Annotated in this window: 408 protein-coding genes, 12 tRNA genes, 2 other RNA genes, 4 pseudogenes and 1 riboswitch (1 of these 427 running past the window's edge); of the genes and pseudogenes, 295 read left to right on the forward strand and 131 right to left on the reverse strand. The window is 39.5% G+C overall.

From position 1 onward, the window contains the following. The first annotated feature begins 120 nt into the window (after positions 1–120). Genes rpe through trpS form a run of 3 tightly spaced genes read left to right on the forward strand, consistent with a single transcriptional unit; the run spans position 121 to position 2507 of the window. Complete coding sequence (gene rpe, locus FLM47_RS01575; protein ID WP_178954740.1) at positions 121–804, forward strand: ribulose-phosphate 3-epimerase; 684 nt, start codon at positions 121–123, stop codon at positions 802–804. Continuing rightward, positions 804–1469 (forward strand): HAD-IA family hydrolase, encoded by a 666-nt coding sequence (locus tag FLM47_RS01580; protein WP_178954742.1) that lies wholly within the window; start codon positions 804–806, stop codon positions 1467–1469. The genes rpe and FLM47_RS01580 overlap by 1 nt, the downstream gene beginning before the upstream one ends. Before the next feature lie 33 nt (positions 1470–1502). Further along, positions 1503–2507: a tryptophan--tRNA ligase gene (gene trpS, locus FLM47_RS01585; protein WP_138607179.1), complete on the forward strand. Its 1005-nt coding sequence runs from the start codon at positions 1503–1505 to the stop codon at positions 2505–2507. Positions 2508–2596: 89 nt separating this feature from the next. Here the strand turns inward: trpS and uvrA are convergent, their stop codons facing one another. Further along, positions 2597–5416 (reverse strand): excinuclease ABC subunit UvrA, encoded by a 2820-nt coding sequence (gene uvrA / locus FLM47_RS01590; protein ID WP_076918874.1) that lies wholly within the window; start codon positions 5414–5416, stop codon positions 2597–2599. Positions 5417–5579: 163 nt separating this feature from the next. On the opposite strand from uvrA, the gene FLM47_RS01595 reads away from it, so the two are divergent. From FLM47_RS01595 to FLM47_RS01605, 3 genes are all read left to right on the forward strand, one after another. Beyond that, on the forward strand, positions 5580–6947 hold the full coding sequence (locus tag FLM47_RS01595; RefSeq protein WP_178954744.1) for an MFS transporter: 1368 nt from the start codon (positions 5580–5582) through the stop codon (positions 6945–6947). A gap of 20 nt (positions 6948–6967) precedes the next feature. Next, positions 6968–7660, forward strand: a complete 693-nt coding sequence (gene ssb, locus FLM47_RS01600; RefSeq protein WP_178954746.1) for a single-stranded DNA-binding protein — start codon at positions 6968–6970, stop codon at positions 7658–7660. A 339-nt stretch (positions 7661–7999) separates the two neighbouring features. After that, on the forward strand, positions 8000–9646 hold the full coding sequence (locus tag FLM47_RS01605) for an EAL domain-containing protein (RefSeq protein ID WP_178954748.1): 1647 nt from the start codon (positions 8000–8002) through the stop codon (positions 9644–9646). Positions 9647–9650: 4 nt separating this feature from the next. On the opposite strand, the gene FLM47_RS01610 is transcribed toward FLM47_RS01605, so the two are convergent. Next, positions 9651–10559, reverse strand: coding sequence for a 1-aminocyclopropane-1-carboxylate deaminase/D-cysteine desulfhydrase (locus tag FLM47_RS01610; RefSeq protein ID WP_178954750.1), 909 nt, complete (start codon positions 10557–10559; stop codon positions 9651–9653). A 335-nt stretch (positions 10560–10894) separates the two neighbouring features. On the opposite strand from FLM47_RS01610, the gene FLM47_RS01615 reads away from it, so the two are divergent. The 9 genes from FLM47_RS01615 (at position 10895) to tldD (ending at position 23557) form a co-directional block, all read left to right on the forward strand. Beyond that, positions 10895–12901, forward strand: a complete 2007-nt coding sequence (locus FLM47_RS01615; protein WP_138607169.1) for a formylglycine-generating enzyme family protein — start codon at positions 10895–10897, stop codon at positions 12899–12901. 135 nt (positions 12902–13036) lie between these two features. Beyond that, a complete protein-coding gene (locus tag FLM47_RS01620) occupies positions 13037–14080 on the forward strand; it encodes a rod shape-determining protein (protein WP_013463921.1) in 1044 nt (347 codons plus the stop codon). Continuing rightward, positions 14080–14922, forward strand: coding sequence for a rod shape-determining protein MreC (gene mreC / locus FLM47_RS01625; protein ID WP_171039612.1), 843 nt, complete (start codon positions 14080–14082; stop codon positions 14920–14922). Before FLM47_RS01620 ends, mreC begins: the two co-directional genes overlap by 1 nt. Next, a complete protein-coding gene (mreD, locus tag FLM47_RS01630; protein WP_138607165.1) occupies positions 14915–15394 on the forward strand; it encodes a rod shape-determining protein MreD in 480 nt (159 codons plus the stop codon). The genes mreC and mreD overlap by 8 nt, the downstream gene beginning before the upstream one ends. Next, positions 15394–15963, forward strand: coding sequence for a nucleoside triphosphate pyrophosphatase (locus tag FLM47_RS01635; protein WP_138607163.1), 570 nt, complete (start codon positions 15394–15396; stop codon positions 15961–15963). Before mreD ends, FLM47_RS01635 begins: the two co-directional genes overlap by 1 nt. Before the next feature lies 1 nt (position 15964). After that, on the forward strand, positions 15965–17437 hold the full coding sequence (rng, locus tag FLM47_RS01640) for a ribonuclease G (protein ID WP_138607161.1): 1473 nt from the start codon (positions 15965–15967) through the stop codon (positions 17435–17437). Continuing rightward, positions 17437–21285: a YhdP family protein gene (locus tag FLM47_RS01645; protein WP_178954752.1), complete on the forward strand. Its 3849-nt coding sequence runs from the start codon at positions 17437–17439 to the stop codon at positions 21283–21285. Before rng ends, FLM47_RS01645 begins: the two co-directional genes overlap by 1 nt. Continuing rightward, positions 21282–22121: a carbon-nitrogen hydrolase family protein gene (locus tag FLM47_RS01650; RefSeq protein ID WP_178954754.1), complete on the forward strand. Its 840-nt coding sequence runs from the start codon at positions 21282–21284 to the stop codon at positions 22119–22121. Before FLM47_RS01645 ends, FLM47_RS01650 begins: the two co-directional genes overlap by 4 nt. Continuing rightward, positions 22118–23557: a metalloprotease TldD gene (gene tldD / locus FLM47_RS01655; RefSeq protein ID WP_138607155.1), complete on the forward strand. Its 1440-nt coding sequence runs from the start codon at positions 22118–22120 to the stop codon at positions 23555–23557. Before FLM47_RS01650 ends, tldD begins: the two co-directional genes overlap by 4 nt. A gap of 76 nt (positions 23558–23633) precedes the next feature. Here the strand turns inward: tldD and FLM47_RS01660 are convergent, their stop codons facing one another. After that, the gene (locus FLM47_RS01660; protein ID WP_178954756.1) at positions 23634–24524 is read right to left on the reverse strand and encodes a LysR family transcriptional regulator; all 891 of its coding nucleotides are present in this window, start codon (positions 24522–24524) and stop codon (positions 23634–23636) included. A gap of 115 nt (positions 24525–24639) precedes the next feature. Between FLM47_RS01660 and FLM47_RS01665 the strand changes: the two genes are divergently transcribed. Genes FLM47_RS01665 through FLM47_RS18810 form a run of 4 tightly spaced genes read left to right on the forward strand, consistent with a single transcriptional unit; the run spans position 24640 to position 27031 of the window. Then, complete coding sequence (locus FLM47_RS01665) at positions 24640–25044, forward strand: lactoylglutathione lyase (RefSeq protein ID WP_138607151.1); 405 nt, start codon at positions 24640–24642, stop codon at positions 25042–25044. Between the two features lie 39 nt (positions 25045–25083). Further along, entirely contained in the window at positions 25084–26184 is a 1101-nt protein-coding gene (locus tag FLM47_RS01670; protein ID WP_178954758.1) for an alkene reductase, read from the forward strand. A gap of 33 nt (positions 26185–26217) precedes the next feature. Beyond that, entirely contained in the window at positions 26218–26757 is a 540-nt protein-coding gene (locus tag FLM47_RS01675) for a YbhB/YbcL family Raf kinase inhibitor-like protein (RefSeq protein WP_178954760.1), read from the forward strand. Between the two features lie 19 nt (positions 26758–26776). After that, a complete protein-coding gene (locus tag FLM47_RS18810) occupies positions 26777–27031 on the forward strand; it encodes a hypothetical protein (protein ID WP_256729616.1) in 255 nt (84 codons plus the stop codon). 49 nt (positions 27032–27080) lie between these two features. Here FLM47_RS18810 and FLM47_RS01685 read toward each other — a convergent pair whose 3' ends face one another. From FLM47_RS01685 to FLM47_RS01700, 4 genes are read right to left on the reverse strand one after another with little or no spacing between them, the layout of a single operon-like run. Then, complete coding sequence (locus FLM47_RS01685; protein ID WP_008468279.1) at positions 27081–27581, reverse strand: DUF3299 domain-containing protein; 501 nt, start codon at positions 27579–27581, stop codon at positions 27081–27083. A gap of 14 nt (positions 27582–27595) precedes the next feature. Continuing rightward, a complete protein-coding gene (locus FLM47_RS01690; RefSeq protein WP_178954762.1) occupies positions 27596–28843 on the reverse strand; it encodes an ABC transporter permease in 1248 nt (415 codons plus the stop codon). Beyond that, positions 28840–29526 (reverse strand): ABC transporter ATP-binding protein, encoded by a 687-nt coding sequence (locus FLM47_RS01695; RefSeq protein ID WP_109875437.1) that lies wholly within the window; start codon positions 29524–29526, stop codon positions 28840–28842. The genes FLM47_RS01690 and FLM47_RS01695 overlap by 4 nt, the downstream gene beginning before the upstream one ends. A 6-nt stretch (positions 29527–29532) precedes the next feature. Beyond that, on the reverse strand, positions 29533–30564 hold the full coding sequence (locus tag FLM47_RS01700) for a CDP-glycerol glycerophosphotransferase family protein (RefSeq protein WP_178956828.1): 1032 nt from the start codon (positions 30562–30564) through the stop codon (positions 29533–29535). Positions 30565–30781: 217 nt separating this feature from the next. Between FLM47_RS01700 and FLM47_RS01705 the strand changes: the two genes are divergently transcribed. From FLM47_RS01705 to FLM47_RS01725, 5 genes are all read left to right on the forward strand, one after another. After that, positions 30782–31885, forward strand: a complete 1104-nt coding sequence (locus FLM47_RS01705; RefSeq protein WP_178954764.1) for a phosphoribosylaminoimidazolesuccinocarboxamide synthase — start codon at positions 30782–30784, stop codon at positions 31883–31885. A 136-nt stretch (positions 31886–32021) separates the two neighbouring features. Continuing rightward, entirely contained in the window at positions 32022–32687 is a 666-nt protein-coding gene (locus tag FLM47_RS01710) for a methylamine utilization protein (protein ID WP_178954766.1), read from the forward strand. Then, a complete protein-coding gene (locus tag FLM47_RS01715; protein ID WP_178954768.1) occupies positions 32677–34992 on the forward strand; it encodes an EAL domain-containing protein in 2316 nt (771 codons plus the stop codon). Before FLM47_RS01710 ends, FLM47_RS01715 begins: the two co-directional genes overlap by 11 nt. Before the next feature lie 13 nt (positions 34993–35005). Next, positions 35006–35812: a DUF3034 family protein gene (locus FLM47_RS01720; RefSeq protein ID WP_218651646.1), complete on the forward strand. Its 807-nt coding sequence runs from the start codon at positions 35006–35008 to the stop codon at positions 35810–35812. After that, positions 35812–36231, forward strand: coding sequence for a group 1 truncated hemoglobin (locus FLM47_RS01725; RefSeq protein ID WP_178954772.1), 420 nt, complete (start codon positions 35812–35814; stop codon positions 36229–36231). The genes FLM47_RS01720 and FLM47_RS01725 overlap by 1 nt, the downstream gene beginning before the upstream one ends. A gap of 42 nt (positions 36232–36273) precedes the next feature. Here the strand turns inward: FLM47_RS01725 and FLM47_RS01730 are convergent, their stop codons facing one another. Continuing rightward, positions 36274–37017 carry a glycosyltransferase family 25 protein gene (locus FLM47_RS01730; RefSeq protein WP_138607127.1) on the reverse strand — a complete coding sequence of 248 codons (744 nt, stop codon included), beginning with the start codon at positions 37015–37017 and terminating at the stop codon, positions 36274–36276. A gap of 131 nt (positions 37018–37148) precedes the next feature. On the opposite strand from FLM47_RS01730, the gene FLM47_RS01735 reads away from it, so the two are divergent. Then, positions 37149–37979, forward strand: a complete 831-nt coding sequence (locus tag FLM47_RS01735; protein WP_178954774.1) for a sulfurtransferase — start codon at positions 37149–37151, stop codon at positions 37977–37979. A gap of 1 nt (position 37980) precedes the next feature. On the opposite strand, the gene FLM47_RS01740 is transcribed toward FLM47_RS01735, so the two are convergent. Further along, entirely contained in the window at positions 37981–38331 is a 351-nt protein-coding gene (locus tag FLM47_RS01740; RefSeq protein ID WP_178954776.1) for a DUF5522 domain-containing protein, read from the reverse strand. Positions 38332–38374: 43 nt separating this feature from the next. On the opposite strand from FLM47_RS01740, the gene FLM47_RS01745 reads away from it, so the two are divergent. Continuing rightward, positions 38375–38701, forward strand: coding sequence for a hypothetical protein (locus FLM47_RS01745; protein WP_178954778.1), 327 nt, complete (start codon positions 38375–38377; stop codon positions 38699–38701). A 106-nt stretch (positions 38702–38807) separates the two neighbouring features. Here FLM47_RS01745 and FLM47_RS01750 read toward each other — a convergent pair whose 3' ends face one another. Continuing rightward, positions 38808–39776 carry a class 1 fructose-bisphosphatase gene (locus tag FLM47_RS01750; RefSeq protein ID WP_178954779.1) on the reverse strand — a complete coding sequence of 323 codons (969 nt, stop codon included), beginning with the start codon at positions 39774–39776 and terminating at the stop codon, positions 38808–38810. Between the two features lie 154 nt (positions 39777–39930). Between FLM47_RS01750 and FLM47_RS01755 the strand changes: the two genes are divergently transcribed. Next, entirely contained in the window at positions 39931–42360 is a 2430-nt protein-coding gene (locus FLM47_RS01755; RefSeq protein ID WP_178954781.1) for a zinc-dependent metalloprotease, read from the forward strand. A 139-nt stretch (positions 42361–42499) separates the two neighbouring features. Continuing rightward, positions 42500–43273, forward strand: coding sequence for a YggN family protein (locus tag FLM47_RS01760; protein ID WP_010390508.1), 774 nt, complete (start codon positions 42500–42502; stop codon positions 43271–43273). Positions 43274–43376: 103 nt separating this feature from the next. On the opposite strand, the gene rsuA is transcribed toward FLM47_RS01760, so the two are convergent. Then, complete coding sequence (gene rsuA / locus FLM47_RS01765) at positions 43377–44075, reverse strand: 16S rRNA pseudouridine(516) synthase RsuA (RefSeq protein ID WP_178954782.1); 699 nt, start codon at positions 44073–44075, stop codon at positions 43377–43379. Between the two features lie 58 nt (positions 44076–44133). On the opposite strand from rsuA, the gene zapE (FLM47_RS01770) reads away from it, so the two are divergent. Then, positions 44134–45255 (forward strand): cell division protein ZapE, encoded by a 1122-nt coding sequence (zapE, locus tag FLM47_RS01770; protein ID WP_178954784.1) that lies wholly within the window; start codon positions 44134–44136, stop codon positions 45253–45255. A gap of 60 nt (positions 45256–45315) precedes the next feature. Here zapE (FLM47_RS01770) and galE read toward each other — a convergent pair whose 3' ends face one another. Further along, positions 45316–46332 carry a UDP-glucose 4-epimerase GalE gene (gene galE, locus FLM47_RS01775; protein WP_178954786.1) on the reverse strand — a complete coding sequence of 339 codons (1017 nt, stop codon included), beginning with the start codon at positions 46330–46332 and terminating at the stop codon, positions 45316–45318. Positions 46333–46583: 251 nt separating this feature from the next. On the opposite strand from galE, the gene FLM47_RS01780 reads away from it, so the two are divergent. Then, the gene (locus FLM47_RS01780) at positions 46584–47072 is read left to right on the forward strand and encodes a DUF3016 domain-containing protein (RefSeq protein ID WP_178954788.1); all 489 of its coding nucleotides are present in this window, start codon (positions 46584–46586) and stop codon (positions 47070–47072) included. Between the two features lie 62 nt (positions 47073–47134). Here the strand turns inward: FLM47_RS01780 and FLM47_RS01785 are convergent, their stop codons facing one another. Continuing rightward, positions 47135–47425, reverse strand: a complete 291-nt coding sequence (locus FLM47_RS01785; RefSeq protein WP_010390514.1) for a hypothetical protein — start codon at positions 47423–47425, stop codon at positions 47135–47137. Positions 47426–47541: 116 nt separating this feature from the next. Between FLM47_RS01785 and FLM47_RS01790 the strand changes: the two genes are divergently transcribed. Further along, positions 47542–47751: a hypothetical protein gene (locus FLM47_RS01790; protein WP_013463951.1), complete on the forward strand. Its 210-nt coding sequence runs from the start codon at positions 47542–47544 to the stop codon at positions 47749–47751. Here the strand turns inward: FLM47_RS01790 and epmB are convergent. Next, complete coding sequence (epmB, locus tag FLM47_RS01795; RefSeq protein WP_178956829.1) at positions 47748–48761, reverse strand: EF-P beta-lysylation protein EpmB; 1014 nt, start codon at positions 48759–48761, stop codon at positions 47748–47750. The two genes, FLM47_RS01790 and epmB, sit on opposite strands and share 4 nt — an antisense overlap. A gap of 40 nt (positions 48762–48801) precedes the next feature. Between epmB and efp the strand changes: the two genes are divergently transcribed. Both efp and epmA read left to right on the forward strand, forming a co-directional pair. Beyond that, entirely contained in the window at positions 48802–49368 is a 567-nt protein-coding gene (efp, locus tag FLM47_RS01800; RefSeq protein WP_010390517.1) for an elongation factor P, read from the forward strand. A 60-nt stretch (positions 49369–49428) separates the two neighbouring features. Beyond that, positions 49429–50403, forward strand: coding sequence for an elongation factor P--(R)-beta-lysine ligase (gene epmA, locus FLM47_RS01805; RefSeq protein ID WP_178954790.1), 975 nt, complete (start codon positions 49429–49431; stop codon positions 50401–50403). 270 nt (positions 50404–50673) lie between these two features. Here epmA and FLM47_RS01810 read toward each other — a convergent pair whose 3' ends face one another. After that, entirely contained in the window at positions 50674–52773 is a 2100-nt protein-coding gene (locus FLM47_RS01810; protein WP_178954792.1) for a TonB-dependent receptor, read from the reverse strand. A 102-nt stretch (positions 52774–52875) separates the two neighbouring features. Here FLM47_RS01810 and FLM47_RS01815 point away from each other — a divergent pair, with 102 nt between their 5' ends. The 8 genes from FLM47_RS01815 to FLM47_RS01850 all read left to right on the forward strand — a co-directional run bounded on the left by FLM47_RS01815 (position 52876) and on the right by FLM47_RS01850 (position 60505). Beyond that, on the forward strand, positions 52876–53274 hold the full coding sequence (locus FLM47_RS01815; protein ID WP_131690427.1) for a thioesterase family protein: 399 nt from the start codon (positions 52876–52878) through the stop codon (positions 53272–53274). 115 nt (positions 53275–53389) lie between these two features. Further along, positions 53390–53788 carry an META domain-containing protein gene (locus FLM47_RS01820; protein WP_283235058.1) on the forward strand — a complete coding sequence of 133 codons (399 nt, stop codon included), beginning with the start codon at positions 53390–53392 and terminating at the stop codon, positions 53786–53788. A gap of 98 nt (positions 53789–53886) precedes the next feature. Beyond that, a riboswitch (TPP riboswitch) is annotated at positions 53887–53993 on the forward strand. A gap of 141 nt (positions 53994–54134) precedes the next feature. Next, the gene (gene thiC, locus FLM47_RS01825) at positions 54135–56087 is read left to right on the forward strand and encodes a phosphomethylpyrimidine synthase ThiC (protein WP_131690428.1); all 1953 of its coding nucleotides are present in this window, start codon (positions 54135–54137) and stop codon (positions 56085–56087) included. A 110-nt stretch (positions 56088–56197) separates the two neighbouring features. Further along, complete coding sequence (locus tag FLM47_RS01830) at positions 56198–57199, forward strand: FAD-dependent oxidoreductase (RefSeq protein ID WP_178954794.1); 1002 nt, start codon at positions 56198–56200, stop codon at positions 57197–57199. 6 nt (positions 57200–57205) lie between these two features. Further along, on the forward strand, positions 57206–57400 hold the full coding sequence (thiS, locus tag FLM47_RS01835) for a sulfur carrier protein ThiS (RefSeq protein ID WP_171039615.1): 195 nt from the start codon (positions 57206–57208) through the stop codon (positions 57398–57400). Between the two features lie 5 nt (positions 57401–57405). Then, positions 57406–58197 carry a thiazole synthase gene (locus FLM47_RS01840; RefSeq protein WP_178954796.1) on the forward strand — a complete coding sequence of 264 codons (792 nt, stop codon included), beginning with the start codon at positions 57406–57408 and terminating at the stop codon, positions 58195–58197. 21 nt (positions 58198–58218) lie between these two features. Next, entirely contained in the window at positions 58219–59745 is a 1527-nt protein-coding gene (gene thiE, locus FLM47_RS01845) for a thiamine phosphate synthase (RefSeq protein WP_178954798.1), read from the forward strand. After that, complete coding sequence (locus tag FLM47_RS01850) at positions 59729–60505, forward strand: HesA/MoeB/ThiF family protein (RefSeq protein WP_178954800.1); 777 nt, start codon at positions 59729–59731, stop codon at positions 60503–60505. The genes thiE and FLM47_RS01850 overlap by 17 nt, the downstream gene beginning before the upstream one ends. 224 nt (positions 60506–60729) lie before the next feature. Here the strand turns inward: FLM47_RS01850 and asd are convergent, their stop codons facing one another. Next, positions 60730–61596: an archaetidylserine decarboxylase gene (asd, locus tag FLM47_RS01855; RefSeq protein ID WP_178954802.1), complete on the reverse strand. Its 867-nt coding sequence runs from the start codon at positions 61594–61596 to the stop codon at positions 60730–60732. A gap of 14 nt (positions 61597–61610) precedes the next feature. After that, on the reverse strand, positions 61611–62669 hold the full coding sequence (gene rsgA / locus FLM47_RS01860; protein ID WP_138607092.1) for a small ribosomal subunit biogenesis GTPase RsgA: 1059 nt from the start codon (positions 62667–62669) through the stop codon (positions 61611–61613). A gap of 122 nt (positions 62670–62791) precedes the next feature. On the opposite strand from rsgA, the gene orn reads away from it, so the two are divergent. The 4 genes from orn to FLM47_RS01880 all read left to right on the forward strand — a co-directional run bounded on the left by orn (position 62792) and on the right by FLM47_RS01880 (position 63865). Further along, positions 62792–63337 carry an oligoribonuclease gene (orn, locus tag FLM47_RS01865; protein WP_178954804.1) on the forward strand — a complete coding sequence of 182 codons (546 nt, stop codon included), beginning with the start codon at positions 62792–62794 and terminating at the stop codon, positions 63335–63337. A gap of 98 nt (positions 63338–63435) precedes the next feature. Further along, positions 63436–63511 (forward strand) — tRNA-Gly (locus FLM47_RS01870). Positions 63512–63641: 130 nt separating this feature from the next. After that, positions 63642–63717, forward strand: a tRNA-Gly gene (locus tag FLM47_RS01875). A 72-nt stretch (positions 63718–63789) separates the two neighbouring features. Further along, positions 63790–63865, forward strand: a tRNA-Gly gene (locus FLM47_RS01880). A 233-nt stretch (positions 63866–64098) separates the two neighbouring features. Here the strand turns inward: FLM47_RS01880 and FLM47_RS01885 are convergent. The 3 genes from FLM47_RS01885 to FLM47_RS01895 all read right to left on the reverse strand — a co-directional run bounded on the left by FLM47_RS01885 (position 64099) and on the right by FLM47_RS01895 (position 65489). Next, entirely contained in the window at positions 64099–64527 is a 429-nt protein-coding gene (locus FLM47_RS01885; RefSeq protein WP_178954806.1) for a secondary thiamine-phosphate synthase enzyme YjbQ, read from the reverse strand. After that, positions 64524–64991, reverse strand: coding sequence for a chemotaxis protein CheX (locus FLM47_RS01890; RefSeq protein ID WP_010390540.1), 468 nt, complete (start codon positions 64989–64991; stop codon positions 64524–64526). The genes FLM47_RS01885 and FLM47_RS01890 overlap by 4 nt, the downstream gene beginning before the upstream one ends. Before the next feature lie 63 nt (positions 64992–65054). Continuing rightward, the gene (locus tag FLM47_RS01895) at positions 65055–65489 is read right to left on the reverse strand and encodes a transcriptional repressor (RefSeq protein ID WP_008115496.1); all 435 of its coding nucleotides are present in this window, start codon (positions 65487–65489) and stop codon (positions 65055–65057) included. Between the two features lie 92 nt (positions 65490–65581). On the opposite strand from FLM47_RS01895, the gene FLM47_RS01900 reads away from it, so the two are divergent. The 8 genes from FLM47_RS01900 (at position 65582) to FLM47_RS01935 (ending at position 71110) form a co-directional block, all read left to right on the forward strand. Beyond that, entirely contained in the window at positions 65582–66202 is a 621-nt protein-coding gene (locus tag FLM47_RS01900) for a MarC family protein (protein WP_008115498.1), read from the forward strand. Positions 66203–66325: 123 nt separating this feature from the next. Then, positions 66326–67258, forward strand: a complete 933-nt coding sequence (dusA, locus tag FLM47_RS01905) for a tRNA dihydrouridine(20/20a) synthase DusA (protein WP_256729726.1) — start codon at positions 66326–66328, stop codon at positions 67256–67258. Between the two features lie 260 nt (positions 67259–67518). Beyond that, the gene (locus FLM47_RS01910) at positions 67519–68199 is read left to right on the forward strand and encodes a PspA/IM30 family protein (protein WP_178954810.1); all 681 of its coding nucleotides are present in this window, start codon (positions 67519–67521) and stop codon (positions 68197–68199) included. A 10-nt stretch (positions 68200–68209) separates the two neighbouring features. Continuing rightward, positions 68210–68416 carry a PspC domain-containing protein gene (locus FLM47_RS01915; protein ID WP_010390548.1) on the forward strand — a complete coding sequence of 69 codons (207 nt, stop codon included), beginning with the start codon at positions 68210–68212 and terminating at the stop codon, positions 68414–68416. A gap of 10 nt (positions 68417–68426) precedes the next feature. Continuing rightward, complete coding sequence (locus FLM47_RS01920; protein ID WP_178954812.1) at positions 68427–68753, forward strand: hypothetical protein; 327 nt, start codon at positions 68427–68429, stop codon at positions 68751–68753. A 78-nt stretch (positions 68754–68831) separates the two neighbouring features. Beyond that, on the forward strand, positions 68832–69341 hold the full coding sequence (locus FLM47_RS01925; RefSeq protein WP_178954814.1) for a copper chaperone PCu(A)C: 510 nt from the start codon (positions 68832–68834) through the stop codon (positions 69339–69341). A gap of 8 nt (positions 69342–69349) precedes the next feature. Further along, positions 69350–70336: a DUF2333 family protein gene (locus tag FLM47_RS01930; protein ID WP_178954815.1), complete on the forward strand. Its 987-nt coding sequence runs from the start codon at positions 69350–69352 to the stop codon at positions 70334–70336. 3 nt (positions 70337–70339) lie between these two features. Beyond that, a complete protein-coding gene (locus FLM47_RS01935) occupies positions 70340–71110 on the forward strand; it encodes a TIGR04219 family outer membrane beta-barrel protein (protein WP_178954817.1) in 771 nt (256 codons plus the stop codon). A 46-nt stretch (positions 71111–71156) separates the two neighbouring features. Here the strand turns inward: FLM47_RS01935 and FLM47_RS01940 are convergent, their stop codons facing one another. Together FLM47_RS01940 and FLM47_RS01945 are read right to left on the reverse strand one after the other, a co-directional pair. Continuing rightward, on the reverse strand, positions 71157–72038 hold the full coding sequence (locus tag FLM47_RS01940; RefSeq protein ID WP_178954819.1) for a TIGR03899 family protein: 882 nt from the start codon (positions 72036–72038) through the stop codon (positions 71157–71159). Then, positions 72007–72555 (reverse strand): SRPBCC family protein, encoded by a 549-nt coding sequence (locus FLM47_RS01945; protein ID WP_138609051.1) that lies wholly within the window; start codon positions 72553–72555, stop codon positions 72007–72009. Before FLM47_RS01945 ends, FLM47_RS01940 begins: the two co-directional genes overlap by 32 nt. Before the next feature lie 299 nt (positions 72556–72854). Here FLM47_RS01945 and FLM47_RS01950 point away from each other — a divergent pair, with 299 nt between their 5' ends. Beyond that, on the forward strand, positions 72855–75038 hold the full coding sequence (locus FLM47_RS01950; protein WP_178954820.1) for a YgiQ family radical SAM protein: 2184 nt from the start codon (positions 72855–72857) through the stop codon (positions 75036–75038). A 72-nt stretch (positions 75039–75110) separates the two neighbouring features. Here FLM47_RS01950 and mgtE read toward each other — a convergent pair whose 3' ends face one another. The 12 genes from mgtE to FLM47_RS02010 all read right to left on the reverse strand — a co-directional run bounded on the left by mgtE (position 75111) and on the right by FLM47_RS02010 (position 84365). Next, positions 75111–76469 (reverse strand): magnesium transporter, encoded by a 1359-nt coding sequence (gene mgtE, locus FLM47_RS01955; protein ID WP_008115512.1) that lies wholly within the window; start codon positions 76467–76469, stop codon positions 75111–75113. Positions 76470–76575: 106 nt separating this feature from the next. Then, positions 76576–76848, reverse strand: a complete 273-nt coding sequence (locus FLM47_RS01960) for an HPr family phosphocarrier protein (protein ID WP_138609047.1) — start codon at positions 76846–76848, stop codon at positions 76576–76578. A 17-nt stretch (positions 76849–76865) separates the two neighbouring features. After that, positions 76866–77708 carry an RNase adapter RapZ gene (gene rapZ, locus FLM47_RS01965; RefSeq protein ID WP_178954822.1) on the reverse strand — a complete coding sequence of 281 codons (843 nt, stop codon included), beginning with the start codon at positions 77706–77708 and terminating at the stop codon, positions 76866–76868. A gap of 19 nt (positions 77709–77727) precedes the next feature. Then, positions 77728–78180, reverse strand: coding sequence for a PTS IIA-like nitrogen regulatory protein PtsN (ptsN, locus tag FLM47_RS01970; RefSeq protein WP_178956830.1), 453 nt, complete (start codon positions 78178–78180; stop codon positions 77728–77730). Positions 78181–78184: 4 nt separating this feature from the next. Then, on the reverse strand, positions 78185–78472 hold the full coding sequence (hpf, locus tag FLM47_RS01975) for a ribosome hibernation promoting factor (protein ID WP_010390562.1): 288 nt from the start codon (positions 78470–78472) through the stop codon (positions 78185–78187). 26 nt (positions 78473–78498) lie between these two features. Then, the gene (locus FLM47_RS01980; protein WP_178954824.1) at positions 78499–79998 is read right to left on the reverse strand and encodes an RNA polymerase factor sigma-54; all 1500 of its coding nucleotides are present in this window, start codon (positions 79996–79998) and stop codon (positions 78499–78501) included. 69 nt (positions 79999–80067) lie between these two features. Further along, a complete protein-coding gene (lptB, locus tag FLM47_RS01985; RefSeq protein WP_138609041.1) occupies positions 80068–80793 on the reverse strand; it encodes an LPS export ABC transporter ATP-binding protein in 726 nt (241 codons plus the stop codon). After that, positions 80790–81329, reverse strand: coding sequence for a lipopolysaccharide transport periplasmic protein LptA (gene lptA / locus FLM47_RS01990; protein ID WP_178954826.1), 540 nt, complete (start codon positions 81327–81329; stop codon positions 80790–80792). Before lptA ends, lptB begins: the two co-directional genes overlap by 4 nt. Beyond that, a complete protein-coding gene (lptC, locus tag FLM47_RS01995) occupies positions 81319–81873 on the reverse strand; it encodes an LPS export ABC transporter periplasmic protein LptC (protein ID WP_010390567.1) in 555 nt (184 codons plus the stop codon). The genes lptA and lptC overlap by 11 nt, the downstream gene beginning before the upstream one ends. Beyond that, on the reverse strand, positions 81870–82421 hold the full coding sequence (gene kdsC, locus FLM47_RS02000) for a 3-deoxy-manno-octulosonate-8-phosphatase KdsC (protein ID WP_010390568.1): 552 nt from the start codon (positions 82419–82421) through the stop codon (positions 81870–81872). Before kdsC ends, lptC begins: the two co-directional genes overlap by 4 nt. Continuing rightward, positions 82422–83393 carry a KpsF/GutQ family sugar-phosphate isomerase gene (locus tag FLM47_RS02005; protein WP_010390569.1) on the reverse strand — a complete coding sequence of 324 codons (972 nt, stop codon included), beginning with the start codon at positions 83391–83393 and terminating at the stop codon, positions 82422–82424. A 3-nt stretch (positions 83394–83396) separates the two neighbouring features. Next, on the reverse strand, positions 83397–84365 hold the full coding sequence (locus tag FLM47_RS02010; protein WP_054202369.1) for a calcium/sodium antiporter: 969 nt from the start codon (positions 84363–84365) through the stop codon (positions 83397–83399). A gap of 265 nt (positions 84366–84630) precedes the next feature. Between FLM47_RS02010 and FLM47_RS02015 the strand changes: the two genes are divergently transcribed. Genes FLM47_RS02015 through murA form a run of 7 tightly spaced genes read left to right on the forward strand, consistent with a single transcriptional unit; the run spans position 84631 to position 89297 of the window. After that, positions 84631–85446, forward strand: a complete 816-nt coding sequence (locus FLM47_RS02015; protein WP_178954845.1) for an ATP-binding cassette domain-containing protein — start codon at positions 84631–84633, stop codon at positions 85444–85446. Then, positions 85446–86225, forward strand: a complete 780-nt coding sequence (gene mlaE, locus FLM47_RS02020; protein ID WP_178954847.1) for a lipid asymmetry maintenance ABC transporter permease subunit MlaE — start codon at positions 85446–85448, stop codon at positions 86223–86225. Before FLM47_RS02015 ends, mlaE begins: the two co-directional genes overlap by 1 nt. A 14-nt stretch (positions 86226–86239) precedes the next feature. Next, a complete protein-coding gene (gene mlaD, locus FLM47_RS02025; RefSeq protein WP_008115537.1) occupies positions 86240–86788 on the forward strand; it encodes an outer membrane lipid asymmetry maintenance protein MlaD in 549 nt (182 codons plus the stop codon). Between the two features lie 5 nt (positions 86789–86793). Continuing rightward, entirely contained in the window at positions 86794–87474 is a 681-nt protein-coding gene (locus tag FLM47_RS02030) for a phospholipid-binding protein MlaC (RefSeq protein ID WP_178954857.1), read from the forward strand. After that, positions 87467–87760 (forward strand): lipid asymmetry maintenance protein MlaB, encoded by a 294-nt coding sequence (locus FLM47_RS02035; protein ID WP_138570633.1) that lies wholly within the window; start codon positions 87467–87469, stop codon positions 87758–87760. The genes FLM47_RS02030 and FLM47_RS02035 overlap by 8 nt, the downstream gene beginning before the upstream one ends. Positions 87761–87765: 5 nt before the next feature. Beyond that, positions 87766–88023: a BolA family protein gene (locus FLM47_RS02040; RefSeq protein WP_007378312.1), complete on the forward strand. Its 258-nt coding sequence runs from the start codon at positions 87766–87768 to the stop codon at positions 88021–88023. A 14-nt stretch (positions 88024–88037) separates the two neighbouring features. Continuing rightward, positions 88038–89297 (forward strand): UDP-N-acetylglucosamine 1-carboxyvinyltransferase, encoded by a 1260-nt coding sequence (gene murA, locus FLM47_RS02045; protein ID WP_055013340.1) that lies wholly within the window; start codon positions 88038–88040, stop codon positions 89295–89297. A 91-nt stretch (positions 89298–89388) separates the two neighbouring features. Here murA and FLM47_RS02050 read toward each other — a convergent pair whose 3' ends face one another. From FLM47_RS02050 to FLM47_RS02060, 3 genes are all read right to left on the reverse strand, one after another. Next, complete coding sequence (locus FLM47_RS02050; protein WP_054202365.1) at positions 89389–90471, reverse strand: trypsin-like peptidase domain-containing protein; 1083 nt, start codon at positions 90469–90471, stop codon at positions 89389–89391. 87 nt (positions 90472–90558) lie between these two features. After that, on the reverse strand, positions 90559–91911 hold the full coding sequence (locus tag FLM47_RS02055) for a Do family serine endopeptidase (RefSeq protein WP_054202364.1): 1353 nt from the start codon (positions 91909–91911) through the stop codon (positions 90559–90561). A gap of 131 nt (positions 91912–92042) precedes the next feature. Then, the gene (locus FLM47_RS02060; protein ID WP_054202363.1) at positions 92043–92477 is read right to left on the reverse strand and encodes a YhcB family protein; all 435 of its coding nucleotides are present in this window, start codon (positions 92475–92477) and stop codon (positions 92043–92045) included. Positions 92478–92598: 121 nt separating this feature from the next. Here FLM47_RS02060 and zapE (FLM47_RS02065) point away from each other — a divergent pair, with 121 nt between their 5' ends. Then, a complete protein-coding gene (zapE, locus tag FLM47_RS02065) occupies positions 92599–93687 on the forward strand; it encodes a cell division protein ZapE (RefSeq protein WP_054202362.1) in 1089 nt (362 codons plus the stop codon). Between the two features lie 151 nt (positions 93688–93838). Here the strand turns inward: zapE (FLM47_RS02065) and gorA are convergent, their stop codons facing one another. Next, on the reverse strand, positions 93839–95200 hold the full coding sequence (gene gorA / locus FLM47_RS02070) for a glutathione-disulfide reductase (protein WP_178954859.1): 1362 nt from the start codon (positions 95198–95200) through the stop codon (positions 93839–93841). Positions 95201–95430: 230 nt separating this feature from the next. On the opposite strand from gorA, the gene prlC reads away from it, so the two are divergent. From prlC to FLM47_RS02135, 13 genes are all read left to right on the forward strand, one after another. Then, positions 95431–97482, forward strand: coding sequence for an oligopeptidase A (gene prlC, locus FLM47_RS02075; RefSeq protein ID WP_178954861.1), 2052 nt, complete (start codon positions 95431–95433; stop codon positions 97480–97482). Between the two features lie 162 nt (positions 97483–97644). Continuing rightward, a complete protein-coding gene (locus FLM47_RS02080; protein WP_138623846.1) occupies positions 97645–98823 on the forward strand; it encodes a PleD family two-component system response regulator in 1179 nt (392 codons plus the stop codon). A 65-nt stretch (positions 98824–98888) separates the two neighbouring features. Next, positions 98889–99644, forward strand: coding sequence for a class I SAM-dependent methyltransferase (locus FLM47_RS02085; RefSeq protein ID WP_008115552.1), 756 nt, complete (start codon positions 98889–98891; stop codon positions 99642–99644). A gap of 350 nt (positions 99645–99994) precedes the next feature. Next, entirely contained in the window at positions 99995–100720 is a 726-nt protein-coding gene (trmJ, locus tag FLM47_RS02090; protein WP_178954863.1) for a tRNA (cytosine(32)/uridine(32)-2'-O)-methyltransferase TrmJ, read from the forward strand. Positions 100721–100922: 202 nt separating this feature from the next. After that, complete coding sequence (gene iscR, locus FLM47_RS02095) at positions 100923–101414, forward strand: Fe-S cluster assembly transcriptional regulator IscR (protein ID WP_008113921.1); 492 nt, start codon at positions 100923–100925, stop codon at positions 101412–101414. 24 nt (positions 101415–101438) lie between these two features. After that, on the forward strand, positions 101439–102656 hold the full coding sequence (locus tag FLM47_RS02100) for an IscS subfamily cysteine desulfurase (protein ID WP_008113922.1): 1218 nt from the start codon (positions 101439–101441) through the stop codon (positions 102654–102656). Positions 102657–102696: 40 nt separating this feature from the next. After that, complete coding sequence (iscU, locus tag FLM47_RS02105) at positions 102697–103080, forward strand: Fe-S cluster assembly scaffold IscU (RefSeq protein WP_054202356.1); 384 nt, start codon at positions 102697–102699, stop codon at positions 103078–103080. 9 nt (positions 103081–103089) lie between these two features. Further along, positions 103090–103413, forward strand: coding sequence for an iron-sulfur cluster assembly protein IscA (gene iscA / locus FLM47_RS02110; RefSeq protein ID WP_008113924.1), 324 nt, complete (start codon positions 103090–103092; stop codon positions 103411–103413). An 86-nt stretch (positions 103414–103499) separates the two neighbouring features. Beyond that, a complete protein-coding gene (gene hscB / locus FLM47_RS02115) occupies positions 103500–104027 on the forward strand; it encodes a co-chaperone HscB (protein WP_178954865.1) in 528 nt (175 codons plus the stop codon). A gap of 42 nt (positions 104028–104069) precedes the next feature. Continuing rightward, complete coding sequence (gene hscA / locus FLM47_RS02120; protein WP_054202354.1) at positions 104070–105932, forward strand: Fe-S protein assembly chaperone HscA; 1863 nt, start codon at positions 104070–104072, stop codon at positions 105930–105932. A gap of 11 nt (positions 105933–105943) precedes the next feature. Next, on the forward strand, positions 105944–106282 hold the full coding sequence (fdx, locus tag FLM47_RS02125) for an ISC system 2Fe-2S type ferredoxin (protein ID WP_008113929.1): 339 nt from the start codon (positions 105944–105946) through the stop codon (positions 106280–106282). Between the two features lie 242 nt (positions 106283–106524). After that, complete coding sequence (locus tag FLM47_RS02130) at positions 106525–107952, forward strand: NAD-dependent succinate-semialdehyde dehydrogenase (protein ID WP_178954866.1); 1428 nt, start codon at positions 106525–106527, stop codon at positions 107950–107952. A 473-nt stretch (positions 107953–108425) separates the two neighbouring features. Continuing rightward, positions 108426–109967 carry a PAS domain-containing methyl-accepting chemotaxis protein gene (locus FLM47_RS02135; protein WP_178954868.1) on the forward strand — a complete coding sequence of 514 codons (1542 nt, stop codon included), beginning with the start codon at positions 108426–108428 and terminating at the stop codon, positions 109965–109967. Between the two features lie 342 nt (positions 109968–110309). On the opposite strand, the gene FLM47_RS02140 is transcribed toward FLM47_RS02135, so the two are convergent. Next, positions 110310–110385 (reverse strand) — tRNA-His (locus tag FLM47_RS02140). Between the two features lie 283 nt (positions 110386–110668). Here FLM47_RS02140 and FLM47_RS02145 point away from each other — a divergent pair. The 21 genes and pseudogenes from FLM47_RS02145 to FLM47_RS02240 all read left to right on the forward strand — a co-directional run bounded on the left by FLM47_RS02145 (position 110669) and on the right by FLM47_RS02240 (position 133075). Further along, positions 110669–111487, forward strand: a complete 819-nt coding sequence (locus FLM47_RS02145) for a mechanosensitive ion channel family protein (protein ID WP_010390598.1) — start codon at positions 110669–110671, stop codon at positions 111485–111487. Between the two features lie 94 nt (positions 111488–111581). Then, positions 111582–112364 carry a YdiY family protein gene (locus FLM47_RS02150; RefSeq protein WP_138609581.1) on the forward strand — a complete coding sequence of 261 codons (783 nt, stop codon included), beginning with the start codon at positions 111582–111584 and terminating at the stop codon, positions 112362–112364. Between the two features lie 116 nt (positions 112365–112480). Then, positions 112481–115201 (forward strand): SLBB domain-containing protein, encoded by a 2721-nt coding sequence (locus tag FLM47_RS02155; RefSeq protein WP_256872126.1) that lies wholly within the window; start codon positions 112481–112483, stop codon positions 115199–115201. Between the two features lie 24 nt (positions 115202–115225). Then, the gene (gene gspG / locus FLM47_RS02160; RefSeq protein ID WP_178956832.1) at positions 115226–115621 is read left to right on the forward strand and encodes a type II secretion system major pseudopilin GspG; all 396 of its coding nucleotides are present in this window, start codon (positions 115226–115228) and stop codon (positions 115619–115621) included. Positions 115622–115734: 113 nt separating this feature from the next. Further along, positions 115735–116913: pseudogene (locus FLM47_RS02165) on the forward strand (GspE/PulE family protein); the annotation flags it as partial. A 136-nt stretch (positions 116914–117049) separates the two neighbouring features. Further along, positions 117050–117103, forward strand: a pseudogene (locus FLM47_RS18965) (hypothetical protein); the annotation flags it as partial. Between the two features lie 167 nt (positions 117104–117270). After that, positions 117271–118467 carry a type II secretion system F family protein gene (locus FLM47_RS02170; RefSeq protein ID WP_218651583.1) on the forward strand — a complete coding sequence of 399 codons (1197 nt, stop codon included), beginning with the start codon at positions 117271–117273 and terminating at the stop codon, positions 118465–118467. Continuing rightward, positions 118467–118895 carry a prepilin-type N-terminal cleavage/methylation domain-containing protein gene (locus FLM47_RS02175; RefSeq protein WP_198522502.1) on the forward strand — a complete coding sequence of 143 codons (429 nt, stop codon included), beginning with the start codon at positions 118467–118469 and terminating at the stop codon, positions 118893–118895. Before FLM47_RS02170 ends, FLM47_RS02175 begins: the two co-directional genes overlap by 1 nt. 1 nt (position 118896) lies before the next feature. Further along, positions 118897–119328, forward strand: a complete 432-nt coding sequence (locus FLM47_RS02180; RefSeq protein WP_178954870.1) for a prepilin-type N-terminal cleavage/methylation domain-containing protein — start codon at positions 118897–118899, stop codon at positions 119326–119328. A 1-nt stretch (position 119329) separates the two neighbouring features. Continuing rightward, a complete protein-coding gene (locus tag FLM47_RS02185; RefSeq protein ID WP_178954872.1) occupies positions 119330–120013 on the forward strand; it encodes a prepilin-type N-terminal cleavage/methylation domain-containing protein in 684 nt (227 codons plus the stop codon). Next, entirely contained in the window at positions 120010–120909 is a 900-nt protein-coding gene (locus FLM47_RS02190) for a general secretion pathway protein GspK (protein ID WP_178954881.1), read from the forward strand. Before FLM47_RS02185 ends, FLM47_RS02190 begins: the two co-directional genes overlap by 4 nt. A gap of 5 nt (positions 120910–120914) precedes the next feature. Then, a complete protein-coding gene (locus FLM47_RS02195) occupies positions 120915–122063 on the forward strand; it encodes a hypothetical protein (RefSeq protein WP_178954883.1) in 1149 nt (382 codons plus the stop codon). Then, on the forward strand, positions 122056–122628 hold the full coding sequence (locus FLM47_RS02200; protein WP_178954885.1) for a hypothetical protein: 573 nt from the start codon (positions 122056–122058) through the stop codon (positions 122626–122628). The genes FLM47_RS02195 and FLM47_RS02200 overlap by 8 nt, the downstream gene beginning before the upstream one ends. Continuing rightward, the gene (locus tag FLM47_RS02205; protein ID WP_178954887.1) at positions 122618–123196 is read left to right on the forward strand and encodes a hypothetical protein; all 579 of its coding nucleotides are present in this window, start codon (positions 122618–122620) and stop codon (positions 123194–123196) included. The genes FLM47_RS02200 and FLM47_RS02205 overlap by 11 nt, the downstream gene beginning before the upstream one ends. 9 nt (positions 123197–123205) lie before the next feature. After that, a complete protein-coding gene (locus FLM47_RS02210; RefSeq protein ID WP_178954889.1) occupies positions 123206–125275 on the forward strand; it encodes a secretin N-terminal domain-containing protein in 2070 nt (689 codons plus the stop codon). A gap of 579 nt (positions 125276–125854) precedes the next feature. Then, complete coding sequence (locus FLM47_RS02215; RefSeq protein WP_178954891.1) at positions 125855–127540, forward strand: hypothetical protein; 1686 nt, start codon at positions 125855–125857, stop codon at positions 127538–127540. 74 nt (positions 127541–127614) lie between these two features. Further along, positions 127615–129516 carry a lipopolysaccharide assembly protein LapB gene (locus FLM47_RS02220; RefSeq protein ID WP_178954893.1) on the forward strand — a complete coding sequence of 634 codons (1902 nt, stop codon included), beginning with the start codon at positions 127615–127617 and terminating at the stop codon, positions 129514–129516. A gap of 128 nt (positions 129517–129644) precedes the next feature. Then, positions 129645–130526, forward strand: coding sequence for a glycosyltransferase family A protein (locus FLM47_RS02225; protein WP_178954894.1), 882 nt, complete (start codon positions 129645–129647; stop codon positions 130524–130526). Beyond that, positions 130527–131174 carry a sulfotransferase family 2 domain-containing protein gene (locus FLM47_RS02230; RefSeq protein WP_178954896.1) on the forward strand — a complete coding sequence of 216 codons (648 nt, stop codon included), beginning with the start codon at positions 130527–130529 and terminating at the stop codon, positions 131172–131174. Further along, positions 131164–132420: a lipopolysaccharide biosynthesis protein gene (locus FLM47_RS02235; protein ID WP_178954898.1), complete on the forward strand. Its 1257-nt coding sequence runs from the start codon at positions 131164–131166 to the stop codon at positions 132418–132420. The genes FLM47_RS02230 and FLM47_RS02235 overlap by 11 nt, the downstream gene beginning before the upstream one ends. Further along, positions 132410–133075: a sulfotransferase family 2 domain-containing protein gene (locus FLM47_RS02240; protein ID WP_178954900.1), complete on the forward strand. Its 666-nt coding sequence runs from the start codon at positions 132410–132412 to the stop codon at positions 133073–133075. The genes FLM47_RS02235 and FLM47_RS02240 overlap by 11 nt, the downstream gene beginning before the upstream one ends. Here FLM47_RS02240 and FLM47_RS02245 read toward each other — a convergent pair. Further along, the gene (locus FLM47_RS02245) at positions 133049–134155 is read right to left on the reverse strand and encodes an acyltransferase (protein WP_178954902.1); all 1107 of its coding nucleotides are present in this window, start codon (positions 134153–134155) and stop codon (positions 133049–133051) included. The genes FLM47_RS02240 and FLM47_RS02245 overlap by 27 nt on opposite strands. A gap of 449 nt (positions 134156–134604) precedes the next feature. Here FLM47_RS02245 and wecA point away from each other — a divergent pair, with 449 nt between their 5' ends. The 12 genes from wecA to FLM47_RS02305 all read left to right on the forward strand — a co-directional run bounded on the left by wecA (position 134605) and on the right by FLM47_RS02305 (position 150390). Further along, positions 134605–135663: a UDP-N-acetylglucosamine--undecaprenyl-phosphate N-acetylglucosaminephosphotransferase gene (gene wecA, locus FLM47_RS02250; RefSeq protein WP_178954904.1), complete on the forward strand. Its 1059-nt coding sequence runs from the start codon at positions 134605–134607 to the stop codon at positions 135661–135663. Between the two features lie 15 nt (positions 135664–135678). Beyond that, positions 135679–136419, forward strand: coding sequence for a WecB/TagA/CpsF family glycosyltransferase (locus FLM47_RS02255; protein WP_178954906.1), 741 nt, complete (start codon positions 135679–135681; stop codon positions 136417–136419). Beyond that, positions 136420–137469, forward strand: a complete 1050-nt coding sequence (locus FLM47_RS02260) for a glycosyltransferase family 4 protein (protein WP_178954908.1) — start codon at positions 136420–136422, stop codon at positions 137467–137469. It abuts the gene before it with no gap. Next, positions 137466–139514: a glycosyltransferase gene (locus tag FLM47_RS02265; RefSeq protein WP_178954910.1), complete on the forward strand. Its 2049-nt coding sequence runs from the start codon at positions 137466–137468 to the stop codon at positions 139512–139514. Before FLM47_RS02260 ends, FLM47_RS02265 begins: the two co-directional genes overlap by 4 nt. Positions 139515–139546: 32 nt before the next feature. Then, positions 139547–140515 (forward strand): hypothetical protein, encoded by a 969-nt coding sequence (locus FLM47_RS02270; RefSeq protein WP_178954912.1) that lies wholly within the window; start codon positions 139547–139549, stop codon positions 140513–140515. Continuing rightward, a complete protein-coding gene (locus FLM47_RS02275) occupies positions 140508–141716 on the forward strand; it encodes a hypothetical protein (protein WP_178954914.1) in 1209 nt (402 codons plus the stop codon). The genes FLM47_RS02270 and FLM47_RS02275 overlap by 8 nt, the downstream gene beginning before the upstream one ends. Positions 141717–141726: 10 nt before the next feature. Continuing rightward, on the forward strand, positions 141727–144144 hold the full coding sequence (locus FLM47_RS02280) for a heparinase II/III family protein (RefSeq protein ID WP_178954916.1): 2418 nt from the start codon (positions 141727–141729) through the stop codon (positions 144142–144144). 317 nt (positions 144145–144461) lie between these two features. Beyond that, positions 144462–145394: an LPS O-antigen length regulator gene (locus FLM47_RS02285; protein WP_178954918.1), complete on the forward strand. Its 933-nt coding sequence runs from the start codon at positions 144462–144464 to the stop codon at positions 145392–145394. Next, on the forward strand, positions 145394–146689 hold the full coding sequence (locus FLM47_RS02290; RefSeq protein ID WP_178954919.1) for a WzyE family oligosaccharide polymerase: 1296 nt from the start codon (positions 145394–145396) through the stop codon (positions 146687–146689). Before FLM47_RS02285 ends, FLM47_RS02290 begins: the two co-directional genes overlap by 1 nt. 2 nt (positions 146690–146691) lie before the next feature. Then, positions 146692–147930 carry a UDP-N-acetyl-D-mannosamine dehydrogenase gene (gene wecC, locus FLM47_RS02295; RefSeq protein WP_178954921.1) on the forward strand — a complete coding sequence of 413 codons (1239 nt, stop codon included), beginning with the start codon at positions 146692–146694 and terminating at the stop codon, positions 147928–147930. Positions 147931–147989: 59 nt separating this feature from the next. After that, on the forward strand, positions 147990–149102 hold the full coding sequence (wecB, locus tag FLM47_RS02300; protein WP_178954923.1) for a non-hydrolyzing UDP-N-acetylglucosamine 2-epimerase: 1113 nt from the start codon (positions 147990–147992) through the stop codon (positions 149100–149102). A gap of 121 nt (positions 149103–149223) precedes the next feature. Then, a complete protein-coding gene (locus tag FLM47_RS02305) occupies positions 149224–150390 on the forward strand; it encodes a nucleotide sugar dehydrogenase (RefSeq protein ID WP_178954933.1) in 1167 nt (388 codons plus the stop codon). 355 nt (positions 150391–150745) lie between these two features. On the opposite strand, the gene FLM47_RS02310 is transcribed toward FLM47_RS02305, so the two are convergent. Both FLM47_RS02310 and FLM47_RS02315 read right to left on the reverse strand, forming a co-directional pair. Beyond that, entirely contained in the window at positions 150746–152125 is a 1380-nt protein-coding gene (locus tag FLM47_RS02310; protein WP_178954935.1) for an MBL fold metallo-hydrolase RNA specificity domain-containing protein, read from the reverse strand. A gap of 298 nt (positions 152126–152423) precedes the next feature. Beyond that, positions 152424–153347 (reverse strand): manganese-dependent inorganic pyrophosphatase, encoded by a 924-nt coding sequence (locus tag FLM47_RS02315; protein WP_013464036.1) that lies wholly within the window; start codon positions 153345–153347, stop codon positions 152424–152426. Between the two features lie 117 nt (positions 153348–153464). Here FLM47_RS02315 and FLM47_RS02320 point away from each other — a divergent pair, with 117 nt between their 5' ends. From FLM47_RS02320 to FLM47_RS02365, 10 genes are all read left to right on the forward strand, one after another. Continuing rightward, on the forward strand, positions 153465–153965 hold the full coding sequence (locus FLM47_RS02320; RefSeq protein ID WP_178954937.1) for a hypothetical protein: 501 nt from the start codon (positions 153465–153467) through the stop codon (positions 153963–153965). A gap of 13 nt (positions 153966–153978) precedes the next feature. After that, entirely contained in the window at positions 153979–154788 is an 810-nt protein-coding gene (gene mutM, locus FLM47_RS02325; RefSeq protein WP_010390658.1) for a bifunctional DNA-formamidopyrimidine glycosylase/DNA-(apurinic or apyrimidinic site) lyase, read from the forward strand. A 356-nt stretch (positions 154789–155144) separates the two neighbouring features. After that, a complete protein-coding gene (gene rplM, locus FLM47_RS02330) occupies positions 155145–155573 on the forward strand; it encodes a 50S ribosomal protein L13 (RefSeq protein ID WP_008110876.1) in 429 nt (142 codons plus the stop codon). Between the two features lie 8 nt (positions 155574–155581). After that, the gene (gene rpsI, locus FLM47_RS02335; protein ID WP_024600778.1) at positions 155582–155974 is read left to right on the forward strand and encodes a 30S ribosomal protein S9; all 393 of its coding nucleotides are present in this window, start codon (positions 155582–155584) and stop codon (positions 155972–155974) included. Positions 155975–156172: 198 nt separating this feature from the next. Beyond that, on the forward strand, positions 156173–156520 hold the full coding sequence (locus FLM47_RS02340; RefSeq protein ID WP_178954939.1) for a four helix bundle protein: 348 nt from the start codon (positions 156173–156175) through the stop codon (positions 156518–156520). A 551-nt stretch (positions 156521–157071) separates the two neighbouring features. Beyond that, the gene (petA, locus tag FLM47_RS02345; RefSeq protein ID WP_010390661.1) at positions 157072–157662 is read left to right on the forward strand and encodes a ubiquinol-cytochrome c reductase iron-sulfur subunit; all 591 of its coding nucleotides are present in this window, start codon (positions 157072–157074) and stop codon (positions 157660–157662) included. Then, the gene (locus FLM47_RS02350; protein ID WP_010390662.1) at positions 157662–158927 is read left to right on the forward strand and encodes a cytochrome b N-terminal domain-containing protein; all 1266 of its coding nucleotides are present in this window, start codon (positions 157662–157664) and stop codon (positions 158925–158927) included. Before petA ends, FLM47_RS02350 begins: the two co-directional genes overlap by 1 nt. Further along, positions 158924–159667 carry a cytochrome c1 gene (locus FLM47_RS02355; RefSeq protein WP_109875379.1) on the forward strand — a complete coding sequence of 248 codons (744 nt, stop codon included), beginning with the start codon at positions 158924–158926 and terminating at the stop codon, positions 159665–159667. The genes FLM47_RS02350 and FLM47_RS02355 overlap by 4 nt, the downstream gene beginning before the upstream one ends. A gap of 79 nt (positions 159668–159746) precedes the next feature. Continuing rightward, positions 159747–160373, forward strand: coding sequence for a stringent starvation protein SspA (sspA, locus tag FLM47_RS02360; RefSeq protein ID WP_008110861.1), 627 nt, complete (start codon positions 159747–159749; stop codon positions 160371–160373). Continuing rightward, positions 160373–160810, forward strand: coding sequence for a ClpXP protease specificity-enhancing factor (locus FLM47_RS02365; protein ID WP_008110860.1), 438 nt, complete (start codon positions 160373–160375; stop codon positions 160808–160810). Before sspA ends, FLM47_RS02365 begins: the two co-directional genes overlap by 1 nt. 612 nt (positions 160811–161422) lie before the next feature. Here FLM47_RS02365 and dolP read toward each other — a convergent pair. The 4 genes from dolP to FLM47_RS02385 all read right to left on the reverse strand — a co-directional run bounded on the left by dolP (position 161423) and on the right by FLM47_RS02385 (position 164978). Beyond that, complete coding sequence (gene dolP / locus FLM47_RS02370) at positions 161423–161989, reverse strand: division/outer membrane stress-associated lipid-binding lipoprotein (RefSeq protein WP_008468380.1); 567 nt, start codon at positions 161987–161989, stop codon at positions 161423–161425. Next, positions 161982–162575 (reverse strand): SIS domain-containing protein, encoded by a 594-nt coding sequence (locus FLM47_RS02375; RefSeq protein ID WP_008110721.1) that lies wholly within the window; start codon positions 162573–162575, stop codon positions 161982–161984. Before FLM47_RS02375 ends, dolP begins: the two co-directional genes overlap by 8 nt. A 141-nt stretch (positions 162576–162716) precedes the next feature. Then, positions 162717–163088 (reverse strand): YraN family protein, encoded by a 372-nt coding sequence (locus FLM47_RS02380; RefSeq protein ID WP_178954941.1) that lies wholly within the window; start codon positions 163086–163088, stop codon positions 162717–162719. Between the two features lie 9 nt (positions 163089–163097). Then, entirely contained in the window at positions 163098–164978 is a 1881-nt protein-coding gene (locus tag FLM47_RS02385; RefSeq protein ID WP_178954943.1) for a penicillin-binding protein activator, read from the reverse strand. Positions 164979–165038: 60 nt separating this feature from the next. On the opposite strand from FLM47_RS02385, the gene rsmI reads away from it, so the two are divergent. Continuing rightward, a complete protein-coding gene (rsmI, locus tag FLM47_RS02390) occupies positions 165039–165896 on the forward strand; it encodes a 16S rRNA (cytidine(1402)-2'-O)-methyltransferase (RefSeq protein ID WP_076919878.1) in 858 nt (285 codons plus the stop codon). A 42-nt stretch (positions 165897–165938) separates the two neighbouring features. Beyond that, positions 165939–166304, forward strand: an RNA gene (gene rnpB / locus FLM47_RS02395) — RNase P RNA component class A. A gap of 246 nt (positions 166305–166550) precedes the next feature. Here rnpB and FLM47_RS02400 read toward each other — a convergent pair. Beyond that, positions 166551–167654, reverse strand: a complete 1104-nt coding sequence (locus FLM47_RS02400) for a mechanosensitive ion channel family protein (protein ID WP_178954945.1) — start codon at positions 167652–167654, stop codon at positions 166551–166553. A 122-nt stretch (positions 167655–167776) separates the two neighbouring features. Between FLM47_RS02400 and FLM47_RS02405 the strand changes: the two genes are divergently transcribed. The 4 genes from FLM47_RS02405 to FLM47_RS02420 all read left to right on the forward strand — a co-directional run bounded on the left by FLM47_RS02405 (position 167777) and on the right by FLM47_RS02420 (position 171224). Then, complete coding sequence (locus tag FLM47_RS02405) at positions 167777–168724, forward strand: YihY/virulence factor BrkB family protein (protein ID WP_178954947.1); 948 nt, start codon at positions 167777–167779, stop codon at positions 168722–168724. 378 nt (positions 168725–169102) lie between these two features. Further along, entirely contained in the window at positions 169103–169390 is a 288-nt protein-coding gene (locus FLM47_RS02410; RefSeq protein ID WP_138608102.1) for a hypothetical protein, read from the forward strand. Continuing rightward, a complete protein-coding gene (locus tag FLM47_RS02415; RefSeq protein ID WP_178954949.1) occupies positions 169387–170994 on the forward strand; it encodes a PepSY domain-containing protein in 1608 nt (535 codons plus the stop codon). Before FLM47_RS02410 ends, FLM47_RS02415 begins: the two co-directional genes overlap by 4 nt. Then, the gene (locus tag FLM47_RS02420; RefSeq protein WP_075170457.1) at positions 170991–171224 is read left to right on the forward strand and encodes a hypothetical protein; all 234 of its coding nucleotides are present in this window, start codon (positions 170991–170993) and stop codon (positions 171222–171224) included. The genes FLM47_RS02415 and FLM47_RS02420 overlap by 4 nt, the downstream gene beginning before the upstream one ends. Positions 171225–171299: 75 nt before the next feature. On the opposite strand, the gene FLM47_RS02425 is transcribed toward FLM47_RS02420, so the two are convergent. After that, positions 171300–174338, reverse strand: a complete 3039-nt coding sequence (locus FLM47_RS02425; RefSeq protein WP_178954951.1) for an EAL domain-containing protein — start codon at positions 174336–174338, stop codon at positions 171300–171302. 406 nt (positions 174339–174744) lie between these two features. Here FLM47_RS02425 and FLM47_RS02430 point away from each other — a divergent pair, with 406 nt between their 5' ends. Continuing rightward, positions 174745–174888 carry a hypothetical protein gene (locus tag FLM47_RS02430; RefSeq protein ID WP_178954953.1) on the forward strand — a complete coding sequence of 48 codons (144 nt, stop codon included), beginning with the start codon at positions 174745–174747 and terminating at the stop codon, positions 174886–174888. Between the two features lie 147 nt (positions 174889–175035). Then, positions 175036–175287 carry a hypothetical protein gene (locus tag FLM47_RS02435; RefSeq protein WP_178954955.1) on the forward strand — a complete coding sequence of 84 codons (252 nt, stop codon included), beginning with the start codon at positions 175036–175038 and terminating at the stop codon, positions 175285–175287. 75 nt (positions 175288–175362) lie between these two features. Here FLM47_RS02435 and FLM47_RS02440 read toward each other — a convergent pair whose 3' ends face one another. From FLM47_RS02440 to FLM47_RS02450, 3 genes are read right to left on the reverse strand one after another with little or no spacing between them, the layout of a single operon-like run. Next, positions 175363–175605 (reverse strand): hypothetical protein, encoded by a 243-nt coding sequence (locus FLM47_RS02440; RefSeq protein ID WP_178954957.1) that lies wholly within the window; start codon positions 175603–175605, stop codon positions 175363–175365. 13 nt (positions 175606–175618) lie between these two features. Next, on the reverse strand, positions 175619–176059 hold the full coding sequence (locus FLM47_RS02445; RefSeq protein ID WP_178954958.1) for a hypothetical protein: 441 nt from the start codon (positions 176057–176059) through the stop codon (positions 175619–175621). A 4-nt stretch (positions 176060–176063) separates the two neighbouring features. Beyond that, entirely contained in the window at positions 176064–176381 is a 318-nt protein-coding gene (locus FLM47_RS02450) for a DUF883 domain-containing protein (protein WP_138608088.1), read from the reverse strand. A 454-nt stretch (positions 176382–176835) separates the two neighbouring features. Here FLM47_RS02450 and mraZ point away from each other — a divergent pair, with 454 nt between their 5' ends. The 16 genes from mraZ to lpxC all read left to right on the forward strand — a co-directional run bounded on the left by mraZ (position 176836) and on the right by lpxC (position 194589). Further along, complete coding sequence (mraZ, locus tag FLM47_RS02455; protein ID WP_178954960.1) at positions 176836–177294, forward strand: division/cell wall cluster transcriptional repressor MraZ; 459 nt, start codon at positions 176836–176838, stop codon at positions 177292–177294. A gap of 29 nt (positions 177295–177323) precedes the next feature. Beyond that, positions 177324–178262: a 16S rRNA (cytosine(1402)-N(4))-methyltransferase RsmH gene (gene rsmH / locus FLM47_RS02460; protein ID WP_010390683.1), complete on the forward strand. Its 939-nt coding sequence runs from the start codon at positions 177324–177326 to the stop codon at positions 178260–178262. Continuing rightward, positions 178259–178585 carry a cell division protein FtsL gene (ftsL, locus tag FLM47_RS02465; RefSeq protein ID WP_010390691.1) on the forward strand — a complete coding sequence of 109 codons (327 nt, stop codon included), beginning with the start codon at positions 178259–178261 and terminating at the stop codon, positions 178583–178585. The genes rsmH and ftsL overlap by 4 nt, the downstream gene beginning before the upstream one ends. Then, a complete protein-coding gene (locus FLM47_RS02470; protein ID WP_138608087.1) occupies positions 178582–180399 on the forward strand; it encodes a penicillin-binding transpeptidase domain-containing protein in 1818 nt (605 codons plus the stop codon). The genes ftsL and FLM47_RS02470 overlap by 4 nt, the downstream gene beginning before the upstream one ends. Then, positions 180392–181870, forward strand: coding sequence for a UDP-N-acetylmuramoyl-L-alanyl-D-glutamate--2,6-diaminopimelate ligase (gene murE, locus FLM47_RS02475; RefSeq protein WP_178956836.1), 1479 nt, complete (start codon positions 180392–180394; stop codon positions 181868–181870). The genes FLM47_RS02470 and murE overlap by 8 nt, the downstream gene beginning before the upstream one ends. After that, entirely contained in the window at positions 181867–183249 is a 1383-nt protein-coding gene (murF, locus tag FLM47_RS02480) for a UDP-N-acetylmuramoyl-tripeptide--D-alanyl-D-alanine ligase (protein ID WP_178954962.1), read from the forward strand. The genes murE and murF overlap by 4 nt, the downstream gene beginning before the upstream one ends. Beyond that, entirely contained in the window at positions 183249–184331 is a 1083-nt protein-coding gene (gene mraY / locus FLM47_RS02485) for a phospho-N-acetylmuramoyl-pentapeptide-transferase (protein ID WP_054202311.1), read from the forward strand. The genes murF and mraY overlap by 1 nt, the downstream gene beginning before the upstream one ends. Then, positions 184332–185666, forward strand: coding sequence for a UDP-N-acetylmuramoyl-L-alanine--D-glutamate ligase (gene murD / locus FLM47_RS02490; RefSeq protein ID WP_178954964.1), 1335 nt, complete (start codon positions 184332–184334; stop codon positions 185664–185666). It begins immediately after the preceding gene. Then, positions 185663–186838, forward strand: a complete 1176-nt coding sequence (gene ftsW / locus FLM47_RS02495; RefSeq protein WP_010390699.1) for a cell division protein FtsW — start codon at positions 185663–185665, stop codon at positions 186836–186838. The genes murD and ftsW overlap by 4 nt, the downstream gene beginning before the upstream one ends. Beyond that, entirely contained in the window at positions 186835–187911 is a 1077-nt protein-coding gene (gene murG, locus FLM47_RS02500; protein ID WP_010390701.1) for an undecaprenyldiphospho-muramoylpentapeptide beta-N-acetylglucosaminyltransferase, read from the forward strand. The genes ftsW and murG overlap by 4 nt, the downstream gene beginning before the upstream one ends. Before the next feature lie 42 nt (positions 187912–187953). Continuing rightward, positions 187954–189363: a UDP-N-acetylmuramate--L-alanine ligase gene (gene murC, locus FLM47_RS02505; RefSeq protein ID WP_218648499.1), complete on the forward strand. Its 1410-nt coding sequence runs from the start codon at positions 187954–187956 to the stop codon at positions 189361–189363. Beyond that, entirely contained in the window at positions 189360–190280 is a 921-nt protein-coding gene (locus FLM47_RS02510) for a D-alanine--D-alanine ligase (RefSeq protein ID WP_010390703.1), read from the forward strand. The genes murC and FLM47_RS02510 overlap by 4 nt, the downstream gene beginning before the upstream one ends. A 1-nt stretch (position 190281) precedes the next feature. Then, on the forward strand, positions 190282–191043 hold the full coding sequence (locus FLM47_RS02515; protein ID WP_008465294.1) for a cell division protein FtsQ/DivIB: 762 nt from the start codon (positions 190282–190284) through the stop codon (positions 191041–191043). A gap of 13 nt (positions 191044–191056) precedes the next feature. Further along, positions 191057–192289, forward strand: a complete 1233-nt coding sequence (gene ftsA / locus FLM47_RS02520; RefSeq protein WP_008110678.1) for a cell division protein FtsA — start codon at positions 191057–191059, stop codon at positions 192287–192289. Between the two features lie 21 nt (positions 192290–192310). After that, entirely contained in the window at positions 192311–193570 is a 1260-nt protein-coding gene (ftsZ, locus tag FLM47_RS02525) for a cell division protein FtsZ (protein WP_138608075.1), read from the forward strand. Positions 193571–193677: 107 nt separating this feature from the next. After that, the gene (gene lpxC / locus FLM47_RS02530) at positions 193678–194589 is read left to right on the forward strand and encodes a UDP-3-O-acyl-N-acetylglucosamine deacetylase (RefSeq protein ID WP_010390707.1); all 912 of its coding nucleotides are present in this window, start codon (positions 193678–193680) and stop codon (positions 194587–194589) included. 87 nt (positions 194590–194676) lie between these two features. Here the strand turns inward: lpxC and yjjG are convergent, their stop codons facing one another. The 3 genes from yjjG to FLM47_RS02545 form a co-directional block, all read right to left on the reverse strand. Beyond that, positions 194677–195351 (reverse strand): pyrimidine 5'-nucleotidase, encoded by a 675-nt coding sequence (gene yjjG, locus FLM47_RS02535; protein WP_178954967.1) that lies wholly within the window; start codon positions 195349–195351, stop codon positions 194677–194679. Between the two features lie 11 nt (positions 195352–195362). After that, positions 195363–195902, reverse strand: coding sequence for an inosine/xanthosine triphosphatase (gene yjjX, locus FLM47_RS02540; protein WP_178954969.1), 540 nt, complete (start codon positions 195900–195902; stop codon positions 195363–195365). Between the two features lie 166 nt (positions 195903–196068). Then, the gene (locus FLM47_RS02545; RefSeq protein ID WP_008114793.1) at positions 196069–196968 is read right to left on the reverse strand and encodes a phosphoribulokinase; all 900 of its coding nucleotides are present in this window, start codon (positions 196966–196968) and stop codon (positions 196069–196071) included. 115 nt (positions 196969–197083) lie between these two features. Here FLM47_RS02545 and FLM47_RS02550 point away from each other — a divergent pair, with 115 nt between their 5' ends. Then, the gene (locus FLM47_RS02550; RefSeq protein ID WP_178954970.1) at positions 197084–197956 is read left to right on the forward strand and encodes a hypothetical protein; all 873 of its coding nucleotides are present in this window, start codon (positions 197084–197086) and stop codon (positions 197954–197956) included. Positions 197957–198035: 79 nt separating this feature from the next. Then, positions 198036–198401, forward strand: a complete 366-nt coding sequence (locus tag FLM47_RS02555) for a hypothetical protein (protein ID WP_008114788.1) — start codon at positions 198036–198038, stop codon at positions 198399–198401. 91 nt (positions 198402–198492) lie between these two features. Here FLM47_RS02555 and FLM47_RS02560 read toward each other — a convergent pair whose 3' ends face one another. From FLM47_RS02560 to FLM47_RS02585, 6 genes are all read right to left on the reverse strand, one after another. Next, the gene (locus tag FLM47_RS02560; protein WP_178954972.1) at positions 198493–201066 is read right to left on the reverse strand and encodes a M1 family metallopeptidase; all 2574 of its coding nucleotides are present in this window, start codon (positions 201064–201066) and stop codon (positions 198493–198495) included. 106 nt (positions 201067–201172) lie between these two features. Further along, positions 201173–201853 carry a hypothetical protein gene (locus FLM47_RS02565; RefSeq protein WP_138608067.1) on the reverse strand — a complete coding sequence of 227 codons (681 nt, stop codon included), beginning with the start codon at positions 201851–201853 and terminating at the stop codon, positions 201173–201175. An 88-nt stretch (positions 201854–201941) separates the two neighbouring features. Continuing rightward, positions 201942–202292: a DUF2750 domain-containing protein gene (locus FLM47_RS02570; RefSeq protein WP_008114782.1), complete on the reverse strand. Its 351-nt coding sequence runs from the start codon at positions 202290–202292 to the stop codon at positions 201942–201944. Between the two features lie 11 nt (positions 202293–202303). Then, a complete protein-coding gene (locus FLM47_RS02575) occupies positions 202304–202888 on the reverse strand; it encodes a glutathione S-transferase family protein (protein WP_138608065.1) in 585 nt (194 codons plus the stop codon). Between the two features lie 69 nt (positions 202889–202957). Next, positions 202958–203239 carry a peptidylprolyl isomerase gene (locus tag FLM47_RS02580; protein ID WP_008114778.1) on the reverse strand — a complete coding sequence of 94 codons (282 nt, stop codon included), beginning with the start codon at positions 203237–203239 and terminating at the stop codon, positions 202958–202960. A 75-nt stretch (positions 203240–203314) separates the two neighbouring features. Next, complete coding sequence (locus FLM47_RS02585; protein WP_138608063.1) at positions 203315–203884, reverse strand: glutathione peroxidase; 570 nt, start codon at positions 203882–203884, stop codon at positions 203315–203317. Between the two features lie 88 nt (positions 203885–203972). On the opposite strand from FLM47_RS02585, the gene FLM47_RS02590 reads away from it, so the two are divergent. From FLM47_RS02590 to FLM47_RS02600, 3 genes are all read left to right on the forward strand, one after another. Continuing rightward, the gene (locus FLM47_RS02590; RefSeq protein ID WP_178954974.1) at positions 203973–204461 is read left to right on the forward strand and encodes a GNAT family N-acetyltransferase; all 489 of its coding nucleotides are present in this window, start codon (positions 203973–203975) and stop codon (positions 204459–204461) included. A gap of 111 nt (positions 204462–204572) precedes the next feature. Next, a complete protein-coding gene (locus tag FLM47_RS02595; RefSeq protein WP_178954976.1) occupies positions 204573–206567 on the forward strand; it encodes an ATP-binding protein in 1995 nt (664 codons plus the stop codon). A gap of 45 nt (positions 206568–206612) precedes the next feature. After that, a complete protein-coding gene (locus tag FLM47_RS02600) occupies positions 206613–207740 on the forward strand; it encodes a PleD family two-component system response regulator (RefSeq protein WP_178954978.1) in 1128 nt (375 codons plus the stop codon). 256 nt (positions 207741–207996) lie between these two features. Here the strand turns inward: FLM47_RS02600 and queG are convergent, their stop codons facing one another. From queG to FLM47_RS02620, 4 genes are all read right to left on the reverse strand, one after another. Beyond that, positions 207997–209130 carry a tRNA epoxyqueuosine(34) reductase QueG gene (gene queG, locus FLM47_RS02605; RefSeq protein WP_178954980.1) on the reverse strand — a complete coding sequence of 378 codons (1134 nt, stop codon included), beginning with the start codon at positions 209128–209130 and terminating at the stop codon, positions 207997–207999. A gap of 71 nt (positions 209131–209201) precedes the next feature. Next, a complete protein-coding gene (locus FLM47_RS02610) occupies positions 209202–210422 on the reverse strand; it encodes a methyl-accepting chemotaxis protein (RefSeq protein ID WP_178954982.1) in 1221 nt (406 codons plus the stop codon). Positions 210423–210480: 58 nt separating this feature from the next. Further along, positions 210481–211185 carry a glycerophosphodiester phosphodiesterase family protein gene (locus FLM47_RS02615; protein WP_178954984.1) on the reverse strand — a complete coding sequence of 235 codons (705 nt, stop codon included), beginning with the start codon at positions 211183–211185 and terminating at the stop codon, positions 210481–210483. Further along, positions 211182–212048, reverse strand: a complete 867-nt coding sequence (locus tag FLM47_RS02620) for a DMT family transporter (protein WP_178954986.1) — start codon at positions 212046–212048, stop codon at positions 211182–211184. Before FLM47_RS02620 ends, FLM47_RS02615 begins: the two co-directional genes overlap by 4 nt. A 328-nt stretch (positions 212049–212376) precedes the next feature. Between FLM47_RS02620 and FLM47_RS02625 the strand changes: the two genes are divergently transcribed. The 5 genes from FLM47_RS02625 to rlmB all read left to right on the forward strand — a co-directional run bounded on the left by FLM47_RS02625 (position 212377) and on the right by rlmB (position 218363). After that, positions 212377–213480, forward strand: coding sequence for a sensor histidine kinase (locus FLM47_RS02625; protein ID WP_178954988.1), 1104 nt, complete (start codon positions 212377–212379; stop codon positions 213478–213480). After that, positions 213477–214091, forward strand: a complete 615-nt coding sequence (locus FLM47_RS02630; RefSeq protein WP_178954990.1) for a DNA-binding response regulator — start codon at positions 213477–213479, stop codon at positions 214089–214091. The genes FLM47_RS02625 and FLM47_RS02630 overlap by 4 nt, the downstream gene beginning before the upstream one ends. Before the next feature lie 129 nt (positions 214092–214220). Then, complete coding sequence (locus FLM47_RS02635; RefSeq protein ID WP_178954992.1) at positions 214221–214955, forward strand: enoyl-CoA hydratase/isomerase family protein; 735 nt, start codon at positions 214221–214223, stop codon at positions 214953–214955. Positions 214956–215163: 208 nt separating this feature from the next. After that, complete coding sequence (rnr, locus tag FLM47_RS02640; protein WP_178954994.1) at positions 215164–217623, forward strand: ribonuclease R; 2460 nt, start codon at positions 215164–215166, stop codon at positions 217621–217623. Beyond that, entirely contained in the window at positions 217620–218363 is a 744-nt protein-coding gene (gene rlmB, locus FLM47_RS02645; RefSeq protein ID WP_008112440.1) for a 23S rRNA (guanosine(2251)-2'-O)-methyltransferase RlmB, read from the forward strand. Before rnr ends, rlmB begins: the two co-directional genes overlap by 4 nt. Positions 218364–218447: 84 nt before the next feature. Here rlmB and FLM47_RS02650 read toward each other — a convergent pair whose 3' ends face one another. After that, complete coding sequence (locus FLM47_RS02650; RefSeq protein ID WP_054202296.1) at positions 218448–220604, reverse strand: TonB-dependent receptor domain-containing protein; 2157 nt, start codon at positions 220602–220604, stop codon at positions 218448–218450. A 192-nt stretch (positions 220605–220796) separates the two neighbouring features. Then, entirely contained in the window at positions 220797–221654 is an 858-nt protein-coding gene (locus FLM47_RS02655) for a LysR family transcriptional regulator (RefSeq protein WP_008465324.1), read from the reverse strand. Between the two features lie 126 nt (positions 221655–221780). Between FLM47_RS02655 and FLM47_RS02660 the strand changes: the two genes are divergently transcribed. From FLM47_RS02660 to gcvP, 4 genes are all read left to right on the forward strand, one after another. Further along, positions 221781–222380, forward strand: a complete 600-nt coding sequence (locus FLM47_RS02660; protein WP_008465326.1) for a hypothetical protein — start codon at positions 221781–221783, stop codon at positions 222378–222380. A gap of 119 nt (positions 222381–222499) precedes the next feature. Continuing rightward, positions 222500–223582 carry a glycine cleavage system aminomethyltransferase GcvT gene (gcvT, locus tag FLM47_RS02665; RefSeq protein WP_008112433.1) on the forward strand — a complete coding sequence of 361 codons (1083 nt, stop codon included), beginning with the start codon at positions 222500–222502 and terminating at the stop codon, positions 223580–223582. 76 nt (positions 223583–223658) lie between these two features. After that, positions 223659–224048, forward strand: a complete 390-nt coding sequence (gcvH, locus tag FLM47_RS02670) for a glycine cleavage system protein GcvH (protein ID WP_008112430.1) — start codon at positions 223659–223661, stop codon at positions 224046–224048. 152 nt (positions 224049–224200) lie between these two features. Continuing rightward, the gene (gene gcvP / locus FLM47_RS02675) at positions 224201–227092 is read left to right on the forward strand and encodes an aminomethyl-transferring glycine dehydrogenase (RefSeq protein WP_178954996.1); all 2892 of its coding nucleotides are present in this window, start codon (positions 224201–224203) and stop codon (positions 227090–227092) included. A gap of 153 nt (positions 227093–227245) precedes the next feature. Here the strand turns inward: gcvP and FLM47_RS02680 are convergent, their stop codons facing one another. From FLM47_RS02680 to FLM47_RS02720, 9 genes are all read right to left on the reverse strand, one after another. Beyond that, the gene (locus tag FLM47_RS02680; protein WP_178954998.1) at positions 227246–227929 is read right to left on the reverse strand and encodes a TIR domain-containing protein; all 684 of its coding nucleotides are present in this window, start codon (positions 227927–227929) and stop codon (positions 227246–227248) included. 4 nt (positions 227930–227933) lie between these two features. Continuing rightward, a complete protein-coding gene (locus tag FLM47_RS02685) occupies positions 227934–229361 on the reverse strand; it encodes an SIR2 family protein (protein WP_218648493.1) in 1428 nt (475 codons plus the stop codon). A 105-nt stretch (positions 229362–229466) separates the two neighbouring features. Then, positions 229467–230159: a M48 family metallopeptidase gene (locus FLM47_RS02690; protein WP_178955000.1), complete on the reverse strand. Its 693-nt coding sequence runs from the start codon at positions 230157–230159 to the stop codon at positions 229467–229469. Beyond that, positions 230156–233476, reverse strand: coding sequence for a type I restriction endonuclease subunit R (locus FLM47_RS02695; RefSeq protein WP_178955001.1), 3321 nt, complete (start codon positions 233474–233476; stop codon positions 230156–230158). Before FLM47_RS02695 ends, FLM47_RS02690 begins: the two co-directional genes overlap by 4 nt. A gap of 28 nt (positions 233477–233504) precedes the next feature. After that, the gene (locus FLM47_RS02700) at positions 233505–234791 is read right to left on the reverse strand and encodes a restriction endonuclease subunit S (protein ID WP_178955003.1); all 1287 of its coding nucleotides are present in this window, start codon (positions 234789–234791) and stop codon (positions 233505–233507) included. Continuing rightward, positions 234784–237294, reverse strand: a complete 2511-nt coding sequence (locus tag FLM47_RS02705; protein WP_178955005.1) for a class I SAM-dependent DNA methyltransferase — start codon at positions 237292–237294, stop codon at positions 234784–234786. The genes FLM47_RS02700 and FLM47_RS02705 overlap by 8 nt, the downstream gene beginning before the upstream one ends. Positions 237295–237299: 5 nt before the next feature. After that, a complete protein-coding gene (locus FLM47_RS02710) occupies positions 237300–239801 on the reverse strand; it encodes an N-6 DNA methylase (protein ID WP_178955007.1) in 2502 nt (833 codons plus the stop codon). A 3-nt stretch (positions 239802–239804) separates the two neighbouring features. Beyond that, positions 239805–240713, reverse strand: coding sequence for a restriction endonuclease (locus FLM47_RS02715; RefSeq protein WP_178955009.1), 909 nt, complete (start codon positions 240711–240713; stop codon positions 239805–239807). A 10-nt stretch (positions 240714–240723) separates the two neighbouring features. Then, positions 240724–240897: a helix-turn-helix domain-containing protein gene (locus tag FLM47_RS02720; protein WP_058428373.1), complete on the reverse strand. Its 174-nt coding sequence runs from the start codon at positions 240895–240897 to the stop codon at positions 240724–240726. 434 nt (positions 240898–241331) lie between these two features. Here FLM47_RS02720 and FLM47_RS02725 point away from each other — a divergent pair, with 434 nt between their 5' ends. The 16 genes from FLM47_RS02725 to FLM47_RS02800 all read left to right on the forward strand — a co-directional run bounded on the left by FLM47_RS02725 (position 241332) and on the right by FLM47_RS02800 (position 258801). Further along, positions 241332–242210: a TnsA endonuclease N-terminal domain-containing protein gene (locus tag FLM47_RS02725; RefSeq protein WP_178955012.1), complete on the forward strand. Its 879-nt coding sequence runs from the start codon at positions 241332–241334 to the stop codon at positions 242208–242210. Beyond that, the gene (locus FLM47_RS02730; protein WP_178955014.1) at positions 242207–244405 is read left to right on the forward strand and encodes a DDE-type integrase/transposase/recombinase; all 2199 of its coding nucleotides are present in this window, start codon (positions 242207–242209) and stop codon (positions 244403–244405) included. The genes FLM47_RS02725 and FLM47_RS02730 overlap by 4 nt, the downstream gene beginning before the upstream one ends. A gap of 12 nt (positions 244406–244417) precedes the next feature. Beyond that, positions 244418–245836 (forward strand): ATP-binding protein, encoded by a 1419-nt coding sequence (locus tag FLM47_RS02735; protein WP_178955016.1) that lies wholly within the window; start codon positions 244418–244420, stop codon positions 245834–245836. Next, positions 245829–246818, forward strand: a complete 990-nt coding sequence (locus tag FLM47_RS02740; RefSeq protein ID WP_138764858.1) for a TniQ family protein — start codon at positions 245829–245831, stop codon at positions 246816–246818. The genes FLM47_RS02735 and FLM47_RS02740 overlap by 8 nt, the downstream gene beginning before the upstream one ends. Beyond that, positions 246743–248248 (forward strand): TnsD family Tn7-like transposition protein, encoded by a 1506-nt coding sequence (locus FLM47_RS02745; RefSeq protein WP_178955018.1) that lies wholly within the window; start codon positions 246743–246745, stop codon positions 248246–248248. Before FLM47_RS02740 ends, FLM47_RS02745 begins: the two co-directional genes overlap by 76 nt. A 954-nt stretch (positions 248249–249202) precedes the next feature. Continuing rightward, the gene (locus FLM47_RS02750) at positions 249203–249697 is read left to right on the forward strand and encodes a hypothetical protein (RefSeq protein WP_178955020.1); all 495 of its coding nucleotides are present in this window, start codon (positions 249203–249205) and stop codon (positions 249695–249697) included. Positions 249698–249719: 22 nt separating this feature from the next. Beyond that, positions 249720–250418, forward strand: a complete 699-nt coding sequence (locus FLM47_RS02755) for a hypothetical protein (protein WP_178955022.1) — start codon at positions 249720–249722, stop codon at positions 250416–250418. Between the two features lie 423 nt (positions 250419–250841). Beyond that, positions 250842–251651 carry a transposase gene (locus FLM47_RS02760; RefSeq protein WP_256729630.1) on the forward strand — a complete coding sequence of 270 codons (810 nt, stop codon included), beginning with the start codon at positions 250842–250844 and terminating at the stop codon, positions 251649–251651. A gap of 650 nt (positions 251652–252301) precedes the next feature. After that, positions 252302–252439 (forward strand): hypothetical protein, encoded by a 138-nt coding sequence (locus tag FLM47_RS02765; RefSeq protein WP_178955024.1) that lies wholly within the window; start codon positions 252302–252304, stop codon positions 252437–252439. Positions 252440–252495: 56 nt separating this feature from the next. Further along, positions 252496–253245, forward strand: a complete 750-nt coding sequence (locus FLM47_RS02770; RefSeq protein WP_178955026.1) for a hypothetical protein — start codon at positions 252496–252498, stop codon at positions 253243–253245. Between the two features lie 17 nt (positions 253246–253262). Next, positions 253263–254324, forward strand: coding sequence for a M50 family metallopeptidase (locus FLM47_RS02775; protein WP_178955027.1), 1062 nt, complete (start codon positions 253263–253265; stop codon positions 254322–254324). Then, positions 254321–254779, forward strand: a complete 459-nt coding sequence (locus FLM47_RS02780) for a hypothetical protein (protein ID WP_178955029.1) — start codon at positions 254321–254323, stop codon at positions 254777–254779. The genes FLM47_RS02775 and FLM47_RS02780 overlap by 4 nt, the downstream gene beginning before the upstream one ends. A gap of 893 nt (positions 254780–255672) precedes the next feature. Then, entirely contained in the window at positions 255673–255999 is a 327-nt protein-coding gene (locus FLM47_RS02785) for a hypothetical protein (protein ID WP_178955031.1), read from the forward strand. 206 nt (positions 256000–256205) lie between these two features. After that, complete coding sequence (locus FLM47_RS02790) at positions 256206–256634, forward strand: hypothetical protein (protein WP_013464098.1); 429 nt, start codon at positions 256206–256208, stop codon at positions 256632–256634. 11 nt (positions 256635–256645) lie between these two features. Continuing rightward, positions 256646–257674: a hypothetical protein gene (locus FLM47_RS02795; RefSeq protein ID WP_013464099.1), complete on the forward strand. Its 1029-nt coding sequence runs from the start codon at positions 256646–256648 to the stop codon at positions 257672–257674. A 476-nt stretch (positions 257675–258150) separates the two neighbouring features. Continuing rightward, the gene (locus tag FLM47_RS02800) at positions 258151–258801 is read left to right on the forward strand and encodes a CPBP family intramembrane glutamic endopeptidase (protein ID WP_256729631.1); all 651 of its coding nucleotides are present in this window, start codon (positions 258151–258153) and stop codon (positions 258799–258801) included. A gap of 205 nt (positions 258802–259006) precedes the next feature. On the opposite strand, the gene FLM47_RS02805 is transcribed toward FLM47_RS02800, so the two are convergent. Continuing rightward, positions 259007–260650 (reverse strand): methyl-accepting chemotaxis protein, encoded by a 1644-nt coding sequence (locus FLM47_RS02805; RefSeq protein ID WP_178955033.1) that lies wholly within the window; start codon positions 260648–260650, stop codon positions 259007–259009. Between the two features lie 461 nt (positions 260651–261111). On the opposite strand from FLM47_RS02805, the gene FLM47_RS02810 reads away from it, so the two are divergent. Together FLM47_RS02810 and FLM47_RS02815 are read left to right on the forward strand one after the other, a co-directional pair. Next, entirely contained in the window at positions 261112–261915 is an 804-nt protein-coding gene (locus FLM47_RS02810) for a transposase (protein ID WP_256729632.1), read from the forward strand. Between the two features lie 484 nt (positions 261916–262399). After that, entirely contained in the window at positions 262400–263938 is a 1539-nt protein-coding gene (locus FLM47_RS02815; RefSeq protein WP_178955035.1) for an Ig-like domain-containing protein, read from the forward strand. A 399-nt stretch (positions 263939–264337) separates the two neighbouring features. On the opposite strand, the gene FLM47_RS02820 is transcribed toward FLM47_RS02815, so the two are convergent. Beyond that, positions 264338–264838 (reverse strand): hypothetical protein, encoded by a 501-nt coding sequence (locus FLM47_RS02820; protein ID WP_138608985.1) that lies wholly within the window; start codon positions 264836–264838, stop codon positions 264338–264340. Positions 264839–265262: 424 nt separating this feature from the next. On the opposite strand from FLM47_RS02820, the gene FLM47_RS02825 reads away from it, so the two are divergent. From FLM47_RS02825 to FLM47_RS02840, 4 genes are all read left to right on the forward strand, one after another. After that, positions 265263–267614 (forward strand): ferritin-like domain-containing protein, encoded by a 2352-nt coding sequence (locus FLM47_RS02825; RefSeq protein WP_178955037.1) that lies wholly within the window; start codon positions 265263–265265, stop codon positions 267612–267614. Between the two features lie 13 nt (positions 267615–267627). Beyond that, positions 267628–268614 carry a DUF692 domain-containing protein gene (locus FLM47_RS02830; RefSeq protein WP_138608981.1) on the forward strand — a complete coding sequence of 329 codons (987 nt, stop codon included), beginning with the start codon at positions 267628–267630 and terminating at the stop codon, positions 268612–268614. Then, on the forward strand, positions 268611–269471 hold the full coding sequence (locus FLM47_RS02835) for a DNA-binding domain-containing protein (protein ID WP_178955039.1): 861 nt from the start codon (positions 268611–268613) through the stop codon (positions 269469–269471). The genes FLM47_RS02830 and FLM47_RS02835 overlap by 4 nt, the downstream gene beginning before the upstream one ends. Positions 269472–269975: 504 nt before the next feature. After that, on the forward strand, positions 269976–270737 hold the full coding sequence (locus FLM47_RS02840; RefSeq protein WP_178955041.1) for an ABC transporter substrate-binding protein: 762 nt from the start codon (positions 269976–269978) through the stop codon (positions 270735–270737). Positions 270738–270837: 100 nt separating this feature from the next. Here the strand turns inward: FLM47_RS02840 and FLM47_RS02845 are convergent, their stop codons facing one another. Beyond that, positions 270838–271431, reverse strand: a complete 594-nt coding sequence (locus tag FLM47_RS02845) for an alpha-ketoglutarate-dependent dioxygenase AlkB (protein WP_178955043.1) — start codon at positions 271429–271431, stop codon at positions 270838–270840. A gap of 548 nt (positions 271432–271979) precedes the next feature. On the opposite strand from FLM47_RS02845, the gene FLM47_RS02850 reads away from it, so the two are divergent. From FLM47_RS02850 to FLM47_RS02865, 4 genes are all read left to right on the forward strand, one after another. Continuing rightward, a complete protein-coding gene (locus FLM47_RS02850) occupies positions 271980–274046 on the forward strand; it encodes a catalase (RefSeq protein WP_178955044.1) in 2067 nt (688 codons plus the stop codon). 87 nt (positions 274047–274133) lie between these two features. Further along, entirely contained in the window at positions 274134–275117 is a 984-nt protein-coding gene (locus FLM47_RS02855) for a DNA topoisomerase IB (protein WP_178955046.1), read from the forward strand. Between the two features lie 213 nt (positions 275118–275330). After that, positions 275331–275825 carry a general stress protein gene (locus FLM47_RS02860; protein ID WP_138608466.1) on the forward strand — a complete coding sequence of 165 codons (495 nt, stop codon included), beginning with the start codon at positions 275331–275333 and terminating at the stop codon, positions 275823–275825. A gap of 118 nt (positions 275826–275943) precedes the next feature. Next, the gene (locus FLM47_RS02865) at positions 275944–276537 is read left to right on the forward strand and encodes an ACP phosphodiesterase (protein WP_178955048.1); all 594 of its coding nucleotides are present in this window, start codon (positions 275944–275946) and stop codon (positions 276535–276537) included. Positions 276538–276560: 23 nt separating this feature from the next. Here the strand turns inward: FLM47_RS02865 and FLM47_RS02870 are convergent, their stop codons facing one another. Continuing rightward, entirely contained in the window at positions 276561–276869 is a 309-nt protein-coding gene (locus tag FLM47_RS02870) for a hypothetical protein (protein WP_178955050.1), read from the reverse strand. 175 nt (positions 276870–277044) lie between these two features. Between FLM47_RS02870 and FLM47_RS02875 the strand changes: the two genes are divergently transcribed. Beyond that, positions 277045–278157, forward strand: coding sequence for an efflux RND transporter periplasmic adaptor subunit (locus tag FLM47_RS02875; protein WP_178955052.1), 1113 nt, complete (start codon positions 277045–277047; stop codon positions 278155–278157). A 21-nt stretch (positions 278158–278178) separates the two neighbouring features. Then, complete coding sequence (locus FLM47_RS02880) at positions 278179–281313, forward strand: efflux RND transporter permease subunit (protein WP_178955053.1); 3135 nt, start codon at positions 278179–278181, stop codon at positions 281311–281313. A 92-nt stretch (positions 281314–281405) separates the two neighbouring features. On the opposite strand, the gene FLM47_RS02885 is transcribed toward FLM47_RS02880, so the two are convergent. Next, on the reverse strand, positions 281406–283586 hold the full coding sequence (locus tag FLM47_RS02885) for a response regulator (RefSeq protein ID WP_178955055.1): 2181 nt from the start codon (positions 283584–283586) through the stop codon (positions 281406–281408). Between the two features lie 214 nt (positions 283587–283800). After that, positions 283801–285495 (reverse strand): sensor domain-containing diguanylate cyclase, encoded by a 1695-nt coding sequence (locus tag FLM47_RS02890; protein WP_178955065.1) that lies wholly within the window; start codon positions 285493–285495, stop codon positions 283801–283803. A gap of 219 nt (positions 285496–285714) precedes the next feature. Here FLM47_RS02890 and FLM47_RS02895 point away from each other — a divergent pair, with 219 nt between their 5' ends. The 3 genes from FLM47_RS02895 (at position 285715) to kynU (ending at position 289210) form a co-directional block, all read left to right on the forward strand. Then, positions 285715–287016, forward strand: coding sequence for an amidohydrolase family protein (locus FLM47_RS02895; protein ID WP_178955067.1), 1302 nt, complete (start codon positions 285715–285717; stop codon positions 287014–287016). 125 nt (positions 287017–287141) lie between these two features. Further along, on the forward strand, positions 287142–287972 hold the full coding sequence (locus tag FLM47_RS02900; protein WP_372239235.1) for an alpha/beta hydrolase family protein: 831 nt from the start codon (positions 287142–287144) through the stop codon (positions 287970–287972). A gap of 2 nt (positions 287973–287974) precedes the next feature. Then, positions 287975–289210: a kynureninase gene (kynU, locus tag FLM47_RS02905; protein ID WP_178955069.1), complete on the forward strand. Its 1236-nt coding sequence runs from the start codon at positions 287975–287977 to the stop codon at positions 289208–289210. A gap of 92 nt (positions 289211–289302) precedes the next feature. Here the strand turns inward: kynU and FLM47_RS02910 are convergent, their stop codons facing one another. Further along, the gene (locus FLM47_RS02910) at positions 289303–292554 is read right to left on the reverse strand and encodes a methyl-accepting chemotaxis protein (RefSeq protein WP_178955071.1); all 3252 of its coding nucleotides are present in this window, start codon (positions 292552–292554) and stop codon (positions 289303–289305) included. Between the two features lie 245 nt (positions 292555–292799). Beyond that, entirely contained in the window at positions 292800–293957 is a 1158-nt protein-coding gene (locus FLM47_RS02915) for a hypothetical protein (protein WP_178955073.1), read from the reverse strand. Between the two features lie 214 nt (positions 293958–294171). Between FLM47_RS02915 and FLM47_RS02920 the strand changes: the two genes are divergently transcribed. From FLM47_RS02920 to FLM47_RS02930, 3 genes are all read left to right on the forward strand, one after another. Further along, positions 294172–294678, forward strand: a complete 507-nt coding sequence (locus FLM47_RS02920; RefSeq protein ID WP_178955075.1) for a DUF3087 domain-containing protein — start codon at positions 294172–294174, stop codon at positions 294676–294678. 167 nt (positions 294679–294845) lie between these two features. Beyond that, complete coding sequence (locus tag FLM47_RS02925; protein ID WP_138608447.1) at positions 294846–295295, forward strand: low molecular weight protein-tyrosine-phosphatase; 450 nt, start codon at positions 294846–294848, stop codon at positions 295293–295295. Positions 295296–295395: 100 nt separating this feature from the next. Continuing rightward, positions 295396–295908, forward strand: a complete 513-nt coding sequence (locus FLM47_RS02930; RefSeq protein ID WP_178955077.1) for a hypothetical protein — start codon at positions 295396–295398, stop codon at positions 295906–295908. A gap of 57 nt (positions 295909–295965) precedes the next feature. Here FLM47_RS02930 and FLM47_RS02935 read toward each other — a convergent pair whose 3' ends face one another. Next, positions 295966–297063, reverse strand: a complete 1098-nt coding sequence (locus FLM47_RS02935) for a TonB family protein (protein ID WP_138608443.1) — start codon at positions 297061–297063, stop codon at positions 295966–295968. A gap of 232 nt (positions 297064–297295) precedes the next feature. Here FLM47_RS02935 and ribA point away from each other — a divergent pair, with 232 nt between their 5' ends. From ribA to csrA, 6 genes are all read left to right on the forward strand, one after another. Next, positions 297296–297919 (forward strand): GTP cyclohydrolase II, encoded by a 624-nt coding sequence (gene ribA, locus FLM47_RS02940; RefSeq protein WP_010390804.1) that lies wholly within the window; start codon positions 297296–297298, stop codon positions 297917–297919. A 400-nt stretch (positions 297920–298319) separates the two neighbouring features. Continuing rightward, positions 298320–299108 (forward strand): BPSS1780 family membrane protein, encoded by a 789-nt coding sequence (locus FLM47_RS02945; protein ID WP_138604928.1) that lies wholly within the window; start codon positions 298320–298322, stop codon positions 299106–299108. After that, positions 299108–299560 carry a regulatory protein RecX gene (locus tag FLM47_RS02950; protein ID WP_138604929.1) on the forward strand — a complete coding sequence of 151 codons (453 nt, stop codon included), beginning with the start codon at positions 299108–299110 and terminating at the stop codon, positions 299558–299560. The genes FLM47_RS02945 and FLM47_RS02950 overlap by 1 nt, the downstream gene beginning before the upstream one ends. 19 nt (positions 299561–299579) lie before the next feature. After that, positions 299580–302180 (forward strand): alanine--tRNA ligase, encoded by a 2601-nt coding sequence (gene alaS, locus FLM47_RS02955; RefSeq protein ID WP_178955079.1) that lies wholly within the window; start codon positions 299580–299582, stop codon positions 302178–302180. A 6-nt stretch (positions 302181–302186) separates the two neighbouring features. Next, positions 302187–303404, forward strand: coding sequence for an aspartate kinase (locus FLM47_RS02960; protein WP_178955081.1), 1218 nt, complete (start codon positions 302187–302189; stop codon positions 303402–303404). An 89-nt stretch (positions 303405–303493) separates the two neighbouring features. Beyond that, complete coding sequence (gene csrA, locus FLM47_RS02965; RefSeq protein ID WP_004587515.1) at positions 303494–303685, forward strand: carbon storage regulator CsrA; 192 nt, start codon at positions 303494–303496, stop codon at positions 303683–303685. 53 nt (positions 303686–303738) lie between these two features. On the opposite strand, the gene FLM47_RS02970 is transcribed toward csrA, so the two are convergent. The 3 genes from FLM47_RS02970 to FLM47_RS02980 form a co-directional block, all read right to left on the reverse strand. Then, positions 303739–304206 (reverse strand): YcxB family protein, encoded by a 468-nt coding sequence (locus FLM47_RS02970; protein ID WP_178955083.1) that lies wholly within the window; start codon positions 304204–304206, stop codon positions 303739–303741. 134 nt (positions 304207–304340) lie between these two features. Further along, positions 304341–304532, reverse strand: coding sequence for a hypothetical protein (locus tag FLM47_RS02975; protein ID WP_008115136.1), 192 nt, complete (start codon positions 304530–304532; stop codon positions 304341–304343). 49 nt (positions 304533–304581) lie between these two features. Next, positions 304582–304755: a DUF1328 domain-containing protein gene (locus FLM47_RS02980; protein ID WP_002961939.1), complete on the reverse strand. Its 174-nt coding sequence runs from the start codon at positions 304753–304755 to the stop codon at positions 304582–304584. 524 nt (positions 304756–305279) lie between these two features. On the opposite strand from FLM47_RS02980, the gene FLM47_RS02985 reads away from it, so the two are divergent. The 5 genes from FLM47_RS02985 (at position 305280) to FLM47_RS03005 (ending at position 309772) form a co-directional block, all read left to right on the forward strand. Continuing rightward, positions 305280–305525, forward strand: coding sequence for an OadG family protein (locus FLM47_RS02985; RefSeq protein ID WP_178955085.1), 246 nt, complete (start codon positions 305280–305282; stop codon positions 305523–305525). Positions 305526–305537: 12 nt separating this feature from the next. Continuing rightward, positions 305538–307319 carry a sodium-extruding oxaloacetate decarboxylase subunit alpha gene (oadA, locus tag FLM47_RS02990; protein WP_010390815.1) on the forward strand — a complete coding sequence of 594 codons (1782 nt, stop codon included), beginning with the start codon at positions 305538–305540 and terminating at the stop codon, positions 307317–307319. A gap of 14 nt (positions 307320–307333) precedes the next feature. Beyond that, positions 307334–308464 carry a sodium ion-translocating decarboxylase subunit beta gene (locus tag FLM47_RS02995; protein WP_008115142.1) on the forward strand — a complete coding sequence of 377 codons (1131 nt, stop codon included), beginning with the start codon at positions 307334–307336 and terminating at the stop codon, positions 308462–308464. Positions 308465–308604: 140 nt separating this feature from the next. Beyond that, positions 308605–309576 (forward strand): aldo/keto reductase family oxidoreductase, encoded by a 972-nt coding sequence (locus tag FLM47_RS03000; RefSeq protein ID WP_178955087.1) that lies wholly within the window; start codon positions 308605–308607, stop codon positions 309574–309576. A gap of 19 nt (positions 309577–309595) precedes the next feature. Beyond that, positions 309596–309772 carry a hypothetical protein gene (locus FLM47_RS03005; protein WP_010390817.1) on the forward strand — a complete coding sequence of 59 codons (177 nt, stop codon included), beginning with the start codon at positions 309596–309598 and terminating at the stop codon, positions 309770–309772. A gap of 148 nt (positions 309773–309920) precedes the next feature. Here the strand turns inward: FLM47_RS03005 and FLM47_RS03010 are convergent, their stop codons facing one another. Then, on the reverse strand, positions 309921–311234 hold the full coding sequence (locus FLM47_RS03010) for a peptidoglycan DD-metalloendopeptidase family protein (RefSeq protein WP_178955089.1): 1314 nt from the start codon (positions 311232–311234) through the stop codon (positions 309921–309923). Between the two features lie 491 nt (positions 311235–311725). Between FLM47_RS03010 and tyrS the strand changes: the two genes are divergently transcribed. After that, entirely contained in the window at positions 311726–312925 is a 1200-nt protein-coding gene (tyrS, locus tag FLM47_RS03015; protein ID WP_178955091.1) for a tyrosine--tRNA ligase, read from the forward strand. A gap of 49 nt (positions 312926–312974) precedes the next feature. On the opposite strand, the gene FLM47_RS03020 is transcribed toward tyrS, so the two are convergent. The 4 genes from FLM47_RS03020 to folE2 form a co-directional block, all read right to left on the reverse strand. Further along, positions 312975–313928 (reverse strand): regulatory signaling modulator protein AmpE, encoded by a 954-nt coding sequence (locus tag FLM47_RS03020; RefSeq protein ID WP_178955093.1) that lies wholly within the window; start codon positions 313926–313928, stop codon positions 312975–312977. Next, on the reverse strand, positions 313929–314636 hold the full coding sequence (gene mtnN, locus FLM47_RS03025) for a 5'-methylthioadenosine/S-adenosylhomocysteine nucleosidase (protein WP_138604939.1): 708 nt from the start codon (positions 314634–314636) through the stop codon (positions 313929–313931). Positions 314637–314748: 112 nt separating this feature from the next. After that, positions 314749–315345, reverse strand: coding sequence for a DUF2726 domain-containing protein (locus FLM47_RS03030; protein WP_138604940.1), 597 nt, complete (start codon positions 315343–315345; stop codon positions 314749–314751). A 93-nt stretch (positions 315346–315438) separates the two neighbouring features. Continuing rightward, positions 315439–316362, reverse strand: coding sequence for a GTP cyclohydrolase FolE2 (gene folE2, locus FLM47_RS03035; RefSeq protein ID WP_178955095.1), 924 nt, complete (start codon positions 316360–316362; stop codon positions 315439–315441). A 206-nt stretch (positions 316363–316568) separates the two neighbouring features. Here folE2 and arcB point away from each other — a divergent pair, with 206 nt between their 5' ends. Continuing rightward, positions 316569–318887: an aerobic respiration two-component sensor histidine kinase ArcB gene (gene arcB / locus FLM47_RS03040; RefSeq protein ID WP_178955097.1), complete on the forward strand. Its 2319-nt coding sequence runs from the start codon at positions 316569–316571 to the stop codon at positions 318885–318887. Between the two features lie 8 nt (positions 318888–318895). On the opposite strand, the gene arcA is transcribed toward arcB, so the two are convergent. From arcA to trmB, 4 genes are all read right to left on the reverse strand, one after another. Then, on the reverse strand, positions 318896–319612 hold the full coding sequence (arcA, locus tag FLM47_RS03045) for a two-component system response regulator ArcA (protein WP_008110444.1): 717 nt from the start codon (positions 319610–319612) through the stop codon (positions 318896–318898). A gap of 456 nt (positions 319613–320068) precedes the next feature. After that, positions 320069–321670: an ATP-binding protein gene (locus FLM47_RS03050; RefSeq protein ID WP_178955099.1), complete on the reverse strand. Its 1602-nt coding sequence runs from the start codon at positions 321668–321670 to the stop codon at positions 320069–320071. A gap of 183 nt (positions 321671–321853) precedes the next feature. Further along, positions 321854–322879, reverse strand: a complete 1026-nt coding sequence (locus FLM47_RS03055; protein WP_178955101.1) for a methyltransferase — start codon at positions 322877–322879, stop codon at positions 321854–321856. A 36-nt stretch (positions 322880–322915) separates the two neighbouring features. Then, the gene (trmB, locus tag FLM47_RS03060) at positions 322916–323641 is read right to left on the reverse strand and encodes a tRNA (guanosine(46)-N7)-methyltransferase TrmB (RefSeq protein ID WP_010390835.1); all 726 of its coding nucleotides are present in this window, start codon (positions 323639–323641) and stop codon (positions 322916–322918) included. Between the two features lie 150 nt (positions 323642–323791). On the opposite strand from trmB, the gene mutY reads away from it, so the two are divergent. Together mutY and FLM47_RS03070 are read left to right on the forward strand one after the other, a co-directional pair. Then, on the forward strand, positions 323792–324853 hold the full coding sequence (mutY, locus tag FLM47_RS03065) for an A/G-specific adenine glycosylase (protein ID WP_178955103.1): 1062 nt from the start codon (positions 323792–323794) through the stop codon (positions 324851–324853). A gap of 34 nt (positions 324854–324887) precedes the next feature. Continuing rightward, positions 324888–325160 carry an oxidative damage protection protein gene (locus tag FLM47_RS03070; protein ID WP_008110439.1) on the forward strand — a complete coding sequence of 91 codons (273 nt, stop codon included), beginning with the start codon at positions 324888–324890 and terminating at the stop codon, positions 325158–325160. A 78-nt stretch (positions 325161–325238) separates the two neighbouring features. Here the strand turns inward: FLM47_RS03070 and FLM47_RS03075 are convergent, their stop codons facing one another. Next, positions 325239–328022 (reverse strand): hybrid sensor histidine kinase/response regulator, encoded by a 2784-nt coding sequence (locus FLM47_RS03075; RefSeq protein WP_178955105.1) that lies wholly within the window; start codon positions 328020–328022, stop codon positions 325239–325241. A gap of 306 nt (positions 328023–328328) precedes the next feature. Here FLM47_RS03075 and FLM47_RS03080 point away from each other — a divergent pair. The 12 genes and pseudogenes from FLM47_RS03080 (at position 328329) to FLM47_RS03135 (ending at position 340857) form a co-directional block, all read left to right on the forward strand. After that, positions 328329–328404, forward strand: a tRNA-Phe gene (locus FLM47_RS03080). Between the two features lie 71 nt (positions 328405–328475). After that, positions 328476–328551, forward strand: a tRNA-Thr gene (locus FLM47_RS03085). Between the two features lie 48 nt (positions 328552–328599). Then, positions 328600–328675, forward strand: a tRNA-Phe gene (locus tag FLM47_RS03090). Between the two features lie 60 nt (positions 328676–328735). Next, positions 328736–328811 (forward strand) — tRNA-Thr (locus tag FLM47_RS03095). A gap of 49 nt (positions 328812–328860) precedes the next feature. After that, positions 328861–328936, forward strand: a tRNA-Phe gene (locus FLM47_RS03100). 43 nt (positions 328937–328979) lie between these two features. Beyond that, positions 328980–329055, forward strand: a tRNA-Thr gene (locus FLM47_RS03105). 200 nt (positions 329056–329255) lie between these two features. Beyond that, positions 329256–330402: pseudogene (locus FLM47_RS03110) on the forward strand (IS3 family transposase). A gap of 291 nt (positions 330403–330693) precedes the next feature. Next, the gene (locus FLM47_RS03115) at positions 330694–331599 is read left to right on the forward strand and encodes a restriction endonuclease (protein WP_178955107.1); all 906 of its coding nucleotides are present in this window, start codon (positions 330694–330696) and stop codon (positions 331597–331599) included. 14 nt (positions 331600–331613) lie between these two features. After that, positions 331614–334370, forward strand: coding sequence for an AAA domain-containing protein (locus FLM47_RS03120; protein WP_178955109.1), 2757 nt, complete (start codon positions 331614–331616; stop codon positions 334368–334370). 706 nt (positions 334371–335076) lie between these two features. Further along, the gene (locus FLM47_RS03125; protein ID WP_178955111.1) at positions 335077–336492 is read left to right on the forward strand and encodes a TolC family protein; all 1416 of its coding nucleotides are present in this window, start codon (positions 335077–335079) and stop codon (positions 336490–336492) included. Further along, positions 336482–337777: an efflux RND transporter periplasmic adaptor subunit gene (locus tag FLM47_RS03130; RefSeq protein WP_178955113.1), complete on the forward strand. Its 1296-nt coding sequence runs from the start codon at positions 336482–336484 to the stop codon at positions 337775–337777. The genes FLM47_RS03125 and FLM47_RS03130 overlap by 11 nt, the downstream gene beginning before the upstream one ends. Next, the gene (locus tag FLM47_RS03135) at positions 337774–340857 is read left to right on the forward strand and encodes an efflux RND transporter permease subunit (RefSeq protein ID WP_178955115.1); all 3084 of its coding nucleotides are present in this window, start codon (positions 337774–337776) and stop codon (positions 340855–340857) included. Before FLM47_RS03130 ends, FLM47_RS03135 begins: the two co-directional genes overlap by 4 nt. Before the next feature lie 155 nt (positions 340858–341012). Here FLM47_RS03135 and ssrS read toward each other — a convergent pair. After that, a non-coding RNA gene (gene ssrS, locus FLM47_RS03140) (6S RNA) lies at positions 341013–341196 on the reverse strand. 539 nt (positions 341197–341735) lie between these two features. Here ssrS and FLM47_RS03145 point away from each other — a divergent pair. From FLM47_RS03145 to FLM47_RS03160, 4 genes are read left to right on the forward strand one after another with little or no spacing between them, the layout of a single operon-like run. After that, positions 341736–342299: a UPF0149 family protein gene (locus FLM47_RS03145; protein WP_008110427.1), complete on the forward strand. Its 564-nt coding sequence runs from the start codon at positions 341736–341738 to the stop codon at positions 342297–342299. A 36-nt stretch (positions 342300–342335) separates the two neighbouring features. Beyond that, positions 342336–343658, forward strand: a complete 1323-nt coding sequence (gene pepP / locus FLM47_RS03150) for a Xaa-Pro aminopeptidase (RefSeq protein ID WP_178955117.1) — start codon at positions 342336–342338, stop codon at positions 343656–343658. 14 nt (positions 343659–343672) lie between these two features. Continuing rightward, positions 343673–344860 carry a 2-octaprenyl-6-methoxyphenyl hydroxylase gene (ubiH, locus tag FLM47_RS03155; RefSeq protein ID WP_178955119.1) on the forward strand — a complete coding sequence of 396 codons (1188 nt, stop codon included), beginning with the start codon at positions 343673–343675 and terminating at the stop codon, positions 344858–344860. Then, entirely contained in the window at positions 344857–346020 is a 1164-nt protein-coding gene (locus tag FLM47_RS03160) for an FAD-dependent monooxygenase (protein ID WP_178955121.1), read from the forward strand. The genes ubiH and FLM47_RS03160 overlap by 4 nt, the downstream gene beginning before the upstream one ends. A gap of 167 nt (positions 346021–346187) precedes the next feature. Here the strand turns inward: FLM47_RS03160 and FLM47_RS03165 are convergent, their stop codons facing one another. Then, on the reverse strand, positions 346188–347387 hold the full coding sequence (locus FLM47_RS03165; protein WP_178955123.1) for an alpha/beta hydrolase-fold protein: 1200 nt from the start codon (positions 347385–347387) through the stop codon (positions 346188–346190). Between the two features lie 431 nt (positions 347388–347818). Here FLM47_RS03165 and rpsF point away from each other — a divergent pair, with 431 nt between their 5' ends. From rpsF to alr, 9 genes are all read left to right on the forward strand, one after another. Then, a complete protein-coding gene (rpsF, locus tag FLM47_RS03170; RefSeq protein ID WP_008110420.1) occupies positions 347819–348160 on the forward strand; it encodes a 30S ribosomal protein S6 in 342 nt (113 codons plus the stop codon). Between the two features lie 43 nt (positions 348161–348203). Continuing rightward, positions 348204–348521: a primosomal replication protein N gene (gene priB / locus FLM47_RS03175; RefSeq protein WP_008466122.1), complete on the forward strand. Its 318-nt coding sequence runs from the start codon at positions 348204–348206 to the stop codon at positions 348519–348521. 12 nt (positions 348522–348533) lie between these two features. After that, positions 348534–348761, forward strand: a complete 228-nt coding sequence (gene rpsR / locus FLM47_RS03180) for a 30S ribosomal protein S18 (protein ID WP_002962753.1) — start codon at positions 348534–348536, stop codon at positions 348759–348761. A 36-nt stretch (positions 348762–348797) separates the two neighbouring features. Next, complete coding sequence (gene rplI, locus FLM47_RS03185; RefSeq protein WP_008110407.1) at positions 348798–349250, forward strand: 50S ribosomal protein L9; 453 nt, start codon at positions 348798–348800, stop codon at positions 349248–349250. 226 nt (positions 349251–349476) lie between these two features. After that, complete coding sequence (locus FLM47_RS03190; protein ID WP_054202246.1) at positions 349477–350028, forward strand: RNA polymerase sigma factor; 552 nt, start codon at positions 349477–349479, stop codon at positions 350026–350028. Next, entirely contained in the window at positions 350015–350500 is a 486-nt protein-coding gene (locus tag FLM47_RS03195; RefSeq protein ID WP_178955125.1) for a hypothetical protein, read from the forward strand. Before FLM47_RS03190 ends, FLM47_RS03195 begins: the two co-directional genes overlap by 14 nt. Before the next feature lie 9 nt (positions 350501–350509). Further along, on the forward strand, positions 350510–351448 hold the full coding sequence (locus FLM47_RS03200; RefSeq protein ID WP_178955127.1) for a DUF4097 family beta strand repeat-containing protein: 939 nt from the start codon (positions 350510–350512) through the stop codon (positions 351446–351448). Between the two features lie 113 nt (positions 351449–351561). After that, on the forward strand, positions 351562–352941 hold the full coding sequence (dnaB, locus tag FLM47_RS03205) for a replicative DNA helicase (protein WP_010390854.1): 1380 nt from the start codon (positions 351562–351564) through the stop codon (positions 352939–352941). Next, positions 352941–354020 carry an alanine racemase gene (alr, locus tag FLM47_RS03210; protein WP_178955129.1) on the forward strand — a complete coding sequence of 360 codons (1080 nt, stop codon included), beginning with the start codon at positions 352941–352943 and terminating at the stop codon, positions 354018–354020. The genes dnaB and alr overlap by 1 nt, the downstream gene beginning before the upstream one ends. A 70-nt stretch (positions 354021–354090) precedes the next feature. Here alr and FLM47_RS03215 read toward each other — a convergent pair whose 3' ends face one another. Next, a complete protein-coding gene (locus FLM47_RS03215; RefSeq protein WP_004588463.1) occupies positions 354091–354330 on the reverse strand; it encodes a DUF2960 domain-containing protein in 240 nt (79 codons plus the stop codon). Positions 354331–354430: 100 nt separating this feature from the next. Here FLM47_RS03215 and FLM47_RS03220 point away from each other — a divergent pair, with 100 nt between their 5' ends. From FLM47_RS03220 to FLM47_RS03230, 3 genes are read left to right on the forward strand one after another with little or no spacing between them, the layout of a single operon-like run. Beyond that, positions 354431–354682: a hypothetical protein gene (locus FLM47_RS03220; protein ID WP_138605248.1), complete on the forward strand. Its 252-nt coding sequence runs from the start codon at positions 354431–354433 to the stop codon at positions 354680–354682. 30 nt (positions 354683–354712) lie between these two features. Further along, positions 354713–355336, forward strand: a complete 624-nt coding sequence (gene pnuC / locus FLM47_RS03225) for a nicotinamide riboside transporter PnuC (protein WP_138605260.1) — start codon at positions 354713–354715, stop codon at positions 355334–355336. Between the two features lie 3 nt (positions 355337–355339). Next, positions 355340–356143, forward strand: coding sequence for a phosphotransferase family protein (locus tag FLM47_RS03230; RefSeq protein WP_138605247.1), 804 nt, complete (start codon positions 355340–355342; stop codon positions 356141–356143). On the opposite strand, the gene FLM47_RS03235 is transcribed toward FLM47_RS03230, so the two are convergent. Next, positions 356140–356322 carry a helix-turn-helix domain-containing protein gene (locus FLM47_RS03235; protein WP_138605246.1) on the reverse strand — a complete coding sequence of 61 codons (183 nt, stop codon included), beginning with the start codon at positions 356320–356322 and terminating at the stop codon, positions 356140–356142. The genes FLM47_RS03230 and FLM47_RS03235 overlap by 4 nt on opposite strands. Before the next feature lie 238 nt (positions 356323–356560). On the opposite strand from FLM47_RS03235, the gene FLM47_RS03240 reads away from it, so the two are divergent. After that, a tRNA-Arg gene (locus FLM47_RS03240) sits at positions 356561–356635 on the forward strand. Between the two features lie 269 nt (positions 356636–356904). Next, positions 356905–358122: an HD domain-containing phosphohydrolase gene (locus tag FLM47_RS03245; RefSeq protein ID WP_138605245.1), complete on the forward strand. Its 1218-nt coding sequence runs from the start codon at positions 356905–356907 to the stop codon at positions 358120–358122. On the opposite strand, the gene FLM47_RS18815 is transcribed toward FLM47_RS03245, so the two are convergent. Next, positions 358082–358405 (reverse strand): hypothetical protein, encoded by a 324-nt coding sequence (locus tag FLM47_RS18815; protein WP_138605244.1) that lies wholly within the window; start codon positions 358403–358405, stop codon positions 358082–358084. The two genes, FLM47_RS03245 and FLM47_RS18815, sit on opposite strands and share 41 nt — an antisense overlap. A 282-nt stretch (positions 358406–358687) precedes the next feature. Here FLM47_RS18815 and FLM47_RS03250 point away from each other — a divergent pair, with 282 nt between their 5' ends. After that, entirely contained in the window at positions 358688–359989 is a 1302-nt protein-coding gene (locus tag FLM47_RS03250; protein WP_138605243.1) for an outer membrane protein transport protein, read from the forward strand. A 135-nt stretch (positions 359990–360124) separates the two neighbouring features. Here FLM47_RS03250 and FLM47_RS03255 read toward each other — a convergent pair whose 3' ends face one another. From FLM47_RS03255 to pepA, 3 genes are all read right to left on the reverse strand, one after another. Continuing rightward, the gene (locus FLM47_RS03255) at positions 360125–362977 is read right to left on the reverse strand and encodes a valine--tRNA ligase (protein ID WP_178955139.1); all 2853 of its coding nucleotides are present in this window, start codon (positions 362975–362977) and stop codon (positions 360125–360127) included. 58 nt (positions 362978–363035) lie between these two features. Continuing rightward, positions 363036–363482 (reverse strand): DNA polymerase III subunit chi, encoded by a 447-nt coding sequence (locus tag FLM47_RS03260; RefSeq protein WP_008112488.1) that lies wholly within the window; start codon positions 363480–363482, stop codon positions 363036–363038. A gap of 172 nt (positions 363483–363654) precedes the next feature. Beyond that, positions 363655–365166, reverse strand: coding sequence for a leucyl aminopeptidase (gene pepA / locus FLM47_RS03265; protein WP_008112485.1), 1512 nt, complete (start codon positions 365164–365166; stop codon positions 363655–363657). Positions 365167–365473: 307 nt separating this feature from the next. Here pepA and lptF point away from each other — a divergent pair, with 307 nt between their 5' ends. Together lptF and lptG are read left to right on the forward strand one after the other, a co-directional pair. Beyond that, the gene (gene lptF / locus FLM47_RS03270) at positions 365474–366586 is read left to right on the forward strand and encodes an LPS export ABC transporter permease LptF (protein ID WP_178956840.1); all 1113 of its coding nucleotides are present in this window, start codon (positions 365474–365476) and stop codon (positions 366584–366586) included. Beyond that, positions 366583–367650, forward strand: coding sequence for an LPS export ABC transporter permease LptG (gene lptG, locus FLM47_RS03275; protein WP_178955141.1), 1068 nt, complete (start codon positions 366583–366585; stop codon positions 367648–367650). Before lptF ends, lptG begins: the two co-directional genes overlap by 4 nt. A gap of 96 nt (positions 367651–367746) precedes the next feature. On the opposite strand, the gene FLM47_RS03280 is transcribed toward lptG, so the two are convergent. Beyond that, positions 367747–368247 (reverse strand): RDD family protein, encoded by a 501-nt coding sequence (locus FLM47_RS03280; protein ID WP_138571397.1) that lies wholly within the window; start codon positions 368245–368247, stop codon positions 367747–367749. 270 nt (positions 368248–368517) lie between these two features. On the opposite strand from FLM47_RS03280, the gene FLM47_RS03285 reads away from it, so the two are divergent. From FLM47_RS03285 to FLM47_RS03295, 3 genes are all read left to right on the forward strand, one after another. Continuing rightward, positions 368518–368602, forward strand: a tRNA-Leu gene (locus FLM47_RS03285). A 438-nt stretch (positions 368603–369040) separates the two neighbouring features. After that, entirely contained in the window at positions 369041–370033 is a 993-nt protein-coding gene (locus tag FLM47_RS03290) for a fatty acid desaturase (protein ID WP_178955143.1), read from the forward strand. 656 nt (positions 370034–370689) lie between these two features. Then, complete coding sequence (locus FLM47_RS03295; RefSeq protein WP_008114296.1) at positions 370690–371829, forward strand: Na/Pi symporter; 1140 nt, start codon at positions 370690–370692, stop codon at positions 371827–371829. Between the two features lie 56 nt (positions 371830–371885). On the opposite strand, the gene FLM47_RS03300 is transcribed toward FLM47_RS03295, so the two are convergent. Then, complete coding sequence (locus tag FLM47_RS03300; RefSeq protein ID WP_178955145.1) at positions 371886–373955, reverse strand: TonB-dependent receptor; 2070 nt, start codon at positions 373953–373955, stop codon at positions 371886–371888. A gap of 56 nt (positions 373956–374011) precedes the next feature. Next, positions 374012–374668, reverse strand: a complete 657-nt coding sequence (locus tag FLM47_RS03305; RefSeq protein ID WP_178955147.1) for a YoaK family protein — start codon at positions 374666–374668, stop codon at positions 374012–374014. Positions 374669–374811: 143 nt separating this feature from the next. Between FLM47_RS03305 and FLM47_RS03310 the strand changes: the two genes are divergently transcribed. The 4 genes from FLM47_RS03310 to FLM47_RS03325 all read left to right on the forward strand — a co-directional run bounded on the left by FLM47_RS03310 (position 374812) and on the right by FLM47_RS03325 (position 377232). Further along, entirely contained in the window at positions 374812–375060 is a 249-nt protein-coding gene (locus FLM47_RS03310) for a TIGR03643 family protein (RefSeq protein WP_041708743.1), read from the forward strand. 73 nt (positions 375061–375133) lie between these two features. After that, positions 375134–375517, forward strand: coding sequence for a hypothetical protein (locus FLM47_RS03315; protein WP_075170389.1), 384 nt, complete (start codon positions 375134–375136; stop codon positions 375515–375517). A 9-nt stretch (positions 375518–375526) separates the two neighbouring features. Continuing rightward, positions 375527–376606 carry an endonuclease/exonuclease/phosphatase family protein gene (locus tag FLM47_RS03320; protein ID WP_178955149.1) on the forward strand — a complete coding sequence of 360 codons (1080 nt, stop codon included), beginning with the start codon at positions 375527–375529 and terminating at the stop codon, positions 376604–376606. A gap of 89 nt (positions 376607–376695) precedes the next feature. After that, positions 376696–377232 carry a DUF924 family protein gene (locus tag FLM47_RS03325; RefSeq protein ID WP_138605233.1) on the forward strand — a complete coding sequence of 179 codons (537 nt, stop codon included), beginning with the start codon at positions 376696–376698 and terminating at the stop codon, positions 377230–377232. A gap of 71 nt (positions 377233–377303) precedes the next feature. On the opposite strand, the gene FLM47_RS03330 is transcribed toward FLM47_RS03325, so the two are convergent. Then, positions 377304–378680, reverse strand: a complete 1377-nt coding sequence (locus FLM47_RS03330; protein WP_178955151.1) for an NAD-dependent succinate-semialdehyde dehydrogenase — start codon at positions 378678–378680, stop codon at positions 377304–377306. Between the two features lie 201 nt (positions 378681–378881). On the opposite strand from FLM47_RS03330, the gene FLM47_RS03335 reads away from it, so the two are divergent. The 3 genes from FLM47_RS03335 to FLM47_RS03345 all read left to right on the forward strand — a co-directional run bounded on the left by FLM47_RS03335 (position 378882) and on the right by FLM47_RS03345 (position 381066). Further along, positions 378882–379916 (forward strand): nitronate monooxygenase family protein, encoded by a 1035-nt coding sequence (locus FLM47_RS03335; RefSeq protein ID WP_178955153.1) that lies wholly within the window; start codon positions 378882–378884, stop codon positions 379914–379916. Positions 379917–379922: 6 nt separating this feature from the next. Continuing rightward, positions 379923–380489: a Crp/Fnr family transcriptional regulator gene (locus FLM47_RS03340; protein WP_178955155.1), complete on the forward strand. Its 567-nt coding sequence runs from the start codon at positions 379923–379925 to the stop codon at positions 380487–380489. Positions 380490–380550: 61 nt separating this feature from the next. Continuing rightward, the gene (locus tag FLM47_RS03345; RefSeq protein WP_178955157.1) at positions 380551–381066 is read left to right on the forward strand and encodes a YgjV family protein; all 516 of its coding nucleotides are present in this window, start codon (positions 380551–380553) and stop codon (positions 381064–381066) included. 4 nt (positions 381067–381070) lie between these two features. Here the strand turns inward: FLM47_RS03345 and FLM47_RS03350 are convergent, their stop codons facing one another. Beyond that, entirely contained in the window at positions 381071–381589 is a 519-nt protein-coding gene (locus tag FLM47_RS03350; protein ID WP_178955159.1) for an NUDIX hydrolase, read from the reverse strand. Between the two features lie 225 nt (positions 381590–381814). Between FLM47_RS03350 and FLM47_RS03355 the strand changes: the two genes are divergently transcribed. From FLM47_RS03355 to FLM47_RS03375, 5 genes are read left to right on the forward strand one after another with little or no spacing between them, the layout of a single operon-like run. Further along, entirely contained in the window at positions 381815–383155 is a 1341-nt protein-coding gene (locus tag FLM47_RS03355) for a sigma-54 dependent transcriptional regulator (protein ID WP_178955161.1), read from the forward strand. Positions 383156–383194: 39 nt separating this feature from the next. Next, a complete protein-coding gene (locus FLM47_RS03360; RefSeq protein ID WP_138605223.1) occupies positions 383195–383404 on the forward strand; it encodes a histidine kinase in 210 nt (69 codons plus the stop codon). 23 nt (positions 383405–383427) lie between these two features. Further along, positions 383428–384912, forward strand: coding sequence for an ATP-binding protein (locus FLM47_RS03365; protein ID WP_178955163.1), 1485 nt, complete (start codon positions 383428–383430; stop codon positions 384910–384912). Position 384913: 1 nt separating this feature from the next. After that, positions 384914–385375 carry a response regulator gene (locus FLM47_RS03370; protein WP_010390893.1) on the forward strand — a complete coding sequence of 154 codons (462 nt, stop codon included), beginning with the start codon at positions 384914–384916 and terminating at the stop codon, positions 385373–385375. Between the two features lie 25 nt (positions 385376–385400). Further along, entirely contained in the window at positions 385401–387362 is a 1962-nt protein-coding gene (locus FLM47_RS03375) for a response regulator (RefSeq protein WP_178955165.1), read from the forward strand. A gap of 12 nt (positions 387363–387374) precedes the next feature. Here FLM47_RS03375 and FLM47_RS03380 read toward each other — a convergent pair whose 3' ends face one another. From FLM47_RS03380 to FLM47_RS03390, 3 genes are read right to left on the reverse strand one after another with little or no spacing between them, the layout of a single operon-like run. Continuing rightward, positions 387375–388385 carry a LacI family DNA-binding transcriptional regulator gene (locus FLM47_RS03380; RefSeq protein ID WP_178955167.1) on the reverse strand — a complete coding sequence of 337 codons (1011 nt, stop codon included), beginning with the start codon at positions 388383–388385 and terminating at the stop codon, positions 387375–387377. Positions 388386–388396: 11 nt separating this feature from the next. Continuing rightward, positions 388397–389725 carry a glycoside-pentoside-hexuronide (GPH):cation symporter gene (locus FLM47_RS03385; RefSeq protein WP_178955170.1) on the reverse strand — a complete coding sequence of 443 codons (1329 nt, stop codon included), beginning with the start codon at positions 389723–389725 and terminating at the stop codon, positions 388397–388399. A 15-nt stretch (positions 389726–389740) separates the two neighbouring features. Further along, positions 389741–391075 (reverse strand): GH1 family beta-glucosidase, encoded by a 1335-nt coding sequence (locus FLM47_RS03390; RefSeq protein WP_178955172.1) that lies wholly within the window; start codon positions 391073–391075, stop codon positions 389741–389743. Between the two features lie 252 nt (positions 391076–391327). On the opposite strand from FLM47_RS03390, the gene FLM47_RS03395 reads away from it, so the two are divergent. The 3 genes from FLM47_RS03395 (at position 391328) to FLM47_RS03405 (ending at position 395995) form a co-directional block, all read left to right on the forward strand. Further along, on the forward strand, positions 391328–392593 hold the full coding sequence (locus tag FLM47_RS03395) for a sugar MFS transporter (RefSeq protein ID WP_010390899.1): 1266 nt from the start codon (positions 391328–391330) through the stop codon (positions 392591–392593). A 16-nt stretch (positions 392594–392609) separates the two neighbouring features. Next, a complete protein-coding gene (locus FLM47_RS03400) occupies positions 392610–395126 on the forward strand; it encodes an exo 1,3/1,4-beta-D-glucan glucohydrolase (protein ID WP_178955174.1) in 2517 nt (838 codons plus the stop codon). A gap of 242 nt (positions 395127–395368) precedes the next feature. Next, positions 395369–395995 carry a fumarylacetoacetate hydrolase family protein gene (locus FLM47_RS03405; RefSeq protein WP_178955175.1) on the forward strand — a complete coding sequence of 209 codons (627 nt, stop codon included), beginning with the start codon at positions 395369–395371 and terminating at the stop codon, positions 395993–395995. On the opposite strand, the gene FLM47_RS03410 is transcribed toward FLM47_RS03405, so the two are convergent. From FLM47_RS03410 to FLM47_RS03420, 3 genes are all read right to left on the reverse strand, one after another. Then, positions 395922–396665 (reverse strand): ABC transporter substrate-binding protein, encoded by a 744-nt coding sequence (locus FLM47_RS03410; RefSeq protein WP_256729640.1) that lies wholly within the window; start codon positions 396663–396665, stop codon positions 395922–395924. The genes FLM47_RS03405 and FLM47_RS03410 overlap by 74 nt on opposite strands. 358 nt (positions 396666–397023) lie before the next feature. Further along, entirely contained in the window at positions 397024–398076 is a 1053-nt protein-coding gene (locus FLM47_RS03415) for an aldo/keto reductase (RefSeq protein WP_178955177.1), read from the reverse strand. A gap of 12 nt (positions 398077–398088) precedes the next feature. Continuing rightward, a complete protein-coding gene (locus tag FLM47_RS03420; protein ID WP_178955179.1) occupies positions 398089–398520 on the reverse strand; it encodes a thioesterase family protein in 432 nt (143 codons plus the stop codon). Between the two features lie 149 nt (positions 398521–398669). Between FLM47_RS03420 and FLM47_RS03425 the strand changes: the two genes are divergently transcribed. The 9 genes from FLM47_RS03425 (at position 398670) to FLM47_RS03465 (ending at position 409673) form a co-directional block, all read left to right on the forward strand. Further along, positions 398670–398846, forward strand: coding sequence for a hypothetical protein (locus FLM47_RS03425; protein WP_178955181.1), 177 nt, complete (start codon positions 398670–398672; stop codon positions 398844–398846). Positions 398847–399044: 198 nt separating this feature from the next. Then, positions 399045–400268, forward strand: coding sequence for a site-specific integrase (locus FLM47_RS03430; protein WP_178955183.1), 1224 nt, complete (start codon positions 399045–399047; stop codon positions 400266–400268). Next, positions 400261–402531 (forward strand): hypothetical protein, encoded by a 2271-nt coding sequence (locus FLM47_RS03435; protein ID WP_178955185.1) that lies wholly within the window; start codon positions 400261–400263, stop codon positions 402529–402531. Before FLM47_RS03430 ends, FLM47_RS03435 begins: the two co-directional genes overlap by 8 nt. A gap of 9 nt (positions 402532–402540) precedes the next feature. Beyond that, positions 402541–405306, forward strand: a complete 2766-nt coding sequence (locus FLM47_RS03440; protein ID WP_178955186.1) for a hypothetical protein — start codon at positions 402541–402543, stop codon at positions 405304–405306. Continuing rightward, a complete protein-coding gene (locus tag FLM47_RS03445) occupies positions 405307–405858 on the forward strand; it encodes a hypothetical protein (RefSeq protein ID WP_178955188.1) in 552 nt (183 codons plus the stop codon). It begins immediately after the preceding gene. A gap of 68 nt (positions 405859–405926) precedes the next feature. Next, positions 405927–406442 (forward strand): hypothetical protein, encoded by a 516-nt coding sequence (locus FLM47_RS03450; protein ID WP_178955190.1) that lies wholly within the window; start codon positions 405927–405929, stop codon positions 406440–406442. Between the two features lie 412 nt (positions 406443–406854). Next, positions 406855–407913 carry a DNA polymerase IV gene (gene dinB / locus FLM47_RS03455; RefSeq protein ID WP_178955204.1) on the forward strand — a complete coding sequence of 353 codons (1059 nt, stop codon included), beginning with the start codon at positions 406855–406857 and terminating at the stop codon, positions 407911–407913. Between the two features lie 483 nt (positions 407914–408396). Further along, entirely contained in the window at positions 408397–409089 is a 693-nt protein-coding gene (locus tag FLM47_RS03460; RefSeq protein WP_178955206.1) for an AHH domain-containing protein, read from the forward strand. Further along, positions 409086–409673 carry a hypothetical protein gene (locus tag FLM47_RS03465; protein WP_178955208.1) on the forward strand — a complete coding sequence of 196 codons (588 nt, stop codon included), beginning with the start codon at positions 409086–409088 and terminating at the stop codon, positions 409671–409673. Before FLM47_RS03460 ends, FLM47_RS03465 begins: the two co-directional genes overlap by 4 nt. 823 nt (positions 409674–410496) lie before the next feature. Here the strand turns inward: FLM47_RS03465 and FLM47_RS03470 are convergent. The 7 genes and pseudogenes from FLM47_RS03470 to FLM47_RS03500 form a co-directional block, all read right to left on the reverse strand. After that, the gene (locus FLM47_RS03470; protein ID WP_178955210.1) at positions 410497–411357 is read right to left on the reverse strand and encodes an HNH endonuclease; all 861 of its coding nucleotides are present in this window, start codon (positions 411355–411357) and stop codon (positions 410497–410499) included. Beyond that, on the reverse strand, positions 411357–412874 hold the full coding sequence (locus tag FLM47_RS03475; protein ID WP_178955212.1) for an AAA family ATPase: 1518 nt from the start codon (positions 412872–412874) through the stop codon (positions 411357–411359). Before FLM47_RS03475 ends, FLM47_RS03470 begins: the two co-directional genes overlap by 1 nt. A 350-nt stretch (positions 412875–413224) precedes the next feature. Continuing rightward, positions 413225–413467: pseudogene (locus FLM47_RS03480) on the reverse strand (IS91 family transposase); the annotation flags it as partial. Positions 413468–413646: 179 nt separating this feature from the next. Beyond that, complete coding sequence (locus FLM47_RS03485; protein ID WP_178955214.1) at positions 413647–413850, reverse strand: hypothetical protein; 204 nt, start codon at positions 413848–413850, stop codon at positions 413647–413649. Between the two features lie 359 nt (positions 413851–414209). Beyond that, entirely contained in the window at positions 414210–414659 is a 450-nt protein-coding gene (locus FLM47_RS03490; RefSeq protein ID WP_178955216.1) for an MbcA/ParS/Xre antitoxin family protein, read from the reverse strand. A gap of 88 nt (positions 414660–414747) precedes the next feature. Continuing rightward, complete coding sequence (locus tag FLM47_RS03495; protein ID WP_178955218.1) at positions 414748–416181, reverse strand: DEAD/DEAH box helicase; 1434 nt, start codon at positions 416179–416181, stop codon at positions 414748–414750. Continuing rightward, the gene (locus tag FLM47_RS03500; protein WP_178955220.1) at positions 416178–416702 is read right to left on the reverse strand and encodes a hypothetical protein; all 525 of its coding nucleotides are present in this window, start codon (positions 416700–416702) and stop codon (positions 416178–416180) included. Before FLM47_RS03500 ends, FLM47_RS03495 begins: the two co-directional genes overlap by 4 nt. Positions 416703–416802: 100 nt before the next feature. Here FLM47_RS03500 and FLM47_RS03505 point away from each other — a divergent pair, with 100 nt between their 5' ends. The 11 genes from FLM47_RS03505 to FLM47_RS03555 all read left to right on the forward strand — a co-directional run bounded on the left by FLM47_RS03505 (position 416803) and on the right by FLM47_RS03555 (position 428931). Continuing rightward, positions 416803–417039: a helix-turn-helix domain-containing protein gene (locus FLM47_RS03505; protein ID WP_064665408.1), complete on the forward strand. Its 237-nt coding sequence runs from the start codon at positions 416803–416805 to the stop codon at positions 417037–417039. 152 nt (positions 417040–417191) lie between these two features. After that, entirely contained in the window at positions 417192–418658 is a 1467-nt protein-coding gene (locus FLM47_RS03510; protein WP_178955222.1) for an N-6 DNA methylase, read from the forward strand. After that, on the forward strand, positions 418658–419857 hold the full coding sequence (locus FLM47_RS03515) for a restriction endonuclease subunit S (protein WP_256729732.1): 1200 nt from the start codon (positions 418658–418660) through the stop codon (positions 419855–419857). Before FLM47_RS03510 ends, FLM47_RS03515 begins: the two co-directional genes overlap by 1 nt. After that, positions 419857–422364 (forward strand): EcoAI/FtnUII family type I restriction enzme subunit R, encoded by a 2508-nt coding sequence (gene hsdR / locus FLM47_RS03520; protein ID WP_178955226.1) that lies wholly within the window; start codon positions 419857–419859, stop codon positions 422362–422364. Before FLM47_RS03515 ends, hsdR begins: the two co-directional genes overlap by 1 nt. 57 nt (positions 422365–422421) lie before the next feature. Next, the gene (locus FLM47_RS03525; protein WP_178955228.1) at positions 422422–423507 is read left to right on the forward strand and encodes an ATP-binding protein; all 1086 of its coding nucleotides are present in this window, start codon (positions 422422–422424) and stop codon (positions 423505–423507) included. A 45-nt stretch (positions 423508–423552) separates the two neighbouring features. Continuing rightward, positions 423553–424089, forward strand: coding sequence for a DNA-binding protein (locus FLM47_RS03530; protein WP_178955230.1), 537 nt, complete (start codon positions 423553–423555; stop codon positions 424087–424089). 109 nt (positions 424090–424198) lie between these two features. Then, positions 424199–424600, forward strand: a complete 402-nt coding sequence (locus FLM47_RS03535; RefSeq protein ID WP_064665414.1) for a TIR domain-containing protein — start codon at positions 424199–424201, stop codon at positions 424598–424600. Continuing rightward, a complete protein-coding gene (locus FLM47_RS03540) occupies positions 424542–425573 on the forward strand; it encodes a caspase family protein (RefSeq protein ID WP_218648494.1) in 1032 nt (343 codons plus the stop codon). The genes FLM47_RS03535 and FLM47_RS03540 overlap by 59 nt, the downstream gene beginning before the upstream one ends. After that, entirely contained in the window at positions 425573–426052 is a 480-nt protein-coding gene (locus FLM47_RS03545; protein WP_178955232.1) for a toll/interleukin-1 receptor domain-containing protein, read from the forward strand. The genes FLM47_RS03540 and FLM47_RS03545 overlap by 1 nt, the downstream gene beginning before the upstream one ends. A 228-nt stretch (positions 426053–426280) precedes the next feature. Continuing rightward, entirely contained in the window at positions 426281–427285 is a 1005-nt protein-coding gene (dinB, locus tag FLM47_RS03550; protein WP_178955243.1) for a DNA polymerase IV, read from the forward strand. Between the two features lie 110 nt (positions 427286–427395). Then, positions 427396–428931: a leucyl aminopeptidase family protein gene (locus FLM47_RS03555; RefSeq protein ID WP_178955245.1), complete on the forward strand. Its 1536-nt coding sequence runs from the start codon at positions 427396–427398 to the stop codon at positions 428929–428931. A 168-nt stretch (positions 428932–429099) separates the two neighbouring features. Here the strand turns inward: FLM47_RS03555 and FLM47_RS03560 are convergent, their stop codons facing one another. Together FLM47_RS03560 and FLM47_RS03565 are read right to left on the reverse strand one after the other, a co-directional pair. Then, positions 429100–430737 (reverse strand): methyl-accepting chemotaxis protein, encoded by a 1638-nt coding sequence (locus FLM47_RS03560; protein ID WP_178955247.1) that lies wholly within the window; start codon positions 430735–430737, stop codon positions 429100–429102. Between the two features lie 266 nt (positions 430738–431003). Further along, the gene (locus FLM47_RS03565; protein ID WP_178955249.1) at positions 431004–433229 is read right to left on the reverse strand and encodes a S9 family peptidase; all 2226 of its coding nucleotides are present in this window, start codon (positions 433227–433229) and stop codon (positions 431004–431006) included. Positions 433230–433336: 107 nt separating this feature from the next. Between FLM47_RS03565 and FLM47_RS03570 the strand changes: the two genes are divergently transcribed. Continuing rightward, complete coding sequence (locus FLM47_RS03570; RefSeq protein ID WP_010390912.1) at positions 433337–433735, forward strand: HIT domain-containing protein; 399 nt, start codon at positions 433337–433339, stop codon at positions 433733–433735. A 30-nt stretch (positions 433736–433765) separates the two neighbouring features. Beyond that, a complete protein-coding gene (locus FLM47_RS03575) occupies positions 433766–434296 on the forward strand; it encodes a hypothetical protein (protein WP_178955251.1) in 531 nt (176 codons plus the stop codon). Between the two features lie 62 nt (positions 434297–434358). Here FLM47_RS03575 and FLM47_RS03580 read toward each other — a convergent pair whose 3' ends face one another. Beyond that, positions 434359–436059 carry a Zn-dependent hydrolase gene (locus FLM47_RS03580; protein WP_138605190.1) on the reverse strand — a complete coding sequence of 567 codons (1701 nt, stop codon included), beginning with the start codon at positions 436057–436059 and terminating at the stop codon, positions 434359–434361. 281 nt (positions 436060–436340) lie between these two features. Between FLM47_RS03580 and FLM47_RS03585 the strand changes: the two genes are divergently transcribed. Further along, positions 436341–437180 carry an HDOD domain-containing protein gene (locus tag FLM47_RS03585; RefSeq protein ID WP_138605188.1) on the forward strand — a complete coding sequence of 280 codons (840 nt, stop codon included), beginning with the start codon at positions 436341–436343 and terminating at the stop codon, positions 437178–437180. Between the two features lie 60 nt (positions 437181–437240). On the opposite strand, the gene rdgC is transcribed toward FLM47_RS03585, so the two are convergent. Both rdgC and FLM47_RS03595 read right to left on the reverse strand, forming a co-directional pair. After that, the gene (gene rdgC, locus FLM47_RS03590; RefSeq protein WP_109875483.1) at positions 437241–438152 is read right to left on the reverse strand and encodes a recombination-associated protein RdgC; all 912 of its coding nucleotides are present in this window, start codon (positions 438150–438152) and stop codon (positions 437241–437243) included. A 63-nt stretch (positions 438153–438215) separates the two neighbouring features. Continuing rightward, complete coding sequence (locus FLM47_RS03595; protein ID WP_138605186.1) at positions 438216–439982, reverse strand: sensor histidine kinase; 1767 nt, start codon at positions 439980–439982, stop codon at positions 438216–438218. Positions 439983–440349: 367 nt separating this feature from the next. On the opposite strand from FLM47_RS03595, the gene FLM47_RS03600 reads away from it, so the two are divergent. The 14 genes from FLM47_RS03600 to FLM47_RS03665 all read left to right on the forward strand — a co-directional run bounded on the left by FLM47_RS03600 (position 440350) and on the right by FLM47_RS03665 (position 456282). Further along, positions 440350–440718: a response regulator gene (locus tag FLM47_RS03600; protein ID WP_138605184.1), complete on the forward strand. Its 369-nt coding sequence runs from the start codon at positions 440350–440352 to the stop codon at positions 440716–440718. Positions 440719–440946: 228 nt separating this feature from the next. Further along, entirely contained in the window at positions 440947–443364 is a 2418-nt protein-coding gene (thrA, locus tag FLM47_RS03605; protein ID WP_178955253.1) for a bifunctional aspartate kinase/homoserine dehydrogenase I, read from the forward strand. 9 nt (positions 443365–443373) lie between these two features. After that, positions 443374–444309 carry a homoserine kinase gene (thrB, locus tag FLM47_RS03610; RefSeq protein WP_008112008.1) on the forward strand — a complete coding sequence of 312 codons (936 nt, stop codon included), beginning with the start codon at positions 443374–443376 and terminating at the stop codon, positions 444307–444309. A gap of 11 nt (positions 444310–444320) precedes the next feature. Continuing rightward, the gene (thrC, locus tag FLM47_RS03615) at positions 444321–445604 is read left to right on the forward strand and encodes a threonine synthase (protein WP_178955255.1); all 1284 of its coding nucleotides are present in this window, start codon (positions 444321–444323) and stop codon (positions 445602–445604) included. A gap of 268 nt (positions 445605–445872) precedes the next feature. After that, positions 445873–447129 (forward strand): serine hydroxymethyltransferase, encoded by a 1257-nt coding sequence (gene glyA, locus FLM47_RS03620; RefSeq protein ID WP_028834925.1) that lies wholly within the window; start codon positions 445873–445875, stop codon positions 447127–447129. A 107-nt stretch (positions 447130–447236) separates the two neighbouring features. Beyond that, the gene (gene nrdR, locus FLM47_RS03625) at positions 447237–447686 is read left to right on the forward strand and encodes a transcriptional regulator NrdR (RefSeq protein ID WP_010390928.1); all 450 of its coding nucleotides are present in this window, start codon (positions 447237–447239) and stop codon (positions 447684–447686) included. Between the two features lie 2 nt (positions 447687–447688). After that, positions 447689–448816, forward strand: a complete 1128-nt coding sequence (gene ribD / locus FLM47_RS03630) for a bifunctional diaminohydroxyphosphoribosylaminopyrimidine deaminase/5-amino-6-(5-phosphoribosylamino)uracil reductase RibD (protein WP_178955257.1) — start codon at positions 447689–447691, stop codon at positions 448814–448816. Between the two features lie 24 nt (positions 448817–448840). Continuing rightward, entirely contained in the window at positions 448841–449494 is a 654-nt protein-coding gene (locus tag FLM47_RS03635) for a riboflavin synthase (protein WP_010390931.1), read from the forward strand. Positions 449495–449522: 28 nt separating this feature from the next. After that, positions 449523–450635: a bifunctional 3,4-dihydroxy-2-butanone-4-phosphate synthase/GTP cyclohydrolase II gene (gene ribBA / locus FLM47_RS03640; RefSeq protein ID WP_010390933.1), complete on the forward strand. Its 1113-nt coding sequence runs from the start codon at positions 449523–449525 to the stop codon at positions 450633–450635. A 93-nt stretch (positions 450636–450728) separates the two neighbouring features. Next, positions 450729–451193 (forward strand): 6,7-dimethyl-8-ribityllumazine synthase, encoded by a 465-nt coding sequence (gene ribE, locus FLM47_RS03645; protein ID WP_008110216.1) that lies wholly within the window; start codon positions 450729–450731, stop codon positions 451191–451193. 15 nt (positions 451194–451208) lie between these two features. Further along, positions 451209–451619, forward strand: coding sequence for a transcription antitermination factor NusB (gene nusB, locus FLM47_RS03650; RefSeq protein WP_010390936.1), 411 nt, complete (start codon positions 451209–451211; stop codon positions 451617–451619). Positions 451620–451707: 88 nt separating this feature from the next. Beyond that, positions 451708–452682 (forward strand): thiamine-phosphate kinase, encoded by a 975-nt coding sequence (thiL, locus tag FLM47_RS03655; protein ID WP_010390938.1) that lies wholly within the window; start codon positions 451708–451710, stop codon positions 452680–452682. After that, positions 452679–453164 carry a phosphatidylglycerophosphatase A gene (locus tag FLM47_RS03660; protein WP_008110211.1) on the forward strand — a complete coding sequence of 162 codons (486 nt, stop codon included), beginning with the start codon at positions 452679–452681 and terminating at the stop codon, positions 453162–453164. Before thiL ends, FLM47_RS03660 begins: the two co-directional genes overlap by 4 nt. Positions 453165–453195: 31 nt before the next feature. Continuing rightward, positions 453196–456282, forward strand: a complete 3087-nt coding sequence (locus FLM47_RS03665; RefSeq protein ID WP_138605177.1) for a ligand-binding sensor domain-containing diguanylate cyclase — start codon at positions 453196–453198, stop codon at positions 456280–456282. Positions 456283–456343: 61 nt separating this feature from the next. Here FLM47_RS03665 and dxs read toward each other — a convergent pair whose 3' ends face one another. From dxs to xseB, 3 genes are all read right to left on the reverse strand, one after another. Next, positions 456344–458206, reverse strand: a complete 1863-nt coding sequence (gene dxs, locus FLM47_RS03670) for a 1-deoxy-D-xylulose-5-phosphate synthase (RefSeq protein WP_178955259.1) — start codon at positions 458204–458206, stop codon at positions 456344–456346. A 112-nt stretch (positions 458207–458318) separates the two neighbouring features. Further along, positions 458319–459206: a (2E,6E)-farnesyl diphosphate synthase gene (ispA, locus tag FLM47_RS03675; protein ID WP_138605173.1), complete on the reverse strand. Its 888-nt coding sequence runs from the start codon at positions 459204–459206 to the stop codon at positions 458319–458321. Positions 459207–459208: 2 nt separating this feature from the next. Beyond that, entirely contained in the window at positions 459209–459451 is a 243-nt protein-coding gene (gene xseB, locus FLM47_RS03680; protein WP_138605171.1) for an exodeoxyribonuclease VII small subunit, read from the reverse strand. 302 nt (positions 459452–459753) lie between these two features. Between xseB and pomA the strand changes: the two genes are divergently transcribed. Beyond that, positions 459754–460521: a flagellar motor protein PomA gene (pomA, locus tag FLM47_RS03685; RefSeq protein ID WP_010390948.1), complete on the forward strand. Its 768-nt coding sequence runs from the start codon at positions 459754–459756 to the stop codon at positions 460519–460521. Between the two features lie 2 nt (positions 460522–460523). Beyond that, positions 460524–461373, forward strand: the 5' portion of a protein-coding gene (locus FLM47_RS03690; RefSeq protein ID WP_010390949.1) for a flagellar motor protein MotB. The gene runs 71 nt beyond the window's last position; only the first 850 of its 921 coding nucleotides appear in the window; the start codon lies at positions 460524–460526; the stop codon falls past the right edge of the window.

Raw genomic sequence — 461373 nt, forward strand, 5'->3', positions numbered from 1 at the left:
TAGTTAATAACAGTTAGTCGCTAGCGTTGCTAATTTAGCGTTATTTTTAAAGGTGTTACTTGGGTAACATCGTTAATTAAGTTACATTAACGCCATAAATTATTCATTAATGGATTAGCAATGCTCAATTGTGAACAAAAATACTTAATAGCGCCCTCAATTTTATCCGCAGACTTTGCACGCCTTGGCGAAGATGTTGACAGAGTCTTAGCTGCAGGGGCTGATGTTGTCCATTTTGATGTAATGGATAACCATTACGTACCTAACTTAACAATAGGCCCAATGGTGTGTAAAGCACTTCGCGATTACGGGATTAAAGCTCCTATTGATGTTCATTTAATGGTGAAACCGGTAGATAGTTTAATTCCACAATTTGCCGAGGCGGGGGCGTCAATTATTACCTTTCATCCAGAAGCCAGTGAGCATATTGACCGCACTTTACAATTGATAAAAGATCAAGGTTGCCAAGCAGGTCTAGCTTTTAATCCTGCAACGAGTTTAAGCTACCTTGATCATGTAATGGATAAAATAGATGTTATTTTATTAATGTCGGTGAACCCCGGATTTGGTGGGCAAAGTTTTATTCCACAAACACTTGAGAAACTGCGAGAGGCAAAGCAACGCATTATTGATTCTGGGCGTGATATTCGCCTAGAAGTTGATGGCGGTATTAAAGTAGATAATATTGCAGCGGCGGCTGAAGCGGGTGCTGACATGTTTGTTGCAGGCTCTGCTATTTTTAATCAGCCTGACTATAAAAGCGTAATTGATGAAATGCGCCAACAATTAGAAAGTATTAAGTAATGAAATATGATGCGGCACTATTTGACTTAGACGGCACGCTAGTTGACAGCGTGTATGACTTATATATGGCCTTAAATCTTACGCTAAGTGATTTAGCGTTTCCCATAGTCAGTCAGCGATTAGTTGAAAGCTGGGTAGGTAATGGCATTGAGGTGTTAGTAAAGCGAGCTCTTTGCGGTGATATACAAATTAGTGAACACCTTGATGAGACTCTGAGTGAGCGAGCCATTAAGCTTTTTTATCAACATTACAGTGAGCTGGTTGGTGAATACAGCGTATTATATCAGCATGTTGAAACGGGCCTTGCTGCTCTCAGTGGTATGCCCAAAGCACTTATTACCAATAAAGCACGCCGCTTTACCGAACTACTTTTAGATAAACTGGCTATTCGCAGTCATTTTGAGGTGATTGTTTGCGGTGACGACATGGCAAAAAAACCGTCACCTGAGCCACTCTTATTTGCTTGTAATGCATTGAATATTTCGCCAGATAAAGCCATTATGATTGGTGATTCAAAGAGTGACATACTGGCAGCACAAGCCGCCAATATTGATGTGATAGCTCTTACTTATGGGTATCATCAAGGAGAGCAGCTCGGGGATTATAATCCACAGTACCTATGCGATAACTTCTTAGCTATAATACCCACACTTACACAGCGTTAAAATTTTTAATCAATTAAACACTAAAGGAAAATCATGAGTAAACCAGTAGTTTTAAGTGGCATTCAGCCAACCGGTGGTATGACAATAGGCAACTATGTTGGCGCTATTAACCAGTGGCTAAAGCTACAGGAAGACCACGAAAGTTTCTTTATGCTTGTTGATTTGCACGCAATTACTGTTCGCCAAGAGCCTGAGCTTCTTCGATCTCGTGTGTTAGACGGTATAGCCTTATATGCAGCGTGCGGTATTGACCCTGAAAAGTCTGCGCTTTTTGTGCAATCACAAGTGCCTGAACACGCACAGTTAGCGTGGGTATTAAATTGTTACGCACAAATGGGTGAGCTTAACCGCATGACTCAGTTTAAAGATAAGTCATCTAAGCATGCTAACAATGTAAACGTAGGTTTATTTTCGTATCCAGTATTACAAGCAGCAGATATTTTATTGTATCAAGCTGACCAAGTGCCAGTAGGGGACGATCAAAAGCAGCATCTAGAGCTAACGCGTGATATAGCTACTCGCTTTAATAACTTGTACGGCGACGTATTTAAATTACCTGAGCCATATATTCCAGAATTTGGCGCACGCGTAATGAGCCTTCAAGATCCGCTTAAAAAGATGTCTAAGTCAGATGAAAACCCAAATGGTTACATCATGCTATTAGATGAGCCTAAAAAGATCGAGAAAAAGCTTAAAAAAGCAGTAACCGATTCAGATGAGCAAGCACGTATTTACTTTGATCGTACAGAAAAGCCTGGTGTTTCTAACTTACTTACTTTATTAAGCGTGGCGACTAAGCGCTCAATTGAAGATTTGGTGCCAGAGTACGAAGATAAAATGTACGGCCACCTGAAAAAAGACACTGCAGATGCGGTAGTGAATATGATTGAGCCAATCCAAGCACGTTTTAAAGAGATCAGAGAAGATCAAAACCTACTTGATAGCATCATGAAATCAGGTGCAGAAAAGGCCAGTGTACGTGCAGAAAAAACACTTAAATCGGTATACGATGCACTAGGATTTATTCCTCGTACATAATTTGATTTATTAGAATAAGCGTAAAAAAATGCCGCTAATTTAGCGGCATTTTTGTGTAACTTTTAATAAGTACTTTTTTATAATTTATATTAAAGTAATGGTTTTAAGTAGTGCCCAGTATGTGAGCGCTGACATTCCGCCACTTCTTCTGGTGTACCTGCAATCAGTATTTCACCGCCGCCAGCACCACCTTCAGGGCCTAAATCAACGATCCAATCGGCAGTTTTTATTACATCTAAATTATGCTCAATTACTACAATGGTATTGCCATGATCGCGTAGGCGATGAAGCACCACTAATAACTGTTCAATATCAGCAAAATGAAGTCCCGTGGTTGGCTCATCAAGAATGTACAATGTTTTTCCAGTATCACGCTTAGAGAGCTCACGTGCTAACTTAATTCGCTGTGCTTCACCACCAGAAAGTGTTGTAGCGGCTTGGCCTAAACGAATATAAGAAAGTCCAACATCCATTAGGGTTTTAAGTTTACGTGCTATAGCCGGTATTTTATCAAAGTAGTCATGGGCATCTTCAACGGTCATGTCGAGCACTTGGTTGATGTTTTTGCCTTTATATTGTACTTCTAAGGTTTCGCGATTATAACGTTTACCCTTACACACATCACACGGTACATATACGTCTGGTAAGAAGTGCATTTCTACTTTAATAACGCCATCACCTTGGCATGCCTCACAACGCCCACCTTTAACATTAAAGCTAAAGCGACCTACTTTGTAACCACGTGAACGGGCTTCTTGAGTACCTGCAAATAGCTCACGAATACCAGTGAAAATACCAGTATAAGTGGCAGGGTTTGAACGCGGTGTGCGGCCAATAGGACTTTGGTCAATATCAATTACTTTATCAAAGTGCTCAAGTCCTGCAATTGACCCATAAGGAGCTGCTTCTGCAGTAGTTGCGCCGTTGAGTTCTGTGTGAGCAAGTTTAAATAAGGTATCGTTAATGAGCGTTGATTTACCCGAGCCAGATACACCGGTAATACAGGTCATTAAGCCAAATGGTATTTTTAAATCAACATTTTTTAAGTTATTACCCGTCGCTCCAAACAGCTCTAGCCATTTATCGTTAGTAGCATGGCGCTCTTTAGGCACTTCAATTTTACGCACGCCGGATAAAAACTGGCCGGTAACCGAGTCTTTGCTTGCTAAAATATCATCGCGTGTACCTTGAGCAATAACATGTCCGCCATGTACGCCAGCACCTGGGCCAATATCAATAATATGATCAGCGGCACGAATGGCGTCTTCATCGTGTTCTACAACAATAACGGTGTTACCCAAATCGCGTAAATGAACTAAGGTTTTCAATAAACGGTCGTTATCACGTTGGTGCAAACCAATTGAAGGTTCATCCAGTACATACATAACACCCACTAACCCAGCACCAATTTGACTCGCTAAGCGAATACGCTGTGCCTCACCGCCTGAAAGTGTGTCGGCGCTACGCTCAAGTGATAAGTAATTTAGACCTACATTAATTAAGAACGATAGGCGATCGCGAATTTCTTTTAGAATTTTTTCGGCGATTTGGCCTTTTTGCCCAGTTAAATGCAAGCCTTCAAAAAAGCTCATCGCCTCACCAATACTCATATGCGTAATGGTTGGCAAGTTAGTTTGACCAATAAATACATTGCGTGCTTCTTGGCGCAAACGTGAGCCTTTACAACTAGGGCAGGCTTGGCTGGTTTGATATTTGGCTAGTTCTTCACGCACTGAGTTTGATTCAGTTTCGCGGTAGCGGCGGTTCATATTGTTTAACACGCCCTCAAATACATGATTACGTGTAATTAAATCACCGCGGTCATTACGATAATTAAATGCAATTTTAGTATCACCAGAGCCATCTAAAATAATTTTTTTATGTTCTTTTGCAAGCTCTTGATAAGGAACATCTAAATCAAACTCGTAATGTTGTGCAACTGCTTGCAACATTTGATAATAGTAAAAGCTGCGTTTATCCCAGCCTTTAATTGCACCGCCAGCTAAACTTATTTCAGGGTTGTGAACCACGCGATTAGGGTCAAAGTATTGTCTTACGCCTAAACCATCACAGCTTTGACAAGCTCCTGCAGGGTTATTGAACGAAAATAAACGCGGTTCAAGTTCGGTCATCGCATAGCCACAGGTTGGGCAGGCAAAATTTGCTGAAAACAGCATTTCTTCAGCACTGCTATCATCCATAAAAGCAATGTTAGCAACGCCGCCTGACATTTCAAGTGCCGTTTCAAAAGACTCTGCAAGACGTTGCTGTTGACCCTCTTTTACTTTAAAGCGATCCACAACGACTTCAATAGTATGCTTTTTATGTAAATCTAGCGGTGGTGGATCGGATAAGTCGCATACTTCACCATCTATACGAGCACGAATGTAACCTTGACTGGCAAGTTGTTCTAATAGTTTTACATGCTCACCTTTACGGTCTTTAACAACAGGAGCAAGTAGCATTAACTTAGTGCCTTCAGGCAGCGCTAATGCGGTATCGACCATTTGACTAATTGTTTGCGCTGCGAGTGGTAAATCATGAGTTGGACAGCGAGGTTCGCCAACCCGTGCAAACATTAAACGCAGGTAATCGTAGATTTCAGTAATGGTTCCCACGGTTGAACGGGGATTATGCGAGGTTGATTTTTGTTCAATGGAAATAGCAGGGGAAAGGCCTTCAATATGATCTACGTCAGGTTTTTCCATTAATGACAAAAACTGCCTTGCATAAGCAGAGAGTGATTCAACATACCGGCGTTGCCCTTCTGCATAAAGCGTATCAAATGCAAGTGATGACTTTCCTGAACCAGATAAGCCAGTGATAACAATTAGTTTATCACGTGGGATGGTTAGGCTGATGTCTTTTAAATTGTGCGTGCGGGCGCCTCGGACTTCAATGTTTTCCATGCTATCTCGTTTATTGCCAAAATTATTTGTTCAGTATCGCATAATACGCTGCAATATTAATCCTTGATCATTGAAAAAATCCTTAGTTATAGACGATTAATTATTGCCAAGCTTGTGATAGAATCCTTGCCTAATTTTTTCACACAGTAAGATCATGCAAATAATGACCGCATCTTCACTTAATTCACGAGAGAAACGCGCCGCCGTATCGTTAGCGAGTGTGTTTGCATTTAGAATGCTCGGCTTGTTTATGCTGATGCCTGTTTTAGCTATTTATGGTCAATCGCTTGAAGGCTTTTCACCTTTATGGATAGGTTTTGCAATTGGTGCGTATGGTTTAACGCAGGCCGTATTACAAATACCTATGGGGCGACTGTCTGATAAAATTGGCCGTAAAAAAGTGATTGTAGGTGGTTTGCTTGTATTTGCCTTGGGTTCAGTAGTTGCGGCTTTAGCTGAGTCCATACAAATGGTAACGGTAGGGCGTGCCTTGCAAGGTATGGGCGCTATCGCCAGCGCATTGTTAGCGTTTGCATCAGATTTAAGTCGTGACGAACAGCGACCAAAAGTAATGGCAGTTATTGGCATGAGCATAGGTATGAGCTTTGCCTTCGCTATGCTACTTGGACCTATAGTGGCAGCTTCATGGGGTATAGCCGGAGTGTTTTGGTTAACTGCTATACTGGCTTTATTAGGTATTTTTATTGTCACTATGCTGGTACCCAGTGCAATAAATAAAGCCCCTAAAGGCGATACACTTGCCAGCTTTAGTGACATTAAAAAGCTAATTAAACATCCGCAGCTTGCGCGTCTAAATGCAGGTGTATTATTGCTGCATTTAACATTGACGACTATTTTTGTAGTATTGCCAAGTCAACTAATTAAAGATGGACTTGTGGCTGAAAACCATTGGCAGCTTTATATTCCTGTTTTATTTTTAGCGTTTTTCTTGATGGTGCCAGTAATGATAGTGGCAATTAAAAAAGAGAAAGAAAAACAGGCGTTTATTGGTTCAGTGATGGTCTTAATAATAAGTATGTTTAGCATGTCAATATGGGCCAATAGTGTTGTTGGTATTGCGGTTTGTATGCTGTTATATTTTGTTGCTTTTAACTTTTTAGAAGCCACTATGCCAGCTCTTGTGTCGCGTATTGCTCCAGCAAGCCAAAAAGGCTCCGCCATGGGTGGGTATTCATCTAGCCAGTTCTTAGGGGCTTTTTTAGGCGGTATGTTAGGCGGGTATGTAGCACAAACCACTAGTACGCAAGCTGTGTTTGCGGCGGCGGCACTTGTTGGGGTAATATGGCTTATTATTGCGTGGAAAATGCAAGTCCCACCGAAAAGCAAAGTTATTAGTTTAATGACCCAATTAGATTCTGAAGAGCAGGCACAAACACTAGCTTCTCAGTTAGTTGCTTTACCCGGCGTAATAGAAGCAACCGTAGTTCGCGATGAAAGTCGAAGCTACTTAAAGATTAATGATAAAGAATTTGACCTAGACCAAGCCCGAAGAGTGGCTGGTTTAATCTAACGTTTATAGGAGATGGTTCCATGGCACGCGGTGTGAACAAAGTAATTTTGGTTGGTAATTTAGGGCAAGATCCTGAAGTTCGTTACATGCCTAATGGTAATGGCGTAGCAAATATTACCTTAGCAACTTCAGACAGCTATAAAGATAAAAACACTGGCCAAATGGTTGATAAAACTGAGTGGCACCGTGTGGTATTTTTTGGCAAATTAGCTGAAATTGTAGGCGAATACTGCCGCAAGGGTTCACAAATTTACGTAGAAGGTAAACTTCAAACTCGTAAATGGACTGACCAACAAGGCCAAGAAAAGTACACTACAGAAATTGTTGTTGATGGCTTTACTGGTCAAATGCAAATGTTAGGTGCACGTGGTGGCGACCAACAAAGTGGTGGCTATCAAGGTAACCAAGGTGGTCAACAAAGTGGCGGTTATCAAGGCGGACAGCAAAGCGGTAGCTATGGTCAAAATAACCAAGGCCAAAATAGTCAGCAAGGCAGTTATGCTCCACAGCAACAATCTGCACCTGCCCAGCAGCCAGCGCCGCAACAAAACAACCAGTATCAACCACAGCAGCAAGGTGGTTTTGCACCTCAGCAAAATAATGCACCACAACAGCAAGGCGGGTTTGCTCCTAAGCCGCAAAATGCACCGCAAGGTGGCGCATCAAATCCAATGGAACCAACAATCGACTTTGATGACGATATTCCTTTCTAATTTCCAACTTTTTAGTTTAAAAAGTATTAAAAAAGAGCCCTGAGTAATCAGGGCTTTTTTTATTGATAATAATTACTATCCCTCTCGTTTATCCTCAGCTGAGTGAGTAAATACTCCTCATTAAAAAGCTGTAAATAGCTTTAAGGTTTTCAAAGCAGGGCGGCACTCCCATTTATGCGCACAAAGATGAAGCCATTACTAATTTTGTTGACCACTAAATATAATGTTTATAAACATTAAGTATTAATAATAAAACAGCTACTAAACTTTTATTATTGGCTTGTGCAATTGCAAATAGTAGACAACACTTTAATAACTTATTTAATGAGCGGGTAAGTTATGAAAGCCAGTCAGTTTCAGTTTTCCAATTACGTTAGTGCCTTATTTTACGCTCTGTGTTTTATGCTATTTATTATTTTTAATAGTGGTTTAAATTTAGTTTTACAACATCAAAATAAGCAAACAGGTATAGAGCTCGCTAAGCAACTGCAGCAGCCGTTAGCCAATGAGCAGCAACTTTTAGCTAATACACCTTTTACCCTGGCTCCAGATAAAGTTTCTGTTTATATAAAGCAGAAAAAGCACTATTTCAGCTCTAATTCAAAAGGGATTCTGTTATATTCATGGCCTACCTGGTATGCCTATAACTACCTATTTATAATAATGAATATGTTTATTTTGGCCATTATTTTTGCTGCTAGGCGCTTTATATTGTTTAAAGCGACCAAAAATAGTTCAGTGACGTTGAAGCGCAAGCAAAACGATGGTTATAAAAAGGTATGCCATACGCCTAGAATAAAGCCTACACAACCGGTATTAGAAAACGTAGTCAAGGAGCAGAAAATAATTGGCTATAATATATTTGCGCTCATTCAATGCGAATGCCATTTTGATACAAACACGGACTTACCAGCGACTCTTAAAGTATTGCTAGCAAAAGACTTTACCAATACTGCTGTAATATCCGTTAAGCAATTAACAGCGGGTAAGTTTGCTTTTACTTTCACAGGGGTTAGTGCAATTGATAAAAAAAGTTGCGCTAAATACTTACATCAATACATGCTTAATGCAGCCCATATTTTAGCCCCTAGAGTGGCTGACGAGAGTATAAAGTTAGGTTTGTGTACTTACTACTCGAATGCTGATCAGGTGATGGTGTATCAGCTTGCCAGATCGTCACTCACACTATCAATGCAAAGTAGAGTGCAGCATTATCATCAATTGGCAATCAATTGCAGCCATCTTCAAATGCTTAATAAAAACTTAGTTATGAAGCGAGTTGAAAAACAAAAATTAGCGATTTTATTTCAACCTGTATACGAGTTGGATAGCGGCGCTATTATCAAACATCATGTTTTAATTAAAAGTAGCGATAAGACAAATAAGCAATTATTTAATCAAGATTATATAAGCCAGTTTTACAATGAGGATGAGGCATTACTACTTGACCAAGCGGTTGTTATACAGGTTAAAAAGCTGCTGCTAATAGAAAAGTCATCGTCTGTTATTAGTATTAAATTGCATCCTAAAAACTGGTTTAATAGTGAGTTTTGGTGTTGGCTAAGTAAACATATGAGTGAGTTGAAAAGCCTTCATACGTTACAGTTTTTGATAAATGAGGCTGATTTCTTAAATAGCCAAGATCGATTGCAGGCTGCTTTTTCGACCATAACAGCGCTCAACTTTAATATCGTTATTGATGAGGTTAGAAGTAGTAAGAGCATATTTAACTTCACCCATAACAGGCAAATAGCGGGGCTTAATTTGGCCCATGAACTTGTTCATGGCATAGATCATAATTATTTACAGCAGAAATCTGTCAGGGGAATTGTGCATATTGGTAAATTATTAAGTTTGCCAGTGGTGGCCTCGAGTGTAGAAACGTATCAAGAATTGCAATTTTTAAAAGTGATAGGTGTTAGTACTGCACAAGGAGGGTATTTCTCTGGATTATTACCCGACTTCACTCAAGTTGCATTTCATTAGCTAGTTAAACAAGTCCACGATATTTTAGCCCGTCCAAACCTTGCAGCCCTCCTGTATGAACGGCAATAATTTTGCTGCCAGGGGGAAAGTAGTCGTTGTTAATGAGCTGCCAAAGTGCATACATCATTTTTCCGCTGTAAATAGGTTCCAGTGGTAACTGATATTGCTGCTGCATGTACTGGCAAAACTGCCATAGCTCAGTAGTAAAGCGACCATATCCGCCATCATGGAACTGTGTAAGTAACTGCCAATTACTTTGTGATTTTGCTTTAGGACTAAGAGCCCGTATTTCATCTCGCAGGTAGTCGGCTTGCTTTAAAACTGCAACACCTAATACAGTGCTTTTACTTGAGCTGCCCTCTATTAAGCCCGCCAAGGTTCCACCACTGCCAGTAGGACAGATTAAGTAGTCGTGCTCAGGTAAACTTTGGGCAAGTTCTTTACATCCTTCTATAGCAAACTCGTTTGTGCCTCCTTCAGGTAGGATATATGCATTGGGGAATCGTGCCTGTAATACTGTTAAATATGCTTTCTCATTTCGTTGTCGGTACTCTAATCGATTCACTACATGTAATCGCATGCCACATTGCTTTGCAAATTTTAACGTTGGATTATTGAGATCAAGTTCAGGGCCTCTAACAATTGCGTGGGTTACTAGGTTAAATTCTTTCCCCGCGGCTGCGCACGCGTGAATATGATTTGAAAAAGCCCCACCAAAAGTCAGTAATTCTGTTTTACCTTGTTGTTGCATGCGAGCTAAATTGTATTTGAGCTTACGCCATTTATTACCACTAATAACAGGGTGTAATAAATCATCACGCTTGATGTTTAACGTAATGTTTTTTTCTGCTAGCAATTTGTTATTAATTGGTTGTAAATAACTATGTTCATTAATACTGAATTGTATTGGCATTATCACTCTTTTTTATTAGTTACATGGTGAATGTGCTGTTTAATAGCGTTATTTTGACTCAAATTTTATTACTTAAGCAAATTAAAAAATATGTATGCGCCGCTAAATTGGTATCTTTTGGGCGTAAAAGGCAGATAAATCTCGGTGTTGTTAAATAAATTAGCTATTTAGTACAAATGAAACGGTTATTTACTGGCATGAAACGGGATAATAGTTGTAAACTGAGATAATAAATGAACAAAGCTTGTGTTTTGTGCTTCAAGTACATAGCATAAGGTTTTATTATAAAAAATAATAATAACCAAATAATTGCCGCTTTTTTGGGACTGGAATATATGCGAATTGCTCCTTTATCTCTATTAATTTCTGCTAGCTTTTTTGCCAGCACAGTATTTGCACAAGATACAACTACTGTAAATAGAATTGAATCAGAGATTAATACGAAACAAACAGAATACACTCGTTCAACAACGATGCTCGATAAATATTTACAAGAAGAGAATCAGCTTCAAACCCAGCTTGAACTGCTTAGAGCGCGTTCAACACAACTTGATAAAGAAAAAAATCAAGCATTGGATGCGATGAATGACATGTATCGACGCTTAATTAATAATCCATCGCTTGATATTACGCAGGCGCAATCTCGTTATCAAAAAGCCGTTGTTGACCAAGAACAAAACAAAAATGATATCTCTATGCAATTGGCGGCAATTGCATCCCATCTAAAAGATATTGAGCAAATTCGCGCTGATAAACATGCTCTTCAGAACACTATTGAAAGTTTAAAAGTGCAATACACCACTGCGCGTGTAGAGCGATTGCGCAACGAATTTACCCGTGAAGGGACACTTGAAGTCGACCACACCCTTAATTGTAAGCGTACTGAAACACTAGCGGCATGTGAGCAACGCGGACAGCAGATGGGGCTGAAAAAGGCGACTAAGCGCTTTTTAGATCAAATATTTGAAAACCTTACCGAAAAACGTCTTGTCGAACCTAAGCGAGATATGGCAGGAGCGCAAGTACAGATTTTAAGTAGCCATGTGATTAAGAGCGCTTTTAGCGGGCAAGGTGATTACAACGTCAATTTAAGCGTTACTATGCGTGGAGATGTAAACAGTAGCCGTTTGTGTCACTTATTAAGTGTAAATAACAGTTTTTGTTCAGAGTATGGTACCCCGCTGACAAATACTTATCAGCCTGCTTATAGCACTACTTTTTCAGATAGTCAGTTAACATTCAGCGATAATGCGGATAATAAGGCGGTCGCTGTTGTTGCAAAAACAGCTAACAAAAAGCCAAAAGTGGTCGCTGAGCAAAAGAAAGATCAGTTAATCCAGTTAACTTTGCGCTCAAACGTGCATGGCGATGAAGTTTTTATTAACGACATTCGTGTTGGCTCAACTCGCTTAGTAACAAGGTTACCGCGTGGTTTACACAAATTAGAAATACGCAAAGACGGTTATGTTCCTTACAAAGCACGTATTGATTTAAAGAAGACACGTACACTTTTCGCTAAGTTAGAAAAAAAGTCAGAGTCGATTGCTGCACCGACTAAAAAGCGAGAGCAAATAATACAAGCAGATTGCCCTAAAGGAATGGAAGTTGATACGCAGCCACCAACAGTGGATTCGTCAGCGGTAGTAATCCCTGTTGGCACATTTAAAATGGGCGATATTAACGGCAATGGACTGGAAAATGAGCGTCCCGTTGTTGAAAAAACGATTAGTGAAGCGTTTGTTATGCAAAGTAAAGAAGTCACTGTCGGCGCATTTGAGAAGTTTGTAAACGAAACGCAATATAAGACTGAAGCTGAAAAAGGCAAAGGGTGTGCTTATTATCTAAATGGCGAACCCGTTTGGGAAGCAAGCTTAAACTGGCGAGCTCCTGGGTTTGAGCAAACTAGTGATTTTCCAGCTGTGTGTTTGACAAAAAATGATGCTGTAGCTTATGCAGAATGGTTTTCTGATAAAACAGCGCAAACGTATCGCCTACCTACAGAGGTTGAGTGGGAATATGCAGCGCGTGCAGGTACAGATACTGAATACCCTTGGGGTAACGAAATTGGTAAAAACTTAGCAAACTGTGGTTGGTGTGGTAGCGAATGGTCAAACAAACGCACTGCACCGGTAGGGTCTTTTTCTGCAAATGCATTTGGTTTATACGACACCGTGGGCAATGTATGGGAATGGACTGGTAGCACAGAGAATAAAAAAAATGCAGTGGTTCGTGGCGGCGCATGGAATTTTGCACCTAGCCTTGCTCGTGCCTCAACGCGTTTAATCCTAGCGCCAGACTTTAGAGCTAATTACATTGGCTTTCGCTTAATGAGCGAACAATAATATTTAATGAGGAAGCAAACGCTTCCTCTTTTTAATGATTACAAAGACGGCTGCGCTTTATATTGCTCATTACATTGAGAATGTTAAAGTAAGCGCAACTAAAATAAGAACGAATTTCAAAGGTCATCCAGCCTCATGTTTAAAAAACTCCGTGGTATTTTTTCAAACGATCTATCGATCGATCTAGGTACAGCCAACACACTAATTTATGTAAAAGAAGAAGGGATCGTATTAAACGAACCTTCAGTAGTTGCTATTCGTCAAGAACGTGCTGGTGGACCTAAAAGTGTTGCATCTGTAGGTACAGAAGCTAAGCAAATGTTAGGACGTACGCCTGGTAATATTAAAGCTATTCGTCCGATGAAAGATGGTGTGATTGCTGATTTTTATGTGACCGAAAAAATGCTCCAGCATTTTATTAAGCAAGTGCACAACAATAACTTTATGCGACCAAGCCCACGTGTACTTATTTGTGTACCTTGTGGCGCTACACAGGTTGAAAAGCGTGCAATTCGCGAATCAGCGATGGGTGCAGGCGCTCGTGAAGTTTACTTAATTGAAGAGCCTATGGCTGCTGCAATTGGTGCTGGCTTACCGGTATCAGAAGCAACGGGTTCTATGGTTGTTGATATTGGTGGCGGTACAACCGAAGTGGCTATTATCTCACTCAATGGTGTTGTCTACTCGTCATCTGTACGTATTGGTGGCGACAAGTTTGATGAAGCCATTATTAATTATGTTCGTCGTAACTTTGGTAGCTTAATTGGTGAAGCCACGGCTGAGAATATTAAACATCAAATTGGCTCTGCATTTAAAACAGACGAACCAGTAGAAATCGAAGTGCGTGGTCGTAACCTTGCAGAAGGTGTTCCTCGTTCGTTTACACTTAATTCGCATGAAATTTTAGAAGCATTACAAGAGCCGCTAATGGGGATTGTAAGTGCAGTAATGGTTGCACTTGAACAGTCACCACCGGAGCTGGCATCTGATATTTCAGCGCACGGTATGGTATTAACTGGCGGCGGCGCGTTACTAAAAGATTTAGATCGCCTACTCATGGAAGAAACTGGTATTCCAGTGGTTGTTGCTGATGATCCACTTACCTGTGTTGCTCGTGGCGGCGGTAAAGCGCTTGAGATGATTGATGTGCACGGTGGTGACGTTTTTAGTTACGACTAATGAAATCAATGTTTGAAAAAACAATCTCTTTGCAACTGCGACTTTTTGTCGCAGTGCTTTTGAGTATCGTATTGATCCTTGGAGATAAATACACAAAGGGTGGTGAAAATATTCGCACCAGTTTGAATACCTTAGTCACCCCTCTCATTTATGTTGCCAACCTGCCTTACGAAGTATTTAGCTTTAGCGCCAAGAGTTTGCATACCCGCGAGCAGTTGCTCACTGAGAATGAAGCCCTGAAAAAAAAGCAAGTATTGCAGAGCGAACAAATCCAGCAATATGAATTCTTAGCAAAAGAAAATCAAAAACTAAGAGCATTAATGGGCTCGTCTTCAAAACATACCAATCGTAAAATTATTGCTCAAGTACTTTCTGTTCACTCAAATCCTTATAGTCATCAAGTGGTGATAAATCGAGGAACTACCGATGGTTTAAGTGAAAGCCAAGCAGTAATTGATGATATGGGACTAGTGGGGCAGTTGACTAAAGTGGGCTCAACCACGTCACGAGTGTTATTAATTACCGATACCACCCACGCCACTCCTGTGCGTATTTTGCGTAATGATGTGCGAACAGTGGTTGAAGGTATTGGTAAAATTAACGTACTGAAGCTGTCGCATGTGCCGCATAGTTTAGATGTACGTATAGGCGATGTACTGGTTACATCTGGCCTTGGTGGCACATTTCCTGAAGGCTACCCGGTTGCGGTGATCACAGAAATAACCCGTGATGAAGGTCAACCTTTTGCGCAAGTATTTGCTGAGCCGATAGCTCAATTAGACAGAATTCGACTATTAGTCGTGTTATGGCTAAATCAGCAGGAGTTGATGGGAGATGATTAACCGCCAAACGCTATTAATTGCGTTAAGTATTTTCTTTGCATTGGTAGTGGCATTGATGCCATTACCTTTTTCACTTGAACCATTTCGTCCTGACTGGGTGTTGTTGGTGCTTATGTATTGGTCTTTGGCTTTACCGCACCGCTTAAATATAGGCACAGCTTGGGTTGTTGGGTTATTGATTGATTTAGCGACTGGCTCTTCTTTAGGTGTAAACTCATTAACCTACTCGGTATGTATTTTTGTTACGGCAAGTAACTTTCAAAAAATTCGCAATTTTTCATTGTGGCAACAAAGCCTTTTAATTGGCTTATTTTTAACGCTTTATCATTTAATGCAGTTTTGGTTAAATCACTTTTTACTTGGCGTTTATTTTAGCCCACATTACTTATGGCCTGTATTAACAGGCATGTTGAGTTGGATATGGGTATTTTTATTACTTAGAAAATACCGTAGACACTTTAGGATCAGATAATGACTTGCGCAGTATATTTAGCTTCCGCGTCTCCCCGTCGTAAAGAGCTTTTAACCCAATTGGGTGTCGAATTTTCACAATTTAGTGTTGATGCTGATGAAAGCCAGCTTGTTAACGAACTCCCATATGATTATGTCGAACGCTTAGCGCGTTTAAAGGCGCAAATGGGGGTAGAGCAAGGGTATACCGACCGCCCCGTTTTAGGCAGCGATACTGTAGTCGTGATTGACAATCAATCTTTAGGTAAACCCATAGATAAACAAGACTTTACTCACACCTTAAAGCGTTTATCAGGAAATACTCATCAAGTGTTAACTGCTATCGCTTTTGCCACACCAGAAAAAGTACTTAGCTGTGTTGTCAGTACTGATGTTACTTTTAAAATACTCAATGATGCAGAAATAGACGCTTATTGGCAAACGGGCGAGCCTCAAGATAAAGCCGGTGGTTACGGTATCCAAGGGTTAGGTGGACGCTTTGTAACGCATATTTCGGGTAGCTATTTTGCCGTTGTAGGCTTACCTTTGTATGAGACAGAACAATTATTAAATACATTCTTAAGAGGGTAGCATGAGTACAGAACTACTGATCAATGTCACGCCAAGTGAAAGTCGCGTTGCCCTAATCGAAAACGGTGTATTACAAGAAATTCAGCTAGAGCGTATTGGTAATTTAGGCATAGTAGGCAATATTTACTTAGGTAAAATAAGTCGCGTGCTACCGGGAATGCAAGCTGCTTTTGTTGATATAGGCTTAGAGAAAGCCGCCTTTTTACACGCCTCAGATATCGTCAATAGTGCTTCTATTGTGGAAGGTGTTGACGACGAGCCAATTAAAAAAGTCCAAGATATTCGTGAGCTTGTTCGTCAAGGGCAGTACATTATGGTGCAAGTGGTTAAAGATCCACTGGGCAGTAAAGGTGCTCGCTTAACCACTGATATTACTATACCGTCACGCTATTTAGTATTTATGCCAGATGCGACGCATGTTGGTGTGAGTCAGCGTATAGAAACGGAAGAGGAACGCGCTAGACTTAAAAAAATTGTTGCTGAATATGGCGACGAAAACGGCAGCTTTATTGTTAGAACTGCCGCTGAAGGTGCAAGTGAAGCTGAGCTTCGTCACGATGCTGCGTTTTTAAAAAAACTGTGGGATAAAATAGTTTCTAAACGCCGTAAAACCAGCAAAGCGAGTATTTTGCATGAAGATCTTACGCTAGCTTTTAGAACGTTACGTGATTACGTGGGCGAAGATATGGAGCGCATTCGTGTTGACTCTAAGCTGACCTATCAAGAGCTTAAGCTGTTTACTGAAGAGTTTGTGCCGTTATTATCGCAAGTGCTTGAGTATTATCCGGGTGAGCGCCCCATTTTCGACTTATTTGATGTAGAAAGTGAAATTCAAAAGGCATTGCATCGTAAGGTGACTTTAAAGTCTGGTGGGTACCTGATCATAGATCAAACCGAAGCAATGACCACGGTTGATGTTAATACCGGTGCATTTGTTGGTCACCGTAACCTTGAAGAAACTATTTTTAATACTAATGTTGAAGCAACCTCAGCTATTGCCCGTCAACTAAGGCTGCGTAATTTAGGCGGTATTATTATTATCGACTTTATTGATATGGTCAGCGATGAGCACAAACGCCGAGTAATGCATTCATTAGAATCTGCGCTTTCTAAAGATCGTGCCAAAGCTAATATTAATGGTTTGTCGGCATTGGGACTAGTTGAAATGACCCGCAAGCGAACTCGCGAAAGTTTAGAGCATATACTGTGTGATGTATGTCCTGCATGTTCAGGACGTGGTTCACAAAAAACGGTAGAAACTGTGTGCTATGAAATCCTTCGTGAAATAGTGCGTGTTAATCGCGCTTATGCTGCTGATAAGTTTGTAGTTTATGCATCCCCAGCAGTATGTGAAGCGCTATTAAATGACGAATATCATAACCTTGCAGAGTTAGAGTTATTTATTGGTAAGCAAGTTAATATTCAAACAGAGAGCTTATACAGCCAAGAGCAGTTTGATGTGGTAATGATGTAATGAAGTTTAAAGCGGCCTGTTTTTTTTGTGTACGCAAATTATGGCAAATAAGTGCTGTAATTTTGGTGCTACTGGCCGTTATTGTTTCTATTTTAAAATACACCTTACCTTACGCAAATGATTATAAAGGCGACATAGAAAATTACCTTGATAGCAAGTTTGATATCAGCTTATCGATAGGCGCTATATCGGCAAGTTGGCAAGGTAATGGCCCAGCCCTAGTGCTCGAAGAATTATCATTTAAAGACAACCAAACCGCCCCTATTTCTTTAACTATTGCGAAAACCAGTTTAGAGCTAAATCTTTGGGAAAGCTTAAAGTCTCTTCAACTTAAGTCGAATTACTTTGTCATTAATGGTTTTCATACCAAGGTTAATGTCGCGAATTTATTTGTCGGCAACCAAGATGATGTGTCATTTGAACAAAAAGAATTAATAGAAGGGCTATTTTTAGGTGAAACCGGTCATTTTGCAATAGAAAACTCCAGTATCAACTTTGTATTAGAAGATAACAAAGAACGCAAGCTGTTATTAGAAAACATTGTATGGCAAAACCAAGATAAACAACATCTTGGTAGTGGCAGTCTAGCATTACCGGGTATTTCGGTGGGGAATTTTGATGCACGCATTGCCCTTAAGGGTGAAACCTTAGAGCAAATGGTGGGTGATTTGTATGTGCAGGCTAATCAGGTTGATGTGTCAAATTGGTTAGCGCAATATATTAATACTCAAAAGCAGCAACTGCATAGCGATTTAAATTTACAAGCTTGGCTTAGATTAGAGCAAGGCCTAGTGAGTGACGTAAAAGTTCAGTGGTTACCGAGCGCGGTAAATTGGCAGCTCAATGAACAAACACAAAATGTAAGCCTAAGTGAAGGGGGATTTCATTTATACCCTGAGCAAAATAGCTGGCGATTAAAAAGCACAGGCTTAGCATTTAGCACCGGTGAAACCACTTGGCCAAGCCTTGAATTTGAAGCCTTATTGGGTAAGCAAAATAAAGTATGGCTACAGCAACTTGATTTAGCGCTATTGAGTGATTTAGCTGAGTTGACTAATTTTACCGATTTAGCTCCCTTTTTAGCACGCCAACCTAGCGGACAAATAAAGACTGCGTACCTTGAGTTTGCCGATGCAAGGCAATGGCAACTATGGTTTGATGCTGACGAAATTAGCTGGCAAGAAAAAAACGCTGTACCCGCCGCTCAATCTTTAAGAGTTAATGGGCTGGTTAATCAGCAGTATGGTCGCATTGCGATTTTTAGTGAGAACAGCCATTTAATTACAGGTGCTAGTTTTAGTAATAATATTGATTATAACCAATTAAATATTGAGCTTGATTTAGCTAAGCGCTCAGGCGATTGGCATATTAGCAGTGATAACCTGTGGCTTGATAACAATGAGGTGACTTTAAGCGCACAAATGCAGCTGAGTTTGGGTGATACGCCACGCTTAGATTTATATGCTGAAGCGTTTGCACCAGATGCCAGTATTGCAGGTCACTATTTTCCTTTAACGTTAATGAGCCCTGACTTAGTTAGTTATTTAAATGGTGCAATAAAAGCAGGCGAAGTATCAAATACTCAGGTGTTATTTTCTGGTCCACTATCAGGCTTTCCATTTGACGATGGTTCAGGGCAGTTTGATGTAATAGCACAAATAGACAATGCCACCTATCAATTCGATCCCGATTGGCCAGCAGTAACTAATGCCAATGTAAAGCTGCATTTTGCTAATGAGCGAATGGACATATATAGTCAGCAAGGCAAACTGGTAAACCTTGATATTGGCAGTAGTGTCCATGTAAGTATTGATGACTTAATGGGCGATGCGCCGTTGGTAGTTAGTATTGATAAGCAAGCAGAGCTTGAAAAAATGCACGATTTTTTTGCCGCTACGCCTTTAGCAAATCCATTAGCTGATATTTTTAATGTTGTGCAAGGACAGGGTCTTGCAAGTGCAAATATTGAATTGCTAATAGGTTCACAATTTGAGGGGGGAGCCAGTGTCAGTGGTAAGGTTAATTTACTCGACTCACCTCTCTACATTTCTGCGCCTGGTATTTCTCTTGAGCATTTAAAGGGTGAACTTAGCTTTAATAATCAACAAATAAACCTTACAAATGCAACGGCTACATGGCTTGGTATGCCACTAACTATTAACTACAATAGTGACGCAAACGAAGAGGATTATCGCGCTAATATAAGTATAAATGCTCAGCTTGATGCACAAACACTCATAAACCATGGTCAAGGCATTTTAGATGGTTACTTAAGTGGGCAAAGTGATGTTGATATTGCTTTGGAGCTTAATTTTACCGAGCAAGGGTTTAACTATCGTGCCCAAGTTGAATCGCCACTTATTGGCTTAAGTAGTTCTTTACCTGGAGCATATACAAAAAACAGTGAGCAAGCTTGGCCACTGAGTGCGGTTATTCAAGGTGATGATATATCTAATTTGATCACCGCAAACGTTGATCAGCTAGTTTATTTTAATGCCATTCTAGACAATACTAAATCACAGTTTAATAACGCCCACTTTATAATTGGCAACAAAGATTTAGGGCTTAACGCGCAAGATTTAGCGGTAAGTATTAACTTAGCGCAAAGTGAGTTATTACCTTGGATTGATTTAATTGATCAAATTATTAATGCAGCTAAAGCGCAGCCAGAGAGTGAATCGCCAGGTATTATGCCGCCTTTGTATGAGGTTGTTGCGAATATTAACTCTTTTAATGTGAGTGGCATGCAGTTTAATGATTTTGATATGCGTTTATCGCCCTTAAATAATAACTTGCAATTAAAACTCAATGCCAAAGAATTGCGAGCAGAGGTGTTCATTCCCAGCGAGCAATCAAGTCAGCCGATTCGAATAAACAGCGACTATTTAAGGCTTAATTTTTTAGATACCGAACCAGAACTACCGAGCGAAAAATCATCTCCTGAACAACTTGCATGGCTTACAAATTTGCCAGCTATTGAGTTTGAGTGTGCCGATTGTAAGATTAGCGATTATCAGCTAGATAAAGTCAGCGCCTCATTGTTAGGCGATGGTAAAAAGCTACTTATTTCTGAGCTAGTGGTGGATAAAGGCGATCATATATTGCACACTAAAGGGCAATGGCAAAATGGTTTAACGGCAATGAGCGGCGAACTTAAAAGTGATGATATTGGCGCCTTATTTAATGAATTTGATATTACCACCACTATTAAAGACTCAAACGCCAATCTAAATTATCAATTAAATTGGCAAGCGGCACCTTATAATTTAGATATTGCTAGTTTAGACGGTGAAATTAGTTGGGATTTAGGCGAAGGACATTTAACTGAGGTGAGTGATGGAGGCGCACGGGTATTTTCATTACTGAGCCTTGATTCATTAGTGCGTAAGTTAAAGCTTGATTTTAGAGATGTATTTTCTAAAGGTTTTTTTTATAACAGTATGAAAGGCACGATGCAGATAGATAAGGGCATTGCCTATACCCAAGATACTAAAATGGATGGGGTACCTGCCGATCTCTCTATTAAAGGGTATGCAAATTTAAATACTCTCGAAATTGACTACGACTTAGCAGTAGCTCCGCAAGTAACGTCGAGCATTCCGGTAATTGTGGCTTGGATGGTTAATCCAGTAACGGGGCTTGCAGCTTTAGCAATTGATAAAGTGATTCATTCTGCGCGAGTGATCTCAGAGATCAACTTTAAAGTGACGGGCAAAATGAACGATCCTCAGGTACAAGAGTTAGATCGTAAGAGCCGAGAGGTGACTTTACCGCAAGCAGCACAAAATCAGCCGCAAGCATCTTCAGAGTTAAAGCTTAAAGATGCTGAGGTGAGCGCAGCGCAATGAGTAAATCACTTATAAGTACAACACCTGCGATTATTGCATTACAAATGTGCTCAGGCTTAAATCCTGATGATAACATTGCCACCTTAAAGCAAGCCTTAGCTGAATTACCAAGCCGGCGACCTTTGTTAGTATGTTTACCAGAAGCGTTTTTAGTGTTTAGTAAACACGCTGGTGATACGTTGTTAGTGTCTCAGCGTATTGAACAATATAAACAGCAACTCAGTGAATTGTGCCGTAAACACAATATTTGGTTAAATGCTGGCACCATGCCAGAGCCCTATAACCAACATAAATATTACGCTGCCTCACACTTGTTTAATAACCAAGGCGATATTGTTGCAAGTTATAACAAAATACATTTATTTGATGTTGAGGTAGATGACCAGACCGGCAGTTACCGAGAGTCTGACTTTACTCAAGCGGGCGATGAGATTGTGGTTGTTGATTCTCCCTTTGGTAAAATTGGTTTAACAGTATGTTATGATTTGCGCTTTGCTGGTTTATTTAATGCCTTAGCTCGTAAAGGCGCAGAAATTATATTAGTACCCAGTGCGTTTACTGTTCCAACAGGTAAAGCGCATTGGCAGCCGCTACTTGCAGCACGCGCAATAGAAACACAGTGCTATGTTATTGCTGCAGCGCAATATGGAACACATGAAAACGGTAGACAAACTTATGGTCACAGCCTGATGTTATCGCCCTGGGGTGAAACATTAAGTGAAAAACCAACAGGGCTTGGTTTTATTAGTTGTACCGTAGATTTGAACCAGTTACACAAAATTAGACGAGATATGCCGCTGCAATCTCACCAACGATTTAGAGAGCCATTATTATGAATTCGGTTGAACAGCATTTATTACACGACAGCCAGCTAAATCGAGAAGAACTCGAAAAAACATTAGCTTATATTCACCAGCACAAAGTTGATTATGCCGACCTTTATTTTCAATCGAGTCATCATGAGTCTTGGGTATTAGAAGACGGCCTTGTTAAAGAAGGGTCTTATAACGTTGAACGTGGTGTTGGCGTACGGGCTGTTAGTGGTGAAAAAACCGGTTTTTCGTATTCAGATGCAATCAATCTTGAAGCGTTAAACAAAGCAGCCACGGCTGCACGTAGTATTGCCGATGCCGGTGAAGATAAAGCGGTTAAAGTATTTAGTGATGTGGCTGCAAAACAGCAGTTTTCACCGCATCAACCAATTTCTAGCATGAGCGATACCGATAAAGTTAATTTGTTACGTGAGCTTGAAAATTATATCCGCGAATTAGCCCCTGATGCTGAGCAAGTTATTAGCTCAATGTCTGCGGTATACGAAGAAGTATTAATTGCAGCCAGTGATGGCACCTTTGCTACCGATATTCGCCCACTGATCCGTTTAAACTGCTCTGTATTGCTAGAGAAGAATGGTCGCCGTGAACGTGGCGGTGCTGGTGGCGGCGCACGCCTAGACTATGGTTACTTTAAAGAGCTTGTTGATGGCAAACCGCGTTGGATGGGCTTTGCAGAAGAAGCCGTACGTCAAGCTAAAGTAAACCTAGAAGCTATTGATGCCCCTGCAGGTACTATGGAAGTGGTATTAGGTAATGGCTGGCCAGGCGTGTTGTTACACGAAGCAGTCGGTCATGGTCTAGAAGGTGACTTTAACCGTAAAGGCGCATCTGCATTTAGCGGTAAAGTAGGTCAAAAAGTTGCTTCAGAGCTATGTACTGTGGTTGATGATGGTACTATGGCTGATCGTCGTGGTTCACTTAATGTGGATGACGAAGGCACGCCTGCAGCCTATAACGTACTTATCGAAAACGGTATTTTAAAAGGCTATATGCAAGATAAAATGAACGCGCGTTTGATGGGGGTAAACCCAACAGGTAACGCACGTCGTGAGTCATACGCGCATTTACCAATGCCACGTATGACCAACACTTATATGTTAGGTGGCGAGCACAGCCAAGCTGATATTATCAGCACGGTTAAAAAAGGCGTGTTTGCCCCTAATTTTGGTGGTGGCCAAGTGGATATCACCTCAGGTAAGTTTGTATTTAGTGCCTCAGAGGCCTACTTAATTGAAAATGGCAAAATTACTCAGCCTATTAAAGGGGCAACATTAATTGGTAATGGCCCTGAGGTTATGCAACAAATCTCTATGGTAGGTAATGATTTAGCGCTTGATAAAGGCGTCGGTGTTTGTGGTAAAGATGGTCAAAGTGTACCAGTAGGTGTTGGCCAACCAAGTTTGAAAATTGATCAGTTAACAGTGGGTGGCACGGCTTAATTTTATTACTGCCAAATACTACAAATAAAACCTTGGAAGTGCATGCTTTCAAGGTTTTATTTTGTCGGCTGTTTATTTAAATTTGCTGCTGAAAAAAATCCATAAATGCGACAACTTGTCGTGGCTGAAATTGCCTTGATGGGTAAAGAAACTGTAAGCCAATCTGTTGTTTATCTTTATTACTAAAACCGAGAATATAGTCATCAAGTAGTGTCACTAAATGACCCTTTGTCAGATCATCGCTAATATCTACCATTGATTTTAGAGCAATCCCGGCACCATCAATTGCCCATTGTCTGATCACCGCACCATCACTGCTACTCATAGCCACAGGGACGCGAATTATTTGATCTTTAAAATGCCAATCATTCATCGATTGACCAAATCGCTCCATTACTAGGCAGCGATGATTTAATAAATCGCTTGGCTGCAAAGGTTGGCCATGTATTTTTAAATATTCAGCTGAAGCACATAACACACGTTGATTGGCCTTGATCATTCGGCTAATCAAATTGCTATCGGGTAAGTTTCCAAAGCGAATAGCAATATCAATACCTTCTTCAACTAAATTGACTAAGCCATCGGTTAAATGCAGGTGTGGTTTAACTTGTGGGTTTTGTGCTACAAATTTAGCTATTGCAGGGGCAACAAACTGTTTACCAAAGTCAGAGGGTGCGGTTATTTTGAGACTACCCGAAAGGGTGTTTTTACTAAGCTGAATACTTTGCTCTGTGGCATCAATTTCAGCAATTACTCTTAAACAGCCTTGATAAAATTGCTCTCCAGCCTCGGTCAATTTAATACTGCGAGTATTACGTATTAAGAGTCGGGTTTGATAGTGATTTTCAAGCTGGTTGATACGTGCCGTCATACTCGCAGGCGATAAACCAATTTTTCGCCCAGCTGCAGCAAGCCCGCCAGAGCGCACCACATGAACAAAAAGCTGCATATCATCAATCTTAGCCATCGTTCCTCACTCTTTATAATTCAGTATTAATGAATAGTGTTTTTGATATTAACTCAATTATCAAATTTAAGTAAATAGTTAAACTGGTTGTACTCATTATCAACAGAGAAAGTTTATGCGTTTAGATCATGTATTAATTTCTAGTTGTGATTACCAGGCGATGCGACGGTTCTTTATTAATTCAGTTGGGCTAAGTGAAGGGTATCGTCCGCCTTTTCCTTTCGAGGGAGCGTGGTTATACGGCAGCGATAACGTTGCTTTGATTCATTTGGTTAATGCCGCGGGTAATAAAGCGCAACAGGGTTACTTATCAGCATTAAACAGCAAAACCCAAGGCCGAGGAGTGGTAGATCACATTGCCATTCGTAGCATAGGTTATCAAGGATTGAAAAGTCGCTTAGCGCAAACAGGTATAAGTTATTTCGAGCGAACCGTGCCAGAGCTCCTAGAGCATCAAGTATTTATACCTGGGCCTGAAGAGATGAAAGTCGAAATGCTATTTAGCAGTGATGAAATTTAATTTAAATCCAGATAAACATTATTTATAAGAGAGTTAGTTATGTGTATAGAATCCTTATTTGAAGCTAAAACCCTCGGTTGCATGGTTACGCAAAATAGAATTGTGATGGCACCTATGACCCGTTCGCGAACTGCGCAACCGGGCGATATTCCTACTGAACTGATGGCCACTTATTATGCGCAGCGTGCTACTGCAGGACTGATTATTTCTGAAGCAACACAAATTTCTGCTCAGGGCAAAGGTTACTCATTTACGCCAGGTATTTACACGCAAGAACAAATCGAAGGTTGGAAGCAAGTAACACAAGCTGTGCATAAAGAAGGCGGTAAAATATTTTTACAACTTTGGCACGTTGGTAGAATGTCGCACTCTTCATTTCATCATGATGGAACGCCAGTTGCCCCATCTGCACTTGCCCCAGATGCACAAGTTTGGGTGGTAGGCGATGATGGAGAAGGACGGATGCTTGACTGCCCAACCCCACGAGCACTAAGTGTTAAAGAAATTAAAGAAATAGTAAATGATTATAAGCAAGCGGCAATTAACGCGATTGAGGCTGGTTTCGATGGCGTTGAAATACATGGAGGTAACGGGTATTTAATTGATCAGTTTTTAAGACGCTCAGCAAATAAACGCACAGATGAATATGGCGGTAGCCAAGAAAACCGCATTCGTTTTGCCTGTGAAATTATTAGCGCAATTAGTAATGCCATTGGCGCTCATAAAGTGGGTGTTAGATTAGCGCCTTTTATCACTCAGCGTGGTATGGATGATAGTGAAGCAATTGACACTATTTTATTAGCTGCAAAGCAATTTGAGCAAACTGGTATTGCGTATATTCATCTTGCCGAAGCGGACTGGGACGATGCACCTAGTGTAACACCAGAGTTTAGAGCCGCACTTCGTCAGTATTTTAGTGGCGCGATTATTGTTGCCGGTAATTATACCGAGTATTCAGGTGCGCAGCTTATTGAACAAGGTTTTGCCGATTACATTGCATTCGGTCGTCGTTTTATTGCCAACCCAGACTTGCCGTATCGTATTCAAGAGCAACGGCCACTAAACACTATTACCGATGGGAGAACATTGTTTGGCGGTACAGCCAAAGGTTATACCGATTACCCAGCGTATCAAAAGTAACTTTCATTTCAACTGAAAATATAAGGACTGAAAATGGTTAATCTTTCAAACTCAGCAGTTACTTTACTGATCAGCGGGCTGTTTAGTAGTGCCAGTTTTGCGGCTGAATTTAGTTTATCGAGCCCTGACTTACAGCCAGGGCAGGCAATAAAGAGTGAGCAATATTGGAATAGCTTTGGTTGTCAGGGGGGTAATGTTAGACCACAACTTAAATGGCAAAATGCGCCTAAAAAAGCCAAAAGCTTTGCCGTGACAGTGTATGACAATGACGCACCAACTGGCAGTGGTTTTTGGCACTGGGTAGTACATGATATTCCTCTTACTAGTAACTCATTATCTTCAACGACTTTGCCCAAAGGAGCCATTGAAGGTAATACAGATATGGGTAAGCCCGGATACCTTGGGGCATGTCCACCAGAAGGACGCAAGCATAGCTACACCTATAAAGTGTATGCATTGGATGTAGAAAAATTAGCTGTTCCACAAGGGGCAACAAGTGCACTTACAGGGTTTTTCTTACATCAGCACTCTTTGCAAACAGCCGAGATCACAGTAACGGCAGGACCGCGTTAATTAGCTTAGGAGATAAAAAATGAAGGCTTTACCTTTACTCACTGTTTTAATAGCACTGTGTAGCAGTAGGCTGTTAAGTGCGGCCCCATTATCTGATGAATCAGGCTATTGGCCTGATGATGCACAATTAGTGATTTCTATTTCAATGCAATTTGAGGCAACAGCACAAGATAGCTCTGACGAAGATGAAAGCAATAAGAGCACGGTGAAGTCGACTTGTCATCCAGTGAAAACGCAGTCTGAACTTGAACGAGATATAAGAACGGGTGGTTGATAGAACAAAATAAAAACCCACTTTGAAAAGTGGGTTTTTATTTTAAGAATTAAAGCTCAAAGGGAGCAACACCGACAGCTTGCATTTGATAACCCACTTGGGCTATTTCGCCAGACCAAGTTTGCGTTTTAATAACGCCCGTTACAACAATCGCATCATATAAGCTATCGATGGGCACACCGCCTTTAATAGTTACATGAACCAGCTGGTTTGGCGGTGGGGGCGGCACATGAATACAGGCACCAAAGTAAGGGACTAATAAAAACTCGGTAATAAGTTCGCTGTCACCTTCAAGTGGCACAACAAAACCAGGTAAGCTAACAGACTGCCCATCAAGTGCTTTAACAACCGGCGCGTCCAAATCAGGTTGCACCCAGTTTTGCTCACTGCCTTCGTGATTAGCTTGTGCTTGGGTATCTATTTGCACATGCCCTTGTGGGATCAAGTCTTCCCAAAAAATTTCCTTCGGGGGATTTGCAATGCTAGCAAAGCTAATTAGTACTGCACTTAATAGCATTAAAGAGTGTGTAGTTACTTTAAACAACGTCATGATCATCCTAAAGTTTATATTTTTATACTCATACCATCACTAAGAGAATAAAAGTAAGCGCGTGTAGCAGGGATCAAGCCAATAATGAATCCCGCAGCCATAATAACGCCAATCAAAGTGAGTTCATAGTCAGAGAGCATACTGATATTAATGCTCACTCCAGTTTGGCTTTGTAAGTAACCCGCGGTTGTGCCCATAAGCGCATAAAATAGAGTACAGCCTACTAAGCAACCTAAAAAGGTAGTGAGCAGTGATTCTATACTGATCAGTGAAAATAATTGCCAAGGGCGGGCGCCCACAGAACGTAATATTGCCAGTTCTCTGCGGCGTTGATTAAGGTTAGCCAGCAGTGTGGTTAACATGCCGAGCAAGCTAATAATGACCACCACAAATGAAAATAGCAATAGGATCTTTTCTATTATTGCCAGCATTTCCCAAAGCTCTTTTAGTGTGACTGTAGGCATAATCGCTAATAGAGGCTCTTGCTTATATTGATTTATGTTGCGCCTAATTTGTAGCGTATAAAGTGGCGAGTCGAAGCCCATTAAAAAGGCGGTAATTTGTTTTGGATGGCCAACTAGTGCGTGATTCGAGTGGTCATGATGATCGTTATGCTTATGATGGCCGCCACCATGAATCAATTCAATTGCCGCCAGTGGTACATGTAAGGTTTTATCAACAGGGGTGCCGGTAGGCTTTAAAATACCAATAACTTTAAAGGGGTTATCATCATGATGATGAAAGCTAGTATTGCCCATACCATGAGAAATCACAATTTCATCACCAATCTTATAGGCCAGTTTACTTGCAACCTCACTTCCTATAACAACTTCATTGATGCTAGAAAAAGCCTGTCCTTGTTCAAATTCTAAGGACTGTTTTTTAGCAAACCGATAGTGCTTAAAATAATCGAGTGTGGTGCCTAAAACTGCTTGTCCTTTATGGCTATCACCAAGGCTGATAGGAATGCTCCATTTAACCCCGCGTTGTTTTGTTATGTATTGATAGCTTTGCCAGCTCACCCCATTATTAGTGTGGCCAATTCTAAACACCGAGGACAGTAGTAATTGAATATCGCCAGTACGTGCGCCAACAATTAAATCGGTACCCGAAATGGTATTACTAAAACTACTTTTAGCATCTACGCGAACGCGCTCAATACTGAGTAATAACATGACGCTAATCGCAATAGTGAGCAATGTCAGTAATACACTGGCACGTCTATTTAGCAAACTTTTATAGGCAAGTTTAAATAAAATCATACATCACCTTGTAAATTTACTAAGTCGATTGTGCGGCTAAAGAGTGGCTTTAATGTTTCATCGTGACTGACAAAAACAAGCGTGCTGTTACTTTTTTTTGCTTGTTCAAATAGCAGCTTAATAAAGCTTTCACGATTTTGCGTATCAAGTGCTGAAGTGGGCTCATCGGCAATGATAAGTTCGGGACTGCCTATAAATGCGCGTGCTGCGGCAACTCGCTGTTGTTGCCCAATACTTAAAGTGGCAACATTTTGATTATGAAAGTGCGGCTCCAACCCAAGTGCGTTGAGAAGTCGGGCGGCTTCTTTAGTTAAACTATCAGTTTGGTTGAGTACGTGCTGCTGACGCTTTTTCGAAAATTGGCATCCTAAACATACATTTTCTAATGGGGTTAAATAAGGTAGTAAATTAAAGTTTTGGAAAATATAGCCAATATGATCAGCTCTAAATGCATCGCGCTGTGCATTGGTAAGCGCACTTAGGTTTTGGTTCAAAACACAAAGTTGGCCGCTAGTGGTTACATTAATGCCTGCCAGTAGTGCGAGTAAGGTAGATTTACCACTGCCGCTTGGTCCATGTAAAAAAACATGTTCACCTTCATCAATGGCGAGTTGCTCAATAGTGAGAGTGGGGCTGGCTGCTTTTTTATGCCATTTAAAAGATACATTCTCAAGGTTGATCATAACGGCTTACCAACTCCAATAGTTAAGTCTTTTGCGCATTTTAAATTGTCTAAGAAGATTAAGCGGTTTAGCTTTGAGTTTTTCATCACTATGCAACAGTTCATTGGTTGCGCAAAGTACTCGTTGGCTTGACTTGCCATCTGTGTATGGGTGTAATTCTTGGCAAAAAGTTTCAATATTATCCACAAGTTCTTTTGGGTAAGTTAGTGCATAGTCTATTGCGGCTTCAACGTTATTTTTATCTGTAATATCAAGTAAGTGTTTTTCAGGTGCTTTATTACAAAACGTTACAACCGGTTTTCGTTGTACTAAAAACATCAGTAGTATGGATGAAGTATCGCACAGCATTACATCAGCAGATTGTAATAAAGGAATAACATTGTCTGTTTCAACAAAGGTTAGATTATCATTACTTAACGCTTGATATTTATTAACCCACTCTTGCGGCATTTTCGGATGAAACTGAACTAATAGTCGCCATTTACCGCTTTTACTAAAGTGTTTTATTTGTTCATAAAGTTTAGGTGCAAGAGATAAGCGTTTTGAAAATGTAGAACAGATTAACACCGTTGGGCGAGAGTCTTTACTTAAATAAGGATTACTTGCATGATCATTAAACAGAGGATCTAGTGTGGGCCAGCCAGTTTCTGAAACTTGGAAAAAGCCATGCTTTTTAGCAAGCTCTTGAAACCTTAAAGTCGTATTAGGTCCTTGTGTACAATATAAATCAAAACAACCTCTAATATTGAAGTGGTCTTCTTTACCTTTTCTATTTAGTTTTCCAGAATTAAAACCATGAAATACAGCTACTTTTTTTCCTGGAATAAAGCTTGGAATAGTATTGCCTGGTATGAAAACAGCATCTGGCTCCCAATCTTTTATACTTTTGACTGATTCAAGGCGATGTTCAGTTGATTTTAAAAACTTAGGGTCTACTTCATCACCCTCTAAAAACCATTTAACTTCCCCTCCTTGAGCTAATATTTCTGCTTGCAAAGGCCTTAAAATAGCATAGGAATAATTTTGAGAAATATACATTAAATATTTCTTATTCTTAGTGGCAGTTAAATAGTTCAAGCTAGCTCCTTAGGGCAAGTAATCATGCAAGTTTACCCCAATGCGCCAGCTAGATAAATATTCTGAGATGATTTGTTTTTAGCCTAAGATTGAGCTTTGTGATTGCCTAGATTATTATAGAGCGCCTAACCCCAATTCCATACTTTGCTCTTTGAGCATGCCAAACCCCGGAGATAGCATGACTAGCTATAAAGTTTTAGACGTAAACGATGACTTACCCATTCGTACTAAAGGTAAAGTACACAGTGGCAAAGTGCGTTCAGTTTATTGGTTGACCGATGCAGATAGTAAACGCTTAATAAATGAAAAAGGCTATAACGTTCCTGCCGATACTGAATTGGCCATTATGGTTATTTCAGACAGAATTTCTGCTTTTGATTGCATATGGCAAGGTGAAAATGGCCTAAATGGCGTGCCGGGCAAAGGCATTGCATTAAACTCAGTGGCTGCTCATTGGTTTAACATGTTTAATGAAGCCGGTTTGGCGGGTAATCATATTGTTGATATTCCTCACCCATACGTATGGATTGTTCGTAAAGCCAGTACAGTTAAAGTTGAAGCAATTGCTCGTCAATATATTACCGGCAGCATGTGGCGCGACTACGCCAAAGGCGAAAGACACTTTTGTGGTTTGCAACTTCCAGAGGGCTTAAAAGCGAATCAAAAGCTTGAGCAAGTACTCATTACTCCTTCTACTAAAGGTATTATAGAAGGGGTGGCTGATATTCCTGCCGTTGATGATGTAAATATTACGCGTGAAAATATTACGAACAACTTAGATGTTTTCAATTTTAAATCGGCTGACGATGTCACCAAATATGAAAAATTATTGGTAGAAGGGTTCGAGCTAATTAGTAATGAGTTAGCTAAGCTTGGCCAGATTTTCGTTGATACCAAATTTGAATTTGGTTATGTAGAAGATTTAAATGGTGTGCAGCAACTTATTTATATTGATGAAGTAGGGACACCAGATTCATCGCGTATTTGGGATGAAGCATCTTATAAGAATGGCAAAATTGTTGAAAACTCAAAGGAAGGCTTCCGTCAGCTGTTAATTAATAACGTGCCAGAGAGTGATGTATTATTAAATAAAGACCGTATGGCTGAGCGTGAGCAGCTAGCAAAAGATTATATTTTACCTGAGTCAGTAATGCTTGGAGTGTCTGACACTTATGTGGGTATTGCTAGCAAAATTGTCGGTAAAGAGATCGTTATACCCAATGATCCGCGCCAAGAAGTGATTGCAATTTTAGATACTGACTACGGTTTAATTAATCACTAACGAGCAAGTTAATCTTAATGATAAAGCTTGTTTAAACTAGTGAAAAAGTATTTATTTTTAGTAACTGAGCTATAATTCTTGCAATTAGTGCTCGTCTCTAATTAACTTAACCTATGGTGAATATTTAGGTGTGATTATGTTAGAGCGAGCAATGCAAGTTATTGCAAAACGTCGTTATTTATTAGTACTGGGTGCATTGTTTAGTGTATCGGCGTTTGGCAATACCATTAATTTGGTTATTAAAGATCAGCATGGCCAAGTATTGCCTAATGCTGTCGTAGAAATAAATCATTTACCTTCCTCAAAAGCTACGGGCAATTTACCCACGGTGGTAATGGATCAAGTTGATAAACAGTTTTCACCGCAGCTGCTTATTGTACGTCAAGGTCAGTACGTAAACTTTCCAAATAGCGATAATATTCGCCACCATGTATATTCTTTTTCAAAAGCAAAGCCTTTTCAATTAAAGCTCTATTCTGGTCAGCCAGAAGAACCCATTAAGTTTGATAATCAAGGGGTTGTTGTTCTAGGCTGCAATATCCACGATTCTATGGTGGGCTATATTTATGTCGCTAATAGTAATCATGTGTATACCAGCAACGAGCAAGGCCAAATAAAGCTACAAGTTGACTCTTTTCCTGTGCAAGCCAGTATCTGGCATTCACTGCAAACAGCGACTTTGGATAATAAAAAAATGTTTGATATAAAATCAACCAGCCCGGTATCAATCACTATAAATACATCTATGCCTGCACCACGTAATACCTTTGGCAGTCAATTTAGGGAAGGTAATGGGCAATAATTTACGTAGCCGTATAACAACGCTATGCGTTGGCTTGGTGTTACTTACAACTTTACTCAGCTTAGTGAGTTTTTGGTGGTCTACGAGTAAGTTTCAGGCAGAAAAAGTCCAGCAAAATATAACGGTTGCGCAAAGCGTTTATAAGCAATATTTAAAATCAAAAGAGAGCTTGCTATTAACTGCTGCAAAGGTTTTAACCGCTGATTTTGGTTTTAAGCAAGCAGTTGCTACTCGCGATGCAGCCACCATTAGTAGTGTGCTATACAATCATAGCCAACGGATCAATGCCGATTTAATGCTGTTGCTCGATTTATCGGGGCGGTTAGTGTCTGCTAATGTGAATGCACAAAATTTTGCAGATAACCTACAGCCCTTGATGGATGAATTATTAAATAATTCTGAACAATCGAGCTTTGTAGTGTTAAATAATCAGCTCTATCAAGTAATATTATTGCCAGTTAAAACCCCCAGAACCATCGCTTACAGTTTAGTCGGGTTCAAAATCACATCGGCTGTGACTACTGAGCTAAAAAGCTTAACCGGTATGGAGGTTAGCTTTGTTGCGCAATTAGATAGTTTTGCAGCAAGCTCGTTTGCACCTCAACCTGAAAAATTTCAACCTATAGAATACTTTGAAAATAAAACTACAGCTCGTTTTTTTGCTGAGTACTTGGCCTATGAAAATCAACAAATAGCTTTACCGTCTTTGCAATCACACCCGGTCACCTTACTACTAAGTGCTGATTTAACCTCAAGTTATCGAGATATTGAGCAACTATTGCTAACGCTAGTTACATTGGCCGTGTTAACCATGTTATTTGGTGTGATCACCAGTAGTTTGCTTGCCAATAACTTAACCAGCGGACTTACACAGTTAGCGGTTATCGCAAGGCAATTTGCCAAAGGTGACTACCGTTTTAAATTTGAAGGTAAAAAACAAAGTAGCGAAGTAGAAACGCTAGTCAGCGCCTTTAATAACATGGGTAATGATATTAATAAGCGTGAGCAGCAAATCAGTTTTCAAGCACATCACGATACCTTAACAGGGTTTTATAACCGTTCAGCCATGTTAGATTTATTGGCAAAGCAGCTCACTAAAGATAGATGCTACACGCTTGTTGCTATTGATATAAAAGGCTTAAGACACATAAACGACAAGCTTGGTCCGCAAGTAGGAGATGAGTGTTTAATTGCGGTGGCAAACCGTATTCGTCAATTCTCTGATGAGCTTGGTGGATTTCATGCACGAATTGGCGGCGATGAGTTTCTAACGGTTTACCCCAGTGTGGAGGCTGACCAAGTAAAATGTGCTGTAGCCGATTTGATTGAGCAATTACAGGCACCTTATCAGATTAAAAGCTTAAAAATAAGTTTGCGTTTTAACGCTGGGATTGTGCAGTACCCTGGACAAGGCGTTAAAGCGGACGATTTAATGCGGCGTGTACTCATTGCTGTTGATGCGGCTACAACAAGCCAACAAAGCTTACATTACTACCAAGATGGTGAAGATGAGGCGCACTTAGACCGTTTAATCATGCTTGATGAGCTCAAACAAGCGATTGATGATGATAACGGGCAACTGTTTATGACTTATCAGCCTAAGTTGAATATTAAAAGTCAGAAAATTGATAAGGTTGAGTCACTTATTCGTTGGCAACGTGATGATGGAAGTTGGGTTTCGCCTGAAGTGTTCATTGATTTAGCTGAGCAGTCAGGATTAATTGTGGAACTAACTGCCTGGGTTGTCGATACAGTTATTGCGCAAATAGCCGATTGGTATAAAAAAGGGATTCACTTACAGGCAGCCATTAATGTGTCAGCCCAAGATATTGCGCATGCGGGATTTCATAATTTGTTGGTCGCGACCTTAAAGAAATATCATGTAAGCCCAAGTTCCGTCACTATTGAGTTGACGGAGCGCGATATGATCGAAAATGAAGCTCAAGGTATCAAAGCGTTAGAGAACTTAAAAACTATCGGTGTTAAAATATCACTAGACGATTACGGTGTCGGGCAAACATCATTGGGGCGATTAAAAATGTTACCTATTGATGAGCTTAAGCTAGATAAATGCTTTATTTTAACTTTGCATGAGTCACAAAAAGATCAATACATAGTGCGCTCGTCAATCACACTTGGACACCAACTTGGGTTTTCAGTGGTGGCCGAGGGCGTAGAAACGGCAGCGTCTTTATCATTGCTTCATGAAATGCAATGCGATCATGCACAAGGTTACTACTTGAGTCGTCCTTTAAAAGCACAACAACTAGAACAATGGTTAGAGGAATATCAGGGTGTACATTAAATTTTTACTGAGCATGACACTCTTATTTTGCAGTACGCTAACTGTAGCTGCAACGGGAAAACTATTAGCAACACCGGGCGTGTCTCAAGTTGAAGGCAGTGCAGGAGGAGGGTTAGTTCCTTGGGCGCAGCTAGCAGGTTATGCTAGTGAGGACGAATGGGCTGTTAATGGCTTTTGTAGTCGTGCTGATGTAACAGATTACCGCCTAGATGCCTGTGGTGTGCAGCTTAACCTATTTAATCGTGTTGAACTGAGTTATGCCGTGCAGCAGTTTGATGTGCCTGCGCTCAATACAGAAATAGAGCAGTCAATTTCTGGGGCAAAAATTCGTTTATATGGTGATATAGTATACAGTAAGTGGCCCCAGCTAAGCATGGGTGTACAGCATAAATCACTGGATGATGGCACAGTTGCAAAGTTGGTTGGCGCAAAAAATACCAGTGGTATAGATGTGTACCTAGCAGCCAGTAAATTACATTTGGGCGCACTTGCTGGGTACAACTGGTTTTGGAATGTGACCACCCGTTACAGTAAAGCCAATCAGTTAGGGCTTTTAGGATATGGAGGGGCTAATGAAGGTAGCCATATTTTACTAGAAGCAAGTAGTGCGGTGTTTGTAAGTCGTGAACTTGCTATTGGTATTGAGTATCGACAAAAAGCCAATAACCTAGGTTTAGGCGAACAAGATTGGCGCGATTTATTTATAGCGTGGATGCCTAATAAACATGTCAGTGTAACGGCGGCCTATTTAGACTTAGGGCGGATTGCTGGTGTTGATAACCAAACCGGCTGGTATTTATCGGTTACGGGGTATTGGTAATGAAACTGAGTGTATTTATTTTTTGTTGTTTAAGCTTACTTTTAGGGTGTACAACACAACCTAACACCTCTTTGTATCAGCAACTAGGCGAACAAGCTGGGCTTGAAAAGTTAACTGACAGTTTTATTGTTCAAATAGGCAATGACAAACAGGTGTTTCATTACTTTGAACACAGTAATATTAGCCATTTTCGACAAGGGTTTATTAGTCATTTATGTTCGCTGGTGGACGGCTCTTGTGAATATAAAGGCGACTCGATGGTTGCTATCCATACTGGCATGAACATAAATGAAAAAGACTTCAATCACGTTGTCGATTTATTAATAAATGCAATGAACGAGCAAAATATCCCACATACAGTGCAAAATAAAATTTTAGCTAAAATGGCGCCACTGCGTGGCGAAATTATTAAGATTTAATTTTTATAATCAAATGCATACATGTAAAAACATGCTTGAGTATTACTCACCTGTAATCTTAGCAAGATCTGCCGTTTTATATCGTCTTTGCATATGAATACTCGATCTATGAATTAAATTTCTGATAAATGTACTGCGGTTGGAATGGGAGCCTGCATTAGCGCTTGTTATTTCACTAATAAAGCTTCGATCTTCGGCAACAGGGTAGGGTTTTATGCCAATCATATTTAGGCCTACTTCAGTGTGAAACTGCATATCGACATCCACCGGTCTAAAAAATGGTTTTCTTTGCAGTAGCTTTTTAGCGCCGCTTAGTGAAATGATGTAGCCTTGAGTGCCATTAGGTGCCTTTTTATAGTTGCCAACTGTTAGGCTGTTTTCTAATAACGTACTGTCAATAAATGGAAAGTTTCGATTATCAGATAGCTTGATTAAATCCCAGTTTTTTAATTTAAGCGCCGCGTCAACAACATCTTTAAGTGAAGCTTCAATGAAAAGGTCATCCTCCAATACAACACAATAAGCGATATTTTCATCGACCATTTTTTGCCAAAGGCGCATATGGCTTACATAGCAACCAATTTCACCTGCAGATAGGTTGCGATTGTAGCGTTTTTTATTTTTTTTCGGGCAATACCACTTGAGGATTTCTTGTTCACTAAGGTTTTTGCCAATGGTCGCTTCAAAACGTTCAGCATTTAAGTGCAGGCTGGTTAGTCGCTTTAGGGTTGTTTCCCAGCGGTCTTCGCAGCCTTGCATATTGATAATGTAAAAAGGGATTGGCATAATTTCACTTTATTTAGAAATATCAAAGCGGCTATTTTAGCATTATTATAATTTGTAACCAGTCTAAATTCTGTTTATAAACAGGCTGTAATAATATATAGCTATTTCATTTCCTCAAATTTGGCAAGATGATGAAAAATATAGTCAGTGCACAATGGTTACATGCGCGTTTAGAGCAAACTAACTTAGTTATTTTTGATGCAGGTATGCTACGCCCCTCAGCTGCAGGGGAGTATTCGCCCGTTGCTATGCTACCTAAAGCACAACGATTTGATATCAAAAAAGAACTCGCAGATACCTCAAACCCATTACCCAATACCTTGTGTAGTGCAGAGCAATTTACTCAGGTGATGCAAAAAGCAGGAGTGAATCACGATTCACTCGTGGTGATTTATGAAGATGCAGGGTTATTCAGTGCAGCTAGAGCCTGGTGGATGTTTAAAGCCATGGGATTTAGTAACGTTAAAGTGCTCAGTGGCGGTTTAGCCAAGTGGCTTGAACTTGGGCTTGTGGTTGAGTCAAATTATACACAAGCATCACTAAAAGGCGACTTTATTGCTCATTACCAACCTGGTTACTTTATTGATAAAAAGCAGGTGCTAAGTGCTACTAATGATGCCAATACAGTTATTTTAGATGCGCGTGCTTATGAGCGCTTTACGGGTAAAAATAAAGAGCCAAGAGCGGGTATGCGCAGCGGCCACATTATTAATAGCTACTCGCTACCTTTAAGTAGTTTATTAGAAAATGGCGAGGCAAAATCACTCGACTTTATACAAACACAGTTTAGTGAATTAGTCGGTAATGCAACCCAGTTACAATTTAGCTGCGGTTCGGGTGTTACTGCCTGTGCGCTTGCACTGTTCGCTGATGAATGCGGATACAATAATTTAAGTGTTTACGACGGATCGTGGAGTGAGTGGGGCGCTGATAGCTCACTGCCTATTGCTGTGGGTGGATAATTTAACTATAGGGACAATTTTTACACCCGTTTTTGCAGCAAGTACCACGTTTTAAAAAATACCACTTACTAAACACTATGTAATTATTCTGCATGGTGTAATCTAACCCTTCAATTAAATTATCATGGCTTCTAAATTGTTTAGCAAAAGCGATTTGAGCTTTTATTGGTTGAGTGTATATAGTCTCTAAATAGTTATTTATTTTAGCAAGAGTACATAAGCGGCATAAGCAGCTGGTTGCTGTATCATCGAGTGGTAAAATAGCAGGTAACTGATAACACCAACATGCGGTTATATCATTAACATTACAGTTAAGCGTTGTATTACATTGGCTGCAGTTTATCTGGGTCATTTTAGGTCTTATTAACAGTAGAGCAGCAAGAATAACAAACATTATGAATATACAAAAAGCATTGGCTGAATTTATTACATTTGGCGAGCAAAGAGATAGTGCCATTAGTGTGATTGTTTCAACCGCAGCAAACAATCAAACCTATCTGTACACACTCACAAAGCCTGTACTAATTAATGTACTTGCGCGTTGTTTAAATAAAGAAATTGATATTGACGATTTAGAGCTGTGGGCAAATGTCATTGAGTCGCGAGATGACATAAATTGCGCTAAGCATGAAGGCGTTATTTACGCGCTAAGTAATAGCGAGCAAATGGGTGAGTTGACTCATCAAAAGCTCGCACAGTTGTTAAAGCTATTACAACAGTAGCAGGTGGTTATCAGAAAATATTAAAGGTTTTAAGCAACAGTTTTCAGATGTTAGTAACCACCGCTGGGCTAATCTCTAGCTGACACCTGAAACCTGTTCTTAAAGTTTACTTATGATAGCTCAAGCAAGTTTCTACTTCGTCTTTAGAGCCTAAAATAACCGCAACACGCTGATGGATAGCATCAGGCTGAATATTCATAATACGCTCAGTACCTGTTGAAGCAATACCACCGGCTTGCTCTACTAACATCGCCATTGGGTTTGCTTCATAAAGTAAACGCAGCTTATTAGGTTTATTAGGATCTTTAGTATCAGTTGGGTAAGTAAATAAACCACCACGGCTAAGTACACGGTGAACATCGCCAACCATTGCAGCAATCCAGCGCATATTGAAGTTTTGAGCGCGAGGGCCTGTATCTCCGGCAAGTAAGTCATTAATGTAGTTTTGCATCGCTGGTTCCCAGTGGCGCTGGTTAGAGGCGTTAATTGCAAATTCATTAGTTTTAGCAGGAATAGCGGCAAAATCTTGGGTAAGTAAAAAGCTACCTTGGGTTTTATCTAAGGTAAACATGCGTGTACCTTTACCTGTTGTTAGCGCAAGCATAGTTGATGGGCCATACAGTACGTAACCTGCAGCCACTTGTTGATGCCCAGGTTGCATAAAAATCTTTTCATCAGCAGCATCTGAGCCCACAGGCGCTTTCATAATAGAAAATATAGTACCTACAAGTGAGTTAATATCGGTATTTGACGAGCCATCAAGTGGGTCAAATGCAACAATGTACTCGGCATCTGGGTTACCGGCAACAGTATAATCTTCTTCTTCAGAGGCAATCGCTTTAACTGTGCCTGACTCCAGCAATATATCTTTTAATAACTGATTAGATAATACATCGAGTTTCTTTTGTGTTTCGCCTTGAATATTTTCATCGAGGGTTGAGCCTAATACGCCCGATAATTCACCTTGACCGACGCGAAATGAAATTTCTTTACATGCCGCTAAAATTGTACGAATTAACGACAAAAGTTCTCTTGAACAGCCATCTTCTAGTAATACTGGTGGGAGTCTACGCATTCTTTTTTCCTGATAACGTGTTAAAACTAATCATAATGTGAGAGAGATTAGTTTAGAGCGCTGAAATTCGTCTTAAATAACTGTATTGTATAAATAACCCCCTATAATGGGGTACCTACATCGCATTTAAAACGCTAATAACAAAGATAAGATTATGCAAAAAATATCACGATTAAGTTACATACTCTTTACTGTGCTGCTCTGTATGATAACTCAAGCGCACGCAGCAATTAAGTCTATTGACGAATTTACTGAAAAAATGAACCATTTCCCTGGTTATTTTTCTTTCTTTTACGATACCCAAAACGGCAATGTGTATTTAAAAGTTGATAAACTTGAGCAACAATTTTTACTACAGCATAGCCTGCCTTATGGCGTTGGTTCTAACGACATAGGTTTAGATAGAGGCCAATTAGGCGGTACCTATTTGGTGCAGTTTGAGCGCTTTGGCAACAAGGTGATGTTACGTGCCGTAAATACTTACTACCGTGCAAACACGAGTAATTTAGCAGAGCAGCAAAGCGTTAAAGAAGCGTTTGCATCCAGCATTTTGGCAGGTTTTAAAGTTGTCGCTCAAGATGACAATGCTGCATTAATAGATTACACCCCTTATTTACTGAGTGACGTACATGGTGTAAGCCGTACTTTAGCTGCGCGCAAGCAAGGGCAGTTTAGCCTTGATGAGTCACGCAGTGCGGTATTTATGAATCGCTCAAAAGCATTTTTGAAAAATACTGAACTTGAAGCCATTCTCACCTTTAAAGGATCTAAACCAGGTAAATACGTTCGCCAAGTGAGTGCTGACCCTTACGCTTTGAGTGTGCACATGCACCATTCACTTATTCAATTGCCTGATGATAATTACACGCCTCGTAAATTTAGCCCGCAATCGGGTTATTGGAGTGTGGAGCATAAAAATTATGCAGCAGGGCTCGATGAGTCAATGTACGTGCGTTACATTCCGCGTCATCGGTTAGCAAAAAAAGATCCAAGCTTAGCAGTTAGTGAGCCGATAGAGCCTATTGTTTATTACTTAGATCCTGGGGTACCTGAACCAGTAAAAACGGCTTTATTAGAAGGCGGGCAATGGTGGAATGACGCTTTTAATGCAGCAGGCTATAAAAATGCCTTTGAAGTTAAAGTGCTACCAAGTAATGCTGATCCTATGGATGTGCGCTACAACGTTATTCAATGGGTGCATCGAGCAACTCGAGGTTGGTCGTATGGCAGTTCAATTATAGACCCACGTACAGGCGAAATTATTAAAGGCCATGTGACATTAGGGTCGCTGCGAGTGCGTCAAGATATCCTTATTGCTGAATCACTCGCTGCGCCTTATTTAAAAGGCAATGAAGTGGCAGGTACTTTACATGCAATGGCACTTGATCGTATTCGTCAACTCAGTGCTCATGAAATTGGTCATACACTGGGTATTGCGCACAACTTTGCTGCGTCAGTAAATAATCGAGCTTCGGTGATGGATTATCCGCATCCGTTATTGAGCTTTGCAGATAATGGTCAGTTAGATGTATCTCAAGGTTATGCTAAAGGCATGGGCGTATGGGATACGCAAGTGATCAAATATGGCTACAGTGATTTTACCGGCCAAGATGAAAGCGAAGCACTCGCTGCTATTTTGCAGCAAAATAAAGCACAAGGTTTGGCGTTTATTTCTGACAGTGATGCCCGTGCCAAAGGTGGGGCGCACCCTACAGCTCATCTTTGGGATAATGGTGGTAATCCAAGTGAAGAATTACTTAGAGTGCTTGATGTGCGAAAGCAGGCGCTTGGGCAGTTTGGTATTAACAATATAAAAACTGGGGTTGCACTGTCGCAGTTAGAAGAAAAGCTAGTGCCACTTTACTTGTTCCACCGTTATCAAGTTGAAGCGGTTGCAAAGCTTATTGCGGGCGTTGATTATGACTATGAAATTCGTAGTGATGCACCCGTTAAAGGCGCCCAAGTTGTAGCTAAAGAGGCTCAGCAACAAGCCGTTAATGCTATTTTAGCCACCCTAAAAGCAACTAATCTAACGCTGCCAGAGTCGATACTTTCCTTAATCGTACCTAAAGCGTATGGCGAGTCTAAATCACGAGAAAGTATAGTGGGTCGTACCGGCTTAACTATGGATGCACTTGCATTGCCTGAAGTGGCCGCGCAGCATAGCTTATCGCTATTACTTAATGCTCAACGATTAAATCGATTAGCACAGCAGCAAGCACGTGATAACCGCTTTTATAGCCTAGATGAGCTACTTAAACAGTTAAATAAGCAAGTGTTTAATGTATCAGCACCTGCCACCATGACAGGAAAAGTAACACAACGAGTACAGTACCTAACGGCAAAAGCCATGGCTGATCTTGTGGCTAACGACGGTTTAAGCCCTGAAGTGCAAGCGCAACTGCATTTCTATTTAAGCAAACTTGCTGATGAGTTTAATCAGCACTCTTTGCTAGGCCACCCTGAAGTGGGTGACAGCGCATTTAAAAACTATTTATCGTCGCAAATTAATCAGTTTTTAACAACAGGCCAGTGGCCTGATAATTTTAAAGCCCTGCCAATACCACCAGGCTCACCTATTTAATAGTACAAGCCAGAGGATAAAGGCGCTGTGTAAACGTTACGTTTCATGGTGCCTTGTTTTTAGGGTGTTACTTTTGCTTGCATAAAGTTGGTTTTTTGTTAATCTAGCCACCCCCTATTTTAGTCTTTTTGAGGTGTTTATGGCGTTTTTATCTCGTTCGATATTGGCGTTATCAATGGCACTTTTAAGCTCCAATGCAATCGCACAAAAACAATGTGATGTTGAACTTCGTCATGGTTTAATTATTACCGATGATGTGATCCGTATTGTTGATAAAGGCCAAACAAGGGTGCAAATTAACAATAATAATCAATTGTTTATTCGAGGCTACTGGGTCGATTTAAGCACCGACGAAAGCAAAGTGCTAGAACAATTTAGCAATGGTATTCGTCAAACAGTTCCTGAGTTGGTCGATTTAGCGACCGATGGCGTTAACCTAGGACTCAGTGCTATTGAGCATGTTGTTGAGGGCATGTCAGATAAAGAACCCGAAGTGCTAAAAACGCAATTACAATATGTAGAGCGCGCACTTATGGATAAGTTTAAACGTGGCGACGATTTCTTTTTTATAGCTCCTCAATCGCTTTCCCAAATTGATGATTTTTTTACTAAAGAAATTAGTCAAAAAATACACTCAGCTGTACATGGCTCTTTGGGTGCTATTTTAATGTCGCTTGGGGATGCGTTTAAATCTCGAGAAGGCAATATAGAAGACCGCATGAACGACATGGGGCAACGCATGGATATCATCACCAAAGAAATCGATAAGTCGTTACAGAAAAAAGCCCATCAATTAGAACTTAAAGCCTCTGAATATTGTGAATGTTTAAACTCTCTAGATATTACTGAGTCTCGGCTGCAAGCGATTGTACCTGGGATGACAGACTTTGATTTAGTACAGATTAAATCGTAAGAACAGAGATTAGGCAAGATTATAGAAGGCAACGAGCATCGAGCCTAGAGCGGCAGGTGAACAGCCCGAACCTCGTGAACCATTTCCTATCACCTAAACAACCTCACAGTTTTATCTCTGCGGCAGTTAATGGGCGGTATTCACCTGCAGCCAAATCTTCACCTAACTTTATACCCGCAATTTGTTCACGATGTAGTTCAACTACTTTGTTATCTACCGCTGCTAGCATGCGTTTCACTTGATGGTACTTCCCCTCAGAAATCGACAAACGTAAACCGTAACTCCCTTCGCGTTCAGCAATAGCAGGGCGAGTTAAATCTTTTTCATTGTGTAACTGTACACCATCGCGTAGTTGCTGCAGTGCATCGTCGGTAATCGGCTCTTGGGTTTCGACTAGGTAGGTTTTAAACTTATTCTTTTTCGGCGAGGTAATTTTATGTGACCAGTCGCCATCATTAGTAATAAGCACTAGGCCTGTGGTGTCTATATCTAAACGCCCGGCAATGTGAAAGTCGGCCATGTTTGGCTCATCAAGCAAATCAAATACGGTTTTGTGTAACTCATCTGAATTAGCGCATACATAACCTACCGGCTTATTGAGCATAAAGTAGCGTTTACCTAAAAACACTAATGGCTGATCATGAAATAACACGTCATCTTGTTGAGTAACTTGAAAGTCGAATGCCGTGATCACCTCGCCATTAACGCAAGCCACTTGGCTTTTTATTGCTGCGCGGGCTTTTGAGCGTGGTAACTCTGCTAAATGGCTAATAAATTTATCTAAACGGCAAGGAAATTTCATGTTGTTCACATTTTTAGTCGGCTACAATGGCCGCGAGTATAGCGGATAGTGAAATACCATGACAGAGCCCAGCACAGAAATTTTAAGCCTATACCATAGCAAGGTTTCATCAGGAGAGCTTGATTTCGATGCGGCGCAGCACCAAGCCGTGAGTGCGTTACAGTCTTTAAGTGAGCAATTAAATCAGCCTGCAAGCTGGTGGCAAAAAGCACCTTCAATAAGGGGAATATATTTATATGGCCCTGTTGGCCGAGGTAAATCTATGTTGATGGACTTATTTTATGAAAACTTACCCACAGAGAAAAAGCAGCGCCTGCACTTTCATCATTTTATCGAAAAAGTTCATGCTCAATTGGCCAAGTTACAAGGGGATAAAAATCCGCTGCAAATAATTGCTAAACAGTGGGCCAAAAAGATAAAAGTGCTGTGCTTTGATGAGTTTTTTGTTAGTGATATTGGTGACGCCATGATCATGGCTCGGTTATTTAACGCTTTATTTGAACAAGGCGTGGTGCTAGTAGCAACCTCTAACGCAAAACCGGAGCAACTTTATTACAACGGTCTGCAACGCGCGCGATTTTTACCAACTATCGATTTAATAAATGAACATTGTCGCGTAATTAACGTAGCGGGGGAGGAAGATCATCGCTTTAGATACGGCAGAAGTAGTCGTCATTATTTTATTAACTTGCCCGATGCTGAATTTGAGGCTGGGTTTTTATCCGCACATTCTCAAGCAATGCGTAATAATACAATAACTGTGCATGGCCGAGTGCTTCCTTATTTATTAAAAACTGACGATGCTTTACTGATTGATTTTATGGCATTGTGCTCAGGCCCTCGTAGCGCCAATGACTATATGTTTTTAGCAGAACAGTTTTCGGTAGTATACATCGCGAATGTGCCAATAATGGGAAAAGAGGCAACTGGTAAAGTTATTGTACATGGTATAGAAGACAGTTATCAGCGCGAAAAGCAGCAGTTAGATGAGCATACTTTCGATGATGAAGCTCGGCGCTTTATTGCCTTAGTCGATGAGTTTTACGATTGCCACAAATTACTGGTAATTAATGCCCAGGCCGACATAAACGAGTTATACCAAGGTAAAAAATTAAGCTTTGAATATGCGCGAACCCAGTCACGGATTGTAGAAATGCAAAATTGGTATGTACAACATTAAAACACCGCATTTAATTTAAATGCGGTGTTTTAATTTTAAGCTGATAACTTAAAGAAGCCTTTATGACTTATATCCATTTGGATTATTTGACTGCCAGCGCCAAGTATCTTGCATCATGACATCAATACCGCGCTCGGCTTGCCAGCCTAGTTCACTAAGCGCTTTTTCTGGCGCAGCATAACAGGATGCAATATCACCAGGGCGACGAGGTGACACCGCATAAGGGATAGCTTGGTCGCTAGCCTTAATAAACGCATTGACCATTTGTAATACTGAATAGCCGTTACCGGTACCAAGGTTATAAATAAGTGCGCCGGTTTCTGCGGCTATTTTATCAAGCGCTTTTAAATGCCCTAAGGCTAAATCTACAACGTGAATGTAATCGCGTACGCCAGTACCATCTACCGTGTCGTAATCATCGCCAAATATAGCGAGCTGCTTTAATTTACCAACCGCAACTTGTGAAATGAAAGGCAGTAAATTATTAGGAATGCCATTAGGATCTTCACCAATTAAACCTGACTCATGGGCACCAACAGGATTAAAGTAGCGCAAAATAGCAAACGCAAAGCGCTCATCTGATTTAGCGATATCTTGCAGCATCATTTCAACCATTAGTTTAGACGTACCATATGGGTTGGTTGTACCGCCAACGGGGAAATCTTCGCGTATTGGTAAGCTTGCAGGGTCACCATAAACTGTTGCAGATGAGCTAAATACCAGTTTAAACACACCCGCGTCACGCATAGCATCAACTAGTGTTAATGTGCCTTGTACGTTATTTTGATAATACGCGATTGGTTTTGCTACCGACTCACCAACCGCTTTTAAACCTGCAAAATGAATTGCACTATCAATGTTATGTTTTGCAAATACTGAGTCTAAAAAGGATTTATCTAAAATATCACCTTGATAAAAAGTAATTGCTTTACCGGTTATTTTTTTCACTCTCTCAAGTGATTCTTCAGAGGAGTTACTTAAGTTATCGATAACGATAACGTCGCTGCCTTGCTGTAAAAGTTCTAAAACGGTGTGTGAGCCAATATAGCCTGCGCCACCGGTTACTAAAATTGCCATGAATGCTCCTTGGAAACCTCTGTTCAATTACCCTAATTTCACCATAAATAATGAGTTTTTACATGTATTATTTTATTTGCTTTGTAATAGTATGATCGTAAACCGTACTTTCGATTACATTTTGTGCAATTTTAATAACACCTCAGCGTAAAGATTAAGTTATAGTTCATATGTAATTGCTAAAGTGATGTATAGCGATTTGTAAAATATTCAATTGATCACAATGATCAAAATACTCGTTGGAGAAACGTATGAACTTAGTTAAAAAAATAGCAATGTTGATGTGTATTGCACTACCGAGTGTTGTTTGCGCGGGTGAGGCTCAAGTGAAATGGCATGACTTTAATGATTATCGCGATGTACGCCCATCCAACCAAACTAAAGGCTCATACCATAAGCAAATAGCCAAAAGTATTGATGAACACTTTGCAAAGCTCAGCGAGCAACTTCCTAAAAACTACAGTTTAAACATTGAAGTAACCGATTTAGATTTAGCCGGAGACGTACGCTATGGCGGTGTTAACGAAATCCGAGTGGTTAAACCTATTCACTTTCCACGCATTGAATTTAATTATGTGCTTAGTGATGAAAGTGGCGTTGTCGCACAAGAAGATAACGTAAGCTTAAAAGATATGGGTTTTATGGATAAAATCAAAATGGGTCGAGATGAAGCATTTTACTACGAAAAACGCTTATTAACAGAGTGGTTTGGTGAACAAATTTTACCGCGTATCAAGTAAGCTAAAGCTAATAATGCAAAGCATCTACTTTGGTAGACGCTTTGCAAAGCAGTTGCTCATTTTTATTTAAAGGTCGCTAACAAGGTTAGTAAGTTTTGTAGTTTAATAACTGCTTGTTTTAGCTTTTCTTCGTCTAAACCGTCGCTTGATAAGCTTTCTACATCAGCGGCAACGTCTAAAACGTACGGCTTAAAGCGTTTAGCTTCAAAGCTAAATCCAGCGTCCTCGGCAAATAAGGCTTTAAATTTTCCGTGGCCTTGCTGTTGTAACTCATCGAGTTTTTTATCAGCATCAAGCGCCTGACGGTAAACAATTTTTAAGTTGGCGTTGAGTTGTTCAATTATAGAATCCATGGTTTTCCTAAAGCTTAGTGCAATGTTGCCGATAAATACTTAAGTGGGTTGGTAAAGTAATTTACCAATTCAGCGACTATAATACGTGTATTACATTTAAATGTCAGGTGTGAGTTATGAATATATCAGGTGGAAATCTACCTACAATCCCTGGTGCAGGCCAAGGCGCAGAGGTTTTAACTGCTGCTTTATCTAAAAAGCAACAGCAAGCTGATGGCGCCGCTGCACTTGCGCTTATTGAAGGTGCTACACAAACCTCAAGTGCACAAACACCGGCTAAGTCGGTTACTGCAACACTTGGGAATAATGTAAACGTTTATGTTTAAACCAATTTGAGGTCGATAGGGGTTTTACTTTTTTGGCCTCCTATTTCTCTAACTAGTTTAGGCACTAAAAATCCTGGCAGGGTCTCTAAAAGCTCTGCCATTATTTTTATGGCTTGTGCCTCATCTATATCAAAATGACTTGCGCCTTCTACTTTATCTAGTAAGTGTAAGTAATAAGGCAATACATTTGCATCAAACAACGCTTCACTTAAGTTTATTTGCGCATCAACTGTATCGTTCACGTCTTTTAAAATAACCGCCTGATTTAATAGCAGTACATTGGCTTGTTTTAGCATGTTCATGGCGTTTTTAAAGTCACTATCTATTTCGTTAGCATGGTTAATATGATTCACGAATATAATTTTTAGTGGTGACTTTGCTAATCTTTCACATAATTGTTCAGTAATGCGTGCAGGGATCACAACGGGTAAGCGGCTGTGTATGCGCATCCGTTTTATTTGTGGTATTTGCTCAAGCTCATCTAAAAACCAACTAATAGCATCGTCTTTGGCCATTAGTGGATCGCCACCACTTAAAATCACTTCGTTAATATTTTTATCAGCTTTTATATAGCTCAATGCATCAATAAGGCTGCGTTTATTTAACTGGTTTTCTTGATAAGGAAAATGGCGTCTAAAGCAGTAGCGGCAATTTACCGCACAACCAGTTTTAAACATGACTAAAACACGCGACTTATATTTATGTAACAGACCTGGTTGATTGTTATCTTGCTCAAGTAGCGGATCTTTATTAAACCCTGATTTAGTTAAAAACTCTTGATGGCGAGGCATAACTTGCAGCAATAAAGGATCATTTGCATCGCCGTGACGAATTTTTTTTATAAAAGGCAATGGCACACGAACAGGAAACAAGCTACGAGCTTTTATGTCGTTTTCATGGACTTGGCTCGATAAACCAACCATTTCTAACAACACTTTTGGGCAGGTAACTACATTTGCTAATTCTTTTTGCCAGTTTTTATGCAAATTTGCTTCATTTCTTTGTATCATTGGCACGTAGATTACTCGAAAAATATAAATAGAGGAAACGATGGCGAATTATAGCACCAACGAGTTCAAGGGCGGCCTAAAAATTATGATGGACGGCGAACCTTGCAGTATCTTAGAAAATGAAATGGTAAAACCGGGTAAAGGCCAAGCGTTTAACCGTGTTCGTATCCGTAAGCTTATCTCTGGCAAGGTACTTGAAAAAACCTTTAAATCGGGTGAATCGGTTGAAGGTGCTGATGTAATGGATACCGATTTAGCGTACCTATATACAGACGGTGAATTTTGGCATTTCATGAACAATGAAACATTTGAACAAATCGCTGCTGACGAAAAAGCACTGGGCGATGCTGGAAAATGGTTAGTTGAAAACGATGTATGTACTATTACATTATGGAACGGCAGCCCAATTGCTGTAACTCCACCAAACTTTGTTGAGCTTGAGATCACTGAAACTGATCCGGGCCTTAAAGGTGATACAGCGGGCACGGGTGGTAAACCAGCAACGCTTAGCACAGGTGCTGTAGTACGTGTTCCATTATTCGTACAAATTGGCGAAGTAATTAAAGTAGACACTCGTAATGGTGAATACGTGAGCCGTGTTAAGTAAGCAGCAACGCGTCTTATTAATTAAATCCCGGCTTAAGCTGGGATTTTTTTTGGAGAAAATATGTCAGCAGATCTTTGGAAGCCGAGTGCCAGCATAGAAATACTTAAGCAACGCGCAGCAATTATGCGCAGCATTCGGGAATTCTTTTATGAGCGTAATGTAATGGAAGTCGAAACACCGAGTTTAAGTGCTGCCAGTGTAACCGATGTACATTTAGCCAGCTTTAATACTACATTTGTGGGCCCAGGCCATGCTGGTGGGCTACCCCTGTTTTTACAAACATCTCCAGAGTTTGCGATGAAACGCTTGTTAGCGGCCGGCTCAGGCGCTATTTTTCAGCTTTGTAAGGCATTTCGAAATGAAGAAGCGGGCAGTCATCATAATCCTGAATTTACTATGCTCGAATGGTATCGGCCTGGGTTTGACGAATTTGCTTTAATGGACGAAATAGATCAGCTGATGCAGCTCATTCTTGAGGTTGCTCCTGCAGAGCGCGTTACCTACCAAAAGGCATTTGAACGCGCGTTAGGGGTCGATCCATTAACTGCCTCTATCACGCAGTTACAACAACTCGCATGCGAACATGGCTTTGCTGATATTGCTAAAAACGAGACTCATAAAGATACCTTGCTGCAATTATTATTTTGTATGAAAGTAGAGCCGACTATTGGCCAAGAAATTCCCTGTTTTGTGTATCACTTTCCAGCATCACAAGCGGCACTGGCACAAATTTGTGAACACGATGAGCGAGTAGCAGGGCGCTTTGAGTTGTATTATAAAAATATGGAACTGGCTAACGGCTTTAATGAGCTCACTAATGCTAAAGAACAAGCAAAAAGGTTTAACGAAGACAACACCTATCGTGCTGCTAACAGCTTAAAGCAAGTTCCTATTGATACGCGTTTAATTGAGGCATTGGAACATGGTTTAGAGCAATGTGCGGGGGTTGCATTAGGGATTGATAGACTCGTGATGCTAGCAACCAATAAACAAAAAATAAAAGAAGTGATTGCGTTTGATGTGGCAAGAGCTTAGGTGAATTATCGCTTCGGGTGACTGGCGACGAGCTTCGGGCGGCGAGATTCGAGCTGATGTGCGTTCCCGCCTATATAAAATCTAAATACAATGCTTGGTTAATTTTTTGCTGACCGCCAAAACCTGAAGGCTACATTTTTAACTGTACTTTGCTTTAACCATTTGGATTGCGTGCGCTGCATCAAGCTACTCGCCTACACAAAACTAAAACACCGCGTTTGCATTAAACGCGGTGTTTTCTATTCTCGAACTGACAACTGGTTCGCTGTATTACAGATTAAGTGTAAACGTAACGCCGGCTACACGTGGCTCACCTAGTTGAATATAAGTTTGGCTTGTATAGCCATCTAACGGATTGTTACCAAATTCAAAACCGCGAGTTGGAACGGTTTCATCAAACACATTACGTGCCCATGCACGAACTGCCCAGCTTTCAGCCTCGTAACCAAGGCTTGCATTCACTAAGTTTGTATTTGGAGCCTGTGCATTATGGCTGTCTGAGAAGTAATAATCGTCTTTGCCTTCAACGCCTAACATTGCATATAGCTCATCAGTAACATTGTAGCGTGCACTAAATGCGTATTGATATTTAGGCGCTTGTGCTTGTTCGCGGCCATCTTGGTTTAAGCCCGATTTAGTCACAAAGTCGTTTATTTTCGTATCTAAATAGCCAGCACTACCACTAATGAGTAAATTATCAGTAAGTAAGTAGCTACCTTCAATTTCAAGGCCGTAGTTGCTGCCAGAGCTGGCATTGGCGACATAACCGGTAAATTGTTGATCTGATACTTGCCACGACTTTAATTGAATATTATCGCGGTGCATATAAAAAGCAGCTAAACGCAGAGTAAACTTGTCATCTAGCGATGAGCCTTTAACACCAAACTCACCACTCCATAAGTACTCTGGATCAAAGCTGGTATGCTGTTTGAAAAAATCAGCATCTAAGCTTAAACCTTCATCTTTTGCTTTTGCTAGCGCTTCTGAATTAATACCACCGGCTTTGTAACCGCGGGTGATACTGGTATAAATCATAGTGCGGTCAATAACTTGGTATTCAAGTGCAATTTTACCACCGAGCATAATATCATCAGTTTCTTCAATAAAGCCGTTACTATCGGTGTAATCACCTTGGTATTGCTCAACTCGTAAACCAGTAATAAGCGTAGTTTTTGGGCCTATTGATGTGGCTAATTGGCCATAAGCTGCAATGTTATTAGTTTCATAGGTTGAAGCAAACGGATTGGCTAACCACGTATATTGACGCTCTAAATCCACATCACGGTTTTGATAGTAAATACCCGCAACCCAGTTACCTGCTTTACCAGTAAATTTCAGGTCGAGCGCTTGATCATCACGATCGCGGCTATAAATATCTGTTGAACTATAACCATAAGGATGTAAACCGGCGGCACATAATTGCGGCTTATTAGTATCGTTACACACCCAGTCTTCATCAAAGCTATAAAAAAGTTCTGTATCAATAGCTGAAAGGTTTAAGCTCACATCAAAGGCATCAAAACCAGTGTAAGTATTATTCAGGCCAATAGCATAACTTTGTTGATTATCTTCGCCTGGTTGATCAGCAAGGCTGTTGCGAGAATTATCAAGAGTAAATGCATCGTAACCGTTATTAATATCAATATAATGCAGGTTAAGTTCTGAATTTAAATGAGCTGTAAGCTGGCTGTTTAATTTAAAGCGTGCAACTTGCTCATCTTGATCTTGAGTGGGTTTATCTAAATAAATATTATCGACGTAGCCGTCAGACTTTCTGCGAAAGTAGCTAACGCGGGCACTGGTGTCATCTGTTAAACCTGTACTAGCAGCAAGGCCTGCTTCGTGGCTGTTATAAGTGCCGGCACCTAAATGTAACTTTAAGCTAGGGTCGCTGGTTGCACTAGCTGATTGCATTTGGATCATGCCCGCCATACCATCTGCACCAAAACGTGTACCTTGAGGACCGCGGTAAATTTCTACTTGGTCAATATCAAACAATAATGAACTACCACCTAAGCCTGAATAATTAATACCGTCAATTACTAAGCCCACAGATGGATTTATCGGGTCAACAAACTGCGAGCGTAAACCAACACCGCGAATTTGAATATAACGACCGCGAGACGCACCAGCAGCAAAGTTTACATTGGCTGCACTGGCTAACATTTCGTCTAAATACGTTGCACCACGTTGATTCATTTCATTTTCAGAAAATAAGCTGGCACTGGCGCTTAATGTTTGAATGCTTTCTTGCTGAAAGTCACCGGTAACAATGATTTTCTCTAGTTCGGTGTCATCTGCGTTAGCATATATAGGTGCTGCGAGCAGGGGTAATAACGTGGCTGTAATTAAAGACAAACGTAAGTTCATTAGGTTACTTAACTCCATTTTAGGGACTTGTATGGTAGCAATTATTTCAACACTTGTGCTATAAACGCGACAATTATACGTTAAATAATTGGGATTACTAATATGGCCTTTAAAGTAGACTTTAAGGTGCGCGACTACGAATGTGACTTACAAGGTATTGTAAATAACAGTGTTTATTTTAATTATCTTGAGCACGCTCGCCACGAGTTTTTATACGCACACGGCGTTGATTTTGCACAGCTTGCAAAAGATAAAATTAACTTAGTGGTGATGCGCAGTGAAATGGATTACAAACATTCCCTATTGCCTGGAGATGAGTTTTATGTGGCGGTAGAGCCTGTGCGTATTAGTCGTCTTAAGTTTGCATTTAAACAAACGGTAGTGCGCAAACAAGATGAAAAAGTGATGCTCAATGCCTTAGTTATTGGTACATCAGTTAATGAAAGAGGTCGTCCATTTTTACCACCACAGATAGATGACTTATTCCAAGCCGTTGCATAGTTTTAAATAGCATGAATTTTAAACAAAAATTTACATTTAAAATATGCATTTTTAACGGATAAACCTGACAAATATTGATACTATTACATTAATTAGACACTAAGTTTGTAATAACATGAAATTAGCAGCAATACCGATGCTTATAATCGGTTTATGTGTTGGTTGCGCATCAACAGGGACAGTTACCACTGAGCAGCTAAAATATACACAATGGCAATTATCAAAGGTTGATGATTTGGCCATTCCCGCGTCCTTTAAAGCATCAATGAGCTTTATCGATGCGCTACAAATAAACGGCTTTACCGGATGTAATAAGTTCTTTGGTGAAGGCTCACTTGAAGACAGTAGCCTGAGCGTAAGCAAATTAGGTATGACACGTAAATCATGTGGCCCTGAACTGGATGAGTTTGAACAACAGTTTTTACAGGCTCTGCAGCAAGGTGCAGTGCTTAACATGCAAGACCAAACATTGGTAATGCAAGCTGAACAAAAATTTGTGTTTATCCCAAAATAATTTTTGAGTTTTGAAAAACAGCCCCTTGCAGGGAATTTTCAACTGGCGTACACTCGTCGCAGATTTGATCAAAACATTATCAAATCAACGAACAATTCAAATACTTGTCGGAGTGCCTAAGTTTTATTTAGGCTGAGATCGCGAAAGCGGGATCCGTGAACCTGATCAGGTTAATACCTGCGTAGGGAACAAGCTGCCTAACTAGGACGCTTGTGCGTCTTTTTTTATGCGCACAAAAAAGCAACCTCCGTCTTAGGCCGCAAAGTCGCATAAAGCTACTTTACGATCTTTCTCTATTCCTCAGCGGAATATCTGACAAGACAACCCTTTAGCAATGAGGTAAGTCATGTCAAATACAACAAATAAAGCCACCCGTCGCGAAACTCGTGCGGCCGCATCAGATTATATTTATAACTTAACCGGTCAGCCGTTTCCAAGCTCCCATAAAGTATACGTTGCAGGTAGCCAGCAAGGCGTACGTGTGGGTATGCGTGAAATCACATTGAGCGATACTTTTATTGGTGGTGATGAACAAAACCCAGTGTATGAGTCAAATGCACCACTGCGTGTTTACGATACATCAGGCCCGTATACCGATCCTGAATTTAAATTGGATGTGCGCAAGGGACTTAATAAATACCGTGAACAATGGATTGAGAGCCGTAATGATACCGAAGTACTCGAGTCGGTAACCTCACAGTTCGCACAGCAGCGTATGGCTGATGATGGGCTAGATCATATTCGCTTTGAACACCTTCCAAAAATACGCCGTGCAAAAGCAGGTAAAAATGTCACCCAAATGCATTATGCCCGCCAAGGGATAGTCACCCCAGAAATGGAATATGTAGCGATACGTGAAAACATGGGGCGTGCGCAAATACGTGAAGAGTTACTAGCTGCGCAGCATAAAGGGGAGTCGTTTGGCGCGAGTATCCCTGAGTTTATTACTCCTGAATTTGTGCGTGATGAAATTGCTCGTGGACGCGCTATTTTACCTAACAATATTAATCACCCAGAAACCGAGCCTATGATTGTTGGTCGTAACTTTTTAGTTAAAGTTAACGCCAATATAGGTAATTCATCAGTGGGTTCATCTATCGAAGAAGAAGTTGAAAAAATGGTGTGGTCAACCCGTTGGGGTGCCGACACCGTAATGGATTTATCAACAGGACGTTACATTCACGAAACCCGTGAATGGCTGGTACGTAATTCGCCAGTCCCTATTGGTACTGTTCCAATTTACCAAGCACTTGAAAAAGTCAACGGCGTAGCAGAAGACCTAACCTGGGAAATATTTCGCGATACTCTGATTGAACAAGCAGAACAAGGCGTTGATTACTTTACCATTCATGCTGGTGTGCTATTACGTTATGTGCCAATGACAGCAAAACGCGTAACCGGTATTGTGTCACGTGGTGGCTCAATTATGGCTAAATGGTGTTTAGCGCACCACAAAGAAAACTTCTTATACACTCACTTTGAAGATATTTGTGAAATTTTAAAACAATACGATGTGTGTTTTTCACTCGGTGATGGTTTACGTCCGGGCTCTATTGCCGATGCGAACGATGAAGCACAATTTAGTGAGCTACGTACCTTAGGGGAGCTGACAAAAATAGCTTGGAAACATGATGTACAAGTGTTCATAGAAGGCCCTGGACACGTGCCTATGCATATGATCAAAGCCAATATGGATGAGCAGCTTAAACATTGCGACGAAGCGCCATTTTATACCTTAGGCCCACTGACCACAGATATTGCCCCTGGGTATGATCATATTACTTCGGGTATTGGTGCAGCGCAGATTGCTTGGTATGGCTGTGCCATGTTGTGTTACGTAACACCTAAAGAGCATTTAGGTTTGCCAAATAAAGAAGACGTTAAAGAAGGCCTTATTACCTACAAAATTGCCGCTCATGCCGCCGATTTAGCGAAAGGTCACCCAGGCGCACAAGAGCGAGATAACGCGCTATCAAAAGCGCGCTTTGAATTTAGATGGCATGACCAATTTAATATTGGTTTAGACCCTGTTCGCGCCCGTGAATATCATGATGAAACACTGCCGCAAGAATCAGGCAAAGTGGCGCATTTTTGTTCTATGTGTGGCCCTAAATTTTGTTCCATGAAAATAACCCAAGAAGTACGCGACTACGCCAAAGATCTAGAAGCGCGCGGTATTGATCCTAATAACGTGGGTGATGCCATTGAAATCAAAATGGTTGATGTTGAGGCCGAGATGAAAGCCAAATCTGAAGAGTTTAAGCAAACAGGCTCAGAGATTTACCATAAAGCAATATAAAATAGGTTGCGGGTTGCGGGTTGCGAGCATCGAGTAGCGAAATGTTTATTTTAGCACCTTGTTGCTCGAAGCCAGAGACCCGCAGCTCGCAGCTAAATGTAGGAGTGTTTATGTTTTATAACATTGCTGTGGTGGGTTTTGGTTTAGCAGGGCGGTTGGCCGCGCTTGAGTTAAGTAAGCAACATCGTGTTACCGTATTTGAAGCCGATGATGAACATACTCAGAACAGTGCCGGTAAAGTGGCAGCAGCGATGCTAGCCCCCCTAGCTGAGTCTGTTATGTGTGAACGTGAATTGGCTTTAATGGGAGTGGATTCTATTACTCGATGGCCTGCTATTTTAGAACAACTAAATAGCGAGGTATTTTTTCAACAGCAAGGTACTCTAGTGGTTGCTCATCCGCAGGATAAAGGCGACTTACAAAGCTTTGCACAGCGAATCAAACCGTTACTAAATTTTAGTGCTCAAGCAATTAATGCACAGCAAATTGAGCAACTAGAACCTGAACTGGCTGGTCGATTTAGCCAAGGCCTATTTTTGCCCGGTGAAGCACAAATAGATAACCAAGCCTTTTACAAAGCCAGTTTTAGGTTGCTAAATAAGCGCAAAGTAAAGTTTGTATTTAATCAGCGCGCCAGCATCTTTGATAACAAAGTGAATAATCGAGAGTTTGATTACATTATTGATTGTCGAGGGCTTGGAGCCAAACAAGATCAGCCCCTTCGAGGCGTGCGCGGGGAAGTGGCAAGACTCTATGCACCCGAGGTTAATTTATCTCGGCCAGTGAGGTTAATGCATCCGCGTTATCCTATTTATATAGCACCTAAGCCGAATCATGAATATGTGATTGGTGCCACCGAAATTGAGTCTCAAGATAGCGGGGCGGCAACGGTGCGTTCAACGTTGGAGTTACTTTCAGCCGCTTATACAGTGCACAGCGGTTTTGCCGAGGCTCGACTGTTAAATATTCAAACCGGGCTTCGACCTGCGTTTAGCGATAACTGCCCACAAGTTACACAATTAGGGCAGGTAATTAGTATTAATGGATTATACCGCCATGGCTACATGCTCGCGCCGAGTTTAGTTGCTGATGCTGTTGCCAGAATAGAGTGAGGAATGATGGATATAATAATTAATGGTAAAGCGCTCACCCTAACAAGAAGCGAACTAAAACAGTGTTTAATTGAGTATGGTGCTAAAGCACCGTTTGCAGTAGCCATTAATGGCCAGTTTGTACCTCAAGAGCAACATGCTAACTACACACTTAATGATGGTGATTGCATTGATGTGTTATCTCCGATTCAAGGAGGGTAACCATTATGTTACCTCCCGATAATATCACTATTTATGGCGAGCAATTTTCAAGTAGATTACTGATTGGCTCTGCGCTTTACCCATCTCCCGTGACGATGACTAAAGCAATTAATGCTTCAGGAGCGGATATTGTTACTGTGTCTTTACGTCGCCAGCAAAGCGTAGCTGCAGGAGATGATTTTTGGCAACTTATAAAGAATACAGGGCTCAAAGTTTTACCTAACACAGCAGGATGCCACAGTGTTAAAGAGGCCATTAATTTAGCTAAAATGTGTCGAGAAGTATTTGCTACCGATTGGATAAAGCTGGAATTAATTGGCGATGACTATAACTTACAGCCAGATCCTTTTGCTCTGCTTGAAGCCACTGAGATTTTAATTAAAGATGGGTTTAAAGTACTGCCTTACTGCACCGATGACTTAGTGCTTTGCCAACGTTTAGATGAATTAGGCTGCGAGGTGCTAATGCCATGGGGCGCGCCAATTGGTACCGGTAAGGGATTATTAAATAGTTATAACTTAAAGGCGATACGGGAGCGTTTACCTAACAGCACATTAATTGTAGATGCTGGGTTAGGTTTACCATCGCATGCCTGCCAAGCCTTAGAATTAGGGTATGATGCGGTATTATTAAATTCAGCCATAGCGGGCGCGGGTTGCCCTATTACCATGGGACGTGCATTTAAAGCAGCTGTTGAAGCAGGGCGCTTTGCTTATAACGCCAAAGCAATGCCAGAAAAAGACGTTGCGGCCCCATCAACCCCCACAATGGGTATGCCATTTTGGCATCAAACGTAAAAAATTAGGAAGTAGGTCATTATGAACAATGTAGTATGGACGATTGCGGGCTCAGACTCCGGCGGTGGCGCAGGTATTCAAGCTGATATTAAAGCAATGCAAAGCTTTGGTGTGCACGGTTGTACTGCGATTACCGCACTAACAGCACAAAACAGTTTAGGTGTTGAGGCGATTAATGCTGTCTCTACTGATGTGATTGAGTCGCAGTTATTGGCACTCGAAAAAGACATGAAAGCCAAAGTAATTAAAATTGGTATGTTAGCTAACGTGCAGCAAATTCAATTGATCAGTGAGCATATTAGCCATTACAAAGCGAAGTGGCCAACCCCGCCGGTGATTGTGTACGACCCCGTGGCTATTGCTTCAAGCGGTGACTTACTAACAGAAGAAGACACTGTAAGCGCGATTAAAGAATGCCTATTACCACTGGTGGATGTAATTACCCCTAATACCCATGAAACACAGTTATTAACAGGTGTGTATTTAATTGGCCCCGCAGCAATTAAAGAAGCAGCAAGCAAACTAATGGCATGGGGTGCCAAAGCGGTGGTTATAAAAGGCGGGCATTGGGATTACCCAAGTGGTTACTGTATTGATTACTGCTCACAAGGTAATGAAGAGTACTGGTTGGGTAATGAAAAAATTCAGGTTCCGCACAATCATGGCACTGGCTGTAGTATGGCGTCTGTTATTGCTGCATGCCTTGCAAAAGACTACCCGTTAAAAGATGCATTTATTTTAGCTAAAGCCTATATAAACCAAGGTTTAAAGCAATCAGTTCGCTATGGCGAGGGGATCGGCCCTGTTGCACAAACGTCGTTTCCGACTGACCTAGCGCACTATCCTCAAGTGATTGAAGCGGGTAGTTGGTTGGGTGATGAACTAGACTTTGATGTACCGCTTGATTTTAATATGGCAGCTGACTTTGCTGCGTGTGAAAGCAAAGCGCTTGGCGCTTATGCGGTAGTCGATAGCGTAGAGTGGCTAGAAAAATGCTTACAAAATGGTATTAAAACAGCGCAGTTAAGAGTTAAAAATAAAAGCGAAGATGAGCTTGAACAATTAGTCGCAAGCGCGGTCGCTTTGGGTCAGCAATACAGTGCGCATGTGTTTATTAACGATTACTGGCAGCTGGCAATCAAACATGGCGCCTATGGTGTGCATTTAGGACAAGAAGACTTAGAGAGCGCAAATTTAGCGGCCATAAAAGAAGCAGGCCTGCGACTTGGGCTTTCTACCCATGGCTTTTATGAAATGCTTCGGGCGCATAATTACCGTCCAAGCTACATGGCCTTTGGCGCGATTTACCCTACTACCACCAAAGATATGACAGGCCAGATACAAGGGCTTGAAAAACTAACTCGATTTGTGCCATTAATGCAAAGTTATCCTACTGTGGCTATTGGTGGAATTGATTTAAATAGGGCGCAAGAGGTTGCTAAAACGGGCGTGGGCAGTGTAGCCGTGGTACGTGCTATTACCGAGGCTGATGATTATGTAGAGGCAATCAATACCTTAAAATCGGTGATAAATGAGAATGCCTGCTAACATGCAAACGCAGCAGCTCAGCGACAAAGAAACTCTACGTTATAGCCGCCACTTATTATTAAAAGAGGTGGGGCTTGAGGGGCAGTTAACACTTAAAGCGGCAACCGTTGCTGTGGTAGGTTCAGGCGGGCTAGGAAGCCCTGCGCTACTTTATTTAGCAGCTGCTGGTATCGGCACACTAATATTAATTGATGACGATACCGTTGAACTCTCTAATTTACAGCGGCAAATACTGTATAAAGTGAATCACTTAGGGCAGCAAAAAGTAAATGCAGCAGGGAAGGTGCTTGCGAGCCTTAACAATCAAATAAACATAGTGACTCACTCGCAAAAGTTGAGCGATGCTAACAGTGATGCACTATTCAGTAACGCCGATATCGTACTTGATTGCTCTGATAACTTTGCGACTCGTTACACCGTCAATCGTTTTTGCGTAAACAACAAAACACCACTAATTTCTGCAGCAGCGCTAGCAACCCAAGGGCAATTAATGGGCTTTGACTTTAGGCAAACAGATAGCCCTTGCTATGGCTGCGTATTTCCACAAAATGATGCTAACCCTGTTGTTAATTGCGACAATGCGGGCGTTATTAGTCCCTTACTTGGTGTAATTGGCTCTATGCAGGCACAGCTAACTCTTAATATGCTGTTAGGCCATTTTGGTGGGAGTTTGTTTATAACCTTTGACGCATTAAGCTTAAAGCAACAGCATTTTAAAGTAGTTAAAGATTTAAACTGTAAAGAGTGTGATGGGAAGTAAAAACTTTTACTTGCTCGCTTTTAATCTTTGGTGTCTTCTCATTTACTCCACTTTTTTCTCTTTGTGCAATAAAGTCTTAGGGAAGTTATACACAAAGAGGTTAAGAGGCCGCTACGCTTTAGAGAAACGTTATGAATATGTTCGTAACAGCAATCCCCACACCTACAGAAATTAAAAAACCGCGTTTAAATAACGCGGTTTTTTATTTCTAATTAACGATTTGTTTAATCGTTAATTTTTGCAAACGCAGTGCCTAAACGGGTTACCGTTTCAGGGCGTTGATCATCAAAAATATCGGCTTTATCTGCACCCCATGCAAGCACAACTGTTGAGCCTAATTTAAAGCGGCCCATTTCTTCCCCTTTTTTAAGGGTGATCGCGTTTTCGCCTTTAGTTGGGTAGTTCCAGCTAAACACATCACTGCCAGCTGGTGGAGTGACTGTGCCAGCCCAAATAGTTTCTATGCTAGCAACAATGGTTGCGCCTACAAGGACCATAGCAAGCGGGCCAATTTCAGTTTCAAAAATTGCTACTACACGCTCGTTACGGGCAAATAAATTCGGTACGTTTTGCGCGGTAAGTGGATTTACCGAAAATAAATCGCCCGGTACGTAAATCATTTTGCTTAACGTGCCATCAATTGGCATATGAATACGGTGGTAGTCTTTTGGTGCCAAGTAAATAGTTGCAAATTTACCGCCTAAAAACGGCGTTGTGTCGTCTTGTGAGCCACCTAACAACGCTTGTAAGCTGTAATCATGGCCTTTAGCTTGGATTAGTTGGCCGTCAACAATATCGCCAAGCTGGCTGATTGCGCCGTCAACAGGGTGAATAATAATATCGTCATCTTCAACCATAGGACGAGCACCGTCTTTTAACGGGCGGGTAAAAAATTCATTAAAGGTTTTATAGTGAGCAGGGTCAGAATATTTAGCCTCACTCATATTTATTTTGTATTGTTTAATAAATAATTTAATTAATGTTGTTGTTAATGCGCCCGCTTTTGCAGCTGCAAGCTTACCTACTACACGAGAAATAAAGTGCTTTGGCATAGCATATTGCATGGCGATTTTAAATTTATCTAAACTCACAGATTTTTCCCTAATTATACGCGAGGCGCACGCGCGCCGGCACGGCCATCGGCCATGGTTTCTAAAATACGGTGATAGCTTTCAAAGCGTAACTTTGAGATATCGCCATCAGCGACTGCTTGCTGAATTATACAGCCTGGATCGTTTAAGTGTTTACAGTCTCTAAAACGGCATCCACCTATAAACTCTCTAAATTCTTTAAAACACCAAGTGACTCGTTCAACATCTAAATGCCATAAACCAAACTCACGAATACCCGGTGAATCAATTAAGTTACCGCCACTTGGTAAATGATGCAGACGCGATACTGTGGTGGTGTGCTGGCCTAGACCGCTGTTTTCAGAGACTTCTTTAGTCAAAATTTCAGCATCCGGCAGCACAGTGTTTACTAAGGTAGATTTACCCACACCACTTTGGCCAACAAAAATATTGTTTTTGCCTACAAGTACTTCTTTTAATTCATTAATGCCTTCGCCGGTTATATTACTAACTAGCAGCACTTGGTAATTAAGTTTACGGTAAATATCGAGTATTTGTTGTATGTCGTTTAAACCAGTTTCATCAATTAAATCAATTTTATTAAGGACTAAAATCGGCTCAATGCCCATGTCTTCGCAGGCAATTAAATAGCGGTCAATAATGCTTGGCGTAAACTCAGGCAATACTGCTGATACCATTAAAATTTGGTCTATATTCGCGGCAATCACTTTTACACCGTCGTAAAAATCAGGGCGCGTTAACTGTGAACGACGTTCTTGAGTTGCTTCAATAACCCCCGCTAAATCGCCTTCACTTACTTTTGCACGACGAAATAATACCTCATCGCCACATACTAAATTTGATACGGTACGGCGAATATTACAGCGAAGAACATCGCCATTTTGGGTTTCTACGTCGGCATGTTGCCCAAAGCGGCTAATAACAATCGCATTTTCCACTTGACCTAAATTATCTGTTTGCCACTCTTGCGCGCCGACTTTTGCCGGTTTTTTATCGGCATTCGATAAACGCTTTTGATGATTGGCCTTGATCCTACGGGATTGGCCTTTACTTAATTTTTTCTGTTTTGCCACTTGAGGCCTATAACCTGAGTTAAATGCCGAGTTTGCCAAAAAAAGCTTTAGCTCGACGGTTGATGCTAATATGATATATCGAAATGCGTTGGATCTAAAGAAAAGCACCGTTTAAGGTAATTATGACTATTAATAAATCAAATTTAATTTGGCTCGATCTGGAAATGACCGGACTTGAACCAGAGACTGACAAAATACTTGAAATTGCAACTGTTGTCACTGACGCTGAACTGAATATATTAGCCGAAGGGCCAACGATTGCCATTCATCAAAGTGATGAACTACTGGATGGCATGGATGAGTGGTGTACAACTCAGCATGGCAAATCTGGATTAACGGCACGCTGTAAGGCAAGCACGTTTGATGAAGCTTATGCCGTGGAACAAACTCTCGCGTTTTTAAAGCAATGGGTGCCAGCGGGTGCTTCACCTATGTGTGGTAACTCGATAGGCCAAGACCGCCGCTTTATGAATAAGTATATGCGCGAGCTTGAAGACTTCTTCCATTACCGTAATTTAGATGTCAGTACCATTAAAGAACTTGCTCGTCGTTGGAAACCAGATGTGTTGGCTCAAGTGAATAAAAAAGGATCGCATTTAGCGTTAGACGACATTAAAGATTCGATTATGGAATTAAAGGTTTACCGAGAAAAGTTTTTTAATTTATAAAAAATACTTGCAAAGCCCCCTAATTATTGTAGAATCCTGCCCCGCTCAAGACGATAACCCCCGCGGGGTTAGTGTGTTTGGGCTTTGACTTTTTGAATGCGGCACTAGCTCAGTTGGTAGAGCGCGACCTTGCCAAGGTCGAGGTCACGAGTTCGAGCCTCGTGTGCCGCTCCAATTTCTCACCAAAGAAATTGCAGCACAAGACAAAAAGTTAAAGTTGATATAATGCGGCACTAGCTCAGTTGCCAGGATGTAGGACGCGACATGTCGCGCACCAACGGACAAATTACTGACTATTTTGAATGCGGCACTAGCTCAGTTGGTAGAGCGCGACCTTGCCAAGGTCGAGGTCACGAGTTCGAGCCTCGTGTGCCGCTCCAATTTCTAACCAAAAGAAATTGTGGTTCAAGATGAAAGTTTAAAATTGATAGAACCTAGAATCTACATATAATGCGGTACTAGCTCAGTTGGTAGAGCGCGACCTTGCCAAGGTCGAGGTCACGAGTTCGAGCCTCGTGTACCGCTCCAATCTTATTTACTTTTCAGATATTCATTCTCAAATAGCAAACAATGACCCATACGCGAATCACTATAAATTTAATTTATGTAACTTTTTTAAAGTGTTCAATGTGTGAGAGTGACCTATGTTGTAAAACCTAAAACCTAAAACCTAAAACCTAAAACCTAAAACCTAAAACCTAAAACCTAAAACCTAAAACCTAAAACCTAAAACCTAAAACCTAAAACCTAAAACCTAAAACCTAAAACGCTTCGCCTTGCAAAGTTGTAATAATACGCCTTGAACCACCATGATCACGGTGCTCACCTAAGTATATTCCTTGCCAAGTTCCCAGCGCTAACTGACCGTGACTAATCGGGATAGTTAATTCGCAACCTAAGGTACTGGTTTTTATATGGGCAGGCATATCATCATCGCCCTCATAGTCATGGCGATAATAAGGCTGGCGCTCTGGAACAAACTGATTAAAGTGGCTTTCCATATCCATACGCACGGTAGGAACGGCATTTTCATTAATGGTTAAGCTGGCTGAGGTGTGTTGAATAAATAAGTGTAATAAACCAACTTTAAATTGGCTTATTTGTGGGAGTTGATTGAGTATGTCGTTATCAATTAAATGAAAGCCCCGCGAGCGAGGCTTTAATGTAATTGTGGTTTGCGACCAGCTCATAGCTTATCGAAACTCACTTCTATATTTGCATTACCTGCGTCACTGGTAAACGGCATAAGAATTTTTTTGCCGTCACTTTTGTGAGTAATAGTGTGGTTTTTACCAGACACAACAATGGGTGTTGCCATGGCAAAATCATAGCCTTTTTCACCTAGTAAATTCTTAGCACCACCGGTAACCATATTAGTTATTTCACCGACCATGTCGGTTACTTCTTCATTTATGTCGTCTGGTCGTTCGCCTAACATTCGTTCCATAATGGTCAGCGCTAAACCTTCGTCGAAGGTAATTGAAAATGAACCGCGAGTTTGAGGGCCAACCATACCAATTAATCCCGATACATCACCACAGGCTATCTCATCGGTTTTAATGCGTGGCTTGCCTGGTTTTAACTGAGTTTGAGCCATAGTGCTCAATACATTCATCAAAGAAGCTAAAAAGGGATTAATGAACTCTACATTCATATTAGATGTCCTTAAATTGGTACTGATAAAGGTTATACGTAAAGTATAGCTATAGTCGCTTATCTATGCTCGGCAAGAGTCACATTTACCATGTGCTTCTATTGTTTGTCCGGAAACTACAAAGCCACTTTCGGCTGCTAAGTTATTGAGCTCATGTGAAATTACTGTTGAGTGCAGCTCTTTAACAAAACCGCAGCTATCACAAATTAATAGCTGAACAGGATGAATATGATCAAAATGATGACACAGCATAAATGCATTGGTGCTTTCAATTTTATGAATAAAACCGAGTTCGGCTAAAAAGTCTAAAGCACGATAAATCGTTGCAGGTTTAGCGCCTGTTTCAGTGACTTTTAATTGTTCAAGTAAATCGTATGCACCCACACCACCTTGAGCACTGGCCAATAAACGAAATACCTTCTCGCGAATTGGTGTGAATCGCGCACCACGGTTGTCGCACACTTGTTTTGCTTTACTTACGAGTGATTCTATATTCATCTTCTCTCATCCTTACGCTGCCGTGATATACTAACATACTGTATTGTAGTTGCAGCGTTTTATTAACCGATTTAATGAAAAGGTACTCATTAATGCATGAACTATTGGCTATATTTATTTTCTTTTTTGCGGTTATCGATCCAATTGGCACAATCCCGGTTTTTATCGCCGTAACTCGTGGAGATGACGACAAGTTTAAGCGTAAAGTGATTTTTAAGGCCGTGGGTGTGTCTGCTTTAGTACTGTTATTTTTTGTAGTTGCTGGCGAGCAATTACTGAATGTGATTGAGATTCCGCTCTCGGCATTTCAAATAGCAGGTGGTTTAATTTTATTAATTTTTGCACTCTCCATGACCTTTGGTGAAAGTAAGCCTGAAGCTGAAATTAAAAGTGTTAGAGACAGCACTGAAACCGCTATTTTTCCGCTCGCTATCCCATCAATAGCCAGTCCCGGTGCCATGTTAGGTGCGGTATTAATGACACGCAATGAGGAATATACTTGGGTTGAACAAATGATTACCTCATCAATGATGTTAGCTGTTTTAGTGGTGGTACTGATTTTGTTATTACTTGCTACGCATGTACATAAAATAATAGGCGATAGTGGGGCGAGTATTATTAGTCGAATTATGGGGTTAATTTTAAGCTCAGTCGCAGTAACTAATATTTTAAACGGTATTGCGCAATACTTTGGCTTGCAAGTGTTTGCTTAATATTGCTGCGCATAGGGCTTTTGTGTAAAATGCAGCGCCGTTTAAGCTGTGCTTAAATTATAAATTTTTGAGGATCACATTTTGGATAAACGTACTTTAAATCGACGCTTTAGCGTGGCACCCATGCTTGATTGGACTGATCGCCACTGTCGTACGTTTCATCGTAAAATGACAAAACACACCGTGCTCTATACTGAAATGATCACTACAGGCGCTATTTTATTCGGCCGCGGTGACTACTTGCATTTTAATCAGCACGAAGGCCTTGTGGCATTGCAATTAGGTGGATCAGATCCGCAAGCGCTAGCACAGTGTGCCAAGCTTGCTGGTGAGCGTGGTTATGATGAAATAAACCTTAATGTAGGTTGTCCGTCAGATCGTGTGCAAAATGGACGTTTTGGTGCCTGTTTAATGGCCGAGCCTAATTTAGTTGCAGAGTGTGTTGCTGCAATGAAAAGTGAAGTGAATATTCCGGTTACGGTTAAAACTCGTATTGGTATTGATGAGCAAGATTCTTATGAATTTTTATGTGCTTTGATAGAGGCTTCACATAAGGTTGGCTGTGATGACTTTATTATTCATGCGCGCAAAGCATGGCTAAAAGGGTTGAGCCCGAAAGAAAATCGCGAAGTTCCTGAGCTTAACTACCCCCGAGTTTACCAGCTTAAAAAAGATTACCCTCAACTTGATTTAAGTATTAACGGTGGTGTTAAAACCATTGAGCAAAGTCTTGAGCATTTACAGTACATAGATGGGGTCATGGTGGGCCGAGAGGCTTACAGTAATCCATTTATGCTTAATGAAGTAGATGAAAAAATTTATGGTGATGCGGCTAATACTCAGTCTCGACATGATGTTGTACGCTCTATGTATGATTATATTGAAGAAGAGATGCGTTTAGGGGCTAATTTTTGGCATGTTGCACGTCACATGCTGGGTATTTTTCAGGGGCAGCCTGGTGCGCGTGGCTTTAGACGCCACTTATCTGAAAATGGTCATGGTAAGCAAGCTGATTTAAGTGTTATGGATAAGGCACTAAGTTACGTACCCGAGTAATGCCAATTTAATAGAATTGGCATAACAGATACTCTTTATAGAAAAAGTCACCTCAGGTGGCTTTTTTTGATCCCAAATTTTAGTCAAAAATATAATTTATTAGCCAATTCGACTTAATTGTATTCAGTGACTAGTCATTAACTTACCCGCCAAAATAATTTAAATTATTGATATTTAACGAAAATAAAAGAGTTTTAAGTTGTTGGCATAACTCTTGGAATCCTGTTGATGTATAAATAAAAAATCATCAGGAGAATAACATGGGTATATTTAATCGCGTAAACGACGTCATTCAAGCAAATATCGTAGCTATGCTTGATAAAGCTGAAGATTCAGAAAAACTACTTAATTTGATGCTAACCGAAATGCAAGAGGCACTTAATGAGTGTCGTGGCACCGCGGCAGCACTATTATGTGAAGAAAAAAATATTAAGCGTCAAATAAGCAATAAACAACAAGCGCTCACAAATTGGCAATTAAAGGCCGAACATGCCATTGCAAAAAATCGTGACGATTTAGCGAAATCAGCATTAGCTGAAAAACACAATGTCGAAATAAGCATAGAGTGCTTACAAACACAACTTGAGACATTGCAGCAATCAATTGTAAAAATCACAGAGGACTGTGAACGCCTGCAGCAAAAAATGGCACAGGCTAAAGCAAAGCAAGCACAACTTGTAAAGCGTGAAAATGTGGTTGAGGCAAGAGCTAAGATAAATACTCAGCTGCAGAGCGATAAAGTGGCTACTGCTTTATCACGATTTGAGCAAATTGAGCGCCGTGTTGAGAGTGTTGAATCGCAAGTTGAAGCGTATGAACTGACAGATACAGCGAGCAATACGGCAATGCAAATTGAGTCACTGGTTAAAAACGAAAAAATTGATGCAGAACTGGCAAGTTTAAAAGCGAGTTTAAACACCGCTGATAAAAAAACAGCCTAAGGAGATTGTTATGAATAATTTTAATACACATCGTCGTTGGTATAAAAATACGCTTAACAAAAAAATATCAGGTGTCTGTAGTGGGTTAGCTTACCGATTAGACTTTCCGGTATGGTCTACTCGTTTAGTCACCGTTTTATTATTTTTAAGTTTTCCGTTTGCAGTGGCGCTAGGTTATTTAATCGCACACTGTTGTCTTGAAGAAAAAGCAGTGTAAGGAGAGCAACATGAAAACTTTCGCCGTATGCCTACTTATTGTTACATTATTTTTAATTAATAGCGGTTCGATAATTCATTTTGATGTATGGCAGTTTCCGTTGTGGATTTCAGATATTAGTTGGACAGGTATTGAGCTCATTGGGGCGTTAATCGCCATTATTGTTGTTATTGCGATTGCTGCTTTGGTAACTATGGGGCTTGTTGGCGCGGCGATGGTGGCACTGGCTGGAACTATATTAGCCTTTTTATTCGGATCATTGATGATTGCTTGGCCATTATTGTTTGTGGCAGGCTTGTGCTGGTTAATCGCAGATAACAAAAAAGTAGCTTCTTGAACTTAAATTAGCTGCCTAATATTAGGGAATTATGATAGATTTGGGCTATATTTTTTCGTTTTAACAAGGATTTTACTGATGATTAAACAATGTATTTTGAGTGCAAGTGCGTTAATAGTGGGTGTTTTTTCGTCTTCGTTATTGGCGCACGAAGGACATGAGCACGATAGTGTTGTTGCGCAATTACAAGTAACAAATGCGCAAGTAAGAGAGTTTTTACCAGCCACCAAAGCCAGCGTGGGCTATTTCAGCATTGAAAACCACAGTAATGTTCCGGCAACACTTACAAGAGCGACCTTAGATGGGTTGGGTCGTGTTGAGATTCATGAGCACGTCCACGCTGATGGCATGATGAAAATGCAAAAAGTAGAATCACTGCTTATTAAGGCCCATCAGCAACTCGATTTTAAGCCTGGGAGCTATCATTTAATGGTGTTTGAACCGCAAGAGCCGTTAAAAGTAGGTCAAGAACGCAAACTCACGCTATATTTTGAAGACGGGAATCGAGTATTCACCAATGCGAAAGTAGTTTCGCTAGCATCGCAAGCTGAGCCGGTAAAAGCATCGAAAGATCATAGTCATCATTAGGGGGATAAATGTCACAGCATAAAGGAAAAATAATAACGGCATTGGTACTATTGTTTGTCGTATTTTACGCTATTGCAGTGTACTGGAGCATAGAGCCTGCACGTTTTGATGTGGTACAAAATGCCAAACAGCAAGCACAGCAACGTAGTGAAAAACCAGTAACAGGGTATGTAACCACTTCAACACTTATTACCGTCGCTGATACTCTCTTGACTAAGTCAGGCGGTTATTTATCAAATGATGTACTGCCACCGAGCGTAATAATGGACAACATGCCTGCTTGGGAGTATGGCGCGTTGGAAATGGTGCGTGATTTAGCATTATCAATGCGAAAAGATTTTAGTCGTTCACAGTCACAATCAACTGAGCACGAAGCGCTTAAAAAAGCACAGCCACAATTTAATATTAGTTCTGAAGCATGGGCATGGCCAAGTGCTGAGGGCGAATATCAAAAGGGTATTGATTACTTATTAGTTTACCGTTCTCAAATTGCGAATCAGCATGAGCGCGATAGCCAGTTTTACTCACGTGCAGATAATTTACGCAGTTGGTTAAAAGAAGCAGAAAAACGCTTAGGTAGCTTAAGCCAGCGTTTGAGCGCGAGTGTAGGTCAAGACAAAGTAAATACCGATTTAGCAGGCAATTCTTCAAATACTCAAGCTACTTATACGCCATTACAACAACAAGTAAAAACATCGTGGTGGGAAATTGATGATGTATTTTATGAGTCACGTGGTGCTACTTGGGCTTTACTGCATTTTTTACAAGCAGTTGAATATGATTTTGCCGAAGTACTTGATAAAAAGAACGCCCGTGTTAGTTTACAACAAATTATACGCGAGCTTGAAGCGACTCAAGAAACAGTTTGGAGCCCAATAATTCTAAACGGCAACGGATTCGGTTATGTCGCCAACCACTCACTCGTTATGGCAAATTATATCTCTAGAGCCAATGCGGCACTGATTGAACTTAGCGAATTATTAGCGCAAGGATAAAAAATGAAAAAGTATTGTATAGCAGCAGCCTTATCAATGGCATGTTTAGCACCTGTAGCACAAGCCGACACTGTATTAGGTTTATATGTAGGAGTTGATGGTTGGAAAGCAGATAATGATGGTGGCTTTTCTGATAATAATAATGCCCTACAAAACTTCAACTTTGAAGATGAGACTTTTGTTAGCTATTACGCCGCACTTGAGCATCCAGTACCGCTAGTACCAAACTTAAAACTAAAATACACTGAGCTTGAACTAAACGGCGCAACACAACTTGAAGATACATTTACTTTTAATGGCACTGATTATGTTGTAGGTACTGATGTTAATTCAGTTACTGACTTATCGCACATTGATTATATTCTTTACTATGAAATTTTTGATAACGACTTAATCTCAATTGATTTAGGTATTAATGCTAAGCAGTTTGATGGTGAAGTTGTGGTAACGGGTACATCACAACAAGGTGGTGCTAACTTCACTGAGATAGAAGAGTTCTCAGGTGTAGTTCCTTTAGCATATGGACGTTTTGAAGCAGGTTTACCATTTAGTGGTTTAAGTGTTTTTGCTGAAGGTAGCTTTTTAGCTATTGATGACAGTAAAGTACGAGATTACCAAATGGGTATTGCTTGGGAGTTGATTGATAACCTAGCGATTGATGTTGCGGTTAAAGCGGGCTACCGCTCTATGGTTTTAGAACTTGATGATGTAGATGATATTAATACTGATATTGATGCATCAGGCCCATTTGCTGGCATACAAGTTCATTTTTAAGCACCGATTAGTTTAATGAAAAGCCACCTCGTGTGGCTTTTTTTAGTTACTTTGAAGCATGCCACACTAATTCAAATTCCCCTTCAAATGCTGCACCAATTAACTGTTTGTACACTTTATTAATTGGGTAATTCATTAGTCTAAACAGTTCATCACCGGTTTGGGTAAACTTATAATAGCTTAGTACTAAGTCGTTACTTTTTGCTTTTAAAGTTAGTTTTTGAGTTAAAAAGGAGAGGGTTATCTCTTGTCCTGCTTTTAATGCAGCGGATTCAATCTCTTTACGATAAAGCAAGTTTAAGTCCATTAAGGTCAATACATCAGGGAAGCTCACACCGCTTTTACCTATGCTTAATGACACTTTATTTCCCTTACCTAATAAATCAAATAACGAGGGTTTTTTGTAATAGCCTAAAAATATTAGGTGACTACTATCTTTTTCGTTATACCCTGAAATAGACACACACTTTCTCAATGAATCCGCTTCGCGCTGGGTCATATGTTTGAGGGTTTGTAAGCTTTTTATAGAAAAGGTACCTGGGCTAATAGTTTCGCCAGTAAAAATTTTTGCCCATAATGTTTGCATTGATTGATTTGAGGTATCTTCACACAAGGCAATAAAGTGCTCTACCCAATCGGCATCAGGTTGTTTAGCGCAGGCTACATCAGGACAAAATTCCATTGCTAAGGCTAAAATAGTCTCGATATTTTGTTGTTGTTTTATTAGCAGTAGATCTTGTCTTTTTTGTGCTCGCGCTAATACTGAATGCTCGCTATTAATACGATAAAGAGACTTTGATTTACCCTGCGTATTATAGATTTGTTCATCAGCTGCAGTCGTATTACTCACTTTTGTGACCGAGTAACCTAACAGTGACTCAATAATATTGGCAAGTTTAATTCTGGCTTGTGCGGTTTTTACTGTCATGGCTTTCCATTATTGCTTGTGCATCACTGAGTTGGGCTACCGTCTTTAAGTTATTTAGCCCAAGGGTGACTATATTGCTTAATATATTTTCAGCAAATATAGCAACATAGCCAGATATAAGCGGCACAGTTGCTTGTCCTTGTATATGCCAGGTTACAGTTTTTGCATGTGGGCTAAATAGTAATCGGCTAGTAATAATATGTTCTTGATTAAATAATACATTAAATACAACTTCATTGGCGCTTAATGAAGTGATTGTCATTTCGCCTTGCCCCCACTTTCCTTGCCAAGATTGATAGGCTCCCGCACCAGCACTAGGTTCACCAATACTAAATTCAATATTGGGATCTATTTGCTGCCACGGCGACCATTTGTACCACTGAGTAAAATCTTCCACTAATGACTTTATAACAGGAGGGCGGGCATTTATTTTAATGCTTTTTTGCACGTGATAGTTTTGTGGTAAAAGTAATCCCACAACAACAAACGCCAACAGCAAGATGGCTGAAAACTGCATTAATTGTTTAAGTAGTTTAATAGGTATGCCTCATTGGTTTTAATATTACAGCATCTATGAATTATTAATAATCACAGCTTATTTAATAGTTTAGCCTAGAGTCGATCATTTTCATCTAGTTTATCTACTTTAAATAAATCTAAAAGCAGACATTAGCAGTAATCAGCTTAGATGATTTATCTGTTTTAGTAATGCGATAAAGGTAAACAATTTTTAATCAGTGCTTTCATTTTGTGCTATATCAACGTGGATGTCGATAGGGTATAATTCGCGCCTTTTGTTATTGAACGGCCAATTTTATGAGCACATTAAAAGCTGATCGCGGCTTATTCTCATACCCTAAGTATTGGGCTGAGTGTTATGGCACAGCCCCATTTTTACCAACAACACGCGAAGAAATGGACGCGCTTGGCTGGGATAGCTGCGATATTATTATTATTAGCGGTGATGCTTATGTAGACCATCCTAGTTTTGGGATGGCCGTAATTGGCCGTGTGCTAGAAGCGCAGGGGTTTAGAGTGGGCATTATTGCTCAGCCTGATTGGAACTCTAAAGATGCCTTTATGGAATTGGGTAAGCCTAACTTATTTTTTGGTATTACAGCCGGTAACATGGATTCGATGATCAATCGTTACACCGCTGAAAAACGAATGCGCCACGATGATGCTTATACCCCGGGAAATGTTGGTGGTAAACGCCCTGACCGTGCCGTGATAATATACTCGCAACGTTGTCGTGAAGCCTATAAAGATGTGCCACTCGTTTTAGGGGGCATTGAAGCCAGCTTGCGTCGTATTGCTCATTACGATTATTGGCAAGAAAAAGTACGCCGTAGTGTATTGTTTGACGCTAAGGGTGATATTTTAATTTATGGTAATGCCGAACGTCCATTGGTTGAAGTAGCGCACCGTATCGCTGCGGGTGAAACCATGGATACCATACAAGATGTGAGAGGCACGGCGGTTATTCGTAAAGAGCCTTTACCCGGTTGGCGTGGTAGCGATTCAACAGCCATTGATAAAATTGGTAAAATAGACCCTATTCCTAATCCTTATGGGGCGGATGATGCGGGTTGTGCTAAATCAGAATTTAAGCAAGCGGGCATTGATTTAAAAGCCGAAGCTGCAAAACCAATTACCATACAGCCTGCGCGCCCTAAGCCATGGGAAAAAACTTACGTTAAGTTACCCGCTTTTGAGCAGGTCAGTGTTAATAAACCATTGTATGCCCATGCATCGCGTATTTTACACCAAGAAACCAACCCTGGTTGTGCAAGAGCGTTGTTTCAGCGTCATGGCGATCGCTCTATTTGGGTGAATCCGCCAGCCTATCCACTTGAAACCCAAGAAATGGATGATGTGTTTGGTTTACCGTATCAGCGTATTCCGCACCCAAGTTATGGCGACGACAAAATCCCTGCTTACGATATGATTAAAACGTCGGTAAACATAATGCGTGGTTGTTTTGGCGGCTGTTCGTTCTGTTCTATTACTGAGCATGAAGGGCGAATAATTCAAAGCCGATCTCAAGAATCGATTATTGAAGAGATTGAGCAAATTAGAGATAAAGTGCCAGGCTTTACTGGGGTTATTTCTGATTTAGGCGGACCAACCGCAAATATGTACAAACTGCGTTGTACCAGTAAAAAAGCAGAGAGTACCTGTCGCCGCTTGTCGTGTGTGTACCCTGATATTTGTAAGCATATGGATACTGACCATACCCCAACTATCGATTTATATAAAAAGGCGCGTGAGGTTAAAGGGATCAAAAAGATCTTAATTGCTTCAGGCGTGCGTTATGACCTTGCCGTACGTGATCCTCGTTACGTTAAAGAGCTAGTAACTCATCATGTTGGTGGATATTTAAAAATTGCACCAGAGCACACTGAAGATGGCCCATTATCTAAGATGATGAAGCCTGGTATGGGGGCTTACGATGAATTTAAAGCGCTATTTGATAAGTACTCTAAAGAAGCGGGTAAAAAGCAGTATTTAATTCCATACTTTATTTCTGCTCACCCAGGGACTAAAGACGAAGACATGGTTAATATGGCTTTGTGGCTGAAATCGAATGACTTTAAGCTTGATCAGGTGCAAAACTTTTACCCATCACCGATGGCTAATGCGACCACCATTTATCATACTGAAATGAACTCGTTACGTAATATTAAAAATAACACAGAGCAAGTTGCGGTACCAAAAGGGGCGCGCCAGCGTCGTTTGCATAAAGCAATTTTACGTTACCATGATCCTGCCGGTTGGCCGATGATCCGCGAAGCTCTTCGTAACATGGGCAAAGCTAAACTCATTGGTAAAGGTCCAAATTGTTTAGTGCCAGAAGAAGGCAGAGATGAAAGGCAAGCCAAAGGCAGTAAAGGCAGTAAAGGCGGTCGTCCAGCGCTTACTCGTCATACTGGCTTTAGTCAGTTTAAAAAAGCCAACACTAAACCTAAGGTGGGCGGTAATCGCCAGCGCGCAAGGTAAAGTAACTATCGGCTTAAACAAAAACACCGCGTATTGATGCGGTGTTTTTGTTTATAAACGTTTATAAAAAAATTAAATCAATAACCAAGTTGCAGTGCCTAAAAAGGCAAATATACCAACAATATCAGTTACCGTGGTTAGTACCACACTGCCTGCAAGGGCTGGATCTATTTTCATTTTTTTAAGCAATAGTGGGATACTAGCACCCGCAATACCTGCTGCAACTAAATTCATAAACATAGCAAACGCTAAAACACCACCGAGTTTGAAATCCCATTGCCAAAGCGCAACGACACCGGCAATTAGGATAGACCAAACCATACCGTTAATCGCGCCGATAGCGAGTTCTTTTAATAATAAAAAACGTTGGTTAGTTTGGTTGATATGGCCCACCGCGATACCGCGAATAACCAAAGTTAAGGTTTGGCTGCCTGCAACCCCACCCATTGACGGGACAATGCCATTGAGCACAGCAAGAATTGGTAATATAGCTAAGGTGTTTTCAAAAAAGCTCGCCACAATTGCAGCCAGCAATGCAGTTAGTAAGTTTACACCTAGCCAAATTGAGCGCTTTTTAGAGCTTTTTAAGACCGGCGCAAAGGTATCTTCTTCATCATCAAGACCCGCTAAGCTTAATAAGCTATGCTCTGCATCTTCACGGATAACATCAACGATATCATCAATAGTAATACGACCAAGCAAATGCGCGTTGTCATCGACAACTGGTGCCGATATCCAGTTATGCCGTTCAAATAGTTGCGCTACTTCGCTTTCATCCATTGAAATAGGAATAGATTCACACTCTTCATCCATCAAGTCCTGAACAATTTTTTCAGGGGGATTAGTTAATAAAGTGCTCAGCGATAAGGCGCCTAAAAAACAGTTATGTTTATCTACAACGTATAAGTCATCAGTGCCCTCAGGTAGTTCACCACGTAAGCGTATATAGCGCAGTACAACATCTAGAGTCACATCAGGGCGAATAGTTACCGTATCGATATTCATCAAGGCGCCAGCAGAGCGCTCTTGGTAAGATAGTGCTTGTGTTGCGCGCTCTCTATCTTGAATATCCATGGCGCTAACAACGTCTTTATATACGGTGTCTGGTAGGCTACGTAGTACTTCCCCTAAATCATCATGGCCCATGTCTTCTGTTGCAGCAGCAATGTGCTCAGGTGCCATTTGCGCAATAATGCCCAAACGTACGTCTTCAGAGAGCTCTTCAAGTACATCACCCTGCACATCGGGATCAACCAGTTGCCAGAGCATACGACGAATTTTATGGGGAGATGATTCTAAAAGAAGTGCGGTATCACAAGGTGCCGTTTTTGCTAGCATGCGCCTAACTTGAACAAATTGACCACTATTTAGTGACTTAGTCACCTGTTTTAGTTGTTGTAGTGGAATATCTTGTTCTAAAGCTTCAGGCATTGGCGTCCTTAATTAAATTTTATTACACGATGATGGGGTATCGCTTTATCTTACTTTATATCAGTAAACTACCTCAACCACTATTAACCTTAGCTTATGAGCAGGATTACTCTTGCTCATTAAATCGTTGATCAATGAGCTCACCAATTGCATTAAGTGCAGGTTCTGCGTCAGGGCCTTCACATACTACCCTAACTTCTTTGCCTTGACTGCTTTCGAGTAGCATAAGAGCTAGTACACTGTCGCCAGCGGCTTGTTTATCGTCTTGAAATAACGTGATTGAGGCATCAAATTGCACAGAAAGCTGTGCCAGCACAGTAGCCGCTCTGGCATGCAGGCCTAATTTGTTTTTTATTAAAAATGTACTTTCTAACCGCATTAATATTCTCTCAAGCTTTATTCTTGTTCTCGGTGGCGAATTTTCACATTAGGATGACTCATTGCAAAACTTTCACCTATAGTTTGCGCTAAGTAAACCGAGCGATGCTGACCACCGGTACAGCCAATGGCAATGGTTAAATAGCTACGGTTATTTCTTTCTAAATGAGGCAGCCATGTTTGCACGAATGTTTGAATTTGCCATGTAAACTTTTGTACTATGCTGTGACTGGCTAAGTAGTCTTTTACTGGTTGATCTAGCCCTGTAAGCGGCTTAAGTTCAGGCTCCCAATGTGGGTTTGGTAAAAAGCGAGCGTCAAATACATAATCGGCTTCTTTAGGTATACCGTGTTTAAAGCCAAATGACTCAAAGGTAATGATCAGTTGTTTGTCTTTTTTACCGAGTATTTTTTCACGGATAGACTCAGCAAGCTGATGCACACTTAAGCCTGTGGTATCAATCATATAATCGGCACGATTAATGAGTACATCAAGGAGTTGTTTTTCTTTTTTTATTGCTAAATCAAGTGGCAGAGAATCAATAGAAAGAGGATGAAGACGGCGTGTTTCTGAAAAGCGTTTGATTAAGGTTTGATCGTCACTGTCTAAATAAAACACCGTTGGCTTAGTAAAACCAGGCAAATATTCAATGATTTCATTAAACTGTTGTTGTTCTTTAGGTAAGTTACGCACATCAACACTTACAGCTATTTTATTGTAGCTGTCGGAAACACTACGAACAAGAGAAGGTAATAAATTTAAAGGTATATTATCTACACAATAATAACCTAAATCCTCAACAACGCGTAACGCAACAGATTTACCAGAACCTGAGCGACCACTTATAATTATTAATTCCATTTATCACCCTTTATTATTGCTACGGTTGACTTACAATGATCTGGTACAGCTCATTGTCGGATTTTGCCGCCCGTAATTGCTTACAAAATTCTTTATCGTTGAGCTTTTCAGCTATAGTGGCTAAGGTTTTTAAATGCTGCTTATTGTCACCGTCGGGTACAATTAAGGCAACAAAAATGTCGACCGGTCGATTATCTATTGCATCAAAATTAATAGCCGCTTCGCTCACTAATATAAGTGCAAGAGGCTCTTGTACACCACTCATACGACCATGAGGAATTGCAATTCCTCGGCCTATACCTGTGCTCCCTAGTTTTTCTCTTGCTGTTAATGCATTAAGAATATCTTGTTGAGCTAAATAGGGCAGTTTATTGTGAGCCAATTCACTGATAAATTCTAAAATTCTTTTTTTACTATTAAAAAGGACCGCAGCTTTACTGCAGTCCTGACAGATAAGTGAGCTTAGTTTCATAGTGTTAGTGTCGAGCAAGTTTCTCTTTGTGTTTAATTACTTGACGATCTAGCTTGTCAATCAGCGAGTCTATAGCGGCATACATATCTTGGTGTTCAGTAGAAGCAAAAATCTCAGCGCCACTAACATGAACGGTTGCTTCGGCTTTTTGGTTTAGTTTTTCTACATCGAGAATAACGTGCACATTCGTTATGTGATCAGTGTGCCTCTGTAACTTCGAAAATTTACTATTTACGTAGTCTCTAAGCGAGTCGGTAATATCTACATGGCGACCAGTTAAATTCAGTTGCATAAACATTTTCCTCTTTGTTGTACGCCTTAAATCAAACTTTTACGTTGATTTGACGGGGGAATAGCTAGAGATTCGCGATACTTTGCAATAGTTCTCCTTGCTACTTTAATTCCTTGCTCAGCCAATATATCTGCAATTTTGCTATCACTCAATGGTTTAGCTGAGTTTTCTGCAGCGATTAATTTTTTAATTAATGCGCGTATTGCTGTTGAAGAACATTCACCACCATTTTCAGTGCTTACATGGCTGGAAAAGAAATATTTAAGCTCAAAAATACCGCGTGGTGTATGCATGTATTTTTGCGTAGTAACACGTGAAATAGTCGACTCGTGCATTTCTACCATTTCGGCTACGTCATTAAGTACCATAGGCTTCATCGCCTCAGGACCATGTTCAAAAAAGGCCTGTTGTTGCTGCACAATACAGTTGGTTACTTTAAGCAGCGTGTCGTTTCTACTCTCTAAGCTTTTTATAAACCATTTAGCTTCTTGTAAGTGTGAGCGAATGAACTGGCTATCGCCACTTGATTTGACCGTACGAGACATAGCTGCATATTGGCTGTTTACCCTAATTTTAGGCATGCTATCTGGGTTTAGTTCAACCACCCAACGGCCTTTCACTTTTTTAACCGACACATCAGGAATAACGTACTCTGACTCTTCTCTAACGATAGTGTCTGCCGGTTTTGGGCTAAGGGTGTGAATTAACGTCATGACCTCTTTAAGCTCATCTTCTTTGAGCTTAGTTTTCTTCATTAACGTGCGATAATCACGCGCAGCCAATAAATCAATGTGATCAGTTAAGATCATTTTTGTTTCGTTTAAAAAAGGCGTGTCTTGATCAAACTGATTCAATTGAATACACAAACACTCTTGTAAACTACGCGCGGCTATTCCTACCGGATCAAATAGCTGAATACGCTTTAATACCGCTTCTATTTCATCAAGTTCAACTTCATCTTCTATGTCGTTCTCTTGATTAAAGCTCTCTAATATTTCTTCACAGCTAAGAGTTAAAATGCCCGAATCGTCCACGGCTTCTACGATAGCAATCGCGATGGCTTCATCAGTAGGGCTAAACGGTGTCAGTTGCAATTGCCACATTAAATATTCATGTAGCGTTTCAGTTGAAGAGCCTTGATAAATTGATTCATCTTCAGGCATTGGTCCTGATGAAGAGGCAGGTGCTGCGCTCATGTATTCATCCCATGTAACATCCATTGCCATATCATCGCTAATGGTGTCTTTGGTCATGGCTTCGCCGCTATCTTGCTCATATTCGCTAGGTTTTTCATCAGCTGAAGCACTTAGCGTTGATTCTTCGATATCGGCTTTTTGTTCGTTTTTACCCGCAGCATCTTCACTGTAATCTTGTTCTTCAACTTCAAGCAAGGGATTGCTATCGAGCGCTTCTTGAATTTCTTGCTGGAGATCCAATGTACTGAGTTGCAATAAGCGAATTGCTTGTTGCAACTGTGGAGTCATTGTAAGTTGCTGGCCCATGCGCAGCTGTAATGATTGCCTCATTTATCTCTAACAATCCTTTTAAATTAGTATAATTAATATTAGCAGATGCTTAGTGTAATAACACACATATTAGAGCTTGAACTGCTCGCCTAAATAAACATCGCGTACCGTTTTATCGTTTAATACATATTCTGGAGTGCCTGATGCAATTAACTCTCCATGAGAAACTATGTAGGCTTTTTCACAAACATCAAGAGTTTCGCGTACGTTGTGATCTGTGATCAATACGCCAATTCCTCGATTTTTAAGGTGTTCTATAATTTTTTTAATATCTAATACAGAGATAGGATCAACCCCTGCAAAGGGTTCGTCTAATAGTATAAATTTAGGATTTGCTGCTAATGCTCGCGCAATTTCAACACGGCGGCGCTCACCACCTGATAGGGCCATACCTTGGCTGTCACGAATATGTTGAATACTAAATTCATCAAGTAAATTATTTAAGGTATCTTCACGTTGCTGCTTATTAAGCTCTTTGCGTGTTTCTAAAATAGCCATTAAGTTTTGGTAGACCGTCAGCTTTCTAAAAATCGATGATTCTTGTGGTAAATATCCTATCCCTAGGCGAGCTCGGCTGTGCATTGGTAATAAAGTGATATCTTGATCATCGATTGATATTTTGCCTTTATCGCTCGGTACAAGGCCTACAATCATGTAAAAAGTCGTGGTTTTACCTGCGCCATTGGGGCCAAGTAAGCCGACAATGCTGCCAGCTTCAACCTCTAGGCCAACGTTTTTCACCACTTCACGGCCTTTATAGCTTTTCGCTAATAGCTCTGCTTTTAATGTGCTCATGGTTGGCCTTTATCGTCTTCTTTTTTGTTTTCAACAGGGACTAAAATAGTGTGTACACGGTCTGTTGAGTTTTCGTCTTTTTCTGCGCTAATTAACTGCTGCTCTATATCGTAGGTGATACTTTTAGCAGTTATTTTTTGACCTGCTTGAGCAATACTGGCTTCGCCGATTAAGGTTAAAAAACGCTGCGAAACATCGTAACGCACTTCATTCGCACTGGCGCTCATAATGGTGCCATCAGCTTGTGTTTCTTCAAAATAAGCAGGGCTGCCTGTGGCAATTAAAAGTTGCTTATTCTCACCTAAGTCATCACGTTTATGTACTTCTAAACGGTCAGCGTTAATGCGGCGATTACCATGAATAATTTCAACATTTTTCTCAAAAATGCCCACGTTTTCTTTTAATTGACCTTCTTGTCTGTCAGCACTAATTGAAATTTGATTAGCAGCAGGAGCTTCAACGGTTTCCTCTGCATGGCTATGAAATGCAATCAGTAATGAAGGAACAATTAGAATTTTAAATAGGTTATTGGTCATAATATAGGGTTCGCGTATGGTTAATAAGTTTAATCACTTCGGTTTTTAAATCGGCCTCAAGGCCTTTACCTGTGATTTTTAAATTAGGTCCTGTAATAACGACAGGCTGCTCTGACTGCATAGTGAGTAGTTTTATATCTACATTGATGCTATCGGCTGTGATCGTATCGATCATGGCGTTATCGGCTAAATTTAGCGCTTTTACATTGCCCTCTAATACGAGTTGACGATCGTCGTAGAGGGTGGCCTCATCAGCGTTAATACGCCATGTTTGCTGCTCGTTGTATAACGTAAATATAGGTTTTTCAAAAAAGGTAAAACCAAGTTGTTGGTATAACTCCATTTTTACCGCAGTTACTTTGTGGCTTATTTTACCTTGCTCATTATAAGCGGTTTGTTTTAGCTCAATCGCAGTGTAATCAGGCTTAGCAATAGTTTGAGTTTGTTCATCCGCAATAATATCTACCTGAGAAAAATAAGGATACCAAAGCCAAACCATACAGCTTATGAATAAGATGCTCAGTATTATGCGAGCTACATTCATGAACTGGTTCCTTGGCTAGTAAGTGGCTTATTGTTTTCAAGCATCAGTAAATCTGTTAACTCTCTTACTGCGCCAAAGCCGCCTGGCAACTGAGTGACATAATGCGATAAACGTTTAATCAGTGGGTGGGCGTCGTTTACGGCTACTGCAAACCCGACTTTTTCCATCACTGGCATGTCAGGGCCATCGTCACCAATGTAAGCTATTTGCTCATCGCTGAGCGCTAATTTTTGTTTTAATTCTTGATAGGCAATGAGTTTGTCTTCTTGGCCTTGGTATATATGTTGTACGGTTAAATTGCTCATACGTTGTTGAACTATTTTTGAGTGACGACCTGTGATCACGGCAACTTCAAAACCACTATTAATAAGGGCTTTAATGCCAAACCCGTCTTTAGTATTAAATGCTTTGAGCTCTTCACCTTGGTTGCCAAGATAAATACGTCCATCAGAAAATACACCATCAATATCGCAAATTAATAATTTTATTTTTTTTGCGCGCGCTTTTGCATCATCACTTAACGGCTGATAAAGATCTTCAAACTGCATTTATAGCACCCCCGCTTTTAGTAAGTCTTGCATATTTAGTGCGCCAATGGGCTGATTATGCTCATTAATCACAATTAAACCATTAATACGTTTTTGTTCCATAATGTTCAGTGCTTCAGCCGCGAGTATGTCTTGTGTGGCTGTTGTACATGACTTTGTCATCACAACATTAATTTCTGTGCTGTGTATATCAATACGTTGCTCTAAAATACGGCGTAAATCACCATCGGTAAACAACCCCGATAATTGCTGATTACTATTTATAATAGCGGTCATGCCAAGCCCTTTGGCTGACATTTCAATTAAGGCGTCTTTAATGGTTTGCGTTTCATTAATAATAGGCGTGTGAATACCGCTGTGCATTACATCTTTTAAGGTTAAGAGTAAGCGTTTGCCTAAACTGCCACCTGGATGCGACAGTGCAAAATCATCAGCGGTAAAACCACGGGCTTCTAATAATGCTACCGCCATAGCATCGCCCATAGCGAGTGTTGCTGTGGTACTTGCTGTTGGCGCTAAGCCTAATGAGCAGGCTTCTTGTTCAACTTTAATACACACATGCACATTTGCCAATGTTGCCATGGTTGACGTTTCGTTGCCTGTCATAGCAATCATTTTTGCGCCAATGCGTTTTAATACCGGAATAATATTAAGCACTTCACTGGTTTCGCCAGAGTTAGATATAAGCATAACCACATCATTTGATGTAATCATACCTAAATCGCCATGACTCGCTTCACCAGGATGTACAAAAAATGCGGGGCTACCAGTACTCGCTAAAGTGGCTGCTATTTTATTACCGATATGGCCCGACTTACCCATACCAATAACAATAATACGGCCTGAGCAGTCGTACATTAATTGGCACGCTTGATCAAAGCTTTCATTAACGTATTGTGCGATATCGCTGAGTGCTTGACGTTCTATATCAAGGACGCGCAAGCCTTGTTGAATAAAATTTAGCGTTGCCATGGATCACCCTACTTGACTAAAAATATAACCTTGGTAAATCATAAATGCGACGATGAGTACGCCACCTTCTAGTCTATTGATACGTCTTTGACCTCTAAAGTTCAATGACATAGCAATAAGTGCCAAGGTTGCACCGATCATAATTAAAACATCACGGTTAGCTACTGATGCGTCAATAACTGATGGGTTAATTAATCCTGCCAGCGGTAACACCGCGAGAATATTAAAAATATTTGAGCCAACAATGTTACCCAGTGCTAGATCATCTTCATTTTTAAGAACACCCGCAATGGAAGCAGCAAGTTCAGGTAGGCTGGTGCCTATGGCTATTATGGTTAAACCAATTACTAAGTCACTTAAGCCAAAATATTTTGCAATATCAACGGCTGAGCCAACTAAAAAGTGTGAGCTAACAGGAAGTAAAATCATTCCGACGACTAACCAAAAAACGGCTTTTTTGGTTGGGACATTATCAGGTACTTCATCACAGGCTTCGCTAACAAAGGGGTCGTCTTGGTTTTTTGCTCGCAGTGATACAAAAATAAGTCCACCAATAAAAACAACAAAACCAAAGAGTAAGGCTGCGCCTTCAAAAAACGAAAAGTAGTTATCTGAAAAAATATACCAAGTAGCGATAGACACCAATAATACCAGTGGAATTTCTCGTTTTAATGTACTTGAAGAGACTGAAAGCGGTCTTAAAAGCGCTGTAATACCTAATACTAATAATATGTTAGTGATGTTTGAACCAACTGCATTACCTACGGCTGTATCGGTTTTATTTGCCAAAGCAGCCGAAGCGGATACCATCATTTCAGGGGCCGATGAGCCCATAGCTACCACTGTTAAACCTACAATTAATGTTGGTACGCCAAAGTTTTTAGCCAGTGCCGCCGCACCATAAACAAACCTGTCCGCACTCCATACGAGAGCCGCAAAACCGAGAATTAAAATGACAAACGAGGTAACCATTGTGATAAGCCAGTTAGTGTAAATTCAGATAGCGCGAATAGTAACAAAAGCCACCATAAAAGTATAAGTAAAAGAGTAAGCTGTAATACATTAGGCGGTTATTAAAATAATTATTTAATGGGTTAACTTGCTTGTTTAAGCATCGGTTAAGTCAATTTGTCGCAGTCTTATAGCTGTTTTTGCGTGGCTATTACAAAATCTTACGAATTGTTTTTTCCATCTTGACCAAAAAACCCTTAAAATAGAAATATGAGAGAATATTGTTATGGAGAGCGACTTGTCGCAATCAATAGTAGAAGTCAAGGATGTTACCTTTTCTAGAGGCGATAGGGTCATATACAAAAATATGAGCTTTGATGTCCCAGAAGGTAAAATTACTGCCATTATGGGGCCAAGCGGAATTGGCAAAACCACGATGCTGCGCTTAATTGGTGGCCAGCTCAAACCCGACTCCGGTGATATTTTATTTAAAAACGACAGCATAGTTGCCATGTCCCGTAAAGAGCTCTACGCGGCACGTAAACGTATGAGTATGTTATTTCAAAGCGGTGCATTATTTACCGATATGTCGGTGTTCGACAATATCGCATTTCCTATCCGCGAGCACACACAGCTCAGTGAAGATTTAATTCGTTTAGTGGTTTTAATGAAACTACAAGCAGTTGGCTTACGTGGTGCTAAAGATTTAATGCCTTCAGAGTTATCCGGTGGTATGGCACGTCGTGCAGCCTTGGCTCGCTCTATAGCGCTTGATCCTGAACTGATTATGTATGATGAGCCTTTTGCAGGACAAGATCCTATCTCAATGGGAGTGTTGGTTAAGCTTATTAAATCTTTAAATGAAGTACTTGGTTTATCTTCTTTAATTGTTACGCACGATGTGACTGAAGTAATGAGCATTGCCGACCACGTTATTATTATTGCCGATCAAGGTGTGATTGGTAGCGGCACGCCAGATGAAATGCGTCAGCACGAATCACCACTTGTGCAACAATTTTTAAAAGGATTATCAGATGGGCCTGTACCATTTCATTATCCAGCACAAACCTATGCAGATGAACTGTTAGGAGAGCCGCAGTAATGTTGGATTTACTACAAAAAATAGGCCATAAAACACTAGGTCGTTTTGCTGCACTTGGGCGCTCCACTCACATGCTAGCAAGTGCATTATGGCATTTACCCAATTTTAAAAAAGGTACGCCTCTGCTAGTGCGCCAACTTTACATGGTTGGTTCACAATCGCTGTTGATTATTGTTGTGTCGGGATTATTTATCGGCATGGTTTTAGCGCTGCAAGGTTATACCGTTTTAGTTGATTATGGCGCAGAAGATAGCCTAGGTCCGTTAGTAGCGCTTAGCTTGTTACGTGAGCTTGGACCGGTAGTTACTGCGTTATTATTTGCAGGCAGGGCAGGCAGTGCGTTAACTGCTGAAATCGGCTTAATGAAAGCCACCGAGCAATTATCGTCGCTAGAGATGATGGCTATCGATCCGCTTAGACGTATTATTGCGCCGCGATTTTGGGCTGGCTTAATTAGTATGCCGCTACTGGCGTTAATTTTTTCAGCGGTCGCTATTATTGGTGCTCACTTAGTGGGTGTTGATTGGCTAGGCGTTGATACCGGAAGCTTTTGGTCAATAATGCAATCTCAGGTGTCGTTTGAAAAAGATATACTAAACGGTTTAATTAAAAGTATCGTATTTGCGATTGTTGTAACTTGGATTGCGCTTTATAAAGGGTATGACTGTATTCCTACATCAGAGGGGATCAGCAAGGCAACAACAGAAACAGTGGTACATTCATCACTGGCGGTATTAGGTTTTGACTTTATTTTGACAGCGGTAATGTTTACTAGCTAATAGGGTATTAAATAATGAATTCACGGAAATTAGAAATTTTAGTTGGTTTTTTTGTCGCACTGGGTATTTTAGCATTTTCAATGCTAGCGCTTAAAGTGGCTAATTCAGGTATTAGCGGCTCAGGTGAAACCTACACATTAAACGCCAAGTTTGAAAATATAGGCTCATTAAAAACTCGCGCGCCCATTAAAGTAGGGGGAGTTGTTATTGGTCGTGTCGAGTCAATTTATGTACACCCGCAAGAGTTTTTACCTGTGGTGAACATGAGTATTGATGCGCAGTATTTATGTCGTTTTTCAGATACCAGCTCTATCTCAATTTTAACCTCGGGTATTTTAGGTGAGCAATATTTAGGTATTAACCCTGTGATCGCCTCGGATTCAGCTAAGCAACGTTGTTTAGGCGAAGATGTTGCAAACAGTGCACAAGACCAAGCTATTGATGATTTATTTGGGGTGCAAAGCAAAGCATTAGCAAGTGGCGATTCAATCACTGATACCAAATCGGCATTGGTACTTGAAGAATTAATTGGCCAGTTCTTATTCAACCAAGGTAGTGAGTAATTATTATGTTGAAAACATTTTTAGTAAGTATTGCGCTGGTAAGTTTAATGCTATTACAAAGCGTGCAAGCAGCAGAAGTAAAATTAACTGATCCTAATAAAATGGTACGTCAAGTTGCTGACAATACCTTTGCACGAATTACTCAAGATCAACCATTAATAGTAAAAGATAAAGAACATTTACGTGTTATTGTTGAAGAAGAGTTAATGCCGTACATCGACTACAAATATGCAGCACTAAGAGTGTTAGGTAGCGAAGTGTCTAAGGTACGCGCAATTACCGACAAGGCAGAAAAAGCAAAAGCAATTGAAGATATTCAGCGTTTTATTGGTGCGTTTAGAGAGTACTTAGTTGCCACCTATGCCGGTGTATTTACCCAATACACTAATCAACAAGTTGAATTTGCTGCCGAGCAACCGTTTAAAGGTAAAGACGTGGTGGTGGTAAAAACCAAAATTGTTGAAGCAGGTAAACCTGATATAAAAATTGATTTTAAAGTACGTGAAGACCGAAGCGGTGAGTGGCGAGCTTACGACATGATTGCTGAAGGGATTAGTTTACTTGATGCAAAACAAAGTGAACTTCAGGGGATTTTACGCCAACAAGGTATTGACCATGTTAGCAGCTTATTAGAGCAAAAAAGTAAGCTACCGGTTCAGTTTAGAGGCAGCGATACAAATGAGTAAATTGGCAATTAGCCAAGTTGATGAGCAGCATTTACGAGTTACTGGTGAATTGACTCATAACTCAATTGGCAATGAACGGCTTCTGAACACTAAGCGACAAACTAAGCATAAAACCCTTTATTTTGACCTAAGTGAGGTCACAAGGGTTGACACAGCCGGCTTAGCTTGGTTAATTCACTCTTTTACAGAATTTAAGCAGCAAGGCATTCGCCTTGAATTGCAAAACCCACCTGAACAACTGCAAAACCTTATGCAGTTGGGTCAGGTTACAACCCTATTTGAGTGAGAGTTATGGAAACGAGTCAAGTCGAAACATTATTACGCGACGAACTTCAGTTAGCTGAAGTGCATGTAAAAGCCAATGGCAGTCATTATGAAGTAATTGCAGTTGGTGAATGCTTTGACGGATTAAGTCGTGTTAAAAAGCAACAGTTAGTGTATGGCCCATTAATGAATACTATTTCAGATGGTACCATTCACGCTGTTTCTATCCGCGCTTTTACTCCGACTGAGTGGAAACGTGAGCAAAAATTCATTTTACCGCAATAAATAAGGCCCCTTAGATGGATCAATTTGTAATTCAAGGTGGCACTTCGCTGGCTGGTGAAGTAACTATTTCTGGCGCTAAAAATGCGGCACTGCCTATTTTATTTGCAGCCTTATTGCCCGAGGGCAAGAGTACCTTTACTAATGTACCGCGGCTTCGCGATATTATAACTACTGAAGCCTTATTAAAAACCTTAGGCGCTGATGTTCAGTGGCAAGGTGATTCACTGATTATTGATGGTGCCACGGTAAATAGTACGTTAGCGCCTTATGAATTAGTAAAGCAAATGCGCGCATCAGTGCTCGCACTTGGGCCTTTAGTGGCTCGTTTTGGTGAGGCTCAAGTATCTTTGCCTGGTGGCTGTGCTATTGGTGCACGCCCAGTTGATATTCATATTCAAGGTTTAGAGCGCATGGGCGCGCAAATAACTGTGGAAAATGGTTATATTAATGCCAAAGTAGATGGACGCTTAAAAGGCGCTGAAATTTTCATGGAAATGATCAGTGTCGGTGCTACCGAAAACTTACTCATGGCGGCAACACTTGCAGATGGCAAAACTGTTTTAGAAAATGCAGCGCGCGAGCCCGAAATCATCGATTTAGCTAATTGCTTAATTGCAATGGGCGCTAAAATTACTGGTGCAGGTTCTAGCCGTATTGAGATTGAAGGGGTTGAGCGTTTATCTGGTTGTGAGCACCGCATATTACCGGATCGTATTGAAACCGGTACCTTCTTAGTTGCAGCCGCGATGGCCGGTGGCGAAGTACTGTGTAAAATGACCGACTTTCATTCACTTGAGCCGGTAATTGAAAAACTGCGTGCAACCAATGCGCTACTAGAAGTGCATGAGGATAGTATTTATCTTGATATGCGAGGCCGAGAGCTTAAAGCGGTTAATATTAAAACTATGCCGCACCCAGGTTTTCCAACCGACATGCAAGCTCAATTTACCGCTTTAAATGTAGTGGCTAACGGCAGTGCGACCATTACCGAGACTATTTTTGAAAATCGGTTTATGCATGTGCCTGAGTTACAACGTATGGGCGCTAATATTCGCCTTGAAGGCAATACGGCTTTTTGTGGTGAGACTCAAAGCTTATCGGGTGCGCAGGTTATGGCAACCGATTTACGAGCATCAGCGAGCCTTATTTTAACGGGGATTGTGGCCCAAGGTGAAACGGTTGTTGATCGTATTTATCATGTAGATAGAGGTTATCAGCGTATTGAAGATAAACTCAGTGCGTTAGGTGCTAACATCAAACGCAAAAGCAATTAGTTATATTAATACAATTATTATTCTAACGCATAAAAAACGCGATTATATATCGCGTTTTTTTATGTCTAATGCCAAAATATAAACAAGCGCTTTATAGCTTGGTTTCGAGCTCGGCTACTTTCACCATTATTTTTTGTATTTTACCGTTACGGTATAGCTCAAACTCAATTTCTTTACCTGGCTCGGTACTGCCTATCTTTTTTAATACATTTTGTGGATTAGCCACTGAAAGCCCAGCAATTTTAATTACAATATCTTGCTCTTCTATACCCGCCTGCCATGCAGGACCTAGAGGGTCGAGATTGGTAATACGCATGCCTGCGACAGGCGTTAAGCTATCATTGACCTCTTTGCCTGTACTATCTACTGCAGTGCCTTCAAAGCCCAAATAACCACGAACAACACGACCATGGCGAATAAGTTTACCCATAACTTCTTTAGCAAGGGTGTAAGGTACAGCAAAAAATATTCCCTGAATGTTCAAGTTCTCACGGGTTTTAAATTGGGCTGAGGTGATCCCTACTAAGTCGCCATTAGAATTTACCAGCGCTCCCCCCGAATTACCCACGTTAATAGCGGCATCCATCTGCAATAAATTATTGTAAGGACTGTCGGTAATTTTTTGCTTACCAGTGGCGCTAATGATCCCCTGAGTAATTGTTTGCCCTAAATTTAATGGATTCCCGATTGCTAACACCAAATCGCCTACATTCGAGGTGTAGTTGTCATTAACAGGAATAACAGGGAGGTGGTTGGCATTTATTTTTAATAATGCTAAATCGGTAATGGTATCAAAGCCAATAAGTTGTACATCAAAAAAACGTCTCCCATCGGTAAGAATCACCAGTATTTGGTCGGCATTATTGATCACATGGTAGTTTGTCAATATATAGCCATCGGGTGACATGATCACGCCAGATCCGAGCTCTTGCACCGTATTTTGGCGCTTGTAGCGTGGCTCTTTAGAAATGCTTTCTGAAAAAATAGTGACGACCGATGGTGCCGCGCGTTTAACCGCATCCGAAAAGCTTAAATGGCTTGTGGTCATTGCGCTTGGCAGGGGAACATTAGGTAGTAATGCAGTCCGCATGTTAGGGCTGAAAAAAACCACTAAAAAAGCAATGCCTAAACCGGCAAACAAAGGAGGAAGTACAAATTTTAGAAGTTTTAGCACGGTATTCTTATTGTTAGTGAGCAATCCCTTTATGATGGCACAAAAAAAATAACAGCGGCAAGTGCCGCTGTTACTTTTATTGTATTATTACTGAATTAATACAAAGATAGACTCGCGTCCGCGTTTAACACCTAACACAATATTACCTTGAATATCGTCGATAATTTGGTTCATGTCGCGAATGCTTTCTACCCGTTGACGGTTTACTTGCACAATAACATCGCCTTCTTCAAGGCCAACCCGTGCTGATGGTGAACGAGGATCGACCGAGGTTACCTCAATGCCTTTCATTTTGTTTTTCTTCACATTTTCTAGTGTTGCACCTTGGAATGCTGGGTGTAATTCTTCACCTGCAGCTGTAATTCCTGATGCGCCATCTAGGGTAACTTCAACGTTTTTAACTTTACCGTCACGATAAATTCCTAGCTGCACTTCACGGCCTTCACCTAAGGTGGCTATTTTGCTTCGCAGTTCATGGAAGCCACTAATTTCGCTGCCATTAATGCTAATAATCACATCGCCTGCTTTAATACCGGCTTTGCTGGCAGCTGTGTCATCGAGTACCTGCATAACGTAAGCGCCTTGTTTAACATCAAGCTGCTGTGCTTTGGCAAGGCCTGCATCAAGAGGGCGGCCTGAAATACCTAGCGAGCCACGGCGTACTTCACCATGCTCTACAATTTGATCAACAAGGTTTTTCATCATGTTTGATGGAATAGCAAAACCAATCCCCACATTACCACCCGATGCACCTAAAATAGCGGTATTAATACCAATTAACTCACCGTTTAAATTAACTAAAGCGCCACCTGAGTTGCCTTGGTTAATCGCGGCATCGGTTTGAATGAAATCTTCGTAACCTTCAATATTTAAACCACTACGACCTAATGCGCTAACAATACCTGAGGTAACGGTATGGCTTAAACCAAAAGGGTTACCAATAGCTACAGCAAAATCACCGACACGTAAGTCATCTGAGTTAGCAAGTTTTACCGCGGTTAATTCATCTGCGTCTATTTGTAGTAGCGCAATATCAGACTCTTTATCGCTACCAATTTTTGTTGCATCATATTCGCGACCATCTTCGAGGGTAACCACCATTTTTTCGGCGTCTTGTACAACATGGTTGTTAGTAACCACATAGCCTTTATCGGCATCAATAATAACTCCAGAGCCTAAACCACTAAACTGTCGCTTTTGGCTACGTGGCTGCGGGTTGCCAAAAAAGAAATCGAGTGGGTCACCACGTCGACGCACTTCTTTAGAGCCTGAAACCTGAATACTCACTACACCTGGCGTGATTTGCTCAAGCATAGGGGCAAGTGTTGGTAATTGTTGACCATTAACGGCAACCGGCAACTTAGCAAACGAGGCGGTTGGGCTTAATAATAAGCTAGTAGATAAAATAGCAGCACTGATAAGTGATAATTTCATTTTCATAGTCAGGGTTTACTCCACTTAAAAAGCAAAAGGCTGCAATAAGCAGCCTCAAAAAAGTATCAAAGCTGTATACCTAGCTCACACTTGGCTAGGTATATTACTTAAAGACTATGGGGTCAAAAAAAAGTTCATCAAGATGCTTTAGAAGTATTCACATCACCTGCAAATAAACCTGACTTACCCGACACATAATCCGCTGGTTGAGCATCGGCGTTTGAGCGATCTGAACTACGTTCTTTTAATGACGCTTGTAATTGCTCTGTGGTTTCTTTTGAGAAAAACGGCTCAGCAGGGGCTTTATTTCTGTCTTCGAGTAACAGTTGATTGGTTTCTTCAACATGACTTAATAACTGATCGTAGTTTTCTTTCATTTTGTTTACTAACTTACCAGTATTCGCCAAATGGTCGGCAACATCTTGGCGATACTGCTCAAGCGAATGCTTAGCTTGCTCTGCTTGTTGCTCTAATTCATCTTGTTTAAACTGTTTTTTAGTGACAAAGGCACCAACGAAAAATGCAGCAATAGCAACTACTACCACTAATCCTACCCATGTAAATGTACCCATAAATTCACCTCTATGCGAAAATAACTAAAAAATTAAAATGCTACTAAGTCTAATATACCCTGAGTATTGATGCGTGTTAATATGCTTTACAAATTAAACTGTGTTTTAACTGTAAATAGATATGACTCCTTGGCAAACATACCAGCAAGACCTTCAACGCGATGACTTTGTACATGACGCAGCACAAGAAAATGCAGTTCGTCATTTACAGCGTTTATACGACGATTTAACACAAGCAAAACCACAATCTAAAGGTTTTTTTGCAAAGCTTTTTAATAAAGCAGAGCCAGCTCCAATTAAAGGTTTATACTTTTGGGGTGGTGTAGGCCGTGGTAAAACTTACCTTGTTGATACTTTTTATGAAGCGTTACCGGGTGATAGAAAAATGCGAGTGCATTTTCACCGCTTTATGCACCGAGTACACGATGAACTTAAAAAGTTAAATAACACTGCCAACCCTTTAGAAACAGTAGCCGATATTTTCAAAGCAGAAACAGACATAATTTGTTTTGATGAATTTTTTGTTCAAGACATTACCGACGCTATGTTGCTCGGTGGTTTAATGGAAGCATTATTCGCTCGCGGTATTGTACTGGTTGCCACGTCAAATATTATACCTGACGACTTATACCGCAATGGTTTACAGCGTGCCCGTTTTTTACCAGCTATTGCCTTAGTGAATAAGCATACTGAAATAGTTAATGTAGATTCAGGCGTTGATTACCGATTACGTACTCTTGAGCAAGCAGAAATTTTTCATAGCCCGCTTGATGAACAAGCCGATAAAAACCTATTCGAATATTTTGACAAGCTCTCGCCAGAAGTCGGTAAACTAGATACCCCAATAGAAATAGAAGGGCGGATGATCAACACTCGCAAAGTATCTGACTGCATCGTTATGTTTGAATTTAGCGAACTGTGTGAAACTGCCCGTAGCCAAGTTGATTACATGGAAATAAGCCGGTTATATAACACGGTGATTTTATCTAATGTAAAACAGCTAGGGCAAAATAATGATGATGCAGCAAGGCGCTTTATTGCGTTAGTAGATGAATTTTATGAGCGTAATGTAACGTTAATTATCTCTGCAGAAAAACCGATTACCGAGCTGTATACACAAGGCAATTTAAACTTTGAATTTAAACGCTGTATTAGTCGCTTACAAGAAATGCAATCGTTAGAGTATTTAGCCCGAGAGCATTTAGCTTAAAATACGAAGGTTAGAGTTAACGGGCTGCGAGCTACGGGCTGAAATTACGTAGCAGCGGGTTTACCCCGCGTAAAGTTGGTCATTTAAAATAAAAAAACCTTGCGATGTTAACCGCAAGGTTTTTTTATTTCTCGAACCTCGAACCTCGAACTTACCTCATGGTAACAAACTCTTCAGACCCGGTTGGGTGTAATGCTACAACCGCATCAAAATCGGCTTTAGTCGCGCCCATTTTCATTGCGACTGCAAAACCCTGAATCATTTCATCAACGGTAAAACCAATACCGTGTAAGCCCACAACTTTTTCATCATCGCCTGCACACACTAACATCATATTACAGGCTTGGCGGTGCTGAGTAACTGCAGTATACATAGCCGCAAAGCTTGATTTGTATACTTTTACATTTTCGCCGCCGTACTGAGAAATCGCTTCTTGCTCAGTCAAACCAATGGTGCCGATAGGTGGGTGGCTAAATACTACGGTTGGTACTAGGCTGTAGTCCATTTTTAAATCGTTCGGCAATTCTTTATTAAATAAACGCTCCGATAGAGTACGACCCGCTTTAACAGCAACCGGTGTAAGCTCAATACCATTTTCGATAATATCACCCACAGCGTATACATTTTCAGCTGTGGTGTTTTGGTATTCATCTACTTTTACATAACCGCTTTCGTTTATTTCTACGCCTGCTGCAGCAAGGTTAATTTTATCGGTTGTTGGCGTGCGGCCTATAGCCCAAATAACCTGATCAACATTTTCGCTGTAACCATTCTCAAAATGAATCGTTAAGCTGCCATCAGCCTCTTTTACCACTTCTTTTGGTGAACACTCAGTGTGCAGTGTTGGGCCTTCTTTTGCCATAATATCAACCAGTGTGTCGATAATGTATGGGTCAAAAGTACGCAGTGGCTTGCTCTTACGAACAAATAAGTGAGTTTGTGTACCTAAGCTGTGTAAAACACCGGCAATTTCTACGGCAATATAACCGGCACCAACAACGGCAACACGTTTAGGTTGTTCGTTCAGCTCAAAAAAGCCGTTTGAATCAATACCGTGTTCAGCACCTGGAATATTAGGAATAGTAGGGCGGCCACCAACGGCAACTAAAATGTGATCGGCAGTATAGTGCTCGCCATCTACTTCAACGGTTTTACTATCAACAAACTTTGCAAAACCTTTGATCACAGTTACGCCATTTTTAGCTAAACCATTATCATAGCCTTTGTGAATACGGCCAATATAGGCTTCACGGCTTTCTACTAGTTTTGACCAATCAAAGCCTTTAACTTCAACATCAAAACCGTAATCAGGAGCATAAAGATTAATTGCTTCAGCAACTTGAGCGCCATGCCACATTACTTTTTTAGGAACACACCCTACGTTTACGCAGGTGCCACCCATGTGTTTAGCTTCAATTAATGCTACTTTTGCGCCACGCATTGCTGCACGGTTAGCTGATGCAATACCACCACTACCGCCACCAATTGCAATGTAATCAAAATGCTGAGCCATGTTTAATCCTCTAAATGTGTTTAACAATGTTTTACCGATAATATCATATGCGATGAACAAGTCACTTGTTCAGGTTTGCTAAAACCTCTACCATCAAACGAAAATCAAGCTAGTTAAGATCAAGGTATTATTAGTCGAGCGTATATTAAGCTAAGAGCTGAACACTTCCCCTTGTATTTACGTATTTTGCCCCAACTTCATTTTTATATTTGCATAAACTGAGAATGACTATGAGCAATGCACAAACAAATCCCCTTATTGGGCTTGAAGGACTTCCTCCTTTTTCAAAAATAAAGCCTGAGCATGTAGTACCGGCATTAAAAAAAGGTATCGAGCACTGTCGCAGTGCGATTGAAAGCGTATTAGCAAAGCAATCTTTCACCTGGAATGATTTAGTACTACCGCTTGAAGAAGCTGACGATAAACTATCGCGATTATTTTCACCGGTATCACATTTAAACTCGGTGATGAACAACGATGAACTTCGCGAAGCTTATGAGCAGTGTTTACCGCTTATTTCTGAATATTCTACTTTTGTTGGCCAACACCAAGGCTTATATGAGGCTTACAGCGCTATTTATAATAGCGATGAATTTAAAACACTCACTACCGCTCAGCAAAAAACCGTTACCAACGCATTGCGTGACTTTAAGCTTTCAGGCATTGCACTAAATCCTGAGCAGCAAAAACGCTACGGTGAAATTAGTGCGCGTTTATCAGAGCTTGCTTCAAAATTTGGTAATAATGTGATGGATGCCACGCTTGCATGGCATAAGCATATTACCGATGAAAGCCAACTAGCGGGTTTACCAGAGTCAGCACTGGCATTAGCGGCCGATACAGCAAAAAGTAAAGACTTAGAAGGCTGGGTATTCACTCTCGATTTCCCTTCTTACTTACCTATAATGACTTACGCAGACGACCGTGAACTTCGCAAAGAAACATACACCGCGTTTTCTACTCGTGCATCCGATCAAGGTCCAAATGCAGGAGAGTTTGATAACTCGGCGATTATGAGTGAAGAACTGGCACTGCGTCATGAGTTAGCACAATTACTGGGCTTTAATAATTACGCCGAAAAATCGTTAGCTACAAAAATGGCAGAATCACCTGCACAGGTATTTTCATTTTTAGAAGACTTAGCAGCTAAATCTAAGCCACAAGCAGAGCAAGAGCTTAAAGAGTTGCAACAATACGCAAAGCAACAGCACGGTATTAGTGAACTACAGGCATGGGACTTTGGTTATTACAGCGAAAAGCTAAAGCAAGAAAAATACGCGATTTCAGATGAAGTATTACGCCCATACTTCCCTGCCGATAAAGTGCTCAGTGGTTTGTTCGAAACTGTTAACCGCTTGTTTGGTATTACTGTTAAAGAGCAAAAAGACATTGATACTTACCATAAAGATGTGCGCTTTTTTGAAATTTACGATAGCAACAATACTTTACGTGGCCGTTTCTACTTAGATTTATACGCCCGTGACCACAAGCGTGGTGGTGCGTGGATGGATGACTGTATGGGTCGTAAAGTGCGTGCTAATGGTGAACTTCAAACACCAGTTGCTTACTTAGTGTGTAACTTTAATAAAGCGATTGGCGATAAGCCTGCTTTGTTTACCCATAATGAAGTAACCACACTGTTCCATGAGTTTGGTCACGGCATTCACCACATGTTAACTCAAGTAGATGCAGCGCCTGTTGCTGGTATTAATGGTGTGGCATGGGATGCCGTTGAATTGCCAAGTCAGTTTTTAGAAAACTGGTGTTACGAAGAAGAAGCCCTAAGCTTTATTTCAGGCCACTTCGAAACCGGTGAGCCATTACCAAAAGAGCTACTAGATAAACTATTGGCCGCTAAAAATTACAACTCAGGTATGCAAATGCTAAGACAACTTGAGTTCTCGTTATTCGATTTTAAAATTCACCATGACTACGTGGCAGACAAACCATGTAACATTCAAGCTGTACTTGATGATGTACGCAGTCGTACCTCAGTCATTAAGCCGCCAGCGTTTAACCGTTTTCAGCATGGCTTTAGTCATATTTTTGCGGGCGGTTACAGTGCAGGCTATTACTCGTATAAATGGGCTGAAGTACTTTCGGCTGATGCCTACTCTAAATTTGAAGAAGAGGGGATTTTTAATCCACAAACTGGCCAAGCGTTTATGCAGCATATTCTTGAAAAAGGCGGCAGCGAAGAGCCAATGGCACTGTTTAAAAACTTCCGCGGTCGTGAGCCAAGTGTAGATGCACTACTGCGCCACAGCGGCATCGCCGCTTAGGGTCTGTTGATTTTTGCGGATTAAAATATAATTACAAAAGCGCCCCAGAGGCGCTTTTTTATTGCCTAAAATACAGCGCTGTTAAAGAATATTTTGAATAAATTTTAGTAGTTTTAACATGGCGTACTATGCTTTTAACAAAGTACTAAAAGGGACTAACGCATGGCAAAGTTAATACTGGCAATTGATGACGATAAATTAATGCACCATATTATTGAAGAATCTTTAGCTGGGTTTTGCAAAGTGATCCACGCCAAAAATGGTGAAGATGGCATAAGACAAGCGATTAAATATAACCCCGATATTATTTTGCTTGATGTTGAAATGCCGGGGATGTCTGGTTATGAGGTTTGCCAAACTATTAAACAAAATAAAGCCACAACAGATATTCCGGTAATGTTTTTATCATCCAAAGTGGGGCAAGCTGAACGTATTAAAGGGTTTAGTGTTGGCGGGGCTGACTACATTTTGAAGCCTTTTAACGCACAGGAGCTGATGGCACGCATTAAAATTCTTTACCAGTATCGCAAGCAGTGTGCAACACTGCAGTATGATATAGCAAAGGCCAATAAAACAGCTGAAATGGCGATGATTGAGACCGGTGACATGGGGCGCATTATGCGTTTTGTTTGTCAAAGCTATCATGCCGATAATTTAGAATTATTAAGTGAATACTTTTTAGGGTTTTTTACTCCATTACACCTCAATGTCGTGGTTGTTTTTTGGCAAAATAACCAGGGAATGTTTTATAGCCAAGAAACAGGCGTATGCCCATTAGAGCAAGAGCTACTCATACAGCATAAAAATGCAGAACGCTTTGTTGATATTGGTCATAGTACTATTATTAATTACCCTAATATTTCACTATTAATTAAAAATATGCCTGTAGATACGCCATCACTTTATGGTCGCTATAAAGATTTATTTCCACATATTTTAGAAGTAACTAACGAAAAAGTAGTGACTATACAGCAGCACCAATATCGACTAATGCGCGACAATGAGCTAACCCTTGCTTTTAAAGATATTGTTGCCCAGCTTAAAAATCAAAACGCCATGCAAACGAGTGCAATTAGCCAGCTTACAGAGCAGCTTGAGCAACTCCAATCGCTAATGCAAACACACAACGAGATACCAGCTTCGCAATTTAATCAGCAAATAACTCAGCTTAGTCATACATCACAGCAGCTGGTTGCAACCACTAATGATTTAGCCTTTATTAAGCACCAGCTAAAAACAACCACTCAACAGCGTGATGACTTAATTACTCAAACACAACTAAGTAAACAACAAACGCAGCCAGAACCTGAGAGTGAAAATAACGATATTGAGTTGTTTTAAACTAGAGATCGTATATTGGCTTTGTTTGGGTATAATAACGGTGAAATTTATCATCGGAGTGTGAAGTGGTTATACAGTGTGCGTTTAAAGAGTGTCGACCTTATTTAAATGAGTTAGAAGCACGCTTTGGGCTTGCTCAATGGGCAGAGCAAAGCAGTGGTTTTAGCTTGCATTACGATGATAAAGGACTAAGCCTGTATAAAACTGACGAGCCAAAATTAGGTGCTATTAACGTAGACTTTGTAACTGGTGCCGTTGCACATAGGCGTAAATTTGGTGGTGGTAAAGGGCAATCAATTGCCAAAGCAGTTGGTCTTAATAAGGGCGCAACGCCAGTGGTACTCGATGCCACAGCAGGCCTTGGACGCGACGGTTTTGTGTTAGCCTCGCTAGGCTGTAAAGTAATTCTACATGAGCGCCACCCCGTGGTTGCTGCACTGTTATATGATGGCTTACAACGTGCTTATAACGATAGTGAAATTGGCCCATGGATGCAGCAAAATATGAGCCTTATCTTTGGTTCAAGCCATACCTTACTTGCCCAATGTGACAGCATGCCCGATGTGGTTTACCTTGATCCAATGTTCCCGCACCGTGAAAAATCAGCATTGGTTAAAAAAGAAATGCGGGTATTCCAAGAGTTAGTGGGTGGCGATACCGACGCCGATGATTTACTCGAGTTTGCTTACCCACTTGCCAGTAAGCGTGTAGTGGTTAAACGTCCCGATTACGCGCCATTTTTAAATGATAAAACCCCGAGTATGCAAATCAAAACCAAGAAGAACCGCTTTGATGTGTATGTAAAAGCCGCGATGGTTTAAGTTAACGGGCTACGAGTGACGGGCTTCGAGCCTAAAACGTGAGCGAGGTAAACTAAGGCTGATGGGGTGGCGCACACTATTTTGTAGGCGGGGCTTTATGCCGCGCATAGGGTAAAGGCTCCGAGGGTATAATTAATGTTGTGTAACTGCCAATTATAATTTGCTCTATCAAGAGTTGAAGTTTTAGGTGATGAATAAATAAATGACGAATTGCGTTTTAATTAATACCAAACACAATCCTGCCGAACCCCGAACTGATCTTTTAGATCTCGACTATTGAATATAGGATCTCAGCGCGTTTTCATGCTAGAATTTGCGCAATTTTTTTGTACTCGATAAGTAGCACTGTAATGATCTTAGATGATATCCGCATCGTTTTAGTAAACACATCACATTCTGGCAATATTGGTTCTGCGGCACGTGCCATGAAAACCATGGGATTATCAAAGTTATACCTTGTAGATCCTGCTTGTGAAATAGATAGTCATGCCAGCGCACTGGCTGCAGGTGCTACAGATGTACTTGGTAATGCGGTTGTTGTTGATACGGTTGCCGATGCCATTGCTGATTGTGCATTAACTATCGGTACTAGTGCTCGCTCGCGTACATTATCGTGGCCTATGGTTGAGCCGCGTGAATGTGGTGAAAAGCTTGTTGGCGAAGCTGTAAATGGCCCTGTAGCACTTGTATTTGGTCGTGAAAACAGTGGCTTAACAAACGAAGAATTACAACTGTGTAATTACCATGTATGTATTCCTGCTAACCCAGAATACAGCTCGCTAAATTTAGCGATGGCAGTACAAACCTTATGTTATGAAACGCGTATGGCATTTTTAAATCAACAGCCTAAAGCGGAACAACAAGAAGAAGAAACCCTATATCCATCGTCTAAACAAACAGAGCTGTTTTACGAACACCTTGAAGACACCTTGTTTAAAACAGGCTTCATCATTAAGCAGCATCCAGGCATGGTAATGACTAAGCTACGTCGCTTGTTTAATCGTGCTCGCCCTGAAGATGCTGAAATGAACATATTACGAGGTATTCTTACCTCAATTAATAAGTCTATAAAATAGTAATTAGTTATAAATAGCGCCCTTTATTACTCCACTAATACTTGACTAAATTACTCAGGTAATTACAATAGACCCAATACTTGACCAAAATAGTCGGGTATTACAAGTTTATCGGTGGCCGTTTGAGGCTAGCCTATTAGGATAATACTTGACTAATCTACTCTGGTAATTAAAATTTGCACTCTTTTGTGCGGGGGGCGTTATGAAGTTAACATCAAAAGGCAGATATGCCGTTACAGCCATGCTGGATGTTGCACTACATGCAAATATAGGCCCTGTAGCGCTTGCAGATATTTCGCAGCGCCAAGAAATTTCTTTGTCTTATCTTGAGCAGTTATTTGCCCGTTTACGTAAAAATGGGCTAGTGAGTTCTGTTCGAGGTCCTGGTGGGGGCTATTTACTAGGACGTGAGGCCGATGTAATTTCAGTTGGCGATGTTATCAATGCGGTAGATGAATCTGTTGACGCTACTCGGTGTCAGCGAAGCAATACTGGTTGTCAAAGTGGTATGCGTTGTTTAACCCATACATTGTGGTCAGACTTAAGCGCACGAATTGAAGAATTTTTAAATAATATTACCTTAGCTGAACTGGTTGAAAAGTCGGACGTTAAAGCGGTCGCTCTTCGCCAAGAAAACAGCGTTAATGATGCAATTAAGCAGTTGGAAAATATTCAAGTAAGCTGTCAACTTTAAGGTTGACCTGCAGCGGAGAGAGAAATGAAGTTACCGATTTATTTAGATTACGCAGCAACTACGCCCGTTGACGAACGAGTTGCCAAAGAAATGATGCAGTGCCTGACTATGGACGGTAATTTTGGTAATCCAGCATCGCGTTCACACCGTTTTGGTTGGCAAGCTGAAGAAGTCGTTGACCAAGCACGTACTGACATTGCTGATTTAATTAATGCAGACCCACGTGAAATCGTATTCACATCGGGTGCAACAGAATCAAATAACCTTGCTATTAAAGGTGCGGCTCAGTTTTACAAGAAAAAAGGTAAGCATGTTATTACCGCTAAAACTGAACACAAAGCAGTTATCGACACATGTCGTGAGCTTGAGCGTCAAGGGTTTGAAGTAACTTATATGGACGTTGAAGAAAACGGCCTACTTGATCTGCAAAAATTAGCAGATACGATGCGTGACGACACCGTGCTTGTAAGTATCATGCATGTAAATAACGAGCTAGGTGTAATCCAAGATATCAACACCATTGGTGAAATGTGTCGCGAACGTAAAATTATGTTCCACGTAGATGCTGCACAAAGCGCAGGTAAAGTTTTAATCGATGTGCAACAAACCAAAGTAGATTTTATGTCATTCTCGGCGCACAAAGTATACGGCCCTAAAGGCGTAGGTGCTTTGTATGTTCGTCGTAAACCACGTGCACGTTTAGAAGCACAAATGCACGGTGGCGGCCATGAACGTGGTATGCGTTCTGGTACATTAGCAACCCATCAGTTAGTAGGTATGGGCGCAGCATTTAGAATTGCAAAACAAGATTTTGAAAAAGATCACGCACACATCAGTGCGTTACGTAAACGCCTAATCGACGGCATTTTAACAGATATGGACGAAGTGTACTTTAACGGCACACAAGACCAATCAGTACCTGGTATTGTTAATATCAGCTTTAACTTTGTTGAAGGCGAGTCGTTACTAATGGCCGTTAAAGATATTGCGGTATCGTCAGGTTCAGCCTGTACATCTGCAAGTTTAGAGCCTTCTTACGTATTACGTGCACTAGGCCGTAACGACGAATTAGCACATAGCTCAATTCGTTTTAGTATTGGCCGTTTTACCACCGAAGAAGAGATTGATTACACCGTTGAGCTAATGAAAAACTCGATTGGTCGTTTACGTGAAATGTCTCCTCTTTGGGAAATGCACCAAGAAGGTGTTGATTTAGATTCAGTTGAATGGGCGCACCACTAATTAGTGGAGCCCATACCTAGCAGGTAGTGAGGATAGAATTATGGCTTACAGTGATAAAGTAATCGACCACGTAGAAAACCCACGTAACGTAGGTGCTCTAGATAAAAACGATCCGTCAGTGGCAACGGGTATGGTAGGCGCACCAGCATGTGGTGACGTAATGAAACTGCAAATTAAAGTGTCTGCAGAAGGCGTGATTGAAGATGCAAAATTCAAAACGTACGGCTGTGGTAGTGCAATTGCTTCATCTTCACTGGTAACAGAGTGGGTTAAAGGCAAAACACTAGACGAAGCGTCTACTATTAAAAATACTGATATCAGCGCAGAGCTAGAATTACCACCAGTGAAAATTCACTGCTCAATTTTAGCAGAAGATGCAATTCAAGCAGCAATTGCAGATTACAAAAGCAAACATACAAACTAAGAGATATTCATGGCAGTGACATTGACAGATGCGGCAGCAAACCGCGTACAATCATTTTTAGCAAACCGTGGTAAAGGCATAGGCCTGCGAGTTGGCATTAAAACGACGGGCTGTTCAGGTCTTGCTTATGTATTAGAGTTTGTTGATGAGCTAAACGATGACGATGAAACATTTGCAGCTAAAGGCGTTACCTTAATTGTTGACGCTAAAAGCTTAGTTTATATCGACGGCACCGAGCTCGACTACACAAAAGAAGGCTTAAATGAAGGGTTTAAATTTAACAACCCTAATCAAGCTGATGAGTGTGGTTGTGGCGAAAGCTTTACCGTTTAAGCTCAAACTTGTTTTGAATACCTAAGCTACTTGGGTATAACTAAGCCCTGCCAATTAATGTAGGGCTTTGTCATTTGTGAGAAGTTATGCGTTATTTTGAGTTATTTGCAATTCCCGTTGACTACAATATTGATTTAGCAACGATTAACAAGCACTACTTAGAACTTCAACGTGCTGTTCACCCTGATCGCCATGCTAATGCTAGCAGTCGTGATAAATTAATGGCCGTACAAAGTACTGCCGAAATTAATGATGCACTGCAAACACTCAAGCACCCCGTTAAACGTGCTGAATATATGTTGAGTGAGCTGGGCGTTGATATTCGCGCTGAGCAGCAAACATTGCAAGATCCCATGTTTTTAATGCAGCAAATGGAGCTTCGAGAAGAACTTGAAGAGTTAGCGACCACAATCGATCCGGACTCTGCTATTGCCCATTTTGAAAAACAAATAAAGCAGCTTGATCAGCAGTACAGTGCGCAATTGGCAGAGCAGTTAGCAAGTAACGATGAGCAGCAATATCAACAAGCAGCAGACAGTATCCGTAAGCTAAAGTTTGTTTATAAGTTACGCGACGAACTTGAACGCATTGAAGACAGTTTATTTGACGATTAATTCACTTGCTGCAAAGCGAGCAACACGAGTTTAAAGAGCATTATGGCATTATTGCAAATTGCTGAGCCGGGGCAGAGCGCGGCACCACATGAACATAAATTAGCAATTGGAATTGACTTAGGTACCACGAATTCATTAGTGGCAACCGTACAAAGCGGCGAAGCTCGTACTATTACTGATGAGTCAGGCGAAGCAATGTTGCCGTCTGTAGTGCGTTACCAAGCTGGTGGCATAACCGTAGGTGCAGACGCGATGCAAGCAGCTACACTCGATCCGGTTAATACACTCATTTCAGTCAAGCGCTTTTTAGGTAAAACCCAAGCCGAAATAGAGCAAAGCTACGGCCAACTGCCTTATCAATTTTGCGATGATAACGGCGCACTTGCGATAGCAACTGAAGCCGGGAAAATCAGCCCAGTAAAAGCATCAAGCCATATTTTAGGTGCCCTAAAAGCACGTGCAGAACAAAGCTTTGGTAATCAAGATATTTTAGGCGCGGTTATCACCGTACCAGCCTATTTTGATGATGCACAACGCCAAAGCACTAAAGATGCGGCTGAACTTGCCGGCATTAATGTGCTGCGTTTATTAAACGAGCCAACCGCGGCTGCGGTTGCTTATGGCTTAGATTCAGGCCAAGAAGGCATAATTGCTGTTTATGACTTAGGTGGCGGAACATTTGATATTTCTATACTGCGCTTAAATAAAGGTGTGTTTGAAGTATTGGCCACTGGTGGCGATTCAAGTCTAGGCGGTGATGACTTTGACTCATTATTAGTTGACTACTTAAAACAAGAAACCGGCGTGACGGGCTTATCTCCTTCGGTATTACGTTTATTTATAAATAAAGCCAAAGCCTGTAAAGAAGCACTCAGCCAATACGAAAAAGTAAATGTTGGTCTTGAGTTTGACGATGAAAAATACATGGTTGAAGTAACGCGAGAGAAGTTTAACGAGCTGGCTATGCCACTGGTAAAAAAAACGCTCCGCTCATGTCGTCGTGCAGTAAAAGATGCCGGTATTGAAAACCAAGAAGTACTACAAGTGGTGATGGTTGGCGGTTCAACCCGCATGCCGTTGGTACGTACTCAAGTTGGCGAGTTTTTTGATAAACAACCACTCACTTCAATTGATCCTGATCGTGTTGTTGCACTGGGTGCAGCATTACAAGCTGACGTATTAATTGGTAACAAGCCAGATTCAGACATGTTATTGCTGGATGTGTTACCGTTGTCGCTAGGACTTGAGACCATGGGTGGCTTGGTTGAAAAAATTATTCCACGCAATACCACTATTCCAGTTGCACGTGCGCAAGAATTTACTACGTTTAAAGATGGTCAAACGGCTATGTCGTTGCATGTATTACAAGGTGAGCGTGAACTGGTTGACGATTGTCGATCGCTGGCAAAATTCAGCTTAAAAGGCATTCCACCTATGGCGGCGGGAGCTGCGCATATTCGCGTTACCTTTAAAGTAGACGCTGATGGTTTACTAAGCGTATCAGCCATGGAAAAATCAACTGGCGTTCAAGCAGAAATACAAGTAAAACCGTCGTTTGGTTTGTCTGACGACCAAGTTGCTAATATGCTTAAAGAGTCGATGAGTAACGCTAAAGGCGACATGCAAGCGCGTATGCTTAAAGAGCAACAAGTTGAAGCGCTTCGTGTAATAGAAGCAATGGAAGCCTCTTTGGCAGCTGATGGCGATTTACTTGAGCCTGAGCAACTAGCGGCGCTAAAAGTGGAAATAAACGAACTTGCAAAAGTACGCGAGAGTGCACAAGAGCCAAGCGAAATTAAAGCAGCCATTGAAAAAATGGACAATGCGAGTAGTGATTTTGCCGCGCGTAGAATGGATGCATCAATTAAAAAAGCCTTAACAGGCCAGTCAGTAGACAATATATAAGAGAGATTAGAATGCCACAAATTGTTTTTCTTCCCCATCCGGAGTTGTGTCCTGACGGTGCTGCAATAGAAGCGCCCGCTGGCGAAACGGTACTTGATATCGCGCTTAAAAATGGCATTAGCATTCCTCATGCCTGTGAAAAGTCATGTGCATGTACAACTTGTCACTTAGTGATCCGTGAAGGTTTTGACTCATTAGATGAAAGTGACGACCTAGAAGACGACATGCTAGATAAAGCCTGGGGTTTAGAACCAGAGTCACGTTTAGGTTGCCAAGCAATTATTAGAGATGAAGACTTAGTGGTTGAAATACCTAAGTACAATCTCAATATCGTTAATGAAGAACACTAGTTTTTAATTAACGACTATTATATTAAAAGCCGCTGTTTAATACAGCGGCTTTTTTGTTTGTATTAAGTAGCAGCGGGTTTACCCGCGTTTTTTTTAAAGGTTACGAGCGACGGGCTGCGAGGTGCGGGTAAATTAAAAAACCTTGTAGCGTTAACCACAAGGCTTTTTTAATATATCGAAGCCCGAAGCCCGAAGCCCGAAGCCCGAAGCCCGAAGCCCAAAACCCATTTCGGAGGTGTATTTTGAGTGATCTTATTTTTTCAGACTCGTTTATAAACGGTGAATTTTATCAAACTAGCACACGCTTTAGCGTTGATGATCCCGCCACCGAACAAAGTATTGTTGATGTAAGCGACATTGACGAGCAAGGTGTAAATACAGCTATTGATGCGGCAAAAGGCGCGTTTGTAAAATTAAAAGCCACCAATGCAACCGAGCGAAGTGAAACTTTGATGCGTTGGTATGAGTTGGTGATTAAACATAAACAAACGTTAGCTACACTTATGACCAAAGAGCAGGGGAAACCACTTAAAGAATCTCTCGGTGAAATAGATTATGGCGCCGGCTTTATTAAGTGGTTTGCTGAGCAAGCTAAACGTAGCTATGGGGATGTGATCCCTGCAACCGATAACCAGCATCGCCTAACCAGTTATAAACAGCCTATTGGCGTGGTTGCCGGTATAACACCATGGAACTTTCCTGTGGCTATGGTAACTCGAAAAGTAGCCCCTGCTTATGCTGCTGGCTGTAGTTTCATTTTAAAACCTTCTGAACATACACCACTATGTGCTATTGCTTTAGCGTATTTAGCTGATCAGGCTGGCTTTGTAAAAGGTGCATTTAATGTGTTGGTATCACAAAACGCTAAAGACGTTGGTAAAATGTTGACTGACTCAGAGGTGGTACGTAAGTTCACCTTTACTGGCTCTACAGGTGTAGGTAAGCAGTTACTATCACAGTGTGCCCAGACAATTAAAAAAACATCAATGGAATTAGGTGGCAATGCGCCGTTCATTATTTTTGATAATGCCGATATTGATGACGCTATTGATGGGCTAATGGCGGCTAAATTTAGAAATAGTGGCCAAGCGTGTGTGGCGGCAAATCGTATCTTCATCCAGCGCAGTATATTAAATGAAGTGCTTGAAAAAATTACACCCAAAGTCGCTGCGCTCAAGGTTGCAAACGGTTTTGATGAAAATGCCGACATAGGCCCGCTTATTTATCCCAAAGCAAAAGAGAAAGTACAACAACTGATTAAAGATGCTCTCGATAAAGGCGCTACGCTAATTGGTGATAACAGCAATTTAGGTGGCAGCTTTCAAAACCCATTAATAGTTACTAATGTCACTACACAAATGGATATTTATCACGAAGAAGTATTTGGCCCTGTATTAACGGTGAGCCCATTTGATGAAGAAAGCGAAGTCCTTGCGCTTGCTAATGACGTCCCTTATGGATTAGCTGCGTACTTTTATAGCCAAAACATTAAACAAATCTATCGTGTAAGCGAAGGGTTAGAGTTTGGCATGATAGGTGTAAATGAGGGGGTTATATCAAACCCTGTAGCACCGTTCGGTGGGGTAAAGCAATCAGGCCTTGGAAGAGAGGGTGGTCACCAAGGTTTAGATGAATACCTAGAAGAAAAATACGTATGTATTAGAGTTTAACTCTATAAACTGTTCCGATGAGTTAACCGTTTAGCGTTTTAAGTTGCTTGAAATGGGTGTAAATGCTACCTTTCAAAAAAATGTTTAAGTAAACAAAACGTAAAGAATTTCTATAAGTAGAAATAACCCCGTGTGTAAATGCCACCATTTTGGTGGCATTTTTTTGCCCCTATTTAAGGAATGATTTTTGGTATTTCTCTATTTTAGGGTCTAAACTATTCTTAGTTAGATGTTATTTTGCTTATATCCTTTTTAAAAACGCAATTATATGCAGTATCAATTATTCTTCCACTATGCGGCTTTTTTGTAACCCTATGTTTTTTAATTGTTTATTTTTATGTGTGAGTAAGTAGAATGGAGTTTCAGTAGTTTTAAAACTATTGAAATATAGTAATAATGTACAATTGTGTTCTACACATTATTAAATTAACATCCCGCAAATTCACCCATTAAAAAATAATAAAGCACCCACTATGAGTAGAAGAAATCAAGCAACGGTAGACCAGGAAGTTTCGTTCGGCATTGACGAAGAGTTAGTTTCTACAACAGATTTACGAGGGGTTATCACCTATGCAAATGATAACTTTTGTAAAGTTTCAGGGTACACCATTAATGAATTGACAGGGAAAAACCATAACATGGTTCGACATCCTGATATGCCGCCAGCGGCATTTGGTGATATGTGGTTCAATTTAAAAAGCGATACCGCTTGGCGAGGAGCGGTAAAAAATAGATGTAAAGATGGGCGTTATTATTGGGTTGATGCCTTTGTAACCCCTATTTATGAAAACGGTAAAAAAGTAGGTTATCAATCAGTTCGCCAACAACTCCTTCCAGAATATAAAAACCGAGCAGAAAAGCTATACCAACGTTTAAATAATGGTCAATCAATTACGCCTTTAAGTGAAAAATTAGCTGCATTTAAGCTTCCTCTATTTATTGGAGGGGCAGCTTTAATTGCTTGGTTAACAAGCTATATGTTCTGGTTATGTTTACTGTTTGTTCCTCTGCCTTTTGTTATTTTTTATGAAGAGTTAATTCGTTCGCAAAGCACAATCAAAAAAACCAAAGCAGGTCCAGATAGCGTATCTCGGCATATTTATTCTGGTAGCGACAGCCTCAGCTATAGTGATTTTCAGATTAAATTACTTGAGGGTAAAGTCACTACTATTGTTGGCCGGATTATTGATGGTACCTTAAGCTTGAGTAAAGGTGCTGATTCTCTAAAAATTTGTGCTGAAGCTGCGCAGGCCGGTGTTGAAAAAGAAGCATCAGAATTACATCAAGTGTCGTCAGCGGTTGAAGAAATGGTGCATTCAATTGATGAAGTAGCAAAAAATACTTTAGTAACTAACCAACGAGTGCAACAAGCTCACCAAGACTGCGAAAGCGCAACGCAAGCGATGTCAGGCACCATGCGTGAAGTATCGTTACTCGCCAACGAGGTGGATAACTCGGCAAGTTCAGCGAGCGGGCTAGCAATAGAGGCTGAAAAAATTGGTGGCATAATGCAAGAAATACAAGGGATTGCCGATCAAACAAATTTACTTGCACTTAATGCGGCTATAGAAGCTGCGCGTGCTGGTGAGCATGGTCGAGGGTTCTCGGTTGTTGCTGATGAAGTGCGAGCACTCTCAAGTAGAACGCATACTGCTACAGAGCAAATTCAAGTCTCTATATCTGAAATGCAATCTACGTTACTCAATTGGTCAAAAACAATGGAAGCGGGTAAAAACGCGGCAGAGACTTGTGTTAAAGAAACGCGAAATAGCCAAGATATCGTCTCAAAAGTATATGCTGCAATTACTGATATTTCTGATTTAGCAACACAAATATCAACCGCAGCAGAAGAGCAAAGCATGGTATCACAAGAAATCAGCCGTAATATTTCAAATATTAGTACCGCTTCGTCAGAAAACTTAGCCCAAGCGCACAGTGTAGGTACAGAGTCTGATGCGATTGAAAAACACTCTAAAGCATTAGCATCACTAGGTCTTTCTTTTAAAGTAGGTTAACAACTTAAGCAAGGGCAGCAAATACCCAAGTGTATGAGGCGCTGAGAATATAACATGTTCTCAGCGCGCCTAAAGCGTCAAATACGGGCAACGGGCTGTGTGGTGCGGGGAAAACCTGCTACTACTGGTGTTATTTGTAATATTTCTTTAGCAGTGACTTCATGTCGCATCAAAGTTTTATAAAAGTATGAATTAAAGGATACAAGCAAACGAGAAGTAAAAATGTGAATAAGATTACGCAAATAGACGAGTTAGTATTATTTATTTTAGGTTTGGTTTTATGAAGGCCAGGTATAATTAAGAAGCTAACTTTGAACATTACTGAGGGAGTTTAGAAAATAGTGGGGCGATTGACGGGGCTCGAACCCGCGACAACCGGAATCACAATCCGGGGCTCTACCAACTGAGCTACAACCGCCACTACATACACCTTGTTTGGTGTGGCGCGCATAATACATAATATCCCCATGCTTGTGAAGCAAAAAATCAAAAAAATTTAAACTTATTATAAGTATTCTATATTTAAGCTATTGGCAACGGGCAACGGGCAACGGGCAACGGGCAACGGGCAACGGGCAACGGGCAACGGGCAGCCAGAACCCCTAACCCCTTAGTAAAACGTTGTTGCAAACACCTATTAAAGATTTACAATACTACAAACAATACCGCTAAACTGCTTAATAACGCTATCAGGAGTTAATATGGATTCAATACTCAATTGGCTGAATGAAAATTCAGGCTTAATCTTACACTATGGTATTCAAGCAGTTATAGCGCTTGTTATATTTTTACTCGGTGGCCGAATTGCCAAGTTTTGTGCAAATTTAACCGCTAAAGCATTCGACAAGAAGAAAGTAGATGTAGCGGTTTCATCGTTTGTATCTAGTATTGTGTATGCCATTGTATTTGCAGCCACTATTTTAATGGCGCTGTCACAAATTGGTATCGAAACCACGTCATTTATTGCTATTTTAGGTGCCGCAGGTTTAGCGGTTGGCTTAGCACTGCAAGGGTCGCTATCTAACTTTGCATCTGGTGTGCTAATTATTTTACTACGCCCATTTAAATCTGGTGACTACGTTGAAGCTGGCGGTAAAGCCGGTACGATTAAAAAAATTGAAATATTTTCTACTGAAATGCGCACTCCTGACAACAAAGTTATTGTAATGCCCAATTCAAAAATAATGTCAGATGCAATCATTAACTACTCGCGCGAAGCAACGCGTCGCGTTGATCTTGTGATTGGTGTTGGCTACGACGCCGATTTACGTAAAGCAAAAGAAGTACTTAAATCAGTACTAGATAACGAATCACGTATTTTAAAAGATCCTGCATACAACGTATCGGTTTCTGAACTTGCCGATTCAAGCGTTAACTTTATCGTACGCCCTTGGGTTAACTCAGAAGATTACTGGCCAACATACTGGTCGTTAATGGAAAACATTAAAATAGCGTTAGACGACGCTGATATTACCATTCCATTTCCACAAATGGATGTGCATTTGCACAAGCAAGACTAATTTTAAAAAGTTATTAAGGTAATGCTCACGTTAGGTTTGCTAACGTGCGCGCTGCTTTAAAGAGCATGAATATTTTTTACAGGGTTATTTTTTAATGAAACTTAAGCTTTTATCAATTTTAGTAGCAGCCTCAGCTACAACCAGTGCATTTGCATCAGAAGAAGAACAAAAAACCTGGGAAGTAACCAGTGAAGTGGGCGCTATCATTACCAGTGGTAATACCGAAACAACGACCTTAAAAGGTGGTATTAAAGTATTGCATAACTTAGAAAGTTGGAATAACGAGTATAAGTTAGACGGCATCTACAAAGAAGATGAAGTAGAAAACGACGCTGGCACAAAAGAAAAACAGCGTACTAACGAAAAGTACTCTATTTCAGCGCAGGGTAATTACAAATTAAACGAAAAGCATGCTCATTTATTTATTTATGGGTCGCACGTATCTGATTACTTTGGCGCATACCGAAGTGAATCAGTTATTTCAGCGGGTTATGGTTTACGTTTACTAAACGAGACAAACATGAAGCTAAACGCTGAAATTGGTCCGGGTTATAAGTATTTTAAGTATCCAGATATTAGCGAAGAGGTTGATGAAAACGGCAACTCATTAGCGGGTGAATACGAAGGCGAAGTGATTGCCTTAGGTAAAGTAGATTTTAGCTGGAAAATTTCAGACAACGCGCGTTTTACTCAGTTAGTGTCGGTAGAATACGGTGATACTAATACTAAAACCCGTTCAGAAAGCGCATTACTTACTAAAATCAATGGCTCACTGCAAATGAAAGTGGCTTACAATATAACCAACAACTCAGATGTGGCTGATGACAAAGAAGCAACAGATACAGAGACTTCACTAACACTTGTTTACAGTTTTTAAGCATACAAAAAGCATAATAATGGGTAAGCGTGCTTACCCATTTTTTTTATCTATAAAATGGTGTAGTATGCGGCGAATATTTATATTTTTTATCTTTTTTACTAAAGGGAAGCTTTGTGAAGTTAACTAATTTTTTTTCGGCAGTACTATTTTTCAGTATGCTTACCTCTACGTCGGCTATAGGGGCTGAAGAAAGAGTTCAGCCAACTGAACAACAGTTAGAGCAATTTAAAAAATTGCCAGAATCTCAACAGGAAGCTTTAGCAAAAAAATATGGTATAGACTTAAGTGCTTTAAAAAAGTCAAAAGATAAAGATTCTGATGATGAACTTTTAACACCTTCAGTACTTCCTCGAAATAGTAAAACTAAAATAGATGATGAGGAGTTTCAAACTGAAGAAGAGAAATTTAAACCGAAATCAGATGAACCAAAGCCATTTGGGTATGAGCTCTTCTCCGGTGAGCCAACAACATTTACCCCTTCTGAAAATGCTTTAGTTCCAGATAGTTACATTGTAGGGCCTGGCGATACTTTTACTATAAATTTATACGGTAAAGAGTCATCGAGTGAAGAAGTTGAAGTTGATAGAGAGGGGCGTTTAGCAATAGATAAATTGCAGCCAGTGTCTGTTTCGGGTATGCAATACAGTGAAGTAGTTAAACTTATAAAGGTTAAGGTTGAAAAAGAAATGATTGGTGTTGAGCCATTCGTTTCTATGGGAAAAACTAGAAGTATTAGGGTAATGGTTTTAGGTGAAGCTTATCTTGCAGGTGCTTATACCATTCCCGCACTGTCTTCTATCTCACATGCTTTATTTGTAAGTGGCGGTATTTCTGAAATTGGCTCTTTACGTAATATTCAGTTAAAACGAGCTGGTAAAACAATTCAAACTCTCGATTTGTATGATCTGCTAATTCGTGGTGATAGTTCAGATGATGTAATTTTAAAGCCAGGTGACGTAGTTTTTATTCCGACTGTAGGTAAACAGGTTACTGTGGATGGTGAGGTTCGTAGACCAGCTATTTTTGAGTTACAAGATAATGAATCAGTGCATGATTTAATTGAGATGGCAGGTGGCTTTAATGGAGCCGCTTATCCACAAAGAACAGTTGTAGAACGCTATACTGGTAATAGTTTCAAAACAATTCTGCAAATAGACTTAACAAATTCAGATTCTAAATATATTGCTAAAAACGGTGATAAAATAAAGGTACCTTCATCAAGTGAAGAGTTAAACGATGCAGTAACTTTACTCGGTGCTGTAACATATCCAGGTAATTATTCGTGGAGCGAAGGAGATAAAGTTAGCAAACTATTTACCTCGATCAAGAGTGATTTACTTCCGATAGCAGATTATGAATACGCTCTTATAATCAGGGAAGTAAATATCAAAGGTGATATAGAGGTGCATCAATTTTCACCACTTAAAGCGATTGCTAACAATCCTGAGCAAGATATAGAGCTAAAAGCACGTGACAAAGTGGTTGTTTTTAGTCGCTTTCAATCTAAAGAGGATGAGGAAATAGCATTAGACTCATTAGCTTTAACCCAAGAGCAAATTAAATTAAGAGAAAAAATGGCTTTATGGGATGATTTTGAGCAAAAACAATTTTATGAATTTATAGATTTAGGTGACTCCTTAGATAAGGAGCTTGCTGAGCAAGTTGAAAAACAACTTGCCGAAGAAGATAAAAATAGAGTTACCGCAATTACGGAAATTTTAAATAAAAAAGTTGAATTAGAAGATGACGAGTATTCATATTTCAGCAGAGAAAGACTCCTTAAGCCTATACTTGCTAAATTAAATCAGCAGGCGGGTTACAAAAGTAAAGTGCAAATTTACGCAATTCGTGGTGAGGTTTATCATGAAGGGATTTATCCTCGTCCGGTTAATGCCAATATAAATAAGGCAATTGCATCTGCAGGGGGGCTAAAAGAGTCAGCATTTCTTGAAAGTGCAGAGATAACGCGTTTTTCACCAAAAAATGCGGCAATGTTAGAGCATGTTAATATTAATTTAGATGAAGCAGTTAGTAATCCTACAAAAGAAAAGTTTCTGGTCCATAGTAAAGATTCAATCAATGTTTACCCAATACCTAATTGGCAGAAAGGACTAAAAGTAAGCTTATATGGTGAAGTTAAATTTCCTGGTGATTACGATATTCGTAAAGGTGAAAGTTTACGAGAAGTAATAAAAAGGGCTGGAGGGTTTACAGATTATTCTTACCCTGAAGGGGCTGTATTTACACGCGAAAATCTACGTTTTCAACAGCAACAGCAGCTAAACAAGTTGTCAGAAGACTTGCGAAGAGATATTACTTCTAAAAGCTTTAACAGCTCAATCACCGACTCATCGCTGAGTTATGAAGACATGAATAGCTTGATTAATGATTTGGCTAAAGTGAAAGCGGTGGGTCGTTTAGTTATAAATTTACCAGCTATTGTGGAGGGTAAATTAGATATCCCCCTAGAAGATAGCGATACGCTCTATATTCCAAGCAAACAAAACAGTATTAATGTTGTTGGTGAGGTTAACTTCTCTAGCTCACATTTATTTGATTCAGCTTTATCGGTTGATGACTACATCGGTAGAAGTGGTGGCTTTAAGCAGCGTGCAGACGAAGATCGTGTTTACATTATTAAAGCAAGCGGCCTAGTTAAAATACCAAATAATAATTCTTGGTTTGGTGTTGATCGCTCTGAAATACTAGAGCCAGGAGATACAGTCGTGGTGCCATTAGACACAGAGCACGTTGATAACTTAACTTTGTGGAGCACAGCAACACAAATACTTTATCAAATGGGTGTAGCCCTAGCTGCGGTTAGTTCACTGTAAATTATAAAGGTGTATGGAATGAAAATGAAAAAAAACAATGGTTTTACTATGATGGAACTACTCATAGTTATCGTAATCTTAGGACTTTTGGCATCTTTAGTTGCCCCCAAATTTTTCGGTAAATTGAGCACGGCAGAAAGAGGCATTGCAGCGACTCAAATGTCGGCCTTCGAAACAGCTATTGATACATATAGGCTTGATTTGGGTCGATACCCATCAAAATTAGAGCAACTAAGAAGTAGTGATGAGCCTAGATGGGATGGTCCTTACTTACCTAAAGATGTTCCTTTAGATCCATGGGGTAATCCATATGTCTATAGTCTTAATAACGATAAAATTAATCCTTATACTTTAATGTCATACGGTGCTGATGGGAAAGAAGGTGGTGAAGATAATAATGCAGATATAGTGCACCAATGATGACAATTGAACAATTGCTATTAGATAAATTTAATGTAACACAACAAGATTTATCTAAAGCTTTAAATTATCAACAAAAGTATGGTGGTAGAGTTGAACAAATTTTGGTTAATATGGGGAGTCTTCCAGATGATCAAGTTCAACATTTGCTCTCGCTATACTTAGAATTGCCGCTCTTTGATTTATTGGAGTGGCAAGATATAGAGCTGCCAACGCTTAGCTATAAAGAAAAAGAATTTTTACTAAAAAATAACTGGGTATTATTAGATAAAGATACGTGGAGCTTTGCGTGTCTTTACCCATTAAATTTATCTGTAAATAATTGGTTAGCAGAAAATGAGATTTCGGCTCGGTTGTATGTTGCATCAGCAACTGATATTCAAAATTTAGCTACTAAATTAAACATAGATGATGCGTTAGATTCTGATGATCTAGTAACCTCTGACGAAGAAGAAAAGTTAAGAGAGCTTGCATCAGAGGCGCCTACTGTTAACTTGCTTAACTCCTTAATTGGTAAAGCACTGAGACAGGGAGCCTCTGATATGCACTTAGAGCCTTATGAAGGAACCTATCGTGTAAGGTATCGTGTTGATGGCGTATTGCATGAGGTTGAGCGTCTAGCGCCCAAAATGCAATTACCTATAGTAACAAGATTAAAAATACTCTCGGGTATGGATATCGCGGAAAAAAGACGACCACAAGACGGTAAGATCGAGCTAAAAATATCTAATCAAGAAATAGATATCCGTGTTTCTTCTTTACCACTTAACGATGGTGAATCTGTTGTAATGCGCTTTTTGCGTAAAGATAATGTTCGCTATAACATGTCTGTACTAGGTCTATCTAGTGACATAGAAGCGTGTATAAAAGAGGATATAAAAACAACCTCGGGTGTTGTACTTCTAACTGGCCCAACGGGTTCTGGTAAAACAACGACTCTATATACTTTCTTGAATGCGCTTAATAATGACGATGTTAAAATCATAACCTTAGAAGATCCTGTTGAATACCAGCTTCCTGGAATAAATCAGGTGCAAGTTAATAGCGATATTGGTTTTGACTTTTCTGCGGGTCTGCGTTCTATAGTCCGTCAAGATCCTGATATTATAATGCTTGGGGAGATTCGAGATAAAGAAACTGCTCAAATAGCATTGCAATCGGCGCTAACTGGTCACTTAGTTTTTAGTACAGTGCATACAAATGATGCTGCAAGCGCATATACCCGTTTATTGGATCTCGGTGTAGAAGAGTTTTTACTTAATGCTGCACTTGTTTCTATTGTTGCCCAGCGATTAGCACGAAAAATATGCTCCCATTGCTCTGAGCCAGAAGAAGATTCAACATTATTAATCGAGAAGTATAAGCTTAAGGACTTCATAAAACGTTTTGGTATTAAAGCTATAAACTTGCAAAAAGGCAAAGGATGTCAGCACTGCTCTTTCACAGGTTATAAAGGACGGATGGCAGTTACTGAATATTTAGCGTGTGATGATACTATTAAATCCATCCCTAAAGATTCTGATTTTATAAATAAAGCAAAAAAGCATAATAATGATATGCAACGTAGAACATTGATTGAAGATGGCCTTTACAAAGCTGTATTAGGGCAAACAACGATTGCTGAAGTTTTACGGGTGGCAGGCTAAATTATGCTTTTTAAATACAAAGCTTACGACCACTCAGGTGCAAAAAGTGAAGGGGAAACTGAAGCTGATAGCAAGCAAGCAGCTATTACAGCAATTCAAGCAATGGGGTTATTTCCTTCTCATGTAGAAGAAGTAAAAGCAGATGCAATCTCATTATTTAAGAGCAATGCAATTACGCTTGCTGATCTTGAGTTTTTAACTGCAGAACTTAGCCTTTTGCTTGAATCAGGAGTTCGTATAGATAAAGGGATTGATATTATCAGGCGAACTAAAGCTAAAGCATCTTTGGCTAAGTTACTCGATGATTTAAATAAAAAGATAAAAAAGGGTAATAGCTTATCATCTGCTTGTCGAGATTACCCTGAAGTATTTGATGAGTTGTACTGTAACTTAATTGAGCTCGGTGAAGCATCAGGTAATCTGAGTGAAGTGTTTGCCGACTTAGCAAAAGACTTAAAATTTAAAAGAGATCTGCGCAGTAAAATCATAGGCTCACTCACTTATCCAATCGTAATTTTTGCGGTTTGTATAATGAGCGTAGTGTTTATATTTAACTTTATTATACCGAAAATGGCGAGCATGTTTGCAGGGGCTGATGACCTGCCTTGGTATACATCGTTTATGCTTAGTATGAGTGACTGGATGGTCCAATACCAAGGCTTTTTATTTGTGGGCCTCATACTATCTATATTTCTTTGCATTTATTCATTAAAACAACCAAGAATACTTCGGTGGTGGCAAGGGGTATCTTTAAAGTTACCCATTATTTCAAATGCTGTTATAACTATCGAGAGAATCCGCTTCAATAGCGGCTTATCTATGATGCTTAAGTCGGGTATCCCTATAGACAAAGCCCTAGGGCTTTCGGCAGGTAATATTCGTAACTATCATTTGCGCAGAGAGATTGAAATCGCAAAACAAAAAGTAAAAAGAGGTAGTTCACTTTCACCAGCTTTACAGCAAACATCTATATATCCAGCTTTTTTTGTTTCATTACTCGAGGTTGGTGAAGAGTCAGGAAATCTTGAAAGAGTATTTGAAGAAATAGCCAATCGCTCAAGGGTGGACTTTGAAAGTTGGACCGAAAAAATGACTACATTATTAGAACCTTTAATGATACTCATCATGGGGGGGATTGTAGGCGGTGTTGTTGTAATTATGCTACTTAGCATGGTTTCTATGAATGATGTTGGATTATAGTGTTTAAAATTAAAGGTTTTACATTAATCGAACTCATGGTTGTAATGGCTGTAGTCGCACTCCTGGTCGGCTTAGTGGGGCCATTGACTATGCAGCAGCTAGACAAAGCACAAGCTAAGGCTGAGTTACTAAATTTAAAAAGAGAGTTAGTAGCAGTAAGTCAAAGAGCTTTTTTTTCAGATATGCAATTAACGGCTAAATTAGCAGGAAAAGAGCTTAGTGTGTTTTCTGAAGATAACCAAACAATCATTTATAACAAAAACTTTGACTACCTTTTTTTTCAACCGCAAGAGATCGTGTTTAATAATATTGGTTTTGTCTCCTTGACTTCTATAAATGCAAACTACCGAGACGAGCCTTTAACTATAAATTTAAACGACTTAATAAATAAACCTTACGCATTTAACCAAAATAATGTGGGCTTCTGACATGCAGTACACAAAGAAACAGTCAGGATTTACGCTTATAGAAGTGCTTGTCGCGAGTGTTATATTATTTTCATCAATTGCTATTGTAGGTGTTGTTTATAAAGGGGTATTGGTTTCAACAGTAAAAGCAGAAAAGCATATGCATTTAACGAGTGTTGTCTCTACGGCTGTTGATAAAATAGAAAGAAAATTAAAAACCATCGGTAATAGCGCTCAACAGGAAGATTCTGGGACTTTTGTTCTTCTAGGTGTTACAGCAAATTGGCATGCAGTACTTGTGCAAAGTAAGTCACCCCCTGATTTATTTGATCCTGACTCAGGCAAATCTGTACAAATTGAGAAAAAATATAATCTCTGGCGAGTCGAGCTAAAGCTTAATTATAAAGGAACATCGCAAGTTTATAACTTTTCAGGATTAAACTGGAGTGATTAAAGTGCAATCGAAAGGTTTTACACTTATAGAGTTGTTAATTACCATTTCTATTTTAAGTGCCTTAATTTTTACCGGCACCTTCAGCTATCAAATGTTAGCTAATCGATGGCAAGAAGAAGTGGGTACTTATAATAAAACGCTTGCAAATAGTAAGGGAATTTCATTACTTTCCAGAATACTGCATGGTGTAGCCCCGTATATTATTATTGATGAAAGAGAAAATAAAAGGCCAGGTCTGCTTTTTGTTGGCAATGAAAATAAGCTTTTTGGAGTGACGCAACAAGGGTTGTTTTCTGGTAAATACCCTGAAATTTTTAGGTTAACATTAGAGCAACAAGAAAATAAAAAGTATAATTTAATTTACCAGTCAGTCAGTACTAAAAACCAGTCTATTTTTACTACTCAGCAAGAAATCGCATTTGAACATAACTACTTGCTACTTGAAAACATAGATGAACTTGTCTTTTCCTACCGAGGTTGGGATAACTTGCCCTCTATGTCCATACAAAAAGAAGCACAAGAGCAACCAAAAGTAACAAATGAATACTCAGGCATTAATAAGCAGTTGTTACCTTTAAATATAATGACTACGTTAACAATTAACTCAGAAACAATGATGATCGAGGTTGACTCTGGCAGAGATTCGCTGCAGCATACCACCCTATATTTAGGAAATAACTCATGAATCAAGCCGCAGGTATCGCGCTGATTCAAGTGCTACTGATTACTGCATTATTGTCGGTGTTTGCTCTATTTTTGAATCAAGGAGCATCTAGGCATATTCACCTTTCTATGCTTGCTCAACAAAGAGCTGAGGCTGAAATATTATTGCACTCAGCTAAAAATGAGCTGTTATATACATTGTTAACTGAGTCTCTGTTATACCCTGCAATTGGTAGTAGCGAGAGCATTTCGCAAACCGCGAGTAGAGCAATACAGGACAAATGGAATTTTCATAACCAGGCATTTCCATTGTCAGAAAATGTAAAAATAAAAATTCAAGATCAATCCGCATTACTGAATGTAAACTTTTTTCCAAGCGCTCGTTTAGTCAAACTATTAACATCTTCTGGAGCCTCTCCCAAAAGAGCAAAGCAAATAACGGACACCTTGCTAGATTGGCTTGATGCTGATAACATCCCTCGAGAACTAGGCAATGATAGCTTTATGTCAAGTAATATCCGAAACGGCAAAATAGTTGATATAACAGAGATAGAAAAAGCGCTTGTTTTAACCGAAGATGAAAAAAAAGTACTATATAGTAACTTGAGTGTTTTCTCGCGGGGCGATTTAAATATTATGTCTGCTAGTAAAGAGCTTATAGCCTCTATGAGTACACTAGAAAAGGCAGAGTTTGTTACCCAGTTACGCGAGCAAGGTAAATTAAATATTGGTGACTTTAAAGAATATACCGGCATTGAATATCAAGACGGTATAAGGTTTGCATCTTCGAATAGACTTGGTGTTCAGCTGCTTATAAACTATAAAAATATTTCACTGAGTAAAAACTTTGTATTAAAAATTTCTCCTTATGCAAAAAACAAGACTCCCCCCTACGACTTACTGTTAGAGCGCAACTAATCATTATGTTTTTAAATGTTAACTCAATAAAACAGCGGATACGCGGTTTATTAAAATCCTTATGGCGTTTTGTTGGCTACTATGACGGAAATTTTTATCAGTTTGTTTACACTGAACAAGAAGGTCTTACTTTAGAGCCGATTAAAAATAAGAAGAAGCCTAAAATATTGATCATTTCATGTGGCAGCTATGCAGAGGAGCATATGTCACTCCCAGTGGTAGATAAAAAAGAGCTACGACAACTACTAAAGCTTCAAACCGAAGTTAACCAAGCTACTTTAGTGTGCGAAATTCAATCTGATAAAAGCATAGTGAATCGCTGGCAGTTACCTGATTTTAAATACCATCCTTTTTTCATAATTCCTGAGTCAGTTTTAATTACTAAAAAGTGCCGAGAGAGTGAAGCGTTAGTAGTTGAGGAAGGGGTTAATTCGACTATTTTTGCTTTAATTGGCAAAGTAACATATAGCGGCCAATTGAAAGGAGTGATTAATACAGCTAAACGCTTCGCTATGTCGGTGGGCATGCAATTAGAAACAACAACAACGCTCAGTCAAAAAGGCAAACTAGCACGTTTTGAAAGTGGCATTAAACAATTAACTTTTAAAGAGCTAGTTGCGTTCACCTCACTTAAAGCTAAAGCGGATAAAAGTAAACTTTTAGTCAGTCTTTCATTACCAGCTGTCGCTATTGTTAGTGCTTATCTACTGGTTAGCTCATTGTTTTTAATATTAAAAACAGAATACCTAGATTATCAAACCTCTACTATCGAACAGCAGCTAGGCGAACTCCTGAGGTTACAATCTGAAGTTGAAGAGCAGCAGGCAAGCTACCTTTCCTATATTGAGATACTTAACAATCAAACTGATTATACAGGGCTGCTAGTGTCACTTATCCCAGTTTTTGAACAAGTTAGGTTAACAAGCGTTATTTATGAAAATGGTCGTTATATCGTAAGGGGTGAAATTGAAAAAGCATCTGACTTCTTAGATTTAATTGCCGCAGAACCAAATGTTGATGATGCTAAATTTGATTTCGCAGTCATAAAAAGTAGAGCAAGAGAGCGCTTTGTTATTAGCTTTAAACTCGCTGAAAAATTAATAATACCTGAAAATGAAGAACCTACCTTAGAGGAGCCAGAACAAAATGGCTGAGTTAAAAAAGCATGCGCTCGCTTTATACCTTATAGGTGTACTTATTTTACTAAAATTTATACTTGTGCCTGTTATTGATTGGCAAGACAGTGTAATAGCAGAGCATCAACTTAAACAAAGAAAGCTAAGCAAAGCTAATACGTTACTTAACAACAAAGCAACGTTGCAAGAGCAAGCCGCTAATTTAGAAGAAAAACTGCTAAATGTCGCCCCGTATTTTTATTCTTGGCAAGAAGAGAGTGTATTTAAACGCGAACAACAACAAATAATTGAAACAGAGCTTGCAAAGTTTGACCTACGTAGTAAGCGAATTGGTTGGAAAGAGAGTTTTCCCACTGATGGGCAAAAAGTGATTAAATATAATATTGAATATTCATTTGAGGGTAGCGGTTATCAAGTTATAAATTACTTAGTCGCATTAAAAAAACATCAATATTTAACTGATACACCACAAACAAACTTCTCATTTCGTGGGCAAGGTGCGGGCAAGCTAGGTATTATCTCAGTATTCCTAAGTCGTAATTATTATATGCAACTAGAGGGGAGTAACCTAGATGATAAATAAACATGACCTCTTATTAAGGGTAAAAGAGCCTGTTATTATCGCCAGTGTTGTAGTTGCACTGATGTGGATTGTAAATGATTTATCAGTACGTATTATTAAGCCTATTTCTAATAAAGCTGAGATTAATGAAGTTTCAATAGAGCAAGCAAAGGTTAAAAATAATATTACAGCCCAAGAGGGCGCTAAGTTAATAGCCTTGTATGACGTTTATAAACCCAATGCCACAGAAGACACTGCAGCCTCAGAACCTGAAGGTTTAACCAAGGAGCAGCAACTAAGGCAAAGTGGCTTATTAACCGAGGTATTTATTGATAACAACAAGCTGACTTTAAAAGCGATTATTCAATTGCAGCAAACAAATAAAAAAGTGGCACTTATTGATGTGATGAATATTAAAGAACAGCAGCATGAACTAAAACGCTTTGACGATCAAAATCAAGTGTACGGTTATACACTCGAAGTATTAAATAATACCCAAGTAAAACTAACTGCTCAACATGAGCAGCAAACGCAAGAAATTATATTATCTATGTTTAAAGACATTGCGCCTGCAACTAAGAGTCAATAAAGGTTTATTATGAAAAATGTTCACTTTTCAAGCCTGTGTGTAGTAACCAGCTTTGCTTTGGTTGCATGTACAACAACGAATCAAGAAATTCAATCCAACGTTTTCGAGCCAAAAACGTCATACTTAAAAACGAATGATAAAGTAGTCACTGTTGAAAATGCAGAATTAGTTGACGGCAAGAAAAAACAACAACTACAACAGCAAAGTGGTCGGTTTAATTATGTTGAAGGATTTAAAACACCAGAACAAAAAGCGCAGGTTACTGACGATGTGATAGAGCAGTTTAGTGATAAGCGTGAATTAAAAATAGCCTCTGATGGGCTTACGCTTCAAGATTACCTGCACCAAGTGTTAGGTGAACAACTTGCAGTGAGCTATATACTGGCTGATGATATAAAAAATGATACGCAAACGGTTACTTTAAATATTCAACAATCATTAACTGAACGTAAGTTATACCTTTTAACTGAAAAGCTATTAGATGAGCGCGGTTATACAGTGCGTTTTAGTGATAATATTTTTTACATCCATAAAAAAGATAATAACACCGGTAATAAAGACGTTACCTATGGGTACGGTAATAAAGTATCAGATATTCCGCAAACATCTGGCGAAATCGTGCAGATGGTGCCTTATGAGTATGGCCTGCAAATGTCTATGAGTAACACCTTAAGACAAATGATAGGGGTTAAGTCATCAACTGATACCGATCGTAATAGCATTAATGTTTTTGGTAAACGTAATGAAATAATAAAGGCATTAGAGCTAATACAATTACTTGATCGCCCATCGCTTGTTAATCGTCGAATTGGTATTTATGAATCCACTTACGTCAATGGTATGGAGCTGCTTGATAAGCTGACTGAGTTATTAAAGCAAGAGGGCATTAAGTTTGGTACAGGTAGCGATACCTCAAGCGCGGTAACTGCAGTTAACATTGAAAAGCAGGGTAAAATAGTTTTTTTTGCTAACAGTGAAGCGCTAATAGAGCGCGCAGTATACTGGGCAAAACAAATAGATAAACCCATAGACAGCGCCGAAAAGCAGTACTTTATTTATCAGCCACAATACTCTCGCGCTCTAGATATGGGGGAAAGTTTAGAGGCGTTAATTGGTGGCGGTAGTGCTCGTTTAAGTAACACCACCTCAGCCTCTAGTGAAAACAGTAACACACCAAGACGCAGAGGGGCATTAAGTGCCAGCTCAGATGATTTAAAAATGGTGATTGATGAGCGCTCAAACTCGGTGATATTTTTTACCACCGGCGAAAAGTATCAACAGTTATTACCACTCGTTAAACGCTTAGATATTTTACCAAAGCAAATTATGCTAGAAGTGGTCATTGCTGAAGTATCGCTTACTGACGAATTTAAACGCGGCGTTGAATTTGCTTTAAAAAGCAAAGGTCGTTATAGCGCCTCAACCTCGGGTGCCTTTATGGGTGATACAGGAACATTTGGAGGCTTAACCTACGCACTAACCAGCGGGGTAGACGCTCTAAATATTAGTTTATTTCAAAGTAACTCGTTAGTACGCATACTTTCGCGTCCTTCATTAGTGGTGCGAGACGGCGTGAATGCCAATATTAGTATAGGCACTGATATTCCTATTGTTGGCTCAACCACCAGTGCACCGCTTGACGATGCAGGCAGGCAAACCACCACGATTGAATACCGTAAAACGGGTGTGCAACTCGGTGTTACCCCCACAGTGAACGCCCAAGGGATAGTACTGATGGAAATAGACCAAAAAATCTCTAACCAAGTTAAAAATGGCTCTACGTTATCGGGTAACCCAAGTGTATTTGAGCGCACGATAAAAACTGAGGTCGTGGCACAAAGTGGCGAAACCATTATTTTAGGCGGTTTAATTAGCGAAAACAGAACCACACAAGATTCATCAGTGCCGTTTTTTTCAAGCATTCCAATTTTAGGTGAGTTATTTAAAGCCGATACTATTGATGGCGATAAAACAGAGTTAGTATTAATGGTCACCCCTCGGGTGATTGAAAACGCATCAGAGTGGGATGATTTAAAACAGCAATTTGAATCGTCATTTAGTAACTTAAAAATTAACTAGTTAAACTTAGGTTTACTTGGCCAAGTTTATTATTGGTTTTATATAGTTAAACACAATAATTGGCTCGTTTAAAAGTATGGTTTTTTGTAGCAAAGCTAGTTTTTTTTGCTCAACTACCTTATATTGCAAAGGTTAATAACGCCATAACGTAGTGCACCATTAACGTTAGTTAATGTTAGTCATAAATTTGTCATGTGCTTTTTATACTATGTGCGCTTTATGCATTATAAATGCCTTTAATTAGCTGAAAAAATAGCCTATTTTTTATGGTTTTAATTAAGCTGAAAAGGTTGATTAGTTTAAAAAAGTTAAGTACACTCGTTTGGCGTTAACAAGTTTGTTAATTGCATGTTGTTCAATTTGTATCATTTAAACTAGTTTGTTTAAGGGAATACCTTTTGATTGCAAATTGAACAGTCAAACAATTACTAGTTGACATTAAAGGGTTAATATCTATACGCTTTAATTGTTTGGCTGTTGCTTAGGCGACGGCCTAAGTAAAATAAAAATATGTGGGTTAGCAGTTAACAAATTAATAAACTGTTATCCCAGTTTCATGAAACTTAAGGAAATGAAATTATGTTTAAGAAAACTCTACTAGCATTAGCTGTAGCTGGTGTATCTATCACTGCTACTGCTGCAACAGTTAAAACTGGCGTATCTGCTGATGCTACAACTGCTGCTGATGCTGCAACCGCTCTTGTTAAGCGCATTGGTGATAAAAAGTCAGGCCTTGGTGTTGATAATGTTTTTGGTGGTGCTACTGATGATAACTGTGAACAGTTAGCCACTGAATATAGTGCTACAGTAATCGAAACAGCAACTATTACTACAGGTAGTGATCACACTGCTACGTTTGGTACTGCTACTAAAGGTAACACAAATAATGTTGTTGAATATACAGCAGCTAAAGCTTGTACAGTTTATTTAGCGGCTGAAACGTCTTCAGCTACTACTAAAGACGGTGTTGAGTACTCAACAGTTAAAGCTATCGAAATCAAGCCAGTAGTTGTTGCTGGTATTGGTGGTTACAAAGACGAAGATACACTAACATTCAAAATCTCTGGTGCTAAATTAGATACTTCTAAAACAGTTTCTCCTCAGATTGTTGTTGATACACTAGGTACTTCAACAGGTAACGTTACATTCGACGTGCTAGATATCGAAGAAGACCAAGTTCGTTTCACTGTTCAAGGTGCTAACGCTCAAAACGATTTCGTACGTGGCGGTGCTGCATTACAACTAAGTGGTTTATTCTTAGACTCTACTGGTCTTAGCAACTCTACTTCAGTAACAATTAACTCATTTGCTACTAACACATCTGGTACTCAGTTTGACGTAGCAAAAGCTGCTGTAATTACTACGCTTGTACCACAGTACTCAGCTGAAGTAACTACTGCTTTTGACGCTGACATCGATGTTGGTAAAGATCGTCAAGAATTTGCTAACGGCACTGGCGATACACTTACTCTTAAAGTAGAGAAAAACACAGATAACCTAGAGCTAGTACCGGCTACTGCTACTTACGTTATTGCTGGTGATTTCTCTTGGATGCTTGATGATGACATCGATGCAAACGAAGATGGTAAATTATCTTCTACTGAAATCGGTTCAGCTGTAGCATACGCTGGTACTAACGATACTGTAGCTAGTTACGCACTTAACTCTACTAATACTGAGTTAACAGTTAAAACTACTGTAGTTGCTCCTGTTGATGCTGCTCCTGCATTCACTTTCACAGTACCTGGTTACGACCAAGGTAAACTTGAAAACGTAATGATTCCAGTACAGTCTTTCACAGCTAAAGTAGACGTGTTAAGCGACAAGTCTATCGGTAGCGGTGCAGCTAACATGCCAGCTCTAGCTGCATCTTCAGCAGGTGCTTGGGAACTTAACGGTTCAGTAGTAGTACTACCATACATTCCGTTTGGTCCTAACACGCAACCAATCTTACGCCACACAAATGCGGGAACTCGCGTTGGTGATGTAAGCATGCGTTACATGATCGAAGGCGAAGACGTAACTTGGAAAGCACTTCCAGCTGCTAGCTTAAAAGATGTTAAACCAGGTGTTCGTAACATCCTTTCACTTGTAACTGACGCGCTTAAAGCTGAAGGCTACGATGCATCTGCAACTGGCTTTAAAGCAGCAATCGAAGTTGTTACTAACGTTCCTTCACGTGACGTTCACGTGTTTGCAGGCGCTAAAGTAGATAGCTCTGATTCTTCACGCATCAACTTAGGTTCTTACAAAACTAACAACTAATATTAGTTGTATTTTGTAAATAAAAAGCGGGCTTATGCCCGCTTTTTTTATGTTAATAAATAATAGGTTTTAATATGGCCATCGACTTAATTAATGATTTAATCACTAAAAAAAAATATAAAAAAGCGCAGCAATTAATTAAAAAACACCTTAAACAACACGGTGAGTCATTGGAATTATTGGAGCTAGAAGCCCATTGCTGCTTTTATTTAAAGCAACTTAAACAAAGTGTGATTATTTATAAAAAGCTACTTAATTACTCTGTAAGCAATGCAACAAGAGTTGGTTTTTTAAATAACTTAGCTGTTACTTATAATCAGTTAAAGCAGCCAGATTTAATCCTCGATACCTACAAACAATCAATTAATTTAGACCCAAGTGCAAACAATGCTTTTGCCCGTGAGCAATACTGCATAACGGCAATTCAAAATAACCAGCCAAGCGACGTACTTGACTATATTGACCCTTTGCTGAGTCTTGCCGATTACTCAGATAATGCGCATATAATGAAACTAGACGCCGCAATACAGGTAGGTAATATTCAAGCAGTTGAAAGTACATTAAAAAAACTACAACTAATACTTAGTAGTTTTAAAGATACACATGTCACCTTGTTAATGAATGTGCTTAAAAAGCATGGCTATAATGAGCAATTAAAGACCTTGTTAGTGGCAAATAAGGCGCGGTTTGCTGCTATGCCTTGGTATGATGAGCTGATGAGTGAGCAGCCAAAAACCACGACAGAACGAGTTACCCCCCAGCGTGAAAACTATCGCGTTGAAGGAAGTAATAAAATACTAGTAAAGCAAATAAACAAGTTAATCAATACCAATGAACAAGCAGGGGCATTTTTTAGCCCGCTAATTGATATTGTGGCAAACGAACATGGTTTATCGATTAAAACCCCTTATCCGGTAATTAAAAATACCCCCTTAATTAATATACCGCTTACCTGTATGCCATTATTGTGTGATTATGATTTAACGGTAAATAATAATAACCTATTGTGTAAGCCACACAATCAACAATGCAATTCTGCTGCTAATGATACTATGGCACTAATGGTAGACATTTATAATCAAACTAATAAGTTAAAAGAGTGGCAGCAAAGCTCAGTGTTTTTTAGCTTGGCAAATCATCCAGAACTTTTGAGTAGTTTGGTGGCGGGGAAAAAACATGTATTTAAAATAATGAATTTTTATAAGCTACAGCTTGAAAATAAAAAAGATAAGTTATTGTTAGACAGCTTTCTTGGCGCACGGATATTTGGCTATAAAAAAGAACAATTAGCGCGTCAAAATATTAAAGTAGAAGGCGATTCTGAAGCTGGGCTATTATCGGTAATCGATTTTATTAACCATCGTTTAGCTTCAAGTTACTATCAAGATAGCAGTCAAGGAATAGGTATTAGCTCACCAGCAGGACAAGGTGAAAATGATGAGTTATTCGTACAATACAACTATTTTGATCCGCTAAGTACGCTATTAATTTATGGCTTTGTTGATTTGAGCTCACCTTTTTTGTTTAGCGTACCTGTTAACATGCAATTGGCCGATGGGCGGGAAGCGCAGGTTTTGGGTAATAACCCGTTTGGCAATGAGACGGTGTCTGCTAGCGCAAAACATTTGGCCAAATATGTCCCTAACATTATAAAAATAGACAAAGGCATTACACTTGATAGTTTATCTATCCCTGATTTAACGAATATAAACCAATTACGAGACGTGCTTACAACGGTTGTGAAAAGTGTCGCTTTAAATGATAACTTAACAGACTCTGCGTTAATGGCTGAAGTGTACTCACTTGAAAAGCAACTGTTACAACTAAACTTAAAATATTGGCACCATTTAGAACAGTTGTTTAATCAGCAAGATAACGTGCCCGTAATAGCAACTGAGCAGCTTGAGTCATTGATTGGTTTTGCTAAAAAACACATTAGCCAATACGCAAATCATTTTGGTACTGCTTTGTTTTAATAAACAAGTCCCTGTAAATGGCTGTGTTTGTATAAAAAAGCACTGCCTTTTATTTGCGGCTATTTAGTTTTACAAACTGTATTGCTAAAGAGTTTTTGGTAAAATATTGATTTTAGTTGGATAAAAAAGTGTGGCAACGAGTTAAATATTGGCTTTTTTCCAAGCGCTATTTAAAACAGCGGGTAGCGTTTTTACATCAGCAGCTTTTAATAAGCCAACAGCGTTTACTGGCTCAGCAAGGTCTTACGCTCAACGCTGAAAATGGTGAGGCTGAGAGTATTGATTGCGTTGTGTCACTAACCAGTTATGGCAAGCGTATAGCAACGCTGCATTACACGTTATACAGTCTATTAAACCAAACAGTTAAACCACAGCAAATTATAGTATGGTTAGCCCATGGCGAAGTACTAACCGCTGAACTAAAAAAACTAGAATCATATATTACATTTAACTGGTGTGAGGATTTGCGCTCTTACAAAAAGCTGATTCCTAGTTTACGTTTGCAGTTGGGTGTACCCATTATTACTTTTGACGACGATATTATTTACCCCGTTAATCAAATTGAGCAACTTTACAAACAACATTTAGTTTACCCAAGCGCTATTATTTGCCACAGAGCCCATAAGGTTACGTTTGACTCTACTGGCCATATTGCTCCTTATTCGCAATGGCAGTTTGATAGCAATGAGAAACTACCTAGTTATTTACTGATGCCTATTGGCATAGGGGGAGTGCTGTACCCTGAAAATTGCTTTGCCGAAGAAGTAACTAATACCGAACTATGCATGGCACTATGCCCAACGGCAGATGATATTTGGTTTAAATTTATGACGCTTAAAAAAGGCATAAAAATAAAACTGGTTGCAAACCCTACGCCTTATAAAGATTATTTGCATGTTGTAGGCACACAAGCACACAGTTTATGGCTACATAATAAAACAGCCAATGATGCTCAATTAGCTAACGTGGTTGGCTTTGATGAAACTCTTTTGGCTAAGTTGAGGCAGTAAATGACCATTTTAAAGCGTTTATTAAAGCGCTTCCCTTTTTGCGTGTATCCTTATAAACCTTATATGCACAAATATAAGTGTATTTTTATTCATATTCCCAAAAATGCGGGCTCAAGTGTTATGAAAGCCTTAGGCGATAGTGGCGGGCGCTTTCATGTGGAATCGGGGTATTACAATGAGGTGAATGACTACTTTTATAAAAAGTATCACCGCTTTGCCATTGTAAGGCATCCGTTAGAGCGATTATTTTCAGCTTATAAGTACAGCTTGCAAGGTGGTAATGGCTCACAAAGTGATAAGTTATTAGCAGATAAAATTAAAAGTAATAGCCATGACTTTGCCAGCTTTGTCGATGTATTATTAGATATGCACTTTATAATGCAGCACAAATTGTTTAAGCCGCAGTACTTATTTGTATGCAAAAGCGATTTAGCCTTAAATATAGATACCGTTTTACATTTTGAAAAGCTAGCTGAGCAGTGGCCTGCTTTTGCTAAAAAGCATAATTTGCCAAACAGTTTAGAATTTATTAACCGCTCTGAAAAAGTGAGCTTACCTATATTAACAAGCGCTCAGTATAAAAAGATTAACCAATTATATTATTTTGATTTTGAGCTCTTTGGCTATACCCCAATTGATGTTAATTAAATCATTAAGTGCATTTATTGCCGGCTCTTTTTCTATTAAGTTACTTACTGCACTTTCCAGTTTGGGGGTATTTGCGCTTTTTGCACAACAACTTGGCGTTAACGAATTTGGTTTGCTTGTTTTGTGCCTGAGTATGTCGTTGTTAATGTCGGGCTTGGCAAAGTTAGGCTTAGAAAATTTAATTGTTCGTTTTGGCGCACAGTTTAATGATTTAGATTTGGGTAGGCTATACGTATTAAGTCATGTAATCGCTTTATCAAGCTGCGGCTTATTAACGGTATTGGTTTTATCTTTTGATACACAGATAGCTTTGTGGTTTTCTGTCGAAAGGTTAAATGACTTATTGCCCTTAATCTGTATGCAAACCTTACTGTTAGCATTGCAAAGCATTAATTCGTCAGTTTTAAATTCACGACACAAAATTATTCATAGTGTTTGTTTTTCTGGTTTTATTAGTAACCTGCTAATTTTATTAACCGCGCTATTTTTCAAGCCAGATACAGCATTACATGCGTTTAAAATAGTACTTGGTTGTACAGCTGTTAGTTTAATTTTTTCCTACGTGGCCTCTCTCTTTTATTGCACACCAAGCTTTGATGGCCTAAAAACGCTTCCGCTTAAAAAATTAAGAAAGGCGAATAAGCATTATTTTGTCATTGCATTTTCAGCATTGCTAACACAGCAGCTGGCTAATTTATTGGTTGCTAAATACGCTAGCTTGGCTGATGTTGCAATGCTATCCATTGCTTTGAAAGTGGCGGTACTGTTTAGTTACCCTTTACAGGCTGTTAATGCGGTATGTAGCCCATACTATGCTCGCTTTTTTAGTGCGGGTAAGTTTTATAATATCAAGCAGTTAGCAAGAGAAACACGTATTTTACTAACCGTTATAGCGACGGCTGGAATACTCGTTGTTTATTTTTGTATTGATATTATGCTTTCACTAATAGGTGAAGAGTATGTACAAGCTGCTACGTATATAAAAATATTAGCCATTGGCCAATGGGTTAATTTAAGTTGTGGCTCAGCGGTTGTTATTTTATTAATGACAGGGCATGAGAGAATACACCAATATCAAAATTTATTTATAACCATTTTATTTTTATTAATGTTGTGGGTATTTACGCCTATTTATGGTGGTATTGCTGCGGCGTGCCTTGTTGCAGCTTCAATGATTGCGAAAAACCTAGTGAGTTTATTCGTTGTTTATAAACGAGTATTTAAGATGAGTGCCGATGATTTCTAAATTTGATAAATGTTTATTTGTTCATATTCCAAAAGTAGCAGGGCAAAGTATTGAAAGTGTGTTTTTAAAGCGTGCTGGGTTTGAGTGGCATGAACGTGCTCCATTCTTACTTAAGGCTAATACTAATAAAGAGTTAGGCCCTCCTAGGCTGGCCCATTTAACAGCAAATGAATATGTTGAACTCGGATATTTAACTGAGGAGCGCTTTTCTGAATTATATCGGTTTAGTTTTGTGCGCAATCCTTGGGAGCGCATTTTGTCTGAATATAAATACAGAGGCTATAAGTGCTCTTTTAAAGACTTTTTATTAAAGTCTTTCCCAACCGAGAAAGATGATAATTATGCCTCTGGTGATGATCTGTACAGGCATGTGATACCGCAGGCTGAGTTTGTTTGTAATCGTCAAGGAGAGCTTTTAGTCGATTTTATTGGTCGTTTTGAGACGCTATCAAGTGACTTTGCTAAAGTGAGTAAGGCAATTACCGGCAGCCCTCTTGCTCTGCCTCATAAAAATAAAACAACATCAAAATTTAAAAGTGTTTTTCAGCCTAAAGCTAAATACTATACGGACTATTATTGTGATATTACCGAGCGTTTTGTAGAGCGTTATTATGCGCAAGATATAGAGCTATTTAACTACTCTTTTGGCGCTTAGTTTTTGTTGAAATGGCTGCTCTATAAACTTATAGGTAATAGCTGAAATTAAGCATGTGATTAATATTATTGCTGTATTTAAAAAGGGTGCAGCAGATGTGTTGTATATATCGGCTAAAGGGGTATTGATTGGTAATCCTTTTTTTGCAAAAAAGTACTGCCATATATTTATAATGATATTAATGACTAAGAAGTGGGTAAGGTATATTGAGTAGGATATTTTACCTAAATATTGCATAGTTTTTGTTTTAAGGAGCGTTGAAATTACTCCGTTTGATGCGCTAAAGTAATAAATGCTTAATGTAAAAACTAAAAATGTAGTTAGTTGGCCTAGTTTATATTTTGCTAAAATGGTTATGCAGCTTATTACTGCTAATAATAATACGACCTCTATTATCGCAACCTTAAGCTTTGAACTGTAATTTAGCTCGGTTTTCTCTTTAATAATAAATACACTAACACCAAGAAAAAATCCTCCAATAGCTCTTATAAACCCTAGATCAAATGTTCTTAAAAGTGTGATGGGTTTAAGGATATAAAGCGTTGTATATGCAAGAACAATTAAAAAAATTGACCACTGCAGTAAATTTTTGACTCTTATGCTCTTTGCGACTACAAAAAAAAGTAAATAAGTATAAAATTCAGCGCCTATGCTCCAAGATGGGGCATTCCATGTTAGTTGGTCATCTAAATTATGTGCGTTGAGGAGTAATAAATTAAGAATAAAAGAAGTGAAATCGTTATTTATAAAAGGGTCTGTATTTCCCAAGTTGAATTGAGTATAAAGTAAGTGTTTTAGAGAGAGAAACATTAACCAGGCTAATAATAACGTTAAGTGTAACGGGTAAATACGAGCAAAACGATTTTGCATATAGGTTTTAAAGTTTAAACTATCGATTTTACTTTTGTATGCATGGGCAATGACAAACCCCGATAGTATAAAGAAAAAATCAACGAAAATGTCGCTATTAGATATAAACGTTGTTTTGTATCCGTAAAAAAAGGGGGAGTGGAATAATAAAACCAATAATGCAGCCAACCCTCGAAATGCATCTAAGTTAGTATATCTTTGCTTTTCCACTGGTATCCTTGTTGTAAATCTGATTAAGCTTTTTTGCAATATAAATTGATAATTCAATTTCCTCCTATTCTAATTTAAAACTGAAATTAATAGTAGTGGACTTTGGTTTGCTAAGTATTAATTAAAACTTTCAAGTTTAAAAGGGGTTAGCTAATCTAGTGCTTATAAGTTACTTTTTAGATAAAAAATTAATGATTCATATAAATTGATATAATCCTAATCAATTTATATTAGGTATAGCTTTTTTGTAATTTAGTAATAAAAAGTGTGTTTTTTTGTTTTCACTCATTCATCCTTATGAATTTGTTGGTATTTTTGCTTGTTTTTGAATTTCTAATACTTATACAAAGCTATTTTTATTTATGTCTTAATCAACTATAATACATCGCCTGTTTGCTAGGTTATTATAAAAATGTGTCAAAAGCCCATGTATAAAAGGTTGAAAAATTGTGATTATAAATAATTTAGGGTTGTTTTTATGCTCATTTTTGAGCCTCTTTATTTTTAGGAAAATTGCAATTTTTATCAACCTAGTTGATGAGCCTAACTCTCGAAAGCACCACGCAGGTTCTGTTCCTTTGGTTGGTGGGTTGGCGGTTTTTGTTGTTGTTTTTTCTTATTTATTTGTCTTTCCCGAAACAATTTCCTCTTCAATGCTTTACTTAATTTGTGCGAGTATTTTGCTATTCATTGGTGTATTAGACGATTTATACGATATTAGTTTTAGATTTCGTTTGATCTTACAGATTGTTATATCCGCATTAATGATGTGTTTTGGCGGGTTAATTTTCAATGATATTGGTGCCTTGTTCGGTGGCACAAGCATTAACTTGTCTTATTTTGGTTACATTATGACTGTTATTGTCGTTGTTGGCGCTATTAATGCCTTCAATATGGTCGATGGTATTGATGGGCTGCTTGGGGCTTTGGCAACAATAACATTTACCTCGTTGGGTATTTTATTTTATTTTAATGGTCAAAATGAATTAATGGCCTTTTGTGCTGCCATTGTAGTGGCAACTGTTCCTTATATTTTAATGAACTTAGGCATCCCTTTAGGGCAGCGTTTTAAAATTTTTATGGGTGACGCAGGAAGCACAGTCATTGGTTTTACTGTTGTTTGGTTGTTACTTGAAGGGTCTCAATCTCAAGAGAAAAGTGCATTTAGTCCTGTAACGGCACTGTGGTTAGCCGCTGTTCCTATAATAGACGCAATTTCTACCATTACTCGTAGGATCAAAAAAGGTCAGTCACCCTTTAAGCCTGATAGAGAGCATCTACATCATATTTTACTTAGACTGGGTTTTTCCAGCAGACAAGCTTTAGTTGTGATTTGCTTTATATCGACGGTGTTTGCAACGGTAGGTATTGTAACCGACATTTATAATGTACCTGACTACATTATGTTTTATTCATTTCTTTTGTGCACAATTATGTATTACTTTTTTATGCTAAGAATTTGGCGTATTAGTGTACATATTCGTCGTTTTTTTGGTACAAACCGCTAGAGTATTTGATGTTTTATGGAAGAAAGTAGTGTAGTAAATCAAATTTCCCCTATTCAGATAGGCGGTGTGAATATTTTACCATTTGAATCAATGGAGCATGTCTTAACAACCATCTTTTCAGATGATGGCCTTATAAAGCCAGGTATGGCTGTTGCTGTAAATCCAGAAAAAGTACTTAAGGCTATTGATGATAGTGAAACAAAAAAAATTATTAATGAAGCGCAATTTCCATATGCAGATGGCATTGGCGTTGTAAAAGCTTTACAACAAAAAACAGGTAAAAAACTGTGTCGTATAGCCGGTTGTGAGTTATGGCTTGAGGTATTAAAACGCTCATCTCAGTTTAACTCTAGGGTTTTGTTAGTTGGTGCGAAACCTGAAGTGGTTGAAAAAACGAATGCTTATCTAACTACTAATGGAGTAAATGTAGTAGGTTATATGAGTGGATACTTTAAAAGCACGCAAGAAGTATTTGATTTGGCTAGTTCTGTTAAGCCAGATATTGTTATTGCTGCTTTGGGTTCACCCAAACAAGAAAAGCTAATAAAAATGCTGATGCTAGAATACCCAAATACTTTTTTTATGGGGGTAGGCGGAAGCTTTGACGTACTTGCTGGTAACGTTAATAGGGCACCTAAAGGTTGGCAAAAGCTAAATTTAGAATGGCTATATAGAATGCTCAAAGAGCCAAGAAGAATATTTAGACAAGCCAAGTTGCTTAAATTCCTACAATTGTATTTGTTGAAGAAGCTCTAAATGAAAGTGCTTATTTTATCTAACATGTCTTTTAAACAGTCGGCTCCTATGCAAGGTGTTTTTGTTGATAACCAAGTTGATAGGTTGAACAAAAAAGACTTAGACTTAGATTATTGTAAAATGAAATGGAATACAGATAGCTTTTTGTGTAGGGCTTTAAAGTATCCTGCTTTTCTAATGCAGTTTATTTTTCAATGTGTGCTTCGTTTTAAATGTTATGACGTGATTCACGTTCATTATTACTTTCCTACTATTATACTTGCCGCCGTTTATAAGTTTTTTCGTAATCGCGATGTTAAAATAATTGTTACCTGCCATGGGAGTGATATTTATTTATATGATCCTCCTCGTTATTTATATCGAACGCTATCTAATGTAGTTAACCATTGGATTTTCACCTCTGAACAATTACATAAAAAGTTTTATCGCCCAGTAAGCTCTTATTCAATACTATGTGCAGGTTACAACGATAACATTTTTTATACTAAAAATAAGCAATTGGCAAAGAAGTATGATTTTCTTCAGGTTTGTAGTTTAGATAAAAATAAAGGTATAGATCGCTTTCTATCTTTAGTTGCAATGATGCCTGAGCAGCAGTTTGCATTAGTTGGTGAAGGGCCTATGAAACAGGAGGTGCTCGCCGCCCAAGCGCAATTTTCAAACTTTAGCTATCTTGGAAAAAAAAATCCTGAAGAGTTAGTCGATATCATCTATCAAGCGAAATTCATACTCTCCTTATCAAGAAATGAATCTTTTGGTTTAACACTTAGTGAGGCCCAAGCCTGCGGTATACCAGTAATTGCAACCTCTACAGATGGATCAAAAGCCCAAATCGATGATGTTAGCCGTTTCATTGAACAAAAGAATATCTCAGAAGAGCAGCTTTTAGCTAACCTCAAGGATTCAATGACTTTTAACTTAGAGCTCCCATCAAAACAGTATGATTATTTAAGTGTTACTGTTAGCAAAAAAGCTGAATCATTCTCTTTGACACGTGTTATTGAGCAAATTGTTACTATTTACAATGCAGCATTTAAAGGTAACTTATGATTAAAGAGAGCCTGAGTGTTGGTATTTATATGCCAACCAAAAACCGCGTTGAGCTATTAAAAAAAGCGGTTAGTTCTGTACTGTCGCAAACATACCCTAATTTTAAGTTACTTATTATTGATGATGGTTCAAGTGATGGAACACACGAATATTTGAAGACGATTTCAGATCCTAGAGTCTCATTTATTCGAAACGAAATTTCAGAAAAAGCATGTAAAGCACGAAATAAAGCCATTAAAGCACTTGATACAGATTTAGTAACAGGGCTAGATGATGATGACGTGTTTTTACCTGAGCGTTTAGAATGTTTAGTAAAAGCTTATGACCCTAAGTATTCTTTTGTTTGCAGTGGTTATTTTTGGGATTATGGAGCCCATAAAAAGTCTTTATTTAATAAAGAAAAGGTAATCTCTTTGTCTGCTGCACTCGATCTTAATCAGTGCTCAAATCAGATTTTAGTAAGTCGTGAGCGTGTGCTTGAGGTGGGAGGGTTTGACCCTGACCTGCCAGCATTGCAAGATCATGACTTATGGGTTCGATTAATCGCTAAATATGGCGATGCTTATAGAATAGGTAAAGAGCTATACATAGTTAACGATGATCAAGAACTTGAAAGAATCTCTTCAGTTAATAATAAGCTGCGCGCAATTGACCTGTTTGAAGCTAAACATAAAAAAATAATGAGTGTGCGAAATAAGGAAAACTTTGCTTTTTATCGTAAAAAGATAATGGGTGAAAAAGTGTCTTTTATGGAGCTACTTAGCTCAAGTAAGCATGGTTTATTTACCATTAAGGCAAGGCATACCTTAGCGCAATCATTATCAAAGTTAGCCAAATATCGTTTGGATTATATGCATAATAAGAAAGTTGACCAACCACTGGTTAACTGGTTATTAAATGTATTCGTTCCTTTATTGGCTACGGGTGGGCCAGGGGCATCTCGCGTTATTTTATTGTCATCCTGTATTTATTTTTTAGGTGCTATGGATACAGCTTCGTTTGGTAGCGATTTTTTTATCTTAATGCTGCTAAATACGATGTTTAGCCAAAGCTTTGGGTTTTTTATTTTAAAGCAAGACTATAGAGACTCTTTTACGAGTATATCTAAACAATCGTTAAGTGGATTGATTTGTGGGTTATGTATTCTAAGTGGTTTATTTTGGATGGGTGTCATAACCAATCTGCTCTACTGCATACCACTATTTGTTGTATTGCATTTTTATTACCTATTTAGATTTAACCGTGTTGCAAAACAAGGTTTTTTTCTACTCGCTATGGCTGAGTGCTTAATATCTATTATTTGTTTAGTGGCACCTGTTCTTATAAGTAGTGATTCAAGTGTTAAGTTTGATGCACCCTACATTATTTACTTAGTCGCTCTGTTATCAGGTTTGTTTTTTATTGCTCTTTTCGATTGGCAAAGCCTAAAAGCAAAAGCAACGGAAAAAATCCCAAATAGAAAAGTATTTAATATTGCAATATCAACCACTGCCAGTGTTTTTGCTTTATTTTGTTTTCCTTATACAGCAAAACTAATTTTTGAACCTGAGGTTGCGTCATATGTGGCTTTAACTATTTCATGTTTTTCTATAGCTATGCTAATTCCAAGGACTCAAGCTAATAAAAATATGCCTTTATTGGGAAGCCATAATCTTTCTCTTGATAATATAGTCATAGTAAATAATAAATATTGCAAGTTGATTTTAGTAAGCTGCTTGGCTAGCTCAGTTATTTCGTTTATGTATCTTTATATATTGGGTGCTCCCAAGGTGACAGCATTTATGGCATCAATTGCAATTACATCTATTTTTATATCTTCACAGTATGGCTTTATTTTTCTAACGTCTTTAAGCTTGCGTGGAAAAGAAGATATTGTTGCTAAGCTCAACCTGCTAGTATTGGGCGCAACGCTGATAGCAATTAGTTTATTGGTATTTAAAGTTGTGAATTTAAACTCAATTGCCTATTTGTTGCCATTTATTTGTATTGTATTCGCCTATAGAAATATGAGAGCAAAACAAGCTGTGGCACAATTCATACCATAGGTGTATTAAATAATGATTAAGAGTAGTGTGTAATGACAGATGTCAAAATTAATGTTGAAAAAGCTAAAGATAACCTTTCTGTAGGAAAGCTTGTGAATAGTAAAAATAGTGATTTTTTTGCGTTTGTTGATTTAATCAAACAAAATTTTTTAAGTGTTTTGATTATAACATTTGTATTTGGGTTGGGCTCTATTGCTTATTCATTAAGCTTATCTAATGAATACCGTTCGTTTTCAAAAATTGCTGCGGTTAGTGAAGATAAAACCTCAGGTTTAGGGGCTTTAGCTAGTCAGTTTGGTGGTTTAGCGAGTATGGCAGGTGTTTCCATCGGTGGTGGTGGAGATGTTAACGTTATTACAGAAACATTAGAATCTCGGGATTTCATTAAGCTCTTTATCGACCAACAAAAAATTGCTGTTCCATTATTTGCCGCCAAAGACTGGGATAGAGAGACTAACACGTTAATTATTGACGAGGATATTTACGATGAGTCAAATAAGAAGTGGGTCAGAGAGGTAGAACCCTACCAATCACAAAAACCTTCATCAGAAGAGCTATTTTTAAAGTTCAAAGAGGTAATGAGTTTTTCTAAAAATAAGAAAACTGATTTGTTAACTATATCAATTACTTTCTATTCACCAGAAATCTCTAAGCAATGGGTAGAATCTTTATTAGTAACTTTAAGTGAATACCTTCGTAATAAAGAGCGTTTGGATGCTGAACAAAGTATTGAATTTATAGAAAGTCAATATACTAATTTAAATAATAGTGAATTAAGAGTGACATTATCTCAGCTGCTTCAAGAGCAATATCAAAAATTAACCCTAGTTAATATAAAAAAGAATTTTGGTTTTGAAGTTAGGGATAGTGCATTTTTGCCAGAGGAAAAATCTGGGCCCAAAAGAGTACTTATTGTTCTAGGAATTACTTTCATAGGTGGAGTAATTGCATTGTTTTTTATTTTCTTTAAAACATATTTAAGAATGCGCACTAATGATTGAAAAGTGTTCAGCATTAGCAGTAATGCTCGTTTTAATTTTTACTATGATCAAACAAAACAGGTTGGTGCAAGTTTACGTATCCTGCTTTGCCGTTTATTTCTTCTTGGGCTGGGTTTTTGCTAAACATGTTGGCCTATGGCAATTAACTTTTTATTCGCTTTCGGTAGTATCACTGCTGACAGGTGTGATTCTAAGTCGCTTATTTATTTCGATAAATGAAAATCAAAACCAACCGCAACGAGAATCTATTCATATTCCGTCAGAGGGTGTGAGCTTTAACCCTATAGTAAACTTTACGCTTATACTGCTTGTTGTTGTTTCATTAGTGAGCTATGTAGTACTTATCGTTATGCATGGTGTACCTGTTTTAAATATTTCTGACAGAAAAGATGTGTCAGGTTTTTTTACATATCTAATCGGTCTTATTTGGATTTTATATCCATTTATGTATGTGTGGCTTTCTAAAAAAAAACTGCTGTACTTTACCGCTCTTGCCAGTATCATCATGTTAACTATGGGTTATAGAACTCCTTTAGTAGTTACTATTTTGATGTTTGTTTTTCTAAATGTAAAATACAACCGATTCTATATTTCTAAAAAAACAAAGGCATTTGGTTCTATTATACTCTTATCAATAATGACCTTATATCCTTTACTCCGATTTCAAGATGATCCTGAAGCTATCATTAAACTTTTAGCCAATTTAGACATGCCTCCAGAGCTATTTATTTTTGCACCATTTATTTTAGTCTTTGCCGAGGGTTCTATTGTTATAAAAGGTATAAACGCTATTTTACCCGATATCGGGCTTCAATATGGTCAGTTCACTCTAGCTGGATTCTCGACAATATTACCAGGGGAGCAAACTCATAGTAGGACTTTGTTGTCTTATTGGTTAGGACGTACAAACTGGCAAGAGTCTACAACTACCTCCTCGATATTGGGTCAATTTTATTTAGAATTTGGAACATATGGTGCGTACATTCTAAGTTTTTTTGTTGGTGTATTTATTACATTAGGAAGTCATCGTTTCTTGACTCGAAATAGGCCTATTGAGAGTGCTCCATTTTTAATTTGTTTTATACTGTTAACAATATCTATACACACAGGTATGCTAGACCCTTTAGTGTTGTATGTGTTGTTTATATATATAACAATGATAATTATAAAAAAAATGGGCGATGTGATTTTTAAAAAATAAGGATTTATGGATGAGAAACCTATTAATGGAAAAAATCTTTTTTATAGTGTTTATTTCAAGCTTTCTTTTTGCATGCAATGATAATTCAGGGAGTGGAAGTACCGATAATGAAGCTGATGAAGTCAATATTAAAATTGCTCAAGATAATTTTAATATAAAAACAAATTCAAAATCTAAACTAAATGTTCTGTCTAATGATGAAAACCTACCAGTAATTTATCAGATGTCGGTAGATGAGCGCTCAAACGAAGGCGCAAAATTAACTATTGAGCAAAATAATATTGTTTACACCTCAGAAAACTCTTTTACAGGAGCTGATTTTTTTGAATATCACGTAACCATCGGTGACGATGTTTTAAGTGCACGCGTTGATGTTCTCGTTGAACCTGTAAATATCGTAAAGATAGAGCAGAGTTCTGACATAGCCATTGAAGGTGAAACAATAACTTTAAAGGTCGAATTTGATTCAATTATTTCACAAGAGCCTGAAATTGAGGTGTCCAATATAGCTCCAGCTTCAATTGATATTGAAAAGCTGAGTTCTACTTTTCATGGAAACCACGTTATTTATAAATTTAAAGTGTTTGATGAAGAAGACTTTCTGAGAGGGGAAAGCTTAAAATTTAACTTTTTATTACCGACTTGGCTTGAGGGAAATAGTTTAATTAATTTTAACTATTATTCAAAACCAGAGATGGCTAAGCTAAATTGGCCTCAACGCTCTATATTTACTCGAGATTCATTAAAAGAGCTGCTAATAACAAAAAATGAAATTGACTTTTATTGGTTGAACTTTGGTTCATGGGAGGTTCCTGAAGACCCAACTTGGCATGAAAACCCAGTAGATAATGTCAGTTGGCAACTTTTTTATCATAGCTTAGGTTGGCTAACTACATATGGAGAAGTTTACAAAGATACTAATGAACAAGTGTGGCTAGATAAAATAAGCACTTATTTAATAGACTATAACTCTACGTACCCTTACATTGAAAACGCGTTACCCTCAGTTGCATACAGAGAAGATGCTGTAGCTTTAAGAGTAAACCACTTACTGTATTTTTATTTAAATTTTTTTGAAGTGTTTAACAAGGACACACAAGTTGCATTATTAAACTTATTAGATAAAGACTGGGAAATGCTACAGTTTTATATAAATGATCCTATTTACGATGATGAAAATCATGGTTTGATTCAAGCCAAATCTGCATTAAATCTATTTAGTGTTTTCGCCTATAAATCAAAAGCAGAAGAATTATTCAATACAACGATTTCGAGACTGCAAAATGCATCAAAATTGATGTTTGATGAGCAAAGTGGACAGAGCGTGGAGCAAGCATTTGAATATCACTTTACTGGTATATCAATGTTACTTGAAGCAAAAATACAGTTAGATAACTTGCAAATTTCTTCACCCAATATTTTAGTGAAAACTTTATCAAAAGCAATTTCTAAAGGTCCTTATTTATTAAATGAAGATGGGACATCTCCTGCAATAGGTGACTCTTATAACAATAAATATTGGTTAGGTTATTTGAAAGGGTATTATGCACACTTTAAAGTGCGAATTCCTGAATTTGAAGCTTTTTTGGAGCGAGGGCAAATAGCTTTAGATGCATTAAATGTTAGTGAGGTTGAAGGTTTAGTAATAGCTAAAAGTGATAGTCCTAAAGGTGCGAGTAAAGTGTATTTTGACGCAGGACCTATCAGGATTGTCCATGGGCACTTTGATAATTTGAATATTGTTTATAATTTACATGGCGAAAATGTTTTGGTCGATTCTGGTGGCCCTTTTTCTTATAACAATCCAGGAAGACGAAATTTTTGGTCTTTATCAAATCACAATACTTTAGTTCTCGATGAGTTAGAATCTAATTTGCAATCAGCGCAATTAAATCAAGCTGAGCAACAGGGGAACTTACTCCTATTTGCAGGGAATCAGCCTATATCAAATACTCAAAAACATAGTAGGGCAATTGCGTTTAGTACAAATGAAAATCCTACGCTAGTTGTTATTGACAATGCAGTTGGCGCAAAAAAATATGAAGAAAACTGGCACTATGCCCACAGTAGTAATATTTATATGGAGTCTGATACTGAAACAAAAATAGCTCTTAAAAGTGGGAAAACAGTTTTTCAAAAAAGATGGTCTACGAGCTCACCAACGTGCAAAATTGAAAAGGGTGAATTTGATGAAACAGGCACTCCCCTCCAGGGCTGGATCACTGAAGGATATAATACAGGTGTGGAAGCACCAGTTAAGGAGTGTATCACTCTATCAAATAGCTACTATACTGTTAATGTTTTCTCATTGGATAAAGAGCTTAAAATAGAGTTAAAAGATGTTAGTGAAAATACAGTTAAGATAACGGCCGGAGAAATAAAAATAATTTATGATAAAGTGAATAATATATTATCAATAACTCAATAACGGCCATAGTTTTTTTATCGAAAATATAAACATAAGTTTTTAATATATTGTAAGTTTTAGCCTAAGTTCAAATAACAATCTGAGCTTAGGCTTTTTTATGAGTAAATATTTCATAATGCAAACGAGATGAGGAGTGAACTCTTTTTTTGATGATATTACTTGCATATTAATTTTGGCATTTAATTCTATAGTTAGGTTATACTGCCCAGCAATTTACCAGTTTGTATTGCATTCGTTTATAGAAATATCAAAGCAAAACGAGCTGTGTCATAATTCATGCCATAGGTGTATTAAAGAATGATTAAGAGTAGTGTGAAATGACGGATGTTAAAGTTAATGTAGTAAAAGCTGAATATAATGATTTTTTTGAAATTGTTATAGGTTCAATCTTAAAGTATAAAGTTTTTAACATATTGTTTGTTTTATCAATTGCTATTTTTAGTGTTTTTTTCGCACTTTCGATACCAAACCAATATCGCAGTGAATCTTTACTAACCTCTACAGAGTCATCTGGTGGAGGCGTTGCTGGTATGCTCGGTCAATTGAGTGGTGTTGCTTCATTAGCTGGTATTAGCTTAGGCGGAGGTGATGAAAAAGCGGTTTTTCATTTAGAAGAAAAATTAAAGTCTAGAGACTTTTTAATCCCTTTCCTGAAAAAGCATAATATTAAAATCCCTCTTTTTGCTGCTGAAGATTGGACACAAAGTTCGAATACGCTTGTTTATGATAGTTCTATATATGATTTTAATAATAATAAATGGCTTCGAGATGTAGATTATCCTCTATTACCAGAACCGACAAATGAAGAAGCATATAAGAAGTTTAGAGAAATATTTAAGGTGAGTTTCGATAGAAAAAAAGCGGTTTTTAAACTGTCTGTTGACTTTTATAGTCCTGAAATTGCAAAGCAATGGCTATCTTTACTCATTGAAGAGTTTAATGAGTTCGAAAGAGAGCTTCAATTGCTAGAAGTAAACAATAATTTAAAGTTTTTAAATGGGTATTTGCAACAAGCAGAATATACGGAAGTAAGAGCTTCTTTGTATGATTTAATAGAAGATCAATTAAAAAAGATGATGGTATCAAAAACCAAAAAAGACTTTGCATTAAATGTTATTCAAGCACCTTATATACCAGAAGAAAAGCAAAGCCCCAAACGAGCTCTCATATGTTTAGGAATAACATTTTTAGGTGTGTGTATTGCATTACTAATTTCTATTATTAGGTTTGTGAATGCCAGGAATAAATAATGCAGTTTGAAATAGCAATAGTTTTTGTTGTCAGTGTTTCTCTGCTTCTTTTATCTTTAAAGCTTTCAAATAATAGGGTAGGCTTTTACCTCTTAGTAAGTTGCTTTATATATTTAACGAACTTTTCTTGGATCCCATTGAACTTAGCAGCTGGCTACTTTTTAGGCTACGAGATGTTGCCTGATGATATATTAACTGAGGGGTTGTGGTGGAGTACGTTTTTCTATAGCACATTTGTGATTCTTGGTTATTTTGGAGTTAGAAAAATATCGCCGGTGCCCTTAACTATATATGATGATAAATCACGACAGGTACTGATTACATCTAGTTTAGCTTTTTTTCTTATTTCAATTTTTGGGTATGTTTTTTTAAATGGAATGAGTTTTAGTGCCGGTAATTATGGGCATAGGTTATCTTCTAGCGCAGGTAACGGTATTTTCATGATTTTCTTTTTTCTATTTATTCCTGCCGCAATGTTAATTTTAATGGATAGAAAAAATTTTAAAGGTCTTTTTTTAGCCTTGGCGGTGAGCGTGGTTGGTGGGATGTTAGTCTATTTTACGTTAGGTGGTTCTAGAAATATTTTAGCTGCTGGTATAATAGGTGTAATAATTATAGGGCAAAGGCTAAGTTTAGTCTCTTTAAAAAGCATTTTCTTTGCGGCACTTTTACTAATTGGATTTATAAATTATTTAGCGTTTGTTAGATATGGACAAGGAATGAGTGACGATGTTATTGAACTCGGATTCAGGTACCTAATCGACAGTCTTTCACCTTATGATTCATTTAATAAAATATTAGAATACTTTGAAAGTGGTGATGAGTATTATAAAGGCTTTGATTATGTTATGGCGCAATTTAACCCTCTTATACCTAGAGCTTTCTGGCCAGAGAAACCCGTTATTCCATTAACAAATGCATTATTTTTTACAGAGTCGATTCTTGGAATCCACAGAGGAACTTACATTATCTCACCTACTCTCCTTGGTGGTGTTTATATAATGGGTGGCGGATTGGGAATATTTCTTGGATGCTTAGTTGTGGTATTTATAACCTGCGCTCTTGAGAGGATGATGTTTTGTAATAAGCCATTTTTAGTGCTTTTTTCATATACAATTTTACCCTTCTCGTTTTTTATGGTGCGGGAGTCTATTGAGTTATTTTTTAATAAGGCAATCCTAATTTTTTGTACATTTTTGTTTATTTGGCTAGCTTCAATGATGATCTTGTTCATATTTGAGCGAATGTCACAAGCCAATAAGCTTGATAAGTTAACCAGAGTTATTTCGGAGTAATAATGGAGTTTAAAAAAGTATCAGTAGTAGGCCTTGGCTATATAGGTTTGCCAACAGCTGCGGTCATCGCTTCTCGCGGTATTAAAGTGATTGGTGTAGATGTTAGCCAGCACGCTGTAGATACGATAAATGCGGGTAATGTACATATTGTTGAACCCGATCTCGATATGGTTGTACGCAGCGCTGTACAAGCTGGTAACTTAAAAGCGACTACCATAGCTGAAAAAGCAGATGCGTTCATGGTGGCAGTACCTACTCCTTTTAAAGAAAATTACGAAGCCGATTTAAGCTATATAGAGTCTGCCGCGAAAGCAATTGCGCCTGTACTTGAAAAGGGAAACCTAGTTATATTGGAATCAACTTCTCCTGTAGGTGCTACTGAAGAGCTTGCAAATTGGTTAGCAGAGTCACGACCAGATTTAACATTTCCACAAACACATGGCAGTGAAGCTGACATAAACGTAGCACATTGCCCAGAGCGCGTTTTACCTGGTCATGTTCTACGTGAATTAGTTGAAAATGATCGCGTTATTGGCGGTATGTCTGAGGCATGCTCAAAAAAAGCGGTTGCTTTATATAAAACTTTTGTTAAAGGTGAATGTTTACTTACAAATGCGCGTACAGCTGAAATGGCTAAGCTAACTGAAAACTCGTTTCGTGATGTCAACATTGCTTTTGCTAATGAACTTTCGATGATTTGCGATAAATTAAGCATTGATGTGTGGGAGCTTATTAAACTGGCTAACCGCCACCCACGTGTTAATATTTTAAATCCAGGCCCAGGTGTAGGTGGTCACTGTATTGCAGTTGATCCTTGGTTTATTGTAAGTTCAGCGCCAGATACAGCTAAACTGATACGCCAAGCTCGTGAAGTGAATGATAGTAAGCCTCACTATGTTTTACAACAAATACTCGATGCTGCTGATCAGTTTAAAAAGCCTGTAATTGCTTGTATGGGGATTGCGTTTAAAGCAGATATTGACGATTTACGTGAAAGCCCAGCACTTGATATAACAAAAATGTTAGCGCAAAAAAGCGATGCAGAAGTTCTGGTTGTAGAACCAAATATCACTAAGCTACCTGAGTCTTTATCTAAACTAGGCGTTGAATTAGTGACTTCAGAAGAAGCTTTAGAGCGCTGCAATACGCTTGCCGTATTAGTTGACCATACAGAATTTAAAAATATTGCTCCTGAGCAAATTGCTAAAAAAGTAATTGTTGATAGCCGCGGTATTTTTTAAACCCAATATTAGTTTTTTAAGCCTGCCAATATGGTGGGCTTTTGTATATGGATACATAAATGAAAGTTTTAACAGTATTTGGTACTCGCCCTGAAGCGATTAAAATGGCTCCTCTTGTATTAGCTTTGGAAAATACCCCTGAGATAGAAGCTAGAGTATGTGTAACAGCGCAGCATCGTGAAATGCTTGATCAAGTGTTAGCTCTTTTTGAAATAAAGCCAGATTATGATTTAAATATAATGAAGTCAGGTCAGGATTTATACGATATTACCAGTAAGATATTATTAGGTTTACGCGATGTATTAGAAGAATTTAAGCCTGATTGGGTTTTAGTTCATGGTGATACTACAACGACGTTTGCGGCATCAATGGCGGCCTTTTACAAACAAATTAAAGTAGGGCATGTTGAAGCAGGTTTAAGAACAGGCGATTTGTATAGTCCTTGGCCAGAAGAAGCAAACCGTACCTTAACTGGCGTAATTACCGCTAAACACTTTGCTCCCACTCAAGCATCAGCAGATAACTTACTACGCGAACATGTATCTAAATCAGACATCGTTATTACTGGTAATACAGTTATAGATGCTTTACTACAAATTAAAAATACCGTACTACCAATGCAAAGTACGCAAAAAATGATGACTGAAAAGTTTGCTGATATTATTACTAAGCCTTATGTATTAATAACAGGGCATCGACGCGAAAGCTTTGGTGGTGGTTTTGAACGCATTTGTGAATCTATTTCGCAATTAGCAGTTAAATATCCAAATTTTAATTTTGTTTATCCGGTGCATTTAAACCCTAATGTACAGGAGCCAGTAAATAGGTTACTTGCTGATAAACCAAATGTAATGCTTATTGAACCGCAAAATTACTTACCATTTGTATTTTTAATGGATCGTTCATATTTAATTTTAACCGACTCTGGCGGAGTGCAGGAAGAGGCTCCAAGCTTAGGTAAACCTGTACTTGTAATGCGTGATACAACAGAGCGCCCTGAAGCAGTAGCAGCAGGTACGGTTAAACTTGTTGGTACCAATGTCGATAAAATAGTTAGTTCAGTTAGCGAATTAATAGATGATGACATAGTGTATAAAGCTATGAGTAAAGCGCATAATCCGTACGGTGATGGTTTAGCTTGTGAGCGTATTATTAAAGGCTTACTAGAATAAGCCTTTTTTGTAGACTTAATGAAACGATTAACTCTATTACTAAAAATGGACTAATATGGATGTTAACGAAGTTATTAGCCCTTGTGTGCTCATTTATTTTATATTCTCCTAAAGGAAGCCTATGAAAATTATTGTTGTAGGTACTGGGTTTGTTGGATTGTCAAACGCCATGTTATTAGCCCAAAATAACGAAGTGGTTGGTTTAGATATTGATGAATGTAAAATTAAATTGTTAAACAACAAGTCTTCTACCGTTTTAGATCCATTAATAAGCGAATACTTACTTCGCAATGATATTAACTTTATTGCTACCTCTGACAAAGTACGTGCATACAATAATGCCGGTTTTATTATTGTTGCAACTCCTACTGATTACGATAGTGATACAGATAATTTTGATACTAGCTCTGTAGAAAGAGTAATTGAAGAAGCATTAGAAATAAACCCTGATGCAACGATAGTTATTAAATCTACCGTTCCGGTTGGCTTTACTTCATCTATATCAAAACGCTTGAAGACACAAAATATTATCTTTTCGCCTGAGTTTTTACGTGAAGGTAAGGCGCTTTACGATAACCTGTATCCGTCACGTATTGTAGTGGGTGAGCAAAGCGAGCGAGCAGCAACATTTGCAGGTTTACTTAAGCAAGGTGCTATAAAGCAAGATGTTGAGGTGCTATTTACCGACTCAACAGAAGCTGAAGCAATAAAGCTTTTCTCTAATACGTACTTAGCAATGCGAGTGGCATATTTTAATGAGCTTGATAGTTATGCTGAAGCACATGGATTAAGTAGTAAGCAAATTATTCAAGGGGTTGGTTTAGACCCACGCATAGGTAACCATTACAATAACCCTTCATTTGGTTATGGTGGTTACTGCCTACCTAAAGATACCAAACAGTTATTAGCAAATTACAAAGATGTTCCTAATAACATTATAGGCGCCATTGTCGATGCGAATCGAACACGAAAAGATTTCATCGCGGAATCAATTATTAATCGTAAACCTAAGGTTGTCGGTGTTTATCGGTTAGTTATGAAGTCGGGTTCGGATAACTTTAGAGCCTCTGCCATTCAAGGTATTATGAAGCGCATTAAAGCAAAAGGAATTGAAGTTGTTGTTTTTGAACCCGTACTTGATGCTGATGAGTTTTATCATTCTCGGGTAATCAAAGATTTAAATGAATTTAAGCAGCTTTCAGATGTTATTTTATCAAACCGTATGGTTGATGAACTGGCTGATATTGCTGATAAAGTTTATACGCGTGATTTATTTGGTAGTGATTAAAATATCGTTTAAGGCTTAAGTATACGGGCTGCGAGCGACGGGCTGCGAGGTACGAGTTACGGGCGACGAGGAACGGGTTAAGTTTGACTGGTGTAGCAGCGGTTTTATTTCGTGTCTGGTTAAAGACAAAGGTTCTAGGTATAAGGTAGAGATTAAGCCAAGCACGGTGTTTGGATTAGACGTAGGTGGGGCTTTATGCCGCGCAGGTTTGGTTTATGTTCATGGGCGACGGGCCTAAAACCTAATAACGACGCGGGGTGAACCCGCTACTACAGATATTTAAAAACCTTGCGATGTTAACCGCAAGGTTTTTAAATATCTCGAACCTCGAACCTCGAACCTCGAATTTGTCTCCTCACTTCCCAATCTCAACTTTTACATCATCACCCAGTACTTCCCTATACTTTGTAGCGAGTGCATTTTTAGCGTCATCATCGCCGTGGACTATTTTTATATGGCGGGGTTTTTTGCGCATACCGGTTACAAATTTAATTAAACCAGTTTGATCGGCGTGGGCGCTGTAGCCGCTTATTGTGTGTATTTTGGCGTTAATATTAATGTGGGTATTATTTATAAATACATAGCCATTTTTTGGGCCATAGGTTTGTATGTCGCGACCTAAAGTACCTCTGCCTTGGTAACCTACAAATAGTACGTCGGTGGTTTTGTCGATTAAAAATCGCTCTAGGTAGTTAACTATTCGTCCGCCGGTGCACATACCGCTTGCAGCTAGGATAATTGCAGGTTTTTGGCGGGTGGCTAGGTAATTTATTAACGCTAAGTGCTCGCTATGGGTATTTATTGTAGTGAGGTTTTCAAAGTCGAGAGGATGGCGGCCTTTGGCTACTTTTTGTTTTGCTTCTTCATCCCATAAATATTTAAATTTTCGATACTGCTGAGTAAAATTAGTCGCCATCGGGGAGTCGAGTATTACTTGTATTGTGCGCCAAGGTGAGTTTTTAGTTGAGGCATGAATTAGCTGTTCAAGTTCGTATAACAGCTCTTGTGTACGGCCTATACTAAATGCAGGCACAAGCACGATACCGTTGTCGGCAACTGCGCGCTCAATCACAGCTTTTAAGGTTTGCGTACGTTGTTTTCGTCCTTGATGGTTTTTATCACCATAGGTTGACTCAATTACTAAGGTATCGGCTTTATAGGGCGCTTTAGGTGCGGGTAGCAAAGGCGTATAGGGCGCCCCTAAATCACCTGAAAATACGACCCGATGGCAGTTTTTAGCTTTACGAGTTGGTATGCTTATATCTATTTCAACATAAGCGGAGCCTAAAATGTGCCCTGCTCGTTGTAGACGGGCTTTGGCTATGTGTTCACCTTTGCAAGGAAGCTCAAACCAGGTTTTAAAATCAACTTCAATAATTTGCTGTTTAAGTAACCTTAGGCAGGTATCTATTATTTTTTGATCGCGTGTGACGCCCACTTTTAATGCATCTTCAATCACTAGTGGCAGTAAACTAGCCGATGCAATAGAGGTAAATATGGGTCCTTTAAAGCCAGCCATTAATAAGTAGGGGATTCGGCCAACATGATCGATGTGACAATGGGTAACGATCAGCGCGCGGACTGTATCTATATTAAATTCAATATTAAGATCATCAACAGAATCTTCACCTTGAAATAGTCCGCAGTCAATTAGAAAAGAGCTTTGATCGTTTATTATCAGCTGGTGGCACGAGCCTGTTACGCCATTTACCGCTCCGTGGTGAAGTATTTGCATTTTATGTCCTTATGTTTTGGCTGCGGGCCTCGGGTTACGGCTCGAAGCTCGAATCCTAGCACTTAGAGCCTAAGTCTTTATTTTATAGGTAAATATAGCAGGTATTTTAATGTGGGAGGGTCTTTATACCGTAACGGACGAGCCACGAGCCAAGAGGACCTAGCACCTTGCTCCTAATACTGACGCGGGATGAACCCGTCTACAGGCATAAAAAAACCTTGCGATGTTAACCGCAAGGTTTTTAAATATCTCGAACCTCGAACCTCGAACCTCGAACCTCGAACCTCGAACCTCGAACCTAGCTCTTAAAAGCGTCTTGTAGTGGTGGCACTACTTGCTTTTTACGGCTTAATACGCCGTCTAGCCATACTTTACCGTCTTCTGGTTTTTCACCATAAGCTTGCTCAACTAGGCTAGCATCGTCTGATGCAATTAGCATTTGTGAGCCTTCTTTCATAATGTCGGTCAGAAGTAAAAATACCGAGTGACGACCGCCTTCTTCTTTAAGCTTCGCGATGTCGGCTTCAAGATCGGCTTTAATCTCGTCAAATACCGCAAGGTCAATAACTTCTAACTGACCAATACCAACGAGGTTACCGTTCATGTTAAAGTCTTTAAAGTCACGCATTACTAAGTCACGTACTGGCGTATCTTCAACGGCTGATTTAACGCGGAACATGTCCATGCCTAGTTCTTTAAAGTCTTCAATGCCTGCAATTTCTGCAAGCGCTTCAACACATTTAATATCGGCAGTAGTACAGGTTGGTGATTTGAAGATAACCGTGTCGCTTAAAATAGCGCAAAGCATAATGCCAGCAATATCTTTAGGGATCTCAACGTTGTAGAAGTCATACATCATTTTAATAATGGTGTTAGAACAACCAACAGGGCGGATCCAACACTCAAGTGGTGTTGATGAGGTTAAATCACCTAGCTTGTGATGATCTACCACGCCCACTACGCGAGCCTGATCAATATCGTCAGGTGCTTGGGTTTTTTCTGTGTGGTCTACAATATAAACGTCTTCGCCAGCGTAGCTAAGTTTTAGCTCAGGTGCTTCAAAACCGAATTTATCTAAAATAAATTGTGTTTCAGGTGAAACTTCACCTAGGCGAGTTGGGATTGCTGGTTCATCAATTTGGTTTTTTAAATAAGCCAGTGCAATTGCACCACATATTGAATCTGAATCTGGGATTTTATGGCCCACTACATACATTGACATGACTAAACTCCTTAAAATTTGCCGATATTCTAGCAAAGTCTTTGGGTTTTAACATATAGACAGTGTAATTAAGTTTTGGTTACACTTTAAATCGATATTATTAATTGGAAGACCCACATGCAACTCGGCCGAAAAGGTTGGAACAATGTTATTATTTTTTCGATGTTGATTATGATCTTCTTTTTAAATGGACTGCATAAAAACATAGGGAATGATGAAACACAGGCGCAATTTCAGCCACTACTTCCTGTGCAAAGTTTTGTATTAACACTTAAATTTATCGACCAAAAAATTGACCGTATTGGCACTAGTTGGCGTACTACTACTTTGCAAAAAAATGTACCGCTTAGTTGGCAAGGCTCAGAGCAGCAACTTAGTGAGCTAGTTTATTTATGGCAAAATACCGCGTTGATGACCACCATCACACCTGATGCGCTTGATATGAATAAGCCACTATCGGTAGCCACGTTTGAACTCGCCGGTGAGCCCCTACCTTGGGTGTACTTATTATTTGAGGCGAATGGTCAGTATTATCTATTCGATAAAACCAGTCAGCGATTATTGTTGCTCGATTTAACTACTGCAAAACAATTATTTCCAAGTTTTACCTTTTCATAAGTGAGTTTTATTAATGCCTGAATTACCAGAAGTAGAAGTTAGCCGTATGGGTATTACCCCCCATGTGCTAAACCAAGTTGTGACTAAGGTAAATATTCATAATGCCAGTATGCGCTGGCCTGTGCCAGATGAGGTGTATCAACTTGAGGGGTTAGTGGTTAGCAGTATTGAACGACGTGCAAAATACTTATTGTTAGAATGCGAGCTAGGCTCGGCTATATTGCATTTAGGTATGTCGGGTAACTTGAGGGTTGTGAACGCCAATGAGCCACTTAAAAAGCATGACCATGTTGAGTTTATTTTAGCGAATAATAAGGCGCTGCGTTTAAACGATCCACGTCGCTTTGGTTGCTGTTTATGGCAAGCCCCCAATGAAGAGCATAAGTTACTTGCTAAATTAGGCCCCGAGCCACTCACCGATGACTTTTTTGCTAAACGTGTTTATGAGCAATCTCGTAATAAAAAAGTGCCTGTTAAACAGTTTATAATGAATAACGCCGTGGTGGTGGGGGTTGGTAATATTTACGCTAACGAATCATTATTTAAAGCAGGTATCGATCCGCGAAAAGAAGCAGGTAAGGTAAGCCTTAAACGCTACCAAGCGTTAATCCCAATTATAAAAGACACCCTAGCCGCAGCAATTACTCAAGGCGGCACAACGCTGAAAGACTTTGCCCAAAGTGACGGTAAGCCAGGCTACTTTGCGCAGCAGCTATTAGTGTATGGCCGAAAAGGCCAGCCTTGTGTAAATTGCGACACAGCACTAACAGAAATTCGTCTAGGCCAACGCAGCACCGTTTTTTGTGAGGTGTGTCAGAAATAATAAAGGTATTAGGTGTTAGATTTTAGATAGAGGTTAAAGTTCACGGGCGACGGGTAACGAATTACGGACGTCGGGCTATGGATTACGAACCCCGAATCTCGAAGCTCGTACCTCGCCCCCTGTAGCCCGACACTCGAGCCTAAAACTTTTTGCGGAAAAAACAACCGGCCGGTAGCAATGTAGTTTAAGTGCTGGTATACTCCCGCGTCTGCCACGTTGCGTTCTATGTCCTCATATAGTTTAGCCACTTGTGAGCGGCGAAAAAGTCTAAAACTCGAAGGGGTTGTAGCATACTTAGAGCGGTAGTTAATAATAACTACCTGTGGTTTTAATTGAAAAACATTGGATTTTTATAAATGAAAACGTTTGTTGCTAAACCAGAAACAGTAAAACGTGACTGGTACGTAGTTGACGCTGAAGATAAAACTTTAGGTCGCATCGCTACTGAAATCGCTCATCGCCTACGCGGTAAGCACAAAGCTGAGTACACACCACACGTAGATACTGGTGATTACATCATCGTTATCAACGCTGAGAAAGTTACTGTTACTGGTAACAAATTCAAAGATAAAGTGTACTACGCTCACTCTGGTTTCCCAGGTGGTCTTAAGTCTACTACTTTTGATAAACTTCAAGCTGCAAAGCCTGAAATGATCATCGAAAAAGCTGTTAAAGGCATGTTGCCACGTGGTCCTTTAGGCCGCGCTATGTTCCGCAAACTTAAAGTTTACGCGGGTACTGAGCATAACCATGCTGCACAACAGCCTCAGGTTCTAGACATTTAAGGAGCACTATCATGGCAAATCAATACTACGGTACAGGTCGTCGTAAAAGTTCAAGTGCTCGCGTATTCTTACGCCCAGGCACTGGTAACATCGTAATCAACAAGCGCTCTTTAGAAGAGTACTTTGGTCGCGAAACAGCACGCATGGTTGTTCGTCAAGCTCTTGAGCTTGTAGACATGACTGAAAAATTTGACCTTCACATCACCGTTGCCGGTGGTGGTACTACTGGTCAAGCTGGTGCTATCCGTCACGGTATCACTCGTGCACTTATGGAGTTTGACGAGTCACTACGTCCACAACTTCGTAAAGCAGGTTTCGTTACTCGTGATGCACGTAAAGTTGAACGTAAGAAAGTGGGTCTTAAGAAAGCGCGTAAGCGTCCACAGTTCTCAAAACGTTAATTTTTACGTTATCAAGAATTCAAAAACCCAGCTTATGCTGGGTTTTTTGTTTTGTAGCTATAAGATTTTGGTTCAAGGTTCAAGGTTCAAGGTTCAAGGTTCAAGGTTCAAGGTTCAAGCTATAAGTTTGATCTAAGCTTTGTGTCTTTCTTATTTTATAGTTATAAGTTAAGCATGTTTTAGCTGACTGGTTATGTTATGAGGTTTGAAGATTTAAGGGTATGGCAACGTTCAGCCGATTTAGCTTGCGAGATTTATTTACATTTTAAGCAGAGCAAAGAGTTTGGTTTAAAAGATCAAATAACACGATCTGCACTTTCAATTTCTTCAAATATAGCAGAGGGTTATGAACGAATAACTCCTAAAGATTATATTCGATTTTTATCATACTCTAAGGGGAGTTGTGGAGAATTACGCTCTCAAATTTACATTGCACTAAAAATAGGTGAAGTTGACACGACAGAGGCTAGTGAATGGATTGAGGAGACTCGTGAACTTTCCCGTATGATTTCAGCATTGATGAAATCAATCGATGCTTGGGATTAAGAGGTTCAAAATTAAATATTCATTCAAAAATATATGAGTATGTTTGACCTTTAACCTTTAACCTTTAACCTTCAATTCTCCCCTTACGACTAATGTCGACATTAGCTTGATCAAAATAGGCAAAGCATGCGTATTTATTGAACGAAAGCTTAAAAATGACCGACTAACGCAAAAAAAGTTAAATAATTATCGCAATTAGTTTAAATCCATCAGTTAATTGGTGAATTTTTTTGCTACAATTGGCGGGCAAATAAAGTGAATGAGTTTAATGTCGCCAAATTCAGTTGTTACTGTACTTAGTTGGTGAGATTGTACTTGTTTACAAATTGTTTTTACGGAAGCGATACTATAGTCATTTGGTTTCATACTCGAGCTTACTTAATCAACTATTTGAGCAAGTCAGGTTTATTCGAGCAGGAGGCTGTGAATAACCTTGTTTTAAACAAGGGTTTTAATTATGATCGTTTCTCTTTTAAAATTCGAAAAATTAACCTGCTGTAACTGATGTTCTCAATATAGCAAGTGTTGAGAATCATAGTGGAGATAAGTGGATGAGCAATGCGCCTGTAGACAATGGCCGACGTCGCTTTTTAACCATAGCTACCTCTGTTGTTGGTGGTGTTGGTGCGGCTGGGGCTGCTGTTCCTTTTATTGCGTCTTGGAATCCAAGTGAGCGAGCTAAATCTGCGGGTGCGCCTGTAGAAGTAGATATCAGCAAACTTGAGCCAGGACAATTAATACGTGTCGAGTGGCGTGGTAAACCTGTATGGGTTGTATCACGTACCCCAAAAATGCTTGAGCAGATGAAAGAACATGAAGGTCAACTTCGTGATCCGCAATCGCAAGAGCCACAACAATTAGAATCATCAACCAATGATTTCCGTTCATTACGCCCAGAGATTTTTGTCGCTGTAGGTATTTGTACGCATTTGGGTTGTTCACCTAGCTTTTTACAAGGTGGCTTTGGTGAGAAAGTGGAAGGGACTGATGATGGTTTTTACTGTCCATGTCACGGTTCTAAGTTTGATATGGCTGGCCGTGTATTCCAATCGGTACCTGCACCATTAAATTTAGAAATTCCACCATATACTTTTCTTGATGAGACCACTATTTTAGTGGGCGAAGAACAAGGGGTGGCCTAATGTTTGGTAAAATTGTTGAGTGGATAGACGACCGTATCCCAATGACACGTGTTTGGAATATGCACATTGCACAGTATCCAGCACCGAAAAACTTTAACTTCTGGTACTTCTTCGGCTCTCTAGCTATGTTAGTACTAGTAAACCAAATACTTACAGGTATTTGGTTAACGATGAACTATGTACCATCTGCTGAAGGTGCATTTGCATCAGTAGAATACATCATGCGTGATGTAGAGTACGGTTGGTTATTACGTTATTTGCATTCAACGGGTGCATCTGCGTTTTTCATCGTTGTTTACATGCACATGTTCCGTGGCATGATATACGGTTCTTACCAAAAACCACGTGAATTACTGTGGTTATTCGGTATGTTCATTTTCTTAGCCCTAATGGCTGAAGCATTCATGGGTTACTTATTACCATGGGGCCAAATGTCGTTCTGGGGTGCACAGGTAATCATTTCATTATTCGGGGCTATCCCGGTTATTGGTGATGACTTAACACTGTGGATCCGTGGTGACTATGTAATTTCAGGTGCAACGCTTAACCGCTTCTTCGCATTACACGTAATTGCACTGCCATTGGTTATTGTTATCTTAGTATTTTTACACATTGTTGCACTACACGAAGTGGGTTCTAATAACCCAGACGGTATTGATAACAAACGTAAAAAAGGAACTGTGGCTGAAGAAGACAAGCCTAAATTTAAGTTCCATGAATACTACACTGATAAAAAAGACATTATTGATGCGATTCCGTTCCACCCTTATTACACAGTAAAAGATATTGTGGGCGTGGTTGGTTTCTTAATCTTGTTCTGCTGGGTTGTGTTCTTTATGCCTGCTATGGGTGGTTTCTTCTTAGAAGCGCCAAACTTTGAAGCAGCTAACCCACTTAAAACACCAGAGCATATTTTCCCTGTTTGGTACTTCACGCCATTCTATGCAATCTTACGTGCAATCCCTGACAAACTAATGGGTGTTGCAGCAATGGGTGCATCAATTGTTGTGCTAGCATTATTACCTTGGATTGACCGTGGTTCGGTTCGTTCAGTTCGTTACCGTTGTGGTTTCCACAAATGGAACATTGCAGGTTTTGTTGTTACTTTCGTTCTTTTAGGTTGGGTTGGTGCTACACCACAAACTGATTTTAAAACGATTGTTTCGCAAGTCTGTACTGTGACTTACTTTATGTTCTTCGTACTGTTATTCGTTTACAGTAAGAATGAAAAAACTAAGCCATTGCCTGAGAGGTTAACGAAATGATGAAAAAGCTATTAATAGGTTTATTTGCTTTATCAGTAAACGTGTTACCTGCAATGGCGGCAGGCCCGTCAGTTCCTCTAATGGAAGCGGGTAACGATATATCTGATCAACCTTCTTTGCAGCGTGGCGCAAAGTTGTTCATGAACTACTGTCTTGGTTGTCACCAAATGCAGTATCAACGTTATGAACGTACTTTCCGTGACATTGGTATTCCAACAGAGATTGGTCAAGAGCAACTTATTTTTGATGGTTCAAAAGTGGGTGGTCATATCCTTAACGCGATGGCAAAAGAAGATGCTGCAAAATGGTTTGGTGCGGCTCCGCCGGATCTAACTAACGTTGCGCGTGTGCGTGGCAGTGATTGGATTTACACCTATTTAAAATCGTTTTACAAAGATGAATCTCGTCCGTTTGGCGTAAATAATACGTTATTCCCATCGGTGGGTATGCCACATGTTCTTCAAGAGTTGCAAGGTGTTCCTACTGCAATTACTGAAGAAGTAACAGTAGATGGTAAAACAACCACTCATATTACTGGTACAAAAACAGATGGTACGGGTGAATTAAGTGTAGATGAATATGACCAAGCAGTTCGTGATTTAACGAATTTCCTAGAGTATGTAGGTGAACCTACACGTCTCGAGTCGGAAGCGCTAGGTATTAAGGTAATCGGATTTTTAATTATCCTATTTATCTTGGCATTTATGCTGAAGAAAGAATACTGGAGAGATGTTCATTAAGTTTGAACATATTTAAAGGTAATTTTGCAATAGGGGCTTAAGCCCCTATTGCTGTTTTAGTTATTTAATGGAGGTAGGCATGGCCGTAGCTGCCAATAAGCGCCCTGTAATGACCCTTTTTTCTGGTGCTAACTGTATGTATAGCCACCAAGTACGCATTGTACTTGCTGAAAAAGGTGTAAGTGTAGATATTCATATGGCTGAAAAGGATAACCTGCCAGAAGCACTTCACGAAATTAACCCTTACGGCACAGTGCCAACACTGATTGACCGTGAGCTTGGTTTATATCAGGCAAACATCATCATGGAATACCTTGATGAACGTTTTCCTCATCCTCCACTAATGCCTGTATATCCGGTCATGCGTGGTCGTAGTCGATTAATGATGCACCGTATTGATACTGATTGGTACAGCCTAGCTGAAAAAATCATTAACAACACATCTGATGCCGCGCAAGCTCGTAAAGAGCTGACAGAAGCATTACTTGCAATAGCACCAATCTTTAGTGAAGCGCCTTACTTTATGAGTGAAGAGTTTAGCTTAGTTGATTGTTACTTAGCACCACTATTATGGCGTTTACCAGAGTTTGGTATTGAGCTTAATGGTGCAGGCTCTAAAGAACTTAAAGAGTATATGATCCGTTTATTTGAACGTGAATCATTCCAAGCTTCTTTAACTGAAGCAGAGCGTGAGATCCGTTTATAATGACTTCTAATCGTCCTTATTTACTACGCGCTTTTTTTGATTGGATTGTTGATAACGAATGCACGCCACACTTAGTGGTGAATGCTGACTTTCCTGCAGTGCAAGTGCCAACACAGTTTGTCCAAGATGGCCAAATTGTATTGAACATAAGCCCTTCGGCGGTTACGCAGTTTTCGTTAGATAATACTCAGCTTAGCTTTAACGCGCGCTTTGGCGGCCAGCCAATGCAAGTGTACGTGCCTTTAGGGGCTGTACTTGCAATATATGCACGTGAAAATGGCGAAGGCACGGTCTTTACTGCAGATGAGTTTTTAGAGGACGAAGACGATTTTGCTCCAGAGCTTGAAAGTGTCGATTCATCACCAGAGATAGTTGATGAAACGCCAGCTCCCAAGCCTGAAAAGAAAAAAGGCTCACATTTACGCGTTATAAAATAGCCCGTAAATGTTAGAAAAAAACCGCTTAATAAGCGGTTTTTTTTATGTCTGTATAAATATGAAAGTTTACGGGCAACGGGCAATGGGTAGCGGGCGGCGAGAGGCGGGTTAAGATTGATTGGTGCAGCAGCGGGTTTACACCGCGTCTGGTCTAAAGTGAAGAGCAGGTTTTAGGTATTAGGTCTAGGTGTTAGGTAGAGATTAAGCCAAGCAGGGTGTTTGGGTTCACGGCATTGGGCAGCGGGCTGCGAGAGGCGACCAACGGGCCTAGAGACTCGAATTAATTAGTTGGGCTAATGGTTGTTGTTTTCTCATTTACTCCTCATTCACTTCTCTTTGTGCAAAAAGATTTTAAAGAGATTTTATTCACCACAGAGTGGGCAGAGCACACAGAGGAAATGATTAAAGGCATGTTTTATTTGTCCTGTCTTCTCTGTGTAGCGCGAAGCGTCTCTGTGTACTCTGTGGTTCAAAATGGTTTTGTAGGCGGGGCTTTATGCCGCGCATTTTACTAAACCCTGCGTGAGGTAAACTCCCGCCTACAGGTATAAAAAAACCTTGCGATGTTAACCGCAAGGTTTTTAAATTTCTCGAACTTCGAACCTGAGACTTTTACAAATACTCAAATACTTTAACTACTCGCTCTACGCCAGAGATGTTGCGAGCTATATTAACGGCTTGGTTTGCTTCAGCGTCAGATACTAGCCCCATTAAGTATACTTCGGCATTTTCAGTCACTACTTTTATATTATTACTGCTGATATTTTCAGCCGCTAAAAGCTGCGCTTTTACTTTTGAGGTTAACCATGAATCGTGTGTTTGCGTGGTGATACCAATATTAGAGCCAATGCGAAGTTGGTTATGAATTTTGCGGATACCAGATAGGTTCTCAATGGTTTTAAACGCTTGGTTTTTCATTTCTTGGTTAGGCACTTGGCCTACCATTAAAACCACGCCATTTACGCTTATAACGCTGATATGAGCAAACTTGTTAAGGCGTTCATCTTCACTAATAGCAATGCTGGCTTTTATTTCAATGTTGTTGTCGTCTATTTGTGACCCAATGGTTCGTCTATCGTTAGCGGCAGTAACAGCACTGGCTGTACCGGCGACCACAGCAGCGGCACAGCCTTGTAATAACACAACAGTGCCTAAAATAATTAGGGAGCGTTTAAACATAATTTTCGTCCTGAGGGAAAAGAGTTAAATCCACCAACTCACTTAAACAGTGAAGGTTCACTAAATGCGATTCAATAATGCGACTCGGGCGTTTAGACGGCGTACGAATTTCTACATCGTTATGGCCAAGCAAGCCAACGAGTTCGCCGCCATCATCGCCTACCATTACTATGACCTTCATATCTTTGGTAAGTGCCGCTTCTACTGCAGAAATTATGTGTTTTTCATTACCATTAATGGCAAGTACCAATAATAAGTCACCTTGCTGAGCAAAGGCGCGAACTTGGCGTGCAAAGGTATCGTGGTCATCTATTTGATTGCCTTGGCCAAGGTTAATATTTTCTTGTGAGAGAGCGATTGCAGGTAAGCAAGGGCGTTCTGTTTCGTAAAAATTAACCAGTACGCCTGCCATGTGTTGCGCCAGCATATGGCAATTTGCAGTACCGCAACAGATCAACTTATTCCCATTGATCAGGCTTTGTGCAATGGTAAATGCCGCTGATTCTAACGCGCTTGGCAACACTTCGCCTGCGGCTATTTGAACTTGAATACTTTCTTTAAAAATTTCTTTAATTGTATCTTGCATGGGTTACCAACAATTTATCTCTAATTCTGTGTGAGCTCACACCGGCTTTATTAAAAGGTAATTATTTTAGGCGTTAGCTAATGTTTAACTGTATGCTCAACATGAAGCTGTTGTAATCGTCTTATTTTTATACATCAGACATTAAAATACGTTTTTCAGCCAGTTAATATGTAATGACGGTTCGCCTGTTATAGCTACGTAATCAATACGTAATGGCTGGTTTTTTAAGTTTTTAGCACCAAGGTAATGATAAATAGTGCGCTTTAACTTAGCTTGCTTTTGCGGGCTTAGCGCATAATTAGCGCCGCCTTTTATGTTATTTTTACGAAACTTAACTTCAACAAACACTAAGATGTCACCGTCTTTCATAATGACATCAAGTTCGCCGTAGGGGCAGTAGTAATTACGCTCAATCGCTTTTAAACCTTGCGCTTCTAAATACTTTTGCGCTTGGCGCTCATAATACTGGCCTTTTTCACGACTATTTTGCCACAGCTGTTTAAACCACGACATGCTAACCCCTTAGTTAATTATGGTTATGCCATCGTTTGCTGATTGCATAAATAGCGGCACAGGGCGTTGCGTCTTTAATTCCACTGGGTTTATACGGCGATTGCTGTACTGCGCCCATTGCAGTGAACGTTCAATATCACCGGCACTATTAATGGATAATTTACCGCTTAAGCCTGAAAAGTATTTATCGGGTGTAATGCTCAGCTGTCTAATATCATTCAGCATGGCGACGGCATCGTAGGCCATGGCAAATAAACGTTGGCTAATATCAGCCTGTTCAGGCCATAAATCATTATATTGCTTACGTAGATTATGCTGCGTAATTTGTGAGTCTAACATCCAAGGAAGTTCGGTAAAGTAAAGCCCATCTAAATCGCCTTTGTCAGTGGTATCTATTTGCTTACTATGACTTTTAGAGCTGGCGTAAATAGGGATTCTGTCGGCAAAGGTGCTTACGTTAACATCCAGATAAGGCTTAATTAATCGGGTCTCTATGGCGTCACCTAATATATAAATTGCATCAATATCGCCACGTGAACGGGTTTCACTTTCTACTTCTTTATTAAAAAGTGTTTTAACCGATTTAATACGCTCTTTTGATTTATCAACTTCTAGCAAGCTGGTAATGGTATTGGGCATATCTTTATTGTCGTTGTAAAAGCCAACTTGTGTGGTTGTTTCACTATAGCGTTGCCATTGCAGGTTAAAGTAGTCAATTAAGCGCTGACCATTGGTATTATTTGGCGCTAGCAACATAGGTTTTTGATAACCTTGCGCTAAAAAATGCTCTAGAGTTTGTTGTACTTCATGCTCAGGATTAAGCGCAAAAAAGTAGTGCTGCAAAGAGGTTCGTTCGCCATCAAAGGTATTTAAATGTAATGTGGGTATATCGAGTAATGTATTGGTATTAGCGAGCTTATCTATATTGGCTTTTAATAGCGGGCCAATAACAAAGTCTGGTTGTAATTGCGAAATCTGTGCGCTCAACGCTTCGGTTTCGGTATTTTCATCAATAAACAGCGTTTCGCTAATCTCTTTTTTATCAAGTGCAGCCAGTATGCCGGCTTTTAATGCATCCCCTAAGCGCTTGTTAGCACCTGACTGAGGTAATAGCACAACTAAGCGTTCAATATTTAGTGGTGCTAATTCATTGGCGTAAGTATCTTGTTTTGGTAAAACATTGCTACCAGGGTGCCCAAGGTAACGGCGGCGCCAATTATTAATCGCTTGGTCTAAATCAACAGAGCTGTTGGCATAAACCTGATGATACAAAGCTAAGTTAACCCAGCCTTGTTGAATAACCGAGCCACGGTTAAATCGCTCTAATGCGTATGAAGAAAGCTGCTTTAAATTATGCCAAAGTGCGTCATTAAGTTTAGGGATAGAAATATTATTTTTTGCTACCGATTCAGAGGCAGCAAAAAAGTAAGGAGCTGCACGTTTTGGTAAGTCTTGCGACGCAAAAATGCTGGCAGTTAAAAATTGGTGCCAAGCAAAATGCTCAGGTTGCTTAAGTTGCCCCCCAAGCGTGTTTAGTACCTCAAGTGCTTGCTGATTTTTATTTTGCTCTTTTTGCGCAAAGGCAATGTATAAACGATTTTGAATTTGATCAACACTGGCGGTAAGTGCAAGTTCAGTGCATATTTTTTCGAGTAGTGGCCAGTTTTCTTCTGTAATTGCGCTATCACGAGCACTATAAAGCAGCTGGATTTTATCAGCGCCATAGCGGTTTTGCGCTAATTGGTAAATAGATTGCGCATTTAGTGCTTCATTTTTCAGCGTATTGGCACTGTTACTTAAGTTATCGCTGGTTTTAATTGGTTTTTCGGTTGTGCTACACGCCGATAACCCTGACAATATAATTAATAGACTAACTAGTTTAAGTCGCACAAAGATTTCCCATACGTTAACGCGATTTGCTTATATTACTGACTGACGCAGGAGACCTCAATGTTAAATGAGGAGAATTCACAGAAAATTGGCACTCTTTACGTTGTTGCCACCCCAATCGGCAATTATGACGACTTAAGTCAGCGTGCAATCGCGACATTATCGCAGGTTGACTTAATCGCGGCTGAAGACACTCGCCATACTGGTAAGCTACTTAGCCACTTTGGTATTAAGGCTAAAACCTTTGCGTTACATGACCATAATGAAAAGCAAAAAGCGCAGCAAATTATCGACCAACTTAATCAAGGGTTAAATATTGCATTAGTTTCTGATGCAGGCACGCCGCTTATAAGCGACCCTGGCTATGCGGTGGTTAACTTATGTCGTGAGCAGGGCGCAAGTGTAACACCCGTGCCTGGCGCATGTGCTGCTATTACGGCGGTATGTTGTTCTGGGTTACCTACTGACCGTTTTCAATTTATTGGTTTTACACCTGCTAAAAGTAAAGCGCGACAAGACTTTTTTATAGATGCGGTTAACTCAAGTATTACCAGTATTATGTATGAAAGTACCCATCGTATTATGGCAAGCCTTGACGATTTAGAAGTGGCGCTAGGTAGTGAGCAGCAAGTGGTATTTGCCAAAGAGCTAACTAAAACCTTTGAAACCTTTTTTAATGGCACAGTGAGTGAGTTAAAGCAGTTTTTAACTGACGATCCTACCAAGCAACGCGGTGAAATAGTACTCATGCTGCCAGGGAAAGCTAAGGTAGTTGACGATATTCCGCCAGAAGCCCGTAAAATGTTAGCGTTACTTGAAAACGAAATGCCAATGAAAAAAGCGTGTGGTGTAGTAGCCGATTACTTCGGTATGAAAAAAAACGCGCTGTATAAAACAATTATTGAAGAAAAACAGTAAATGTTTACTGCGTAGTGCGGTGCTCTCATGTATACTGCGCGCCGAGTTAGCCAAGATAATCGCTGCCTGTGACGAAAATGATCAGGGGGAGGAAAGTCCGGGCTCCACAGGGCAGAGTGCCAGTTAACGGCTGGGGGGCGTGAGCCCACGACAAGTGCAGCAGAGAGAAGACCGCCAATCTTCGGATTGGTAAGGGTGAAAGGGTGCGGTAAGAGCGCACCGGGCCGCTAGTAATAGTCGGTTGCAAGGTAAACTCCACTCGGAGCAAGACCAAATAGGGTTCCTTATGGCGTGGCCCACGTTGGAACCGGGTAGGTTGCTTGAGCCATAGAGCAATTTATGGCCTAGACGAATGATTATCACTTTCTTCGGAAAGGACAGAACCCGGCTTACCGGCTAACTCACTCATTCAATAAAAAAGCCCGCAGTTAACGCTGCGGGCTTTTTTGTGTTTGAGACAAGCTGTCAGGTTCCAGGCGGGAGGGGGGCGGCGAGCTTCGGGTTGCGGGCTTAAAACCTAACCCCGACGCGAGACTAAGTATCGCTTTAAGGCATAAAAAACCTTGTAATGTTAACCGCAAGGTTTTTAAATTTCTCGAACCTCGAACCTCGAACCTCGAACCTCGAACCTCGAACCTCGAACCTCGAACCTATCTATATAATATTTTTTCCCTGCTCCGGATCGCGCGATTCATCGGCTTGCTCGCGAATATCATCCGTATCACTGCTTACATCATCAATACTGTGTTCATGCTCTGTGGTTTTATGTTTTTGAGTATGTGGTTTCTCTTTAGTTTTTTCTGTTGTCTCTGTTTTAGCTTCGCTTGCTGTGGGGTAAATATCTTCACCTTGGCTATTGAGTAATACACGCTCTCTAGCATCGTCAGGCATACTTATATTATGTTGCGTAAAACTGTTAATTAACTCTCGCATTAGCTGTGAGGCTACTTTAACAATGCTGTATTGTTCGCCGTTGACCCAAAAGTAAACAGTAAAATTGATAGTGGCGGAGCCTAAGTTATCAACCAATACTTGAGGAGGTGGATCGCTAAGCACAGAGTTTTGTTTTTTTATAACACTAATAGCAAGACTTTGTGCGCCGCGAATGTCATTATCGTAGCCAATACCGATTGTGAAATGACCGCGCATCTTTGGATTAGCGGTTAAGTTTTTAATGGTATTTTTATACACAGTCGCATTGGGTATTTGAATATGATTGCCATCGAAGTCAACTAAAGTGGTTGCCCGTGCAGTTACTTTTTTAACTATACCTATTCTGCTATCTACTTCTATTACATCATCAATTTTAAATGGACGTTGTACACTCAAAAGTAAACTGGCAATAAAGTTCTCAGCAATATCCCGAAAGGCAAACCCTAAAATAAGGCCTATTAACCCAGTGCCACTCATAATAGCGACCGCGAATTCAGTCAAGCCAGCCAAACGTAAGAAAAGGTAAAACCCAAGTAAAATAATTAAGGTACTAATACCACGCCTAGCAACTAGGTGTACTAATTTACTGTTGGTTATGTAAGTAACGGGCTTTATTAACAAGCGTGATAATGGGGTGGCGATTAAATAACTAATCACCAAAATAATAATCCCTAGAAACAAAGTGGGCAGTAATTGCACGAATGAGTGTAGTAATTGCACGCTTTGCTCTTTTAAAAAGTCCCATGAAACCGAGTTTGGCTGAACGGTGTCGATTGCAGGAATAGATGCGTTATTAGCGAGTGTTGCAATTAAAGCGCTGAGCATAGGAGCCATCCGTGTTAGGTTGAGTTAATTAGGGTCTGTGTAAAACAATAGCAGCAAGTTTAATACCAAGGAGTATTTGTTTGGCAAACATCTTGCAATTAATTAGGAAAAGGGAGTTAACTATGAGTGACTTTAAGCGTGGCCAAAGAGCCAAGCAGCCTAACCATATCCCTCTGCGTGGCTGGTGGGATATTGCAAAGCGAATTATAAAACAAATGAGCCGTGATAATTTATCTTTGGTGGCAGCAGGCGTGGCCTTTTATGCACTTCTTGCTATTTTTCCTGCCATTGCGGCGTTGGTGTCTGTGTATGCTTATTTTGCTTCACCGAATGATATTAGTGCGTATTTAAGTCAATTTATGGCTTTATTGCCGCAAAGTACCCAAGAGATTATTTTGTCTCAGGTTTCGAGTCTTGCGCAAAAGTCTCAAACCAGTTTAAGTCTTAGCGCACTAGGCACTTTACTGATCACTATTTGGAGCAGCTCTAAGGGCAGCCAAGCTTTGATCACCGCGTGTAATATTAGTTATCAAGAATACGAAAAGCGTTCATTTTTTAAGGCGCAACTTGTACGTTTACTATTTTCAGTGGGCGCGATTGTGGTGGCGGTTATAGCATTGGTAATTATCGGTATATTACCGTTAGCACTTAACCTGTTAGGAATAAAAGAAAGTATTGATTTTTTAATCATGCTTATCTCATGGCCATTACTGGCACTAACCTTTAACTTTGCATTGTTAATTTTATATCGTTACGCGCCTCACAGAAAAGCAGCTAAGTGGCGCTGGGTTACCGTAGGCTCATTCACTGCCACAGTATTATGGATTGTGGCATCTTTTGGCTTTTCATTTTATGTATCTCACTTTGCCAGTTACAACGAAACATATGGCTCTTTAGGCGGGGTGGTTATTATGCTTATGTGGCTATTTATTAGCGCTTATATCATTATTTTAGGAGCTACAATTAATGCAGCGTTAGAGCAGCAAACAGCGCAAGACAGCACAGTAGGCCCAGATAAAAAAAGAGGGCAGCGAGGTGCTTATGTTGCAGACCACCTCGATACTAAATAATCTGAACTCTGGATAATAAATCTATCTCAAGCAGCTATTTTCAGCACAATTACGTTGAATCTACAGACCCTAGCTATTAACGCGTAAGTTCGCCTTGTTTTCATTTAAAATCTCTGGCTATACCCGATTACCATCTTTTATATATTTAACTAAGCGTCAATTGCCGTTAGCTGAGCCATGTTTGGCATTTGTGCATGGATTATTTGCTATTTATATTTGTTTAGTTAATTAAATAAATATTATAATGCAAATGGTTATCATTTTTAATTTTATTGCTGTGCTTAATTATGTGGTAGCAGTATAACGTTTCAGGTTTGGACGAAGTGTAATTTGGTTTCTATATGGTGGGACTAAGCTGCATTGATAAGGCAAATAATAATGAATAAAAAACACACTTTTACAGCAACTAAGCGACGCCATATTCTGGCTTGTTTACTTGCGTTAATTACGGCTGTAGTGATGATCCCTGGCATGACTACCTATTTACCTTTCGCTATGGAAGAGCAGATATTAATACCTATAATGCTTTTTCCTTTTATTTGGACTGCGTTATTTATATACGCTTACATGGCTAAAAGCGCATGGCAGCCTTTTATTGTTATGTTAGTTATTTTGTTAAGCCATGCAGGGCTTAGTTTTATGGCTTTACAAGGAGGACAGGGATGAGATCTATTTCACTAAAAAAGCTATTTTTACTGCATAGTTGGGTTGGTATTGTTACAGGTATTTTGCTCTTTATTGTTTGCTTTACCGGTGCGTTAGCTGTACTTAGCCGCCCAGAACTAAAAATTTGGGCCAACCCAGAGTTACATCAATTGGATACAGTGCCAAGTGAAAAGGTGATGACGTTAATTAACCATTATCACCAACAAGTACCAAAAGAGTTTGGTAAAAATATCCACGTGTATTTACCAACTGGGCATAATACGCATTTATTGACGATTTTATTTGAATCTCACGATGGCGATGAAAATTATGACGAAGAGGCTGCTTATGCTTACCAATTTGACCCTCGTAATTTTAATTTGGTAAACCAATATTATGGTGCTGCAGATTATTTTTATGAGCACCGTAAAACTGATGCGCCATCGTTTATTGGGCATTTTCATGCTGACTTACATTTAGGCAGACCAATAGGGCTTATTCTTACTGGCTTTTTAGGTTTAACTTTATTGGTGTCTGTTGTGACGGGCTTATTTATTCACCGCCAAATAATAAAAGAGCTATTTACATTTAGACGTAAAAAAGGTCTTGATGTGGTAGTGAACGATGCACACAAAGTGATGGGTATTTGGGGAAGCGTTTTTCATGCCATCATCGGCTTTACAGGAGCTTTTTTAGGTCTTGCAACCGTTATATTACTTCCCGCCGCCGCTTTTGTGAGTTTTGGTGGAGATCAAGATAAGTTGGTGGAAAAATTTACCGCGATGCCTGAAACCATTGTTTCTAATAATTACCAAGCAACAGCTGTAGATACTATTTTGCTTGATGCCCAAACACGTTACCCAAAAGCGAAAGTTATTGATTTAACTGTTATGGCGCATAATGATGCGAATGCTCAAGTTTACTTACGTCTTATTGGCGGCGATGCAGTTGCATCACAATTACTGCAATACAGCGGAGATGGTAAGTTTAGTAAATCAATGAGTAGCTTTGGTGACATTCCTGGCCCTGCTATTAAAGTACTTGAATTATTATTCCCGCTACACTTTGGTAATTTTGCGGGCGTTTTTGTAAAGTTAGTTTGGGCACTCCTTGGTTTAACTACTGCATTATTACCACTTTCTGGAATTATGATGTGGTTAACCAAGCGCACAAGGGGTAGCAATCCGACTCTTTCTGAAGTGGCTTATCAACGATGGAATAGGGTTATTATCGGTAGCTGTGGAGGCTTAGTATTGGCTACTGCCATATTATTCCCTTTGCAAGTATTACTTAATAACTTCATCCCAGTACAATTGCACAATGGCTACTTCGGACCTTTATTTTTTCTTTCATGGCTAGTTTGGTGTTTATTTGCAGTGTTACCGATTAATTATTATCGTTATTTGCAAGTCACACTGCTTATAACTGGTGGTTCGTGCATGTCTGTGTTGCCTTTAAACATGTTACTGTCGTCAAGCCATGCTTTTAGTTCAAATAACACGCTAGTTACTGTTGTTGATATTAGTTTTTTATTTATTGGTGGCTTAATAATCTATGTAAGTCAGCGGATCATGGCTAAGCGACAAGTACTAATAAAGCCAACAACACAAGAGGTGACTATATGACAGTTATTTATTTAATACTTGGATGTGGATTGTTAGTTGTAAGTAGCTTATTACTAAGATTGATGCGCCCAGCAAGCACTTGGCTAAGTCTCGTTGTGTTTATTGGCGCACTTATCTGTTTTATAGCTGAGTATGGAAGTATTGCAGGTTCTTTTGTTAGTATTGCTTCGGCTTTATTGATAAATTTAATGGTTGCTTTTGTATTTGGTAAATCTATTTCAGTGCGCTAAATTATAGCATTAACATTCCGAAATAAGGGGCAGTTTAGTACCCGCGCTATAACTGAGCGAGCGTATTAACTGCCTTTAGTCTAAATTAATCACTTGGTCTGTTTTTATCAGCTGCATAAACGAGGTTTTGTGCAACGGCTTTGAAAACAAATAGCCTTGGCCATAATCACAACCAGCCTCAAGTAATAAATCCATTTGTAATTTTGTTTCTATGCCTTCGGCAATTACTTTTAAACCAAGCTGATGAGCCATCATAATAATTGCTTCACATAAGGCCAGCTCCTGGCTGTCTTTTTGAATATTATCAACAAAGCGTTTATCGATTTTTAGGTAGTCGGTATCCATTTCTTGTAAGTAAGCAAGCGATGAGTAACCAGTACCAAAATCATCGAGTGCTAATTGCATCCCTGATTTAACCAAGGCTTTTAGGCGGCTTTGGGTCAGTTCTTCAGGATTAACCATCAAGCCTTCAGTAATTTCTGCCACAATGCTCGATGCAGGTAAGTTTGCTGTCTCAAGCATGCCATACCAATCGTCTATACCACTGTCTGTGGTTGCGAGCTGCACCGGCGATACGTTAATACTAATTTGAAATTCATCTTGAATGTGTTTTTTAATATCATTAAGTGTTTGCAGTGCTTCAGTAAATACAAATTGACCGAGCGCATTTATTTGTCTGGTTTCTTCAGCTAAGGGAATAAAGTCAGCTGGGCTGATCAGCCCTTTTTCTGGGTGTTGCCATCGAATAAGCCCTTCGGCTTTATGAACGTGTAAATCATCAAGGGATACAATAGGCTGATAATATAACTCAAATTGCTCTAGCTCTATGGCTGAGCGAAGCTCTTTGAGCAACTGCATTCTTGCATTTGCATCTTCACGCATATCATGTGAGAAAAATTCAAAGTCATTTCGGCCGCTATTTTTTGCCTTATACATAGCTTGATCTGCGGCTTTAAGCAGTTGCTCTGGGTTTTGGCCATCATCTGGCGCGCAGGCAATACCAATGCTGGCACTGATATACACTTTTTCATCTTCAATAAAAATAGTCGAAGCAAGGCTAAGTAGCAGTGATTTTGCTATTTTTTTAATATTATCGCCACCGCGTAAGTCACTAAACACAATAACAAATTCATCGCCACCAATACGGGCTACAAAGTCAGCCTCTTTGGCTGTTTGCACAATTCGCTCAGATACTAATTTAAGTAATCTATCGCCATAATGATGGCCTAACGTATCATTAATATCTTTAAAGTGATCAATATCTAACAGCATAATGACCAGTTTTTGGTCGTGGTTGTTTACGCGCGTAAAGCGTTTATTTAACCGCTCTTTTAGTTCTAGTCGATTAGGTAAGTCGGTTAAATGATCAAAATGAGCTTGTCGCCAAATTAGCTCGTCTGCTTGTTTTTTCTCGGTTAGATCGGTAAAAATAGCAATACGACTAGTTGGGGCTTTATTTTTATCGTAAATAGTATCTATGGTTAACCATTCAACATACAGCTCGCCATTTTTACGACGATTGGTTATTTCACCTTGCCAGCGGCCAGTTTTATTTATTGATTGCCACATGTAGTCATAAAACTCTTTATCATGTTTACCCGATGATAAAATACCCACCGTTTTATTGAGTACTTCTTTTCGAGAATACAAGGTCGTTTTACAAAACGAAGGGTTCACGTCATAAATAATGCCATTTTCATCCGTGATTGCCATACCTTCACTGCTGTTGTTGTAAACTAATGACGCTAAATGCAAAGATTCTTGGTTTTGCTTTCGTTGCGTGATGTTACTAATAACAATTATAAACTCATCCGCTTTTTTCATTGGGCTGATTTTCGCTTCATAAAACTGATTGTCTTGTTTATCTTCAAGCTCAACAGTGACAGGAGCGCTCAGGGTTGTTAAGTATCCTTCAATTTGTTTTAAATTGGCAATAGAGAATAAACACGATAGCTTTTTAGGCGGTGTTGAATGGCTATAATTTAACGATTTAATAAGGCCACCGGTATCAAGTATATTGCCGTTGGCATCTACACGTAAAAAAGCATCAGGTAGTGCATTAAGCAAGCTATTGAGCTCGTCATGTTTATGTTTAAGGCATGCTTCAGCTGTTAAGCGAGTTTCAGCCATATATTTAAAACGATGATAGAGTCTATTTAGCTCAGGACTATTGGGCTGCTCGTTGTCATGAGGCATATTACCGGCTGCTAAGCGGTTAACGGCCTGCGTTAAACTTTTAATCGGGTTTAATATGCTTTTATTAACTAATCGTCTGGCCAATACGGCTAAAAGCAAAATGGTCATTAAAAATCCTAAAACCATTTTTACAAAGTTAATATCTATTTGCTCAAGTGTTTCATCTATTGGTTGAGTAATATAAATAGAGAGCTTATTGTTATTGCCATCACGATAGAGTGTTGTTTGATGGAAAACTCTTCGGATACCATCTTTTCCTTTAAAAATAACACCAGCTTGCAAGTTATGCGCTAAATCGAACTTTTCCAATTTGTTGCCTAGTCTATCGGCTGAAAAAGGGTAGTTAGCTAAAATACTACCGTTAGAGTCAGTAATGACAGCTCTGATTTCTGTCGATAAATTTAAAGTATTAAGTGCCGAGCTCCACCAGTCTAAAGCGATTACGGTCACAATAACGCCTTCAATATCATTGCTTTCATTTAAAATAGGGTAAGCAAAGTTAATACTTTGAGCTTTGAGGCTGCGATCGTGTTGGAAATGGCCAATACTGAACTCTTTACTGGCGAGCGCGTTTTTAAAATAGGGACGGTCACTAATGTTAATATTAGTGTCGCTACTTTTTGAGGTACAAATTAGGTCACCATTTTTATTTACTATACCAATATTCGCGATATTACCATTGAGTGCCTTAACATCTAAAAAATACGCTGGACAAGTAGAGGGTAAAGATTGAATGTTTTTCTGTTTTTTTGCTAAAAACTCAGTAACTTTTTTGACATCATCAATCATGCTTTGTTGTTTAATAATTAGTTGCTCAGTGATGGTGCGCACTTTTGTCTCGTGCTCTTTAATGGCTGCGTCACGACTAAACCACAAGGTTACTAAAATAATAGCAGCAACAGGTATGCAAATTAGCATAAGAAGGCGGTAGAGTTGATGTTTTAATGATGAAGTAAAAATAGTCGTATCCAAATTAGTGCAAAGTAGAGTGACGCTTGATAATCCTACTATAAATAACCATTGAAGTACTAAGGTTATATCTAAGATTTTGCAATAAAATAGTGTTGCATATGATTGAAATATATTAATTTACGTATGAAAAACATGATGAAATAATAATTTAATCTCTTATATATTTACATAACAAATAAGGGCATGTTTAACCGCGACGCGAGGTTTGTAATCAAATGGGCAGTTGATAACTGCTCCTGCGTTATTCTACTGGCTTACATCCCTAAAAACCGAGCAAAGCTTCCGCGTCCCGCTCAAAGCCCTTACCTACATTCATGTAGGCAACAAAGAGTAAATCGACCCTAGGCAAAAAATGAAAAATAATCAATGTTCTGGCTGCTCACAGTACCTAATATGGGTATTATGTCAACATCCGTCTTATTCTAAGTTTGATGGTAAATATTTAGTGTCATTATTAATAATTGGTGAGCTTAAGCCCGATGATAAAAGTGAGTAAAGTGATGGTTTTCCTCCTCAACCTCATTGCGGTATCGAAACTTTCATTCATATTTTAAAAGTGTAATTTGAGCATGAAAATTAAATGGGAAACAAAGAAGTGACTTGCTCCGGAGACGTGTAATGGATAAATACCGGTAGCGGTGTTATGCACAGTGAAACGCCACTTGCTGATGCTGAACAAGGCTTACGTGACTTTCAGATTTGGCTCAATACGCCAAGCAATAACAAAATGCGTGAGCCGCAATGCCAGAATATCACAGAGCAACCAGTACTCAGTTTTACTAATCAACAAGGAGTTAGCCTAGAGCGATGGTTGAAGCATTGCAAATTAGTAGGTGAACCGTTTAATCAGCCAATTGCACAAATAGACCCGTTTGTGATGATCACTGACGCTTAAATATGCTAAGCGGTTAGCGATTGTAAAAACATTTTTTTGGTTCACTGTCGTGATGTATTAATGCAGGAGTGACTTTTAAGCGAGAAGTTTTACTAACCAACTGTATTTTTTTACCATGTCGGTGTCTCCCTTTGCCGACTCCACAACCACGCCTGCACTAAAAGCACTAACGAGCCCCACTTTTGTTGCGGCAAAACGTTTGGCTCGATATTTTATTGCCGTAAGGTGCTGACGCTTTAGCTCAGATTGTATCGCCACTTCTTTGTGGAGCTGTTGCACTCGAGCGTCCGGTGAATTGATCAAATAATTGATTAACATAATTGTGTATGCCTTATAACTTAAGCAGCTGCTTTAGACTATTTAGCGTTTTAGTAAAACCAATTTTTTTGCTTAGATAAACTGCATTTCGCCATAGCCAAATTAAGCATAGAATTTGTAGGCTGATCACTACAGTAATACTCAGCCAAATCGAGCTAAATAAATCAAAAGTAGCAAAGCCTACAATACCTAAAAATCCCACCCACAATAACACCAAGCCACTGGCAAAACATCCTAGTAAAATAGTGATCAGTGCTAAGGATCTTAGCGATAGCTTCCACTCTGCTATTGCCAGCTGATGTGTCAACTTTCCTTGTTGACGGTAATCATCCTTGAGCTGCGCTGCATAGTCAGCAAGCTTGGCAACATGATCTTGCCAGTCATCCGCATTTGTTGCTGATGATTGCGAATCCGTCGCTTGTGATTCGCTTGATGTTAAATCTGGGTTTTGCATGGTATTACTTACGACGAAATAGCGCAGTAACTAACATACCAGCAGCAAATGCCAGACCAGCCGTTGCTAGTGGATTTTCAGATGCGAGTTGACGAGTCTTAGAGGTACATTCTTCTAATTTCTCGCGAGCTGCTAACTGTTTTTCGTTAAGCGTTTCTGCTGAACTGCTTGCTCCTTTACGAACACCATTTTCAGCTACCGCCGCTTTACTCGATAATGCATCTACTGCGTCATGCGCAGCTGATGTTGCCTTATCTGTTAACGGGGCTTCAATCTCTTGTTTTGTATCAATAGGTGCTTTGCTCTTAGTTGCCGTAGCCATAATCAATCCTTAATAGTTTTTAAAAGTAATTATTAAAGTGCAATGATTAAACCAGTTTTTAAATTGTTGTTTTATATTTATATTTTAATTTTAACGCTGACTTCTACGTGTTTATTGCTGTAACTATTGCGACTATGGTTTGTAATTTTTACAAACAAAAAAATTGTAATTATTCACTGTTTATTCATTAAGCAAATAATGCCAGCTAGCTAATAAAAAAAACGATAAAAAATTTTTTACTGGCTGATCAGATTTTTTACTAAACAATTCAACCGCTTTAATCTGAGCCTTATTTTTTCAGGCTTCGCGGGGTGCTAAAGCTGGGTGACTTACTTGACAAAAAGGCTTGTCAAGCCCTAAACTGGAGCACTGTGGTAAAAAGTGGTGTTTAGTGGATCAAACTGGATCGGGTTAATCAAAAAGTTGATTAAAATAATTTTACAATAGGCTTTTTATGTTTCGTGGCGCAAGTTCACTGAGTTTGGATGATAAAGGACGTTTTGCGGTACCAACAAAGTACCGAGACACGCTATTGTCTGAAGATCAGGGAACGGTTATTTGCACTGTTGCACTCAATGAGCCTTGCCTTTGGTTATACCCTCTTGCTGAATGGTTAGAAATAGAAAGCCGTTTAGCAAAAATATCTAATATGAATCCCAGAGCGCGACGGATGCAACGTATGTTGTTAGGTAATGCGACAGAGTATCAGCTTGATAAAAACGGTCGAATTTTGCTGGCGCCTTCTTTGCGCTCACATGCAGAACTTGGCAAAAAAATTATGCTGGTGGGCTTAATGAATAAATTTGAGATTTGGGATGAGGCGCGTTGGCACGAACAAATGTGCCAAGACACTGAGCTTGAAAGGCTTGGTGAATTTGAACCGAATGACGATTTAGATAACTTTACCCTCTAGCAGCAAAACAAAAAGGCAAAAAATAGCTAATGACAGCGCAATTTGAACACGTATCCGTATTAATGGACGAAACCATAGATGCACTTGCAATTAAGCCAGACGGCATTTACATGGATGGCACCTTTGGACGTGGCGGACACTCAGGGCAAATATTAGCGCGCTTGGGCGACGCTGGTCGCTTGCAGGCTATTGATCAAGATCCACAAGCGATAAAGTCAGCAGAAAAGTTTGCCGACGATTCACGTTTTTCAATTGCTCATTCACGATTCTCGAAACTATACGAAGTTGCTGAGCAAAACGATCTTATTGGTAAAGTTGATGGCATTTTACTTGATATTGGTGTGTCGTCACCGCAGTTAGATGACGCCGCTCGTGGCTTTAGTTTTATGAAAGACGGCCCGCTTGATATGCGAATGGATCCAAGCACAGGCCGTAGCGCTGCGCAGTGGTTAGCTGAGGCAGAACTAGATGACATTACCCATGTGATCAAAAAGCTAGGTGAAGAAAAATTTGGTAAGCGCATTGCACACAAGATATTGGAAGTGCGTGAACATACGCCAATTACTACCACTAAACAGCTCGCAGATTTAGTTGATGAAGCAGTACCTGTTAAAGATAAGTTTAAACATCCTGCAACGCGCACGTTTCAGGCAATTCGTATTTATATCAATAGCGAGTTAGAGGAAATTCAAACTGCATTACAAGCGGCGATTAAAGTTCTTAAGCCGGGTGGTCGCTTAGTTGTTATTTCTTTTCACTCTTTAGAAGATCGCATTGTAAAACAATTTATTAAAAAACAGAGTAAGGGAGAAGCGATACCCAGAGGTCTGCCTTTAACCGACGCACAAATAAATAAAAATCTGACGTTAAAAGCAGTGGGTAAAGCTATTAAACCAAGTGCTGATGAAGTGGCGCGCAATCCACGCTCTCGCAGCTCAGTACTAAGGATTGCACAGAGGTTGGGATGAGTAAAAAAGCGAGTTATCGCCAACCCAATCTATTTATTGAAATAATTAAAGGCCTAGGTGCAAACAAGATCACCTTGGCCTTGTTGGTTGTGATATTCGCATCAAGTTTGAGCGTAGTACAGGTAACCCACTTATCTCGTGCGCAATTAATTGAGCAAGATTCGTTACTGCAAGAGCGTGATGAACTGGATTTAGAGTGGCGTTATTTTTTAGTGGAAGAAGAATTTTATTCACAACATGCACGCATTGAAGAAGTGGCAACGTCACAATTAGAAATGAAGCGGCCAACCAGCCAAGATGAGCAGGTAATCATATTACAATGAGAACGCGAGGCAAAAAACCAGTCAACAACCTAATCGCATGGCGCTTTATTTTGGTGTGCGTGGTGATTTTTTTAGTGTTTGTGACTTTGGTATCGCGTGCTGCGTATTTGCAAGTAATTGAACCCGATAAGGCCCGCTCCGAAAGTGACAAGCGTACGGTACGTGTTGAAAAATTGCATGTGCAACGCGGCATGATCTTCGATCGTAACGGTAAAGAGTTAGCAGTTAGTGTACCTGTAGTCAGTGTGTATGCCGATCCTAAAGCTTTGCATAAATCACTGGTGAGCAAAGTACTCAGACAAGCCCGCAAAAATGGTGAAGATCAGCAAACTCTGCGTGAAAATGTCGCTGAGTTAAACAAGCGTACCGCCCTGTATTATAAAAACGATTTGCGCTGGCGTGAACTTGCCGATGTACTGCGTATTGATCCGAGCAAAATTAATACCCGACTACTTGATGATCCTACTCGTCGCTTTGTTTACTTAAAACGCCAAGTTACTCCAGCTGTTGCTAATTACATTGGCGATTTACGCCTGCCGGGTATTCACCTTTTAGATGAATCAAAACGCTATTACCCTGCCGGTGAGGTCAGTGCGCATATCATTGGTTTTACTAATATCGATGGCAAAGGCATTGAAGGCATAGAAAAGCTTTACGAAAATGCACTCACAGGTGAAGAAGGCCGACGTACGATTCGAAAAGATGCCCAAGGACGTGAAGTTGAAGTGCTTGATGAGCGCGAGCGAGTAGAGCCTGAGAGTATTCAACTAAGTATTGATCAGCGTATTCAGGCGATTGCCTACAAAGCGGTTAAATCAGCGGTATTAACTTACAAGGCCACTTCAGGCTCAGCCATGGTGGTTGATGTTAAAACTGGTGAAGTTTTGGCTATGGTAAATAGTCCTTCATTTAATCCTAACAATTTAAGCGGTGCGGCTCCTCATAAGCGTCGTAACCGTGCAATTACCGATTTGTTTGAACCCGGCTCAACTGTTAAGCCTCTAGCCATTTTAGCTGGATTAGACTACGGCACAATCCAACCGGATGACAAAGTTGATACCTACCCAGGCTGGATGCGTTTAGGGGGCAGCTTAGTACAAGATACCCGTAATCATGGTGAAATGACGCTGCGCGAAATTTTAAAATACTCCAGTAATATGGGCGTAACAAAAATAAGCCAAACCGTACCCAAAGACTATTTTGTTGGTCTTTACCAAAAGGTGGGTTTTGGCAGTGATAGTGGTACCGGCATGGTCGGGGAAAGTAGTGGTTTATTTTACCCAAATCGTCGTTGGTCAGATCACGAAATTGCCGCACTTTCGTTTGGTTACAATATTGCCGTGAGTACCGCGCAAATGGCTCGTTTTTACGCCATGTTAGGCGCAGGTGGGGTTAACCGCCCACTCACTGTACTAAAGCAAGACTCTATACCTGAAGGTGAACGTGTTTTTCAGCAACAAGATGTTGAAGCTGTAGTTCATATGATGGAAAGCGTATTTGAAGAAGGTGGTACTGCACGTCGTATTAAAGTTGATGGCTACCGTGCAGCTGGTAAAACAGGTACTTCTAAAAAGGCCGCAGCGGGTGGTTATGGTGACGAATATGTGGGTTACTTTGCGGGTATTGCCCCAGCAAGTAATCCGCGATTAGCTGTTGTGGTATTGATCAACGAGCCCGGTGGAGATGTTTATTATGGCGGCGCAACGGCAGGTCCGGCGTTTGCAGAAATAATCTCTAATTCATTAAGAATTTTAAACGTTGCCCCAGACAAAGACTCTGTGGCATACGTGAAGGGCAAAGATGATGGTGCGTGATTTACATTCAATTTTAAAACATTTAGAAATAGACGCAGCGCGTTTAATGGTAAACGAGTTGCGTTTAGACAGCCGCGATGTAAAACCAGGTGATGTGTTTGTGGCAATAAAAGGTCATCAGCTTGATGGCGGACAGTTTATTGATAAAGCAATTGAAAATGGTGCCAGTGCAATTATTGCCGACAGACTGTGTGAGTTTGAAAGTGATTTTGAGCCGCTTTATTTAGTCTCAGAGCTAAATAAAAAGTTACCTGTATTAGCGAGTAAATTTTACCAACAACCTAGCCTAGAACTAGATTTAGTTGGCGTAACAGGTACTAATGGTAAGTCGACTACTACCGCAATGATTGCTCATTTAGCACAGTTTTGTCATACCCAAGCCGCAATCATAGGCACGCTCGGTTATGGCCATCCAGATAATTTAACACCGCTGCAAAATACCACGCCCTCAAGTGTGGATTTACAGCATATTTTAAGTGACTTAAAAGAGCAGCAACACCGCTTAGTAGCGATGGAAGTATCATCGCATGGTCTAGTGCAGCACCGTGTTGATCAGTGCCATTTCAAAGCGGCGGTATTTACTAACCTATCTCGTGATCATCTAGATTATCATGGTGACATGGATAGTTACGGTGATGCCAAATTGATGCTGTTTCGTGATTTTGATGCTGCCAATGTCATTCTTAACCAAGATGACGGACAAGCAGAGCAATGGATTGAAAAATATAGCTTTAATAAACTAATTTGTTATGGCCGTAAAAACTTAGCTCCTAAAAACGCTCAGTTTGTGTATTTTTCTGATGTTAGCTATTCGGCAACCGGTATTTCGGCGCAATTAACTACAAGTTGGGGTGATATTGCCATAAAGTCACCGTTATATGGTGAATTTAATCTATACAATTTGACCGCTGCTTTAGCCACATTATTAGCACTGGGTTATCCATTGGCGCAATTAGTGGCAGGGTGTGAGTATTTGCAACCTGTAGCAGGCAGAATGCAAGCATTTACAGCGCCAAATATGCCTACTTGCGTAGTTGATTATGCACATACGCCTGATGCACTCGCACTAGCGTTACAAGCGCTGCAACAACATGTACCAGGTGGAGTGAGTTGTGTGTTTGGTTGTGGTGGTGATAGAGATAAAGGTAAACGTGTACTAATGGCACAAGCCGCTGAGCAGTTTGCAGACAAAGTGATCATTACCAGTGACAACCCGCGCTCTGAAGATCCTAATGAAATTATTAATGATGTAGCTGCAGGATTAACACACCCACAAAACGCCCATTTAGAGGCCGACCGTGATGCTGCGATACAATTTGCTATAGATAACGCAAAAGCCGGTGAGGTTATTTTAATTGCCGGTAAAGGGCATGAAGACTATCAAATTATAGGTAACAAACGCATTGATTTTTGCGACCGCCAATTTGTACAACAACAATTAAAACAAGCAGTAAGAGGGTCTCAAGCATGATCCCAATGGATTTTGATTGGCTAGCTAATGTGCTAGCAACCGATTATCAAGGTGATAATCGTCAAGTAATAAATATAAACACCGATACCCGTACTTTATGTGATGGTGAAGTGTTTTTGGCACTTAAAGGCCCTAACTTTGATGGTCATAAGTTTATTGAGCAAGCAAAACAAAAAGGTGCTATTGGAGTCATTGTCGATCACGCTGTTGATACCGACATTGCTCAATTTGTAGTTGCCGATACCCGTATTGCATTAGGCACAATTGGAACAGCGGTTATGGCGCAAGTTGCACCTAAAACTATCGCTATTACTGGCAGTGTAGGTAAAACCACAGTTAAAGAAATGTGTGCCGCTATTTTATCAAGTAAAGGGGATGTTTTAGCGACTAAAGGCAACTTCAATAATGATATTGGCGTGCCTCTTACCTTATTGAGATTAGAGCCACAGCATCGTTATGCTGTTATTGAACTCGGTGCAAACCATATTGGTGAAATTGCCTACACTACCGCCATGACCAAACCGGATGTTGCCGTGGTATGTAATGTTGCCGCGGCACATTTAGAAGGTTTTGGTAGCTTACAAGGGGTAGCACAAGCCAAAGGCGAAATTTACGATGGTTTAAAAGACGATGGCATTGCCATTGTTAATTGCGATAGCGAGTTTAGTCAGTATTGGCTTGATAAATTAGCAGCGCGAAAGGTTAAATGTTTTTCTAGCAGTGAAAAACTGGATATTTGGGCTGAGGACATCAGCCTAGATGCACAAGCTCGAGCAAGCTTTATGTTATGTACCAAACAACACAGAGTTCCGGTTACGTTAGCATTGCCAGGCAAGCATAATATTAGCAACGCGCTTATTGCTGCGGCATTAACCAGTGAGTTTGACGTGTCACTTGAAGAAATTGCCAGCGCCCTAGCGACCATGGATGAAGTTAAAGGGCGGGTTAACCTGATTGAAGCTAGTGATTCACTCACCATTATTGATGATACTTATAATGCCAACGTTAAATCGGTAAAAGCGGCGATTGATTTACTTAGCGATATTCAAGGTCATCGTATTTTGGCTCTCGGTGATATGGGGGAGCTTGGTGAAGATGCTCGTAAGTATCATCAAGAAGTGGGCGAATATGCATTAGCGCAAGGCATTGATGAGCTATTTACACTCGGTGTATTAAGTAAGTCAGCAAGTGATGTATTTGAGCTGCCTAATCGTCACTTTTCAAATCGTGAGCAAATGCTGCAGCAAATTCAAAACAGTATTAGCAAAGTAGATAAAAAAATTACCCTTGTCGTGAAAGGATCACGCAGTTCTCGCATGGAGCTTTTAGTAACCGATTTAGTTAATGGCCAGCAACAAGCCATCAATGGAGTATCATAATGTTAGTTTGGCTGGCTGAGTATTTAACTCAATATTATAGTGGCTTTAATGTTTTTTCGTATTTAACTCTTCGTGCCATTTTAGGTATTTTGACCGCATTAATTATGTCGCTTTATTTGGGGCCAAAGTTAATTCGTGGTTTACAGCGCATGCAAATTGGACAAACAGTACGTGATGATGGTCCGCAATCGCATTTGTCTAAATCGGGTACGCCGACCATGGGTGGCTTACTTATTTTAGCGGCAATATTCACCAGCACTTTATTGTGGGCTGATTTGTCTAATAAATACGTATGGGCCACATTATTTGTGATTGGTTCATTGGGGATTGTTGGCTTTATTGACGATTACCGCAAAGTGATCCGTAAAGACCCAAAAGGACTGATTGCTAAGTGGAAGTATTTTTGGCAATCAGTAATTGCATTGGTTGTAGCAACTGCACTTTACATGACCAGTACCCAAGCGACAGAGACATCTCTTGTTGTACCATTTTTTAAAGATGTACTACCACAGCTAGGACTGTTTTATATCGTAATCACGTATTTTGCATTAGTGGGCACCTCAAACGCGGTAAACTTAACCGACGGACTAGATGGCTTAGCTATTGTGCCAACAATTTTAGTGGCTGCAGCGCTGGCCATTATTGCTTATTTAACCGGTAATATTAACTTTTCAGCTTATTTACACATTCCGCATTTGCCACTTGCCAGTGAATTGGTAGTGGTGTGTACCGCTATTGTGGGTGCAGGGTTAGGCTTTTTATGGTTTAACACCTACCCAGCCCAAGTGTTTATGGGCGATGTAGGCTCGTTAGCTCTAGGTGGTGCATTAGGTATTATTGCTGTGCTGGTTCGCCAAGAGCTATTACTTATTATTATGGGGGGCGTGTTTGTAATGGAAGCGCTATCGGTAATTTTACAAGTTGGCTCTTATAAATTGCGCGGCCAACGTATTTTTAAAATGGCGCCGATTCACCATCACTACGAACTTAAAGGATGGCCAGAGCCACGCGTTATTGTGCGCTTTTGGATAATTTCTATTGTGCTGGTGCTCGCTGGCCTTGCGACATTAAAGATCCGATAAATGCAGTATTTAAACGAGATAAAAAATAAACAAATAACAGTGCTCGGGCTCGGTGTAACCGGTCTGGGCATTGTGCGCTTTTTATTATCTCAAGGAATACAGCCCAATGTAGTCGATAGCCGAGAAAATCCTCCCGGTGTTGATTGGCTCAAGCAACATGCCGCTAATTTAAATACTCACTTTGGTGATTTAAATAATGCGGCACTCAGTGCTTGCGATATGATCATTATTAGTCCTGGGCTAAGTTTAAAAACCCCTGCGGTTGCACAGGCAATGAATGCAGGTGTAGAAATAATTGGTGATGTTGAGCTATTTGCCCGCATTAACACTAAACCAGTTGTTGCGGTAACAGGTTCAAATGGTAAATCAACGGTAGTAACCCTTGCTTATGAAGTATTAAAAACCGCAGGGTATAAAGTAGCACTGGGCGGCAATATTGGCACAGCTGTACTGGATTTACTTGACGGTGACTTTGATGTGTTTGTACTGGAGCTGTCTAGTTTTCAGCTTGATACCACTGACAGCTTAAAGGCTAGCAGTGCAACCGTGCTAAATATTTCAGAAGATCATCTCGATCGCTATGATAGCTATCAAGCTTATATAGATTCAAAATTGAGTATATATGAAGGCACTGAACTTTTAGTTATTAATGCTGACGATAGACAAACACACCCAGTGAGTAGCACGTTAGCATCACAAGTTAGCTTTGGAGAAACGCAAGGCGATTACCACTTAGCGCAGCATAATAACGAAGCGCACTTTATGGTAAAGGGCGAAGCTTATTTACCAGTAAGTACCTTAGCTGTTGTTGGTAAGCATAACTATTTAAACACATTGGCAGTAATGGCGTTACTCAGTCCGTTTGAAATAACTAAAGCGCATTATAAAACTGCATTATCTCAATTTAATGGCTTGGCACATCGTTGTCAGTTTGTGGGTGAGCTTAATAGCGTTAAGTATTTCAATGACTCTAAAGCCACCAATGTAGGCGCAACAATAGCGGCCATTGATAGTTTAGCGGGTAAGCAACAAAACTTAGTGGTTATTGCTGGTGGTGATGCCAAAGGCGCGGATTTAGAGGCACTTAAACCTTATGTTGAGCAACACGTTAAAGCCCTCATTTGCTTTGGTAAAGATGCAAAAGAGTTAGTGGCACTAACTGCTAAAGGTCATTTAACCACTAACATGTCTGAAGCTGTGGCGCTTGCTAAACAATTAAGTACGTCAGGCGATACGGTTTTATTAGCCCCAGCCTGCGCCAGTATAGATATGTACAACAACTATATGCAGCGCGGCGATGATTTTGTGCATTGTGTATTGCAGGAGCTGCCATGATAGCTTTTGCGGATATTAAAGAGGCATTTACTCCTAAACCTTCGGCGCAGCTTTATGATGTGCCGCTCCTTTATTGCATGTTAATGCTAATAGGGGTGGGCTTTGTGATGGTAACCAGTGCTTCAATGCCGACGGCCGATAGGCTGTTTGGCAACATTTATCATTTTACTATCCGCCACGGTATTTTTTTAGGGCTCTCGTTTTGTTTATTTTGCATTAGTACTCAAGTACCTATGTCGTGGTGGAAAAAAGCTAACCCCTACTTATTACTAATCGGCTTAGTGTTGTTATTGGTAGTGCTAATTGTGGGGCGAGAAGTGAATGGTTCGACCCGCTGGATACCTATAGGGCCATTTAATATTCAGGCTTCCGAGCTCGCTAAGTTATTCTTTTTTAGTTATATCGCTGGCTATTTAGTGCGTAAGCGCAGTGAAGTACAAGAAAACATTAAAGGCTTTGCAAAACCTATTGCGGTATTTGCCGTTTATGCAGCGCTTATTTTAATGCAGCCAGATTTAGGAACCGTGGTGGTGATGTTTGTTACTACAGTTGGTTTATTGTTTTTAGCCGGTGCCAAGCTTTGGCAATTTTTTGCACTTATTTTAACCGGTATTGCGCTGGTAGTTGGGCTGATTGTGTTTGAGCCCTATCGCATGGCGCGTGTGGTGGGTTTTTTAGAACCTTGGGATGACCCTTTTGGTAAAGGTTATCAATTAGTGCAATCACTGATGGCTTATAGTCAAGGTGATTGGTTTGGCCAAGGCTTAGGTAATAGCGTACAAAAATTACAATATTTACCGGAAGCACACACCGATTTTATTTTTGCCGTGATTGCTGAAGAACTTGGTTTTATGGGCGTGTTGAGTATTTTAATGGTATTAGGAACATTAGTATTTAGAGCGCTACTAATTGGCCAAAATGCGCTTAAAAACGGTAAAGAATATGAAGGCTATTTAGCTTTAGCTATCGGTATTTGGTTTGCATTTCAAACTATGGTTAATGTAGGCGCCAGTGCCGGTATATTACCAACCAAAGGACTAACCCTACCGTTTATTTCCTATGGTGGCTCAAGTTTATTAATGATGACCATAGCCACTGGTATTTTATTACGGGTAGATTTTGAAACGAAGATGGCAACCAAACAGGCCACGTCGGGGGGAGCTAAACGATGAGTAAAAAAATAGTCGTTGTAGCAGGGGGCACAGGTGGACATATTTTCCCAGGGATTGCGGTTGCTGATTATCTCAAACAGCAAGGTTGGCAAGTTAGCTGGATAGGCACTCCTGATAGAATGGAAGCCAGTGTCGTGCCCAAGCACAACATAGAAATTGATTTTATTGATGTAAAAGGCGTGCGAGGTAATGGTTTAAAACGCCTCATTAAAGCGCCATTCATGGTTATTAATGCAATATTGCAGGCGCGTAAGGTATTAAAACAACAACGCCCTGACGTGGTTTTAGCTATGGGCGGCTACGTGACAGGCCCTACGGGTATTGCGGCAAAAAGTCTCGGTATCCCTTTGGTAATTCATGAGCAAAACGCCGTAGCTGGTATGAGCAATAAATGGCTAGCGAAATTTGCGAATCGCGTATTAGCTGCATTTCCAAGTGCTTTTGCCAGTGGTAAAGCTGAGCTGGTGGGTAACCCTGTGCGTCAGAGTGTAGTTGATATACCTAAGCGGGAAATATCAAGTCCAATCAATATGCTTGTAGTGGGTGGCTCACTAGGTGCGCAAGTACTTAACCAAACACTGCCTGAAGCATTTAAGCGCTTAAATGATACCTGTGCCATTAATGTTTGGCACCAAACTGGTAAAGGCCATTTTGCTAGTGTGAGCGAAAGTTACCAGCAGCAACAAATGGGCGATGAACAAGTAACTGTTGCTGAATTTATTGATGATATGGATACCGCTTATAGCTGGGCCGATATTGTGATTTGTCGCGCTGGGGCGCTAACGGTTAGTGAAATTGCTGCAGCAGGTAAAATGGCGGTATTTGTACCGTTTCCACATGCGGTTGACGATCACCAAACAGCAAATGCACAGTATTTAGTAATGGCAGAAGGGGCACTATTAATGCCACAGGGGCAATTTAATCAGCGCAGCATTGTTGAACTTTTAAGTCCCTATTTAGCCGAACCTTTATTAATAACTAAAATGGCTGCTAAAGCAAAGCAGCAGGCTATTTTAGATGCCACAGCCAGCGTCGCTATGCACTGTGAGCAAGTAACAAATAAGAGAATATAAGTGAAACAGACATTAGCAAAAGAAAAATATACACGCCCTGCGATGCGCCGCATTGAAACTATTCACTTTGTAGGAATAGGTGGTGCAGGTATGGGCGGTATTGCAGAAGTATTGGCTTTTGAAGGTTACCGTATTACTGGCTCAGATATAGCGCATAGCGCCATGACCGAGCGTTTAATTCAAGCGGGCGCTGAAGTATTTATTGGACATCATGAAAATAATGTAAAAGACGCTAATGTGGTGGTGGTTTCAAGTGCAATTGATAAAACAAACCCTGAAATTCAAGCCGCGCAAGCTGCACGTATTCCGGTGGTTCGCCGTGCAGAAATGTTAGCTGAGCTGATGCGTTTTCGTCATGGTATTGCTATTGCCGGTACCCATGGCAAAACCACAACAACCAGTTTAATTGCCAGTATTTATGCACAAGCAGGGCTCGATCCAACCTTTATTATTGGCGGTTTATTAAATAGTGCTGGCAGCAATGCTAAAGTAGGCAAAAGCGACTTTTTAATCGCTGAAGCGGATGAAAGCGATGCTTCATTTTTGCATTTACAACCTATGGTATCGGTGATCACTAATATTGAAGAAGATCACATGGAAACTTACGGCGGCAGCTTAGAAAAAATGAAAGATACTTATGTTGAATTCATTCATAACCTGCCGTTTTACGGGCTAGCTGTAGTGTGTATAGATTCAGACGTTGCCGCAGAATTAATACCTCGCTTTGGTCGTCCGGTGATCACTTATGGTGAATCGCAAGATGCTGACTATCGAATGAGTGAATTTAGCCAAACAGCCAATACATGCCAATTTACTGTTACTAATAAACAAGGCGAGAGTTTAACCGCCAAGTTAAATATGCCAGGTAAACACAATGCCTTAAATGCAACCGCAGCGATTGCGGTGGCAAAAGATCAAAACATAGCTAATCATGCAATTTTAGCGGCATTAGATACTTTTGAAGGCATTGGCCGTCGTTTTCAGCATTATGGTGAATTTGCAAACGAATGCGGTAATGTGATGTTAGTAGATGACTATGGTCATCACCCATCAGAAGTGGCAGCTACCATCACCGCAGCGAGAGAAGGCTGGCCTGATAAGCGTTTAGTGATGGTTTATCAGCCGCATCGCTATACTCGTACTCGCGATTTATACGAAGATTTTGTGAAAGTACTCGCCGAGGTTGATCAGTTGCTATTGCTTGATGTTTACAGTGCAGGCGAAGAGCCGATAGTGGGCGCTGATAGTAAGAGTTTATGCCGCAGTTTACGCCAGCGTGGCAAAGAGCCATTGCATGTGGCTTCAAGCTCAGAGCTTGCAGGTGTACTTGCTAACTGCCTACAAAATAATGACTTAGTACTTACGCAAGGCGCAGGTAACATAGGTCAGCTAGTTAAAAGTTTAGCAGCAACAAATATGTCGATAGAAAAATTAAAGCAAGGTGAAGTATGACACAGGTAAGTTCCCAGTTCGGTAAAGTAGCGGTGCTGCTAGGTGGAAACTCAGCAGAGCGCGACGTGTCATTAAAATCTGGTCAAGCAGTCCTTAATGCACTTCTTGCCTGTGGCATTGATGCGATTGCGTTTGACCCTCAAAATCGTTCATTGTGGGAATTAAAAGACTTAAACGTTGATCGCGTTTTTATTGCGCTGCATGGCCGAGGTGGTGAAGATGGCACAGTACAAGGTGCTTTAGAGTTTATGAACTTGCCTTACACCGGCAGTAATGTACTGGGTTCAGCATTAGCAATGGATAAAATTCGTTGTAAGCACTTGTTTAAGTCGGCAGGCTTAAGCACAGCACCTTATGCGGTAGTTGATGCTAAAAAAGGCTTTGATGCTAAAGCAATTATCGATGAGTTTAAAAAAGTGATGGTAAAACCATCGCACGAAGGCTCAAGTATTGGTATGGCACAAGCAAGCTCTGCAGAAGAGCTTGAAGATGCGCTCAGCAATGCATTTAAGTTCGACAGCCAAGTATTGGTAGAGCAGTGGATCTCGGGGCGCGAATTTACAATTACGGTGCTTGGTGATGAAGTACAACCTGTGATTGAAATGAGCACGCCAAATGGTTTTTATGACTACCAAGCTAAATATCAGTCAAGTACGACACAATATCATTGTCCTGCTGATTTATCACAACCGGATACACAAAAACTACAAGCAATGGCACTCGATGCGTTTGATTTGGTGGGTGCAAGTGGCTGGGGTCGCGTCGATGCAATGCAAGATCAGCAAGGCCAATTTTACTTGTTGGAAGTAAATACAGTGCCAGGCATGACAGAAAAATCATTGGTGCCAATGGCTGCAAAAGCCAATGGGGCAAGTTTTGAGCAATTAGTTGTTCGCATTTTGGAGCAAACCCTTTAATATGCATCCCTTTTTAGAGAAAGCGCAGCAACTAAAACAGCAACTTAACTGGTCGCTGATTTTTGGAGTGAGCTTTTTTCTGGCTGTGGTGATTGGGTTAATTGAAATAACCAATGGGGTTTCCCATTGGTTAGTTGCAAATAAAGATGCGCAAATTAAGCATCTAACGGTGTTGGGGAGTCCCAAATACACTGATGAAAAAGCAATAACTACCGCGATAAAAAAAGCGGACTTAAGTAGCTTTTTTGAGTTAAACGTAAAGCATGTTCAGCATTTAGTGCAAGAACTACCTTGGGTTGCAACGGTATCGGTAAGAAAGCAATGGCCTGATACTATCCAAGTTTACGTGGTAGAGCATCAAGCAGTCGCTCACTGGAACAGTGATTTATTGATTAACCAAAGCGGCGATGCGTTTGAGGCTAAAAGTGATAAGTTAAGTGCCACATTACCCCAGTTATATGGGCCAGAAGGCAGTGAAAAAGAAGCATGGGTAGCGTTTAAACAGTTTGATGAAATGCTTAAAGTAAATGCACTAACGCTCACTAGCCTTGCGCTATCTGAGCGGTTTTCGTGGCAACTTTGGTTAGATAATGGCGTGCGTTTAAATTTAGGGCGCAAGGATAAAGCCAAGCGTGTACAGCGTTTTATAGACGTTTATTCACGCATAGAACAACGTGCTGATGCACAGATAGATGCAATTGATTTACGCTACGATACCGGCCTTGCAGTGAGCTATAAGCCAATGCAAGAACAGCAATTATAATAAAGAGTAAGGCATGACTAAGTCAGCAGAAAGAAACCTAGTGATTGGATTAGACGTAGGCACTTCGAAAGTAGTGGCCACGGTCGGTGAAATCACCACAGATAACAAGCTCAGCATTGTTGGCGTGGGGAGCCAAGTATCTTATGGAATGGATAAAGGCGGCGTTAACGATTTAAATTTAGTGTCTGAGTCTATTCGCCGCGCAATTGATGAAGCTGAATTGATGGCTGATTGTCGTATTAGCTCGGTTTATTTGGGTATTTCTGGCAAACATATTCAATGTCAGAACGAAAGCGGTGTTGTCGCTATTAATAACACTGAAGTAACCGATGAAGACATTGAAAATGTAATCCATATTGCTCGCTCAGTACCAATTTCAGCTGAACGCAAAATGTTGCATGCCTTGCCACAAGAGTACAGCATTGACATGCAAGAGGGGATTAAAAACCCACTCGGCATGAGTGGTGTGCGTATGGAAGCACGCGCACACATTATTACCTGCTCCAATGACATGGCTAAAAATATAGAAAAATGTGTTGAACGTTGTGGGCTTGAAGTTGACCAACTTATATTCACTGCACTTGCCTCGTGTTACTCCGTACTGACGGACGATGAAAAAGAGCTAGGTGTTGCGGTGCTAGATATCGGTGGTGGTACTATGGATATCACTATTTATATTAATGGTGCACTGCGTCATTCTGCGGTTATTCCGGTGGCGGGCAACCAAGTAACCGGTGATATTGCAAAAATATTTCGCACACCTATATCACATGCAGAGTCACTCAAAGTACAATATGCCTGTGCAAGTAGCCAAATGGCGAGCAGCGAAGACACGATTGAAGTGCCAAGCGTAGGTGGGCGACCAGCAAGACTGATGTCTAGGCATACGTTGTCTGAAGTGGTTGAGCCACGTTTTAGAGAATTATTTGAACTGGCGATGGAAGAAATTCGTCGCTCAGGATTAGAAGACCAAATTGCAGCAGGTCTCGTCATTACTGGCGGAACTGCTAAAATGACTGGCGCAATGGAAGTGGCTGAAGATATTTTTCAGATGCCAGTAAGAATAGGTAAACCAATTGGTGTAGTAGGTTTAACTGATTATGTTGATGATCCATCGTACGCAACCGCTGTAGGTTTGTTACAATACGGGCGTACTATGCAGTCGATGAATGCACAAAAGTCGAAAGCGGATGATAATAATAATTGGTGGAACCGCATCACAAAATGGTTTCAAGGCGAGTTTTAGTACTCAAGTCGGAGAGTAAATATGTTTGATATAATGGAACAACACAGCGAAGAAGCTGTAATAAAAGTAATCGGTGTAGGCGGTGGCGGCGGTAACGCAGTTGAGCACATGGTAAAACAACAAATAGAAGGCGTTCGTTTTATCGCAGCCAATACGGATGCGCAAGCATTACGTAATTCAGCCGCTGATGTAACAGTACAATTAGGCACGCAAATAACCTCTGGGTTAGGTGCGGGGGCTAACCCTGAAGTAGGTCGTGAATCGGCTGAAGAAGACGCCGAAACCATTCGTGCTAGCCTTGAGGGCGCTGATATGGTGTTTATTGCGGCAGGTATGGGCGGCGGTACAGGTACCGGTGCTGCGCCAGTCGTGGCTAAAATTGCTAAAGAGCTGGGCATTTTAACTGTTGCTGTGGTAACCCGTCCGTTTGATTTTGAAGGTAAAAAGCGTGCCGCTGCTGCAGAGCAAGGTATTAGCGAATTATCTGAAATTGTGGACTCGTTAATCACTATTCCAAATAACAAGTTACTAAAAGTATTGGGTAAAGGAACAACTTTACTGGATGCATTTGCTAAAGCAAATGACGTATTGTTCGGTGCGGTACAAGGTATTGCTGAGCTAATCACTCGCTCGGGTCTAATTAACGTGGATTTCGCCGACGTACGTACAGTTATGTCTGCAATGGGCACGGCGATGATGGGTACAGCATCTGCGTCGGGTCCTGATCGTGCACAAGAAGCAGCAGAAGCTGCTATTTCAAGCCCTCTTTTAGAAGACGTAGATTTAACCGGTGCTAAAGGCATTTTGGTTAACATTACTGCGGGTATGGATATCGCGATCGAAGAATTCGAAATTGTGGGTAATCACGTTAAGGCGCTAGCGTCTGAAAACGCAACGGTTGTTGTTGGCGCGGTAATTGACCCAGAAATGACGGATGAGCTACGTGTAACCGTGGTTGCAACCGGCTTAGGGGGCGATCGTCGTCCACAGTTTGGTATTGTAGATAACGGTTTCAAAAAAGCGTCAGGCTCTGATGTAACTAGCTCAAGCACACAAACAAGCAGCAGCATGTACGTACCTAGCTTTGCAAGCCAAGGCACAAACACGACTGAAGAGCCTGCAACGACATCGCAAACTGAATCAAAAGAGCAAAGCAGCACATCGACTAGCTCTTCAAGTTCAGCAACGAATACGTCGTCAAGTAGTGCTAATAAAACAGATAAGTCTGAGGGTGGCGATTATTTCGACATTCCTGCTTTTTTACGTAAACAAGCAGACTAATTAAAAACAGTACTTTTGTGCGAAATGTGAACAAATATTGTAGTTATACCGTATTTATGTTACACTCCGCCGTCTAACTGTAATATATACTTAAAGTGAGCGAACCTATGATTAAACAGCGTACGATTGCACAAGTAGTCAAAGCCATAGGAATTGGACTTCATAAAGGTGAGAAGGTCACAATAACTCTCCGACCTGCGAGCGCAAATACTGGGATTGTATTTCGTCGTGTCGACCTTGATCCGGTTGTTGATTTTGAAACAACACCTGAAGCCGTTGGTGATACGCAATTGTGTACCTGTTTAATTAACAAAGATGGTGTTCGCTTATCAACTACTGAGCATTTAATTGCAGCTGTTGCGGCCATGGGTATCGACAATCTAATTGTTGAACTTGATAGCTCAGAAGTTCCAATAATGGATGGTAGTGCATTGCCATTCATTTATTTATTACAAAAAGGCGGCATTGAAGAGCAAAATGTTGCAAAACGTTTCATTCGTATTAAAGAAAAAGTACGTATTGAAGAAGGCGACAAATGGGCCGAAGTAGAACCTTACGACGGATTCCATATCGACTTTGAAATTGCCTTTGATCACCCTGCAATTAATGAAAGCCGCCAACGCATTGGCTTAGATATTACCGCACAAAGCTTCACTGAAGAAATTAGCCGTGCGCGTACTTTTGGCTTTATGAAAGATATTGAATACATGCATGCTAATAACCTTGCACTAGGTGGTAGCATGGATAGTGCAGTGGTACTTGATGAATTTAAAGTTTTAAATCCAAACGGTCTGCGTTACCCAGACGAGTTCGTCAAGCATAAGATACTAGACTGTGTAGGTGACATGTTTATGACAGGTCATAACCTTTTAGGTAAAGTAACTGCATTTAAATCAGGTCATGATTTAAATAACAAGTTACTACGCAAAATTATGGCAACCGAGTCAGCATGGGAGTGGGCAACCTTTGAAACACCTGTTTCGATGCCTGCACCCGGCCTTGAATTAGCAAACGCCTAATCAGTTAATCGCTTACATACAGTTATAAAAAATGACGCTTATTAGCGTCATTTTTTTTGGCTGTTTGTAACCACAACCAGTCAGGTATTACAGACCTAAAATAGTTTGTAACTGTTTTAACTCAGTGACTTGGTACGTTGGCTTAATACCTTCAGGTAAGATTACCCCAGGGTGCTGTAACCAGCAGGTGTCTATGCCTGCATTTCGTCCACCAAGAATATCACTGCTGGCGGTATCACCTACCATTAAAATTTGTTCTTTAGGTGGATTCCCCATTAAATTAAAGGTGTGCTCAAATATCTCTTTTGCAGGTTTAGCAATACCTACTTTTTCAGAAATTACCAGCCAATCAAACATATCTTGCAGCCCAGTATGCGCTAAACGACGTGCTTGCAGCTGAGAAAAGCCATTAGTGATAATACCTAAATTGGCATGAGGTTTAAGGGCGTTTAATAATTCAACCGCACCGGGTAAAGGCATGCAAATTTCAGCCATTGCCGATAAAAAATCATCATTGAGCTGCTGGGCTGGTACATCAAGTTTATTTGCCAGCTCACTAAAACGAGTTACTTGCAGATGGTTTGCGGTAATTTCGTTATTTTGATAGGCAATCCATAGTGGCTTATTGGTGTTTTGGTAATGGTCATAATCTGCTTTGGTAAAATCCATGTCATAAGCAGCCAACATTTTTTGTAAGCCAGCAAAGGCATTAAAGCTAAATAAGGTTTCGTCGGCATCAAATAATACGTAGTTATACTTCATTAAAACATCCGTTATTGATTATATAAAGTGGGATTAAGAAAAGGGGCCATGGCGAGAGTCAGCGCTTGAGTATAGGTACTTTCTCGTGTTGCATGATGATCAGTTAATAAACCAATAGCACCCCCTTGCTGCTTAATATTGGTGGTATTAAAAGCCTTATCCATCACATCTCCGAGCTCTTCACCTTGCAGCAATGCTTTATAAAAAACAGAAGGCAAAGGTAAGTTACTGCTTCGTCCTGTAACTTGCTGTGCGCCGTCATCAATAACAACATAGGCAAAGGTTGCTGCACCATAGCTAAATTGCGCTGCGCCGCCTTCCATCGCTATGTAGTAGTCTGCTTGATGCTGTGCTTTACAGTAGTTAACTCGATTCTGTGCACCCAAACACGTTTGTTCTTCGCCTATTGGTTGATCGGGTACATCTGAAGGTGCATGAACGCCACTACATTCAATTAAATGCTCAGGGAAATACATCGCAAAAATGTGTTTAGCGGCATTTACTTTTACTGGGTTTTTAGACCCGACAACAATTTTCATGACTTGCGACATACTACTCTCATCATACTTAAAATCAGCAGTGTACGTGAGTTAGACTAAACAAAAAAGAGCAGAATGTATTTGCGATCACTTGATAAAAGAAATGATCAGCTCCATAGGATCATTGTATGTGTTAGATCTTCTAAACCAAAAAGTCTCTAACAGATTATTGATACACTTAAATAGGAATTTCAGGTGGGGCTAATTTTGCTAAGGCGCGTTTTTTCAAAATAATATCTTTGATCAGTGGCGTAAGCACTAGCTCCATAGCGAGTCCCATTTTGCCACCGGGTACTACAAGCGTATTGATCCGCGACATAAAGCTCCCTTCAATCATGCGTAAATAATACGGGAAATCAACGTCATCAATGCCCCTAAAGCGAATAACAACAAAGCTTTCATCAAGGGAGGGGATATCTTTTGCGCTAAATGGGTTGGAAGTATCAACGGTGGGTACTCGCTGAAAGTTAATATGAGTACGAGAAAACTGCGGCGTTATATGATTAATGTAGTCATCCATACTGCGTACAATCGAGTCCATTACTTTTTCACGAGAATGGCCGCGTTCTGAGGTATCGCGAATAAGCTTTTGGATCCACTCAAGGTTAATAATTGGCACCATGCCTATGAGTAAATCAACATGCTTAGCAACATCATGATCTTCGTCGACCACGCCGCCATGTAAGCCTTCGTAAAACATTAAATCTGTATTTTGCTCAAGCTCTTGCCAAGGAGTAAATGTTCCAGGTAACTGGTTATAAGGCACGGCCTCATCAAAGGTATGTAAATAACGGCGCAGTTTACCTTCGCCTGTTTCACCATACTTGGTAAATAAGTCTTCTAATGCACCAAAGTCATTGGCTTCTCGGCCAAAATAACTTATGTGTTTACTTTCTTGTTGGGCTTCTCGAATTTTTTTGTCCATTTCAGGACGTGTGTAACGATGAAAGCTATCACCTTCAATAAATGCAGCATTGATATCGAGGCTGCGGAAAATATGCTTCACGGCATTGGTGGTGGTTGTAGTGCCTGCTCCAGATGAGCCGGTGATTGCAATAATAGGGTGTTTAGCTGACATGTTTGTTCTCTTTTTTATGACCCGTTAGTTATAAAGACCTTACTAAGCTAGGTCAAGTGACGTCATCAGTAAATAACGTTATCATGAGGTGCTTAAAATTAAAACGAGAGAAAGCATGAAACTGATCAAACCGTTGTTAGGGCTAATAACAATTAATGCTTTAACATTGGGCGTTGCCCAGGCAAATATGCCTAAAAGTCAAATACTGCTTGCCGATTTAAATACTCCGCATGGCATACGCGTAAGCATTGTTAGTGATAAAACCAGCTACAACAATCAGCCCTATTTAACCGACACGGGCCTTTATTATACGCGTGAGGTAATCAGTAATAATCAGAGCCAAACTGATATTGCGCTTTACGATTTATCATCAAAACAAACCTCCATGATCACCAATACAGCTGTAAGTGAGTATTCGCCAACAGTAACACCGAGTGGTGATAGTTTATCTGCTATCGTGGTTGAAGAAGATGGCAAACAAAAGTTATGGCAATATCCGCTGAGCACAGAGCAGGCGCCAAGTCGTATTTTTGATTGGATTGAGCCTGTGGGCTACCACGCTTGGGGTAATAACAACGATTTAGTGATGTTTATTTTAGGTGAGCCACATACATTACAATATACCTCGGTTGTTGCGGCTAAAGGTGAAGTTGTTGCAAATAACATTGGTCGCACACTTATTTACGATAAATCGCAAAGTGAATTTTTATTTAGTCATAGTAAAAATGGCCAGCACCAGTTAGCCCGTTTTGACCCTCAAACCAAGCAGGTCAGCAACATCCTTAGGCTGCCAAACCAAGTACAAGACTTCATCTTAAAAGATGAAAATACTATTGCTTACGCAGTTAAAAACCGTATTTATCAACGAAAATTAACAGCTGGATCTGATATATCTCAATGGCTCGATTTAAGCCAATATTGCGATACTGAAATTAGCCGGTTGAGTTATAAAAATCAGCAATTAGCGTTTGTATGTAGTGTTAAATAAACACTAAATAATAAATTTCGGACTTTCACTCATGCATGAGTTAGTCTGACCCTAACTATTAAATAAAAAGGAAAGTCACGTGGCATTTAGCGCAGACGAGTTAACAGAGCAGCTGATAAAACTAGAGTGTAGAAGTAATTTTAAAATAAAAAACATTGCTGAGTATATGCTAGCAAACTCTAAAGAAGCGTTTTACACCCATGCCGAAACGGGGAAAGGTAAAATTGTGATCCGTCCTGCATTTGAAGTGTTTAGTGATGACTTTACTGATATTGATGGGGTTGTGCGTACTCAAGGCTATTTTCATAGTAGTGAAATGACCCGTTTTCCCACTCGTATTTATAAAAGCGCACAGCCTATTCATTATGGTGTCGCTTTTAAAATTAACTCTGAACAAGCGGCAAAAGAGTTTATAGCTAAGCTAACGATGATTATTGGTGGTTAATAGAATGGTGCAGGGCTAAAGGCAAAAGGTGCAAGATAAAATCTTCAACCTTCAACCTTTAGCCTTTAACCTTTAACCTTTAACCTTTAGTTTATTTACTATTCAAAAAGCTATTTACTGATTTGAGTTCACGGTTTTTAAGTGCAATACAGTCATTCGTACTTTCTGCAAGCTTACTTAATGTGCGCGCATAGCCAGGTACGTCATCAAGTTTAGCGTCAAAGAACGTTTGCGTTGTCGCTAAACTTTCAGCATCACAGCTAGCAGTAGTAAAGTAAGGTAAGTTAGGCACAAAAAATGGTGGCAAACTTGCTGTTACTTTATCGTAGTTGCTATATATCCAATCAATAAAGAGTGCTTGGCGTTCATCGGTGTAACTTTGCCCCGATAAAATAGTACGCATATCAGAAGCGGTTACTTCATCGGTTAAGCTATATGCAAGCACTGCTTTTTGGAGTTCAGGTTTACCAAAATAACCCATTGCTGCCAACATATTGGTACGAACTTGTGGATCTTTAGTGGTTTTAAAGGTTGCCATAAACTGATCAAGCAGCGCTTTATCACCATGAAAAGCCGCAAGACGTAAGTAAGTACCCGCTAAATAAGGGTCTACTTTTTGCGGATCTTTTAAGTAAGCGGCTGTTTGCTGCTTAGCTTTATTGATCACATTTTTATCTTCACCATCAAAGCCTAAGCGTGATACCACCGCAGCTCGCAGTTGAGCAACAGCGCCATCTTCCCCCATTTTTGCTTCTAGGCCATATTTTTTAGCGGCAGGCATGACTGCATTTTGAATAAATGTAGGCCATAAATCTTTATTGCTATCGTCTTTAAAGGTACGCTGCTGAGACGCTAAATAGCCTAAAGCAGTGTTAGCTACGCGTGGATGACTATCACTGGCAAATACTTCAAGCGTTTGCATCAGCTTAGCCGCAGAAATTATACCTGCGTCAAGTAAGGCGTCAGTAGCTGATAACAATGCAAGGCGCTCGCGGTCGTTTAATACGCTCGCTGCATTATCAATTAGTGCGTTAAATTGCGCATCGTCCATGACCCAGCGGTAGTAACCTAGCGCACCTTGGTCTGGATATATCCACTCTGGCTCAAAATCTAACTCTAGCGTTTGGTTTTGTTTATTAAGTAATACACTGGCAGTTTTTACTTTATCGCCTTTACCGTACTTAATGGCAACGGGTACATTCCAAAGTTGGGCTGGAGCATCAACACCGGCATTAGCAAAACGGCTTTGCGAAATGGTGATAGTTTTACCTTGCTGATCAACCTTGATTAAAGGAAATGATGATTGTTCAATAAATGATTTTAAAACACTCGCCACATCTTTATTTGAAGCCTTACCGAGTGCTTCCCATAAATCGGCGGCTTCGGCATTTTTATATGAGAACTCTTTTAAGTAATTTTGAATACCAGCTTGAAATGCGTCTTCACCAATCCAATTTTCAACCATCGCCAGTACTGAGCTGCCTTTGCTGTATGCAAGGCCTAAACCGTCCATAATATCGGCTTCAGTTTTAATTGGTTTACGAATTGGCTTAGTGCTTAAGCGAGCATCTAACGCCATTACATTGTTTTGTGGTAAATCTAGGTGTGATTCAAACTCAGGGTTAAGTTGCTTAGTAATTTTTGCTGCCATCCAGCTAGCAAACGCTTCGTTTAACCATAAGTCGTTCCACCACTTCATAGTCACTAAGTTACCGTACCATTGGTGAGCTAATTCATGGGCAATAATAGAGACATTACGTTGCTTTTTACTACGCGTTGCAGCTTCTAAATCAACCAGAAGAATATCTTCGCGGTAAGTCACTAAACCTGAATTTTCCATTGCCCCAAACGGAAACTCTGGAACAGCCACTGAATCTAATTTTTTATACACGTAAGGAATACCAAAGTACTCTTCAAGTGCGCCCAATACTTTAGGCATATTCTCTTTTGCATACTGTGCTAAATGAATTTTACCTTGTGGAGTAATCACACGGCCAGGAATTGGCATACCCTTAATTTCTAGTTCTTCAAACGGGCCTACAGCCATAGCTACTAAGTATGATGGAATTGGTGGCGTTTTATCAAAGTAATGGGTAGTCATATCGCCATTCACCGTCGTTTTTAACTCAGGTGTATTTGAATACACTTTTTGTGACGTGGGGGCGGTAATAGTTAACTGAAATGGAATTTTATAGCTTGGTTCGTCAAATACAGGAAACGCTCGACGGGCATCGCTCATTTCAAATTGGGTGAAAAGATAAGGAACGCCTTGATCTAGGGTTTTATATAGCCCCACACTTTGGCGATTATATGGCGCTGAGAAATCAATTCTTAAAGTGTATTTACCCGGCTGAATTTGCTCTTCGCAGCTAAATTTAACTTTACCGGTTTTAAGCATTTCGCTGTTTAAGTCGCAGTTTTGCTCACCCAATAGTTGAACCATTTTGGTTGCGTAATCAACACCATTGAGTTCAATATAGCGTGTTGGTTTAAGCACCTCCAAACTGATTTCAGTCATTCCTGTAAAAGTATCCTGACTTGGGTCGAGCGTTAAAGCGACTTTTTGTGAACTTGGCTTTGCGAGCTTTTCAATGACGAATTCATTAGCGTTAGCAGCATTTATCGCAAGCGCAACGCTCACGGTTAAGAGGCTTTTAAAAAACATAGTTATCCCTAGATTTTTGTTGTTAGAAGAGTGAGTACACTCCATCCTAACAGCTTTTTTTGCTAGAGTAAGCGAACAACAATAAGGAAAAGAGTAACAAAGTTTGTCAGTGGCTATCTCGTGCTAAAAACCGCTGCCAATGGGTGTAGGAATTGATAACACGAATTTGTTGTAAAACGGTATTAAGCAATTTGGTATCGGCAAAATGCTCATCAGAGTAATCATTAAAGCCCATTAAGTAATTGAAGCAGTCTTTAGAGCCTGCTTGCAGGGCATAAATACGAATTTGCTGCTCAAAGTTAAGCCGCAAACTACTAATCGCGGTTTTCATTCCGAGTTGATCCACGGAAGGAATTGCACATTTTTGCAAATACCCCGCACGTTCGCCCTCGCCTGAAAACCAAATGCGTACTTTTTCACTGTAGCGTCCTGTTTTTGCTGGGAGGTCAAACAGTAAACGTGTGTGTTTTTGCGCTTTTACGTAGGCTAAATAATCATTAAGTCCGGCCTTAATAAGGGCGTTATGTACAGGAATTAAACGGGGTTTAATTTTACCATGAGTATGAAAGCTAAAGCAGAGAATGTTATTTTTAACCACCAAGTCATCTAGGGTTAAATGGCCAATTTCATCACTATAAGCGCCACTGTAGTACGCAATTAAAGGCAGCCAAAAGTGCCAGTGCTTAGCTTGTTCGCGGGCAAGCCGAGTATCACTATAAATATATCCGGTATAGAGCGTATGTAACTCCATAGCTGAGAATGGACGACGACCAAGATGGGTTTTCAACGCAGTACCTTGACAGTTTTTATTATTTTATACCCCAACTAATCGTTGTTGTTAATTGGGGGTGTGCCAGCAAATAAACAGTTAAAACTTATTCACTTAAAGCGCGAGCTAAACCAACTGGTTCAATTTCTACGCACACTTGATCGTCATTCCAATTTAAACCGACCAATGCATCATCTGATTTAAGGTCTTCAACCCAATCATCTAAAAATTCATCTAGGTTGATTTCTACTGGGCTGTAGTCTTTCCACTCTTCTTTACATTGCTCTTTTGCTGCGTCTTCTGATTCCCACAGTAAAAGTACATCGGTGTCATCAAACTGATTTGATTCACATACAACAAAGCCACCATCTTGTGCACCCAGTGCCCAGATCTGCTCACTAACACGTACTTTTTCTACAAAGCTAACTAGTTGTGATTCAATTTCGATATCGCTCATGTGTTCACCTTTTAAAATTTGAGTCGAGGGTTGGTATTTTTAGCCGCTTGACGCTGACTAAACGCTTCATAAAACTTAACTAACTGCGATTGCGCGCTAAAATCAGTGAGTTCACGAAAGCAGATCCAATCTAGCAAGCAGTATAAACTGATGTTGAGGCATTCACAGCTTTTAAATTCATCATCGTTTAAATGATCATTTAAATAGTCTAATGTTTGCGCAATTCGCTCATTTTGCAGATTAAAAAATAGTTTATCAGCTTGCGTGTCAAACCCAGAACGATGACATAACAATAATTCAACCAATGAATCGTTACAGGCATTGATGCTAGTTAAAAAATGCTCTTGCGGCCAAGTTAACGGGTTCTGCTGTGTTTTTTCAAGTAAGTAACGCAGTATATTGTTTGAGTCGCTTAAGTTAAGCGAGCCATCAATTAAGATAGGGATTTTAGCTGCCGGGTTGTGCGACATCATTAAAGAACGATCATCGCTTGAAAAAATGTCGAGATTTATAAACTCAAGCTCACAGTTATTTTGTTGTGCCCAAATTCTGACACGGCGAACATAAGGGGAAGAAATAGAGCCAAGTAATTGCATATTGGGGCTTTTGCCAACTCCACATAAATAAAAAGCCGCTAATGCGGCTTTATTAGTAAATCGATTTGCTTACTCTGAGCGGCTGGTTACTTCTAATAAGTGGTAACCAAACTGTGTTTGAACAGGACCTTGTACTTGGTTAAGTGGCGCTGAAAAAACCACCTTATCAAACTCAGGAACCATCATACCAGGTCCGAACTCACCTAATGCGCCACCATCTTGACCTGAAGGGCAATTAGAGTGCAATTTAGCCAGCTCTGCAAAGTCTTCACCTTGCTCAATTTTATCTTTAAGGTCTAAACATTGTGCTTCACTGTCTACGAGTATGTGCCTTGCACTTGCTACTGCCATAAAATCTCCTATTTATAAGTTTAGTTTTTTATCTACTAAGCAACATCTTAGTAAGGTTAAACTGAAAACACAAAATTAAAATGCACTTTTGATGGCGCTTTCTAATTTTGCTGAATCGGGTTTGACGCGGCTGTTAAAGCGAGTCACGGTTTGACGATCTGCCGAAACCACGTATTTATAAAAATTCCAGTTAGGTGAACTAGTTTTTGCATTTAAGTGCTTAAAAATAGGGTTGGCATCGCTGCCACGCACTGCGCTGGTGGCTAACATGGGAAAGGTAACGCCGTAATTTACATAACAGACTTTAGCCGTATCTTTTTCGTCATTTTCTTCTTGAAAAAAATCGTCAGATGGAAAACCGAGCACCACCAAGCCTTGCTCTTTATATTTTTTGTATAGCGTTTCTAGCCCTTCAAACTGAGAAGTAAAGCCGCAATTGCTGGCAGTGTTAACAATCAACAGTGGCTTATTTTTAAATTCACATAGATTAAGCGTTTCGGTTGAACGAAGCTTTCTCAGTGACACATTTGTGAAGTCATCGCAGGTATCTGTCTTTGCTGAAGGGCTATTAGTGTCTGCTGCATTGGTGGTTACAGATACACAGCCTAGAGCCAGTGTTAATCCGAATATTAATTTTCTTATCATGCGGTTACCTTGAACGCGATTTGATGGGTGTTTATGTAACTTATCATACGCTACTATAGGCGAAATTGATCAATTTTACTTATTTTCTATGACTATACGTTTAGCTAAACCTGATGATTTAACTGCTATTGTTGCCATTTATAATGAAACTATCCCTAGTCGAATGGTAACCGCCGATACTGAAGAAGTAACCGTTGCTGACAAACAACCTTGGTTTGATAGCCATACAGCTCAAAGACCTATTTTTGTTTACTGCGAAAATGACCAAGTATTAGCCTGGGTTAGTTATAAATCGTTTTATGGGCGCCCAGCTTACGATGGCACCGTTGAACTAAGCATCTACATTACATCAGCAGCCCAAGGAAAAGGGTTGGGTAAAAAGTTGATGCAATTTGCACAACAACAAGCAAAAAAGCTCGATATTGAAGTGTTACTCGGATTTATTTTTAGCCATAACGAACCAAGCATTAAATTATTTAAGCATTTTGATTTTGCAGTATGGGGAGAGTTGCCCAATGTTGCAAGGATGGATAACCAGCTGTACAGCCTGACTATTTTTGGTAAGCATTTAATGTAATCCCACAATCATAGGCAAGCAAAAATTACATTTATGTAGACGATTATGCCAAACCAAAAATTCTATACTATGCTGAAAAGGTGTTTAATTAATTCTTAAAAGTGTACATAAATGGCGCAAAAAATACTTATTATTGATAGCAGTAGCATGATTGCTATGCGCTTAAAAGTACTGCTTGAGCTAATTGGTTGTGAAGTTGAATTAGTTCATTATTCTATGTTTGATCAAAGCAGCAACATAGATGCGTACGATATGCTTGCCTTTTCACAAGGGACACCAACAAATCTGGTTGCTTCGTTGGTAAAACAAGCGACCCGACAATCATTTTTACTTTTAGCTCCCAAGGCTGAAAGTGGTGAATTGCTTGATGCATTTGGTAAATTAAACGAGCTTGTTCCAGATGCCACTATTATTTATCCATTTTTTTCTAATAAAGAAATCACTTCATTTATTGAAGATCTATTAGAAATAGGACCTGATCATATTTTTAAACTGCCTACAATTTTGTTGGTTGATCATGTTAGTGAGCGTTTAGAAATGCTAAAAAGTAGTTTAGTGGGTGCACATATAGAGGTATACACAGCTACAAATCATGATGAGGCACTTAATATTGCCAAACTCAGAATGATTGATATTTTAATTAGTGATTTTAGTTTAAAAGAAGGGCTCGGCTTAGATATATTTACCAGCCTTAAGCAGATACAGCCGCATAGCCGCTGCTTATTATTAACCTCGCGTCCTGCTCAGGTTTCTATGATTGAAGCAATTCGCCAAGGTGTTGAAGACGTTTTAATTAAGCCGCTCGACGACAATGTGTTATTACAAGCAGTACATAAGTTGTGGCAAACCGAATTGCTAAAACGTCATAACGCAGAGCTAGTTGAAAGACTACAAGATACAGTCGATGTACTTATTGAAAAAGACAGTTTGCTGCAAGTAATTTTTAAAAATACTCCCGATCCAATCTTACTTTTTGAACGTAAAGGCAAAATAGTAGAGGCTAACGACGCGTGCTTAAAGCTGTTTAATTTACCGTTTAAAAAGCTCACTGCTCACTCGTTATTTCACTTTTTAGATGACGATTCAGTAAAGGCAATAAAAGATAAAATATTGACTTTAAACAGTAATCGGCAATTTAGTTGCGACTTACACCTAGTCAATAAAGATGGCAGTAAAATTCCACTTGTCGGCTCGTTTAATGAAATTGATCATCATGGTGAAATAGCATTAGCGGTTATTTTTAAAAACGTAACCCATTTAAAACAAAAAGAAGATTTATTACTTGAGGCCAAAGATCTTTTAGAAGAGCAGGTCAGAGCGCGGACTTCGCAACTTGAGCATGCGAAAAACATTGCTGAAGCAGCTAATTTAAGCAAATCAGAGTTTTTGGCGAATATGTCACATGAGCTAAGAACCCCTATGCATTCTATACTAAGTTTTTCACGCTTTGGTATCAGTAAGCTTCAAGATGATGATTTTAGTAAAGATAAACTTTTAAAATATTTAACCCGAATAGAATCAAGTGGGCAAAGGCTACTGTCATTACTTAACAATCTACTCGATTTGTCGAAATTAGATGTAGGTAAATTCCCATTTAACCCGCGAGCATGCGATTTAACGACTATTGTTAAAACAAGCATTGATGATGTTGCTGGGATTGCCATAGAAAAAGATATTAAGATTGCATTTAAATCAGATAACCCACCAGTTGTAGCACAATGCGATGAAGAGCAAATTAATCAGGTACTTAGAAACGTATTGAGTAATGCATTAAAATTTAGCGAAGAACATAGCACTATCGAAGTTGCATTGGAAACAGACAATGGTTGTGCAAATATTGAAGTAATAGACAGCGGAATAGGTATACCAGAAGACGAGCTTGAAACTGTTTTTCAAAAATTTGTGCAAAGTAGCAAAACAAATAGTGGCGCAGGGGGGACAGGATTAGGACTTACGCTGTGCCGTGAATTTGTTTCTTTACATCAAGGAACTATAAAAGCCTGTAATAACGAACTTGGTGGGGCAACCATTAGCATTCAGGTTCCTTTGGAAATAAACCTCGATGAATATTTAGCCGATGAGCAATTAGTGAAAAATAGTAGCTAATAACCGAATTGTTTTAATGAACACGATTTATATGGACGAAAAATTATGGCTTTAACTAAAATTCTTGCAGTCGACGATGAACCATTTAACCTCGAAATAATAGAAGAAATCCTAGAAGAATTAGATTTTGAACTTAAGCTGGCTTCGAGTGGCCCGGAATGCTTGAGCATGGTTGAAGAGTATATGCCGCAGGTTATCTTACTTGATGTAAGCATGCCAAAAATGAATGGTTACGAAGTATGTAAAGAGCTCAAAGCGAACCCTAAAACACAAGATATTATAGTGATGTTTGTATCGGCAAGGGGGACAGTTGAGGAACGTATGGAAGGTTATTCAGTAGGTGCTGAAGACTATATTGTAAAACCGTTTGGGCACGATGAGCTTAAGCAAAAGCTGAATAAGTTAAATCAAGTATTAATAGAAAAACAACAGCTTGAAAAGCAAGTAAAAGAAGCTACCTCAACCGCTTTTGATGCTATGGCAAATAGCAGTGAAATGGGTCAAATAGTTAACTATGTTGAAAATATCGGTTTTGTCAACGATGTAGAAGAGTTAGGTAAGGCATTAGTGGAGTGCTTACAGACATTTGGTCTACAAAGTAATATTGAATTTAGATGTAACGACACCAAATCGCACTTTGCTTTAAACGGTGTGTGTTCGCCGATTGTGATTGAGTTATTTGAAATGCTTAAAAACAAAGGTAGGTTACATGAGTTTTCTCATCGTATTTTGGTTAATTACGAGCTTGTCAGTTTATTGATTTTGAATATGCCAGAACAAGATGAGCAGAAGCATGGGCGTATACGTGATCATATTTGTTTTATTGTAAGTGTAACCGAACAGCAATTGCGGGCTATTACTACTAAGAAAATGTTGGTTTCGCAGCAAGAGCGATTAAACAAAGTGGCGAGTACTGTTCACAGTAAGTTTCATAGTTTAATTGGATTGCTTAACGACAGCCGGATAAATAACGAAAAAGTATTTAAACAACTTCAAGAGGAGTTAGAAGAGCGGATCCCAACTATGGGACTCGATGAAGACCAGGAAGTGTTTATCTACAAAAAAGTCGACGAAACGATTCAAAATTCGGTGGCACGTCAAGAATCTGTTGATCAGGTTAAAAAAGCGTTCGCAGAGATAGAGCAAGATCTCGCTTTATTGTTGAAAGGTTAAAGGTGCGGGCTACGGGCTGCGAGGCGCGGGGTAAATTCCTTGCTACGATTGATACATTTACTTGTAGCAGCGACTTTATGTCGCGTCTTTTAAAGGTTAAATACGAAAGGTGTGCGCTACAGATTAACTAAAATCTGTACTTTAATTGTGGCTTCTCATTTACTCCTCATTTTCTTCTCTGTGTTAAATCATATATTAGTAAATTATGCACAAAGAGAGCTAAGAGATCGCAGAGGAGGTTAAAAGGGTAAAAGGCTTATGCGTCTCTGGGTAAGCCTTTTTCAACTATACGAATTAACCGTGCTGTTTTACGCAACTTTTGCCTTTGTTTATCGTGTTGCTGGGCGAGTGCCCAATTTATATGTTCACCCACCAGATCACTGACTGTTTGGCGTTTATCTTCGAGTGCAGCAATAATTGCCGGGCTAAAATCTGCGTTACCTAATCCAACGGCTATATTTCGTAGCCAACGTTCATGGCCAATGCGGCGGATTGGACTGCCCTCGGTATTTTTTAAAAAGGTAGTTTCATCCCAAGCAAATAACTCGAGTAAATCTTTGTTTTTTAATTGTGTACGAGGATGAAAGTCAGCCTCATCGGTAATTTGTCCGTAGCGGTTCCATGGGCATACCAATTGGCAATCGTCACAGCCATAAATGCGATTTCCCATTAATGTTCTGTATTGCTCAGGAATAGCGCCTTGATGCTCTATAGTTAAATACGAAATGCACTTACGCGCATCAACCACATAAGGTTCTACAATAGCACCAGTGGGGCATAGTGTTATGCAGGCAACGCATTTGCCGCAGCCCTCAAAAGTGTTTTCGTTATCAATAGGTAAAGGTAAGTCGACAAAAAGCTCTCCTAAAAAGAACCAAGAACCCGCCTCTTTATTTATTAATAAAGAATGCTTTCCGCGCCAGCCTAATCCCGCTTTTTCAGCGAGTTGACGTTCAAGTACAGGGGCTGAATCAACAAAAGGCCTAAAGCTATAGTCACCCACATATTGTTCAATTTTTTTACCTAACTGTTTGATTCGGTTGCGCATCAACTTATGATAGTCACGGCCAAGGGCATATCGACTGATATAGGCTTTTTCGGTATTTTTAAGGTTTTTGGCAAAGCCAGAATCAGGTGGGAGGTAATTCATTTTAACTGAAATAACCCGCTGTGTTCCGGGTACTAGCTCATTAGGGCGAGCACGCTTCATACCATGGGCTGCCATATAATCCATTGAGCCATGAAAACCCGCATCAAGCCATCGCTGCAGCTGTGCTTCATGCTTAGTTAAATCAATGTCAGTAATACCCACTTCACTAAAGCCAAGTTCTTGACCCCATAGCTTTATTTGCTGGGCTAGCTGTTCATAATTTAGATTGACGTCGCTCACATGCTTCACACAGTTATATTATAAGCCGCGTAATTTAGCATAATCGCGGCTTGGGTAAAACTAGTCAGGCCCTAGCCTACAAAACGCTTTAACTGTTGTTGGGTTTGTTGACTTAGTTTTTGTGATTGCTCAGAGTCATGCAATGCGGTGTCTATTTGTTGCTTTGCTTGTTCGCCAAGCGCCACAATTTGTTCAACCGATTCATGGGTTTGATTTTGTGTATCTTCAAGTAAATGAACTGCGTTAGCTATTTGCTGTAATTGCTGCTGATTATGCTCAAATTCATTGAGCATTTTTCCAAAACCTTCTGAGGTATCGTTGATTGCAGCTTGTGCGTTATTAGAGTGACTAATTAACTGCTGAGACTCTTTATTGGTTTCATTAACCAGCTCATTCATTTGGGTAATAAAATCACTAATTTGGCGGGTTGCATCACTTACTTTAACCGATAGGGTGCGAACTTCATCGGCAACCACGGCAAAACCTCTCCCTGCCTCTCCGGCGCGCGCTGCTTCAATTGCCGCATTAAGCGCTAATAAATTAGTTTGATCAGAAAACTCTTCTACCATTTTTAAAATGCTACGAATGTTTTCACTATTCTCTTTTAAGCCTGCAATCGTTTTAGAAAAACTACCCAGCATTTCATTAATAAGTCTCACCTGTTCAACCAGTTTTGACAGTTCGCTCGCAGAGAGCTTAACAAAACTAAGATGTTCATTATTTACCTGATGTACGCTATCAGTGTTACTTACGATATCTTGTAGGCTTTGGGTAATTTGGTTGCTGGCATTAATTATGGTGTGGCTTAAATTAATTTGCTGTTCGCTTAGCTGCTCTGTGTGCTGCATTGATTGCGTTACTTGGCTATTACTTTGCACGCTTTCCTGAGCGCTGCTGTAGGTCGTATTTAATAAGCTGTTTAAATGCGTAGTAAACTGATTATATTGTTCACTTAAATCTCTAAATTCATCAAAAGTAAAATGAGGAAGTTTGGCAGCTAAGTTGGCATCTTGTTGATTAATATTAATCAACGTATCGCGCATGGCTTTTACCGGGCGCACAATTAAAAAGCGCATATAAAAAATAGTAAATATAAAACCGGCAACAATCAGCAGGGTTAATGCCCAAAATAGCCCTGTGCTTTGTTGATTTTCAGAGAGGCTACTGTGTAACCAAAATAATGTAATAGCTTGAAATAAAAATACAAAGCTTAAATTACCCACTATTTTTCGGGTTAAAGTAAAAAATAGAGTTTGTTCTAAAAAGTTATAAATACGCATGTAGCTACTCATTAAATAGTGACCTACTAAATTATTGTTTTTATAGCATAAATAGCAATTAAATAATTAGTTATAGTTCATTTAATTGCGCCAAAAAATGCTTAGTTCGTTCAGGGTCGTTAGTAAAAATGCCATCAACACCACAGGCAAGCATCAGTTTAATATCTTCAACTTCATCTACGGTGTAGGCAAACACCTGTAAGCCGCGCAGTTTGGCATCGTCAACAAACGACTTGTTCATAAAGTTTTTGTCAACATGAATGCTAAAGGCCTGTAAGTCTTCAGCAAACTTCGCATACTGCAATGGAATTGATGCAGTAAGTGCGCCAATTTTAAGCCAAGGCAAGCGGTTCTTTAGCCAGTGTAGTTGATGATGATTAAATGATGAAACTAAAATATTGCCTGCTGATATCTTATTTGCAGTAATATTCATTTCTAGTTGCGCAGCAAACTTTTCTAGTTCAAAAGTATGTTTTAGCTCTAAATTAAGTAAGGTTTGGTTGCTATTCCAGTCAATTAGTTGTTGTAGGGTAGGTACTTGCTCACCATTTCCCGCATCAAATTGTTGAATTTGCTGAGCGCTTAGGTCGCACACTTTACCTTTACCATTAGTGGTTCTATCTAGATAGGTATCATGAATAATCACGTAGTCATCAAGTGCGCTTTGTACATCAACCTCAATGCCATCTACATTTGCTTTTAACGCCGCCATAATGGCGCTATGTGTATTTTCAGGAAAGTGTGTGCTTGTGCCTCTATGAGCAAATATTTTCATGGCTGCTTTTTCCGTGAGATTGACCAAGTTTCAAAGCACGCAGCACTAACAATCAGTGCGCCACCAATCAGGGTCATCACTGAAGGGCGTTCGTGCAAAATAATTATAGCCAGTATTGTGCCATAAAGGGGCTGTAAGCAAGAAATCAATCCAGCGGTCGCTGCTGATAAATGTTTTAAACTCGCTGCAAATAACGAATGCGGCATCGCAGTAAACACCACACCGGCGATAAGCAACAATATTAAATCAGTATCATTAATTTGTGTTATGGGTACTTCAATAAATGTACATAGCATCAGGCTTGCCACTAACGTTTGATAAAACATGGTTTGCGGTCCACCATACTCGCTAAAGTAGCGTTTATGGGTAATATTACGAAGAGCAAAAAACAACGCTGATACCACCCCCGTCAAAACACCTAAAGTGATGTCATCGCCTAAATTAACGTTAGGGATCAATAAATAAATACCAATAATCACCACCACAGCGCTTATTATATCTTTTGCTTTGGGCTTACTTTTATTAAATAGAGGCTCTAAAAATACCGTGATCACGGGATAGGTAAAAAAAGCTAACATGCCCACGGTAATTCCCGCCAATTGCATGCCTGCAAAGTAGGTTACCCAGTGGATACCTACGGCAACGCCTAATAAAATGGCAATCACATAATCTTTGGCGTGATGCAGCTTAATTGGTTTTTTTTGCAAAGTCAGTAGCACACAAATTGCCACCCCAGCGATAGCCGCGCGATAAGCGGTAATATCTAATGCATTCAAACCAATTAGCTTTGCGAATAAGGCGGTGCCGCCAAATAAAAGGACGGCAATATGTAAGTAAATTAAGCTTTGTTGTTGGGACTGCACGAGATTTCCTTGTCACTTTTTTTGGCTATATTAGCATTGCTTTTACACTCAGAAGATGAATTTTTCTATTTCATGACAAATGTCAGCCAAGTTAATGACACTTCACACTCTTATATATTTTATCTAATGGCATAGTTACTTTACTTATATTGGAGGGTGTTATGAATTCCTTAATTTTAATAAGCTTAAGCATTAGCGACTTTGTAGAAACACTAAGTTTAACTGCGACTTATGAAGATTGTTTTATGTTCGCATTCATTTTTATGTTATTAATATTTATTAATAAAAATAGTGCTATAAACAAAAACAATAGGCCAGAGGTATTAGTATGAGTTCGCTAAGTAGCTTTTCTCAACAAACGGATAAAACGTTTTGGAAGTATGGCCATTTAATTTTTACCGGCTTTTATTTATTGCCATTAATTATTAATTTTGACCAATTTACAAAAAGCCAAATGAGCCTATGTTTAGCTTTTTATATTGCTTTTATTATTTTGTACATAAAAGCAATTAACTGCAATAACACAAAAATTACCCCCTTATTTTTAGCCTTGCTCGCCATTTGTTTTAGCGCCACTTTTTTTACCTCTGGCACACCTACTTTGTATGGTTTTGTTGCTTATGTGGCAGGGTATAGTTATACCCAAAAGCAGCGGTATTATGCCGCATTAGCCATTATAGTCGCGCTTTTTACAAGTTCGTATTTAAGCGATATAGGAAAGCTTCAGTACTTTTTGGCTGTGGCATTAATATTATGTGCCGCCTTATTTAGCTATGGAATTGCAGCAAAAAGAGAGCGCGAACATAAAAAGCGCGAACAAGAAAGCGCAAAGCAATTGGAGCAACTAGCAGCCATTGCTGAGCGTGAACGCATAGCCCGAGATTTACATGATATTTTAGGTCACTCACTGTCATCAATAGCTTTAAAAGCTGAACTTGCGAATAAACTAAATCAAGGTGAACGATACGCGCAGGCTAATAACGAAATAGCCCAAGTAGCAGATCTTGCAAGACAGTTACTGAGTGATGTACGAAACGCGGTAAGTGATTTAAAGCAGCTCAACTTAAACAGCCAAATAACACAGCTAAAACAAACACTCAAAGAGCAAGGCTTTAACATAAAATTTAACGTTAATTTAGCGACGTTACCTGCCAAGGTTGAGGGCATTGCGAGTCTTATTATTAAAGAGTCAGTGACTAATTTATTACGCCATAGCAGCACAAAAATCGGTTCTATTAATATAGAACAAACAAAGCGGCAATTACTTATTGCCGTTATTGATAACGCGCCATGCACCACATTAAAAGCGGGAAATGGTTTAAATGGCATTAAAGAGCGAGCAGAGCAATTAAACGGCAGTGCAAAATTTACCTGTGGCGATACATTTACTTTAAACGTTGTACTGCCATTAAGTGCTGAGGATTTAAAATGATCAAAGTATATTTAGTTGAAGATCAAGCGCTGGTGCGCGACGCAGTTGCCGCTTTATTAAGCCTCGACTTTAATATTGAGGTAATTGGTCAAGCATGTAATGGGCGAGATGCGTTAAATGAAATCAGCGCGCTTAGTAAAGACTTACATCCAGATATCATTTTAACGGATATAGAAATGCCAAGCATAAATGGCATTGAGCTTAGTGAGCAAATAGCCGCTAAATATCCTGCAATTAATATGGTAATTATGACCACTTTTTCACGTGCTGGTTATATTAGGCGCTCTTTGAATGCGGGTGTTAAAGGTTTTATTTTAAAAGAAGCACCTAGCGAAGAGCTAATAAACGCGTTAAAAAAAGTAATGCAAGGGCAAAAGGTGATTGACCCAGAACTTGCCATTAATGCCCTAGACGATGCCGACCCACTCACAGATAAAGAGCGTAAAGCCTTAAAGCTTGCAAGTGATGGCTTAAAAACCAGCGAAATAGCAAAGCAGCTCTATATAAGTGAAGGGACAACGCGCAATTATTTATCTGATGCGATTGCAAAGCTCAATGCCACAAACAGGATAGATGCAGCGCGTATCGCTCGGCAAAAGGGGTGGTTATAAATAGCTTCTTTGATGATTACAAAAATAGGCACTTTATAAATTTTATACAACGTATTACTATTCAGTGCATAACTATAAAAGTAACGAAAAGTGCTAAAAGCGCAGCTAAATGCACTCAAAGAGGCTCGAATGACCGCATTAATAAAGATTACCACTGAGCAAAACGTGGCAATACTTACCATGAATACCGCTGAAAACCGCCATAACCCTAGTTTTATAGCTGAACTTAATCAACACTTAGATAGCATAGAAGCCAATGGCGATATTAACGCCGTAGTATTAACCTCAAGCAGCGATAAAAGCTGGTCATTGGGAATAGATTTACAGTGGATGGCAATTTCAGATAACACGCCTACAGTTATTGCTGATTTTATGAATTCGATAGGGCAGTTATTTAAACGCATAGTGACGTTTCCTATGCCTATCATTGCTGCACTAAACGGTCACACTTATGGTAATGGCTCGGTATTGGCATGTGCCTGTGATTTTCGGTTTATGAAATCGGACAAAGGCTTTTTCTGCTTTCCTGAAGTTGATGTACTGGTACCGTTTGTACCGTCTATGTTTCCGATTATTAATAAAGCGATTAATCCTCAATTTTTTAACCGCTTAGCTATGACTGGCGAGCGTGTTGATGCGCAAAAATTGTTACAACAAAATGTGGTAGAAGCAATTTTTGCTGATGAGCAAGCCTTGCAAGCGGGTGTGTTAGAGTTTGCGCAAAGCTTTAATAAAAATCGTTGGATATACGCTCAAAACAAAACCCAAATGAACAAACCAATACTCGATGTTATGGCTGCACAAGACTCGGCTTTTATTGAAAACATCAGCACGCTATTGTGGAAGAAACTACAGCAAAAGTAAGCTGTTTTTATAAAAGTGAGTAAGCATAACTACAGTTAATTTACTCACTTTCATGTGCATTAATTAAGTAGGTGTTAAGTGTTATTTAGCTACATTGCTACAAAATGCAAAAGCTAATAACGCTTTATTAAAAGTTTAATGGCTTTTACCTGTCTCATTTCGAGTATATGAGTTAAAATGCTTACATAACCAACTAACAAGATAGTGAATGTCAAACCAAGATCCAAATCTCAGTCGAGAACAAGAAAAGTACGAAAACCCAGTCCCTAGTCGTGAGTTTATACTTACTCACCTTCAAGAGCGTTCAAAACCTGCTAATTACACGCAACTATGCGAAGAACTCGCGGTCAACGATGAAGAACGACAAATAGCATTTAAGCGCCGACTTCGTGCCATGGAGCGCGACGGGCAATTGTATTTTAATAAATTTAAATGTTATGCCCTGATTGACGAAGCCGGTTTAACCAAAGGCAAAGTTGTCGGTCACAGAGACGGTTTTGGCTTTTTAGAAGTTGAAGGCGAGAGCAAAGACTGGTTTATTGCCAAGCATCAAATGAATATGGTGCTACATGGCGACATTGTTCTTGCGAAAGGCACTAAGCGTGGTTCAGGCTCAAAATGCGATGCCCGTATTATTAAAGTGCTTACTAATGAGCGAGCGCCTATTGTTGGCCGCTATTTTGTTGAGCATGGTATTGCTGTGGTGGTTGCTGAAGATCCGCGCATTACCCAAGATATTATTATTTTACCGGGTAACGAAAAAGGCGCACGCCACAACCAAATGGTGCAAGTGCAAATAACTCAAAATCCAAGCCGCAATATGAATGCGGTAGGTAAAGTGATTGACGTACTGGGCGAGCATTTAGCGCCGGGTATGGAAATTGAAGTTGCGCTGCGTAATCACGATATTCCACATGTGTGGCCTGAAGAAGTTGAGCAGCAAGTTGCCCACTTAGGTGAATTTGTTGAAGAAGCCGATAAGCAAGGCCGTGTTGATTTACGCGGCTTACCACTTGTCACTATTGATGGCGAAGACGCTCGCGACTTTGATGACGCTGTTTATTGTGAACCTAAAAAATCAGGTGGCTGGCGTTTATGGGTAGCCATTGCCGATGTATCCCATTATGTAGGTATGAACACGCCGCTTAACAAAGAAGCGATAGAGCGCGGTAATTCAGTGTATTTCCCTGAGCAAGTTATTCCAATGCTGCCAAAAGTATTGTCTAACGGTTTGTGTTCGCTTAACCCTGAGGTTGATCGCCTGTGTATGGTTGCAGAAATGACCGTATCGCAAGAGGGTAAGCTGTCGGGCTATAAGTTTTACGAAGCACTAATGAATTCGCATGCTCGTTTAACCTACACCAAAGTAAATGCCATTTTACAAAATGACGAAAAGCTCCGTAAAGAATACGCAGCTGTAGTGCCACATTTAACTGACTTACAGCAAATGTACATGGCATTAAAAGCAGCACGCCAAGAGCGTGGTGCAATTGAATTTGAAACACTCGAAACTCGTTTTGTATTTAACGCACAACGTAAAATAGAATCTATTGTGCCGGTTATTCGTAATGATGCGCATAAGCTGATTGAAGAATGTATGATTTTAGCTAATGTTTCGGCGGCTAAATTACTTGAGAAACACGAAGCAAGTGCATTGTTTAGGGTACATGATGAACCCGATAGCGAAAAACTGGGTAACTTTACTCAGTTTTTAACTGAGCTAGGTATTGAAAGCACGCTAAGCGACGAACCCACCCCGAAAGAAATTACTCATGTATTGGCTCGTTTAGGGGATCGTCCTGAAGCTGAACTTATTCAAACTATGCTGCTGCGCTCAATGAAGCAAGCGGTATATCAGCCAGATAACATAGGTCACTTTGGTTTAGCATTATCGGCCTACGCACACTTTACCTCGCCAATTCGCCGTTACCCCGATTTAGTGGTACACCGTGCAATTAAAGCGGTATTAAAAGCGCAAGGTCAACAAACGTCAGGTGAATACGCTTACAGCGATGATGAAGTCGATCAACTTGGTGAGCAGTGTTCTACCACTGAGCGCCGCGCAGACGATGCCACCCGTGAAGTAGCCGATTGGCTAAAATGTGAATACATGCAAGATCATGTAGGCACGGAGTTTAACGGGGTTATTTCATCGGTTACTAATTTTGGTTTATTTATTCGTTTAGATGATTTGCAAATTGATGGATTAATTCATGTTACCAATTTAGGTGATGAATACTTCCAACATGATGCGGCTAAACATTGCTTGGTGGGTGAACACACACATACGGTTTATCGTTTAGGCGATAAAGTAACTGTACAAGTTGCCTCGGTAAGCTTAGATGATCGCCGAATTAACTTAACGCTTAAAGGCGATGTGGCTCAAGATCGTTATGCGCGTCGTCGTGCGCCAAAAAAGAATGCCCCAGCAAGTGTTCGCTCGCAACTTAAAGCCGGTAAAATACCGGGTAAAAAGTCAGCAAGCGACAGTAAAAAACCAAAAAGTGGAAAAAAGCCTGCAAGTAAAGCTAAGGCAGCGGGTAAATCTAAAGTAACAGCGGATGACACCACCGCGAAGAAAAAAACCAAAAAGAAAGCGGTCAAAAAGCCTAAAAGACCAGGTAAAAATGCCCGTAAACGTAGTAGCCCAGGAGCAAACAATTCGTGAGTAATGAATTAATTTTTGGCTTTCACTCTGTTGAAGCAATTTTAGCAAAAGAGCCAGAGCGCTTTATAGAAATATACGCCCTTAAGGGACGTGATGATAAGCGTCTATCGCCTGTGATTGAGCAAGCGCGTCAGTTTGGTATTTCAGTACAGTTTATGCAACGAAAAGCGCTTGATAACAAAGCGAAAGATGAACAGCATCAAGGCATTATTGCCAACGTAAAAGCGGCGCGAGTGTTTAATGAAAAAGATCTCGATGAGATCATTGAACGCGAAGACACGCCATTTTTACTGGTACTTGATGGCATTACCGATCCGCATAATTTAGGTGCTTGCTTACGTAGTGCCGATGCAGCGGGCGTACATGCGGTGATTGTTCCTAAAGACAAATCAGCAAAGCTTAATGGCACAGCACGTAAAGTAGCCTGTGGCGCAGCAGAAACGGTACCGCTTATTCAGGTAACTAACCTTGCACGTACATTACGTGAAATAAAAGACGCGGGCGTTTGGGTTGTAGGTACTGCCGGTGAAACCGACACACATGTATTTGATGCCAGCTTAACAGGCCCAATGGCGATTGTGATGGGTGCTGAAGGCGAGGGCATGCGCCGCTTAACACGTGAGCATTGTGATGTGCTCGTTAAAATCCCAATGGCAGGCACGGTTTCAAGTTTAAATGTATCGGTAGCAACCGGCATTTGTTTATTTGAAGTGTTACGCCAGCGCGCAGAAACAAATTAAGCCTAAGCTAATCACATAGGCATTAAAAAGCCGAGATTGATTACATCAATCTCGGCTTTTTTGTACTTTTAAGTTAGCGCTTTATTAAAAGCTGTAAGAGTAACCCATTTGTACTGAGCGTGGCTTACCAGGTTGAATACCGCCATTTGCGCGGTTAGCAATGTAGGTTTTATCAAACAGGTTATCAACGCTTAGGTATACTTTTTGATTTTCATCAATTAAGTACTTAGCAGCTAAATCCCATACAACACGACTATCAATCGCATTTAAGCCTGAGTCAGAAAGGTCAGCATGTGCATCCGATACGTAACGTATTTGGCTGTTAACAACAAAGTTATTCACTTCGGCACCAAATGATAAAGCAACTTGGTTTTCTGGTACGTAAGGCATTGCATCGCCTTTTTCTACAGAGCCCCAAATTTCTGAATCAAATGTGTTTTTAAACTCTGAATCAGTGTAGGTGTAAGTCAGTTTAACTGGGAACGCAACTGATGCAGTATTAAACGTTCGACCAGCGCTAAATTCAAAGCCCGATACTTCTACTTCACCGTAGTTGTATTGGTCGCCAATGTTATCGTCGCTACAACCTACTGCAGCAGTACAGTTACCATGCATGTTGTCGTAATCAGAGTAGAATGCAATCACTTCACCGTTAAAGCCGTTTGCATTAAAACGAGAACCAAACTCAATGTTGACGCTTTCTTCTTCGTCTTGGTCTGCATTGCCTGGCGCTGCGGGTGCATAACCTTTTTGAATGCCTGCAAGTAACGTTACGTTGTCGTTAAGTGTGTAAGTAGCACCTAAAGACGGTACTAAAATTTCAGTATCGTTTGAAATGTCTTTCGTTAAGCCTTGGCTACGAGTTGGATCTGATTTAGCCCATTCTTCACGGGTAATAGTAATGTCTTCATAACGCAGACCTGCACTCACTACTAATGCATCCATTGTCCATTCGTCTTGAATAAATAGGGTGCTTGCTTTTGCGCTGTCTAAGCGATTGCTATTAGAGCCAGGTGCGCCTTGCGAAGTAAGAGTCATGCTTAAATCTTGATTAAGCGTGTATTTGTCTTCCCACTGGAAACGATCCATTTCATCTTCGTGGTAACGTACGCCAACCGTAATGTAGTGATCGCCCGCTGGAATGTGTAATTCAGACTGCACGCCTTTGGCTTGGTAGTCGCGGTTATTAGCTTTAACACCTATGTTTTCGATGCCTTCAGCCGTTGGGTTTGCTTCAAATTCACTGTATTGCTCAAGGTAGCTTTCGCTTACTTTACTGGCTTTGTACCAGTTACGGTGGAAGTCATTTAGATAAGCGGTTGCTAAAAATTCGTAACCTTCACCAAAGCGATATGCATAGTTTACTTGGTATGCATTGTGACGAGTGTTCATCTCATCGTTTTGCGATGCCGCATAACGACGGTTAGGATTTTCTTGGTAATCGGCGTTAGTTAAGCCCATGTACGTTTCGTCTGATGTTTCTTCAGAGTACTTAGCTTTAAACTCAATGTTGTGGGCATCGTTTTCACCAAAGGTATGGCCAAATTTTACCAGTACGTCATTTTTTTCAAAACCAGTGTTGTCATCGCCTACAGGTAATTCTTTAAAACCATCAGCGCCGTAAGAAAACACTTCAATTAAGCCAGCAGTGTTATTTTTTTCTTTAGCGAAGTAAGCGTGACCTTTATAGTAACCATCGCTACCAAGTGCCGCGTCAACCATACCCATAGAGCTATTTGCTTCAGTTGGTAAGCTGCGAGAAAGTAAATTTAATACACCACCGGTAGTGCGCGGGCCATATTTAACTGAGGCAGCACCTTTTAATACTTCAATAGATTCCATACGACCCATAGTCGGGAAGTAATAAGCCGATGGTGCAGAATAAGGAGCTGGTGCAACGAGTACGCCGTCTTCCATTACTGAAATTTTATCGTTACGGCCAGTACCTGTGCCACGCATACCAATGTTAGGACGCAGACCATAGCCATCTTCTTCTTGAACGTATACACCTGGTACTGATGCTAATACGCGAGAAATATCGGTAAATTCGAATTTTTGCAATTCTTCATCAGAGATAAATGTAGCCGATCCTGGAATATCGTTAATTGCTGCTTGTGAGCCAATAACGGTAATTTGTTCAAAGTTGCGTTCAACGCCGCCGGCATCTTTTGCCATTGCTGTAGCACTTAAAGACAGCGCTACGGCTGCAGTTAACGAGGAAACTAAAAATTTATGTGACATTGATTACCCTAAAAATAGTTCAACTACTAAAATTGGCGTAATTTAAACATGTTAACGAATGAGAATCAATATTATTAAGTTTTAGTTATATTTACATTTGCCGTAAAAACACGCTATTTTTATAACATTTTTAACTAAGTGTTTATTCTAATCTTATAAAATTAGGATAATGTATTGGCTGGTGGCGGTTATTTAAGCAGTGGGATAGCCTAAGCGCAGCTTAATAAATTCGGCGAGTTTAAATACCGCGTTTTCAGGTTCGCTGGCGGTTTTTACTAAACTAATACCTATGCTACCAAGCGCAGGTAAATGTTTAGTGTGTAAGTGATAGGCTAAATCGTTAGGTACGGTACTTTTTGCGAGCACTGTTATACCTAAGCCTTCTTTTAATGCGGCAATTAAACCGGTTAAATCGGCATTACTGTAAACAATACGATATTTAATGCCTGCTTTTTCAAGCGCCTGAGTTGCTCTGCGTCGATAAATACAGCCCTCAGGGGCGGTCACTAAGGTTACGGTTTCATTTTGTGCCAGTGATAGGTCGCCCACCCACACTAATTGGTCTTGAATAAAAATAGGGAATTTTTCTGAGTCTAGTTGCTCGTTAAGCGCTAACACTAAATCAAATTGATCTTGGCGCTCATCAGAGAGTAGGTGTTTACTTAAACGTGATTTTACTTCAAGTGATACCTCAGGGTAGAGCGCTACAAAATCGCCAATAATGGAGGGCAAAATACGCGCGGCAAATTCGCTAGGGATCCCCAAGCGCACTTTACCAGTTACACTTTCTGAGGTGAACAACTGCAAAATGGCATCGTTATGCTGCACCATTTGCTTTGCCATCGGCAGTAATAACTCGCCATATTGGTTGAGCACTTGTCGTTGCCCCTGCTTTTTAAATAATTTATAGCCGAGTAAGTCTTCTAAGCGTTTTACTTGTAAGCTCACCGCAGGTTGCGAAAGGCCAAGTAAATCGCCTGCTTTGGCAAATCCACCAACCTCAACCACCATAACAAAAGTTCGTAAACTGTCGGTTGAAATATTTTTCATATTTAAAATTACTATTTATATGGCTATATATATAAGTATTATTTATCAATTGATAAGTAATTACAATTTGTTGTTGTAAGGCTTGCGCAATATACTTTTGCTATTAAAGATTGATAGGTATTTGTTATGACTTTTAACCCGATTATGTTTGCCCGCCATAGCAACGCTAACAGCGCGGTTATAAATGCCTTACAAGCCGATAGCAGTCACGTTGTTATTGACTTTAGTGGTAGTGAAGCATCGGTATTTTTAAGTGCTATTTTAGGTCATGACCTCACCAAACTTACCGCTAGTGGCTTTGGCTTTAAAGGCACACTGGATGGCGATTTAAATTCTGATTTTAGCTACGCCGTTTACTACTTTAGCGAAACCGCCTTTCGATTTGTACTTCCAGTTAATGCTAGCCTGCAATTACAAGCGCTCATTAACGAGCAGCAGCTTAGATACGATATAGACTTTGTGGTACGCACCGACTTAGCGACCTTTACTTTAAAAGGCGACAATGCATTTGATACCTTAGTTGAGGCATTTAAACTAACCCCAGGGTTACGCCTTGCTGACGCGCAGCTTTGCTATGGCGCGCAAAGTGGTGATGTGTTTGTTACTGCAGTAGATCAAAACAATGAACAGCAGTTTATTGTTATTGCTAAAACGGCCACGCTTGATAAGTGGCAACAGTATATGCAGCAACAGGGCTTTAGTGTTACCAACACTCAAGCAGCCTAACGGGTAAAAAGTTAAAGATTACAATTTGGTAGGCTTAATAATGGCTACCATGTTATTCCCCCTCATTTAATTGAGGCCACGCCCACACACATGGGTTAATTTAAAAGTGAAGGAATATTATGACTTCTAAAACAGTATTACATGCAAAGCATCTTGAAGCCGGCGCAAAAATGGTTGATTTTCATGGCTGGGAAATGCCAATTAACTACGGCTCACAAATAGAAGAACACAACGCCGTACGTAACGATGCGGGTATGTTCGACGTATCACACATGACCATTGTTGATATACAAGGTGAGCAAGCACAAGCATTTTTACGCAAGCTAGTAGCTAACGATGTTGCTAAGTTAACCGTACCAGGTAAAGCGCTTTACACTGGCATGCTTAACGAGCAAGGCGGCGTAATCGATGACTTAATTATTTACTACTTTAGCGAAACATTTTATCGCTTAGTGGTTAACTCAGCGACCCGTGAAAAAGATTTAGCACATTTGGCTAAGGTGTCGAGCGATTTTGCTGTAACGGTTACTGAGCGCCCAGAATACGCCATGATTGCGGTTCAAGGCCCTAATGCACGTGCTAAAACAGCCCAGGTATTAAACGCAGACCAGCAAGCTGCAGTAGAAGGCATGAAGCCATTTTTTGGTGTTCAAGCCGGTGATTTATTTATTGCTACAACAGGTTATACTGGCGAAGACGGTTACGAAATTGTAGTACCAAACGAGCAAGCCGCCGATTTATGGCAGCAATTGCTTGATGCCGGTGTAGCGCCTGCGGGCTTAGGCGCGCGCGATACACTGCGTTTAGAAGCCGGTATGAACCTTTACGGCCTAGATATGGACGAAAGCGTATCACCACTGGCTGCTAACATGGCATGGACTATTGCATGGGAACCAGAAGATCGTGACTTTATTGGTCGTGATGTTTTGGTAAAACAACGTGCAGAAAAAAGCACTCACAAGCAAGTAGGTCTTATTCTTGAAGAAAAAGGCGTGCTACGCAGTGGTTCTAAAGTAATTGTTGATGGTGGCGAAGGTGTTATTACATCTGGCACATTCTCACCAACATTGGGCTATAGTGTTGCATTAGCACGTGTACCTCGTTCAACCGGCGACACGGCTCAAGTAGAAATGCGTAAAAAATTAGTTAACGTAAAAGTTGTTAAATCGGGCTTTGTACGTAACGGTAAATCAATAATCTAAATAATTTGGTTATACCAATAAATAAGTTAGCCTTATTCATTGGTATTCTCCCAATCTAAACCAAAGGATGAAAAAAATGAGCAATATCCCTAGCGAGTTAAAATACGCACCTTCACACGAGTGGGTTCGTAACGAAGGCGACGGCACTTACACTGTTGGTATTTCTGAGCATGCGCAAGAGCTGCTTGGCGACATGGTATTTGTTGAATTACCAGAAGTAGGCGACGAAGTAGATGCTGGCGAAGACTGTGCAGTAGCAGAGTCAGTAAAAGCGGCATCAGACATTTACGCGCCAATCAGTGGTGAAATTGTTGCCATTAACGAAGAGCTAGAAGATGCGCCTGAAACAGTAAACAACGACGCATACGGCGACGGTTGGTTATTCCGTATTAAAGCGTCAGAAGAGTCTGAGTTAGATAATTTATTAGACGCTGAAGGTTACGCGCATACAATTGACGAAGACTAATCGTTAATTAATAAAAGCCCCTCTATGTTAAAACATTGGGGCTTTTATGATTAAAGCGCTTATTTTTCCATACAAAGTAAGCAGCTAAATCATCACATATTTTAATCAATACTAGTTACCCATTAGTATTTGGATCATAGGAATCTGGACACATGTCAAACGCCAAATCTCTTGAACAATTAGAGCAAAAGCAAGATTTTATTCGCCGCCATATTGGGCCAAGCCCAGCGCAAGTAAACGACATGCTTAGCGCTCTTGAAGTATCGAGCGTTGAAGAGCTGATCGGTCAAACTGTACCTGCTGGTATTCGTCTTGAGCAAGGTCTTAATATCGGCGAAAGCCGCACCGAAGTTGAAACACTAAGCTACTTAAAATCAGTAGCAAGCAAAAATAAAGTTTTCAAATCGTATATTGGCCAAGGCTACCACCCAACTCACGTACCGCACGTAATTTTACGTAACGTACTTGAAAACCCGGGTTGGTATACAGCGTACACACCGTATCAGCCAGAGATTGCACAAGGGCGTTTAGAGTCACTATTAAATTTCCAGACTATGACCCTAGATATTACCGGCCTAGATTTAGCAAGTGCCTCACTGCTTGACGAATCAACCGCTGCAGCCGAAGCTATGGGCCTTGCAAAACGTGTATCTAAAGCTAAAAAAGCCAATGCGTTCTTTATTGCCGACGACGTACACACGCAAACCATTGACGTAGTGAGCACCCGTGCAGAGCAATTTGGTTTTGAAATTATTGTAGGTAAAGCCGCCGATGCTGTTAACCACGATATTTTTGGTGCGTTATTCCAATACCCGTCAACATCAGGCGAAATTGTTGATATAACTGACCTAATAGCTGGCGTACAAAGCAAAAAAGCGATTGCCTGTGTAGCTGCCGATATCATGAGCTTATTACTATTAAAAGCGCCAGGTAAATTAGGCGCCGACGTAGTACTGGGTTCAGCGCAGCGTTTTGGCGTACCTATGGGTTACGGCGGTCCACATGCTGCATTTTTTGCAACACGTGATGCGTACAAACGTTCATTACCGGGTCGTATTATTGGTGTATCAAAAGACCGTTTAGGTAACGATGCATTACGTATGGCAATGCAAACTCGCGAGCAACATATTCGCCGCGACAAAGCCAATTCAAACATTTGTACTGCGCAAGTATTATTAGCGAACATGGCTGCGTTTTATGCGGTATACCATGGCCCGCAAGGCTTAAAAACCATTGCACAACGCATTCACCGTTTTGCTGATATTTTAGCAACTGGCTTAAAAGCAAAAGGTGTGGCACTTAAGCACACTACTTGGTTTGACACATTAACAGTGGTTGATGAAAACAAAGCCGACGTGATTGCGCGTGCTGTAGCTAAAGGTGTTAACTTTGCTACTAACCATGCAGGTGAATACTCAATTTCAGTATCTGAAACCACAACCCGTGCAGACGTTGCTGAGTTATTTGATATTATTTTAGGCGAAGGCCATGGCCTAAGCGTAGATGCGATTGCTGCTGATGTTGAAGCAAATGGCAGCGACTCTATTCCTGCAAGCCTAGTGCGTGATGATGAAATACTAACGCATCCAAACTTTAACAGCTACCACAGTGAAACAGACATGCTTCGCTATATTAAGCGCCTTGAAAACAAAGATTTAGCACTTAATCATTCTATGATCTCGTTAGGTTCATGTACCATGAAACTAAACGCGACCGCTGAAATGATCCCAATTACCTGGCCTGAGTTTGCTAACCTTCACCCATTCTGCCCGCTAGACCAAGCAGAAGGTTACCAAATCATGATAGGCGAACTACATGATTGGTTGGTTAACATTACCGGTTACGATGCCGTATCACTACAGCCAAACTCTGGCGCACAAGGTGAATACGCAGGCCTTATCGCCATTCGTAAATACCACGAGTCACGAGGGGACGCGCACCGTAACGTATGTTTAATCCCAAGTTCTGCACACGGTACTAACCCAGCATCGGCACAAATGGCCAGCATGAAAATTGTGGTTGTTAACTGTGATAAAAACGGCAACATCGACATGGAAGACTTAAAAGCGAAAGCTGAAGAAGTCTCTGAAAATCTATCATGTGCCATGGTAACGTACCCATCTACCCACGGTGTATACGAAGAAACGATTCGTGAGTTATGTGAAATTGTTCACCAGCATGGTGGCCAAGTTTACATGGATGGCGCAAACATGAACGCGCAAGTAGGTGTTACTAGCCCAGGCTTTATTGGCTCAGACGTATCGCACTTAAACTTACACAAAACCTTCTGTATTCCACACGGCGGCGGTGGCCCAGGTGTTGGCCCAATTGGTGTTAAATCGCACCTTGCGCCATTTATGCCAAACCACAGCGTAATTAACGTACCAGGTACTAATGAAGGAAATGGTGCAGTATCGGCAGCGCCTTACGGCTCTGCAGCTATTTTACCTATTTCATGGGCTTACATTGCTATGATGGGCTCTGAAGGCTTAAAACAAGCGACAGAAATGGCGATTGTAAATGCTAACTACTTAAGCAATGAGCTCAGCAAGCACTTCCCAATTTTATACCGTGGCCGTAATAATCGCGTTGCTCACGAATGTATTATTGACCTACGCCCATTAAAAGAAGCCTCAGGCATTACAGAAATGGACGTTGCTAAGCGCTTACAAGATTATGGTTTCCACTCACCAACAATGTCGTTCCCTGTAGCGGGCACATTAATGATTGAGCCAACTGAATCTGAGTCTAAGGGCGAGATTGACCGCTTTATCGAAGCGATGGTATCGATTAAAGGTGAAATTGATAAAATCATTTCAGGTGAATGGTCTATCGAAAATAATCCACTGGTATTTGCACCGCACACACAAGCTGATGTGTTAGGTAATGAATGGGACCGCGCGTATGACCGTTTTTACGCTGCCTTCCCAGTACCAGCAGTTGCTAAAGATAAGTTCTGGCCAACCGTTACACGTATCGATGACGTATATGGCGACCGTAATTTAGTATGTGCATGTCCTCCGATTGAGACATATCGCGACTAATTTTTGAATGTAGGTTGCGAATAAAAAATGCAACTATCGGAATTAAGTTTGCAACTCGAATAAAGTTTGCAACCGATAGTTGAATTTTGAGGTGGGTAAAAATGAAAAAGCGAACCAGAGATGGTTCGCTTTTTACGTCCGATAATTTGAATATCAAATTACCTTTGAAATGTTATAGCTATCTATGTCTTCTTTTATTTCAACTGCAATATCAAAATACAATGATGGGTTATTTGTAAAATTTATCCATTTTACAGATTGGATGTAAGAGTGCCGCCCTTTATAAACAGTTCCTCCAGTATGATCATTGCAGCCCAGAACTTCTGGTTCTCGTTTGTTGAACATGTTTCGGCTCATAATCCCAAATAAAAAATCTGTCATTAAAGTTGTGCAGTTACAACATGAGCAAGTATTATCTTTTATATAATATTCGTAAGACCCATTTTCATCTGGCAGAACTACAGCTAATATTGCGTTTGGACGACTGACTCGGCCATTTCTGGTTTTTACTTTAAGTGAATAGGATATTTCCCATGGAATCCATTGATCCGCCTCTGAGGTAAAGATACCCCAATCCTTCATTCCTTTGGATATAAAAACCAATGTAATACTGCTGTCGAAAATTTTACCCTTCAGACGAGTTTCGATAGTTGAGTCTTTAAAGTCGCTAAGATCTTCACCGTCACTTTCACCTTTGTATATCTCGTTATTTTCACCAAGAATTTCTTCCAGTTTATTTACATAATCTCTGACTTTAGTTGTTTTCCACCAACTTTCTAAAATATTTTCGACTTGTTCGTCACCATACTTATATGAGACAAATATTTTTCTTGCCATTACATCACTCCTTTGCCAAAGCATTCAATGTATCGATTGTTCTTGATATTAACTCTAGAGGATTATTTGTTTCGTACCCAAGTGCTTCATATAATTTTTTTAATTTCCCGTCGTCATTAGGAAAAATAGTGTCGAAGTCAGCCATAATCTCCTCCCAAATCTCTTTTGCAACGAAACCGCTGCAACCGATGGGTACAATGACTAATCCAAGCTCCTTTGCAATCCTATATTCTGCTAAAACACCTTCTGCGAAAATGACGTCTTCACCAATCTTTTTATTGCCCAGAATAAAAACAGCTATTCCAGCTTTCTCAATCAAATCGTAACGATATTGCTCCCATATTTTTTTACGCTCCGTCTCATCACTAATGTATTGAGGAAAGGGTCTCATGACTAATTTGTCTTCAAGATGAGAAAACTGTTTTTGATAAGCGGACTGAACTGCCCCGGAAATTAAAACATTCCCTATACCTAGTCCGACACCAGTTACAAGCTTATAGTTCTGGTCGATCAAAGCCTTACCTAGGTTGTGAAGTGCTTCTTCCGTGCTTGACTGTTTCCAAGCCCCAAAGTCAGCTGCACAACCAGATACAAAAACTGATTTGCGCTTATATAATCGATAAATATCGCTAAGTATCTCTGTGATTTCCTGATACTCATCGATGAAAATCACATTGATATGAAATCTTCCCAGGTCTTCTGCGAAGAGTTGTTGTTTTGTTTCTCCTCTGGCGAAAGACGCATCATTGGCATACTCTTTTCTGTTTTCGCGACGTAAAATACAATAATGGTTTCTTTGGTTATCCTCAAACTGCACTCGAATATTCGTTAAGACATGATGAAGATTAGGATCAGTGAAACTAAAGCCGATAAATAGAAATGTTTTTGATACTAAATCTCCAGATAAAGCTGTAACAAACGGCGCGTGTGATACAGGATACTTTTCATATTCGTTTCTTGTAAGCACCGTGTTGTTTGGAGTCTCGATGTCACCGTGCATTTTGTATAAGACAACGTCACGTTTAGGTTTGGTGTTTGCTAATTGCTCTTTCGTATATTTTACATCGACAACTTTGTTTTCTGTCTCAAAGGATTTTTCTAACAGTTTGTCGTAATTTGTCGTCCAATAGGTAGAAATAGGTAACGAGGCCAAGAGATTGTGGTTATCAGTAGGCGTATTCTCTGTTCCCATTTCATTTAGTAACTGTTGTGAAACGCGCTGACGATTAAACTGATTTACGTAATATTGTGCTAGACCAACTAGATCGTGTTCATCATCTACATCTAGTTTTAATTCTTTTACCAATGGGCGAAGTAAGCTTTTCCAATCTACATAGCCAGCACCCACAGATAAGCCGGCTCCAGCAAAAATAGCAGCATTACCGCTTTCGATCTCTCGCAAATATTGTTCAATAAAATGCTTAACTTCCATTTTTATATGTCCTTATTTAGTCTGTACACTGGCTTTAGCAGGTCTGGTTAGTGATTGAAGCGAGCTTCCATTCGTAACACCAGAATGGTTGTATCGTATTGAGGCTTATAAACCCTCAACATCCATACCATGCTCAGCCAACCACTTTTTTCGCTCTTTATAGTCGGGCATTGCACGTTCTACACATAACCAAAAATCAGAGGAGTGGCTTGGTTCAATCAAGTGGGAAAGCTCATGCACAACAACATATTCAGCAATTTTTGCGGGGAGTAATATAGTCTTCCAATGGAAATAAAGTGTCTGATTTTTACCACAAGACCCCCAACGATAACCTAGGTCACGTACTTTTACTGCTGAGAACTCAACACTTAAACGATTTCTAAATTCGTTAGCTTTTGCTTCTAACCACTTCAAACCTTTTGCTACATACCAATCGATGAATAGCTTTCGGGCACCCTCAATATTGCTTTTTGATAAATGAAAACGGCCATGATAAAACTTGAGTGGCTGTTCTTGTTCATCAACTAAGTTTAAGCGATAACTTCTGCCTAAATATAAAAAGCCTTCTCCTTGCACAAACTGTTTTTGACGCACGGTTTTATGCATTAAGGATTTTTCAGCAAGCTTTTGATAAATCCAGCTAAGCTTAGAGCGCACAAAATCTTCAAGTACATCGGTTTGTACAAATGGAGGTGCGGTAAGCAATAAGCTGCTATCTCTATCCACGGTTAACTGCATCGTTTTACGACCAGCACTGTGTTTAACAGGTATAACTAGGTCTTCAATAGTTAAGGTCATACAGCCTCTAATTTATAGCTATTGGCTTTAGCAAGCTCTCTAAGCTTATCAACCAAAGGTTCTATATGATCAAAGTCAAGTAGCTCAGATTCATACAGAGTTTCAAATAAATACTGCTCTAACTCTTCTTGTAAACCTAAACGATGAGGTTCCCAAAAACTAGTGGTGGTGATCTTATCTTGAATATGGGCAACCAATTTTTCAGTAAGCTCTATTAGTTGGGCTTCTAAGGCTAAATCAGGTTTGTCCTCACCACTTACTGCCACTTTTAACATGCGATAAAACGGAAGGTAATGCTCAGGGATGTCAGGCAAACCTTCTTCATGCTTGGTAGAGCCAGAACGCACTTCATCAATAATGCTTTGTAGCGCTTTGATCAATTCATCCCATTGGCCAGCTAAGTCTTCGAGAATCTGTTTTAGGTAGTCACTAAGTTTCACATAGTAAATAGGGTCTTCATCAAGATGTTTAGTTATGTGACTCTTTATTGCGTGCTCCATATCTGACGCGACTGCTTTTTTCTGTTCTTCTGGGTCAGCACAATAAGTTGCAACTTGCTCACGCACTTCATCTATACTTTTTTCAAAATGTGCATCTGTTAAGTTTACTGGCGCTACTTTAGGGTCACTACCCAGTGAAATAATATGTTCGTCAATTAAAGTACGAACCTTAGCACCAACATCTTTACCTATCACCATACTATCGCGATAACGCATTCTTGCACGGTTTTGTATCATCGCCAGTGCTTTAGCATCGCCAGCAAAAGGTAAGCCTTCAGGGCGTGGTAATACTTGTTCTAAGCTTTGTAAGAAGGCTTTTAATTTTACTGAAAACTCTTGGCGTAATCGTTCCGTGCTAAGCAATTGTACGCAAGATTCAATATCATCAAGCGATTCTATTCCTTTACTGCGGAATATATCGACGGCTCGAATATGACGCTCTCTAAGGGCTGGAACTTCGTCTTTTAAACTGCGTAACGCGCCTTCAACATCTTCGTCACTATAAGCTGCTAATGCAGCTTTAAGGTGATTCGCAACACCATAATAGTCCACCACAATACCAAACTGCTTGCCATATCCCGTACGGTTAACCCTAGCAATTGTTTGTAATAATTCCGCTTCACGAATTGAGCGATCTAAATACATCACACCTTCAATTGGTGCATCAAAGCCTGTTAACAGCATTGATTTAACAATTAAGAACGAAAGCGGATCTGTACCGGCCTCAGTTTGCTCAGCTTCAGCACCTAGTTCTTTATTCAGTAAAGGCTTTTTGAAACGTTCAATAGCTTTGTCTTGTTTGGCTCTATCTGTATGCTCAGCCCATTCTGGCCCATCGTTATTATCAGACGAGATAATGGTGGAAAATTCCATTCTGGCTAATACACTTTTATAACGCCATGCTTGGATCAACGCCTGTACTTTAGGAGACTTACGACAAAGGGTTTCGTTATCACAACCCTTTAACTCTTCAGGTAAGCGCTCAGCATCAAACAGCAACTTATCACGCGCATCTATAAAGGCTTTGTAATAGCGCACAGCAGCTAAACGACTATATGCCACCACTTGTGCTTTATAGCCATTAGGTAAAATATTGGTGACATAGTGACGCAGCATATCTGCTGCTTTTTCTTCAATTAGCAGTGTGGCTTCTAATACATTACCTTTAGTCGCATACTTCTTTTTAATGGCTTCGAGTTCTTCTTCACTTTTATCGCTAAAAAAGTCTTCAAATAACTCATCTAAGCTAGAGCCATCTTTTACTGCACCATTTACCGTGCGACCTTCATATAAAATAGGTACTGTCGCGCCATCAGCCTCGGCTTCTTTAATGGTGTACTTATCAATAAACTCACCAAACACTTCATGGGTGCGTTTTTTCTCACCCATAATGATTGGCGTACCCGTAAAGCCGATACGAGCACAGTTAGGAATACCTGAAAGCAAGTTAGCGTGTAAATCACCCGATTGTGTACGATGCGCTTCATCCACCATTACCAAGATATCTTCACTGGCATTGAGCAATTCAAAAGGGTCAGCTGCTTTGGTTTGTGACTCACGATATTTTTGGATCATCGCAAATACGATGCCGGGACCATCTTGCTTTAATAGGTTTTTAAGGGATCTATTATTGTTAGCAACCGAGACCATTTCATCGGTTAAAGAGGCTGTACTGGAAAGTTGTTTTTGTAGGTCTTTTCTGTCGGTAACTATTACCACTTTAAAGCGGCGTAAGGCAATATCTGTACGTAGTTTTCGGATCAGAAACATCATAGTTAATGACTTACCCGAGCCTTGGGTATGCCACACGATACCACCACGCCTATCGTATTCACCATCTTGTTTACGAGTTTTACCCGATAATAAGCGCTGAACAGAACGCACTACACCACGATATTGCTGATAACGACAGACCATCTTGATGGTTTGCCCACCTTGATGCACAAACAAAATAAAGTGGCGAATAATATCTAACAGAGATTCAGGCATTAACATACCAGCCACTAATCGCTGTTGCGCTGACAGGCCTGAAACACCTAGCTCTTTAGCGAGTGCTTTTTCACAACGCTTAGGCTCACTCTGTGTAGCAATAGTTTTCCAAGGTTTATAAAACTCAGCTCTTGCGCCAATAGTGCCCACTAAACATTGCTCAAAACTGGCGGCAATCATTAACTGGTTGGTATTAAATAACTGAGGAGCACCTTCATTATCTTCTACTTCACCGCCAGCAAAACGTTGGTTGGAATAACGGCGAAGCTGATTAATCGCCGCAGCCATAGGCTCGGCACTATCTGGATTTTTACATTCAATAACGACTAACGGAATACCGTTAACCAATAATACTAAATCAGGAATAATATGTTTTTTGCTGGTGTCATGCCCGGGAGGACATTTCACCTTAAACTGGTTAATTACCGTGAAGGTATTATTTTCTGGCGTATCCCAATCAATAAAATGAATACTACGGGCACGGCCACCATCCCAATCAGGCAAGCCATCAACAATAATGCCATTAGTTAACAACTCAGATGCTTTTTGGTTGGCCTCCATTAACTTAGAAGCGGCAACACGACTAATAGCCGATATAGCTTGGTTAACGCGCTGTTCATCAAGCCATTCAACTTGCTCACCGCTAGCTTGGGTACGCAAGTTAACCTTTACCAGTTGTTCGCGTAATGTTTGGGTTTGCAATACTTCAGCAAAGCTATCTCGGCCAGTAACACTAGCATCATCTAAACTGCCTTCAATATACTGCCAGCCTTGCGCTTGAAGCTGTTTAATCAATGGTAATTCTGATAGTAAATACTCCGGACCCATATCATTCATTCCTTTAATAAAGCTACTTTTAGCTGGCCTGTTGTTGGTTAATCAAATCGGTAACGCGGATTTTACCCGTAAGCAGATCATCCATTAGACCAGCTTTTTTGATCGTTAATTTTTCCAACTCAATTTTGAAATTAAGTATATTTTCTTCTAATGTCTCAACTCTTTCTGAAATAGCCTCTTGTTCATCTTTTGTATCGGGAAAGCAAGTAACAACTTTTCTAAATTCACTTTGCTTAATACCTAGAGCTGTACTCCCAGAGGCCTTCTTTAAGACTCCATTTTGAAACTGTTCTGATAAGAGCCTTTGTTTAAGAAATCTTGAATCAATATTACTTTTAGCTTGTAAAATAATTAAACGCTGAGCAAAAGCAAGTTTTTCTGTTGTTCCTATTTGAGCAACCATACCTAGTGGTGCTTCAGTCGTAAAAAGAATATCTTTTTCTTCAGGAATGCCACGGGTCATCCATAAGTCATAATCTTGCTCTGCTATAAACTCTTTAGGATCTTCTTGAATAAAACCTTTTCGTACATTCTTGGCCGTAATCAACCTAATGCCTAAATCAACTTTAGTCGGAGTTTTTCCCCGATAATCAATAATATTTTCCAAAAAAGACTCAATAGAGCCAACTTTCCAGTCCTTAGGAATCCAACCTAACTCAGAAGATTTATATAATTCGGGGGAGTCCTTATAACTAGGACGGAGCTCTCCGCTTCCATCAATACCGCGAGTTAACATATCATGTAACATGCCTTGCTTTACTTGTTGTAACTTAGCAATCATAGCTTCAGTTTCGCGGATTTGATTATCTAAAGTATCTAAAATATCAGCAATTTTTTGACTTTCTTTTTTAGTAACAATAGGAACATCCCACCCTAAAGTTTCTTTAGGTGATGCACGCGTATGACTGTTAGTAGAACCAATGGCTATTTTAGTTAGTTTTTTCTTGAAATAACTACTACCAAAAAAATGCTTCCAAAAAGCTAAGACTGTATTGTCATCAATAGGGGTATAGCAAATAAACTCAGTTGAGCAGCAATGGTTATCGCCCTCTATAGGAAAAACTAAAGATACACGAGATTTTCTAGGATTTAGCTTTGAAACTAAAACACAGGGGTTATAAATCTCAGTTTTATTACTCTCAATATTGCCTCCAAGTTCGAGAATTGGCCTACCTGTTTCATCAAAAGCAGGAATACTATGGTGATGCCACAGTGCATGCGGCTGTGCATTAGGCATAACACTTAATGTGTTTATTCGAAATACACTAGAAAGAGGCTGAGTCTCAAAAAATAACTTATTAGACATAACCTAACCCCGACAAATAATCATTAAGTGCTTTGGCAGATTTATTTCGCGAGGACTCTATTTGAGTCAAAGTAACTTGATATTTCTCCCACCAGTTTTCGATGGTAGCGATGAGTTGTTGACGCTCGGTGGCAAGGTAACGCTCAACGATTGTTAACATATCTTGATAGAGAATATTAAGAATCAACTTGGCCGCATCGTCTGAGCCTAATTCATCAACCTTGGTATTTAGCTCACTTTCAAAGGCTTCTGTTTTTGCCTTTAAGCTTTTGGTGACTTTCGTTCGCTGCGATTTCTGGGCTTTAATTTGCTTTTCAATACTAGCAACTTCTTCAGCTGATAGTATTTCAGTACTATCACCTTCATCGCTATCGTCATCATCTTTAGGTAATTTGGCCGATAATACTTTAATAGAACCATCTAGCTCTGTTTTTTGCTGCTGTAAATTTTGCAACTCAGATAAAAAACCATCTAATAAAAAGCGAACAAGCTTGTGCTCTAGTGGGTCTGATTTACTTTTTCCGTCTTCCATTGCAGTAATAATACTAGTACGCCAAGCATCAACTACGCCTTTAGAGTCACGTGCAATTAAGGTTAAAAAGTCATAGCGCTGTTGATACCAAAATGCCGCTATCATACCGCTCACCTGGGCATCACTTAGCATGCCGATAGGCTTTAAGCTCTCAGTAAAACTGTTGATTAACTCTTTGCGCAATGCTGCATATTCTTTGTTTTTGGCAAGGGCGGTAATACTGAGTTTGTGGTTACTCCACCAGGTATCAAAGGCATCACGCATGGCTTGCTCTTGGGCAATAACATGGGTGTTTTCATTCACAGTGGTTTTAATAGCTTGTTTAGTATCAATAACAGATGTGAATTCTTGATAGCCGTTTTGACCAGCTTTAGGGGTAAAAATATCTTCAGGTTTTAAGCCTTGAGTATCAAATAACGCTTTTTTACTGTTTATTTCACTATCAGGAATACCGCCTAATAAATGTGCTTTTACATCATGAGGCTCTGGCGATGGTGAGTTATCAGCATAACGGCGAATGTTTAGCTTATAGCCTTCCTCGCCTAATTTATCATTACTAACAATGGCAGCAAGGCCAGGAATATCTTGTTTTAGCTCATTAGTTTCATAGGCTTCAAATATTGACGCAATGCGCTCAATATGTTCAGGCATTAAGTAGTTTTGTGCTCGGCCTTCAAAATATTCTCTGTCAGCATTAATAAATAAGACCTTGCCTTGCATGTGTTCGGGTTTACCACTAACTTGATGAGCTCCTTCAGCCACTTGCTGTCTAAATATCATGATACAAGCTGGAATACCTGTTCCGTAAAACAAGTTAGGTGGCAGGCCAACAACAGCTTCAAGCAAGTCATCTTCAATAATACCAGCTCGAATGCCTTGCTCTTCACCACCACGGAATAACACACCATGTGGTAAAACAGTCGCCACTCGGCCACCTTCAGCACAGACTGCAAGCATATGCTGAACAAACATTAAATCAGCTTTTTTTGCACCTAATGGAACTTGCCCATATTTAAAACGTTCTGGATGATTTGGCTGGTAAACTAACTGCCCATCTTCATCGGTTTCTTTAGTACCAAAGCTAATAGAAAACGGTGGGTTAGTGAGAATACGATCAAACTGAATTAATTTACCATCACTAGTTTTATGGCGTGGATGCTCTAAAGTATCGTCATTCTCCAAGCTATTGGTTGTTAAGCCGTGCAGCAACATATTCATTTTGGCAATAGACCAAACTGTACCAGCCGCTTCTTGACCGTAACAATCGAGACGGTAACCATCACCACCTTGTTCATCGATATATTCTTTTGACGCAATGAGCATACCGCCAGAACCACAACAAGGATCGTATACTTTATGGGTTTGTTCAGGTTTCATTAATCTCACCATTAAGCGCACTACTGAACGAGGCGTATAGAATTCTCCGCCTTTTTTACCCGCAGAGTCAGCAAAATCACCAATTAAATACTCATATGCTGCACCTAGTAGATCAGGGAATTCAAAATCTTGGTTACGCAACCTGTGTTTATTGAAATGGGTGATTAGTTCACGTAGCTTGCGATCTGGCATCGCACTTTTACCAATTTTACGGTTAAAGTCGATGTACTCTAATACGTCTTGAAGTGAGCTATTACCTTGCTCTAAACCACCAAGCGCTTCATTTAAGAAATTACCCACATTTTTATGAGCTTCATTGACTAGGTGATCCCAGCGTGAAGTCGGAGGTACATAGAAAGTCTTTTTGTACCACATTTTGGTTTCGGCAATTTCTTCAGCTTCTGCTTGGCTTTTACCTTTTGCAAGCTGCTGCTTGATAACTTCTTCACGGCGCTCTTCAAAGATATCTGAACAGCGCTTTAAAAACAGCATGCCAAAAATGTATTCTTTAAATTCTGACGCATCCATCTTGCCACGCAGTATGTCGGCGGCATTAAAAAGATGTCTTTCTAGTTGGGATAGGGTTAATGGCATTATTTTTACTTCTTAAAATGTGAATCAATGTATTCTAACAGTTCATAACCGTTCAGAGTTACAGATGCAGTACCGCGTCTAATAATAAAATCTGTTGGGTCGCTGAGAATAGCACCTTCTTTAGTTTTAGTGGGGATTAATACAGGTTTAGTTGCTTGTTTGCAGTCAACCACGATAATAGTTTTATTAGTTATCTCTACAGATGAGTATTCTATCCACTTATTATTTCTTTCACCGAGCAAATTGGCTACATCTTGGGATAGACGCTTAATGTAGGCCTCCGCTTTTACCTCTTTAATGTGTTGCATTTCCAGTTCGACACCACTGACTTGGCTATCATCTGTAACACCAATTAATAAAGTCCCGCCATCAGTGTTTAGAAATGTAGCTATGTTTTTAGCAATTTTATATTGTTCTGCTTTACATTTTTTCTTGTGATCTTTGTCACCCTTCTTGAATTTTCCACCCAAGTCATCGACATTTACGAAAAATGTTTTTTTAAACTCAATGCGTTGCGTTTCATTTATTTTAATGAGTTGTTTTACTCTGCTCACTTCATCTAGCGTAGATAGTTCATAAACGAAATCATCCGTTCTAGATTCAACCTCTTGGTAAAGTGCTGGCTTTGTAAGTAAGTCACTTTTATATGTGGTAAGTTGCTCTCTCGCCACATCTAACTTCCTGGCCAAGTCGATAATTCTATTTTGTTCGTTTTTTGATGGAATGAATATTGTTAAACTCTCAAGATCCTGCCTATTTAACATAGGCATCGTCGTACCACGAGGTAAATGGGATAGTGTTAATTTGCCAAGTTCAGATTCAAAAAATAATTTTACATATGCGCTTGAAACTATATTTTCATCAAACTGAATTTCGAAGAAATTCGACTTGTTTCTAGTACCTATCTCATCGTGTTCAATACACTGTTTTGTACCTCTTGCCATTTTACTAATAACTACGGTATTTGAACGAGGACTATCAGAAGGAGAGTTAATGGATTTTACTGCGCAGTTTTTACGGTTAGAGGAAAAAGTATATTCTTTAAAGGCTTGATAATGTGCATTGAGTTCATTTATTCTTCTTAAAACAGGTGAATTATCAACATAGCCCCTTACACTAAGATCATAATCATTATCACGAATCTCTTCTGTTTGAACTAGTTTTGAATAACTTCCTTCAGTCGCGTAAGAAAGGTATGTACTAGTCATTTTTTGGATATCTTCTGGACGTAACCGGTTCGCGTAGCGAACTTCAGTATAGTCATGTGAAGCATCAACAAATAAAGTCTGTTGTTTTCTCTCTTCCGGTTTGTTTTTATTAAGGACTAAAATAGCCGCTGGTATACCTGTACCATAAAACAGCCCTGATGGTAGAGCTATGACAGCTTCTAATAGGTCATCTTCAACCATACCAGAGCGAATTTGTTTTTCATCTGAACTCCTGAAAAGAGCTCCAAAAGGAACAACGGAAACTACCTTCCCGTTCGCTTTACAAGTAGCAAGCATATGCTGTAAAAACATTAAATCAGCTTTTTTAGAGCCTAATGGCACTGAACCATATTTAAACCTTTCAGGATATTTAAAATCGTCTTTTAAACTCTGCCCTCGGGTGCCAAAGTTACAAGAAAAAGGAGGGATCGATAGTACTGTATCAAATTGTGCCAACTTTCCATCGCTATTTATATGAGCTGGGCTTTCTAATGTGTCGTCATTAGTGAGATGGCTTAATGGAACACCTGAAAAGAGCAGGTTCATTTTAGCAATAGACCAGGTTACTCCAGCAACTTCTTGTCCATAAAGATCTAAATTAACATTGTCACCTGTCTTGCTGGCTATGTGCTTTTTTGCTTCAACAAGCATGCTAGCAGAGCCACAGAAGGGATCGTAGATAGAGGTATTATTTTCAGGGTTAGCCAGCTTAACCAGTAATTTAACTATTGCTCTCGGTGTATAAAATTCTCCAGCTTTTTTTCCAGCACTTTCAGCAAAATAGCCTAATAACGATTCAAAAGCTTCGCCTAATACATCACCATTTTCTAAATTATTATCAGCAAAATTCAACTGGTCGAAGTGATTGATAAACTCACGTAGTTGGCCATCTGTAAATGGCTTTTTCCCAACGTTACGATTGAAGTCTATATATTCTAAGACATCTTGTAGTGAGCTATTACCTTGCTCTAATCCTCCAAGCGCTTCATTTAGGCAGTTGCCTATATTTTTATGAGCGTGATTGATTAGATAGTTCCAGCGAGATGTCTGTGGTACATAAAATGAGTTTTTGTACCACAGCTTGCTTTCTGAAATCTCCTTAGCACCTTCAAGGCATTTGCCATTTAACAATTGTTCTTTTATGACTTCTTCTTGGCGTGCTTGAAATGTATCGTTGCAGCGCTTTAAAAACAGCATACCGAAGATGTATTCTTTAACATCGTAGGCATCAGCTCTACCACGAATTAGATCTGTAGCTTTAAAAAGGTGGCTTTCCAATTCAGCTTGAGTTATTTTCACTTATCAGCCTTCAAAAAATTCTTCGTCAATCTTTTTCAGGTGCAATACCTGTTCGTCACGGCTGCCGATGTTGTATCGCAGCATGAGCTTCGCTAATTCAGTGCCGTTGATAAGTACAATGCGAGTACCTAAATTTTGTGCTGTCTCGATGGCTGATGCGGTGAACTCAGAAGTAGTAATAAAAATACCTTTCTGCGCTTTTTTAAGATTTAATGCACCAAAGAAGTCACGAATATCACCAGCGCCCACATTGTTACCTTTGGCATAACGTTTGGCTTGGATGTATATTTGATCAACACCCAGTGGATCTTGGTCTATAACCCCATCTACACCATTGTCGCCGGTTTTACCTAGTGCATGGGCTGCACCTTCACCTGTTCCGCCATAACCCATGGCGACGAGTAGCTCAATTAATAGGTCTTCAAAAAAAGCGGGGGTGACTTTACGGGTTCTATCGAGGATATCTTGTGCTAGAGCATCGTTAATCTTTTTGTAGGCGACTCTTAGTGCTTCATCAGGGGTAATGTCTGATTCTACATCAACACTAGGCGTATCAGATTCATTTGTCTTTTGTTTAAATGCGACAAATTCATCAAATTGCTTGAGATAGTCATTGTCAATTTTAACACTGGGATCTTGCAAAGCTGATATACCACGAGCGGTGATCACAAAATGTGCTCGTCGTGTGGTTTCAAGCAAGCCTGCTTTGGTTAGGTAAGTCCTAGCCCAACCAACACGGTTATCAAGAATAGATTGTCTGCCGCTTGGCAGTGTCTCTTCACGTTCAGCTTCAGATAAACAGAACTTATCAGCTAACTGATTTATCACATCGCGTAACCTAACTTCTTTGCCATCAGCTTGATGAGCAATTTTGAGAAAGGGGCGCATGAATTCTTGATAACTTGGGATCATATAACATTCCTTATTTTTGTTTTTGTTCTTCAATCCATTGCTCTAAATCTACGCGTTTAAAGCGCCAACTACCACCCACCTTAAAGCCGGGTAATTTGCCTTCACTTGCAAGACGGTATGCCGTCTTTTCATTTAGCTTTAAGTACGTAGCGACCTCTTGAATGGTCAAAATATCATCGGCCATGTTTAATCTCTGTATGTGAACAAATTGATAGTATGAGAAAATTGAGGAATTAGCAATTGATCGCAATCGATCTTATTTTGTTATTTTGTTGTATTTTTGAGCTGTTAAAAATTATTTTATAAAATATTTATTTAATTTTGATCATGCCTTAAAAATATTTGTTTATCTTGCGTTGAAATATTTCAATTTTTAAAGCCCCAAAATACCTCACAACAAAATTATTGTTTCCATTTCCAATTCAAAAACTTATTTTTAGACAAAAATATTCCGTTGATTTAATTCAATTTTCACTTGCACAATTCTGATGTTGTTCAAGGTTGCTGTTGCAACACAAAAATGTTGTTTTTCATGTGGTTATGGTTTTTAGGTGGGTTGATCAAAGTTTGATCTACAGGCAAGATATTATTCCCGAATGAATCAATTGCAGGATGCATATGAAATTAAAAGAGGTTACCACTACACCAAAAGTTATGGAAAAGTTAAACCGGTGGAAGCGTGACATACAAAGTTTAACAACGGAGAGTTATCGACCGTATTTAACGGTAAAAGCTGTAAATCAATATGGCCGTAGGCATTGGATCTTTTGCAATGTACAGAAGCGTCATGCTCATTTGTTGAGTGATGGTGAATTACGGATGTACAAAAAATTGATTTGGGCCAGAGGTACTAAGCGTGTATTTGAGCAGTATGCACTCGATTTAAATGAAACTTTAAATATTGCAGTCGCGGGTAATTTAATTCACCCACGCAATTGGGAGACCTCGGAGGCATATGTGATGACAACAGATTTTTTGGTTCAACATCAAGACCTAGAAAACCCGAGTCGCATAATAACGACGGCATATAGCTTTAAATATGCCTCTCAAATTTACGTGGTGGATGAAGAAGGGGTTGAGCTGGAGGGCTCGATAAAAGGCGAAGAAAGAAAGGTGCTACAGCGCAAGAATGCTCGAACTTGGCAGAAATTTGCTATTGAACGAGAGTATTGGCGACGCCGTGGCACCAAGTATCGAATTGTCACTGAATTAGATGCTACCAAGGAAGAGTTCAATAACATCAGGTTCTGTGAGCCTGGTGGATTTATGAGCTTTGAGGATGAGTTGGTTAGAATATTCGTGTTTACTTTTTGCCACGTATGGCAAAGGTACTTCATGAAACCACTTGAGTTTTTACTGTTACATACAAGGCAACAGTTAAATTGCTCTGATGAGCAAGTTATTCGGCTTTTTCAATTTAGTGTACTCAAGCATTTTCTTCCGCTTAGGCATAGCAATACGTTACAGTTCCATCGTCCTGTGGAGCTTACCTTATGATGCTAAAAATGGGTACGCGCCTGACTAACGAGAAAAAGAATATTGATCTTCTTGTTTGTCACGTTAGTTTTGGTCGACAGTATACTGCTTTGTATGATCTAAATGGTTTTGACCCAAAAAAGAACCTTTCTAAACCTGAAGCATGGCGTATGGATGATGTATTGGCACATATAACTAGCCACTCATTAAAAGTAGAGCGTTTTGACTACCCGGTTGTTATGACTAGAAGTGATGACTGGATTGCTACTGAAATGGGGAAAGGTGCCTGGCTTGATAAACGTGACTATAAATTTAGGAAAATCGAAAGTCTTGTTAGTCCCGATAAAATTGAGCAGTACTTGTATGGTAAGGGGCTAGCGGCTGAGATAAAGCCACTTCTCGGAAAGGATAAGTGGAAAGGGAAAGCATCATTTCATTCTGCGATCAATCGATACATCATTTTTGGCTGTACCAAAAATTCATTGTTGCCATTTGGCTTGATGCAATGTGGCTCAAACTACCGTTATGTTAAAGACTTGAGTGACTCCCAGATTAAGCGTGGTCCAAACGGTAAGAACGGTAAAGTGAAAGTTCGTTCAAACGCACGGTGTGTAAATGATGTTGATAAATTAAACATTAAAAAAACTGCTGCTTTTATCAAATCTAATCACGTTAACTTTTCTATTGCGTTTGCTTATCGGCTATATCACAGGACATTTGAACGCTATGTAATCGAAAGAGAGACGACATTAGGTACCCAACATATCTTTCACCCATTTCCTGAGGAAGATCGAATCAGTGATGGCATGTTTCGCTATCACTTTAAAAAAATTATTGATAAAGCATCACTTCTTCGTTTGAAACATGGAGATGTTAACTTCGCTAAAGACTTTGAGGATAGACAAGGCAAGTCTTTTGATGGGGTACTTGGCGCCACACAGCGCTATGAAGTCGATGCAACCATTCTTGATTGTTACGTGCGTTATCCTTTTGATACAAGTAAGCGCTATTCAATGGGGCGTCCTGTTTTATATCTCGTAGTCGATGTTTATTCAACAATGATTGTTGGGATGTATTTGGGGTTTGATGGCCCCAATTGGCAAGGAGTATCTCAGGCTTTGGCAAATGCATGTTTAGATAAAGTTGAATTTGCTAAACGTTTTGGCGTTCTTCTTGATAAAAATGATTGGCCCGCTAAACATGTGCCAATTGAATTAGCAATAGACAATGGACCTGAATATAGGAAAACCTTCATTGATGCTCTTTTAAACGCGAGAATTGGTATTGAAGATGTTGCGTTTATGGCTATTTATCGCGGTGATGCTAAAGGAGTGGTTGAGCGCAAATTTGGTACTGTTAATGATCAAGTTATTAAGTTTATTCCTGGTGCATTAGCAGAGTTACCAAAACGTGAAGATAGCCATGCATCTAATAATGCGTTGTACGATTATGACTCATTAATGCAAGTGTTAATCGCAGAAATTTGCTACCACAACAATTCAGCAGATCGTCTCAAGCGACTTAACTTCAAAGGCCTTGTAAATGGTGCGGACTTTACGCCGAAAGCGATTTTTTTAAATAGCTTAGAAGACATGGAAAAGGTCGGGCGATTAAACTCTGGAGTAAGTGAAGCTAAAATTCGGTGGGCATTTTTGCCTGAAGAGCGTGCGACGGTAACTTCTAGCAGTATACGTTTTGAAGGGGTCGAATACCATCACCCCTATTTCAAATCTAGTGGTGGCTATGCTAGAGCTAGGCATCATGGCACATTCAACATATTAGTCAAAAGGATGTACGACAATATCAATGAGCTGTTACATGAAACCGACGATGGTCAGATCGTTAAGTTACGCCTTAAAAATATCAATAACGAAAATCCTTTAGCAAGTCAGCATTGGGAGCAGGTAATGCACTTGATGGAGCAAGAAAAAGATATGCTTCACGAGCATAAGCAAAATGCTCTGATCACACGTTCATATTGGGATTCTGTTACTGATCTTACTACTGCGCAACAGGAGGCTGAGCGCTCGCTCGCACCTAAAAATAAACATAAATCTATCCAACCAGGCATTAAAGCTCGTCAACAAATTCAGAAGCTTGTGCTAAGAACTCAAGCGAATCAACAGTTGGATAATACATTTGGTACTGGAACCGACTTAGAGTCAATGAAGCCCGCCGTCATGGATGACTTAGACGACGAATTGTATGGAGATTAAGGGAGTAATCTTTTGAAAAAAGAAGCGATATATCGAAAACACCCGCTTGATAGCTTAAATGGAAATCCTCTTACCGAGGCTATTGAAGTAATAGCGCACGAAGACGAGCTGAATAAAAAGCTTACTTTCAAACCTACTTTTGAAAAGAGCTTAACTAATATACCAGCTGTATATCAGCAGGTATTTCTAGAGCGGTTAGAAAAGGTTCACGTTCCAGCGCCATACTTATATGGAATGTATAACAAGTTTGTAGGGCTTATTTTAGATGGATATTCTAAGTACACGCCACATTCTGCGGAAACTAACAAATTGCAAATGGCAATCGCCTTGGCAGCTAGAAAGGGGGATCGATTAGAAGAGAAATTTATTTCTCGAACAACCGCGCCTAGCGTATTTGTTCATGGTCATAGCGGTGTTGGTAAGACGAAAGGAATTCGCAGTGTTCTGAACGTGATCCCACAAGTGATCAAGCACAACAAGTTTGAGGACAAAATCTTCCGGCAAGATCAGCTCGTTTGGATATCGCTTGATATGCCATCGACTCCATCAACCAAGGGGTTGGCGCTCAATTTTTTTAACGCTGTTGATGAAGCCCTTGATACAGATTTTTATGAACAGTGGAAAGATAAATCACATTACTCTGTAGAACGCCACTTAAGTCAAATGCAGTCAATTGCTGTGGCACATCATTTGGGGTTGGCTCATATTGATGAATTGCAGTTCATGTTGAAATACAAAAATAGTAAAAATGCGCCATCCTTCACTACGATTGAAGCTTTGTTTAACAAAATGGGTATTCCTATTGTTCTTTCATCAACAACATCTGGTAGGGAGATGTTTTTATCTGACACTAAAAGCCCAGATTTTACGATCACACGCAGATTATTGACCAACCGTGAATATCAGTTTTCTTTGTACGGGGTAAAGAGTAAGTTTTTTAACTCTCTCTTTGATGCATTGTTCCCTGAATCATTTTGCAAGAGTAGCGAAATGCCAGATAAGCAGTTCAAACAAGTTTTTTGTTATTTAACGTGTGGTCTGCCTGCAATGATGACGAGGTTGGCGATACTGCATCATGAGTCAATTGCAATGTTGAAGAATAAATACCCCGATAAAGCCGATGCATATCGCACGGGTGACGTGGGAAGGTTACATAAGACGTATAACAATCAATTCTCTTTGATTGCTGGCGCTTTAGATAATCTCAGAGCGGGAAATATTCAACAGTTTGATGAGGGTGTGAACAAACTGGATCAAAAAGAGCATGTTTTAACAAACGAAGAAGTAAAGTTAGCTGCAAAAGCTGAGCGCAAAAAAGTACAAAAGTTATTACCTGACGTGGTGCCAGACCCATTAGGTATACCTCGAGTGTGTATGGATATTGATTCTAAAGATATGCTCAATTTCATTGAGGAGGGATCTGATGACTAATATATCCTTCATGCCTACCCCTTTTGATGGCGAGCACTTTGCGGGAGTGGTGTCTCGTAAGGCAACCCTTTTAGATAGTAGTAACCCTAAGCTGGTGTTTGAGCGCATGCTTTCAGAGGATGGCTCTTTGAGCAATCAACGAATCTATCATCCGTTAATTGATGTTGCTGCGAATGCGTATGAGGGGAGTATAAGCAGAGAATATCTGTTAAGAAAACACTCATTGTTTCCTTATTATTCACCTTCGATGCATTTTCGTGATGTTGATAAGATCATTAATAAGCGGATCAGGAAAGGAGGCCTTTGGAAACGCTGCGAATTTATTGAGCAAGTACCATCCTTATCGGCTCCATTATGCAGAACATTGTCGTTTTCTTTAGCTTGGCGATGGTGCCCATTATGCGCTATTGAAGATGAAAAACGTGTAGGTACTTCCTATTGGCACGTTGAACACCAGTTACCTTCGATGATCACTTGTTCAAAGCATGCTTGCGAATTGCTTGAAAGCTGCAATACCTGTGGATTTTCTAGCATTGATATAAGAGTTATGGCGACGCCACCAACCACCAATAAATGTACTAAATGTGGTGCTATTCATAGGGCAAGTTACGTAGATTTAAATGGGCATATTACATGGGTACAGCAAGCGAGTATGGATTTATTAAATTCACCTGGAATGCTTTCTAAACCATACTTTGAACACGTAATGAAACGAGGTATTCAAAGTGGCTTTTCTAATTTAAACGGAGGGAGAATACGAGAGCAAGTATTTGTGGCAGCGAGACTTCAGCAAGACTTTGTAGCGTGGTTTTTTGAACATGGCTTTGAACGTTTTTTTCATGAGCCTGAAGTTGTAATCAATTACAAAACGTTAAGTCTCGAAAAGGCGTTACGAAACGTAAATGGGTGGCATCCATTGTTTGTATTGATGTGGCTGCGCTTTTTGGCGGTAGAATGGCCTTCGTTAGAAATTGCAGCTTAAGTGCGCTGCTACCCAACGAGACTATTTACAGTTGGCTCGCTAGAGCAGGGCTAATAAGCGGTTTAGCTACGGATCATGACTTTTTGCTGGTTAGGTTGGGGTATACTGGCCAGCAATTAACATCCATATTCCCATCTTTTATTGTTCCAGTTTCAGAAAGTGTGAGCGTGGGCATTGACGAATTAATCGTAAAACACACAGTTTTGCCATTTTTTAAGCCTTTTATACAAAGTGATGTCTTCCAAGAAGCTTTTACTAAAATGCTTGAGGGAGCATGCACTGATGCGTACAGTCAATTCTCGCTACTGGCTAATCGAATACCAGAACCGACAGTCCTATGTTATTGCCCGCAGTGTGCCGCCCAAGACATCAAAAACGTAGGTGTGGCGTATTGGCATGTTGCCCATCAATTACCTTGGATTAACTACTGTCCATTTCATTTAATAAAGCTAGAAGCAATAAAACGTGAAAGGAAATTGCTCGTATTGCCGCCTCAGGTTGTAAGTGAGGGCAAAGGTTTAACACAGGCAAGCCTAAAGCAGGCAAGACTTGCTCAAGATGCGTATGCACTCTGGTCTTTAAATTTAGAATCCATTGATTCAGATGTTTTGAGAAGGGTTTATTTACATGGGTTAAATGCGAATAATCTCGTATGTAATTATGGGTCTGTCAGGCAAGAAAAATGGCAAACAAGCCTTAAGGAGTACTGGGTAAATGAGTTGCCTAAAGGGCTTTTTGATGCGGTTTTTGGGGGGAGTAAAAGCAATAGCTACCCATCAAACTTTATTTATCAATCCCACGCACAGTTTCACTCATTAAAACACCTACTCGTGATACAGCATTTATTTGGCAGTTTGTCAGAGTTTTTGAAGTGTTGCTCTAATCCGAATCAATTAAACGTGAGGCCAGATCATTTAATTAATGATGCGTTTGAACGAGTTAATCCAGAAAAAACAGATTTACTTTTAAAGCAGTTAAGAAATGGTATGAGTATGCGTCAAGCTGCTAAGCGAGCAAATGTTAGTGTGGGGTATGCTAAATCTATAGCTATGCAAAATAACATACGAATACACCGTAGAGCACAGTTCTTATTTGCGACAGAGCGTAAGCAAATTCTTTCTAGGCTAAGAACTGGCGAACTTACAACTTCAATTGCCAAAGAGATGGAATGCTCGCAAAGTGCTGTTGAACAGTTATTGACTCAGTTTCCTGATATTAAAGAATTACGTATCCAGCTTCGATTTGAAAAGCAACGCAACACGCATCGCTCAATATTACATGAATGTTTGGATAGAACAAAAGCGCCTACTCGTGGAGAGATTCAAGCATTATGTAGAAGTTCTTACACGTGGCTTTTTAAACATGATAAGGAATGGCTGTATGAAACTTTACCGTCTGCAATACCAAGAAATAGACGTAGAGGGTATTAGGATGAAGCCTTAATTTGGTTAAATACTGTAATGAAGCCTTGTTCGCGATCAGGATGAAGCCTTAATCCGGTTAAATACTATAATGAAGCCTTGTTCGTGATCAGGATGAAGCCTTAATTCGGTTAAATACTATAATGAAGCCTTGTTTGCGATCAGGATGAAGCCTTAATTTGGTTAAATACTGTAATGAAGCTTTGTTCGCGATCAGGATGAAGCCTTAATTTGGTTAAATACTGTAATGAAGCTTTGTTCGGGATCAGGATGAAGCCTTAATCCGGTTAAGTACTGTAATGAAGCCTTGTTTACGATTAGAGTGAAGCCTTAATTCAGTTAAGTACTGCAATGAAGCCTTGTTTACGATTAGAGTGAAGCCTTAATTTGGTTAAATACTGTAATGAAGCCTTGTTTGCGATCAGGATGAAGCCTTAATGAGATTTGATCTGAGAGAAAACCATATGTCTATGGACATTATTGATAACTTACTTTTTGAGGCCTGCCTTGATGATATTTTTGTTAGTTACTCAGGGTATTGGCTAGACAGAACTATAAGTCCGCAGGAGTGCTGAGACGGAAGACATTTTAAAGAAATCAGTAATATGACAAGTTAGTATTTTGTTCCCAAATTCCAAATATTTAGACAGGTAGGTCTTCGGTGTACTGGATTAAAGCTAGATTTAATACTAAAAACGTCATCTTAACTTTCACTAAACCTGATTTAAGAGGCTCGCAGCATAGAGATATCAAGGGTTATTCTAAATGTTTAATTGTGTAAATATCATTGAACATTGATATTGGATTGTAAAATAGGAGTTTACAGTAAAGCGCTGTAATAGTAATTGTTTAGGATAAGTGGTAAAACAAGTCAAAGTGTGAAATAGAAACGGATTCATTAGAAAAGTGGAAGAATCTAACCGAAAATAAATTGAACTGAATTAATCTCTTGCTGGAAGTGTTGTGCTAGATAAAGTAATAAAAATTAATAAGCTTTTGGATTCTCAAAACCTATATACATTGAAAGAGGCTAAGAGGGAAATTCCAACTAAATCTTCCGGGTTTTATTGGATTTTTACTAAGTTACCTCTAGACAGATTTATTGAGGCTCCGACTCCTACTAACCCTGTTCATGTTGATTTATCGTTAATGGCTAAGGTTCATCAAGATTCAAAGTGGGTTATCAAGCAAAGTGGTGAAGAATACTGGTGTGTTTATAATGGCAAAGGCACTGATTTAAAAGCTCGAGTGTCAGCTGCTTTTACAAATACAGATGGACAAACCGGAAAGCTAGCTTTAACTCGTTGCTTAAATGAGAAAGACTTTAGAGTTAAGTTTGTTGTGTGTGATTGTAAAAATCCTATATATGGTATTAATAATTCATTTTCTGAATTACAAAGAGATTTGGAACGAGTATGGCGCTTAAACTTTGGTTGGCCATTTCTTTCATGCATATAACAAGCTAATTGAGAGTGAAATTGTGAACATATTGGTAACCCCACCAGAGCAACATTTTGACAAAGGCCTAGGAATTTCGGCACGGCACTTTAGAGACGCAGCTAAAGCATTACAAAAAAATGAAAATAGCAAAGAGTTAGTCTCGCCTACTTGTTATGTTCAGCGACATGCTATTGAGTTGTACTTGAAATCGCTAATTTATATATTACATAAAAAATATAACATCCCTTTTGGAGAAGGTTTCAGTTTAGAAAAACCTGCTATTTGCGTAAATGGGAAGTGGAAGTTGCTTTCCAATACTCATAATTTGGCGGACCTATACAGCTATTTTTTATTGATTTTTAACGACTGTAGCGATTTACTCCCAAAAACAACTGACTGGACAATAGATACAGAATTAACAGCGCAAATAAACCTTATAAGTGGTTTTGATCCAACAAGCACATATTTCAGATATCCTGAAGCTACAAATAGGCGGCAAGATTTGAAGAAAGCCACAGTTCAACCTATAGACCTTGGTGAAAATTTGGAAAAGTTTCACCCAACAACGGATTCTCCTATCAAGTGCTCAGTAATGTTAGATTCCAATGACAATATTGTAGCTACTTACGATCTTAATCCCAATCCAATTGAACATGTGAGAAGCGCTTTAGATAAAGCAATTGACTATTTAAATAATTTACATTGTGCGTTTCTAGGCGAATTAACTAAGTGGTCATAGTCACGCACTGTTAAACCAGAAAATATGCGGTGTTAGAGATTTTCATGTTCGTTCTTGAACACAAAGCCCTCAAAATATATGTGTTACTTCTGTCCGCTTTTAACAACGTATATGACACTCAGGCTTGATTGCATTTAATCTAAACTTACGCGTTGAGCAAACACATTATTAATTGAAATGATATATCCTATTTCTGGTTGCAAACTCTATTTAAAAAGTTAAGCTCATTGATAATGAGATTTTGTGTTTTAGTTGCATTTTTTATTTGAAAAAAGCCCAACCTAACTTATTGAGTTATAATATGTGCCAGTTGCAAACTATATTCAACAATCACATTGAACTTTAAAAACGAAAGGGGTCAAATCTTGACTTCAGACATCAAAGGTCTAGATTTATAGTTTACAGCTTATTGAGTGAATCGCTATGTCTAGGCCGCTGCGAATAGAGTATGAGAATGCGTTTTATCATGTGATGAATCGCGGAAGAGGGCGTGAAAATACCTTTTTGAGTGATGACGACTTTAAATATTTTTTATATTGCATTGAGCAAGCAAGCCTTCGCTTTAATATTGAAGTGCATTCATATTGCTTAATGACCAATCATTACCACTTGCTAATCAAAACCCCTGATGCAAATTTAGGCCGAGCCATGAAGCATATTAATGGCCTTTATACCCAATACTTTAATCGAACACATAATACGGATGGTGCGTTGTTTAGAGGGCGCTACAAAGCGATACTTGTGGATGCAGATAACTATTTATTGCATGTTAGTCGGTACATTCACCGTAACCCAATTGAAACGAGTAGCCCTTTGGTAGAAGAGCTTGTTAAATATAAGTGGTCTAGCTATCCAGCTTTCATTAGAAGGGGAGTAACGCCTAAATGGCTTGTTCGAGACTTTATATTTTCGTTGCAAGGCAAAAAGCGTAAATATGCAGCTTATAAGCAGTTTGTGGAATATGAAAACAACAAAGAAATAAGCTCTTTTTATGGTGCTAAAAAGTTATTGTCGGTTTTGGGTTGTGAGGACTTTATTGAAAACATAAAAGACTATATTGCCAAGTCAGATAGTGAAAGTAAGCTTGTTAGTAAAAAGCACTCAGCAGATGATGTTATAGCTTACTTAGCTCAATACTTTAATGTTGAAGTTGATGAGATTATAGCGGTTAAAAAGGGGCGAAAAGAGAAAATTTACCACGCTGGTTTGCTATTAAATTATGCCAAGATTTAATAGGATTAAATTTGCAGGCTTTAGCAGATGTTTTTAATGTTGAACACTATTCGGCAATATCGAAAGCTGTCGGTAGGTTGAATACATTAATGGTTGAAGATAGAAAGGTTAAATTACAATTGTACAAGTTGCAAGATTGTTTGATGTCTGAAGTCAAGACTTGACCCCATTTGGTTCATTTGGTTGCACATTTGGTTGCATTTGGTTCTGACCCCATTTGGTTCATTCGGTTGAAGTCAAGACTTGACCCCATTTGGTGACCCCATTTGGTTCTCATGACCCCATTTGGTTCTCATTTGGTTCTGACCCCATTTGGTTCATTCGGTTGAAGTCAAGATTTGACCCCATTCGGTTCCAGACCCCATTCGGTTCCTTCGGTTTAAAAAGTAACAACACTTGGTTTTTTGAATAAAAAGATCAAGAAAGCACAGCTGCCTGCTTGACCGGAACTTCCTAATGGGTGACTCTTGTGGCTTTTTATGTGTTTTCTCCTTTTAAATCAATGGTTTGTAAGGGATTTTGCTTTTCGTTTCTAATTTTTCACGGTTTTGGTTAATTTTATGTTGCAATAATGCTTCCGTGAGGTTAATGTAACTTTAGAGGTACAAGAGATGCTTCAAAATCATCAACTTTATTAAAAGGAAAATAAAATGGAAAATAAAATGGAAAACATTCAACAACTTCCAGTAGAAAACAACGAAGAACTACAGCTAGATGAAATTCAAGAAGTTGAATCACATGTAGATCACGATTGGGAAATTGGCGTTGGCTGCTCAACACCTTTCTAATTGAGCTTTTAAAATAAAAAGAGAGAAGTATTACTTCTCTCTTTGTTGCGAATCTAATGAATAATAAAGAATCAAGATATCAACAAGAAAAAGCTAGGTTTTATGGTATTGCAAAGCAGGTTTGTAGCAGCAATCTAATTGAATCTCAACTTGATAAAGAATTTTCCCATTGGCTAGCTTACAGAAAATTACATGCCGACTTTTTAATTAATGGACCAGAAAGTCAATTCTATTTAAATTGCGATGTAAGCTTCGAAGACAATGTCGAAGTCGAAAATAAAAATATATTTTTTTTGTTTCATTATGGCCCTTATTTCTCTGTTCCCCTTTACTTTGTAAAAAAATTTAATTTCAGTGGCGCGGCTTTCATTCTGACTTCACAGAGTATTGATTTAGGACTTGTAGTAAAATGTGCGCATGCCTTTGGTTCAGAATTAGAACCAATTGTTATTGATGAATCAGGCTTGTTTGTGAAAAAAGTACTCAAAGCAAAAAAAGCTGGAAAATGTATTTTTATATTGGTCGATTTACCAGCCGGTAGTGACGATAAAAATTATAAGATGTTTGATACTCATTTTGGCAAAATTAAGCATCGTTTGGGGTACATGCGTATCGCCTCGATGTTAAAACAAAAACCATCTTTAATACTACCTCAAATAAGTAATGATTATAAAAAAATGTCTATTGGACTAGCTGAAATTAATAGCCATGGTGAAGTTGTAGATGAATATGTAAAGTTGTTAGGTAATGACTTCAAAAACTTTGAGCGGGTTAATGAATTAGAACGAATGTGTGAATTTAAATAGCGTAAGGGTCTGCCATAGTGAATACATTAGATGAGAGTTACATATTTAATTACAAGGAAAAATTAGATAATGGCCACGTTGTATCAATAAAAACGATTCAAGACAGATATTTCCATATCCCAAAAGACATTTTTACATTACTAGAAAAGCATTCTTCTAATACTGGTGAAATTTCCAATATGCTCAAAGCTGAGTATATTTATGATTTACATAAAAAAGGTGTGATTTATAAAGCCAGTGAGATAGAGCATATCAGTGAGAGTACTGGAGAGGAAGTTGAAGGGTTTGTTCTGTTAAAAGAGCGACCTTTAAGCTTTGCACTAAAATTCTTCAGTTTATTTAGTTACGCAAGACTATTGATTCCTTACCTAGTGTTGATATTAAGTATCTCTTTTTACCTTTATGACACTAATAATATACTTACTGCCATACCTTCAGCGTCAGTTGGTATGGGGTATGATATTTTAATTATGCTTATGCTGTATATATTTACTTCTGGCATTATTCACGAGTTGGGTCATAGTTCTTTGCTCTATAAATACCATGGTAAAGAAGCTCCAATTGGTGTCACATTTAACTATTGCTTTCCAGCATTTTTTTCGGATGTTAGAGATGCTGCATTACTTATAGACAAAAATAAAAAATTAAAAGTACTCTTTGCGGGCGTTTTATATCAAATTATCTTCTTTCCTCTATTGGTTTTACCATTTTATTTTTGGTTAGGAGAGGTTGCGCTAGTTTTACTTTTTTACATGCTAGCGATACAAATTTTCTTTAATTTGGTTCCTTTTGTAAAAAACGATGGCTATTGGATATACAAAGAAATGTTCTCAGCCAGGGAGAGGAAAAAAAGGATTCATTATTTTACTTTTAGGTTATTTTTGGTACTTGGAATTGGATACATAAGTTATGTGGTCCTTCTTACTGGATGGCATTTTTACTCGAATGTTGTCATTGAGGGAATTGCAGTTTTAGATCAGCCTGCATTTGATATTTTTAGGCAGCTTTTGGTTAGTATGTATATTGTAGTCGGTTTATATAAATACCTTTCTCAAAGAGAAAGCGAGGGGGAAATGTGAGGGATTCATTATTATTTTTATGTTTAATTTGCTCATTTGCATCAAACGCAGAAGAGCCATATAAACTTGACCTATCCATGTCATACATTGAAGGCTATAAAAGTACGGTTAATGGCAATTCCTTTGATATTGATTCGTTTTTTGAGCACGGCTTAGGGGTTTCATACCAAGTTGAACTCAGTGAATTTTGGAAAGCGGATTATAACATTGGTTTAACTTTCTCTGAGCAAGGCCCTGAAAGTCAATCTATATATGGGGTTTACACAGGGATTGATTTTGAATATCAAAACTTCAGTGAACAAATAAAGCCTTTTTTGGGGATGCAAATACATAAGCCTCTCTCATCGAGTAATACGATCGAAAATACCAGTAAGTTCAAAAAATCACTCGGGTTTAATTTCTATCCTGCCAAGGCTGCTTATTCTATTAGCTTTTCAGTTAGTCAGTCTGATTAGAGAGAATTATGGGTATTCGTAAAATATTTTTCTTTTCGGGTTTGGTTTTTATTTCTGGCTGTACTGCGACGATTAAAACCAAAGGGGTCAAGTCTTGACTTCAGACATCAAAGGTCTAGATTTATAGTTTACAGCTTTTTGAGTGAATCGCTATATCTAGGCCGCTACGAATAGAGTATGAAAATGCGTTTTATCACGTAATTAATCGTGGAAGAGGGCATGCAAACACCTTTTTGAATGATGATGGCTTTAAGTCTTTTTTACATTATATTGAGCAAGCCTTCGTTTAATATTTATGTGTATTGTTCTGTTTAATGACCAGTCACAACCACTTGCGAATCGAAATCCCGTTACTAATTTCAAGACTATAAAACTGTAGCCAACATGGGCAAAAACCTGAAAAGAGTTGGGTATGTTGGAATTGCGCTGATAGGGTTGAGGCAGCGAAGCTGGAGGTTATTCTGGAGGGGTTGCAGGCGAGTTAATATATGAGGTTGTTGAAAAGTAATGGAGCCTATTAAGTTGTGGTTTTTAACTCTGTTTCTTACATCTGCGGGTCTTTTCTTTTTTATAATATTACCAATTTTAATAGCTATAAAAGATAAAAAAACTCGGTTGGTAGAGGATGTTCTAGATGATGGAAATCGTTTTTACTCATTAAATATCATAACTGCTGGTAGCGGAGCATTGCACTACGGTTCTATATTTCTAATCGATTGGTATGCTAGGCGTTATAAGGTAATAGAGGAGAGAGAAAAGGTACCCAAAAATTTGCAGATGTGGTTTAAGCTTCATTATATTTTGTTTATAACATTTAGCCTTATGTTTTTATTAGCATGCCTAATGGCCTACTTTGTTTAGATTAACTGCTTTTCTTTTTTGTTGATTAAATAATGGATTTGATATTTTTTGGTGTTGGCTTAAGTGTTATTTTTATCATTCTTTTACCTTTAGCTTTTTATTTAAAAGCAAAAAAGCTCAGAACGGTTGAAGATATTTTAGAGCATGGAAATCGCTACTATTCCCTAAATATTTTTATGGCGCTTCATGGTTTACTTCATTATGGCAGTGTATTTTTATTTGATTGGTATGCAAAACGGTATAATTTATTAAATGATAGAAACAAGGTACCAGCTCACGTCTCGAGATTATTTAAAGTGTATTTTGTAATTTTTATGCTTTGTGCACTATTAATGTTTTCATCTGTATTCTTTGAATAAAGACTTAGATTTTAAAGAGCAAAGGACTAAATAAAAGGAAAAAAGGTCAATGGATGAGCTTGTTAGGTCTCTTTTGGTCTATATAAATAAACTCCGTATTTTGACAAAGTAGTTTTGAGTGAGATTTAGTAACTCTATTTCAAAGGTGTACATTAATTGGGGAAATATATAATATTGTTAATATCTAATATTAAACGGATTTAATTATGGAAGAAGTTACATTTTTTTCAGAAAATAAAGTTAAAGAAAAATTACAAGTACATTTTGATGGCCTGCAAAACCAACAAGTATTATATGGAAAGAAGGTAGAAAAAATATTTAAAAGAAAAAATTGCACGTATATATTCTTTACCTCCGATGATTCTCCATACGAGGAGACATTATATATTACTTTGATTGATTCAAAAGGTGAGGTTATTGAAAGTGTTGAACTCTCGAAGCCTTATTCTCCAGGGATTTTGAAAGATTTAATAATTAAAAATGATCAAACGATTGAATTCAAATTTTGGGGGGATTCGATAAATAATTTAATTATTGCCGACAAAAAAAAAGTGCACATTTCTCATGCAATACCTTCAAATGGCCTTCGTTACTCAAATAAATTATCACCAAGTTATCTAACAATAAAAGATTAAGGTTTACAAACATGGACTCGTTTATTTCTGACAAAGATGTAGAAACTAGTATTAGGCAAATGGAAGTAGCAGCAATTAACTTTGGTAGTCGTTTCATAAATGATTCAAAAGTAAGGGCGCTATATATGGAACAGACAAAAAAAATGTCTTTGGAATTAGTTAATGCTTATAAGACTGGAGTCATAACACCTAAACAAGCTGCTGTAGCTGCGAATGAAATGCGAAATGAAATCATGGCAGTCTCTCGCAGTAAAACTAGTGATATTGGTAAAGCTAAGGTTGTTAAGTTAAAGGCCAGTGGTTTGAATTTAGAGGTATTACTAGATAAATATGCAAAAAGCCAGTTCGGTAAAGGTTTTGGCGAGCTAAATGAATCAGAAGCTTCATCTATTTATAAAAAGATAGTTCAAAGTGCAGGGAAGGCAAACCCTAACGTTAGCGCCAAAGCAAACAACTTAGGCAAAGCAGGGCGAAGCTTATGGGTACTTTCTATATGTATCGCAGTTTATAATATTAGTAGTTCAGATAATAAACTCAAAGCGGCAGGACGTGAAGCAACTAACATTGGAGGTGGCTTTGCTGGGGGCGCCGCTGGGGGCGCGACTGCTGGCATCTGGTTTGGGCCTATAGGTGTAGCAGTAGGTGTTGTTGTTGGTGGAGTTTTGGGTTCTATTATATCTGATCAAGTATATATTGAACTTGCAGGCCCAGATGGGGAGTTTGCCAGAAGCTTTATACCTCGCTTTACTAATGTTTTTTCTACTAATGAGAATAAAATGGCGAGTGCTTTAATTACTGAGTGTACATATGAATTAGATAAGGTAATGGCTGTTTTTATACAGTTGAATGATAAGTATTTTACAGATGTTGATGACATAGCAATTGCTTATATAGAGTTGATTAGAACAGGTAGGTATCCTCTTATTAAGCAAGCTCTATCACTAAATAAAGCTCTGAAAAATTATCTTATTCAGATATTGGGTAGCGGCTGGACATCGTCTTCTGAGAAAGAATGCATAAGGTACCTTCGCCATGTTTAGTTACAGGGTCTAATTTAGTCAAACAGTGCTTTTTCCATTTGACCTAAATACCTCCTTATAATATTGAGGAGGTTAAAATATCTAAACATATTCTGAATATTCAGTAGAAAACCAAAAGCCGAAGGGCGGCCATTAAAAACCTCTGGTCAAGCAGGGATGTTTGTCTTTGCCTTGAATACAATACGACATATCCAGTCTTAATATCCATCTTAAAGCCACATAAAAGTATTAATTGCTGTAAACACCCTGTTTGTACCTAGAGTGCTTATTTCTTTTATAACTAATTGCTTAACAGTACCTAATTTAGGATTAGTATTAGTTACTACTTAAAACAATAATAAAATAAGTGCCAGAAATAGCCTTTAAAAAAGAGGTATTCATGGAAGATCTATTTATAGGTTTACATTGCAAATGTCGGCGTTATATTACTTTTAGTTTTGATATTAAGAGCAATTAAAAAAGTGGATTTAAATCTAATGTGGTCTTTGATTTCGTTAGGTATTTTAGTTTGCTACTTTTTTGCTTTGTTTAAAGGTGGAAAGGTTATCCCCTTGGGTATGCTTTTTCCTGATATGTCGTGGAATTGGTCTGGAAAAGTAGCGGCAATAATCCTTTGGTTAGTCGTACTATTGGCTTTAGTTAAATTTAAAGCTAACTTTCGTATTGCAGATGCTGGTTTTACTTTTAGGCAAAATGAAAACTCTATAAAACCCGCTTTTACAGTTATGTGCTTGTTTATCATTTTACAGATAGTTGTATCACTTTTTTGGAGTGGTGAAGCTAATTACGATTTAGAAACCTTACTTTATCAGGCAACAATGCCAGGCTTTGATGAGGAGCCTATGTTTAGAGGGATTCTTTTATTTTGTATATCTTTGGCAATCATATCTGAACGCTATAGTTTAGGTGGTGCGTCAATTAACATTGCAGGGTTGATCTTAGTGGTGTTATTTGGACTAGTTCATGGGGTTATGTTTAATGGTGGAGAGTGGCACTTTTCTTTCCCCGCTATTTTATTAACAGGCGGCTACGGCTTTATTTTACTTTGGCTAAGAGAGCGCACAGGGAGTTTGGTGTTTCCTATTTTAGCCCATAATAGTGTTAACTTTGTTGGGCAGCTAATCTAATTAAAAGTTTAATTTAAGAGAGGTAAAATCTTGTGTAAGTTTTTACCTCTTCACCGGCTGCAGCCAAAAGGGCTCGTTTGCAAGTGACCACAAGTCATTCATGCCTGCAATTTGAGCTCCTTTTATTACCTATGCTTTTAGTGCTTTGTACTGCTAAATTAGCTTTCGAACACTACTCAGCTTGAAAGCATGAGAAGCCCAGTACTTACACTTTAAACTGTTGTACCAATTTTAATAAGTTATTGCCTAGTATTGCCATTTCGTTACTTGCTGTTGATGTTTGCTCAGTTGCAGCTGATGATTGCTCTGTCACTTGTTTAATATTAACAACGTTGCGGCTGATCTCATCTGCAACCACGGCCTGTTGTTCAGCGGCTGAGGCTATTTGCGCGTTCATATCATTAATTGCGCTGCTGTAGTCATTGATTGTTCGCAGGGTTTCACCTGTTTTACTCACTTTTTCAACAACTAAGTCTGTTTGTTGTTGGCTTTTGGTCATTACCTCAATGGCGGTTAATATTCCGGATTGAAACTTATCGATCATTTGTTCTATGTTGGTGGCCGACTCTTTAGTTCGTTGTGCTAAGGTTCTTACTTCATCAGCAACAACTGCAAAGCCTCTGCCTTGCTCACCCGCTCTTGCGGCTTCAATGGCGGCATTTAATGCCAATAAGTTTGTTTGTTCAGATACGCCTTTAATAACATCTAATATGGTACTTATATTTTCGCTGTCGGCTTGTAGCTTTTCAATTGCAGAGGCGGATTGGTTAATTTCTTTAGTAAGGTTATCAACCGCGTGAACTGTTTCGTTCACCATGCTTTCACCGGCTTTAGCATTATTATTTGAATCACTTGCTGAACTTGCTGCATTTTCTGCGCTATTTGCAACGTCTTGAATTGTTGCATTCATTTGCGTCATAGCGGTGGCAACTTGTTGCGTTTCATCATGCAGCTTTTTAACTGCTGCACTTGTGGTGTTACTAACTATTGAAAGCTCTTCGGAAGTTGATGCAACCTGAGTGGTTTCAGATGCCACTGAGGTTATTGTGGTGCGAATTTTAGCAACAAATTTATTAAATGCGCGGGCAACGTCGCCGGTTTCATCTTTTGATGAATCGTCGACTGTTACGGTTAAATCACCTTCGCCATCGGCAATATCGTTCATTCTATGTGAAAGGCGATTAAGTGCGCCGGTAATTCTCGAAGAGATAAAAATGGCAATAACAATACCTGCGATTAAGCCTACAAGGGTAATTACAAGCATTAAGCTATATGCAGAGGAGTGCCGTGCTTGAGCTTCTAACTCGTCATTTGCCATATCTTGTTCGATTGCATTTACTAAATTAGTCATTTGAGAAATGGCTAAATCGTTTAGCCTCCTGCCTTCATTTTTAGATAAGGCTATTGCTTTGTCGTTTAAATCAGCTCTTGCTAGATCACGAATTTGAAGATTTACCTCAATATATTCATCCCATGTCGCGGCAAATTCATCGAGTAAACGTTTGCCGTTGTCATTGACTAAATTGCGAAGAGTTGCACGTCGCTTTAGCATTTCATCTCGCGTTTGAGCTATGAAGTCGGCGTATTCATCCATGGCTGCTTTTGAGTCTGCCAAAATTATATTTTTTTCAGCTCGAGATACAGCTAAAGCGCCTTGATTGACTCTAGCTGCCAGTTTTACTTTTTCAGCTGAAACATTAATTATTTTACTCATTTGATCATTCATTATGGAAAGGTTATATATACCAATCCCAGCAGTAACAATTAGCATGATGATTATTAGACTAAAACTCGCTAATAATTTTGCTTTAATTGAAGTGAAACCAATTTGATTTAAATTTGAAATCATTTTTAAATTCCTTTTGGCAGTCCATTTATCGACTTGTATCTTTGAAAAATAACAGGTTCGTTGTAGCACCACTAATTAATAAACTGTAGAACAAAAATTTAATAAATAAAGGTTGGTTTTTAATCAGGTTAATTGTGTTATTTTTGATAGACGAGAGAGTTATGAACTTTATTTATTATAATTCCCCGACTTTAATGATTAATATTTTATAAATTAAAGTGTGATTTTTTGGGTTGTTTTTTCTTTTTTTTATTAAATAGTTAGGTTTTCAAGGCTACTTTTTAAATTATCACCGCTTAGGGCTAAACAGTGATAATTGAGAATGAAAAGTCAGCCAGCGAGTAAGGAATTGAGCTGGCTTGACTGTATTTAACGTTTACTCTGGAACGAAAGGGGTCAAATCTTGACTTCAGACATCAAAGGTCTAGATTTATAGTTTACTACTCATTGAGTGAATTACTATGTCTAGGCCGCTGCGAATAGAGTATGCGTTTTATCATGTGATGAATCGTGGGAGAGGGCGTGAAAATACCTTCTTGAGCGATGACGACTTTAAGTGTTTTTTATATTGCATTGAGCAAGCAAGCCTTCGCTTTAATATTGAAGTGCATTCATATTGTTTAATGACCAATCATTACCACCTGCTAATCAAAACCCCCGATGCAAATTTAGGCAGAGCCATGAAGCATATTAATGGCCTTTATACCCAATACTTTAATCGAACACATAACACAGATGGTGCGTTGTTTAGAGGGCGCTACAAAGCGGTGCTTGTGGATGCAGATAACTATTTATTACATGTTAGTCGGTACATTCACCGTAACCCAATTGAAACGAACACACCGTTGGTAGAAGAGCTTGCTAAGTATAAATGGTCTAGCTATTCAGCTTTTATTAAAAGAGGAGCGACACCGAAATGGCTCGTCCGAGATTTTATATTTTCGCTGCAAGGCAAAAAGCGTAAATATGCAGCTTATAAGCAGTTTGTGGAATATGAAAACAACAAAGAAATAAGCGCTTTTTATGGTGCTAAAAAGTTATTGTCGGTTTTGGGTTGTGAGGACTTTATTGAAAACATAAAAGACTATATTGCCAAGTCAGATAGTGAAAGTAAGCTTGTTAGTAAAAAGCACTCAGCAGATGATGTTATAGCTTACTTAGCTCAATACTTTAATGTTGAAGTTGATGAGATTATAGCGGTTAAAAAGGGGCGAAAAGAGAAAATTTACCACGCTGGTTTGCTATTAAATTATGCCAAGATTTAATAGGATTAAATTTGCAGGCTTTAGCAGATGTTTTTAATGTTGAACACTATTCGGCAATATCGAAAGCTGTCGGTAGGTTGAATACATTAATGGTTGAAGATAAAAAGGTTAAATTACAATACGGAAAACTTCGAGATTGTTTGATGTCTGAAGTCAAGATTTGACCCCATTTGGTTTTCAATACGGAAAACTTCGAGATTGTTTGATGTCTGAAGTCAAGATTTGACCCCATTTGGTTTTGAAGTCAAGATTTGACCCCATTTGGTTTTCCATTTGGTTTCATTTGGTTTTTGGTTTTCGTGATTTTTGCAGTTTTTTTATACATTTATTTACAATGGATTGACATGAATTCTTGTACCTAAAAAAACTTTAGTATTTAATGAGGTTTTATCCTTTTGTTGTTCATTGCTCGTCAATGGTATGTCAAAGATGAGGAACGGAAGGCCCATTAGATTACTTTTCACATCGGAAGTGGTTTTATATTATGAAAATCAAAATTTTAAGTTTAGCTATATCGGCTGTATTGTTAACTGGCTGTGGGGGTTCTGATAAAAAAAGCACACCGACCGTAGTCCAAAGTGTGTTTGAGATCCAGCCATTAATGACGGTTACGGGCAAGGAAGATAGTCCATCAGCTATAGTCATTAATGCCAATAAAGTCCCTGATGACGCTGAGGCCATAGTTTTAGAATTAGTAGAACAACCTACGCTTGGTGAGATATCGGGTATATATCCAAATTTAAGCTACGTGCCGGTGGCAGACCAATTTGGTGACGATACCTTTAGCTTTAAACTAAAAAAAGGCACTAAAGAAAGTAGCACGGTAAAAGTTAATATTACCCTTGCGGCTGTTAACGATGCGCCAGTAATTACAGGAACTCCTGCTGCTACTGTGCAAGCTAATGAAACGTATCATTTTGCTGCCGCGGCTTCAGATATTGATTCTGAGCAATTGAGTTTTAGTATTGACAATAAACCTGATTGGGCGACGTTTGATACTGTAACTGGGGTATTAAGTGGTATGCCTTCAAATCAGCATGCAGGTAAAACCAGTGGTATTGTTATTCGTGTCTCAGATGGTGAATTTGAAGCTGCTTTACCTGCATTTGATATTGAAGTGATTGCAGTATCTTGGGTTAAACTCGGTGATTTACCGGGCTTTGAAGGTACGCATTTAAATGTTCAGTCAACCAGTGATGATCTGTATGCAGTGACACATAACTTTGCGATTGCTGCTGCTTCTATATGTTCAAGTGCCGAACCGAGCGCTCCGAGGTTGTCACATTGGGATATAGCACAAAATAGCTGGCAAAAACTGAGCTCACCGCAATCGAGTCGTTATTATTATCAATCAGAACTTGTTGATAAAAAGCTTTATCTCTTTGGTGGCACCGAGGCGTGTGCAAGTGGGGCAAATGCACAAGCTAATATGGAAGTGTATGATACACAAGAAAAAACCTGGCAGACGTTTGCAGCACCTACCTTTGCGCCGTTTATTAATCCGCTACAAGCGAGTTGTTCATTTAATGATGAGGTCATTGCGTTTTCTAAAAATGGTCAACAGCAACGCCTTAATCGTTTAAATACAGTGGATAACAGCTGGCAAGCAACAGAACTACCTGAGAGTTTGAATGAAATACAGCATTGTTTTAGCAAAGGTGATGCGCTTTTTGTTATCCAACGTCAATACGAGCAATTACTGTTAAGTCAATTTGATGTTGCTACACAAAGTGTTTTAAATTCAGAGTTAATTCCTGATTTTGAAGCCGGTGTTTATTATGACACTACACTTATAGGTAATACGTTATACCTGTTAAGTGCAAAAAACTTTGTGGAATTTGATTTTGATTTAATGCAATGGAAAACGCTTACCGCTAATCCGTTTGCGGTTGAGGTGCAAGATACGACTAGCTATTATTTACGTGATTTTAAAACGGTTGCCTATGGTAATACTCTGCTGTCGGTTGGTGGCGCTTATACCAATTATTATGGTAAAGCCATATATCAATATATTCCGCAATAATTTATATCCATAAAACTGATTTAAAGGGCTCACAGAGCCCTTTTTTATTGCTGATTTACCTTATTAATTAAAAATTAAGCGTCTAGCGATGTAGAGCAAAGTGATCATCCATTATAAAGTTCCGGTCAAGCAGGCAGCTGTGTTTTCTTGACCTTTTTATTCTAAAAGCCAAACGCCCCTACTTTTTAAACCAATTTAAATATGGCTATGGACCTAGTAATGGCCTCGATTGGTGAGAATACGCGCTATGGCTTGGGTAAAGAACGCCCTATGAATTTAGATATTTTTAGCATCATTGATGATTAAGTAAGGCCCTTGGTCTCCGTCATCGTTTACTACCAATATCAGTCCTGTTTCTGGCAGTGTATATACACTGCCTAATAACAAATAAATTTAAAATTAGTTATCTTCGATAACAATGGTGCAGGCAGCAGGGCTTTCACCAGTCATACTTATTACTGCCGTATACCCGTTATGACTTTCATCGTAAATGCCATCATCAGAGTAGTGTTTTTTTGTTTTATCAGCCGCTTTATATGCATCTTTAGAGCTACTATAAGGCGTTTTACTATGCTGTACTTTAAAATAGTTCTGTTTATTTACTGGTGTTGCGGACATAATTGCCCAACCAGATTTATTACCTGAAATTTCAATGCTCATAGTAATATTTGAACCCGCACCTTTAGCATGAACACCTGCTTCCCAAAGCTCCCCAGGGTTAATTTTGTTGCCACCGTCAACATCTCGTAAACTACCATGGTCAATATAGTAATCTACACTTATTGTTGATTTTGTAGCATTCCTTATACCAACAGCCAAATCGTTGCGATCTTTATTGCTACCAAAAACACTAGTAATTAGCTGATTAACATCAATATTAAAATTAGTATCGGTACCCATAATTTATTTCTCCATTGTAAATATCTATTTCATTGTCAAACAACATAAAATTCGTTGTTAATAAAATGTTAGGTTGGATGATTTAAGATATCTATTACAAATTATTACACCCAATACTCAATTGAGTGTAATTAGGAAGGTCGATTAAAAACTCAATACAAAAACTCGTCAGGGTTGCAATTATTAGTGACCCTATGCTTTTTTCTATTTTTACTTCTAGCAACACATGCATTTATAGCGTTATGTAATGCTGTGTAATATTTTTACGCTTGTCTTCAGCTATCTTTATAAAGAGTGTCCATCGCTCACCTAAATCAACTAGCTTAAATCTTTAAGGTGTCTTGGATAACCAACCAAGATCCTAACTTATTTTTATTTAAGCCAGCGATATTGCACAACGTTCACCGTCACAAAGGAGCAAATTATGAATGTGCAAAACAAAACGGGCCCGTCGGTTGCAGTAGATACAGAAATTGATGCTAATATTCTTCTCAGCAGTGCGCAAAAGCAAAAAATTAAAGTGCGTGATAGCAAGTATAAAGCGGCTGATTTATCTTGTCTGAGAGCAATTGCACAGGCTGCAATTAACGTCGAATTATTTACAATCCCGCTTTATATGAGCGGCCTCTATTCGATTCAAGGGACACACCAAATTGCAGACTCGTCGAAACTGTATCCCGGCCGTTATTGGCCAGGGCTTGGTCCTACGGCTGGTTATATTCCTGAAATAAGACGTAATCAGTATGATGTTAACTTAACTGCTTTGTTTGACACCGACACCTCAGCTGGAAACAGTGGTGATGCAAATAAACCAGCCAAAAAATATGAACTGTCTGTTAATCAACAAGTGTTCAACGGGGTATATAGTGTTTTTATTGAAGAAATGCTGCATCTACAACTGGCCTCAAATATGGCAAGTAAATTGGGCCTCACACCGAGCTTTACTAGTCAGGCGTTAATTGACGAAAAATATGGTTGGAAGTGCTACAACAACAAAAGTAGCATTCCACATATTTTGAACTTTGCGGACTGTACTACCGATTTATCTAAATTGAGCCCTGCGGTTCAAGCTTATTTCAAACAAATTTTTCCCAATAAAACGCTACAAGATTTACGTGTTAATGCTACAGAACTCAGTAAAGAGCAAACGCTGCTATTTATGTTGATAGAAGAGACTGAAGAAAATGCTCACAAAATTATTCAACCAGAGTTTTTAAAACCAAACGCAGATACACAACGACCAAAATACTTTGAACAAGCCCCATATGACTGGTGGAAACCGAATTACAAGGAAAGTGACTTGCCGCTATTTGGTTCAATTGGGCACATGTACTTAAGTTATTGGGATTATATTCAGATCCAATATGACGATGGAACTAGTTTGTTAGATTACGCAACTATTCAGCCTACCTGCGAAGCTAGTCAGCGCGACTACTTCAATGAGCGCCCTGGAAATGATGAATATCAAGCACAATTTCCGGGCATTATGGGTTCGCTCAACGTAAATTCAGATCATACAGCTCTCAAAGAAGCCTTAATGAACAATGTGAATGCCATTACGGATCAAGGTGAAGGTGATGGTGTGGCTGACATGCTTTGTAAACGTTGGGCTAATGAGATATGGGCGCAAAACTTTCTTGCTTCTAAGGAGTCGCCATCAAACGATGCTCACCCGAGTACAGTCGAAGAAAAGTTCCAACCAAGCGCTGAAGCATTAAAAGCGGATTACCCAGCAAGCTGCAGTGAAGGTCCTATATCAGGCTCAGCATGTGCACGGATCACCAATAAATATAAAGATCACTTTCAAATTTTCACCGATACGCTGAAGCTGATCGTTGACTTTGAATCCCCTTCATCAAACTCTAGTGAACGCTACATGACATGGCCTACATGGTTTGCTGATGGCAACACTTGGAGCTGTGAATTATTAGATCCCAAAGGGGGCGATGTAGCACATGCGAATAATCCGCAACTCCCAGAGGTAGCAAGCGTAGTGCAAGCGCTCAATAATCTGCGGCTCACGACTAATATTAATGACACTCACCAATTATTTAGTAGTTCAGCAGTAGGTACAATCAAAGGTCTCACAACAGCGCTAGATCGCTATTGGTCGGGTAAAACTGAGGAGTTTCCGGGTCCAGCAATGGGAGGTTCTGGAGATAGAATTTCGATCTGCTGGGCAACTACAGGAATAGCGCCAGATTTAGTGAGCGGTATCGACCCACAAAGTGCGGACACGCTTTATCATGCTTGCCAAGGAATGAGTTATAACAACATCGGCACTAATGATTTACCACCTCCTGAGGTATATCACAGCTGTAAAGGTAGTAATGATTGTAAAGCGCAGGGAGGTTGTGGTTTTGTGCATAGCACAACGCCAGGTGGCAGCTGTGGTGGCAGTGTATCGAGCGGGCCAAAAAGTGCACCAGCCGATAATAAGTGTAATAACTTGGGCGGTTGTGCAGTACCTATTTCGGCGTCTCAACTTTTCCCGAAGCTTTCAGGTGATGACCAAGAATACGATATGCAGTTATTTAAGTTTAACCTTAAAGATAACAGCTTCTCAGCAATAGATTATACTTACCCAAAAAGCCAAGCCGCTCTCAGTGATAAGTCAGATGAGTGCGTATTAATGCCTTATAAAAAAGGTGACGCTGTATACAACATTGCTTGGCAAGCTTACAGTAATGCTAATGGCTTGTTGGATGATAACGGTAAACCGCCTGAGCAGCCAATGCCTTCAGATATTCGTTTAGCACTTCCTCCTTCAACTTGATAGGAAAGAGCGTATGACAAATCTAACTCGGACGCAGGATTTTGCTGCGTCCGCTATCGAAAAGCTAACTGATCTTGGGTTTGGTGTTGGCCTCAGAAGTCAGCATTATCCTTATATTATGTCCCATTTGGAACACGATACATCACTTGGTGTTGATTGGTTTGAAATTATCAGTGAAAACTATATAGATAACCACGGATATGGTAGGTATGTGCTCGATAAATTAAAGGAACAATACCCGCTAGTTATGCATGGCGTATCAATGAATATTGGTAGTAGCGATCCAATTAACTTTGAATACTTACGCAAGCTCAAAGAGTTAGGTGAGTTTGTTAACCCTCAACTTATTTCTGATCATCTATGCTGGACAGGCCTTGCTGGTTTAAATAGTCACGACTTGCTACCAATGCCGCTAACTGATGAAAGTTTACAGCACGTTATTGACCGCGTTGATCAAGTACAAGACTTTTTAGAGAGGCCTTTAGTGCTTGAAAACCCGTCAACTTATCTTGAATTTCAACACTCTACTTTCACTGAAAGCGCGTTTTTTTGTGAGCTCGTCAAAGCAACAGGATGCGGTATGTTATTGGATGTAAATAATGTTTTTGTTAGTAGTTTTAATCATGGTTTTGACGCCGAGCAATTTATTCGCCAATTACCCCTCGATCACATTGTTCAAATACACCTTGCAGGCCCTAGTGATTGTGGAGACTGTTTGATAGACACTCATGACCAGCCTGTCCCCTATAAGGTTTGGCAGCTTTACCAATTGGCGCAGCGCTTAACTGGGGGGACTTCGACCTTACTTGAGTGGGATGCCAATATTCCCAGTTTTTCTGAGCTGGTTGGAGAGTTAAACAAAGCAAAGCTGGTACTAGCAGGTCATATCCCGGAACAAAATACGATTATTAACACTAACGCGCTTTCAACCCCCATAGTTAACGAGCGTTTAGATGCGGCACGCCACACCATGTCTAAGCGAGTAGAGTTAGATCAATGAAAACACCAGACTTAATACAAACCCAGCAGTGGCTTAGCACCGTTTTAATGGTGCGAGGTGATTTGCCACAAAAGCTTAATACTGCTGCTTCACAAGGCTTAACTTTATATAAGTGTGTTAAAAGCAGTGGCACCCTTAATGCCATGCGAAGGGTCGACATCTATGCTGCAGGTTATGTGATGCGTTTAGTCGAGTGCCTTAGGGGGGAGTTTGCACTACTTTGCCAGTTCATGGGTAAGGAAGTATTTGATACCTTCGCTAAAGCTTTTATTGTCACCTTGCCATCGGAGTCTTGGACTATGCACCAGCTAGGCTCGCGCTTCGCTGATTTTTTAGCGCACACAAAACCCACAGGCGATTTTAGCCCGCATCAGCAAGCTATGTTTTGTCTACCCGCAGAACTAGCTAAATTTGAAAGAGCAAAAGCATTAACACTTTTGAAGCCTGGGCCCGAAACCGCACATGAAGCTTTGTCCATTAGCGAAATTGAGCTACTTTGCGGTATTGCGCAAGACTTTATAATAGCAGTACCTGAGTCCGTACAGCTTATTCAAAGCGATTATCCTTTACTGCCTTTAGTCGCTGAGCTTGAGCAAGGTAAGTCATCTCTTGCGCCCACACCAGAGCAAACGTATATTGCCATATCACGCCACCAATACCGCTTAAAAGTCACTATGTTAAACGACTGGCAAACCGATTTCTTGCTTCAGCTAAAAAAAGATCAGCATTGTTACAAAGAGGCTGTCGCCTATTGTTCAGATAAAATGAATATAGAAACACAAGTATTAAAGTCTCAATTAGCTATTTGGATCCCTAGTGCCGTGAATATAGGACTGTTTACGCTACACAAAAATTAATTATCACCTTTGGTGAGTTTCTTATTCCTCGGCTTGCTGAACGGTGTTGGGCTGGTTTTACCGTTATGGCTTGCATCTGCCTTTAGTTTCTCCTTTTATTGGGATTTGAGGCTGTATTTAGTAAAACCACAAAGGGGTTCAAAATTGTAAAATACCGCGCAAGTTGGTCGCGGTTTTTCCTTGATTTTTTATTCACAGAGTTCAAGTGTTTTATTTCAACCCAACAATTAAATGGGGCACCAACTGAAAATACAGTTAAGCTCTTTATTGGAGGCCTTACGTAATTTTTTAGGGGTGACTGATTGCAGGCAGATTATTGAAACATAGTGATAAATTCACTTCCCGTTTTTGTGAAATTTAGGGTGTAATTAATCGATACAGACTAAAGGGCGGCCCCTTACTGAAATAGCTTATGCCTATTATGTTATTAGCAAGCACTTTAAATATAACTTTTATTTTTAAATCTTATATAATTTAAAAATTCACCTTCAAAAAGAGATTACTATGATTCGTAGAACTCTCATTCTTTTTTGCATTTTCTGCTTTAATATCGGCTTGTTAAATGCCAGCGAAAAAGATAAAACCATTACGTTTGCAGTTGGCCATGATCATGAAAAAATGCTGCAGGAAAATTACCCAATCTATCGTGCGAGTTGGCAATTTTTAAATCAAAGCTTAGCTAAATTGGGGTATGAGGTGGATGCCATTGTTTTACCTTGGGCAAGAGCAAACTATTATACTCAGTCAGGAAAAGCTGACGGTCTATTTTTAGCGGCTAATCTACCAGGAAGAGAGCAGTGGGCGGTATTGTCAAACCCAATTGGTATGGGGGCATTTGGTGCTTTTTATCATAAAGATAGAAAAGGCGAAGAAAATATTATTGCGAGTGTTCGTTTAGGTGTACATGACAAAATATTAAAAGGTTATCATACTTATGAGTTGTTAGAAGTTGCCACTGCTCAACAAGGGTTTAAACTACTTTATAATCAAAAAGTAGACCGTCTTATTATGTCGCAGAGTTATGGTGAATACTTGTTAAGTAATGAATTAATTGAATTTAAAAACGAAATATCATTTGATTCTGACGTTATTGAGAAACGTTCAATTCATGTTGCATTTGCAAAAGACATTACTAAAAGTTTGAACGCAATGATTGTAGTAAATAAAGCAATTGATTTAGGTATAAACGACGGTATATACCATAAAGTTATGACTAAAAATAAAGTACCTGAAAGTATGTTTTTGTCTAGTATTGATAGAAAGTAGGCATACCTTATCTATTTTCAATCGCTTTAAAGTCAGTAGATGAGTGAAATTGTCTAATGGATGATTCCTTCACTTACTTTACACTTTTTCACTGAGCTACTTATACTTTGCTATTACCAAAGCGTCTAAAAGAGATATTAAATCTAGGTCCTATTGTGTTATCACCTTTGGCAATTGCATGTTCATAATTATCTTGAAAGCCTTTGCCCATCAGCAATAAAGAGCCATTTTCTAACGTGATATTATAGCGTTCATGTGTGATGGTTTTTGAGCGAATTAAAAATTCTCGCTGAGCCCCAATACTGATTGAAGCAATCACATCTGTAGAGCCAAATGCGGGTAAGTCACTATGAAAGCCTAAGCTTTCTTGCCCATTGGGGTAGTACAAACATACCGCGACAGCCAAATTACAACCGGTGCGTTCAGTGATTTGCTGACGTAACTCTTCAAGCAGGGGGAAACTCTTTGTTTGTCTGCCATGATGCAAGGAGAAACTACCCGATTTAGCAAGTTGTGAGTCTAAAAAAATCATTCGCCACGGTAAAATCGGTTTTTGTGATCCATCGGGGAAATCTATAACCTCAGGCTCTTCGAGATCATAGTTGCTCCTCAGCCACTTAAAAAGCGTTTCACTTTGCGCTGTAGACATGAAGTGTGAGTAATAATGGGCATCACAAGACAGTGGTAATTTCATGGTTTTTACCTTAGCTACACTCAAATATGAATATAAGCATATCAGTATTTTGAAGAGTTGAAGTGTTTAGACTCCTCATCAGCCGTGCCTTGCGGCGTTAATACAAGTTCATCAACGAGTGCAAGCCCGATTAAGGCGCCTTGCGTTGAGCTTTGTTGCTCTTCCGGCTGTTTTTAAAAAGATATTTTGTAAATTAAAACAATAAACCATTAAGGCGATAAGGCCATAGACTCTGTGTTTAAGTGATGGTGGGTTACCAGTATTTACAGTGTCACAGTTGAACCATGCTCAACTTTGATTAACTTAAAAATACAGTAATAATGAAAATAAGAACAAGCTGATTGCTTAGTAATTTAATAAAATGATGCTTTGAGGAAAGCTTACATTAGCTGTGTAATTTTTATAGTTTATATTGGTGAAATATTTTCATTTCTTTCTTAATTATTGATTTTAAAGATATTTATAGGTGGTCTTTTTTTTGCTTGGTTATTGTTTTTTAACCCTTTAAAAATATAGCAATCAAAAAAATCATTTAAGGAAGAAAAGTTATGGCAGAGTCATTTAAGTACGCAAATAATAAAGGACATGCAGGCGAGCTTCATCAAAAAGCTAATGAAGATCACCCCGTAATGACAACCGCACAAGGTTGCCCTATCAGTGATAATCAAAATTCATTAAAAGCAGGTCAACGCGGACCAGGACTATTGGAAGATCATGTGTTACGAGAAAAGTTGTTTCACTTTGATCACGAGCGAATTCCTGAGCGAGTTGTTCACGCAAGAGGGTATGGTGCACATGGTTACTTTGAAACGTATGATGCTTTAGATGATTTGACTTCTGCTGATATTTTTCAACGTAAAGGTGAAAAAACACCTGTTTTTGCACGCTTTTCAACAGTGGCGGGTAATCAGGGCTCGCCTGATTTAGCACGTGATGTGCGAGGTTTTGCCGTTAAGTTTTATACGCAGGAAGGTAATTGGGATCTGGTAGGCAATAATATCCCAGTTTTTTTCATTCAAGACGCGATGAAGTTTCCCGACCTTATACATAGCGCAAAAGCAGAACCAGATCGTGGTTTTCCACAAGCGCAAACAGCCCACGATAATTTTTGGGATTTTGTAAGTTTGTCGCCAGAATCCATGCACATGGTTATGTGGGCAATGTCAGATAGAGCTATCCCGCGCTCATTAAGGTTTATGGAAGGATTTGGCGTTCATACTTTTAAGTTTATTAATGCACAAGGTGAAGAAAAATTTGTTAAGTTCCACTGGAAACCTAAAGGCGGTATGCAGTCAGTGGTTTGGAATGAGGCATTGAAATTAAATGGCGCTGATCCTGATTTTCATCGTCGTGATATGTGGGAATCAATTAATAATGGTGACTATCCGGAATGGGAGCTGGGCATTCAAGTATTTGATCAAAAATTTGCTGAAGAGTTCGAGTTCGATGTTTTTGATGCCACTAAACTGATACCCGAAGAGCAAGTACCAGTTAAAATTATTGGTAAAATGGTACTCAATCGAGTCGTAGACAATTTCTTTGCGGAAACTGAACAAGTTGCCTTTTGTACTCAAAATATAGTGCCTGGGCTTGATTTTACTCCCGATCCTTTATTGCAAGGCCGTAATTTTTCGTACCTAGATACACAAACCAAGCGGTTAGGTGGCCCTAATTTCACACAAATTCCTGTTAATGCACCAAAATGCCCGATGAGACACTTTCTTCAAGATGGCCACATGGCAATGCAGAACCCCAAAGGCCGGGTTAATTACGAACCTAATTCATTCAGCGGGGATGAAAACAATCCGCGAGAGTGCCCTGTACACGGATTCAAAAGCTCAGAATCTGAAACTGATGGGGGTAAATTACGCTATCGCTCAGAAACATTTAGTGATCACTACAGCCAAGCGCGCCAATTCTATTTAAGTCAAACTGACGTTGAGCAAACGCATATCCAAGATGCTTTAATTTTTGAGTTATCTAAAGTAGAGCATTTACGTATCAGAGAACGTGTGGTTTCTCATCTGTTAAACATTGATAACAAGCTTGCTGAGCAAGTTGCATTGGGTTTAGGTTTACAAACTATGCCAGATGCCGCAGAAGCGGCGCTTGATACCCGTCATGATTTACCAGTATCTGATGCGCTAAGTATTTTAAAAAATGCGCCAAATACATTTAAAGGCAGGAAGCTTGGTATATTAGTAAGTGATGGTTTTGATGCTGAAACCTTTAATTTATTAACACAAAGCCTTAAAGAGGAAGGTGCAAGTTATGAAATTATTGCGGCTCAAGTTGGTGGTGCTAAAAATAGTAATGGCGAGATTATTGAGGCCGATCAAGTTATTAATGGCGGTCCTTCGGTGCTTTACGACGCAATAGTTCTGCTTACCACTAATGAAGGCGCTAAAAAGCTTGCTGAAATACCGGAGGCGAAAGATTTTGTCAGTGATGCTTATGCACATATGAAGTACATCGGCTTTAGTGATAAAGCAACTCCTTTAATCGAGGCTACTGGTTTAAATGGACAGCTTGATGATGGCTGGTTGGATTTGAATAAAATTTCCGCAAGTGAGTTTGTCTCAAAAATTCGTAACCTTAGGTATTGGAGCCGATAAATCGCATAAATTGGGGCTAGTGAGAACTAGCCCTTGTTATTGATGGCACCGTTTGATTTGAGGATTACAAAAATTTAAAGGAATAAAATGAAACTAATTTATGTCGATGATAACTTGCCAGGCATAACTCGAAAGAGGCATGAAAACCAATGGGTTTATTATGATCCTGCAGGAAAGAAAATACATGATAAAGATGAAATAGAGCGGTTAGACAGTCTCGCTTTTCCCCCCGCATACAAAGATGTATGGTTATGTCCAGAAGAAAATGGGCATATTTTAGCTACTGGCTACGACAACAAAGGCCGCAAGCAATACTTTTATCATCCCGAGTTTAGAGAGCAGCAAGAGCTTAAAAAGTTTGAAGCATGTGTTTTATTTGGAAATAAACTGCCTTTGTTAAGAGCAAAACTATCGGAATATTTGCGAGGTAACGAGCTTAATTACCAGCGCACAATCGCAGCCGTTGTACGTTTAATGGACCTTGGAGCTCTGCGCGTTGGTTCTAAAAAAAATGCCAAACATAACAATAGTTTTGGTGCTACGACATTACGTAGCCGGCATGCAAAACTTACGGGTAAAAATATTCGCTTAAAGTATAAAGCAAAATCCGGTAAGCAAAGAGAAGTGAACATAACAGATAAAGTGCTTAGCTCTATCATACAGCAGTTACAAGATTTGCCTGGGCAGAGCTTATTCCAATATATCGATGAAGGCGAGTGTTGTGATGTTTCCTCCAAAGAAGTGAATGAGTTTATTCAAAGTGTTATGGGCGAGCAGTTTAGTGCAAAACATTTTAGAACATGGCGGGCCAGTGTTTTGGCATTTGAAGTCTTACATAAATCAAACGGCCAGCTTTCGCTTAAAGATATGTTAGGTAGCGTTTCAAGTAATTTAGGGAATACCCCAGCAATAGCTCGTAATTCATATATTCATCCAAAGTTGATTGAGCTGTGTAAAGGAGGTAAAGAAGCTCTAAAGGACTTTAATAACTTAGACAAACTACCCCGTAAGACTAAGTATCTAAGTCGCTATGAGCGTGGGTTGTTGATATTTTTAGAAGAACAATGCTAATAACGTTAGTCTCTTTGTAATTATACTCATATTTCAATCGCTTGAGTGATACCTATGTGTGTGAACTTTTTACAACTTCTAGCAACTTTTACTTTAAAACGTAGAGTCCTACTTTGCTTTGTTATTTATCTTTCTGATTTTAAAGGATTAAAATTTTGGTTTGAATGTTGCTAATTATTTAGCGTACTTTCTTAAACAAATAAAGGAGTTATTATGAGTACTGTTATTACTGGGTTATTCGATAATGCATCACAAGCAACATTAGCCATTTATAGATTAGAAGCTTTAGGTGTAAGTGAGGCGGATATAAGCATTGTCGCTAACGACTCGTATACAAAGGAAGACTTTGCTGTAGATGAAGGTACCAAAGCTGCAGAGGGCGGTTTGCTGGGCGCTGCATCTGGAGGCGTGTTAGCAGCAATTATTGGTGGTTTTACCGCTGTTGGTGCAGTCGCTTCGGGTGGTGCCGGCTTATTAGTTGCAGGTCCTTTAGTTTCAGCACTTGCAGCTGGTGGCGCAGGTGCTGCCGTTGGTGGGACTTTAGGTGCAGCAATCGGCGCATTTATTCCAGAACATGAAATTAAGTATTATGAAAACGCAATTGAGAAGGGTTCAATACTCGTCGGTGTTAAATATAACAGCGATAACAAAAATAGTATTGAAGAGATTCTTGATAATGCAGGTGCAAGCAAGGTTTCAAAAGCGTAATATTTTAGAATGCACTATAAGTATCTAAAAAGTAAAAAGGTGGAACTGCGTTCCATCTTTTTACGCGTTTGATTTTAAAACTATCTGAGTTTGGTATATTAATCTATATTGGTAACCAATGAATTATTTAGCCCACCTTTATTTAGCACAGCCTACGGCTGATTCCCATTTTGGCAATTTGCTGGGAGACTTTGGGGGGCAACGGCAGCTAACGCACATACCTACGAGCGTTAAAAACGCGCTTGATAATCATTATTTAGTGGATAAATTTACTGACGCACACCCTTTTGTTAAAGAAGCTAAACAGCTTTTTTCACCCAAGCGCAGGCGCTTTGCTGGCGTGGCTATAGATGTGGTGTTTGATCATTTTCTGATTGCGCATTGGCAGCAGTTTAATAACCAATCATTAATTGATTTTAAGCACACCAGTTATGGGCTTTTGGAAAAGCGTATACCTGTAATGCCTACTCGAATGCAACATGTAGTAACCAGTATGACGCAAAACGATTGGTTTAAAGAGTATGAAAGCGTTGATGGGGTTGGGCGGGCGCTTGATAATATTGCTAAACGGATTCGCTTTACTAATAATTTTGCAGGCACCGCTGAAGATATAACCCGACATTATAGTGAGCTAGATGGACTGTTTTTAGCGTTTTTTCCTGAGCTAATTGAACACGTTAATGAGTTTAATTTGGAAAGCGCACCAAAGTAGAGTGCGCTTACAAAATAAGTGGTTTAGTCGTCTGGTCCTTTTAAGGTAAATACTAAATGTTTACGCATATCTTTTAAAATTACGCCTTTTTTTAGCATGGCACCGCTTAAGCGCTTTTGCCATTTTAATAACTCAGGCTTTGCCGAAGTTAGTGCCTGTTGGTTTTCAAACTGAAAACACATTAGTAAAGAGCCCGGAAATAAATGATATTCCACATCAAACCAGCACTGCAGCATACCTGGAATTTCAGCACGGCCTTGCTCTTCTATTTTGTCAGCAACATTGAGGACGAGTGCTTGTTGTTTAACTTGCACAGCAGATAGTTTTTTCATGGGAGAAGATCCAATTTAGAGGCTAAGAATACAGCCGGAATAATACATTATACCCAAGCTTTCAGGGTGATAACAATCTTAGCCATACTTTAAATTAGATGGCTCATAGTGAAGACTGGTTGTGGTTAGTTTAGTAGTTCAATCGGTTTGAATACACTATTTATCAAGGGAAATTATGAATCATATAGTTGTTTTTTTAGTTATTATTTTTATGTTGTCAGGGTGCTCTGAAGAGCAAGTTTCTGAGCAAAAATTAAAACCTGTTTCTGCCATTGAGTTAAATAAAACTAAATCGTTTGATAGTCGTATTTTATCAGGTGTTATCCAACCTGCTAACACAGCCACTTTAACATTTGAGGTTAGCGGAAAGGTCGAAGACGTTTTTTTTGAAATTGGTGAGTCTTTTAAAGAAGGTGAGCCGTTAGCTAGGCTGGAACAAACAAAATATTTATTGGCAGTGCAAGAGGCCAAAGGACAGGCCTCTAATGCAAAGGCTACGATGCTAAATGTTAAGCAGGATTTTGAACGTAAAGCGTCACTGGTTGATGATGGTGCGGTGTCTGGCGCGCAATACGATTTAGCAAAGTCGCAATATGAGAGCGCCAAGGATAAAGTCGATATTGCTCAAGTGCGACTAGCGATGGCAAGAGAAGAGTTAAAAGATACCACGCTAATTGCGCCCTATGCTGGGACTATCTCAAAACGTAATATTGAACCTTCGCAACAAGTCAGCCCTAATATCTCGGCACTTTTAATCCAAGGTAAAGAAAGTTTTGAAGTCTCAGCGCTTGCGCCTGAAGGGCTTCTCTCCTCGTTAACTATTGATAAACCGGCAAAGGTAACTATTTCAGCTTTAGATAAATCGTTGAATGCCAAAATTAAAGAAATTGGCTCAGCTGCTCAAGGAGCGAATGCTTTTCCTATTATTTTAAAAATCTCAGCTAATGATATCGCAGGTATCAGAACGGGTATGAGTGCAGAAGTGCAATTTAAACAACAGCAGGGAGAAAGCGATGGTTTTATGGTGCCTGTAAGTGCAATCATGGCAAAAGAAAATAACCAACACTTTGTTTTTAAACTGATAACAACAGCGCAAGCTGACTCACAACCAGCTGGCTACGTTTTACAAAAAACAACAGTGGATGTAATGAAATTTTTTGCGCAAAAAGCGCAAATTAAAGGAGATTTAAAAGAGGGGGAACAAATTGTTAACGCGGGAATGGCTTTTTTACACGATGGGCAAAAAGTAACGCTTATCGAAGGCGAAATTAAGCGCCTTAATCCATAACCCGCTACGGAGATTTAAACGATGAAGATCCCTACTATTTCAGAGCTTGCTCTTGATCATAATCGCCTTATGTTAGCTATTGTTTTTGGCCTTATGTTATTTGGCGCCTTTAGTTATTATCAACTACCAAAGCAAGAAGATCCTAAAATAAAAATTCGTGAAGCTGTTGTCACAACCGCTTATCCGGGGGTGAGCGCAAAAAAAGTAGAGTTGTTGATCACTAAAACACTCGAAGAAGCTATTCGTGAAATGCCCAGTATTGCCGAAATTCGCTCAGTATCTATCCCTGGTCGTTCTATTATTCACGCTGAGCTTAAGCAAAGTGTTGAGCAAAGTGAGTTTGATCAACAATGGGATAAACTGCGCGATCAAATAAACGCAGTGCGTGATGACTTACCCAATGGGACATTGCCTTATGTAGTAAACGATGATTTTGGTGATGTTGCCGTATTAACAGTGGCACTTATTGCTGATCCTGCCTACAGTATGGGCGATCGCCAAGATGTGGCGCAACACATTGCTGATATGCTGCATCAAGTTGAGGGCACTAAAAAAATTGATATTTTGGGCATTCAACAAGAGCGTATTTTTATAGAAATTGAAAATGCTAAGCTCGCTCAACTGGGTATTGCACCTGACCAATTAATTGGTGCTTTAAAAAACCAAAATATTATACGCCCTAGTGGGGTTATTGACGCCAATGGCAAAAACTTTATTATTCAACCTTCAGGAAATTACCAAAACCTTGCCGATATTAGAAATACACTTATCAGTGTGCCTAACCAGCCTGAAACAATATTGCTGCGCGATATTGCTAAAATAAGCCGTAAAGTGGTCGATCCCCCATCAAGAACAAGTTATTACAATAATCGCCAAGCCATTATTTTTGCCATATCTAAGGATGAACAAGCGGATGTGCTTAAGTTCACTCCTAAAATAGAAGCGATGATAGCGCAAATTAATCAAACTATTCCTGCAGGCTATCAATTAAAAAATATTACGCGCCAAGCCGGTGTGGTTGAAGATGCAGTATTTGGTGTGACTTTTAGTGTTTTGCAAACCATCGTTATAGTATCAGTTGTGGTAGTGATGTTTTTAGGCTTACGCACTGGTCTGATTGTGGGCTCGATTGTGCCAGCAGCGATTTTAATCACGCTTTCAGTTATGAACTTTATGGGTATTCCATTAGAGCGTATGTCGCTAGCTACTTTAATTATTGCGCTTGGTCTTTTGGTTGATGATGGCATAATAATGGCTGAAGATTTTAAAAAGCGTATCGAAGATGGCGAAACGCGTGATGATGCTATTCGTAACACTTCAGGCACTCTTGCGATACCGTCTTTAACTTCATCATTAACAACTATTCTTGTGTTTTTACCCCTTATGTTGGCACAAAGTAGTGCCGGTGAATATACGCGCTCGATCTCCTTGGTGGTGCTAATTGCATTACTTACTTCTTGGGCGCTAAGCCTGACATTTACTACTTATTTATGTCATCGCTTCGTTAAAAAAGAAACGAGGGAAAAGCAAAATATTATTCGCCGTAAAATTAATCGTTTTTTTGATAGCCTCACCCCGCTTTACGAAAAAGCATTACGACAAATTATGCGTGCGCGTATTGCGTTTGTTGTTGTTATTTTGGGGCTATTTTTGGCAGGGGGCTGGGCTATGAGTCTAGTACCTGCAAAGTTTTTTCCAGATTCTGACCGAGCACAAATTTTAGTGTACCTTGATATGCCAGCGGGTACTTCAATGCGTAAAACTGACGCAACGGTGCAGGCTATTTCAAAAAACTTGGATGATAAAGAACACTTTCCACATATTGAAAAATATGCGGCCTATGCTGGATTTGGTGGTCCTCGGTTTGTTTTATCACTTACACCTATCGACCCCGAACCTTCAAAAGCATTTTTTATGATTGATGTAGGTGAACGAAAGTTCGCCGATCCTACATTAAAGAGAGTGCGAGAGATGTTTGCTCAAGATTTCCCTGGTGTGATGGGGCGTGTTACGAAAATGTTCTTAGGGCCATCTGATTCTTCACTAATAGAGATTCAAGTTAAAGGTCCTGATAGTGATTATATTTATTCTGTTAGCGATGAAATTAAAACTTTGTTGCGAAATGTAGATGGCACGTTTGATATTAAAAGCGATTGGGAAAACCGCATTACGACACTTAAACTTGAGGTTAATCAGCAAAATGCTCGTCGTGCCGGAATTAGCTCAAATGATGTTGCCCAAGCGTTAGAAACCTATTTTTCTGGACGCATAATATCCGAGTTTCGTGAAGGTGATGATATATTCCCTATTGTATTAAGGGCGCAAGACAGTGAGCGATACGATTTAGATCGAATCAACAGTGTTAGTATTTATTCTTCTGCTAAAGGCGTCAGTGTTCCTTTAATGCAAGTGGCTGATATTCGCTATGAGACTCAGTTTGCCCGCATTGCTCGTGAAAATTTATTTCGTACTGTAACAGTACAAGCTAAAAATCAAATTATGTCGGCGCAAAGTATGGTGCCCTTACTTGAAGAGAAGCTTGATAAAATACGAGAGAAATTACCACCTGGTTATGAAATAGAATATGACGGTGTAGTCGGAGACTCCGCGGAATCGCAAGCTGCAATTTTAGCTAATTTACCGCTGTGTATTGCCATTATGGTGTTTATTATCATTGCGCAATTTCGCTCTTATCGTGCCACTAGTATTGTATTTTTAACCGTACCCCTAATTATCATTGGTGCTGCTTTTGGTTTGTTGGTTATGCAAGCAAACTTTGGGTTTATGGTTATTTTAGGTTTATATGCGCTTGCCGGTATTATCATTAATAATGCGGTGATTCTGATAGATCGAATAAATATTGAACGTAAACAGATAGAGTGCTTAGAGCAACAAACCACAGAGCAGTCTAATCAACAAAACTTTGAGGCGGTAATCAATGCCTCTTTAAGGCGTTTACGACCTATTTTGATGTCTACTTGCACAACGATAATAGGCTTAATGCCACTTATTTTATCTAAAGATGTTTTATTTTATGGTCAAGCAAGCACGATTGCGTTTGGTCTTGCTATGGGAACAATTTTAACATTAGGGTTTGTTCCGGTTGTGTATACTTTTTTCTTTAAAATAAAGCCGGTTAAAGCAGATAAAAAATAAACTCAGCGTGAGTTAGAGCAGACCCAAGATTGAGATTTTATAATAATTTTAAGCCTATTAGGTGGCAATTTTAGCCACTAAGTAGGCCTGTTTTACTCATGCTTTATTTGTTTAGATAAAAACAAGTTCGTGACATCAGCAACTTTTACTAATGACTCTTTATCAGCATGACTCCAAGTTACCTTTGAGTCTACACTTTCACAACAAATGACACCTAACGGCTTGTTATCAAGTTTATAAGTGTAATCAAGTAAAGAATAAATATTGAGTGGCTCAAAGTAAGAGTGAGTAAACGACTCGGTTACTTCGTTATTTCTGGCGTCTGAGGCGTCGAGTACTTGGTTGGTTAAAATATAGTTGAAATAAGCAGGGGAGTTTTCTGTATTTAAAACAGCACCACTTGACACGTCATCATTTTCATCAAGACAAATTAAGCAACTTAATGCGCTGTATTCTTTATTAAATAACCACAGACTGACTCGATTGGCATTAGGAATAAGCGCTTTTAACTCTTTGCATATTTGGTTTAGCTTCCTGTTACTAGAAACATTAGGATCGCTAATTTTTACTGCTAAGTTTTTGAGGTTGAGGTTTTTAGGATTATAAACATTGAGTAAGCTGTTGAGCTTAGCTTTATCGAACGGTTTTGTTAAGTAGCCATCCATGCCAATATCTAAATAATGCTCAATGTCTTGTTTTAGGGTATTTGCTGTCATAGCGATAATTGGAACGATTTTACCTGTAGGAAGCGATCTAATAGCCTGTGTGGCTTTTATTCCATCTATTTCAGGCATTTGTATATCCATGAAAATTAAGTCTACAGGGTGTTCTTTGAAGTACTTAACGCATTCTTTACCGTTCTCTGCGATTATTAAATCAGCATTATGTACCTTGAGCATTTTAACAATAATGAGCTGATTTATTTTATTATCTTCGGCAATTAAGACAGTACAACCTTGTAAGTTTGTTAGCTCAACGCTTTGCTTTGCTATTATTGGTGACAAAACAATCTCAAAGCGTTGCTCATAGGTGAACGTAGAGCCTTTACCTATTTGGCTGGTGAAGCTAAGGTGCCCCTGCATTAGCTCACTTAAACGAACACAAATTGATAAGCCTAAACCTGTACCCCCATATTCTCTTGAGGTCGATGAGTCTGCCTGATGAAATTCTTTAAATAAATGTTCTTGAACAGTCTCATTAATGCCAAGGCCTGTATCAATAACTTCAAACTTGAGTACTTGTGTTTGCAATGTACTGCTTTTAATACTTACTTTCAGTTCGACTTGACCAGTTTTGGTGAATTTAATCGCATTTGAGCACAAGTTATTTAAAATTTGCGAAACCCGAAGAGGATCCCCTTTAAAATTATCTGCTATTTTAGAGTCTACCGATGTAATAAGCTTTATACCTTTAGTAGACGCTTGCTGTAACTGGGGCTTTATCACATCGCTAATAACGTCATTAAGATCGAAGTCGATATGTTCAATTTCTAATTTACCAGCCTCAATTTTAGAAAAGTCTAAAATGTCATTTACAATATTTGATAAGTAATGAGCTGACTTTAATATACTTTTTAAAGTGCTGTCTTTTTCCTCTGTTGTGGTTTCGGTCATACCAAATTCAGCTAAATTTAAAATCCCATGCAATGGGGTTCTCAGCTCGTGAGTCATATTTGCTAAAAATTTACTCTTAGTGTTATTGGCCGTATCTGCTTCTTCTTTTAACTTTTCTAGTTCTTTATTGTGTGCTTTTTGTTTTTCTAATGCCATAGACAGCTTTTTATTATTAAGCCTAAGCTCTAGTTGCGCAATAACCTCTTTGCCCAAAACCGTGAGCGCATTTATTTGTTTGCTCGAAAGCTTTTTTGGTTTATCACTAATAACACATAACGTACCTATAGCATTACCTCTAGGAGTGATAAGTGGTGTACCTGCGTAAAAGCGAATGTTTGGGTCGTTTGTAACCAAGGGGTTATCGTGAAAGCGAGTGTCTGTCAGTGCATTTTGAACTTCGAACACTTGGTTTTCTAAAATTGCGTGAGAACAAAATGATATATCTCGTGCTGTTTCGGCTACATCAATTCCATACTTAGACTTAAACCATTGCCTGTTGGGATCAACAAGGCTTATCAGTGAAATTGGCGTTTCGCAAATATCAGATGCAAGTTGGGTTAAGTCGTCAAAGGATTTTTCAGCTTCAGTGTCTAAAACGTCATACTCATATAGGTCTTTTAGCCGTGATAGTTCATCTTCAGGTGTTGACGCTTTTATCATTATGCAACCTTGTTTTTGATGTGATTAACACTAGATAATCGAATAAAAATAATAGCGGACTAGCTGACGTAAAATAAAAAAGTACGCGTTTAATATTTTTGCCTAAAGTGTATTTATTTACGAACTCAAATTTAGCTAAATACATTTAAATTATTATGCTCAAGTAGTTAGCTTATATGACTAGTTAAGTTTTTACCAATTGATTTTAAATTGCTCAATCAACAATCCTATTACGGCCTTTCGTTTTTGCTTCGTATAAATAGTCATCAACGTATTTTAAGCTGTTTTGTAGGCTGATAGAGCCATCATGGGTAAGCAGCCCAATACTTACCGTAAAGCTAATATTTTTATTGCGATAGAAAACTTTATGTTGATTAATCGTGTTTTTAATTCGCTCAGCGGCTTGCTTAGCTTCTGCTTTGTTTGTATTGGGCATAATAATTAAAAACTCTTCACCGCCCAGGCGAAATACAAAATCGTGCTTTCTGGTTAAAGCGCGTAATGTGTTGGTAAGCTCTTTTAAGCTTAAATCGCCAGCTTCGTGGCCATAATTATCATTTATTGCTTTAAAATGGTCTATGTCGAGCATTAATAATGAAATATAGGTGTTTTTATTTTGCGTTTTTAATAGTTCATCGCTGAGTGTTCTGTATAAAGTTCGTCTATTTAAACAGCCTGTAAGTGGGTCTATATTGGCTTGCTTTTCTAGCTCTTTATTAAGTGAAGAGAGTTCTTGAGTACGCGCCTGAATACGTTGCTCTAAACTGGTATTGAGGGCTATCAGTTTATGCTCTATGTTTATTTCTTTGGTTACGTCGTTTTGTACAGCAAAGTAATAAGCCACTTTGCCGTCTCTAAAAATGGGTGATATGGCCAGTTCATTCCAATAAGGGTCACCATTTTGCGTATAGTTTAAAATTCGGGTGGTTATAGGGATGCCTTTTTTAAGATGAATTTTAAGTTGCTCTATTGTGTTGGCGTCAGTTTTTTCACCTTGTAAAATGGAGCCAAGCTTTTTACCTTCTACTTTATTCAGTGGGTAGCCCGTAATTCTTTCAAATGAGCCATTTACCCAAATAACACGCTTGTCTTTATCGGCAATCACCATTCCTACAGTGGTTTCTTTGAGTGCAGTAACTAAAAAATCCCGCTCCAGAGCTATTTTTTCATTCCCTGATATGTCTTGGAAAATGCCATATAACTTAGTGATTTCACCGTTTAAATCTCTCGATACATTGCCGCTTGATATAACAGTGCGCTCTTGTAGATCGTCATCTACAACACGAAGCTTTATACAGCTCCATTCTTGTCCGCATGCAAGAGCTTGCTCGATCGCATCTGTTATTTTGGATTTGTCATCTTCATGATAAAAATTTATTGCAGTATCTAGTTGAGGGGAATAGTTACTCGGTGAAACACCATGAATGGTGTAAATTTCATCGGTCCAAAATAATTGGTTAGTTATACAGTCGAACTGCCAATAGCCTACCTTTAATACTTCGCCGGCATTTTCTATGATGGTTTGTAATTCGTTATTGCTAATAACAGACGACACTTGGGCAAAATGCTGATTAAAAACTAAAACTATATATTGGTGTTGGTTTTGCTGCACACTGTGTAAGCAACAATTTAGTTTAATGGAGTAATCGGTTGCTAATGTTAGTTCAATATCAAATTGGTCTAACTCATTATGTTGCGATTTTAGTGCGAGAATTTGTTGTTGTAATAGATCTTTGCTTTCAGTAGTACAACAGCCATAAAGGCTTTCAATGGTGGGTACTTTTTTAGCTGCAACATTAAGCTCTGACCACCTTTGAGAAAGATAACTAAGCTGATTATTATTATCAAATACCATTAAAAGAAAATTACACTTTTCTAGCAGCGCAATATTTATGTCTTTAATATCCATAAGCTCCCTACATATGAAAAGTATTACAACAATAAGGTTGAGTATAGACACCTTCTTTTATTTTTTCAGTCTAAGACAGTGTTAATAGTTAGCAGAATTCTTACTAAAAATGTATTTCAGGTTTGTTTTTATCACTTTCCTGATAAGGTATTGGTTGTATAACAATATTTTAACGTTATTTCGTTGTTGTTAACGCAGAACGAATTACTGGAGAGTTTAATGAGCATATTTCGATTGAGTGTTGTTACCTCGTTTTTTTTCGCAGTTAACATCGTTGCTACTAATGCACATGCGAGTACTAAAATAATTCATGCAGGAGAGTTATTGGCTATTCCCGGAGAAAAACCACAACAAAAACAAACTATAGTAATAGAAAATGGCAAAATAGTTTCGGTATCAGCGGGTTTTTTACCTATCAACCGTTTTGGTGAAAATGCTCAGTTAATCGATTTATCGACCCGCTTTGTTATGCCTGGGCTCATGGATATGCATGTGCATTTACAAGGTGAGCTTGGGCCAGATAACAAAAAAGAGCTGGTGGAAATGTCTGATGCAGATATAGCAATGCGCAGTGTGCATTTTGCTAACAAAACCCTTATGGCGGGTTTTACTACAGTGCGTGATGTGGGCAGTCAAAGTGAGCAAATGTACGCATTAAGAAATGGGGTGGCCAAAGGGTGGATAAGTGGCCCTCGAATTATTGCTGGTGCTGGCGTTACTATTACCGGCGGGCACTTAGATGTTGATGGTATGAGCCCAGACTTACTCACTATGAAAACACCGCCCACAGTGTGTGATGGCGCTATTGAATGCCGCAAAAAAACTCGCTATGCAATTAAATACGGGGCTGATTTAATTAAAGTTGCTTCTACCGGTGGCGTGCTTTCGGATACTACTACGGGCACAGGGCAGCAAATGCAAGACGATGAACTTAAAGCTGTAGTTGATACAGCGCATGGTTTAGGGCGAAAAGTAGCTAGTCATGCGCATGCCGCTCAAGGTATTAATGCAGCATTACGTGCGGGCGTTGATAGCATTGAGCACGGTAGTTACACAGATGATGAAGGCATTAAATTATTTAAAGAAACAGGGGCTTATTTAGTCCCTACTTTGCTTGCTGGGCACACCGTAGTTAGGTTAGCAAAAAACAGTGACTTTATGTCTGCGCCAATTAAAAGCAAAGCAATTAGGGTGGGGGGCGATATGCTCAACAATTTTACTAAGGCATATAAGTCCGGGGTAAACATTGCATTTGGTACCGACAGTGGCGTATCTAAGCACGGCATTAACGCACAAGAAGCGGTATTGATGTACCAAGCAGGTATGACTCCTGCTGATATCTTAAAGTCGGCAACGGTTAACGCGGCTGATTTGATTGATATGAATCATAGCTTAGGCACCATAGAGCCTGGTAAGTTTGCTGATATTATTGCCTTAGACACCAGCCCACTTAGCGATATTAGCGCTTTATTGGATGTTGATTTTGTTATGAAAGAAGGCACGGTTTTTAAACAACAATAAATCATTCTATTTATTTTATTAATAATGACGTAATAGCCCTGGTAAGTCGTATAAAAAAATTTGTAAACGACTGCCAGCGTTTTTAGTTATATCGCTTTTAAGGTTAAAAAAGGAAGTATTTTATTTTGAAATGCTTAGTAGTTTTATTTTTAGTTGTATGGCCTTTTTTGGTTAATGCCACCGCGCTGCAAGTTAACTTTCCTGATGTAGATAATAATGTTGCATACGCAAGTGTTGCTTCGCTTGGATTTAACTCAGCTGATGAAAAAGTAGCCTACGGCAGTGATGAGTCACAGTACGCATTACTCTGGCGCGCAAAAAAAATACAGCCGCAAAACCCGTTAGTTATTTTACTTCATGGTGGTTGTTGGCTAAGTGCATACGATATTAAACATACCTACGCGTTAAGTACTGGGCTTGCACAAGCTGGTTTTAACGTATGGTCTTTAGAGTATAGAAGAAGCGGCGCAAGCGGTGGTGGCTGGCCTGCAACGTTTAATGATGTAAAAGCCGGAATTTTAGCGGTAAGTAAATATAACAATGGCGAGTTTAATTTAGCTGACTCGGTTGTGGTAGGACACTCAGCTGGTGGGCATTTAGCTCTGCTTGCTGGTGGTGAAATTGATCAGCTTAAAGGGGTTATTGCCTTAGCCCCTATTACTGATATAAAAGCGTATGCACGCGGTGATAATAGTTGTCAAAAAGTGACAAAGGATTTTATGCAAGGCATGCCAACTGATAAACCTAAGGCATACACGCAAGCTAACCCGAGTGATCAGCCACTTCATCCGCAAAGCATTATATTACAAGGTGACCAAGATGCCATCGTGCCTGCTTTTAATTTAGAACAGCTTAAACGTCCAGTTGTCATGTTAGAAGGCGTGGGGCATTTTGATTGGATCCATCCGGGATCAGCTGCATTTAATACACTAATACAAAATTTGAATGAGATGTAACAATGAATTTTAATGAGATTATAGCGCTTGATAAAGCGGATACGCTGGCTCACAAACGTAACGAATTTGATTTACCCGCAGACACTATTTATCTCGATGGTAATTCGTTAGGTGCTCTGCCTAAAGCAGTAAAACCGCGCGTAGCAGAGGTGGTAAGCCAGCAATGGGGTAGTCACCTAATTAGAAGTTGGAATGATCACCAATGGATTGATTTACCTACTCAGGTAGGGGAGAAAATAGCGCCTATTATTGGCGCCGACAAAGGCCAAGTTATTTGTTGTGATTCTATTTCGGTTAATTTATTTAAACTATTAAGTAGTGCGCTATCGTTAAACTCTGAGCGTAACGTGGTGTTATCTACCGAGGATAACTTTCCTACTGACTTATACATGGTACAAGGGTTAAGTGAATTATTAGGCCCCGACTTATGTCAGCTAAAACTCGTCGCAGAGCAAGATATTGAACAAAGCCTAAATGATACAGTGGCAGTATTACTGTTAACACAGGTGAATTTTAGAACCGGTAAATTGTTAGATATGCAAAAAATCACCCAGCTAGCTCATGAAAAAGGCATTTTGGTGATATGGGATTTAGCTCATAGTGCAGGTGCTATACCGGTTGAACTTGATGACTGTAATGCTGATTTTGCTGTTGGTTGTGGCTATAAATACTTAAATGGCGGTCCTGGTTCGCCTGCGTTTTTATATGTAGCAAAACGCCACCAAGCTGCTGTAAAACACCCCTTATCAGGCTGGATGGGTCATGCAAAACCATTTGCTTTTGATGCAAAATATCAACGTGCTAACAATATAAATCAGTATTTATGTGGTACACCCAGTGTAATTGCTATGAGTGCTTTAGATGCTGCGCTTGATGTATGGCAAGATGTAGATATTTCACAAATAAGAGAAAAGTCGATTGCACTTGCTGACGTATTTATTAAATTAGTAAAAACACATTCATGCTTAAGTGATTTGCGCTTATGTTCCACTGAAAATTCGAGCCAAAGAGGTAGCCAACTAGCATTTTCACATACCGACGCATTTGCTATATGCCAAGCGTTAATTGAAAAAGGGGTTATTGCTGATTTTCGTGCACCTAATATTCTACGCTTTGGTTTTACGCCACTTTATACTTCGTTTGAAGAGATTTGGCAGGCAGTGGCTATTTTAGCTGAGGTGGTTAAAACCCAGCTATATACCCAGCCACGTTTTAATTTAGCGGGTAAAGTGACGTAATTTTATAATTGTATATAACTAACAATGGCTCATTGAGTTTCTCAAGTTAAAAAGTGCGTTGCGCTAGCAGGATAACTGGCAGCGCATTTATTCTATTGTTGCTCTTTTTTTAGATTAAAGTAATTGAGTTGCACTCTCATCTCGGTTGCTTGTTCTGCCATTTGTCGTGCTGCTGCCATTGTTTCTTCTGTAATAGCTGAGTTTGCCTGAGTTAGCCCCGTTAAACGTTGTACAACAAGATTGACCTCTTTAATTGCTTGCTCCTGTGCGGAGGTAGAATGCGCTATATGTATTATATTTTTACTAACATCGCTAACAGCTTGCATTATGTGTTTTAGTTTTTTTCCTGAGGTGTCTGCTAATTCAGTCCCAAGCGCTACTTTTTGATTACTATTTACAATAATACTTTTTATCTGCTTCGCAGATTTAGCACTACGTCCAGCTAAATCACCCACTTCATTAGCGACTACAGCAAAGCCCCTTCCGTGGTCGCCAGCCCTAGCAGCTTCTACGGCGGCATTAAGTGATAGTAAGTTTGTTTGAAAAGCCAGGTTGTCAATAACCGTAAGTATTTCGTTTATGTCTTTACTGGCTTCATTCACTTCATCAATCGCGCTAACAGTCTGTATTGATAATTGATTTCCTTCTTCTGCAATTTCCTCAGCATTGCTTGCTAATGCCACGGCACTTTTTGATTGTTCAGATACTTTAGTTAGCTCATCTAGCATTTGCTCAGTACTTGAGCTTGCCTCTTCAAGGTTGGCAGCTTGCTCTTCTGTGCGTTTACTTATTTCAGTATTGCTTGAAGCTATTTCGCCTGCATTTTGCATAACCTGGCTCGCTGACACTTGAATCTCTTGAATGACATTGGTTAATTTATCGATAGTCGCGTTTGTGTCGCTTTTCAGGGTATTGAATACGCCTTGATATTGCCCTTCTATATTTTTGGTAAGGTCACCTTTAGCTAAGTTTGATAAAACGCTACTTACTTCATTTATAGCCAGTGAAACTAATGAGGTAGACTCATTAACATTATTTTTTAAATCTTCTAATTGGCCCTGTAGTGGCTGTTTTAATTGATGAGAAAAATCGCCGTTTGCCATTGCAGCCATTACTTGATTGAGATCATTTATGACGTGTTCTAGATTAGTAACTGATTGGTTTATATCTATTTTTAAACTGTTTAGTTGGCCAGTCATGGTTGATGAAATAGTATGATCAAAACGCCCCTGACTAATTGCTAGCATGACTGATGAAATTTCAGTTAAAGCATTATCAATAGCCGTGATTGATGTATTAATATTACTTTTCAACTGCTCCAATTGACCGCTGGCTTCACCTTTTATCATTTTTTTAAAGTCACCCTTACTAACAAAGGTCATGACTTCACCTATTTCATTCATTACATTATTTAAATTAGCCATGCTGGAATTAATATCTTGTTTTAAGGTATTAAGTTGTCCAGCTAATGGGGCGTCTAATTGCGCTGAAAACTGGCCTTGTCGTAATGCACTCATAACGTCACTAATACCATCTATGGCAATGCTTAAGCTATTTACTGAGTTATTCACGCTGTCTTTTAGCTGGGCAAGCTTTCCTTTAGCAGGGTAAGTAATTTGCTCTTTAAAGTTACCTTGCTCTACGTTAGCCATAATATCTACGATACTATTCATTGTGTTATTTATTGAGGAAAGCGATTGGTTAATATTACTTTTTAAGGTGCCTAACTCGCCTGACATTGAGGCATTAATTTGAATATCAAATTGACCATCAGCCATAGCAATCGCAATGTTATTTAACTCGTTTATTGCACCGTTTAGTGAACTCGCACAATCGTTGGTTGCTTGTTTTAACGTATCTAACTCTCCTCGACATGGTGCTTCAATACGTTGATCAAATTTACCCGCAGCCATATGATTCATAACACGATTTGTTTCACTAATAGATAACTGCAGAGCATCAAGAAGAGTGTTAAATGCTTGAGTACTTACGCCTATCTCATCGCTTGAATAGACAGTTGCTCGTAATGAAAAGTCACCTTGTTGTTCAACTTTTTTCATCGTATCAGCCAGGGCATGTATTGGTTTTGTTAATGTTCTCGCAAACCAATATGCGGCAATAGTAACAATGAAAATAGTGATTAAAAGTATAATAATGAGTTGTTGAGAAAGTGTGGTTATCGACTCAAAAGCTTCTTGTTCGTCCATTTCTGCTATGAGGGCCCAGCGAATATTAAATACATTTACTGGTGCAAATGCAGACAGCACCATCTCATTGTTATAATCACTTATCACATGCTGCCCTTTCTCATTTTTTAATGCTTTGATTACAGATAAGGTATTCACTGTGCCTTTATTTGGATTTCTAAATGAGCTTTCTACAGAGTGATTTATCGGATCAATGTAAGAGTCAGAGCGCATTAACCCTTCAGGACCAACAAGGTAGGTTTCTCCGCTTTCACCCAATCCGTCACGCTCTTTCATGATTGAATTGATATCTTCAATCGATAATTGGGCGGCTAAAATAGCAATCGTTTTACCATCAACAACAATAGGCTTACCTATAAAGCTCGCAGGGGCATTATATGAAGGGGAGTACTGTTTATAATCTGCAAATGCAATTGTTTGTGGGTTGCTGCTATCTTTTAATTGTTGAAATAAACTCGCTAAATTACTTTTAGCATAGGGCCCTGTTTGTAGCGATGTGGCAAAGTCGACTTCTTTATAAACGGAGTAAACAATATTGCCATTTGTTGGGTCGATAATGAAAATATCGTAGAACTCATTTATATTGGTCATATCTCGTAAATAAGGGTGATATTGGCGGTGCACTTGCTCGTAAGAGTCTGATTGCTCGGTTGCAGTTAGTTTTTGTTTTTCACCAATTGGATTTGGGTTATTAGCCAAATAACGAGACTGCAGCTCAATACTTTTTGGATTCATTTGCTCTAACGGGGATGATGAAACTGTATCTGTCGGGTTTAGCTGTTTAAATTTTGGAGTAAAAGACTCTTTATAAAAGCGATTTAAAGACTCTGATGAGTTTGAAGGGGAAATATCATTAAATCCTTCTATAAACTTTGTCGCCATATTGGCCATTTCTGGATTTGCTTGTAGCACATTAAGCTTTTTTTCAATATTGATAAAATAGCGTTTAACAGCGCTTTGTTTTACTTCACTCACAGCGTCTAATCGTGAATAAACCTGTTCTGTCATCGAGTTTGAGGCTGTATTAATTGCAACAACAATAATTATTGTTATTGGTACTAGGGAAACAACTAAAAAGGCGGAGATAAGTTTTTTTGTTAAATTTAATGAGTTAATAAATTGATTAATCGTGTTCATTACTATGTCCCTGTAATAAGGATTTACCTCAAATGAGCATAGAACACAATTTGTGAAGATCTAGTTAATAATTAAAGTAATGAGTTTTTATTATAAAATAGCCAAAGCGGATTCAGAGCACTTTTAATTTTAATGCAACTACAGCATGCTCTTTTAGCGGTTTAGTTTAATAAAACGTAGGAGCATTTAAGCGCTCCTACATTTGTTATTTAATCGATATGTTAACGTTGAAAAAGCAAGCTATGTTAGAGCGCTAGTAAACTGTGCTCTAACATAGTTTGAATTTGTTTTACTATTTTAGCTTCGGTTTCGGGTTCAAACTGAGCAATTCGCGGGGTGTGAATATGCCCTGTCGGGATATCTGAGTTTAGCTGGTTACGAAGGCGAATACTTCGATACGAAATTTCGTTAGATAAATAACCACCGCCACCGCCGCGCACTGCAGTTGACTCTTTTAATTCGTCAAAACTGTTAGGCTCAAAGTCTTTTTTGAGGGTAATAACATGGCGGTTATCATTAATCGCAAAAGAGCCTTTTGCCTTTAGCATAGCGCTAACAGGTAAGCTAAACTCTACAAACTCAGTTCCGGGTAATGGGCGGTCGTGTAAGCTTGGAATGAGCGGCGCTGTTTTGGTACCGCCATATACTATATTGGCGTTGTCGGGGGCTGTTACACTGCGGCGCTTACCTGGAAAGCGCTCAAGATCAAAATCCTTACTACCCATACTAACGGTAACCACCATATCCACATTATTAAGTGCGTAATAAGGGGCAAGTAAGGACTCTATGATGCCCTGATCAAAGTCTTCATATCGCACAGGCACCATTACAGTGTTTATTTCAGCACTAATCCCTTTATAGTTTATTACTTGGCCATCAAGAAGCAACGCAGCTACGCCCGATGGGTTACTTTGGTTTATATTTCTATCAAGTAAAAATGGGTCAAACCCAGTTAGTAGTATCTTTTTAGTGGTGTTTTGTGAGTAGCTTAGGTCTGTGCGACCTCGGCTTCCGTTTTCTAGTAACGTTAATAACACTGTTTGCTGCGCGGTGCTCAGCGAAAATGCAGGTTTTGTGGTACGAATTATTTTACTTGATTGTAAGCGAGCCCAATAAAGTGCGCGATCATCTAAGTTTTGCGTTGTAGTGATGCGTTTTTTTGCACTAAACCATAATCGTTTTGAGTAGTCATTAACGGCATCTACGGCTTGTGCATAGCTTGAGAGTGACTTGAACTGCTGCTCAAATTGATTAACTTCGCTGGCAAAAGCGCTTAGTACGGCTGGCATCGCTTGGCTGGCTTTTTCAATTCGCAATTCTTCTGGGGTTAGCGGTGTGTTTAAATTGGCTAAAGTACTAAAAGAAGAAAATATTAAACTTGTGGCAATCAGTGTTTTTATCATGATGTTCCTATACTAAGTCGTATTTGTTGCCTACTATCCTATGCCTAATAAGTGGGTGCAAATAAAATCGTTGGTTGGTTTTATGTTGAAAGCAGTATAAAACAGGCGCTAAATCAAAAACTACGGGTATTTTATTAAAAAAGAGTCTTAACTCTGTGATGGGTTTAGCTACAATGGGGCTGTGTATTTTTTAGTTTTTTACTTTTAGGCAGCTATGCAACTTATTCAAATAGATAAAGCACGTTATCGTAAACATTTAAATCGCGTTATTGTCGGCTGTGCAGCAGGTTTAGCTGTGGGCAGTTTAGCAATTTCACAAACCTTAATTGCATTATTTCCCGATGAAAGTGGTAGTCATTTTCATTGGAACTTATTAGGCGTAATTGTTACGAGTATTGGCATTGGCTGGTTGTTAAATAAATACCGAACACATCCTTTTATGACCGAGGTGGTGTATGTGTGGGAGCTTAAAAAAGCGCTTAATAAAATCACTCGTAAAATGGCTAAGCTAAAAGCGGCGGGACGAGAAGGTAACCCCGATGCATTATTGGCGATTCAATATAGTTATGCGGGCTCACGATTATTATGGCAGCTTGACGATAACACCATCACTATGGATGATTTAGCGATTAAACAAGCCGAGTTAGATAGCGTTGCGGCCAAGTTCAACTTAACCTTAAATGCTGATGACTACAATGATGCAATTTTAAAGCAGTTTTAAGTTATAGGGATTGCAAAAATCATAACCCTCTAAGGCCTTCTGCTTTTTTCTTACGTATGAAAAACACGTATGTTTAGTGCTTAAGCAACTGGAAGGCTAGCAAAAACTATTAGCCTCATTAAAATAACGTTTATTACTGATTTTTTGCAAAAGCTTGGGAGTCATAAGTGAAAAGAGTACTAATAGTGTGTTTGGGAAATATATGCCGTTCACCTACCGCAGAGGCGGTATTAAAAGCTCGCGCTAAAAAGTTAGGTATTGATCTGCTAGTGGACTCGGCAGGGACTATTGGTCATCACGAAGGTAATCAACCAGATAGGCGCTCAATGCAGGCTGGTGAAAAACGCGGTTATAGTTTTAAAGGTATTTTTTCGCGCAAGGTGCGTAGTAGTGATTTTAGCGAGTTTGACCTTATTTTAGCAGCCGATAAACAAAACCTGTCGGATTTAACCGCACGTTGCCCTGAACATTTGCAGTACAAGCTTGCGTTGTTTTTAGAGTATGGCGAGCAAGCACAAAGCGCAATTCCCGATCCTTACTATGGCGGTGATGATGGCTTTGAAAAGGTACTTGATTTAATAGAGGCCGCCAGCGATAACATACTGGCTAAGATTTAATCCCTATTTTTATTATTAAAGTTAAATTTAACAAGCTTTTTTTCGTATTGCACTGCGTCCCTAAAGTAAGTACATTTTATGCTCACTCAGAGGGGAACTTATGAAAACAAAAATATTACTACTCGTTTTATCCATTGCTTCTTACTCTAGTGCTGCCAACGAGATTAGTTTTTCGGTTGGGGGAGGCTATCCTTATTTAGTTATTCCTGAAGTGTCTTTATCATCTAACGACAACACACAGCGCTGGTATGCAAACTATAAACTAGGCCTAGATGATGGATTTTCAGCAGGTTTTGAACAAGCAGTAAGTGATAATAAAAAGCATGCTTTTGGTGCACTTGTGGGCGCTATTGGCGCAAGAGATACTGATAAAAAGTGTGAAAGTTCAACAAATGACGATATAGCAAGTGAATTTGGTAATATTATAGGTTGTGCAATTAGCGGTATTTTTGATGAAGAAACCACTAACGGTGTAGGGCTTACTTACAGCTATAACTTTAATGGGTTAAACAACTCCGGTTTTAGACTGGAATTAGATATAGGCTACGGAAAAGCAAGTGATAGTAACGAAAAAAGAGCGGATGGCGGTATTAGTTTAAGCTATGAATTTTAACTGCTCTGAGAATAGCAATTGAAGCAAAAGGCGCTCATCGCGCCTTGTTATAGTTAGTTAACGTTTTACTTTAAAATCGAGCTGTACTTTAGAAGTTGCTGCAACCGCTTTTCCATTTTCAAATTTAGGGGCATAGCGCCATTGCTCTAATGCTTCTACTGCCGACTTTTCAAAGGCCAAGCCACCCTCAGAGCTAAGTACTTGCAGATTTTTTACAAAGCCAGATTCATTGACTTCAAACTCCATAACTACGCTGCCATCTTTGCTAAATCGCGCTTTGTTTTTAGGGTATTTAGGTTCAACGCGGTATAGTGGTGTTTGCTCTTGGCTTTCTTTCCACGGCACCATTTTAGCTATCGCGATACAGTGTTTAGTGGCTTCATCACTTTTGCCTTGTTTTTCATACAAGCCAATTAATCTTGAATGTGCGGTAAGCTCGGCGGTGTGATCGTAATTTAAGTTTTCATCAAATACCTTTACTACGCGATTAAGTCGTTCAATTGCTTGAGTGTATCTTTTTCTACCCTCAGCAAACGACGCCATTAAAAAGTCAGCTTTTATTCGTTCAACCGAGTTTTCAGGTAAGTTAGCTTGATAGTACTCATCGGCTTCTTCTAAGTAGTTTTTAGCTTCATGGTATTTTTCGTAGCCGAATTTATTGGCTAATATGGTTGCCGCTTCTAATTTCATGTCAGCCAAAAATTTAGGTTTGTTTTGCGTATTTGCTATTGCAATCACTTGATCTAAATAATAATCCGCTTTTTGAGCTGAGGGCGCAAAATTAGCCATACCAACTAAAGAATCAACGGTTTCTAACGATTTTTTACCATGGTTATTAACAGAAATAGTATAGGCTTGCTGGTAAAGTGAAAAACGCTTTTCAATCCATTTTTTGCCATAGCCATTAATTGATTTTGCATAGTTAATAGCTAAGTTTGCGGTGTTATCTGAATTATCACCGTAAACAGATTTACCTAATGTATAAGCACGCTCGGCAGTTTGTTGTACATTGTCTGCAGCTTTAACCGCATCCAGGTAACTTTGATAAGCATTGTTAAATTCTACTTGAGAGGTAGTTACTTGCTCTGCCTGTGAGGTGGAACACAGTACTGATAAACTTAAGCCCATCAGTAATACACGTTTATTTAGTTTCATAATGATCCCTATTATTTGTCGGTGGTAAATTAGCAAATCCTTATGTGTATGTCATCATTTTAGGTAAACCAAGGTAAATATGCGTTGCTAATATATTTATGCTTACATATTGAAAATAGCCGCTGTCGTCGCAATATATTTGACATTACTTAGGGTGTACTACGATCCAATTTTGAACTTTTGTGATATTATCACTTTATCGTGTCGTAGTTTTTTAATATTTGGATTGGTCGTGGCGCAAGTAAGAGCAAGAGTCCAGCTTAATGTTGGCAAAAATAGTGATATTCCTGCAGAAATTATCTCGTTTAGTGGCTTAAAAGATGGCCAAGAGCATGTTGCTTTAGTATTTAATAACGCCGATACCCAGCAAGGTGTCCCACTTATTCGTATGCATTCTGAATGTTTAACCGGTGATGTATTTCATTCGTCACGCTGTGATTGTGGTGAGCAGTTAAACGAGTGTATTGAAATGATGCATGAGCAGGGCGGTATTTTACTTTATTTACGCCAAGAAGGGCGTGGTATTGGTTTATATAATAAAATTGATGCGTATGTACTGCAATCACAAGGTATGAATACTTACGAAGCTAATAACCATTTAGGTTTTGCTGATGACTTACGTGACTTTTCAGATGCAGTGTTAATGCTCAATGCGCTTAATTTAAAGCACGTTAAATTAATGACTAATAACCCTAAAAAGCTCAATGCATTAAAAGATGCAGGTATAGAAGTTGATTCTGTTGTGGGTACTCATGCTCACATTAAAGCTGGGCTTTCAGGTAATAAAGCGTATTTAGAGACAAAGATTAAGCATGGCTCTCACATGCTAGATATTAAGAAAATTAAAAAACCTTAGGGTCTGTTGACCTTTCAAGGTTAAATTTTCAGCAGTCTGTTTGGTATTTAGGCAAGGCAGAGCCTATGTGGTGTGGTTATTCCCCATAAATATGCGATAACGCAGCATCAATGCCAAACAGGCGCTGCCCGAAGGGTTCTGCCTAGGGGCGATTTACTCTTTGTTGCCTACATGGATGTAGGTAAGGGGCGTGAGCAGGACGCGGAAGCTTTGCTCGGTTTTGACTTAGCCCACTAGGTTACAAACCTCGCGCCGCGATTAAATCGCCCCTAGTTTGAACAAATTTTAATCCGTAAAGGGCAGCAGACCCTAATATTAACGGCATTTATCGCCGCCACCTATGTAATACCAACCAGCGCCGAGTTATACTCGGCGTGTTTTGTTTTAATTAAGAGCAAGTATGTCTACACAATTACGAATTTTTAAAGCGGATGCGGCATTAAAATGGTTTAAAGCGGGTTGGCTAATTTTTAAAACTCAGCCATTAACTTTTATTTTTATGCATTTGTTTATTGGCATTGTTGGCTTGTTGTCGTTATTTTTGCCGGTATTACAAATAGCTGCAGCATTGGCTACACCATTTTTAACCGCTGGTTTTTATCAAGCCGTGCTTACCAAGCAGCAGGGCGGAAAAATTATGTTAGCCGACATTTTGAAGCCCTTTTCAGCCAAAGGAAATCGGTTAGGCTTATTTCGCTTAGCGCTTTATCAAATGGGGGCCGGTATTTTAATTGCCCTGCTTGCCAATGGGTTATTTGCTGATGCAATGGCGGTTATGACACAGCCAGACCTAGATCCAAACACCGCCGTTAGCCAAATGCTTGAGAGTATTTCGCTTGCAAACGTGGCATTGTTTTTAATTGCGCTCTCAATTTACTTTACTTCGTTTGCCTACGCAGTACCGCTGGTTTATTTTAATAAAGAGCAACGTATTTTAAATGCCTTAAAAAGTTCGTTTATGGTGTTTTATTATAATATTTTACCATTAAGTGTTTATGGTATTATTTGCGCATTATTAATGGTGGTGTCGATGTTCTTATCGCTACTACCGCTGTTGATTTTAATGCCAATTTGCTACATTAGTTTCTTTGTATCTTATCAGGCTATTTTTATGCCCGTTGTGCCACCAAGTGATGACAGTAACATTAAGCCTTTAAGTAGCGAGCAAAGCGGGCGCTTTGACGCTTAATGGATGATACATTAAAACAAAAGTTAAAAAACTATGTGCTTTGGTTACTAGGAAGGCAAGAGTATTCGCGCCGAGAGTTAACTCAAAAGTTACAGCAAAGAGAAGCAACCGATGAATTCATAGAAAACCTGCTTGATTGGTGTGAAAAGCACAACTTTATTAACGAGCAGCGTTACTGTGAAGGGTTTGTAAGAAAACACATATTTAAATGCCATGGCTTAAAGCGAATTCAAAGTGAAGCCATGAGTAAAGGGATTGATAGAGCACTGCTTGAAACAGTGGTTGATGAGCTGGAAATAGATTGGTTTGAGCTCGCGCAGGAAGCGTACAACAAAAAATATTCAACGACACCGGCAAACCTCGAGTACAAAGAAAAAGCTAAGCGCGTGCGCTACTTAATGTATCGAGGTTTTAGCTATGATCAAATAAATTTTGCAATGCAAGCACAGTAAATACAGGTGAGACTTTCACATGCAGCACATGACTACCGCACAAATTAGGCAACAGTTTTTAGACTTCTTTGCCAGCAAACAACACCAAGTTGTTCCTTCTAGTTCGCTTATACCGGGTAACGATGCCACGTTGTTATTTAATAATGCCGGTATGGTGCAATTTAAAGATGTATTTTTAGGCGCCGAAAGCCGCCCTTATACACGCGCAACTAGCTCTCAGCGTTGTGTGCGTGCTGGTGGTAAACACAACGATTTAGAAAATGTTGGTTACACAGCACGTCACCATACCTTTTTCGAAATGCTAGGTAATTTCAGCTTTGGTGATTACTTTAAGCAAGATGCAATTAAATTTGCGTGGGAGTTTTTAACTGAGGTTGTAAAACTACCAAAAGAAAAGCTGTTAGTGACCATTTACCATGATGACGAAGAAGCCTTTGGCTACTGGGCTAACGATATAGGTTTACCTGAAGATCGTATTATTCGTATTGCAACGAGCGATAATTTTTGGTCTATGGGTGATACCGGCCCTTGTGGTCCATGTTCTGAAATATTTTATGATCACGGTGAGCACATTTGGGGTGGTCCTCCGGGCACTCCTGAAGAAGATGGCGACCGTTTCATTGAAATTTGGAACTTAGTATTTATGCAATACAACCGTCAAAGTGACGGGACTATGGAGCCACTTCCTAAGCAATCTGTTGATACTGGTATGGGCCTTGAGCGTATTTCAGCTATTTTACAAGGTGTGCATTCAAACTACGAAATCGATTTATTCCAAGGCTTAATTGCCGCCGCTGCAAGCGTTACTAATGCACAAGATATGGATGATAAATCGCTTCGCGTGGTGGCGGATCATATTCGTTCGTGTGCGTTTTTAATTTCAGATGGGGTTATGCCATCAAATGAAGGCCGTGGTTATGTATTGCGTCGTATTATTCGTCGTGCAGTACGTCACGGTAATAAGTTAGGTGCTAAAGGCGCGTTTTTCTATAAATTGGTTTCTGCACTTATTGAGCAAATGGGTCAAGCGTACCCAGAGCTTGCTAAGCAACAAGAAATTATTGAAAAAGTACTGCGTATTGAAGAAGAGCAGTTTGGTAAAACGCTTGAGCGTGGTTTAGCTATTTTAGAAGAAAGCTTGAGTGATTTAACCGGGGATGTGATCCCAGGTGACTTAGTATTTAAACTTTACGATACCTATGGTTTCCCTGCCGATTTAACAGCCGATGTAGCGCGTGAGCGCCAAATGACCATTGACCATCAAGGTTTTGAAGCATGTATGGCAGTGCAACGTAAAACAGCACAGCAAGCGGGCAAATTTGGTGCAGATTATAACGAGCAATTAAAATCAGACAAGCATACTGATTTTAAAGGCTACGATAGTAATCATTACCGTGGCACTGTGGTAGAAATTTTTGCCGGTGGCGAATCGGTATCGTTATTAGAAGATGGTCAGCAAGGTATTATTGTTTTAGACCGTACTCCGTTTTACGCTGAATCAGGCGGCCAAATTGGTGATAGCGGTACAATTACTGTTGCCGGTGGTGAGTTTAATGTAACAAATACCACTAAATTGGGTAATGCTTTTGCTCATCATGGAACAGTTCAAGGGCGTATTGGCGTTAACGATAAAGTGGATGCGACTATTGACGATGCGCGTCGTGAAAGCATTAAGAAAAATCACACAGCTACGCACATTTTACATGAAGCATTGCGTCAGCTTTTAGGTGAGCACGTATCGCAAAAAGGCTCACTTGTGCAGCCAGAACGCCTGCGTTTTGACTTCTCACATTTTGAAGCAGTGACCAAACAAGAACTGCGCGAAATTGAACGTGTAGTAAATGACGAAATTCGTCGTAACTTTGCACTTAACACTGAGCTAATGGCAATTGATGATGCTAAAGCAAAAGGTGCTATGGCATTGTTTGGCGAAAAGTACGATGACGAAGTACGTGTAGTAACCATAGGTGATTACTCAATTGAGCTTTGTGGTGGTACACACGTAGAGCGTGCAGGTGACATTGGTTTATTCAAAATTGTATCTGAAAGCGGTATTGCTGCCGGTGTTCGTCGTATTGAAGCGGTAACCGGTGCAGAAGCAATCGCGTATGTTAATGAACAAGAACAGCAATTAGCAGATGTTGCCGCGCTTGTAAAAGGTGACAGTGCGTCAGTACTTGAAAAAGTAACTGCCTTACTTGAAAAGTCGAAAGGACTTGAAAAGCAAGTTGCCCAACTTAACGATAAACTAGCCAGTGCGGCAGGTGCATCATTACTTGATTCAGTGGTTGAAATTAATGGGGTTAAATTGTTAGTTGCCAACGTTGAAGGAACTGAATCAAAAGCGCTTCGTGGCATGGTTGATGACCTTAAAAATAAGATTGGCTCAGGCGTTATTGCTTTAGGTGTTGCCAGCGGTGATAAAGTAAGCCTAATTGCGGGTGTAACTAAAGACTTAACCGGTAAAGTAAAAGCGGGTGAGTTAGTTAACCACATGGCAGGCCAAGTAGGTGGTAAAGGCGGCGGTCGTCCAGATATGGCGCAAGCAGGTGGTTCTGAGCCACAAAACTTAACTGCAGCACTTGATAGTGTAACAGCTTGGTTAACTGAGCGTACTTAAGCTTAAGTGGCACTTATAGTTCAAAAATTTGGCGGCACTTCGGTAGGCTCAATAGAGCGTATTGAAGCGGTCGCCGACCTTGTTGTTAAAACTAAGCAACAAGGCCACCAAGTGGTGGTGGTGCTTTCGGCAATGTCGGGAGAAACCAATCGCTTAATTAATCTTGCCAAACAAATCGACTCTCGCCCGAGTGGTCGTGAACTCGATGTATTACTCAGTACCGGTGAACAAGTCTCTATAGCTTTATTAGCGATGGCGATTATTAAACGCGGCCATTCTGCGGTAAGCTTGTTAGCCGATCAGGTGAATATATTAACCGATAACATGTTCGGTAAAGCCCGTGTAGAAGACGTGGCTGCAACGCGTTTAAAACATGAACTTGAACATAACCGTATTGCTATTATTGCCGGCTTTCAGGGGCGCGATATTGAGGGCAACGTGACTACGCTTGGGCGTGGTGGCACCGATACCTCTGCAGTTGAAATAGCGGGTGCAATAAAAGCGGATGAATGTCAGATCTATACTGATGTTGATGGCGTATATACAACAGATCCTCGTATTGAACCTAATGCACGACGTTTAAGCCATGTAACCTTTGCCGAAATGCTTGAGCTGGCTAGTTTAGGTGCTAAAGTGCTACATATTCGCTCTGTAGAGTCGGCTGGTAAGCACAATGTACCATTAAGAGTGTTATCTAGCTTTAAACCTGATGAAGGTACATTAATTAGTTTTGAGGAGAGCGATGTGGCGAGTAACGTTGTGTCGGGTATTGCATTTAATCGAGACGAGTGTTTGATTAAGGTACATGGAGTACCGCAAGGCACAAAAGCGCTTGCAAAAATTTTGAAACTTTTTGCAGATAATGGCATCGAAATAGATATGATTAATCAAATTAATCATAAAGTTGAAAAAGTCGACTATGCTTTTACTGTGCATTTAAATGATTATTTAAACGCACTTGATTTGTTAGCGGCTGAGCAACAGCAATTTGACGCACAGGCAATTGACGGATTAACTAATGTGGCGAAAGTGTCAGCTGTGGGTATGGGGATGAAATCTCATTCTGGAGTGGCGAGTTTATTTTTTGATTCGTTAGCACAAGAGAACATTGATGTGATGTTTGTTTCAACCTCAGAGATAAAAATTTCAGTTTTAATAGATGAGAAATACCTTGAACTGGCTGTTCGTGCATTACATAAGACATTTTTAACAGAAAATGAATAGATTGAGAGTTTTTACTTACTTTTTAGTCTAATTTTAATTAAAATGTGTTGCGGAATCTTATAATTTTATTGGAACATGGGAGCAAGAGAATGCTAATACTAACTCGTAGAGTAGGCGAGACCCTTATGATTGGTGACGAAGTAACCGTTACTGTTCTGGGTGTTAAAGGAAATCAAGTTCGTATCGGTGTTAACGCACCTAAAGACGTATCAGTTCATCGTGAAGAAATTTACATGCGCATACAAGCTGAAAAGTCTAACCCTAATCCGGGCAATGCTTAATCAAGATAATATAAAATGTGTTAGTTAAAAACTATGACATTTATAAAAGCCACTCACTGAGTGGCTTTTTTGTTAATAAAATCAATGGTTTCTTCGTTGAGTATTGCCTTGGAAATGTACTGCATACCGCTTTTACTTTTTAACAATAGGCCGCAATCTGTAGTAATCACTTCATTAATGTCGTGCCAAGCTAACTGGTAATTCTTGTAATGATTGGTTGATTTTATTCCGTCCTCGTCGAAGGTGAGAGTGACTTCAGAACCAGATGCTCTGCTAAGCATTTGCCTTGTTACCCACCAAGGACGACGATAATAAAAAGCAATGCACTCAAGTAAAGCTAACATAAGCAAAAATGTACCAAGGTAATGATCGCCTAAACCATAAATGCCAAATAGCCCTAATATCACAAGTAGCGCCAATAAAAAGTATTTAGGTTGTGCACGCTTACTATAAGGCAGCGATTGGTCGAAGCATTCATAAAAATAAGGTTTATCGAGTTTATAAGTTGTTGTAAAGACCATGTGTTTGCACTTAAAAGCTATTTTTTATTATTTTAGCCTAATGCGCAGCTTAAAAGGGGAAATGACTAGAAACTATTTATATTTTAGGCATAAAAAAACGACCCGTAGGTCGTTTCTTAGCTAAATAAATAATATTAGCAATTTGTCTCTTCGGCATTAACGCCTTCTTTTACTTCTTCACAGGTATCTTCTACCTTGTTTTGAACATCTGTCACGGCTTCGTCAATACGCTCACCGGCTTCTTCTGCATGATTGTCTTCACAACCCATAATAAATGCACTTGCGAATAGACCAATAGCTGCTGCTTTAAGTGTTGATGATTTCATAATGTAATTCCTTGTATATAAATTTAAAAAGAGGTTCGTTGTTTCTTATCTACCTGGGGCTTTTACCACGTAAAGCGCCAGAGACAAGTGAAATAACCAGTAAAACTAAAAAGATAAAAAATATGATCTTAGCAATTCCTGCTGCGGCTCCTGCAATACCACCAAATCCTAAAACGGCTGCGATTAGTGCGATCACCAAAAATGTAATTGTCCAGCGTAACATTGTCATCTCCTTGATTTATCTAAGTGTTAAAGTGTTGTTTTTATATAAGCGAGTAATGTGCCAGTATTTCATTTTGTTTTAAATCAATGGTTTATTTCGGTTTTTCGCGATTGGCTTTATACTGAGTTGGTAATTTTTACGATCTTATCGGTAACTTATTCACAGTTGTCTCTGATGAGATAATAAATAGTTGTTGCTGCTCTTTGTTTTGGTAAGACCAATTAACATTTGTTTTGAAGGTTATTAGTGGGTTAGTACAATAGGTTTGTTTTATATGTGTTTTTACAAAGTATTAGTGTTTTTATATATTCTTTGTTTATAACGAACATTTTTATCATCTATATATCTGGGTTAAATAAGCTATTTTAGGTGGTGTTAACCTTATTGGTGATATGTTACTTTTAGATTAATTGGTTTTACCAATTTACAATGTGTAGACAAAAGAATAGTTTTTGTTACTATTGGTGAATAGTTATTTAAATAAACCGATTTTTTATGTGTTTGGTTTTAAACAGGGGAGAATTATGGATATAGGGGCTTTACTCACAACTGCAGGCAATTTAATGCTAACAGGCATGGTGGGTGTGTTTGTATTTCTTTCTTTATTGATTGGTGCAGTGACACTCATGTCTAAGCTGGCTAGCAAGTTTTCTCAGCCAGAACTAGCAGCATCACAGAGAACACCATCTTTTAAATCTCAAGGTGTGCCAAATGAGCACATCGCTGCAATTAGTGCTGCCATTGCTCAGTACAAAACAAATAATAATTAGAGGAGCATACCAATGGCTAAATTAAAAATAACAGAACTCGTACTTCGTGACGCACATCAGTCGCTCTTAGCTACCCGCATGCGATTAGACGACATGTTACCTATTGCAAAAAAAATTGATGACGCAGGATATTGGTCTATAGAATCTTGGGGTGGAGCTACCTTTGATTCATGTATTCGTTATTTAGGTGAAGATCCATGGGAGCGTATTCGCGCGCTTAAAAAAGCGATGCCAAATACACCACAGCAAATGCTACTTCGTGGTCAGAACTTATTGGGATATCGCCATTATGCTGATGATGTGGTTGAGAAGTTTGTTGAGCGCGCCCACAAAAATGGCGTAGACGTATTTCGTATTTTTGATGCCATGAATGATGTACGTAACTTAGAAACTGCCATAAAAGCGGCGGTTAAAGTAGGGGCACATGCGCAAGGTACAATTTCTTACACAGTAAGCCCTGTACATACATTAGATATGTGGTTAACACTTGCTAAGCAGCTTGAAGAATTAGGTTGTCATTCAATTTGTATTAAAGATATGGCGGGATTGCTTAAGCCTTACGATGCAGAAGAACTCATTAAAGCGTTAAAAGAAACGGTTTCCATACCTATTGCAATGCAATGCCATGCAACAACGGGTTTAAGCACCGCTACTTATCAAAAAGCGATTGATGCCGGCATTGATATGCTCGACACAGCTGTATCGTCTATGAGTATGACTTATGGTCATTCAGCAACTGAAACAATTGCTGCAATCGTTGAAGGGACCGAGCGTGATACCGGGCTTGATTTAAACCACCTAGAAGAAATTGCCGCTTACTTTAGAGACGTACGTAAAAAGTACGCTGCGTTTGAAGGCAGCTTAAAAGGTGTCGATGGCCGAATTTTATTAGCCCAAGTGCCAGGTGGTATGTTAACTAACATGGAAAACCAGCTTAAAGAGCAAGGTGCTGCTGATAAACTAAACGAAGTGCTACTTGAAATTCCACGAGTACGTGAAGATTTAGGCTTTATTCCACTCGTTACACCTACCTCACAAATTGTTGGTACTCAAGCGGTATTAAATGTACTCACTGGTGAGCGTTATAAAACCATTACCAAAGAAACTGCTGGCGTATTAAAAGGTGAGTATGGTTCAACACCTGCACCAATGAATAAAGAGCTTCAAGAGCGCGTACTTGATGGCAGTGAAGCAATTACCTGTCGCCCTGCAGATATTATTAAACCTGAACTTGAAACTTTAGAAGCTGAGTTAAGCAAGCTTGCGCAGGAGCAAGGGCTAACTTTAGCCGATGAGCAAATTGATGATGTGCTTACCTATGCATTATTTCCACAGATTGGTTTGAAATTTATTAAAAACCGTAACAATCCTGATGCATTTGAGCCTGTTCCTAGCGCTGATGATAACGCCAATAAAGCACCTGAAAAATCAGCGGCAAACAATAAAAGCGTTAAGGCAGAGCAATACAGCGTTAAAGTAGACGGTAAAGTATACGATGTCGTGGTTGCTCAAGGTGGTGAGCTAAAAGAGGTGACGTTAAAAGACTCAGAGCATATTCCACAGTCAGCATCGGTTGCCTCGGGTGAAACTCTAAATGCACCACTGGCCGGTAATATTTTTAAAATTAAAGTAAAACCCGGTCAGGTAGTCAATGAAGGTGATGTGGTAATTATTATGGAAGCCATGAAAATGGAAACCGAAGTACGCGCCATGCATACCGGTACGATTGCTGAGGTGCTTGTTTCTGAGGGCGATTCAGTGTCAACCGGCGATGCAATGATTGCACTAGCTTAAGGAGTAAATAGAGGATGGATGGTATTTTAAACCTCTGGCATGCCACAGGCATTGCTAACTTTACATTTCCTGGGCTGATCATGATTGCCGTTGGTTGTTTGCTATTATTTTTAGCAATTGCCAAAAACTTTGAGCCGTTATTACTACTGCCCATTGGTTTCGGAGCTATTTTAACTAATATTCCAGTAGCTGGTTTATCAGATCCAGGTGGCTTACTTTACTATGTGTATTATGTTGGTATTGATACCGGTATTTTTCCGCTATTAATATTTATGGGAGTGGGGGCCTTAACTGATTTTAGTGCCCTGATTGCCAACCCGCGTATGTTGCTATTAGGTGCGGCAGCGCAGTTTGGTATTTTTGCGACGTTATTTGGCGCTATTTTACTTAACTTTATTCCGGGATTTGAATTTAGCTTACAAGATGCTTCTGCAATTGCGATTATTGGTGGTGCAGATGGGCCAACCGCTATCTTTTTAGCGTCAAAGCTGGCCCCAGATTTACTGGGCGCTATAGCGGTGGCTGCGTACTCGTACATGGCGTTGGTTCCTATTATTCAGCCACCTATTATGCGTGCGTTTACAACGCCTGAAGAACGTAAAATTCAAATGCCAGAACTGCGTAAAGTATCTAAAAAGGAAAAAATTATTTTCCCACTGATGGTGCTTACCTTAACTGCTATATTCTTACCTGCGGCAATTCCGCTGGTTGGTATGTTCTGTTTAGGTAACTTAATGCGTGAGTCGGGTGTAGTTGATAGGCTCAGCAACAGTGCGCAAAACGAAATCATTAATATCACCACCATATTTCTAGGACTTGCAGTGGGCTCTAAGCTTGCTGCCGAGCAGTTCTTAACAGTAGAAACTATTGGTATTTTGGTACTGGGTGCACTGGCGTTTGCTATTGGTACAGCCTCAGGTGTATTTATGGCTAAAGGCTTAAATAAGATATCAAAAACCCCCATAAACCCATTAATTGGTGCTGCGGGTGTATCCGCTGTGCCTATGGCAGCACGTGTTGTTAATAAGGTTGGGCTTGAAAATAACCCGCATAACTTCTTATTAATGCATGCCATGGGGCCTAATGTTGCAGGGGTGCTTGGTAGTGCTGTTGCGGCAGGTATTTTACTCGCTCTTGTGGGTTAAATATAATTTAGACTCAACCTATTAGCGCAGTTTACTGCGCTTTTTTTTTGCATAAAATTCACTGTTTTGACTTAAGCGGTTTCTTGTATAGGGTTTTTTGTTTAAAGTAATCACTCTTCATTTTTTAAAGGGCTGTCAAAATGTTACACACTCCGCTGGCAAAATATCTCCCGAATGTAAGCAAACTTGTTTTTGGCTGTATGGGTTTGGGAGGCGCATGGAATAAAGATGCGATTACCAGTGCGCATTTACAACAAACTCATTCATGCATAGATGCCGCCATTGAAGGCGGAATTAATTTTTTCGATCATGCTGATATTTATACCTTAGGCAAAGCCGAACATGTTTTTGGTCAAGCTTTGGCTGAGCGACCAGAACTTAGAGAGCAAATGTATATTCAGTCTAAGTGTGGTATTCGCTTTGCTGATGATCAAAACCCACAACGTTATGACTTTTCAGCTGATTGGATTGAGCGCTCGGTAGAAGGCTCATTAAAACGATTAAATACTGAATATTTAGATATACTTATGTTGCATCGTCCTGATCCTTTAATGGAAGTAGAGGAAGTTGCACAAGTATTTAGTTGTTTAAAAGAAAGTGGCAAAGTGCGTCATTTTGCGGTGTCTAATATGTCGCAATATCAAATACGGTTTTTGCAACGCGCTTTAGATATGCCGATTGTGGCCAATCAAATCGAAGCGAGTTTACAAAAACATCAATGGGTTGATGAAGGCGTTTATGTGGGTAATGCCGATGGCAAGGATATTAACTTTACCCCAGGCAATATTGAATATTGCCGTGAGCATGAAATTCAGATTCAAAGTTGGGGCAGTTTATGCCAAGGCTTATACTCTGGTGGTGATTTATCAAAGGCCTCGCCTGCAGATATTAATACCAGTATTTTAGTCAGTAAGCTTGCCATACTTTATGGTACAACAGCAGAAGCTATCGTATTAGCATGGCTGCTGCGCCACCCAGCATCAATTCAACCAATTATTGGCACTACTAACATAGAGCGAATAAAAGCATCCTGTGATGCGGTTAATGTTAACTTAAGTCGTGAGCATTGGTATGAGCTATATATCAGCGCGAAAGGCTGCGCTTTACCATAACCTAGTGTAGGGTGATGATATGAACATATTTGTTATTTTAATTAGCTTAGTCATTGCTTTGGTGATCATTATTCCGTTACTGGAAAAATACCAAAGTAAAATGGGGCTTGAGAGCGCTACTAAATATAGTAAGTATATCTGGCCACTGGTGATGATCTCTTTGGTTGTGCAGCTTATTTATGTACTCGTAAATTAACTCTGAAATCTAGCACCAAGCAGCTTAGATACAATGGGTAATTCGTGAAACTATTCAAATATCTATGCTGGTTGGTATACTCATGACATACAAAAAAGCCTTTGCGGGTTATCCCTGCAAAGGCTTTTTTATTTAATCATTAAGCTTTTTATTTAAGTGCCAACTGAAGTTCTCGGTTACGCTCAAGTTGCGCAATAAAGTTATCAGCAATAGGCTTAAACTTAGCAAGCTCTGAGCGTGGTAATGGCTCAGATTTAGGTAGTTTCACAGTTTTGGGGTTACGATGAACACCGTTAACTAAAAACTCATAATGTAAATGTGCCCCAGTTACTCGACCTGTTGAGCCTACAGTACCAATTTTCTCACCTTGTTTGATTTTTTGCCCTGTTCTAACTAGACGTTTGTTAAGGTGTAAGTACTTAGTAACGTATTGTGTACCGTGGCTTATAAATACGTAATTACCGTTATATTTACTGTAGCCCGCTTTAATAACTTTACCATTACCTGATGATACAACAGGCGTGCCTGTACGCGCAGCATAGTCAATACCTCGGTGTGCTTTTACTTGTCCTGTAACAGGGTGTAAGCGGCGAGGATTAAAGCTTGAGCTAATATATTTAAAGTTTACCGGTGCACGTAAGAAGGCTTTTTTCATACTACGCCCTTCAGGGGTATAAAAATTACCGTCGGTGTGTCGAATTGCTGTGTAACGTTCGCCTTGATTTATAAATTCTGCGGCAATAATCTTACCGGTGCCAATAAATTCACCATCAACAAAATGAGATTCATATATTAAGCCAAATTCATCACCTTTACGGATGTCATTTGCAAAATCCACGTCCCAACCAAATATATCGGCAAAGTTCATGATTTGGCGCTCACTTAAACCAGCAGCAATTGCTGACGTCCAAAAACTGCTAGAAATTTCCCCACCGGCGGTTTTGCTCAGTGTTTCTATTTCTTTGCTGTCAATTGAAGTATCGTATTGGCCTTCGTCATTAAGGGTGACATATAAGGTATCTGTTTTAGATATAACGTAACGCAACTGAGCCAACGAACCATCTTTTGCAGTAGCAAAGCTTAGTGTTTCACCTGGATGAATTTTGGTAAGCTTGCGTGTTTCAGCATTTGTGTTAACCAGTTTATAAAGCGTTTGCGCAGAAAAACCAGCGCGCTTAAAAATGTTCGCTAAATTGTCACCATTTTTAACAAGGTGATCAACAAAATCATATTCTGGAAGCTTTTGTGCTGCTTGCTCTGAATTTAAGTCAGTGAGTTTTTCGTTTTCACCTACTTTTATTTGTAATTCGTAACGCTTACCAATCTCTAGCGTGTTCTCGCTATTGTCTTTGGATGCAGTGGCTTTTTCAGAAGGTAAAAAGGCTAAGGCAACAATAGCAGAAACCAAACCTAGAATAAGCATTTTGTGTTTTTTGGGGAGCGTGTTAACCACGTGGACCATAACGTGCCTTTTTCTGCTGTCAAGATAATAAATAGATTATATTGCAGGATATAACGAATAATCTATGAATACTAGTATTTTGTAGATTTAAACTCGCGTTAAATTAAGCTAAAATCATAGGGTATTCAGGCTGTTTGTGTGTAAAGTTGAATAACAGCACTATTTTATATTCTTGGATACTTTGCTTTTTCATCGTAATGTTAAATTAGCTTTTAAAACGATTTAATTGCGAGAAGTGATTAATTTACAAACTGTTTTTTGGTTTGTTATAAACACTTCTAGTGTATTATTAATCGCTCGTTTATATCCCTTTTTAGAACGTACGCCCTGCATTATAGTTGATGCTGCGATTAGTTAAAAAAGTTGTTCTAATTAAGTGGAAATTTGTTATGTTAGCTAAATAGTTTTATTTGCTTTGTTATAACGCGCTAACAATAAATCGTGAGCATATTACACCCCTTCGTTGTCAGAATTTTTTGGAGTAACACACAGTGGATTTACAAACCGCTCTAGCAGAGATAAAACGCGGTGCAGAAGAGATATTAATTGAAGATGAGTTAGTTGAAAAATTAAAGTCGGGGAAAAAGCTAAAAATTAAAGCTGGTTTCGATCCTACGGCTCCAGATTTGCACCTAGGTCACACTGTACTAATTAATAAAATGAAAACCTTTCAAGATTTAGGTCATGAGGTTATTTTCTTAATTGGTGACTTCACCGGTATGATAGGCGACCCAACGGGCAAAAATGTTACCCGTAAGCCACTGACTCGTGATGATGTGCTTGCTAATGCTGAAACCTATAAAGAACAGGTTTTCAAAATTTTAGACCCAGCTAAAACAACCGTCGCTTTTAACTCTACCTGGATGGAGACATTGGGCGCGGCTGGAATGATAAAATTAGCAGCTCGCCAAACTGTGGCACGCATGCTTGAGCGTGATGACTTTAAAAAGCGCTATGCTGGCGGTCAATCTATCGCAATCCATGAGTTTTTATACCCACTAGTGCAGGGCTGGGATTCAGTCGCACTTGAGTCTGATGTTGAGCTAGGTGGAACTGATCAGCGCTTTAACCTATTAATGGGTCGTGAGCTGCAAAAAGATGAAGGTCAAAAACCACAAACCGTACTAATGATGCCTTTACTTGAAGGGACTGATGGCGTTCAGAAAATGTCAAAGTCACTAGGAAACTACATAGGTATTACTGATACGCCTAGCGACATGTTTGGTAAAATCATGTCAATTAGTGATGTACTAATGTGGCGTTACTATGACTTGCTAAGTAGCCTTTCTATTGAGCAAATTGCAGCGCAAAAACAGCGTGTAGAGCAAGGCACTAACCCGCGCGATATTAAGATTGAATTAGCGAAAGAGTTAATTGCACGTTTTCACAGTGAAGCCGATGCGCAAGCTGCTCATGATGACTTTATTCAGCGCTTTCAGAAAAAAGCACTACCTGATGAAATTCCAGAGCTGACAGTTAATATTGATGAAGACACTATTTTAATTGCTAACTTACTAAAAGAAGCTGGCTTAGTGGCGAGTACTTCAGAGGCCATGCGTATGATCAAACAAGGCGCAGTAAAGCTTAATGGCGAAGAAAAAATTACCGATACCAAATTGGAAGTAGCAAAAGGAACAACCGCTATTTACCAAGTAGGTAAACGTAAGTTTGCAAATATTACTGTAGCCTAAAGTTTCAGAGATTATAAAAACCAGCTTCGGCTGGTTTTTTTATAACTGATCAAAAAGTTAGAACAGCCCTAATAATTTCAACGCTAATAATAATTAGTAGCCAAAAAAAACGGGCTTGATTTAGGGTATTGAGTAGCTTTGGCATATCATCGGCAATTGGCAAGCGTTCTACACCGACCCGCATTTTATTGAAACGCTGCTCAATATAAATAGCAGGCCCACCAAGTTGCACACCTAAAGATGCAGAGCACACACTTAATAACCAACCTGTATTTTTTTGATAAAAATGTCGGCCATAATGCTTAATATAATGCATGCTTTTTTTACTGGCTTTAAGTGAAGCTATTGTCAGCGCGAGTAACCGAATGGGAATGTATTCAATAATAAAAAGAATCAGTTTAAGCGGCGTCAAAAAAGAACTGTCGGGAGCTATATCAGTGCGCCACGCTTGTTGGATTAAGGTAAGCAAGCGGTAGGCGAGAGTAGCAATGGGGCCCAATAGTAAAAAAATGAAAATAACTACAAAATAATGACGGGCCGTTCTTAGTATGACACTTTCCATAACCGCTTTAATAATCCCTGGGTTTGAAAGTGCCTTAACTTCTCGGGCTACTAGTGGTTTTAATAATTCTCGAGCAGTTGATTTTTGATTTTTTTTGGTCAATTTCGCAATACGTATCGCTTTTTTATTTATGCTACTGCTTTCTAGGCACAAGTATAAAATAAGACCGGATAGTAGTTCAGGGTAAAAGGCAAACTCCAGCAGTAAAACCACAATAATCATAATCACAGTTAGAACAAGTGTGCTTGCTAGTAAAGCGGCTAAATAATGATATTGTTTGCTGTCTGCTTTTTTATAAACACGCTGGCCAATTGCGTTAAAAATGGCAGAAAGTATATGATTAGGGTGATACCAGCTAACTAAAGGTAAAAAGCGCTCAGCTAGGAGCGCACAAATAAATACAATAAAGTCCAAATGATTTTGAACAATATTATTGAGCATTTACAGCGTAACCGCTGTTAACTTTTCTAGTAATGCCACAACCATTTTTGATGAATTAATAGAGGCTGTTTCTAAGTACTCTTCAAATGATTGCGGTGACTCTTTGCCAGCAATATCAGACATTGAGCGAATAACAACAAATGGTGTGTTAAGTGCAAAACACGTTTGTGCAATTGACGCACCTTCCATTTCTACTGCTAGCATTGTAGGGAAGTCATTGCGTGTTTTTTCAATACGAACAGGGTCACACATAAATGAGTCACCAGTACAAATTAAACCAACAAGCGTTTTTACTTCGCTGATTTGTGCAATTGTTTGTTCGGCGGCTTCTACTAGCTTAGGGTGTGCTGTAAAGCCTGCAGGCATTTGTGGTACTTGGCCAATTTCGTAACCAAACGCTGTTACATCTACATCGTGATGACGAACTTCTGATGAAATCACTACATCGCCAACGTTAAGCGAAGGGTCGAAACCACCGGCAGAGCCTGTGTTAATAACACAATCAGGCTTAAAGTTATCGATAAGTAAAGTGGTTGCAATAGTTGAAGCAACTTTACCAATGCCTGATTGCACTAAAGTAACAGTATTACCAGCAAGCTCACCAGTATAAAATGTAAAGCCTGCTTTGGTTAAAACCTGTGGATTTTGCATCGCTTCGCGCAAAATTTTAACTTCTGGCTCCATGGCGCCAATAATACCAACATTCATAGTGTTAAATTCCTAAGTTTGAATAGCCTGATTATACGTGAAGTCTGCTATAAAAAACAAAAAAGCGAGTCATTTAAAATGCTCGCTTTAATAGATTGCTTTAACTCAGTAGTTATATTTCAGCAAGGGCGGTTGAATGTGCTTTTGCTTGAGAAGGTGATAATACCGCAGGCTTATGGACTCTAGTACGAGTCGGGCGTGCAGGTTGTGATTTAGCAGGCTTGCCTAATTTAAACATAATGGCATCGCGAACTTCACTTGGGCGGTAGCCTGACTTTACTTTCATACGAATATGTGGAATGCCAGCGGCTTCTAATGCACCGTTAACAAACCAATCACGCTGTGCTTTGTGACCATCTTTGTTGGCATTATTAACTAAGTCAACCGCAGCCACTATGGTCATTTTTTCTTTGTCGACTAACACAAAGTCGAGCTGCTTATTTTTTGCTTTAGCCAATGCCGCACGTTTAGATTTGACAGATAGACCTTGTTTACAGTCAATCACATCGATTAGTTTAACGCGACTAACAATTTTATATTGGTCGCCAACAGCGCGTTCTAATAAATTCAGAAACGCCCCTTCTACTTGGGTAAATACACTTTGCTTACGAGTAAAAGGATAAGGGTTTCCGCCGTCATCACTAAATTTTGACGCAACTACAGATGCCCCAACAACTAGCACTAATATTAATAATAAAGCGAATTCCATACGGTAACTCCATAACAACAAATTGACACTGCTTTTCTAAAGCAATTTATGTGCCCAAATAGTTGTTATGGTTATTTTAGATACCGTTGGTGTTTATAGTGCTGTGTATCCGCCCTCTATACCTTTTACTGCAATCGCAACGGCATCATGCGCATGCAGAGATTCATAGTGGTTAATTTGTAAAAAATAGTCGCTAAACTGTTTTGCTTCTAAGGTAGTTTTAATTTTTCGTGCTGCGTCTTCACAAAACATCAAGTTTTGACCATTTAAACGAGCAAACTCTTGTTCGTCTTCACGTTTTACCGCGGCTTGTACTGGTGTTTTAAGCTCATCTTCTAGTAAGTTTATTAAGTTAACTACATCAAACGCTTGAATGTTTTGATCTAGCTTTACTTTAACATTAGCAATAGAACGCTGTGAATGCGGGGTTGCTACAATGCCTTGAGTTGTTCCAAGCCACTCTAAAACCTCTGATTGAGTTAGTGTTTCTTGAGCAAACTTTTCGCTAAACGCATTTTGGATAAGTTGACGAGCAAGGGCTGCAGAGCAGGGGCAGGTTGATGAGTAAGTAACATCAACACTTAGCTCAAAACTAATAACACCTTGGTTTATAGTACTGGTAAGTATAACTGGGTAGCTTTTCCAGCCGGCTTTGCCACTAAGTAATGATTTACGGCGCAGCGGTAATTCAAATTTAAATTCGATTTGTGCTTTATCGCTTAAGCCTTTATGGCTGGTGATAAAGGTATCTAATGCTTGTGCTAAAGTGTGCGGGTTGACCTGTTGCTCCGTTGAGAGGTGATCAAGTGCTAAAAACAGACGCGACATGTGGATGCCTTTGGCATCTTCTTGGTGTAAATTAACAAAAGCGCGAGCTTTTGCATTAACAGTAACTGGAGCTAAATCAAGAGATTCAAAAATAAAAGGCAGCTCTATATCGGCCATTCCTACCCAGTCTAATTTACCTGTTTGTAATGCTGCAGCTGTGTTAGCAATATCTGGCATAGTCGTTTGCATGATACGTTACTCGTTATTTGCAATATTTAAAAAATCACATTTTACACTAAATAAAGAATTGCTGAAATGCAGCAAATAACAGCAAACATGAAATTTTACTGTTTTTATCGCACAACATGAAAATAGCTGATAGAAAATGCTAAAATTAGCTTTTAATCATACTTACTTATAAAAACTAAGCATTTAGCCAAGAGAAACACTGATATATGACAGATTCTTCTTTGAACCCGTGGGTTCGAGTACTTTCCAGTTCAATAACTCGTTTTGGTGAGTTTAAAACTGCAGCTATTTGCTATGCATTATTACTGACGGTATCGATGGTTTTATCGAGTATGTTTTACTATGTTGCTATTGGAGAAGTGAACTTAGTTGATATATTAGCTATAGTATTTTTTACTTCAGTTGTTTCTCCTCTGGTGATTAGCGTACTGCTAAACTCTATTCGGCAACTTGATGCCTCTTATGCCTATTTAGATAGTGCCACAAAACAAGAAAAGCTTTTAAATCAAACTCTCAAAGACAATATTAATCGTTTAAACATTGAAATTGACGAACGTAAAATGGCCTTCCATGCCAAGCATAGGGCAATAGAAGAGCTCAGACGTGAAATTGCAGAGCGTAAAAAAACGCAACAAGAGCTCGCACAACAAGGTATGTTACTGCGCTCTATTGTAGACTCCTCACCAGATTTATTTTATTACCGTGATAACAATGGGGTGTTTGCCGGTTGTAATAAAATGTTTGAAGAGGTGATGGGCAAAACCAGTGGAGAATTAATTGGCAAAGCCGCAGAAGAGATATTTCCAAGCCACTTTTTATCTGAAGTATTAAGAACCGATGAGCAGGTTGAACGCACTCATCAAGGTTTAACTATCGATGTAGAATATTCTGTAAATGGTGAAATAAGATGGTTTGAACTGAGAAAGCTTCCCTTCATAAATGAGCAGGGCGATTACATTGGTTTGCTAGCCTTTGGCCGTGACATTACCAGCCGTAAAGAAGCCGCGCAGGCACTGGAGACTGCTTATAAAGATAAAGGGAAATTTATTGCCACCTTGAGCCATGAATTACGCACTCCGCTCAACGGTATCGTTGGCTTAACTCGGATGCTATTGGATACTGAACTTAATAAACAGCAGCGTAGTTGGTGTAATACGGTGTTTTCAAGTGCAGAGACATTGGGTAATATATTTAACGATATTATAGATTTAGATAAAATAGATCGTGAGCAATTAGATATTGCTGCCAACGAAATTAATGTTTCTGACTTTATTAATGACGTGGTTAACTTTGCAGGCCTCATTGCGGAGCAAAAAGAGCTTTCTTTTGAAGTAAAACGCTCTGGAACACTCGATATATATGCTCTACTTGACCCCACTCGTTTACGCCAAGTGGTATGGAACTTAATTAATAATGCGGTTAAATTTACCCAGCACGGTAGTGTCACCTTAGATTGCGGTAGAGAAAACCGTGAAGATGGCCCATGGCTTATTATAAAAATACTCGATACCGGAGAAGGGATTCCACAAGAACAACTTACACGCATTTTTGATATGTACTACAAAGCACCTGACCTTAAAGGGACCAATGCGATTGGTTCAGGTATTGGCTTAGCCGTAACAAAAGCGCTAGTAAGTGCTATGAAAGGCATTATAACTGTTAATAGTACCCCAGGAGAGGGCAGTTGCTTTACCGTTCAAATTCCGCTGAATTTATGTAGTGCTCCTACCGAACATAGTTATGTAGGGCGTAGCTTATATATTTTATTAGTGGAAGATGTGCCACTTAATGCTGAAATTGCTACTAATTTATTAGAACAACGTGGTCATGAAGTGTTGTGGGCTGAAACAGGTGAAGATGCTTTATCGTTTGTAGAAACCGAAGATGACCTAGATTTAGTGTTGCTTGATATGCAGTTGCCTGATATTAATGGCGATGAAGTAGCAAGACAAATACGCGCACAAAGCCATTTTAACCAGCTACCTATTGTGGCACTTACCGCCAATGTTCGCAGTGCTGAAGAAGAGCTTGAGGGTATTTCTATTCAAGGAGCGTTGGCTAAACCAATAAATACTAGCAAATTAGATAATATGCTCGCTGAACTCTTTGGTATTAAACAGTCGCAAATTGAGGCTCCTCAACGAGTAGTCAATCAAGAGTTGTTAAATCAAATAAATACTGACTTGTTAGATATTGAAACCATTGAAGACTTTGTAAACTCGATGGGGGTTGAAGTATTTAAACGCAGTAGTCAGTTGTTTAAAAAGCTAAATCCGCAATATCAACATGAGCTATTAGAATCATTAAAAACAGCAGACAGAGAAGAATATAAATCCGTTGCGCATAAGTTAAAAGGTGCCGCTGGTTCGGTAGGTCTGAATGATGTGCAGTTGCATGCAAAGCAAATGGAGCATGGTGCGCTGGAACAAAGTGATGAAGTATTAACAGTTTGGCTTGATGAATTAGCAGACAAAATAAATGAAGGACAACAGGCCCTTCATTTATTTTTACAACAATTAGAATAAAAAACTAATTAGCTGTCGATTTTACCAATGAAGCGGTAACCTTCACCATGAATGGTGCTGATCAACTCAGACGTTGAATTGTCGCTTTCAAAGTGCTTACGAATACGTCGAATAGTAACATCAACTGTACGGTCGTTAGCGCGAAGCTCACGGCCAGTCATGTGTTTAATTAGTTGCTCACGGCTAAATATACGACCTGGTGAGTCAAGCATTAAACGCAGTGCTCTGTATTCCCCTTTCGGTAGACGTTTTGCATCTCCATTTGGAGAAGTAAGGCAACGACTGTTTTCGTCAAGTTCCCAACCGTTAAAGGTGATCACGCCATTGGTTTCAATAGCTGATTCTTCACCACCTAGTGCGGTACGCGTAATTAAGTTACGTGCACGAATAGTTAATTCACGTGGGTTGAAAGGCTTAGTAATATAGTCATCAGCACCAATTTCAAGACCTAAAATACGGTCTACATCGTTGTCACGGCCTGTTAAGAAAATAAGACCAACTTTGCGTTTTTGGCGTAATTCGCGAGCTAAAATAAGCCCGTTTTTACCTGGCAGGTTGATGTCCATAACTACAAGATTGACGTCATCGTTATTTGTAAGCTTATCATGCATATCATCGCCATCAATGGCTTCAATAACTTTGTAACCTTCAGCTTCAAATAAACTAACGAGGTTTAGTCTAGTTACGTCTTCATCCTCTACGATCAGAATGACTGGCGTTTGCATCTTTAATTAACCTTTTTGGAGTGTGTTTTATTTATAAAATCGGCATGATTATCAGAGCCGACTACTAGAATTATAGGATTATATCTAAATGTTAACAAGTAAAAACAAATTAGATATAAACAGCTGCGTGCCCAAACCTACTATGACGTATTATTAAAAACCGCGGCTTAATTGATACTTAACGTTGAATGTATAATTTGAATTGTAGAGTCGAAGCCATTTCCCTTTAATAATTGATACATCCATCAACCACCTAAAGATACTTAAAATAATCAGACTAATTCAAAACGGAATTATATCACTTTCCAACTTTTCATCAATGTATGTGATATGTAAAACACAATTAAGTTCCTCAATTGTGTGAAATACAGCGTTAATGATACAACTGTTTAGTTGGTTATGTCTTAGTATGGTCATAAAGTTGTAATTCAAGTGGGTAAAAGCGTTCTTTCGCTTTTAGAGTGTAATAATAAATCGGGCGCCTTGCTGATACTCGGTATCTAACACAATTTCTCCGGCTAATGCTTGAGTCACTAAATTGTAAACCAAATGCATTCCTAAACCACTCGCCCCTTGGCCGCGCTTTGACGTTACAAATGGGTCAAATATTTTTGCTCGTATACTATTTTCAACACCTAGCCCGTTGTCGGTGTAGGTAATTTGTGTTTTTGTTTTCGTTACCACAATATCAATCTGTACTTCATTGTCATCGCCAGCTTCAAAGCCGTGCAGCAGGGAATTTAAAATAAGCTGATGGAATACTTGCTGTAGTGGTCCTTTTTTACTTTCAACGGTTAAATCTGCTGGACAATTTATAAGAACTTTTGGGTTTTTAAGTTTTAGCTCTTGCCCCATAGACAGTAGCGTGTCGTTAATTAAGTGTTGTAAATTAACAGTGCTGGTTATTTCATCATCTTTGAGCACCGCGACTTTTTTAAAGTTAGAAATAAGTTCTGCAACGCGGTTTAAGCTGCTATAGATTAGGTCTAAGTTTTCAATACCATCATTAGTAAATTGCTCAAATTGACTCGCGGTTAATGATTTATTATGAAAATTAACCTGTAGCTCTGCGAGTTTATCTCGCAGTAAAGTAGAGCCTGTAATACCAAGTCCAATTGGTGTATTTACCTCATGGGCAACCCCTGCCACCATTTGCCCTAATGAAGCCATTTTTTTGTTTTCGACAATTTGAGTTTGGTATTGATGCATCTTTTCTAGAGTAGATAACAGCTCTTTATTGGCCTCTCTGAGCGCAATAGTGCGTTGACTCACTTTCTCTTCAAGGTTTGAGTTTAGCTGCTTAATTTCTTGTTTATCTTCTTCATGGCGCTCTATTTGCCTTTGTGTGCGTGCAAGCATTACATTTAAGCTATTAGAAAGCCGAGTTATTTCAGTGAGGTTCGTTAAAGGCGCACGCGCATAGTAATTATGTTTTTTAGCTATGTTTTGCAACAACAAGCTTAAGTTTTCAATCGGGCTGGCAATCCTTTTTTGTAGCCTTAAAATAATCAAAGAAATAAAAATAAGTATTAAAGCCATAATAACGATATCAATTATAATCTTTTTAGTTATTAGCTGATTTAAGTTATCTAAGCTGCCTCTAATATAGACATAGCCAAGCAGCTGTTCATTATTGAGTATTGGGGTAATGTACTCAATGTACTCATCGCTAACTTGTGGTTCAGCAAAGTCATCAATGTTGTCCGTTTTAATAGGGACAGGTGGTGATTTTCGGGCATTAAAGCTGGTAAAAAACACTGGTTTATTGGTTTGCTCATCTAAGGCATATATATGTAAATTTGTAACGGATGATACTTGTTGAAGCAGCTTCAAACGTCTTTCTTCTGCAGGCCTATTTTTATTTAGTAATGAGGGCATCGCGTCAAATGCAATGATCTCAGATACCAACACAAGTTTACTAATGAGCTGTTTTTTTTGCTCTTGTGCGCTTAAGTAGGTAGAAATTGAAAGCGATAATAACAAACAGATAGCTGTTATAAGCATGATAGTTTTAAACAATATGCTACGAATGCTATTTTGCTTTACAGTTTTGGGCATTGCGAGAAGGTCATCCGTGTCAATTGTGAATCTAATAGGTAATAGTTTAGCAAAAACAGAAAAAAGTGAAGTAAAAAGATTAGCTTAATTACACTTTTTATTTTTAGCTAATCTACTTATAAAACATAAATATTTGGCTAAAATAGCCCATATTTATGTTTTGACAGGATATTAATAACTTTTTTAGCTACTGTATACGGCAAATTTATTGTTTTTAAATACTGTGTGGTAGCTGTCAAATTGGGTTTCTAAAATAGGTGGGTATTTTAAAAAGCTATTAGCTACTATAGTCAGTTTGCCTGCCTTAGTTAAATGTTGCTTGGCATGGGTTAAAAAAGATTCCGCAACGCTGTAGTCAGTTGCAATCCCAGTATGGAAGGGTGGGTTGCTAATAATTAAATCAAACTTGCCAGTAATATTATTTAAACCATCACTGAGTATGGCTTCACCGTTTACATTATTTAACTTAAGCGTTTGTGTTGTTGCATAGGCTGCAAGTGCACTTACGTCACTACAGGTAAATGTCAGAGCTGGAGTTTTTAGACCTAAAAAAGTAGCAATAAGGCCTGCGCCACAACCAAAATCAAGGACTTTTCCGTGTTTTAAGTTAGGAGCATTTTCTAGTAGCATTTTCGTTCCAGCATCTAGCGCACCATGATTAAACACGCCCGGAATACTGACCGCTGTAAACTCAATATCCCTTACACTTACAGTAAACTCTTTATGGTAAGTACTAATATCAAACGTGCTATTGAGAGTTAGTTCTGAAAATGAAAATAAAACACAATGTTTTGCTGAGTCTATTTTATTACTAAACTCGGCCTTACCGGCGAGTTGCTTTTCAATTGACTTAACACCGCTCTTGTTTTCGCCAACAACGAGTAGCTCTGCATCTTTGCTTATCACAGCACGTATGTTGTCTAACGCCATTAATAGCTCAGGTTTAGATTTAGGGTAATAAAGTATTACCAAATCATAATCGCCCGAATTAATTGTGTGGCTGATGGTTACGTCAATACCCGGTATGTTTTTTGCAAATTCACCATTAGCGTGATTATAACTAAAAGCGGTTATTTTACTTTGTGGATTGAGCGTTTTTAGCTCATTTAAAAAGCCATCTTGAACAAAGTTGACCACCAATATTGATTTACCTTTTAACTCTTCACTGTTACGAAGTAATAGTAGGCTCGGATTGGTTAATACGCTCATAAATGGCTTTACCTTACTTAATTATTTAATTAACGGTTACTTAGTACGTTCGAACATTAAATCCCATACGCCATGACCTAAACGCTGACCACGCTGTTCAAATTTAGTCAATGGACGTAAATCAGGGCGGGGGACATAGTCGTTAGTCTCAGATTGGTTTTTGTAACCTGGGGCTGCTTGCATCACTTCTAACATATGCTCTGCGTAGTTTTCCCAATCGGTTGCCATGTGAAATACGCCACCGATTTTTAATTTAGAGCGAAGTTTTTCAGCAAACTCAGTTTGTACAATGCGACGCTTGTGGTGACGCTTTTTGTGCCATGGATCAGGGAAAAATAATTGTAAGGTTGATAAGCTTTCATCGCTTATACAATCAGCAAGAACTTCTACTGCATCGTGTTCAAACACACGCAGATTAGTAACGCCAGCTTCGTCAGCATCCATTAAACATGCGCCAACGCCTGGGCGATGAACTTCTATGCCAATAAAGTTAAGATGTGGTGCATTTTTTGCCATTTCAACCAATGACTTGCCCATACCAAAACCAATTTCTAGGACTACATCATTGTCATTGCCAAAAACTTCGCTTAAATCAAGTAGGCCGTTTTTATGCTCAAGCCCCATTGTTGGCCAGCATTTTTCGATTGCAGCAGCTTGGCCTTTGGTTAATCGACCTTCGCGTTTTACAAAACTGCGAATAGTGCGGATATACTTACCTTCTTGCTTAGCTTGCTCAAGGTTGTTGTTACTTGATTCACTCATATTATTGGCCTGACAAAACAATGTGTTTAAAAATGGTTGCGTATTATCCCTGACCAGCGCTAGGTTGACAAGCATTAGGGCGTTATAGCTTGATCTTTTCAGTCACTACAATAGACTGAGCCGCCATTGAGCATTAGTAAAAAAGTAAATATGTTGGATTTAAAAAAACAGCAGTCAGATTGGTTTTCCAACCAAGTAGTTGACTGGTATCACCTTCATGGGCGCAAAACGTTACCATGGCAATTAGCTAAAACGCCTTATAAAGTGTGGGTATCTGAGGTGATGTTACAGCAAACTCAGGTTGTCACTGTTATTCCTTATTTTGAAAAGTTTATGCGAAGCTTTCCCGATATTATTGCTTTAGCAAATGCTGATGAAGATCAGGTTTTGCATCATTGGACAGGTTTAGGTTATTACGCTCGTGCACGTAATTTACATAAAACCGCTAAAATAGTTCGAGATAAATACCAAGGTCAGTTTCCTAGCACGCTTGAAGAAGTAATGGATTTACCCGGAATAGGGCGCTCTACTGCGGGGGCTGTTTTATCATTATCTTTGGGGCAGCATCACCCTATTCTTGATGGCAATGTTAAAAGAGTGCTTGCTCGTTTTTTCATGGTTGAAGGTTGGTATGGAGTTAAAAAAGTAGAAAATCAGCTTTGGCATTTAAGTGAACAACTCACTCCTAAAAATAATGTTACAGAGTTTAATCAAGCTATGATGGATTTAGGTGCAAGCTTATGTTCGCGCAGTCGCTTTGATTGTGAGGCATGCCCATTAAATAGCCGTTGTGGTGCGTTTAACGCTGGTAAAGTTAAGGAGTTTCCTCACTCTAAGCCTAAAAAAGTAGTGCCTAAAAAAAGCTGCCACCAGTTAATTATCAAGCATAACGACAAAGTGCTCATGGAAAAGCGCCCGAACAGTGGTATTTGGGGCGGATTATTTGGATTTTTTGAATTTAATGAGTACAGCGAGCTCGAAACTTTTTTAGCGCAACAAGGGCTTAAAAGTGACCTTAATGAAGTAACGCCTTTTACTCATGTATTTTCACATTTTGAGCTGACGATTAACCCGCATGTACTTAATATTGAGAAAGCCCCGGATGTTGTTAATGACAAGCAGCTGGTGTGGTATCCACTCGATCAATCAATAGAAGTAGGGTTAGCGGCACCGACTAAAAAGTTGGTTAAACAAATTACGGCAATAGTATAGAATAGCGTTATATTTAGCATTAAGGGGAAGAATCATGGCACGTACAGTATTTTGTCAAAAGTTACAAAAAGAGGCCGAAGGCCTTGGTTTTCAGTTATACCCTGGTGAACTTGGTGAGAAAATTTTTAATAATATTTCTAAAGAAGCCTGGGGGCAATGGCAGCATAAACAAACTATGCTGATCAACGAAAAGCATTTAAACATGATGGATCCAGAGCATCGTACTTTTTTAGAAGAGCAAATGGTTGGCTTTTTGTTTGAAGGTAAAGAAGTTGAGATTGAAGGTTATAAGCCAGTAGAAAAATAAATTAACTGTGCTTAGGATAATTAATAAAAAAGGGCTATAAGCCCTTTTTTATATTGTGTATACCGATGAATATTTTAGTTAAATCAAGTCATCTTGCTGATCGTTGTTTCTAATTTGTTCTTTTAAAAACTGTGCTGCTCTTGAATATTCAATTTCAAGCTCATCTCTCATCTTAATTAATTCATCAGCTTTTATTTCATCACTTTTACACTTATCTTCAAATGACTGCGCTAAATCAGCAACAATGTTAGCTCCTACTGTCTTCGATATAGATTTTAATTGGTGGCAAGCGGATAAAATTTCAGCTTTATTGCTTTGCAGCACCGCGAAGTTAATCGCTTTAATTTGTTCTTGGCTCTGCTCTAAATACATTTTAAAAAAGCGGATTATTTTAGCGTCATCGCCATTTATATACTTATTCGCTGACTCCATATCAATAGGCATGATTGGTTTTTCGGTCGAATTCACCTGTTGTGGTTGTTTGCTATATAAGTCATTCCATTGCTTTAATGTGTCCTCAAGTGCATTTAACTCAATAGGTTTAGTAATAAAGTCGTTAATACCTACAGCTAAACATCGCTCTCTCTCTCCTTTTAGAGCATTGGCAGTAACAGCAATAATATAAGGTTGTGCGTCAATCGATTCGAGCAATGACGCTTCTTCTCTAATTTTTTCAACCATATCGTAGCCAGACATTTTTGGCATATGTAAATCGGTTAAAATGAGCGAGTAGCTATTTTTACGCCACATATCTAGGCCTTCTTCACCGTTATTAGCCACCTCTACACTGTACCCTAGTATATGTAATTGTTCGGTGAGTACCTCTTGATTTAATAGGTTATCTTCTACCAATAATACTAGCCTATTTGCTGCCAGCGCTTCTTCTGAGTTTAGGTAGTGATTCATCGTTCTGGCTTTTTTAACTTGCTTAGGTTTATGCAAACCTGCAGCCACCAAAATTGAAAGCATGAAGTTAGATTTACATAATGGAGAAGCATTAATATAAAAAATACTTTTATGATTAATTACTGCTTCATCTAATTTACTTAATACCACCATTTGCTGGTTATTATCTTCTAGTGAGTAAAGTAAACTTCTTAGTAAGGTACTAATACTATTCATGTCTTCAATGCCATCAACAACCCAAATAATATCCTTGGCATCTTGGTGAGCTTCTACATCTTGTTGTTCATGAGCATAGGTTATTTTAGCCCCCATAAATGACAAGTAACGATAAATTACTTTACCGCGCTCTGCGTCGCTGCTGACAATAATGACATGTTTACCATTAAGTGTATTTTTATGGGCAAATTCAGTTTTACCTGCAGTTGAAAAAGGCAGTTCAACGGTAAATTCACTTCCAATCCCTTCATGGCTTGTTACATGTATAGTACCAAGCATTAGCTCGGTTAAGCTTTTACAAATTGAAAGACCAAGCCCTGTTCCACCGAACTCTCGCGTAATTGAGCTTTCTGCTTGAGTGAACGGGTTGAAAATTTTTCTTAACTGAGATTGGCTCATTCCTTTACCGTTATCACTTACACAAAAACGCAATGTAAAGTGATCGGCGGTGTTATTTGCTACCTCTACTGATATTCTTACTTTCCCCTTCGTTGTACCATTGGTGCTAGTAAATTTAATGGCATTACTACACAAGTTATATAGCACTTGGCGAACCCTGCCTGAGTCGCCCATAAGGTTATTAGGAATATCGGGTGCAATTGATAAATCGAGTTCTAAATGACGGTTTTTAGCAACCGACGATAATACCTTGGCTACTTCTTCTAGTGTATCTGCAATAGAAAACGGAACAGGATCTATGTTGAGCTTTCCAGCCTCAATTTTAGAAAAATCTAAAATATCATCTAAAATACTCAGTAGCGAAAATGCGGATTCACGAATAATAGTACTAAGGCGTTGCTGAGCACCATCAAGCTCTGTTTGGCGAAGTAAATCAATGGTGCCAATAACACCATTCATTGGTGTTCTTATTTCATGACTCATGGTGGCTAAAAAGGTGGTTTTAGTTTCACTCGCCTTTAACGCTTTTTGAGTTTGTTTTTCTAATTCAAATGTTCTGCTTTGTACTTCTGTTTCCAGACTGGTTTGTAGCCTTTTTAATTCTTTTTGTGCAGCTTGGTCGTCAGCTAGAACCATACTTACTTTTTTCAGCAATAAATTAATTTGTTGAGCAACGGTTTCTAACCCTCCATCAAGTTGCTCATCAAGCGTGCTTTGATAATTATCATTTTGTGTAATAGCCTTGAGTTCTTGAGTGAGAGAATCGGTATTTTTATGTAGTCGTTTTTTAATGTACTTATTAAACGCTATAGCGAATGCAAACAATGCGATCAGAGCAACAATAGCGGCAAGATATGCACTCATTGATAAATTTTGTGTCGATGATGAAATTAAAGGTTGTTTCTGCTCAATGATAAGTTCAGCAATTACTTGTCCCTCTGATGAGATTAAATGATGCAGAGTATTTTGCTCTTTAATGTATTTGCTAACAGCTAAAGGTGCAATCACTATACTATTGTTGCTATAAACTAACTCGGCTTTATTATTTGCATTAAAACGATGCAGAGTATATTTAAAGTCATTATTGAGTAAGCTTGCAATATCAAGAAGTAATTTGGCTTTGTTTTGCCCGTATGTTGTTAGTGCTTCAACAATGGGCTGCTCAAGGCGTTCAGCAAGTTTTGTGAGTGCAATAGTAGAGGGTTGGGGAAGTTCATTGTTCTCAGCATTGCTTTGTGAGTAAAGCGAATAGGCGACTATAAATAATGTGGAAATTATAAGGTTACTAACTAAAAATATAGGTAGTAGGCCCTTTATTGCTGAAGAGAACTTACTCTGCATGAGTTTTCCTATCGTGGTTTTATTAAAACGGTAAGCCTGTACCGAAAGCTATTGACTAATCGTAACACCTAAAAAAAATAATTCACTACGTTTTTTAAACTCTTTTGTTGAATAAATGCACGGTATGAACGAGATTTGTTGTTAGTTGTTTGAAAACCGTTCAAACAGTTGCAAAGGATAAAAAAAAAGTTGACTTGTAAGGGTAAAACTCGTTTAATACGCCGCACGCCCAGATAGCTCAGTCAGTAAAGCTATGTGGGAGTCGAATTATTAATCCGTTGTGATTACTAATAAGCACTGTTAAGTGCCTCGATAGCTCAGTTGGTAGAGCAGAGGATTGAAAATCCTCGTGTCCCTGGTTCGATTCCGGGTCGAGGCACCATTTATTAAAGTAATGGTGTTTAGATATTTATTTAAACATTTTTACGCGTGCCTTAGCACACAGTTTTGTGTGCCGACTTAGCTCAGCTGGTAGAGCAACTGACTTGTAATCAGTAGGTCAACCGTTCGACTCGGTTAGTCGGCACCATTTTATAAAAGTGAAATGCTTAGAGCAGTTCACTTGCACTGTTTAAGTGCCTCGATAGCTCAGTTGGTAGAGCAGAGGATTGAAAATCCTCGTGTCCCTGGTTCGATTCCGGGTCGAGGCACCATTTACAAAAAAGTTATCAATCTTTAAAATTGATAAAGTGCCTTAGCACACAGTTTTGTGTGCCGACTTAGCTCAGCTGGTAGAGCAACTGACTTGTAATCAGTAGGTCAACCGTTCGACTCGGTTAGTCGGCACCATTTATTTTAGTTAAGTGTTTTGATAGCATTTAATTAGCACTGTTTAAGTGCCTCGATAGCTCAGTTGGTAGAGCAGAGGATTGAAAATCCTCGTGTCCCTGGTTCGATTCCGGGTCGAGGCACCATTTATATAAAGCCTTGCTCATGCAAGGCTTTTTGTTTTAGTGTGCCGACTTAGCTCAGCTGGTAGAGCAACTGACTTGTAATCAGTAGGTCAACCGTTCGACTCGGTTAGTCGGCACCATTTATCAGATAAGCCCAGCATTAGCTGGGCTTTTTTGTATCTACCGCTTGGCTAAATTCTCAATCAATTTTCACTTGCACCAATATTTTATCTACCCTTTATTATTCATGGCTTTCACACCTGTTTGTTATTTATTGGACTTCCCATAGTTTGCTAGACACCCAATGAGTTACATTGTAACTTCTAAAAAGAAGTGTTTTATGAGCAAAGGCGAACGGTATACCCAAGAGTTTAAAGAAGCGGCTGTTAAACAAATTACTGAGCGCGGATATTCAGTCGCAGAAGTCGCTGAACGATTAGATATTTCTACTAAACGTTATATCACTGCGGAGCCAGTTATCAGATAAACCTAAAGCCGTTCAATCATCCGATTGAAAAATTGAAGATCGCTAAATTAGAAGCGCAATTGAAACGTGTAACGGAGGAACGGGATATTTTAAAAAAGGCCGCAAGGTACTTTGCCAGCAACCCCGAGTAAAGTACGGCTTCATTCGTTATCACCAAGATGAGTTTTCCATTACGACGATGTGCCGCCTTTTTAAACTGCATCGCAGTGGTTTTTATGCGTGGTTAGAAAAGCCTTTAAGCGATAGAGCGCTTGAAGATAATCGTTTGTTGAAACTGATTAAAGAATTTTATGTAGCCAGTGGCGGCACATATGGTAGCCCTTGGATACATGCAGACTTGCGTGAAGCCGGTGAGCAATGTAGCGTAAACCGTGCCGCTAAGATTATGCGACAACATAAGCTTAAAACGCAAATTGGGTATAAGCGTCGCCATATTAAAGGCGGAAAGACATCGCGGATTGCAGATAACTTATTAGCGCGCCAATTTAACCTGCCAGCACCGAATCAATCCAGGGTTAGCGACATAACTTACATAAGAACTTATGAAGGTTTTTTATATGTGGCGACAGTAATGGACTTATTCTCTAGGCGTATTGTGGGTTGGTCGATGGATAAAAATATGGACAAGCACCTTGTTATAAACGCACTGTTGATGGCTGTATATCAACGTCAACCGAAGGCTGAGGTAATGGTACATAGTGATCAAGGTAGTCAATACGGTAGCGCTGACTATCTCGTATTTATGAAGGAACATAACCTTGTGCCTTCAATGAGCCGCGCTGGGAACTGTCATGATAATGCGGTTGCTGAAAGCTTTTTTGCGACAATTAAAAAGCGAATAGTTAAGCGTAAGATATACTCGATACGCGAAGATGCGAAAGCTGAGATTTTCAATTTTATAGAAATGTTTTACAATCCAAAAAAGCGCCACTCACATACAGGCGGTGTTTCACCTGCTAAATTTGAGGAAGCGTACTATTCTGAGTTAAAAACTGTCTAGTGAAAGCTGGGAAGTCCATACTCAGCAATGATGATAATGTTGATTAAGAATCAAAAGCATTGAAATCAGAATTCACTAGTCAAATGAACCGATTAAAACATCAATACAGTGAGCAGTACGAAAAAATTCAAGACATGATAACCGACTTAGATAATAGGCATGATTATCAAAAGTCGTGTTTAAATTGGTTTTATGTCATGTGCTGCACCTTATTTATAATTGTAATAGCCCTTTTTCTTTGGCACTTACCATGGAAGTTAATTTTAGGAATTTAGTAGGAGCAGTTGTAACGTGCCTAAAAGAACTAACGAATATCAAAAGCTTGTACTTGCTATCAATAAGCACTTAGCATCATCTAATGCAATTGTTACAGAGTCAAAAATGTTGTACGACCCTGTTTCCGAGCAAGACCGAGAAATAGACATATTAATTGAAGATAACTCAGGCCCTTATAAACTTACAATAGGTATAGAGTGCACGGCTAAATCACGCCCAATTGGTGTGTCAGTAATTGAACAGTTAATTACTAAACATAAAAACGTCGGCATCCAAAAAATAGTAATTGTTTCAAAATCAGGATTTACTGTATCTGCACAAAAATTTGCAGAAAAAATGCAAATTGACGCTATATCTTTTGGTCAAGCATTAAGCCAGTCATGGCCATCATTCTTAAATAAAGCTAGAGATGTGAGGTTAATACTAAATTCAACAACAATTGACGACATAGACTTCAATGTAACCTTTATGGAAGATGCTGAAAAAGTTGAATATTCGCTAGAAAGCACAGTTTTAACTGATACAAATGAGAGATTGTTAATTTCAGATTTTGTTTATCATTTGATTTCATCATCTTCAACTCACAATATTAAAGAAAGCAACGTAGTTGATGTTGAAGTGATATATGGTGGCTCTAAACATCATGGTGAATGGACATTTAAGCATGAAATAATAATTACCGATAAGAACGGAGTAAAAGCTAAATGCACTAAGATGTCAGCCAACTATACTATTGTGTGTTCTTCATCACCAGAGCAACTTAGCTATGAAGATTTTAAGAATAAACCTGTAATATACGGCTCAAGTGATAACTTAGGAGCTAATAAAGATACTAATATAACAGTTACAGCAACAGGTAATAATGAAGGGGTTTCTATGGCTTTTAATATCAGTTCTCGTTCAGGATTAAACTTAAGGTAGTATTTTAACTAATCATGGATGAAAGCAAATTTTTAATATTAGTATTCCAATCGAACAGCTGGCTGGATAAAACAAAAGAAATTTCCTCAATTGTTGAAAATAGAAATAAATACGAGGTTTACTTTGGCAAAAGCGATAAGGTGTACGCTTATAATAAAGATAAAGTGCAATATTTTGAGCAACCTAAAACAATAGAACTAAATAAAAACCTCGTCCGTATTAAGAGTCGAGGTACCCATAAGTGGAATTTTGCGCTGTCTTTTGGAATTTACGTATGTTTATTTAATGACAAAGAGAAAAGAATAGAACTAACTAAAAACATCGAATTAGTCCCTAATATTGCAGAATATGAAGATACAAAAAAATTAATTGATTACTACAACTTTTTAGCTAAATCACTTGAAAATAAAACATCACATTTAAATTTATATTACGATAAAAAACTAAGTGCCATCCAACCTGAATGTGTCATTAGTAACTTTGTTACGCTAGCGCCAGCAAAGCATGAAAAAATAACAACCTATCCTATATTTCCTTTCGGTATAAATCCTTCACAACAAAGAGCAGTTATTAATGCCTTGGAAAGTCAAATTAGCCTGATACAGGGTCCTCCCGGCACAGGCAAAACGCAAACTATTCTCAACATAATTACCAACATAATCATACAAGGAAAAAACGTTGCTGTGGTAGCAGGTAACAATTCCGCAATTGATAATGTTTTTGAGAAATTAGAGAAAGAGCAAATAAGCTTTATCGCTGCAAGGCTAGGTAATAAGGATTCACAAAAGCAATTTTTTAGTGTTAAAGGAGATCTACCTGAATTTAAAGGTTGGTCAATGGACAGCAACACTGTTTATCACCTTAGAAATCAATTAAACCAAATAAGTAGTCAAACAACTCAGTTACTAGAAGCTAACAATGCATTGGCAGTTCTTAAAGAAACTCTAGTGCGACTAGATATAGAAAAGCAATATTTCGATAAACATTTTGATATTAGGCCTTTAAACATCAAACGTTTTTCATTTATGACTAAATGGAATACCCCTAACCTTTTAAGTTTTTTAGCTGATTTTAAGTACCACTCTCAATTTGAAAAATTAAGCTGGTTAACAAAATTTAAATGGTTATATAGATATAAAATCTACAAATTTGCTGATTTAAGACTATTAAACGAAAATATATTTAAAAGCATCATTAGCGAATATTATCAACGTAAAACAATTGAATTAAATCAAGAAATAAATAGCTTAGAGCAGCTTCTTATTCAAGAGGATTTTGAAAGCCTTGTACAAAGACAAACACAGCTATCTAACACCCTTTTTAAATCGTTCATAGCACAAAAATACCAGTCAATTAAAGATAGTGATTTAGACGAAAAGTCTTATAAAAGAAGCCAAGAAGCATTCGAAGAGTTTGTTAATCGATACCCTGTAGTGCTTAGCACTACTGATTCAATTATTAACAACAAAAGTGAAGCCGAGCTATTTGATTATTTAATTGTTGACGAAGCATCGCAGGTAGATTTATTAACGGGCTTTCTATCGATGTCATGTGCCAAAAACATTGTCGTCGTTGGTGATTTAAAACAGCTTCCACACATACCTGACGGTTCATTAAGCAGCTCTATAGACCAACAATATAATATAATGAATGGTTATAGTTACTTTCACGAAAGCCTATTATCTTCACTAGATAAACTGTTTCCTTTAGTACCTAAAACACTTTTAAAAGAACATTATCGTTGCCACCCTAGAATTATCGACTTTTGTAATCAAAAATATTACGACGGTCAGTTAATCACAATGACATCTTCTTCAACTGACCCTTTCAAAGTCATCAAAACGGAAAAAGGTAACCATGCGAGAAAGCCACCTTCCGGTAGTGGTTTTATTAATATTAGAGAGTTAGATGTTATCAATAATGAAATTTTAAGTGATGAATTAAAATTATCAGAGGTTGATGAAATAGGTTTTATTTCTCCATATAGAGCGCAGGCTGATCAAGCTTCATTACGTTTTTCAGTAAAAGATATAGCAGCCGATACGGTTCATAAATTTCAAGGTAGAGAGAAAGAAAGCATAATATTTAGTGCAACAGCAAACAGATTAACCGCATATATGGATAAGCCAAATCTTCTAAATGTAGCTGTTTCTAGAGCTAAAAAGCGATTTACTTTAGTTACGTCTCAAAACGTACTAAAAAAGCAAGGTTCTAACATAGGTGACTTACTGCGACATATAGAGTATCAATCACTGTCACCTTGCATTTTTGAAAGTAAAACTATATCAATTTTCGACTGTTTATATAAAGAATATTCATATGCTTTAACTTCATTTATGAAAAAAGTAAAAAGATCCTCTGATTATTTATCTGAAGATCTAATGTCTACTCTGTTAGATGATATTTTAAAGCAAAAATTTTATAGCTCTTTTTCATATCGGAGAAATTACACTTTAAGCTTATTAATTAATGATTCTTCAGTACTCAACACAGAAGAAAAAATTTTTGCTAGCCACCCAAATACTCATATTGATTTTTTATTGTTTAATAAGCTCGATATGCTACCAATTTTGGCGATAGAAGTAGACGGGTATGAATTTCATGAGCTTAATGAGAAACAGAAAATTAGAGATAACCACAAAAACAATATTTTAGCTAAGATATCACTCCCATTATTACGGTTATCTACCACTGAAAGTGGTGAGGGGGATCGAATCGAATCGGCACTAAATAGTGTGATTGAATTACCTGTAGATGAAGCTGAATATTAATTTGAGATATACATTTTTATAAGAATAAATTCTAAATGTTCAACTAGGGTAAAAATTGAATAATAATCGATGCTTTGATCAACAGATTGATGATTCTAAAACACTAAAAATGCACCGGCTTATTTTCATGTATGACTTTTTAATACTTCAAACCAGAATGCTGAAAAGAAAGTAGGAAAAATCACAATTAAATCAATGTATTATTGCAATTCCCCAGTTAAAAATAGTTAGGGTTATTTCTGCCTCCCTCTTTATTTAACATGTAGTTATAGCGCTTAGGTAGTGACTGTCGCTATCTATCGTAGGTATCTTGTAATCAGTAGGTCAACCGTTCCACTCGGTTAGTCGAAAGAATGTATACAAAGCCTCGCATATGCGAGGCTTTTTTGTTTCTGTCCTAAGTTCGGCGCAGCATTAAACCGCGTTCCATATGCAAAATATATTTATAATTTTATTCCGCTTTAGCTGGTGTAATGCCAATAGCAAACTCTGCCGTATTTTCTATATCAACTTTTTAAGAGTTAAAATTAATTCTCTGATTAAAAGTTAGCTTGCTCATTTGTTTTTGATAGTTGTATTAACACTTAGCGCATTGAGTGAACTTACAATTTCACCGCAAGCTATGTAATGTTATGTAAAGTCAATTGAGCAAAGTTTGCTAAAGTGATTGAATAACATTCATAAATAGCATTGATCAGGTTTAAACATGATGTGGCAATATAAGCCATCTTTATTAGCAATAAGCATTATAGTGTTGAGCGGTTGTGCGAGTAACTTAAACCAATCGCAGCGCGAACAAACTCCAAATAATTTACCACAGCAGTGGCAACAACAAGCATCAAGTTCTGTATTAAAAGTGGATGATGAATGGTTAACTCAACTACACACGCCATTACTTAACAAATACGTAGAACAAGCGCTTAAAAACAACCAACAACTATTACAAACCAGCTATGATGTCGCTATTACTAAACAGCAACTAATAGTAACCGGATCAGCTCTTTGGCCTAGTTTAGATTTATCTTCGCGTACTAGCCGAAGCAAAAATAACCGGCCTGTTAGCTATAATAATGCCAGCTCGGTAAGCTTAAACTTAAATTACGAAGTTGACTTATGGGGTAAGCTGTCAGATTCAAAACGAGAAGCTAACCTTTCTTATTTAGCGCAAAAAGCGCGTTTTGAACAAGCTAAACAACAACTTGTTTCAGATGTTGTTCAAGGTTGGTTTGATGTTGTGTCTGCGCAGCAGCTGCTTGATTTATATAAGCGCCGTGAAGAAAATGCTAAGCAAAACCTCGATATAATTGAGTCGGGTTATCGCCAAGGTATTAACGAAGCGCTTGATGTTTATTTAGCCCGCAATGAGCTTAATAACGAACGCTCACGCATTGCCACTCAAATAGCGAGTTTATCAAGTGCAGCGCGAGTGCTTGAGCGCTTACTAGGTGAGTACCCAAAAGGAGCTATTGCAGCAAGCACTGACTTACCGGTTGTTGATACCGAAATTCCAGTTGGTATTCCTTCAGAGCTCATTACCCGAAAGCCCGCATTACTTGCCAGTTGGTATGAGTTATTAGCTACCGATGCGTCATTGGCTTATGCGCATAAACAGCGCTTTCCTAGTTTAAATTTAACTGCAAGCTTAAGTGATAGTACAGATAGGCTGAGTGATTTGTTTTCTCCTTCAAGCCTCGCATGGTCTTTACTCGGAAGTATTTCGGCACCTATTTTTGAGGGAGGACGTTTACAAGCCAATGAAGAAATTGCACGCCTGAATGCGCAAAAGCAAGAACAGCAATATTTACAAACCTTGTACGATGCATTTGCTGATGTAGAAAATGCGATATCGCAGCAGCAGTCTTTAAAAGCGCAGTACACCAGCACCCTCGAAGCACAAAAAAATGCACTTGCGGCCGAGCAGTTATCGTTTGAGCAATATCAAAGTGGCTTAGTAACTTATACCACGGTACTTGATGCACAAGGTCGCTCATTCGATGCGCAAAGTTCATTAATACAAATTAAAAACCAATTAATCGCAAATAGAATTAACCTACATGTTGCCCTCGGTGGTGATTTTGAAAAACCGTCAAGCGACTTAAAGAGCAATAACGATGAACACTAAAACAGCTAAAATTATTATTCCAGCCGCGGTTGTTGTTACCGCTCTTTTAATTGTATTTTTTATTAAGAGTAATCCGCCAGAGGCGAGACGCTTTAGTTCAGCACCAAAAGCAGCAATTAGTGTATCTGTACTTGAGCTTGTGCCTCAAACTTATCAAGTAATGATAGACAGCTACGGTACAGTAAAACCTCGAACACAAAGCTTACTTGTTGCTCAAGCATCTGGGCAAATAATTGAAGTGAGCGATGAGTTTAGAGAAGGTGGCTTTTTTGAAAAAAGCGACGTGTTATTAAAGCTAGATGATAGAGATCATCAGGCAGAGGTTAAATCTGCACAAGCTAACTTGCTCACAGCAGAGCAAAGCTTATTAGAAGAAAAGGCCCGCGGGCAACAAGCACTGACTGATTGGAAGCGCCTTGGTGGTTCAAGCCAAGCTAGCAGCTTGGTATTACGTGAGCCGCAATTAGCAGCTGCGCAAGCACAAGTGCTATCGGCTCAAGCTGCTCTTGAAAAAGCAGAGCTTGATTTAGAGCGTACAAAGGTTACCGCACCTTATGCTGGGCGCATACTGAGTCGTAGTGTCGATTTAGGTCAAGTAGTGAGTAACAATACCCAACTTGCCACTATTTACGCTATTGATAGTGTTGAAATTCGCTTACCAATAAAAAATAAAGACCTTTCGTTTGTTAACCTGCCAGAGCAATACCGTGATGGTGCTAAAAACCAAGCGGGTTCGTTAGTTAAATTTAGTTCTGATTTAGTGGGGGAGCAAACATGGCAAGGCCAATTGGCACGCACCGAGGGCGCTATTGACCAAAACGCGCAGCAACTTTACGTGGTAGCAAAAATAGACGACCCATATAAATCAACCGCCAGTAATCAGTATCCAATTAAAATAGGGCAATACATTAAGGCGCAAATAGCGGGTAAAACGGTGCAAAATGCGTTGATCATTCCTAACAGCACAATTTATCAAGGTACTTATGTTTATGTGGTTGAAGGTGATGTATTAAAGCGTAAAGACGTTACTTTTGCATGGCAAAACGCAAACCAAGCAATGATCAAGACAGGATTAAAAGCAAACGACAAGTTGGTTATCACGCCACTTGGTCAAGTGAGTTCGGGCACTAAAGTGAGTATTTTAGATGAAGAGCCAAAGGAAAAAAAATCTAAAGGTATGCGCCCGTCGCGAGAGCAACTTGAGCAAAAAGCAAAAGAGCTTGGTATTAGTGTTGAAGAGTTAATAAAAAAACGTCGCGCAGCCAAGCAAGGAGATAAAGTATGATTGCTTGGTTTACTAAAAACCATGTTGCTGCCAATTTATTGTTAGTAACTTTGTTGTTGTCGGGACTATTTAGTTTATCGAGTAAAATACCACTTGAGGTGTTTCCGTCCTTTGAAACCGATATGATAAGCGTTGGTGTTAGCCTGCGTGGTGCAACCCCTGAAGATGTAGAGCAGGGCGTAACAATTCGTATAGAAGAAGCGGTACAAGACCTAGAGGGTATTAAACAAATATTTAGCCGCTCGTCAGAGGGCTCAGGCTCTGTAACCATTGAGGTTGAAAGTGGTTACGATCCTCGTGAACTGTTGGCTGATATTAAAAGCCGAGTGGATGCGATTAATACGTTTCCTGGCGATGCCGAAAAACCAATTGTTGCGCTGGCTGAGCGCAAAAGAGAAGTAATAGCTGTTACTGTATCAAGTGATTACGGCGAAAAAGAAACGCGTGAATACGCAGAAACAGTGCGAGATCAAATACTGCGTTTGCCTAATGTAACCCAGGTAGAGCTAAGTGGTGTACGAGATTATGAGTTAGCCATTGAAGTTAGCCAAGACACACTTCGCCAATATAACCTGAGCCTTGCGCAAATATCGAGTGCGATTGCTAATTCGAGTTCTGATATTTCTGCCGGTAACTTAAAAACAGAAGGTGGCGACGTACTGATCAGCTCAAAAGGGCAGGCTTACCGTAAAGACGAATTTGCCAGCATAGTAGTAAAAAACCAAGCCGACGGAACGATTATCCGCTTAGGTGATATTGCTACAATTAAAGACGATTTTGAAGAAACGCCAGTACGCACCCGTTTTAATGGTAAGCAAGCGGCGTTTATAGACGTTTACCGAATTGGCCCGCAAAGCGCGATAACCGTGGCAGACGATGTTAAAAACTACATTGAAGAACAGCAAGCCACGCTACCACAAGGTTTTAAACTAAGTTATTGGGACGACGATTCAGAGCTAGTTAAAAGCCGTATCGCCACCTTAACCAGTAATGCTTTACAAGGTGGTATTTTAGTACTGGCACTGCTCACGCTATTTTTGCGCCCAGCAATTGCATTTTGGGTGTTTATTGGTATTCCTGTATCGTTTATGGGCGCGTTTATCGCGATGCCAATTTTTGGTGTAACGCTAAATATAATGAGCTTATTCGGCTTTATTTTAGTACTTGGTATTGTAGTAGATGACGCCATAGTAACCGGCGAGAACGTGTATACCCATTTAAAAACGGCAAAATCCGGTGAGCAGGCTGCTATATTGGGTACTCAAGAAGTTGCGACTCCGGTTACCTTTGGTGTACTGACTACCGTTGCTGCCTTTTTACCTTTAGCATTTATTGAAGGGGCGCGCGGCGCCTTATTTGCACAAATTCCGGTAGTGGTTATTCCAGTTTTATTGTTTTCGCTAATTGAATCTAAATTTGTGTTACCAGCACATTTAAAATACATAAAACTACGCCACCAAAAAGGTGAACCATCTAAGCTTGAAGCGATTCAACAACGCTTTGCAGATGGCTTTGAAAGTGCAATTTTAAAATATTACCAACCTATATTAAACACGGCTTTACGCCATAAATTAGCAACGGTTAGTTTATTTGTGGGGGTATTTTTTATTATTTTAACCATGATCACCAGTGGTTGGACTAAGTTTATCTTTTTCCCACGAATTCCTAGCGAAACTGTACGAGTCAATCTAACACTGCCAACAGGTACACCGTTTGAAGTAACCAATAAATACGTGATTGATATGTCCGAAAAAGCGCAGCAATTACAAGACAAATATCGCGATCCTAATACAGGCGAAAGCGTTATTTTAAATATATTAGCCACTACTGGCGGACGCGGTGGCGCGTCTAACTCCGGAGCGGTACGCTTTGAGATTACACCTGCTGAGCAGCGTGAGTCAGATATAGGTTCGCGAGAGCTTGCTAGTGAATGGCGCGATTTAATTGGTGTTATTCCTGGCGCTGAAAGCCTAACATTTAGAGCTGAAATTGGCCGAAGTTCAGACCCAATAGACGTTCAACTAAGTGGTACTTCACTAACAATATTGCAAGATGTAGCTGATAATATTAAAAATCGTTTAGCAACGTACCCAACGGTGTTTGATATTGCCGACAGTATGTCTGACGGTAAAGAAGAGTTGCGTATAGAGCTTACGCAACAAGGTTTGGCGCTTGGTTTAAATCGTGTAAATGTAGCAGGGCAAGTGCGAAATTCGTTTTTTGGCTCGCAGGTTCAGCGTATTCAACGCGGACGAGACGACGTGCGTGTAATGGTACGTTTACCTATTGATGAGCGCCGCTCTGTAGCTGATTTACAAAACATACTAATAAATACTCCCGATGGCGGTTCTGTACCATTGTCGCATGTGGCAACGCTTACGGCAGGGCAAAGCCCATCAACCATAAACCGTATTGATCGTTATCGCACACTAAACGTGACGGCTGATATTGAAAAAAATAACACCAACATGACGGTGCTTCAAGCCGATCTAGCACAATACTTAGATGAGTTAATGCAGCAATACCCAGGTGTTGAGTACAAACTTGAAGGTGAAGCCAAAGAGCAAAGAGAGTCGTTTGGCTCATTGGCTTGGGCGTTAGTGTTTGTGTTTTTTATAATTTATGCGTTATTGGCCATTCCGTTTAAGTCATACATGCAACCAATTATTGTTATGAGCGTTATTCCATTTGGCATGATTGGCGCTGTAGTAGGGCACTGGATAATGGGTATGGACTTAACCATTATGAGCTTACTAGGTATGCTTGCGTTAATAGGTGTGGTAGTAAACGATTCGCTCGTATTAGTCGATTTCATTAATAAAAAACGCAGCGAAGGTGGCGATTTAATAGAGGCAGTTAAACTTGCTGGCGCATCGCGCTTTCGCCCGGTTATGCTTACTAGTTTAACCACTTTTATTGGCTTAATGCCGCTGCTGTTTGAAAAGGCGACTCAGGCGCAGTTTTTAATACCTATGGCAGTAAGCTTAGGGTTTGGGATTATATTTGCGACTTTTATAACCTTATTACTTGTTCCCGTTAACTATATGCTGATGGAGCGCTTTCAAGGTTGGTTTAAGTAGTGTTAGGCATTAAAAAGACAAAGGGATAGGTGTTAGAGATAAAAATTAAATATCGGGCTGTGGAAACGCAGTTCGATATATTTAAAGACGAAAGATAGGGAATATTTAGTTAAAAAGAAATGCTTGAGAACCTAGAACCTAAGCTATAAAGGAAGGTGTTCCCCGAGAATGCGGTGCCCGGTGTCAGTCCTGAAACCTTGAGGTTTCAGGGCGGAAATCTGCGGTTTACCGTAGGCTTCTCGGTACATGCCGAGCTTGCACAATAGTAAACGAACAAAAATCCTGGTATAAAATTTATCGGCTCAGGGACTTAACCAAGCTCCTGCACCCCAGGGAACAAATATTAGTATATAAGACATATTCCAATCCTTAAACCCCAATCGTAAAAAATTAAACTGTTCGCTCAGTTTTCCTCCAAATTTAGGGTCTGTTGATCTTTGCGGATTAAAATTTGTTCAAACTAGGGGTGGTTTAATCGCGGCGCGAGGTTTGTAACCTAGTGGGCTAAGTAAAAACCGAGCAAAGCTTCCGCGTCCTGCTCACGCCCCTTACCTACATCCATGTAGGCAACAAAGAGTAAATCGCCCCTAGGCAGAACTCTTCGGGCAGCGCCTGTTTGGCATTGATGCTGCGTTATCGCCTATTTATGGGGAATAACCACACCACATAGGCTCTGCCTTGCCTAAATACCAAACAGACTGCTGCAAATTTAACCTTGAAGGGTCAACAGACCCTAATCTTGTATTTACTTTTAAGATTGCTTTTTGAACTCAATTTGCTTTTCAATCGCTTGCTTTTGACCTCAGTCATAGAATTCATTGGAGTTGCTTTTTATCGAGTGGTAGCATTGCTTTAATTAGCAAAGCGAAGACGTCATTATGAATAACTTACCAGATTACGAAAAAGCCCAACTTCTTTTAGAGAAAAATGAAATATTTGTATCACCCGCAGAAGCGCATGGCGTTATTAGCGGCTTACTTGCTTGTGGGCTAAGCATTGACGATAAAGAATACTTAGGCTTACTGAGCGATGTATTTAATGATGGCGAGTCGTTTAGCAACGATTTAAAACAGTTTTTTGGCCAAATTTATCAACAAGTGGTTGAAAGTTTTAATAACGAAGAGTTTCAATTTGACTTGTTTTTACCGAGTGATGACGAAACACTCATCGATCAGGCTAACGGGCTCGTATCATGGGTAGCTGGGTTTATGTTGGGTTTTGGCTTAAAGCAAAAAGATTATGGCAAGCTGTCGGCAGATGTAAAAGAAGTGATCAGCGACTTTAGCGAGATTACACGCCTAGATACAACCTTTGAAGAAACCGAAGAAGATAGCCAAGCACTCCATGAAGTGATTGAGTACGTCCGTGTATCGGCGCTATTGTGTTTTGCTGAGCTAGGCAAAGAGCAAAATCCACAAAGCAACAAAAAAACACTGCATTAATTGAGCAACACAATAAAAGTAATGGGTTAGTTATTAATGGTTGAAATACAAAAGTCAGAGTTTAAAGCGCGCCGCGAGCGTTTATTGGCGGCAATGGATAATAACAGTATTGCTATAATTCCCGCTGCAACGGAGCTCACGCGTAGCCGTGATACTCATTATCCGTTTCGACAAGACAGTGACTTTTTTTACTTAACTGGTTTTAACGAACCCGATGCCGTGTTGGTGCTTTGCAAAAACAGTGATACACCCTCACTATTATTTTGTTTAGATAAAGACAAATTTGCAGAAGTATGGCACGGCAGACGCATTGGTTTTGAAAAAGCACAAAGCGAATACTTATTCGACAAAACTTATGCACTTAGTGAGCTAAATGAACAATTATTGAATTTGGTGAACGGCCAACAGATTTTATTTTATGCACAAGGGACGTATCCTGCCTTTGATGGCAAAGTATTTTCAATGCTTAACACTTTGCGCAGTGCCCCTAAAAAAGGGGATACAGCACCGAGTACAATTAAAGATATTCGCCCTTTATTGCATGAAATGCGCTTATTTAAATCGCCAGGCGAAATTAACATTATGCGTGAGGGCTGTGAAATAAGCGCTCGAGCACACATGCGAGCCATGCGTTTTTCCCACGTTGGCGCAACCGAGTTTCAACTAGAGGCAGAGCTTCATCATCACTATGCAATGAACGGTGCGCCACATCCTGCTTATGGCACTATTGTCGGCAGTGGCGATAACGCCAATATTTTGCACTACACCCAAAATAGCGACGTATTAAACAATGGCGACTTAGTACTGATTGATTCAGGCTGTGAGCTACAAGGCTACGCCGCCGATATAACACGTACCTTCCCCGTTAACGGTAAATTTAGCACTGAGCAAGCTGCGCTTTATAATATTGTACTTAAAGCGCAAGAAATCGCATTTAGCGAAATAAAACCCGGTGGCCTTTTATCTCAGGCAAATAAACTCGCTATGCAAGTACTAACCCAAGGGTTACTTGATTTAGGTATTTTAACCGGCGATTTTGATGAGTTAATGGCACAAGGTGCCTGTAAAGAATACTACATGCATGGTCTTGGTCACTGGTTAGGGCTTGATGTTCATGATGTGGGCGATTACAAGGTTAATAACCAAGAGCGTGTCTTAGAGCCGGGTATGGTGCTAACCATTGAGCCTGGGCTGTATATTAGTAAAGACTCAAATGCGCCTCAAAAATACCAAGGTATAGGTATTCGTATTGAAGATAACTTATTAGTAACTGATTCAGGTCACGACAACTTAACCATTAGCGTGCCTAAAACAATTAGTGAAATAGAAGCGTTAATGCAAAGCGCTAAAAACGCATAAGCTTGGAGATAAAAGTGGCTAAGCAGTTTGATATTGTAGTAATTGGTGGTGGTTTAGTCGGCGCAAGTTGTGCTCTAAGTATAAGTAAAAAAAATCCCAGCTTAAATATTGCTGTAATTGAAGCAAATCAAGTAACCACTGATTATCATCCAAGCTTTGATGACAGAAGTATCGCACTTGCCCAGCAGTCGGTAGAGTATTTACAAAGCCTCAATTTATTTGAAATGAACGCTCCCTATGCTGCGGCCATAAAAAAAGTGAGTGTGTCAGACAAAGGGCACTTTGGTAAAACCCATATACAGTGTGATGAGTTTGCAAAACCCTCATTAGGTTATGTGGTAGAGGTAAACCCATTTGGCAGAGCGCTGCATCAGCGTTTAATGCAATCAAACATATCGCTTTTTTGCCCAGATAGCGTAACAGCGATAAAACAAAATGCCGATAGTAATGAACTTACACTACAAAGTGGTGAAAAACTGAGTGCTAAGCTGTTGGTGATTGCCGACGGTGCACAGTCGCCAACTCGTAATTTATTGGGGCTCGGCTTCAATACCCAGCCTTATGAACAAGGTGCGATTATTGCCAATATAGAAGTCGCTGGTGGGCACCATCATCAGGCGTTTGAGCGGTTTACCCAAAATGGACCTATGGCTTTATTACCCATGAGTAATAACCGCTATTCGTTAGTATGGTGTATGCGCCAAGAACATATTGAGCAGTATATGTCGCTAAGTGAACCAGACTTTATAAGTGCGCTGCAAACTGCCTTTGGTTATCGTGCAGGACAGTTTATAAAAGTCGGTATGCGCGCTAGCTACCCTCTAGTTTATGGGCAAATAGAATCGTTAACGACGCACCGCACAGTGGTGATAGGCAACGCGGCACACGCAATTCATCCTATTGCAGGACAAGGCTTTAATTTAGGGCTGCGCGACGTACAAGTGCTGAGTAACTTAATGGCAAACAGTGAACATGATTTAGGTAGCTATGCTTTTACTCGTCAATATTCAATCAAGCGCCGTGATGATATAAACACCGTAATGACATTGACCGATGCTCTGGTCAGACTTTTTTCAAATTCATCACGGATGTTAGCGCTTGGTCGAAGTATTGGGCTATTTTCAATGGATTTATTCCCTGCATTAAAAGCCCCATTAGCAAAACAATTAATGGGTCAAGTTAAACAAGGTACACGTTTATGAAACAAGTACAGGTTTGTATAGTGGGTGGTGGCTGCGTTGGGTTAACGCTGGCGCTCGGGCTTGCTAAAGCGAATATTAGCGTGGCTGTGTTAGATGCTGCGCCAACTCAAGCTCCACCGAGTGATGATTATGGCTTACGAGTTAGTGCACTAAGTATTGCCAGCCAGACCTTACTGGAGCAATTAAATGTATGGCCACACATAATAGCTGAGCGTGCTTGTGCTTATACGCACATGGATGTTCGTGATGCCGACAGCTTTGGAAAAATAGCCTTTAATAACGAGCAACTTGAGCTTGAGCATTTAGGGCACATAGTTGAAAACGATATTATTCGCTTTGCGCTAATAAAAGAGCTTGAGCAACAAAGTAATGCCACACTGATGTTTGATACCGAGTATCAGCAAATACATCAAAGTGAGTCTGATGTATTTATTAATTTAAAAACTGGCGAACCTATTATTGCTAAGTTGCTGGTGGCGGCTGATGGCGCAAATTCAGCGATTCGTAAACAGTTTAATATGGCGCTGAGCTTTAAAGATTACGATCACCATGCGTTAGTAGCGACAGTTAAAACCAAAGAGTCACATGTAAATACCGCACGCCAAGTGTTTTTACCAACCGGGCCACTAGCGTTTTTACCACTAAGCGATGAGCATACTCATTCAATTGTGTGGTCAACCAGCCCCAATCATTGCGATGAATTGTTAGCAATGGACGACACCGCCTTTAATAAAGCAGTTATGGCTGCCATAGATGGCCAATGTGGTTTATGTGAAGTGCAAAGTAAGCGCGTCGCATTCCCACTTAAAATGCGTTACGCCCAACAATGGGTTAATGGCAAGGTGGTGTTAATGGGCGATGCAGCGCATACCATTCATCCATTAGCAGGGCTCGGTATGAACCTGGGCCTAAAAGATGCCGCTTATTTAATTGAGTTATTAACAAGGGATAGCGAGGAGTTTGCAAGTACGCGCACACTGCGTGATTACGAACGTACCCGCAAGCTCGACGCACAAAAGCACATCGCCATGATGCAAGGGCTAAAAGAGCTATTTGAAGGTGCAAACCCAGTTAAAAAGCTGATTCGTGGTTTAGGGCTTTCACTCGTTGATAACTTAGGCCCAATCAAACATCTATTCGCTAAAGAAGCGATAGGCTAGTAATAAAGACAAGCGGTCAGTTTTTAGCTATCAGCTTTAAGCCAAAGAAAAGCCGATGTTTTAGTTTAAACATCGGTTTTTTTGTTTATAGGCTAATGCTATCTTTTGTGTAGGCGTACAGCTTGCTGACGCGACAAGCGAAGCTCGTAATGCTTTAAGTTAATGAGCTACAAATTTTCTTGTGCTTCATTCACCATATCTTGCAGTGCATCGATTAACAATGGGTCACGCGAGTTCTGTTTAGCAAGTTCTAGTGCGTGTGTCATGCTGGTAACGGCTTCTTTAAACTGTTTGTCAGCAGTGTAGCCTTGCGATAATCGCATGTGGGAGTAAGCTGCATTTGGGTAATCGCGAGTAAAGTGTTTAAGCGTCGTTATCGCTTTTTTAGTGTTGCCAAACTTTTGCTGGCGGTGGGCAAATTCTACGTACACATCTTGTGGAATTTTAAGCTCAAATCCGTACTTATCACTAAGTGCTTGGTAATAACCGGTAATAAGCGATACATCCGCAAATTTTCCGTGCTCGTCAGTCACTTTAAATATTAGGTCGCTAAATAAGTGAATTAAGCTATCGCTAAGTGCTGGAAGTATGGTGCCCATATGAGTAAAAGAGGGGTAATGCTTATATTCCCATTTCAGCTGCGTGGGCATTTGTTGCTCTAAATTTACTAAAGTATTTAATGCACCTGTATAAAAACGTGCGCCTTCACTTGCTACACTAATAAATAGCGCTTGAGCGCCTTTAGGGTTTTTAGTGTATTTAGTGATATTACTTTTTAACTCTTCATCACTCCACCAACTATTTGGGCTTATGGCTATATAGTTGTTAAATAATTCCGGCTGATTAACTAAAGTATAAAGCGCTAATGTACCAGCATTAGAATGACCAATTAAGGTGTTGTAACCATTAGTTGGGTAGTTGCTATTTATGAAGGGCATGAGTTCGCCAGACACAAACTTTAAAAAATTATCGGTTTGCCCTGCGTCAGGCCATTTGTTTTTAACAAAGGTTTGAAACTCCGTTTTAGGCTCCCCTTGTACTTTGGGTAAGTAATCACGAACACGGTTAGTTGTATCAATAGCAACAAGCATGGCATTAGGTATCTGATCGTAATCAACAAGGGATTTGATTACGCCAGACGCCGTATGAAAGTGTTCAACACCATCAAGTAAATAAATAACGTAAAGCGGCTGATCGTCTTTTACGGTTTCAGGTATGAAGATTCTGAGAGGTCTGTCTTCATTAAGTATTTTTGATTGAAGAATGACTTTTTTACCCACGGTTATGTCGGTTGTAGCGGTGTTTGCATAGCTTAAAAAAGAGGTACTAAAAGTAAGTATTAATACAAGCGATAATAAAAGCTTCATAAATATCCTTATTTAATAATGTGTTGCTTGATAATTGCACGGCTTTAGGTTTGAGTAAATGTTTATATTTTAGAAGTAAATGTAGAGCTTAAATAATTTAAAGCTATGCTTTTCAAGCTCGGCGTCTACCTCGTAAATATTAAACACTTATTTTTATTTTATTTGTTGATATAAAGGGAGCATCCAATAATGTCTTCCCGAAACCCGAAACCCGAAACCCGAAACCCGAAACCCGAAACCCGAAACCCGAAACCCGAAACCCGAAACCCGAAACCTTTAACACTTATCTATCAAAGCTTAAAAAACCTGCTTGCTTAATTATCCTACTAAGCGTAAAATGCGCGCTCATTTCGGCTTTTAAACTATTAATTCCTTGCCTTAAACCGACCGGCCGAAACGGTAGAAGGCTCTATTAACCGTAAGGAATATCCATGCGTCATTACGAAATCGTATTCATGGTTCACCCTGATCAGAGTGAGCAAGTATCTGGTATGATCGAACGTTATACTGGTTCTATCACTGAAGCGGGTGGTACTATCCACCGTCTTGAAGACTGGGGCCGTCGTCAACTGGCTTACCCAATCAACAAGCTTCATAAAGCTCATTATGTTCTTATGAACGTTGAAGCACCAACTGAAGTAATCAGCGAGCTAGAAACTACTTTCCGCTACAACGATGCAGTGCTTCGTAACTTAGTTATGCGTACTAAAAACGCTGTAACTGAAGCGTCTCCTCTTGTAAGAGAAGAGAAGAAAGAAGCACCAGCTGCTTAATTGTTTTGAGTCCTAGCATGGCACGTAGTCAGCAGTTACTATAATGGTTAGCCCATATACGAATCAGCTGGTTATATCGGGGGTAGTTTGTAAAACACCCAAGTTTAGCCAAAGCCCCGCGGGCATACCGCATTGTATTTTTGTTGTAGAACATAAATCAATGCAAGTTGAAGCAGATCTTAACCGTAATAGTTACGTTAGGCTTCAGGTGGTTGCCAGTGGTAAGCAAATGCAACAACAGACTCAACATTTGCACGTTGGGCAGGCATTGCAAGTGAGTGGTTTTTTAAATCGCCACGAAGGTCGTAACGGCCTTAGCCAATTGGTTTTGCATGCTCAGCATATAGAAAGAATTATTTGAGGAATTAATCTCATGGCACGTTATTTCAGACGTCGTAAGTTCTGCCGCTTTAAAGCGGAAGGCGTACAACAAATCGATTACAAAGATCTAGCTACTCTTAGAAACTATGTTACAGAAAGTGGCAAAATCGTACCTAGCCGTATCACAGGTACTAGCGCTAAATACCAGCGCCAGCTAGCAACTGCTATTAAGCGTGCTCGCTACTTAGCCCTTCTTCCATACACTGACTTACATAAGTAAGCAGCGGATTAACACGTTTTTAAAAGGTGTAGAAACATGCAAGTTATTCTACTAGATAAGATCGCTAACCTAGGTGGCCTAGGTGACCAGGTTGTAGTTAAATCTGGCTTCGCACGTAACTTCCTTTTCCCACAAGGTAAGGCAGTTCCTGCAACTAAAGCAAACATTGAAACGTTTGACGCACGTCGCGCAGAACTAGAAGCAAAAATCGCTGAACAGTTAACTGCAGCACAAGCACGCGCTGACAAACTTGAAGCATTAGCTGAAGTTACATTAGTATCTAAAGCTGGTGACGAAGGTAAATTATTCGGTTCAATCGGTACTCGTGACATCGCTGACGCTATCTCAGCTGTTGGTGTTGAAGTTGCTAAATCAGAAGTTCGTTTACCTCTAGGTACTATCCGTGAGACTGGCGAATTTGACGTTGCAATCGCAGTACACTCAGACGTAACAGCTACAATTAAAGTAATCGTTATTGCTGAAGCTTAATTTTTAGAATTAAGTTTAAAAAAAACCGTGCTTTGCACGGTTTTTTTGTGTCTAAAATTTATAACCCAAAGCAATAAATTGTTTGTTGTGGGTAAAATTAAGCACGTTTCTAAAATAAAGCTTCATTTTCTACAAATATTTTCTATTTCATTTAAACCTTTCTATTCTTCTGCGCGTCTTATAAGTTAAATTGCAATTACATAATTATAAACAGGAAAAATTTGCGATGTTAATGGACGCTAATCAGCCAATAACTGATCAAGTGCAGCAAATGCTTATTGATCAAGTTAAAAACGGCGACCAGTTAGCTTATAAAGCGCTCTATGACATGCATAAAGCAAAAGTTTATGGCTTATGCCTGAGGCTTATAGCCGATGAGGAGTATGCACAAGATGCTACCCAAGAAGTGTTTGTGCAAGTATGGAACAAAATAGCGCAATTTGATGGACGTTCGCAGTTTTCCACTTGGCTTTATAGTGTCGCCAGTAATATTGCTATTAGTTATGTGCGCAGACAAAAACATTGGCTTAATAAAGTAATTAGCTTTGAGCAAAGCGGAATGGATGAACAAGCTGCACATGACTGTAACGGATTAAATGGGCTAGATAAATTAATTGTTAGACTGCCTGAGCGCGCAAGAATGGTATTTGTGCTTTATGCAGTAGAAGGTTACAGGCATGAGGAAATTGCAACCCTGTTAGGTATGGCGGTAGGCTCTAGTAAGGCGCAATATCATCGTGCAAGGCAATTATTAAAGCAGTGGTATGAAAATGAGTAAAACAAATTTTGATGACTACTTAAATGAGTCTTTAACCCAGTTAGATAAAAATATTCCACCAAAAAAAGAACTGTGGAATGGGATTGAGCGCGCAATAATAGCTAATGATCAGCCCACTATTAATACTAATCAATATTGGCCAAAGCTCACCGCCATTGCTGCATGTTTTACCGCGGTTTTGGTCAGCACAGTATTGTTATTTAAAGTACCAGAGGCAAATACTGCAGTGGCAATGAGTGAGTTTTTTACTAAACAAAAACAAAGTTTACTAGTGCAATATCAAAGCCAAGCAGCATTGACCGACAATTGGCAAGTACAGTTACAAGAACTTGAAGATGCAGAGCAAGCAATAAAGCAAACTCTTGAAAATGAACCGAAAAACAAGGCGCTATTGTCTATGTTAGCGCAAGTTTATCAACAACAACTCGACTTAATTAACAAGGTGCATGCACCGCGTTGGCAACACATCTAGGAGAAATAAATGAAAGCAATAATATTAGGGATCGCTTTATTACCCATGGCCGTATTTGCTGGTGAAAAAATAGATCAGCAAATTGAGGTACCCAATGCTGGGGTGATCCACATTGAAAACCAGCGTGGTGATATTAAAGTGACAGGTTGGGATAAAAATCAATTTAAAGTAACCGGTGAACTTGATGATAAGGCACAAGGCTACACACTTAAAACACAGGGTAATAAAACCCAGTTTATTGTGAAAATGCCTGAACTTTCTAATTGGGATAATAACAACAATGGCTCAACGCTCACTATTTTTATGCCAAAGAGTAGTGCGCTAGAATTTGTGGGTGTTAATGCATCTATAACGGCCAAAGAGTTACAAAAAGGTACTGAAATTGATGTAGTTAATGGGGCTATTACAGTAAACGATCTTAATGGCGATATTAAGCTGACCACTGTAAATGGTGACATCAAGGCAAAAGCACTTAATGGTAAAGTTCAGTTTGAAACTGTTAATGGTTCGATTGATGATCAGCAATCTAGCGGTGAAGTTCGTTTTAGTGCGGTTAATGGCGATATTACATCAAACTCGACGGCCAATGATATTCGCTTAGAAAACGTAAATGGCGATATTAACTTTAATTTCGATGCAATTAAAGAGTTACAAATAAGCACCGTTAATGGCGAAGTTAAGGTACAAATTAACCGCCTTCTGAGTGATGCTGATGTGAGTTTTGAATCTGTTAGTGGTAACGCTGCGTTTTATTTCCCTGCTGATTTATCAGCACAATTTGAGGTGGAAGCACACGCTGGCGGTAAAATTGACAACCAGTTAACTAACGATCAAGTACAAAAAGCCAAATATGGCCCAGCAAGTGGAATTAAGTTTAATACTAATGGCACTGATGCTAGCGTAGAGATGAATACTATTAGCGGTGATATCGAACTTAAACGTCAATAATTAGCTATTTTATTTCAAGTAACAAAAAGCAGGAAAAGATTTCCTGCTTTGCTATTTGCACAGCCCCGCCAAGTCGATAGAATAGAGCTATTCAATTTTAGTACTGTGAAGTTATGGCCAAACCAGATAAGCAAGTCGACACTCTTAAAGTTCCTCCCCATTCAATAGAAGCTGAACAATCTGTTTTAGGTGGTTTGATGCTTGATAACCAAGCATTTGATCGCGTAGCTGAACTTGTTGTGGCGCAGGATTTTTATACCCGTACCCATAAGCTTATTTTTGAGGCGATGACGGCTCTTGCTGAAATTGGTGATCCGATTGACTTAATCACAATTTCTGAGAGTTTAGAAAAAAATAACCAGTTGTCAGGTATTGGTGGATTCGCGTATTTAGCCGAAATAGCAAAAAACACCCCAAGTGCTGCCAATATTGACGCTTACGCAAGTATTGTTCGCGAGCGCGCCGTTGTTCGCGAAATGATTGGTGTTGCCAATGAAATAGCCGAAGCGGGTTTTAATCCTGAAGGGCGTACTAGCCACGACTTACTTGATTTTGCTGAAAGTAAAGTATTTAAAATTGCTGAGCAGCGTACAAAAAGTAGTGAAGGCCCACAAAGCATTCACAACATACTTGAAAAAACCGTTGATAAAATAGAAGAGCTTTACCAGTCACCACAAGATGGTGTGACCGGTGTGAGCACGGGGTATGCTGATCTTGATAAAATGACTACAGGTTTGCAGCCATCTGATTTAATTATTGTGGCAGCGCGTCCATCAATGGGTAAAACCACTTTTGCTATGAACCTTGCTGAACATGCCGCAATGACTCAAGACAAGCCAGTGCTTATTTACTCTCTAGAGATGCCCTCTGAACAAATTATGATGAGGATGCTGGCGTCCCTTGGCCGAATTAACCAAACTAAAGTACGTACTGGTCAGCTAGATGACGATGACTGGGCGCGCCTTTCATCAACCATGGGATTACTCATGGAAAAAGGCAAAATGTACGTTGATGATGCCTCAGGCTTAACACCTACCGATGTTCGCTCACGTGCACGTCGTATAGCACGTGATCATGGTGGTATCAGTATGATCATGGTCGATTACCTGCAATTAATGCGTGTACCTAGCTTGTCAGATAACCGTACCTTAGAAATTGCCGAAATTTCACGCTCACTCAAAGCATTAGCAAAAGAGTTGCAGTGTCCGGTTGTTGCTCTATCGCAGCTTAACCGTACTCTAGAGCAACGTGCTGATAAACGTCCAATTAACTCAGATTTACGTGAGTCGGGCTCTATTGAGCAAGATGCCGATTTGATCATGTTTATTTATCGTGATGAAGTATACAACGAAGACAGTACTGAAAAAGGTATTGCCGAAATTATTATCGGTAAACAGCGTAACGGTCCGATTGGTAAAGTGCGCCTAACCTTCCAAGGTCAATTCTCTCGCTTTGATAATTACGCGGGGCCTGCTGTAGATGATGATTACTAATGCGCTTAGCCACTGCTGAAATTAATTTAACCGCGCTTGAACATAACCTAGCACAGGTAAAACGCTTTGCGCCCAATAGTAAAGTAATAGCCGTACTTAAAGCGAATGCTTATGGGCATGGTTTAGTCACTATTGCGCAACACTTAAATGAAGCAGATGCATTTGCGGTTGCGCGTATAGATGAAGCGTTAGCGCTGCGTGCAGGTGGCCTTACAAAACCGATTGTGTTGCTAGAAGGCTTTTTTCATCAAGAAGACTTACCTATTTTACTGGCGAATAATTTTCAAACCATTATTCATGATGAGATACAGCTGAAAATGCTGGAAAGTGCGCAGCTAGATGCGCCTTTAAATTGCTGGTTAAAAATAAATACCGGGATGCATCGCTTAGGTATTGCGCCTGAGCAGTTTGATATGTTTTATCAGCGACTACAAGCCAGCCCAAATGCACAAAACAAAATAAATTTAATGACTCACTTTGCCTGTGCCGATGATGTAAAAAATACTAAAACAGTGCAGCAAATAAGTTTGTTCGATAATTTAACCCAAGAGGTTGATCAAGCCCATTGTTTATCAAACTCTGCGGGAATTATAGCGTGGCCAAGTGGTCATGGTGATTGGGTTAGACCCGGGCTAATGCTTTACGGTGTATCGCCTATGGCCAATCACACAGGTAAAGATCATCAATTAAAGCCTGTAATGCGCTTAACCACTAAGGTAATAGCTGTGCGCAATGTAGGGGCACATGAACAAGTAGGTTATGGCGGCCGCTGGCATAGTGATAAGCCTACGATGTTGGCTGTGGTTGCACTGGGCTATGGTGATGGTTATCCGCGTCATGCAAAAGAAGGCACACCCGTGATTATTAATGGGCATCGTTACGGTATTGTGGGTAGTGTAGCCATGGACATGATCACCCTTGATATAGGTAATAACGAGCACAACGTTCAGGTGGGTGATGAGGTGATTATGTGGGGACCGGAGTTACCAGTAGAAGAGATTGCACAATGTGCTGATACTATATCTTACGAGTTATTGTGTAATATTACACCACGCGTAAGTTATGAGTACCAGCGCTAATATTTACTTTAAAAATACCCAGTAGGTTTACATTACTAGAATGATCGTGATGCTCACTTAATCGGTATCGTTACTCTTTTATAAAGTAAATATCGCTAAAGCCCATACGTGCAAACTCTTGGTCGCGAAAATTGCGTACCGCCGATGAACCTTTAGAGGTCATTTCAATTTGGCGTACCATGTTTAAGTAATTAGTTAAATCGATACCCTCAGCAGCCGCAATAGCCTGATACATATCGTGGTATTTATCTTTTGCGAAGTTAATTTCGCGCGGTTGATTTTTAAAAGTATAGGTAATTCTGCGTGCCATAATAAGCTCAGTTATATTGAGTGTTAGTGTAATTTTACACTGTATTTAAGTTGCGTTGAATGATTAGTTGAAATCAAATAATTAAAAAGTTGAGTTTGAAATGAAATTATCAGTAGAGATCAGTAAATACCCGCTTCATCAAGATTATATTCCTTTTATTAAAGGCTTTATCGACAGAGTAAATGCCTATGAAGAGCTCAAAGTGATCACGAATACCATGTCGACTCAAATATTTGGTGATTATGACTTAGTAATGCAAGTGATCAGTACAGAGATTAAACATTCATACGAGCAATATGGTAAAGCTATCTTTGTGTGTAAATTTATCTCGGGCGATTTATCTCCCGAATAGCCTCCTAACAAATACGGTCGTTTTATAATGATGGATTTTATAACGCAAATACTGAGTGGTTTCACTGCCATGTCGCATTGGGAGTATATTGCGGTGGCTTTATCAATGGCGTATTTATTATTAGCCATAAAAGAGAATTTATGGTGCTGGCCTGCGGCTTTTTTTAGTACGCTTATTTATACCATAATGTATTGGAATGGCGCGTTGCTAATGGAGTCATTACTGAACTTTTATTACATGTACATGGCTGTGTTTGGGTGGGTTGTGTGGCGAAAAGGTAAAGCTAATCAAGCGCAACGTTTGATTACATCGTGGCCTGTGAACCGACATATCATTTTAATAGTATTAACCACGCTAGCGTCATTAGCGATTGGTTACGTGATGCAAAATTACACCCATGCAGACTTTGCTTATCTGGATAGTTTTACTACCTGCTTTGCAGTAGTCACCACTTACCTAGTAGCTAAAAAAGTACTCGAAAATTGGTTATATTGGATAGTGATTGATGCTGCATCAATGTATTTGTATTACGAAAAAGGTTATTACCCAACACTCGTGCTTTTTATATTTTATACCGTTATGGCAGCGTGGGGGTTTAAAACGTGGTACGAAGAGTATGAGCAAAGCCAAGCAAAACCAATGGCGCAGCTATAATTCATGAAACAGCATTCTCAGTTAGTTAATATTTGTAGTGCGTTTTTAGCACCTAGCAAAATAACCTCAACAGAGTATTTGGTTAATGGTTTAAGTAACGATAACTTTTTAATACGTACTGATTCCCAATCTTACTTATTAAAATGTTATCAATCATGTTGGCCAGAAGTCGCGCTAAATGCTCAATATGAGCTTAGTAAGCAGCAAGTTTGCCCTGCACCTATTTGGCTCGATAAACAAAATAAGCGAGCGGCTTTTACTTATGTAGAGGGAGAGGTTGCAGAGTCTTATTTAGCTATGCCGCTATTGGCTAAGCTGGCTAAAGTGCACGCTTATACAACTGATACTCAAACGATGGATATTGCATCACAATTGCAAGCCTATCGGCATTTATTGGTGTTTAAACAGTTTGATAAGTACTTAAATAAAGTACTGGAAAGCATTGCCAATATGCCCATAGAACACGGCTTTTGCCATAATGATTTAGTAAAAGAAAATATAATCGTTAACCCAAAAGGCGTCTATTTAATTGACTTTGAATACGCACAAACTAACGATGTTTATTTTGATCTTGCTGCGCTAGCCGTTAGTTTTAACTTAGATAGTTCAGCTAAACAGGCTTTGCTTAAAAGTTATCAAGTATACACGGCATCAAAGCTATTTTACTTATCTATGCACAAGCTTGAGTGTTACCAAGTAGTTTATTTGCTGTTATGTATAGGCTGGTATGAGCAACGCGCCATCAACAACAAAGTTGTTGAATTGCGCGCGCAATTGGATGAGCTTTTAGCATCAATGGGGAGTTAAAGCCCACCAAATCGAGCTGCTAGCTCTTTATATTTAGCTACTTCATCGGAGTCATATTGTGGTTCGCCATTAGCATCTTCACTTTTGGCAATAAGTAAGCTTTCGCGTGTTAAGCGTTTAACTCGCTCGACTTTAACTCCTAAAAACTCAGCAACTTGTTCTGTTGACATTAACTTCATAATTACTTCCTCATGTTTAAATCTATCCGTTCAGTGACAATAATAGATAATATGTATCTAAAGCGTTACTGTTTTTTTATAGAATATAAATAAATAGCGCTTTTTTCGCCTTTTGTTAAGTGATTAGTTTAAATTATAGACATGTAAACGCAACATGCTGGTATTTATACCAAGATGCCTTTATCATTGCGCATGCTAAAGCATTGATATCGCGAGTTGATGTGGCGGCAACAAATGTGCTCTCGTGGTGAAATGGATATCACGTGGCCCTCCGGAGGCTGAGTTGTAGGTTCGATCCCTACCGAGAGCGCCATTTGCGTTTACTTTTTACTCCCCTTAAAAACCATTAAAGCTATTTAAACTAGCTTGCTATTTTTATTCTTCGTTAAATAATAATGCTTGTAGCAATCTAATTTACACCGTTAGGCGTATATTCAGTGCTGTGTTTTTAGTTTAGTATTAACAGTCGCAAGATTGTTAGTATTAATGATTTATTATTACCCTAAAATCAAAAGCTAGACTTTTATAGCCAAATAATGCTATTAAAGTAAATATCCCTTAATTATAGAACCCCTCACATTTATGTTAGTTACCTTACCTATATCAGAGCTCATTCCCGGCATGTACGTAAATAGCGTGACGAAGCAGCAGGAGAGTGTGGATGGTATAAAAATTAAAACCAGCGGTTTGGTACGTGATAAATCTATAATTCAGCGTTTAATCACTGAAGGAGTGCTAGAGCTTCTTATTGATTTTACGAAAAGTGATGTGGCTGTACCGGCTAAATATAAAGAAAAAGAAAAACCACAAGCCGCTGCTACAAATCAAGACAAGCCCGCCAGTAAAAAGCGAGTTGTCAGCTTGCAACAAGAGTTTGCCAAAGCCAGCGTTAGTTATGATGCCCACAACAGAAAACTACAAAGTATTTTTGGTGATTTAACCTCAGGTTTGTCTCTGAATACTGATGCGCTTAATGAGATAAGTAATGAAATAGTTAGCTCTGTATTTCGCAATGAACATGCTATGACTATTTTAACTCGCATAAAAGATAAACATAGCTATAACTGGCGTCATATGATCAATTGCACCATATTTACAGCGGTATTCGCTAAGTATTTAGGGTATAAACGCGAAGTGGTTCAGGAGCTTGCTATGGGGGCACTGATGCATGACTTAGGGCAGGCTAAATTACCTCAAGGAATATTCTCAAAGCCTGGCAAAGTTACGGGTAATGAGATGACGGCAATAAAAAAGCATGTTGCACAATGCTTAGGGTTATTAAAAGGTGAGAAAGGTATCACCACTTTAATGCTGGATATGATTGTAAATCATCATGAGCGCCTTGATGGTTCTGGTTATCCTCGAGGAGTCGATGACAGCAAAATAAGTCGTCCTGCTCGGATTTTAGCGATTGTTGACGTATACGATGCACTCACAGCAGACAGGCCGCATCAAGAAGGGGACGAGCCTATAAATGCACTGCGTTATTTGTTGGCAAACAAACAGCTATTTGATGCAGAGTTAGTACAGCTATTTATAAAGTGCTTAGGTGTTCACCCTGTGGGTACTATTGTTAAGTTAACCAATGAGCGTTTGGCCTTGGTCCTAGAGGGCAATCATTCAAACCCAATTAAACCTAAAGTTAAGCTTTTTTATAACGCAAAACATAACCATCATGTTACCGCAAAAGATATTGATTTGAGCTTAAATAATGATGAAGTAAAAATACAAGCAAGTGTAAAACCTGCTGATTATAAAATTAACTTGCCTCGACTTTTAAAAGAGCATCTACTGCTTTAGTCTTTTGGCATCGTCTTTTTCTGTTTGTTTTAGCAGAAATATACCCACCTAAAAAGCAATTACCCATTAACGTTATCCACAATAACGTACCTAATTCTACATGCAGTGCTAAGCAGCAAAAAACCAAAGAAATAATCGCCATACTAATGGCTGCTAACCAATAGTGATTGACTGGGTTGTCACATTTACCTGCCTGCGTACACGCGCAATAATTTGCTTTATAAAAAAAATAAACACTTATACCGCAAAAAATAAGCGCTGTAACAATAAGTAAAATGATCACTGTCTTCTCCCTTGGTGACTTTATTGGCAGTGTAAATTGCAACGCAAGGTAAGTCAATGCAAATGAGAATTAATAGCATTAGAGTATATACTCTAATACCATACTTCTGCTCCGATGAGTTTTAAATAGTTGTTAAAATGTAGTTAAAAAACGTGTTTTTTGATGTTTTTTAACGTTTTATTAGAGTTTTTTATAAAAAATTAAGGTAGTGTACGCGGGTTTGAAATCCTAATAACAACACACATAGCTATCCAAACAGTGAGTTTGGCTAAGGACACAACAATGAAATTTACTAAAACTCTTATTGCGGCATCGCTGGCATTTGTTTCAGCTGATACCTTTGCAGCGGCTTTTCAGCTTGCTGAACAAAACGTATCTGGTTTAGGCCGCGCATACGCAGGTGAAGCGTCTGTAGCAGACGATGCGTCTGTGGTTGCACGTAACCCAGCATTAATGACGTTGTTTAAAGAGAAGCAACTTAGTGTTGCAGCTATGGCTGTAATTCCTGACGTGAGCCTTGAAGGTACAGGTAATGTCTACGGTTTAGATAACAGCGTACTAGATGATGACAGCATCGCACCGAGCGCGATTATTCCTGCTGGTTATTTCACTATGCCAGTAAATGATAAAGTATCAGTTGGTTTTGGTGCATTTTCTAACTTTGGCTTAGCAACTGAGTTTAACGATGATTACGCAGCTGGCCAAATTGCCGGTGAAACTGAAATTGTTACGGTAAACATGAACGCAAGCGTTGCTTATAAAGTTTCAGAGCAGTTTAGCTTTGGTATTGGTTTAAATGCAATTTATGCAGAAGCGAAGATTATTCGTAAGTTTGGTGTTGTACCTCCAGTAAACCCTGCTATTGCATCTATTCCTGCAAGTGCTGATGCTGTTCACCTTGAAGGTGATGACATGGGTTACGGCTTAAACGTTGGTTTAATGTACCAATTAGATGAAAATAGCCGCTTTGGTTTTAATTACCGTACAGAAACAGATATTACTTTTGAAGGTGAGTACTCGAATGAACTACCTTCATTTATTCCAGGTGGGTTAAACGGTCAAGTTGAATTACCTGGCTCAGTTGAAATTACATTACCAGCAATTGCTGAGTTCTCTGGTTCTCACCAATTAGATAAAAAACTAGGCGTTCACTACAGCGTATTGTGGACAGGTTGGAGCAGCTTTGATTCATTAGAAGCACAAGTTACTGCACCTACAGGTGGTAAGTTCAGCGCGTTTGAAAAAACAGAAGATTTCTCTGATGCACTGCGCTACTCAATCGGTACTGATTACCAGTACAGTGAAAACTTAATGCTTCGTGCTGGTTTTGCGTTTGATGAATCACCAGTATCACAACAGCATTTATCAATTTCTATCCCTGATACAGACCGTTTTTGGTTCTCGTTTGGTGGTAACTATGCGATCGATGAAAACTCAAATGTTGATTTAGGTGTGAGCGTATTACGTGGTAAAACACAAAACTTTACTGAAAAAGTAGAAAGCGAAACATTACCACAGCAATGGTCTTTTGAATCAAAAGGTCATGCAGTATTATTAGGTGCTCAGTATAACTACACATTCTAATTCTGCCTAGAGCCTAGAGCCTAGAGCCTAGAGCCTAGACACAAAAAAGCCGCTTACTTCAAATGAAGTAAGCGGCTTTTTTATACTTATAAATTAACTGTTTACGAATGGCATAAGCCATTCGTACTGGTTTAATTATAAGCTTTCTATTTTAACTTTTTGCTCTAGTAGCTTAGTTTTAGCATCGGTAAATTCAGCTAGCTTAGCATTTTCTTTAGCAAGTACCGCTTCAGGTGCATTGTTAACAAACTTTTCGTTAGCCAGTTTATTTTGCACTTGCGCTAGGCCTTTCTCTGCTTTTTCAAGTTGCTTGTTGATACGTGCAAGCTCAGCTTCCACATCAATTAAGCCCGCCATTGGGATCATAATCTCAAGGTTGCCAACATAAGAGGTTGCACACGCTGGGGCATCGTCTTTGTTTTCAAGCAGAGTAAATGCTTCAAGCTTAGCGAGTGACGCTAAAAACGATTCATTTTCGTTAATACGGCGCACATCATCGCTTGATGCGTTAGCCAGTAAAACGCTAAGTGGTTTACTTGGGCTGATATCCATTTCACCACGAATATTACGAATCGCTAAAATGAATTGCTTAACCCACTCTAAATCGTCCATTGCTTGTGCATCAACATTGGCTTGATTATAAACAGGGAAACCCTGAACCATAATACTGGTACCCGCTGTTTCAAGGCCAGCAAGTGGTGCAACACGTTGCCAAATCGTTTCAGTGATGTAAGGCATCATTGGGTGCATTAAGCGTAATAAGCTTTCAAGTACCGTAATAAGTGTATGACGTGTACCGCGTTGCTGTGCTTCATTGCCTTTAAATAGTACCGGCTTTGTCAGTTCTAAGTACCAATCGCAGAACTGATTCCAGGTGAATTCATACAGCGTGTTCGCTGCTAAATCAAAACGGTAGTTATCAAGGTGCTCAGTGTAGGTTTTAACCGTGGCTTCATATTGGCCTAAAATCCAACGATCAGCTAACGAGTACTGTTTTTCGCTCTCGTTAAAGCCACAGTCTTGCTCTTCTGTGTTCATTAATACGTAACGGCTTGCGTTCCATAATTTGTTACAGAAGTTACGGTAGCCTTCAAGGCGGTTCATATCCCAGTTTATATCACGACCAGTTGAAGCCATGGCTGCTAGGGTAAAGCGCAGTGCGTCGGTACCGTGTGCTTCAATACCGTTTGCAAATACTTTGCGGGTATCTTTTTCAATTTTAGCGGCAAGTTTAGGCTGCATCATGTTACCAGTACGCTTTTGTACTAAGTCTTCAAGGCCAATGCCGTCAATCATATCAAGTGGGTCAAGTACGTTACCTTTAGACTTCGACATTTTATCGCCGTTATCGTCACGTATTAAGCCAGTTACATACACGGTTTTAAAAGGAACTTGTGGTTTGCCGTTTTCATCCTTTATAAAGTGCAGCGTCATCATGATCATACGTGCAACCCAGAAGAAAATGATATCAAAACCGGTTACCAACACGTCAGATGGGTGGAAGGTTTTTAAGTCATCGGTATTTTCTGGCCAACCTTGGGTTGAGAAGGTCCACAGTGCTGATGAGAACCACGTATCAAGAACGTCTTCGTCTTGGCTAAGCGCTACGCTATCTGCAATATTGTTATCGCGGCGTACTTCTGCTTCATCACGACCAACGTATACGTTGCCTTCGCTGTCGTACCAAGCTGGAATACGGTGACCCCACCAAAGCTGGCGTGAAATACACCAGTCTTGTACGTCATTCATCCACGAAAAGTACATGTTTTCGTATTGCTTAGGTACAAATTGGATGTCGCCGTTTTTAACTGCGTCTTTTGCAGGTTCAGCAAGTGGTGCAACACGTACATACCATTGGTCAGTAAGTAGTGGTTCAATAACAACACCAGAGCGGTCACCGTAAGGAACGGTTAGGCCATGGTCTTCAATTTTTTCAAGTAGGCCTAGCTCTTCAAATTCAGCAATAATCGCTTTACGTGCGTCAAAACGGTCCAGGCCATGTAAGCGCTCAGGAATTGGCGCATCAAATTCAAGTTCTTTACCATCAAAGGTGTATGTTTCACCTTGGGTTAAAATAGCCGCGTCTTTGTCGAAGATATTAATCATCGGCATCTTGTGGCGCTTACCAACTTCGTTATCGTTAAAGTCGTGCGCAGGGGTTATTTTTACACAGCCCGTACCTTTGTCTTTATCGGCATGTTCATCGGCAACAATTTTAATACGACGATTAACAATCGGTAGTAAAATCTCTTTACCGATTAGGTCTTGGTAGCGCTCGTCATCTGGGTTTACTGCCACACCTGAGTCACCCAACATAGTTTCTGGGCGCGTAGTGGCTACAACAATATAGTCTTTACCGTCTTGCGTTTTTACGCCATCAGCCAGTGGGTAACGTAAGTTCCACATATGGCCTTGTTTGTCTTTGTTTTCTACTTCAAGATCAGAAATCGCAGTGTGTAACTTTGGATCCCAGTTTACTAGGCGTTTACCACGGTAAATTAGGTTTTCTTTATGAAGGCGTACAAATACTTCTTTAACAGCTTCTGATAGGCCATCGTCCATAGTAAAACGTTCACGGTCCCAATCAACAGAAGCACCTAAGCGGCGAAGTTGTTTAGTGATTGTGCCACCAGACTCGTTTTTCCATTCCCAAATTTTATCGATAAATGTATCACGGCCTAAATCGTGGCGTGTTTTACCCTCTTCTGCCGCAAGCTTTCGCTCTACTAGCATTTGCGTGGCAATACCTGCGTGGTCAGTACCTACTTGCCATAATGTATTGTTACCTTGCATACGTTTAAAGCGCGTTAAGGTATCCATGATGGTATCTTGGAAAGCGTGGCCCATGTGTAAGCTACCCGTGACATTTGGCGGCGGGATCATAATTGAATATGGGGTGCCTTGGCCAGATGGCTTAAAGTAGCCTTTTTGTTCCCAGTCTTGATATAGAGACTGTTCAATATCTTGCGGATTGTAGGTTTTATCCATTACACAGAACCTTAAATAAGTACTTAAATTAGTTAGTTAGCTTTGTACGCAGTGAGCGTTAGCGATTAATATCTTGCGTGGTGATATTGGCACCGAGTTGGCGTAGTTTTTTAAAGCGCTCACGAGCGGCTTGTTTGGCTACGGGCTCTACGGGTACAAAATCAAAAACTTGGTTAAACCGACGAATAAAATCCGGTAAGTGATTGGCCAAGTTAATTAATACTTTACGATTACCAACAGGTGGTGTTGTGCCAATTTCTACAGGTGCGCCGCCTTTTGGGCCTTCACCTTGTAAATTGTGGGGCACAAAACTGTCGGCATCAAATGTCCAAATAGTTTCGTCAATGCTGTTGGCGGTTGCTTCGCTGTCTACAAAAATAAATACGCGTTGACCAAGCCGATACTGTTGCCCAGCTATTTGAGCTGCTAAAGCAAAGTGATCATCGGCTTTAGCTAATGACTCATCTTGTTGCTTTAAAATGAAAAACTGGGCATTCATGTTCATTGTATCGGGATTTCCCATGACATTGATTGTGCTGTTATTAAATACACACAAATTAAGAAGGGGATTTTGCCATATAACGGGGTTTGCTTCAATTAATACCCAATAAATAAGGCGCTTTAAAAGCGCCTTATTTTATACTCTATATTGGGCTGTGAAGCCTTTTACAGGTTTGTTAGTCTTGGGTTGCTTCGCTAATGCCTGCTCGGTTTAATAAATACTGAGTTAGCATAGGTACAGGGCGACCCGTTGCGCCTTTTTTAGCGCCGCTGCGCCATGCCGTACCGGCAATATCTAAATGTGCCCAGTTATACTTTTTAGTAAATTTAGATAAGAAACAGGCCGCAGTAATAGTACCTGCAGCTCGGCCACCTAAGTTAGTAAAGTCGGCAAATGGGCTTTCTAGTTGATCTTGATAATCATCCCATAATGGCAGTTGCCATGCACGATCGCCACTTTGCTCAGACGCTTTTAATAAATCATGCGCCAGTGGATTATGGTTTGCTAATAAACCCGTAGCGTGGGCACCTAAAGCAACAATACATGCACCGGTTAATGTAGCAACATCAATCACGGTTTCTGGTTCAAAACGCTCAACATAGGTTAGCGCGTCACATAACACTAAACGGCCTTCGGCATCAGTATTAAGTACTTCAACCGTTTGCCCAGACATAGTGGTTAAAATATCACCTGGGCGATAGGCGTTTGAGCTTGGCATGTTTTCACAACCGGCTAAAACGCCAATTACGTTTATAGGTAGCTGCATTTGTGCAAGCGAGCGCATAGCACCAATAACACCAGCAGCGCCACCCATGTCGTATTTCATTTCATCCATGCCTTCGCCTGGTTTTAATGAAATACCGCCTGAGTCAAAGGTTAAGCCTTTACCAACTAACACGATAGGCGCTTGGTCATCGCCTGCGCCTTTGTAGTTAATTATCGACATAACCGATTCGTTATCACTACCACGACCAACTGCTAGGTATGAGTTCATACCTAGTTCTGCCATTTTATCTTCGCCAATCAGTTCAACAGTGATGTTGTCAAAATTAGTCTCAAGTTCTTTGGCTTGCTCGCCAAGATACGCTGGATTACAAATATTAGGCGGCATATTGGCAACGTCTTTGCACAATTTGCTACCAGCAGCAATCGCTAGGCCATGCTCAATGGCACTTTCACCTATAGTCAGTTCGCGGCGCGTAGGAACGTTAAATACCATTTTACGCAGTGGACGACGTGGGTCTACTTTCTTACTTTTTAGCTGATTGAAGGTGTATAAACAGTCTTGGGTTGTTTCTACCGCTTGACGCACTTTCCAATAGGTATCACGGCCTTTAACGTGTTGCTCAGTTAAAAAGCACACTGCTTCCATCGAGCCTGTTTCGTTTAAGGTGTTGATAGTTTTAGAAATAATTTGTTTATATTGTTTATCGTCTAGTTCGCGTTCTTTACCGCAGCCAACGAGTAGAATACGTTCGCTTAAAATATTGGGTACATGGTGTAATAGTAGTACTTGCCCAGGCTTACCTTCTAAGTCGCCACGGCGTAATAAATTTGAGATATAACCATCGCTGATTTTATCAAGTTGTTCACCAATGGGGGATAACCTGCGTGGTTCGTATACGCCAACAACAATACATGCACTGCGCTGTTTTTCTGGGCTACCACTTTTTACGTTGAATTCCATTGTCACTCCTGATTTTGAGTCATCTATAGAAGCTAAGTTGGGACTAAAAATGTGTTTTCTAGTCTTTTTACCTAAATTTTTAGGTCTAGCGCTAATATTAGTAGATTTTACTCGACTCTTACTGTGTATTTGAACTTTATATGCTTAAGGGTTACTAATGCAACATTATATCGTGATGTTAGGTAGGATAATTAATATTGATGGCTTATAATGTGTGCTTAATACTCATTTAAAATGAGTGAATTAACTCGTTCACTCATTGTTTTTTATTACTATATTGAAATTCCATGTTTAACAGGGGCGAATGTTGCTAATTTTCCGTTATTTGACCACTGAGGTTTTTAAATCGCAGGTCGCCGTATTTTTAACTTTAATGACCATATTTTTGTCGCAAAAGTTTGTTGTCATTCTTGGTGATGCCTCAGAAGGGAGTATCCCAGCAAAGCTTGTGTTTGCCATGATTGCGCTTAAATTACCGCAGTTAGCATCATTAATTTTGCCTCTGAGCTTATTTTTAGGGATTATTTTAGCTTATAGCCGTATTTACGCTGACAGTGAAATGACTGTACTTAAAGCCTGTGGCGTGAGTGAGTGGTATGTAGTGCGTATTACGCTAATTTCAAGTGTCATCTTAGCGTTATTGGCGGCGGTGCTTACCCTGTATATTGCACCGTGGGCAAGCGAACAAGAATACCAACTTAAAGAACAAGCCAAGGCTGATGCTGGTTTATCTGCACTTCGAGCTGGGCGTTTTCAGCAAACCGGTAACGAAAAAGCTGTGGTATTTATTCATAATATTGAAAATAGCGGCAAAGAGCTCAACAAAGTTTTTGTGGCACAACTCCCCGATAGCGAAAAAGGCGACTTAGCGCGATTAGTTTATGCAGAGCAAGGTGTTGTTATTGAAGCACAGAATGGTGAACAGCAGTTAGTACTTACTGATGGTAAACGTTACGAGACCGATGGCGAAGCGCCTTCACTTAACTTAACTGAGTTTGATGGCTACAGCGTACAAATTCGCGAACAAGAAATAGAACATCAACGTCGTAAGTTAGAAGCCGTGCCAACTCGTGAATTAATAACCATTAATACCCCAGAAGCAATTGCACAGTGGCAATGGCGTTTAGCTATTCCGTTATCTATTCCATTATTAACTTTACTTGCAGTACCCCTGAGCGTTGTTAATCCACGCCAAGGTAAATTTGCTAAATTAGTACCGGCTTTGAGCTTATATTTAGGGTATTTCATTTTACTTAATGCAGCTAAGTTTGCGGTAGAAGATGGTAAAATTCCGCCTTCTATTGGTCTGTGGTGGATTCACTTAAGTGCATTATTTATTGGTAGTTTATTAATTATTAGGGGTCGTCCATTAGGTGCTTGGCTGAAAGCTGTTGTTACTAAACGGGAGCAACACGTATGATGAAAACGCTTGATTGGTATTTAGGTCGCAGTATTATGCAAACCACTGGGTTTGCACTAATGGTGCTGGTGGGGATCAGTACTTTAATTAAATTTATAGAGCAGCTTAAATCGGTTGGCCGAGGTAGTTACGACATTATGACCGCCTTGCTATATACAATTTATAGTATGCCTGGCGATTTAGTGGTGTTTTTCCCGATGGCGGCACTTATTGGTGGCTTAACTGGGTTAGGTGCTTTGGCCTCTAATAGTGAGCTGGTAGTGATGCAAGCCGCGGGTATGTCGCGTTTACAAATTATTGGCTCGGTAATGAAAACCGCTATTTTTATGGCCCTGTGCGTAATGGCATTAGGGGAGTGGGGAGCGCCCGCCGCTCAGTTGCATGCAAAGGAAATGCGTAACCAAGCTATTCATGGTGGGGATGTATTTAATGCGCAAAAAGGCGTGTGGGCTAAAGACGGCAGTAATTTTATTAATATTGAAGATGTTGACCAAAATGGCATGCTCCGCGGCGTAAATATGTACCACTTCGATAAGTCGTTGCTACTTACACAAATTACTAAAGCAAAAGAAGCAGTAGGGCGTGATAATGGCTGGCTACTGCGCGATGTGAACAAAGTATTGATCAGTGAAGAGCTTATTACCACGGAGCAAGTTACTGAAGAGTTTTACCCATCTCAGCTTACCGGTGAAAAACTTGGCGTGGTTTCAGTAAAACCAGAGTCATTGTCGTTTTCAGGATTGTGGTCATATTTAGCTTATTTGCAGCAAAATGAGCAAGACACCAGTACCTATGATTTAGCGTTATGGCGTAAATTAATGCAGCCAGTGTCTATTGCTGTGATGTTGTTGGTTGCCTTATCGTTTATATTTGGTCCGCTGCGAACCGTAACTATGGGGGCACGAATTATCATGGGAGTGGTAACGGGGATAGTGTTTCACTTAACTAATGAGATATTTGGCCCAGTGGTAATGGTATATCAAATCCCAGCCATTATAGGCGCCGTTCTGCCGAGCATTTTATTTACTGGGTTTGCAGCTTATTTAATGAATAAGCGGGTGTAGCTAGACTTAAAGCTTAAATAAAAACGCGGCCTTTTTTAAAAGTGCCGCGTTTTTTATGCTTTAGCTTGAGGCTATACAAATTCACTAGATTAAGTATTAATCTAGTTCGCGATAAACGCGTTTATTTTCTTCTTTGGTGAGCGTAACTACTTCGGTTTTTGATAAGTAATCTTGCAGTGCTTTTTTATTTTTAAAGTCGACTAATACCACTAAATTCCCTAAACCAAGTAATGCGCTGATACTGCGGATAATAGCTTGTGGCCAGCTAATTAAACTTCCTTGGTTGGTTTGTACTTTTAAGCGCCATGCTCGCATACCAATTGTTTGCCCACTTTTTGTCCAAAAATAACCAAAAAATACCAAGCCAACAAGCACCAGCAGCGAGCTGCGAATACCAGAAAGTAATAGTGAATCCTGAATACGTGCAGATACATCTTCAGCGCCATTAAGGGCAATAACATCAAGGGAAATAAGCCCTTGAATAGCAAATAAATACAATACCACCGTTAGCATCGCAAAAGCGATAATAGCTAATGTGTCGTACACCAATGACGCAAAACGACGCCAAAACCCTGCTCGTGGAAACTCAGCCGACATAAATATACTCTCACTGTTAATGTGCGCGATAGTTTAGCAAATAAGCCGTTAAATACTACCTATTACGCTACGTGCTTAACTCGGTATTGGCTCAAATGTTAATGGTTGCCTAAATGTTAAGCGGTCGATCACGCTGAATACATAAAACGCTTGCCGCTTTGCTCATTGTTTGTATAATGCTAGGCAATGAGATGGGAGAGGGTACATAATCTTTCACTCTTAAGTGGTTTTTCTTTATCTTCTCGTGTTAGAAGGTTAAAGAAAAATGATGCCAGCGTGATGAAATTGGTATACATGGGGGATTCAAAATCCCCTGCCGAAAGGCGTGCCGGTTCAAGTCCGGCCGCTGGTACCACTTTTTATAGCCCCTGCTAGATTTAGCAGGGGTTTTTTTATGTCTTAAATTTGAGTTGCCGGACTTGAGCGGCACGTGAGGTGCCGCTGTTATAAGTAAAAGTCCGGCCGCTGGTACCACTTTTTATAGCCCCGACCAAATTGGTTGGGGTTTTTTTATGCCTAAGATTTGAGTGGCCGGATTTTAATTACAAAAAATGTGTCCAACATTGCTACTTTTATAAGCAGTAGGTTTTGATCTAAACTTGGCCTGTAAACGTTTTGGTTTACCTAACCTTAAGCTCTGCTTGAGATAGGTTTCTTATCCAGAACTAAGGTTAGATAGTAAACACAGGCCTGACTTTAATCGTATTTTTTATTGATATGAGTTAGCTAAGTTGTGCAATGTGTTTTGACTCGGGTATTATATACCTTAACCTCTTGTTGCGAATAAAACATCATGACTCAATTAACCGCAAAACAGAATATTCAAGCCATTGTAAAAGCGATTAAGGCTGAAGAAGCATTACTGCGTAAAAAACACCCGTTATTAATGCATCAAAATACCTTAGGGATGGCTATTTTACTACTCTCTTTAAGTGCGTTAATAGGAATTGGCACGCTGTATTATTTTGCTATTATACCCGCATGGCTATGTATTATTTTAGCGGCGATTGCTACCTCAATTTCTCATGAACTTGAGCACGACTTAATTCATAAACAGTATTTTAGCAACCAACCATTTTTGCATAATTTTATGATGTTAACCGTGTGGCTGATGCGTCCTAATACCATAAGCCCATGGTACCGTCGCAAGATGCATTTACATCATCATAAAACGTCGGGTACTGAGCAAGATTTAGAAGAACGTTTGGTAGGTAATGGTATTAAAAATCCGTTTTTACGTGCCTTAGTAATTATTGATGGATTACTCGGCTTATTAATTAATGCAAAACGTTTTAGTAGAGAAATTAAAGGGTTTAGTTTTTTTAAAGTGTTTAATGCTGGTTTTCCAATTACCACTGCTTATTTTGCTATTTTATACAGTGTGATAGCGTTTCATTTAATCAATTTATTTACCCCAATTGCGGCTAACTCACCGGTATTTCTACTTGATGTAATGAATGTGTTCGAATTTCTAATGGTGGTGCTGATTGTGCCTAACATTGTGCGTTCGAGCTCACTTAATTTTGTTACTTCAAGTATGCATTATTACGGCGGTGTGAATAATATGCTTGAACAAACTCATGTTATTACTAGCCGTTTATTTATACCATTTAATTTATTTTGCTTTAACTTTGGGCATACTCATACTATTCATCATTTTGTGCCGAATCAGCCGTTTTATTTACGACAAATGATCAGTAAAAAAATCCTTGAAGTGATGCGCCAACACGGGGTACGTTTTAATGATTTTGCCAGTATAAAACAAGCGAATTTGTATCAATCATAATGTTAATTTTTATCCAATTATCAATTGATGCTTTGTTAATATTGCCTAGTCTAATGCTAGGCAATGCCTCTAGTAATATCAGGTAAAGTCCATAAAACCGTTTCAAATACCTAGGGTCTACTGACCTTTGCGGATTGAGATTCGTTAAAACTAGAGCAATTCAATCGCGATACGAGGTTTGTAACCTTGTGGGTTCGATAACTGCTCCTGCGTTATTCTACTGGCTTACATCCCTGTAAGAATAAGTGAAAAACGAGCAAAGCTTCCGCGTCTTGCTCATGTTCCTTACCTATACCCATTCAGGCAACAAAGAGTAAATCGCCTCTTAGCATGGCCTTTGGAACAGCTGAAAATTCAACCTTAAAAGATCATCAGAACTTAGTTAATTCATTACTTAAATACATTTTAACTTAGTGCTCAATTGCTCCTACTCAGTGCTTCGCTATGTAATTTAATATCAATTTTTTAATTACTTATTTTTAAAGTTATGGCTTGCCTTATACTCGATTTTTTAACCTTATATTTTTAAGTTATGAATAAAGAAGCACGTTAATCGAATTGAAATATTTCTGTAATATTTAGGTGTTCTAATGCGCTCTGAAACAAAAACGTCATCAAAATGCCATAATCGGCAAGACAAAAATTGAGATTTAAACATGAGTGAATCAAAGCGCAATACGCTATTAATAAAAACGCTTAACTGGGCTGCTATCGCCTTTTTAGTTTATTTAGTCCTAGTAGCCGTTGGCACTGTCAGTGGTGGTTTTAAATTAGCGTCGGGCGGTACTGAGGGAGCAAAAGAAATTTTTGCATTCGCAACCAACCCGTTTATTGCATTATTATTAGGTGCTTTGGCAACGGCTTTAGTGCAATCGTCATCAACGGTTACTTCAGTAATAGTGGGCCTTGTTGCTGGCGGTTTACCGTTAAGTATTGCTATTCCAATGGTGATGGGTGCAAATATTGGTACGACTATTACTAACACCTTAGTGTCTATTGGTCATATTCGCTCTAAAGAAGAGTTTCAACGTGCGTTTGCAGCATCAACGGTTCATGATTTCTTTAATTTATTTGCCGTTATTATATTTTTACCGCTTGAGATAATGTTTGGTTTGCTGCAAAAAATGTCCGCAGCTCTGTCGCACCTATTTATTGGTGATGCCGACTTATCATTAAAGAGCTACAACTTTATTAAACCACTTGTTAAACCTGCTGTGGGTGTAATAAAAGATGCATTTAGCTTCCTAGACACAAAAATGCTAGGTGCAGCGATGGTTATAGCAGGTATTTGTTTGATTTTATTTGCCGTAACTACATTAGGTAAACTACTTAAAAAAGCATTGGTTGGCACTGCAAAAGATATACTGCATGGTGCAATTGGGCGCGGGCCTATCGCGGGTATCACATCAGGTGCAGCGGTAACAGTTATGGTTCAGTCGTCGTCAACCACAACGAGTTTAATGATCCCACTTGCGGGAAGTGGTGTGTTTACTACACGTCAAATCTATCCATTTACGCTAGGGGCTAATATTGGTACAACCATTACCGCTCTATTAGCTGCCACATCAATTACAGGGCCTATGGCTGAAGTGGCGCTAACGATTGCTTTAGTACACGTTATGTTTAATGTATTTGCGGTTGCACTAATTTACGGAATTCCTGTACTACGTGAAATTCCGCTTAAGTTAGCCGAAAAGCTAGCCGAAATTGGTACAAAGAATAAATCAGCTGCATTAGGCTATGTGTTAGGGTCGTTCTTTGTGGTGCCAGGTTTAATTGTACTGGCCGTTAGATAAGCAAATAAATGAATAAAAAGAATGCGCTATATAGCTTATATAGCGCATTTTTTGTTTTACCATTGGTAACTTACAGACAGCATGGCATTACGCGGTTTTCCTGGGAAGTAACGATCGCCAGTAAAACTAGTGTAATCTGCGCGCTGTGCGTAAGCCTTGTTGGTTAGATTTATTATTCGCGCACTCAGTAATAGCTGTGGGCTTATTTGCCATTGGCCGCGCAAGCTTAAAATATCGTGACCTTGATATTCATGTAAGTTTTCAGGGTCGGTAAAATAGCGACTCACATAGTGCCATTGCAGAGCAAGGTTAACACGCTCGTTGGCTTGCCAGTTAAAATCGATATTAGCAACCTTTCGAGGTGCGGTATCAATATCGTTACCTTTAATATTAATACTGCCAATGATTTGATCATTCGAGTACGTATGCTTGGCATAAGTACCTGCGAAGTTAACCGATAAGTGCTGATTAAAGCTATGCGCTAACTCAAGCTCAATGCCGCGATGTCGAGTTTGGCCGTCATTAACAGTAAAAAAGTCACTGTCACGGTAGATGGTATTGTGCTTGCTCATCGCATAAGCCGACAAACCGTAGCGAGTATTGTTGTACACCCCTTTAATACCTAACTCAGCATTATTTGCTATTTCTGCGTCTAAGTCGGCAGTACTTTGCTCGCGTTGTAATTGATAAAGCTCAGCTGCTTGTGGGGCTCTATAGCCTCTTGAAAAGTTAGCGTATAATGTATTGTTAATATTAAGCTGATAGCTCACACCGAGTTTTGGCGAAAGATTACTAAAGCTGTTTTTAGTGCTCTCGGGGCGACTATAACGACAGCCACCAAAACCACATTTACTGCCATCTTCTTTTGTACGCCCTGTAAGCATATTGTTTTGATAGTTATATTGCATATGCTCATAACGTAGACCTGCAGTTATAAGCCAATTATTTAGCTGCCAATCAATAGCGGCAAATGGGGCATATAAGGTGGCATCGACTTGGTAATCGTAATGTTTACCTTGCGGCACTGTGGCCACTAAAAACGCAGAACCTTGAGTTGGTTTATCTTGGGTTTGTAAAAAATCGGCTTGGGTAAACTCACCATCAAAACCAAGCTTTAAGTTGGTATTGTCGTTCACATAATGCTGATAAAGCGATTGTAGCCCAAACCCAGTTTGGCTATTTTTTTCAAGTGGTGTGCCGGGTAAAAAGTGTTTAAAAAAGTCCATACTTTGGTCACGAATATAAGGGGTAACAACTAGAGTGTTTTCTCCTAATTGCCAGCTTGCTTTACTCCAAGCCCTAAACGAGCGAGCTTTTCTAAAGGCGTCGGGATCAAAATTTTGCTGTGCTATATCTTCATCTTTATAGCTTTGAAAACCGCTAATATAACCAGCAGTTTGTTGATCTAAATTAGTATACGTAAGCCCAGAAACTAAGCTTAAGTTGTCATTATTATAGCGATGGCGCACATTTATTTTTTGTTGCTTTACGCTTTCGTCATCTCGATAACCGCTATCATCAGTAAAACTAGCATTAATACCTAGGCCTGAATTATCCATGGCATGGCCTGCACGTAATTTATAGCGAGCATAACCATAAGAGCCATAATCAAAGCCTAGTAAACCACCACCTTGCGTAGTATCAGGGGTAATAACGTTAATTACACCATGCACTGCATTAGAACCATAAAGTGCAGAACCTGGGCCTTTTAATACTTCAATACGCTCTGCCATTTCGCTATGCGCTTCGAATAGTTCATTGATATTACAAAAACCAGCTGCACGAAGAGCTATGCCATCTTCTGCGGTTAAAACACCACCACAAGCGCCCGTTCCAGAAAGTACTTGCGAGCGCAGAGCCGGTAAATACTCTTGGCCATTCCCACGTTGGACATTGGCACCTGCAACGCGTTGTAGCGCTTCCTCTACATGGGTAGGAGCTATAAGCTCAAGCTGTGATTCACTTAATACACTGATCACCAGTGGTAATGGCGTGGAAAGCGCTTCACTACGCGATGCTGTGGTGGTGATACGTTCAATTGATTGCGCGGTATCTTCAGCACACGCACTATTAATTAAACCTAACTGACTGCATAACAATAACGGGGGTAAATAGTAATATTTCATAAATTCCAGCACATCGGCAATTTGATAAGTTTAGGGTAGGGGATTTTGTGAATTGGTTAAAGCACACTCAACCTATAAACCCGATAAGTAATCGATAAAACAATACAAAAAATGCCCGGAAAAACTAAAGTGAGCACTGAGTAATGTTTAAATAGTAATACCCCTACCACTGCGCCGGCTAAAAACCCGGCAATAATTAATACAAAGACCAAGCATTTTCTATTGTCAAAAGCTTCTCCTTTTAGGGCTTTACCAAACATCAAACCCAGATCGGTAAAAATACCTGTTAAGTGAGTGGTTCGCACAACTGCGCCGCTGTAGTTAGTGGCTAAAGCATTTTGTAAGCCGCAGGCCGCAGAAGCGAGTGTAAGTGCGTAAGGGTAAGAATATTGAAGTAGCTGTGCGCTTAACAGCAGTAAAATACCCTCAATAAATAAGAGCGTATCGTAATGGCGGCCTAGCTTAAGTGAACCGCCTGAAAGCATTAAGCCTGTTAATGCCGAGCCAAATATAAAACTCAGTACAATCGCAATTAAAAATAACGCTGCCTTGATGTTGGTAGTAAGTTCAATAGCTAATGAAGTCACCGACCCTGAAACGTGAGAAATTGCTTGCTGTTCAAACCCTAATAAACCTACTGCGTTTACCATACCGGCAATAAAAGCGAGGGTAAACGCACCATATTCGACCCACTTAGGTAGTTTTGTAAACATCCTTTTAGCTCCGGTTTCAGTGTGTAGATTAATCATACACTTAATTAAAGTTAATAAATGAAAAGAGGTTATATTTTTAACATCACAAGCAAGTGATGATCGCTAAATTTAACTTTTGCGTATCAACCAAATTTGGAATTAATATGTTTAACCAAGAACAGCAATCACGCATTATAGAAATGGCATGGGAAGACAGAACGCCATTTGAAGCCATTGAAAATCTGTATGGGCTAAATTACTCTCAATTAGTTAATTTTATGCGGGAGCATATCTCTAGCGGGTCATTTAAAGTATGGCGTAAGCGCCATGCTGGGCGTAAAACTAAACACCTAAAGTTACGCGACCCCGCGATTATGCGCAGTCATTGTAAAACACAGTACAAGCAACGTTAATTTTTCTCATTTCATGTAATGTTCAGGCTTAGCCGTTAATACTCTTCAGTAATGATCACACTGGAGAATCGCCATGAAATCACTAATCAGTATTTTAGTAATGGTTTTTGCGCTAACGGCAACAAACGCATTTGCTGTACCACACAAAGACAAACATGCAGGCAAGCATGCGAATAAACACGCAAACAAGCATCACTGGAAAAAGCAAAAATATAACCAATACAATAATAAAAAATGGCTTTCTAAGAAACAAGCCAAGCAGTTAATTCGTCAAGGGTGGACTCCACCAGGGTGGCACAGATCTTATCATCAAGGTGATATCCTTGGGCATGACATTTATAAGCGTGCTAGAGTAATAGACCGAGAAAGAGACACAGTGCGAGTTGAAGTTGATCGCACTATTATTCACTTAGTGCACGACACTCGTGAAATACTCTCTATTTTACAGCGCTATTAGGATTTATAAATGCTCACTGTATTGGTCATAGTTACTGGCTTGTTGTTATTAATAACGTTATTACCCCTGTCATACAGTCAGCATTACTTGATACGTAGTTGCGACTTTGTGCGCTTGCAGGTGTGTTACCTAGCAAGCGCTGTAATTATCGTGGCAGTAATAGGTATGTGGCAAATCGACTTTATTGCATACTCATTAATAGCGGCTGTTGCTTTAATTATTTGTGCGCTTCAAGCTAAGTGGATTTATCCCTACACTTGGTTTGCTAAAAAAGAAGTATTAACAGCGCCAAAAAGTAGTGATCATAGCATCAGAATCTTATCCGCTAATGTACTGATGTCGAATCGACATAGTGAGCAGTTAATTAACTTAGTCGATAAATATCAGCCCGATTTACTTATCACCTTAGAAAGCGATAGTTGGTGGCAAGATAAATTGTCCGTGCTTAAAAAAAACTACCCTTATCAAGTACAGTGCCCAAAAGATAACCGCTACGGCATGCATGTATTTAGTAAATTTAACATACTCGATGCACAAATTTGTGCACTTATAGAAGATGATATTCCTTCTATTCATATTTTATTTGAAAACCACCAAGGGTTAAAAATGCAGGGGCATTTTATTCATCCCGCGCCACCAAGCCCAACCGAAGAAGATTCATCACGTCCACGCGATAGCGAATTAATAATGGTGGCTAAAGCCCTTAAAGGTTCAACTCGCCCTACGATAGTCGCTGGCGATTTAAATGATGTTGCTTGGTCACGCAGTACTCGTTTATTTATGCAAATTAGTGGATTTTTAGACCCCCGTAAAGGCCGTGGTTTTTTTAATACTTTTCATGCTAATTACTTTTTTATGCGTTGGCCGCTTGATCATTTATTTCACTCAAAAGGCTTTAGTGTAAAACGAATAAAGCGCCTTGCTAAATATGGCTCCGATCATTTTGCCTTATTAACCGAATTGGTATTTGAAGATGCTAATCAGCAATCCCTAGAAACAAAACCAAGCGAGCAAAAGCAGCAAGATATACAAGAGCTGGCAATGAGCAAAGCAGATAAACGCAAAGTACCTATGTTTGAAAAGGGCTAGGTATAGTACAGATATTAGGTTAAAGGTTTTAGACGAAGTTTTTTGTAGCAAACTATTTGGTTTAGCGTTAATTAACAAAGAGATTCATTATGTTTAATAAAATTATCGACTTTTGGTTTACCGAGCTTGAGCCTAAACAGTGGTGGCAAAAAGACGATGGGCTTGATGCACAAATTAAAACTCGTTTTGGTAAATTGCATCATCAAGCAAGTGTAAATGAGTTATTTGATTGGCGTGAAAGCGCGATAGGTAGTCTTGCGGAAATTATTGTGCTTGATCAGTTCTCACGTAATATTTACCGTGAAAAGCCCGCAGCATTTGCCTGTGATGCATTAGCTCTAGCGTTAGCGCAAACCGCTATTGCGAAAGGGTTTGATAAGGAATTGACGGATGAGCAACGCGTATTTTTGTATATGCCTTTTATGCACAGCGAATCAAAGCTAATTCATAAGGAAGCAGTGAAGTTATATAAAGCGTTAGGTATTCAAAATAACTTAGATTTTGAGTATCAGCATAAGGCGATTATCGATAGATTTAATCGTTATCCGCATCGTAATAAGATACTGGGGCGGGATTCTACCAAAGAAGAGCTTGAATTTTTAAAGCAGCCTAACTCAGGTTTTTAAATTTATTAGACAAAAAAACACCACGCTTGCGACAAGCGCGGTGCTTAATTTTACTAACCTGATACCTGATATTAGCTGTGAATCATGATGCTTTTAACATTCACAAATTCGCGAATCCCAAAGCCACCATGCTCTCGGCCATAACCGCTGTCTTTAACACCACCAAATGGTAGGTTTGGTTGTGCCAAACCATAGCCATTAATATTGATCATGCCGGTGTCAAAATACTTTTTGGCCAGTTCAATGGCTTTCTTCTCATCTTTTGAAAATATACCGCCGCCTAGTCCATAGCGCGAATCATTAGCGATACGCATAGCGTCGTCGTTATCTTTGGCTTTAATTAAAGATGCGACAGGACCAAATAGCTCATCGTCATACGCAGGCATACCCGGTCTGAGGTTTTCCAGCACGGTTGGGGGGTAGTAATAACCTGTTTTTTGCGGTATTTCGCCGCCTACAAGTACTTTTGCACCTGCATTGACAGAGTCTTGTACTTGCTGATGAATTTTGTCGCGTAAATCTTCGCGTGCCATAGGACCTAGTTCAGTATCTTCATCCATTGGGTCGCCCATTTTTATCGCCTTAAACTGCTGGCTTAGTGCTTCTTTGAAGTCATTGTAGAGTGAATCAACCACCACAAAGCGCTTCGCGGCAACACAGGTTTGGCCGTTATTAATAATACGTCCTTGTAAACATGCTTTAACTGCAAGGGCTAAATCAGCGTCGTCAAGTACCACAAAAGCATCGTTACTACCCAGTTCTAGCACGGTTTTTTTAACATGCTTGGCAGCTTGCTCTGCCACTTTTTTACCTGTGCCATCACTTCCAGTAAAGGTTACGCCACTAATCGCTGAGTGTGAAATAAGGGCGCTGGCAGTTTTACCATCAACCAGTAAGTTGCTAAAGCAGTGTTCAGGAAAGCCTGCTTGTAAAAATAGCGTTTCAATTTTCTCAGCCATACCAAATACATTACCGGCGTGTTTTAATACCGTGGTATTACCCGCCATAATGTTTGCGGCACTGTATCTAATAACCTGATAAAGTGGGAAGTTCCACGGCTGAATACCCAGCAGTACGCCGGTAGGGCGATAGCTTATTATTGCACGACCGCCTTGCATGTCGCGCTCCTCGTCGCTAAGCATATCGGCGCCATGTTCAGCGGTATAACGACAAATGTCAGCACAAAGCTGAACTTCTTGGAAGCCTTGCTCATAGACTTTACCCATTTCTTCGGTCATTAGTTTTGCTAAGGCTTCTTTTTGACTTTCAAATAAAGAGGCTAATTTATTTAGATGTTGTGCGCGCTCGGTAAACGAGGTTAATCGCCATGTTAAGTATGTTTCATGAGATTTTTCGATCACTTGCTCTGCTTGAGCTTGAGAAAGCAGTGTATAGCTATTAATGACTTGCTCTGTTGCGGGATTGATCGTATCAACTGTGTTACTCATTTTACCTCCTAACAAATTATGTAATAGGGTAGGTGCAAAACCAAAGCCAGTTAGTTTCTCGATATTAAAAAAATCATAACTATCTGTTAGTAATAGTTTTTACATTACTTATGACTAAAATCTAGATGTTGTTTGCTTGCTGTTTTTGCTATGGTTCTGTAAATACTGCAAGTTGTTGAAAAAGTTACAGGGAGAGTTCAAATGAAGCCATCATTGTTTAATACCACTTTACCGATAATTCAGGCACCTATGGCGGGTGTTCAAAACGAGCAGCTTGCTCTTGTTGTAAGTGAGGCTGGAGGGTTAGGCTCTTTGCCTTGCGCTATGTTATCCCCAGCACAATTAGTTGAGCAGCTAGAAATACTTAGCCACAAAACAACAAAGCCGTTTAATCTTAACTTTTTTTGTCATGCAGTTGCTGACTACACATCCGCGCAACAACAGTGCTGGCATGCATTACTTGCCGCTTACTTTACAGAGTATAAAATTGACCCGCAAAGCTTAACTGCAGGGGCTTCTCGTCAACCTATAAATCAATCGATTGTTGATATAATTGCACCTTATAAGCCAGCAGTTGTGAGTTTTCATTTTGGTTTACCTGGGCAAACTATTGTGGCGCAAATAAAAAGCTGGGGCACTAAAGTAATTTCAACGGCTACCACTTTAGATGAAGCTATTTGGCTTAGTGAAAATGGCGCTGATGGGATTATTGCTCAGGGTATAGAAGCTGGTGGCCATCGAGGGCATTTTTTATCTATGGATTTAAGCTTACAACAAACTACTGAGCAGTTAGTTAAGCGTTGTGTTAAGCATATATCACTACCTATTATTGCTGCTGGTGGTATTGCTTCAGCCGATGATGTTCAGCGGTTTAAAGCGTTAGGAGCGAGTGCAGTCCAAGTAGGGAGTGCTTATTTACTGTGCAAGGAGGCAACAACATCAGCTTTGCATCAACAGGCTATTTTAGATCAGCAACAAGATGAGACCACACTGACCACATTGTTCTCTGGTAGAGCCGCTCGGGGTATTCAAAATCGAGTAATCCAAGAGCTAGGTGCTATGCCAAATGGGGTTCCTGCGTTTCCACATGCCAGCAGTGCAATAACAGCCTTAAGAAGTCGAGCTGAAAAAAGTGCTAAAAGTGATTTTTCACCTTTATGGTGTGGCCAAAAATATATTCCTAGGGTGGGTGTATCAGCGGCTGACATTACACATGCTTTAATGAAAAAATGGTAATTTTTAATGTCTGATAATCCACTTTTATCGCTTGGCGATAGTTATGAAGCACTAGTAAACAAGTTTAAAGTGCAATTGGCTGGTAAGTATCCTCAGCAACTAATAGCGCCCAATACTGTATTAGTGCAACAAGGCGATGTACAAGGTTATGGGTATTTAATTGTGGACGGAGTTTTAGGCGCTATTCATGATGACATAGACGGCGTGCAAAAGTGTAAAGAATTTTATTTTAAAGATGAATTTGCGTTGCTGTTTGCCAATTGGATGACCTCAACACCTGCGTTTTATCAATTAAAAGTGATTAACGAAGCCAATGTAATTAAAGTACCACTAACACTATTTGAGCAAGCACAGTATCATCTGATTAAGCAGCAGCTTATTGCACAGCAACTTATTTTTAAAGAAGCCAAAGAGGCATTTTTATTACTTAATAGCCCCGAGCAGCGTTACTGCTATTTACTCAAACATAAACCTCATTGGTTGGCGCAGCTAAGCTTAAGCCAAGTGGCAATGTATATAGGCATTTCGGCTATTTCGTTGTCACGAATTCGTAAGCGACTTAACTTAAGTTAAGTGCTGTTTTCATAAAGCACTATACACTCCCCATTTTTAAGCCTTAATACTTTGGAGTGTTATGTTTTTAATTGCCCAATCGTTAGTAGCAGCCGCTACTTTACTCGACTTAGCTTCATTTCAGTTTAAGTCCCGACGAATTATTTTAAGCTGTTTATTTACCTCAGTATTATTAACCTCTGCTCACTTTTTTATATTGGGCTATCACAGTGCTGGCTGCTTAATGTTTATTGCCGCGGTGCGTTATTTTTATTGTATTTACTTTAAGCATACTTGGGCTATGTTTGGGTTTATGGCTGTCAGCTGCTTAGCCGTTTATTTTACTTGGCAAGATTGGTTTAGCGCCTTTGCATTGGTGGCGACATTAATACAAACCATTGCTTCATTTCAAAATCGAGATTTGCACTTAAGGTTATGTATGGTGGTGGGAACCTCTTTTTGGATAACACATAATATTTTCGCCGGCTCGCCAGTGGCAATAATCATGGAAAGCCTATTTTTAAGTAGTAACTTACTGGGACTATACCGCTTTTATGTGGGTAAAAAATCGCTGAGCGAACCGCAAATTCAGCCCTAAACACCTAGGTAAAAAACTGTGCAGCAATAGCTTTTAGCAGGTAAGTTTCGCGAATAATCGATAGCCCTTGCTTGTCACTGTTTGCAAGTGTGCGTTCGTTATGAGCTATCGCTTGAAAGATATCAACCCATTTAGCCTGCATGCCATTTTGTTTTTCGTAGTGTTCAAGCTGTGCTTGGCCTAGTTGCTCATCAATTTGGCAGAGGTAGCAGTATGATTTTATATGAATAATATCAAAGTCATCTTTGTGCCAAGGGCGGTACTCTTCGTAAAGCCCAAACTCGCTACATATTTTTATATTTTGTGCGCCAGTTTCTTCACTTAGTTCTCTGATCAACCCTTGTTCAATGCTTTCATGCGGGTCAATTCCACCGCCAGGTAAGCTAAAGTCGTCATAGCGCTGAGTATACATAAGTAAAATGTGTTGTTGCTTAAATGCAATAGCGCGAGCGGTTGGGCGAGAAAATTGACGACCTTGCTCAATATTGATTGAGGGATGAATGTAGGTTTTTAATAAGCGCATAACAACTCCTGTAATAAAAATAAATTATATCAGTTAGTTATATTAATTGCTTTAATAGAGATTTAATAAGCCGCATAAAATAGCGCTATTTCAGCGCCTATACAGCTACTTATGATTAAACTATTGAATTAAAAATAAAACAGCCGCACTTTGTACCTTAATTATGTATATCTTTCATTTACTTTAAAGGGCAAGTAGAATAGTGAAAAAGCACAGGGATTATTCATGTTAAATATACTTTTAGTCGATGACGACATCGAATTCAGCGATGTTATTTGCCATATTGTTGAGTTTCTTGGCCACAACATTAATACAGCAACCAGTTTAAAAGAAGCACATCAGTGGTTTGAAAATAATACTTTCGATCACGTGCTGCTCGATTTTATGTTACCTGATGGCAGTGGCTTGCATTTATTAGATCATTTAAAAATGATTGGTCAATCGCCTAAAGTCACCCTTATTTCTGGTCACCCTTCGGTTAAAGGTATTTTAGCTGAGATGTGTGAGCCTAATGTGTCGCATCTATTAAAGCCGCTGCAACGTGAAGATTTAGAATTAGTATTAAACGGCCCGAAAAAAACGGTTAAAAAAGCGAAAAGTGCCGCCATTACACACCATTTTGACACGCTTATTGGCGAGTCTGCGCCCATGCAACAGCTTTATACCATGATAGAGCGCGTAGCTAAAACTAATGCTAACGTTATGCTTATGGGTGAAAGCGGAGCAGGTAAAGAGGTGGTAGCGCAAGCTATTCATAATGCCAGTAAATGCGAAGGTCCACTGGTGGCGAGTAACTGTGGTGCGCTTTCAAAAGAACTTATTGGTAGTGAATTATTTGGTCACGAAAAAGGTGCATTTACCGGTGCTATTGCCCGTAAAGAAGGCGTGTTTGAACAAGCCGATGGCGGAACGTTATTTCTTGATGAAGTCACTGAAATGCCGATTGATATGCAGCCTAATTTATTGCGTGTACTTGAAACTAAAAAAGTAACACGGGTTGGTGGTAATCGTGAGTTACCAGTAAATTGCCGTGTTATTTCAGCGACTAACCGCTCTCTTACCGATTTAGCGCAGAATAATATTTTACGTGAAGATATTTACTTTAGACTCGCTGTTTTTCCAATTGATATACCGACACTTCGAGAGCGAAAAGAAGATATTCCATTACTCGCAAAAGCATTTTTAGGGCAGTTGAACGATGAAAATGGTACAGCGTTTGCGTGGACTAATGAACAACTTAAAGAGCTACAAACATACGACTGGCCAGGTAACGTACGTGAACTTCGCCATGCTATTCATCGCGCTTTTATTATGAGCGATCCGCAAACTAGCACAATTACATTACCTGACAACTTAGAGTCACCTTTTTCAAGGGTTAATACTCAATCTGAGGACAAACAGGTATCAGCAGGGCAAACAATTGAAGAAGTTGAAAAAGAACTTATTCATGCCACGCTCGATAAGGTACAAGGTAATAAAACTTTAGCAGCACAAATGCTGGGTATTAGTACTAAAACCTTATATAACCGTTTAAATGCTTATGGTGGTATTGGCGAGTATAAATAACCAGTATGCAAATTTAATAACAACAAAACGAGGATTTTGATGGCATCGTCAGAAAAAACAAAACCTTTGAATGAGCTGGTACACGACGCACGTGCGCCACTAAATCGTATTTCGATGAATGCTGAACTAATTAAGCTAGTACTTGAAAACGATATGCCAAAAGATAAAGCACTCGCTGCACTGGATAAAATAATTGCTAATTGCCAAGCGTGCAGTGACAGTTTGCAGCTTATTTCAGAATCGAAGTAACCCTAATTAATTCAGGACGATAAATGATTAAACGCAAACAGCAAGGCAAGGCAAATGTAGTATGGGCGTTATTTATATCTATAGTGCTGTGTATTATTGTTGGTAATGCTTTTTTAGCCATTAATACCATACAAGGCCTAACGCGTACTCAACAAAGTTTAGATAACACTAATATGCTAAGTACGGCGATAGAGCAATTGCACCTTTCGGTGGTGCAAGCTGAGTCGGGGCAGCGTGGGTATTTATTAACTCAAACGGATGATTATTTAGTGCCTTACTACGATGCCGTCGCACAAATAAAGTCTCAAACGAACCATGTGAGCGCCTTACATTCTGAAATTGACGGGCAAGCTGAGCGTATTGCACAGCTGTTACTATTGGTTGAAGCTAAAATAGATGAGCTTAAAATAACGGTTAAATTAGCATTAAACGATAAGGAAAAGCGTGCACTTCTGAGGCTCAATACACATGAAGGGCGTGACCTGTATAGAGAGATCCGTGCATTGGTTAGTGATATTCAAGAGCGTGAGTTGCTCTTTAAAATCAGCCACTTCTCTAAATTAGAACAAATTAAGAAAGAAGCTAAAATCACTTTTGGTATAACAGCAGTTACCAGTGCATTGTTGATTTTGGGTATGTTTTTATTAGCTAGGCTTAATTTAAAAAATGCGGCCGAGTATCGTGCCGAGCTTGAAATGCAAAATGAAACTTTAGCCAGTAAAGTGAGTGAACGTACTCAAGAGCTTACCTTGTATTCTGATGAATTGAGTCGTAGTAACCGAGAGTTAGAAGAGTTTGCTTTTGTTGCCAGTCATGACTTGCAAGAGCCGCTAAGGAAAATTCAAGCATTTAGTGATCGGCTTGAAAGCATGTTTAAAGACGAGTTGGGCGAAAAAGGCGCTGATTATATTGCCCGCATGAAAAATGCAGCGCAAAGAATGTCTAACTTAATTAATGATTTATTAGAGTTCTCTCGAGTAACGACCCGAGGTAAAGATTTTACTGATACCGATTTAAACAGTATTCTGAATGATATAAAAGGTGATTTAGAAATAGCGATTATTGAGTGTAATGCACAGGTTGTTACGGTTGAGATGCCCATTATTCAGGCTGATCCAAGTCAAATGCATCAGCTGTTTTTAAACTTAATTTCAAATGCAGTGAAGTTCAGAGCGCCTAACGTGGACCCAGTTGTTAATGTTGACTTTGAACGGGTATGTGAGTTTAGTGAAGATCATAACAGTGAGATATGCTGGCACGTTATTACCGTAAAAGATAATGGGATCGGCTTCTCTGATGAGTACGCGGATAAAATATTTGTACCATTTCAACGTTTGCATGGCCGTTCAGAATATAAAGGAACGGGTATTGGTTTATCTGTATGTCGTCGAATCGTAGAGCGACATGGCGGCTCTATTGCTGCGATAAGCTCCCTAGGTGAAGGGGCAACTTTCATTATTAAATTACCTGTGAATGCAGAGTTATTCACACTACAAGGAGAGGCATAATATGCCACTAACAAACGTAAAACCGATTACCATTTTGATGGCAGACGATGATGAAGATGATCGTTTATTAACCCAAGATGCGCTTGCTGAAAGTCGCGTTTTAAATGAATTACATTTTGTTGAAGACGGTGTTGAACTCTTGGAGTATTTAGAGCGCAAAGGCAAGTTTGTAGATAAAAGCATCTCGCCAAGACCAGGCTTAATTTTACTTGATTTAAACATGCCGAGAATGGATGGTCGTGAAGCGCTTGAAGCTATTAAGGCAAATCCAAACCTAAAAGGCATTCCAGTGGTAATTTTAACCACATCTAAGCAAGAAGAAGACATGGTTAAAGGTTATAACCTAGGCGCTGCGTCTTACATAACTAAGCCGGTTACGTTTGACGGGTTAGTTGAGTTGATGAAAACGCTGGGTAAATACTGGGTTGAGTTTGTAGAGCTACCAAGCACGTTTAACGATTAAGCATATTATTAAAACAGGAGACGCTATGTTAGCAAAGGCAACGAAACTGCTATTGGTTGAAGACGATGAAGATGATTACATTTTAACTCGTGACTATTTAGAGCAGCTCAGTTCCCATGTGTTTGACATAGACTGGATAAGCTCTCCTGAGCAGGCGGTGGAAGTGTTGAGTAAAAATCAACATGATATCTGCTTGCTTGATTATCGCTTAGGGGCATCTGATGGCTTGAGTGTTTTAAAACAAGCGCTTAAAAATGGTTTTTGTGGGCCTATTATTATGCTTACAGGGCAATCAAACGATGCCCTCGATTCAGCTGCGCTTGATGCCGGAGCGGTTGATTACTTAGTTAAAAACGAAATGAGTGGTAGCCGGTTTGCTCGCTCTATTCGCTACGCATTAGCGCGCCGTGATGTAGAAGATGAGCGAGTGGAACGCTTAAAAGCCGAGGCTGAAAACCGTTCAAAAGATCGCTTTTTAGCACATTTAAGCCACGAATTACGAACACCGCTATCTTCTATTTTAGGTTATACAGAGTTGTTGATGCTCAGTGACTTTAACAAGCAGGCTGAAAACGAGCTCGGTGTGATTTATCGTAATGGTAAGCATTTATTAAGCTTACTGAATGACGTTTTAGATTTATCTAAAATTGCTGTCGATAAACTCGAACTGAGTTTAGGGGAGGTTAACCTTGATAGCTTAATGGCCGACGTATTTACCTTAATGCGTGTATCGGCGCTCGATAAAGGCTTATCACTAAAATTTGAATCACTGGAGCCTTTACCATTAGTCATTCGTGTAGATGCGACTCGAGTTCGACAAATACTCATTAACCTGATCAATAACGCGATTAAATTTACCGAGCAAGGTGAAATTGTGGTTAATGCGTGGACTGACATGGTTGATGAGCGTGAAATGTTATTTTTTAGTATTAAAGACTCAGGCTTAGGTATTGCTCCTGAAAAACAAGCCCTTATCTTTAAGCCTTTTGAGCAAATAGCTGATGTAGAGTCGCGCTCAGTAGGTGGTGCAGGTTTGGGCTTGGCTATTTGTTCTGAACTACTTAGTCGTATGCAGGGGGATATTTCATTAGACTCCCATGTAGGTAAAGGATCAACGTTTACCATTTCCCTGTACCCTGGTGATATCAGGCAGGTAGAGCGTAATTTATTAAAGCTGGATTTAACCCCCAATATGCAGCAAAAAGTAGCGCCCTGCCAGGTGAGTGGTAAGGTGTTGGTGGTTGATGATTTACGCGATTTACGCGTGTTAGTTGGTCACTTAATCGGTTCAGCAGGCGCTGCGGTCGATTATGCTGATAATGGTAAGCAAGCACTTGAAAAAGTAAAAAAACAGCTAGCAGACGGGCACACTACCTACGATATTATATTTTTAGATATCCATATGCCGGTAATGGGCGGAAAAGAAGCTGCTATTGAGCTTAGAAAGCTAGGATTTAAAGGCGCAATCATAGCCTTAACTGCAGCAACTATGAAAGGCATTCATAACGAACTCAATGCGTTAGGGTTTGACGATATGATTGCCAAACCTGTAGATTCCCACTTGCTTTATCAATGCTTAGAGTTAAGGCTCGGGCAAAAAGAACAGCCTACTTCATCTATTCAGCCAATGCCTAAACCGAGTAGAGATAAGAAGTGCTTTTTATTAGTAGAAGATGATGCTGATGCCGCACAAATTACCCAGCTATTACTAGAAAGCTTGGATGTGGATACCGATATAGCAGCAAGTGTTAAAGACTGTAAGGCAGTACTAGAGCATAATAGTAATTACGATAAAGTATTACTTGATATGCATTTGCCAGATGGTACCGGTTTAGAGCTGGCTGGGTTTATTAAACAGCATTACCCTAATATTAAGCGCGTTATTATTAGTGGTATGGAGCCCGATGCTGTGCATATCAGGCAACTAGAAATAGAGCAGGTATTGTTAAAACCAATAAATTTATCATTACTCAATCAGCTTGTTTAACAGCCTATTAGCTTACCTAGATGTTAAAGGTTTAACCACAGATTGGCGTATAACTAACTCGGGCTCAAATAACGTTTGAATAGGGTGTACGCTTTTTTGATAAACATGACTAAGTACCCACTGCGCTGCCACTTTACCCATCTCATCGATAGGATAGTTTATAGTGCTCAACGGAGGGTAAACGTGACGGGTAAAAAACACGTTATCGTAGCCAATAATTGAAAGCTGCGAAGGTAGTTGTATACCATGCTCTCTGGCACTCACCATGGCACCAGTGGCCATTTCGTCATTGGCACACACCAAGGCGGTAAAGGCGGGGTTATTTTTATAAAGTGTAGCAAAGCCTTCATAGCCACTTTCTTCTACAAAGTCACCTTCAAATAAATTGTTTTCATCAAATTTAATGGCGAATTCAGCAAGCGCTTGTTTATGCCCATTTAAGCGTTCCTGAGCATCTTTTTTCCATAGTGGACCGCTAATATAGGCAATGTCTTTATGGCCCGATTCAATAATGTATTTAGTGGCTAAATAGCCACCTTTAGTATTATCAAGAATAATACAGCGGTCGGCGAGCTCTTCAATATAGCGGTTTAGCAAAACAAACGGGGTTTTGCCTTTACTGAGTTTTATTAAGTATTCATCACTAATAGCTTCAACATGCAAAATAAGTGCGTCGCAATTGCGGCTAATTAAAAATTCGATGCCTTGTTGCTCTCGCTCTGCGTCACTGTGGCCTGCGGTAATAATAACGTGTTTACCTTGGTTTCTTAGGGTGTTCTCTATACCGCTCATCATCGGCCCATAAAATGGACCCTTAAGCTCTGAAACTAACAAGCCCGCGCTATTAGAGCAATTAGAAGCCAGTGATTGCGCAATAGAGTTAGGGCGGTAGCCCAGCTCTTCCATGGCTAAGGTGACTTTTTTTCTGGTTGCATCACTTACGTTTGCATTGTTGTTCATTACTCTTGAAACAGTGGCAAGTGACACCCCTGCAAGCTTTGACACTTCATAAATGGTGGCCATACTATTCCTTGCTACAAATTGCTTTTCTGTGTTAAATCGGCAGTGATTTTTTTAATGGTTTTATTGTCTAGGCTGTATTTACTCATTATTAATGCCACAAGTACACTACCAATCGCGGGGTAAAGTGTGAATGAGGTTAAAATACCATTTTTAGTTGCCTCGCTTAATTCCACATTGGCTTGATATTGATAATAAGCAAGTAACCAACCGGCAATCGCTCCGCCTAATGCAAGCCCCAATTTGATAAAAAATACGATGCTTGCGTAAACTAAACCCGTGAGTCGACGGCCATTCTGCCAGACTCCGTAATCAATAGTATCAGCCATTTTTGCCCATAATAAAGGCGTTGCCATTTGAGTGAAAAAACACCATAAAAAATACACCAAAAACGCTAGTAAAACGTGTTCATTAGGGATAAAAAAAGCAAGGCAGCTCAATATGGCGGAAATATATTGTAGATAAACATAAGCCACTTTTTTATCAAAGCGTTTACTTAAAGGTTGTGCGCAGGCGCAGCCTAGAATATTACCAATCATACCTAAGGTTACAAATTCGGTGATTAAATCTTCTTTGCCAAGAACATATTTTACATAGTAAATAGCCAATGTCGTGCGCAACACCATACTGGTCAATAATACCAGAGCCGCCATACACAAGATTTTAAACGGCTGATTTTGCCATAAAACATGAAGTTGTGTTTTTAAAGATAATTTATGCGGTGGATTGCTCACTCGCTCTTTGGTGTAACGAAAACAAATTAGAAACAACACCACACCGAGGCAACTCATAACCAGCATAGTAAGTTGATAGCCCATTTCGTTATTACCATTACCAAACCATGTTACTAAAGGCAAAGTGCAGCTTGTAACCAATAAACCTCCGAGCATGCCAAACACAAACCGGTATGATTGAATGGAGACACGTTCGTTAGGGTTGCTACTTAATACGCCGCCAAGTGCCGAATAAGGAATGTTTATTGCGGTATAAACTAACATTAGCAGGGTGTAGGTAACGAAGGCGTAAATAATTTTGTTGGCGTCACCCATCTCAGGGGTAGTAAAAGTAATCACGCTTATAACGGCAAAAGGGATGGCAAGCCAAAGTAGGTAGGGTCGGTAGCTACCGTATTTAGTATGAGTGGCATCAGTGAGTGCGCCCATTATTGGATCAGTTACTGCATCAATAACTCTAACTACTAAAAAAAGGGTGCCCACAACAGCAGGCGAAATACCAAAAATATCAGTGTAGAAAAAAGTTAAAAACAGCATTACGGTTTGAAAAATAATATTACTGGCCGTGTCACCTAGGCCGTAAGCTATTTTTTCTTTTTTACTCAGCATAAAAGCCACTCGTTATTATTTTTGGCGCTGTTTAAGAAAATCACGATACGCAATTGCGCTTTGTTTTAAGGTACGTTGTTGAGTTTGGTAGTCAACATAGACTAGCCCAAAGCGTTTTTCATAACCATAGGCCCATTCAAAATTATCCATTAAACTCCATGCAAAGTAGCCTTGTACATTAACGCCTTGCTCAACTGCATTATGAACGGCATTAAGGTGGGTATGGTAATAATTGACACGTTGTATGTCATCTACTTTACCATTTATTAATATATCAGCCATCGCTGCGCCGTTCTCTGTTATATATACCTTAGGTAAAGTGTAACGATCATTTAGTGAAAGCAGTAATTCGCACAATCCCTGCGGGTATATTTCCCAGCCCATATCTGTGGTGGCAACATTCTCTAAAGAAACTTCGCTAAACCAATGATCAGGGGTATTTTTGTAATGAATACGAGTATAGTAATTAACCCCTAAAAAATCGATCTTTTGGCTAATAATTGCCATATCTCCATCACTAATCTGTGGCTTTGCATCATTTGCAAGCTCATTAATCACTTCAGGGTAACAGCCCTCTAGTACTGCCCGTATATACCATTGGTTATGATAGTCATCAGCTAATTTAGCAGCGCGTTCATCAGCAGTGGTAAGCGGATAGGATGGGCTAAAGTTAAGTACTATACCGGCTTCTATCGTGGGGCAATTCTTACGTATCACTTGCATTGCGAGTCCATGGGCAAGCAGTAAGTGGTGCGCTGCTTGGCGTCCTGCTTTTTGACTTTTTATGCCTGGTGCATGTACCCCTATTTCATAGCCTAGGTAGGCGCTACAAAAAGGCTCATTTAAGGTCGCATAAGAGTCAACTAAGCCCTCTAGTTGTTGAGTTACTATATGAGTGTAATGAGCAAATTGATACGCGGTATCGCGATTTAGCCAACCACCGTTGTCTTCTAAATGCTGTGGTAAATCCCAATGATATAAAGTGACATAAGTTTTAATGTTGCGCGCTTTTAAAGCTTGTAATAGCGATTTATAAAACGACATTCCTTGAATATTCAAGCTGCCATCTTGGTGTAAAACGCGTGGCCAAGAAATCGAAAGACGATAAGCGTCTACAGCTAAATCAGCAATCATTTGTACATCTTGTTGCCAATATTCAATGTGTTTACATGCTTGGTTGCCGTTACTGTTATCTGCAATGGTGTTTGGTTTGTTACAAAAAGTATCCCAAATACAGGGGAGGCGGGTATCGTAACTTCCCTCTATTTGAAAAGAGGCTGTAGCAACCCCAAAAATAAACGGCGGCTTTAAGAGGGCTGACGTGCCTGGTAAGGAGATTGTTTTAAACACAATGAGATACGTCCTTAAGCTTGCAAATAATAATGAGCTTTACAGTAGTTAGCTAAGCAATATAAATTGCATAATACAACAATGTAAGCGCTTACAATATTTTTGTAAATAAATTGATAAATTTTCTCTATATGCTATAAATGTAAGCGCTTACATTTGGTGTTGCAACTATTATCTGCATTTTAAGTTTTACTAAACGCAATAAAATAGAGGTAACAATCTGATAATTAAAAAATAATTAGAGATTATACTATGGCACATATCACACAGCCACTACCGGCAGCAGAAAACAGCCAAAAACCAGGGTCTACACACACCTTTGCGTTAACATCGCTTACGACCTTGTTTTTTATGTGGGGTTTTCTTACTTGCCTAAACGATATTTTAATTCCGTATTTAAAGGGAATGTTCTCCCTTAATTACACCCAAGCAATGTTGGTACAATTTTGTTTTTTTGGTGCCTACTTTGTTATGTCAATTCCTGCAGGGAAGCTGGTCAGTAAAATAGGTTACCAATTTGGTATTGTTGTTGGTTTGGTTGTTGCTGCGATAGGGTGTGCACTATTTTACCCCGCTGCAGAGGCACATGTTTACGAGCTATTTTTACTTGCTTTGTTTGTACTTGCTTCAGGGATCACTATTTTACAAGTCTCTGCCAACCCTTATGTAAGCGTATTAGGGCCTGCAAAAACAGCGTCTTCGCGCTTAACTATGACTCAAGCTTTTAACTCTTTAGGTACAACTGTTGCGCCATTGTTTGGTAGTTGGTTAATTTTGTCAGAAATTAGTCAAGCTACAGCAGAACAAGTTAAGTTTCCTTATTTAATGCTCAGTGCAAGTTTATTAACATTGGCGATTATTTTTGCTTTTTTAAAGTTACCTAAATTAGGTAAAGCGATTGACAGTGAAGCAGAAAACCAAGGTGACACTGAGTTTGTTGATTTAGGCAGTGTATGGAAATATCGTCACCTTATTTTAGGCGCGATTGGTATTTTTGTTTACGTAGGGGCTGAAGTGGCCATAGGTAGTTTTTTAGTTGGCTTTTTAACCCTTGATCATATTGCAGGCTTACCAGAGCAACAAGCAGCACATTACATTAGCTATTATTTTGCAGGTGCAATGATAGGGCGCTTTGCTGGCGCCGCGATTATGCAAAAATTAAACGCAGCCAAAGTATTAGCTTGTCACGGTATTTTAGCAGGCTTACTTGTGTTAATTGCTATGACGGGTCAAGGGTCACTGGCTATGTGGGCTATTTTATTAGTTGGATTATGTAACTCTATTATGTTTCCTACTATTTTTAGTTTAGCACTGCAGGGGCTTGGTAAATACACCTCGCAGGGTTCGGGTATTTTATGTTTAGCGATTGTTGGCGGTGCCATTATTCCGTTATTACAAGGTATGCTAGCTGATAACATAGGTGTGCAATTAGCTCTTATTCTGCCCATTGGTTGCTATTTATATATTACTTATTTCGCGCTGTTTGGTGCAAAAAAAACAACGTCAACTCCTCTTTGAGTTTTAGGTGAATGTTATGATTATTAAACGCACTTTTTCAATCACTGCGCTGATGCTAGCAGCAATAACCAGCAGCGGTTGTTCGCAACCCTCTAACAGTGCTAGTGATGCGACAAGCCCAAAAGAAATTTGGCCAACAATCGAAACGGGCATTAAAAGCGACGCTCAAATGGAGCAAAAAATCGCTGATATGCTAAAGAGTATGACGCTAGAGCAAAAAATAGCGCAAATGATCCAACCTGAAATCCGTAATATCACGGTTGAAGATATGCGTAAGTATGGTTTTGGTTCTTACTTAAATGGCGGTGGTTCGTTTCCAAACAATAATAAACATGCAACCCCTGAAGATTGGGTTGATTTAGCAGAAAAGATGTACCAAGCATCTATTGATGATTCTTTAGATGGCAGTACCATTCCTACAATGTGGGGCACTGATGCGGTGCATGGACACAACAATGTTATTGGCGCGACTTTATTTCCGCATAATATTGGTTTAGGTGCTGCAAACAACCCTGCACTTATTGAAAAAATAGCCGCTGCCACTGCGCGAGAAGTAATGGTTACCGGTATAGATTGGGTATTTGCACCTACTGTTGCGGTGGTTCGTGATGACCGCTGGGGCCGTACTTACGAAGGATACTCTGAGGACCCTGAAATAGTAAAAGCGTATTCCGCTTCTATTGTTAAAGGATTACAAGGTGCTGTCGATGGCGATTTTTTATCAGACACGCGAGTAGTGAGTACCGTTAAGCACTTTTTAGGTGATGGTGGTACTGTCAATGGCGACGATCAAGGTAATAATATCGCCTCTGAAGAAGAGTTATTTGCGCTTCATGCACAAGGTTATGTAGGTGGTTTGAGTGCAGGTGCGCAAACGGTTATGGCTTCGTTTAACAGCTGGCATGGTGATAAAATACACGGTAACAAATACTTATTAACCGATGTACTAAAAGAAAAAATGGGTTTTGATGGCTTTGTTGTTGGCGATTGGAATGGACATGGACAAGTTAAAGGCTGTTCAAATAGTAACTGTGCTCAAGCTGCTAATGCCGGCTTAGACGTGTACATGGCGCCTGATGAGTGGAAACTACTATTTAGCAACTTGGTTAACCAAGCTAATAGCGGTGAAATCCCACTAAGCAGAATTAACGATGCGGTAACGCGTATCCTACGCGTTAAAATGCGTGCAGGGTTATTTGATAAACCAAGCCCCGCGAAGCGTCCTCTTTCTGGAAAAACTGAAATTATTGGTAGTAGCGATCACCGTGCAGTGGCTAAACAAGCTGTACGCGAATCTCTAGTATTACTTAAAAATAAGCAGCAGTTACTGCCATTATCGCCTAAGACCAACGTATTAGTCGCAGGCATAGGGGCTGATAACATCGGCATGCAGTCGGGTGGTTGGAGCGTTACGTGGCAAGGAACAGGCAATACCAACATTGACTTCCCTGGCGGCAGCTCTATTTACGCAGGTATTAAAGATACTGTAGAGCAAGCTGGTGGCAGTGCAGCGCTGAGTGTTGAAGGGGAATATAAAGCACGCCCAGATGTAGCCATTGTGGTGTTTGGTGAGCAACCATATGCAGAGGGTAATGGTGATGTTGATAACGTTGAATATCAGCGCGGTAATAAAAGCGACTTAGCGTTACTGCGAAAGTTTAAAGATGCGGGGATCCCTGTTGTATCATTATTTATTAGCGGTCGCCCAATGTGGGTTAATGCTGAGCTAAATGTCAGTGATGCGTTTGTTGCTATTTGGCTTCCAGGCAGTGAAGGTGATGCAATTAGTGATGTATTGTTTAAAAATGCAGACGGTTCAATTAACCACGACTTTAAAGGAAAGTTATCGTTTTCATGGCCTGATAACCCAGTCGATAATGAAAACCGCAACGATGAGGGTTACAGCCCATTACTCCCTTATGGTTTTGGCTTAACCTACGGTGATAGCAACGTACTTAAAGATGACTTGGTAGAGCAAACTCAACAGACTGAACAATTGGACGACTTAGTGTTGTTTGAACGTGCTATAAAAGCACCATGGTCGTTGGTATTAAAAAGTGGCGAGCAACAAAAAACGGTGGCGAGCAGCCGCGAGTCATTAGGTGCTGTGAGCATCCAAACATTTGACAAAGAAGTGCAAGAAGATGCACGCGCCATTCGTTTTAATGGTCAAGCGTTGGCTGAGGTTAATTTAGCCGCGGCATTCCCATCTGACTTACGTTCATACGTTGAAAACAATGGCCAACTGCAAATGCAAATTAAAGTAGATAAAGGGGCAACAAGCCCGCTGTGGATTGCTATGGGTTGTGGTGAGAGTTGTCAGGGTAAGTTTGATATTACTGATAACCTTGAGCAATCAGGTCAATGGCAAACATTAAACATCAACTTAAGTTGTTTTGCAGAGCAGGGTGTTGATTTAGCACAAGTGTTCTCCCCTTGGCAGTTAAGCACGCAAGGTGATTGGCATGTATCTATTGCTAAGCTGGCTATTACAGCAAATGCTGCCGAGCAAAGTAGTGTTACTTGTAAGTAGTCAATAACCTATTAACAAACATCAATAAGCAGGTACTAAATGTACCTGCTTATTGCTTTAAAACCGCGTATACAAAAACCTACCAAATTAGTCCCTTCTTACTTTTATTCCATTCTATGTGATTGATTATATTAAGCTCAATAGTTATCATAAAAACATAATAAAACTGCATTCGCTTTTGCATTAATAATTTGAGAGTATGCCAAAATATTAAAAGCGTTATGTAATTAACAGGTGAGAGAATGAATCAAATAAAGCTGGCTTCGCAGAGCATACAGCCTTCAAAAATAGTCTGTGTGGGGCGCAATTACAGTGCGCATATTGCTGAATTAAACAACGAACACCCTGAGCAAATGGTAATTTTTAATAAGCCTAATAGCGCGATCACTAATACCTTACTCTCTTCCCATAACGGTGATACGTTGCATTATGAAACTGAATTATGCTTTGTGATAAAAAATAAGCAGCTTGCAGGCGTAGGGATTGGACTTGATTTGACTAAGCGAGCTTTGCAAAGCAGTTTAAAAGAAAAGGGCTTGCCGTGGGAACGTGCTAAAGCATTCGATGGCTCAGCATTATTTAGTGATTTTATTGAGTTAACGCCAGAAATGACATCGTTTATATTTGAATTACATATTGATGGTAAAGTCATTCAGCACGGAGAAACCCAGCTAATGTTGCACCAACCTGCGCAAATTCTGGCAGAGGTAAATGAGTTTATGGGTTTAGAAGAGGGCGACATTATTATGACCGGCACGCCTGCTGGCGTAGGGATGGTAAGCGCCGGGCGAGAGTTTAAAGTTGCTCTTTATTCTGACTCTGGTCAGCAGTGTTTATTGGAGCATCATTGGTCTGTGAGTCAAAGTTAAGCACATATTGATTATAGGCTTTATTAAAGTCACTAAAGTGTTCATTTAACCAGTATTGTTGATTATTTTTGTATTGCTCTGAGGTTAAAATATTGTTTTTTAGTACGTGATTAATCTTTTTAATTGCCATAGATGCAAAATTATTTGGGGCATTAGTCGCACAACCAACGGCTATTGGAACTAATTTATTTTTATTTTGGGCAATCGGTAGGTTTACAATATTTGATTGATTGCCTTTGCTAAAGTGGCTAGTGATAAATGGGTAATCAAGCGAGTAATCTAAAGAGCCGTGTTTTAAGCGCTCCATTACAACACCACTTTCATTATCACTACTCCAGCTCATAGAAACATTAGAGTGAGTTAATGAATTTTCAATAATATTGTTTATCTGCACAGAAAAACGACGCGCATCAGCTTGACCGTAAGTGAAGTTTTTATCAGCAAGTAAACTCACTAAGTTGATAGGATTACCATGCTTAGAGGTTAATTGAGGTGCTTTTGCCGCGGTAGTTATGATGTTATGTGGGGGATAAACCGCTGTAGGTAATGAATATAAAAACTGTTTATTTGCACTGCGTTTGTAAATAGCGCATGGAAAACAAACGTTCCTACCCTCATCTATATATTTATTAATCCGCTTTTGCGGTAAAACTAAGCGGGTATGTTTCACCCCTTTTATGCTATGCATTAGCTGTTGTGTTAAATCATCGCATAAGCCAAGCTGTTTTGTTTCTTTGCTTAAATGAAACGGGGGGGGTCTTACTTTGTAACCATAAAATTTCTTCTATTGGCTTTGCTGTTTTACTATGACTGCAAGTAGCAAAAGTTACCAAAATGCCAAGACATAAAAAACGAAGTGATTGCATTACAAATAGATCCGCCTAGAAAATTTGTTGCGTATTATACTGGTAGCGGCTAAAAAATAAACATAAAGAACAGCAAAGAATCAATATTATCGAATTGTACTTTTTCCTTGCTGTTCTTTTAACCTGTCAGGCTGCAGATCTTGTTCGGTGATTAAATCGCCCCTAGTATGGCATTGGGTTATTTCTAAATATGCTATCAATTGCTGATAACGCATCATCATTGAGAGTTAGCTCAAACGCATCAATGTCTTCTTTTAGCTGCGTCATAGTAGTGGCACCAATAATAGATGAGGTAACGCCATCCACTTGATTACACCACGCTAGCGCCAATTGTGCTGGTGTAATGTTGTGTTCATGTGCAAGTTCAACATACTCTTTGGTCGCCTTTTGTGATTGTGGCGTATCACGAAAAATACCGTTACGCTGCATAAATGTCCAGCGAGAGCCTTCAGGGCGCGCTCCATTGAGGTACTTACCCGTTAATAGCCCAGCAGCCAGAGGTGACCAAGGTAGATAAGCAATATCTTCATGCACACATTGCTCTATTAAATAAGGCCAATCTTTCGCATGCGCTAAACTAAACTCATTTTGAATAGACACCATTTTTGGTAAGTTGTGCTCTTTGGCTAAATTTAAAAATTGGCTAATTCCCCACGGGGTGTCGTCAGAAAGTCCACAGTGTTTAATTTTACCCGCTTTAACACACACATCTAAGCCCTCTAAAATATCAAGCATGTCAGCGGTGTGTTGTTTTGCATCGACATCAGTAAATTTAAGCATGCCAGGCCATTGCCTTGCAAAATGAGGAGTGCGGCGATTTGGCCAATGTAATTGGTATAAGTCAATATAGTCGGTTTGTAGGCGTTTTAGAGACTGATCAACTGCATCAATAACAGCTTGGCGAGTAATATCACCACCATCACGGATCCATGAAAGCCCATTACCGGCAATTTTAGTTGCAATAACAATGTCTTTTCGTTTCTGTGAATTACGTGCAACCCAATTCCCTATAATTTCCTCAGTTTTACCATAAGTATCGGGGGAGGGAGGAACTGCATACATTTCTGCCGTATCAATAAAGTTAACACCACGGTCAAGAGCATAGGCTATCTGTTGGTCGGCATCATGCTGGTTGTTTTGTACTCCCCAAGTCATACTACCTAAACAGACCCTAGAAATACTAATATCACTACTGCCTAATTGACTATATTGCATTACTAATCCTAATTATTTGTTTTCTGAGTTTGCTTTTAAAGCCGATAACAAAGGTTCTGTGATCGTGGCTTTTTGCCCTGTTTTAAAGTCAAACATCACCACTTTTGACATGCCAGTGGTGGTTATCGCATTTTGCGCATGGCTAAATACACTGTAATTCATTACAAAGCGGTCAGGTTTAATATCACTGATAGTAATACCTACGCTTAATGTGTCAGGAAACGTTACAGGGCGTTTGTAGCGAATATTATTTTCACTGATCACAGGGCCAGTGGCTTTAGCATTGATAGTATCAAATAAATTTAATTTATTTAAAAAATCGATTCTGGCTATTTCAAAATAACGAAGATAAACACAGTTATTAACATGCTGTAGGGCATCCATATCGCCCCACGCTACAGTAATGTCGGTATGAATAGGGTGTTGTTGTTTAAACGTTTCCATGTATTTATAGCTCTTGGTTTTAAAGTATTTAGATTAGCAACATGGTCGGATGAGCTCAAGGGAATTATAGTTGGCAAAAATTCTAGGGCTAAAATTGTACCTCCTTGAATTCATGACTATAGTAACTATTAACACACAAGGAGATAACGATGCAGAATATAATTAATTGGTTATTGGCATGCACTGTTTTTATAGCTTCGTTCACTTGTTACGCTATGGGTAATGAGGCAGGAGCGATTATTTTGATTTTACTAGGCTTTTCTTTAGAAGTACTATTTTGGATGTATTGCTTTAATAAGCCCAAGAAAAATAGTCGCTCTTTTTAAATAACAGCAAGCTTGCTAATTAGTAGAGATTCCACAATAATAACTGTATAGATAAACAGTTGTTATTGTGTGATGAAAAAGTTTATTCATATAGACATGGACTGCTTTTAAACTTGAGGGTGTTATCTGTGGGGTTTATTTGTAAGTGAACCTGTTTCTGCTAACTTTAGATAAAGAGTTATCTAAGTAAGTTAATTGATGCGCAGATACAGTGATAAAAAAATAAATAAACACTACATTTATCTAGATAGTGACAGGGTCCCTATACTCCTTCCTTGCCTATTTGCTCGCTATACAGAAGTTGTAGGTAAAAAAATAGACTTGATAAAGAGGAAAAATAGGAACTCAGATCTAATCGAAAATGTGTTTGAAGAAGTGTTTATTGGTGCAGATGCAAGTTATAAAATTTGTAATCATCTTGGGCGGTTTTTAGAGTGGGTTGATAAGTTCGAGGGTGAAGGAAATATTACTCTTAGTATACATACAGCTTTGCCCCAAGAATTAATAAATGACTATATTAATGAGTATCTTATAACAGAATGTCGGAGTAGCGAAGCTGTTGCAAATCAGGCCGTAAACTCTCTAAAAGCTTATTACAATTGGCTACAGTATTTTTTGGACAATAAATATAAAAATATTGGCATCAAATCTTCCCATATCTCCATCGCGAGAAGTAACTCTAAACCTAGTTTAAGTGTGAAGTATTTGTTACCTCAAACAAGGGAGCTGATTTATCAAAGTGCTAACTCTTTACTTGAAGAAATCATTTTGAGAAATGGAGGTGAGTTAGGGTGTCGTTCTAAAGAGAATCAAGGGTTTCTTCTTAAAGACTTTAATGAAAGCACTCAGAAACACAAGGGATTGCTATCTCTTTTCAAGGAGCTGAAGAAGCAGCCGCACAAAGAAGAGTTCAAATATTACCTCTCATCACTCTATACAAAATATAGCCGCTCTAGGTTCCTGTATATACCTAGATACTTATTAGAAAAAATGGAACAGTATTTTCGTTTAGAACGACCTCTTACAGATTCAAACCATTTATTCGTTTCAAATTCTACTAATCTGACTAGTGGAAGATGTATTTCAACAAAGTTTGGTACCGATACTTTTGCTAAGACTCGCAATAAAGTGATTAATGAAATACAAAATAATCCAGACATTTATAGATCTTATCAAGATATTGAGTTCACGAATGTTTATCATCATCTTCGGCACTCCTTTGGAACTGATATATTTTATAACTTGTGTGAGGGAGCTAATAAACATTATGAATCAATTACTACAACATCGGCTATTTATTTAACCACTGCAAACAGGCTAGGGCATAAAGTTGATGGCCAATTTTCTAATTCAGTAACAAAATCATATATTCATAGCTGCGGTCTAAAAGAGCAGCTTTTAAAGGAGTGTAGCTTTGGATGATATGAAAAAAGTACCGAGTCATAACTCTAGCTATTATGAATCAATAGTAAGAAGGAATTTTAACTCAAATGAACCTGCAAGCTTCAGATATCCGCTCTCAGCTACTTCGATTGTTGTGCCTGCGTTAAAAGCTTATCCAGAGAGAGTTATTACTTTTAATGTAAAAGGTGAGACATATAAGCGATTAATTTTTAAGGCGATTATCGCTTCTTATAATTATTCATTTTTAGATGAATTTGCCCCACCTTCAGCAAAGTATCGCTTCACTAGTTCAGCTCACCTTTTTGTAGAGTGGTTAAACAATACAAACATAAAAAACCCCTATACTGTTTTAAAGGAGTACGAGTCTTATCGTTTTGATACCTTAAATAATCATGGAGGCGAAAGCGCTCTTCGAAAGCTAAGAACAGTTTTATTTTATGCTTTAGAAAGGTCAAGTGAACTGAGCTCATCTATCGAGCCTGAGCAATTACAATATCTTTTCGAAATTTATAAAACCAAAGTAAGTCCAAATTTTAATAAGAAGCAAATTTCGCTAGCTGGTTATTTTGGTGAATTAGACTGGCTTAGAAATGATGATATTGGAATTGGCAATCAACTATATCAGGTCCTTGCATCGCCAAAAATAACCATTCGTTCACTAAGAGCTACAGCGTCATCAATAATAATAGAACTCTATGAATGTAAGCTGGCTCTAAAAAGGTTTTTAGAAGTATCTGATTTCTCTTTGTTCGATTTTAATATGCTAGGCCCAAATAAGAATGTTAAATACTATAAAAAATCTTTTACGGGGCGGGCGATATTTTGCTTACTGTATAAATATCATTGTCTGAAAAAAAAAGAACCTAAACTCCGAAATGCCTTAGTACTTGTGTTATTAGCTAATACAAGTAATAAAAAGAGTTTTATAAAAGTCTTATCTGCTCTAGAAAGTGAAATAGAACTAAATCGAATTTTTATTTCAACTAAAGGGCCAAATAAAGGTCAGTTAAGTAAAACCTTTCTTTCTGAGAGCTTCTCTGTGGCTGGATCAAATAGTCCATTATTTGGGCTTAATGAATTAAAGCTACTTTGTTCTGGTACCCAGAAATTACCAATATCAGAAATTGAAAATTTATTGTTTTCATGGTTAATGGCAAGCTTGGCGGTCCAACCATCAGATATAGGTAAGTTAAGTAAAAACTCTTTCCGTTACCTTAAAATTGGAGGCCGAGTAACCCACATTGAGTGTGAGTACTTTAAGGGAAGAGCAAATTCTATACATACAACACATTCCATATCTACAAAATTGGTAACAGGGAAGGCTATATATAGCTTTATAAATCAATGCGATGCTGGGAGTCTTGTTAAGCTGAGTTCAAACATACCAGGAGTATTTGACGGCTTTTACTCTTTATCCGGTGTTTTGTTCGAGCTTTTAAGTCTTGATTTCATTAGAGATGTAATACAGAAAACACATTTACATAGTGGAAAAATTCCTCCTGTTATTTCTGAAGTATTAATAAAGTTAATTAAAAATGGTGTTCACTCAAAAAGTAATCATCTAGTTATAACTAAAAAACCTATATCAGAACGAGAGGTGTTAGCTAGAGAGTCTGGTACGTTATGCCATAGCGCTCTTTTTGGGCTTCAAGCTATAAAAAACTCAGCTGTTCATGCTTTTAGTGATCCATATACATTATATTATTTGACTAATAGAAATTCTCACACCAACAGAACCGAAAAAATGCATTATTTAAATGCAGATAATGAAGAATGGATAAATGATTCTGGTCGAATTACACGTAATGTGATGATTGATTTAATAAATAATGTTTTTAATTTAGCTGAAGAACTTGATGAAAATGAAGTATCTAGATTCAATGATGAGTTTTATGAAGTTACTGAACACATATCTCGAAAAAGTCATGAAATGATTATGAGATTAAAGGTAGTGACAAATCAGCAAAAAGGAAGAATTAATGAAGTTGGTGTTTTATCCCCTGACAATAAACAAGAAACTGAAAGGTTTGATCATATTTATGTAGTTGATAGCCCCTTAACTGTTTTTAGAATGAAAAATTACCTATATGAATTTGAATCGAATTATAAAAAATTACTGAGTGTAAACCCCAGCTATTTGTATAAGACAGTAGTACCTACTGTGGAGTGGATCAGCTATGTTTTAAGTATTTTGACAAAGCATTCAGTACTCGAGGGAAGTAATATGTTTAAAAAAATGAGGTTAAATAATGTTTCAATCAGTGTGTTTCACTCAATATAGGGGGGGATAATGCAGCCAAGTTTTAGTACATTGGAGTTAAAAAGCTTTTGGGAAACCCAAAATGAAAAGCTAATAGCTCACCCCGATTTTTTGAAATCTGAAGGAGACCTTTTTGATTCAATTCTTGTTTTCAGGAATGCCAAAGGCATAAGGCGATTGGATTTTTCAATACTTCATAAAGACCATACAAAGCTTGAGGAATCAGCTAAATTAACCTTAAAAGGTCAGTTCTACTCACTTACATCTGAAGAGTATGCAAAATTATTCTTTTTACATGGCTTATCTACTAATTCATCCCAAGGAGCTTTTGCAATATATCAAATGGTGATACACCTTTTTACTTTCTTAAACTTCAATGGATGTAAGAGTTTATCAGCCAGCAATATAGAAGATTTCCATACAAGCTTCTTGACCCAATCAGTGGGTGATAAAGGTTTTTTTAATCGCTTATCAGCGCCTTCCTATAAAGGGACATATAATAATGCGAATATTATAAATATAAGAAAGAAACTGCAGTTAACAGGAATAACAGGACTGTTAAGTCATGATCTAACCCCTAAAGCATTTAGAGACTCTCTAGATGATGCTTGTAAATCACTTCTAAGTATTAGTTTTAACCAATACAAGCTGGGAGGAAGTTACAACTTTATGGGCTTGGAAATGGGGCAATATTATATTGACTATATGAGGCAAGTTTATGAAGAAGATTATTTTTATACATTAATTTGCCATGAAGTCATAGACACAATTGCAACCAAGTTCAAATTTAAAAATGCAGGGCATGGAACTCGAAGTTACTGGAATCGAGTGGTACTAGAGACAATTCAAGGTACATTTATACCTAATGTTCATGAAAAAGAAAGCCTTTGGCGCACTAGAGAGAAGGTGCATATAGCAACAGCAGAAGAACTCTTTAAACAATATAACTTACATATAGAAAGAGTTTTATCTTTAAGTGACAGTTGCATCAGTGCGTTGGTAAAGTCACTAGGGCTTGAAATACGATTTGATGCTGTAGAAATAATTCGCATTTTAATGCTTCAAAAGCTTTATCCTTTCCAATCCCATAAATCCCCTGCTCAAGTATGGGAGGGGTATCTTCAATCATTAGATAAGACATTTATAGATAGCAAGCGCTTATCAAATTTATTGGTTGAAGATGTTTATCAAAAGATGGCTGAAATAGTCATTGCTCGTAAGCTCAATATAAGTGCATTTAAAAAGTCATTAAGGTCTTGGGCCAGAGAGTTAATGGGTGGATCTCTTGGGAAAAATATAACTGATCTAACTGTCGAAATGGACCGCGTAACTCATGCAATGACTACATTAGTTGTTTCATGGCTAGGTTACAGAGCAAGTGAATTTGGCTTCCCTTTAACAGCAATACATGTTGAACCTAATAACGATATACTGGATAACTCTCATGTTCCCTTTAGGTTTAAGTTAAGATGGGTTGTCCCTAAAACTCATGACAAGTTAAAAGTCGAAAGAGAAATTACATCTCAATGTTATCAGATAGCAGCTCAGCTTAACCATTTATTTAAACCATCTGCCAGTGAACCCTGCTTGTATAGGTTTACAGGCGGAAACCAAAGTTTGAATACTCCAAATGAATCAGAACATATTATTGAGCATAGAGTCAAAGCGAATTGGGATGACTTTGTTCAAAGATACAAGCCATTCAAAGAGGTTACGCTCTTAGAAAAGTTATTAAGCAAACAATACCTGTCGAAAAAACAGTCAAAAGAATTAGAAGTGTTAATAAGTAAATATGATATTACAGGCTCAAAGGCGCAGAAATTATTAGAAACATATCGAGAAGTTAATAGAGATCTAACAAAGCTACAATGTAGTTCATTTGCCGGAAATAAACCCCAGAAAAGATTTAAAGAGTCGTTAATTGAGTTTAATAAAACTGGAAAAATATCAAACTTTGAACACAGTTTGGTAGTTGAAAAGTACCTTTCTGAAGAAACTAAAGAGTGGTTAAGAGCAGATCGTATTACTTTAGACCAAAAGGCAATGATGGATATCTCAAATGAATTAAAGCAAGATGTTAGATACCCAACAGCACATTCCTTTCGTCATATTTGGGCTGAAGCGGTTTTAACTCGTTATCAAGGGGACGTAGCTGCTGTTATTAGACATCAGTTCTGTCACTTAGATGAATCCTTTTTTATGGCTTACCTTCGTAACAAAGAACCTCAATTGTTGATGAAATCAGCTCGAATTAAAGTGCTTAATTCTATTGTAGATACATTATTAATTGATTCGGAAAAGAACGGTAAAAGCTATTTAGGTGGCTTTTCAAGGTATGTAAGTAAAGCCAAAAGCTTAACAAAGGCAGTCTCACCTAGCGAGATTCTAGAGCTTAGGGAGCGTATAGCTGGGCGGATTATTTCTATTCAGCCATCACATTTCTCGACATGTATTCCCAGAGAGGGAGCTGAGAGTCGAGCAAAGTGTGCAGAATTTGGAGATATGGCACCTCATAATGCAAAACCTGAATTTTGCTTAAACTGTTCAAATGCGGTCATTACAAGTGAAAATTTAAGAGGAATTTGGTTAACGATACAGCCTTTTGTTAAAGAAGCTTTAGATGAAAATATTCCGGGGTTTATGATAGAGCATCATATCCCCTTATTACGTTCTGGTTATAAAAGAATAAAACAACTCGAGAATTCCAATAACCAAAACAACGTATTGAAAATTTTAAATATGATAGAAAAGGCAATCTCTAATATTGAACAAAATGTTTATAAAATGGAGGTTTAGATGTCGAATGAATTAGATGAGCTGATGACTGATGAATTTCTTTCCGGCTTAGATAGCCCAAGTAATAATAATGAAGGATTGTTAGATAAGCCATCGTGGGTAAAAGGTGGTACTGTACATACAACATTTAAAGCTTGGAGAGCGATTTTAGATCTCCAAGCGATAAAAGAAAAAAGTATCAAAAATTATGGAAAAGTAGCTGACAGAAAAACACCGAAGTCGTTATATCAAATAAAAAAATCGGATGTAGCTGAGATAGTTGCCATAAAGTCACAAAGCTTATTTCGTACTTCGAGTTTTAGTGATGATATTAGAGATTTTTTTGATGATGTTAATTCGGAATTGCTAGAACTTTTTGAAATAGAACAAAACAAGCAAAGATTACGAAGAAAAAGAACGGGTGTCCGAAGTAAGTGTAAACCTGATTTAGTTGATGATGTTCAGGTTTTAAGAGAAAAGGTTGAAGAGCTAGAACGTCAAACTGTTAAGGACACGTTAGACCTTATGCTACAAAGAATGCCATTAGATTTAAGAAGAAAAATGGGGATGTAGTATATTAAGCCGCCGAACGATGAAAAGTGTATTATATTTGTCTTTAGTTATAGTATTAGAGTGTATCTATGGAAAAAGTAGAGCTGTATAAACAAAGCTTATCGAGATTTATTTTTAGTGAACTTATTGTATTTCTTTCTCAAGTAGCCATTTTCTTCGTGGTTGCTGTCCTCACCTCTGACTTTCTAGGCAGTGAAGAAAAATTATTAGCCTTTTCAAAGCAGAAAATTAATGATGGTTCTTTTGGAGAGCTAGGGTTAACTTTTTTAGCTATTATTTTCGTAACAGGTATTTTTACTACTATCGGTAAGGTTTTTGATAATAAACAAGTTGGAGAGTTTATTGATGAAATTTTATATGAAATGCCAAAAACAATTTATGTATTTGGTTCAGCTGCTACAGGGGTTATGTTAGCAGCATCTTTATATATTCAGATGAACCCTGATGCTAATTCGGAAACTGGAGCTATAAGTTTTGCTGTATTAACATTCCTTTTCGCCATGATGATTTTTCTTTACGGATGTGCATTTAGTTATGCATTAAAGCGAAAGACTCATATAAAAAGAAAAGATCAATCTCAATAGCGTTACACACTAATTGGCACCTGATAAAGCTAAATATTTACAAAATTAGAAATAATACTTTAGTAATTCCAGATAGGATATGGCATTATTTCACTGTTTTTATATACAGTGTGTTGTCTTGAGCTACTATGAGAAGAATTATTCATGTTGATATGTTATCTGATGTTTAATTTCTTGACGTTAGTGAGCGAGCGGAAAGAGCTGTAGTTACGCTGTTTGCTTTGGCATTTAACTGAATCACACCCTTGTCAATCCTGACAAGTTTAGTGTCATGCAAAAATTCAATTATTATAGAGTGCAGAATAGCGATAAATCGTACCCACATTATAAAATCTTGACAAACTTTTAATGTAAAATGGACTAGATACTAGAGTAAATATAATGGGTTTACTTAAAAGAAATTTTAAATAACATGCAGAAGTTGATCCATATAGACATGGATGCATTCTTTGTATCTGTTGAAATTAGAGATAGGCCAGAGTTGGCAAATCTTCCTGTTGCTGTGGGGGGAAACTCTAAAAGGCGAGGTGTACTTTCGACTTGTAATTATATAGCAAGAGAATTTGGTGTTCGTTCAGCAATGCCAACGAGTGTGGCACTGATAAAGTGTCCAAATTTGGTGCTTGTACCATCTCGAATGGATGTATATAAAGAGGTGAGTACTCATATTCGGGAAATATTTTCACGTTATACCAATATTATTGAACCTCTTTCATTAGATGAAGCTTATCTTGATGTCACAGATTGCAAATTATTTAAAGGTTCAGCCACTTTAATAGCCCAAGATATTAGAGAAACAATCTACAGAGAAACGGGCCTAACCGCTTCTGCTGGAATTTCTTCTCTGAAGTTTCTTGCTAAAGTTGCTTCAGACTATAATAAACCAAATGGTCAATTTGTTATTACACCTTCAGAAGTTTGTAGCTTTATTGCCGAATTACCTTTAAATAAGATTTCAGGTGTAGGTAAGGTTACTTTTGAAAAACTAAAGTCATTAGGGTTGGAATATGGTCGAGACATTCAAGCTGTCGATCAGGCAATTATTAATAATAACTTTGGTAAATTCGGACTGGTGCTTTATCAACGGTGCCAAGGTATAGATAATAGAAATGTTGAAACAACACGAGTTAGAAAGTCGGTAGGTGTTGAGAGAACATTTCCTGAAGATATTGATGATTTAGATACTCTTCGTAGTATCTTAACCGATAAGCTGATACCTGAATTAAAAAAACGGTCTGAAAAGTATTTACATGAGCGAAAAATAAGTAAATTAGGAGTGAAAGTTAAATTCAATGATTTTCACCAAACGACTAAAGACTTTGCCTATTCTAACTTTGATGAAGGGATATTTTTAGATTTGCTGACAGAAGCAGTGAATCGTGGTGATGGTAAAAAGGTTAGACTTTTAGGGGTTCATATTGGTCTTAATAACATCGAAGTTAAAAATCAGCAATTTGAACTATCATGGTAGAAAATGGAAACCTTGCCTTATTATTTAAAAAGCGTTACAGAAATAATCATAAATAAAAAGCCTGTTAGTTATTGGCGTAAATGAAGTTTTATAAATATAAATTACTTTCCGTTTTGAAAAATATATAGGTAGTTTTATATATAGTATAGTTTTCAAATTATAAATTGAATACCTTTAGAAAAACAATCAAATTAGAAGTGGTTTTTAATGAAAGATATGACAAAGTCGCTTGGTGATAAAAAGTCTTAACTTGGCCAGTCAAGTTCGTCCAGTAGAACTCACAGCACTTAGCTGTTATTCGGCTTAGAGCGAGAACCAGTCAGTCAAAAATTGTGTTGTATGAAGAGGAAATTTGACCGCTATGTAATTCATTGTAAGCAATAAAATGATCTCAGTTATTAGGTGTGTAACGTTTATAATTGCACCTCAATAGTCTATTTGCTATTTTACGCGCTAATAAAAGGAATTTTTAAGGATTTAAGGATGATTCAACTACAGCGCTACCCAATGCCAGATCGACCAAGTAACCCCAGCCCTTTAGAAATGGCTATTTATAATTATGAATTACTAGCCAAAAAACACTACGATGATAAGCGCCGTAAATCTGCTGCATCTAAGGAAAAGCTACAAAGAGATTACGATCACTTACAAAAAGAACGCAAGCGTTTAGAGCACTTGCTTATCGCGCAGCAAAGCTTAGAGTCTTACCGCGCAGAAAGTGAAGGTAGTTCTGTTAAGGAGCTAGCAGAAGAAGAACATCATCCTACGGAAAAGCTTGCTAAGTTTTTACGAGCGGCAGGCGAGCCAAAACCAACTTCATATCATGAAGCACATCATATTGTGTGCGGTAAGGGACGTTATAGACAGCGCCTTACATATGCTGCGCGTTTAAGAATGCATTCGTTTGGTATTGGTATTAATGATCCAACGAATGGGGTATGGCTAAGAAACTTTGAAAAAAATAAGTCAGATGATTGGGCTACGCCTGACACTGTTTCTCACAGAAGGCTGCATCGCCATAATTATGAAGTGTGGGTGTCTACTAGTTTAAGAACCAGAGTAAATAAGCTCGATTTCATAAATGCATTACGTGGCGTGAAAATAAAAATTAAAAATCATATGATGCCAGCCAGCGTTATGATGCCTAAAAATGCTAATTGGGATGGTAAATCATGAAGTTGTTCTCGTTAAAGCCTGTTACTAATTCTTACGACATGGTTGAGTGGGACATACTTTCATTCGCTGAAAAAATACAACCAATGTTGTCATCTAATCAAGATGCTTGCATGTTTCTACTTGATATCCATATGAATAATGACTCTTTATTAGAGTATTGGCCTGAAGGTTATGAGTTGTCTTTTTTACCTGGTTATCTAAAAGATAACTACGATATAAGTATCATGGATGGGTTTATAGCTCTTCGGATGAATGCTTATGAAGCTTTAAAAGATTTATTAGCGCCTTTAGGTGAGTTTATTGAAACAAAAGCTGATGGTGAACCTATTGTAATCTTTAACTTGCGTACATTTGGACAAGAAGATGAAGCAAAATGTGAACGCGAATATTTAGACGGTTATCCTTTAGATTATATCAAGATTGCTTTCATAAATGATGATGTAAAAAATAAGCCTGTTTTTAAGAGTAAACTTACAGGTGGTTCTCGTTTGTATTGTACAGATAAGTTTAAATCTGCTGTAGAAGATAATGGATTAACGGGTGTTTATATTGACGAAGATCTCGATAATATTTTTTCTAATTAAGTTAATTTAGATAAAGAAAACATTATTTAGGTAGTGTTATATAAAACGAAAATCAAAACTACCTTTTAAAAAACAACTACTATATTTTAATGACTGAAATAAATCGGATGCTATATGCCAATAAACTTTAACTGCTTTTTTGGTGGTTGTTTTACCAATTTTTCTTACATAAAAAATTAATAATAAATTTGTATTAGTCCACATTTCAGTTGCAGTTTGAAAAGAGTTTTTTGATTTTATCTGGCAGTTCTTAATGAACGAAAACCGGACGGTAGGACAAACTGACTTTTGGACAGAAACGTTTTAGTCCATCCCGTTGATTCGCTTGTTAGGAGTTAATTATTCCGGAAAAGACATCCCACAATATAACTAAATCATTCCCGAACCATATGCCAAATAAAAACTTAAAGTAATAAATAAAAATTAATGGGAATAAAATTACACTACTAATACCCATCGTGAATAGTGAATACTTTTTCTTTTTACAACTCCATGAGGATTCAAATTTAATCCACCTCATCGTTTCAGCCCAAAAATCTAACAAAATAGCATGTGGCATTGGGTAAGTTTTTGGATGATGATACCAACCCAAGCCATATACGCACCAAGCAAAAGCATTTAATATAAAAATTAAACCTGTCCCATAAATAATAACCCACACAGGACTCTGGAATATAAGTTCTAGAAGATTTCCATTCTTAAAAATTGGATGTTCTCGAGGGTGGCTCAAAATATAATAACTCCTAACGCCGCGCTCTGCGGCAAACTTGGAACGCACCGAAAATTTGACCAACAGCAGCGCCTTGTTATGTGAAATTAAAGCTCAGGCTAAATCATTCATTAATGCCAAACACATTACTCTTTCCCAGTGGTTCGGGAAACTAGCAGAGTCAATTGCTGGTTGTAAAATGGTTCTTTTCGCAACTCCCAGATCTAAAGGAATTCGAGTCAACTCTTGAATTTGTGCTAGGTATGTAATAAGCCTTGGGCCTGCCTCTTTTGAGAATCTCAAGCCCAATTCAAAGTCAATAAAGTGTTTTTCTACTCGATTCTTTTGGATATCATTCCAATGCTCCGGAGGTCTGACGAAATATTCAATCACTCCTGGTTCGGCATTTATTCCAGCAATGTATCGCGCAAACACCCATTGTTCATTGAAGTAACGATCATTATCTAGATATGGTTGAAGAATCTGTTCTTCTTCATTACCAGCGAAAGCTTCTCCTTTTCCATCCATGTTGCAGTCTCTGCACGAAGGCACTAAGTTTACCGGCAGTACAGAAAATTGAGGATAGTGTGCTTTAGGAAGGTAATGATCCAAATTTCTTGGTCGTCCAATACCACCACAAAAAGGGCACTGTTCATTAGCAGCCGCCAGCAAGGAATTATAAATTCTACGCCCAGGCTTACCAGATTTAACAAAGTACGTGCTATATAGCTTAAGAAGTTCAGACTTTTTTAGCGAGCCTATGACAATCGGATCACAGTTACGGTGATTAGGTGTCGACTGTAATGTATACAGCTCACCTTGAGATGCTGATGCAACATAACTATCAGCGCTGACTTGAAATAGTTCAATCTCGCTGCCCAGTTTTTGCAGCAAGTTGGCGTTACCGGTAATCCCCTCTCGGCAACTGGCCATAGTTTGTACATAAGAATAAGCTGGTTGATTAAGCTTTAACATTAATCTATGCCTCTATCTCGATGCGTAACCAGCGCCATCAAGAGAGAGCGGGCCTCTAAACCAAGCTGATGATTATATTCATTCACTATCTCTTGGTAAGAACTTCCACTTTCAACCGACTTTACAAGCAAATCGTGAAACCCCGACTTGACCACCTCAAGACCAAACACCTCCCTTGTTAATACACCAACATTTTCACCGAATGTCTCGATATTGAGTCTACGAGGTTCAGTAGCTAAGCCAACTCGATTGATTTTCCATGCACTAGACTTAGGAACCTCTTGCAGTACTACAGGAGAGTGCGTGGCTATAATAGCTACACCGTTCCTATCATGAAGTAACTCAGACAAAGCGCGAACAAAAGCGGATAGTAACGGTGGATGAAGATGGCTTTCAGGTTCATCAATAAGGACTAAAGTTTTTTCTTCAACAGTTGCGACTAAGCGGGTGATCGTTAAAAGTACTACAGCATGTCCCGAACTCATTCGCTCAATGGTCTTTAGGGCTTTGGATGCTAACTCCTGACCGGAAAACTGAGAAAGATCTTTCAGGCCCATTCTCTCAAAGTTTTCATCTGACTCCAAAGTCTCTATTGCTCTTAACCATCTATCTCGCTTAGGCGTTTGACTAAAGCATGACTTTAAAGCTTGCAAAAATTCTTGGCGAATATCATTGAGACTTTTGAGAGTGTCGCCTTCCTTCTTTAACCCTACATAGAAATAACAAGTGCCTTGCGAGGGATCTGGTTGCTCTATTGGAGGTTCAAAGGGGTCAAAAGCACTAAATGAAACGGAAACCAAACTACTGAAATAATCGTTGCTGATGGGGTTTTCTTGCCAACCTCCAACATCATAAAACTTCGAGGTAGAATGGCCCTTGCTTGTAATAGCTTCAATCATCCCATTAAGAAGTGTTGTCTTTCCTACGCCATTTCGACCGATGACTGCATGAATGTTAGTACTTGGTTTAGAATCAATCTTCACCTTAAACTTCAATTCAAAACCAGACATCTTATCAGACTCGGGTCTGGAAAATTTGAATTCAAAATTTGTTAGTGGGGGCTGGCCAGCCAACACCCTAGGAAACTGTCCTTTGATAACTGATAAGCTGACATCTCTTAACAAGGCGGTCCGAAAAACCTCTTCCTCTTGAGCTACTTCAATCAGCCTTGGAGATAAAACGATGTCTTTTAGTGCCGATAGTAAATTAGTTCTTAACGGTTCTACAAATGATGATATTTTACGATAATAGTCGACATCTTGCCCAACAGAGAAATAACCATCAGATAACTGCTGGAAGGAATTTCCTAATAAGGTGTGAGTTGATTGTTCAGTAGTTTGGCCTTTAAAACCAATTTTTACATTACCGAGATCATGAAGAACACCTTTCTCGTCATATAGTTCCAAATAAAACATGGTTACGAACGAGAAATCGTTCCAATGATCAATCGTTAGGTAAGCAGTATTCAAACCTGACTGAGGAGTTTTCATACCTCTTGCAAGAACAATAAAATTCATTTCTCAGTACTACTTATCATCGGTGAATATCACATAACATTTTAGTATTTATGCGACACGCAGTTTGTGTTGCATAATCGCTTGTTGGACTGAGCCGCTACCAGCTCGGTGTATAGAGTTGGTGTTGTTTATGCTATGGGAATTTGTTTTTATGGCCTAAGTGATATCAAACCAATTTCATTGGCGTGTCTATCGTATCTAAGCAATCCCTGTGCTACTCAGCGTTTATTATGTGCCTATTAAACCTAATGTTTAACCGTTAAGCAATGATCTTTTTCTCACGCACAGTCGCTACTAGCCCGAGCAGTTAAGCAGGTTAACTCATTGATTTGATGCAGCAGGCAAGGCTGCTAACTCGTTCGCGCTATTTTATTTGTCGTCATATCCAAATTCATCACACCAATAAATCGTAAGATACCCGCCTTCCATGACTGGCAAGGCCAATGCGGTATTAATGGTTCTTGCTCTACCTTCGGCTTCACCGCTTTGAATGGGGTTATTGATGCTTGAGCCTTTATTAACCCTAACTTTCGCTTGCGACACGCATTAGCTAAAAAGCCATAGTGGCGAATGCGCATAAACCCTTTAGGCAATGTATCTACACCCGTGATTTACAGCAAGATGTAAATATTGCTGTAAGCCTGTTAAGTAATATCTTCTAACTCGTTTTGGGGCAAAAGTGAGTTAGAGCGGAACGTCCGAAAACGACATTATTGAGAAGTAAGCGACCGAATTTAAAAGTACACAAGTCTCAAACGAGCAATTGCCGCCATTAAAGGTGATCAATGTCTACATATATCTCATCCTGATTTATTCGTTCAGTTACGATATTAGATAGTTCGTAATCTTCAACTAAGGTAACAAGAGCATCCAACTCATTACCTTCACGAGTGCAAGGTTCAGACTTCCACAAGTCTTCAATACGCTTCAATGCTTCTTCTAAATCTGTTTTTGATTTTATAGATATGATGGTCATTGAGTTCTGCTCCTTACTCCACAATTTATTTTTTAATTATGGCAGATATGCCATAGTTAAAGTTGTTTAAGGAAGTTATTCATTAGGTTAACAAGCTGCTGACCTAATCTGAAGGCGCAATAGCTTGTTGCAACTGAGAGTCTTCTTTCGCACAATAACAGCCCATATCCCTATAAAATCCGGTAGACCGCAATTGGCACAAACGCGACTATCAGAGTGAGTTGGAGCATTAATAAGTTCAAATCAACGTTTTGATCTCTAAAGCGATAGCTTCTTGTTGAATTAAGAAAAGGATAAAATTTGGCTTCATGCTTTACAGTCTGCATTATAATGCGCATCACTCCTCAAACACTTTTCTTTTATGCGTTATAGGCATACTTAAGCCTGTTTACGGTATTTTTAATAAATTCACGGCCAGCTATAGTATCTATAAATGTTAAAGGTTTTTTAGAGTCGAATTGAAGTGAAGGGGTATTTAACCAGATATTAAAACGTTCTATATTTTCAAAGTAATTAAGGCAAAAATAGCAGGTTTTTGCAACTTCAAATATATTTTCACTTAAAGTGGTATTTAAAAGCTTTAATTCTTTTTTATAGCGTACATATGAGCTATTGCTAGTTCTAATAGCTGAAGAAAATATTCGTATACTCCAGCCTAACTCTATCCTTAAACGTTCAGCATTTTTGATATCTACACCTTGATGTATAAAGTTAATTTGTTCTAGATAACTAGATTTTTCACTGATCTTTCTATTGCTTAAAATCTCTATAAGGTCTATTTGTTTGTGAATTTCAGAGAAGCTATACATAGCAACACCTTAAATTAAATTATGTTTCCTCGTGTAACTGAAATCGATGTTACCTGTAGAGGTCTACTTGAGATAAATTCTAGCGTATTTACCGCAATTCACTTAACCCCAAAGCAATAGCCTCTTGCTGAAAGCGGCCTGATATATTAATAATTCGCTCATAGGCACCGGTTAAAAAATGTTTCTCTGTTGCTTCAGGTCCATTGTTCATAGCTGGCTGCTCAAAAAAGTCAGCAAAGTTATCAAAATCGAACTGGGTTTTGGAAGGTTTTTTACTTTGTTTATTAAAAGTAATATCGCTTGAATTTTCATCTACAGTGTTTTCTCCAGCAGCAGTTTCAATCTTTTCAAACTTAACTACATCAGCTTCAAATGGAACATCTTGATTAACCCTATACGCATACTCTAAAAGCTTAGGTTCGGCGGGCATGTACATAATAGCTTCTTGGTTTTTAGAGTTTGTTACCCTCAGTATACGGCCCAATATTTGCCGAAAATGCATTTCTGTTTTTATATTTGTAAGGTGACAGCAAACCTGCAAACGAGGGATATTTGTACCTTCGCTAATCATACCAACAGAAATAATCCACTTAGTTTGTGCATACCTAAACTGCTGAATAATACCCGTAGGTTCACTCTCTCGGTAGGTTACAACAACGCTATCCTCGTCAAAGTAAGTTCGCATTAACATAGAGATTTGATGGGCATGCTCAACAGACGATGCAACAATCAACCCTGCTGCATCGGGGTTTTTCAATCTGATTGAGGTCAGCTTCTTTTGAGCTGAAGAGATTATATATTTTATTACCGCTTCATTTTCAATAACTTCTTGATAAGAAACGCCAGAGTCGTTTAATAACGCTTTAAAGCAGTTAAATGTTTTGGTTTCAGCGTCATCTACAACTGTAATGCGGCTATTATCAACAGCTACTATTTGTGGAACCCGACAAACATTATCTCCAATAGCCTCAGAAAGCCCATAAACGTAGTCACACGCTATTTTATTGTTAGGTTGCTGATATGATGAAAGAACAATAGGAGCAGCGTCAGAGCGCCAGGGAGTGCCTGTTAAGGCTAATGTGTACTGTGCTTTATTTTGAATGTTAAGTATTATCTGCTCACCCCATGCATTTGCATTGTCAATATTAGAGCCAGCACAATGATGAATTTCATCAAATATTACAAAAACACGATATCGTTCAAATAGCTGCCAAAAGTGCACATCTAAATACTGTAAGCTTTGATAGGTTAAAGCTCTACCTTTAGCGCCAATAAGCCCATCAAATCGTTCATTCGTTTTTAGCTGTAAGCTTTCCTTAAAGTCTTGGGAAACAATAGACGACGGGGAAAAACAAATGATTAAATCGACCATATTGCTTTTTAATAACTGGTTAGCTAATTCTGAAGCCATCAAAGTTTTACCCGCCCCAGGAGTTGCCAAGGCTAAAAAGTGGCTATTGACGTTCTGATATTGTGTAAGCGCAAAATTAATACATTCGGCTTGCCATAGTCTTAGTTTCATATTTTTTCTAATGCTTCGCTCTGCTTCAGTAAGCCTTCAATCGCTCTAATCTTGCCAAGTATTCTGGTATTGTTGTCTCTTGCTTTGTTGTATTGTGGCTGTAGTTCATCTACCAGTTCGGGTGACTCCAAATAGAGCTCTTTATACGCCTCTGATTCCCCCATATTCAATAATAACTCGGCTTTGTAATGGTTTAACTTACTAAGTAACAGCGCATGTTTATCATTTTCTTTTTCTGTGATTGAAATAGGTATTGAACTAGCTAAGTGAGTAATTACCTCAACATCAAAGCTCTCTGTTTTATTGAATCGCGTAAATCCTTTTTTATTTGATACCACCTTTTTCAGCCAGCCTTTTTTAACAAGCTTGAGCAGTTCTGCGTATATACTTCGCCTAACTGCGGTAGGTATCAACGAAGCATCACTTTTTAATGTTAAGTACGCCGAGCGTACATCACTTGTTGTAAAGTTATCAAAATTTGGTGCAACAATAATTTGAGCTACGAGAGGGTCAAATTTCAAAGTAAATCCTAATGAACTTCTTATAATAATGGGTATTATAGGGCGTGGTAGTTAAGCGCTCAACATGAAAATCTAATCATTTTGCCTTGAGGAAAATCAGGTGAGTGATTTAGTTAAAAATTTTGGTGAAAAACTACGAGAAAAACGTAAAGAAGCCGGCTATTCGCAAGAAGGTTTTGCCGCCTATGTAGGTATAGAACGCGGTAATTACGGAAAAATGGAAAGAGGTAATGTTAACATTAAGCTCGAAACTCTCTACAAGTTAGTGAATGCATTAAATTGCGAGTTTGAAGAGATACTACCGGCAAGACAAAAATATAAAATTGATCTAGGTTAGCTAAAAAACTTTCGGGTATTAATTTTTTATCAATTATTTAAATATTTAGGGTATATTAATCACCATTACCTTAGGAATAACTATTAGCTACAGAGTTGTTTTTAATAAAATAAATCATCTTTAACTCTCTGGCTAACAAGGACTTAACTTATATGTTTGAACAAACTTTTAAAAACATCGACGACATTTTTCATAAAGACGCAGGCTGTTCCAGCGAACTAGACTACACCGAGCAATCGTCGTGGATGCTATTTTTAAAATACCTTGATGACTTAGAGTTCACTAAGTCTCAAGAAGCCGAATTAATGGCAGAAGATTACCAATACATTATTGAAGAAAAATACCGTTGGAGTTCGTGGGCAGCGCCTAAAACTGCTAATGGTGAGTTTGATCACGACAACGCCTTAACTGGCAGCGATTTAATGGATTTCGTTGATGGTGAGTTATTCCCTTACCTTAAAGGTTTTAAGCTGCGTGCTAAAAGCCCTGACACTATTGAATACAAAATTGGTGAGATTTTTAGCGAAATCAAAAACAAAATTCAAAGTGGTTATTCACTGCGTGATGCACTAGAGAAAGTAGACGAACTGCGTTTTCGCTCACAAGAAGAAAAGCACGAGCTTTCCCATCTTTATGAAACAAAAATTAAAAGCATGGGTAACGCTGGCCGTAACGGCGGTGAATACTACACACCACGCCCATTAATTCGCGCCATGATCGACGTATTACAGCCACAAATTGGCGAAACGATTTACGACGGTGCCGCAGGTTCGGCAGGTTTCTTATGTGAAGCATACGACTACCTTCGCCAAGGTGGTGCCAGCAACAAGCAGCTTTCAACCAGCGACTTAAAAACCCTGCAAGAAAACACCTTTTACGCCAAAGAGAAAAAATCTTTAGCGTACGTTATCGCCATTATGAACATGATTTTGCATGGCATTGAAGCACCTAACGTTATTCACACCAATACACTGGGCGAAAACCTACAAGACATTACCCCAAGCAACCAGCACGATATTGTATTAGCTAACCCGCCCTTTGGTGGTAAAGAGCGTAAAGAAGTTCAACAAAACTTCCCGATTAAAACCGGTGAAACTGCCTTTTTGTTTTTGCAGCACTTTATAAAAATGCTCAAGCCTGGTGGCCGCGCCGCTATTGTTATTAAAAACACCTTTTTATCGAATACCGATAACGCCGCCATTGCTTTGCGTAAAGAGCTATTAGAAAACTGCAACTTACACACCGTGCTAGATTGCCCAGCCAAAACCTTCTTAGGCGCTGGTGTAAAAACCGTGGTGTTGTTTTTTACCAAAGGCGAACCAACTCAAAAAACTTGGTTTTATCAACTAGACCCTGGCCGCAGCTTGGGTAAAACCAATCCGCTAAACGATAACGACTTAAAAGAGTTTGTAGAGTTACAAAAGGGCTTTGAAGACAGTGCTAAGTCTTGGTCATTAGCTACGACTGAACTTGATGATACAGCATGGGATTTATCGGTAAAAAATCCGAACCAAGCAGAAGAAACCTCACTGCGTGAGCCACAAGCGATCATAGAAGAAATCATCGCGCTTGATAAAGAGAGCGAAGCGATTCTTGGTAAGATTCAGGAGTTGTTGTGATGGGGTGGTCCATATCTAAAATGAGTGAAGTCACTAATATAATAAGTGGTGGAACACCTAAAAGCGGTATTTCCGACTATTGGTTTGGTGATGTTAAGTGGATTACGCCGAAAGATATGGGGAAAATCACTGGTATTTACGTCTCAGAAACAGGTAGAAATATCACTCGACTAGGGCTAGAGAAATCTTCAGCTAAGCTAATTCCTGAAAGCTCGGTAATTCTCTCAACCCGAGCACCTATTGGTCACCTAGCTATTAATAAAGTCCCTATGGCAACGAACCAAGGTTGCCGGGGGTTAGTACCTAAAAGCACTTTAGATACCAAGTTTTTGTATTATTTTTTATTGAAGAGCGTCTCATTATTAAATGATTTGGGAAGTGGAACTACTTTTAAAGAGCTATCTAAAACTGCTTTAGAGAAAGTAGAAATACCACACCCTGAGATTACCGAACAAAAACGCATCGTCGCCATTCTCGATCAAGCCTTTGCCGATATAGAACAAGCCCGCGCCAAGGCTGAGCAAAACCTCAAAAACGCCCGTGAGCTATTTGAAAGCTATTTGCAGCAAGTGTTTAGCCTGCGTGGTGAGGGGTGGGTTGAGATAACCCTAGGGGATGCAGCAGAAGTAAGCACAGGCGGAACACCGCTTAAATCCAAAAATGAATTCTGGGATGGGGATATTCCTTGGTATTCATCAGGGGAGCTTAACGATACTTTCACAATAGAATCTAAAAGCTGTATTACAGCAGCCGGGCTAGATGGTTCAAATGCCAAGATACTTCCTGAGGGCTCCTTATTGGTTGGCATGTACGATACAGCAGCTTTAAAGATGTCTATTTTGGATAGGGACGGTGCTTTTAATCAAGCTATAGCTGGAGTAAAGCCAAATAATAGAATTAATCTGGAGTTTATACTTCATTCGATTAATTCTATTAAACCTGAGCTGTTGAAGCTTAGGCGTGGTGTTCGTCAAAAGAATCTTAATAAAAGTAAGATTAAGGGGATACCCATTAGGCTTCCATCTTTAAGCGAGCAAAATCAGGTAGTGGAAGAGCTAAGGCTAATTAGAAGAAACACCGATGACTTAGCTGTTATTTATACTCAAAAATTAAACGATTTAGACGAACTCAAAAAATCCATCCTACAGAAAGCTTTTTCCGGCGAGTTGACCAAAGAAAAAGAAGGAGCTGTGGCCTAATGACTCAAGCAAGGACGCGTAATGAAGCCGACACTAGAGCGGATTTAATTGACCCTAAATTAGTCGCTGCCGGTTGGGGGGACGTTGATAACAGCTTTATTCGCCGCGAGCTTATTTGCCCTGGTCAAATTATGGCCGGTGGTAAACGCGCTAATAAAGTCCCGTGTGATTATGTGCTGGTGTACAAAGGCCGTAAGCTTGCCGCAGTCGAGGCCAAAAAAGAAAGCCTGACTTATAGCGAAGGTGTACGCCAAGCAAAAGATTACGCAAAGCGCTTACAATGTCGTATTGCGTATGCCACTAACGGCCATGAGGTTTACCAGATTGATATGCTCACCGGTATTGAGACGCTGGTAGATGAATACCTGTCACCGCAAGCCCTTTGGGATTTAACCTTTGAGCAAAAAGGCGATAAACCAGAAGCGGATTACACCACCGCTTGGCGTGATGCGTTTTCTACCATTCCTTTTGAAGCTAAAGGTGATTGGGCTCCGCGCTATTATCAAGAAAACGCCATTCACAATGCCCTTGAAGCCATTGCTCAAGGCGAGCCTCGAATTTTGCTAACGCTTGCTACTGGTACGGGTAAAACCTGTATTGGCTTTCAAACAGCGTGGAAGTTATTTAAAACCCGTTGGAGCTTAACCGCGCAGAAAGATATAAGCCTTGCTAAAAAGCGCCCGCGTATTTTATTTTTGGCCGATCGTAATATTTTAGCCAATCAGGCATTTAATGATTTCGGGCCGTTTGGTGAAGATGCTATTGTGCGTATCACCCCTGAAAATATTCGCAAACGAGGCGGCGTTCCTAAAAATGCGAGTGTGTTTTTTACTATTTTTCATACGCTTATGTGTGGGCCTAAAACCGAATTAAAAGAAGCCACAACAGAAGAAGATGAAAATGCGCCAGTCAACAAGGCAGAAAACCCGTATTACGAGCAATACCCAGCTGATTTTTTTGATTTAATTATTATTGATGAATGTCACCGTGGTGGCGCAAATGATGAAAGTGTATGGCGTGATATTCTTAATTACTTTGCCCCCGCTGTACAGCTAGGCTTAACCGCCACACCGAAGCGTACCGATAACGCTGATACCTATGGTTACTTTGGCGAACCCGTTTACAGCTATACTCTAAAAGAAGGCATTAACGATGGTTTTTTAACGCCATTTAAAGTGTTACCGATTGTTGGCACTATGGATGAGTACAAGTATATCGAGGGGGATGGTGTTGTTGTAAAAGGCGACCCTGAGCCTGGTAAACTGTATAAAGAAGGTGACTTTAACCGCATTATTACCATACCTCAGCGCGAAGAACGCCGTGTACACTATTGGATGGATCGCTTTAATCCTAAAGAAAAAACCATCGTGTTTTGTGCAACACAAGTTCATGCCGGTATGGTGCGCGATTTTATTAATCAGTACGCAGTTAAAAAAGGCTGGACCACCAACACTAACTATTGTGTTCGTGTTACTGCTAACGATGGTGTAGCGGGTGAAAATGACTTAAAAACCTTTTGTGATAATGAAAAAACCATTCCGACAATCTTAACCACATCACGCAAACTCTCTACTGGTGTCGATGCACGTAATGTACGCAATATTGTGCTTATGCGACTTTGTAACAATATGATTGAGTTCAAGCAGATCATAGGCCGAGGCACCCGCACATACGATGGCAAAGACTACTTTACCATTTACGACTTCGTAAAAGCGCACCATAACTTTGCTGACCCAGCTTGGGATGGTGAGCCAATACCCAGCGAAGTATGCCCAGAGTGCGGCACAACCCCATGCCAATGTGAAGACACTGGCGGCGAAGGTGCCGGTGAAAAGAAACCGTGCAAGGTGTGTGAACAAAAACCATGTGTTTGTGAAAAGCCAGAGCCTGAAGGCTGTGAAAAATGTGGCGAGAGACCATGTGTGTGTGAAAAGCTCGAAATAAAGCTCTCAGACGGCCGTACGCGGCAAATTAAGCATATATCCTCAGCAATGTACTGGAGTGCTGAAGGCAAGCCCATTACAGCTAAAGAGTTTGTTGAACGTATGTTTGACGACTTACCGCGCTTTTTTGAAAACGAAGACCAACTACGTGAAATTTGGAGTGACCCAACCACCCGCGAAAAGCTATTAGAAGACTTAACCGAAGCGGGTTACGATAGCGAAAAGCTCGACAGCATGAAGGCCGTAATTGATGCACAAGATAGCGACGTATACGATGTTTTATCCTACTTAGCGTATGCCTCAGAGGCACAAACACGCACAGAACGAGCTCAACAAGCAAAACCTAAAATAAATTCAGCGTTTAGCGACTATAAACAACAAGAGTTTATCAACTTTATATTAAGTAAATACATTGAAGACGGCGTGCAAGAGCTTGCACCTAAAAAAATGCGCAGCTTAGTAGAGCTTAAATACAACACAATTAACGACGCCGCCATTGAGTTTGGATCACCGGCAGCTATACGCGACACGTTTATTGGTTTTCAGAAGTATTTATATGAATAAGAAAGAATCATTTGGAAAAAGCTTATTGAATTTTTTAGTCGCTGGTAGTGGGGTTGTATGAAAGCGAAAATAATTGAGTTGCTTACTAATAATCCAGGGTTAAAAGGTAAAGAGATAGCTAGAAAACTAAGCCTTGAAAAAAAGAGCGTAAACTCTTTCTTATACCATGACAAAAGCGGTACTTTTATTGAACGAAAAAATGAATGGTTTTTAGCTAATATAGGTGTCGTACTTCGATTTGAAAAGAGTGGTTGGCTAACTACTTGTGACTTTGAAGCACTTCTCAAAGAAGGAAGTGATGTTTGGTGTGACTCTGTAGAAATTGTAAGGTTTGAGTTTTATAATTGCTCAATACTATTAGGTGCTATTTCCAGGCTATTATCTTTAGTTAATCAGTTAGCATCTATAGGTAAGCACGTTACTCTTGATTTTACTGGGTGCACTAAATCATTTTCATATTTGTGTAGAATTGGATTATTTGAAACTTTTCATGAGTCAGTAACTGTACTTCCTGAGAGAAAAGATAGTTCTTCTCATTATGGTAGTAATAAGAAAGTAATGGAATTCGTTTTAATACCAGCTGAAACACAGCAAACGAACTTACCTGTAAAGCTAAAAAACTCGTTTATCGAATTAGCGGGTGAGCAACATTCCAATGCGGCATTTGGTTTTATAGCTGAATTTATTAACAATATTATTGAGCACTCACAAACTCCAACCCCAGGAGTGGCAGCACTTCAAGTCTATGGTAAAAGTAAAAATAGGACGAAAGTTCAGACTGTTTTTTCTGATAGCGGAAAAGGTATCATTGGTACGTTGAGGCCTGTTTTAGCCAAACGATACCCTCAATTGCATAATAAGTATCCTCCGAACAAGGAAAATTCAGACATCCATTTATTAAATGAGGTTCTGCAGTCTGGCGGTGTAAGTGGTGCCAATGATGCTAATTATTTAGGCCGAGGTCTAGGACTTAAACTTAGTGCGAAACAAGCTGCAAAGTTTGATGCAACAATTTGTGTAAGACAAGAAACATTTGAACTTACGTTAAAATATGTCGATGGTAAGCTTGATGAATCCAATTATAGCTCAGATCTCAAAAAAATATCTGGAACCCATATATGTTTTGACTTTTTTCTGCATTAGTATGCTAGAATCTCGTTAAATAAATATAATTAATCAGAACGAATTATGTTGATAAAATTATTAGATATAACAACCGATGCCCTCCCCAATGGGAATGTTAAGGGTAAGGATGTATATTCTAAACTACATAAAATGATTGAGTCCCGACAAGAGCTGGATACATTTGGGGTTTCACTAAAAGGTATTGAAGCTACCGACGCTTCTTTTCCGCGAGAAAGTGTTATGGCTTTAGCAAAGCACTACAGAGGAGAAAAGTTTATCTACCTCACAGATCTTCAGGATGAGGATTTAATTGATAATTGGACTTATGGTGCTATTGCCAAAAACCAACCTATGACTGTTTGGAATCATAAAAAGGTATTTTTCATAGGGCCTGATATGGCTAAATCTGTTAAAGAACTGACAGATTTTTTAATAATTAAGCAAAAAGTAACAACTAATCAAGTTTCTACTCATTTTGATATTACAACGCAAAACGCAAGCACTCGCCTCAAAAATATTTTCAAATTGGGCTATGCCAAAAGAGTTGAAGAAATAGCTGAATCTGGTGGTAAAGAGTTTGTCTATAAATTAATTAAATAAATCTGGTTAAAAAACTTTATTTAATCAGATTTGTGAGTTAACCTTATTCTATTAACCAAATCCCTAAGGTCTGGTTAAAAAAATATTATTAATCAGAACGAGGTTCCAAATGAAAACTTACCACTTATTTATTTCCCATTCATGGAATTATGGACATCAATACAGCAGCTTAACTACCTTACTTAGAAATAGAGCGCTTTTTAACTTTAGGAATTACTCTGTTCCTGAATCAAATCCTATTATTGGAGCAAGAACCGATAAGCAGCTTGAGGCGGCTATTGAGAATAAAGTTAAAGCTAGTTCAGTAGTAATAATAATGACGGGCGTGTACTCAACTTATAGTAAATGGATAAATAAAGAAATCGCTATAGCTAAACGTTTAGGAAAACCAATTTTAGCTGTAAAACCATATGGGGCAACGAATATGTCTTCAGTAGTTAGAGGTGCAGCAGATGAAATATGTAACTGGTCGACTGAAAGCGTTATTTCAGCAATTCGTCGTTTGGCTTAAGGGAGATAAAAAAATGAGAAAAGCTCTTTTTATAGGTGTAAACGGCTATACCTTCATTAACCCATTAAGTGGCTGCAATAATGATGCAATAGAGATGGCTTCTGTTTTAACAAGACATGCATCAGGTACTCCTAATTTTCACAGTAAAACTTTGACTACTGCAGAAGATAATCTTAGTAGGCATACTTTAGAAGCATCAATTCAAGAGCTGTTTTCAGGTTCTTGCGATGTTGCATTACTCTATTTTGCTGGTCATGGTTGTTTCGATACAAATCTTCATGAAGGAATGATTCTGCCCCAAGATTATAGAAATACAAGCGACGGTATTCGTGTAAGTGACATTCTTACTTGGGCTAGTAATGCAACTGAGATAAAAAATAAAATTATTATTCTTGACTGCTGTGAAGCTGGCGGAGCTGGAGAAAGTAAGCAATTGAAAGGTGGCTCAAGCATAATTAGTGATGGTATTACTATCTTAACGGCATGTAGAAAAGATGAGTATGCACAAGAGTGTGCCGGACATGGCGTTTTCACTAGACTGTTACTTCAAGCATTGCACGGGGGGGCTGTTAATGTTCTTGGTCACGTTACCCCCGGTAGCTTATATTCTTTTGTTGATAATGCACTTGGTCCTTGGGAACAACGACCTGTTTTTAAAACAAATGTTTCTGAGTTTATTTCTTTAAAAGAGCACACACCACTTGTACCTTTAGAAACACTGAGAAGATTACCTGAATGGTTTCCTGAAGCTGAGTCTGTATTCGCTTTGACACCAGCTTATGAGCCTGAGCACCCTGACTTTGATCCTAAGTTGGGAGAAGTTTTTTCTCAACTGCAGCAATGTAATAGGCATAGTTTAATAGAGCCTGTCGATGCTGAGCATATGTACTTTGCAGCCATAAACTCTAGAGGATGTCGTTTGACTGCTCTAGGATTTTATTACCGTGAATTAGCAAAGAAAGGACATTTTTAATGAGTGTATTTATTAGTTATAAACATTTAGATCGTGATTTAGCTATGCAAATTGATCGTCGATTGAAGCTTGATAACATTACTACTTACTTAGATGTTCTAGATGCCGAATCTCAATCGACAGTGGATATAACAACAGTTATTACAAAGAATATAGCAAAGTGTACTCACTTAATTGCTGTAGTATCGAAAGAGACTGCTACATCTTGGTGGGTCCCTTTTGAAATCGGTGAGGCAACAATATCAGCTAAACGGATTGCTTCTTATCGTTCTAGCTTTAGCCCATTACCGGAATATTTAGAAATGTGGCCGAAAATGGATAGTATGCAACACTTGGAATTATTTATTGCAGCATATAAAAATGAGCAGCGAGAATCAGTTTATAATCGTAATATGTTTGAGTCCGTAGGGTCTGTAGGAGTTAAATCTGCAAGCGACTTCCATAGTACGTTAAAAGCTAAAATTCGCCGTGGGTATTAAATTATTTGAACACTACATTTATGCCAGTTGTTGGAAATAGCTGGCATAAATAATAGTTGTAATCTCTTTATCTGCCAAGAAATGATTTTTAATTTTTATTAGAAATTAATGTAGGTAATTTTTGGAGTTTTATTTGCACATAAAATAAGATTAATATCAATTGGTTGCCATATTTTTCCTGATTAGCTTACATTTTACACGCGAAGTTTTACAGGTGCAGCCGTTGAAATGCGCGACAACCCCAAGCTTGCAAATGTACCGCTGGCAATTGGCGGTAACAGTCGCCGTGGAGTGCTCTCTACCGCTAATTATATTGCCAGAGAATATGGTGTGCGCTCTGCTATGTCTAACTATCATGCCAAACAGCTTTGCCCCGATTTAGTTATTGTGCCGGGGAGAATGGCTGTTTATAAACAAGTATCAACTCAAATCCGCGCTATATTTAACCGCTATACTGATCTTGTAGAGCCTCTTTCACTTGATGAAGCGTACCTAGATGTTACCGACAGTACTGCATTTAAAGGCAGTGCAACGTTAATTGCTGAGCAGATCCGCACCGATATTTTTAATACCACAGGGCTGACCGCTTCTGCGGGGATTGCGCCAATTAAATTTATAGCCAAAATTGCTAGCGATGAAAATAAGCCCAATGGCCAATTTGTAGTATTGCCTGAGCAAGTTGACTCGTTTTTAGCCCAATTACCACTAGGTAAAATTCCAGGAGTGGGTAAGGTAACCTTGGAGAAGCTTAATTTAAAAGGGTTGTACACGGGCCAAGATGTTCGCGAAAAAGGGGCTAATTGGATGCAGCAACATGTGGGAAATTTTGGTGTGTCGTTATATCAAAAATGTATGGGAGAGCATATAGGGCGGGTTTCAACTGAGCGGATTCGTAAGTCATTGAGCGTGGAGCATACTTATGAATACAACAAAAATAGTCTTGATGAGTGCTTGGAGCAATTACCGCAACTGCTAGGTGAGCTCGAGGTTAGATTAAACAAACAGCAGCTACAAAATAAAATTAACAAGTTAAGTGTTAAAGTTAAATTTGCTAATTTTGTTGTGACCTCAGCAGATCAAGCGAATCATCAATTAAACACGGCTATTTTTAAAGAGTTACTCGCCAAAGCCTATCAACGCGGATTACAACAACCTGTGCGTTTATTAGGAATAGGTGTTGGCATTAAAAACCAACCAGAGCATAATTTACAGCTGAGTATTTTAGACGTGTAAAAGCTGTAACTCTAGGTTGCCAGTAAGTATGCAGATTACCGCAGTTTACTGGTTATAAATTGCTAAATAAATAATAATAGGGGCTACGTTTTCTAACAGGATCCTTTTTTATGGCATATCCAAAAGCAGTGTTGGCTCAGCCAGTTAGTGCAAGCCTAGATTGTGCATCACACGATGCACTAATTATTATCAGCGATGACTTTTCTCACATACCAAATACGCCTCTGCGCGATGCAATTTTAAATCAAGCTCAAGTAGACTCTCGCATAGGTAATCAAGTTACCTTGCTAGTAATTGCCGGTAAACGTGTTGTATTAGCCCCAACAGGCCCTTTAAATAGAGATTATGATGATGTACGTCGCTATTTTGATGCGGCTAAATTAGCCATTAACGAGGCTAAAGCGTCAGGCAGTGTTAACCCCGCTATTTACTTACCTGCTTTAAATACCAACAGCCGTTACCAACACGCGCTGGAAGTGGCCTATTTAGGCGCATGCCAAGCATTATGGCAGCCTCTTGAAGCACGTGAATTTCATGGTCATGGTATTGAGCCAATTACTCAAATCGGTTTAATTGATGCCAATGAACAAACGATTAAAGCAGTCAATGCATTAGCAGCTGGACAATATGCTGCACGTGATTTATGTGGTACCGAGCCTGAACGTATGGCACCACCACGCTTTGCTGATTACTGTAGCGAACTATTTAATAATAGCGCAGTGAGCGTTGATGTGATTGATGACTTGGCTGCCATTGATAAACACTATCCGATGCTAAGTACTGTTGCTCGTGCATCTTATGCAGTAGAGCGTCATCATCCACGCGTTGTTAAACTTGAATATGTACCAGAGGGTGAAGTAACGCGCACACTGATGTTTGTTGGTAAAGGCTTAGTTTATGACACAGGCGGTGCAGATTTAAAAGTAGGCGGCTACATGGCAGGTATGAGTCGAGATAAAGGTGGTGCGGCTTCTGTGGCTGGATTTATGAAAGCAGTTGCTGATTACCAGCCTAAAGGCGTTAAAGTGATTGCCTTTTTAGCAGTGGTACGTAACTCAATTGGTTCAGATTGTTTTGTTCCTGATGAAATCATTACTAGCCGTGAAGGTGTGCGAGTGCGCATTGGTAACACTGATGCCGAGGGGCGTCTAGCGATGGGTGATTTACTTAGTGAAATGAAAGATTTGGCTGTAAACGAAATAAATCCAACGCTGTTTACTGTGGCTACTTTAACAGGGCATGCTGCACGTGCGATGGGACCATATGGTGCTTATGTAGAAAATGGGCCAGCACGTAGTGCTAATATTTCACGTCAATTAGCTGATTGTGGTGATTTATGGGCTGACGGTGCAGAAGTATCACGTTCACGTCGTGAAGATTATGACTTTATAAAACCACGCACTTTAGCCGATGACGTACTTTCTAGTAATAATGCGGCTTCTGCCGTCACAGCGCGCGGTCATCAATTTCCTATGGCATTTTTAGCTGTGGTAGGCGGGTTAGATAAGCATGGTAATGAGTCTACTTTACCACTTCCTTATGTGCATATGGATATTGCCGGTAGTGGTGTTGAAGGTGGTGATTGGCAACATGGTAAACCAACGGCAGCATCAGTAAGCAGTTTATTTGCCCGCTACTGTTTATAATTATCTATAAATAAGTCTAAAAAGCCCTGAAAATCAGGGCTTTTTAATTGGTGAAAGGTATTAATTAACCTGAACTTTGGTTAAGAGGTTTACTAACGCATTGAATCAAAATGATATTTATGTTTAATTTTCTCTAGCTTGAGATAGATTTATTATCCGGAATTCAGGTTAACTCAGCTTAAAGCGCGATACCACGCTAGATAATTCAACACTGCTTTGTTTGAGTTTGTCGCTGGCAAGGGTTAAATCCTTCGTATTACCTAATGATTGCTCCGTTGATTGCGAAAGATCGTTAATTCTTAAGTTTACTTCATCTGCGGCCGATGTTTGCTGCTCTGTTGCTCTTGCAATTTGGCCGTTCATATCGGTGATCACCGCTACTAACCTGTCTATTTCATCCAGTGATGTATTTGCTGAAGAGGCTTGTTCAACCGTAGAAATAGAAATTTCTTGGCTAGATTTTACCGCCTCAACTGCGGCTTTAGCGCCTTCTTGCAGTTTAGCTATCATGGCTTGAATTTCATCAGTGCTTTTACCCGTTCGACTTGCTAAGGTTCTTACTTCATCGGCTACGACGGCAAAGCCTCTACCATGCTCACCTGCCCGTGCAGCCTCAATGGCTGCATTGAGTGCCAACAGGTTAGTTTGCTCTGCAATACTTCTTATTACATCAAGCACCGAGCCAATATTATTACTCTCTTGAGCAAGATCAGCGGTTACTTTGCTTACGGTTTCTATATTACTCGAGAGGGTTTCAATGGCGATAATCGTTTTAGATACCACATTTTTACCCGTTGATGCATTACTGGCAGTATCATTTGCGGCTTGTTCAGCGGCTTCGGCATTACGGCTAACATCATGAATTTGATGAGTCATTTCCTCCATTGCAGCGGCTACTTGGGTGCTACTGTCGTTTTGAAGCTCAATAAACGACTGGCTGGTTTTGCTAGAATCATCTACAGCATGGGCATGCTCGTTTACATCGTTTGCGCTTTTGGCGACTAGTACTAAAGACTCTCTAATTTTAGAGACAAATAAATTAAATGATCTCGAAAGTTGAGATATTTCATCATTACCATTTTCGTTGAGAGTACGAGTTAAATCCCCCTCACCTTGAGAGATATCTTTCATCATCTGCGCTGCTAAACGAGTCGGCGTTAAAATGCTTCGGCCAATAAAGTAGCTAAATAACACCACCACAATAATCATAATAACAACGTTGATTATGATGATAGTGCGCTGCTGCGAAAAGGCACTGTCTATGGTATCAAGATAAACTCCCGAGCCGATTATCCATTGCCACTGATCAAAACCTTTAACAAACGCAATTTTATCTACGGGGTTGTCATTACCGGGCTTTGGCCATTTATAAGGCACATAACCTTCGCCGGATTGTTTTACAACGCTAACCATCTCAACAAATAACGGGGTGCCATCAGGGTCTTTATTATTAGTTAAATCTTTTCCCTCAAGAGCTGGCTTTATTGGGTGCATTACCATGGCTGGCTGATAATTGTTGATCCAAAAATAGTTAGTATCATCGTAACGCAATGAGCGTATTGATGCGATTGCTTGAGACTGTGCTTGTTGGCGAGTAAGAGTTTGGTTTTGTTCAAGGGCTGCATAGTGCTTAATAGTACTATATGCAGTTTCTACCACATTTTTAGTTTTAAGGTATTGCTCGTTTTTGAGCGCTTGGTATTGGTTACTCAAGCTCGAAATACTCAATACAATTAAACCAAATATTACAATCCCTACTAAAATGGCTAGACGTTGAAATATAGTAAAACGACGGAGATTTAGCATAAACATGTTCCTGTATAAGAGCATTACTTCTCTTTAATAAGCATAGTTAAAATATAGGCTAATAGAGCTTTATTTTCATAATATTGAATTTTTATATTTAGTTGTTAGCGGTTAATTTAAATACAATACAAGTTGCGCGCTCAGGCTTAGATTTTTAGTTACCCTATGCTTAAATGGATTTAATTATTGTTTGTTGACGTTTCAATATATCTTATTTGCATAAAAAAAGGCTGATACTTGTATCAGCCTTTAGTCGAATAACTTAGTTAGTTTGTATTAAAATTACGGTTAAAGAAGTTAGTAATAGTTTGATGTAAATGAGTTTGAACTTGTTTACCGCGAAGACTATGTTTTGAGCCTGGGTAAGTCATCATTTCAAACTGTTGATTGTTATCTTGCAGCTGTTTAAACAATTTTGTTGCATGGGTAAACAACACGTTGTCATCGGCCATACCATGGTAAATCATTAATGGGCCTTTAAGGCCTTCAGCATATGGGAAAACAGCACTGTCGGTATAACCTTGCGCATTTGTATCAGGGTGACCCAAGTAACGCTCGGTGTAGTGAGTATCGTATAAGGCCCAGTCAGTTACAGGAGCGCCAGAAACACCGGCACTAAAGTAATCGCCTGCTTTAAACATGGTCATTAGCGCCATATAACCACCGTAGCTGTGACCATAAATACCAATGCGTGCAGGGTCTACGTAATCAAGTGTACGTAAAAACTCAACGCCTTTAATCTGATCAGCTACTTCAACAACACCTAAATTTTTATATATTGCATCTTCAAACTTTTTACCACGATTGTAAGAGCCGCGGTTATCTAGTTGAAAAATAACATAACCTTGTTGCGCCATATATTGAAAGTATAAGTTTTTACTACGCCAGCTATTAGTTACTCGCTGAGCATGAGGGCCGCCATACACGTTAACAATAACTGGGTGCTTTTTACCCTTAGCCATGTTTGTAGGTTTAAATAAACGGTAATGCATAACTTGGCCATCTTTAGCGGTAATAGTACCGTACTCAGGCTTTGCTAAATCGGTTAAAAAGGGAGTTAGTGGGTGAGAGTCGTCTAGTTTATTCTCTTCAAGCCACGTAATAAACTCTCCATTGATTTTGCGCAGTGCTGCTGAATTTGGCTTATTCACCGATGAACTAGTGTCAATGAAGGTTTTGTTATCTTTTGCCAGTACAACATTGTGGTATTGGCCTTTTTCAGTAATGCGCTTAATTGCCCCTTTTTTAAATAAAGGCGCACTGTATAAGTGACTTTCAAGCGCAGTATCTTTACGCGCTGCAAAGTAAACTATACCATTTTTTTCATCTACGCCTTTTAAGCTATCAACAACCCAGTCACCAGTAGTTATTTGACGAATAAGTTGGCCATTATTAGCATACAAATAAAGGTGCTTAAATCCATCTCGCTCCGAGGCCCACACAAAATGTTTTTTATCTTTTAAAAACTCAAGATCAAAATGTAGGTTTATCCAAGTATCGCTTTTTTCAGTTAATGCGACGGTTTGCTGTTTCGTTTTACTGTTGTAAAAGCGTAATTCTAAATTGTGCTGAGAACGATTTTGCCACTGGTAAGACAGGGTGTTGCTATCGTTTAACCATTTAGCACGAGCGATATAAATATCTTTATCTTCACCTAAGTCAACCCAGTCAACTGCTTGGTCATTAAGTTTTACAACACCAAGTTGAATGTCAACATTGTTAGTGCCAGTAAATGGGTAACGCTGATTAAATAGCTTTACTTCATCAGCATAAATTTCGTTACGAATTGCTTCTTGAACAGGGCTTTCATCAACGCGAGTAAAGGCGATTTTAGATTCATCATTTGCCCACCAATAACCGGTCATGCGGCTCATTTCTTCTTGCGCCACAAATTCGGCCATACCGTTTTTAATAACGCCACCGCCATCTTTACTTAATTGAATTTCTTTACCAGATGCCAGTTCTAATGCGAAGAGGTTTTGCTCACGAACAAACGACACAAAATTCCCTTTTGGAGAAAAGCGCGCATCGGTTTCAAATGCTTCAGTGTTAGTCAGCTTTTTACTATTTTTTGTTTTTAAGTCGAAGTAATAAAGGTCGCCATTAAGAGGAAATAATAACGCTTTACCATCTTTTGACCATTTGTATTCAAGAATACCTTTACCAAAAATACGCTGGCGTTCACGGCGTGCTTTTTCTTCATCTGACAGGTTTTCTGGGCCTGAAAATAATTGCGCTGAATCAACGAGCAATCGATTGGTGTTATCTTTTAAATTATATTCCCATAAATCATAGCGGTTATAGTCATCTGCTTTACCTTGTAAGTAGGTAACACGGCTACCATCGGGAGAAAACTTAAGTTGTACCGGAGATTTGCCAGCTAAGCTTGGATCATCAAATATGCGCTCAAGCGTTAACGGCTTTGCTTGAGCGCTTAACGCGCCCGCCATCAGGGGGATTGCCAGTGAGAGGTGTTTTAGTTTTTTTAACACAGGATTGCCTTTACTTACATAAAATTACCCCCGATGGTAAAGCACAAGCGTGTGCAACTGCAACTAAATGCTATAAAGTGTGAAGTAAAATAACCTAAGGATTTAACATGCGCGAAACATCATTTACCTTAGCCCCAGAGCTGACAAGAGATTGTATTGAACTGGCCGATTGGCCTCTTTGTAAGGTATTACTACTAAATGACAGCCAATACCCATGGTTTATATTAGTTCCTAGAATAGCGGGTTTAAAAGAGATAATAGATTTAACCGAGCAGCAACAAATCACTTATTTACAAGAGTCGGCTAAGCTCAGCCATTTATTAATTGAGGTGTTTAATCCTGATAAGTTAAATGTGGCCGCGCTTGGCAATATGGTTCCGCAATTACATATTCATCATATAGCGCGTTTTAAAACAGATATTGCATGGCCTGCGCCGGTATGGGGCAAGTTTCCAAGTGTCCCTTATACTAATGAGCAGATAGAGCAATTAAAAACGCATTTTTAAAATCAGAATGGGTTACTTTGAGGAGATAGTATGAAATTAATAAAACAACTCTGCACTAGTGTATTTATAGCAGCCATTGCTGTTTCAACAGTAATAGCGAGCGAGCAGCCGGTAGCTACGGATGTAGTAAATAACGTTAGCATTAAAAACTTTGCAGCACATAACAACCTGATTTTTTCAGCAGCGCAACCGACTAAAGAGCAGTTTAAGCAATTATCGCAAGCCAAGGTAAAGCATGTTATTAATTTACGTGCAGCAGATGAGCAAGACTGGGATGAAGGCGCGTTAGTCAACTCTTTAGGAATGAGCTACCACTTAATTGAGATTGCGGGTGCAAAAGACGTAAACACTGATAATGCAAAGCAGTTAGCCAATCTTTTAGAGCAACTTAAAGGTGAGTCGGTGGTTGTTCATTGTGCAAGTAGCAACCGTGTTGGCGCGTTAATGGCTATTTCAGCCCATCAGCAAGGTACAGATATAAAGTATGCGATTGAAATCGGTAAGCAGTGGGGAATGGCAAGCCTTGAACCGGTTGTACGCAAAGTGATGAATGACAAATAAGCATTCTGATAAGTAATAAAAAAGCGTTACAATGTAACGCTTTTTTATTTAATTAGCTTTTGTTAATTAAGGCCAAGCACATCTTTGCCTTGTTTAAAGGTCACATCTACAGGGATGTTCGCTTTGCTTAACTTTTCTAAATCTTTAGCAAGTTCCGCTTTAATATCGCCATGAGTGGCAATAAGTTGATCTACTTTTTCGTAATCACCGTCACCTTGTAGAGTTAAAATAAGGCGCGATAACTTTGCCATAGCATCCCCCATTTTATCCATGTTGATGCTATAAAGCCCGTCTTCATTTTTAGAAAAAGCACCTTCTTGAGCAAAAAAGTTAAAGCGGATCATGTTTGCTTTACCATGTGCACTTGAGGCACCGAAACGCACTGAGCGGAAAATACCCGCCATAAAGGTGGTGTAGTAATCTTCTAACGTCCCTTCAGTGATCTCACCTTTTTTAAGTAACTGTTCAACCATGTATAAACCAAGAATATCGGCTTTACCTTCTTCTAAAGCACTAGCGTGTTCTTGAAGTGATTGGCGAACGGTACCTTTACCCGTTAAGGTGTTTTTAATCCCTAAACCGTGAGCCACTTCATGGAACATGGTATTGGCAAAAAATGCATCAAAGGTAATGTGTTTGCGTTGCTCTGGCACAATTAACTGCTCTGAGATAGGCACTAAAATTTTATCAAACTTCGCACGCATTGCGTTTTTAAGCTGTAAACGACGTGTGCCTTTTTCTAATTGCACTTGCTCATCATTGGGCAAGTTAATTGCAATGGTTTTACTGCCAGCATTTGAGTGCCCAGCATAATAAACAACATCATAGGCATTTAAGTCGGCATCTGAGCCCGGTACTTCTTGCTTGTATTTGCTATCGACAGGTAAGCCTTTTTGCAGCTCAGGTAAAAACGCTGCAAATTTCGCTAGTCGCTCGCTCCACTTTAAATCTTTAATAAGAACATACGATTCATAAGCTGCGCGGTAACCAAATAATTGGTCTTCGTAGTTTTCAATTGGGCCAATAACCACATCAATTGGATTATTTTTCATATCCATCCAAGCGAAGTCAGAGGCTTGGAAGTCATCGCTTTGTATTGCGTCAGCTCGTAAGTTTAAGTAGTTGGCGAATTCTTGATCGTCGGCTAGTTTGCTGGCTTCTCTAAGTAACTCTGCAGCTTGAGCAAGCTCTACTGCATACTCTTCTGAATAAGGTGTGCTGTATAAATTACCAAGCTCATCGCGTTTAATCAGTGAGTAAAGACCTGTTTTATCTTTTACATCAGCGTTAGTAAGCTCTTCTTTGGTGATGTCGGCTGGGTAAAAGCCTGCACCAAGCGGTTTTTCTTTATAGCCTGATAAGAATACTTCATCGCCGTTTAAGCGATCCCATGGGCCATAGTTAATATCAGCAAACTGACGTACTTTTTCATCATCTAGTTGTGCTAAAAAGTCTTTTTTATCTTTACCAAATGCTTGCTTCCAGAATAAATCATCCATAATTTTTGAAGCATCAATAAGTTTAGCTACCATAGCTTTTTGATTGTCAGACAAGTGTGATAAGTCACTTTGTAAACTAAAGTCTGTGTATATGTCTAAGCGTTGACGGTCAATATTAATAAGCGCTGGCCCAGAAGGCGTTTGAGAAGCCGTTGGCGCTGAGCTTTGCGGCGTATTACTTGAAGACGGTGCTTGCTCAGAGCAGGCACTAAGAAAAACGATGCCAGAGAGCAGTATTGCTTGGCTAATTTTATTTAAGATCATTATATTGCCTTTAAAAAGTCTATTTTATAACTTGTATACTGTAAGTTAAGGTACTGAAGCGTGTTAATGTGCCTTAGCATGTTTGCATTAAAGCAAAACCCACTAGCAAATAGCAAGTATTAGGCGTTAGTGCGCATAAATCAGTGAGGCACTAGTAAATAATCAATAATTATCTACAATTTTTTCTACTTTGGGTATATGTTTAGTACTGCTAAGCTTTGAAATAATTAATAATATAAGACTTGCTGTAAAGTGTAGGTCATTAAGCAAAGGGATATTTTATGTCTACAGAAAATGCCTTACTCACAATTTTGGTTGACAGAATTAACAACGACACACTGGTGTTACCTACGTTACCAGAGGTAGCGATTAAGGTTCGTCAAGCCGCTGACAATCCAGATGTAAATTTGATGCAAATGTCAGATGCAATAGCACATGACCCTGCACTGTCTGCGCGAATGATTAAAGTAGCAAATAGTGCCATTATGGGTCGTGCTGTAAAGGTGTCTAACTTACATCAAGCAGTGACACGTATTGGCTTAAGGCAAATAAAAAATATAGCTACAGCCATGGCAATGGAGCAGCTGTTTGTATCTAATAATGAGCTAATAAAGGGATACATGGGCAAGGCGTGGCAAAAAACGCTGCATGTGGCCTCGCATTCTATTTCATTGATGGAGTTTTATTTAAAAAGAAATACTCACACTTCGCTTAACCGTGATGCCATTACACTAGCTTCATTGGTTTATAATATTGGGGTGTTACCGATTTTAACTGAGGCTGAGCGACACCCAGAAGTGTTTGCCAATCCGAGTTTTTTAGCGCACGCAATTCAACGCTTAAGCGGTAAAATTGGCGGCTCAATTATGAAAGCATGGGAATTCCCAGACGTGTTTGCAGAAGTTGCACAGCACTGGGCTGATGTTAACTATCGCTCTACTGAAGTGAGTTACATCGACTTTATTCGCATTGGTGCAATCCTTGAGGGAACCCTACAAGTATCAGATAAATCTGCGGCGCTACAAACCTATATTGATAAAGGCATTTTTCCTTCATTAGAAATGTTAGAGAGTGAGGAATACTTGCATATGGTTGAAGACGTAAAAGAAATGTTTAGCTAAATTTTTGAACAATAAAAAGCACGATTAGTATCGTGCTTTTTTATTTGTTTAATAAAGCTTTTACGCTAAATCGTCTGCATCACCTAAGCCTTGAGTAAGCTCTTCAAGAAGCAGTTTTATTTCCTCAGATGCAAGAATAAAGTCAGCGTCTAGTTTAACCGCCATATCTTCTTTAGGAATATCGGCATTTTCTTCTTTAAGTGTTTCGCTATAGCTTAAACGTTTAATTGAACCATCGTTTTGTAGCATAAACTTAACGCGTTCTTGCCAATCCAAGGCAAGCTTAGTGACGCGTTTACCACTTTCAAGGTGCGATTTTACTTCGTCACACGCTAAGTCATGGCCTTTAAGCTTAACTTGGGCTCCACTGTCATCCGCTTCTTCAAGCTCAGCATCAGAGCCTATAGCGAAGCCCTCTGGAGTACTAAAGTTAGTAAGCCAGTCAGTTAAAAACACATCTAAATCATAGTTAGCAAACGCAGGAACAACGGGTAGCGTACCTAATGATTTACGTAGTAACGCCAGAAGCTCTTCAGCTTTATTAAAGCTTGCGCTATTAACTACAACCCAACCATTTTCCTGGTCTATGAACGCAAACTGTAGGCTCGACTTTTTAAATGCTTGTGGCAGTAGCGTGTGCAAGATGTTTTCTTTTAATTCATCTTTTTCTTTTTTCTTTACTGGTCGATTTTCTTCAGCTTCAATCTGATCAACCTTCTCTGCAACAAGCTCATTTATTACAGATGCCGGTAACACTTTCTCTTCACGCTTGGCACACACTAAAATGCTTTTTTGTGAAAAGTGAGACAAAGTTTCACCATGTTTACCAAATGCTTTTGTCCAGCCAAATGTCGCCAACTCTTGGCCAGTACATGGACGAAATAGATCTTGTTCTAACGCCTTGTCAAAGTCTTCTTGAGTGTACGAAACGTCTTGTTTAAAGCGATAGCATATAAGGTTACTAAACCACATAGGGAAATGATCCATTTAAAAAATTTGTGCAATCATAGCAATAAAAGCCGCTTCTAGAAACGGCTAATCGAGTTTAAAAAGTGGCAGGGGGGATGACATATTTTTAGGGAACGAAATTCGGTAATGTAACCCTTGGTCGGGTTCACTGCTGACTTCAATTTTGCCATTGAGTGTTTGTTTTACGAGGTTAAAAATAATGTGAGCACCTAAGCCGCTGCCACCTTCATCACGCTTTGTGGTGAAGAATGGGTCAAATAAACGCTTAAGTTGTGCCGGTTTCAACCCGATACCATTATCTTGGTAATTAATGACTAAGTCGTTTTCATCGGTATTTACATCTATGGTAATTTGGCCACTGTTTATATTTTCAAAGCCATGCAGTAATGAATTCATAATTAAGTTAGTAAATATTTGGCTGATCACCCCCGCAGGTAAATTAATAATTAAATCATCAGGGCAATGCAGGCGAATGCTATGGGATGTTTTTTTAATTTGCGGGTGTAAAGAACGTATAACCTCATTAATGTAATCCTTAAAGTTAATGGTTCTTAGCGCCTCACTGGCTTGATCAACTGCGATTTGTTTAAAGCTCGTGATTAAGTCAGATGCGCGCTCTAAATTGTGAGAGAGTAGCTGAGCACTTTGTGCAGCATCATTAATAAAGCTCTCCAGTGCTGAAGAGGATAGCGATTTGTTTTTAAACGCAGTTTCTATTTCAGTTAAACGCTCATGTAAAAATGAAGTCGCAGTTACGCCGATACCAATAGGGGTATTAATTTCATGAGTAATACCCGCCACTAAACCGCCTAATACCGCCATTTTTTCTGAGCCAACAAGCTGCTCTTGCGCAAAGCTTAGTTCATCGAGTGAGTTTTGTAGTTGGGTTTGTTTACTTAGCAGCTCTTGCTCAGTTTGCTTTCGTAGGTCAACTTCTTCAGTTAATACTGCTTTTTGGCGTTCGAGTTCATATTTTTGTTGCTGTAGGTCGATCATTGCTTGGCTAAGGTTTGATGTTTTACGCGCTACATCTTGTTCAAGCTGCAAATTTTGTTGATCTAGTTTTTGATTACTTTCGATTAGGTCATTCTGGGTTTGCTTTAACTCTTTTTTATACTCAACAACTTTAGAGATCAAATTGTTAAAAGAGCGCTCCATTACTTTTAGTTCGTTATTTTCGTCAGTGACAATTTTAACGCGCTGGCCATCGAGCTCTTCTAATTCAAGGTATTCAATTTGTTCAGTAAGTTGTGTGAGTGGCTCCGTTAGCAGCTTTCTAAATGCGATTAAAAACAAGATGATTAAAAAGGTGGTTTTAATCATGGCGTTGCCAATTAAAAAGTAAATAGAGAGCATGATGCGACTAAAGATCACGTCGCGGCTAGAAAATAAAGTCACATCACCTACTTGGGTGGCGCGACCTGAAAATTCAAAAATAAGCGGAAATGTATAACCAAATAAACCTGCTTTGGCGTCTTCTACAATCACGTCTTCTTGGACAAGTTGCTGACTATATAGGTTGTGAATGTTTAGCGCGCGGCCTAATTGAGAAATAATAGCGCCGTTATCATCACGAATAATAACCCCTTCAACCATAGGTATATCAAGTAATCCTTCTGCGGTTGTTGTGGTTTGTTTTATATTTAACTCCCAAATTGCTCGGGTTAGACTTCTACCAAATGTTTTTTGCAGTGTGCCGAGCTCATCGCGTATGTAATCTTTGGTATTAACATACTCTGCGAAGATTTGTCCGCAGGTCACCACAAAAGTCAGTATAAAATAAACCGATAAAACTCGTGTGAGTAACTTTGTTGAAAGACTTTTTTGCGGCATGAGGGACTTGTATTTCCTTTAATTATTCAACTATTAGTGTACGCTTATAAACATTAGTTAATAAATCATTAAAAATAAACATATATTTTATTATATTGTTATTTTGCGATCTTAAATAAGGATTACCTCATGAACTTAACAATCAAGCATAGTGTGTTTCGCTAGTTTGTTTTCAAATTAGGTAGAGTTATTTTGCTAATTTTTATTGTGCATTAATGCACTTTATTGATAACGTTAGTAAAAGATACAGTAAATAACCTGCTCGCTACTTATGTTGGTTATATTTTTGACTTTTTGCTGCCTGAGTAAGCAAATTAATTTTAGCGTGGGTTTAGGTGTTTTATATGAGTTTAATTAAATTGTCATTATGATGCGTTTTTCTATTTTAGTCTGTGATGACTCAACTGTTGCTCGTAAACAAGTGATCCGCTGTTTAAATGAGTGTATTGATGCTGATATTCAACAGGCAACCAATGGTAAAGAAGCCTTGGCGTTATTACACCATAAGCATTTTGATCTCTTATGCCTCGATTTAACCATGCCTGAAGTGGATGGGATTGCAGTGCTTGAGCAGGTCAAAGCAAATAAAATAGAAACTTATGTATTGGTAATTTCTGCAGATATTCAACAAAAAATGCGAGATCGCGTAGCGCAACTCGGCGCAATCGATTTTATTCACAAACCGATTAATAAAGCACAACTTAACGACGTTTTGCATAAGTTTGGCATTTATTAATAAAATTCATGATGAAAAAGACTGTTTTATCTTCTAATTTAGGGTTGACAGAATAGCCTTTGTTAAGGCAGTCTTAAGCTATGAAAACATTTAGTCTTGTAACGACCATTATTATTACAACCACCATTCTTACTGGATAGTGGCATAGGTCGGTGCAACAAATTTAAAGGCCTGTGTTCACTTAGAACACAGGCCTTTTTTCGTTTTATGGAATGAGGAAACATAAAAATGCGCGTTTTAAAATTTGGTGGCTCATCGCTCGCTGACTTTGCCTGTTTAGAGCAAGTAGCTGCTCTAGCTAAGGCACAATTAAAAGATGAAATGTTACTGGTGCTTTCAGCGCCTGGCGGTATGACAGATTCGCTTGTTGCGCTGGCTAGTGCAGCAGAGCAGGGGCTGGATTTCAACCCGTTGTGGGATGCACTTGTTACCCGCTGCAATGCTTTAAAAGCAGCTGTAGAGGAAAAACAAGGAACAGTTCAAAACTGGCCAGACTTTAACGAATTGAAAAATAAGCTTGATGGGGTTGCACTTATTAAGTGTTGCCCAGACAAAATCAGGGCTTTTATTATTAGCTTTGGTGAACGTGTTAGCGTATCGCTAATGCAAAGCTTACTAGCCGATCATAACGCGCATTATTTACAAGCAACAGACTGTATTGTTTCAACGGGTGGACACATTGACGCTGAGGCCGATTTAGTCGCCAGTAAAGCCCGTTTTCAAGCGGTACTAAAAGAGTCGCCAGCAACGGTTTACATCATGCCTGGATTTACTGCAAGTAATGATAAAGGTGAGCTCACAACACTTGGTCGAAATGGCTCTGATTATTCAGCGGCGATTGCTGCAGCGTGTTTAGAGGCGCAAGTGTGCCAAATATGGACTGACGTTGATGGTGTATACAGCGCCGATCCGCGTTATATCAAAAAAGCCACTAAGGTTGATTTCCTATCTTACAAAGAGGCGATGGAGCTTTCTTATTTTGGCGCTAAAGTGTTGCACCCTAAAACTATCCTACCGTGTGCAAAAGCTGGAGTGCCATGCGAAATTAAAAACACTCATAACCCAGATGCACAAGGCTCATTAATTAGTAACGATACGGTATCTGATGAGCCAGTAAAAGCACTCTCAAGCCTACAAAACTTAGCTATGTTGACCGTTTCAGGTCCTGGTATGAAGGGCAAAGTGGGTATGGCATCGAAAGTATTTAATGCATTAGCGCATGATAACGTGTCAATCGTCCTGATCACTCAATCATCATGTGAATTTAGCATCAGTTTTTGTGTTCATGAAAGTGATTTAAACCTAGCGTTAAGTGCGTTGCAAGTGGCCTTTGACTTAGAGTCAAAAGCTGGCTTAATTGAGCCGGTAAATGTGCAACGTAATTTAGCAATAGTAACGTTAGTGGGCGATAACATGCGCGCTCATAAAGGCTTAGCGGCTAAGTTTTTTGCATCGCTTGCTCAAGCACAAGTTAACATTGTTGCTATAGCGCAAGACTCAACTGAAAGCGCTATTTCTGCGGTTATTGACGGTGAGTTGTGTAATGACGCGGTTAAAATCTGTCATGAAAACTTTTTCACTCATGTGCCTTCAATCGATGTGTTTTTATTGGGATGTGGCTTAGTCGGTCAAGAGCTAATAAACCAGCTTGAACGTCAACAAGCATGGCTTGAAAAGCGAAATATTAAATTAAACCTATACGGTGTGGCTAATTCTCGTCAATTACACCTTGATGGTGAAGGCATTGCTTTTGATGATTGGCAACAAAAACTAACGCAATCAGAGCAAGCATTTGATTTAAAATTAGTAGAACAGTTTGTTAAGCAAAACCACTTGGTTAACCCTGTGCTAGTTGATTGTACTTCATCAGATGCCTTGGCTTCGCAATACGTCGATTTTTTAAATGCGGGTTTCCACGTTGTGGCTGCCAATAAAAAAGCCACCACGAGCTCATATACGTATTACCAAGATTTAATAGCAGCTACACATAAAAATAATCGTAAGTTTTTATACGAAACTAACGTAGGTGCAGGTTTACCTGTAATCGATAACTTGCAATCACTCTTTGGTGCTGGCGATGAATTACTTGAGTTTAGTGGTATTTTATCAGGCTCGCTTTCATACATGTTTGGTGCACTAGAAGATGGTTTATCACTTTCTGAAGCAACAATTAAAGCCAAAGAAAGCGGGTTTACAGAGCCCGATCCGCGCGATGACTTATCGGGAACTGACGTAGCACGTAAACTACTTATCATTGCCCGCGAAGCAGGTATGCAATTAGAGCTTAGCGATATTGAAGTGGAGTCGGTGTTACCACAAGGCTTCGCCCAAGGTGACAATGTTGAACAGTTTATGGCAAAGCTACCAAGTCTGGATGCTGACTTTAACGACCGTATTCAAAGTGCAGCGAGTGAAGGTAAAGTACTTCGCTACGTAGGCACAATTAAAAATGGTCACTGTAAGGTCGGAATCGAAGCCGTGGATTCATCACACGCATTAAGTGTAATTCGTGATGGTGAAAATGCGCTGGCTATTTTAAGCCAATACTACCAACCGCGTCCGTTTGTAATTCGTGGTTATGGGGCAGGCTCTGCAGTAACTGCTGCGGGTGTATTTGCCGATATTCTTAAAACACTATCACGCTAGGGGGCGGTTATGATTGAAGTTTATGCGCCAGCCTCCATTGGTAATTTTACGGTTGGCTTTGACTCCCTCGGTGCGGCGTTAGCCCCGATTGATGGCAGCTTGCTGGGGGATGTGGTTACTATTTGTGAAGCGCCTCGTGATGAGTTTATTTGTAGTGGCGAATACGCCCATAAACTCCCAAGCGATGCGAATGAAAACTTAGCGTATCAATGTTTAGTGCATTTTCGTACACATGTAGCACCGAATATGCCAGCCGTAAAATTAGAGTTGAAAAAAAACCTGCCTATAGGGTCTGGGTTAGGCTCAAGTGCTTGCTCTGTTGTTGCGGCATTTGCAGCGCTGGATAAGTTTGCTCAAACTAATTTAAGCCAAGTTGAGTTAATAGAGCTAATGGCCGATTTTGAGGGCTTGGTAAGCGGTGGACGTCATTATGACAATATCACTCCTTGTTATCTTGGTGGCTTACAATTAACGGGCGACTTAATTCCAAATAAATCAATAGCGTTACCTGTTGATGAAAACTGGTATTACGTTGCCGCATTTCCTGGCTTTTCGCTCAATACCGCAAAGGCACGCTCTGTTTTACCAAAAGAGCTAAGTATGCATGCGGGGGTTGAGTTTGCGCAGCGATTATCGGCTTTTAGCAGTTTATTACTGACTTCACGTTTTGATGAGGCGCTTTGTATTATGCAAGACAATATTGCTGAACCACATCGTGCGCCACTAATAAATGGTTTTGATCAAGCCAAACTTAGTTTGCCAGAACTCGGTGCTGAAGTGGTGAGTATTTCAGGCGCAGGGCCGACCTTGTTTAGTGTATGTAAAACGCTTGAAGCGGCAGAGCAATGCGCGCAGTGGCTAGAGGAAAATTACATCAACGAGCAAGGTTTTTGCCATATTTGTAAATTAGATAACGACGGCACGCGTCAATTAAATGTTTTATAGGATAAAGAGTCATGCAATTACATAATTTAAAAGAATATTCACAAAAAGTGTCGTTTGTTGAAGCTGTAAAAACAGGACTAGGGCGTAATCAAGGTGTGTTTTTTCCAGAGTCGTTAGCGCCATTAAGTGATGTTGATGCATTACTAGATATGGACTTTGTTACTCGCAGCGGCAAAATTTTATCGCACCTTATTGGTGACGAGCTACCAAGTGATACTGTTGCCCAGATGGTTAAGAATGCGTTTAACTTTCCGGTTAAGCTGGTGGAAGTTGAAGACAATACCTATTGCTTAGAGTTATTCCATGGCCCAACACTGGCATTTAAAGATTTTGGTGGCCGTTTTATGGCCGAGTGCTTAGCGCAATTTAATCAAGGCGAAAAAGTGACAATATTGACAGCAACATCGGGTGACACCGGGGCTGCAGTCGCACATGCTTTTTATAAAAAACCAAATATTGATGTCGTTATTTTATACCCTAAAGGTAAAATTTCATTAGCGCAGCAAAAGTTATTTACAACGCTTGGTGACAACATTCACTGTTATGCGATTGAGGGTAGTTTTGATGATTGCCAAGAATTGGTTAAAAAATCATTTTTAGATGAAGAGCTAAAATCGAAGTTAGGTTTAAACTCTGCAAATTCAATCAACATTAGCCGTTTAGTTGCGCAGGTGTGTTATTACTTTGAAGCCATTGCACAGCTGCCAAAAGAAAAGCGTGCTACAGCGCATATTTCAGTACCGAGTGGTAACTTTGGTAATGTGTGTGCGGCTATGATTGGCGCTGTTATTGGTATGCCAGTAGGTAAACTAAGCGCGACTACGAACCAAAACGACACAGTACCGCGCTTTATGCTTGATAAAAATTGGACGCCTAATGCGACAATTGAATCGCTTTCAAATGCAATGGATGTGAGTAAACCTAATAACTGGCCGCGAGTACAAACTATGCTAGATAATAACTGGTTTAGTTATGACAATTTTTATTCTGTTAGTGTGGATGAGCAAAGCACAAAATCAGTGATGAAAAAAATTCAACAGCTTGGCTATATTGCAGAGCCTCATACCGCGATTGCCTACCAAGGGCTTATTGAAAATAAAGCAACAGATGCTGCAGGTATCTTTTTAGCGACTGCACACCCAGCTAAATTTAAAGAAAGCGTTGAAGAGGTACTAAATACCGAAATAGCCATGCCAAAACCGCTAGCAGATGCGCTTGCAAAACCGTGTTTAGCCACTGATATGCACAACGATTATGATGTTTTGCGTACAGAATTGTTTAAAAAGCTTGCCTAAAAAAGGCAGATAATAAAAGCGGCTTAGGCCGCTTTTTTTGTCTGTTTATGCATCGCTTAAGACATAACGCATAAGCTATATAAATGTAGTAAATAAAATTCATTTAAAATTGTTATTAGTTTATAAAAAAATATCATCATCAAAATGCTGTGAAATAGTCTCAATCCCTGTTTAAATATCCTCAACTTAAGAGCGTAGGCAAAACGTCGTTTTAAGCGTACAATAAAGCCTCTAAAAAATACCCATACACGTTGCCCAGGAGACCCCAATGTTAGAACGTAGCATGAATATTTCGGACTTTGATCCAGAGTTATTTGACGCGATGAGCAAAGAAACATCACGTCAGGAAGAGCATATTGAGTTAATTGCATCTGAAAACTACTGTAGCCCACGCGTACTTGAAGCGCAGGGTTCTCAGCTGACTAACAAATACGCTGAAGGTTACCCGGGCAAACGTTACTACGGTGGCTGTGAGCACGTAGACGTGGTTGAGCAACTTGCTATTGACCGCGCAAATGAATTATTTGGTACAGATTACGCAAACGTGCAACCTCATGCCGGTTCACAAGCTAATGCTGCTGTTTTCCAAGCTCTTTTAAACCCACTTGATACTGTATTAGGCATGAGCCTAGCGCACGGTGGTCACTTAACACACGGCTCACACGTAAACTTCTCAGGTAAAACATACAACGCAATTCAGTATGGCCTTAACGAAGAAACTGGCGAAATTGATTACGCACAAGTTGAAGCGTTAGCACTTGAGCACAAACCAAAAATGATCATTGCTGGTTTTTCTGCTTACTCAGGTATTGTTGATTGGGCTAAGTTCCGTGAAATTGCAGACAAAGTAGGTGCTTACTTATTTGTTGATATGGCGCACGTTGCAGGTTTAATTGCTGCGGGTGTTTACCCAAGCCCAGTACCATTTGCTCACGTTGTAACAACCACAACACACAAAACATTAGCGGGTCCTCGCGGTGGTTTAATCATCTCTGCGTGTGGCGATGAAGAAATTTACAAAAAGCTAAACAGCGCTGTTTTTCCAGGTGGCCAAGGTGGTCCTTTATGTCATGTTATTGCTGCTAAAGCGGTTGCATTTAAAGAAGCACTTCAACCTGAGTTTAAAACATACCAAGCACAAGTTGTTAAAAATGCACAAGCAATGGTTGCCGTATTACAAGAGCGCGGCTACAAAGTAGTATCGGGTAAAACTGACAACCACTTATTCTTACTTGATTTAATCGACAAAGATATCACAGGTAAAGATGCAGATGCTGCCCTAGGTAATGCGAATATCACGGTTAACAAAAACTCAGTACCGAACGATCCTCGTTCACCATTTGTTACTTCTGGTTTGCGTATTGGTTCACCAGCAATCACTCGTCGTGGCTTTAAAGAAGCAGAGTCAAAAGAGTTAGCGGGCTGGATCTGTGACGTACTAGACAACATCGAAGATGAGTCAGTACAAGCGCAAGTAAAAGAAAAAGTGAAAGCAATTTGTGCAAAATTACCTGTTTACGCTTAATCCAAGAGTAAAATAGTAATTTAGATCACAACTGCACACATTTTTGTTATGATAATGGCCGCTATAATAGCGGCCATTTTTTGTTTTTAAAACGGAAACACACAGTTATGCATTGCCCATTTTGCACCGCCAAAGATACTAAAGTTATTGATTCTCGCCTTGTCGGCGGGGGACACCAAGTACGTAGACGCCGTGAATGTAATGAGTGCCACGAACGATTTACCACCTTTGAAGGGGCTGAATTAGTGATGCCGCGAGTTATTAAGCAAGATGGCAGTCGTGAACCGTTCAATGAAGATAAGTTACTAAATGGCTTAACCCGCGCTCTTGAAAAACGTCCCGTAAGTACCGAACAAGTTGATGAAGTCGTTAATATAATTAAATCTCAGCTACGAGCCACCGGCGAACGTGAAGTGTCTAGCCATTTAGTGGGTGAGTGCATTATGGAAGCGCTGAAAAAGTTAGATAAAGTAGCTTATGTAAGGTTTGCCTCAGTATATCGCTCGTTTGAAGATATACGTGAGTTTGGTGAAGAAATAGCCCGCTTAGGAGAGTAGTAATGACCATGCAAAGCTCGTTTTCAGAGGATGATAAACGTTATATGGCACGTGCCATTGAGCTGGCAAAAAAAGGGCGCTTTACCACCACTCCTAATCCTAATGTAGGCTGCGTACTAGTAAAAAATAATAAAATAATAGCTGAAGGGTTTCATCAATTAGCAGGGCAAGGTCATGCTGAAGTTAATGCTTTGGCTGAGGCCGGTGAGAATGCTAAAGGTGCAACCGCTTATGTAACCCTAGAGCCTTGCAGTCATTATGGTCGCACACCGCCTTGCGCTGAAGGGCTAAAGGCCGCGGGTGTAAAAAAAGTGGTTGCTGCTATGGTTGACAGCAACCCGCAAGTTGCAGGAAAAGGCCTGAAAATTTTAGCGGATGCGGGTATAGAAGTCGCTTACGGATTACTTGAAGAGCAAGCGCGGGCATTAAATTTAGGCTTTTTTAAACGAATGGAGCAGGGGTTACCCTTTGTAACCTGCAAAATGGCCGCCAGTATTGATGGTAAAACGGCGCTTAAAAACGGCCAAAGTAAATGGATAACCGGGCCTGCTGCGCGCCAAGATGTGCAACTATATCGTGCTCAGAGCTGTGCAATTTTAACCGGTGCCGATACAGTCTTGATGGATGATGCAAAACTAAATGTACGCCCAGAAGAACTTCCGGTTTCTTTACCGACCAATTTACCACTGCGCCAACCTGTTCGCGTTATTATTGATTCCCAAAACAGACTTACCCCTGAACTTGCCTTATTTTCAATTCAAAGTGAGGTGATAATATTTACCACCAAGGTTGATAAATCGCATCAGTGGCCTCATTTTGTTAAACAGATCGAAGTCCCCGAAAAGAACAATAAAGTAGACTTACAAGCAGTGCTGCAAAAGCTAGCGCAATTACAGTTTAATAATGTGTGGTTAGAAGCGGGTGCCACATTGGCCGGAAAAATGGCTGAACTTGATTTAATTGATGAGTTTGTTTTTTACATTGCCCCTAAATTAATGGGCAGCGATGCTAAAAGTTTACTGAATTTCCCAGAGTTAATGAGTATGCAAAATACCATTAATTTAACTTTTAATGAGTGTGTGCCAATCGGTGATGATTTACGTATCACAGCACACAAAAAAGCTCATTAATTATTTTATATAAAGAGTAGCACTATGTTTACTGGAATAGTTGAAGCGACAGGTAAAATTGCGTTATTACAAAAAAAACAAGGTGATTTAGCTATTCGTATCCAAAGTAAAAACCTTGATATGAGTGATGTTAAGTTAGGTGACAGTATTGCAACCAATGGTGTGTGCCTCACGGTTGTTGATAAGCATATAGATGGCTTTAGTGCTGACTTATCAAATGAAACGATTAGCTTAACGGGGTTTGCACATTACGCATTAGGGCAAACAGTTAACTTAGAAAAGGCGATGCAACCTGTATCGCGCCTCGGAGGTCATTTAGTGTCTGGTCATGTCGATGGTATTGCCACTATCACAGCAATAAATACCAATGCGCGAGCAACTGAATATTGGTTAGCCACCGACGAAAATTTAATGAAATACATTCCTTATAAAGGGTCTGTATGTATTGATGGTATTAGCCTAACGGTCAATGCGGTTGAAGGTAATAAATTTAAACTAACGATTGTGCCCCACACCAGCGGGCAAACGACCATAGCCGATTTTCAAGTCGGTACCAAAGTGAATCTAGAGGTCGACCAAATAGCACGTTATTTAGAGCGCCTTGTAAAGGGAGCTGAGCATCCTACTGGTTCAGATATTTCGATGAGCTTACTCGCTAAAGCGGGCTTTATAAAATAACGATATTGACAACTTATACGAGCAACTTATGAATTTAAACAGCGCACAAGAAATAATAGATGACATTAAAGCCGGTAAAATGGTTATTTTAATGGACGATGAAGACAGAGAAAATGAAGGCGATTTAATTATTGCTGCTGAGCACATTAGTGCAGAAGCAATTAACTTTATGGCGACTCATGGCCGTGGGTTAATTTGTTTAACCATGACTCAAGAGCGTTGCTCGCAACTTGATTTACCGCTGATGGTTAAAAATAATGGTGCCGCGTTCTCGACCAACTTTACTATGTCTATTGAAGCGTCAAAAGGGGTTACAACGGGTATTTCTGCAGCGGATCGTGCTCGTACTGTTCAAGCTGCCATTGCTAAAGGCGCTGTGCCAAGTGATATTGTACAACCTGGGCATATTTTCCCTATTATGGCGCAACCTGGCGGCGTATTAACGCGCGCAGGGCACACTGAAGCTGGCTGTGATTTAGCGCGTTTAGCGGGACTTGAGCCGTCATCAGTGATTGTAGAAATTCTGAATGAAGATGGCACCATGGCGCGCCGCCCTGATTTAGAAGTATTTGCTAAGCAACATGATATTAAAATTGGCACCATTGCTGATTTAATCGAATACCGTAACTTAAATGAAACCACTATTGAGCAAGTTGCAAAATGTAAATTGCCAACTGAGCATGGCGAATTTGACTTAGTAACTTACAAAGACACCATTGACGGGCAGCTGCACTATGCATTGCTTAAAGGTGAAATAAAACAACAAGAACCAACGTTAGTGCGAGTGCACTTACAAAGTACCTTTAACGATATTTTACTCTCTGATCGTAATGCTGATCGTAGTTGGGGATTATCGCAAGCAATGGCGTATATAGCTGAGCATAATGGCGCTTTAGTCATCTTAGGTAAGCAAGAAAGCACTGACGAATTAGAAGCGACTGTTAAAGCATTCGCTGCAGCTGATGCTGGCGAGAGTGTAACGCCACGCAAATTCCAAGGTACTTCACGTACCGTAGGTGTAGGCTCGCAAATTTTGGCTGATTTAGGTATCCAAAAAATGCGTTTGATGAGTTTACCGAAAAAATATCATGCATTATCAGGCTTCCATTTAGAAGTTGTTGATTACGTAGAGCCACAATAATTACACGCTAGGCTATTATTTTATTTATGTGGTATAATGCGCAGCAATTTTTGCGCAACCGAAATCGCTTAAACTTATTTTTAGGGTTATCAAATGAAAATTATTGAAGGTAATAAATACGCTCCAGGCAAAAAGTTTGCCATTGTCATTTCTCGTTTCAATGACTTTATTGGTAGTAGCTTGCTTGCAGGTGCTGTTGATGAGCTAAAACGTACTGGTGGAGTATCAGAAGATGATATTACCGTAATTTACGTACCAGGTGCGGTTGAATTACCTTTAGCAGCGAAACGCGTTGCAGCAAAAAAAGAATATGATGCAATTATCGCCTTAGGTGTAGTGATCAGAGGGGGCACGCCTCACTTTGATCTCGTCGCTGGCGAGTCAAATAAAGGGCTTGCACAAGTATCACTTGAGTATGATATCCCGGTTGCATTTGGCGTATTAACCACTGAAAGCATTGAGCAAGCAATTGAGCGCGCAGGTACCAAAATGGGTAACAAAGGCGGCGAAGCTGCTTTAGGTGCGCTTGAAATGGTTAATGTGTTAGATAAAATTTAAGTTTAAGGAATTTTTGTGAAACCAGCAGCAAGACGTAAAGCACGTATCTTAGCACTTCAAGCCGTGTATTCATGGCAATTAAGCGGCAATGCAATTGCCGATATCGAACAACAAATGTTGATCGAAAACGATGTGACTAAAATTGATGTTGAATATTTTAAAGATTTAGCGCGTGGAGTTGCAGTAAACCACAAGCAACTAGACGAAGCTGTATCGCCTCATTTAACTCGTCCATTTGATGAATTAGACGAAGTTGAACGTGCTATCTTACGTTTAAGCAGCTACGAGCTTAAATTTCGTGAAGACGTTCCTTACAAAGTGGCTATCAATGAAAGTATTGAATTAGCTAAAATGTTTGGCGCTGAAGATAGCCATAAATTTGTAAACGGTGTACTTGATAAAGCTGTAAAACAGTTACGCAAGTAATAACAACTTTAGCTGAAATTTATTATCAGATGAGTTGTTATAAATAACCGTTAAAAAGGAGAGCCGGCATAGGCCGGCTTTTTTGTGTATGAAGGAATTTGAATTAATTAATCGTTACTTTAAAGGTCGTGGCATTACTCGTCGCGATGTTAATTTAGGGATTGGAGATGACTGTGCGCTTGTCACAGTTCCAGCGAACTGTCAGCTTGCTGTAACCACAGATACCTTAGTTGCTGGGGTGCATTTTTTTCATGATATCTCCCCTCGCGCATTAGGGCATCGAGCTCTTGCTGTTAATTTAAGTGATTTAGCTGCCATGGGCGCAGAGCCTACTTGGGTGTCGGTTGCACTTACGTTACCTAGTATCGATCCACAATGGATTGCTGAGCTGACTGATGGCATGCATGAAATTGCTGAGTACTTTAACGTTCAGATCATTGGTGGTGATACCACTCAAGGTCCACTTAGTATTACTATTTGTGCAAAAGGTACAGTTCCTGAAGGCACAGCATTACGTAGAAGTGGTGCAAAAGTGGGTGATTGGATTTTTGTAACCGGTCCGCTTGGTGATGCTGGGTTGGCGATTGAATCGAAAAAACAAGGCTTATCGATTGCACCTGAACACTTAAAAGATATTAATAAACGTTTAAATTTCCCCACGCCACGTGTAGCTGCTGGGCAAGCGTTACGAGGCTTGGCATCGTCGGCCATTGATATTTCCGATGGGTTACTAGCCGACTTAGGGCATGTGCTAAATTTATCACAAGTTAGTGCCACCATTAATATTGAAAATGTCCCCACCTCAGATGCCATGCAAGCGAGTCTTGATTTTGAGCAGCGACTTCCTTTTGTTCTTAACTATGGCGATGATTACGAGTTACTGTATACCGTTGCTGATAGTAACAAGAGTATGCTAGATATTAAGCTGCGCCAATACGGTGTAGAGGCAAGCTGTATCGGGCAAATAAAAAGTGGTGACGGCAATATAGAGTTATTACACCAAGGTGAGAAGTTTGCTTTTGAACATAAAGGTTTTGAGCACTTTTCCAAGGAGCAGGTTTGAATAAAAACCGATTATTTAATTTAAAACGCCCACATCAATTTTTTGGCTTGGGTTTTGGTACTGGGCTCGCACCAAAAGCACCTGGTACATTTGGCACATTGGCAGCATTACCGTTTATTTTTATTACCATGCATTTTCCGCTATGGTTACAAATTGTATTTGCAGTAGTCATAAGCATCTTTGGTATTTGGGCATGTGGAAAAACCGCCGATGACCTTCAAGTACATGATCATCCCGCAATTGTTTGGGACGAAGTTGCTGGTTACTATATTACTATGATTGGCGCAGCACTTAACTGGCAAACATTACTGGTGGGCTTTTTACTGTTTCGCTTTTTTGATATAGCAAAGCCTGGGCCGATTCGCATACTCGATAAACGTGCCCATGGTGGGTTTGGTATTATGGCCGATGATGTACTTGCAGGTATTTTTTCGCTTATTTGTTTGCAAGCATTGATAAAAGTAGGTTTACTACCCTTTTAATTTATTATTTGTTTAACTAGGTGGCAGCACTATGATGCGATTTTTATTGGTTTGTGTACTTATGCTATGTGCCATGCCAAGTACGGCTTCAATTACTGATTACGTAGTTAAACAATGGAATATCAAAGACGGCTTACCCTCACAATCCCTAAAAAGTGTAGTACAAGATAACCAAGGCTATATGTGGCTTGGCACTCAATTTGGATTAAGCCGTTTTGATGGCAATACCTTCACTAATTATAATACCCAAAATAGTTTATTTTTACCCAGCAATGGTATTAATAAATTATTGATCGATGGAGAAGGATTATTGTGGGTAGGCACTAAAAATGGCCTTGTGGTTATCGATCCTGAAAAGCTAACCGCACAAGAGTTTAATATTAAAGGCCCTGTAAGAGATATTCTTGAAGATTCTCAAGGCAGTATCTGGATAGCAGCTAATGGGCTCTATTATATAGACAGAGGCCAAATAGAACTGCGCGACCAACTAAATAACCCTAGTCCTATTGTAAACGCCACAGCTATCACTCAAATTGTGGGATCGGTCAGTAAAATGGCGCTTTCACCTGAAGGGATTTGGCTGGTTAACGACCGTAATTTATTACGTTTAACGCAAAGCTCGTCTGACTTTTCTAAATTACGCTTAGAACTAACCGCTAAAGTGGCTTTACCCGATCGTTTAGCGCAAACCATTGTTCACGATCTATCGTTTTTAAATGGTAATTTGTACTTAGCTTCTGAGTTAGGGGCTTATTTTTTAGATTTAGATGACGAGCTACGTCCGTTTCCACTTCCCAATGCTAATAACTCAGCTGTGTATAAGTTTATGAGCGACGGCAATGGCGGCTTGTGGATATCAACCTATGGACGTTTATTATTTAGAGCTAAATCTAATGATTGGCAGTGGGTTGAACCAAGCCAGCTAGATCAGAGTATTTGGTTTGCTGATATATTTAGAGATGATGAAAATAACATATGGTTAGCGAGTTTTAGTGAAGGGCTATGGCTTGCTCACGAAGGTCGAATAGAGCGCCATTCTGCCATTTCTAAAATGACCGAAGCGGTAATGGCAATTAGTAAATCACCTGATGGTAAGCTATGGATTGCCAACAAAAGTGGCGTTGGCTATTTTGATGCCGATAAAACTTTTATTAATGTTATTAATAGTGCCAAGTATGGAAATGCCTCGGTACATGACCTGCAATTTGATGGCGATCGCCTTTATGTTGCTACTGGCAGAGGCTTGTTTTTCTACGAATCAAATACCTTATATAGTTTCCCTGCTCGTGCATTGAGCGATAACCCTGTTTTTGCAATTAGCACTTCAACTAAAGGCGGTTTTTGGGTAGGCACCGGGCGAGGATTATATCGTTTAAATTACAATGGTTTAAACCCTTTTGCGTACAATGCTTTTTTAGGCAGTAAGTTTGTAACCTATGTTTTAGATAAACCAAATTTTGGGGTTATTGGCACCAGTAAAGGCGCGTATTACTTTACTGAGCGAGGAATTGAAAAAATAGGTGACCAAACCACTTTGGAAAGCGCTTATGTGACCAGTATTTTACATATAAAAGGGGTAGGCATTTTAATTGGCTCGTTGAATGATGGCCTGTTTTATCGCAGTGGACAAGGGCAATGGCAGCAACTAGACGCCGCCAATGGATTGCCATATGGTTCCATATTCAGTTTAGAATACGATGACACCTCAAAGCGAATTTGGGTAAGCACCATGAAAGGGGTTTACCGCATGCCTGTTGAGCAATTTAAAGCCAACATCGAAAGCTTAAAAGTAGAAGAAGTGATTTCTTCATTTGACCGTCAGCTCGATGGTAAAGCCAGCCAATGTTGTAATGGCTTAGGCCATGATGCGGTGGTTGATATGGATAACTCTATTTGGTACCCCAGCTTACAAGGTGTGGTGGAAATTCCGAAAGACGTAGAGTTATTTGGATTACGTTCGCTTAAACCAACTATAGAAACCTTAACCACACCATCACGAAAGCTTGCAGCTGCTGCGTTAGGTGAAAAACCGGTTCTTGAGACCGATGAGCGTGATGTAACACTTACCTATACTGCGATTGATTATTACGCTCCGGCAAGTATTGAGTTTAGATATAAACTTAATGGGCTTGATAACGATTGGCGCTATGCAAATACCCGTCGAGAAGCAATTTATACAAATTTACCCGCTGGTATGTTTTTATTTGAATTAGAAACTAAACGCCAAGGTGAGGATTGGGGTAAAGCGCAATCAGCCGAATATGCGTTTGTTGTTCCTGAACGATTTGGTGAAACCATCTACTTCAGATTACTGATCACCAGTGGTTTTGTGTTGCTCTTTTATTTAGTGTTTTGGGTATTTAAAGTTCAAGAGCGACGTAAGCAACAAGTACTCGAAGGGCTTATTACTGAACGAACCCTAGAGCTTCGCCAAGCGAATGATAAATTAAACCAAGTAAATTCTCAGCTTAAACTTGTTAGTCACTCTGATGAGCTAACTGGGCTGAGAAGCCGTCGTTTCTTGTTTGATCAACTACCAAAAGATATTGAGCATTTTCAGCGTAATTCGCAGTCATTGCAGGCTCAGGGTAAATCTTTGGTGTTGTTAATTATTAATTTAGATAACTTTAGCCGCATTAACGATGCTTATGGTCCTATTGCTGGAGATAGCTGTTTACAACAAGTAGCGGCATTACTTAACTCGCGTACTCAAGGCTCTGATTATGTTGCTCGGTGGAGTGGTGATGAGTTTTTACTGTTATTACGCGATTTTAAGTGTAATTTAATCGACAGCTATGTATCTGAATTATGCCAAGCTATTGCCGATTATACCTTCCAACTTCCTAACGGTGAGACAACCAATATAACAGCGTCAGTGGGTTGGTCTTTCTATCCGCTACCTCTGCTAGGTGGTCAAGTTATTAGCTGGGAAACATCGATTAATTTAGCTGATATCGCATTGCATCAAGTTAAAAAACGCGGCGGCGATGGCGTTGCTAACATTACCTTTGATGAGCAATTAGATGCATTTGAGTTTGAGCAAAACCCGAATGTTGAACAGCAGATTGGCCTATTGCAAAGTAATGGCTTAGCCGACATTAAAGTGTGGATGCGCTAGAGGTTAAAGTTAGCAATAAAAAAGGAGCCAATGGCTCCTTTTTTATTAAACACTATAAGTATTAGCTCATAAATGCTTTGATTGAGGTTAATATACCTTGCTCACCTAACCCCATTTCATCGTGCATTTGCTGTTGAGTACCGTGTTTAATAAATTCATCCGGTATACCTAAGTTAAGTATTTTTACAGCCGCTTTTTGAGTAGCTAAATACTCATTAACTGCCGAACCTACACCACCAGAAATTGCATTATCTTCAAGTGTTACAATGATATCGTGGTTAGCGACAAGTTCATCAATTAAACCAGTATCAAGTGGTTTAATAAATCGCATATTAACTAAAGTGGCATTGAGCTCATCAGTGGCTAATTGGGCGTTTTCAAGCAAGGTACCGAATGACAATATAGCTACTTTAGCACCTTGTTTAATTACGTTAGCTTTACCAATTTCGAGCTGTTGCATAGCGCTTTTAACCTCTGCTGTGCCCGCACTGCCACGCGGGTAACGCACAGCTACTGGGCAATTGGCTTGATAGCCAGTGTATAGCATTTGACGGCATTCGTTAGTATCGCTAGGTGCCATAATAACCATGTTAGGAATACAGCGCATAAAGCTTAGGTCATAGGCGCCTTGGTGAGTTTCACCATCAGCTCCGACAATACCTGCGCGGTCAATAGCAAATAATACCGGTAGGTTTTGCAATGCAACGTCGTGAATTAGTTGATCATACGCACGTTGTAAAAAGCTAGAGTAGATAGCAACAACGGGTTTTAACCCTTCACAAGCAAAACCTGCAGCAAGGGTTACAGCGTGTTGCTCAGCAATTGCCACATCAAAATATTGTTCTGGGTGTTCTTTAGAAAAGCGCACCATTCCCGAACCTTCACGCATCGCAGGAGTAATTGCCATTAACTTGTTGTCTTGCTCTGCCATATCGCAAAGCCAATCACCAAATACATTTGAGAAAGTCGCTGCACTTGGTTTAGATTTCGGTAAACTTGAAGTCGCAGGATCAAATTTTGGTACGCCATGATAACCAATCGGATCGGCTTCTGCGGGCTTGTAACCTTTGCCTTTTTGGGTTTTTATATGTAAAAGTTGTGGGCCTTTTAAGTTACGCATGTTACGCAGCGTATCAACCAGCATATTCACATCATGACCATCAATTGGACCAATATAGTTTAGGCCTAATTCTTCAAAAAAAGTACCCGGGATCATCATCCCTTTAATGTGCTCTTCCATACGGCTGGCAAGTTCTTTTACCGGCGGTACACCAGAAAGAAGCTTTTTACTGCCTTCGCGGATGTTGGTATAAAAGCTACCTGATAAAATACGCGCAAAATGATTGGTTAACGCGCCGACGTTTTCAGAAATCGACATTTCGTTATCGTTCAAAATAATCAACATATCTGATTTAACATCACCTAAGTGATTCATCGCTTCAAAGGCCATACCTGCGGTAATTGCGCCATCGCCTATCACCGCCACTGTTTTACGACCTCTGCCTTCTTTTTGCGCAGCAATAGACATACCCAGCGCCGCTGAAATAGAGGTACTTGAATGGCCAACACTAAACGTATCGTATTCACTTTCGTCTCTAAATGGAAATGGGTGCAATCCATCTTTTTGACGAATGGTGTGCATTTGGTCACGACGTCCCGTTAGTATTTTATGTGGGTAGGCTTGATGACCTACATCCCAAACTAAACGGTCGTCGGGAGTGTTGTACACATAATGTAATGCAACGGTAAGTTCTACGGTTCCTAAACCAGACGCTAAATGGCCGCTACTTTGCGATACTGAATTGAGTAAGTAATCACGCAATTCATGGCTAAATGCAGAAAGCTTATCTTGTGCTAAGTCTCGCAAGTGGACTGGTTCGTTCACCAAATTAAGTAATGGATACTTGCTGCTATCAAGTGTCATGGTTTTTTATATATCCTTCGCTAATATTAACTTTCCTCAAAAGTTAGATTTAAGAGGTAAACTAATATTCAGTAATAATTTTGTTCTAAGAGTTAATACGTTTTAGCCATGTTTAATGGTCACGTTCAATTAAATAGTTTGCCAATGCCGCTAAGTCGGTCGTGTCTGCGTCAATATTGGCTAACGCCTCATGGGCTTGCTGTATCAAATTTAGTGCTTTTTGCTTAGCACCTAGCATACCTAATAAAGCGGGGTATGTCGCTTTATTAGCAGCAATATCTGACCCTTGAGGCTTACCTAAAGTCAGTGTGTCGCCCTCAACATCTAAAATGTCGTCATGAACCTGAAAGGCCAGCCCAATAGCATACCCAAAAGTAGATAAGTTATCTAAAGTATGTTGGCTAATATTAGGAGCGCAAAGTGCGCCCAAAGTAATCGCACAATTTATTAATGCGCCGGTTTTAAGTTTATGAATACGTTCTAATTCATCAACCGTAATAACTTTATCTGTTGCTGCAATATCGCGGCCTTGTCCGGCAACCATTCCTTGCAAGCCTGAAGCATGGGCTAATTCTGCAATCATTTTTAACTGAGCTTCTGTTGAGCATTTAAATGTGTGCTTAGCAATAAGCTCAAATGCTAAGGTTTGCAGTGCGTCACCTGCTAAAATAGCTTGTGCTTCACCATAGACAATATGACATGTAGGACGGCCACGACGTAAATCATCGTCATCCATAGCGGGCAAATCGTCATGCACTAATGAATAACTGTGAATGCATTCTATCGCTGCTGCAAGTACATCTAAATCACGCTTGTCAGCACCTAACATTTTACCTGTGGTATAAACTAAAAAGGGCCGCAATCTTTTCCCGCCATTCATTAAACTATAATGGGTGGCTTCTTTTATGGTGTTGTCGCTTTCAAGAGGTTGTTCGAAATAAAGATTGAGAGTATTGGCTACATCATCTTGAGCAAGCTTTATTTGTTCTTTTATGCTCACAATTATTCCATATCGTTATTAAATTGAGTAAGCGGTGCTTTTTCGTCATTACCCATTAATATCGACACCTTTTGCTCGGCTTGTTGAAGTTTACCGGAAGACGCACTGGCTAATGCAATGCCGCGCTCAAATTGCTTTAAAGACTGTTCAAGCGATAAATCACCTTGTTCCATTTCACTGACAATTGTTGTTAGTTCTTCTAGTGCTTGTTCGAAACTTAAATTTTCAGGTTTTTTAGTCGCCATCTTTATTTTCAACTTACATAATAAATTTAAACGCCAATTTTAGGGGGAATGCTAAACTAGGTCAAAGAATGTTATGTTTTTTTGATAGATAAATGCTGTTAATTGGGTTTTACTGCGCTTCAGCGTTATTTTTTAAATTATAAATTCTGATTAGTTAGATTGATTACCTATGTTGATCTAAAATAGGACTAATCGTAATTTTATCGTTTATCATAAAAATCACTTAAGTATTTCAGTATCTTGCCGATATACATTTAATAACAACGCTTGCGAAGAAAAAATATAAAACCTTTGGAGGGAATGTGGATTTAGCAACCATTATTGGGATCCTTGGCGCAATTGGCTTAATTGTCATGTCCATGTTTATGAGTAGTAGCGGCGAAGTCGGTATGTTTTACAATACCCCTTCCGTGGTTATTGTATTTGGTGGCTCCCTTTTTATCGTTTTATCCAATTTTACTATGTCGCAATTTTTAGGCATTGGTAAGGTTTGTGCTAAAGCGTTTATGTTTAAAATTGAACCCCCTGAAGCCTTAATTGAAAAGGCGGTTGAGCTAGCAGATTCTGCCCGAAAAGGCGGGTTTTTAGCATTGGAAGAGGCTGAAATTCCAAATCCATTTATGCGCAAAGGCGTTGATATGCTCGTAGATGGGCATGATGCAGATGTAGTGCGCGCTACATTACAAAAAGATATTTCCCTCACTACAACTCGCCATGAAATGGGCGCAAGCTTATTTAAATCGTTAGGTGATATTGCTCCTGCAATGGGGATGATTGGTACATTAATCGGTTTGGTGGCTATGTTATCAAATATGGATGACCCAAAAGCAATCGGCCCAGCAATGGCTGTAGCCTTGTTAACAACGTTGTATGGGGCATTTTTGGCGAATGTTGTCGCCATTCCTATTCAGGTAAAACTTGAATTGCGTAAAGACGAAGAAGCAATGAACCAGCGACTTATTTTGGATGCAGTATTAGGCATTCAAGATGGCCAAAACCCTAAAGTAATTGAGGGGATCTTGAAAAATTATTTGGCTGAGTCTAAACGCGCGGTAAACACTGAGGAATAGTTATGTCTGATGAAGAGTGTAAATGCCCACCCCCAGGGTTACCTGCATGGATGGGGACATTTGCCGATTTAATGTCGCTATTAATGTGCTTTTTTGTACTCTTACTCGCGTTTTCTGAAATGGATGTGCTTAAATTTAAGCAAATTGCAGGTTCTATGAAGTTTGCTTTTGGTGTGCAAAATAAAATTGAAGTTAAAGATATCCCAAAAGGCACCTCGGTTATTGCAATGGAGTTTACTCCAGGTAAGCCTGAGCCGACCCCCATTGAAACTATTCAGCAGCAAACAGTTGAAATGACTCAGCAAATGCTAGAGTTTCAGGCGGGCGATGAAAGCTCTGCTGGCGGACGCCAAGAACAACGAGGCGAAAAACGAGGCGGTGAGTCTAGCAGCACCTCTGAAGAAGTAGCTTCAGCGCCTTCAGTTTCTGCTGCTGATCAAGAGCAAATAAATGACTTAGTTAAAAAAATTGCACAACAGCTTGAAAAGCAAATTATTGATGGAGCTATTGAGCTTGAGTCATTAGGTCAGCAAATCATTATTCGTATTAGAGAAAATGGTTCGTTTCCATCGGGCAGTGCGTTTTTACAACCCCAGTTTAAACCTATCATTCAAGATATTGGCCGGTTACTAAAAGATGTTCCCGGGGAGATCACCGTCTCCGGTCATACTGATGACTTCCAAGTCTCTAATGAGCTTTATATTAATAACTGGGATTTGTCCTCTAAACGAGCTGTTGCGGTAGCAAGTGAGCTGCAAAAAGTTGCGGGTTTTGATAAAACTCGAATGATGGTCGTGGGGCGTGCAGAAACCAGACCTTTAGTGCCGAATGATTCACGAGAAGATCGAAGAC

This window comes from Pseudoalteromonas sp. Scap06 (assembly GCF_013394165.1).
Taxonomy (GTDB): Bacteria; Pseudomonadota; Gammaproteobacteria; order Enterobacterales; family Alteromonadaceae; genus Pseudoalteromonas.

Excerpts from the sequence above, each read along its gene's own strand:
- rsuA (WP_178954782.1), bottom strand. The coding sequence starts at position 44,075 with ATGAAATTTCCTTGCCGTTTAGATAAATTTATTAGCCATTTAGCAGAG.
- FLM47_RS02635 (WP_178954992.1), top strand. The coding sequence starts at position 214,221 with ATGACCGCATTAATAAAGATTACCACTGAGCAAAACGTGGCAATACTT.
- FLM47_RS02255 (WP_178954906.1), top strand. The coding sequence starts at position 135,679 with ATGGAAGAAAGTAGTGTAGTAAATCAAATTTCCCCTATTCAGATAGGC.
- FLM47_RS01885 (WP_178954806.1), bottom strand. The coding sequence starts at position 64,527 with ATGAGCTGGTCGCAAACCACAATTACATTAAAGCCTCGCTCGCGGGGC.
- mutM (WP_010390658.1), top strand. The coding sequence starts at position 153,979 with ATGCCTGAATTACCAGAAGTAGAAGTTAGCCGTATGGGTATTACCCCC.
- FLM47_RS03320 (WP_178955149.1), top strand. The coding sequence starts at position 375,527 with ATGCTCACTGTATTGGTCATAGTTACTGGCTTGTTGTTATTAATAACG.
- FLM47_RS02230 (WP_178954896.1), top strand. The coding sequence starts at position 130,527 with ATGACCATTTTAAAGCGTTTATTAAAGCGCTTCCCTTTTTGCGTGTAT.
- FLM47_RS03215 (WP_004588463.1), bottom strand. The coding sequence starts at position 354,330 with ATGGCACGCAGAATTACCTATACTTTTAAAAATCAACCGCGCGAAATT.
- FLM47_RS03465 (WP_178955208.1), top strand. The coding sequence starts at position 409,086 with ATGAAGTTGTTCTCGTTAAAGCCTGTTACTAATTCTTACGACATGGTT.
- folE2 (WP_178955095.1), bottom strand. The coding sequence starts at position 316,362 with ATGCAAACGACTATGCCAGATATTGCTAACACAGCTGCAGCATTACAA.
- FLM47_RS02035 (WP_138570633.1), top strand. The coding sequence starts at position 87,467 with ATGAGTAAATTGGCAATTAGCCAAGTTGATGAGCAGCATTTACGAGTT.
- FLM47_RS03415 (WP_178955177.1), bottom strand. The coding sequence starts at position 398,076 with ATGCAATATAGTCAATTAGGCAGTAGTGATATTAGTATTTCTAGGGTC.
- FLM47_RS03445 (WP_178955188.1), top strand. The coding sequence starts at position 405,307 with ATGTCGAATGAATTAGATGAGCTGATGACTGATGAATTTCTTTCCGGC.
- FLM47_RS02305 (WP_178954933.1), top strand. The coding sequence starts at position 149,224 with ATGAAAATTATTGTTGTAGGTACTGGGTTTGTTGGATTGTCAAACGCC.
- FLM47_RS02700 (WP_178955003.1), bottom strand. The coding sequence starts at position 234,791 with ATGTCTAATAAGTTATTTTTTGAGACTCAGCCTCTTTCTAGTGTATTT.
- FLM47_RS02270 (WP_178954912.1), top strand. The coding sequence starts at position 139,547 with ATGACAGATGTCAAAATTAATGTTGAAAAAGCTAAAGATAACCTTTCT.
- lptA (WP_178954826.1), bottom strand. The coding sequence starts at position 81,329 with ATGACCAATAACCTATTTAAAATTCTAATTGTTCCTTCATTACTGATT.
- FLM47_RS03030 (WP_138604940.1), bottom strand. The coding sequence starts at position 315,345 with ATGGAATTCGCTTTATTATTAATATTAGTGCTAGTTGTTGGGGCATCT.
- murG (WP_010390701.1), top strand. The coding sequence starts at position 186,835 with ATGAGTAAAAAAATAGTCGTTGTAGCAGGGGGCACAGGTGGACATATT.
- rnr (WP_178954994.1), top strand. The coding sequence starts at position 215,164 with ATGTCAAACCAAGATCCAAATCTCAGTCGAGAACAAGAAAAGTACGAA.
- thrB (WP_008112008.1), top strand. The coding sequence starts at position 443,374 with ATGATTGAAGTTTATGCGCCAGCCTCCATTGGTAATTTTACGGTTGGC.
- FLM47_RS03165 (WP_178955123.1), bottom strand. The coding sequence starts at position 347,387 with ATGAAGCTTTTATTATCGCTTGTATTAATACTTACTTTTAGTACCTCT.
- FLM47_RS02410 (WP_138608102.1), top strand. The coding sequence starts at position 169,103 with ATGAATAAAAAACACACTTTTACAGCAACTAAGCGACGCCATATTCTG.
- FLM47_RS03595 (WP_138605186.1), bottom strand. The coding sequence starts at position 439,982 with ATGCCGCAAAAAAGTCTTTCAACAAAGTTACTCACACGAGTTTTATCG.
- iscA (WP_008113924.1), top strand. The coding sequence starts at position 103,090 with ATGGCAGTGACATTGACAGATGCGGCAGCAAACCGCGTACAATCATTT.
- FLM47_RS02625 (WP_178954988.1), top strand. The coding sequence starts at position 212,377 with ATGAGTTCGCTAAGTAGCTTTTCTCAACAAACGGATAAAACGTTTTGG.
- FLM47_RS02730 (WP_178955014.1), top strand. The coding sequence starts at position 242,207 with ATGATGCTAAAAATGGGTACGCGCCTGACTAACGAGAAAAAGAATATT.
- glyA (WP_028834925.1), top strand. The coding sequence starts at position 445,873 with ATGTTAGAACGTAGCATGAATATTTCGGACTTTGATCCAGAGTTATTT.
- iscR (WP_008113921.1), top strand. The coding sequence starts at position 100,923 with ATGAAGTTAACATCAAAAGGCAGATATGCCGTTACAGCCATGCTGGAT.
- dinB (WP_178955243.1), top strand. The coding sequence starts at position 426,281 with ATGCGCGACAACCCCAAGCTTGCAAATGTACCGCTGGCAATTGGCGGT.
- mraZ (WP_178954960.1), top strand. The coding sequence starts at position 176,836 with ATGTTTCGTGGCGCAAGTTCACTGAGTTTGGATGATAAAGGACGTTTT.
- FLM47_RS01595 (WP_178954744.1), top strand. The coding sequence starts at position 5,580 with ATGACCGCATCTTCACTTAATTCACGAGAGAAACGCGCCGCCGTATCG.
- FLM47_RS02975 (WP_008115136.1), bottom strand. The coding sequence starts at position 304,532 with ATGAAATCATCAACACTTAAAGCAGCAGCTATTGGTCTATTCGCAAGT.
- petA (WP_010390661.1), top strand. The coding sequence starts at position 157,072 with ATGAGCAATGCGCCTGTAGACAATGGCCGACGTCGCTTTTTAACCATA.
- FLM47_RS02890 (WP_178955065.1), bottom strand. The coding sequence starts at position 285,495 with ATGGATATTAAAGACATAAATATTGCGCTGCTAGAAAAGTGTAATTTT.
- FLM47_RS01815 (WP_131690427.1), top strand. The coding sequence starts at position 52,876 with ATGGCCTTTAAAGTAGACTTTAAGGTGCGCGACTACGAATGTGACTTA.
- FLM47_RS02995 (WP_008115142.1), top strand. The coding sequence starts at position 307,334 with ATGGATGGTATTTTAAACCTCTGGCATGCCACAGGCATTGCTAACTTT.
- FLM47_RS03235 (WP_138605246.1), bottom strand. The coding sequence starts at position 356,322 with ATGAAGTTAATGTCAACAGAACAAGTTGCTGAGTTTTTAGGAGTTAAA.
- FLM47_RS03050 (WP_178955099.1), bottom strand. The coding sequence starts at position 321,670 with ATGCCCAAAACTGTAAAGCAAAATAGCATTCGTAGCATATTGTTTAAA.
- nrdR (WP_010390928.1), top strand. The coding sequence starts at position 447,237 with ATGCATTGCCCATTTTGCACCGCCAAAGATACTAAAGTTATTGATTCT.
- FLM47_RS02820 (WP_138608985.1), bottom strand. The coding sequence starts at position 264,838 with ATGGGTACCGATACTAATTTTAATATTGATGTTAATCAGCTAATTACT.
- FLM47_RS02355 (WP_109875379.1), top strand. The coding sequence starts at position 158,924 with ATGATGAAAAAGCTATTAATAGGTTTATTTGCTTTATCAGTAAACGTG.
- FLM47_RS02815 (WP_178955035.1), top strand. The coding sequence starts at position 262,400 with ATGAAAATCAAAATTTTAAGTTTAGCTATATCGGCTGTATTGTTAACT.
- thrA (WP_178955253.1), top strand. The coding sequence starts at position 440,947 with ATGCGCGTTTTAAAATTTGGTGGCTCATCGCTCGCTGACTTTGCCTGT.
- dxs (WP_178955259.1), bottom strand. The coding sequence starts at position 458,206 with ATGACACTTGATAGCAGCAAGTATCCATTACTTAATTTGGTGAACGAA.
- rplM (WP_008110876.1), top strand. The coding sequence starts at position 155,145 with ATGAAAACGTTTGTTGCTAAACCAGAAACAGTAAAACGTGACTGGTAC.
- FLM47_RS02885 (WP_178955055.1), bottom strand. The coding sequence starts at position 283,586 with ATGATAAAAGCGTCAACACCTGAAGATGAACTATCACGGCTAAAAGAC.
- mreC (WP_171039612.1), top strand. The coding sequence starts at position 14,080 with ATGAAATCAATGTTTGAAAAAACAATCTCTTTGCAACTGCGACTTTTT.
- FLM47_RS01715 (WP_178954768.1), top strand. The coding sequence starts at position 32,677 with ATGGGCAATAATTTACGTAGCCGTATAACAACGCTATGCGTTGGCTTG.
- FLM47_RS01645 (WP_178954752.1), top strand. The coding sequence starts at position 17,437 with ATGAAGTTTAAAGCGGCCTGTTTTTTTTGTGTACGCAAATTATGGCAA.
- ribBA (WP_010390933.1), top strand. The coding sequence starts at position 449,523 with ATGAATTTAAACAGCGCACAAGAAATAATAGATGACATTAAAGCCGGT.
- FLM47_RS03325 (WP_138605233.1), top strand. The coding sequence starts at position 376,696 with ATGTTTAATAAAATTATCGACTTTTGGTTTACCGAGCTTGAGCCTAAA.
- orn (WP_178954804.1), top strand. The coding sequence starts at position 62,792 with ATGACTATTAATAAATCAAATTTAATTTGGCTCGATCTGGAAATGACC.
- FLM47_RS01895 (WP_008115496.1), bottom strand. The coding sequence starts at position 65,489 with ATGAATATAGAATCACTCGTAAGTAAAGCAAAACAAGTGTGCGACAAC.
- FLM47_RS03310 (WP_041708743.1), top strand. The coding sequence starts at position 374,812 with ATGTTTAACCAAGAACAGCAATCACGCATTATAGAAATGGCATGGGAA.
- FLM47_RS02340 (WP_178954939.1), top strand. The coding sequence starts at position 156,173 with ATGAGGTTTGAAGATTTAAGGGTATGGCAACGTTCAGCCGATTTAGCT.
- wecB (WP_178954923.1), top strand. The coding sequence starts at position 147,990 with ATGAAAGTTTTAACAGTATTTGGTACTCGCCCTGAAGCGATTAAAATG.
- FLM47_RS02425 (WP_178954951.1), bottom strand. The coding sequence starts at position 174,338 with ATGCTAATTTGCATACCTGTTGCTGCTATTATTTTAGTAACCTTGTGG.
- FLM47_RS02795 (WP_013464099.1), top strand. The coding sequence starts at position 256,646 with ATGGACTCGTTTATTTCTGACAAAGATGTAGAAACTAGTATTAGGCAA.
- FLM47_RS03245 (WP_138605245.1), top strand. The coding sequence starts at position 356,905 with ATGTTAGTTACCTTACCTATATCAGAGCTCATTCCCGGCATGTACGTA.
- alaS (WP_178955079.1), top strand. The coding sequence starts at position 299,580 with ATGCAGCACATGACTACCGCACAAATTAGGCAACAGTTTTTAGACTTC.
- ftsA (WP_008110678.1), top strand. The coding sequence starts at position 191,057 with ATGACTAAGTCAGCAGAAAGAAACCTAGTGATTGGATTAGACGTAGGC.
- FLM47_RS02830 (WP_138608981.1), top strand. The coding sequence starts at position 267,628 with ATGACAAATCTAACTCGGACGCAGGATTTTGCTGCGTCCGCTATCGAA.
- efp (WP_010390517.1), top strand. The coding sequence starts at position 48,802 with ATGGCGAATTATAGCACCAACGAGTTCAAGGGCGGCCTAAAAATTATG.
- FLM47_RS02200 (WP_178954885.1), top strand. The coding sequence starts at position 122,056 with ATGGCTGAGTTAAAAAAGCATGCGCTCGCTTTATACCTTATAGGTGTA.
- mtnN (WP_138604939.1), bottom strand. The coding sequence starts at position 314,636 with ATGAATGTTGGTATTATTGGCGCCATGGAGCCAGAAGTTAAAATTTTG.
- FLM47_RS02235 (WP_178954898.1), top strand. The coding sequence starts at position 131,164 with ATGTTAATTAAATCATTAAGTGCATTTATTGCCGGCTCTTTTTCTATT.
- alr (WP_178955129.1), top strand. The coding sequence starts at position 352,941 with ATGCGCTTAGCCACTGCTGAAATTAATTTAACCGCGCTTGAACATAAC.
- FLM47_RS02840 (WP_178955041.1), top strand. The coding sequence starts at position 269,976 with ATGATTCGTAGAACTCTCATTCTTTTTTGCATTTTCTGCTTTAATATC.
- FLM47_RS02400 (WP_178954945.1), bottom strand. The coding sequence starts at position 167,654 with ATGCTCAGCGCTTTAATTGCAACACTCGCTAATAACGCATCTATTCCT.
- FLM47_RS01810 (WP_178954792.1), bottom strand. The coding sequence starts at position 52,773 with ATGAACTTACGTTTGTCTTTAATTACAGCCACGTTATTACCCCTGCTC.
- FLM47_RS03490 (WP_178955216.1), bottom strand. The coding sequence starts at position 414,659 with ATGTATAGCTTCTCTGAAATTCACAAACAAATAGACCTTATAGAGATT.
- FLM47_RS02600 (WP_178954978.1), top strand. The coding sequence starts at position 206,613 with ATGGCTTTAACTAAAATTCTTGCAGTCGACGATGAACCATTTAACCTC.
- FLM47_RS02980 (WP_002961939.1), bottom strand. The coding sequence starts at position 304,755 with ATGTTACGCTGGACAATTACATTTTTGGTGATCGCACTAATCGCAGCC.
- thiS (WP_171039615.1), top strand. The coding sequence starts at position 57,206 with ATGGATATAATAATTAATGGTAAAGCGCTCACCCTAACAAGAAGCGAA.
- mutY (WP_178955103.1), top strand. The coding sequence starts at position 323,792 with ATGTTGGATTTAAAAAAACAGCAGTCAGATTGGTTTTCCAACCAAGTA.
- FLM47_RS03665 (WP_138605177.1), top strand. The coding sequence starts at position 453,196 with ATGATGCGATTTTTATTGGTTTGTGTACTTATGCTATGTGCCATGCCA.
- iscU (WP_054202356.1), top strand. The coding sequence starts at position 102,697 with ATGGCTTACAGTGATAAAGTAATCGACCACGTAGAAAACCCACGTAAC.
- FLM47_RS02935 (WP_138608443.1), bottom strand. The coding sequence starts at position 297,063 with ATGAAACTAAATAAACGTGTATTACTGATGGGCTTAAGTTTATCAGTA.
- FLM47_RS01920 (WP_178954812.1), top strand. The coding sequence starts at position 68,427 with ATGAAAACTTTCGCCGTATGCCTACTTATTGTTACATTATTTTTAATT.
- FLM47_RS02835 (WP_178955039.1), top strand. The coding sequence starts at position 268,611 with ATGAAAACACCAGACTTAATACAAACCCAGCAGTGGCTTAGCACCGTT.
- FLM47_RS03470 (WP_178955210.1), bottom strand. The coding sequence starts at position 411,357 with ATGTTAAAGCTTAATCAACCAGCTTATTCTTATGTACAAACTATGGCC.
- FLM47_RS02805 (WP_178955033.1), bottom strand. The coding sequence starts at position 260,650 with ATGATTTCAAATTTAAATCAAATTGGTTTCACTTCAATTAAAGCAAAA.
- FLM47_RS01960 (WP_138609047.1), bottom strand. The coding sequence starts at position 76,848 with ATGCGGTTAGAAAGTACATTTTTAATAAAAAACAAATTAGGCCTGCAT.
- FLM47_RS01730 (WP_138607127.1), bottom strand. The coding sequence starts at position 37,017 with ATGCCAATCCCTTTTTACATTATCAATATGCAAGGCTGCGAAGACCGC.
- FLM47_RS03280 (WP_138571397.1), bottom strand. The coding sequence starts at position 368,247 with ATGTCGGCTGAGTTTCCACGAGCAGGGTTTTGGCGTCGTTTTGCGTCA.
- FLM47_RS01830 (WP_178954794.1), top strand. The coding sequence starts at position 56,198 with ATGTTTTATAACATTGCTGTGGTGGGTTTTGGTTTAGCAGGGCGGTTG.
- ribD (WP_178955257.1), top strand. The coding sequence starts at position 447,689 with ATGACCATGCAAAGCTCGTTTTCAGAGGATGATAAACGTTATATGGCA.
- FLM47_RS03145 (WP_008110427.1), top strand. The coding sequence starts at position 341,736 with ATGAATAACTTACCAGATTACGAAAAAGCCCAACTTCTTTTAGAGAAA.
- FLM47_RS03395 (WP_010390899.1), top strand. The coding sequence starts at position 391,328 with ATGGCACATATCACACAGCCACTACCGGCAGCAGAAAACAGCCAAAAA.
- FLM47_RS02985 (WP_178955085.1), top strand. The coding sequence starts at position 305,280 with ATGGATATAGGGGCTTTACTCACAACTGCAGGCAATTTAATGCTAACA.
- FLM47_RS01690 (WP_178954762.1), bottom strand. The coding sequence starts at position 28,843 with ATGATTTTATTTAAACTTGCCTATAAAAGTTTGCTAAATAGACGTGCC.
- prlC (WP_178954861.1), top strand. The coding sequence starts at position 95,431 with ATGAGCAATGCACAAACAAATCCCCTTATTGGGCTTGAAGGACTTCCT.
- FLM47_RS03365 (WP_178955163.1), top strand. The coding sequence starts at position 383,428 with ATGATTAAACGCAAACAGCAAGGCAAGGCAAATGTAGTATGGGCGTTA.
- FLM47_RS01915 (WP_010390548.1), top strand. The coding sequence starts at position 68,210 with ATGAATAATTTTAATACACATCGTCGTTGGTATAAAAATACGCTTAAC.
- FLM47_RS02850 (WP_178955044.1), top strand. The coding sequence starts at position 271,980 with ATGGCAGAGTCATTTAAGTACGCAAATAATAAAGGACATGCAGGCGAG.
- FLM47_RS03010 (WP_178955089.1), bottom strand. The coding sequence starts at position 311,234 with ATGGTCCACGTGGTTAACACGCTCCCCAAAAAACACAAAATGCTTATT.
- FLM47_RS02290 (WP_178954919.1), top strand. The coding sequence starts at position 145,394 with ATGCAGTTTGAAATAGCAATAGTTTTTGTTGTCAGTGTTTCTCTGCTT.
- FLM47_RS03345 (WP_178955157.1), top strand. The coding sequence starts at position 380,551 with ATGTTTTTAATTGCCCAATCGTTAGTAGCAGCCGCTACTTTACTCGAC.
- FLM47_RS03000 (WP_178955087.1), top strand. The coding sequence starts at position 308,605 with ATGTTACACACTCCGCTGGCAAAATATCTCCCGAATGTAAGCAAACTT.
- gorA (WP_178954859.1), bottom strand. The coding sequence starts at position 95,200 with ATGGCTCAGCATTTTGATTACATTGCAATTGGTGGCGGTAGTGGTGGT.
- FLM47_RS01780 (WP_178954788.1), top strand. The coding sequence starts at position 46,584 with ATGAACTTAGTTAAAAAAATAGCAATGTTGATGTGTATTGCACTACCG.
- FLM47_RS03255 (WP_178955139.1), bottom strand. The coding sequence starts at position 362,977 with ATGGATAAAACCTACAATCCGCAAGATATTGAACAGTCTCTATATCAA.
- FLM47_RS01660 (WP_178954756.1), bottom strand. The coding sequence starts at position 24,524 with ATGGCTAAGATTGATGATATGCAGCTTTTTGTTCATGTGGTGCGCTCT.
- FLM47_RS02715 (WP_178955009.1), bottom strand. The coding sequence starts at position 240,713 with ATGATCCCAAGTTATCAAGAATTCATGCGCCCCTTTCTCAAAATTGCT.
- FLM47_RS03440 (WP_178955186.1), top strand. The coding sequence starts at position 402,541 with ATGCAGCCAAGTTTTAGTACATTGGAGTTAAAAAGCTTTTGGGAAACC.
- FLM47_RS03375 (WP_178955165.1), top strand. The coding sequence starts at position 385,401 with ATGTTAGCAAAGGCAACGAAACTGCTATTGGTTGAAGACGATGAAGAT.
- FLM47_RS02680 (WP_178954998.1), bottom strand. The coding sequence starts at position 227,929 with ATGGCAAGAAAAATATTTGTCTCATATAAGTATGGTGACGAACAAGTC.
- FLM47_RS03430 (WP_178955183.1), top strand. The coding sequence starts at position 399,045 with ATGCGCAGATACAGTGATAAAAAAATAAATAAACACTACATTTATCTA.
- FLM47_RS02415 (WP_178954949.1), top strand. The coding sequence starts at position 169,387 with ATGAGATCTATTTCACTAAAAAAGCTATTTTTACTGCATAGTTGGGTT.
- FLM47_RS02515 (WP_008465294.1), top strand. The coding sequence starts at position 190,282 with ATGCATCCCTTTTTAGAGAAAGCGCAGCAACTAAAACAGCAACTTAAC.
- trmJ (WP_178954863.1), top strand. The coding sequence starts at position 99,995 with ATGATCTTAGATGATATCCGCATCGTTTTAGTAAACACATCACATTCT.
- FLM47_RS02610 (WP_178954982.1), bottom strand. The coding sequence starts at position 210,422 with ATGAGTAGCTACATGCGTATTTATAACTTTTTAGAACAAACTCTATTT.
- gcvH (WP_008112430.1), top strand. The coding sequence starts at position 223,659 with ATGAGCAATATCCCTAGCGAGTTAAAATACGCACCTTCACACGAGTGG.
- FLM47_RS02545 (WP_008114793.1), bottom strand. The coding sequence starts at position 196,968 with ATGTCAGCTAAACACCCTATTATTGCAATCACCGGCTCATCTGGAGCA.
- rsmI (WP_076919878.1), top strand. The coding sequence starts at position 165,039 with ATGTTAAATGAGGAGAATTCACAGAAAATTGGCACTCTTTACGTTGTT.
- FLM47_RS02470 (WP_138608087.1), top strand. The coding sequence starts at position 178,582 with ATGAGAACGCGAGGCAAAAAACCAGTCAACAACCTAATCGCATGGCGC.
- rpsR (WP_002962753.1), top strand. The coding sequence starts at position 348,534 with ATGGCACGTTATTTCAGACGTCGTAAGTTCTGCCGCTTTAAAGCGGAA.
- FLM47_RS03300 (WP_178955145.1), bottom strand. The coding sequence starts at position 373,955 with ATGAAATATTACTATTTACCCCCGTTATTGTTATGCAGTCAGTTAGGT.
- FLM47_RS03450 (WP_178955190.1), top strand. The coding sequence starts at position 405,927 with ATGGAAAAAGTAGAGCTGTATAAACAAAGCTTATCGAGATTTATTTTT.
- FLM47_RS02450 (WP_138608088.1), bottom strand. The coding sequence starts at position 176,381 with ATGGCTACGGCAACTAAGAGCAAAGCACCTATTGATACAAAACAAGAG.
- lpxC (WP_010390707.1), top strand. The coding sequence starts at position 193,678 with ATGATTAAACAGCGTACGATTGCACAAGTAGTCAAAGCCATAGGAATT.
- FLM47_RS02895 (WP_178955067.1), top strand. The coding sequence starts at position 285,715 with ATGAGCATATTTCGATTGAGTGTTGTTACCTCGTTTTTTTTCGCAGTT.
- FLM47_RS02190 (WP_178954881.1), top strand. The coding sequence starts at position 120,010 with ATGAATCAAGCCGCAGGTATCGCGCTGATTCAAGTGCTACTGATTACT.
- FLM47_RS02285 (WP_178954918.1), top strand. The coding sequence starts at position 144,462 with ATGACGGATGTTAAAGTTAATGTAGTAAAAGCTGAATATAATGATTTT.
- FLM47_RS01725 (WP_178954772.1), top strand. The coding sequence starts at position 35,812 with ATGAAACTGAGTGTATTTATTTTTTGTTGTTTAAGCTTACTTTTAGGG.
- FLM47_RS02350 (WP_010390662.1), top strand. The coding sequence starts at position 157,662 with ATGTTTGGTAAAATTGTTGAGTGGATAGACGACCGTATCCCAATGACA.
- FLM47_RS02195 (WP_178954883.1), top strand. The coding sequence starts at position 120,915 with ATGTTTTTAAATGTTAACTCAATAAAACAGCGGATACGCGGTTTATTA.
- FLM47_RS03525 (WP_178955228.1), top strand. The coding sequence starts at position 422,422 with ATGAAAGCGAAAATAATTGAGTTGCTTACTAATAATCCAGGGTTAAAA.
- FLM47_RS01850 (WP_178954800.1), top strand. The coding sequence starts at position 59,729 with ATGAGAATGCCTGCTAACATGCAAACGCAGCAGCTCAGCGACAAAGAA.
- FLM47_RS03485 (WP_178955214.1), bottom strand. The coding sequence starts at position 413,850 with ATGACCATCATATCTATAAAATCAAAAACAGATTTAGAAGAAGCATTG.
- FLM47_RS02740 (WP_138764858.1), top strand. The coding sequence starts at position 245,829 with ATGACTAATATATCCTTCATGCCTACCCCTTTTGATGGCGAGCACTTT.
- lptC (WP_010390567.1), bottom strand. The coding sequence starts at position 81,873 with ATGAATGTAGCTCGCATAATACTGAGCATCTTATTCATAAGCTGTATG.
- thiE (WP_178954798.1), top strand. The coding sequence starts at position 58,219 with ATGAACAATGTAGTATGGACGATTGCGGGCTCAGACTCCGGCGGTGGC.
- FLM47_RS02005 (WP_010390569.1), bottom strand. The coding sequence starts at position 83,393 with ATGGCAACGCTAAATTTTATTCAACAAGGCTTGCGCGTCCTTGATATA.
- FLM47_RS01745 (WP_178954778.1), top strand. The coding sequence starts at position 38,375 with ATGAATATACAAAAAGCATTGGCTGAATTTATTACATTTGGCGAGCAA.
- FLM47_RS02785 (WP_178955031.1), top strand. The coding sequence starts at position 255,673 with ATGGATTTGATATTTTTTGGTGTTGGCTTAAGTGTTATTTTTATCATT.
- FLM47_RS03355 (WP_178955161.1), top strand. The coding sequence starts at position 381,815 with ATGTTAAATATACTTTTAGTCGATGACGACATCGAATTCAGCGATGTT.
- mraY (WP_054202311.1), top strand. The coding sequence starts at position 183,249 with ATGTTAGTTTGGCTGGCTGAGTATTTAACTCAATATTATAGTGGCTTT.
- FLM47_RS03130 (WP_178955113.1), top strand. The coding sequence starts at position 336,482 with ATGAACACTAAAACAGCTAAAATTATTATTCCAGCCGCGGTTGTTGTT.
- FLM47_RS03195 (WP_178955125.1), top strand. The coding sequence starts at position 350,015 with ATGAAAATGAGTAAAACAAATTTTGATGACTACTTAAATGAGTCTTTA.
- FLM47_RS01650 (WP_178954754.1), top strand. The coding sequence starts at position 21,282 with ATGAGTAAATCACTTATAAGTACAACACCTGCGATTATTGCATTACAA.
- FLM47_RS01900 (WP_008115498.1), top strand. The coding sequence starts at position 65,582 with ATGCATGAACTATTGGCTATATTTATTTTCTTTTTTGCGGTTATCGAT.
- FLM47_RS02145 (WP_010390598.1), top strand. The coding sequence starts at position 110,669 with ATGGATTCAATACTCAATTGGCTGAATGAAAATTCAGGCTTAATCTTA.
- FLM47_RS02950 (WP_138604929.1), top strand. The coding sequence starts at position 299,108 with ATGGATGATACATTAAAACAAAAGTTAAAAAACTATGTGCTTTGGTTA.
- priB (WP_008466122.1), top strand. The coding sequence starts at position 348,204 with ATGGTTAGCCCATATACGAATCAGCTGGTTATATCGGGGGTAGTTTGT.
- FLM47_RS03295 (WP_008114296.1), top strand. The coding sequence starts at position 370,690 with ATGAGTGAATCAAAGCGCAATACGCTATTAATAAAAACGCTTAACTGG.
- FLM47_RS03055 (WP_178955101.1), bottom strand. The coding sequence starts at position 322,879 with ATGAGCGTATTAACCAATCCGAGCCTACTATTACTTCGTAACAGTGAA.
- FLM47_RS03510 (WP_178955222.1), top strand. The coding sequence starts at position 417,192 with ATGTTTGAACAAACTTTTAAAAACATCGACGACATTTTTCATAAAGAC.
- FLM47_RS01705 (WP_178954764.1), top strand. The coding sequence starts at position 30,782 with ATGACTAGCTATAAAGTTTTAGACGTAAACGATGACTTACCCATTCGT.
- FLM47_RS01710 (WP_178954766.1), top strand. The coding sequence starts at position 32,022 with ATGTTAGAGCGAGCAATGCAAGTTATTGCAAAACGTCGTTATTTATTA.
- FLM47_RS03260 (WP_008112488.1), bottom strand. The coding sequence starts at position 363,482 with ATGAACATGAATGCCCAGTTTTTCATTTTAAAGCAACAAGATGAGTCA.
- FLM47_RS02320 (WP_178954937.1), top strand. The coding sequence starts at position 153,465 with ATGCAACTCGGCCGAAAAGGTTGGAACAATGTTATTATTTTTTCGATG.
- FLM47_RS02030 (WP_178954857.1), top strand. The coding sequence starts at position 86,794 with ATGTTGAAAACATTTTTAGTAAGTATTGCGCTGGTAAGTTTAATGCTA.
- FLM47_RS02440 (WP_178954957.1), bottom strand. The coding sequence starts at position 175,605 with ATGTTAATCAATTATTTGATCAATTCACCGGACGCTCGAGTGCAACAG.
- gcvT (WP_008112433.1), top strand. The coding sequence starts at position 222,500 with ATGACTTCTAAAACAGTATTACATGCAAAGCATCTTGAAGCCGGCGCA.
- FLM47_RS02210 (WP_178954889.1), top strand. The coding sequence starts at position 123,206 with ATGAAAAATGTTCACTTTTCAAGCCTGTGTGTAGTAACCAGCTTTGCT.
- FLM47_RS02825 (WP_178955037.1), top strand. The coding sequence starts at position 265,263 with ATGAATGTGCAAAACAAAACGGGCCCGTCGGTTGCAGTAGATACAGAA.
- FLM47_RS02810 (WP_256729632.1), top strand. The coding sequence starts at position 261,112 with ATGTCTAGGCCGCTGCGAATAGAGTATGCGTTTTATCATGTGATGAAT.
- FLM47_RS01930 (WP_178954815.1), top strand. The coding sequence starts at position 69,350 with ATGTCACAGCATAAAGGAAAAATAATAACGGCATTGGTACTATTGTTT.
- ssb (WP_178954746.1), top strand. The coding sequence starts at position 6,968 with ATGGCACGCGGTGTGAACAAAGTAATTTTGGTTGGTAATTTAGGGCAA.
- FLM47_RS03360 (WP_138605223.1), top strand. The coding sequence starts at position 383,195 with ATGGCATCGTCAGAAAAAACAAAACCTTTGAATGAGCTGGTACACGAC.
- hpf (WP_010390562.1), bottom strand. The coding sequence starts at position 78,472 with ATGCAACTGAATTTAACTGGTCGCCATGTAGATATTACCGACTCGCTT.
- lptG (WP_178955141.1), top strand. The coding sequence starts at position 366,583 with ATGATGAAAACGCTTGATTGGTATTTAGGTCGCAGTATTATGCAAACC.
- hscB (WP_178954865.1), top strand. The coding sequence starts at position 103,500 with ATGCGTTATTTTGAGTTATTTGCAATTCCCGTTGACTACAATATTGAT.
- FLM47_RS03075 (WP_178955105.1), bottom strand. The coding sequence starts at position 328,022 with ATGCAGAGTAAGTTCTCTTCAGCAATAAAGGGCCTACTACCTATATTT.
- rsmH (WP_010390683.1), top strand. The coding sequence starts at position 177,324 with ATGACAGCGCAATTTGAACACGTATCCGTATTAATGGACGAAACCATA.
- FLM47_RS03020 (WP_178955093.1), bottom strand. The coding sequence starts at position 313,928 with ATGCTCAATAATATTGTTCAAAATCATTTGGACTTTATTGTATTTATT.
- FLM47_RS01620 (WP_013463921.1), top strand. The coding sequence starts at position 13,037 with ATGTTTAAAAAACTCCGTGGTATTTTTTCAAACGATCTATCGATCGAT.
- wecC (WP_178954921.1), top strand. The coding sequence starts at position 146,692 with ATGGAGTTTAAAAAAGTATCAGTAGTAGGCCTTGGCTATATAGGTTTG.
- FLM47_RS02595 (WP_178954976.1), top strand. The coding sequence starts at position 204,573 with ATGGCGCAAAAAATACTTATTATTGATAGCAGTAGCATGATTGCTATG.
- FLM47_RS01925 (WP_178954814.1), top strand. The coding sequence starts at position 68,832 with ATGATTAAACAATGTATTTTGAGTGCAAGTGCGTTAATAGTGGGTGTT.
- FLM47_RS02725 (WP_178955012.1), top strand. The coding sequence starts at position 241,332 with ATGAAATTAAAAGAGGTTACCACTACACCAAAAGTTATGGAAAAGTTA.
- ptsN (WP_178956830.1), bottom strand. The coding sequence starts at position 78,180 with ATGAAACTAAGCTCACTTATCTGTCAGGACTGCAGTAAAGCTGCGGTC.
- FLM47_RS01950 (WP_178954820.1), top strand. The coding sequence starts at position 72,855 with ATGAGCACATTAAAAGCTGATCGCGGCTTATTCTCATACCCTAAGTAT.
- rng (WP_138607161.1), top strand. The coding sequence starts at position 15,965 with ATGAGTACAGAACTACTGATCAATGTCACGCCAAGTGAAAGTCGCGTT.
- FLM47_RS02855 (WP_178955046.1), top strand. The coding sequence starts at position 274,134 with ATGAAACTAATTTATGTCGATGATAACTTGCCAGGCATAACTCGAAAG.
- mgtE (WP_008115512.1), bottom strand. The coding sequence starts at position 76,469 with ATGCCTGAAGCTTTAGAACAAGATATTCCACTACAACAACTAAAACAG.
- murA (WP_055013340.1), top strand. The coding sequence starts at position 88,038 with ATGGATCAATTTGTAATTCAAGGTGGCACTTCGCTGGCTGGTGAAGTA.
- FLM47_RS02040 (WP_007378312.1), top strand. The coding sequence starts at position 87,766 with ATGGAAACGAGTCAAGTCGAAACATTATTACGCGACGAACTTCAGTTA.
- dolP (WP_008468380.1), bottom strand. The coding sequence starts at position 161,989 with ATGTTTAAACGCTCCCTAATTATTTTAGGCACTGTTGTGTTATTACAA.
- FLM47_RS01755 (WP_178954781.1), top strand. The coding sequence starts at position 39,931 with ATGCAAAAAATATCACGATTAAGTTACATACTCTTTACTGTGCTGCTC.
- FLM47_RS02770 (WP_178955026.1), top strand. The coding sequence starts at position 252,496 with ATGAATAATAAAGAATCAAGATATCAACAAGAAAAAGCTAGGTTTTAT.
- FLM47_RS02055 (WP_054202364.1), bottom strand. The coding sequence starts at position 91,911 with ATGAAAATGAAATTATCACTTATCAGTGCTGCTATTTTATCTACTAGC.
- FLM47_RS01665 (WP_138607151.1), top strand. The coding sequence starts at position 24,640 with ATGCGTTTAGATCATGTATTAATTTCTAGTTGTGATTACCAGGCGATG.
- FLM47_RS03135 (WP_178955115.1), top strand. The coding sequence starts at position 337,774 with ATGATTGCTTGGTTTACTAAAAACCATGTTGCTGCCAATTTATTGTTA.
- murC (WP_218648499.1), top strand. The coding sequence starts at position 187,954 with ATGCGCCGCATTGAAACTATTCACTTTGTAGGAATAGGTGGTGCAGGT.
- lptB (WP_138609041.1), bottom strand. The coding sequence starts at position 80,793 with ATGAGCACATTAAAAGCAGAGCTATTAGCGAAAAGCTATAAAGGCCGT.
- FLM47_RS02790 (WP_013464098.1), top strand. The coding sequence starts at position 256,206 with ATGGAAGAAGTTACATTTTTTTCAGAAAATAAAGTTAAAGAAAAATTA.
- gspG (WP_178956832.1), top strand. The coding sequence starts at position 115,226 with ATGAAAAAAAACAATGGTTTTACTATGATGGAACTACTCATAGTTATC.
- FLM47_RS03190 (WP_054202246.1), top strand. The coding sequence starts at position 349,477 with ATGTTAATGGACGCTAATCAGCCAATAACTGATCAAGTGCAGCAAATG.
- trmB (WP_010390835.1), bottom strand. The coding sequence starts at position 323,641 with ATGAGTGAATCAAGTAACAACAACCTTGAGCAAGCTAAGCAAGAAGGT.
- FLM47_RS02420 (WP_075170457.1), top strand. The coding sequence starts at position 170,991 with ATGACAGTTATTTATTTAATACTTGGATGTGGATTGTTAGTTGTAAGT.
- FLM47_RS02260 (WP_178954908.1), top strand. The coding sequence starts at position 136,420 with ATGAAAGTGCTTATTTTATCTAACATGTCTTTTAAACAGTCGGCTCCT.
- FLM47_RS01750 (WP_178954779.1), bottom strand. The coding sequence starts at position 39,776 with ATGCGTAGACTCCCACCAGTATTACTAGAAGATGGCTGTTCAAGAGAA.
- gcvP (WP_178954996.1), top strand. The coding sequence starts at position 224,201 with ATGTCAAACGCCAAATCTCTTGAACAATTAGAGCAAAAGCAAGATTTT.
- FLM47_RS03600 (WP_138605184.1), top strand. The coding sequence starts at position 440,350 with ATGATGCGTTTTTCTATTTTAGTCTGTGATGACTCAACTGTTGCTCGT.
- FLM47_RS02590 (WP_178954974.1), top strand. The coding sequence starts at position 203,973 with ATGACTATACGTTTAGCTAAACCTGATGATTTAACTGCTATTGTTGCC.
- FLM47_RS02310 (WP_178954935.1), bottom strand. The coding sequence starts at position 152,125 with ATGCAAATACTTCACCACGGAGCGGTAAATGGCGTAACAGGCTCGTGC.
- FLM47_RS03460 (WP_178955206.1), top strand. The coding sequence starts at position 408,397 with ATGATTCAACTACAGCGCTACCCAATGCCAGATCGACCAAGTAACCCC.
- FLM47_RS02945 (WP_138604928.1), top strand. The coding sequence starts at position 298,320 with ATGTCTACACAATTACGAATTTTTAAAGCGGATGCGGCATTAAAATGG.
- FLM47_RS03220 (WP_138605248.1), top strand. The coding sequence starts at position 354,431 with ATGAAATTATCAGTAGAGATCAGTAAATACCCGCTTCATCAAGATTAT.
- galE (WP_178954786.1), bottom strand. The coding sequence starts at position 46,332 with ATGGCAATTTTAGTAACCGGTGGCGCAGGCTATATTGGCTCACACACC.
- FLM47_RS03330 (WP_178955151.1), bottom strand. The coding sequence starts at position 378,680 with ATGAGTAACACAGTTGATACGATCAATCCCGCAACAGAGCAAGTCATT.
- fdx (WP_008113929.1), top strand. The coding sequence starts at position 105,944 with ATGCCACAAATTGTTTTTCTTCCCCATCCGGAGTTGTGTCCTGACGGT.
- ftsW (WP_010390699.1), top strand. The coding sequence starts at position 185,663 with ATGATAGCTTTTGCGGATATTAAAGAGGCATTTACTCCTAAACCTTCG.
- FLM47_RS02405 (WP_178954947.1), top strand. The coding sequence starts at position 167,777 with ATGAGTGACTTTAAGCGTGGCCAAAGAGCCAAGCAGCCTAACCATATC.
- FLM47_RS02695 (WP_178955001.1), bottom strand. The coding sequence starts at position 233,476 with ATGGGTCCGGAGTATTTACTATCAGAATTACCATTGATTAAACAGCTT.
- FLM47_RS01910 (WP_178954810.1), top strand. The coding sequence starts at position 67,519 with ATGGGTATATTTAATCGCGTAAACGACGTCATTCAAGCAAATATCGTA.
- FLM47_RS03385 (WP_178955170.1), bottom strand. The coding sequence starts at position 389,725 with ATGCTGAGTAAAAAAGAAAAAATAGCTTACGGCCTAGGTGACACGGCC.
- FLM47_RS02685 (WP_218648493.1), bottom strand. The coding sequence starts at position 229,361 with ATGGAAGTTAAGCATTTTATTGAACAATATTTGCGAGAGATCGAAAGC.
- FLM47_RS02275 (WP_178954914.1), top strand. The coding sequence starts at position 140,508 with ATGATTGAAAAGTGTTCAGCATTAGCAGTAATGCTCGTTTTAATTTTT.
- FLM47_RS03555 (WP_178955245.1), top strand. The coding sequence starts at position 427,396 with ATGGCATATCCAAAAGCAGTGTTGGCTCAGCCAGTTAGTGCAAGCCTA.
- FLM47_RS03585 (WP_138605188.1), top strand. The coding sequence starts at position 436,341 with ATGTCTACAGAAAATGCCTTACTCACAATTTTGGTTGACAGAATTAAC.
- yjjX (WP_178954969.1), bottom strand. The coding sequence starts at position 195,902 with ATGTCGCAAGTCATGAAAATTGTTGTCGGGTCTAAAAACCCAGTAAAA.
- FLM47_RS02970 (WP_178955083.1), bottom strand. The coding sequence starts at position 304,206 with ATGGTCTTTACAACAACTTATAAACTCGATAAACCTTATTTTTATGAA.
- FLM47_RS02800 (WP_256729631.1), top strand. The coding sequence starts at position 258,151 with ATGTGGTCTTTGATTTCGTTAGGTATTTTAGTTTGCTACTTTTTTGCT.
- FLM47_RS01610 (WP_178954750.1), bottom strand. The coding sequence starts at position 10,559 with ATGCCAATACAATTCAGTATTAATGAACATAGTTATTTACAACCAATT.
- murF (WP_178954962.1), top strand. The coding sequence starts at position 181,867 with ATGATCCCAATGGATTTTGATTGGCTAGCTAATGTGCTAGCAACCGAT.
- FLM47_RS03400 (WP_178955174.1), top strand. The coding sequence starts at position 392,610 with ATGATTATTAAACGCACTTTTTCAATCACTGCGCTGATGCTAGCAGCA.
- FLM47_RS02760 (WP_256729630.1), top strand. The coding sequence starts at position 250,842 with ATGTCTAGGCCGCTGCGAATAGAGTATGAGAATGCGTTTTATCATGTG.
- thiC (WP_131690428.1), top strand. The coding sequence starts at position 54,135 with ATGTCAAATACAACAAATAAAGCCACCCGTCGCGAAACTCGTGCGGCC.
- FLM47_RS03350 (WP_178955159.1), bottom strand. The coding sequence starts at position 381,589 with ATGCGCTTATTAAAAACCTACATTCATCCCTCAATCAATATTGAGCAA.
- FLM47_RS02560 (WP_178954972.1), bottom strand. The coding sequence starts at position 201,066 with ATGTTTTTTAAAAGCCTCTTAACCGTGAGCGTTGCGCTTGCGATAAAT.
- mlaE (WP_178954847.1), top strand. The coding sequence starts at position 85,446 with ATGTTGGATTTACTACAAAAAATAGGCCATAAAACACTAGGTCGTTTT.
- FLM47_RS02150 (WP_138609581.1), top strand. The coding sequence starts at position 111,582 with ATGAAACTTAAGCTTTTATCAATTTTAGTAGCAGCCTCAGCTACAACC.
- FLM47_RS01945 (WP_138609051.1), bottom strand. The coding sequence starts at position 72,555 with ATGCAGTTTTCAGCCATCTTGCTGTTGGCGTTTGTTGTTGTGGGATTA.
- FLM47_RS18810 (WP_256729616.1), top strand. The coding sequence starts at position 26,777 with ATGAAGGCTTTACCTTTACTCACTGTTTTAATAGCACTGTGTAGCAGT.
- pepP (WP_178955117.1), top strand. The coding sequence starts at position 342,336 with ATGGTTGAAATACAAAAGTCAGAGTTTAAAGCGCGCCGCGAGCGTTTA.
- ftsL (WP_010390691.1), top strand. The coding sequence starts at position 178,259 with ATGAGTAAAAAAGCGAGTTATCGCCAACCCAATCTATTTATTGAAATA.
- FLM47_RS02630 (WP_178954990.1), top strand. The coding sequence starts at position 213,477 with ATGATCAAAGTATATTTAGTTGAAGATCAAGCGCTGGTGCGCGACGCA.
- FLM47_RS02865 (WP_178955048.1), top strand. The coding sequence starts at position 275,944 with ATGAATTATTTAGCCCACCTTTATTTAGCACAGCCTACGGCTGATTCC.
- FLM47_RS01695 (WP_109875437.1), bottom strand. The coding sequence starts at position 29,526 with ATGATCAACCTTGAGAATGTATCTTTTAAATGGCATAAAAAAGCAGCC.
- FLM47_RS03370 (WP_010390893.1), top strand. The coding sequence starts at position 384,914 with ATGCCACTAACAAACGTAAAACCGATTACCATTTTGATGGCAGACGAT.
- FLM47_RS02135 (WP_178954868.1), top strand. The coding sequence starts at position 108,426 with ATGAGTAGAAGAAATCAAGCAACGGTAGACCAGGAAGTTTCGTTCGGC.
- FLM47_RS02510 (WP_010390703.1), top strand. The coding sequence starts at position 189,360 with ATGACACAGGTAAGTTCCCAGTTCGGTAAAGTAGCGGTGCTGCTAGGT.
- FLM47_RS02660 (WP_008465326.1), top strand. The coding sequence starts at position 221,781 with ATGACTTTTAACCCGATTATGTTTGCCCGCCATAGCAACGCTAACAGC.
- ribE (WP_008110216.1), top strand. The coding sequence starts at position 450,729 with ATGAAAATTATTGAAGGTAATAAATACGCTCCAGGCAAAAAGTTTGCC.
- FLM47_RS03425 (WP_178955181.1), top strand. The coding sequence starts at position 398,670 with ATGCAGAATATAATTAATTGGTTATTGGCATGCACTGTTTTTATAGCT.
- FLM47_RS02080 (WP_138623846.1), top strand. The coding sequence starts at position 97,645 with ATGGCAAAGTTAATACTGGCAATTGATGACGATAAATTAATGCACCAT.
- FLM47_RS02170 (WP_218651583.1), top strand. The coding sequence starts at position 117,271 with ATGCTTTTTAAATACAAAGCTTACGACCACTCAGGTGCAAAAAGTGAA.
- FLM47_RS03515 (WP_256729732.1), top strand. The coding sequence starts at position 418,658 with ATGGGGTGGTCCATATCTAAAATGAGTGAAGTCACTAATATAATAAGT.
- FLM47_RS03380 (WP_178955167.1), bottom strand. The coding sequence starts at position 388,385 with ATGGCCACCATTTATGAAGTGTCAAAGCTTGCAGGGGTGTCACTTGCC.
- FLM47_RS03005 (WP_010390817.1), top strand. The coding sequence starts at position 309,596 with ATGAACATATTTGTTATTTTAATTAGCTTAGTCATTGCTTTGGTGATC.
- kdsC (WP_010390568.1), bottom strand. The coding sequence starts at position 82,421 with ATGCAGTTTGAAGATCTTTATCAGCCGTTAAGTGATGATGCAAAAGCG.
- FLM47_RS01580 (WP_178954742.1), top strand. The coding sequence starts at position 804 with ATGAAATATGATGCGGCACTATTTGACTTAGACGGCACGCTAGTTGAC.
- FLM47_RS02365 (WP_008110860.1), top strand. The coding sequence starts at position 160,373 with ATGACTTCTAATCGTCCTTATTTACTACGCGCTTTTTTTGATTGGATT.
- FLM47_RS01720 (WP_218651646.1), top strand. The coding sequence starts at position 35,006 with ATGACACTCTTATTTTGCAGTACGCTAACTGTAGCTGCAACGGGAAAA.
- oadA (WP_010390815.1), top strand. The coding sequence starts at position 305,538 with ATGGCTAAATTAAAAATAACAGAACTCGTACTTCGTGACGCACATCAG.
- FLM47_RS02380 (WP_178954941.1), bottom strand. The coding sequence starts at position 163,088 with ATGTCGTGGTTTAAACAGCTGTGGCAAAATAGTCGTGAAAAAGGCCAG.
- FLM47_RS02215 (WP_178954891.1), top strand. The coding sequence starts at position 125,855 with ATGTTTAAGAAAACTCTACTAGCATTAGCTGTAGCTGGTGTATCTATC.
- FLM47_RS03575 (WP_178955251.1), top strand. The coding sequence starts at position 433,766 with ATGAAATTAATAAAACAACTCTGCACTAGTGTATTTATAGCAGCCATT.
- FLM47_RS02765 (WP_178955024.1), top strand. The coding sequence starts at position 252,302 with ATGGAAAATAAAATGGAAAACATTCAACAACTTCCAGTAGAAAACAAC.
- FLM47_RS03200 (WP_178955127.1), top strand. The coding sequence starts at position 350,510 with ATGAAAGCAATAATATTAGGGATCGCTTTATTACCCATGGCCGTATTT.
- dnaB (WP_010390854.1), top strand. The coding sequence starts at position 351,562 with ATGGCCAAACCAGATAAGCAAGTCGACACTCTTAAAGTTCCTCCCCAT.
- FLM47_RS01700 (WP_178956828.1), bottom strand. The coding sequence starts at position 30,564 with ATGTATATTTCTCAAAATTATTCCTATGCTATTTTAAGGCCTTTGCAA.
- FLM47_RS01735 (WP_178954774.1), top strand. The coding sequence starts at position 37,149 with ATGAAAAATATAGTCAGTGCACAATGGTTACATGCGCGTTTAGAGCAA.
- FLM47_RS02430 (WP_178954953.1), top strand. The coding sequence starts at position 174,745 with ATGAAAAATAATCAATGTTCTGGCTGCTCACAGTACCTAATATGGGTA.
- tldD (WP_138607155.1), top strand. The coding sequence starts at position 22,118 with ATGAATTCGGTTGAACAGCATTTATTACACGACAGCCAGCTAAATCGA.
- FLM47_RS03125 (WP_178955111.1), top strand. The coding sequence starts at position 335,077 with ATGATGTGGCAATATAAGCCATCTTTATTAGCAATAAGCATTATAGTG.
- yjjG (WP_178954967.1), bottom strand. The coding sequence starts at position 195,351 with ATGAAGTATAACTACGTATTATTTGATGCCGACGAAACCTTATTTAGC.
- FLM47_RS02205 (WP_178954887.1), top strand. The coding sequence starts at position 122,618 with ATGATAAATAAACATGACCTCTTATTAAGGGTAAAAGAGCCTGTTATT.
- FLM47_RS01605 (WP_178954748.1), top strand. The coding sequence starts at position 8,000 with ATGAAAGCCAGTCAGTTTCAGTTTTCCAATTACGTTAGTGCCTTATTT.
- FLM47_RS02280 (WP_178954916.1), top strand. The coding sequence starts at position 141,727 with ATGAGAAACCTATTAATGGAAAAAATCTTTTTTATAGTGTTTATTTCA.
- FLM47_RS02100 (WP_008113922.1), top strand. The coding sequence starts at position 101,439 with ATGAAGTTACCGATTTATTTAGATTACGCAGCAACTACGCCCGTTGAC.
- FLM47_RS02930 (WP_178955077.1), top strand. The coding sequence starts at position 295,396 with ATGAAAACAAAAATATTACTACTCGTTTTATCCATTGCTTCTTACTCT.
- mlaD (WP_008115537.1), top strand. The coding sequence starts at position 86,240 with ATGAATTCACGGAAATTAGAAATTTTAGTTGGTTTTTTTGTCGCACTG.
- FLM47_RS02570 (WP_008114782.1), bottom strand. The coding sequence starts at position 202,292 with ATGAGCGATATCGAAATTGAATCACAACTAGTTAGCTTTGTAGAAAAA.
- thrC (WP_178955255.1), top strand. The coding sequence starts at position 444,321 with ATGCAATTACATAATTTAAAAGAATATTCACAAAAAGTGTCGTTTGTT.
- FLM47_RS03570 (WP_010390912.1), top strand. The coding sequence starts at position 433,337 with ATGCGCGAAACATCATTTACCTTAGCCCCAGAGCTGACAAGAGATTGT.
- FLM47_RS01675 (WP_178954760.1), top strand. The coding sequence starts at position 26,218 with ATGGTTAATCTTTCAAACTCAGCAGTTACTTTACTGATCAGCGGGCTG.
- arcB (WP_178955097.1), top strand. The coding sequence starts at position 316,569 with ATGACAGATTCTTCTTTGAACCCGTGGGTTCGAGTACTTTCCAGTTCA.
- FLM47_RS02690 (WP_178955000.1), bottom strand. The coding sequence starts at position 230,159 with ATGACCTTAACTATTGAAGACCTAGTTATACCTGTTAAACACAGTGCT.
- rpsF (WP_008110420.1), top strand. The coding sequence starts at position 347,819 with ATGCGTCATTACGAAATCGTATTCATGGTTCACCCTGATCAGAGTGAG.
- FLM47_RS03475 (WP_178955212.1), bottom strand. The coding sequence starts at position 412,874 with ATGAATTTTATTGTTCTTGCAAGAGGTATGAAAACTCCTCAGTCAGGT.
- rpe (WP_178954740.1), top strand. The coding sequence starts at position 121 with ATGCTCAATTGTGAACAAAAATACTTAATAGCGCCCTCAATTTTATCC.
- FLM47_RS03250 (WP_138605243.1), top strand. The coding sequence starts at position 358,688 with ATGAAATTTACTAAAACTCTTATTGCGGCATCGCTGGCATTTGTTTCA.
- FLM47_RS02015 (WP_178954845.1), top strand. The coding sequence starts at position 84,631 with ATGGAGAGCGACTTGTCGCAATCAATAGTAGAAGTCAAGGATGTTACC.
- FLM47_RS03315 (WP_075170389.1), top strand. The coding sequence starts at position 375,134 with ATGAAATCACTAATCAGTATTTTAGTAATGGTTTTTGCGCTAACGGCA.
- FLM47_RS02870 (WP_178955050.1), bottom strand. The coding sequence starts at position 276,869 with ATGAAAAAACTATCTGCTGTGCAAGTTAAACAACAAGCACTCGTCCTC.
- epmA (WP_178954790.1), top strand. The coding sequence starts at position 49,429 with ATGTCAGCAGATCTTTGGAAGCCGAGTGCCAGCATAGAAATACTTAAG.
- FLM47_RS02010 (WP_054202369.1), bottom strand. The coding sequence starts at position 84,365 with ATGGTTACCTCGTTTGTCATTTTAATTCTCGGTTTTGCGGCTCTCGTA.
- zapE (WP_054202362.1), top strand. The coding sequence starts at position 92,599 with ATGACTCCTTGGCAAACATACCAGCAAGACCTTCAACGCGATGACTTT.
- FLM47_RS02265 (WP_178954910.1), top strand. The coding sequence starts at position 137,466 with ATGATTAAAGAGAGCCTGAGTGTTGGTATTTATATGCCAACCAAAAAC.
- FLM47_RS03420 (WP_178955179.1), bottom strand. The coding sequence starts at position 398,520 with ATGGAAACGTTTAAACAACAACACCCTATTCATACCGACATTACTGTA.
- FLM47_RS03160 (WP_178955121.1), top strand. The coding sequence starts at position 344,857 with ATGAAACAAGTACAGGTTTGTATAGTGGGTGGTGGCTGCGTTGGGTTA.
- FLM47_RS02915 (WP_178955073.1), bottom strand. The coding sequence starts at position 293,957 with ATGATAAAAACACTGATTGCCACAAGTTTAATATTTTCTTCTTTTAGT.
- FLM47_RS02650 (WP_054202296.1), bottom strand. The coding sequence starts at position 220,604 with ATGTCACATAAATTTTTAGTTTCCTCGTTAACTGCAGCCGTAGCGCTG.
- ftsZ (WP_138608075.1), top strand. The coding sequence starts at position 192,311 with ATGTTTGATATAATGGAACAACACAGCGAAGAAGCTGTAATAAAAGTA.
- rplI (WP_008110407.1), top strand. The coding sequence starts at position 348,798 with ATGCAAGTTATTCTACTAGATAAGATCGCTAACCTAGGTGGCCTAGGT.
- FLM47_RS02860 (WP_138608466.1), top strand. The coding sequence starts at position 275,331 with ATGAGTACTGTTATTACTGGGTTATTCGATAATGCATCACAAGCAACA.
- FLM47_RS02585 (WP_138608063.1), bottom strand. The coding sequence starts at position 203,884 with ATGATAAGAAAATTAATATTCGGATTAACACTGGCTCTAGGCTGTGTA.
- FLM47_RS03230 (WP_138605247.1), top strand. The coding sequence starts at position 355,340 with ATGAAACAGCATTCTCAGTTAGTTAATATTTGTAGTGCGTTTTTAGCA.
- dinB (WP_178955204.1), top strand. The coding sequence starts at position 406,855 with ATGCAGAAGTTGATCCATATAGACATGGATGCATTCTTTGTATCTGTT.
- FLM47_RS02375 (WP_008110721.1), bottom strand. The coding sequence starts at position 162,575 with ATGCAAGATACAATTAAAGAAATTTTTAAAGAAAGTATTCAAGTTCAA.
- dusA (WP_256729726.1), top strand. The coding sequence starts at position 66,326 with ATGCTTGATTGGACTGATCGCCACTGTCGTACGTTTCATCGTAAAATG.
- pnuC (WP_138605260.1), top strand. The coding sequence starts at position 354,713 with ATGGATTTTATAACGCAAATACTGAGTGGTTTCACTGCCATGTCGCAT.
- FLM47_RS01890 (WP_010390540.1), bottom strand. The coding sequence starts at position 64,991 with ATGAATGTAGAGTTCATTAATCCCTTTTTAGCTTCTTTGATGAATGTA.
- FLM47_RS03560 (WP_178955247.1), bottom strand. The coding sequence starts at position 430,737 with ATGCTAAATCTCCGTCGTTTTACTATATTTCAACGTCTAGCCATTTTA.
- FLM47_RS02240 (WP_178954900.1), top strand. The coding sequence starts at position 132,410 with ATGATTTCTAAATTTGATAAATGTTTATTTGTTCATATTCCAAAAGTA.
- FLM47_RS02575 (WP_138608065.1), bottom strand. The coding sequence starts at position 202,888 with ATGCAATTACTTGGCTCTATTTCTTCCCCTTATGTTCGCCGTGTCAGA.
- FLM47_RS03540 (WP_218648494.1), top strand. The coding sequence starts at position 424,542 with ATGAAATATGTAACTGGTCGACTGAAAGCGTTATTTCAGCAATTCGTC.
- murD (WP_178954964.1), top strand. The coding sequence starts at position 184,332 with ATGCAGTATTTAAACGAGATAAAAAATAAACAAATAACAGTGCTCGGG.
- FLM47_RS03335 (WP_178955153.1), top strand. The coding sequence starts at position 378,882 with ATGAAGCCATCATTGTTTAATACCACTTTACCGATAATTCAGGCACCT.
- epmB (WP_178956829.1), bottom strand. The coding sequence starts at position 48,761 with ATGATACAAAGAAATGAAGCAAATTTGCATAAAAACTGGCAAAAAGAA.
- FLM47_RS03070 (WP_008110439.1), top strand. The coding sequence starts at position 324,888 with ATGGCACGTACAGTATTTTGTCAAAAGTTACAAAAAGAGGCCGAAGGC.
- FLM47_RS01790 (WP_013463951.1), top strand. The coding sequence starts at position 47,542 with ATGAATATATCAGGTGGAAATCTACCTACAATCCCTGGTGCAGGCCAA.
- FLM47_RS03120 (WP_178955109.1), top strand. The coding sequence starts at position 331,614 with ATGGATGAAAGCAAATTTTTAATATTAGTATTCCAATCGAACAGCTGG.
- FLM47_RS01935 (WP_178954817.1), top strand. The coding sequence starts at position 70,340 with ATGAAAAAGTATTGTATAGCAGCAGCCTTATCAATGGCATGTTTAGCA.
- FLM47_RS02845 (WP_178955043.1), bottom strand. The coding sequence starts at position 271,431 with ATGAAATTACCACTGTCTTGTGATGCCCATTATTACTCACACTTCATG.
- FLM47_RS02180 (WP_178954870.1), top strand. The coding sequence starts at position 118,897 with ATGCAGTACACAAAGAAACAGTCAGGATTTACGCTTATAGAAGTGCTT.
- FLM47_RS01785 (WP_010390514.1), bottom strand. The coding sequence starts at position 47,425 with ATGGATTCTATAATTGAACAACTCAACGCCAACTTAAAAATTGTTTAC.
- hscA (WP_054202354.1), top strand. The coding sequence starts at position 104,070 with ATGGCATTATTGCAAATTGCTGAGCCGGGGCAGAGCGCGGCACCACAT.
- FLM47_RS03580 (WP_138605190.1), bottom strand. The coding sequence starts at position 436,059 with ATGATCTTAAATAAAATTAGCCAAGCAATACTGCTCTCTGGCATCGTT.
- FLM47_RS03290 (WP_178955143.1), top strand. The coding sequence starts at position 369,041 with ATGACTCAATTAACCGCAAAACAGAATATTCAAGCCATTGTAAAAGCG.
- FLM47_RS02615 (WP_178954984.1), bottom strand. The coding sequence starts at position 211,185 with ATGAAAATATTTGCTCATAGAGGCACAAGCACACACTTTCCTGAAAAT.
- FLM47_RS02655 (WP_008465324.1), bottom strand. The coding sequence starts at position 221,654 with ATGAAAAATATTTCAACCGACAGTTTACGAACTTTTGTTATGGTGGTT.
- FLM47_RS03635 (WP_010390931.1), top strand. The coding sequence starts at position 448,841 with ATGTTTACTGGAATAGTTGAAGCGACAGGTAAAATTGCGTTATTACAA.
- FLM47_RS03535 (WP_064665414.1), top strand. The coding sequence starts at position 424,199 with ATGAAAACTTACCACTTATTTATTTCCCATTCATGGAATTATGGACAT.
- FLM47_RS02060 (WP_054202363.1), bottom strand. The coding sequence starts at position 92,477 with ATGGGTACATTTACATGGGTAGGATTAGTGGTAGTAGTTGCTATTGCT.
- FLM47_RS01615 (WP_138607169.1), top strand. The coding sequence starts at position 10,895 with ATGCGAATTGCTCCTTTATCTCTATTAATTTCTGCTAGCTTTTTTGCC.
- rapZ (WP_178954822.1), bottom strand. The coding sequence starts at position 77,708 with ATGGAATTAATAATTATAAGTGGTCGCTCAGGTTCTGGTAAATCTGTT.
- csrA (WP_004587515.1), top strand. The coding sequence starts at position 303,494 with ATGCTAATACTAACTCGTAGAGTAGGCGAGACCCTTATGATTGGTGAC.
- FLM47_RS01670 (WP_178954758.1), top strand. The coding sequence starts at position 25,084 with ATGTGTATAGAATCCTTATTTGAAGCTAAAACCCTCGGTTGCATGGTT.
- xseB (WP_138605171.1), bottom strand. The coding sequence starts at position 459,451 with ATGGCGACTAAAAAACCTGAAAATTTAAGTTTCGAACAAGCACTAGAA.
- mreD (WP_138607165.1), top strand. The coding sequence starts at position 14,915 with ATGATTAACCGCCAAACGCTATTAATTGCGTTAAGTATTTTCTTTGCA.
- pepA (WP_008112485.1), bottom strand. The coding sequence starts at position 365,166 with ATGGAATTCAACGTAAAAAGTGGTAGCCCAGAAAAACAGCGCAGTGCA.
- FLM47_RS02445 (WP_178954958.1), bottom strand. The coding sequence starts at position 176,059 with ATGCAAAACCCAGATTTAACATCAAGCGAATCACAAGCGACGGATTCG.
- FLM47_RS02720 (WP_058428373.1), bottom strand. The coding sequence starts at position 240,897 with ATGGCCGATGATATTTTGACCATTCAAGAGGTCGCTACGTACTTAAAG.
- FLM47_RS02910 (WP_178955071.1), bottom strand. The coding sequence starts at position 292,554 with ATGAACACGATTAATCAATTTATTAACTCATTAAATTTAACAAAAAAA.
- FLM47_RS02220 (WP_178954893.1), top strand. The coding sequence starts at position 127,615 with ATGGCCATCGACTTAATTAATGATTTAATCACTAAAAAAAAATATAAA.
- arcA (WP_008110444.1), bottom strand. The coding sequence starts at position 319,612 with ATGCAAACGCCAGTCATTCTGATCGTAGAGGATGAAGACGTAACTAGA.
- kynU (WP_178955069.1), top strand. The coding sequence starts at position 287,975 with ATGAATTTTAATGAGATTATAGCGCTTGATAAAGCGGATACGCTGGCT.
- FLM47_RS03340 (WP_178955155.1), top strand. The coding sequence starts at position 379,923 with ATGTCTGATAATCCACTTTTATCGCTTGGCGATAGTTATGAAGCACTA.
- FLM47_RS01820 (WP_283235058.1), top strand. The coding sequence starts at position 53,390 with ATGAAATTAGCAGCAATACCGATGCTTATAATCGGTTTATGTGTTGGT.
- FLM47_RS02880 (WP_178955053.1), top strand. The coding sequence starts at position 278,179 with ATGAAGATCCCTACTATTTCAGAGCTTGCTCTTGATCATAATCGCCTT.
- FLM47_RS01635 (WP_138607163.1), top strand. The coding sequence starts at position 15,394 with ATGACTTGCGCAGTATATTTAGCTTCCGCGTCTCCCCGTCGTAAAGAG.
- FLM47_RS01980 (WP_178954824.1), bottom strand. The coding sequence starts at position 79,998 with ATGAGGCAATCATTACAGCTGCGCATGGGCCAGCAACTTACAATGACT.
- FLM47_RS03530 (WP_178955230.1), top strand. The coding sequence starts at position 423,553 with ATGTTGATAAAATTATTAGATATAACAACCGATGCCCTCCCCAATGGG.
- FLM47_RS01940 (WP_178954819.1), bottom strand. The coding sequence starts at position 72,038 with ATGACAGTAAAAACCGCACAAGCCAGAATTAAACTTGCCAATATTATT.
- FLM47_RS02875 (WP_178955052.1), top strand. The coding sequence starts at position 277,045 with ATGAATCATATAGTTGTTTTTTTAGTTATTATTTTTATGTTGTCAGGG.
- FLM47_RS03495 (WP_178955218.1), bottom strand. The coding sequence starts at position 416,181 with ATGAAACTAAGACTATGGCAAGCCGAATGTATTAATTTTGCGCTTACA.
- FLM47_RS02550 (WP_178954970.1), top strand. The coding sequence starts at position 197,084 with ATGAAACTGATCAAACCGTTGTTAGGGCTAATAACAATTAATGCTTTA.
- FLM47_RS01760 (WP_010390508.1), top strand. The coding sequence starts at position 42,500 with ATGGCGTTTTTATCTCGTTCGATATTGGCGTTATCAATGGCACTTTTA.
- rdgC (WP_109875483.1), bottom strand. The coding sequence starts at position 438,152 with ATGTGGTTTAGTAACCTTATATGCTATCGCTTTAAACAAGACGTTTCG.
- FLM47_RS02435 (WP_178954955.1), top strand. The coding sequence starts at position 175,036 with ATGCACAGTGAAACGCCACTTGCTGATGCTGAACAAGGCTTACGTGAC.
- FLM47_RS01685 (WP_008468279.1), bottom strand. The coding sequence starts at position 27,581 with ATGACGTTGTTTAAAGTAACTACACACTCTTTAATGCTATTAAGTGCA.
- FLM47_RS02580 (WP_008114778.1), bottom strand. The coding sequence starts at position 203,239 with ATGGCAGTAGCAAGTGCAAGGCACATACTCGTAGACAGTGAAGCACAA.
- zapE (WP_178954784.1), top strand. The coding sequence starts at position 44,134 with ATGACAGAGCCCAGCACAGAAATTTTAAGCCTATACCATAGCAAGGTT.
- thiL (WP_010390938.1), top strand. The coding sequence starts at position 451,708 with ATGAAGGAATTTGAATTAATTAATCGTTACTTTAAAGGTCGTGGCATT.
- FLM47_RS03545 (WP_178955232.1), top strand. The coding sequence starts at position 425,573 with ATGAGTGTATTTATTAGTTATAAACATTTAGATCGTGATTTAGCTATG.
- hsdR (WP_178955226.1), top strand. The coding sequence starts at position 419,857 with ATGACTCAAGCAAGGACGCGTAATGAAGCCGACACTAGAGCGGATTTA.
- sspA (WP_008110861.1), top strand. The coding sequence starts at position 159,747 with ATGGCCGTAGCTGCCAATAAGCGCCCTGTAATGACCCTTTTTTCTGGT.
- FLM47_RS02705 (WP_178955005.1), bottom strand. The coding sequence starts at position 237,294 with ATGCCATTAACCCTATCCCAACTAGAAAGACATCTTTTTAATGCCGCC.
- FLM47_RS03405 (WP_178955175.1), top strand. The coding sequence starts at position 395,369 with ATGAATCAAATAAAGCTGGCTTCGCAGAGCATACAGCCTTCAAAAATA.
- FLM47_RS02315 (WP_013464036.1), bottom strand. The coding sequence starts at position 153,347 with ATGTCAATGTATGTAGTGGGCCATAAAATCCCAGATTCAGATTCAATA.
- uvrA (WP_076918874.1), bottom strand. The coding sequence starts at position 5,416 with ATGGAAAACATTGAAGTCCGAGGCGCCCGCACGCACAATTTAAAAGAC.
- FLM47_RS02920 (WP_178955075.1), top strand. The coding sequence starts at position 294,172 with ATGCAACTTATTCAAATAGATAAAGCACGTTATCGTAAACATTTAAAT.
- FLM47_RS01840 (WP_178954796.1), top strand. The coding sequence starts at position 57,406 with ATGTTACCTCCCGATAATATCACTATTTATGGCGAGCAATTTTCAAGT.
- FLM47_RS03305 (WP_178955147.1), bottom strand. The coding sequence starts at position 374,668 with ATGTTTACAAAACTACCTAAGTGGGTCGAATATGGTGCGTTTACCCTC.
- FLM47_RS01740 (WP_178954776.1), bottom strand. The coding sequence starts at position 38,331 with ATGACCCAGATAAACTGCAGCCAATGTAATACAACGCTTAACTGTAAT.
- trpS (WP_138607179.1), top strand. The coding sequence starts at position 1,503 with ATGAGTAAACCAGTAGTTTTAAGTGGCATTCAGCCAACCGGTGGTATG.